General features: G+C 58.3%; 435 protein-coding genes, 4 tRNA genes, 3 other RNA genes and 4 pseudogenes (1 of these 446 cut by a window edge). 195 read left to right on the top strand and 251 right to left on the bottom strand.

Annotation, left to right across the window (positions count from 1 at the left end; all coding sequences use genetic code 11):
- The 6 genes from J1C59_RS09425 to J1C59_RS09400 all read right to left on the bottom strand — a co-directional run.
- Positions 1–195: the start of an RES family NAD+ phosphorylase gene (locus J1C59_RS09425; protein WP_140917237.1), read on the bottom strand. Its footprint begins 285 nt before the window's first position; the window shows 195 of its 480 coding nt (coding positions 1–195); its start codon is at positions 193–195; the stop codon falls past the left edge of the window.
- The gene (locus tag J1C59_RS09420; protein ID WP_242281313.1) at positions 195–383 is read right to left on the bottom strand and encodes an antitoxin Xre/MbcA/ParS toxin-binding domain-containing protein; all 189 of its coding nucleotides are present in this window, start codon (positions 381–383) and stop codon (positions 195–197) included. Before J1C59_RS09420 ends, J1C59_RS09425 begins: the two co-directional genes overlap by 1 nt.
- A complete protein-coding gene (locus J1C59_RS09415) occupies positions 377–613 on the bottom strand; it encodes a hypothetical protein (protein WP_242281312.1) in 237 nt (78 codons plus the stop codon). The genes J1C59_RS09420 and J1C59_RS09415 overlap by 7 nt, the downstream gene beginning before the upstream one ends.
- 22 nt (positions 614–635) lie before the next feature.
- Positions 636–1,790 carry a class C beta-lactamase gene (gene ampC / locus J1C59_RS09410; RefSeq protein WP_128086719.1) on the bottom strand — a complete coding sequence of 385 codons (1,155 nt, stop codon included), beginning with the start codon at positions 1,788–1,790 and terminating at the stop codon, positions 636–638.
- Positions 1,791–1,820: 30 nt separating this feature from the next.
- On the bottom strand, positions 1,821–2,066 hold the full coding sequence (locus J1C59_RS09405; protein ID WP_128086718.1) for a hypothetical protein: 246 nt from the start codon (positions 2,064–2,066) through the stop codon (positions 1,821–1,823).
- A gap of 67 nt (positions 2,067–2,133) precedes the next feature.
- The gene (locus tag J1C59_RS09400) at positions 2,134–3,315 is read right to left on the bottom strand and encodes a glycosyltransferase family 4 protein (RefSeq protein WP_128086717.1); all 1,182 of its coding nucleotides are present in this window, start codon (positions 3,313–3,315) and stop codon (positions 2,134–2,136) included.
- A gap of 616 nt (positions 3,316–3,931) precedes the next feature.
- Here J1C59_RS09400 and hpxO point away from each other — a divergent pair.
- Positions 3,932–5,089 carry an FAD-dependent urate hydroxylase HpxO gene (gene hpxO, locus J1C59_RS09395; protein WP_128086716.1) on the top strand — a complete coding sequence of 386 codons (1,158 nt, stop codon included), beginning with the start codon at positions 3,932–3,934 and terminating at the stop codon, positions 5,087–5,089.
- Between the two features lie 42 nt (positions 5,090–5,131).
- Here hpxO and dcp read toward each other — a convergent pair whose 3' ends face one another.
- The 5 genes from dcp to guaD form a co-directional block, all read right to left on the bottom strand.
- Complete coding sequence (gene dcp / locus J1C59_RS09390) at positions 5,132–7,177, bottom strand: peptidyl-dipeptidase Dcp (RefSeq protein WP_140917238.1); 2,046 nt, start codon at positions 7,175–7,177, stop codon at positions 5,132–5,134.
- Between the two features lie 61 nt (positions 7,178–7,238).
- On the bottom strand, positions 7,239–8,015 hold the full coding sequence (gene xdhC / locus J1C59_RS09385) for a xanthine dehydrogenase accessory protein XdhC (RefSeq protein ID WP_128085286.1): 777 nt from the start codon (positions 8,013–8,015) through the stop codon (positions 7,239–7,241).
- Positions 8,002–10,368, bottom strand: coding sequence for a xanthine dehydrogenase molybdopterin binding subunit (xdhB, locus tag J1C59_RS09380; RefSeq protein ID WP_128085287.1), 2,367 nt, complete (start codon positions 10,366–10,368; stop codon positions 8,002–8,004). The genes xdhC and xdhB overlap by 14 nt, the downstream gene beginning before the upstream one ends.
- On the bottom strand, positions 10,358–11,800 hold the full coding sequence (xdhA, locus tag J1C59_RS09375) for a xanthine dehydrogenase small subunit (protein WP_128085288.1): 1,443 nt from the start codon (positions 11,798–11,800) through the stop codon (positions 10,358–10,360). Before xdhA ends, xdhB begins: the two co-directional genes overlap by 11 nt.
- Positions 11,797–13,125: a guanine deaminase gene (guaD, locus tag J1C59_RS09370; protein ID WP_128085289.1), complete on the bottom strand. Its 1,329-nt coding sequence runs from the start codon at positions 13,123–13,125 to the stop codon at positions 11,797–11,799. The genes xdhA and guaD overlap by 4 nt, the downstream gene beginning before the upstream one ends.
- Before the next feature lie 397 nt (positions 13,126–13,522).
- Here guaD and ydfG point away from each other — a divergent pair, with 397 nt between their 5' ends.
- On the top strand, positions 13,523–14,269 hold the full coding sequence (gene ydfG / locus J1C59_RS09365) for a bifunctional NADP-dependent 3-hydroxy acid dehydrogenase/3-hydroxypropionate dehydrogenase YdfG (protein ID WP_128085290.1): 747 nt from the start codon (positions 13,523–13,525) through the stop codon (positions 14,267–14,269).
- Positions 14,270–14,296: 27 nt separating this feature from the next.
- Here ydfG and J1C59_RS09360 read toward each other — a convergent pair whose 3' ends face one another.
- Entirely contained in the window at positions 14,297–14,623 is a 327-nt protein-coding gene (locus tag J1C59_RS09360) for a YnfA family protein (RefSeq protein WP_110331895.1), read from the bottom strand.
- A 236-nt stretch (positions 14,624–14,859) separates the two neighbouring features.
- Here J1C59_RS09360 and J1C59_RS09355 point away from each other — a divergent pair, with 236 nt between their 5' ends.
- Positions 14,860–15,183 (top strand): DUF1283 family protein, encoded by a 324-nt coding sequence (locus J1C59_RS09355; RefSeq protein ID WP_128085291.1) that lies wholly within the window; start codon positions 14,860–14,862, stop codon positions 15,181–15,183.
- Between the two features lie 45 nt (positions 15,184–15,228).
- Entirely contained in the window at positions 15,229–15,525 is a 297-nt protein-coding gene (locus J1C59_RS09350) for a DUF1161 domain-containing protein (protein WP_128085292.1), read from the top strand.
- Between the two features lie 38 nt (positions 15,526–15,563).
- Here the strand turns inward: J1C59_RS09350 and J1C59_RS09345 are convergent, their stop codons facing one another.
- Positions 15,564–17,030: an MDR family MFS transporter gene (locus J1C59_RS09345; RefSeq protein ID WP_128085293.1), complete on the bottom strand. Its 1,467-nt coding sequence runs from the start codon at positions 17,028–17,030 to the stop codon at positions 15,564–15,566.
- 392 nt (positions 17,031–17,422) lie between these two features.
- Here J1C59_RS09345 and J1C59_RS09340 point away from each other — a divergent pair, with 392 nt between their 5' ends.
- The 4 genes from J1C59_RS09340 to osmV are packed head-to-tail and all read left to right on the top strand — an operon-like array spanning position 17,423 to position 20,860.
- Positions 17,423–18,139: an ABC transporter permease gene (locus J1C59_RS09340; protein ID WP_128085294.1), complete on the top strand. Its 717-nt coding sequence runs from the start codon at positions 17,423–17,425 to the stop codon at positions 18,137–18,139.
- A gap of 16 nt (positions 18,140–18,155) precedes the next feature.
- Positions 18,156–19,067 carry a glycine betaine ABC transporter substrate-binding protein gene (locus J1C59_RS09335; protein ID WP_128085295.1) on the top strand — a complete coding sequence of 304 codons (912 nt, stop codon included), beginning with the start codon at positions 18,156–18,158 and terminating at the stop codon, positions 19,065–19,067.
- A gap of 9 nt (positions 19,068–19,076) precedes the next feature.
- A complete protein-coding gene (osmW, locus tag J1C59_RS09330) occupies positions 19,077–19,724 on the top strand; it encodes an osmoprotectant ABC transporter permease OsmW (RefSeq protein WP_010244802.1) in 648 nt (215 codons plus the stop codon).
- Positions 19,724–20,860 (top strand): osmoprotectant ABC transporter ATP-binding protein OsmV, encoded by a 1,137-nt coding sequence (gene osmV, locus J1C59_RS09325; protein WP_128085296.1) that lies wholly within the window; start codon positions 19,724–19,726, stop codon positions 20,858–20,860. Before osmW ends, osmV begins: the two co-directional genes overlap by 1 nt.
- A gap of 161 nt (positions 20,861–21,021) precedes the next feature.
- Here the strand turns inward: osmV and J1C59_RS09320 are convergent, their stop codons facing one another.
- From J1C59_RS09320 to J1C59_RS09305, 4 genes are all read right to left on the bottom strand, one after another.
- Positions 21,022–22,398, bottom strand: a complete 1,377-nt coding sequence (locus J1C59_RS09320) for a nucleobase:cation symporter-2 family protein (RefSeq protein WP_140917239.1) — start codon at positions 22,396–22,398, stop codon at positions 21,022–21,024.
- Positions 22,399–22,578: 180 nt separating this feature from the next.
- Complete coding sequence (gene bioD, locus J1C59_RS09315; RefSeq protein WP_128085297.1) at positions 22,579–23,277, bottom strand: dethiobiotin synthase; 699 nt, start codon at positions 23,275–23,277, stop codon at positions 22,579–22,581.
- Positions 23,278–23,390: 113 nt separating this feature from the next.
- Complete coding sequence (gene mlc / locus J1C59_RS09310) at positions 23,391–24,608, bottom strand: sugar metabolism global transcriptional regulator Mlc (RefSeq protein ID WP_128085298.1); 1,218 nt, start codon at positions 24,606–24,608, stop codon at positions 23,391–23,393.
- Between the two features lie 130 nt (positions 24,609–24,738).
- Positions 24,739–25,632: a LysR family transcriptional regulator gene (locus J1C59_RS09305; protein WP_128085299.1), complete on the bottom strand. Its 894-nt coding sequence runs from the start codon at positions 25,630–25,632 to the stop codon at positions 24,739–24,741.
- A gap of 95 nt (positions 25,633–25,727) precedes the next feature.
- Between J1C59_RS09305 and J1C59_RS09300 the strand changes: the two genes are divergently transcribed.
- The 3 genes from J1C59_RS09300 (at position 25,728) to J1C59_RS09290 (ending at position 28,789) form a co-directional block, all read left to right on the top strand.
- Entirely contained in the window at positions 25,728–26,975 is a 1,248-nt protein-coding gene (locus tag J1C59_RS09300; protein ID WP_128085300.1) for an MFS transporter, read from the top strand.
- A 159-nt stretch (positions 26,976–27,134) separates the two neighbouring features.
- Positions 27,135–27,395, top strand: a complete 261-nt coding sequence (locus J1C59_RS09295) for a hypothetical protein (protein ID WP_128085301.1) — start codon at positions 27,135–27,137, stop codon at positions 27,393–27,395.
- 209 nt (positions 27,396–27,604) lie between these two features.
- Entirely contained in the window at positions 27,605–28,789 is a 1,185-nt protein-coding gene (locus J1C59_RS09290) for a sugar transporter (RefSeq protein WP_128085302.1), read from the top strand.
- 78 nt (positions 28,790–28,867) lie between these two features.
- On the opposite strand, the gene bhsA (J1C59_RS09285) is transcribed toward J1C59_RS09290, so the two are convergent.
- Together bhsA (J1C59_RS09285) and bhsA (J1C59_RS09280) are read right to left on the bottom strand one after the other, a co-directional pair.
- The gene (bhsA, locus tag J1C59_RS09285; protein ID WP_128085303.1) at positions 28,868–29,125 is read right to left on the bottom strand and encodes a multiple stress resistance protein BhsA; all 258 of its coding nucleotides are present in this window, start codon (positions 29,123–29,125) and stop codon (positions 28,868–28,870) included.
- A 50-nt stretch (positions 29,126–29,175) separates the two neighbouring features.
- Positions 29,176–29,433, bottom strand: a complete 258-nt coding sequence (gene bhsA / locus J1C59_RS09280; RefSeq protein ID WP_128085304.1) for a multiple stress resistance protein BhsA — start codon at positions 29,431–29,433, stop codon at positions 29,176–29,178.
- A gap of 308 nt (positions 29,434–29,741) precedes the next feature.
- Here bhsA (J1C59_RS09280) and J1C59_RS09275 point away from each other — a divergent pair, with 308 nt between their 5' ends.
- Positions 29,742–30,392 (top strand): TetR/AcrR family transcriptional regulator, encoded by a 651-nt coding sequence (locus J1C59_RS09275; protein WP_128085305.1) that lies wholly within the window; start codon positions 29,742–29,744, stop codon positions 30,390–30,392.
- Between the two features lie 32 nt (positions 30,393–30,424).
- On the opposite strand, the gene rhaM is transcribed toward J1C59_RS09275, so the two are convergent.
- From rhaM to rhaB, 4 genes are read right to left on the bottom strand one after another with little or no spacing between them, the layout of a single operon-like run.
- Complete coding sequence (gene rhaM / locus J1C59_RS09270) at positions 30,425–30,739, bottom strand: L-rhamnose mutarotase (RefSeq protein WP_128085306.1); 315 nt, start codon at positions 30,737–30,739, stop codon at positions 30,425–30,427.
- Positions 30,729–31,571 carry a rhamnulose-1-phosphate aldolase gene (gene rhaD / locus J1C59_RS09265; protein ID WP_128085307.1) on the bottom strand — a complete coding sequence of 281 codons (843 nt, stop codon included), beginning with the start codon at positions 31,569–31,571 and terminating at the stop codon, positions 30,729–30,731. The genes rhaM and rhaD overlap by 11 nt, the downstream gene beginning before the upstream one ends.
- A 10-nt stretch (positions 31,572–31,581) precedes the next feature.
- Positions 31,582–32,838, bottom strand: coding sequence for an L-rhamnose isomerase (locus J1C59_RS09260; RefSeq protein ID WP_128085308.1), 1,257 nt, complete (start codon positions 32,836–32,838; stop codon positions 31,582–31,584).
- The gene (gene rhaB, locus J1C59_RS09255; RefSeq protein ID WP_128085309.1) at positions 32,831–34,303 is read right to left on the bottom strand and encodes a rhamnulokinase; all 1,473 of its coding nucleotides are present in this window, start codon (positions 34,301–34,303) and stop codon (positions 32,831–32,833) included. Before rhaB ends, J1C59_RS09260 begins: the two co-directional genes overlap by 8 nt.
- A gap of 291 nt (positions 34,304–34,594) precedes the next feature.
- Between rhaB and rhaS the strand changes: the two genes are divergently transcribed.
- Both rhaS and rhaR read left to right on the top strand, forming a co-directional pair.
- A complete protein-coding gene (rhaS, locus tag J1C59_RS09250) occupies positions 34,595–35,416 on the top strand; it encodes an HTH-type transcriptional activator RhaS (protein WP_128085310.1) in 822 nt (273 codons plus the stop codon).
- Positions 35,417–35,426: 10 nt separating this feature from the next.
- Entirely contained in the window at positions 35,427–36,293 is an 867-nt protein-coding gene (rhaR, locus tag J1C59_RS09245; protein WP_140917240.1) for an HTH-type transcriptional activator RhaR, read from the top strand.
- Between the two features lie 55 nt (positions 36,294–36,348).
- On the opposite strand, the gene rhaT is transcribed toward rhaR, so the two are convergent.
- Positions 36,349–37,383 (bottom strand): L-rhamnose/proton symporter RhaT, encoded by a 1,035-nt coding sequence (gene rhaT / locus J1C59_RS09240; RefSeq protein ID WP_140917241.1) that lies wholly within the window; start codon positions 37,381–37,383, stop codon positions 36,349–36,351.
- 358 nt (positions 37,384–37,741) lie between these two features.
- On the opposite strand from rhaT, the gene J1C59_RS09235 reads away from it, so the two are divergent.
- Both J1C59_RS09235 and J1C59_RS09230 read left to right on the top strand, forming a co-directional pair.
- A complete protein-coding gene (locus J1C59_RS09235; RefSeq protein WP_128085311.1) occupies positions 37,742–38,065 on the top strand; it encodes a hypothetical protein in 324 nt (107 codons plus the stop codon).
- Between the two features lie 42 nt (positions 38,066–38,107).
- A complete protein-coding gene (locus tag J1C59_RS09230) occupies positions 38,108–38,206 on the top strand; it encodes a YoaK family small membrane protein (RefSeq protein ID WP_139805882.1) in 99 nt (32 codons plus the stop codon).
- A 3-nt stretch (positions 38,207–38,209) separates the two neighbouring features.
- Here the strand turns inward: J1C59_RS09230 and J1C59_RS09225 are convergent, their stop codons facing one another.
- Positions 38,210–38,476, bottom strand: coding sequence for a DksA/TraR family C4-type zinc finger protein (locus tag J1C59_RS09225; protein ID WP_128085312.1), 267 nt, complete (start codon positions 38,474–38,476; stop codon positions 38,210–38,212).
- Positions 38,477–38,671: 195 nt separating this feature from the next.
- Between J1C59_RS09225 and aldA the strand changes: the two genes are divergently transcribed.
- On the top strand, positions 38,672–40,108 hold the full coding sequence (gene aldA / locus J1C59_RS09220) for an aldehyde dehydrogenase (RefSeq protein ID WP_140917242.1): 1,437 nt from the start codon (positions 38,672–38,674) through the stop codon (positions 40,106–40,108).
- Positions 40,109–40,268: 160 nt separating this feature from the next.
- On the opposite strand, the gene J1C59_RS09215 is transcribed toward aldA, so the two are convergent.
- Both J1C59_RS09215 and J1C59_RS09210 read right to left on the bottom strand, forming a co-directional pair.
- Positions 40,269–41,537, bottom strand: a complete 1,269-nt coding sequence (locus tag J1C59_RS09215) for an MFS transporter (protein ID WP_128086961.1) — start codon at positions 41,535–41,537, stop codon at positions 40,269–40,271.
- Entirely contained in the window at positions 41,534–42,955 is a 1,422-nt protein-coding gene (locus J1C59_RS09210; protein WP_140917243.1) for a M20 family metallopeptidase, read from the bottom strand. Before J1C59_RS09210 ends, J1C59_RS09215 begins: the two co-directional genes overlap by 4 nt.
- Before the next feature lie 140 nt (positions 42,956–43,095).
- On the opposite strand from J1C59_RS09210, the gene J1C59_RS09205 reads away from it, so the two are divergent.
- Positions 43,096–44,010, top strand: coding sequence for a LysR family transcriptional regulator (locus J1C59_RS09205; protein ID WP_128086695.1), 915 nt, complete (start codon positions 43,096–43,098; stop codon positions 44,008–44,010).
- 118 nt (positions 44,011–44,128) lie between these two features.
- On the opposite strand, the gene J1C59_RS09200 is transcribed toward J1C59_RS09205, so the two are convergent.
- Positions 44,129–45,724, bottom strand: coding sequence for an ABC transporter substrate-binding protein (locus J1C59_RS09200; RefSeq protein ID WP_128086694.1), 1,596 nt, complete (start codon positions 45,722–45,724; stop codon positions 44,129–44,131).
- Between the two features lie 127 nt (positions 45,725–45,851).
- On the opposite strand from J1C59_RS09200, the gene pepT reads away from it, so the two are divergent.
- Entirely contained in the window at positions 45,852–47,078 is a 1,227-nt protein-coding gene (pepT, locus tag J1C59_RS09195) for a peptidase T (protein ID WP_128086693.1), read from the top strand.
- A gap of 35 nt (positions 47,079–47,113) precedes the next feature.
- Here pepT and J1C59_RS09190 read toward each other — a convergent pair whose 3' ends face one another.
- Positions 47,114–47,890: an ABC transporter substrate-binding protein gene (locus tag J1C59_RS09190; RefSeq protein WP_128086692.1), complete on the bottom strand. Its 777-nt coding sequence runs from the start codon at positions 47,888–47,890 to the stop codon at positions 47,114–47,116.
- A gap of 64 nt (positions 47,891–47,954) precedes the next feature.
- On the bottom strand, positions 47,955–49,121 hold the full coding sequence (locus J1C59_RS09185) for a methionine aminotransferase (protein WP_128086691.1): 1,167 nt from the start codon (positions 49,119–49,121) through the stop codon (positions 47,955–47,957).
- Between the two features lie 124 nt (positions 49,122–49,245).
- Here J1C59_RS09185 and J1C59_RS09180 point away from each other — a divergent pair, with 124 nt between their 5' ends.
- On the top strand, positions 49,246–50,127 hold the full coding sequence (locus J1C59_RS09180; protein WP_140917244.1) for a LysR substrate-binding domain-containing protein: 882 nt from the start codon (positions 49,246–49,248) through the stop codon (positions 50,125–50,127).
- Here the strand turns inward: J1C59_RS09180 and J1C59_RS09175 are convergent.
- The 4 genes from J1C59_RS09175 to J1C59_RS09160 form a co-directional block, all read right to left on the bottom strand.
- Positions 50,085–51,749, bottom strand: a complete 1,665-nt coding sequence (locus J1C59_RS09175) for a methyl-accepting chemotaxis protein (RefSeq protein ID WP_128086915.1) — start codon at positions 51,747–51,749, stop codon at positions 50,085–50,087. The genes J1C59_RS09180 and J1C59_RS09175 overlap by 43 nt on opposite strands.
- Before the next feature lie 216 nt (positions 51,750–51,965).
- On the bottom strand, positions 51,966–53,486 hold the full coding sequence (locus tag J1C59_RS09170; RefSeq protein ID WP_140917245.1) for a carboxylesterase/lipase family protein: 1,521 nt from the start codon (positions 53,484–53,486) through the stop codon (positions 51,966–51,968).
- 405 nt (positions 53,487–53,891) lie between these two features.
- A complete protein-coding gene (gene hglS / locus J1C59_RS09165; RefSeq protein WP_140917246.1) occupies positions 53,892–55,235 on the bottom strand; it encodes a 2-oxoadipate dioxygenase/decarboxylase HglS in 1,344 nt (447 codons plus the stop codon).
- Between the two features lie 67 nt (positions 55,236–55,302).
- Entirely contained in the window at positions 55,303–56,637 is a 1,335-nt protein-coding gene (locus J1C59_RS09160) for an MFS transporter (RefSeq protein ID WP_128085867.1), read from the bottom strand.
- A 322-nt stretch (positions 56,638–56,959) separates the two neighbouring features.
- Here J1C59_RS09160 and J1C59_RS09155 point away from each other — a divergent pair, with 322 nt between their 5' ends.
- Entirely contained in the window at positions 56,960–57,880 is a 921-nt protein-coding gene (locus tag J1C59_RS09155; RefSeq protein ID WP_128085868.1) for a LysR substrate-binding domain-containing protein, read from the top strand.
- On the opposite strand, the gene smrA is transcribed toward J1C59_RS09155, so the two are convergent.
- Positions 57,877–58,443, bottom strand: a complete 567-nt coding sequence (smrA, locus tag J1C59_RS09150; protein ID WP_128085869.1) for a DNA endonuclease SmrA — start codon at positions 58,441–58,443, stop codon at positions 57,877–57,879. The genes J1C59_RS09155 and smrA overlap by 4 nt on opposite strands.
- 122 nt (positions 58,444–58,565) lie before the next feature.
- Between smrA and J1C59_RS21820 the strand changes: the two genes are divergently transcribed.
- From J1C59_RS21820 to uspE, 3 genes are all read left to right on the top strand, one after another.
- Positions 58,566–58,697, top strand: coding sequence for a hypothetical protein (locus J1C59_RS21820; protein WP_277933480.1), 132 nt, complete (start codon positions 58,566–58,568; stop codon positions 58,695–58,697).
- Positions 58,698–58,759: 62 nt separating this feature from the next.
- On the top strand, positions 58,760–59,512 hold the full coding sequence (locus J1C59_RS09145; RefSeq protein ID WP_010244686.1) for an FNR family transcription factor: 753 nt from the start codon (positions 58,760–58,762) through the stop codon (positions 59,510–59,512).
- 116 nt (positions 59,513–59,628) lie between these two features.
- Positions 59,629–60,585: a universal stress protein UspE gene (gene uspE, locus J1C59_RS09140; protein ID WP_128085870.1), complete on the top strand. Its 957-nt coding sequence runs from the start codon at positions 59,629–59,631 to the stop codon at positions 60,583–60,585.
- Between the two features lie 46 nt (positions 60,586–60,631).
- On the opposite strand, the gene pntB is transcribed toward uspE, so the two are convergent.
- Together pntB and pntA are read right to left on the bottom strand one after the other, a co-directional pair.
- Complete coding sequence (gene pntB, locus J1C59_RS09135; protein ID WP_128085871.1) at positions 60,632–62,020, bottom strand: Re/Si-specific NAD(P)(+) transhydrogenase subunit beta; 1,389 nt, start codon at positions 62,018–62,020, stop codon at positions 60,632–60,634.
- Between the two features lie 3 nt (positions 62,021–62,023).
- Positions 62,024–63,556, bottom strand: coding sequence for a Re/Si-specific NAD(P)(+) transhydrogenase subunit alpha (gene pntA, locus J1C59_RS09130; RefSeq protein ID WP_128085872.1), 1,533 nt, complete (start codon positions 63,554–63,556; stop codon positions 62,024–62,026).
- Between the two features lie 537 nt (positions 63,557–64,093).
- On the opposite strand from pntA, the gene ydgH reads away from it, so the two are divergent.
- Both ydgH and J1C59_RS09120 read left to right on the top strand, forming a co-directional pair.
- Entirely contained in the window at positions 64,094–65,047 is a 954-nt protein-coding gene (gene ydgH / locus J1C59_RS09125; protein WP_128085873.1) for a DUF1471 family protein YdgH, read from the top strand.
- 205 nt (positions 65,048–65,252) lie between these two features.
- On the top strand, positions 65,253–66,644 hold the full coding sequence (locus J1C59_RS09120; protein WP_128085874.1) for a basic amino acid/polyamine antiporter: 1,392 nt from the start codon (positions 65,253–65,255) through the stop codon (positions 66,642–66,644).
- Here the strand turns inward: J1C59_RS09120 and J1C59_RS09115 are convergent.
- A complete protein-coding gene (locus tag J1C59_RS09115) occupies positions 66,641–67,054 on the bottom strand; it encodes a hypothetical protein (RefSeq protein WP_111139505.1) in 414 nt (137 codons plus the stop codon). The genes J1C59_RS09120 and J1C59_RS09115 overlap by 4 nt on opposite strands.
- Before the next feature lie 178 nt (positions 67,055–67,232).
- On the opposite strand from J1C59_RS09115, the gene rstA reads away from it, so the two are divergent.
- The 6 genes from rstA (at position 67,233) to J1C59_RS09090 (ending at position 72,517) form a co-directional block, all read left to right on the top strand.
- Entirely contained in the window at positions 67,233–67,958 is a 726-nt protein-coding gene (gene rstA, locus J1C59_RS09110) for a two-component system response regulator RstA (protein ID WP_111139504.1), read from the top strand.
- Positions 67,955–69,256: a two-component system sensor histidine kinase RstB gene (rstB, locus tag J1C59_RS09105; RefSeq protein ID WP_128085875.1), complete on the top strand. Its 1,302-nt coding sequence runs from the start codon at positions 67,955–67,957 to the stop codon at positions 69,254–69,256. Before rstA ends, rstB begins: the two co-directional genes overlap by 4 nt.
- A 17-nt stretch (positions 69,257–69,273) precedes the next feature.
- The gene (locus J1C59_RS09100) at positions 69,274–70,761 is read left to right on the top strand and encodes a carboxypeptidase M32 (protein WP_128085876.1); all 1,488 of its coding nucleotides are present in this window, start codon (positions 69,274–69,276) and stop codon (positions 70,759–70,761) included.
- Positions 70,762–70,920: 159 nt separating this feature from the next.
- Positions 70,921–71,433, top strand: coding sequence for an acid resistance repetitive basic protein Asr (gene asr, locus J1C59_RS09095; protein ID WP_128085877.1), 513 nt, complete (start codon positions 70,921–70,923; stop codon positions 71,431–71,433).
- 80 nt (positions 71,434–71,513) lie between these two features.
- Positions 71,514–71,594, top strand: a complete 81-nt coding sequence (ydgU, locus tag J1C59_RS21930) for a small membrane protein YdgU (RefSeq protein WP_009090068.1) — start codon at positions 71,514–71,516, stop codon at positions 71,592–71,594.
- Between the two features lie 113 nt (positions 71,595–71,707).
- Positions 71,708–72,517, top strand: coding sequence for a trypsin-like serine peptidase (locus J1C59_RS09090; RefSeq protein ID WP_128085878.1), 810 nt, complete (start codon positions 71,708–71,710; stop codon positions 72,515–72,517).
- Positions 72,518–72,571: 54 nt separating this feature from the next.
- Here the strand turns inward: J1C59_RS09090 and hrpA are convergent, their stop codons facing one another.
- On the bottom strand, positions 72,572–76,474 hold the full coding sequence (gene hrpA, locus J1C59_RS09085) for an ATP-dependent RNA helicase HrpA (protein ID WP_140917247.1): 3,903 nt from the start codon (positions 76,472–76,474) through the stop codon (positions 72,572–72,574).
- A gap of 256 nt (positions 76,475–76,730) precedes the next feature.
- On the opposite strand from hrpA, the gene J1C59_RS09080 reads away from it, so the two are divergent.
- Positions 76,731–77,330, top strand: a complete 600-nt coding sequence (locus J1C59_RS09080) for an FMN-dependent NADH-azoreductase (protein WP_128086878.1) — start codon at positions 76,731–76,733, stop codon at positions 77,328–77,330.
- Between the two features lie 55 nt (positions 77,331–77,385).
- On the opposite strand, the gene J1C59_RS09075 is transcribed toward J1C59_RS09080, so the two are convergent.
- The 3 genes from J1C59_RS09075 to J1C59_RS09065 are packed head-to-tail and all read right to left on the bottom strand — an operon-like array spanning position 77,386 to position 80,557.
- Positions 77,386–77,730 (bottom strand): YdbL family probable chaperone protein, encoded by a 345-nt coding sequence (locus J1C59_RS09075; protein WP_128086879.1) that lies wholly within the window; start codon positions 77,728–77,730, stop codon positions 77,386–77,388.
- 11 nt (positions 77,731–77,741) lie between these two features.
- Positions 77,742–77,930 carry a YnbE family lipoprotein gene (locus J1C59_RS09070; RefSeq protein WP_128086880.1) on the bottom strand — a complete coding sequence of 63 codons (189 nt, stop codon included), beginning with the start codon at positions 77,928–77,930 and terminating at the stop codon, positions 77,742–77,744.
- Positions 77,927–80,557: a YdbH family protein gene (locus J1C59_RS09065; protein WP_140917248.1), complete on the bottom strand. Its 2,631-nt coding sequence runs from the start codon at positions 80,555–80,557 to the stop codon at positions 77,927–77,929. Before J1C59_RS09065 ends, J1C59_RS09070 begins: the two co-directional genes overlap by 4 nt.
- A 145-nt stretch (positions 80,558–80,702) precedes the next feature.
- On the opposite strand from J1C59_RS09065, the gene J1C59_RS09060 reads away from it, so the two are divergent.
- The gene (locus J1C59_RS09060; protein ID WP_128086275.1) at positions 80,703–81,695 is read left to right on the top strand and encodes a 2-hydroxyacid dehydrogenase; all 993 of its coding nucleotides are present in this window, start codon (positions 80,703–80,705) and stop codon (positions 81,693–81,695) included.
- 31 nt (positions 81,696–81,726) lie between these two features.
- Here J1C59_RS09060 and J1C59_RS09055 read toward each other — a convergent pair whose 3' ends face one another.
- The gene (locus J1C59_RS09055) at positions 81,727–82,002 is read right to left on the bottom strand and encodes a putative hemolysin (protein ID WP_128086274.1); all 276 of its coding nucleotides are present in this window, start codon (positions 82,000–82,002) and stop codon (positions 81,727–81,729) included.
- A 183-nt stretch (positions 82,003–82,185) separates the two neighbouring features.
- On the opposite strand from J1C59_RS09055, the gene J1C59_RS09050 reads away from it, so the two are divergent.
- The 3 genes from J1C59_RS09050 (at position 82,186) to ttcA (ending at position 85,278) form a co-directional block, all read left to right on the top strand.
- Positions 82,186–82,842, top strand: coding sequence for an MgtC/SapB family protein (locus tag J1C59_RS09050; protein WP_128086273.1), 657 nt, complete (start codon positions 82,186–82,188; stop codon positions 82,840–82,842).
- Between the two features lie 193 nt (positions 82,843–83,035).
- A complete protein-coding gene (locus J1C59_RS09045) occupies positions 83,036–83,296 on the top strand; it encodes a hypothetical protein (protein ID WP_128086272.1) in 261 nt (86 codons plus the stop codon).
- A 1,046-nt stretch (positions 83,297–84,342) separates the two neighbouring features.
- A complete protein-coding gene (ttcA, locus tag J1C59_RS09040) occupies positions 84,343–85,278 on the top strand; it encodes a tRNA 2-thiocytidine(32) synthetase TtcA (RefSeq protein WP_128086271.1) in 936 nt (311 codons plus the stop codon).
- A gap of 44 nt (positions 85,279–85,322) precedes the next feature.
- Here ttcA and ynaL read toward each other — a convergent pair whose 3' ends face one another.
- From ynaL to J1C59_RS09025, 3 genes are all read right to left on the bottom strand, one after another.
- Positions 85,323–85,469 (bottom strand): proline-rich small protein YnaL, encoded by a 147-nt coding sequence (gene ynaL / locus J1C59_RS09035; RefSeq protein WP_167498275.1) that lies wholly within the window; start codon positions 85,467–85,469, stop codon positions 85,323–85,325.
- 304 nt (positions 85,470–85,773) lie between these two features.
- Complete coding sequence (gene zntB / locus J1C59_RS09030; RefSeq protein WP_128086270.1) at positions 85,774–86,757, bottom strand: zinc transporter ZntB; 984 nt, start codon at positions 86,755–86,757, stop codon at positions 85,774–85,776.
- Between the two features lie 118 nt (positions 86,758–86,875).
- Positions 86,876–88,495: a peptide ABC transporter substrate-binding protein gene (locus J1C59_RS09025; RefSeq protein WP_140917249.1), complete on the bottom strand. Its 1,620-nt coding sequence runs from the start codon at positions 88,493–88,495 to the stop codon at positions 86,876–86,878.
- A gap of 151 nt (positions 88,496–88,646) precedes the next feature.
- On the opposite strand from J1C59_RS09025, the gene mpaA reads away from it, so the two are divergent.
- Positions 88,647–89,354 (top strand): murein tripeptide amidase MpaA, encoded by a 708-nt coding sequence (mpaA, locus tag J1C59_RS09020; protein ID WP_128086269.1) that lies wholly within the window; start codon positions 88,647–88,649, stop codon positions 89,352–89,354.
- Here mpaA and ycjG read toward each other — a convergent pair.
- Entirely contained in the window at positions 89,329–90,312 is a 984-nt protein-coding gene (gene ycjG / locus J1C59_RS09015; protein WP_128086268.1) for an L-Ala-D/L-Glu epimerase, read from the bottom strand. The genes mpaA and ycjG overlap by 26 nt on opposite strands.
- 145 nt (positions 90,313–90,457) lie before the next feature.
- Here ycjG and tpx point away from each other — a divergent pair, with 145 nt between their 5' ends.
- A complete protein-coding gene (tpx, locus tag J1C59_RS09010; protein WP_111139485.1) occupies positions 90,458–90,961 on the top strand; it encodes a thiol peroxidase in 504 nt (167 codons plus the stop codon).
- Between the two features lie 242 nt (positions 90,962–91,203).
- On the opposite strand, the gene tyrR is transcribed toward tpx, so the two are convergent.
- The 7 genes from tyrR to pspA form a co-directional block, all read right to left on the bottom strand.
- A complete protein-coding gene (tyrR, locus tag J1C59_RS09005; RefSeq protein ID WP_128086267.1) occupies positions 91,204–92,769 on the bottom strand; it encodes a transcriptional regulator TyrR in 1,566 nt (521 codons plus the stop codon).
- Between the two features lie 337 nt (positions 92,770–93,106).
- Entirely contained in the window at positions 93,107–94,168 is a 1,062-nt protein-coding gene (locus J1C59_RS09000; protein ID WP_140917250.1) for a YcjF family protein, read from the bottom strand.
- Positions 94,165–95,562 carry a YcjX family GTP-binding protein gene (locus tag J1C59_RS08995; RefSeq protein ID WP_128086854.1) on the bottom strand — a complete coding sequence of 466 codons (1,398 nt, stop codon included), beginning with the start codon at positions 95,560–95,562 and terminating at the stop codon, positions 94,165–94,167. Before J1C59_RS08995 ends, J1C59_RS09000 begins: the two co-directional genes overlap by 4 nt.
- The gene (gene pspD, locus J1C59_RS08990; RefSeq protein ID WP_128086855.1) at positions 95,543–95,791 is read right to left on the bottom strand and encodes a phage shock protein PspD; all 249 of its coding nucleotides are present in this window, start codon (positions 95,789–95,791) and stop codon (positions 95,543–95,545) included. The genes J1C59_RS08995 and pspD overlap by 20 nt, the downstream gene beginning before the upstream one ends.
- A gap of 53 nt (positions 95,792–95,844) precedes the next feature.
- Complete coding sequence (gene pspC, locus J1C59_RS08985) at positions 95,845–96,195, bottom strand: envelope stress response membrane protein PspC (RefSeq protein ID WP_128086859.1); 351 nt, start codon at positions 96,193–96,195, stop codon at positions 95,845–95,847.
- Positions 96,195–96,422, bottom strand: coding sequence for an envelope stress response membrane protein PspB (gene pspB / locus J1C59_RS08980; RefSeq protein WP_128086856.1), 228 nt, complete (start codon positions 96,420–96,422; stop codon positions 96,195–96,197). The genes pspC and pspB overlap by 1 nt, the downstream gene beginning before the upstream one ends.
- Positions 96,423–96,456: 34 nt before the next feature.
- Complete coding sequence (pspA, locus tag J1C59_RS08975; RefSeq protein WP_128086857.1) at positions 96,457–97,122, bottom strand: phage shock protein PspA; 666 nt, start codon at positions 97,120–97,122, stop codon at positions 96,457–96,459.
- Between the two features lie 165 nt (positions 97,123–97,287).
- Between pspA and pspF the strand changes: the two genes are divergently transcribed.
- From pspF to J1C59_RS08935, 8 genes are all read left to right on the top strand, one after another.
- Positions 97,288–98,289, top strand: a complete 1,002-nt coding sequence (gene pspF, locus J1C59_RS08970; RefSeq protein ID WP_140917251.1) for a phage shock protein operon transcriptional activator — start codon at positions 97,288–97,290, stop codon at positions 98,287–98,289.
- Between the two features lie 388 nt (positions 98,290–98,677).
- Positions 98,678–100,300, top strand: a complete 1,623-nt coding sequence (gene sapA, locus J1C59_RS08965) for an ABC transporter substrate-binding protein SapA (protein WP_128086657.1) — start codon at positions 98,678–98,680, stop codon at positions 100,298–100,300.
- Positions 100,301–101,266, top strand: a complete 966-nt coding sequence (sapB, locus tag J1C59_RS08960; RefSeq protein ID WP_111139476.1) for a putrescine export ABC transporter permease SapB — start codon at positions 100,301–100,303, stop codon at positions 101,264–101,266. It abuts the gene before it with no gap.
- Positions 101,253–102,143, top strand: coding sequence for a putrescine export ABC transporter permease SapC (gene sapC / locus J1C59_RS08955; RefSeq protein ID WP_128086656.1), 891 nt, complete (start codon positions 101,253–101,255; stop codon positions 102,141–102,143). The genes sapB and sapC overlap by 14 nt, the downstream gene beginning before the upstream one ends.
- Positions 102,144–103,139: a putrescine export ABC transporter ATP-binding protein SapD gene (sapD, locus tag J1C59_RS08950; RefSeq protein ID WP_128086655.1), complete on the top strand. Its 996-nt coding sequence runs from the start codon at positions 102,144–102,146 to the stop codon at positions 103,137–103,139.
- A 1-nt stretch (position 103,140) separates the two neighbouring features.
- Positions 103,141–103,944: a putrescine export ABC transporter ATP-binding protein SapF gene (sapF, locus tag J1C59_RS08945; protein WP_111139473.1), complete on the top strand. Its 804-nt coding sequence runs from the start codon at positions 103,141–103,143 to the stop codon at positions 103,942–103,944.
- 141 nt (positions 103,945–104,085) lie between these two features.
- Entirely contained in the window at positions 104,086–104,874 is a 789-nt protein-coding gene (gene fabI / locus J1C59_RS08940; RefSeq protein ID WP_111139472.1) for an enoyl-ACP reductase FabI, read from the top strand.
- A 216-nt stretch (positions 104,875–105,090) separates the two neighbouring features.
- A complete protein-coding gene (locus tag J1C59_RS08935; RefSeq protein WP_140917252.1) occupies positions 105,091–106,203 on the top strand; it encodes a CMD domain-containing protein in 1,113 nt (370 codons plus the stop codon).
- Positions 106,204–106,210: 7 nt separating this feature from the next.
- Here the strand turns inward: J1C59_RS08935 and J1C59_RS08930 are convergent, their stop codons facing one another.
- On the bottom strand, positions 106,211–107,107 hold the full coding sequence (locus tag J1C59_RS08930) for a LysR family transcriptional regulator (protein ID WP_140917253.1): 897 nt from the start codon (positions 107,105–107,107) through the stop codon (positions 106,211–106,213).
- 374 nt (positions 107,108–107,481) lie between these two features.
- Here J1C59_RS08930 and J1C59_RS08925 point away from each other — a divergent pair, with 374 nt between their 5' ends.
- Positions 107,482–107,688: a hypothetical protein gene (locus tag J1C59_RS08925; protein WP_128084015.1), complete on the top strand. Its 207-nt coding sequence runs from the start codon at positions 107,482–107,484 to the stop codon at positions 107,686–107,688.
- Positions 107,689–108,026: 338 nt separating this feature from the next.
- The gene (locus J1C59_RS08920; protein WP_128084016.1) at positions 108,027–108,503 is read left to right on the top strand and encodes an anti-virulence regulator CigR family protein; all 477 of its coding nucleotides are present in this window, start codon (positions 108,027–108,029) and stop codon (positions 108,501–108,503) included.
- Positions 108,504–108,649: 146 nt separating this feature from the next.
- Here J1C59_RS08920 and J1C59_RS08915 read toward each other — a convergent pair whose 3' ends face one another.
- From J1C59_RS08915 to J1C59_RS08905, 3 genes are all read right to left on the bottom strand, one after another.
- Positions 108,650–109,372, bottom strand: a complete 723-nt coding sequence (locus J1C59_RS08915; RefSeq protein WP_128084017.1) for a YoaK family protein — start codon at positions 109,370–109,372, stop codon at positions 108,650–108,652.
- A gap of 140 nt (positions 109,373–109,512) precedes the next feature.
- Positions 109,513–111,057 carry a methyl-accepting chemotaxis protein gene (locus J1C59_RS08910; protein ID WP_128084018.1) on the bottom strand — a complete coding sequence of 515 codons (1,545 nt, stop codon included), beginning with the start codon at positions 111,055–111,057 and terminating at the stop codon, positions 109,513–109,515.
- A 147-nt stretch (positions 111,058–111,204) separates the two neighbouring features.
- Positions 111,205–112,791, bottom strand: a complete 1,587-nt coding sequence (locus J1C59_RS08905) for a PTS transporter subunit EIIC (protein WP_128084019.1) — start codon at positions 112,789–112,791, stop codon at positions 111,205–111,207.
- A 259-nt stretch (positions 112,792–113,050) separates the two neighbouring features.
- On the opposite strand from J1C59_RS08905, the gene J1C59_RS08900 reads away from it, so the two are divergent.
- The 5 genes from J1C59_RS08900 to pdeR all read left to right on the top strand — a co-directional run bounded on the left by J1C59_RS08900 (position 113,051) and on the right by pdeR (position 122,097).
- Complete coding sequence (locus J1C59_RS08900) at positions 113,051–115,354, top strand: FdhF/YdeP family oxidoreductase (RefSeq protein ID WP_128084020.1); 2,304 nt, start codon at positions 113,051–113,053, stop codon at positions 115,352–115,354.
- Positions 115,355–115,465: 111 nt separating this feature from the next.
- Positions 115,466–117,400 carry an exoribonuclease II gene (locus J1C59_RS08895; RefSeq protein ID WP_128084021.1) on the top strand — a complete coding sequence of 645 codons (1,935 nt, stop codon included), beginning with the start codon at positions 115,466–115,468 and terminating at the stop codon, positions 117,398–117,400.
- A gap of 199 nt (positions 117,401–117,599) precedes the next feature.
- Positions 117,600–119,669 (top strand): carbon starvation CstA family protein, encoded by a 2,070-nt coding sequence (locus tag J1C59_RS08890; RefSeq protein ID WP_128084022.1) that lies wholly within the window; start codon positions 117,600–117,602, stop codon positions 119,667–119,669.
- Positions 119,662–119,952 (top strand): YbdD/YjiX family protein, encoded by a 291-nt coding sequence (locus J1C59_RS08885; RefSeq protein WP_128084023.1) that lies wholly within the window; start codon positions 119,662–119,664, stop codon positions 119,950–119,952. Before J1C59_RS08890 ends, J1C59_RS08885 begins: the two co-directional genes overlap by 8 nt.
- Before the next feature lie 159 nt (positions 119,953–120,111).
- Positions 120,112–122,097: a cyclic di-GMP phosphodiesterase gene (gene pdeR, locus J1C59_RS08880; protein WP_128084024.1), complete on the top strand. Its 1,986-nt coding sequence runs from the start codon at positions 120,112–120,114 to the stop codon at positions 122,095–122,097.
- A gap of 12 nt (positions 122,098–122,109) precedes the next feature.
- Here pdeR and J1C59_RS08875 read toward each other — a convergent pair whose 3' ends face one another.
- Both J1C59_RS08875 and araD read right to left on the bottom strand, forming a co-directional pair.
- Complete coding sequence (locus J1C59_RS08875; protein ID WP_128084025.1) at positions 122,110–122,976, bottom strand: crotonase/enoyl-CoA hydratase family protein; 867 nt, start codon at positions 122,974–122,976, stop codon at positions 122,110–122,112.
- Between the two features lie 634 nt (positions 122,977–123,610).
- Positions 123,611–124,309 (bottom strand): L-ribulose-5-phosphate 4-epimerase, encoded by a 699-nt coding sequence (araD, locus tag J1C59_RS08870; RefSeq protein ID WP_128084026.1) that lies wholly within the window; start codon positions 124,307–124,309, stop codon positions 123,611–123,613.
- 347 nt (positions 124,310–124,656) lie between these two features.
- Here araD and osmB point away from each other — a divergent pair, with 347 nt between their 5' ends.
- Positions 124,657–124,872 carry an osmotically-inducible lipoprotein OsmB gene (gene osmB / locus J1C59_RS08865; RefSeq protein WP_003853848.1) on the top strand — a complete coding sequence of 72 codons (216 nt, stop codon included), beginning with the start codon at positions 124,657–124,659 and terminating at the stop codon, positions 124,870–124,872.
- A gap of 77 nt (positions 124,873–124,949) precedes the next feature.
- Here the strand turns inward: osmB and yciH are convergent, their stop codons facing one another.
- The 5 genes from yciH to pgpB form a co-directional block, all read right to left on the bottom strand.
- Positions 124,950–125,273, bottom strand: a complete 324-nt coding sequence (gene yciH / locus J1C59_RS08860) for a stress response translation initiation inhibitor YciH (protein WP_128084027.1) — start codon at positions 125,271–125,273, stop codon at positions 124,950–124,952.
- Positions 125,273–125,992, bottom strand: a complete 720-nt coding sequence (gene pyrF, locus J1C59_RS08855; RefSeq protein WP_128084028.1) for an orotidine-5'-phosphate decarboxylase — start codon at positions 125,990–125,992, stop codon at positions 125,273–125,275. The genes yciH and pyrF overlap by 1 nt, the downstream gene beginning before the upstream one ends.
- 197 nt (positions 125,993–126,189) lie before the next feature.
- Positions 126,190–127,359: a lipopolysaccharide assembly protein LapB gene (gene lapB / locus J1C59_RS08850; RefSeq protein ID WP_128084029.1), complete on the bottom strand. Its 1,170-nt coding sequence runs from the start codon at positions 127,357–127,359 to the stop codon at positions 126,190–126,192.
- A 6-nt stretch (positions 127,360–127,365) separates the two neighbouring features.
- Positions 127,366–127,677, bottom strand: a complete 312-nt coding sequence (locus J1C59_RS08845; RefSeq protein WP_111140079.1) for a LapA family protein — start codon at positions 127,675–127,677, stop codon at positions 127,366–127,368.
- A 133-nt stretch (positions 127,678–127,810) separates the two neighbouring features.
- Positions 127,811–128,569, bottom strand: coding sequence for a phosphatidylglycerophosphatase B (gene pgpB, locus J1C59_RS08840; RefSeq protein ID WP_111140078.1), 759 nt, complete (start codon positions 128,567–128,569; stop codon positions 127,811–127,813).
- A 227-nt stretch (positions 128,570–128,796) separates the two neighbouring features.
- Between pgpB and ribA the strand changes: the two genes are divergently transcribed.
- On the top strand, positions 128,797–129,390 hold the full coding sequence (gene ribA / locus J1C59_RS08835; protein ID WP_111140077.1) for a GTP cyclohydrolase II: 594 nt from the start codon (positions 128,797–128,799) through the stop codon (positions 129,388–129,390).
- Positions 129,391–129,423: 33 nt separating this feature from the next.
- Here the strand turns inward: ribA and acnA are convergent, their stop codons facing one another.
- The 4 genes from acnA to topA form a co-directional block, all read right to left on the bottom strand.
- Entirely contained in the window at positions 129,424–132,105 is a 2,682-nt protein-coding gene (gene acnA, locus J1C59_RS08830) for an aconitate hydratase AcnA (RefSeq protein WP_140917254.1), read from the bottom strand.
- Positions 132,106–132,697: 592 nt separating this feature from the next.
- Entirely contained in the window at positions 132,698–132,856 is a 159-nt protein-coding gene (locus tag J1C59_RS08825; protein WP_111140074.1) for a YmiA family putative membrane protein, read from the bottom strand.
- A 496-nt stretch (positions 132,857–133,352) separates the two neighbouring features.
- The gene (gene cysB / locus J1C59_RS08820; RefSeq protein WP_111140073.1) at positions 133,353–134,327 is read right to left on the bottom strand and encodes an HTH-type transcriptional regulator CysB; all 975 of its coding nucleotides are present in this window, start codon (positions 134,325–134,327) and stop codon (positions 133,353–133,355) included.
- A 183-nt stretch (positions 134,328–134,510) separates the two neighbouring features.
- Entirely contained in the window at positions 134,511–137,135 is a 2,625-nt protein-coding gene (topA, locus tag J1C59_RS08815) for a type I DNA topoisomerase (RefSeq protein ID WP_140917255.1), read from the bottom strand.
- Positions 137,136–137,518: 383 nt separating this feature from the next.
- Here topA and J1C59_RS08810 point away from each other — a divergent pair, with 383 nt between their 5' ends.
- Positions 137,519–137,767: a YciN family protein gene (locus tag J1C59_RS08810; protein WP_128084031.1), complete on the top strand. Its 249-nt coding sequence runs from the start codon at positions 137,519–137,521 to the stop codon at positions 137,765–137,767.
- Positions 137,768–137,796: 29 nt separating this feature from the next.
- On the opposite strand, the gene sohB is transcribed toward J1C59_RS08810, so the two are convergent.
- Positions 137,797–138,843, bottom strand: coding sequence for a protease SohB (gene sohB / locus J1C59_RS08805; RefSeq protein WP_128084032.1), 1,047 nt, complete (start codon positions 138,841–138,843; stop codon positions 137,797–137,799).
- 175 nt (positions 138,844–139,018) lie between these two features.
- On the opposite strand from sohB, the gene J1C59_RS08800 reads away from it, so the two are divergent.
- Positions 139,019–139,780 (top strand): YciK family oxidoreductase, encoded by a 762-nt coding sequence (locus tag J1C59_RS08800; RefSeq protein WP_128084033.1) that lies wholly within the window; start codon positions 139,019–139,021, stop codon positions 139,778–139,780.
- A complete protein-coding gene (gene cobO, locus J1C59_RS08795; protein ID WP_128084034.1) occupies positions 139,780–140,370 on the top strand; it encodes a cob(I)yrinic acid a,c-diamide adenosyltransferase in 591 nt (196 codons plus the stop codon). The genes J1C59_RS08800 and cobO overlap by 1 nt, the downstream gene beginning before the upstream one ends.
- Positions 140,371–140,422: 52 nt before the next feature.
- Here cobO and rluB read toward each other — a convergent pair whose 3' ends face one another.
- A complete protein-coding gene (gene rluB / locus J1C59_RS08790) occupies positions 140,423–141,313 on the bottom strand; it encodes a 23S rRNA pseudouridine(2605) synthase RluB (protein ID WP_128084035.1) in 891 nt (296 codons plus the stop codon).
- Positions 141,314–142,093: 780 nt separating this feature from the next.
- Between rluB and J1C59_RS08785 the strand changes: the two genes are divergently transcribed.
- Positions 142,094–142,741 carry a serine protease gene (locus J1C59_RS08785; protein WP_128084036.1) on the top strand — a complete coding sequence of 216 codons (648 nt, stop codon included), beginning with the start codon at positions 142,094–142,096 and terminating at the stop codon, positions 142,739–142,741.
- Positions 142,742–142,753: 12 nt separating this feature from the next.
- Here J1C59_RS08785 and J1C59_RS08780 read toward each other — a convergent pair whose 3' ends face one another.
- Positions 142,754–143,374 carry an L-threonylcarbamoyladenylate synthase gene (locus J1C59_RS08780; protein WP_128084037.1) on the bottom strand — a complete coding sequence of 207 codons (621 nt, stop codon included), beginning with the start codon at positions 143,372–143,374 and terminating at the stop codon, positions 142,754–142,756.
- Positions 143,375–143,386: 12 nt separating this feature from the next.
- Positions 143,387–144,271 (bottom strand): RNase RNM, encoded by an 885-nt coding sequence (gene rnm, locus J1C59_RS08775; protein ID WP_140917256.1) that lies wholly within the window; start codon positions 144,269–144,271, stop codon positions 143,387–143,389.
- A 278-nt stretch (positions 144,272–144,549) separates the two neighbouring features.
- Between rnm and J1C59_RS08770 the strand changes: the two genes are divergently transcribed.
- The 6 genes and pseudogenes from J1C59_RS08770 (at position 144,550) to J1C59_RS08745 (ending at position 151,574) form a co-directional block, all read left to right on the top strand.
- Positions 144,550–146,115, top strand: coding sequence for an anthranilate synthase component 1 (locus J1C59_RS08770; RefSeq protein WP_128084038.1), 1,566 nt, complete (start codon positions 144,550–144,552; stop codon positions 146,113–146,115).
- Positions 146,115–147,709: pseudogene (gene trpD, locus J1C59_RS08765) on the top strand (bifunctional anthranilate synthase glutamate amidotransferase component TrpG/anthranilate phosphoribosyltransferase TrpD). The gene J1C59_RS08770 and the pseudogene trpD overlap by 1 nt, the downstream one beginning before the upstream one ends.
- Positions 147,710–147,711: 2 nt before the next feature.
- Positions 147,712–149,073: a bifunctional indole-3-glycerol-phosphate synthase TrpC/phosphoribosylanthranilate isomerase TrpF gene (gene trpCF / locus J1C59_RS08760; protein ID WP_128084040.1), complete on the top strand. Its 1,362-nt coding sequence runs from the start codon at positions 147,712–147,714 to the stop codon at positions 149,071–149,073.
- A gap of 44 nt (positions 149,074–149,117) precedes the next feature.
- Positions 149,118–150,308 (top strand): tryptophan synthase subunit beta, encoded by a 1,191-nt coding sequence (gene trpB, locus J1C59_RS08755; RefSeq protein ID WP_128084041.1) that lies wholly within the window; start codon positions 149,118–149,120, stop codon positions 150,306–150,308.
- Positions 150,308–151,111, top strand: coding sequence for a tryptophan synthase subunit alpha (trpA, locus tag J1C59_RS08750; RefSeq protein WP_128084042.1), 804 nt, complete (start codon positions 150,308–150,310; stop codon positions 151,109–151,111). Before trpB ends, trpA begins: the two co-directional genes overlap by 1 nt.
- Before the next feature lie 148 nt (positions 151,112–151,259).
- Complete coding sequence (locus tag J1C59_RS08745) at positions 151,260–151,574, top strand: BON domain-containing protein (protein WP_111140057.1); 315 nt, start codon at positions 151,260–151,262, stop codon at positions 151,572–151,574.
- A 46-nt stretch (positions 151,575–151,620) separates the two neighbouring features.
- On the opposite strand, the gene ompW is transcribed toward J1C59_RS08745, so the two are convergent.
- Positions 151,621–152,253, bottom strand: a complete 633-nt coding sequence (ompW, locus tag J1C59_RS08740; protein WP_128084043.1) for an outer membrane protein OmpW — start codon at positions 152,251–152,253, stop codon at positions 151,621–151,623.
- 254 nt (positions 152,254–152,507) lie between these two features.
- Between ompW and J1C59_RS08735 the strand changes: the two genes are divergently transcribed.
- The 4 genes from J1C59_RS08735 to yciA are packed head-to-tail and all read left to right on the top strand — an operon-like array spanning position 152,508 to position 154,759.
- Positions 152,508–152,924: a YkgJ family cysteine cluster protein gene (locus tag J1C59_RS08735; RefSeq protein ID WP_128084044.1), complete on the top strand. Its 417-nt coding sequence runs from the start codon at positions 152,508–152,510 to the stop codon at positions 152,922–152,924.
- A 27-nt stretch (positions 152,925–152,951) separates the two neighbouring features.
- Positions 152,952–153,686, top strand: a complete 735-nt coding sequence (locus J1C59_RS08730; protein WP_128084045.1) for a YciC family protein — start codon at positions 152,952–152,954, stop codon at positions 153,684–153,686.
- A gap of 51 nt (positions 153,687–153,737) precedes the next feature.
- Positions 153,738–154,277 carry a septation protein A gene (locus J1C59_RS08725; RefSeq protein ID WP_128084046.1) on the top strand — a complete coding sequence of 180 codons (540 nt, stop codon included), beginning with the start codon at positions 153,738–153,740 and terminating at the stop codon, positions 154,275–154,277.
- Between the two features lie 59 nt (positions 154,278–154,336).
- Positions 154,337–154,759, top strand: a complete 423-nt coding sequence (gene yciA / locus J1C59_RS08720) for an acyl-CoA thioester hydrolase YciA (RefSeq protein ID WP_111140052.1) — start codon at positions 154,337–154,339, stop codon at positions 154,757–154,759.
- Between the two features lie 34 nt (positions 154,760–154,793).
- Here the strand turns inward: yciA and tonB are convergent, their stop codons facing one another.
- Positions 154,794–155,540, bottom strand: coding sequence for a TonB system transport protein TonB (gene tonB / locus J1C59_RS08715; protein WP_128084047.1), 747 nt, complete (start codon positions 155,538–155,540; stop codon positions 154,794–154,796).
- 197 nt (positions 155,541–155,737) lie between these two features.
- Here tonB and J1C59_RS08710 point away from each other — a divergent pair, with 197 nt between their 5' ends.
- Positions 155,738–156,034: a YciI family protein gene (locus tag J1C59_RS08710; protein WP_128084048.1), complete on the top strand. Its 297-nt coding sequence runs from the start codon at positions 155,738–155,740 to the stop codon at positions 156,032–156,034.
- A gap of 76 nt (positions 156,035–156,110) precedes the next feature.
- On the top strand, positions 156,111–156,296 hold the full coding sequence (locus J1C59_RS08705) for a hypothetical protein (RefSeq protein WP_128084049.1): 186 nt from the start codon (positions 156,111–156,113) through the stop codon (positions 156,294–156,296).
- A gap of 177 nt (positions 156,297–156,473) precedes the next feature.
- On the opposite strand, the gene ycgZ is transcribed toward J1C59_RS08705, so the two are convergent.
- Positions 156,474–156,716, bottom strand: a complete 243-nt coding sequence (gene ycgZ / locus J1C59_RS08700) for a regulatory protein YcgZ (RefSeq protein ID WP_128084050.1) — start codon at positions 156,714–156,716, stop codon at positions 156,474–156,476.
- A 333-nt stretch (positions 156,717–157,049) separates the two neighbouring features.
- Here ycgZ and J1C59_RS08695 point away from each other — a divergent pair, with 333 nt between their 5' ends.
- A complete protein-coding gene (locus J1C59_RS08695; protein ID WP_128084051.1) occupies positions 157,050–157,367 on the top strand; it encodes a hypothetical protein in 318 nt (105 codons plus the stop codon).
- A 36-nt stretch (positions 157,368–157,403) separates the two neighbouring features.
- On the opposite strand, the gene J1C59_RS08690 is transcribed toward J1C59_RS08695, so the two are convergent.
- On the bottom strand, positions 157,404–157,577 hold the full coding sequence (locus tag J1C59_RS08690; RefSeq protein ID WP_128084052.1) for a YciY family protein: 174 nt from the start codon (positions 157,575–157,577) through the stop codon (positions 157,404–157,406).
- Positions 157,578–157,736: 159 nt separating this feature from the next.
- Here J1C59_RS08690 and cls point away from each other — a divergent pair, with 159 nt between their 5' ends.
- Complete coding sequence (gene cls / locus J1C59_RS08685; protein ID WP_128084053.1) at positions 157,737–159,197, top strand: cardiolipin synthase; 1,461 nt, start codon at positions 157,737–157,739, stop codon at positions 159,195–159,197.
- 45 nt (positions 159,198–159,242) lie between these two features.
- Positions 159,243–159,566, top strand: a complete 324-nt coding sequence (locus J1C59_RS08680) for an HI1450 family dsDNA-mimic protein (protein WP_009089915.1) — start codon at positions 159,243–159,245, stop codon at positions 159,564–159,566.
- A gap of 43 nt (positions 159,567–159,609) precedes the next feature.
- Here J1C59_RS08680 and oppF read toward each other — a convergent pair whose 3' ends face one another.
- From oppF to J1C59_RS08645, 7 genes are all read right to left on the bottom strand, one after another.
- Complete coding sequence (gene oppF, locus J1C59_RS08675) at positions 159,610–160,611, bottom strand: murein tripeptide/oligopeptide ABC transporter ATP binding protein OppF (protein WP_140917257.1); 1,002 nt, start codon at positions 160,609–160,611, stop codon at positions 159,610–159,612.
- Positions 160,608–161,621 (bottom strand): ABC transporter ATP-binding protein, encoded by a 1,014-nt coding sequence (gene oppD / locus J1C59_RS08670; RefSeq protein WP_128084054.1) that lies wholly within the window; start codon positions 161,619–161,621, stop codon positions 160,608–160,610. The genes oppF and oppD overlap by 4 nt, the downstream gene beginning before the upstream one ends.
- Positions 161,622–161,632: 11 nt before the next feature.
- Entirely contained in the window at positions 161,633–162,541 is a 909-nt protein-coding gene (oppC, locus tag J1C59_RS08665) for an oligopeptide ABC transporter permease OppC (protein ID WP_128084055.1), read from the bottom strand.
- 14 nt (positions 162,542–162,555) lie between these two features.
- A complete protein-coding gene (oppB, locus tag J1C59_RS08660; RefSeq protein WP_111140042.1) occupies positions 162,556–163,476 on the bottom strand; it encodes an oligopeptide ABC transporter permease OppB in 921 nt (306 codons plus the stop codon).
- 89 nt (positions 163,477–163,565) lie between these two features.
- Positions 163,566–165,206: an oligopeptide ABC transporter substrate-binding protein OppA gene (gene oppA / locus J1C59_RS08655; protein ID WP_140917258.1), complete on the bottom strand. Its 1,641-nt coding sequence runs from the start codon at positions 165,204–165,206 to the stop codon at positions 163,566–163,568.
- A gap of 154 nt (positions 165,207–165,360) precedes the next feature.
- Positions 165,361–166,986, bottom strand: a complete 1,626-nt coding sequence (locus J1C59_RS08650) for an ABC transporter substrate-binding protein (RefSeq protein WP_128084056.1) — start codon at positions 166,984–166,986, stop codon at positions 165,361–165,363.
- Between the two features lie 582 nt (positions 166,987–167,568).
- A complete protein-coding gene (locus J1C59_RS08645) occupies positions 167,569–168,216 on the bottom strand; it encodes a YchE family NAAT transporter (protein ID WP_128084057.1) in 648 nt (215 codons plus the stop codon).
- Positions 168,217–168,677: 461 nt separating this feature from the next.
- Between J1C59_RS08645 and adhE the strand changes: the two genes are divergently transcribed.
- Positions 168,678–171,365, top strand: a complete 2,688-nt coding sequence (gene adhE / locus J1C59_RS08640) for a bifunctional acetaldehyde-CoA/alcohol dehydrogenase (protein WP_128084058.1) — start codon at positions 168,678–168,680, stop codon at positions 171,363–171,365.
- Positions 171,366–171,421: 56 nt separating this feature from the next.
- Here adhE and tdk read toward each other — a convergent pair whose 3' ends face one another.
- Positions 171,422–172,054, bottom strand: coding sequence for a thymidine kinase (gene tdk, locus J1C59_RS08635; RefSeq protein ID WP_128084059.1), 633 nt, complete (start codon positions 172,052–172,054; stop codon positions 171,422–171,424).
- A 409-nt stretch (positions 172,055–172,463) separates the two neighbouring features.
- Between tdk and hns the strand changes: the two genes are divergently transcribed.
- On the top strand, positions 172,464–172,874 hold the full coding sequence (hns, locus tag J1C59_RS08630; protein WP_128084060.1) for a histone-like nucleoid-structuring protein H-NS: 411 nt from the start codon (positions 172,464–172,466) through the stop codon (positions 172,872–172,874).
- Between the two features lie 82 nt (positions 172,875–172,956).
- On the opposite strand, the gene J1C59_RS08625 is transcribed toward hns, so the two are convergent.
- From J1C59_RS08625 to rssA, 5 genes are all read right to left on the bottom strand, one after another.
- Positions 172,957–173,964, bottom strand: a complete 1,008-nt coding sequence (locus J1C59_RS08625; protein WP_128084061.1) for an NAD-dependent epimerase — start codon at positions 173,962–173,964, stop codon at positions 172,957–172,959.
- Between the two features lie 14 nt (positions 173,965–173,978).
- Positions 173,979–175,319, bottom strand: a complete 1,341-nt coding sequence (locus J1C59_RS08620) for a UDP-glucose dehydrogenase family protein (RefSeq protein WP_128084062.1) — start codon at positions 175,317–175,319, stop codon at positions 173,979–173,981.
- Between the two features lie 22 nt (positions 175,320–175,341).
- Positions 175,342–176,250: a UTP--glucose-1-phosphate uridylyltransferase GalU gene (galU, locus tag J1C59_RS08615; RefSeq protein ID WP_111140034.1), complete on the bottom strand. Its 909-nt coding sequence runs from the start codon at positions 176,248–176,250 to the stop codon at positions 175,342–175,344.
- 193 nt (positions 176,251–176,443) lie between these two features.
- On the bottom strand, positions 176,444–177,460 hold the full coding sequence (gene rssB / locus J1C59_RS08610) for a two-component system response regulator RssB (RefSeq protein WP_128084063.1): 1,017 nt from the start codon (positions 177,458–177,460) through the stop codon (positions 176,444–176,446).
- 99 nt (positions 177,461–177,559) lie between these two features.
- On the bottom strand, positions 177,560–178,465 hold the full coding sequence (gene rssA / locus J1C59_RS08605) for a patatin-like phospholipase RssA (protein WP_128084064.1): 906 nt from the start codon (positions 178,463–178,465) through the stop codon (positions 177,560–177,562).
- 96 nt (positions 178,466–178,561) lie between these two features.
- On the opposite strand from rssA, the gene J1C59_RS08600 reads away from it, so the two are divergent.
- From J1C59_RS08600 to J1C59_RS08585, 4 genes are all read left to right on the top strand, one after another.
- Complete coding sequence (locus tag J1C59_RS08600; protein ID WP_111140031.1) at positions 178,562–179,017, top strand: YchJ family protein; 456 nt, start codon at positions 178,562–178,564, stop codon at positions 179,015–179,017.
- Between the two features lie 55 nt (positions 179,018–179,072).
- Complete coding sequence (gene purU / locus J1C59_RS08595) at positions 179,073–179,921, top strand: formyltetrahydrofolate deformylase (RefSeq protein ID WP_111140030.1); 849 nt, start codon at positions 179,073–179,075, stop codon at positions 179,919–179,921.
- A 144-nt stretch (positions 179,922–180,065) separates the two neighbouring features.
- Positions 180,066–180,150 (top strand) — tRNA-Tyr (locus J1C59_RS08590).
- Between the two features lie 36 nt (positions 180,151–180,186).
- A tRNA-Tyr gene (locus J1C59_RS08585) sits at positions 180,187–180,271 on the top strand.
- A 20-nt stretch (positions 180,272–180,291) separates the two neighbouring features.
- Here the strand turns inward: J1C59_RS08585 and J1C59_RS08580 are convergent.
- A complete protein-coding gene (locus tag J1C59_RS08580; RefSeq protein WP_158086882.1) occupies positions 180,292–180,435 on the bottom strand; it encodes a hypothetical protein in 144 nt (47 codons plus the stop codon).
- Positions 180,436–180,470: 35 nt separating this feature from the next.
- Here J1C59_RS08580 and xthA point away from each other — a divergent pair, with 35 nt between their 5' ends.
- Positions 180,471–181,277 carry an exodeoxyribonuclease III gene (gene xthA / locus J1C59_RS08575; protein ID WP_128085559.1) on the top strand — a complete coding sequence of 269 codons (807 nt, stop codon included), beginning with the start codon at positions 180,471–180,473 and terminating at the stop codon, positions 181,275–181,277.
- Between the two features lie 33 nt (positions 181,278–181,310).
- Here xthA and J1C59_RS08570 read toward each other — a convergent pair whose 3' ends face one another.
- From J1C59_RS08570 to J1C59_RS08560, 3 genes are all read right to left on the bottom strand, one after another.
- Positions 181,311–181,619 (bottom strand): YnjH family protein, encoded by a 309-nt coding sequence (locus tag J1C59_RS08570; RefSeq protein WP_128085560.1) that lies wholly within the window; start codon positions 181,617–181,619, stop codon positions 181,311–181,313.
- The gene (locus J1C59_RS08565) at positions 181,616–183,532 is read right to left on the bottom strand and encodes a DNA topoisomerase III (protein ID WP_128085561.1); all 1,917 of its coding nucleotides are present in this window, start codon (positions 183,530–183,532) and stop codon (positions 181,616–181,618) included. Before J1C59_RS08565 ends, J1C59_RS08570 begins: the two co-directional genes overlap by 4 nt.
- 191 nt (positions 183,533–183,723) lie before the next feature.
- Entirely contained in the window at positions 183,724–184,275 is a 552-nt protein-coding gene (locus J1C59_RS08560) for an NAD(P)H nitroreductase (RefSeq protein WP_128085562.1), read from the bottom strand.
- A 173-nt stretch (positions 184,276–184,448) separates the two neighbouring features.
- Here J1C59_RS08560 and sppA point away from each other — a divergent pair, with 173 nt between their 5' ends.
- The 3 genes from sppA (at position 184,449) to pncA (ending at position 188,035) form a co-directional block, all read left to right on the top strand.
- Positions 184,449–186,311 carry a signal peptide peptidase SppA gene (sppA, locus tag J1C59_RS08555; RefSeq protein WP_128085563.1) on the top strand — a complete coding sequence of 621 codons (1,863 nt, stop codon included), beginning with the start codon at positions 184,449–184,451 and terminating at the stop codon, positions 186,309–186,311.
- An 85-nt stretch (positions 186,312–186,396) separates the two neighbouring features.
- Positions 186,397–187,410 carry an asparaginase gene (ansA, locus tag J1C59_RS08550; RefSeq protein ID WP_128085564.1) on the top strand — a complete coding sequence of 338 codons (1,014 nt, stop codon included), beginning with the start codon at positions 186,397–186,399 and terminating at the stop codon, positions 187,408–187,410.
- A gap of 16 nt (positions 187,411–187,426) precedes the next feature.
- Positions 187,427–188,035, top strand: a complete 609-nt coding sequence (gene pncA, locus J1C59_RS08545) for a bifunctional nicotinamidase/pyrazinamidase (RefSeq protein WP_128085565.1) — start codon at positions 187,427–187,429, stop codon at positions 188,033–188,035.
- Between the two features lie 38 nt (positions 188,036–188,073).
- Here the strand turns inward: pncA and J1C59_RS08540 are convergent, their stop codons facing one another.
- Together J1C59_RS08540 and msrB are read right to left on the bottom strand one after the other, a co-directional pair.
- Entirely contained in the window at positions 188,074–188,355 is a 282-nt protein-coding gene (locus J1C59_RS08540; protein WP_128085566.1) for a YeaC family protein, read from the bottom strand.
- Between the two features lie 4 nt (positions 188,356–188,359).
- Positions 188,360–188,770, bottom strand: a complete 411-nt coding sequence (gene msrB / locus J1C59_RS08535; protein ID WP_128085567.1) for a peptide-methionine (R)-S-oxide reductase MsrB — start codon at positions 188,768–188,770, stop codon at positions 188,360–188,362.
- Between the two features lie 342 nt (positions 188,771–189,112).
- Here msrB and gapA point away from each other — a divergent pair, with 342 nt between their 5' ends.
- Positions 189,113–190,111, top strand: a complete 999-nt coding sequence (gene gapA / locus J1C59_RS08530; RefSeq protein ID WP_046101933.1) for a glyceraldehyde-3-phosphate dehydrogenase — start codon at positions 189,113–189,115, stop codon at positions 190,109–190,111.
- 74 nt (positions 190,112–190,185) lie between these two features.
- A complete protein-coding gene (locus J1C59_RS08525) occupies positions 190,186–191,085 on the top strand; it encodes a D-hexose-6-phosphate mutarotase (RefSeq protein WP_128085568.1) in 900 nt (299 codons plus the stop codon).
- Here J1C59_RS08525 and J1C59_RS08520 read toward each other — a convergent pair.
- On the bottom strand, positions 191,082–191,933 hold the full coding sequence (locus tag J1C59_RS08520; RefSeq protein WP_128085569.1) for an aldo/keto reductase: 852 nt from the start codon (positions 191,931–191,933) through the stop codon (positions 191,082–191,084). The two genes, J1C59_RS08525 and J1C59_RS08520, sit on opposite strands and share 4 nt — an antisense overlap.
- A gap of 72 nt (positions 191,934–192,005) precedes the next feature.
- Positions 192,006–192,755: a MipA/OmpV family protein gene (locus tag J1C59_RS08515; protein ID WP_140917259.1), complete on the bottom strand. Its 750-nt coding sequence runs from the start codon at positions 192,753–192,755 to the stop codon at positions 192,006–192,008.
- Positions 192,756–193,174: 419 nt separating this feature from the next.
- On the opposite strand from J1C59_RS08515, the gene yeaG reads away from it, so the two are divergent.
- From yeaG to J1C59_RS08485, 6 genes are all read left to right on the top strand, one after another.
- Positions 193,175–195,109, top strand: a complete 1,935-nt coding sequence (gene yeaG, locus J1C59_RS08510; RefSeq protein ID WP_111141829.1) for a protein kinase YeaG — start codon at positions 193,175–193,177, stop codon at positions 195,107–195,109.
- Positions 195,110–195,198: 89 nt separating this feature from the next.
- Positions 195,199–196,476, top strand: coding sequence for a YeaH/YhbH family protein (locus J1C59_RS08505; RefSeq protein WP_128085570.1), 1,278 nt, complete (start codon positions 195,199–195,201; stop codon positions 196,474–196,476).
- Positions 196,477–196,851: 375 nt separating this feature from the next.
- On the top strand, positions 196,852–198,579 hold the full coding sequence (locus tag J1C59_RS08500; RefSeq protein ID WP_128085571.1) for a potassium/proton antiporter: 1,728 nt from the start codon (positions 196,852–196,854) through the stop codon (positions 198,577–198,579).
- 78 nt (positions 198,580–198,657) lie between these two features.
- Positions 198,658–198,891, top strand: a complete 234-nt coding sequence (locus tag J1C59_RS08495) for a DUF1480 family protein (RefSeq protein ID WP_111141824.1) — start codon at positions 198,658–198,660, stop codon at positions 198,889–198,891.
- A 374-nt stretch (positions 198,892–199,265) separates the two neighbouring features.
- On the top strand, positions 199,266–200,732 hold the full coding sequence (gene wbaP, locus J1C59_RS08490; RefSeq protein WP_128085572.1) for an undecaprenyl-phosphate galactose phosphotransferase WbaP: 1,467 nt from the start codon (positions 199,266–199,268) through the stop codon (positions 200,730–200,732).
- A 127-nt stretch (positions 200,733–200,859) separates the two neighbouring features.
- A complete protein-coding gene (locus tag J1C59_RS08485; protein WP_128085573.1) occupies positions 200,860–202,053 on the top strand; it encodes a multidrug effflux MFS transporter in 1,194 nt (397 codons plus the stop codon).
- Here J1C59_RS08485 and dadX read toward each other — a convergent pair.
- Entirely contained in the window at positions 202,046–203,116 is a 1,071-nt protein-coding gene (gene dadX / locus J1C59_RS08480; protein WP_128085574.1) for a catabolic alanine racemase DadX, read from the bottom strand. The two genes, J1C59_RS08485 and dadX, sit on opposite strands and share 8 nt — an antisense overlap.
- Positions 203,117–203,134: 18 nt before the next feature.
- Positions 203,135–204,436 carry a D-amino acid dehydrogenase gene (locus J1C59_RS08475; protein WP_128085575.1) on the bottom strand — a complete coding sequence of 434 codons (1,302 nt, stop codon included), beginning with the start codon at positions 204,434–204,436 and terminating at the stop codon, positions 203,135–203,137.
- A 503-nt stretch (positions 204,437–204,939) separates the two neighbouring features.
- Between J1C59_RS08475 and J1C59_RS08470 the strand changes: the two genes are divergently transcribed.
- Positions 204,940–206,475: a SpoVR family protein gene (locus J1C59_RS08470; protein WP_140917260.1), complete on the top strand. Its 1,536-nt coding sequence runs from the start codon at positions 204,940–204,942 to the stop codon at positions 206,473–206,475.
- Between the two features lie 36 nt (positions 206,476–206,511).
- On the opposite strand, the gene fadR is transcribed toward J1C59_RS08470, so the two are convergent.
- Positions 206,512–207,231, bottom strand: coding sequence for a fatty acid metabolism transcriptional regulator FadR (gene fadR, locus J1C59_RS08465; protein ID WP_111138884.1), 720 nt, complete (start codon positions 207,229–207,231; stop codon positions 206,512–206,514).
- A 191-nt stretch (positions 207,232–207,422) separates the two neighbouring features.
- Entirely contained in the window at positions 207,423–207,599 is a 177-nt protein-coding gene (locus J1C59_RS08460) for a hypothetical protein (RefSeq protein WP_167498276.1), read from the bottom strand.
- A gap of 79 nt (positions 207,600–207,678) precedes the next feature.
- Here J1C59_RS08460 and dsbB point away from each other — a divergent pair, with 79 nt between their 5' ends.
- A complete protein-coding gene (gene dsbB, locus J1C59_RS08455; protein ID WP_128086206.1) occupies positions 207,679–208,209 on the top strand; it encodes a disulfide bond formation protein DsbB in 531 nt (176 codons plus the stop codon).
- 51 nt (positions 208,210–208,260) lie between these two features.
- Here the strand turns inward: dsbB and J1C59_RS08450 are convergent, their stop codons facing one another.
- From J1C59_RS08450 to J1C59_RS08440, 3 genes are all read right to left on the bottom strand, one after another.
- Complete coding sequence (locus J1C59_RS08450; RefSeq protein WP_111138883.1) at positions 208,261–208,707, bottom strand: YcgN family cysteine cluster protein; 447 nt, start codon at positions 208,705–208,707, stop codon at positions 208,261–208,263.
- A 64-nt stretch (positions 208,708–208,771) separates the two neighbouring features.
- Positions 208,772–209,431, bottom strand: a complete 660-nt coding sequence (locus J1C59_RS08445) for a fumarylacetoacetate hydrolase family protein (RefSeq protein WP_128086207.1) — start codon at positions 209,429–209,431, stop codon at positions 208,772–208,774.
- 317 nt (positions 209,432–209,748) lie between these two features.
- On the bottom strand, positions 209,749–210,024 hold the full coding sequence (locus tag J1C59_RS08440) for a YcgL domain-containing protein (protein ID WP_128086208.1): 276 nt from the start codon (positions 210,022–210,024) through the stop codon (positions 209,749–209,751).
- Positions 210,025–210,179: 155 nt separating this feature from the next.
- On the opposite strand from J1C59_RS08440, the gene minC reads away from it, so the two are divergent.
- The 3 genes from minC to minE are packed head-to-tail and all read left to right on the top strand — an operon-like array spanning position 210,180 to position 212,006.
- Positions 210,180–210,887: a septum site-determining protein MinC gene (gene minC, locus J1C59_RS08435; protein ID WP_128086209.1), complete on the top strand. Its 708-nt coding sequence runs from the start codon at positions 210,180–210,182 to the stop codon at positions 210,885–210,887.
- Positions 210,888–210,920: 33 nt separating this feature from the next.
- Complete coding sequence (gene minD, locus J1C59_RS08430; protein ID WP_128086210.1) at positions 210,921–211,733, top strand: septum site-determining protein MinD; 813 nt, start codon at positions 210,921–210,923, stop codon at positions 211,731–211,733.
- Between the two features lie 3 nt (positions 211,734–211,736).
- Positions 211,737–212,006, top strand: a complete 270-nt coding sequence (gene minE, locus J1C59_RS08425) for a cell division topological specificity factor MinE (RefSeq protein ID WP_111138877.1) — start codon at positions 211,737–211,739, stop codon at positions 212,004–212,006.
- 53 nt (positions 212,007–212,059) lie between these two features.
- Here minE and rnd read toward each other — a convergent pair whose 3' ends face one another.
- From rnd to J1C59_RS08385, 7 genes are all read right to left on the bottom strand, one after another.
- Complete coding sequence (gene rnd / locus J1C59_RS08420; protein ID WP_128086211.1) at positions 212,060–213,181, bottom strand: ribonuclease D; 1,122 nt, start codon at positions 213,179–213,181, stop codon at positions 212,060–212,062.
- A 97-nt stretch (positions 213,182–213,278) separates the two neighbouring features.
- Positions 213,279–214,952 carry a long-chain-fatty-acid--CoA ligase FadD gene (fadD, locus tag J1C59_RS08415; protein ID WP_128086212.1) on the bottom strand — a complete coding sequence of 558 codons (1,674 nt, stop codon included), beginning with the start codon at positions 214,950–214,952 and terminating at the stop codon, positions 213,279–213,281.
- 208 nt (positions 214,953–215,160) lie between these two features.
- Positions 215,161–215,757 carry a Slp family lipoprotein gene (locus J1C59_RS08410; RefSeq protein WP_128086213.1) on the bottom strand — a complete coding sequence of 199 codons (597 nt, stop codon included), beginning with the start codon at positions 215,755–215,757 and terminating at the stop codon, positions 215,161–215,163.
- 59 nt (positions 215,758–215,816) lie between these two features.
- Positions 215,817–216,515 (bottom strand): tRNA (adenosine(37)-N6)-threonylcarbamoyltransferase complex dimerization subunit type 1 TsaB, encoded by a 699-nt coding sequence (gene tsaB, locus J1C59_RS08405; protein WP_128086214.1) that lies wholly within the window; start codon positions 216,513–216,515, stop codon positions 215,817–215,819.
- A 45-nt stretch (positions 216,516–216,560) separates the two neighbouring features.
- Positions 216,561–218,477 carry a DNA repair helicase YoaA gene (locus J1C59_RS08400; RefSeq protein WP_128086215.1) on the bottom strand — a complete coding sequence of 639 codons (1,917 nt, stop codon included), beginning with the start codon at positions 218,475–218,477 and terminating at the stop codon, positions 216,561–216,563.
- 195 nt (positions 218,478–218,672) lie between these two features.
- Positions 218,673–219,410 (bottom strand): carbonic anhydrase, encoded by a 738-nt coding sequence (locus J1C59_RS08395; RefSeq protein ID WP_128086216.1) that lies wholly within the window; start codon positions 219,408–219,410, stop codon positions 218,673–218,675.
- Between the two features lie 567 nt (positions 219,411–219,977).
- Positions 219,978–220,145, bottom strand: coding sequence for a hypothetical protein (locus J1C59_RS08385; protein ID WP_167498277.1), 168 nt, complete (start codon positions 220,143–220,145; stop codon positions 219,978–219,980).
- 336 nt (positions 220,146–220,481) lie between these two features.
- Between J1C59_RS08385 and J1C59_RS08380 the strand changes: the two genes are divergently transcribed.
- On the top strand, positions 220,482–220,841 hold the full coding sequence (locus J1C59_RS08380; RefSeq protein ID WP_128086219.1) for a hypothetical protein: 360 nt from the start codon (positions 220,482–220,484) through the stop codon (positions 220,839–220,841).
- A 66-nt stretch (positions 220,842–220,907) separates the two neighbouring features.
- On the top strand, positions 220,908–221,252 hold the full coding sequence (locus J1C59_RS08375) for a RidA family protein (protein ID WP_003852699.1): 345 nt from the start codon (positions 220,908–220,910) through the stop codon (positions 221,250–221,252).
- Between the two features lie 12 nt (positions 221,253–221,264).
- Here J1C59_RS08375 and J1C59_RS08370 read toward each other — a convergent pair whose 3' ends face one another.
- The gene (locus J1C59_RS08370) at positions 221,265–221,459 is read right to left on the bottom strand and encodes a YoaH family protein (protein WP_128086217.1); all 195 of its coding nucleotides are present in this window, start codon (positions 221,457–221,459) and stop codon (positions 221,265–221,267) included.
- Positions 221,460–221,569: 110 nt separating this feature from the next.
- Between J1C59_RS08370 and pabB the strand changes: the two genes are divergently transcribed.
- From pabB to J1C59_RS08350, 4 genes are all read left to right on the top strand, one after another.
- Entirely contained in the window at positions 221,570–222,949 is a 1,380-nt protein-coding gene (pabB, locus tag J1C59_RS08365; protein WP_128086218.1) for an aminodeoxychorismate synthase component 1, read from the top strand.
- The gene (locus J1C59_RS08360; protein ID WP_140917261.1) at positions 222,933–223,496 is read left to right on the top strand and encodes a CoA pyrophosphatase; all 564 of its coding nucleotides are present in this window, start codon (positions 222,933–222,935) and stop codon (positions 223,494–223,496) included. The genes pabB and J1C59_RS08360 overlap by 17 nt, the downstream gene beginning before the upstream one ends.
- 171 nt (positions 223,497–223,667) lie before the next feature.
- Positions 223,668–225,032 (top strand): L-serine ammonia-lyase, encoded by a 1,365-nt coding sequence (locus J1C59_RS08355; protein ID WP_140917262.1) that lies wholly within the window; start codon positions 223,668–223,670, stop codon positions 225,030–225,032.
- A 222-nt stretch (positions 225,033–225,254) separates the two neighbouring features.
- Positions 225,255–226,817 carry an EAL domain-containing protein gene (locus tag J1C59_RS08350; protein WP_140917263.1) on the top strand — a complete coding sequence of 521 codons (1,563 nt, stop codon included), beginning with the start codon at positions 225,255–225,257 and terminating at the stop codon, positions 226,815–226,817.
- A 99-nt stretch (positions 226,818–226,916) separates the two neighbouring features.
- Here the strand turns inward: J1C59_RS08350 and J1C59_RS08345 are convergent, their stop codons facing one another.
- Positions 226,917–228,497 carry a TerC family protein gene (locus tag J1C59_RS08345; protein ID WP_128083898.1) on the bottom strand — a complete coding sequence of 527 codons (1,581 nt, stop codon included), beginning with the start codon at positions 228,495–228,497 and terminating at the stop codon, positions 226,917–226,919.
- Between the two features lie 510 nt (positions 228,498–229,007).
- Between J1C59_RS08345 and manX the strand changes: the two genes are divergently transcribed.
- The 4 genes from manX to J1C59_RS08325 all read left to right on the top strand — a co-directional run bounded on the left by manX (position 229,008) and on the right by J1C59_RS08325 (position 232,253).
- The gene (gene manX, locus J1C59_RS08340) at positions 229,008–229,976 is read left to right on the top strand and encodes a PTS mannose transporter subunit IIAB (protein ID WP_128083897.1); all 969 of its coding nucleotides are present in this window, start codon (positions 229,008–229,010) and stop codon (positions 229,974–229,976) included.
- 66 nt (positions 229,977–230,042) lie between these two features.
- Positions 230,043–230,843 (top strand): PTS mannose/fructose/sorbose transporter subunit IIC, encoded by an 801-nt coding sequence (locus J1C59_RS08335; RefSeq protein ID WP_111138889.1) that lies wholly within the window; start codon positions 230,043–230,045, stop codon positions 230,841–230,843.
- Positions 230,844–230,858: 15 nt separating this feature from the next.
- Positions 230,859–231,704 (top strand): PTS mannose transporter subunit IID, encoded by an 846-nt coding sequence (locus J1C59_RS08330; protein WP_111138860.1) that lies wholly within the window; start codon positions 230,859–230,861, stop codon positions 231,702–231,704.
- Positions 231,705–231,794: 90 nt separating this feature from the next.
- Positions 231,795–232,253, top strand: coding sequence for a DUF986 family protein (locus J1C59_RS08325; protein WP_128083896.1), 459 nt, complete (start codon positions 231,795–231,797; stop codon positions 232,251–232,253).
- Here the strand turns inward: J1C59_RS08325 and rlmA are convergent.
- The 4 genes from rlmA to J1C59_RS08300 form a co-directional block, all read right to left on the bottom strand.
- Positions 232,250–233,059 (bottom strand): 23S rRNA (guanine(745)-N(1))-methyltransferase, encoded by an 810-nt coding sequence (rlmA, locus tag J1C59_RS08320; RefSeq protein WP_128083895.1) that lies wholly within the window; start codon positions 233,057–233,059, stop codon positions 232,250–232,252. The genes J1C59_RS08325 and rlmA overlap by 4 nt on opposite strands.
- 137 nt (positions 233,060–233,196) lie before the next feature.
- Positions 233,197–233,406: a transcription antiterminator/RNA stability regulator CspE gene (gene cspE / locus J1C59_RS08315; RefSeq protein WP_003852684.1), complete on the bottom strand. Its 210-nt coding sequence runs from the start codon at positions 233,404–233,406 to the stop codon at positions 233,197–233,199.
- Positions 233,407–234,050: 644 nt separating this feature from the next.
- Positions 234,051–235,061: an MBL fold metallo-hydrolase gene (locus J1C59_RS08305; protein WP_140917264.1), complete on the bottom strand. Its 1,011-nt coding sequence runs from the start codon at positions 235,059–235,061 to the stop codon at positions 234,051–234,053.
- Positions 235,062–235,079: 18 nt separating this feature from the next.
- On the bottom strand, positions 235,080–235,352 hold the full coding sequence (locus tag J1C59_RS08300) for a YebO family protein (protein WP_128083894.1): 273 nt from the start codon (positions 235,350–235,352) through the stop codon (positions 235,080–235,082).
- Between the two features lie 212 nt (positions 235,353–235,564).
- On the opposite strand from J1C59_RS08300, the gene J1C59_RS08295 reads away from it, so the two are divergent.
- On the top strand, positions 235,565–235,801 hold the full coding sequence (locus J1C59_RS08295; protein ID WP_128083893.1) for a YobH family protein: 237 nt from the start codon (positions 235,565–235,567) through the stop codon (positions 235,799–235,801).
- A gap of 30 nt (positions 235,802–235,831) precedes the next feature.
- Here the strand turns inward: J1C59_RS08295 and kdgR are convergent, their stop codons facing one another.
- Complete coding sequence (gene kdgR, locus J1C59_RS08290; protein ID WP_128083892.1) at positions 235,832–236,623, bottom strand: DNA-binding transcriptional regulator KdgR; 792 nt, start codon at positions 236,621–236,623, stop codon at positions 235,832–235,834.
- Between the two features lie 185 nt (positions 236,624–236,808).
- Between kdgR and J1C59_RS08285 the strand changes: the two genes are divergently transcribed.
- Positions 236,809–238,179, top strand: a complete 1,371-nt coding sequence (locus J1C59_RS08285) for an MFS transporter (RefSeq protein WP_128083891.1) — start codon at positions 236,809–236,811, stop codon at positions 238,177–238,179.
- 258 nt (positions 238,180–238,437) lie between these two features.
- Here J1C59_RS08285 and htpX read toward each other — a convergent pair whose 3' ends face one another.
- From htpX to J1C59_RS08265, 4 genes are all read right to left on the bottom strand, one after another.
- A complete protein-coding gene (htpX, locus tag J1C59_RS08280) occupies positions 238,438–239,319 on the bottom strand; it encodes a protease HtpX (protein ID WP_128083890.1) in 882 nt (293 codons plus the stop codon).
- A 244-nt stretch (positions 239,320–239,563) separates the two neighbouring features.
- Complete coding sequence (gene prc, locus J1C59_RS08275) at positions 239,564–241,603, bottom strand: carboxy terminal-processing peptidase (RefSeq protein ID WP_128083889.1); 2,040 nt, start codon at positions 241,601–241,603, stop codon at positions 239,564–239,566.
- A gap of 19 nt (positions 241,604–241,622) precedes the next feature.
- Entirely contained in the window at positions 241,623–242,324 is a 702-nt protein-coding gene (gene proQ / locus J1C59_RS08270) for an RNA chaperone ProQ (protein WP_111138850.1), read from the bottom strand.
- A 96-nt stretch (positions 242,325–242,420) separates the two neighbouring features.
- Complete coding sequence (locus tag J1C59_RS08265; protein ID WP_128083888.1) at positions 242,421–242,921, bottom strand: GAF domain-containing protein; 501 nt, start codon at positions 242,919–242,921, stop codon at positions 242,421–242,423.
- Between the two features lie 214 nt (positions 242,922–243,135).
- Between J1C59_RS08265 and yebS the strand changes: the two genes are divergently transcribed.
- The 3 genes from yebS to rsmF all read left to right on the top strand — a co-directional run bounded on the left by yebS (position 243,136) and on the right by rsmF (position 248,586).
- Positions 243,136–244,380 carry a membrane integrity lipid transport subunit YebS gene (yebS, locus tag J1C59_RS08260; protein WP_140917265.1) on the top strand — a complete coding sequence of 415 codons (1,245 nt, stop codon included), beginning with the start codon at positions 243,136–243,138 and terminating at the stop codon, positions 244,378–244,380.
- Positions 244,349–246,982 (top strand): PqiB family protein, encoded by a 2,634-nt coding sequence (locus tag J1C59_RS08255; RefSeq protein ID WP_128083887.1) that lies wholly within the window; start codon positions 244,349–244,351, stop codon positions 246,980–246,982. Before yebS ends, J1C59_RS08255 begins: the two co-directional genes overlap by 32 nt.
- A 176-nt stretch (positions 246,983–247,158) precedes the next feature.
- Positions 247,159–248,586, top strand: coding sequence for a 16S rRNA (cytosine(1407)-C(5))-methyltransferase RsmF (gene rsmF / locus J1C59_RS08250; protein ID WP_208721872.1), 1,428 nt, complete (start codon positions 247,159–247,161; stop codon positions 248,584–248,586).
- A 209-nt stretch (positions 248,587–248,795) separates the two neighbouring features.
- On the opposite strand, the gene J1C59_RS08245 is transcribed toward rsmF, so the two are convergent.
- The 3 genes from J1C59_RS08245 to J1C59_RS08235 all read right to left on the bottom strand — a co-directional run bounded on the left by J1C59_RS08245 (position 248,796) and on the right by J1C59_RS08235 (position 252,728).
- On the bottom strand, positions 248,796–249,008 hold the full coding sequence (locus J1C59_RS08245) for a DUF1272 domain-containing protein (protein WP_128083885.1): 213 nt from the start codon (positions 249,006–249,008) through the stop codon (positions 248,796–248,798).
- A gap of 121 nt (positions 249,009–249,129) precedes the next feature.
- The gene (locus J1C59_RS08240; RefSeq protein ID WP_242281376.1) at positions 249,130–250,563 is read right to left on the bottom strand and encodes an MFS transporter; all 1,434 of its coding nucleotides are present in this window, start codon (positions 250,561–250,563) and stop codon (positions 249,130–249,132) included.
- A 134-nt stretch (positions 250,564–250,697) separates the two neighbouring features.
- Positions 250,698–252,728: a choline transporter gene (locus tag J1C59_RS08235; protein ID WP_111138843.1), complete on the bottom strand. Its 2,031-nt coding sequence runs from the start codon at positions 252,726–252,728 to the stop codon at positions 250,698–250,700.
- Between the two features lie 255 nt (positions 252,729–252,983).
- On the opposite strand from J1C59_RS08235, the gene betI reads away from it, so the two are divergent.
- The 8 genes from betI to J1C59_RS08195 all read left to right on the top strand — a co-directional run bounded on the left by betI (position 252,984) and on the right by J1C59_RS08195 (position 259,881).
- Positions 252,984–253,577 (top strand): transcriptional regulator BetI, encoded by a 594-nt coding sequence (gene betI, locus J1C59_RS08230; protein WP_128083884.1) that lies wholly within the window; start codon positions 252,984–252,986, stop codon positions 253,575–253,577.
- Between the two features lie 14 nt (positions 253,578–253,591).
- A complete protein-coding gene (gene betB, locus J1C59_RS08225) occupies positions 253,592–255,064 on the top strand; it encodes a betaine-aldehyde dehydrogenase (protein ID WP_128083883.1) in 1,473 nt (490 codons plus the stop codon).
- A 23-nt stretch (positions 255,065–255,087) separates the two neighbouring features.
- Entirely contained in the window at positions 255,088–256,770 is a 1,683-nt protein-coding gene (gene betA, locus J1C59_RS08220; protein ID WP_128083882.1) for a choline dehydrogenase, read from the top strand.
- Between the two features lie 417 nt (positions 256,771–257,187).
- Positions 257,188–257,538, top strand: a complete 351-nt coding sequence (mdtJ, locus tag J1C59_RS08215; RefSeq protein WP_128083881.1) for a multidrug/spermidine efflux SMR transporter subunit MdtJ — start codon at positions 257,188–257,190, stop codon at positions 257,536–257,538.
- Positions 257,525–257,854 carry a multidrug/spermidine efflux SMR transporter subunit MdtI gene (gene mdtI, locus J1C59_RS08210; RefSeq protein ID WP_128083880.1) on the top strand — a complete coding sequence of 110 codons (330 nt, stop codon included), beginning with the start codon at positions 257,525–257,527 and terminating at the stop codon, positions 257,852–257,854. The genes mdtJ and mdtI overlap by 14 nt, the downstream gene beginning before the upstream one ends.
- A gap of 198 nt (positions 257,855–258,052) precedes the next feature.
- A complete protein-coding gene (locus tag J1C59_RS08205; protein WP_128083879.1) occupies positions 258,053–259,195 on the top strand; it encodes an acyltransferase family protein in 1,143 nt (380 codons plus the stop codon).
- Between the two features lie 141 nt (positions 259,196–259,336).
- The gene (locus J1C59_RS08200; RefSeq protein WP_128083878.1) at positions 259,337–259,597 is read left to right on the top strand and encodes a hypothetical protein; all 261 of its coding nucleotides are present in this window, start codon (positions 259,337–259,339) and stop codon (positions 259,595–259,597) included.
- A 95-nt stretch (positions 259,598–259,692) separates the two neighbouring features.
- A complete protein-coding gene (locus J1C59_RS08195) occupies positions 259,693–259,881 on the top strand; it encodes a hypothetical protein (RefSeq protein WP_242281375.1) in 189 nt (62 codons plus the stop codon).
- A 221-nt stretch (positions 259,882–260,102) separates the two neighbouring features.
- On the opposite strand, the gene J1C59_RS08190 is transcribed toward J1C59_RS08195, so the two are convergent.
- From J1C59_RS08190 to J1C59_RS08175, 4 genes and pseudogenes are all read right to left on the bottom strand, one after another.
- On the bottom strand, positions 260,103–260,240 hold the full coding sequence (locus J1C59_RS08190) for a hypothetical protein (RefSeq protein ID WP_167498278.1): 138 nt from the start codon (positions 260,238–260,240) through the stop codon (positions 260,103–260,105).
- A 213-nt stretch (positions 260,241–260,453) separates the two neighbouring features.
- On the bottom strand, positions 260,454–261,476 hold the full coding sequence (adhP, locus tag J1C59_RS08185) for an alcohol dehydrogenase AdhP (protein ID WP_128083877.1): 1,023 nt from the start codon (positions 261,474–261,476) through the stop codon (positions 260,454–260,456).
- Between the two features lie 295 nt (positions 261,477–261,771).
- Positions 261,772–262,008, bottom strand: coding sequence for a hypothetical protein (locus J1C59_RS08180; RefSeq protein ID WP_140917266.1), 237 nt, complete (start codon positions 262,006–262,008; stop codon positions 261,772–261,774).
- 263 nt (positions 262,009–262,271) lie between these two features.
- Positions 262,272–262,747, bottom strand: a pseudogene (locus J1C59_RS08175) (phage portal protein); the annotation flags it as partial.
- Between the two features lie 63 nt (positions 262,748–262,810).
- Between J1C59_RS08175 and lysC the strand changes: the two are divergent.
- The 3 genes and pseudogenes from lysC to J1C59_RS08160 form a co-directional block, all read left to right on the top strand.
- Positions 262,811–262,972, top strand: a pseudogene (lysC, locus tag J1C59_RS08170) (Rz1-like lysis system protein LysC); the annotation flags it as partial.
- Positions 262,905–263,372 (top strand): phage tail protein, encoded by a 468-nt coding sequence (locus J1C59_RS08165; RefSeq protein ID WP_128083876.1) that lies wholly within the window; start codon positions 262,905–262,907, stop codon positions 263,370–263,372. The pseudogene lysC and the gene J1C59_RS08165, both read left to right, overlap by 68 nt.
- Complete coding sequence (locus J1C59_RS08160) at positions 263,369–263,836, top strand: phage virion morphogenesis protein (protein ID WP_128083875.1); 468 nt, start codon at positions 263,369–263,371, stop codon at positions 263,834–263,836. Before J1C59_RS08165 ends, J1C59_RS08160 begins: the two co-directional genes overlap by 4 nt.
- On the opposite strand, the gene J1C59_RS08155 is transcribed toward J1C59_RS08160, so the two are convergent.
- Positions 263,821–265,047 carry a DUF3644 domain-containing protein gene (locus J1C59_RS08155; RefSeq protein WP_128083874.1) on the bottom strand — a complete coding sequence of 409 codons (1,227 nt, stop codon included), beginning with the start codon at positions 265,045–265,047 and terminating at the stop codon, positions 263,821–263,823. The two genes, J1C59_RS08160 and J1C59_RS08155, sit on opposite strands and share 16 nt — an antisense overlap.
- 141 nt (positions 265,048–265,188) lie before the next feature.
- Here J1C59_RS08155 and J1C59_RS08150 point away from each other — a divergent pair.
- Positions 265,189–265,493, top strand: a pseudogene (locus tag J1C59_RS08150) (phage baseplate assembly protein V); the annotation flags it as partial.
- Between the two features lie 270 nt (positions 265,494–265,763).
- Here J1C59_RS08150 and J1C59_RS08145 read toward each other — a convergent pair.
- Positions 265,764–266,204, bottom strand: coding sequence for a WapI family immunity protein (locus J1C59_RS08145; protein WP_128083873.1), 441 nt, complete (start codon positions 266,202–266,204; stop codon positions 265,764–265,766).
- A gap of 17 nt (positions 266,205–266,221) precedes the next feature.
- Positions 266,222–267,007, bottom strand: a complete 786-nt coding sequence (locus tag J1C59_RS08140) for a hypothetical protein (RefSeq protein WP_242281374.1) — start codon at positions 267,005–267,007, stop codon at positions 266,222–266,224.
- 52 nt (positions 267,008–267,059) lie between these two features.
- Here J1C59_RS08140 and J1C59_RS08135 point away from each other — a divergent pair, with 52 nt between their 5' ends.
- Together J1C59_RS08135 and J1C59_RS08130 are read left to right on the top strand one after the other, a co-directional pair.
- Entirely contained in the window at positions 267,060–267,293 is a 234-nt protein-coding gene (locus J1C59_RS08135) for a hypothetical protein (protein ID WP_422615481.1), read from the top strand.
- Positions 267,294–267,346: 53 nt separating this feature from the next.
- Positions 267,347–267,670 (top strand): tyrosine-type recombinase/integrase, encoded by a 324-nt coding sequence (locus J1C59_RS08130; RefSeq protein ID WP_128083872.1) that lies wholly within the window; start codon positions 267,347–267,349, stop codon positions 267,668–267,670.
- Positions 267,671–267,930: 260 nt separating this feature from the next.
- On the opposite strand, the gene J1C59_RS08125 is transcribed toward J1C59_RS08130, so the two are convergent.
- The 3 genes from J1C59_RS08125 to copC are packed head-to-tail and all read right to left on the bottom strand — an operon-like array spanning position 267,931 to position 269,563.
- Positions 267,931–268,278 (bottom strand): YebY family protein, encoded by a 348-nt coding sequence (locus J1C59_RS08125; protein WP_111138829.1) that lies wholly within the window; start codon positions 268,276–268,278, stop codon positions 267,931–267,933.
- 26 nt (positions 268,279–268,304) lie between these two features.
- The gene (gene copD, locus J1C59_RS08120; RefSeq protein ID WP_128083871.1) at positions 268,305–269,180 is read right to left on the bottom strand and encodes a copper homeostasis membrane protein CopD; all 876 of its coding nucleotides are present in this window, start codon (positions 269,178–269,180) and stop codon (positions 268,305–268,307) included.
- Positions 269,181–269,185: 5 nt separating this feature from the next.
- Positions 269,186–269,563 carry a copper homeostasis periplasmic binding protein CopC gene (gene copC, locus J1C59_RS08115; RefSeq protein ID WP_128083870.1) on the bottom strand — a complete coding sequence of 126 codons (378 nt, stop codon included), beginning with the start codon at positions 269,561–269,563 and terminating at the stop codon, positions 269,186–269,188.
- A 151-nt stretch (positions 269,564–269,714) separates the two neighbouring features.
- Here copC and J1C59_RS08110 point away from each other — a divergent pair, with 151 nt between their 5' ends.
- Together J1C59_RS08110 and exoX are read left to right on the top strand one after the other, a co-directional pair.
- Positions 269,715–269,948: a DNA polymerase III subunit theta gene (locus J1C59_RS08110; RefSeq protein WP_128083869.1), complete on the top strand. Its 234-nt coding sequence runs from the start codon at positions 269,715–269,717 to the stop codon at positions 269,946–269,948.
- Positions 269,945–270,616: an exodeoxyribonuclease X gene (gene exoX / locus J1C59_RS08105; protein WP_208721830.1), complete on the top strand. Its 672-nt coding sequence runs from the start codon at positions 269,945–269,947 to the stop codon at positions 270,614–270,616. The genes J1C59_RS08110 and exoX overlap by 4 nt, the downstream gene beginning before the upstream one ends.
- Here exoX and J1C59_RS08100 read toward each other — a convergent pair.
- Both J1C59_RS08100 and J1C59_RS08095 read right to left on the bottom strand, forming a co-directional pair.
- Positions 270,610–272,673: a prolyl oligopeptidase family serine peptidase gene (locus tag J1C59_RS08100; RefSeq protein WP_128083868.1), complete on the bottom strand. Its 2,064-nt coding sequence runs from the start codon at positions 272,671–272,673 to the stop codon at positions 270,610–270,612. The genes exoX and J1C59_RS08100 overlap by 7 nt on opposite strands.
- 127 nt (positions 272,674–272,800) lie before the next feature.
- Entirely contained in the window at positions 272,801–273,457 is a 657-nt protein-coding gene (locus J1C59_RS08095; RefSeq protein WP_128083901.1) for a tellurite resistance TerB family protein, read from the bottom strand.
- A 165-nt stretch (positions 273,458–273,622) separates the two neighbouring features.
- On the opposite strand from J1C59_RS08095, the gene purT reads away from it, so the two are divergent.
- The gene (gene purT, locus J1C59_RS08090) at positions 273,623–274,801 is read left to right on the top strand and encodes a formate-dependent phosphoribosylglycinamide formyltransferase (protein WP_128083867.1); all 1,179 of its coding nucleotides are present in this window, start codon (positions 273,623–273,625) and stop codon (positions 274,799–274,801) included.
- A 34-nt stretch (positions 274,802–274,835) separates the two neighbouring features.
- Here purT and J1C59_RS08085 read toward each other — a convergent pair whose 3' ends face one another.
- Complete coding sequence (locus J1C59_RS08085; RefSeq protein WP_128083866.1) at positions 274,836–275,474, bottom strand: bifunctional 4-hydroxy-2-oxoglutarate aldolase/2-dehydro-3-deoxy-phosphogluconate aldolase; 639 nt, start codon at positions 275,472–275,474, stop codon at positions 274,836–274,838.
- Positions 275,475–275,688: 214 nt separating this feature from the next.
- On the bottom strand, positions 275,689–277,164 hold the full coding sequence (gene zwf, locus J1C59_RS08080; RefSeq protein WP_111139774.1) for a glucose-6-phosphate dehydrogenase: 1,476 nt from the start codon (positions 277,162–277,164) through the stop codon (positions 275,689–275,691).
- A 363-nt stretch (positions 277,165–277,527) separates the two neighbouring features.
- Here zwf and hexR point away from each other — a divergent pair, with 363 nt between their 5' ends.
- The 3 genes from hexR to J1C59_RS08065 all read left to right on the top strand — a co-directional run bounded on the left by hexR (position 277,528) and on the right by J1C59_RS08065 (position 281,273).
- On the top strand, positions 277,528–278,406 hold the full coding sequence (gene hexR, locus J1C59_RS08075) for a transcriptional regulator HexR (protein WP_167498244.1): 879 nt from the start codon (positions 277,528–277,530) through the stop codon (positions 278,404–278,406).
- A 107-nt stretch (positions 278,407–278,513) separates the two neighbouring features.
- Positions 278,514–279,956, top strand: coding sequence for a pyruvate kinase (pyk, locus tag J1C59_RS08070; RefSeq protein WP_128083865.1), 1,443 nt, complete (start codon positions 278,514–278,516; stop codon positions 279,954–279,956).
- Between the two features lie 84 nt (positions 279,957–280,040).
- On the top strand, positions 280,041–281,273 hold the full coding sequence (locus J1C59_RS08065; protein ID WP_140916807.1) for an MFS transporter: 1,233 nt from the start codon (positions 280,041–280,043) through the stop codon (positions 281,271–281,273).
- A gap of 92 nt (positions 281,274–281,365) precedes the next feature.
- Here the strand turns inward: J1C59_RS08065 and lpxM are convergent, their stop codons facing one another.
- The 3 genes from lpxM to znuA form a co-directional block, all read right to left on the bottom strand.
- Positions 281,366–282,340: a lauroyl-Kdo(2)-lipid IV(A) myristoyltransferase gene (gene lpxM, locus J1C59_RS08060; protein ID WP_128083864.1), complete on the bottom strand. Its 975-nt coding sequence runs from the start codon at positions 282,338–282,340 to the stop codon at positions 281,366–281,368.
- A 123-nt stretch (positions 282,341–282,463) separates the two neighbouring features.
- Complete coding sequence (mepM, locus tag J1C59_RS08055; RefSeq protein WP_128083863.1) at positions 282,464–283,795, bottom strand: murein DD-endopeptidase MepM; 1,332 nt, start codon at positions 283,793–283,795, stop codon at positions 282,464–282,466.
- A 13-nt stretch (positions 283,796–283,808) separates the two neighbouring features.
- On the bottom strand, positions 283,809–284,756 hold the full coding sequence (gene znuA / locus J1C59_RS08050; RefSeq protein WP_128083862.1) for a zinc ABC transporter substrate-binding protein ZnuA: 948 nt from the start codon (positions 284,754–284,756) through the stop codon (positions 283,809–283,811).
- A gap of 77 nt (positions 284,757–284,833) precedes the next feature.
- Between znuA and znuC the strand changes: the two genes are divergently transcribed.
- The gene (znuC, locus tag J1C59_RS08045; protein ID WP_128083861.1) at positions 284,834–285,589 is read left to right on the top strand and encodes a zinc ABC transporter ATP-binding protein ZnuC; all 756 of its coding nucleotides are present in this window, start codon (positions 284,834–284,836) and stop codon (positions 285,587–285,589) included.
- The gene (gene znuB / locus J1C59_RS08040; protein WP_128083860.1) at positions 285,586–286,371 is read left to right on the top strand and encodes a zinc ABC transporter permease subunit ZnuB; all 786 of its coding nucleotides are present in this window, start codon (positions 285,586–285,588) and stop codon (positions 286,369–286,371) included. The genes znuC and znuB overlap by 4 nt, the downstream gene beginning before the upstream one ends.
- Here the strand turns inward: znuB and ruvB are convergent, their stop codons facing one another.
- The 6 genes from ruvB to aspS form a co-directional block, all read right to left on the bottom strand.
- On the bottom strand, positions 286,372–287,376 hold the full coding sequence (gene ruvB / locus J1C59_RS08035) for a Holliday junction branch migration DNA helicase RuvB (RefSeq protein WP_111139782.1): 1,005 nt from the start codon (positions 287,374–287,376) through the stop codon (positions 286,372–286,374).
- 8 nt (positions 287,377–287,384) lie between these two features.
- Positions 287,385–287,999, bottom strand: a complete 615-nt coding sequence (ruvA, locus tag J1C59_RS08030) for a Holliday junction branch migration protein RuvA (RefSeq protein ID WP_128083859.1) — start codon at positions 287,997–287,999, stop codon at positions 287,385–287,387.
- Between the two features lie 96 nt (positions 288,000–288,095).
- Positions 288,096–288,623, bottom strand: a complete 528-nt coding sequence (gene ruvC, locus J1C59_RS08025; protein ID WP_111139784.1) for a crossover junction endodeoxyribonuclease RuvC — start codon at positions 288,621–288,623, stop codon at positions 288,096–288,098.
- Positions 288,624–288,660: 37 nt separating this feature from the next.
- Positions 288,661–289,404 carry a YebC/PmpR family DNA-binding transcriptional regulator gene (locus J1C59_RS08020; RefSeq protein WP_128083858.1) on the bottom strand — a complete coding sequence of 248 codons (744 nt, stop codon included), beginning with the start codon at positions 289,402–289,404 and terminating at the stop codon, positions 288,661–288,663.
- Positions 289,405–289,682: 278 nt separating this feature from the next.
- Entirely contained in the window at positions 289,683–290,114 is a 432-nt protein-coding gene (gene nudB / locus J1C59_RS08015) for a dihydroneopterin triphosphate diphosphatase (protein ID WP_128083857.1), read from the bottom strand.
- Positions 290,114–291,892, bottom strand: coding sequence for an aspartate--tRNA ligase (gene aspS, locus J1C59_RS08010; RefSeq protein WP_128083856.1), 1,779 nt, complete (start codon positions 291,890–291,892; stop codon positions 290,114–290,116). Before aspS ends, nudB begins: the two co-directional genes overlap by 1 nt.
- 211 nt (positions 291,893–292,103) lie before the next feature.
- Here aspS and J1C59_RS08005 point away from each other — a divergent pair, with 211 nt between their 5' ends.
- From J1C59_RS08005 to cmoB, 4 genes are all read left to right on the top strand, one after another.
- The gene (locus J1C59_RS08005) at positions 292,104–292,925 is read left to right on the top strand and encodes a DUF72 domain-containing protein (RefSeq protein WP_140916808.1); all 822 of its coding nucleotides are present in this window, start codon (positions 292,104–292,106) and stop codon (positions 292,923–292,925) included.
- A gap of 69 nt (positions 292,926–292,994) precedes the next feature.
- A complete protein-coding gene (locus J1C59_RS08000; RefSeq protein ID WP_128083855.1) occupies positions 292,995–293,390 on the top strand; it encodes an MAPEG family protein in 396 nt (131 codons plus the stop codon).
- A gap of 81 nt (positions 293,391–293,471) precedes the next feature.
- Positions 293,472–294,200, top strand: a complete 729-nt coding sequence (cmoA, locus tag J1C59_RS07995; RefSeq protein WP_111139789.1) for a carboxy-S-adenosyl-L-methionine synthase CmoA — start codon at positions 293,472–293,474, stop codon at positions 294,198–294,200.
- Entirely contained in the window at positions 294,197–295,165 is a 969-nt protein-coding gene (gene cmoB / locus J1C59_RS07990) for a tRNA 5-methoxyuridine(34)/uridine 5-oxyacetic acid(34) synthase CmoB (RefSeq protein WP_128083854.1), read from the top strand. The genes cmoA and cmoB overlap by 4 nt, the downstream gene beginning before the upstream one ends.
- Before the next feature lie 4 nt (positions 295,166–295,169).
- On the opposite strand, the gene J1C59_RS07985 is transcribed toward cmoB, so the two are convergent.
- Positions 295,170–295,796, bottom strand: a complete 627-nt coding sequence (locus J1C59_RS07985) for a LysE family translocator (protein ID WP_128083853.1) — start codon at positions 295,794–295,796, stop codon at positions 295,170–295,172.
- Positions 295,797–295,921: 125 nt separating this feature from the next.
- Here J1C59_RS07985 and J1C59_RS07980 point away from each other — a divergent pair, with 125 nt between their 5' ends.
- Positions 295,922–297,019 (top strand): glycerol dehydrogenase, encoded by a 1,098-nt coding sequence (locus J1C59_RS07980; protein ID WP_128083852.1) that lies wholly within the window; start codon positions 295,922–295,924, stop codon positions 297,017–297,019.
- A gap of 30 nt (positions 297,020–297,049) precedes the next feature.
- On the opposite strand, the gene J1C59_RS07975 is transcribed toward J1C59_RS07980, so the two are convergent.
- Positions 297,050–297,895 carry a hypothetical protein gene (locus tag J1C59_RS07975; RefSeq protein WP_128083851.1) on the bottom strand — a complete coding sequence of 282 codons (846 nt, stop codon included), beginning with the start codon at positions 297,893–297,895 and terminating at the stop codon, positions 297,050–297,052.
- Positions 297,896–298,176: 281 nt separating this feature from the next.
- Complete coding sequence (gene cutC / locus J1C59_RS07970) at positions 298,177–298,929, bottom strand: copper homeostasis protein CutC (protein WP_128083850.1); 753 nt, start codon at positions 298,927–298,929, stop codon at positions 298,177–298,179.
- A gap of 85 nt (positions 298,930–299,014) precedes the next feature.
- On the opposite strand from cutC, the gene J1C59_RS07965 reads away from it, so the two are divergent.
- A complete protein-coding gene (locus tag J1C59_RS07965) occupies positions 299,015–300,160 on the top strand; it encodes a MalY/PatB family protein (protein ID WP_128083849.1) in 1,146 nt (381 codons plus the stop codon).
- Here J1C59_RS07965 and J1C59_RS07960 read toward each other — a convergent pair.
- Complete coding sequence (locus J1C59_RS07960; RefSeq protein ID WP_128083848.1) at positions 300,157–300,717, bottom strand: VOC family protein; 561 nt, start codon at positions 300,715–300,717, stop codon at positions 300,157–300,159. The two genes, J1C59_RS07965 and J1C59_RS07960, sit on opposite strands and share 4 nt — an antisense overlap.
- Positions 300,718–301,364: 647 nt before the next feature.
- On the opposite strand from J1C59_RS07960, the gene argS reads away from it, so the two are divergent.
- The 3 genes from argS to J1C59_RS07945 all read left to right on the top strand — a co-directional run bounded on the left by argS (position 301,365) and on the right by J1C59_RS07945 (position 305,244).
- On the top strand, positions 301,365–303,095 hold the full coding sequence (gene argS / locus J1C59_RS07955; protein ID WP_128083847.1) for an arginine--tRNA ligase: 1,731 nt from the start codon (positions 301,365–301,367) through the stop codon (positions 303,093–303,095).
- Between the two features lie 87 nt (positions 303,096–303,182).
- Entirely contained in the window at positions 303,183–304,094 is a 912-nt protein-coding gene (locus J1C59_RS07950; protein ID WP_140916809.1) for a LysR family transcriptional regulator, read from the top strand.
- A gap of 151 nt (positions 304,095–304,245) precedes the next feature.
- Positions 304,246–305,244 (top strand): aldo/keto reductase, encoded by a 999-nt coding sequence (locus J1C59_RS07945; protein WP_128086944.1) that lies wholly within the window; start codon positions 304,246–304,248, stop codon positions 305,242–305,244.
- A gap of 464 nt (positions 305,245–305,708) precedes the next feature.
- Here J1C59_RS07945 and flhE read toward each other — a convergent pair whose 3' ends face one another.
- The 18 genes from flhE to otsB form a co-directional block, all read right to left on the bottom strand.
- On the bottom strand, positions 305,709–306,101 hold the full coding sequence (flhE, locus tag J1C59_RS07940; protein WP_140916811.1) for a flagellar protein FlhE: 393 nt from the start codon (positions 306,099–306,101) through the stop codon (positions 305,709–305,711).
- Positions 306,101–308,194, bottom strand: a complete 2,094-nt coding sequence (flhA, locus tag J1C59_RS07935) for a flagellar biosynthesis protein FlhA (RefSeq protein ID WP_128085071.1) — start codon at positions 308,192–308,194, stop codon at positions 306,101–306,103. Before flhA ends, flhE begins: the two co-directional genes overlap by 1 nt.
- Positions 308,187–309,338: a flagellar biosynthesis protein FlhB gene (flhB, locus tag J1C59_RS07930; RefSeq protein WP_128085070.1), complete on the bottom strand. Its 1,152-nt coding sequence runs from the start codon at positions 309,336–309,338 to the stop codon at positions 308,187–308,189. The genes flhA and flhB overlap by 8 nt, the downstream gene beginning before the upstream one ends.
- Positions 309,339–309,531: 193 nt before the next feature.
- Positions 309,532–310,173, bottom strand: a complete 642-nt coding sequence (gene cheZ / locus J1C59_RS07925) for a protein phosphatase CheZ (RefSeq protein ID WP_128085069.1) — start codon at positions 310,171–310,173, stop codon at positions 309,532–309,534.
- A gap of 9 nt (positions 310,174–310,182) precedes the next feature.
- The gene (cheY, locus tag J1C59_RS07920) at positions 310,183–310,572 is read right to left on the bottom strand and encodes a chemotaxis response regulator CheY (protein ID WP_010258559.1); all 390 of its coding nucleotides are present in this window, start codon (positions 310,570–310,572) and stop codon (positions 310,183–310,185) included.
- Positions 310,573–310,611: 39 nt separating this feature from the next.
- Positions 310,612–311,661, bottom strand: a complete 1,050-nt coding sequence (locus tag J1C59_RS07915; RefSeq protein ID WP_128085068.1) for a protein-glutamate methylesterase/protein-glutamine glutaminase — start codon at positions 311,659–311,661, stop codon at positions 310,612–310,614.
- Positions 311,661–312,533 carry a protein-glutamate O-methyltransferase CheR gene (gene cheR / locus J1C59_RS07910; RefSeq protein WP_128085067.1) on the bottom strand — a complete coding sequence of 291 codons (873 nt, stop codon included), beginning with the start codon at positions 312,531–312,533 and terminating at the stop codon, positions 311,661–311,663. The genes J1C59_RS07915 and cheR overlap by 1 nt, the downstream gene beginning before the upstream one ends.
- A gap of 80 nt (positions 312,534–312,613) precedes the next feature.
- A complete protein-coding gene (locus J1C59_RS07905; protein ID WP_128085066.1) occupies positions 312,614–314,290 on the bottom strand; it encodes a methyl-accepting chemotaxis protein in 1,677 nt (558 codons plus the stop codon).
- Positions 314,291–314,396: 106 nt separating this feature from the next.
- Complete coding sequence (locus J1C59_RS07900; RefSeq protein WP_128085065.1) at positions 314,397–315,959, bottom strand: methyl-accepting chemotaxis protein; 1,563 nt, start codon at positions 315,957–315,959, stop codon at positions 314,397–314,399.
- A 191-nt stretch (positions 315,960–316,150) separates the two neighbouring features.
- Positions 316,151–317,824 carry a methyl-accepting chemotaxis protein gene (locus J1C59_RS07895; RefSeq protein ID WP_128085064.1) on the bottom strand — a complete coding sequence of 558 codons (1,674 nt, stop codon included), beginning with the start codon at positions 317,822–317,824 and terminating at the stop codon, positions 316,151–316,153.
- Positions 317,825–317,987: 163 nt separating this feature from the next.
- Entirely contained in the window at positions 317,988–318,485 is a 498-nt protein-coding gene (gene cheW / locus J1C59_RS07890; RefSeq protein ID WP_128085063.1) for a chemotaxis protein CheW, read from the bottom strand.
- 23 nt (positions 318,486–318,508) lie between these two features.
- The gene (gene cheA, locus J1C59_RS07885) at positions 318,509–320,497 is read right to left on the bottom strand and encodes a chemotaxis protein CheA (protein ID WP_208721832.1); all 1,989 of its coding nucleotides are present in this window, start codon (positions 320,495–320,497) and stop codon (positions 318,509–318,511) included.
- Positions 320,498–320,508: 11 nt separating this feature from the next.
- Positions 320,509–321,453, bottom strand: coding sequence for a flagellar motor protein MotB (gene motB, locus J1C59_RS07880; protein ID WP_128085061.1), 945 nt, complete (start codon positions 321,451–321,453; stop codon positions 320,509–320,511).
- Positions 321,450–322,337, bottom strand: a complete 888-nt coding sequence (gene motA / locus J1C59_RS07875) for a flagellar motor stator protein MotA (protein WP_128085060.1) — start codon at positions 322,335–322,337, stop codon at positions 321,450–321,452. Before motA ends, motB begins: the two co-directional genes overlap by 4 nt.
- Positions 322,338–322,467: 130 nt before the next feature.
- Complete coding sequence (gene flhC, locus J1C59_RS07870; RefSeq protein ID WP_111141564.1) at positions 322,468–323,046, bottom strand: flagellar transcriptional regulator FlhC; 579 nt, start codon at positions 323,044–323,046, stop codon at positions 322,468–322,470.
- Positions 323,043–323,396 (bottom strand): flagellar transcriptional regulator FlhD, encoded by a 354-nt coding sequence (flhD, locus tag J1C59_RS07865; protein ID WP_111141566.1) that lies wholly within the window; start codon positions 323,394–323,396, stop codon positions 323,043–323,045. Before flhD ends, flhC begins: the two co-directional genes overlap by 4 nt.
- A gap of 1,001 nt (positions 323,397–324,397) precedes the next feature.
- The gene (gene otsA / locus J1C59_RS07860; protein WP_140916810.1) at positions 324,398–325,834 is read right to left on the bottom strand and encodes an alpha,alpha-trehalose-phosphate synthase; all 1,437 of its coding nucleotides are present in this window, start codon (positions 325,832–325,834) and stop codon (positions 324,398–324,400) included.
- Positions 325,831–326,619: a trehalose-phosphatase gene (otsB, locus tag J1C59_RS07855; RefSeq protein WP_128085059.1), complete on the bottom strand. Its 789-nt coding sequence runs from the start codon at positions 326,617–326,619 to the stop codon at positions 325,831–325,833. The genes otsA and otsB overlap by 4 nt, the downstream gene beginning before the upstream one ends.
- A gap of 451 nt (positions 326,620–327,070) precedes the next feature.
- Between otsB and eptA the strand changes: the two genes are divergently transcribed.
- The 9 genes from eptA to J1C59_RS07810 all read left to right on the top strand — a co-directional run bounded on the left by eptA (position 327,071) and on the right by J1C59_RS07810 (position 332,739).
- On the top strand, positions 327,071–328,699 hold the full coding sequence (gene eptA / locus J1C59_RS07850; protein WP_128085058.1) for a phosphoethanolamine transferase EptA: 1,629 nt from the start codon (positions 327,071–327,073) through the stop codon (positions 328,697–328,699).
- Entirely contained in the window at positions 328,699–329,379 is a 681-nt protein-coding gene (pmrA, locus tag J1C59_RS07845) for a two-component system response regulator PmrA (RefSeq protein WP_128085057.1), read from the top strand. The genes eptA and pmrA overlap by 1 nt, the downstream gene beginning before the upstream one ends.
- Positions 329,376–330,434 (top strand): two-component system sensor histidine kinase PmrB, encoded by a 1,059-nt coding sequence (gene pmrB / locus J1C59_RS07840; protein WP_128085056.1) that lies wholly within the window; start codon positions 329,376–329,378, stop codon positions 330,432–330,434. The genes pmrA and pmrB overlap by 4 nt, the downstream gene beginning before the upstream one ends.
- 289 nt (positions 330,435–330,723) lie before the next feature.
- A complete protein-coding gene (locus tag J1C59_RS07835) occupies positions 330,724–331,290 on the top strand; it encodes a flavin reductase family protein (RefSeq protein WP_208721831.1) in 567 nt (188 codons plus the stop codon).
- 59 nt (positions 331,291–331,349) lie between these two features.
- Complete coding sequence (gene msrA, locus J1C59_RS07830; RefSeq protein ID WP_031594591.1) at positions 331,350–331,883, top strand: peptide-methionine (S)-S-oxide reductase MsrA; 534 nt, start codon at positions 331,350–331,352, stop codon at positions 331,881–331,883.
- Positions 331,884–332,139: 256 nt separating this feature from the next.
- Positions 332,140–332,227 (top strand) — tRNA-Ser (locus J1C59_RS07825).
- A 45-nt stretch (positions 332,228–332,272) separates the two neighbouring features.
- A non-coding RNA gene (locus J1C59_RS07820) (RtT sRNA) lies at positions 332,273–332,401 on the top strand.
- Between the two features lie 45 nt (positions 332,402–332,446).
- Positions 332,447–332,570, top strand: a non-coding RNA gene (locus J1C59_RS07815) — RtT sRNA.
- A gap of 45 nt (positions 332,571–332,615) precedes the next feature.
- A non-coding RNA gene (locus J1C59_RS07810) (RtT sRNA) lies at positions 332,616–332,739 on the top strand.
- Between the two features lie 80 nt (positions 332,740–332,819).
- Here J1C59_RS07810 and J1C59_RS07805 read toward each other — a convergent pair.
- From J1C59_RS07805 to putP, 7 genes are all read right to left on the bottom strand, one after another.
- Positions 332,820–333,824, bottom strand: a complete 1,005-nt coding sequence (locus J1C59_RS07805; protein WP_128085055.1) for a LacI family DNA-binding transcriptional regulator — start codon at positions 333,822–333,824, stop codon at positions 332,820–332,822.
- Positions 333,825–333,938: 114 nt separating this feature from the next.
- Positions 333,939–335,822, bottom strand: a complete 1,884-nt coding sequence (locus tag J1C59_RS07800; RefSeq protein ID WP_128085054.1) for a glucose PTS transporter subunit IIA — start codon at positions 335,820–335,822, stop codon at positions 333,939–333,941.
- Positions 335,823–336,276: 454 nt separating this feature from the next.
- Entirely contained in the window at positions 336,277–337,065 is a 789-nt protein-coding gene (phoH, locus tag J1C59_RS07795) for a phosphate starvation-inducible protein PhoH (RefSeq protein ID WP_169714124.1), read from the bottom strand.
- Between the two features lie 569 nt (positions 337,066–337,634).
- Positions 337,635–338,912, bottom strand: a complete 1,278-nt coding sequence (gene efeB, locus J1C59_RS07790) for an iron uptake transporter deferrochelatase/peroxidase subunit (RefSeq protein ID WP_128085053.1) — start codon at positions 338,910–338,912, stop codon at positions 337,635–337,637.
- Between the two features lie 2 nt (positions 338,913–338,914).
- Positions 338,915–340,030 (bottom strand): iron uptake system protein EfeO, encoded by a 1,116-nt coding sequence (gene efeO, locus J1C59_RS07785; protein ID WP_128085052.1) that lies wholly within the window; start codon positions 340,028–340,030, stop codon positions 338,915–338,917.
- A gap of 52 nt (positions 340,031–340,082) precedes the next feature.
- Complete coding sequence (efeU, locus tag J1C59_RS07780; protein ID WP_128085051.1) at positions 340,083–340,907, bottom strand: iron uptake transporter permease EfeU; 825 nt, start codon at positions 340,905–340,907, stop codon at positions 340,083–340,085.
- A 190-nt stretch (positions 340,908–341,097) separates the two neighbouring features.
- A complete protein-coding gene (gene putP / locus J1C59_RS07775) occupies positions 341,098–342,582 on the bottom strand; it encodes a sodium/proline symporter PutP (RefSeq protein WP_128085050.1) in 1,485 nt (494 codons plus the stop codon).
- Positions 342,583–343,033: 451 nt separating this feature from the next.
- Here putP and putA point away from each other — a divergent pair, with 451 nt between their 5' ends.
- Positions 343,034–346,981 (top strand): trifunctional transcriptional regulator/proline dehydrogenase/L-glutamate gamma-semialdehyde dehydrogenase, encoded by a 3,948-nt coding sequence (putA, locus tag J1C59_RS07770; RefSeq protein WP_128085049.1) that lies wholly within the window; start codon positions 343,034–343,036, stop codon positions 346,979–346,981.
- 972 nt (positions 346,982–347,953) lie between these two features.
- On the opposite strand, the gene J1C59_RS07765 is transcribed toward putA, so the two are convergent.
- The 11 genes from J1C59_RS07765 to J1C59_RS07715 form a co-directional block, all read right to left on the bottom strand.
- Positions 347,954–349,039 carry an acyltransferase family protein gene (locus J1C59_RS07765; RefSeq protein ID WP_128084328.1) on the bottom strand — a complete coding sequence of 362 codons (1,086 nt, stop codon included), beginning with the start codon at positions 349,037–349,039 and terminating at the stop codon, positions 347,954–347,956.
- Between the two features lie 452 nt (positions 349,040–349,491).
- Positions 349,492–350,244 carry an L-cystine ABC transporter ATP-binding protein TcyN gene (gene tcyN, locus J1C59_RS07760; protein ID WP_128084329.1) on the bottom strand — a complete coding sequence of 251 codons (753 nt, stop codon included), beginning with the start codon at positions 350,242–350,244 and terminating at the stop codon, positions 349,492–349,494.
- Positions 350,241–350,909 carry a cystine ABC transporter permease gene (gene tcyL / locus J1C59_RS07755; RefSeq protein ID WP_128084330.1) on the bottom strand — a complete coding sequence of 223 codons (669 nt, stop codon included), beginning with the start codon at positions 350,907–350,909 and terminating at the stop codon, positions 350,241–350,243. The genes tcyN and tcyL overlap by 4 nt, the downstream gene beginning before the upstream one ends.
- A complete protein-coding gene (tcyJ, locus tag J1C59_RS07750; RefSeq protein WP_128084331.1) occupies positions 350,909–351,709 on the bottom strand; it encodes a cystine ABC transporter substrate-binding protein in 801 nt (266 codons plus the stop codon). Before tcyJ ends, tcyL begins: the two co-directional genes overlap by 1 nt.
- A gap of 115 nt (positions 351,710–351,824) precedes the next feature.
- Positions 351,825–352,811 carry a D-cysteine desulfhydrase gene (locus J1C59_RS07745; protein WP_128084332.1) on the bottom strand — a complete coding sequence of 329 codons (987 nt, stop codon included), beginning with the start codon at positions 352,809–352,811 and terminating at the stop codon, positions 351,825–351,827.
- A gap of 225 nt (positions 352,812–353,036) precedes the next feature.
- A complete protein-coding gene (gene fliZ / locus J1C59_RS07740) occupies positions 353,037–353,540 on the bottom strand; it encodes a flagella biosynthesis regulatory protein FliZ (RefSeq protein WP_128084333.1) in 504 nt (167 codons plus the stop codon).
- A gap of 49 nt (positions 353,541–353,589) precedes the next feature.
- Positions 353,590–354,312, bottom strand: coding sequence for an RNA polymerase sigma factor FliA (locus J1C59_RS07735; RefSeq protein ID WP_128084334.1), 723 nt, complete (start codon positions 354,310–354,312; stop codon positions 353,590–353,592).
- A 144-nt stretch (positions 354,313–354,456) separates the two neighbouring features.
- Positions 354,457–355,425: an HNH endonuclease signature motif containing protein gene (locus J1C59_RS07730; protein ID WP_128084335.1), complete on the bottom strand. Its 969-nt coding sequence runs from the start codon at positions 355,423–355,425 to the stop codon at positions 354,457–354,459.
- Between the two features lie 157 nt (positions 355,426–355,582).
- Positions 355,583–358,984 (bottom strand): glycosyltransferase family 2 protein, encoded by a 3,402-nt coding sequence (locus J1C59_RS07725; RefSeq protein ID WP_128084336.1) that lies wholly within the window; start codon positions 358,982–358,984, stop codon positions 355,583–355,585.
- 102 nt (positions 358,985–359,086) lie between these two features.
- Positions 359,087–362,608 carry a glycosyltransferase gene (locus J1C59_RS07720; RefSeq protein ID WP_128084337.1) on the bottom strand — a complete coding sequence of 1,174 codons (3,522 nt, stop codon included), beginning with the start codon at positions 362,606–362,608 and terminating at the stop codon, positions 359,087–359,089.
- A gap of 211 nt (positions 362,609–362,819) precedes the next feature.
- Entirely contained in the window at positions 362,820–364,025 is a 1,206-nt protein-coding gene (locus J1C59_RS07715) for a FliC/FljB family flagellin (RefSeq protein WP_128084338.1), read from the bottom strand.
- Positions 364,026–364,361: 336 nt separating this feature from the next.
- Here J1C59_RS07715 and fliD point away from each other — a divergent pair, with 336 nt between their 5' ends.
- The 4 genes from fliD (at position 364,362) to amyA (ending at position 368,140) form a co-directional block, all read left to right on the top strand.
- A complete protein-coding gene (gene fliD, locus J1C59_RS07710; RefSeq protein ID WP_128084339.1) occupies positions 364,362–365,777 on the top strand; it encodes a flagellar filament capping protein FliD in 1,416 nt (471 codons plus the stop codon).
- Positions 365,778–365,785: 8 nt separating this feature from the next.
- On the top strand, positions 365,786–366,193 hold the full coding sequence (gene fliS / locus J1C59_RS07705; protein WP_128084340.1) for a flagellar export chaperone FliS: 408 nt from the start codon (positions 365,786–365,788) through the stop codon (positions 366,191–366,193).
- Positions 366,193–366,558, top strand: coding sequence for a flagella biosynthesis regulatory protein FliT (fliT, locus tag J1C59_RS07700; protein ID WP_128084341.1), 366 nt, complete (start codon positions 366,193–366,195; stop codon positions 366,556–366,558). The genes fliS and fliT overlap by 1 nt, the downstream gene beginning before the upstream one ends.
- A 100-nt stretch (positions 366,559–366,658) precedes the next feature.
- The gene (gene amyA / locus J1C59_RS07695) at positions 366,659–368,140 is read left to right on the top strand and encodes an alpha-amylase (RefSeq protein WP_128084342.1); all 1,482 of its coding nucleotides are present in this window, start codon (positions 366,659–366,661) and stop codon (positions 368,138–368,140) included.
- A gap of 90 nt (positions 368,141–368,230) precedes the next feature.
- Here the strand turns inward: amyA and yedD are convergent, their stop codons facing one another.
- Positions 368,231–368,701, bottom strand: coding sequence for a lipoprotein YedD (gene yedD / locus J1C59_RS07690; protein WP_128084343.1), 471 nt, complete (start codon positions 368,699–368,701; stop codon positions 368,231–368,233).
- A 252-nt stretch (positions 368,702–368,953) separates the two neighbouring features.
- Between yedD and J1C59_RS07685 the strand changes: the two genes are divergently transcribed.
- Positions 368,954–369,277 (top strand): DUF6388 family protein, encoded by a 324-nt coding sequence (locus J1C59_RS07685; protein WP_128084344.1) that lies wholly within the window; start codon positions 368,954–368,956, stop codon positions 369,275–369,277.
- A 166-nt stretch (positions 369,278–369,443) separates the two neighbouring features.
- Here J1C59_RS07685 and iraP read toward each other — a convergent pair whose 3' ends face one another.
- Positions 369,444–369,743, bottom strand: coding sequence for an anti-adapter protein IraP (gene iraP / locus J1C59_RS07680; protein ID WP_128084345.1), 300 nt, complete (start codon positions 369,741–369,743; stop codon positions 369,444–369,446).
- Positions 369,744–369,919: 176 nt separating this feature from the next.
- Here iraP and J1C59_RS07675 point away from each other — a divergent pair, with 176 nt between their 5' ends.
- On the top strand, positions 369,920–370,159 hold the full coding sequence (locus J1C59_RS07675; RefSeq protein WP_111139969.1) for a DinI-like family protein: 240 nt from the start codon (positions 369,920–369,922) through the stop codon (positions 370,157–370,159).
- Positions 370,160–370,197: 38 nt separating this feature from the next.
- Here J1C59_RS07675 and J1C59_RS07670 read toward each other — a convergent pair whose 3' ends face one another.
- From J1C59_RS07670 to J1C59_RS07660, 3 genes are all read right to left on the bottom strand, one after another.
- Complete coding sequence (locus tag J1C59_RS07670; protein WP_111139970.1) at positions 370,198–370,464, bottom strand: hypothetical protein; 267 nt, start codon at positions 370,462–370,464, stop codon at positions 370,198–370,200.
- A gap of 151 nt (positions 370,465–370,615) precedes the next feature.
- On the bottom strand, positions 370,616–370,957 hold the full coding sequence (locus J1C59_RS07665) for a hypothetical protein (RefSeq protein WP_128084346.1): 342 nt from the start codon (positions 370,955–370,957) through the stop codon (positions 370,616–370,618).
- Positions 370,944–371,327 carry a hypothetical protein gene (locus J1C59_RS07660; protein ID WP_111139972.1) on the bottom strand — a complete coding sequence of 128 codons (384 nt, stop codon included), beginning with the start codon at positions 371,325–371,327 and terminating at the stop codon, positions 370,944–370,946. The genes J1C59_RS07665 and J1C59_RS07660 overlap by 14 nt, the downstream gene beginning before the upstream one ends.
- Before the next feature lie 136 nt (positions 371,328–371,463).
- Here J1C59_RS07660 and J1C59_RS07655 point away from each other — a divergent pair, with 136 nt between their 5' ends.
- The gene (locus J1C59_RS07655; RefSeq protein WP_140916956.1) at positions 371,464–372,096 is read left to right on the top strand and encodes a helix-turn-helix domain-containing protein; all 633 of its coding nucleotides are present in this window, start codon (positions 371,464–371,466) and stop codon (positions 372,094–372,096) included.
- Between the two features lie 39 nt (positions 372,097–372,135).
- Here the strand turns inward: J1C59_RS07655 and J1C59_RS07650 are convergent, their stop codons facing one another.
- Positions 372,136–372,384: a hypothetical protein gene (locus tag J1C59_RS07650; protein ID WP_128084347.1), complete on the bottom strand. Its 249-nt coding sequence runs from the start codon at positions 372,382–372,384 to the stop codon at positions 372,136–372,138.
- A 271-nt stretch (positions 372,385–372,655) separates the two neighbouring features.
- Between J1C59_RS07650 and J1C59_RS07645 the strand changes: the two genes are divergently transcribed.
- Positions 372,656–372,856: a hypothetical protein gene (locus tag J1C59_RS07645; RefSeq protein WP_111139975.1), complete on the top strand. Its 201-nt coding sequence runs from the start codon at positions 372,656–372,658 to the stop codon at positions 372,854–372,856.
- Positions 372,857–372,991: 135 nt separating this feature from the next.
- Here J1C59_RS07645 and J1C59_RS07640 read toward each other — a convergent pair whose 3' ends face one another.
- Both J1C59_RS07640 and fliE read right to left on the bottom strand, forming a co-directional pair.
- Positions 372,992–373,333, bottom strand: a complete 342-nt coding sequence (locus J1C59_RS07640; RefSeq protein ID WP_128084348.1) for a hypothetical protein — start codon at positions 373,331–373,333, stop codon at positions 372,992–372,994.
- 189 nt (positions 373,334–373,522) lie between these two features.
- Positions 373,523–373,834: a flagellar hook-basal body complex protein FliE gene (gene fliE / locus J1C59_RS07635; RefSeq protein ID WP_111139987.1), complete on the bottom strand. Its 312-nt coding sequence runs from the start codon at positions 373,832–373,834 to the stop codon at positions 373,523–373,525.
- 230 nt (positions 373,835–374,064) lie between these two features.
- Between fliE and fliF the strand changes: the two genes are divergently transcribed.
- The 15 genes from fliF to J1C59_RS07560 all read left to right on the top strand — a co-directional run bounded on the left by fliF (position 374,065) and on the right by J1C59_RS07560 (position 387,906).
- On the top strand, positions 374,065–375,774 hold the full coding sequence (gene fliF, locus J1C59_RS07630; RefSeq protein WP_128084349.1) for a flagellar basal-body MS-ring/collar protein FliF: 1,710 nt from the start codon (positions 374,065–374,067) through the stop codon (positions 375,772–375,774).
- Complete coding sequence (gene fliG / locus J1C59_RS07625; protein WP_128084350.1) at positions 375,771–376,763, top strand: flagellar motor switch protein FliG; 993 nt, start codon at positions 375,771–375,773, stop codon at positions 376,761–376,763. The genes fliF and fliG overlap by 4 nt, the downstream gene beginning before the upstream one ends.
- Positions 376,756–377,448: a flagellar assembly protein FliH gene (gene fliH / locus J1C59_RS07620; protein WP_128084351.1), complete on the top strand. Its 693-nt coding sequence runs from the start codon at positions 376,756–376,758 to the stop codon at positions 377,446–377,448. Before fliG ends, fliH begins: the two co-directional genes overlap by 8 nt.
- Positions 377,448–378,812 carry a flagellar protein export ATPase FliI gene (gene fliI / locus J1C59_RS07615; protein ID WP_140916955.1) on the top strand — a complete coding sequence of 455 codons (1,365 nt, stop codon included), beginning with the start codon at positions 377,448–377,450 and terminating at the stop codon, positions 378,810–378,812. The genes fliH and fliI overlap by 1 nt, the downstream gene beginning before the upstream one ends.
- A 25-nt stretch (positions 378,813–378,837) precedes the next feature.
- Positions 378,838–379,281 (top strand): flagellar export protein FliJ, encoded by a 444-nt coding sequence (gene fliJ, locus J1C59_RS07610; RefSeq protein ID WP_128084352.1) that lies wholly within the window; start codon positions 378,838–378,840, stop codon positions 379,279–379,281.
- Positions 379,278–380,543: a flagellar hook-length control protein FliK gene (locus J1C59_RS07605; protein WP_128084353.1), complete on the top strand. Its 1,266-nt coding sequence runs from the start codon at positions 379,278–379,280 to the stop codon at positions 380,541–380,543. The genes fliJ and J1C59_RS07605 overlap by 4 nt, the downstream gene beginning before the upstream one ends.
- 129 nt (positions 380,544–380,672) lie before the next feature.
- Entirely contained in the window at positions 380,673–381,158 is a 486-nt protein-coding gene (gene fliL, locus J1C59_RS07600; RefSeq protein ID WP_111139993.1) for a flagellar basal body-associated protein FliL, read from the top strand.
- A 4-nt stretch (positions 381,159–381,162) separates the two neighbouring features.
- Positions 381,163–382,170 carry a flagellar motor switch protein FliM gene (fliM, locus tag J1C59_RS07595; protein WP_128084354.1) on the top strand — a complete coding sequence of 336 codons (1,008 nt, stop codon included), beginning with the start codon at positions 381,163–381,165 and terminating at the stop codon, positions 382,168–382,170.
- Positions 382,163–382,570: a flagellar motor switch protein FliN gene (gene fliN / locus J1C59_RS07590; RefSeq protein WP_003854471.1), complete on the top strand. Its 408-nt coding sequence runs from the start codon at positions 382,163–382,165 to the stop codon at positions 382,568–382,570. Before fliM ends, fliN begins: the two co-directional genes overlap by 8 nt.
- A gap of 13 nt (positions 382,571–382,583) precedes the next feature.
- The gene (gene fliO, locus J1C59_RS07585) at positions 382,584–382,982 is read left to right on the top strand and encodes a flagellar biosynthetic protein FliO (RefSeq protein ID WP_128084355.1); all 399 of its coding nucleotides are present in this window, start codon (positions 382,584–382,586) and stop codon (positions 382,980–382,982) included.
- On the top strand, positions 382,982–383,713 hold the full coding sequence (gene fliP / locus J1C59_RS07580; protein ID WP_128084380.1) for a flagellar type III secretion system pore protein FliP: 732 nt from the start codon (positions 382,982–382,984) through the stop codon (positions 383,711–383,713). The genes fliO and fliP overlap by 1 nt, the downstream gene beginning before the upstream one ends.
- Positions 383,714–383,738: 25 nt before the next feature.
- A complete protein-coding gene (gene fliQ, locus J1C59_RS07575; RefSeq protein ID WP_128084356.1) occupies positions 383,739–384,008 on the top strand; it encodes a flagellar biosynthesis protein FliQ in 270 nt (89 codons plus the stop codon).
- Positions 384,008–384,793 (top strand): flagellar biosynthetic protein FliR, encoded by a 786-nt coding sequence (gene fliR / locus J1C59_RS07570; protein ID WP_128084357.1) that lies wholly within the window; start codon positions 384,008–384,010, stop codon positions 384,791–384,793. The genes fliQ and fliR overlap by 1 nt, the downstream gene beginning before the upstream one ends.
- 628 nt (positions 384,794–385,421) lie before the next feature.
- Entirely contained in the window at positions 385,422–386,057 is a 636-nt protein-coding gene (gene rcsA / locus J1C59_RS07565; RefSeq protein ID WP_009089542.1) for a transcriptional regulator RcsA, read from the top strand.
- 142 nt (positions 386,058–386,199) lie between these two features.
- Complete coding sequence (locus J1C59_RS07560; protein ID WP_128084358.1) at positions 386,200–387,906, top strand: methyl-accepting chemotaxis protein; 1,707 nt, start codon at positions 386,200–386,202, stop codon at positions 387,904–387,906.
- A 133-nt stretch (positions 387,907–388,039) separates the two neighbouring features.
- Here the strand turns inward: J1C59_RS07560 and dsrB are convergent, their stop codons facing one another.
- Positions 388,040–388,234 (bottom strand): protein DsrB, encoded by a 195-nt coding sequence (dsrB, locus tag J1C59_RS07555; RefSeq protein ID WP_128084359.1) that lies wholly within the window; start codon positions 388,232–388,234, stop codon positions 388,040–388,042.
- A gap of 63 nt (positions 388,235–388,297) precedes the next feature.
- Positions 388,298–388,456, bottom strand: coding sequence for a YqaE/Pmp3 family membrane protein (locus J1C59_RS07550; RefSeq protein WP_111141183.1), 159 nt, complete (start codon positions 388,454–388,456; stop codon positions 388,298–388,300).
- Between the two features lie 316 nt (positions 388,457–388,772).
- Between J1C59_RS07550 and J1C59_RS07545 the strand changes: the two genes are divergently transcribed.
- From J1C59_RS07545 to J1C59_RS07535, 3 genes are all read left to right on the top strand, one after another.
- Positions 388,773–389,006, top strand: a complete 234-nt coding sequence (locus J1C59_RS07545; protein ID WP_128084360.1) for a DUF2525 domain-containing protein — start codon at positions 388,773–388,775, stop codon at positions 389,004–389,006.
- Positions 389,007–389,359: 353 nt separating this feature from the next.
- Positions 389,360–390,148, top strand: a complete 789-nt coding sequence (locus tag J1C59_RS07540; RefSeq protein ID WP_128084361.1) for a mannosyl-3-phosphoglycerate phosphatase-related protein — start codon at positions 389,360–389,362, stop codon at positions 390,146–390,148.
- A gap of 30 nt (positions 390,149–390,178) precedes the next feature.
- Positions 390,179–391,399, top strand: coding sequence for a glycosyltransferase family protein (locus J1C59_RS07535; protein WP_128084362.1), 1,221 nt, complete (start codon positions 390,179–390,181; stop codon positions 391,397–391,399).
- Between the two features lie 81 nt (positions 391,400–391,480).
- On the opposite strand, the gene J1C59_RS07530 is transcribed toward J1C59_RS07535, so the two are convergent.
- The 5 genes from J1C59_RS07530 to J1C59_RS07515 form a co-directional block, all read right to left on the bottom strand.
- The gene (locus J1C59_RS07530) at positions 391,481–391,660 is read right to left on the bottom strand and encodes a YodC family protein (RefSeq protein WP_128084363.1); all 180 of its coding nucleotides are present in this window, start codon (positions 391,658–391,660) and stop codon (positions 391,481–391,483) included.
- A gap of 188 nt (positions 391,661–391,848) precedes the next feature.
- The gene (locus J1C59_RS21815) at positions 391,849–391,980 is read right to left on the bottom strand and encodes a hypothetical protein (protein ID WP_003854444.1); all 132 of its coding nucleotides are present in this window, start codon (positions 391,978–391,980) and stop codon (positions 391,849–391,851) included.
- Between the two features lie 33 nt (positions 391,981–392,013).
- Positions 392,014–392,925: a DUF808 domain-containing protein gene (locus J1C59_RS07525; RefSeq protein WP_128084364.1), complete on the bottom strand. Its 912-nt coding sequence runs from the start codon at positions 392,923–392,925 to the stop codon at positions 392,014–392,016.
- Between the two features lie 10 nt (positions 392,926–392,935).
- Positions 392,936–393,211, bottom strand: coding sequence for a hypothetical protein (locus J1C59_RS07520; RefSeq protein ID WP_140916954.1), 276 nt, complete (start codon positions 393,209–393,211; stop codon positions 392,936–392,938).
- A 52-nt stretch (positions 393,212–393,263) separates the two neighbouring features.
- A complete protein-coding gene (locus J1C59_RS07515) occupies positions 393,264–393,743 on the bottom strand; it encodes a very short patch repair endonuclease (protein WP_128084365.1) in 480 nt (159 codons plus the stop codon).
- Between the two features lie 189 nt (positions 393,744–393,932).
- Between J1C59_RS07515 and dcm the strand changes: the two genes are divergently transcribed.
- The gene (dcm, locus tag J1C59_RS07510; RefSeq protein ID WP_128084366.1) at positions 393,933–395,318 is read left to right on the top strand and encodes a DNA (cytosine-5-)-methyltransferase; all 1,386 of its coding nucleotides are present in this window, start codon (positions 393,933–393,935) and stop codon (positions 395,316–395,318) included.
- A gap of 35 nt (positions 395,319–395,353) precedes the next feature.
- On the opposite strand, the gene J1C59_RS07505 is transcribed toward dcm, so the two are convergent.
- Both J1C59_RS07505 and J1C59_RS07500 read right to left on the bottom strand, forming a co-directional pair.
- Positions 395,354–395,635 carry an Arc family DNA-binding protein gene (locus tag J1C59_RS07505; RefSeq protein ID WP_128084367.1) on the bottom strand — a complete coding sequence of 94 codons (282 nt, stop codon included), beginning with the start codon at positions 395,633–395,635 and terminating at the stop codon, positions 395,354–395,356.
- A 71-nt stretch (positions 395,636–395,706) separates the two neighbouring features.
- Positions 395,707–396,411: a phosphohydrolase gene (locus J1C59_RS07500; protein WP_128084368.1), complete on the bottom strand. Its 705-nt coding sequence runs from the start codon at positions 396,409–396,411 to the stop codon at positions 395,707–395,709.
- A 611-nt stretch (positions 396,412–397,022) separates the two neighbouring features.
- On the opposite strand from J1C59_RS07500, the gene J1C59_RS07495 reads away from it, so the two are divergent.
- From J1C59_RS07495 to J1C59_RS07485, 3 genes are all read left to right on the top strand, one after another.
- Entirely contained in the window at positions 397,023–397,700 is a 678-nt protein-coding gene (locus J1C59_RS07495) for an ASCH domain-containing protein (protein WP_128084369.1), read from the top strand.
- 168 nt (positions 397,701–397,868) lie between these two features.
- Positions 397,869–398,642, top strand: a complete 774-nt coding sequence (gene mtfA, locus J1C59_RS07490) for a DgsA anti-repressor MtfA (RefSeq protein WP_242281373.1) — start codon at positions 397,869–397,871, stop codon at positions 398,640–398,642.
- A gap of 103 nt (positions 398,643–398,745) precedes the next feature.
- Positions 398,746–398,821 (top strand) — tRNA-Asn (locus tag J1C59_RS07485).
- Positions 398,822–399,046: 225 nt separating this feature from the next.
- Here J1C59_RS07485 and J1C59_RS07480 read toward each other — a convergent pair.
- Positions 399,047–399,301, bottom strand: a complete 255-nt coding sequence (locus tag J1C59_RS07480; RefSeq protein ID WP_128084371.1) for a LysM peptidoglycan-binding domain-containing protein — start codon at positions 399,299–399,301, stop codon at positions 399,047–399,049.
- Positions 399,302–399,455: 154 nt separating this feature from the next.
- On the opposite strand from J1C59_RS07480, the gene J1C59_RS07475 reads away from it, so the two are divergent.
- The 3 genes from J1C59_RS07475 (at position 399,456) to J1C59_RS07465 (ending at position 401,387) form a co-directional block, all read left to right on the top strand.
- A complete protein-coding gene (locus tag J1C59_RS07475; RefSeq protein ID WP_111141197.1) occupies positions 399,456–399,716 on the top strand; it encodes a GlsB/YeaQ/YmgE family stress response membrane protein in 261 nt (86 codons plus the stop codon).
- A gap of 26 nt (positions 399,717–399,742) precedes the next feature.
- Positions 399,743–400,123 (top strand): YidB family protein, encoded by a 381-nt coding sequence (locus J1C59_RS07470; RefSeq protein WP_128084372.1) that lies wholly within the window; start codon positions 399,743–399,745, stop codon positions 400,121–400,123.
- Positions 400,124–401,219: 1,096 nt separating this feature from the next.
- The gene (locus J1C59_RS07465) at positions 401,220–401,387 is read left to right on the top strand and encodes a SymE family type I addiction module toxin (RefSeq protein ID WP_422615480.1); all 168 of its coding nucleotides are present in this window, start codon (positions 401,220–401,222) and stop codon (positions 401,385–401,387) included.
- Positions 401,388–401,427: 40 nt separating this feature from the next.
- On the opposite strand, the gene J1C59_RS07460 is transcribed toward J1C59_RS07465, so the two are convergent.
- The 7 genes from J1C59_RS07460 to J1C59_RS07430 form a co-directional block, all read right to left on the bottom strand.
- Positions 401,428–401,724, bottom strand: coding sequence for a hypothetical protein (locus J1C59_RS07460; protein ID WP_128084374.1), 297 nt, complete (start codon positions 401,722–401,724; stop codon positions 401,428–401,430).
- Between the two features lie 119 nt (positions 401,725–401,843).
- Entirely contained in the window at positions 401,844–402,173 is a 330-nt protein-coding gene (locus J1C59_RS07455; protein ID WP_208721848.1) for a hypothetical protein, read from the bottom strand.
- 28 nt (positions 402,174–402,201) lie between these two features.
- Positions 402,202–402,687 (bottom strand): hypothetical protein, encoded by a 486-nt coding sequence (locus tag J1C59_RS07450; protein ID WP_128084375.1) that lies wholly within the window; start codon positions 402,685–402,687, stop codon positions 402,202–402,204.
- Between the two features lie 493 nt (positions 402,688–403,180).
- Positions 403,181–403,501 (bottom strand): hypothetical protein, encoded by a 321-nt coding sequence (locus J1C59_RS07445; protein WP_167498254.1) that lies wholly within the window; start codon positions 403,499–403,501, stop codon positions 403,181–403,183.
- 155 nt (positions 403,502–403,656) lie between these two features.
- A complete protein-coding gene (locus J1C59_RS07440) occupies positions 403,657–403,812 on the bottom strand; it encodes a hypothetical protein (protein WP_167498253.1) in 156 nt (51 codons plus the stop codon).
- Positions 403,813–403,946: 134 nt separating this feature from the next.
- The gene (locus J1C59_RS07435; protein ID WP_128084377.1) at positions 403,947–405,059 is read right to left on the bottom strand and encodes a lactonase family protein; all 1,113 of its coding nucleotides are present in this window, start codon (positions 405,057–405,059) and stop codon (positions 403,947–403,949) included.
- Between the two features lie 174 nt (positions 405,060–405,233).
- The gene (locus tag J1C59_RS07430; RefSeq protein WP_128084378.1) at positions 405,234–406,643 is read right to left on the bottom strand and encodes an EmmdR/YeeO family multidrug/toxin efflux MATE transporter; all 1,410 of its coding nucleotides are present in this window, start codon (positions 406,641–406,643) and stop codon (positions 405,234–405,236) included.
- Between the two features lie 453 nt (positions 406,644–407,096).
- Between J1C59_RS07430 and J1C59_RS07425 the strand changes: the two genes are divergently transcribed.
- Positions 407,097–408,551: an AMP nucleosidase gene (locus J1C59_RS07425; protein ID WP_128084379.1), complete on the top strand. Its 1,455-nt coding sequence runs from the start codon at positions 407,097–407,099 to the stop codon at positions 408,549–408,551.
- A gap of 1,449 nt (positions 408,552–410,000) precedes the next feature.
- Here the strand turns inward: J1C59_RS07425 and J1C59_RS07420 are convergent.
- Positions 410,001–411,299, bottom strand: a complete 1,299-nt coding sequence (locus J1C59_RS07420) for an NCS2 family permease (RefSeq protein WP_211278756.1) — start codon at positions 411,297–411,299, stop codon at positions 410,001–410,003.
- Between the two features lie 422 nt (positions 411,300–411,721).
- On the opposite strand from J1C59_RS07420, the gene J1C59_RS07415 reads away from it, so the two are divergent.
- The gene (locus tag J1C59_RS07415; protein WP_128086555.1) at positions 411,722–412,465 is read left to right on the top strand and encodes a response regulator; all 744 of its coding nucleotides are present in this window, start codon (positions 411,722–411,724) and stop codon (positions 412,463–412,465) included.
- Positions 412,466–412,498: 33 nt separating this feature from the next.
- On the opposite strand, the gene J1C59_RS07410 is transcribed toward J1C59_RS07415, so the two are convergent.
- The gene (locus J1C59_RS07410) at positions 412,499–413,230 is read right to left on the bottom strand and encodes an SDR family oxidoreductase (protein ID WP_128086554.1); all 732 of its coding nucleotides are present in this window, start codon (positions 413,228–413,230) and stop codon (positions 412,499–412,501) included.
- Positions 413,231–413,362: 132 nt separating this feature from the next.
- Between J1C59_RS07410 and J1C59_RS07405 the strand changes: the two genes are divergently transcribed.
- Positions 413,363–414,253 carry an AraC family transcriptional regulator gene (locus J1C59_RS07405; protein ID WP_128086553.1) on the top strand — a complete coding sequence of 297 codons (891 nt, stop codon included), beginning with the start codon at positions 413,363–413,365 and terminating at the stop codon, positions 414,251–414,253.
- Between the two features lie 17 nt (positions 414,254–414,270).
- Here J1C59_RS07405 and J1C59_RS07400 read toward each other — a convergent pair whose 3' ends face one another.
- The 4 genes from J1C59_RS07400 to J1C59_RS07385 all read right to left on the bottom strand — a co-directional run bounded on the left by J1C59_RS07400 (position 414,271) and on the right by J1C59_RS07385 (position 418,531).
- Positions 414,271–414,954: a D-lyxose/D-mannose isomerase gene (locus J1C59_RS07400; protein ID WP_140916948.1), complete on the bottom strand. Its 684-nt coding sequence runs from the start codon at positions 414,952–414,954 to the stop codon at positions 414,271–414,273.
- A gap of 43 nt (positions 414,955–414,997) precedes the next feature.
- The gene (locus tag J1C59_RS07395; RefSeq protein WP_140916947.1) at positions 414,998–415,936 is read right to left on the bottom strand and encodes an ABC transporter substrate-binding protein; all 939 of its coding nucleotides are present in this window, start codon (positions 415,934–415,936) and stop codon (positions 414,998–415,000) included.
- Positions 415,937–416,025: 89 nt separating this feature from the next.
- Positions 416,026–417,006, bottom strand: a complete 981-nt coding sequence (locus tag J1C59_RS07390) for an ABC transporter permease subunit (protein ID WP_128086551.1) — start codon at positions 417,004–417,006, stop codon at positions 416,026–416,028.
- Positions 417,007–417,016: 10 nt separating this feature from the next.
- On the bottom strand, positions 417,017–418,531 hold the full coding sequence (locus J1C59_RS07385; RefSeq protein ID WP_128086550.1) for a sugar ABC transporter ATP-binding protein: 1,515 nt from the start codon (positions 418,529–418,531) through the stop codon (positions 417,017–417,019).
- 147 nt (positions 418,532–418,678) lie between these two features.
- On the opposite strand from J1C59_RS07385, the gene J1C59_RS07380 reads away from it, so the two are divergent.
- Entirely contained in the window at positions 418,679–421,282 is a 2,604-nt protein-coding gene (locus J1C59_RS07380) for an ATP-binding protein (protein ID WP_140916946.1), read from the top strand.
- Here the strand turns inward: J1C59_RS07380 and phnE (J1C59_RS07375) are convergent.
- The 14 genes from phnE (J1C59_RS07375) to phnF all read right to left on the bottom strand — a co-directional run bounded on the left by phnE (J1C59_RS07375) (position 421,236) and on the right by phnF (position 432,535).
- Positions 421,236–422,120, bottom strand: a complete 885-nt coding sequence (gene phnE / locus J1C59_RS07375) for a phosphonate ABC transporter, permease protein PhnE (protein ID WP_128086837.1) — start codon at positions 422,118–422,120, stop codon at positions 421,236–421,238. The genes J1C59_RS07380 and phnE (J1C59_RS07375) overlap by 47 nt on opposite strands.
- Positions 422,117–422,977 carry a phosphonate ABC transporter, permease protein PhnE gene (gene phnE, locus J1C59_RS07370; RefSeq protein ID WP_128086836.1) on the bottom strand — a complete coding sequence of 287 codons (861 nt, stop codon included), beginning with the start codon at positions 422,975–422,977 and terminating at the stop codon, positions 422,117–422,119. Before phnE (J1C59_RS07370) ends, phnE (J1C59_RS07375) begins: the two co-directional genes overlap by 4 nt.
- An 88-nt stretch (positions 422,978–423,065) precedes the next feature.
- Positions 423,066–423,992, bottom strand: a complete 927-nt coding sequence (gene phnD, locus J1C59_RS07365) for a phosphonate ABC transporter substrate-binding protein (RefSeq protein ID WP_128086835.1) — start codon at positions 423,990–423,992, stop codon at positions 423,066–423,068.
- Positions 423,993–424,018: 26 nt separating this feature from the next.
- On the bottom strand, positions 424,019–424,846 hold the full coding sequence (phnC, locus tag J1C59_RS07360; protein WP_128086834.1) for a phosphonate ABC transporter ATP-binding protein: 828 nt from the start codon (positions 424,844–424,846) through the stop codon (positions 424,019–424,021).
- Between the two features lie 79 nt (positions 424,847–424,925).
- Positions 424,926–425,696 (bottom strand): phosphonate metabolism protein PhnP, encoded by a 771-nt coding sequence (phnP, locus tag J1C59_RS07355; RefSeq protein ID WP_140916949.1) that lies wholly within the window; start codon positions 425,694–425,696, stop codon positions 424,926–424,928.
- A 53-nt stretch (positions 425,697–425,749) separates the two neighbouring features.
- A complete protein-coding gene (gene phnN / locus J1C59_RS07350) occupies positions 425,750–426,286 on the bottom strand; it encodes a ribose 1,5-bisphosphokinase (protein ID WP_111141531.1) in 537 nt (178 codons plus the stop codon).
- The gene (phnM, locus tag J1C59_RS07345) at positions 426,286–427,422 is read right to left on the bottom strand and encodes an alpha-D-ribose 1-methylphosphonate 5-triphosphate diphosphatase (protein ID WP_140916945.1); all 1,137 of its coding nucleotides are present in this window, start codon (positions 427,420–427,422) and stop codon (positions 426,286–426,288) included. Before phnM ends, phnN begins: the two co-directional genes overlap by 1 nt.
- On the bottom strand, positions 427,419–428,132 hold the full coding sequence (gene phnL, locus J1C59_RS07340; RefSeq protein ID WP_128086959.1) for a phosphonate C-P lyase system protein PhnL: 714 nt from the start codon (positions 428,130–428,132) through the stop codon (positions 427,419–427,421). The genes phnM and phnL overlap by 4 nt, the downstream gene beginning before the upstream one ends.
- Positions 428,133–428,894 carry a phosphonate C-P lyase system protein PhnK gene (gene phnK, locus J1C59_RS07335; protein ID WP_140916944.1) on the bottom strand — a complete coding sequence of 254 codons (762 nt, stop codon included), beginning with the start codon at positions 428,892–428,894 and terminating at the stop codon, positions 428,133–428,135.
- A complete protein-coding gene (locus tag J1C59_RS07330; RefSeq protein WP_128086238.1) occupies positions 428,884–429,732 on the bottom strand; it encodes an alpha-D-ribose 1-methylphosphonate 5-phosphate C-P-lyase PhnJ in 849 nt (282 codons plus the stop codon). The genes phnK and J1C59_RS07330 overlap by 11 nt, the downstream gene beginning before the upstream one ends.
- Positions 429,725–430,801: a carbon-phosphorus lyase complex subunit gene (locus J1C59_RS07325; RefSeq protein ID WP_128086239.1), complete on the bottom strand. Its 1,077-nt coding sequence runs from the start codon at positions 430,799–430,801 to the stop codon at positions 429,725–429,727. The genes J1C59_RS07330 and J1C59_RS07325 overlap by 8 nt, the downstream gene beginning before the upstream one ends.
- Positions 430,801–431,376, bottom strand: coding sequence for a phosphonate C-P lyase system protein PhnH (gene phnH, locus J1C59_RS07320; RefSeq protein ID WP_128086240.1), 576 nt, complete (start codon positions 431,374–431,376; stop codon positions 430,801–430,803). The genes J1C59_RS07325 and phnH overlap by 1 nt, the downstream gene beginning before the upstream one ends.
- On the bottom strand, positions 431,376–431,822 hold the full coding sequence (gene phnG, locus J1C59_RS07315) for a phosphonate C-P lyase system protein PhnG (RefSeq protein ID WP_128086241.1): 447 nt from the start codon (positions 431,820–431,822) through the stop codon (positions 431,376–431,378). The genes phnH and phnG overlap by 1 nt, the downstream gene beginning before the upstream one ends.
- Positions 431,822–432,535: a phosphonate metabolism transcriptional regulator PhnF gene (gene phnF / locus J1C59_RS07310; RefSeq protein WP_128086248.1), complete on the bottom strand. Its 714-nt coding sequence runs from the start codon at positions 432,533–432,535 to the stop codon at positions 431,822–431,824. Before phnF ends, phnG begins: the two co-directional genes overlap by 1 nt.
- A 491-nt stretch (positions 432,536–433,026) precedes the next feature.
- On the opposite strand from phnF, the gene J1C59_RS07305 reads away from it, so the two are divergent.
- The gene (locus tag J1C59_RS07305; RefSeq protein WP_128086242.1) at positions 433,027–433,839 is read left to right on the top strand and encodes a hypothetical protein; all 813 of its coding nucleotides are present in this window, start codon (positions 433,027–433,029) and stop codon (positions 433,837–433,839) included.
- Between the two features lie 54 nt (positions 433,840–433,893).
- Here J1C59_RS07305 and J1C59_RS07300 read toward each other — a convergent pair whose 3' ends face one another.
- The 3 genes from J1C59_RS07300 to J1C59_RS07290 form a co-directional block, all read right to left on the bottom strand.
- Complete coding sequence (locus J1C59_RS07300; protein WP_242281372.1) at positions 433,894–434,703, bottom strand: Brp/Blh family beta-carotene 15,15'-dioxygenase; 810 nt, start codon at positions 434,701–434,703, stop codon at positions 433,894–433,896.
- Positions 434,700–435,413 carry a bacteriorhodopsin gene (locus J1C59_RS07295; RefSeq protein ID WP_128086243.1) on the bottom strand — a complete coding sequence of 238 codons (714 nt, stop codon included), beginning with the start codon at positions 435,411–435,413 and terminating at the stop codon, positions 434,700–434,702. The genes J1C59_RS07300 and J1C59_RS07295 overlap by 4 nt, the downstream gene beginning before the upstream one ends.
- Before the next feature lie 752 nt (positions 435,414–436,165).
- Positions 436,166–437,257, bottom strand: a complete 1,092-nt coding sequence (locus tag J1C59_RS07290) for a mechanosensitive ion channel family protein (RefSeq protein WP_128086244.1) — start codon at positions 437,255–437,257, stop codon at positions 436,166–436,168.
- A 375-nt stretch (positions 437,258–437,632) separates the two neighbouring features.
- On the opposite strand from J1C59_RS07290, the gene J1C59_RS07285 reads away from it, so the two are divergent.
- On the top strand, positions 437,633–439,810 hold the full coding sequence (locus J1C59_RS07285) for a putative bifunctional diguanylate cyclase/phosphodiesterase (protein ID WP_128086245.1): 2,178 nt from the start codon (positions 437,633–437,635) through the stop codon (positions 439,808–439,810).
- A 57-nt stretch (positions 439,811–439,867) separates the two neighbouring features.
- On the opposite strand, the gene biuH is transcribed toward J1C59_RS07285, so the two are convergent.
- Genes biuH through J1C59_RS07270 form a run of 3 tightly spaced genes read right to left on the bottom strand, consistent with a single transcriptional unit; the run spans position 439,868 to position 443,284 of the window.
- A complete protein-coding gene (gene biuH / locus J1C59_RS07280) occupies positions 439,868–440,554 on the bottom strand; it encodes a biuret amidohydrolase (RefSeq protein ID WP_128086246.1) in 687 nt (228 codons plus the stop codon).
- A complete protein-coding gene (locus J1C59_RS07275; protein ID WP_128086247.1) occupies positions 440,547–441,851 on the bottom strand; it encodes a purine-cytosine permease family protein in 1,305 nt (434 codons plus the stop codon). Before J1C59_RS07275 ends, biuH begins: the two co-directional genes overlap by 8 nt.
- Positions 441,848–443,284 carry an amidase gene (locus J1C59_RS07270; RefSeq protein WP_242281371.1) on the bottom strand — a complete coding sequence of 479 codons (1,437 nt, stop codon included), beginning with the start codon at positions 443,282–443,284 and terminating at the stop codon, positions 441,848–441,850. Before J1C59_RS07270 ends, J1C59_RS07275 begins: the two co-directional genes overlap by 4 nt.
- 324 nt (positions 443,285–443,608) lie before the next feature.
- Here J1C59_RS07270 and J1C59_RS07265 point away from each other — a divergent pair, with 324 nt between their 5' ends.
- Both J1C59_RS07265 and J1C59_RS07260 read left to right on the top strand, forming a co-directional pair.
- Complete coding sequence (locus J1C59_RS07265) at positions 443,609–444,316, top strand: hypothetical protein (RefSeq protein WP_128086293.1); 708 nt, start codon at positions 443,609–443,611, stop codon at positions 444,314–444,316.
- Positions 444,309–444,956: an RES family NAD+ phosphorylase gene (locus J1C59_RS07260; protein ID WP_140916895.1), complete on the top strand. Its 648-nt coding sequence runs from the start codon at positions 444,309–444,311 to the stop codon at positions 444,954–444,956. Before J1C59_RS07265 ends, J1C59_RS07260 begins: the two co-directional genes overlap by 8 nt.
- A gap of 203 nt (positions 444,957–445,159) precedes the next feature.
- On the opposite strand, the gene J1C59_RS07255 is transcribed toward J1C59_RS07260, so the two are convergent.
- The 11 genes from J1C59_RS07255 to J1C59_RS07205 form a co-directional block, all read right to left on the bottom strand.
- Entirely contained in the window at positions 445,160–446,002 is an 843-nt protein-coding gene (locus tag J1C59_RS07255; protein ID WP_128086296.1) for an oxidoreductase, read from the bottom strand.
- A 96-nt stretch (positions 446,003–446,098) separates the two neighbouring features.
- On the bottom strand, positions 446,099–447,880 hold the full coding sequence (locus J1C59_RS07250) for a thiamine pyrophosphate-requiring protein (RefSeq protein ID WP_128086297.1): 1,782 nt from the start codon (positions 447,878–447,880) through the stop codon (positions 446,099–446,101).
- 62 nt (positions 447,881–447,942) lie between these two features.
- A complete protein-coding gene (locus J1C59_RS07245) occupies positions 447,943–449,901 on the bottom strand; it encodes a hydantoinase B/oxoprolinase family protein (protein ID WP_128086298.1) in 1,959 nt (652 codons plus the stop codon).
- A 1-nt stretch (position 449,902) separates the two neighbouring features.
- Positions 449,903–451,948: a hydantoinase/oxoprolinase family protein gene (locus J1C59_RS07240; protein WP_128086299.1), complete on the bottom strand. Its 2,046-nt coding sequence runs from the start codon at positions 451,946–451,948 to the stop codon at positions 449,903–449,905.
- 18 nt (positions 451,949–451,966) lie between these two features.
- Complete coding sequence (locus tag J1C59_RS07235) at positions 451,967–452,413, bottom strand: GNAT family N-acetyltransferase (protein ID WP_128086300.1); 447 nt, start codon at positions 452,411–452,413, stop codon at positions 451,967–451,969.
- Between the two features lie 246 nt (positions 452,414–452,659).
- Positions 452,660–453,172 (bottom strand): Lrp/AsnC family transcriptional regulator, encoded by a 513-nt coding sequence (locus J1C59_RS07230; RefSeq protein ID WP_111140661.1) that lies wholly within the window; start codon positions 453,170–453,172, stop codon positions 452,660–452,662.
- Between the two features lie 286 nt (positions 453,173–453,458).
- Entirely contained in the window at positions 453,459–454,775 is a 1,317-nt protein-coding gene (gabT, locus tag J1C59_RS07225) for a 4-aminobutyrate--2-oxoglutarate transaminase (RefSeq protein WP_140916894.1), read from the bottom strand.
- Between the two features lie 113 nt (positions 454,776–454,888).
- Positions 454,889–456,022, bottom strand: coding sequence for a M20 aminoacylase family protein (locus J1C59_RS07220; protein ID WP_140916893.1), 1,134 nt, complete (start codon positions 456,020–456,022; stop codon positions 454,889–454,891).
- 1 nt (position 456,023) lies between these two features.
- The gene (locus J1C59_RS07215) at positions 456,024–456,950 is read right to left on the bottom strand and encodes a 2-hydroxyacid dehydrogenase (protein WP_140916892.1); all 927 of its coding nucleotides are present in this window, start codon (positions 456,948–456,950) and stop codon (positions 456,024–456,026) included.
- Positions 456,950–457,792 (bottom strand): GNAT family N-acetyltransferase, encoded by an 843-nt coding sequence (locus tag J1C59_RS07210; protein WP_128084500.1) that lies wholly within the window; start codon positions 457,790–457,792, stop codon positions 456,950–456,952. Before J1C59_RS07210 ends, J1C59_RS07215 begins: the two co-directional genes overlap by 1 nt.
- A gap of 11 nt (positions 457,793–457,803) precedes the next feature.
- Positions 457,804–459,135, bottom strand: coding sequence for an NAD(P)/FAD-dependent oxidoreductase (locus J1C59_RS07205; protein WP_140916891.1), 1,332 nt, complete (start codon positions 459,133–459,135; stop codon positions 457,804–457,806).
- Between the last annotated feature and the right edge of the window lie 89 nt (positions 459,136–459,224).

Raw genomic sequence — 459,224 nt, 5'->3', positions numbered from 1 at the left:
CGCGTAGTCGTGCGACAGATCCTGAACAGTGAGGTGCACCAGCGCCTCCTGCACACAGAGCGCCCGGCTCGACCCCAGATAGACGCAGGACATGCCCACAGAGTTCCAGCGCCCACCGTAGGTGCGGGCGCCGAAGCCATCAAACGCGGTGGTCACATACTCCTGCTTAGCCAGCCGAAAGAACGGCACGTCCATCAGGTGATCACGCCATGCTCAAGCTGGCCAATCAGGTTGATCACCGCCTCCGCCCCGGCCACCGTGGTGGTCAGCTCGGCGGGTTTTCTGCCGCCCAGCGCCTTCGCAGGCGTTTCCAGCCAATCCACCAGCCGTGACCGGTCATCCCGGAACAGCTTACTGGCGGCCGTGAGCACGCGGATCAGCATGTAGATGCGACCGCTCTGGTCGGGCGAAAAGTCTGCTGCGGATCTTTCACTTTCCGGTTGTAGGTCGTGCGGTCAATGCCCGCCAGACGGCACAGCCAGCCCTCGTCAAAGTCAGAGAGCGAGGCGGTGCGTTTCAGCACCCCGCTGCTGAACCCCAGCGCAATACGCTGGTGCGCATCGGGCAGGGTTTCCGGCAGGTTCAGGGCGCTCAGCAGCGACAGATTGCGCAATGAACAGGTGCCACCAGCACGTTTACTCCGCGCGCCCCTGCTGCAGCGCCTGCAGAATCTCCCAGGCCGCCCGGACACGCAGCGGATTGGGATAGTTTTTATTTGCCAGCATCACGATGCCGCAGTTTTCGGCGGGGATAAACGCAATATAGGCGCCGAATCCGTTAGTCGCGCCGGTTTTATGCACCCAGCTGGCGCGCTGCGACGGCCCGACGGGTGTAATTTGCGTCGCCGGACGCGCCCTGAGCGCCACGCTGTTATCGCTGTCGCCGATCAGGGTGTCGGCAGAGACCGGCCAGTCGTACATCTCCCAGCCCAGTCCCTGATAGAGCTTTCCGACGCTGAAATAGCGCGACTGCGCGGTGCGCATGGCGTTTCGCAGCACCGCATTGCCTGCGGAAAGCCGGTTAGGATCCAGGTTCGCCTGCATAAACGTGAGCATGTCACGCGCGGTCGATTTGATGCCGTACGCCTCGGCATCCAGCATCCCCGGCGACACCCGGACCGGCTGACCGTTTTTATAGCCCCAGGCGTAGTTGAGCATCATCGAACGCGGTACGGTGATATAGGTGCGCGTCAGGTGCAGAGGCTGAAACACATTCTTTTCCATCGCCTGCTCATAGTCGCCCTTCACCATCAGCGCGCCAAACAGGCCGATGCTGGCGTTGGAGTACTGGCGCTGCATACCCGGTGCGGATGCGGGCTGCCAGGTCTGGTAGAAGTCCAGCAGCGACGCCGCATCGGTCACCTCGTCCGGCAACTGCAGCGGCAGGCCGCCCGCCGTATAGGTGGCCAGGTGGAGCATCCGCACCGGCCGCCACTGCTCACCGGTCAGCTGCGGCCAGTACTTCTGTACCGGATCGCTGAGGCGGATATCGCCGTTGCGGATCTGCACCCCGGCCAGCGTGCCGGTAAAGGTTTTACTGACGGAACCGAGTTCAAACAGGGTGTTTTCGGTAACCCGGCGGCGCGAATCGAGATCGGCCACGCCGAAGTTCACAAACTGCGACCGGCCGTTGTAAAGCACCGCCACCGACATGCCGGGGATCGACTGCTGCGCCATCAGCGGTTCGATCGTGGCTCTGACCAGAGAAGTGACCTGCTGTGAGGAGAGATCGGCGGCAGCACAGCGGGCAGAAAGCGCGAACAATACAACGTACAACAAAGACTTTTTCATCGGCAACCAGACGTTCTTTACTGAAAGAGATTACTTACATTGGCTGGCACAGGCCTGCACACACATCTGCGCCTCAGTGCTGCAGGATCTGTTTTCACGGGTGTTGCAGTGAGACTGTTCAACGTAGCAGCTGGACTGGCAGGCGGAGAGATCGCAGCGGGCCGCAGCGGGCGTCAGCTGCGCCACGGGGGCGCGGACCGGAAAAAGCGGAGCGGGCTGAGCAAAGGCGCTGCTGCCCAGTAATCCGGACAGCAGCAGAGTGACGATCAGTTTCATGTGAGTTCTCCTGTGGGACGCTTTCCTGAGTATGACCAGTCTGGCGCGTCCCGTCAGAGAAATCTCACTAAATTGAGACAACGGGAGGGTGTTGCGTGGCATTTATCACGCCACGGCTGTAGATATCGTTGAGCCGGGCAATATAACGCTGGGTGTCATGCTCCTCCCGGATACGCAGAATGGCCGCCTCACCCTTCTCCTGCAGCATTTCGGGACGCTCGATAATCTCCAGCAGCGTCGATTTCAGTCCGTCCACCAGCGACCGGCGCAGCGCGGCCTTCTGATCCGGCGAGGTGATGCTGTATTCGCGATCGGCGTTCAGCGGGCTGGTCAGCACCCAGCCTGCGCTGGCCGGGTTAATCTCCGGCAGCGCCCGCACGTTACTGGTGATCACCGGGCAGCCGCTGGCCTGCATCTCCAGCACCGAGAAACCGTAGGTCTCCTGCCAGGTCGGCAGTAAGCCGGCGTCGCTCTGGCGGAACAGCTGCATCAGCGCGCTATTCTCCATTCGGGTGTGATGGGTAAAGCAGCGGTAGCGTTTAATGCGGTTCTCGATGCCGTGCCAGAACGCCTCATCATCCTGAAACTGACGATGCGCCACGTTGTGGCGTTTGGCGAGGTCGCCAATCAGCTGCACATCCAGCTGCGACGCTTCCAGACGGCGCTCTTCGAGCAGCTCACTGATGGCCAGCACCACTTCCGCGCCGCCTTTACGGTAGAACTCGTTACCGGCAAACGTCAGCCTGATCACGCCGGGCTGACGCGGGGCCTTCTGCTGCACAAACAGCTTTTGTGGCGGATGCAGTACCAGCGTTTTGCGGCGGATCTGCTGCGCGACGTCCGGTCTGAACAGCTTCATCTGGATATTGAGCGTGGCGTCGGAGATCGCAATCAGCCCCAGACAGTTATCTTTCAGCAGATGCGGGATCAGGCGTTGCAGTTCCGGGTTATCCTGCTTGGCAACACCGGCCACCGGCAGCACGCGCGGCAGTTCGGTTTCAAAGCTCGCCACCCACTTCTGGCGGGTAATCGCGACTTCATTAAACAGATGCAGGATGTCCGCCCGTGATGCCCCGGAAAAGGGTACCGGCTGGAAAACAAAGATTTTATTTTTTTTCAGTAATCGGGTGCGTAACGGATTAATAAAATAGAAAAGATTGCTTTTCTTCAGATTGATATATTCATTATCCGGATTGACTAAAATATTACGCTGTTCGGGATACTGATTATTTGTGATTCCAATTTTCATAATGGCCTTCCGGAGTCCTTGTCATTGGCGTGATCTATATCATGCCGGGCCGGAAACCGCGTCCAGGCAATATCCTAAAAGCCTGTTCTGGCGCGGTTTATCCGGATTTTCTTATGCTTTATTCCGGCAACAAAATCGTCACAGTTGTTTCTGTTTGTGAATGCCTGATAGCTATTTATGGCACTATCCGGTTGGTTTTTTAGCTTTTTCCGGAGAACAGACGCGCGACCCGCCCGCCAATAACCGGGCCAGTTGTTAATTAATTGTTTAATTATTTTTCGGACTTTTTCACGCTTATTGCCCGCCCCATCGTTAATTATTTCTTAACTGACTTTACAATTGCGGTAAATCCGCGTTAACAGACCGGGCGGCCGTCCGGAATGCGCCGGGGTTATCCCGGCCCATGAAACGATTGATGCAGCATCGCCGCGCCTGCACCCTGATGAGTCGTCACTCTGCTGCATAACAGTGCAACGGTACCGTTCTGCGTACCAGACCACCCTGCCCTGAACGCCATTAACCTGCTGATTTGAGTAATGAACCAGGCCTTTTCCGCGCCGCGCGAATCTCTGGTACAAAAGTTGCAGGCTGTCAGGTAAGCAGACAGGAGAGCATTATGAAAGCAATCGTGATTGGTGGCGGAATAGGCGGCATGAGCAGCGCCATCGCGCTGGAGAAAGCCGGATTTGAGGTCGAGGTCTTTGAGGCCGTCAAAGAGATGAAGCCGGTCGGCGCGGCGATTTCGATCTGGCCCAATGGCGTCAAATGCCTGAACGCGCTGGGCATGAAGGCTGCCCTGCGTAAGCTGGGTGGGAACATGGCGTATATGGCCTATCACGACGGCACCAGCGGAGCCGCCCTGACCCGCTTCAGCATGGCACCGCTGGTGCAGCAGGTCGGCGAATATCCCTGCCCGGTGGCGCGCGCGGAACTGCAGGCGATGCTGATCGACACCTTCGGACGTGAGCGGGTGCAGTTTGGCAAGCGGGTGATCCAGGTCGAGCAGACCACAGAGGGCGTGATCGCCACCTTCTCAGACAACAGCCAGGCTCACGGCGATTTTCTGATTGCCGCAGACGGCACCCATTCGGTGATCCGCGAATATGTGCTGGAGCAGAAGCTGGAGCGCCGCTATGCCGGATACGTTAACTGGAACGGCCTCGTCACCATCGACGAAGCGATCGCCCCCGCCGACCAGTGGACCACCTTTGTCGGCGATGGCAAGCGGGTGTCGCTGATGCCGGTCAGCGGCAATCGCTTCTACTTCTTCTTTGATGTGCCGCTGCCAAAAGGGTTGCCACAGGATCGATCCACGATAAAAGCGGATTTGACCGGCTATTTCCAGGGCTGGTCGGCGCCGGTGCAGCGGTTAATTGCGGCCATCAATCCAGAGACCACCAACCGGGTGGAGATCCACGATATCGAACCCTTCAGCCGGTTCGTTAAGGGCCGTATCGCCCTGCTGGGTGATGCCGCCCACAGTACCACGCCCGATATCGGTCAGGGCGGCTGCGCGGCGATGGAGGATGCGGTGGTGCTGGCCTCGGCCCTGGCGTCCCATTCGCTGGGGATCGAGGATGCGCTGCTGCGCTATCAGACCCGGCGGGTTGAGCGGGTCAAAGATCTGGTGCTGAAAGCGCGTAAGCGCTGTGACGTCACCCATGCGCTCGACCCGGCCGTGACGGCGGCGTGGTATGACTCCCTGAAAAGCGAAACCGGCGAGCGCGTGCTGGCCGGTATGTGTGAAACCATCGAAGGCGGCCCGCTGGGCTAGCTGTAAAGCGCGGGCCGTCGGCATGACGGCCCGCTGCCTGCATTAATCGTCCGTGAGACCGCGGTTTTTCAGCATGGGTGCCAGCTCCGGCGGCGCGCCCCGCCAGCTCTCATAGAGCGTTTTGAGATCGCTGCTGTTGCCCCGTGACAGAATCTTCTGCCGGAAAAGATCGCCATTTTCCCGCGTCAGTCCGCCCCGTTCCGCAAACCACTGATAGCCATCGTCGGCAAGCATCTGCGTCCAGATATAGGCGTAGTAGCCCGCCGCGTAGCCGCCGCCCCAGATATGCTGGAAGTAGCTGGAGCGGTAACGCGGTGGCACCGCCGTCAGCGCCAGATTGTCGCTCTCCAGCGCCTGCTGCTCGAAATCGCCCACGCTTTGCGGCGCGGCACCGGCCTTGAGGCTGTGCCAGTGCAGATCCAGCAGCGCGGCCGCCAGCAGTTCGCTCATCTCATAGCCTTTGTTGAACTGCGCGGCCCGCACCATCTTTTCGTGCAGCGCGGCAGGCATCGGCTCCTGCGTCTGATAGTGGCGGGCGTAGTGCCGGAACACCTCCGGCTCGCTGGCCCAGTGCTCATTGATCTGCGACGGAAACTCAACAAAGTCGCGCGGGGTTTCCGTACCGGAGAGGCTCGGATAGCGCTGGCTGGCGAACAGACCGTGCAGCGTATGACCGAATTCATGGAACAGGGTGATGACGTCGTCCCAGCTCAGCAGCGCAGGCTCACCGGCTGGCGGCCGGGTATAGTTGCAGACGTTGTAGATCACCGGCCGGGTCTCCAGCAGCGTCGACTGATTAACGAAGTTACTCATCCAGGCTCCGCCGCCCTTGCTGTCGCGCTTGAAGAAGTCGGTATAGAAGAGCGCCAGCGGGGTGTCGTCCGCGTCGAAGATCTCATAGACCTGGACGTCGGGATGGTAAACCGGCAGATCCTGACGCTGTGCAAACCGGATGCCGTAGAGCTGCGTGGCCGCCCGGAAGACGCCGTTGTGCAGCACCGAACTGAGTTCGAAGTAGGGTTTAATCTGGCTCTCATCCAGGTCGTAGCGGGCGCGCCGCACCTGTTCGGCATAGAAGCGCCAGTCCCAGGCTTCCAGGGTAAAACCGCCCTGCTGCTGGTCGATGGTCTGCTGGATCGCCGCCGCTTCCCGTCCGGCGCGGGCGCGCGCGGCGGGCACGATGTTGCGCATAAAGGCCAGCGCCGCGTCGGGCGTTTTCGCCATCTGATCCTGCAGCTTCCATGCCGCGTAGCTGGCAAAGCCCAGCAGCCGGGCCTGCTCCGCCCTGACCTGCGCCAGCCGCAGAATAAGCTCGCGGGTGTCGTTTTCATCCCCTTTTTCGGTACGCGTGACGCCAGCCCTGAACAGCGCCTCACGGGTGGCGCGGTCGCTAAGACTCTGCAGCGCCGGTTGCTGTGTGGTGTTCTGCAGCACCAGCAGCCAGCGATCCTCCAGCCCGCGCGCCCGCGCTTCCGCCTGAGCGACCGCGAGATCGGCGGCGGACAGGCCCGCCAGCTGCTGCGGATCGCTGACCACCAGCCCGCCGGCTTGAGTGGCCGCCAGCAGCCGGTTGGTAAAGCGGGTACTGAGGCGCGCCGCCTCCTGATTCAGCGCCATGAGCTGCTGTTTCTGCGCCTCCGGCAGATTGGCGCCCGCCAGCTGGAAGCGCTGCCAGATCACCTCGACCAGCCGTTTCGATTCGCTATCCAGCGCGGCGCGATCCAGATAGACCGCATCGAGCCGGGAGAAGAGCGGCCGGTTAAGCATGATCTCATCGTTCAGCGCGGTGAGCTGAGGCGCGATCGCCTCATCGACCTGCTGCAGATAGGGGCTGGTGTGGGCGGAGGTCATGGCACTGAAGACCAGGCTGACCCGGCTCAGCAGCTGTCCGCTCTTCTCCAGCGCCTCGAACGTGTTGAGAAACGTGGGCGCGTCGCTGTTCCCGGCGATCGCGGCGATTTCCTGACGCTTCGCCTCCATGCCCGCCTGCAGGGCGGGCAGGAAATCCTGCTCCTCGATCTGGTCAAAGGGCGGCGCCTGGTAAGGCAGTGTGCTGACGCTAAAGAAGGGATTCTGACGGGCGTTCATGGTTCGCTCCTGATGGGCATCGCAAACTCTTATCCTGGCAGGTTGCCGCCAGCGCGACAACTCAGGCGATGGGTTGCTGATAGACGCTGATAATCTCACCGGCAATCGCCACCGCAATCTCGGCGGGCAGCTTGCCTTTTACATCCGGCAGGCCAATCGGACAGCGCAGGCGGGCCAGCCTGTCGCTCTCCACCCCCTTGCCCGACAGCCGGTAGCGGAAGCGCTGATTCTTGGTGTCGGAACCGATCACCCCCGCATAGCGAAAATCGTCGCGCCGGAGCACCGCCTCGCACAGGGCGAAGTCGAGCGGATGATCGTGGGTCATGATGATGAAGTAGCTGCCCGCCGGGGCCTGCGCCACGCAGTCGAGCGGATCCTCTGGCTGGTGTGTCACCACGCCCGGCGGCACGTGGCAGAACTGCGCCGCGCGGCTATCCACCCAGTTTATGTGACAGGGTAACGTCGCCAGCAGGGTTACCAGCGCCTGACCGACATGCCCGGCCCCGAACAGCCAGATTTCCGGCTGCGCCTGCAGCAATGGCTCAAACAGCAGCGTGGTCCTGCCGCCGCAGCACTGGCCGAGTCGCGCGCCCAGGCTGAAGGTTTCCGTATGCGGCGCGCGGGTACCGCTCTCCAGCATCGCCCTGGCCTGGGCGATGCACTGAAACTCCAGATGCCCGCCACCGATGGTGAGCCACGTCTCCTGCTGCGAGACGACCATCTTGCTGCCGCTGTCACGCGGCACCGACCCCTGTTCGCTGAGCACGGTGATCAGGACGCAGCTCTGGCGCTTCTCCCGCAGCTGGTGCAGCACGCCGATCCAGTCATGGTAGATCATCAGTGGCTCCTGTCAGGCGCTGCACGCCCTGGAAGATCCGTTCAGGCGTGGCGGGCGCATCCAGCAGCGGGTGCTGGCGGTAGTCCGCGACGCTGGCCACCGCATCCTGCAGGGCGCACCAGGCCGCGATCCCCAGCATAAAGGGAGGCTCCCCGACGGCCTTGGAGTGAAACACCGTGTCCTTTGGATTTTTGTGATTCTCCACCAGCGTGACCCGCAGATCGGCCGGAACGTCGCTGATAGCCGGGATTTTGTAGCTCGCCGGGCCGTCGGTCAGCAGCTGCCCCTTGTCGTTCCACACCAGCTCCTCGCAGGTCAGCCAGCCCAGCCCCTGCACAAAGCCCCCTTCCACCTGACCGATATCGATGGCCGGGTTCAGCGAGGCGCCGACGTCATGCAGGATGTCGGCTCGAAGCAGGCGGGATTCGCCGGTCAGCGTATCGATGATCACTTCGCAGCAGGCCGCCCCGAAGGCGTAGTAGTAAAAGGGCGTGCCCCGTCCCGCCTGCCGGTCGTAGTGGATCCCCGGCACGCGATAGTAGCCGGTGGCCGAGAGCGGCACCTGATTCAGCCACGCGAGCTTCGCCACCTCGGCGAAGGTGTAATGGTGTTCCCCGGCACGCACCACGCCGTTGCGGAAACTCACCGCGTCGGCGTCGCACTGATGCCGTTCGCAGAGCATCGCGGTCATCCGGTCACGCAGGATCTCCGCCGCATTCTGTGCCGCTTTGCCGTTGAGGTCCGCGCCGCTGGAGGCGGCGGTCGGTGAAGTATTCGGCACTTTTCCGGTGTCGGTGGCGGTGATCTGGATCTTATCCACCTCGATCTGCAGCACTTCGGCGACAATCTGCGTCACTTTCGTGTTAAGCCCCTGGCCCATTTCGGTTCCGCCATGGTTAAGCTGCACCGTGCCGTCGGTGTAGATCAGGATCAGCGCGCCCGCCTGGTTAAGGAAACTGGAGGTAAAGGAGATGCCAAACTTCACCGGGGTCAGCGCCAGTCCGCGTTTCAGCAGCGGGCTGCGGGCGTTAAAGGCCGTGATCTCTGCACGGCGGGCCTGGTAGTCGCTGCTGCGTTCGAGCTGCTCCGTGATCTCATCCAGCAGGTTATCTTCGACCTGCTGGTGGTAATGGGTGATATTGCGATCCTCCTTGCCGTAGTAGTTACGTTTGCGCAGCGTCAGCGGGTCCAGACCCCGTTCGCGGGCGATGTGATCCATGATCTGTTCAATCGCCACCATACCCTGCGGTCCGCCAAATCCCCGGTAGGCGGTGTTGGAGGCCGTATTGGTGCGGCACCGATAGCCGGTAACCCGTGCATCCCCGAGGTAATAGGCGTTATCGGCGTGGAACATGGCACGATCGACAATGGATCCGCTCAGATCCAGCGAATAACCGCAGTTTCCGGCCAGATCGATACGGATGCCGCAGAGCCGTCCATCCTCCTCGACGCCCGCCTCATAGCGCACGAAGAAAGGATGGCGTTTGCCGGTCACGCGCATATCGTCGCGGCGTGAGAGCCGCATCTTCGCCGCCCGCCCGGTCTGGCGCGCCACGATGGCGCAGAGACAGGCGACGCCCGCCGCCTGCGTCTCTTTGCCGCCGAAACCGCCGCCCATGCGACGCATATCGATGGTGACCTGATTCAGGCTGATGCCCATCACCTCCGCCACCAGCTTCTGCACTTCGGTGGGGTTCTGGGTCGAGGAGAAAACCTGCAGCTGCTGATCTTCGCCCGGGATCACCATCGCGGTCTGGGTTTCCAGATAGAAGTGCTCCTGGCCGCCGATATGAAACGATCCGCTGATCCGATGCGGCGCACGCGCCAGCGCCGCCTCCACGTCGCCGCGCTGGTGGACGTGCGGCTCCTGAACAAAACTGCCCTGCGCTAGCGCCTGCTCCACGTCCAGCAGCGGCTCCAGCACCTCATACCCGATGACCGCCGCGGCCGCGCCCTGACGGGCCGCGTCGGGTGTCTCCGCCGCCACCACAATCACGATCTGGCCCAGATACTCCACTTTCTCGTGCGCCAGCAGCGGATCGCCCGGCTCCAGCGGGCCGACATCGTTGATACCCGGCACATCCTGCCAGGTCAGGACGCTGACGACGCCCGGCACCGCGTAGCAGGGTTGCACGTCAATGTGCAGAATGCGGGCGTGGGCGTGTTCGCTCAGGCGCGGACAGAGGTGCAGCAGTCCGGGTAGCTCCGGCTTGTCGTCGATGAAGCGCGCCTCACCCGAAACGTGCTTTTCCGCACTCTCATGGCGATTACTGCGACCCACGCCGCTCTGCAGGTCGGCGGCGTACTGCGCCTTAATCACCTCTTCGGTCAGTTCAGGACGGTTATGAGACATAGCGTGAGACCTCGATACAGGTTATGTCGCCGTTGTGGCGATGCCAGTAGCGGCGAAGCAGGTTCTGCGCCACCTTGAGGCGGTAGTCGCTGCTGGCACGAAAATCGGAAAGCGGCTGGAAATCTTCGGCCAGCGCGGCCGCTGCGTGTGACACTGTCACCGCATCCAGCGGCCGGCCGAGCAGCGCCTGTTCGCAGTGATACGCACGCCGGGGCGTGGCGGCCATGCCGCCAAAGGCGATGCGGGCGGCGCTGACGACGCCCTGATCCATCTGCAGGTTAAAGGCCGCGAACACCGCCGAGATGTCATCATCCAGCCGTTTCGAGACTTTCCAGGCCACAAAATCAGGTGACACCGTCACCTTATCGATACGAATGGCGCGAATAAACTCCCCTTTTTTCAGCTGCGTCTGCCGGTAGCCGGTAAAGAACTGGTCGAGCGGCAGGCTGCGCTGCTGTTCGCCCGTCTGCAGCAGCAGGCTGGCATTCAGGGCCAGCAGCACCGGCGAGGCGTCGCCGATGGGCGAAGCATTGGCAATGTTGCCGCCCAGGGTGCCCTGCAGACGGATCTGCAGCGAGGCGAAGCGTTGCAGCATCTCACTGACGCCGGGAACGCGGCTGGACAGAAAATCGCTGACCTGCTGCAGCGACGCGCCCGCCCCCAGCAGATAGTGGTCGTCGAATTCGCTGCAGACTTTAAGCGCGGCGACCTGCTCCAGGGCAATCAGCACACCGATCTTTTTATGCTGCTGGGTGATCTGCAGGCTGAGGTCGGTGCCACCGGCAATCAGCTGCGCGTCGGGGTGCGCCTGACAGAGCGCGGCCAGCTGAGCGGGCGTTTTCGGCAGGAAGCAGCGGCGACCTTCACCGGCCAGCTCCTGCACCTCCGGACTGGCCAGGGCCTCAAGCCGCTGCACGGTGGTTGCGGCCTGCTGCTCAAACAGATCGGCGACCGGCTGTGAACAGAGCTGTTCGGCGGCCGCCATAATGGGACGGTAGCCGGTGCAGCGGCAGAGATTTCCGGCCAGCGCCGTTTCCGCCTCGTGGCGATCCCAGCCTTCCGCCCGTTTCTGCAGGCTGAACAGCGACATCACAAAGCCCGGCGTGCAGAATCCGCACTGCGAGCCGTGGCAGTCCACCATCGCCTGCTGCGCCGGATGCAGGGCGCGGCCATGACGCAGATCTTCCACCGTGATAAGCTGCCTGCCCTGTAGGGCGGAGACCAGCGTCAGGCAGCTGTTGACGGTTTCATAGGCTATCCTGCCCTCCACGACTTTGCCCAGGGTGACGCTGCAGGCACCACAATCGCCCGAGGCGCAGCCCTCTTTGGTGCCGGTGCGCTGCTGCCGGGTGCGCAGATAACTGAGTACCGTGAGATTGGGGTCGAGCGTCTCTTCGGTGACAAGCTGATTATTTAACAGAAACTGGATCATGCGGCTTGCTCCTGTGATTCGCGCTGCCAGACCGGACGACCCGCGACCCAGGTCTGGGCAATATTGCGGTCGTCGCCCAGCGTCATCAGCACGAACAGTTTTTCCCAGATATCTTTGCTGTTGCCGATGCGCAGCTGCTGCAGCGCCGAGACGGCCGGATCGAGCACCACGAAATCGGCCTCTTTGCCCACATTGAAATTGCCGATGGCCTGGTCGAGGTCCAGCGCGCGGGCGCCGCCCAGCGTGGCGTGATAGAAGGCTTCGGCGGCGCTGAGCCGGTAGTGCTGTAACTGCCCGACCTTGTAAGCTTCGCCCAGCGTCTGCAGCATGTTAAAGGTGGTACCTGCGCCGACATCGGTCCCGATCCCGACGCTGACGCCCTGCTGCCAGCTGCGTTTCAGGTTGAACAGCCCGCTGCCGAGAAACAGGTTGGAGGTGGGACAAAACGCAATGGCGGATTCGGTGTCGTGCAGACACTGCCACTCCCGATCGTCCAGATGCAGACAGTGCGCAAAGACGCTGCGACGGCCCGTCAGCTGATGATGATGGTAGACATCCAGATAATCCTGACGCTCCGGGAACAGCGCTTTCACCCAGGCTACCTCCTGCGGGTTCTCGCTGAGATGGGTATGGACCCAGGTATCCGGGAACTCCTGACGCAGCTGCTGAACTTTTTCCAGCAGCGCCGGGGAGGAGGTCGGCGCAAAGCGCGGCGTCAGCGCATAGCTCAGTCGCCCGCGCTGATGCCAGCGCTCAATCAGCGCCCGCGTCTGCTGGTAGCTCTGCTCCGGCGTCTCGGTCAGGTTGTCGGGCGCATTGCGATCCATCATCACCTTACCGGCAATCAGCCGCATGTTCAGGGCTTCGGCCGCGCTGAACAGGGCTTCAACCGACTGCGGATGAACGGTGCCAAACACCAGCGCGCTGGTGGTGCCGTTGGAGAGCAGCTGATGCAGAAAGAAGGCGGACATCCGCGCCGCGTGATCGGGGCAGTGATACTGTGCCTCGACCGGGAAAGTGTATTGATTGAGCCACTCCAGCAACTGCTCGCCGAAGGCGCCAATCATCTCGGTCTGCGGATAGTGAATGTGGGTATCGACAAAGCCCGGCACAATCAGCCTGCCGCGCAGGTCGGTAACGGGCTGGCCTGCCAGCCGCGCCGCACTGTTTTCCCAGCTATCCAGCCCCACCACGCGGCCTTCGCGCAGCAGCAGCACCCCATCCTCCAGATAGCGGGCCTGATTAAGAAGATCGTCGGGATGCGTCACGGTGCCCGTGAAATCGAAGAAGCTGGCGCGTATCGCCGTGTCGGTCGCTGGGTGCATGGTCTGTCCTTTCTGAATGCGCGAGAGTGTCTCTGCAAAGTTTCTTTGTAAACCTTGCAACCTGCGTGCCAGTTCTGGATTTAAATAAAACGCTTACTAATCAGTTAATTAAATAAAATTCGCGGCGTTGCGCAACAAAACCGGCCCCGCGCAGGCTCGCAACCGTTTGCGGATCCGATGCAAACGGTTGCGATTCGGTTTTACGCCAGCCAGATACTCTGAGTATGGCAAACCCGCTGACAACCTGCCCCTTAACGGTGCAGCCTGCCCTGAAAAGGCGCAGCCGGTCGCCCGGTCAACGCGGTTTCGCGGGCAGGCTGTTTTTCCACGCGCAGAAGCGGAAATGAAATGCTATGGTGAAGCCATCGACTCTGAAAATGGCATAAGGAACAGTGAGATGATTATTTTTGTCACCGGCGCGACCGCCGGTTTTGGTCAAAGCATCACCCGCCGCTTCATCGAAAATGGTCATAAAGTGATCGCCACCGGACGCCGCGCCGAGCGTCTGAAAGCGCTGAAAGAGGAGCTGGGCGACAACCTCTATACGGTGCAGTTCGACGTACGTAACCGCGCCGCGATTGAGGAGGCGGTGAGCCAGCTTCCGGCCGAATGGCACAATATCGACGTGCTGGTCAACAATGCCGGTCTGGCGCTGGGCATCGAGCCTGCGCACAAGGCCAGCGTGGAGGACTGGGAAAATATGATCGACACCAACACCAAAGGGCTGGTCTACATGACCCGCGCCCTGCTGCCGCAGATGGTGGAGCGCAACGTGGGTCATATCATCAATATCGGGTCGATTGCCGGTAGCTGGCCCTATGCCGGGGGCAACGTCTATGGTGCGACCAAAGCCTTTGTGCGCCAGTTCAGCCTGAATCTGCGCACCGACCTGCACGGCACCGCGCTGCGCGTGACCGACATTGAGCCGGGTCTGGTGGGCGGCACGGAGTTTTCTAACGTCCGTTTCAAAGGTGACGATGACAAAGCGGGTCAGGTCTATGAAGGCGCCACCGCCCTGACGCCGGAGGATGTGACCGAGGCGGTCTGGTGGGTCGCGACGCTGCCGAAGCACGTCAACATCAACACCCTAGAGATGATGCCGGTCAGTCAGACCCTGGCGGGCCTGAAAGTCCACAAGCCTTAACTGCCACGACGCCAGCACCGGCTGGCGTTATCCCCGCCCCCAGCCCAGCACGATGATCAGCATCCCGCTGAACGCAATCAACGCCCCGCTCCAGTCCCACGCGCTTAACTTCACGCCATCCACGACCCGCAGCCAGAGCAGCGCCGTCAGGACATAGACGCCCCCGTAAGCGGCGTAGACCCGGCCACTGGCCGCCGGATGCAGGGTCAGCAGCCAGACAAAGAGTGCCAGGCTCGCCGCCGCAGGCAGCAGCAGCCAGACGGAGCCCCCTTTTTTCAGCCACAGCCACGGCAGAAAACAGCCGGTAATCTCCGCCAGCGCGGTAATAAAAAACAGCAAGGCGGTCTTAATCAGCACCGGTTCCTCTCCCGAACGTAAACAAATGACTCACCGCTGGTGAGCAAAGAAACGGCGATGATATACTAAAAGCCTCTGCCATCGGGCTGGATTATTGCAGAGCGACCGGGCAGGCGCGTGCACTGACCGGGTTGAGCGTCATCGCTGAAACAGCCTGATGGGCCAGCTCCTGGCAGGCCCGCTGCTACCGCCGTCGCAGAGAGTATGGTTTGCGTTAACTAAAGGATAATGTAATGAAAAAAATGATCCCTGCCGTGCTGATGGTGCTGCTTTCCACCGCGGCCCTGACTGCGACAGCCAATACCAATCGTCTGATCATTGAAGATGGCAGCTCTGCGCTGAGCAATGAAGCGGCGCGTCAGGACAAAGAGCAATGGAATGACACGCGGATGCTGCGCAACAAGGTGAACAGCCGCGTCGAGAAAGAGTTCGACAAAACCGACCGGGCATTTGATACCCGTGACAAGTGCGAGCAGAGCCTCAATCTTAACGCCTACTGGGAACCCAACACCCTGCGCTGTCTGGACCGCCGTTCAGGCCGCCCGGTTACCCCCTGAATTTGCGCTATAGTAATGACGGACGACTAACATAAGGAAGACGTGATGAAGCTACAGAGAGTGTTGTTCACTGCGGCGTTGTTTGCTCTGCCGCTGATGGCGCAGGCATCCTGTGAGTCAGTAAAAGCCGATATCAGCCAGAAAATTATTCAGAACGGCGTACCCGAATCGGGCTTCAGTCTCGACATCGTCGCCAACGATCAGGTTGATCAGGCGGGCGGTCAGGTCGTCGGCCATTGTGACAACGACACCCAGAAGATCGTTTATAAACGCACGGGCAGCGACAACGACGCCAGTGTGCCCGCCAGTGCCGGCAGTTCGCAGGACGCGCCAGCACAGTAGTCCGTTTCAGATCAGGGCGGCCCTCCCCGCCCTGCCTGCTAGTCCGCCTGTTCCGGCCGCTGACGCGGCATCATCCACGCCACCCCTATCGCCAGCAGCGCCGTAATCAGCGCCACCACAAAGACCCAGTGCAGCGATGTGGCAATTGCCGCGACCATCTGCTGCAGCGTCTCCGGCGGTAACTGCTGACGGCTCTGAGCGGACATAATCTGCTGCACCGGATCCTGAATATCCGGCAGACGCCACTGCAGGTTGAGGTTGAGCACTGCGCCCATAATGGCCGTCCCCACCGCCGACCCGATCATCCGGCTGAACATGATTGACGCGGTACAGATGCCGCGAATCTGATAATCCGCCTGGTTCTGTACCGACACCAGGAAGGTCGTGCTGGTCATCCCCATACCGGTGCCGATCAGGAAGGCCGTAAAGCCCGCCTGAAACAAGGAGCTTGCAGGCTGCAGAAACAGCAGTAGTGCGCTGCCGGTCACCAGCAGCAGTACGCCGAGCTGGGCGGTGAAGCGATAGGAGGTACGCAGCATCAGTCTGCCGCTGAGGGTGCTGGCCAGCGGCCAGCCAATCGACATCATCGCCAGCACGCTGCCCGCCTGCAGCGGTGAGCCGCCGCGGATGCCCTGAATCCAGGTGGGCAGAAAGGCGCTGATCCCCATCATGGCTGCCCCGATAATCAGGTTACCCGCGTTCCCCGCCACAATCAGCCGGCTGCGCCAGATCACCAGCGGAAACAGCGGTGCCGCGGCCCGCTGCTCATGCCGCCGGAGCTGCCAGCCCGCCAGCAGCGACACCAGCAGAAACGGCACCAGCCAGAGACCCAGTTGCTCCGCCTGCAGCAGCGCGGTCAGCAGGGCGGTCACGCAGAGCATCAGCCAGCCGCTGCCCGCCACGTTCAGCGGCTGCGCGCCCTCTTCCTGCGGATGTGACGGCAGCCAGCGCGCCAGCATCAGCATACTGATTAAGCCTATCGGCAGATTGACCCAGAAAATCACCGGCCAGCTGAAGTGCTGCACCAGCCAGGCTCCGGTCAGCGGCCCGACAATCGCGGCCACGCCCCAGACGCTGGACAGCCAGCCCTGAACGCTGGCGCGTTCGCGCGGCGAGTAGATATCGGCCACGATGGTGGAGCTGAGCGGCATGATGGCCCCCGCGCCCAGCCCCTGAAACGCCCGGAACAGGATGAGCCAGAACATGCTGTGCGCAAACCCGCACAGTACGGATCCCAGCAGGAAGATCGTGGTGCCGACAAAAAACATCGTCTTGCGACCGACCCTGTCCGCCAGCCGGCCGTAGAGCGGCACGCTCACCGCCTGGGTCAGCAGATAGATAGAGAACACCCAGCCAAACTGCGAAAACCCGCCCAGGTCGGCGATAATGGTAGGCATGGCGGTGGCGACGATGGTGACTTCGATTGCCGCCATAAACATCGCCAGCATGCAGGCGATTAAGATCCAGTGGCGGTGTCCGGTCTGAAGTTGTGCGCTGTCAGTCATAAGGTTCCTTTTTTTAACAGCAAGGCTAGCCGAAAAGCGGCCCGATGAGTTTCCCGCCAGTGCGCATTTTCTGCACCTTCTGTGACGGTGTCACCGAAAGTCGATGAAATTTTTTTATTGTCGCACCAGCCCAGCCGCTACGGGGCTTTAACACCATTTTAACCGAATTTGCGCTTCCTGATTAAAGGCTGAAAAGCTGGCCTGTCTGATAAAGGGCTGCTATAGCAATAAGGCATCTTATTCAGCACCCGCTGAAAAAGCGTGGATAAACAGTCATTTCATCCACATTTTATCGCAGTTTCGGTTTTGGGCGCGGTGGCCGTTTTTGCCGCATCTGTCGGACTGTTTGTGGCAGTTATAACAATTGAGATCGTTATCAGGGAGAATCTCCTATGCAAAATGCTTCACTGGCGAAACGCGCCGGTCTGGCGCTGCTTGCAGTGGTCGCGGTAATCGCCGTACTGATCTGGGGCCTCGGCTGGGATCAGCTGGTGGCCCGCAAAGTCGATCTGCTCTATCTGGGGCAACAACATCTCTTCTTAGTGTTCTGGTCCATGCTGTTCGCGCTGCTGGTCGGTATTCCCAGCGGCATCCTGCTCAGCCGCCCTTTTGCCCGCCGCTGGGCCGAAACCGTCATGCAGATTTTTAACGTCGGTAACACCCTGCCGCCGCTGGCGGTGCTGGCGCTGGCGATGGTCATCATCGGGATTGGCGACCGTCCGGCCCTGATTGCGCTGTTCCTGGCCTCGCTGCTGCCCATCGTCCGTAACACCTTCTCGGGTCTGAGCGCGGTGCCGCCGTCGCTGCTCGAAGCCGCAAACGGTATCGGCATGACCAAATGGCAGCGTCTGCGTCAGGTCGAACTGCCGAATGCCCTGCCGGTGATCCTCTCCGGCGTGCGCATCGCCACCGCCATCAACGTCGGCACCGCGCCGCTGGCCTTCCTGATTGGCGCCAGCAGTTTTGGTGAGCTGATCTTCCCGGGCATCTATCTCAACGACTTCCCGACGCTGATTCTGGGCGCCGTCGCGACCGCTCTGGTGGCGCTGGTTCTGGATATGATGCTGGCCGCGCTGGGCCGCTTTCTGAGTCCGCACGCCGCGGCCTGACCATAAGGAATTTCAAATGCTAACGCGCTGGATCAAGAAAAGCGTTGTCGCGCTGACGGCAACCCTGCTGATAAGCCAGACGGCACAGGCCGCAGCACCGCTGGTGATGGCCACCAAAAGTTTTACCGAGCAGCACATCCTCTCCGCCATGACGGTGCTATGGCTGCAGAAAAAAGGCTTTGAGGTGGTGCCGAAACGCAATATCGCCACCACCATCGGCCGCAATGCGCTGCTGAACAAACAGATCGATATGGTCTGGGAATATACCGGCACCTCCCTGATCATCTTCAACCACATCAGCCAGCCGATGTCTTCAGAGCAGGCGTATGAAACGGTGAAAAAGCTGGATGCAAAACTGGGGCTGATCTGGCTGAACCCGGCACCGATGAACAACACCTACGCATTTGCCATGACCCGCAAAGAGGCGGAAAAACAGGGGATCAGCACGATGTCGCAGCTGGTGGCGAAGATTGAGCAGATCCGTAAAACCGACCCGGATAACAACTGGCGGCTGGGCCTGGATCTGGAGTTTGCCGGTCGCTCTGATGGCCTGAAGCCGCTGCAGAAGACCTACAACCTGGCGCTGGATCGGCCGCAGATCCGCCAGATGGACCCCGGTCTGGTCTATAACGCGATCCGCGACGGCTTTGTGAATGCGGGGCTGATCTACACCACCGATGGCCGCGTCAAAGGCTTCGACCTGAAAGTGCTGGAGGATGATAAGCACTTCTTCCCCAGCTATAACGTGACGCCGGTGGTGCGCCAGGATGTGCTGGCGAGCCACCCGGGGCTGGACAGCGCGCTGAATCAGCTCTCGGCGCAGATCACCGATGAGGCGATCACCGAGCTGAACAAGCGGGTCGATATTGATCACCAGTCACCGGAAAAAGTGGCGCGTGATTTCCTTCAATCCAAAAACATGCTGTAAGGAGGCACTGTGGATACCCTTCACTACATCATGGATAACTGGAGCACCCTGCTGACCCTGAGCTGGCAGCACAGCTGGCTGGTTCTGGTGGCGGTGGGCCTGGCGATTGTGATTGGCGTGCCGCTGGGCATTCTGATCGTGCGCGTCAGATGGCTGGCAACCCCGATTCTGGGGATCGCCACCGTGGTACTGACCATTCCGACCATTGCCCTGTTTGGCCTGATGATCCCGCTGTTTTCGCTGATCGGTCAGGGTATCGGGGCGCTGCCCGCGATTACGGCGGTGTTCCTCTACTCGCTGCTGCCTATCGTGCGTAACACCCACACCGCGCTGGAGAACCTGCCGGATGGCCTGCGTGAAGCGGGTCGCGGCATCGGCATGACCTTCTGGCAGCGTCTGCGCTGGGTAGAGATCCCGATGGCGCTGCCGGTGATTTTCGGCGGCATCCGGACCGCCGTGGTGATGAACGTTGGCGTGATGGCGATCGCCGCGGTAATTGGCGCAGGCGGTCTGGGACAGCTGCTGCTGGATGGGATCAGCGGCAGTGATATTCGTATGCTGATTGCCGGGGCACTGATGATTTGTCTGCTGGCTATTTTTCTTGACTGGCTGCTGCATCGTCTGCAGCAGGCGCTGACTCCAAAGGGGATTCGATAATGATAACGCTGGAAAACCTGACGAAAACCTTTATCCAGAAAAACGGCACCACCAATAACGCCGTCGATAACGTCAGCCTGCATGTGCCAGCCGGTGAGATGTGCGTGCTGCTCGGCCCGTCGGGCTGCGGTAAAACCACCACGCTGAAGATGATTAACCGGCTGATCCCCGCCACCAGTGGCCGCATCCTGATCAACGGGGAAGATACCAGCACCCAGGACACCACCACCCTGCGCCGCAACATCGGCTATGTGATCCAGCAGATTGGTCTGTTTCCCAACATGACCATCGAGGAGAACATCACTGTGGTGCCGCGGATGCTCGGCTGGAACAAAAAGCAGTGTCACGAGCGCGCCACCGAGCTGATGAGCATGGTGGCACTCGATCCTAAAAAGTTTCTGCATCGCTATCCGCGTGAGATGTCCGGCGGTCAGCAGCAGCGTATCGGCGTAATCCGTGCGCTGGCGGCGGATCCACCGGTGCTGCTGATGGATGAGCCTTTTGGTGCGGTTGACCCGATTAACCGCGAAGTGATCCAGAATGAGTTCCTGGACATGCAGCGTCAGCTGAAGAAAACCGTGATGCTGGTGAGCCACGATATCGACGAGGCGCTGAAGCTGGGAGACCGCATCGCGGTGTTTGGTCAGGGCAAAATCGTGCAGTGCGCCAGCCCGGATGAGCTGCTGGCGACCCCGGCCAATGAGTTTGTCGGCTCCTTCGTCGGCCAGGACCGCACGCTGAAGCGTCTGTTACTGGTGCAGGCGGGCGACGTGACCGACCAGCAGCCGACCATCACCGTGCGCCGCTCCACGCCGCTGGCGGAAGCCTTTGGCACCATGGATGAGAACGATATGCGCTCGATTACCGTGGTCGACGAGGATGGCAAACCGCTGGGCTTTGTGAAGCGTCGTGAGGCGCGAAACGTCAGCGGCCGCTGCGAAGAGAAGCTGCACACCTTCAGGGTGACGGGCAAAGCAGAGGAGAACCTGCGTGTCGTGCTCTCCAAACTCTATGAGCACAACACCGTCTGGATGCCGATCGTCGATGAAGAGGGGCGCTACAGCGGGGAGATCTCGCAGGATTATATCGCAGACTACCTCAGTTCGGGGCGTACCCGTCGTCGTCTCAATCCGTAATTCCCTTCTGTCCATGATACAAAAAGGGCCATGCTGGCCCTTTTTTTTCTACGCCATCCCTGGCCCGTCGGGGTTTGCAACTAACACAGGCCCCCTTCGCGTTAAATTCTGCCTCAGTTGTCAAACCAATGTTTCTGTTTTAATTGTCTGAAGCGTCAGGCTCAGCTCTCGGTCAGCGTCTCCGCCTCGACCGCGTCGGACGCCTGCCCTTCGTCGGGCAGCACCAGGTTAAGCAGGATCGCCAGAAGGCCGCCGGTTGTTACCGCATGACCGAACAGGCTGTTAATCAGCGGCGGAAACTGCTTCAGCACCTCCGGCACCGCTTCCACGCCCAGACCGATACCAAAGGCGATCGCCACAATCAGCATCTCGCGACGGCCCAGCGGCGTCTGAGTCATGACCCGGATCCCGGCGGCCACCACGCTGCCAAACATCACGATGGTCGCACCGCCCAGCACCGGCGGCGGGATCTGCTGCAGCAGCGAGCCGATAAAGGGAAAAAGCCCCAGCAGCGCCAGCATCATGCCCAGCAGCATACCGACGTAACGACTGGCGACGCCGGTCATCTGGATAACACCGTTGTTCTGGGCAAAGGTGGTGTTGGGAAAGGCGGAGAACACCGCCGCCAGCACGCAGCTCAGGCCATCGGCGACGATGCCGCCCTGCAGCCGCTGCTGAAACGGCTTGCCGGTGATCGGCTGTTGCGAGATCAGGCAGTTGGCGGTGAGATCGCCCACGGCCTCGATCACCGCGATCACGGCGACCAGGGCGATGGGCAGAAAAATCGTCCAGTCGAAGGCAAAACCAAACCGGAACAGCGCGGGCAGCACGATCCAGTGCTCCGGCGGCGTCATCGTCAGCGGCAGATGCCCGGTTAAGGCCGCCGCCACGCATCCCACCGCGATACCGGCCACCACCGCCACCAGCCGCGCCCAGCGGTTACGCGCACGGTTCAGCGCCACAATCACCAGCAGCGTCAGCGCCCCCAGCGCCAGGTTGCCGGGCGATCCAAAATCGGTGGCGTTGTGTCCGCCCGCCCAGTCGGTGATGCTGACCTTGATCAGGCTGATGCCAATCAGGGTGATCACCGTGCCGGTCACAACCGGCGTCAGCACTTTACGCAGCGAGCCAACACAGCGGCTGATCAGAATCGGGATCAGCGCCGCCACCAGGTTGCAGCCAAACAGCATCGCCATAATCTCTTCCGCCGAACCGCCACGCCCCTTCACCATCAGACCGCCCGACAGAATCACCCCCAGAAAGGCGAAGCTGGTGCCCTGCAGACAGATCATCCCGGCACCAACGCCCGCGATCCGCCGGGACTGCAGGAAAGTGCCCAGACCGGAGACAAACAGCGACATGCTGATCAGATAGGGAATGTAGGCCTGCAGCCCCAGCACCGAGCCGATAATCAGGGGCGGCGTGATGATCCCGACCACGCTGGCCAGCAGATGCTGCAGCGCGGCGATGAAGGCCGGAACGGGGCCAATGCGGGCGTCCAGCCCGTATAACAAACCTTGCTCGTGCGAGTGCGACATAATGGTGCTCCACCTCTGGATGATAAGCGGAGGTAATGCATTTTCTGCGCCATGACGTTACTGTTTCGCGTATCTGAAATCAGGCCGTTGAATTATCGGGGAAATTAACCGGGGAGAGTCAGCGATCGGCCTGAAACGTTAGGCTCACCGCTGACTGAGATGAAGAGATTTGTTTCATAATCAGGCGATCTTTGCACTCACAGCGTGCAGATCGCGCTGCTCCAGCAGGGAAATATCGATGTAAGGCGTGAGGTCACGCTGTTCAGCGCGCGGCAGATAGGGCAGCTCACCCAGCAGCGGCGCGGCAATGTTTTCCCGCAATACCGTGATGATGTCGCTGTAGTGCGCCAGCCCCGGATTGATGCGGTTTGCGACCCAGCCTACCAGGGGCAGCCCATCCTGAACTATCGCCTCGGCCGTTAACAGGGCGTGACTGATGCAGCCCGACTGAATGCCGACCACCATCACCACCGGCAACTGCTGCTCCACGACCCAGCAGGAGAGCGGACGGCCATCGTTCATCAGGCTCCGCCAGCCGCCGGTGCCCTCCACCACCACCCGATCGGCCTGCTGCGACAGGCTGAGTAAGCCCCGGCTCAGCAGCCCATAATCGATCTGCTGGCCGGGATGAGTGCAGATCTCCTCCTCCTCAAAAACCAGCGGATTAATGGCCTGATAGGGTAATTCCAGGGATGAGGCGCTCTGCAGAACCTGTGCATCTTTATTACGCAGGCCCTCGGCGGTGCGGGCTGCGCTGCGCGCGACGGGCTTGTAGCCGACGGCGCTCAGTCTGTGGCGGATAAAGCTCTGTAACAGGGCGCGTGACACCACCGTTTTACCTACTGCGGTGTCGGTGCCGGTAACAAACAGTCTGTTCACTCCACTTCTCCTCTTGAACCGTTGCGGCTAATCGGTGATTAACCTTGCTGCAAACCGGCATTTTAAGGAAAGGAGGATGAGAACGGATTGCGTTAGCGCAAGATTAAGCCTGCTTAACCTTGCAACAGTTTCACTAACAGATGACCGTTATAGAGCGCGTCTTTGATCAGCGCCGCCGCGCCCAGGGTTCCCGGCTCGCTGAATTCGGTGGGTGCCAGCTGGATCGTCGCGCTGTAGGCGGGCAGTGACTGCTGCAGAATGGTGTTACTCACCGCCGGAAACAGCACATCGGCCGCGGCGTTGAGGGGAGAACCGATAAGAATCTGTTGTGGATTAAAGATGTTGACCATCATCGCCAGGATCCGGCCAACGTGATGCCCCACGCTGGCGATGGTGTCACGCGCCAGCCGATCGCCCGACTGGGCGGCCGCACACAGTGACTGAAGCGTCAGCGGCTGCGCATTGAGCAGGCTGTCGGGCTGCGCGGGCAGACGCTGGGCCGCCAGCGCCAGCAGGCTGCCGGTGCTGGCCACGGTTTCCAGGCAGCCATGATTCCCGCAGTAGCACTGCTGGCCGTAGGGGTCGATCTGGGTGTGCCCAATCTCGACCAGCGCCCTGCCGCGCTTGTGCAGCAGCTGACCGCCGCTGATCACGCCCGCCCCTACGGTTTCATCAATCACAATCTGAATGACATCCTGCGCACCGCGTGACGCGCCAAACAGCGACTCCGCCAGCGTCCAGGCTGAGATGTCGTGCTGCACAAACACCGGCAGGCCTGTGCGCGACGCCAGCGCATCGCCCAGCGGCATGTCGCGCACCTGATAACCCGGCAGCCGGTGCACCACGCCGGACGCGGCGTTGATCAGGCCAGGCAGCGTGATGGCGATCGCCGTCAGGCGCTCCAGCTTCTTCTGATGGCGGATAAAGAAGGCATCGACCTGTTCAATCAGGGCGTTCAGCAGCGGCTGCGCCGTCTCATCCGGCAGCGGCAGGCTCTCTTCTGCCAGCGCACGGCTGCTGAGGTCGCGCAGCGTAAAGGTCATGGCACCGCGATGCAGGCGGATCGCCAGATAGTGCCAGGCGTCGGTGTCCAGAATCAGGCCAATCGCCGGCCGGCCGCGGCTGCCCGGCTCCTGAAATTCGGTCTCCTGCACCAGATGGGCGTCCAGCATTTCCCGGACAATTTTGGTGATGCTGGCCGGGGCGAGCTGGGCACGGCGGGAGAGTTCGATACGCGAAATGGGACCGTGACGGTCAATCAATCGATATACGACGCCTGCATTGGTCTGCTTGATCTGGTCAATGTGGCCAGGTTGACTGTCCGGATTCACAACCCTGCTCCCGGTTATTTTCGCGCTTCTAAATAAACATGCGTCATGGTGATGCAGATCAGGCGACAGCGTCAAATATTTGATTAGAAATGTGATTTATCGCACAGATTGATGATAGGAAGCGGTGGCTTCATCGCCGGTTTGACTGCAGCAGCGCCATCATGTTCGCCATCTGCGCGCTCTGCTCGCGGGCGGCGGACCAGACCAGCCAGAGTTCAGAAATCGCATCCTCTTCCCTCAAGGGCAGCCAGACCAGATCGCTCAGCCGCGCCCGGCGAAACGAGGCCGGCAGAATCGAGACGCCCAGACCGGTCGCCACCAGCCCCAGGATCGTCATCGCCTCGCCCACTTCCTGAGTGATGTAGGGCTTGATGTGGTAGCGGTGCAGCAGCGCCAGAATATCGCTGTAGAGCGCGGTGCCCCCCTGCGGATCGAAAAAGACAAAGGGCTCCGATGCCAGCGCCGACACCGAAATGCGCTCTGCGCCAGCCAGCGGATGCGCCTTGTGCACCACGGCAAACAGCGGCTCACTCAGCAGTAACTGATGATGCAGCCCGTCGGGCAGTGAGGTGTTACGCATCACGCCGAGATCGAGCCGCCCTTCAAGCAGCGGCGCCAGCTGCTGGTGGGTGTTGATCTCCTGCATCTGAATGTGCACCTGCGGCCAGCGCTGGCGGAAACGGTAGAGCGCGTCGGAGACCGTGGCGGTAAAGGGGGCGGAGGAGGTGAATCCGATGCGCAGCCCGCCCTCTTCGCCACGATGCAGACGGGCAGCGCGATCGGCGGCCTGCTCAACCTGCAACAGGATCGCCCGCGCATCACTCAGCAGCTGAGCGCCCGCCGCCGTGAGCTGCACGCTGCGGTTGGTGCGATGAAAGAGTTTCGCGCCGGTTTCCGCCTCCAGCTGGATAATCTGCTGACTGAGCGGCGGCTGAGAGATATTGAGCCGCCGGGCCGCCCGCCCGAAATGCAGCTCTTCTGCCACCGCCACGAAGTAGCGCAGATGGCGCAGTTCGATATTCATATTTAAAACGTCTTATTTGAGATTATTAATATATTAGACATCATAATCTCCCTTTCCTAAGCTGACGACAGGTTTTCTGACTGAAAGGACGATGTGTGAGTCGCTCAATACAGGCCACAGTGGATGAGGACGCGGCGCCAGATGCGCCAGCGTCCGCTGCGGCTGCTTATATCCGCCGGGGCACGCCCCGCTTTATGCGCGTTACGCTGGCGCTGTTCTCTGCCGGGCTGGCCACCTTTGCCCTGCTCTACTGTGTTCAGCCGATCCTGCCGGTGCTGTCACAGCAGTTTGGCGTCTCGCCCGCCACCAGCAGTCTGTCGCTCTCTATCTCCACCGGTCTGATGGCGCTGGGGCTGCTGGTCACCGGCCCGCTCTCGGATGCCATTGGCCGCAAATCGGTGATGGTGACCGCCCTGATGCTGGCGGCGCTCTGCACCCTGCTCTCGGCCACGATGACCAGCTGGCACGGCATTCTGCTGATGCGGGCGCTGATGGGGCTGTCGCTGAGCGGCGTCGCGGCGGTAGGGATGACCTATCTCAGCGAAGAGATGGATGTGCGCGTCGTTGCCTTTTCGATGGGGCTCTATATCAGCGGCAACTCGATCGGCGGGATGAGCGGACGCCTGCTGAGCGGGGTGCTGACCGATCTCTTCACCTGGCGGATCGCCGTGGCGGTCATCGGCTGCTTCTCACTGGCGTCAGCGCTGATGTTCTGGAAGATCCTGCCCGCCTCGCGCCATTTTCGCCCCATTCCGCTGCGTCCGCGTAATCTGATGATTAACTTCCGGCTGCACTGGCGCGATCCGGGCCTGCCGTGGCTGTTCGCCGAAGGCTTCCTGCTGATGGGCGCCTTCGTCACGCTGTTTAACTATATCGGCTACCGTCTGCTGGATGCGCCCTGGCACCTCAGTCAGGCGGTGGTGGGGCTGCTGTCGGTGGTCTACCTGACCGGTTCCTGGAGTTCGCCTAAAGCGGGTGCGCTGACCAACCGCCTGGGGCGCGGACCGGTGATGCTGGGTGCCACCGCGATGATGCTGCTGGGCCTGCTGATCACCGCCTTTAACGCCCTCTGGCTGATCCTGCCTGGCATGATGCTGTTCACCGCCGGATTTTTTGCCGCACATGCCGTGGCTAGCGGCTGGATTGGCCCGCGCGCGCGCCGGGCGCGGGGTCAGGCCTCGTCGCTCTATCTGTTCAGCTACTACGCGGGCTCCAGCGTGGCAGGCACCCTGGGCGGCTTCTTCTGGCATGACTACGGCTGGAATGGCATTACGCTGTTTATCAGTTTCCTGCTGATCCTGGCGCTGCTGGTCGCCTGGCGGCTGCACAGCAAAAAGCTCTGACCCATCCCGCCAGATCCGGCCTCGCACCGGGTCTGGCGCGGCCTTCTCCAGGCCCCCTCCCCGTCAATCCGCTCACCACAAAGTGTGCGTTTCCCGCTATAATCGTTCGTATTGAAATAATTCGTCTGCTTTGCCTTTTCACGGCAACAAGGAACGCCTGTGGCCCTCTACTATTACGTCAATAAACAATCGGGATATAACAACAACCATGTGGTGCATGCGGCAGGCTGCCCCTGGCTGCCTGACATGGATAACAGACTGTTTCTGGGCAGTTTTTATCACGTGAACGCCGCTATTCTGCAGGCAAAAAAATATTATGCGGGTGCGATTGGCTGTGAGAACTGCTGCCCGCTCCCTCCCCACGACGAGCCGGACGGTCAGCAAAGCGTGGCCCTGAAGCACACCCCTTTTTCCCGCTAGTCAGAGAGGCGGCAGGTGGCGGCCCGCGACGGCCATCCGGTATCCGGCCGCCACAGGATCGCATTCGAAAATTTCCGCATGAAAAACGCGTTATAAGGTTTCTCTTCCCGCTTTATTCACTACAATGTTCATTAATTTGTGACGCAGGTCACTTTCGTGGGATGGTCTGCCCCATCCTGACCCGCTGTACTGACTGATTTGACACCTCAATGCAACCAACAACTGTTTCACGTAAAACGGCCTGGCTTCGCGTCGTCCTGCTGGCCATTGCCGCCTTTGTTTTTAATACCACTGAATTTGTGCCGGTTGGCCTGTTGTCCGATATCGCGGCGGACTTCTCCATGCAGACGGCGGATGTCGGCATTATGCTGACGATCTACGCCTGGGTCGTGGCCCTGCTCTCCCTGCCACTGATGCTGCTGACGCGCAACGTCGAGCGCCGGCTGCTGCTGGGCGTGCTCTTCGCCATCTTTGTCATCAGCCATGCGCTCTCAACCGTCGCGTGGGATTTCTGGTCGCTGATGATCTCCAGGGTCGGCATCGCCCTGTCGCACGCCGTGTTCTGGTCGATCACCGCCTCGCTGGCGATCCGGGTGGCTCCGGCGGGCAAGAAAACCCAGGCGCTCAGTATGCTGGCGACCGGGACGGCCCTGGCGATGGTGCTGGGCGTGCCGATTGGCCGCGTCGTGGGTCAGTATCTGGGCTGGCGCACCACCTTTGGCGTAATTGGCCTGTCGGCGCTGGTGCTGATGATTATGCTGGTGCGGATCCTGCCGCGCCTGCCCAGCGAACACACCGGTTCCCTCAGCAGCGTGCCGATGCTGTTTCGCCGTCCGGCGCTGGTCAGCATGTATCTGCTGGTGACGCTGGTGGTGACGGCGCACTACACCGCCTACAGCTATATCGAACCCTTTATGCAGAACGTGGCGCAATCCAGCGGCAATTTCACCACCCTGCTGCTGCTGCTGTTCGGCTCAGCGGGCATTCTGGGCAGCATTCTGTTCAGCACGCTGGGCAATAAATTCCCCTCTGCGCTGCTGATCGCCGCGATTGCGCTGATAACCCTCTGCATGGGGCTGCTGATTTTTGCGGCCATTCGCCCTGCCGCCATCTCAACACTCTGCATTGTCTGGGGGATGGCGATGATGATGATCGGTCTGGCGATGCAGGTGCGGGTTCTGTCGCTGGCGCCGGATGCCACGGATGTGGCGATGTCGCTGATGTCCGGCATCTATAACATCGGTATCGGCGCGGGCGCGCTGCTGGGCAATCAGGTGAGTCTGCATCTGGGCATGGCAGAGGTCGGTAATGTCGGCGGGATGATCGGTCTGGTCGCCCTGCTCTGGTGTGTCTATATCTTCCGCCGGTATCCGCAGCTGCGCAGCAACGGCTGAACGCCCGCTGCGGCCATAAAAAAGGCTTCAGATACGCGGGTTATCTGAAGCCTTTCGGTCACACTTCGTGACCGGCACTTACTTATAAAGAATGGCGGTGCCATGCAGGTTGTTGTTGCCAGAGGTCGAAGTGATGCGGAACGACTTTGCGCCGGCATCGCTGGCCTTTTCTGACAACTGCTGCTCCAGCGACGTCAGGCTGGTGCTGCCTGTTGCGCTGATGACGCCTGTTTTCTGCTGATCCAGCGGTGTCGTGCTGACCTGCTGCGCCGCGACGCTGGCAAATGAGAAGCCGCTCAGCAGCACCGCCGCCATAATCATCGTCACTCTTTTCATTATATCTGCCTTCTGGTTTCAACTCGCTTCTGTGCGCTGAGAACGCTCCGTTACTGGTAGATCACCGCGGTGCCGTGCAGCTTGTTCTGGCCGCTGGTTGAGGTGATACGGAACGATTTCGCACCGGCTTCATCGGCTTTCGCACTCAGCTGCGCTTCCACCGAGGTCAGATTGCTGCCGCCCTGCACCGCGATGGTGCCAACAGGCTGCTGATTCGCCGGTTCGCTTGTCACAAGGTCAGCGGCTGAAGCGCCAAAAGCCAGAGTAGTCAGTGCCAGTGCCGCCAGAGTAGTTTTGATGGTGTTCATAATAATCTCTCTATTCAGTCATGAAGTTCAGTGGGTCTGAAACAGGGTGTCGTGATTTAATTAACGACCGTTAAATAAATGATAGATCCTGGAGGTACGGGTCGTCAATATTTATTTAATGAGCGTTATTTTAATCGCGAAGTGGCGCGATTATGGGCTTCAGCCCTCTTTCTGACTTAACATCCGGGGCGAAAACGGCAGGCGAACGCACAAAATGGCAACCGGCGCTGCGGCGGATGCCTGCGGGCCTTGCACATTTTTATAATGATCGGTAATTTAATACTCTGTTTCATAGCAAGTGAGGATGTATGCATCAGGTTCAGGATTGCGAGGTAAAGAAATGCCGTGGCCGGCCCAAAGTATTCGACCGCGATGCCGCTCTCGATAAAGCACTGACCCTGTTCTGGACGCACGGCTATGAAGGCACCTCTCTGGCGGACCTGGTGGCGGCGACCGGCGCAAAAGCGCCTACGCTTTACGCCGAGTTCGTGAATAAAGAGGGCCTGTTTCGCGCGGCGATGGAACGCTACATCGAGAGGTTCAGCGCGGAGCGTGACGCGGCGTTAGCCGACGATCGGCTGACGGTGGATCGGGCTATCGAAGCCTACTTCCGCGCCACCGCCGCCTGTTTCACCGAGCGCGACTCACCCGGCGGCTGCTTCTTTATCTGTACCTCCTCTGCGCTGTCGGCGGCATCCACCGAGATTGCCGCTATGCTGCAACAGCAGCATCAGCTGCAGGAAAATGTGCTGAGCGATTTCCTGCTGGCGCGTCAGCAACGCGGCGAACTGGGCGAGGCGGTCAACATTCCGGCGCTCTCCCGCTATCTGGGCTGTATGCTGCAGGGGATGTCGGTGCGGGCGCGCGAAGGCGTGGATCGTGACGATCTGGAGAGCATTATTGATACGCTGATGGCGATGTGGCCGACCCTGACGGGTCTGTGTCGGGCCAGGGGCTAAAGCATCAGGGCGGCGTAGCCGCCCTTTTCATTTCAGTGCAGGAAGAACACCGGTTTCAGCGGCTGGCTGACCGGGCTGTTGTCGGCATTCGACGGCATCAGATCTTTCATGGAGGCCCACCAGCGCTGGCAGACCTCCGTCTGTGCCACCGCGTTCCAGCGCTCCTCGGAAGCGATCTCCACGCTGGCAAACAGCAGGTTTCGCCCGGCGTCCAGCCAGATCGCGTAGTTGCTCGCGCCGTGCGCTTTCAGGGTCTCTGCCAGCTCGGGCCAGATCGGCGCGTGACGGCGCTCATACTCCGCATGACAGTCAGGATGCACCTGCATCACAAAAGCTTTACGCAGCATTGGCCGGCCCCGCATCCAGCGCCGGTTGCCACGGGGTGACGCCGAAGCGTTTGCCCAGTGCGACCAGCTGTTCGGTGGTAATACTCTGCCGGATACCGCCCATCGACAGCACTTTCACGATCACCTCGGATGATTTTTCCGCTGTATCGATCAGGCCAAAGGCCTCATCCAGCGTCGGGCCGGTGGCGAAGATACCGTGAAACGGCCACATCACCAGGGTGTGTGACTCCATCTGCCCGGCCGTGGCGCGGCCGATTTCATCGGTGCCCGGCACCATCCACGGCAGTACGCCGACGCCATCCGGGAAGACCACCAGACATTCGGTACTGCCCTCCCAGAGCAGGCGGGTCAGGCGTGCCGGGTCCAGCTCAACGACATAGCTCAGCGCCATAAAGTGGGTGGCGTGGCAGTGCATGATCACCCTGTCCGCGCCCCCGCTCACCGCCTTGCGCACCGCGTGAGACTGAAAGTGCGACGCCAGCTCCGAGGTTGGCAGGCCGCCATTCGACAGCCCCCAGTGAATTTTAAACGAACGCCCTTTGTCATCGACCTGCAGCAGCGCCAGGCAATCCGCCGGATCGAGCTGAACGTTGCGCATGAATTTCCCTGAGCCGGTGACCAGGAACCAGTCGTTCGCCAGCGCCGGTGCGGGCTGGCTCAGCTCCACGCAGCGCGGCGACGGGTAAAAGTCGGCGGCATAGAGGCTGACCTCCTCCTCGCGCAGGCGCAGGCTGACGTTGCCGCCGTTACGTTCATCCCAGCCCTTCAGCCACATATCGCTGGTCGCTTTGACCATCCCTTTAACAAACCCGGAAGAAAGAATGCTTTGCATAGTGAAATCCTTAACGTTGGCTCAAGATCTGTTGTTCGTAATGGCGGACATCGCCTAACCAGCTGGCATCCGCCGGGACGTCATGCCGCAGGCACCACGCCTCCCACACCGCCTGCCACGGCAGAGACTTCTGCTCTTCCAGCAGGGCCAGCCGGGCGGTGTAATCGCCGCGGTTCTCCGCCTGGCGCAGGCGATCGGTCGGCTCCAGCAGGGCGCGCAGCAGCGCTTTCTGGGTGTTGCGGGTGCCGATTACCCAGGCGGCGATCCGGTTGATGGAGGCGTCGAAGAAGTCCAGCCCGATATGCACCTTATCGAACAGCTGATGACGGACGATCTCGCTGGCGATCGCCTGGGTTTCATCATCCAGCAGCACCACATGGTCGCTGTCCCAGCGTACCGGACGGCTGACGTGCAGCAGCAGGCGCGGCACATAGAGCATGGCCGCCGAGATTTTGTCGGAGATCACTTCGGTGGGATGGAAGTGCCCGGCATCCAGGCAGAGCGCCGTCTGGCGGCTGGCGGCGTACCCCAGGTAAAATTCGTTCGATCCGACGGTGTAGCTCTCTGCGCCGATACCGAACAGCTTGCTTTCGACCGCATCGATATGGTGCTGCGGGTTGAGTTTCTCCGCGATCACTTCATCCAGGGCGCTCAGCAGACGCTGACGCGGTGCCAGCCGATCCACGGTGATATCTTTCATGCCGTCCGGCACCCAGATATTCATTACCGAGGGCGTACCGAGCTGCTCACCAAAGGAGGCGGAGATGCGGCGGCTCGCCTTGCAGTGGTCGATCCAGAACTGACGCACGGCCTTATCAGGGTGCGACAGTGTAAAGCCGTCGGCGCTCAGCGGATGCGAGAAGCAGCTGGGGTTAAAATCCAGCCCCAGGTGACGCTCTCTGGCCCACGCCACCCAGTTGGCGAAATGCACGGGTTCGATCGCATCCCGCGCGACCGGTTTGTCGCTTTCCAGATAGAGCGCATGCAGATTCAGGCGCTTGACGCCCGGGATCAGTGACATCGCCTTGTCGATATCGCGGCGGAGTTCACCGGCATTCCGCGCCCGGCCGGGGTAATTTCCGGTCGCCTGAATGCCGCCGGTTAATGCGGCCTGCGGATCCTCAAATCCCCGGACATCATCGCCCTGCCAGCAGTGCATGGAGACCGGAATCGTATCCAGCTGGCGAAGGGCCTGTTCAGCATCCACCCCGCTGTCGGCGTAGCGTTGTTTAGCCAGTTCAAAAGCCTGTTCAATCTGCTTAGTCATAAGCGGGTTCCTTAGCGGGTTGACTCAGCGCCGCGAAGCGCGCCTGACTGGCGCGAAAGACGCTGTTCGGTTGCGGTTCGAAGGTTTCAAGCGGGAAGTTGCGGGTAACGGCACCGCGAAAATCGGCCACGTCGGTCAGTTCACCCAGCGCAATCAGCTGACCGCCGACGTTGCCCAGCGTAGAGGCTTCAACCGGTCCGGCCAGGACCGGGATCTGACAGGCATCGGCGCAGAGCTGATTCAGGAAGCGGTTCTGACTGCCGCCGCCCACCACATGCAGCTGAGTGAACGGCTGACCACGCAGTGCGGCCAGCTCCTGGATTACCTCACAGTAGAGCAGCGCCAGGCTGTCGAAGATGCAGCGCGCCAGGGCGGCGGCCGATTGCGGAACCGGCATCCCCTGTTCTGCGCAGGCGTTCTGGATCTCCCCGACCATGCTGTCGGGATTGATAAAGCGGGCCGCATTGGGGCTGATGAGCGAAACACAGGCGGGCTGTCGGGCCGTCTCGTCGATCAGCGCGCCGAGATCCTCAATCTGCAGTTCGGCGCAGATGCTCTGCAGCAGCCACAGCCCCATGATGTTTTTCAGTACGCGATAGCCCTCCGCGCCCCCTTCGTTGGTGATGTTGGCGCGCAGCGCGGCCTCACAGGCATAGGGCTGGAGGCTCTCAAAACCCATCAGCGACCAGGTGCCGGAGCTGAGATAGGCCGCATCCTCCTGCATCAGCGGCGTCGCCAGCACGGCGCTGGCGGTGTCGTGGGTAGCGACCGCGATCACCGGCACCGCCATTCCGGTACGGTTGAGCCAGTGGCCGACGGTGTTGCCCGGCGCCTGCGGCTGCCTGAACCAGTGCGGCTCTGCGCCCGCCCAGGCCAGCAGATCACGATCCCACTCGCCCGTGTGAAGGTTGAGCATCTGCGTGGTGGTGGCGTTGGTGTACTCCCAGTTCAGGTTGCCGGTCAGACGGTAGTGCAGGTAGTCGGGGATCATCAGCGCATGGGCCACGCGCGCCTGCCAGTCGGGCTGCTGCTGATGCAGGGCGCGCATCTGATAGAGCGTATTGAACGGCAGAAACTGAATGCCGGTCCGGGCGTAGATGGCGCTGCGGCTCAGCGCCTTCTCAGCCTGCTCCATCAGGCCGCGGGTGCGTGCGTCGCGATAGCTGACCGCTTCGCCGACCCGTTCGCCCTCCGCATCGAGCAGCACCATATCGACGCCCCAGGTGTCGATGCCGATACTGTCCGGCACGATCCCCTCGTCATCCAGCTGCGCCAGCCCGGCGCGGATCGCCTGCTCCAGCGCGGCCAGATCCCAGCAGTCATAACCGGCACGACGCAGACGCTGATTTTTAAAACGCCGGACCTCACGCAGCGTGAGCTGACGCTGCGCGGCATCCCATCCGGCGAGCATGACGCGACCGCTGGATGCACCGAGGTCGATGGCAACAATGTTTCTCCGGGTCATGGCGGTGTTTCCCTGTGATGAAGTGGTCACAGAGTAAAAATCTGGCCGGATGAAGACCTTCCCCGCAGTGCCAGCGGTGCAGGCGCGCTGGCAGACCTGCAAAGAAGTTCGTGAGGGAGATCACAGAGGCCGCACGCAGGAGGATGTGACCCCTGCCGCAAATCTGTTAACTGCCGGGGATATCTTGAAAAATCAGCGCGATTCCTGCTCAGCGCGGTTGAAAATTCAAGGTAAGGTAAGCGGGTCCTGATTAGACTGCGTTAAAGTTTTGTTAACCAGCGGGAGCCAGTCATGACCATCTTGCACAGTGCGGATTTCTTTCCGGAAGGCGATTACGCGATAGCGATTGAACCGCGCGTCCCCCAGATGGCCTTTCCGGAACATCATCATGATTTTTATGAGATTGTGCTGGTTGAGCAGGGTTCGGGCATTCATGTGTTTAATGGTCAGCCGCAGACGCTCTGCGCCGGGTGTGTCTGTTTTGTCCGCGATCACGACCGCCATCTGTATGAGCAGACCGATAACCTCTGCCTGACCAATGTGCTCTATCGCAGCCCCGGCGCGTTTCGATTTCTCTCCGGGCTGCAGGCTCTGCTGCCCTGCGATCAGGATGGGCAATACCGGCCGCACTGGCGACTGAATCACAGGGTGATGGCGCAGGCGCTGAACGTGGCGGCGCAGATGCAGCAGGATGAGGCCTGGTCGCTGGAGAAGCAGGCGCGCCAGGAGCAGCTCTTTTTGCAGCTACTGGTGCTGCTGCGTGAAGCCGGTATCGACGGCCAGCGTCAGGATCAGGAGGCGCGGCTGCACCGCCTGCTCGACTGGCTGGGCGACCACTACAGTGATGAGATCGTCTGGGATGAGGTGGCGGATCGCTTCTCCCTGTCGCTCCGCACCCTTCACCGCCAGATGAAGCAGCAGACCGGCAGCACGCCGCAGCGTTATCTGAACCGTCTGCGGCTGTTACAGGCCCGTCACCTGCTGCGCCACAGCGATATGCGCATTACCGATATCGCCTTTCAGTGTGGGTTTGGTGACAGTAACCACTTCTCGACCCTGTTCAGGCGCGAATTTGGCTGCGCCCCGCGAACGGAGCGTCAGCAGATGGTGTAAGGAACCCGAAATGGCTTTGATCCTCAGTCGTGATGACTATTTTCCCGCGCCAAATCTGCCGGTAGCGATTGCCGAAAGGATGCCCCAGCCCTCTTTCCCGCCGCACCGGCACGAGTTCAGTGAGATCGTCATCGTCTGGCGCGGTAACGGCCTGCACGTTCTTAACGATCGCCCGTGGCTGATCACCTGCGGCGACGTCTTCTACATCCGCGACAGCGACTGCCACAGTTACGACAGCGTTAACAATCTGGTGCTGGATAATATCCTCTACTGCCAGGACCGTTTTGGCCTGGCGCTCGACTGGCAACAGCTGCTGCCGCAGCCGGGGCCGGATACGCCCGGCAGCTGGCGTCTGACCACCCGGGGCATGTCGCTGGCGCGTGGCGTGATCGGCCAGCTGGAGCGTGAGAGCCGCAAAAGCGATCCGCTGTCGGTGCAGCTCACTGAAGCGCTGTTTTTACAGCTGGCGCTGATCCTGCGCCGCCACGGCTATGCCGCCGACCGCCCCTGGGCCCTGCCGGAGGGGGAACAGCTCGATCTGCTGATGTCCGCGCTGCAGGGCGCGATTGCCCGCCCCTTTGATCTGGCGGCGTTCTGCCAGCATAACCAGCTCAGCGAACGGGCGCTGAAGCAACTCTTTCGGCAGCAGACCGGCATGACCATCGGTCACTACCTGCGTCAGCTGCAGCTCTGCCAGGCGAAGTATCTGCTGCGCACGCAGGCGTGCCTGATCGGTGAGGTCGCCGCCCGCTGCGGCTTTGATGACAGTAATTACTTTTCGGTGGTCTTTACCCGCGACACCGGCCTGACGCCCAGCGCCTGGCGTCAGCGTTTTATCGCCCCGCATCCGGCGCTGAAAGAGAGGGAATCAAATTAAAACGGGCCTGCTGAGCAGGCCCGTTCGATACCCTCAAGTGCTGCCGCGTTCCCGATCAGGCCGCCATACCCAGTCCCACAATATTGGCGGCGATGATAATCACCACGCAGCCGATGGAGAGCACGCTCACCGGTCGCCGCCCCGCCGATGTCCACTCTTTCATTACCAGGCCCACCAGCCCGCCGCACAGCACATAGAGGCTCATGTGCAGCATCCAGCTGACGTAATCGTACTGCGCCGGAATTCTGGCGTGTCCCCAGGCGTAGAAGAAAAACTGCAGATACCACATGGTGCCGCCGAGCACGGCAAAGGCGATGTTGGCGATCAGCAGTGGCCTGGCGACCGAAAAATCGCTGCGCAGCGACAGCCCAGGCCGGGTCGCCAGCCGCCAGAAGCAGAAGCCCAGATTGACCAGCGCGCCGCCGCCCATGATCACCACGTAGCTCGGCAAGGCGACATAGAGCGGATCGATTCCCAGACTGGCGGCGGCCTGATGCATCGGTTTCGCCGCATCCATGGCGAAGGACATTCCGGCGGAGAAGATGCCGCACATCACCGCCAGCAGCAGACCTTTCCTGAGATTAAACTCTTCGGCGTTGATCCCGAGCGCCCGCTCCTTTAACAGCCCGGCGCGCGAGACAATGGCAACACCCGCCAGCGCCACCAGCACCCCCAGCAGGGTTAAGCGACCGCCGGACGAGGCGAACAGCGCCCCGAAGCGGCCCTGCAGCAGCGGCGTCATCAGCGTGCCGACCACCAGGGTAATCCCGATGGCGATGCCGATCCCCATCGACATGCCGAGATAGCGCATGGTCAGGCCGTAGTTAATATTGCCGATACCCCACATGGCGCCAAAGAGAAACACCGGCATCAGCTGTGACAGCGTGAAACTGCGGTAGTAGGCCATAAAGTCGGGCAGTAACACGGCACTCACTGCCCACGGCAGGATCAGCCAGGACATCAGGCCTCCCACCGACCACATGGTTTCCCATGACCATCTTTTTACCTGTTTAAACGGCGCGTAGAAACATGCGGCGCTGGCGGCTCCGACGAAATGCCAGAAGATACCCGCGATAATGGCACTGTTCATTGTTATTCCCCGGTTAGGTTAAGGCCTGTCGGAAAGCTGCTGCTTCCGCTCAGCAGGCAGTCTACGTTCAGCAGGAATTCCTCAGCCTTTGGATAAGTGCCGGAAGCCACCGCGGAGTGGCAATATTTACCCGTTATTCACGTTAAGGATCACAGTTTCATCCTTGACAGTTAACCGGGGGGATAAACCGTTAAGTCGCTTATTATTCAGTGTTTTTCACGATTCTGCTGTGTGGCGCAGCACAATTTCGTGCTGACTGCCAGCTGCGCGCGCGGGATGGCAGAGGCGCAAAGAAGCCTTTCTTTCTGGCAGGCAAGGTCGTATAAACGGGGCAAACAGAGCGGGATCAGGGACTGGGATGACAACAAAGTGGTTAACGGTGATTCTTTCGCGGTCGGTGAGCCAGGTCATGCTGGATGACCTCCGGGCGATATTGCCTGCCGGGGCGATAAACGTATTCGTTAATCAGCTGGATGACACCCACTACGCCACCCTTGAGTGCCTGCAGGCAGAGCAGAACTGCGCGCTGATTGCCTCGGCGATTGTGGTCTGGCGGCAACTGGGCCACGTCCGGCATATCTGCTACAGAAAGGGCGACGTGCTGCGCGAGGAGCAGGATGCCACGCAATTCCAGCTCTTTACCCTGCTGAAAACCCACCGCGCACTCCTGCAGATCTCATGATAAGATCGCGGCCCCTCAATCGCGGTTAGCAGCAGGTAGAAAATGAGAATTGGCATTCTGTTTCCCATCGCCATCATCGTGGCGGGCGTGAGCTTTCTGGCGTGGTTCATCGGCAGCGGCCTGGCGATGCCAGGCTCCTAGGCGTCATCGCAGCTGGCTGTCTTTACTGCCGCGACGATTATATAAACTGCTGCTCTGCTGCTGTTTATCGATCTTCTCCTGACACGAGACGCAGTAGTGTACCCCTTTCAGCGCCTGACGACGCGCTTCCGGGATCGGCTCGCCACAGCGTTCACACTCGGTCGCGCTCTCGCCCTGGCCGATCGCCTGCCTGACGCGCTCGATGCCGTCGTTGACGGTGCTGTCAATCTGCTCCTGGACCGCCCCTTCTGATGCCCATCCGTTAGCCATAATGCCCCCTGTTCTGCCTGTTTCACTTCTTTAAATCTACAACAGATTGGCGATTTTGCCGCAGCACTCACCGGGTTTTGTCACTGGCTGCCAGCCAAACCCGGTGGCTGGCAGCCAGCAAAAGGTCGCGCCGGGCGATCTGCTTCACCCTGCTATCACATTACTGCAACGTATCGATAGCGAAGAGGCCGACAAATGACAACTCATCATCAACATTACATTAATGGCGAATTTGTCACCCATCAGGGTGATCAATGGATCGAGGTGACGAATCCGGCGACGGAGGCGCTGCTGTCACGCATCCCTCAGGGCAGCCGTGAGGATGCCAGCCGCGCCATCCGCGCTGCCGCCGCCGCGCAGCCGGAATGGGAAGCGCTGCCTGCGGTCAGGCGTGGCGTCTGGCTGCATAAGATTGCCAGCGCCATTCGTGAGGCCGAACCCGAACTTACCGCCGCCATCGTCGCGGAAGGAGGAAAGACGCAGGGCCTTGCAAAAACCGAAGTGCTGTTTACCGCCGACTATCTGGACTATATGGCCGAGTGGGCGCGGCGCTATGAGGGGGAGATCATCAACAGCGATCGCCCCGGTGAGAATATCTTCCTGTTTAAAAAGGCCATCGGCGTCACCACCGGCATCCTGCCGTGGAACTTTCCTTTCTTCCTGATCGCCCGCAAAGCGGCACCGGCCCTGATCACCGGCAACACCATCGTGATCAAGCCCAGCGAGCTGACGCCCAACAACGCCGCGCTGTTTGCCGGGATCATCCACAGGCTGGGCCTGCCTGCTGGGGTCATCAACATCGTCTATGGGCTGGGGCCGGAAGTAGGACAGGAGCTGGCGGCTAACCCCGGCGTCGGGCTGGTAAGTCTGACCGGCAGCGTCGGCGCGGGCATCGCCACCATGCAGGCCGCCGCGAAGAATGTCACTAACGTCTCGCTGGAGCTGGGCGGCAAGGCCCCCGCCATCGTGATGGATGATGCCGATACCGACCTGGCGGTACGCGCCATTATCGATTCGCGGATGATCAACAGCGGTCAGGTCTGTAACTGCGCAGAGCGCGTCTACGTTCAGGCGGGCATTTATGACCGCTTTATTCAGGCGCTGACCACGGCATTTAAGCAGGTGACCTTTGGCGATCCGGCCGAACGCAGCGACATCCATATGGGGCCGCTGATTACCGCTGCCGCGCGGGATCGGGTGGAGCAGAAGGTGGCGGAGGCGGTCGCCGACGGCGCGCGCGTGGTGCTGGGCGGCAAACGTGCTGGCGGCAAAGGTTTCTTCTTTGAGCCTACGCTGCTGACCGACGTGCGCCAGGAGATGGCGATTATGCAGGAGGAGATCTTTGGCCCGGTCCTGCCGGTCATGAAGTTCAGCACGCTGGATGAGGCGATCGCCCTGGCTAACGACTGCGAATATGGGCTGACCTCCTCCATCTACACGCGGGATCTTAATACCACGATGACGGCGCTGCAAAAGCTGAAATTCGGGGAAACCTACGTAAACCGTGAAAACTTCGAGGCGATGCAGGGCTTTCATGCCGGATGGCGCAAATCGGGTGTGGGCGGGGCCGACGGCAGGCATGGCCTGGAGGAGTATCTCCAGACCCATGTCGCCTATCTGCAGTTCAGATAATCGCTGGCGATGTAGTACGCGTAACCCGGCGGAATCCGTCGCGGAGGCAGGTGCCAGCCTCCGCGTCACGCGTGGCTGCGCACCGTCTGACATGCAGTGCGCAGCCAGCGCCGGAACGAGCCGCTTTATGATCGGCGCGCGTGGCGTCCGCCGGGTGCGGTCAGGCTACCCGCTGACGACAGCGCAGCAGCGCAATGCCGCTCAGTCCCGCCACCGCCATCAGGTAGTAGCCTGGCGCCAGACTGCTGCCGGTCGCGGCAATCAGCATGCTGCAGATCAGCGGCGCAAACCCGCCAAAGACTGTCACGGCCACGTTGTAGCTGATCGCCATGCCGCTGGCGCGGGTGGTCGCCGGGAAGAGATCGGCCATCACCGAGGGCACCGTGGAGAAGTAGACCGACTTGAGCAGCGCCATCCATGCCACCAGCAGGATAAGCGTGGTGGGCGTGGTGTGACTGACCATGCCCCGGAAAGCGGGATAGATGGTAACCATCAGCAACAGCAGCGATCCCCACATCAGCGGCAACCGGCCAATCCGCTCCGCCCATAACCCCATCAGCGGCGTCACCACGGTCAGGATAAGGCCCGCCACCAGCGTCGCGGTAAAGGCGACCGACCCCGGCAGATGCAGCGTGCGGGTGGCGTAGGTCGGGATGTAGTTGAGCATGTAGTTCACGGCGGTCGAGATGACCATCACGCCAATCGCCAGGGTAATCAGCGCCTTCTGCTGGCCGAACAGCGTCTTCAGCGGCGCAGCCTCTTTCTCCCGGGTGGCGAAGCTGGCCGGCTCCTGAACATGACGACGGATGTAGATCCCCAGCGGCCCGATCAGCAGGCCGAAGGCAAACGGAATGCGCCAGCCCCACGCCTGAATCTCGCTTTCGCTCAGCCAGTGGGTCAGCCCCAGCCCGAAAGCCGATGCCATCAGCGTGCTGGCCCCCTGGGTCGCAAACTGCCAGCTGGCGATAAAGGCTTTGCGCGCCGGGAAGTGCTCCACCAGAAAGGCGGTGGAACTGCCAAACTCACCACCGGCCGAGAAGCCCTGAATCAGACGCGCCAGGAGGATCAGCAGCGGTGCCGCCAGGCCCAGGGTGGCGTAGCCCGGCATAAAGGTAATGATCGCCCCGCCCAGCATCATCAGGTTAATCGACAGCAACAGCGCCTTTTTGCGGCCATGCCGGTCGGCATAGTTGCCCAGCACAACCGCGCCCAGCGGACGGATCAGAAACGAGATGCCGAAGCTGCCAAAGGTCAGCAGCAGCGACACCGCGGGATCGCTGACCGGAAAGAAGACGTGCGCGATATAGCTGGCGAAAAAACCGTAGACCGCGATGTCGAACCACTCCAGCGCGTTGCCGATGCAGGTCGCAAACAGGGTTTTATGCAGATCCGGCTTCACCGGCGAGGATGCCTGAATGTGGCGGCTCATCGTTGCCCCCTCCGCCACTGGTGGTGGCGCGCCATCAGCGATTCGCCCTCTTCACCCAGTTGCCAGAACAGACGGGTCATGATCGCCAGCCCTTCGCGGGCAATGCCGGTGAGCAGATGTTCGTTTACCCCGTGCTGACCGCAGGCGGGATAGGAGTGCGGCACCCAGAGCGTCGGCAGGCCGAGGATATCGGCAAAGACCTCGTTGGGAAGTGAGCCGCCCAGATTCGGCAACAGCGCCGGTTTCTTACCGCTGCCGCGGGCCAGGGTATCCAGCGCCCAGGCTACCAGCGGATCCTGCGGATCGAGTCGGGTGGCCGGTGAGCCGCGCATAAACGCCACGCTGACGTTGTCGAACCCATGCTGCCGCAGATGCTGTTCGACGTGCTGCACCAGATTCTGCCAGTCGGTGCCGACCACAAAGCGCAGCTGACACACCGCCGTGGCGCTGCCGGGAATCGCATTCATCGGCCGGGCCGGGTTACCGGTTTCAAAGGCCAGCACCTCCAGGGTGTTCCAGCCATAAAGACGCTCGGCCGCTGTCAGTCCCGGTTCGCCCCAGCCTGTGGCCAGCGCCGGATCGCCCGGCATCCCGCCGGGCTCGATATCGCGCAGGATGGCACGCACCGCATCGGTCAGGGAGTCCGGCTTTAACGCGGCAACCTGCAGCACGCCCTGCGCGTTCACCAGGCAGGCCAGCGCGTTTGCCAGCTGGGTGCCGGGGTTGCTCAGCAGGCCGCCCCAGTTGCCGGAGTGATAGGCGTTGTCGCGCGCCCGGATAGTCAGCCGGAAGTTGGCCGCGCCGCGTGATCCCAGGAACAGCGTCGGCCGCAGCGCGTTGAGTCGTGGGCCGTCGGAGGCGATAAAGAGATCCGCCTTCAGCAGCGCCTGCTGCTGCTGGCAGATAGCCGCTAACCCTGGCGAACTGATCTCCTCGCCCATTTCAAACAGGATTTTGCAGTTAAAGCCCAGCGTGCCGCCGCGCGCCTGCCACACCTGCTCCAGCGCCGCAAAATTGATACAGTGCTGACCTTTGTTGTCCGCGCTGCCACGGCCATAGAGCCGGTCACCCTCTTCGGTAAGCTGCCAGGGGGATAATCCCTCGCGCCAGTTCTCATCGTCACCGAACACGACGTCGCCGTGGCCGTAGCAGAGCAGCGTGGGCTTTGCGGGATCTTCGATGCGGGTGGCAATCAGAAACGGCGGGCTGCCGGGCTGCGGATTCTCAAACGGATGCAGCGTAAAGCCCATCGCCGCCAGCTGCGGCCCGATCTCCTGCGTCAGATAGTGCGTCAGCTCCGCCTGGCGGCTGGCGTGCTGGCTTTCGGTGACGCAGGCAACCCGGCGTGCCAGCAGCGTCCGGAATGCCCCGGTGTCGAAGTAGTGCATGGCCCGATCGACGGCCTGTTGTTCTGTCATGTCTGCGCTTCCTGTTATTTTTATCGTGCTTTATCTTTGACAAACTTCCTCCTTTGCCACAATTATCAATTTATCGAGTCTGCTTTGCTTTTTAAGCAACGCATCCCTGCCCTGTAATGAGGCGTTCAGCCGGAGGTACGATGTTAAGCAGCGAGATCCGCTACTTTCTGGCGGTCACAGAGTGCGGATCCTTGAGCGCCGCCAGCGAGCAGCTCTTTGTCGCCGTGTCGGCCATCAGCCGTCAGATTCAGCGCCTGGAGGCACAGGTGGGTGCCCCGCTGTTCCGGCGTCATGCGCGCGGCATGGTGCTGACCGAGGCGGGAGAGCTGTTTGCGCATCACGTACGCAAAAGTCAGCGCGATATGGCGTATGCGCTGGCGGAGATCAAAGGACTGAAGGCGGTCCGGCGCAGCCTGATCCGCATCGCCTGCACCGATGGCATGGCGTTCAGCCTGCTGCCCGGCCTGCTGGCCGAATTCCGGCAGCGCTATCCGGGGGCGCTGTTCGCCCTGAACGTGACCCACGCCCAGGGCGTGGCGGACTGCGTCCGCGCGGGCGAGTGTGATGTGGCGCTGCAGTTCAGCCTGCAGCCGGAGCGCAGCGTCGAGGTGCTCGGTTCCTGGCCAGCACCGGTGTTGCTGGCAATTCATCAGTCACATCCCCTGGCGTCCCGTCAGGTGACGCTGGCCGATCTCCACCGCTGGCCGCTGGCGCTGCCGGGGCAGCACACCACGGTGCGACAGCTGTTTGACCTCTCCTGTCAGATGAACGACTGCGTGGTCGAGCCGGTGCTGACCTGCGACTATTTCGCCGCCCTTTACCACTTCCTGCTGCATACGCCGCAGGCCGTCACCATCTGTAGCGCATTCACCCTGCTGTTTGCGGGCGAAACGCAGAATCTGGTGCTGCGATCGATGGGGGTGGATCAGTTAAGCCAGCGCACGCTGCAGCTGCAGACGGTGTCCGGCCGCCAGCGCAACGCGGCGCTGACGCTGTTCCTGGAGTTTCTGCAGCAGCGGCTGACAGACCTGGATCAGCAGGTCAGGCTGGGATAAGACGCTGGGAGACACCCGGCTGGCACCGGTTGCCGCCTTAGCGCTGATGAATCCCAGGCAGCACGCGCCTGAGAGGCGCGCATCAGCAGCGACCCACCCGGGAGGGGGTCGCGGCGTCTTACGGCTTGATATCGACCTGATAGAAGATGTGCTTGCCGAACGGATCAACCTGATAGCCGCTGACCGATTTGCGCACCGGTTCGAAGATGGTGGAGTGCGCGATCATCACGGCGGGCATCTGGTCATGCATGATCTGCTGCGCCTGCAGGTAGAGCGCGGTGCGTTTGCCCTGGTCCGGTTCGGCACGCGCTTTGGTGATTAACGTCTCAAACGGCTGATAGCACCATTTAGAGGCGTTCGATCCGCCCTGCGCGGAGGTGCAGCTGTAGAGCGGGCCAAAGAAGTTATCGGGGTCTCCGGTTGCGGTTGTCCAGCCCATCAGCGCCGCCTGATGCTCACCGCTGCGCACCCGCTTCAGGTATTCGCCCCACTCGTAGCTGACGATATTGGCTTTGATGCCGACTTTAGCCCAGTCCGCCTGAATCATCTCCGCCATCCGGCGGGCATTCGGATTATAGGGCCGCTGCACCGGCATCGCCCAGAGCGCAATTTCGGTGCCGGGTTTCACGCCAGCCTGCTGCAACAGGGCTTTCGCCTGCTCCGGATCGTAGTCGTAATCTTTCAGATCTTTATCGGCGCTCCAGACGCCCGGCGGCAGGATATTTTTCGCCACCGTGCCGGTGCCTTTGAAAATCGCTTCTATGATCGCCGGTTTGTTGATCGCCATCGCCAGCGCCTGACGAACCTTGACGTTGTCGGTTGGCGCCCTGGTGGTGTTAAACGCCAGGAAGCCGGTGTTGAGCCCGGCTTTCTGCTCCAGACTGATCGCCGGGTTGGCGCGCATTTTCTCCAGGTCGGCCGGATTGGGGAATGGCATCACCTGACACTCGTTCTTCTCCAGCTTGGCATAGCGCACGGAGGCGTCCGGGGTGATGCTGAACACCAGCCGATCGAGCTTCGCCTTGCCCTGCCAGTAGTCCGGGAAGGCTTTGTAGAGGATGCGGGAATCTTTCTGGTACTGCACCAGCTCAAACGGGCCGGTGCCGATCGGGTTCATATCGACCTTTTCCGGCGTCCCCGCTTTCAGCATGGCATCGGCATACTCTGCTGAGTGTATGGAGGCGAAATACCAGGCCAGATCGGCCAGGAACGGCGCTTCAGGATGGGAGAGCGTAAAGCGCACGGTATGATCGTCCACCCGGTCGATGCTTTTGATCAGCGTGGCGAGTTCCAGACTTTCGAAGTTGGAATAGGTGCCGCCGGAGACAGCGTGATAGGGATTTTTCGGATCCATCTGGCGCATGAACGAGAAGATCACATCGTCGGCGTTGAAGTCGCGGCTGGGGCGGAACTGTTTGTTACTCTGGAACTTCACGTTCTTACGCAGATGGAAGGTGTAGACGGTGCCATCCGGGCTGATCTCCCAGCTTTCCGCCAGACTCGGCACCAGATGGGTGGTGCCTGGCGTGAAGTCGACCAGACGGTTAAAAACCGGCACCGCGCTGGCGTCGACGCTGGTTCCCGAGGTATAGAGCTGAGGGTTAAAGTTCTCTGGCGACCCCTCCGAACAGTAGACCAGCGTTTTGGCGTTGACGCTGCCTGCCAGCGCGATTCCAGCCGTAACAAGCGCTAAGGTAGCTATCCTGATTTTCATTATTATCCTCGCTTTGTATTGACTTCCGGTGATCACAATATCTAAATGAATCATTCAGATGCTTCATTGATAGCACGATTCGGCACCATAGCGAACCCCGCGCGTGGCTGACTAATAAGGATTAGTGATGACAGACAATCTAGAGTCGCAACTCACCCGACGTTTCTTCCGTTACCTCGCCGTCAGCAGTCAGAGCGATGCGAAATCGACCTCGCTGCCGAGTACGCCGGGCCAGCACGCGATGGCCGCCCTGCTGGCGGAAGAGCTGCGCGCGCTGGGGCTGGATGAGGTGGTGATCGATGATCACGCCACGGTGACGGCGGTGAAACGCGGTAACCGCCCCGACGCTCCGCGCATCGGCTTTATCACCCATATCGACACCGTCGATGTCGGCCTGTCGCCCGATATTCATCCGCAGATCCTCACCTGGCAGGGCGACGACCTCTGCCTGAATGCAGAGCAGGATATCTGGCTGCGCCGCGATGAACATCCGGAGATCGCGCCCTACGTCGGCCAGCCGATCATCTTCAGCGACGGGACCAGCGTGCTGGGTGCGGACAACAAAGCCGCCGTTACGGTGGTGATGACGCTGATGGAGAACCTGCGGGGTGACCACGGCGACATCGTGGTCGCCTTTGTGCCAGACGAGGAGATTGGCCTGCGCGGCGCGAAAGCGCTGGATCTGGAGACGCGCTTTAACGTCGATTTTGCCTGGACCATCGACTGCTGCGAACTGGGCGAGGTAGTCTATGAAAACTTCAATGGTGCCGCCGCAGAAATCGTCTTTACCGGCGTGCCGGCGCATCCGATGTCGGGCAAAGGGGTGCTGGTGAATCCGCTGCTGATGGCCCACGACTACATCAGCCTGTTCGATCGGCAGGAGACGCCGGAGCACACCGAGGGCCGTGAGGGCTATATCTGGTTCAACGAGATTCAGGCCAACGCCAGCCAGGCGACGCTTAAAGCCTCAATTCGCGACTTCGACCTGAGCCGTTTTGCGGATCGCAAGCAGCAGCTCCGGCGGGCCGCAGAGACTATTGCAGCGCGCTATCCCACCGGCGATGTCAGCATCACGCTCAGCGATATTTACAGCAACATCAGCAATGCGCTGGGCGAGGATCGCCGGGCCATCGATCTGATCTTCAGCGCTTTTGCGGCGCTGGAGATTGAACCCAAAGTGATCCCGATGCGCGGTGGCACAGACGGTGCAGCGCTCTCCGCGAAGGGCCTGCTGACGCCGAACTTCTTTACCGGCGCGCACAACTTCCATTCACGCTTCGAGTTTCTGCCGCTGACGTCTTTTGTGAAATCTTACCAGGTTGCAGAGAAGCTCTGCCATCTGGCGGCGGGCTGAGGAGAAAACCGGGCGCAGAACGCGCCCGGTGAGCATCAGGGTTTCGCGCTGACGTCGATACCCGGGAAATACTTCTCCGCCAGTTTTTTGAGGGTGCCGTCGCTCTGTACTTTGGCGATGGCCGCATCCAGCGACTGCTTCAGCTGCGCATCATCTTTGCGCAGGCCGTAGCCGATGCCTGACCCCAGAATCGCATCATCCTCAACCGGTTTGCCAGCAAAGCCAAAACCTTTGCCCTGCGGTTTGTCCAGGAAGCCGGACTGACCGGCTGCGGACATCACCAGCGTTCCGTCGAGGCGGCCCGCGACCATGTCGTTATAGACCTGATTCTGATCCTGATAGGAGGTGACCGTCACGCCCTGGCTCTCCCAGTGTTTTTTGGCATAGGTTTCCTGAATCGATCCCTGCAACACGCCGATGTTTTTGCCGCGCAGGCTCTCTGCCGTTGGCGCCAGATTTTCACCCTTTTTCGCCACCAGCATGGTCGGAATGCGGTAGATCGGCTGCGTGAAGGCGATGCTTTTTGCGCGCGCTTCGGTGATGTTCATCGCCGAGTTGATCGCGTCAAACTTCTTCGCCTGCAGCGCCGGGATCAGCGCATCAAAACTGCTTTCCACCCAGTGGCAGGAGAAGTTACCCGCCTGACAGATGGCATTGCCCAGATCGATATCAAAGCCTTCCAGCTCGCCTTTGGCGTTGCGGCTCTCAAACGGGGGATATTGCGACTCCACACCGTACCGTAAATCCTGTGCCAGTGCCTGCACGGAGCTCATCATCCCCAGCGCGAGAAAAAGCGCGTTCAGTTTCTTCATTCTCTGTTTACCCCGAAAAGTCCTGGTTATCTGTTTCCCGGTCTGCCCTGCGCGGTGGCGCAGTTCAGTGAGAAAAAGCACAAAGCGCAGCCGCGCCCGCCTCAAGTGTCGCCTCGTCTTTGGCAAAAGAGAGACGAATCAGTTTATTGTCTGTGCCATCCATATAAAACGCCGACAGCGGAATGGTCGCCACTCCGTGATCGACGATAAGACGTTTTACCATTTCACTGTCCGGTTCGTCACTGAAATGTCCATAACTGGCGAGCATAAAGAACGACCCGGCGCTCGGCAGCAGCCGGAACGGGGAATGCTGCATCAGCGCCGTCAGCCGATCGCGCTTCTGCTGATAGAAGGCGTTAAGCGACAGATAGTTCTGCGGGTTTTGCAGATAGTGGGCAAACCCCACCTGCATCGGCGTATCGGCGGCGTACATCATAAACTGATGTACCTTGACCAGTTCGGTCATCAGCGCCGCCGGGGCCAGACAGTAGCCAACCCGCCAGCCGGTGACGTGAAAGGTTTTGCCGAATGAGGAGACGATAACGCTGCGCGCGGCCAGCTCCGGGTGCGTGGCCATCCCGCAATGCGGACGGCCATCGAACAGAATATGCTCATAGACCTCATCCGAAAGCACCACGATGTCGGTGTTGCGGATCAGCGCGGCCAGCTGATTCAGATCTTCCGGGGTCAGCACCTGCGCGCTGGGGTTGTGCGGCGTGTTGATGATGATCATCCGGGTGCGCGGGGTAATCGCCGCCCGCAGCTGATCCCAGTCGATGGCAAAGGAGGGCACCTGCAGCTTCAGCCCCACCGGCCTGCCGCCCTGCAGTCGCACCACCGGCGCGTAGCTGTCGAACGCCGGTTCAAAGAAAATTACCTCATCGCCCTGATGCACCAGAGCCGTAATTGCCATGTAAAGTCCCTGGCTGGCGCTGCCGGTGATCAGCACTTCGCTGGCCGGATCATAGCGCTGCCCGTAGAGCGTCTGCACTTTATGGGCAAGGGCCTCGCGTAAGGCAGGCAGGCCCATCATGGCGGCATACTGATTATGCCCCGCCGCCATCGCCTGGCTCACCGCGTCGACCAGCGCCGGGTCGCAGGGAAAACCGGGTGCGCCCTGCGACAGGTTGATCGCCTGATGCTGCGCCGACAGCTGGCCGATGACGCTGAAAATGGTGGTGCCGACATCCGGCAGTTTGGGGTGGATCGCAACAGGCGTTTTCAGGGACATACACTCTCCGTCAGGGAAAAACCGCTCAGATAGGCTGAACCGCTATTCAACGAGGTGTGGCTTGAGTCGGCAAGCGAAATGTCGTCATAATAGCCATGACAAAAATGCATAGCTGAGGTCTCTTGTGTCCCGTACATCGCTACCGCTGAATGCCATCCACGCGTTTCTGGTGACCGCCCGGCATCTCAATCTGACGCATGCCGCCCGCGAACTCTGCCTGACCCAGGGCGCGGTGAGCCGCAAGATAACCTCGCTGGAACAGTGGCTCGGGGTGACGCTGTTTGACCGCCATGCGCGCGGGCTGCGGCTGACCCCGCAGGGGGCCGCCCTGCTGCCCGACCTGCGCGCCGGGTTCGAGCAGATGGTTCAGGCCAGCGAAAAGATCCGCCGCACCCAGAGCAGCATCCGCCTGAAAGCGCCGACCTGCGCGATGCGCTGGCTGGTGCCCCGGCTGATGGCGCTGGAGCATCAGCGCCCGGACCTGCACGTGGCGCTGACCACTACCCTGGATCATGCCTCGCAGCTGGAGAATTTCGATGCGGCGATCGTCTATGGCAAGCCGCATCCCCAGGGGATCACTCTGTTCCGGGAATCGCTGACGCCGGTGATGGCGGCGAATCTGCCCCTGCCCGCCTCGCCCGCCGCGCTGGAGGCGCTGACCTTTCTGCATCCGACCGCTGACACGCGCGACTGGCTCTGCTGGCTGCAGGCGCAGCAGGTCACGCCCGTGATGAAGCGGAACCAGCACTTTTCCACGATGGATCTGGCGATCAGCGCCGCCATTCAGGGATTTGGCGTGGCGATTGCGGACAGCAATCTGGTGGAGAGTGATATTGCCAGCGGCAGGCTGATTAAGCCGTTCGCTGGCGAGGTGATGACGGGGGCCGTTTACAGTCTGCTGCAGCGGCCTGCCCGGGATGCGCCACCGTTCCTGGCGGAACTGGTGGCGTGGCTATGCCGGGATCAGAAGGTAACCCAGTCGCCGTTATCGGCCGGTTTAGCCTGAGCCGCACTCAGCACGGGGGCCTTCGGCGCGGCCGGTTTACCGCTGACCACTGGCGCGCTGTGCGGGGTGGCGGAGAGACGGAACTTCGCCACCGACGCCTGCAGCGCTTCCGTCTGCAGGGCCAGCGCGCTTGCCGCCGCCGAAACCTCTTCGACCAGCGAGGCGTTCTGCTGGGTCACGCTGTCCATTTCGGTCACCGCCGTGCCGACCTGAGAGATCCCCTTGCTCTGCTCTTCTGACGCGGAGGCGATCTGCTTCATGATCGCATCCACATCCTGCACCGACTTCAGAATGTTGTTCATGGTGCCGCCGGTGGTACTGACCAGCTCGGCGCCTTTGTCCACGCGCTGAACGGACTCTTCGATCAGGGTAGCGATCTCTTTAGCCGCATTGGCGCTGCGCTGGGCCAGATTACGCACTTCCGACGCCACCACCGCAAAACCGCGCCCCTGTTCACCGGCGCGGGCCGCTTCGACCGCAGCGTTCAGCGCCAGAATATTGGTCTGGAACGCGATGCCGTTGATGACGTTGGTGATCTCCGCGATCTTCTTCGAGCTGCCGGAGATGCCATCCATCGTGCTGACGACTTCGCTGACCAGCTGGCCGCCGCGCTGGGCAGTGGTGGTGGCGGTTTCCGCCAGCAGGCTGGCCTGACGGGCGTTGTCGGCGTTGAATTTCACCGTGGCGGTTAACTGCTCCATGCTGGCCGCGGTCTGCTCCAGCGCAGCGGCCTGCTCCTCGGTGCGCGAGGAGAGATCGTTGTTACCGGCCGAGATCTCCGCCGCACCGCGCGAAATGTTCTCGGTGCCGCTGCGGATGGCGCTCACCGCTTCCCGCAGGCTCTCCTGCATCGCACTCAGCAGCGGCACCAGTTTGCCGACGCAGTTACGACCGAACTCGTGGATCGGCTGGCTGAGGTCGCCCGTGGCGATCACGGCGAAATGGTTGCGGATGGTCTCCAGCGGACGCACCAGCATGGCCACCAGATAACGGTCGGTAAACAGCAGGATCAGCAGGCCGATAATCACCGTGATGGTGATGATGGTTTTGGTCATCGCGGTCAGGCGATCCACTTCCACCCGGGTGGTGTCCAGCTTTTCGGCTGCGGCCTGGTTAAACTTCTCGGCGCTGACGCCAAAAGCCCGGCTCAGCGGCGGCGTGCCGTTGTTCGCCTGCTCACGGTAGGCGTCGGCCGACGCCTGGCGGGCCAGCTGCAGCTGCGGCGTTACGCCGTCATCCAGCAGTTTCTGCCAGCTCTGAATGACCCCATCCACCACGTCCGGATTCATCGGGCCGGGTGCCAGCTGCTTAAAGCGCGCCAGTTGCTGCGTCATGCTGTCCAGCGCCTGCTGCACCGGCGCATACGCCTCATCCGTCAGCGCTTTGCCTGCGGCTTTGCTTTCCATCACGCGGGACAACCGGGTAATCACGCGAAAATATTGATCGTTGCCTTTGCTGAGCACCGTCATTTGTTCAACCAGATGGCGGTCAACATCGTTGCCTTCGCTGAGCGCGCCTAGCGAGTGGATGCTGTAAAGCCCGACGCCGCTCCAGAGCAGACAAAACAGTCCCAGAATGGAGAGCATCACTGCGCGAATGGTAAAATTTTTGAGCATTCCCATACCAAAATCCTATGCATGTTGACCCGTAATCGTCGGGCATAACGATTTATCGGCAAAGGCATGTCAAAATGTAACGATTTTGTTACCTGAAATTTTACAGCGTCGGCAGCCTCCTCCTGATTAAAAAGCCCCTCCATTCAGGGAATTAGGCTTTTTAAAGCAAAAAAATTGCATTCGTGAAATTTCATGATTAGCAGACTAAGCATCCGGTTCAGCTCAGAGTTTCACCATCCGACTCATCAGCAGGCGGAACAGTCGCATCCGGGCGCGCATGAAATTTTTCCTGAGCGAAATAGAATTCTGCCCGCCCTCTCCAAGTGACATTGTCACGTCGTCGCCGGGGTGCCAGGCGGGCCAGGTCACCTCGCCCGCTAACTGATGCTTATATTCCGTCGCATCGCGGGCAAAGTTGAACCAGTATTCGCTGACCCGTTCTGCAAAGGCCCGATCGGCTTCGCTGAAGGGACGCCCGTCGCTGGGTTCCGGAATCTGGCTCAGCGTATTCAGCGCATAGGGCACTTCATTGCCGTGCCAGGTGCCGTGCAGATAGAGATCGCGGGCATGCTCTGATACGTAGTCAAACCAGTAGCGCCAGCCGGGCATACCGGCCTGATGCTGCGCCCGCATCACCAGCCACGGCACCAGGCTGAACGCCATGTCGCGTGCCACGGCGCGGCCCAGCAGCCGATCGTCATGGATGTCGTAGAGCCATTTCAGGCTACGGTAGAGGAGACGGTTTTTCGCGCGCAGCTGCTGCAGCACGGCGGTGGCATCCACGCCGAAATAGTCCAGCACGCTGGCTTCATCGCTGTTGCTGCCCGCCATCAGCGGCAGACGATGCTGTTTTGCCGTCAGAAAGGTGCGCAGCATCGGTTCGGGCAGCACGGCATCCCCGGCGATGGGCACGGGCGGAATCGACAGCGCCCCCTCCAGCGGCCAGAAGGCATCGGCAGGCAGCGCGCGCAGGTCAGCCGCGCTGGCATCCGGCGGCAGGCCGAGATGGCGGGCCACCGCCACGCCCTGCTGACGCGCTGTTTTCTGTGGCGTGTCCGGCAGGCTGTAGGCGCTCTGCACGATGCCTTTATGGAACAGCCCTTCCGCCAGCGGAGAACAGCAAAGCGACAGCACGCTGCGCGCACCGGACGATTCGCCAAAAAGGGTGACGTTGCGGCGGTCGCCGCCAAAAGCCGGAATATTGCGCTGCACCCACTGCAGCGCGGCAATCTGATCCAGCAGACCAAAATTGTTCACCGTGCCGCCCGCGGGGTATTCCGCATCCAGCGCGGGATGCGAGAAGAATCCCAGGTGGCCCAGCCGGTAATTCAGCGTCACCACCACTGCGCCGCGTGACGCCAGGGGCTTGCCGCTGTAGGGTGCCAGTCCGCCCGCGCCGAGGGTAAAACCGCCGCCGTGCAGCCACACCATTACCGGCAGCGGCCGGGACGGCTCAACATCGGGCGTCCAGACATTCAGGTAGAGCGCGTCTTCGCTGAACTCCCCGGGATCGCCGCCGCCGACAGCCTGACAGTAAGTCCGGTTCTGCCAGCCGGCGGCGCTGAACGCGGTGGCATCGCGCACACCCTGCCAGGGCGTGACCGGCTGTGGCGGACGCCAGCGTAACGCGCCCACCGGGGGCGCTGCATAAGGTATGCCTCTGAATACGAAAAGGTCATCGTCCATGTTTCCACGCAACTCACCCTCAGCCGTCATGATCCTCAGACCTGTTTCGTTTTTCATTCCTGTTTCCCTGTTCAGACGTTCCTCCATTATTTGCAGGCCCGCCAGCATTGTCCATGCAGGGAGGGGATTTGCAGAATATACCGAAGCGTAAGGGTCAGGCATGCGCACGATCGCCTGCCGGTCTGGGGCATCCGTTAAGGCTGTGAGATAAGCATGGGTTATCATTTTCTGGCCGGACCAGTTGCCGGACGCGCGCGACAGACCGCCTGCGCGGCGCGGGCTGCCTCCGCCCGGCCGTCATCGCTTTAACGTTTCAGGATATTCACGCAGAGAAATCTGCGTGCGCTGTTAACCCGTTTATCTGTGCCCGGCGGGCAGCAGATTTGTCCCGCTTTTTCCGGCTTCAGGGCCAGCCACCTGAGGAAGGATGCCGGGCAACGGCGAGGCTGCCCGGCCGGCGCCTCAGGCAGGACGCAACCCGCACTGCGCCAGCGACTGCTGCTGACGCGCTTCATATAACGCCATCTCATCCAGCACGGCACACCCCAGCGCCGCCTCGAAGGTCTGGCGGCTCGCCTGACCCGCGGAACGGATCTGCGCCCGATCGCCAAGATTGGACTGGAAGATACCGGCCGCGCTGACGGGCAGAAAATCTTCGTAGGTCTGGGGTTCGGCCAGCACACGCCCTGCTGCTATCAGCGTCTCCAGCGACTCGCCCTGCGCGGGCGGCGTCGCCAGGCCCTTTTCACTCAGGCGATAGCGGAACCAGGCCAGCCCCTGCTGACGCAGCGTGGTTTCGTCGTCGGGGAAATCACGGAAAATGTCCGCCAGATGCTGCTGGTGCTGCTGGTTATCCTGCCCGCTGCCCGCCTCGCTGAGCAGCCGATCGTAGCGCGCACGGCCCTGTGGCGTCAGCGCCACGCCGCGCTGCTCTATCTCCCCGAAGCGCGCCGTGTGGGTTCCCTGGTGACCATCGCGGAAGACGATCGGCTCCTCCAGCGCCTTAAAGCTGGTCTGTCGCAGCAGGATCGGTACCCTGCGGCGCGGCGGCCCTTCAATCAGGGTTTTAGGATCGATGCCGCGCGACGGCATCAGCTGCTGCACGCGGTCGATGTCCAGCGTGCGTGGCGTAAGATGGTTGATGTGGCAGCCGGGGAAACAGACCACATCGGCAATCAGCCGGTGCTGCTGGTTCAGCGCCTGATAGGTCTGGCTGTCGACGCTGCTGTGAGCGTGCCAGCGGAAGGTTTCCAGCGCTTCGGTGACAAACTCACCGGCCTGCGCGTCGGTCAGCCCGCCCTGCTGCGCATGAAGGGCCAGCAGCGCCCGGCAACGGGGCGTAAAGATATCGCGCGCCGCGAGGATCTCTGCGGCCTTTTCACGCAGCGATTCATCGTCGATCAGTTCAGGACGCAGCAGCGAGGTAAACACCCGGAAGGGATTGCGCCGCAGCGCCGCGTCGTCGACCGGCCGGAACGCGGTAGAATGAACCGGTACGCCCGCCTGCGAGAGATCGTAATAGCCGACCGGATACATGCCCATCACCGCAAACAGCTGGCGCAGCGTGGCCAGTTCGGCCGCCGTGCCCACGCGAATGGCACCGTGACGCTCAATGCTGAGCCGGTCAATCTCATCCGCCGCCGCGAGCCGATCCCTGAGCGCGCTGTCGGCTTCCAGCGCGCGATCGTTAACGGTCGCGACCAGCTGCATCAGCGTGCCGTACTGCGGCACCTCCTGCTGATACATCGCGGACATCGCCTGAGAAAAACGGGTACGGATCGCATCCGCACTGAGAAACTTGTCCATCTTATCCACCTGACACCGTGAGCGTTGCTGCTACTGTAATGCAACGCGCTGGCGGCAGCGGAAAAAATCACGAATCTGTGATCGGCTTAAAGCCGAAGCGATTTTTTAACAGCAGCATCAGGCTGGTGATCACAGCCGGTATCGCCAGCAGCAGGAAAATCACGCTGAACGACCAGCCCAGAGAAAGCATTTCGGCGCCCACAAAAGCGCTGAGGATCGCGCCGACGCGCCCCACGCCATGCATCCAGCTGGAGCCGGTGGCGCGGGCATGGGTCGGATAGTAGCTGGCAGATAAGGCATTCATGCCGGTATTGGCCCCGTTAAAGCAGAACCCGCTGCAAAAGGCGATGGCGCTCATCATGCCGACTTCCGCCGGGGAGTAGCCGAGCGCCACGATAAACAGCCCGCCGCAGCCATAGATGGCGGCCAGCGCCAGGTTGGCGTTGAACCGGTCCATCAGCCAGCCCGCAAACAGCGACCCTAAGGTTCCGCCAGCCTGATACATCGCGGTGATAATCGCGGCCTCGGTGACCGACATCCCCAGGGTGTTGACCAGCGAGGGCAGCCAGCTGCCGATCAGATAAACCAGGAACAGGCCCATAAAGTAGCCGCCCCACAGCATGGTGCTGCCGAACAGATAGCGGCGCGACAGCACGGTACCGACCGCACCGCTGTCCGGCAAGGTCGCTTCCGGAGCGTGGAACGCGCAGTCAGGCGGGGTTTTGCCGGGCATCATCCGGTCGAGAATAGCGTGAATGCGGGCGGCAGGCGCGCCACGGCTGATGAGAAAGCGCACCGACTCCGGCAGGCCCCGGATCAGCAGCGGCAGCACCAGCAGCGGCAGGATGCCGCCGAGCAGCAGTACCGAGTGCCAGTCGTAGCGCGGCAGGAGCCAGGAGGCGGCAAAGCCCCCGCTGGCGGCCCCGAAGGTGAATCCGCAGAACACCACCGTGATGATAAAGGCGCGGCGGCGTTCAGGCGCATACTCTGCCACCAGCGTGCCGACGTTGGGCATCGCGGCACCCAGCCCCAGCCCGGTCAGAAACCGGAACAGCATCATCTGCTCGATGTTCTGCGACAGCGCGGTAGCCAGCGTCCAGAGGCCAAAAAACAGGACGCTGAACAGGATCATCAGGCGACGGCCGTAGCGGTCGGCCAGCGGCCCTGCCACCATTGCCCCCAGCGCCAGCCCGATCAGCGCCGCGCTAATCACCAGCCCGAGCTGATGGTTGGTGACGCCCCACGCCGCTTTCAGCGTGGGCGCAATAAAGCCCATAATCGCAATGTCCATGCCATCGAGTGCCACCACGATAAAACAGAGGGCGATAAGTCGCTTTTGCCAGCGGCTGAGCCCCTGCTGATTGATAAGCTGGCGGACATCTACCGCCTCGACGCTGGTCAATGAACACTCTCCGGGAGAAACGAATCCGACATCAGTTTAAGTAAAAAAAACGGCGCTAATGATAGCCCATCGTTAACCTTAAGCGGTCAGTTTTTTTGCAGAAAGGAGAGAATGATGCTATCCGGACGCGCTAAGTCCTTGATAGTGGGCTGGCCGGGAGTGCTTTCGTTCGGGCATTTTTAAAATGAACAGTTTTCTTTCAGAGGGTTAACGGGAAAACCGCCGCTTTCCACCCTGTTTGTTAAAATAATTTTGCAGCAAAGTTAACAAAATTCATTTTAAACTATTGCCTGAAGGCAGTGATTCTCATTAAGTTGAGGCTATGGAAAAAAATATCCTTTTCAATCAGCGCATTCGCTTGCGCCATCTACATACCTTCGTTGCCGTTGCGCAGCAGGGTACCCTGGGCCGGGCGGCAGAGACGCTGAGCCTGAGCCAGCCCGCGCTCTCCAAGACCCTGAACGAACTGGAAGAGCTGACGGGTGTGCGTCTGTTTGAACGAGGCCGGCTGGGGGCGCAGCTGACCACCATGGGCGAACAGTTTCTGACCCACGCCGTCCGGGTGCTCGACGCCCTGAATCATGCCGGGCAGAGTTTCAACGAACAGCCGGGCGACGCCCCGGTGATCATCCGGCTGGGCGCCCTGACCACGGCGGCGATGGGCATGCTGCCGCGCATCCTTGACCGTTTTCATCAGCTACAGCCCAACACCACCATCCAGGTGGCGACGCTGCATAACAATGTGCTGCTGGCTGGCCTGCGCGCGGGCGAGTTTGACATCGGCATTGGCCGGATGGCGGACAGCGACATGATGACCGGACTGACCTATGAACTGCTGTTTCTGGAATCCCTGAAGCTGGTGGTCAGGCCGGAACATCCGCTCTTAAGTGACAACGTCACACTTTCCCGCGCCATGCAGTGGCCGGTGGTGATTTCACCCGAAGGCACTGCGCCACGCCGCATCGCCCAACAGATGCTGGATGAACAGGGCAGTGCCCTGCCGCCTCACTGCATCGAGACCTCATCGACCTCGCTGGCGCGCCAGCTCGCGCTGCGCTACGACTATATCTGGTTTGTTCCCTCCGGCGCGATTAAAGAGGATCTCAGCCACAATGCTGTCTGCGCCCTGCCAATTAACTCTTCCGGTCCGGGTGAACCGGTCGGCATTATTACCCGCACCGGCGCAGAGCTGAGCCTGAGCGCCGAGGTTCTGATGTCCACCATCCGCAAGTTTCACAGCTAGCGGCTGCGTTTCGCATGCCGCTCGCGGTTTTCAAGCCGCGCTTTATCGGTTTTCCGCAAGCCTACATAGAGCGCGCCGCCCCCGCCGTGCTGAGTCTGCGCCACGCAGAACGTCTGTACATCCTCAAACTGCGGTAACCAGCGCGCCAGATAGCTGCGCACGATGTTGGCGTGCGACTCATCATCGCGGCCTTTGCCGTGGATGATCAGCAGATTCCTTAATCCCTGTTTGTGCGCCTGCATCATAAAACTGAACAGCGCCTGACGGCAGGTCTCCACCGGCTGACGCAGCAGGTTCAGGCTCGCATCCAGCGCATATTCGCCTCTGCGCAGCTTATCCAGAATGCCCTGCTGAATGCCGTCGGCCTTGTACTCCAGCGGCGTATTGAGCGGCACGATCTCCAGATAGCCCCGGGTCAGAAAGTTTTCCTGCTCTGACTCACCAGGCGGATGGCGCGGGGCTTTCGTGGAGGGTGATTTGAGCCATAAAGTTGTCGTGGTGTCTTTTAACGGCGTGACATCACCCATGGCATCCCGAAAGAGATCGTTATCATCAAGGTTCATGGTTTTCTCACACCTGGTTAAAATTGATGGAACGGGTAAATCAGGCTTATGACGTTAGCGTAGCAAAATCTGCAATCACCGGGCCACCCCGCTTTTTTGTCCAGATTTCGCGCAGCAGAACCGTGGAGCAGATCACAAAAGCGGAAAGTTTTCGTGACAGCGAGGTGATGTGCGTGACGGAAAGCCCGCTACAGCGGCCTTCCGCGCTGTCCCATACGACCCTGATCTTTGTGGGTGTAAAACTGCTCGGATGAGTTCCCTTCAGCGCAAAAAATGTTAAAATTGACCCCAGTCAATAATCGTCGAGCAAACTATTATGATCCCTGAAAAACGCAGCATTCGTCGTATTCAGTCAGGCGGTTGTGCCATTCACTGCCAGGATTGCAGCATCAGTCAGCTCTGCATCCCCTTCACGTTAAATGAACATGAGCTGGATCAGCTCGACAATATCATTGAGCGTAAGAAACCGATTCAGAAAGGGCAAACGCTCTTTAAAGCCGGGGATGAACTGAAGTCTCTCTATGCGATTCGCTCAGGCACCATCAAAAGCTACACCATTACCGAACAGGGTGATGAGCAGATCACCGGTTTTCACCTGGCGGGTGACCTGGTCGGCTTTGATGCCATCATGGGGTCCAGCCATCCCAGCTTTGCCCAGGCGCTGGAAACGGCCATGGTCTGTGAAATTCCGTTTGAAACGCTGGATGACCTGTCGGGCAAAATGCCTGCGCTGCGTCAGCAGATGATGCGCCTGATGAGCGGCGAAATCAAAGGCGACCAGGATATGATCCTGCTGCTGTCGAAGAAAAATGCCGAAGAGCGCCTGGCGGCGTTTATCTGGAATCTTTCGCGCCGTTTTGGTCAGCGTGGCTTCTCACAGCGTGAGTTCCGCCTCACCATGACCCGTGGCGACATCGGTAATTACCTGGGCCTGACCGTGGAAACCATCAGCCGTCTGCTGGGGCGTTTCCAGAAGTCCGGCATGCTGGCGGTAAAAGGCAAATATATCACCATCGAAAACCACGCCCTGCTGGAAGAGTTAGCCGGTCAGAGCCATCAGGCCGCCTGATCCGCCGCCGGATCAATAAATCTTATTTTGTTGATCCGGCAGTAACTTTTTCACTTCTTCCGCTGTGAAACATAGGCTATCTTTAATCCAACGCTCGGGTTTAAGGAGAATGCCTCATGTCTCAATACCAAAATATTCTGGTCGCTATCGATCCCCAGCAAGACGATCAGCCCGCGCTGCGGCGTGCGGTCTATCTTAATCAGCGGATTGGCGGAAGAATTAAAGCGTTCCTGCCTATTTATGACTTCTCGTATGAGATGACTACCCTGCTTTCACCGGATGAGCGCGCCTCGATGCGTCAGGGCGTGATCAGCCAGCGCACGGAATGGATCCGCGAACAGGCGCACGCCTATCTTGATGCCGGTGTCGATATCGACATCAAAGTGATCTGGCACAACCGTCCTTATGAAGCCATCATCCAGGAAGTGCTCGCCCATCAGCATGACCTGGTGCTGAAAATGGCGCATCAGCATGATCGCCTGGAGTCGGTGATTTTTACCCCGACCGACTGGCATCTGCTGCGCAAATGTCCGTGCCCGGTCTGGATGGTGAAAGATCAGCCGTGGCCGGAGGGCGGTAAGGCAATCGTCGCGGTTAACCTGGCCAGCGAGGAGCCGCATCACGACGGCCTGAATCAGAAGCTAATCCGTGAAACGGTGAAGCTGGCGGAAAAGGTCAATCAGACCGAGGTGCATCTGGTCGGTGCCTATCCGATTACCCCTATCAATATTGCGATTGAGCTGCCCGATTTCGATCCCAGCGTCTATAACGACGCCATCCGGGGCCAGCATCTGGTCGCCATGAAGGCGCTGCGCCAGAAGTTCTCTATCGGGGAAGAGTTCACTCACGTCGCCAAGGGCCTGCCGGAAGAGGTGATCCCCGATCTGGCGGCACATCTGGGCGCAGGCGTGGTTGTGCTCGGCACCATCGGGCGCACCGGTCTCTCGGCGGCGTTCCTGGGCAATACGGCGGAACAGGTCATTGACCATCTGCGCTGCGACCTGCTGGCGCTGAAGCCCGACGATTTCAAATCGCCAATCGACCTGGATGATGAAGAGGATGAGGAGGATTAACGCCTCTTTATAAGAAAACGGGCGGCTGATGAGCCGCCCGTTTTTATTACAGCGCTTTGAGAATCGCTTCCACGCTGGCTTTGGCATCGCCAAACAGCATCTGACTGTTCTCTTTGAAGAAGAGCGGGTTCTGTACCCCGGCATAGCCGGTATTCATCGACCGTTTAAACACCACCACATTCTGCGCCTTCCACACTTCCAGCACCGGCATACCGGCTATCGGACTGCGGGGATCGTCCTGTGCGGCCGGGTTAACGGTGTCGTTCGCGCCGATCACCAGCACGGTGTCGGTGTTGCTGAAGTCATCGTTGATCTCATCCATCTCCAGCACCACGTCATACGGCACCTTCGCTTCGGCCAGCAGTACGTTCATGTGCCCCGGCAGACGCCCTGCCACCGGATGGATCCCAAAACGCACGTTGATGCCCAGCGCCCGCAGCCGGGCGGTAATTTCCGCCACCGGATACTGCGCCTGCGCCACCGCCATGCCGTATCCCGGCGTGATGATCACCGAACCGGACGCCTTGAGCATCTCGGCGGTCTCTTCAGCGGTAATCTCGCGATACTCCCCCGCTTCCTGCGCATCATCACCGCTGCTCACGTCGGTGCCAAAGCCACCGGCGATCACGCTGATAAACGAGCGGTTCATCGCTTTACACATGATATAGGAGAGGATGGCACCGGATGAGCCGACCAGCGCACCGGTCACAATCAGCAGATCGTTGCTGAGCATGAAACCGGCCGCCGCGGCCGCCCAGCCCGAGTAGGAGTTGAGCATTGAGACCACGACCGGCATATCCGCGCCGCCGATAGAGGCGACCAGATGCCAGCCAAACGCCAGCGCAATCACCGTCATCAGCAGCAGCGCAAAGACCTGCGCGGCGGTGCTGCCGGTGTTCACAAACCACAGCAGCAGCAGGAACGAGACGACCAGCGCCAGCAGATTCAGCTTATGACGATGAGGCAGTGCCAGCGGCCGTGAGGAGACCTTGCCACACAGTTTGCCAAAGGCCACCAGCGAGCCGGTGAAGGTTACGGCACCGATAAAGATCCCGACAAAGACCTCGCTGAGGTGGATATTCTCCAGCACGGCGGGCAGACCAGGCGCGTGTTCGATGTAACTGTTGATGCCCACCAGCACCGCGGCCAGGCCGACGAAGCTGTGCAGAATCGCCACCAGCTCCGGCATTTCGGTCATTTCGACCTTTTTCGCCAGACGAATACCGATGGCGCCACCGATGACCATCGCCAGCAGGATCCAGGCGACATGGCCGCTGTCCGGGCCGAAGATGGTCGCGACCAGCGCAATCGCCATGCCGCTGATACCGAAAATATTGCCCCGCTTTGAGGTCTCATGACGTGAGAGGCCCGCAAGGCTACAGATGAAGAGAATGGCAGCCACGATATAGGCTGCAGTGACTAATCCGCCAGACATGGCTTACCCCTTACGAAACATTTTCAGCATGCGCTGGGTGACGGTGAAGCCACCAAAGATATTGATGCTGGCAATCAGCACGGCAATAAAGGCGATGAAGGTGACCCAGCCACCGTGCCCCATCTGCAAAACCGCCCCGATAACGATGATGCCGGAGATGGCATTGGTCACCGACATCAGCGGCGTATGGAGCGCATGACTGACGTTCCAGACAACGTAGTAGCCCACCACGCAGGCGAGTGCGAACACGGTGAAGTGCGAGAGGAATTCCGCAGGCGCGACGCTGGCCATCCAGCCAAACAGCACAATGGCCAGCGCCATCAGCAGATAGTTGCGCCACGGCGACGCGGGCCGGGTTTCAACCGGCGCGGCCGGCTTCACGGCTGCCGCTTTCGCCTGGGGTGCGGCTGAGACCTGAATCGGCGGAGCCGGCCAGGTGATTTCGCCTGCGCGAACCACCGTCACTCCGCGCACGACCACATCGTCGAAATCGATAGCAATCTCGCCTGACTTCTCTTTACACAGCAGCTTAAGCAGGTTGACCAGGTTGGTTCCGTAGAGCTGGGAAGACTGGGTCGGCAGACGGCTGGGCAGATCGGTGTAACCGATGATCTTCACGCCGTTCGGGGTCACGGTCACCTGATCGGCGACGGTCAGCGCGCAGTTGCCGCCGGTCTGCGCGGCCAGATCCACAATCACGCTGCCCGGCTTCATGCTGGCGACCATCTCTGCGGTGATCAGTTCGGGTGCCGGTTTACCGGGGATCAGCGCCGTGGTGACGATGATATCCACCTCTTTCGCCTGGCTGGCAAACAGCGCCATCTCGGCCCGGATAAAGGCCTCTGACATGACCCTGGCATAGCCGTCACCGCTGCCCGCCTCCTCTTCAAAATCGAGTTCGAGGAATTCGGCGCCCATACTCTGCACCTGCTCTTTGACCTCCGGGCGGGTGTCGAATGCCCGGACAATCGCGCCCAGGCTGCCCGCCGCGCCAATCGCAGCCAGACCGGCCACACCGGCCCCGATCACCATCACTTTTGCCGGTGGCACTTTACCGGCCGCGGTAATCTGACCGGTGAAGAAGCGGCCAAATTCGTGGGCCGCCTCGACGATGGCGCGATAACCGGCGATGTTCGCCATGGAGCTCAGGGCATCCAGCGACTGCGCGCGCGAGATGCGCGGCACCGAATCCATCGCCATCACCGTGACCTGACGCGCGGCCAGCTTCTCCAGCAGGGCCGGATTCTGCGCGGGCCAGATAAAGCTGACCAGCGTACTGCCCGCGCGGGTCAGTGCGATCTCTTCATCATCCGGTGCATTGACCTTCAGCACGATATCGGCCTGCCAGACCTGCTCTCTGTCGCTGAGTGTGGCACCGGCGGCGAGATAGCTTTCATCATCGAAGCTGGCACGTTTACCGGCGTCATGCTCAAGCGTGACGCTGAAACCCAGCCTGATCAGTTGTTCGACGGTCTTTGGCGTGGCGGCCACGCGCGACTCGTTTGGCAACCTTTCCTTGGGTATTCCAATTAACATAGTGTTTCCTTTCATCGGTTAAAGGATGATGGCCCGGATGGGCAACGCGCCCGCGCAGCAGGATGATAGTCCCGGCTTACGGTCACGGTGCCGCTGTTTCAAAGTGTTTATAACCTACTGAAAATGTGACAGGCGATCTACCGCCGCCAGGCCGCGTCGTGACATTCGCCGGATTATTCAGTGTTGCGCTAAAAAACCGGCGTTATCCCACTGCAAAATCGTATCGCAGGCAGATTTTCTGCCAGAGACGAGGGCCTTCGGGCGAACAAGGCGTTATTAAAAACCTTTATTTAACAATGCATTAACTGAAATAGCGCTAAGCGTTACCGCTTTTACCGGTTAATCCCGGCAGAAATGGCCCTGGCGCACTCAGATGATAATCAAATGAAAAACCGGTTTGTGAATAACGCGATGTGAGACAAAAAATCGCTGCGACAGTCTGTTTATAACATGCAATAATCAGCGGCTAATCTGTTATACATCAAGAGTCCAGCACGTTTTCGTACTCATTTTTGCGTAAGGCGAAGGATTATTTTTATGAAGCTGAAGAACACTATTCTGGCGTCCACTCTGTTGTCCCTGCTGGCAGCCAATGCATTCGCTGCGCAGGAGTTAACGCCAGAAAAAGCGGCCGCGTTGAAGCCATTCGAACGTATTAATATCACCGGCCGTTTCAACGCAATTGGCGACGCTGCCGATGCGGTGTCGAAGCGTGCAGATCAGCTGGGCGCGGCCTCTTTCTACATTCAGGGGATTAACGACAGCAACGGTAACAGCGGCAACTGGCGCGTCACCGCCGACCTCTATAAAGCCGATGCCCCGGAAGCCCAGGACACCAAAACCTACCGTCGCTTCAACGGCGTCAACGAACTGCCAAAAGCGGAAGCCTACCGGCTGGAGCCTTTTGATACCGTTTCGGTCAGCGGCTTCTTTGCCAGCCAGCCGGACGTTAACGATGCGATCTCCAAAGCCGCAAAACAGAAAGGCGCCGCCGCCTTCTTTATCGTTCGCCAGATCGACGCGAACAGCGGCGGCAACCAGTACGTGACGGCTTACGTCTACAAAGCCGATGCGAAAGCGCGCGTGGTGCAGACCCCGAACGCCATCCCGGCCGATTCCGAAGCGGGTAAAGCCGCGCTGGCAACCGGTGGTGCAGCGGCGGCTAACGTCGAGATCCCTGGCGTGGCCTCGTCTGAAACGCCAAGCAACAAAGTGGGCCGTTTCTTCGAAACGCAAAGCTCAACTGGCAAGCGCTACACGGTGAATCTGCCAAACGGCAAATCCGTGCAGGAAGTCAACGCGATTACGGCTGCGCAGATGCAGCCGTTCGATACCGTGACCTTCACCGGACACTTCGGCACCCCGACAGAAGTGTCAGAAGAAGTGGCGAAGCGTGCGGCTGACAGAGGGGCGAAGTTCTACCACGTCACCCGTCAGTGGCAGAACCAGAGTGGCGGCAACCTGACCGTCACCGCAGACCTGTTTAAGTAATCCCTTCAGGGCGGCGTCGGCCGCCCTGCTGTTTGCATAATTCCTGCGCTGATTTGCATAGTCACGCATTGCCATCCCCTGCCACACTCCGTAAAATCTGCCGCCTGTTTTACCGGACATTATCTCTGTCAATTGCGGCTGCGCTGCGATATCCCAGTGATGAAAGCCGATTTACCCAGCCATATATGCTAGCGGGAAGGTTGTTTTGGAGAAAAAATTAGGTCTCGGTGCGCTGACGGCGCTGGTGCTCAGTTCGATGCTGGGCGCGGGCGTGTTCAGTCTGCCGCAAAATATGGCTGCAGTGGCGGGCCCGGCGGCGCTGCTGCTGGGCTGGGTGATCACCGGCGTCGGCATTATTTTTCTGTCGCTGGCGATGCTGCTGCTGACCCGCCTGAAGCCCGATCTGGACGGCGGGATCTTTACCTATGCCCGCGCCGGATTTGGCGAACTGATGGGGTTCTGCTCCGCCTGGGGCTACTGGCTCTGCGCCGTGATCGCCAACGTCTCCTATCTGGTGATCGTTTTCTCCGCCCTGAGCTTCTTCACCGATACGCCGGATCGGGTGATCTTTGGCGACGGCAATACCTGGCAGGCCATGCTGGGTGCCTCGGTGCTGCTGTGGCTGGTTCACTGGCTGGTACTGCGCGGCGTACAGACCGCGGCCAGCATCAACCTCATGGCGACGCTGGGCAAGTTGGTACCGCTGCTGCTGTTTATTGTGCTGGCGGTAATGGCGTTTAACTATGATCGCTTCCGCTTCGATTTTTCCGGCGTCACGCTGGGAGCGCCGTTATGGGAGCAGATCAAGCAGACCATGCTGATCACCCTGTGGGTCTTTATCGGGGTTGAAGGTGCGGTAGTGGTCTCTGCCCGCGCGCGTCAGAAAAAGGATGTGGGCCGGGCCACACTGCTGGCCGTGCTGGCCGCCCTGCTGGTCTATCTGCTGGTCACGCTGCTGTCGCTGGGCGTAGTGCCTCGCGCGGAGCTGGCCGGGATGCGCAACCCCTCGATGGCCGGGTTAATGACCCGACTGATGGGCAGCTGGGGCGATGCGGTGATTGCGGTGGGACTGATTATTTCGGTGTGCGGCGCCTATCTGAGCTGGACGATTATGGCCGCTGAAGTGCCGCTGATTGCGGCCCAGCAGGGTGCTTTTCCGCGCAGCATCGCCCGCCAGAACCGCCATAACGCACCGGCCGCCTCGCTGTGGCTGACCAACGGCAGCATCCAGTTCTGCCTGATCCTGATTGCGCTGACCGGAGCCGACTATAACAATCTGCTGACCATCGCCTCTGAAATGATTCTGGTGCCCTATCTGCTGGTGGGGTTATATCTGATCAAGGTTGTCTATGGGCAGCGCAAGCCAATAGCGCTGGCGACCGGCATCGGCGCGAGTCTGTATGGCATCTGGCTGCTCTATGCGTCGGGGCCGCTGCACCTGATGATGTCCGTGGTGCTCTACACCCCAGGCCTGCTGCTGTTTCTGTTTGCCCGTCGCGGCGGCCGCGCAGAGATTGCGCTGACCACGCTGGAGCGGATTGCGATGGGATTACTGATTGCGGCAACGCTGCCCGCCGTGTGGCAGCTGACGGCTTAGTGTGACTGCAGAGGAATCGAGACGCACAGCAGGTCATCCTGCTGTGTGAGATTCAGCGGCTTCGCATATTCATGATGAATTGCGTCCAGCTGCTCCGCCGAAAGCGGATACGGCAGCTGGATATCGAAGCGACTGATGCGCTGCTGTTCTGCCAGCGTGATCAGACGCGCGATGTTGATTTCGTCGCTGACCTGGGTAGAAATGATTTGTAATGCTAATTCTTTTAACGGGTCGTCACTGCCCTGTAAGCGGTGTGCCGATTTACGTGTCACCATGCCAAATATCGGCATCACACCATAAATTGCATCGACGAAGCTCCAGCGTTTTTTGCAGGAGGCGGAGAGAAAGTCACTGTAATTGAAGCAGATGCGGTCGGGGTATATGGCTGATGCCAGCTCTTTATCAGACACACTAACGCTCCTCATGGTAATCATCAATATCCCAAACCTGGCGCAGAAAGGCCGCGCTAATGATTACACATTTTGCCGGTTATATACCAGCAAGCTAAGGATATTTCGTGCGATAACGTAGAGCTCAGGACCAGGAAAAGATATGCTTTCGACCACCCCCGTCTCTGCTTTGTGAACTATGAACAAAATTGTTTATGTAGAAGATGAACCCGAAGTGGGTTCACTGATTGCGGCCTACCTGGGTCGTCACGATATTGAGGTAATTGTTGAGACCCGCGGGGATCGCGCTGAAGCGGTGATCGCCGAGCAGCAGCCCGATCTGGTGATGCTGGATATCATGCTGCCGGGCAAAGATGGCATGACCATCTGCCGGGATCTGCGGGCCAACTGGCAGGGCCCTATCGTGTTGCTCACCTCGCTGGACAGCGACATGAACCATATTCTGGCCCTGGAGATGGGTGCTCAGGATTACATCCTGAAGACTACCCCGCCTGCGGTGCTGCTGGCCCGCCTGCGCCTGCATCTGCGTCAGTCAACGCAGGGCCAGCCGGAGGATACCCCCAGCGCACCGGCGGCAAACCGGATGCTGCGCTTTGGCTCGCTGACCATCGATGCCCTGAATCGGCAGGTCACGCTGTTTGATGAGCAGATCGCCCTGTCGACCGCTGATTTTGACCTGCTGTGGGTACTCGCCAGCCATGCCGGACAGACGCTTAACCGCGATGCGCTGCTGAAAACCCTGCGCGGCGTCAGCTATGACGGGCTTGACCGCAGCATCGACGTCGCGATCTCGCGCCTGCGCAAGAAGCTGCACGACAGCGCCACCGAGCCGTTCCGCATCAAGACTATCCGTAACAAAGGCTATCTGTTTGCCCCCCAGGCCTGGGATACCCGCGTCCTATGAGAAAGCTCTTTATTCAGTTCTATCTGCTGCTGTTCGTCTGCTTTCTGGTGATGGCGCTGCTGGTGGGACTGGTCTACAAGTTCACCGCGGAACGTGCGGGTCGGCAGTCGATGAACGATCTGATGGCCAGCTCGCTCTATCTTATCCGCAGCGAACTGCGTGAGATCCCGCCGCGCGACTGGAACAAGACCATCAAGAGTCTCGACCTCGGTCTGTCGTTCGACCTGCATATCGAACCGATGAGCAAATTCCAGCTCGATGAGGGCAATATGCGCCGCTTGCGGGCCGGTGAGATCGTGGCGCTCGACGACCAGTACACCTTCCTGCAGCATATTCCCCGCAGCCACTATGTGTTGTCCGTCGGGCCGATCCCTTACCTCTTCTATCTGCACCAGATGCGGCTGCTGGATATAGCTCTGCTGGTCTTTATCGGCATGTCGCTGGCGCTGCCGGTGTTTATCTGGCTGCGGCCACACTGGCAGGAGATGCAGCGTCTGGAGAAAGCAGCGCAGCGGTTTGGCCGTGGTGAGCTGGATGTGCGCACCCATTTCGACAGCACCTCCAGCCTGTTCCGGCTCGGCATCGCGTTTAACCAGATGGCCGAGAACATCAACACTCTTGTCGCCAGCAAGAAGCAGCTGATCGATGGCATCGCGCATGAGCTGCGCACCCCGCTGGTGCGCCTGCGCTACCGGCTGGAGATGAGCGATAACCTGACAGATAACGAGCGGGTGGCGCTGAATCGCGATATCGGCCAGCTGGAGAGCCTGATCGAAGAGCTGCTGACCTATGCGCGCCTCGACCGCCCGCGCGTCGATCTCAACCTGAAAACGCAGGATCTGGCCTACTGGCTGCGTGAGCGGCTGGATGACTTCCGCACCATCAATCCGGCGATGCAGCTCGACCTGGAGTTGCCGCAGTGTGAGAACATTGGCGTCTCCGATACCCGCCTGATGGAACGGGTGCTGGATAATCTGGTCAATAATGCCCTGCGCTATGCCCGGCAGCGGCTGCGCGTCAGTCTCTGGTTCGACGGCCCGACCGGCTGTCTGCAGGTGGAAGATGATGGGCCGGGCATTCCGCCCGAAGAGCGCGAACGGGTGTTTGAACCCTTTGTCCGGCTCGATCCCAGCCGTGACCGCGCCACTGGCGGCTGCGGCCTTGGCCTGGCGATCGTCCACTCGATCGCGCAGGCTCTGGGCGGCAGCGTCATGATTGAATCCAGCCCGCTGGGCGGCGCCAGCGTTCGCTTTTGCTGGCCGGTTGATTTACCCTTGCGGGAAATTCCGCTGCGATAAAACACAAGGAGTCCTGCGTGACCTCAGCGTATCAGCACCTTACCGCGACCTTTCAGCGTCTCTCCCGTTTCAGCCACGTCACCGCCATTGCCGGTTGTGATATGCAGACCACCATGCCGCCAGGCGGCAGTCAGGCGCGGGGTGAAGCCCTGGCCGAAATGAGTGTTTTGCAGCATCAGATCCTGACTGCCCCGCAGGTCGGGGAATGGATCCGGGCCGCTGAACAGGAGTCGCTGAACGACGTCGAGCGCGCCAACCTGAATGAGATCCAGCGGGCTTATCAGCAGGCCACGCTGCTGCCCGATGACTTTGTTGAGGCGAAGTCGATCGCCGGTTCAGTCTGTGAACATGCCTGGCGCACACAGCGCCCGGCCAACGACTGGCAGGGTTTCGCCGCCAACCTCAAAGAGGTGGTGCGCCTGAGCCGCGAAGAAGCACAGCGCCGCGCCGACGCCAGTGGCGCTTCGCGCTACGATGCGCTGCTGGATCTCTACGAGCCGGGGATGACCCGCGCCCGGCTGGATGCGACCTTTGGCGAACTGAAAACCTGGCTGCCCGATCTGCTGCAGAAGGTGGTGGAAAAACAGGCGCAGCAGTCGGTGATCGTGCCGCAGGGGCCGTTCGCCGTGCCTGCCCAGCGCCAGCTTGGCCTGAGCATCATGGAGACGCTGGGCTTCGACTTTAATCATGGCCGGCTGGACATCAGTGCGCACCCGTTCTGCGGCGGCGTGCCGGAAGATGTGCGTATCACCACCCGCTACAACGAGACGGAGTTCCTCAGCGCCATGATGGGCGTGATTCATGAAACCGGTCACGCCCGCTACGAGCAGAATCTGCCGCAGCAGTGGCGCGGCCAGCCGGTGGCGCTGGCGCGTTCCACTGCCATCCATGAGTCCCAGAGCCTGTTTATGGAGATGCAGCTGGGCCGCAGCCGTGAATTCCTGCAGCGTATTCTGCCGCAGATAACGGCCACCTTCGGCGACCAGCCTGCCCTGCAGGCGGATAATTTCGTGCGCCTTACCCAGCGTGTGGCGCCGGGCCTGATCCGGGTTGACGCCGACGAGCTGAGCTACCCGGCCCACGTCATTCTGCGCTACGAGATCGAGCAGGCGCTGATTGAGGGCGACATTGAGGTTGAGGATATCCCGGCGCTGTGGGATGAGAAGATGATGCAGTCGCTGGGGCTGGATACCCGCGGGAATTACCGTGACGGCTGTATGCAGGATATCCACTGGACCGACGGCGCCTTTGGCTACTTCCCGACCTACACGCTGGGCGCGATGTACGCCGCGCAGCTGTTCCGGGCGGTGAAACAGGCCATTCCGCAGCTCAGCGAGCTGATTCAGCACGGCGAACTGCAGCCGGTCTTCGACTGGCTGCAACAGAATATCTGGCAGCACGGCAGCCGTTTCTCCACCGATCAGCTGCTGATCAACGCCACCGGTGAAGCGCTGAACCCGGCGTTTTTCCGCCAGCATCTTGAGCAGCGCTACCTGAATAACTGAGTATCCGGGCGGCCTGCGGGTCGCCTCTTCCCCCCTTTGTACAATCGGTTACACGCCGATACCAAACACCCACGGACACCGCGCATTGCTTTCCCTATAGTCTCTTCACCGGCCCCGCAGTGGGCTACACATGAAAAAATAGTCTTCGAGGGATTTGCAATGAAAAAATTATTTGCACTGGTTGTCGCCGCTGCTATGGGTATGTCTTCTGTTGCTTTCGCTGCTGACACCACAGCTGCGCCAGCTGCTGCTGCGCCAGCCGCAACAACCACCACGACTACCGCTGCTGCACCGGCTAAAACCGTTCACAAAACTGCGCACAAGAAACACCATAAAGCTGCACAGAAAGCCCAGGCTGCTAAGAAACACCACAAAAAAGCAGTGAAGAAAGATGCAGCGCAGAAAGCGCAGGCTGCTAAGAAAGTTCACCACAAGAAAGCGGCTGCACAGAAAGCGCAGGCTGCTAAAAAAGTTCACCACAAGAAAGCCACTCAGCCAGCCGCTCAGAAAGCCCAGGCTGCTAAAAAAGTGCACCACAAAAAAGCAGCTGCACAGAAAGCCCAGGCTGCTAAAAAAATGCACCACAAAAAAGCAGTAAAACCTGCTCAGAAAGCGCAGGCTGCTAAAAAGATGCACCACAAAAAAGTTGTGAAATCAGCTGCTAAAAACTAAGGTCGCCTTAGCGCACGACCACGCGATAATGATTAAAAACACCCGGTTCTGCCGGGTGTTTCTTTACTGAGGTGGAAAAAATGGTGCGTCGCTATCGCTTCGAAATTATTCTGCTGGTGATGATCCTGTGTGGCATTGTTGCAGCAAGCTTCTTTATTTGATCGCTGTAGCGTACTGATTAACCAATAAAACTCCCTTTTTCAACGCTCACCGACTATAGTTACCGTATCTGCGGAATAACAATAACGTTACTTTTCTCGCCATTGAGATTTCTATGCGCCTGGCTACCCTGTTAATGGTTGGACTTTTCAGCTTTGCCACTACTGTTCATGCCGATGATGACGATGACTCACCGACGCCTGCCGAGATTAAAATGCTCTTCTTCGGCAAGGACCATCGTCAGGCTATCACCGACATTACCGCAGCACCCTGGGATGCGATTGGTCAGCTGGAGACTGAAAGCGGCAACCTCTGCACCGCAACGCTTATCTCTCCGCATCTGGCGCTGACGGCCGGACACTGCCTGCTCGCCCCGCCGGGTAAATTTGATAAGCCAGTGGCGCTCCGTTTTATGGCCAGCGACAAAGGCTGGCGCTACGAGCTGCATGATATCGACGCGCGGGTTGAACCCTCGCTGGCATCAAAATTAAAGGCGGATGGTGAAGGCTGGATCGTGCCGAGCAGTGCGGCACCCTATGATTACGGCATTGTGATACTGCGCAATCCGCCGTCAGCGATTACGCCAATCCCCCTGTTCGACGGTTCACGCAGCGATCTCACGGCCGCGCTGAAACTGACCGGCCGCAAAGTGACCCAGGCGGGATATCCGGCCGATCATCTCGATACGCTTTACTCCCACAGTAACTGCCTGATCACCGGCTGGGCCCAGCGCGCCGTGCTCTCCCATCAGTGCGATACGCTGCCGGGCGACAGCGGTTCTCCGCTGCTGCTGAACAGCGACAATGGCTGGCAGTTAATTGCGGTGCAGAGTTCGGCTCCGGCCGCAAAGGATCGCTACCTGGCGGACAACCGCGCGATTGCGGTCACCTCGTTCAAAGACAAGCTGGAATCGCTCGCGCAATAAGCCAGCCAGACCACCCTGTCCGGGGCGCGCCGTTGACTGCGCGCCCCGCATCCCTCAGTTCGCAATCTGCTCCATCGTCTGCAGGATCCGTTTATCGGAGATGGGATAAGGTGTGCCCAGCTGCTGAGCAAAGTAGCTGATGCGCAGCTCCTCAATCATCCAGCGGATGTTCTTCACCTCTTCATCATCCTGACGCTGCGGCGGCAGTTTATTCCGCCACGCCTGATACGCCTGCTCCACCGCCTGCACTTTTAACATGCGGGCACGATCGCTGTGCGGGTCGGCCGGCAGTTTCTCCAGACGGCGCTCGATGCCGTGCAGATAACGCAGCGTATCGGCCAGCCGCTGCCAGCCGTTTCCGGTGACAAAGCCGCGATAGACCAGACCACTCATCTGTGCCTTGATGTCGGAGAGCGCCAGCGCCATCGTCATATCGACCCGTCCCTTGAGACGCTTGTTGATGTTGAAGACGGCCGTCAGGATCTGCTCGACCTGACTGGCGATGGTGACCACGGTGTCATTGAGTTCGCCGCGCACTTTGTCACGCAGTTGCTCAAAACTGGCCTGATCCCAGGCCGGGCCGCCCGCTTCCGCCATCAGCTTGTCGATGCCACAGGCGATGCAGTCGTCGATCAGCTCCAGCACTTTGCCATAGGGGTTAAAGTAGAGGCCGAGCTTGGCTTTGTTAGGCAGCTTTTCGTGCAGATATTTCACCGGCGACGGCACATTCAGCAGCAGCAGGCGACGCTGACCGCGCCACATCATCTTCTGCTGTTCCTGCTCGCTGTCAAACAGGCGGATCGCCACGCTCTCTTTCTCATCCACCAGCGCCGGCCAGGCTTTCACCTGGTAACTGCCGCGCTTCTGCTCGTAGCTGCGGGGCAGCTCGCCAAAGCTCCAGATATGCAGCCCGCTCTGCTCCAGACCATCGTCGGCCACTTTCGACAGCGTTTCCTGCACTTTGCCTTTCAGCTGTGCCTTGAGCGCAGTGAGATCTTTGCCTTCCAGCAGTTTGCGATTGTGCTCGTCCACCACCCGGAAGGTCATTTTCAGATGATCGGGCACCTGTTCCCACTGCCACTCTTCGCGGTCCAGCGTGACGCCGGTCATGCGGCGGAACTCGCGCGCCAGCGCATCGACCAGCGGCATCTCCATCGCCGTGACCCTGCCCAGGAACGCCTCTGCATAATTAGGTGCCGGCACCAGATGACGGCGCAGCGGTTTGGGCAGCGATTTGATCAGCGCGATAATCAGCTCACGGCGGATGCCGGGGATCTGCCACTCAAAACCGGCGTCCTCCACCTGATTCAGCAGCGGCAGCGGAATATGCACCGTCACGCCATCCGCATCGGCCCCCGGCTCGAACTGATAGCTGAGCTTCAGTTTCAGGTTGCCCTGATGCCAGAAGTTGGGATAGTCGAGCTGGCTGACGCTGTTCGCGCCCTCTTTCATCAGCATCTGTCTGTCGAAGTTCAGCAGCTCCGCATTTTCACGGCTGGCCAGCTTCCACCAGCTGTCGAAATGTTTCGCCGACACCACCTCTTTGCCGATGCGCTGATCGTAAAAGGCAAACAGCGTTTCATCGTCGACCAGAATGTCGCGACGACGGGATTTATGCTCCAGATCCTCTACTTCGCTGCGCAGCTTCTGGTTAGCCCGGAAGAAGGCATGCCGGGTCTGCCAGTCGCCCTCCACCAGCGCATGCCGGATAAACAGTTCGCGGCTCAGCACCGGATCGATACGGCCGTAGTTCACCTTGCGCGCGGCCACAATCGGCAGCCCGTAGAGCGTGACCTTTTCGGAGGCCATCACCGCGCCCTGCGATTTCTCCCAGTGCGGCTCGCTGTAGCTGCGTTTGATCAGATGCTGCGCCAGCGGCTCGATCCACTCCGGCTCGATCCGGCCTGCGGTGCGGCCCCACAGGCGGCTCGTCTCCACCAGCTCCGCGACCATCGTCCACTTCGGCGGCTTCTTGAAGAGCCCGGAACCGGGAAAGATGGCGAAACGGGTATTGCGCGCGCCGGTATACTCCTGCTTGTCGCTGTCTTTCTGGCCGATATGCGACAGCAGCCCGCTCAGCAGCGCGCAGTGCACCTGCTGCAATTCGGCCGGTTCGCTGTTTACCGGGATCCCCAGCTCTCGCACCACCTGACGCAGCTGGGTGTAGATATCCTGCCACTCCCTGACGCGCAGGTAGTTCAGGAAGTCACTTTTGCACTGACGACGGAAGAGATTGCCGGACAGCGCCTTCTGCTGCTCCGCCAGATAGTTCCAGAGGTTCACATAGGCCATGAAGTCGGAATCTTTATCGGCAAAGCGGCGATGCTTCTCGTCCGAAGCCTGCTTCTTCTCGGCCGGACGCTCGCGCGGATCCTGAATCGACAGGCCTGCGGTGATGATCATCACTTCGCGCACACAGCCATATTTCTGCGCTTCCAGCACCATCCGGGCCAGCCGCGGGTCGACCGGCAGCTGCGACAGATGGCGCCCGGAACCGGTGAGTTTGTAGTGGCCGGTCTCTTCGTTAAGCGTCAGCGCGCCCAGCTCCTCCAGCAGCCGGACACCGTCCTGAATGTTGCGCTTGTCGGGCGCTTCCACGAACGGGAAGGCCGCGATATCGCCCAGCCCCAGCGAGGTCATCTGCAGGATCACCGACGCCAGGTTGGTGCGCAGGATTTCCGGATCGGTAAACGCCGGGCGACTCAGGAAGTCATCTTCCGCGTAGAGACGGATACAGATGCCGTCGGACACACGGCCACAGCGCCCTTTTCGCTGGTTGGCGGAGGCCTGAGAGATCGGTTCAATCGGCAGGCGCTGCACCTTGGTACGGAAACTGTAGCGGCTGATGCGGGCCGTGCCGGGGTCGATCACATATTTGATGCCGGGCACCGTCAGCGAGGTCTCGGCGACGTTGGTCGCCAGCACGATACGGCGGCCGCTGTGCGACTGGAACACCCGATTCTGTTCGGCGTTCGACAGGCGGGCATAGAGCGGCAGCACCTCGGTGTGCGGCAGGTCGCGCTTGTTGAGCGCGTCGGCGGTGTCGCGGATTTCGCGTTCGCCGCTCATGAAGATCAGGATATCGCCCTGGCTCTCGCGCCCCAGCTCATCCACCGCATCGAAAATTGCCTGTAGCTGGTCACGATCGCCATCATCCGCCTCGTCGACCACCGGCCGGTAGCGCACCTCGACCGGATAGGTCCGGCCCGACACTTCGATCACCGGCGCATGGTTAAAGTGACGCGAGAAACGCTGCGGATCGATGGTCGCGGAGGTGATGATGACTTTCAGATCGGGACGGCGTGGCAGCAGCTCACGCAGATAGCCGAGCAGAAAATCGATGTTCAGGCTGCGCTCATGCGCCTCATCGATGATGATGGTGTCATACTGCATCAGCAGGCGGTCCTGCTGGATTTCGGCCAGCAGGATACCGTCGGTCATCAGCTTAACCTGCGTCAAATCGCTGACCTGATCGTTGAAGCGCACTTTATAGCCGACACAGCCGCCCAGCGAGGTGCCCAGCTCATCGGCAATGCGGTTCGCCACGGTGCGCGCCGCCAGACGACGCGGCTGCGTGTGGCCGATCAGGCCGGTGACGCCGCGCCCCAGCGCCAGACAGATTTTCGGCAGCTGCGTGGTTTTACCAGAGCCGGTTTCACCGGCCACTATCACTACCTGGTGATCGCGAATCGCCTCAGCAATATCCTGCTGCTTCTGGCTGACCGGCAGGTTGTCGGGAAACGTGATGGCTGGCGTGGCGGCGCGTCGCTGCGCCACCCGCTGAGCGGCAGCGATAAATTCCTGCTCCAGCTCCTGCGCAATGCCCTGCTGTGCCTCAGGATTTTTAACTTTTCTGGCCCCCTGCAGACGGCGCTGCAGACGCTGACGATCGCGCAGCATCAGGCCATCGAGCTGTGCCCGGAGCGCGTCCAGTGGGGAGATTTCGGGAGATGACATAATAGTGACGTACCTTACTCAGGCAGTGCTACGGCGTGAAACCGCGCCCTGCAAGCCGGGATAACCAGCTGAATCCATAAAATAATTGCGCGAATCATAGCACATTCTGAACCGTTCCGGCGGCAGCCTGCGGGTAGGCTTATTCAATAAATTCGAACATGGGTCTCGAAATATTGCGCTTTCACCGCGCCATCGATAACCGTAGAGTGTAAACCATTGAGCGGAAAGTCTTCCGCGTAACAGACAGGAAACCACCATGAGCAAAGTTTTAGTTCTGAAATCAAGCATCCTTGCAGGTTACTCACAGTCAAGCCAGCTTGCTGACTTCTATGTTGAACAGGCTAAGGCGCAGGGTAAAGAAGTGACCATTCGTGACCTGGCCGCTAACCCGATTCCGGTTCTGGATGGTGAGTTAGTGGGTGCGATGCGTCCTTCCGATACGCCGCTGTCTGCCCGTCAGCAGGACGCGCTGAACCTCTCTGATGAACTGATTGCAGAACTGCAGGCACATGATGAAGTGGTGATTGCCGCGCCAATGTACAACTTCAATATCCCGACGCAGCTGAAAAACTACTTTGACCTGATCGCCCGTGCTGGCGTGACCTTCCGCTACACCGAAGCTGGCCCGGAAGGCCTGGTCACCGGCAAAAAGGCTGTGGTCATCTCCAGCCGTGGCGGCATCCACAAAGATACCCCGTCTGACCTGCTGACCCCTTACGTGAAGCTGTTCCTGGGCTTTATCGGCATCACCGACGTCGAGTTCGTGTTAGCTGAAGGCATCGCATACGGTCCGGAAGTGGCCAGCAAAGCGACCGCAGAAGCCAAAGACGCTATCGCGCAGATCGTGACGGCATAACGGCATCTCATCTCAGGATGACATCGTGAAGAACCGGGCCACGCGCCCGGTTTTTTTATGGCGATATGTCGCTGTCGGTCTCTTTTCTCAGCCACTGGCCGTTGATGCCCCGGACATATTCGCCCGCGCCCGCGCGGCTCACCAGCTTCTGCCCGGCGATACCTGCCACATCCGCCACGGAGAGACGATTCTGATCCGCCAGACGCTGATACTGCTGCTGGCGTCCGGCATTGATACGCTGCACCAGCGCCAGGGTTTCAGGGTCCTGCGCCCGCGCAGCCAGATAGCCGGAAAGCGTTTCCCCCACCCGACCCGATTGCCGCGCCTGATCCAGTGTCAGCGCCCAGGCAGGCTGCGCCATCGTCAGGGCGAGTAAAAGCGCCACGCTTATGCGTTTCATCGTTGCTCTCCTCAGAACAGACCGCTCTGGTTTTTCAGTAACGCTTCGACATCCTTATCAACTTTGATATGGATCTCGTGCTCGATTCTGACGTTCATGTTGATGGTGATGGGATCTTTGGGTGCCGTGACTTCAATGCGCGGCACACAGCCGATGCTCAGCAGTCCGGCTGCCATAACCAGTAGTGCCTTCAGGCTCATGGTGAAGTGTCCTTGTTCGATGGCAACGTCGCATGTTGCTCTAGCCAGGATTGCAAATTATCGCCGAAGCGCAGGCTGCGCCAGAGCTGGAACAGATTTTCCTGGTGATGATAGTTAAGGTTGACCGTCTGACGACGGTTGCTGAAGCGGCTGACGCCCTGAACCTGCGCCTCCATGCTGAGGTCGCCGAGATTATCCAGATTGATTGTGGCCCAGCTGCGGGAGATCTCCATGTAACGCAGCCAGTCCAGCGCGGCGCCGGTCGCAACGTTGTTGCGGGTAATGGCATCCGCCATATCCTTGTCGAGCCGGAAGGTCAGCGGTCCGCTGTTGGCGATCCACCCTTTCTCCACCAGCCAGCGCGGATTGTTCAGCCACAGCGGGAGCTCGCCGTTGACGTTGCCCGACATCGCAAACTGCTTCGGCTTCAGCGCCGTGACCAGCTTGCTGAGGCTGATCTGACGCAGCGAGACCCTGGCTGGCTCATGCTGCGGCATTCGCAGCGCGGGCAGCGTAATCTGGCCGCCCAGCAGATCCAGGCTCACATCCTGCAGCGTCAGCGGCGCCGCTTCGGACCACGGCCAGTTGCCCTGCAGGTCGGCGCGTATGTTCTGCATCGCGAACTGGTTTTTAATCTCCGCGATCCGCAGCGACACCGGGCCATGCTGGCCGAACTGCCAGTGATCGGCCCTGAAGCGGAACGGCAGCGAGAAGTCGATGCCGTTAACCTGGCTGTCGGGCGTCCAGACGCTGCCCTCTCTGACCGTCCAGTGGCCGCCAGCCTCGAACCCCTGGCCCGGCGCGGCGGAAAATGCCACCTGCGCCTGCAGCCTGCCGTCCTGTATCTGCATTTTCATGTCGGGGCTGAGCAGCGGCTGAAAGACCGTCAGCGACTGGGAGGGCCACCAGGCCTGTCCGCGCAGCCGCTCACCATCCCAGCGGCCATTGACGCGCAGCGGCCCCACACGACCGGCCTTTAACTCGCCCCGCCAGAGAAAATAGCCGGGGTCGCGGCCTTTAGCCTCAAAGTCGAGCGTGGAGGCGGCCAGGCGACCGCCATAGCTGAAACGGGTTTCGCCCGCCTGCAGGCGGAAGTGCCCTTGAAACGAGGGCTGCGTTACATCGCGCTGCCAGTTAACCGGTTCCGTAAGCGTCAGACGCGGAGAGGCCACGTTGACACTGCCGTAGGCCAGATGGTTAAAGCCGGTGGAGAGTGTGTCCAGATGGATCAGCGTATCGTGCCAGCCACCGGTGCCTTTCACGTCCCAGCGCGCCTGCAGGGGCAGCATCTCGCCGCCGCCCCAGTAGCGCCAGTTCCATTCGCCTTTATCGGGCCAGAAGTCCGTGGCACGGCCATCAAGATGGAGCCGGAAACGGCCAAAACTGGCGTCGTGCGCGGTGAGGATCGCCTGCAGGCGGCCATCGATCCCCTGCGACGAGAGCCGCACGCCCGCCAGCGGCCAGCGCGCCTCATCCACCTCCAGCGTGGAGAGGATCCTGCCCTTCAGACGCAGCAGCGATTTGGGCTGCAGCACCAGCTGAGGGTCAAGCAGGGAGCCGCTGAGCCGGCCCGGTACCGATCCGTAGAGTTGCAGGGCGGCCAGTTTGCTTTCCCCCGTGATCTGAAACGGCAGGTTGCTGTCCGTCAGGCTGAGATTACCCGGCCCCACGCCGAGCACCACGTTGCCCTTGCCGCCGCGTCCCCGGGTCAGCAGGTTGATCCGGCCCGTGATCTGGCTGCCCTCCAGGCCCGCCTGCCAGTTGTCCAGCGTCAGGTTAACGAAGCCGGACAGCGGCTGAGTCTCCAGCGGCCAGACATATTCGCCCCGCTCAATCTGAATTCTGTCCCGGCTTATCTGCCACGGTAAGCGAAGCAGCGGCTTCTCCTGTTCCGCCATCGCCACACGCAGTTCACCCTGCTGCTGCTGCCAGTTAAGCGTGAGCTGCAGGGGATGCGGCAGCGCGGCCAGCGTGAGCTGCCCCGCCACGTCGCCCTGCACCGGCAGGTCAGTCGCGAAGGCAGGCAGCGTCAGGTCGCCCCTGAGGGTGATCGGTTCGGGCAGTGCGGGATGGGTAAACCTCAGGCGCGTGATGGCCAGCTGCTGGCCGGTCAGGGTCGCCGCCAGCTGCAGGTTCTCACCCTGATAACTGAGCTGCTGGCGATCTTTCTCCAGCGTCAGATCCAGGGCGCCTGCGTAGGTCTGCCACGGCGCAACGGTCACTTTGCCCAGATGCACGTCGGCGCCAGGCAACATCGCCTGCCACTCGGCCAGGGTTTTCGGGGCGGCTGCGCCCGGTTCACCGGCGGGCAGTTTCTGCAGGCAGGCGCTGTCCAGCGTCAGTTCTGCCGCGTTGAGTTTCCAGCGCGACTGATGCCAGCCCAGCGACACCGCTTTGACGGTGGCCAGCGAGCAGTCCGCGGCCAGATAGCGAATCTGCGGCAGCCACAGGCCGCCATCGCGCCAGCGGGGCGCGCCTGAAAGCGCAATACGGGTTTCGGCGGGCAGCCAGATGCCGGCCAGTCGCGGCAGCCATTGGGTCACAGTCAGCATCAGGCCGAGCAGCAGCAGAATCAGCGCCAGAATCGCCGCCAGCCGTCGCCGGAAAATCCGTGGCATGAAAGCCATAATCCTTTTCCTTACAGTATCCTGACAGGAATGATGGCATGTAATCCGCCAGAGGTGAAGGTCTGCACCAGACGCCGGTCAGCTCTTTCAGCAAAGTCAGCCAGAAAACGTTATCCTTGGTTTATCACTCTGCAGGAGCATAACAATGAAGATCGCGGTTTACAGCACCAAACATTACGATCAGAAATACCTTGAGCAGGTTAATCAGCAGTTCGGCTTTGAACTGCTCTTTTTTGATTTTTTACTCACTGAGAACACGGCTAAAACCGCAGTGGGTTGCGATGCCGTCTGCATTTTTGTCAATGATGATGGCAGTCGTCCGGTGCTGGAGGAGCTGGCCGGGCTGGGCGTAAAAGCAATCGCGCTGCGCTGCGCCGGTTTCAACAATGTCGATCTGGCGGCGGCAGAGGATCTGGGGCTGGAGGTGGTGCGGGTACCCGCCTACTCGCCGGAAGCGGTAGCGGAACACACCATTGGCCTGATGATGACCCTGAACCGTCGCATCCATCGCGCCTATCAGCGCACCCGTGATGCGAACTTCTCCCTCGACGGCCTGACCGGATTCAATATGTACCAGAAAACCGCAGGCGTGATCGGCACCGGCAAGATCGGGGTGGCGACGATGCGCATTCTGAAAGGGTTTGGTATGCGGCTGCTGGCGTTTGACCCCTATCCCAGCGAGCAGGCGCTGGAACTGGGTGCCGAGTATGTCGATCTGAAGACGCTGTTTGCGGAGTCTCACGTTATCACGCTGCACTGTCCGATGACGCCGGAAAATCACCATCTGCTCAACGCCGAGGCATTTAAACAGATGCGTGACGGCGTGATGATCATTAACACCAGTCGCGGCGGCCTGATTGATTCTCAGGCGGCGATCGACGCGCTGAAGCAGCAGAAAATCGGGGCACTCGGTATGGATGTTTATGAGAATGAGCGGGATCTGTTCTTCGAAGATAAGTCGAACGACGTGATTCAGGACGACATCTTCCGCCGCCTGTCGGCCTGTCATAACGTACTGTTTACCGGCCATCAGGCGTTTTTAACCGCCGAAGCGCTGACCGCCATTTCAGAAACCACACTGCGTAACCTCAGCCAGCTCGATCGCGGCGAAGCCTGCCCGAACCGGGTCTCTGCCTGAGGAAGCGGGCCGGCGCAATCCGGCCTGTTTATCAGCGCGCGCAGTTCCCGCCAATCAGCGCCTGTTCATCACAGCGGCGACCGTTCACCAGCTGACACATCCCCACTCGCGAACCATCCAGCTGATGCGAAAACGCCAGGGTACCGCCTGCATTAGCACAGTTGCTTTCTGCCAGGGAAGACATCACCACCCGTGGCTGGATATGGGCGGCGGTGGCTTGTTGCGGTGGCTCGTTATCATCACTATGGCTGCTGCAGGCAGAGAGTAATAACGCGGCACCGGCCAGCAAAAAGGGGGCTGCTTTCATCAGTCGGACTCCGGGAATGGGGTTAAAGGCTGGGTCAGCATATGTCAGGCAGCACAAGGGGTCGAGAGGTGAAACAGCTTTTTACAAAATTCTCCGGCGTCATTTGCAAGCAGAATTATCTTGTTTACCTGTTATCACTGAACTGTCACCCTTTTTCGGCCTTTATTAATTCGGAGTAAAGCCATGTTGATGGATATGCTTTTTCGCATTGCGCTGGCCGGTATTCTCGGCGGCCTGATCGGCCTTGAGCGACAGATGCGCGCAAAGGAAGCGGGCCTGCGAACCCATATTCTGGTCGGTATTGGCAGTGCGATGTTTATGCTGGTGTCGAAATATGGGTTCGCCGACATGCTGAGCAGCGACCACGTCGCGCTGGATCCCAGCCGTATCGCCGCCCAGGTGGTCAGCGGCATGGGGTTCCTGGGCGCAGGCACCATTATGATTCAGAAACAGGTGGTGAAAGGCTTAACCACCGCGGCGGGCTTGTGGGTCACCGCTGCCATCGGGCTGGTGATCGGGAGCGGCATGTATGAGATCGGCATTTATGGCACGGTGCTGGCATTGCTGGTGCTGGAGGTCTTCCGCCGCCTGAGCCATGTGTTGATCGGCAAACACCATACCCTGCTGGTGTTCCTGAAGCCCAAAAGTGTGCCGCTGGTGCTGCTGGTGATGCAGCGGGAAGGCATTCGCTACGGCAATGTCACGGTCATTAACCGGGATGCGGAGAGCGGCCTGTGCGAACTGAGCGTGCAGGTGACGCTTTCCCGCCGATCCAACGATGTGCATCTGTATGACAAGGTCATGGAGATCAAAGGCGTTCAGTCGCTGGAGATGATGTGATTCCGGTTGTCCCTTACCTCACAACCTGACGGCTGAGCATGTCAGCGGGCGGTTTCTGTATCCGCCCGCTTTCCCTGTAAATCTTTATTTACCGCCAGACATCCCCCTGGTCTGACCTGAGGCATAGAGCCTGACCCCAATAAATGCCATAATCCGTGATGGTTTATTCACGTTATCATTTTTCCGGGGATACATGCGCCATCACTCTGATCAACCTGACGATGCCCTGTCCGCTGCCACGCGTAAAAATGCCCTGCCGCTAATGAGCGTGCTGGCTTTTACCCTGTTTGTCGCCGTGGTCGCCATCATGATGATTCTTAATCATCGCAACGCAGTGAATAACGCTCTGGAGACCGGACAGTGTCTGGCCGAAGAAGGGGCGGAAGGTTTTCTGGAAATGCTCAGACATTTTCTGCATCACGCCTATCGCTGGATTTTTAAAGCCTGCGGCTGATCGTTTCACATTCAGTGCAGCAGAAAATGGAGTAAGCCGTGGCGGTTAACCAGCATCAACACAGCAAAATACATCACCGCAACATAGCAGAGTAAAAAGATAATGAGCATCGTTATAAACCGGATGCCGTACTTTTTTATTTTTTGAATGTTACAGGGATATCTCATAGACCTTAAAAGTTTAATTCACCTTGATTGCCGGATATTTAACGGCTTCACTGGCTGGCTGTATTGCCTAAATGTGCGAAACCGCAAGAGTGTCAACGGACAACATGGTGACGGCCATTGCCCCTTAACGCCCGCCCCGCTGCTTTCTTTACAATATCCTGATTAACTTAACGAAATCTTCACGCATTTTCGTTTCACCGTGACCGGCGGAAACTTGAGGCGGCAGACCTGTTTAAACCTGCCCGGTGTCTGCAGAGCTATCATTATTATAAGCCTTTGGGGTTAACACATATTCAACAGCCATGCATTTTCAGACGGCTCCCGTAAAAAGACCAATGCGCGCTTTTTTTAATACCGACATAACGAAAGTGAATTAATTTGACGGGGATCAGATTATCCGGAATAGAAACCGTACGCCGTTTAAACCGGATTGATTCATCACGAGGCATGCTGTTTTTATTTTTCGGGTTTCTGTGATGAAGTTTCCGTTAATCGTGGCTGCTCTTTTTATACTTGCGGGTTGTGCCGCAAAACACGATCACGCGCGTGATCAGGCTTATCAATCCTCGCCCCCCTCCTGCTCAACGCAGAAGGATGAGATTGATTGTCAGTGGCAGAATGTGCCCGCCACCTGACACGGCGCGGCGGCATCAGCTCGCCGCATTGCCTCTCTGTATCCGTGACTTGCACCTTAGCGCCGCTGCCAGCCCTGCGTCCGGCCATGCCCTTTTCCGCTGAATCTTCACTCCGGTACTGGCATTCGCGGCAACAATCCGTACCATACGCTGCATATTCGTGACACCGCAGTGAAGTGTCTGGCTGGAGGCGCGCCTTAATCTGCCCTCTTGCTGTGCTTTCAGGATTCAGAGATAGGTAAAAATGCAAGATAATCAAACGGTTGACAAGAAAGAACAGTACAACCTCAATAAGCTGCAGAAACGTCTGCGTCGTCATGTCGGCGAAGCGATTGCCGATTTTAATATGATTGAAGAAGGCGACCGCATCATGGTCTGCCTGTCGGGCGGCAAAGACAGCTACACCATGCTGGAGATTCTGCGCAGTCTGCAAAAGAGCGCGCCGGTGAACTTCAGTCTGATTGCGGTGAACCTTGACCAGAAGCAGCCCGGTTTCCCGGAGCATATCCTGCCGCAGTATCTTGAGGCGCAGGGCGTTGAGTACCGGATTATCGAAGAAGATACCTACTCCATCGTTAAAGAGAAGATCCCGGAAGGCAAAACCACCTGCTCACTCTGTTCGCGCCTGCGCCGTGGCATTCTCTACCGCGTGGCGACCGAGCTGGGCTGCACCAAGATCGCACTCGGCCATCATCGCGATGACATCCTGCAGACCCTGTTCCTGAACATGTTCTATGGCGGGAAGATGAAAGGCATGCCGCCAAAACTGATGAGTGACGACGGTAAGCAGATTGTGATCCGTCCGCTGGCCTACTGCCGCGAGAAAGATATTATCCGCTTCTCGGAAGCGCGCCAGTTCCCGATCATCCCCTGCAACCTCTGCGGTTCGCAGCCGAACCTGCAGCGTCAGGTGGTGGCCGATATGCTGCGTGACTGGGACAAGCGCTATCCGGGCCGTATCGAAACCATGTTCAGCGCGATGCAGAACGTGGTGCCGTCGCATCTGGCGGATATCAGCCTGTTCGATTTTAAAGGCATCAAACACGGTGATGCGGTCGTGGATGGTGGCGACCTGGCGTTTGACCGCGAAACCCTGCCGTCTCAGCCTGCAGGCTGGCGCGAAGATGATGAGGATGCGCCGGATATCAGCGCACGTCTGGATGTACTTCAGATAAAATAAGCCGCGGATAGACAGAGGGCGTGCTCCGGAAGCACGCCCTTTTTTTATATGTTGCGGTGTGGCGGCGGATCCATGATCGGTGGAAACTCCGGATCGCCTGGCGGATCGGGCTGCGGCTGCGGATGGGGAATCGGGTCAGGAATCGGGGTGGGATCCGTCGGGATCGGCTCGCTGTTAAAAATCGCGCTCATGCCGTACTCCTTTTCTTGCGAATGGAGTTTAAGCTTAGGAAAGAAACGCCGTCCGGGCCAGCGGATAAAAAAAAGCCGGCACACTGGCCGGCATGTTTCGAATTAATTGTGCTATGCAATAATTCTAAAAAATATAAGTATGACAATATGGAGCGCAACGCCCATCGCTTGACGTTGCATTCACCTGCGGAAGAGAGTTTGCGTCAGGTGCAGCATCAGGTTCTTGATGTCGATCAGCTTTTGCCTGTTTAATCCGGTTTTCCGGCCGGATGACGCGATTTTCCGCCGTTTTCGCCCTGCCCGACTACAGCCAGCGCCGTTTACGCAGGTAACCCGCCACGCCCAGCGCCAGCGCTACCAGCAGCAGACAGAACAGCGGAAAGCCATAGTGCCAGTCGCCGCCGGGGATCCCGCCCAGGTTGACGCCGAACAGCCCCGTCAGGAAGGTCGCGGGAAGAAAAATCATCGCCATCAGGGACATGGTGTAGGTGCGGCGGTTCATCGATTCCGCCATCGCCGAGGCGACCTCATCGGCCAGGATTGCGGTGCGCGCCACGCCCGCATCCAGATCATCCAGTCCGCGCCCCAGACGATCGGCGATCTCCTGCATCCGGCGGCGTTCGCTGTCATCCATCCAGCCAAGCTTTTCGCTGGCCAGCCGGGCATAGACATCCCGCTGCGGCGCCATGTAGCGTCGCATCACGATCAGCTGTTTGCGCAGCAGGCCGAGTTCCCCTCGTGCAGGCATCCGCTGGTCCAGCAGCGCATCTTCCAGCTCAATGATTTTGTCATGCAGCTCTTCGATAAATTCGCTGGTGTGATCGGTCAGGGCATCGCAGACATCCACCAGCCAGCTGCCACAGTCAATCGGGCCGTTGCCGTTCTGCAGATCCGTCAACACCTCATCGACCGCGGTGACTTTACGCCGCCGGGTGGAGACGATGAGCTTGTCGTTGATGAAGACCCGCATCACCACCAGCTGATCGCGACGCGCATCGCTGTTGTGATTGACGCTGCGCAGCACGATCATAAAGCCGTCGCCCAGCCGGCTGACACGGGGACGCATGCTGTCGCCCGCTAACGCATCGCGCACCGTGTCCGGGATTTGTGGCGTCGACTGCAGCCACTCTGCGCTTTTGCGATGGGTGTAATTCAGATGCAGCCAGCAGGGCTGCTCACACTGAATCACCTCATCTTCCGCGATCGGGATCATCCCGCCCTTTCCATCCAGCTGGCAGGAAATTATGGCATCCGACACCTGCAACGCTTTTCCTTCAATTACGTCCACACCATCGCCTCACTACTAAAATCAATACGATACAGTCTAGCGTGACGGCGATGAGTTGCAATCGCCGGGCTGTATAGAAAGATGTCAGGCGGTGGCCGGTCAGCCGGCCACCGGTCTCTTAGTGCTTCTCGATCCACAACTCGCGGCTGTAGGCGACATCTTCAGGGTTGGTGATGGGATAGCCTTTGACCCAGGGTTTGATCAGGCGGCCGTTGGTGTATTGATAGATGGGGGCGATCGGTGCCTGGTCCGCCAGGATCTGTTCGGCACGGTTGTAATCGCTGTTGCGTGCCTCATCGCTGGTCTCACGGCTGGCTTTAGCCAGCACGGCATCATAATCCGCATTGCTGAAGCGGGAAATGTTGCTGCTGTTGCCCGCGGTCAGCAGGTTCAGGAAAGTCGAAGGCTCGTTGTAATCGCCGACCCAGGAAGCCCGGATAACATCGAAGTTTCCGCTGTTGCGGCTGTCGATGTAGGTTTTCCACTCCTGATTTTCCAGCGTCACGTCCACCCCAAGATTCTTTTTCCACATGGAGGCGACGGCAATCGCAATCTTCTGATGACTTTCAGAGGTGTTATACAGCAGCTTCAGCTTCAGCGGTTTGGCGGGGCCATAGCCGGCGGCGGCCAGCAGCGCTCTGGCCTGCGCGTTGAGGCTGTTCTGGTCATGCTGCTGCAGGAAGGATGGCAGCGGCTTAAAGCCTGCCGTCACGTCGGGCGTAAAGTGCCAGGCCGGTTTTTCACCGGTGCCCAGCACCTTCTCAGCGATAATTTTCCGGTCGATAGACCAGGAGAGCGCCTTGCGCACCCGCACATCCGCCGTCGGTCCCTTCTGCGTATTGAACGCATAGTAGTAGGTGCCCAGCTGGTCGGGTGTGTAGACCTCGCCCGGCAGGGTTTTCTTCAGCAACCCATACATCTCTTTGGGAAAGGATTCAGTGATATCGATATCATTGGCGCGGTAGCGTTTGGTGGCGCTCGACTCCTCGTTGATCGGAACGAACGTGACCTTTGTCAGCACCGAGTGCGCATCGTCCCAGTAGTGAGGATTGCGCGTGAGGACGATCTTTTCGTTCACGACGCGCTCGCTGAGCTGGTAAGCGCCGTTGCCGACCAGCTTACCGGGCGCTGTCCAGCTGTCGCCCTGCTGCGCAATGACCTTCTCAGGTACGGGAAAGAGCGCGACGTTGGCCACCAGCGCCGGGAACCAGGGCACCGGCCGATCCAGCGTGACCTTCAGGCGGCTGTTATCCAGCGCCACCACGCCCAGCTTATCGGGCGTCATGTTGCCTTTGGTAATCGCCGCGGCGTTCTCAATCCCGCTTAATCCGGCAAACCAGGCAAAGGCCGAACTGTTTTTAGGATCCACCAGGCGTTGCCAGCTGTAGACGAAATCCCGGGCGGTCACCGGCTCGCCGTTTGACCAGCGTGCGTTATTCCGCAGTGTGAAGATCCAGGTCCGGTTATCGCTGCTGCTCCAGCTCTGCGCCACGCCTGGCACGATTTTGCCCTGCGCGTCCTGGTTAGTCAGCCCCTCAAACAGGTCGCGGATCACCTGAATTTCGGGCAGCCCCACGGCTTTGAGCGGATCGAGCGACGCCGGTTCATCTTTGATATGGCGGACAATCTGCTGCTGTTCAGCGAGAGGCGCGCCAGCGGGGGGATTCGCCGCCATGGCGGGTGTGATGAGGCTGCTCAGGCTGATGGCTGCCAGCGTCATGCGGAAGGTCTTAACCATGATCACTCCTTTACCCAAAGAAGTGCTGCAGCAGTCTGTTGCCGATGCAGCTTGTGCAGGGCACTGTAACGCAAATGGCTGATCGATAAATAGCTATTTTCCGCATCCGGCTTTTCCGCTACTTTTAATAAAACCCTTTGAGGAAATCACTATGTCGCCACTCCATCCGCGTCCGCTGCGCGGCAAACTGGACGTTTCGTATCAGCAGTATGGCCGTTCGGTTCTGGGTGCCCCGCTGCTGTGGTTTCCGGCCCCGCTGGGGGATGCCGACAGTGGTCTGATTCTGGCCGGTACTCACGGTGATGAGAATGCGGCCATTGCGACCCTCTCCGCCGCGTTACGGACGCTGCCCGAGGGCATGCGACGGCACCATGTGGTGCTGGCGGTTAATCCGGATGGCTGTCAGCTCGGGCTGCGCGCCAACGCCAACGGCGTCGATCTCAACCGCAACTTTCCGGCGGCGAACTGGCAGTCAGGCGATACCGTTTATCGCTGGAACAGTGCTGCCGATGCGCGCGACGTGGCGCTCTCCACCGGCACTCATCCGGCTTCCGAGCCGGAAACCCAGGCGCTCTGCGCTCTGATTCATCAGCTGAAACCGCGCTGGATCGTCTCCTGGCACGAACCGCTGGGCTGTATTGACGATCCGCATCAGGTGGCGATTGGGGGCTGGCTTGCCAGCCACACCGGCCTTCCCCGCGTCAGCAGTGTCGGCTATGACACGCCCGGCTCATTCGGCAGCTGGTGCAACGACCTCAGCCTGCCCTGCGTGACCGCGGAGATGCCGGTGGTGTCGGTTGATGAAGCCACCGAGGTCTACTTGGAGATGATGGTTAACCTGCTGCGCTGGCAGCAATAATCAGCTGTCCGTTGCGCACCTTTATCGCCGGTTCGGCATCCACCGCCAGCCAGGTTGGCCCGTCGAGATCGGCGAAGCGCGTCTGCGGCACCAGCGGCAGCGCGGCGCGGATCGCCCGCGAGGTGCAGAGCATACAGCCAAGCATGACCGCAAAGCCCTGCTGCTGCGCGGCCTCCGCCAGCGCCAGCGCCTCCGTCAGCCCGCCCGCTTTATCCAGCTTGATATTGACCATCTCGTAGCGCCCCCGCAGCGCCGCCAGGCTGCTGCGGGTGTGACAGCTCTCATCGGCACAGATCGGCAGCGGATGGATGAAGTTCTCCAGCGCCGCCTCTTCGCCTGCGGGCAGAGGCTGTTCCAGCATCGCCACGTTGATGTCTGCCAGCAGCTGACAGCGCGCGGCCAGCCCTTCGGCGTGCCAGGATTCGTTGGCATCCACGATCAGCGTCGCGTCCGGCACGGCGGCGCGGATTGCCATCAGCCGTTCGGTGATAAAATTATTATCCAGCTTAATCTTCAGCAGCGTCGCACCATGCTGCCAGAGCGCCAGAGCGCTGCTGGCCATCGCCTCGGGCGTATCGATGCTGACGGTCTGCGCGGTGACCACATCCTCGGGTGCGTTCATACCGCTCAGCTGCCAGAGGCTGCTTTTCTGCTGATGCGCGGCAAGATCCCACAGCGCGCTGTCAATGGCGTTACGCGCCGCCCCGGCGGGCAGCGCCTGCTGCAGCGCTTCCCGCGTCATCCCCTGCTGCAGCGCAGGCAGGATTTCGGCAATCTGTGCCAGCACCGAGGCTTCACTTTCGCCGTAGCGGGCGTAGGGTGTCGCTTCACCGACGCCTTTGACGCCATCTTCCTCAATTTCCACCACCACCACTTTCACTTCAGTCCGGGTTCCGCGGGCGATGACAAAAGGCGTATGTAACGGCCAGGCTTCGGGATAACTTTTTACCGTTCTCATTTCCACTCCACAATGTGTGACGCAGTGACAGCCCGCCACGTTAAATTGCACAATTGAACTCGTAAACCCTTAACATTTATGTCATAAACAACGGCTATCTTTCACCGTTTTGTGTCAGATCTTTTTTTCATCAAAAGGAATCACTATGTCTCAGACTGTTCATTTTCAGGGTAACGCGGTACCGGTTGCAGGTCAGTTTCCTCAGGCTGGCGATAAAGCCAAAGCCTTTACGCTGGTAGCAAAGAACCTGGTTAACGTCGCGCTCTCTGAGTATGCAGGAAAACGCAAAATTCTGAACATTTTCCCAAGCGTTGATACCGGCGTCTGCGCCTCATCGGTACGCAAATTCAACCAGGCGGCCAGCGAGCTGAACAACACCGTTGTACTCTGCATCTCTGCGGATCTGCCGTTTGCCCAGTCACGTTTCTGTGGCGCAGAGAACCTGAGCAACGTGGTAACGCTGTCGACGCTGCGTGGTTCAGAGTTCAAGTATGATTATGGCGTGGAAATTGCCGACGGTGCGCTGGAAGGTCTGACCGCGCGTGCGGTGATCGTGCTGGATGAGAACGACAAGGTGCTCTACAGCCAGCTGGTCAACGAAATTACGACCGAGCCGGATTACGACGCTGCGCTGGCCGCACTGAAGTAATGAGTGAGTCCGGTTGTACGATCCGGACGGCGGACAGTGCCCTGATTGGGGTTCCGCCAGCCAGAAAACGTCATCTGCCCTGGGCAGGGCCGTAAGAAAACAGCGTCGCCCGGAGACCCCGCCGGGGGCGTTTTAACCCTGCCAGCCCGATGACGCACCTCCGCAAGAGGGCGTCATCGGGACACTGCGTTCTGCCCCTGACACCAGACAAGCCGGACGCTGCAGGCAACGCCTCTCCTCTTCTATTCGCTTTCCGTGCGCTTCTGACCCAGACCATACTCGCGCAGCTTATTGGCAATCGCGGTGTGTGACACGCCAAGCCGTTTCGCCAGTTTTCGCGTGCTGGGATAGGAGAGATAGAGCCGCGTCAGAATCGAGCGCTCAAAACGGCTGGTGATTTGATCCAGCGTGCCTTCCAGCGCTTCATCGCCCAGCGACACATCAAGCGCCTGTTCGGGCAGGACGATATCCTGCGGCCGCAGCTCATAGCCGTCGAGCTGGGTCAGCGCACGATAGAGGGCATTTTTTAACTGACGCACGTTGCCCGGCCAGCCATAGCGGGTCAGAAACGCATTGAGCTGCGGAGAGAGACGCGGGCGCGCCATCCCCTGCTCATCGGCAAAACGGGCAACGAACATCTCGGTCAGCGGCAGGATATCCTGCGGACGGTCGCGCAGAGGCGGCAGTTGCAGCGTCAGCACGTTGAGCCGGTAAAAGAGATCTTCACGAAACTCCCCGCGCTGCACCAGCTCGATCAGATTCTTCTGCGTGGCGCAGATTACCCGCACGTTGACATGCACTTCATGCTCTTCGCCGACGCGCCGGAAGGTGCCGTCATTCAGGAAACGCAGTAGCTTGGTCTGCATCCTCGGCGACATCTCTCCGATCTCATCCAGCAGAACCGAACCGCCATTGGCCTGTTCGAAGAAGCCCTTCTTGCCTTCCAGCGCATTCGGATAAGCCCCGGCGGCATGACCGAACAGTTCGCTTTCCGCGACGTCGTCGGGCAGCGACGCACAGTTCAGCGCCAGGAAAGGGTTTTTGCCGCGGGCGCTGCGCAGATGACAGGCGCGCGCCAGCATATCCTTGCCGGTGCCGGTGTCACCGACGATCAGCAGGGGCGCATCCAGCATCGCCAGTTTACGCGCCTGATCGACCACCTGACGCATCTTCGGCGTGACCGCGATAATATGGTCAAACTCCGATTCGTCAGTGACCACCAGATTCTGCAGCTGCCGCCCCATGCGGGCCGTCGACTTCAGCATCACCATCGCGCCTACCGGCCTGTCGCCCTGGCCCTCTTCACCCGGCAGATAGATCGGCCGGGCCTCCATCAGAAAATCGCGGCCTTCGATGACGACATGCTGCGCCTGCGCCTCCACCCGATCGCTCTCCAGCCAGCGCATGAAGTTAAATCCGCTGATCAGATTACCTGCGCTGACGTTGCGCATCTTCTCTTCATCCAGATTAAACAGGTTTTGTGCGGCCGGATTGGCCAGCTCCACCTTACTCTTCAGGTCGACAGAGAAGACCGGATCCGGCATCGCCACCAGCAGCGCCGTGAGCGCACGATGTTCGCGTTCAGAGGGCATGTACGTTACGGTGCGCACATCTGTTACGCCAGGTGTACGCCTGATCTCCGCCATCAGGTTACTGAAGGCGTCAAATTCCAGTGCGGCAAAATTGAGGTAGATGCGCCCCAGCGCCGTGATTTCTATTCCACGTAAATCGATGTTACGTGCCACCAGCAGATCGAGCAGTTCGCGCGTCAGACCGATACGGTCCTGACAGAACACTTCCAGACGCATTGCGTTCGCCTTAATCAGGTTCAGATAAAAGGATGATACGCTAACTCCGGCATCCGCAGAAAGGGATCTGTCAGGAAAAGTTGACAGCACAGGCGCGGTTGGCGCGCTTTTGTACGGAGGCGGATGCATGTGCAGTCAGAAGAGTAAATCCTTAAGGGAATGGCGCACTTTATCCGGGAGAAAAACGGGATGGCCTTTACGCTGCCAGCGGATCCGGTGATCACCGATGAAGCAGCCTGTCCGGGAGCCTGTCTCACTATCGATTCGCGGCAGGTGCTTCGCCAGCCACAGTAATGACTAAAGGCGGCCAGGCCGCCTTTAGTCTGTTCTCTGCACGTCAGGCTGACTTGTTGCCGCCCTTTTGCAACGCCTCTTTCATCTGGCCCAGCAGCTCGCGGCGGAAGTCACCGAGTCGCGGTTTATCCTGCTCCAGCCACGGCAAAGGACGGCAGAGCTCCATCGCTTTGATGCCCAGCCGCGCCGTCAGCAGTCCCGCGCCAATGCCCTGCGCGGCACGGGTTGAGAGCCGGGCGGCGATATCCTGCGACATCCAGTCCATGCCCACCTCTCTGACCAGCTCCGAGGCCCCGGCAAACGCCATGTTGATCAGTACCAGACGGAACAGCCGGATGCGGCTGAAGTAGCCCAGTTCAATGCCGTACATCGCCGCAATACGATTCACCAGCCGCAGGTTGCGCCAGGCGATAAAGGCCATATCCACCAGCGCCAGCGGACTGACCGCAATCATCAGCGTGGCTTCAGCCGCATGACGGCTGATCTCACGCCGTGCCTGGCGATCCAGCACCGGCTGGACCAGCTGCGCATATAACCGGACGATTTCACTGTCGTTGTGGGTTTCATGCAGCGAGGCGTGCCAGCGCTGCAGCGCCGGATGCGCCTGATCCAGTTCCGCCTGCCGGGCCAGCTTTTCACAGAATGCGCGGCCTTTGCCGATGCCGTGGCTCTGCAGCAGCTCGCGGCCCACGTCCCGCTCTTCCGCACGCTGACGCAGCTGATAGAGGCGACGCCATTCGGCGGTCAGCGCGCCCACGCCCGCCAGCACGATCAGGCCGCCCGCGACGCCGCTGCCAAGTGAAAACCAGTCACGGGCGATCCACGCGTCATGCGTCCACTGCACGCCCTGCGCAACGACGCTGACGCCGAACAGCAGCGCACCGGCGGTAACCAGTCTGCGCCATAGGCTGCGGCGGGGCTTCAGCGCTGCTTCCACTGCCCGTTCACCCGCGCCCTCCTCTTCGACGGCCACCTCATCTTCCGGCAGCGCCAGAAACGCCGCCTGCGCTTCCGGGTCAAAACTCTGTGCCGGACGCAGCGGCGTGTGCGTGCTCTCATCCAGCGGACGCGCAAAGTCGATACGCGGCTTCAGCGGTTCACTCATCGTAATTTGTCTCCCAACAGAAATTCCAGCGCGGCATCCATGCGGATATGCGGCAGCGGACGATCGACGTCGAGCTGCTGCGGCCGGAACTGTTCAAACTGAAAACCCTGCTGCTGCCAGAAAGCGTGCCCCGGCAGACGCGGCGGCACTTCGCCGGGATAGACGGTCAGCGGTTCGCCATCCGCCAGCCGGTGACCACGCAGGGCCGGGATCTTCTCGCCCCGGTGATCGACCAGCCCGCTCTGCGTGGCCTGCACGGACGCCAGACCGATGCAATCCATGCTGATGCCTTCGAATGCGGCGTTCTGCCAGGCGTCCTGCACCAGCTGCTGCAGCAGCGAGACCATGTTGCCGTGCTGGTCGCTGGTGATGTGATCCGCCTTGGTGGCCGCAAACAGCAGTTTGTCGATCACCGGCGAAAAGAGCCGACGGAACAGCGTACGCTGCCCGTAATGAAAGCTCTGCATCAGCTGGGTCAGCGCCAGCCGCATATCGTTAAACGCCTGAGGGCCGCTGTTGAGCGGCTGCAGGCAGTCGACCAGCACGATCTGGCGATCGAACCGCAGGAAATGATTTTTATAAAAGCCTTTCACCACATGCTGGCAGTAGTAGTTAAACCGTTGCTGCAGCATGCTGAAATTGCTGCCTTTGTCGGCCTGCGACAGCTTCGCAATCCGGGCCTCATCCAGCGCTGGCAGCGGGAAGAACTGCAGCGCAGGGGCGCCCGCCATATCGCCAGGCAGCACAAAGCGACCGGGCTGGATAAAGTGCAGGCCTTCCGATTTACAGCGGTGCAGATAGTCGGTCCAGGCGGCGGCGATCTCTGCCAGCAGCGTCTCGTCGGCGGGCGCCAGCGGATCGAACGTCTCGCACAGCGCGCGCCAGGGTTTTGCCCACTCTGCACGATCGCCCTGCAGCAGTCCGTTCATCTGCCGCGACCAGGCGAGGTAATCCTGCGCCAGCATCGGCAGATCCAGCAGCCACTCGCCGGGATAATCGACAATCTCCAGATAGAGTGTTGCGGTCTCTTTCAGATGACGCAGCAGCGAATCACCCGGACGATAGCGCAGTGCCAGACGCATTTCGCTGACGCCGCGGGTCGGCGTGGGCCAGGCGGGCGGCTCGCCGTAAAGCTGTGCCAGCCCTTCGTCATAGGTAAAGCGCGCCGTGCCCATATCGCGCTGCGGCACCCGCTTTACCCCTAACAGGCGCTCATCCCGCACCACGGAAAACAGCGGCAAACGTGCGCCGCTGTGAACCGATAAAAGCTGATTAACCAGAGAGGTGATGAACGCCGTTTTTCCGCTGCGGCTTAACCCGGTTACGGCTAGCCGCAGGTGGCGGTCGACGCCACGGTTCATCAACGCCATCAATTCAGTTTGCAGTCTTTTCATCTTTCTCCCTGATGAAACGCGATGCCATGCGGTTCATGACGCGCTTCAGCAGTGGCTCCAGCGCCACCGCCAGCAGCAGCCGTAACGGGCGTCGCGCTACCGATTTCACCGCCCAGCCGGTGACACCGGCCGGACCATAAGTCACCGCATTGATAATGATGAATTTAGCCGCCGACTTCAATGCAGGTGCCGCGCGGTGACGAAAAGCAGTGGATCGCGAATAAGACATCAACACCTCCATCGGGTTGGCAAGCGGGCCGGATGCGGCCCGGAAATAGCGTATCAGATCTGGCGGAAACGGCTGCGCACGCTGAAGGTTTCCGAGGTGACATAGCGTTCCATGTCACGCACGCTGCCTTCGTCGCACTGCAGGGCGCGTTCCAGCTGGTCCAGCAGTTCGCTGGCGCTGGGCTGGCGCGCCTCCTCCGTAACGGAGGCGGGTTTTTCATCCAGCACAAAGCCCAGTACAAAATAGGCGATGACGGTAAACAGAAACAGACCAAAGAACAGGGATAACACCACGATGACCCGCAGCAGACGCACCGGAATATCCAGATACTCCGCCAGGCCTGCGCAGACCCCCATCAGTTTTCCTTCGGCTGGCTTGCGCCACAGCTTACGGCCCTTCATCATCATGGCTGCCTCCAGTTCGGATGTTCGGCGTCCAGAATGGCCTCCAGCGCATCGATCCGGTCGCGCATCCGCTGCGCGTCCTGAGTGACGCGCTGCAGACGCTGGAGTTCGCTTTGTGACAGCTCCGAACCGCCGTTACGCTTGTTGCTGTAATGCAGCCATAACCAGATCGGTGCGACAAACAGCACAAAGATCGTTAAGGGTATGGCGAGAAAAAGTGCGCTCATTGACTCTCCTTAATCACTTTCGCAACGTCGTCAGTTACTCACTACGGTTCATTCGGGCTTTCAGCGCGTTGAGCTGCTGACTGATCTCATCGTCGGCTTTCAGGTCAGTGAACTGCTGATCCAGCGTTTTCGGCTTACCAAAACCGTGGCTTTCCGCTTCCGCTTCCATGTGATCGATGCGACGCTCGAAAGACTCAAACCGCGCCATCGCTTCATCAATTTTACCGCTGTCCAGCTGACGACGCACATCGCGGGAAGAAGAAGCCGCCTGATGACGCAGGGTCAGCGCCTGCTGACGGGCACGGGTTTCGCTGAGTTTCTTCTCCAGCTCACCGATCTCGCCTTTCATCCGCTCCAGCGTCTCTTCAACCTGGCTCACTTCCTGTTTCAGCGACGCGATCAGGTCGGTGAGTTTCTGTTTTTCGATCAGCGCAGAACGGGCCAGATCTTCTTTGTCCTTGCGCAGCGCCAGCTCCGCTTTTTCCTGCCATTCAGCCTGCTGAATCTCAGCCTGCTCAATGCGGCGTGACAGCTGTTTCTTTTCCGCCAGCGCCCGTGCAGAGGTGGAGCGTACTTCGACTAACGTGTCTTCCATCTCCTGAATCATCAGCCGGACCAGCTTCTGCGGATCTTCCGCGCGCTCCAGCAGGGAATTGATGTTGGCGTTCACGATATCGGCGAAACGAGAAAAAATACCCATAATGATGTTCCTCTTTTGATGTTTTAAAACGCTGTTGCTCTGCTGTGTTAATACAAGATGCGTGCCAGTTTTATAACTCACTGATATACAATGAATTGGAAATTTTACAGCATCGTCTGCTTGTTCTAAGATAGTCAAAATGATTAATGGGTGGCGAAATTCATCATGACAGGATCAAACGATAATCTTCTGGGTGAGTCGAATAATTTTCTGGAAGTGCTGGAGCAGGTTTCTAAACTGGCCCTGCTGGAGAAACCGGTGCTGGTGATTGGCGAACGCGGAACAGGTAAAGAGCTTATCGCCAGCCGGCTACACTACCTCTCTGACCGCTGGCAGGGCCCGTTTATCTCGCTGAACTGTGCGGCGCTGAATGAGAATCTGCTGGACTCCGAACTCTTCGGGCATGAGGCGGGCGCCTTTACCGGCGCGCAGAAGCGCCACCTGGGCCGTTTTGAGCGCGCGGATGGCGGCACGCTGTTTCTGGATGAGCTGGCCACCGCGCCGATGCTGGTGCAGGAAAAGCTGCTGAGGGTGATTGAGTATGGCCAGCTGGAACGCGTCGGCGGCAATCATTCTCTGCAGGTGAACGTCCGGCTGGTCTGCGCAACGAATGAAGATCTGCCCGCGCTGGCGGCGGCAGGAAAGTTCCGCGCCGACCTGCTGGATCGTCTGGCATTTGATGTGGTGCAGTTACCGCCCCTGCGCGAACGTCGCAGCGATATTCTGGTGATGGCGGAACATTTCGCTATCCAGATGTGCCGTGAGCTTGGCCTGCTGCTCTTCCCCGGCTTTACGCCGCGTGCGCAGCAGGCGCTGCTGGACTATCACTGGCCGGGCAACGTTCGCGAGCTGAAAAACGTGGTGGAGCGATCGGTCTATCGTCACAACAGCAGCGAGCAGCCGCTGGATAAGGTGATTATCAACCCGTTCGCGGCGCGTCAGGAGCCGGTCGCGCTTCTGCCCGCCAGCCAGGCGGCCGAGAGCCGCGCCCTGCCCGCCCTGCCGCTGGATCTGCGCCAGTGGCAGAACCAGCAGGAGCGCGATCTGGTCGAGGCCAGTCTGCATCAGGCGCGTTATAACCAGCGCCGCGCGGCCGGATTACTCGGCGTCACCTATCATCAGCTGCGTGCAATGATGAAAAAGCACGGTATCAAGGCTGAAAACTGAACGGCGGGGTGCGCTGCGCCCTGCCTGTCGCCGCCGTCCGACTAAGCAACGTGCGGCGTAGCAGAGAGCGTGGAACATACGCGGCAGACGCCGGCCTGCGGAATCCGGGTAAAAAAAAGCCCGCCATCGGGCGGGCAACAATACTGGAAGCAATGTGAGCAATGTCGTGCTTTTCTCCGGCAGAGCCACCGTCGAATCGCAAACGAATAATAATCATTCCTATTATCATCTGTAAACCCTTAATTGAGAATTTTTCTCATTACCACACCCTCTGTGCGTGCTTTTTTACGCTGCGATGATGAAAATCAGGCTGGCAGTCGCTGCAGGTTTTGGGACAACGCCCGCTTTGCGATACACTCTGCGCAATGCCTCAAAATCGTTGAGTTCTATGTCAAAACTACTATGTTCGCTGTTGCTGAGCCTCAGTGCGTTGAGTGCCCCTGCGTGGTCGGCACCGGCCGGTGATATCCGCCAGACCGGCTTTGTCTATTGCGTCAGCGGCACGCTGAACACCTTTAACCCGCAGATGGCCAGCAGCGGGCTGACGGTCGATACGCTGGCGGCGCAGCTCTATGACCGGCTGCTGGACGTCGACCCCTACACTTATCGCCTCAAACCAGACCTGGCGTCGGGATGGGAAGTGCGCGATAACGGCGCGACCTACCGCTTCCATCTGCGCAGCGGCGTGCAGTTCCAGCAGACCAATCAGTTCCACCCGACCCGCCCGCTGAACGCTGACGATGTGGTGTTCAGCTTCGCCCGGATGTTTGACCGTCATCATCCCTGGCATAACGTCAATGGCGGCTACTATCCCTATTTTGACAGCCTGCAGTTTGCGGATTCAGTGCAGAGCGTCAAAAAAATCGACAACCGGACGGTCGAGTTCAGGCTGAACAGCCCCGATGCCTCGTTCCTCTGGCATATGGCGACCCACTACGCCCCGGTGCTGTCGAAAGAGTACGCCGACCAGCTCACCGCGCAGGGCCGGCAGGAAGAGCTGGATCGGCAGCCGGTCGGCACCGGCCCCTATCAGCTCAGCGAATACCGCACCGGTCAGTACATCCGGCTGGCGCGCAATCCTCACTACTGGAAGGGCGTGCCGCGCCTGCAACAGGCGGTGATCGACCTCGGTTCGGGCGGCACCGGACGGCTCTCGAAACTGCTGACCGGTGAATGCGATGTACTGGCCTATCCTGCAGCCAGCCAGCTGACGATTCTGCGCGACGATCCCCGTCTGCGGATGACCCTGCGTCCCGGAATGAACGTCGCCTATCTGGCCTTCAATACCCGTAAACCGCCGCTCGACCGGCCGGAAGTGCGTCACGCGCTGGCGCTGGCAATCAACAATGAACGCCTGATGGAGTCCATCTATTACGGCACCGCCGAAACGGCGGCCTCTATTCTGCCGCGCGCCTCCTGGGCCTATGACAACGATGCCCGCATCACCAGCTACGATCCGGCGAAATCCCGTGCGGCGCTGGCCGCACTGGGAATCAGCGATCTGCATCTGCGGCTGGTGGTGCCGGTCGCCTCGCAATCCTGGAACCCCAGCCCGCTGAAAACCGCTGAACTGTTACAGGCGGATCTGGCGCAGGTGGGCGTCCGGCTGACGATAGTGCCGGTAGAGGGGCGTTTTCAGGAAGCGCAGCTGATGGCGATGAATCACGATCTGACGCTGGCAGGCTGGGCGACGGACAGCAACGATCCCGACAGCTTCTTCCGGCCCCTGCTGAGCTGTGCGGCGATTCGCTCGCAGACCAATTATGCCCACTGGTGCTCGCCCGCCTTCGATGAAACGCTGCAGAATGCCCTGTTATCCCAGCAGCTCGCGGGCCGTATCGACAGTTATGACAAGGCGCAGCAGATTCTGGCGCAGGAGCTGCCGGTGCTGCCGCTGGCCTCCTCGCTGCGTTTACAGGCGTTTCGCCATGACATCAAAGGGCTGGTGCTGAGTCCGTTCGGCAACGCGTCGTTTGCCGGGGTTTATCGTGAAAGCGATAAGGAAAAGTAAGTGATTATCTATATTCTGCGGCGTCTGCTGCTGCTGATCATTACCCTGTTTCTGCTGTCGCTGGTCAGCTTCAGCCTGAGCTACTTCACGCCTAACGCGCCGCTGGAAGGCGCGGCGCTCTCCGACGCCTGGTGGTTCTGGTTTAAAGGGATGCTGCAGTTCGATTTCGGCGTCTCCAGCACCAATGGTCAGGAGATTGGTCTGCAGCTGCGCGAGGTTTTCCCGGCGACCATGGAGTTGTGTATCCTGGCCTTTCTGTTTGCCCTGCTGGTGGGGATCCCGCTGGGGATCTGTGCCGGGGTCATGCGCAATAAATGGCAGGATAAGACCATCAGTGCGCTGGCGCTGTTCGGCTTCTCTGCGCCGATTTTCTGGCTCGCGCTGCTGCTGACGCTCTTCTTCTCGCTGACCCTGGGCTGGCTGCCGGTATCAGGTCGTCACGATCTGCTCTATCCGGTGAAAAATATCTCGGGCTTTGCGCTGATTGACGCCTGGCTCAGCCCTTCGCCGTGGCGGCACGAGATGATCGTCAGCGCCCTCTCTCACCTGGTGCTGCCGGTGCTGGTGCTGGCGATGGCACCGACGACGGAAGTGATCCGCTTGCTGCGCAACAGCACCAGCGACGTGATGGATAAAAACTATGTCAAAGCGGCCGCCACGCGCGGTCTGTCGCGCTTTACGGTGATCCGCCGCCATGTGCTGCACAATGCGCTGCCGCCGGTGATCCCGCGTCTGGGCCTGCAATTCTCGACCATGATTACACTGGCGATGATCACCGAGATGGTCTTTAACTGGCCTGGCCTCGGCCGCTGGCTGATTAACGCAATCCGTCAGCAGGATTATGCGGCGATCTCCGCCGGGGTGATGGTAGTCGGCGGGCTGGTGATACTGGTCAACGTCATTTCTGACGTCATTGGTGCGGCGCTGAATCCGCTGAAACATAAGGAATGGTATGCCCGTCGATAATATCTACGCCGAAAAACGTCTGCCCAGCGCCTTTCGTCAGAGCTGGCAGCATTTCTACAGCAAGCCGATCTCGATGGTCGGGCTGTATGGCTTCGGCGCGCTGCTGCTGCTCTGCCTTTTTGGCGGCCTGATTGCGCCTTACGGCATCGATCAGCAGTTCCTGGGCTATCAGCTGCTGCCGCCCTCCTGGTCCCGCTATGGCGATGTCTCCTTTTTCCTGGGAACTGACGATCTGGGCCGGGATGTCCTGAGCCGCCTGCTGAGCGGCGCAGGCCCGACGGTCGGCTCCGCGATTCTGGTGACCCTCTTCGCCACCCTGGGCGCGCTGGTGCTGGGCGTGCTGGCCGGAATGACCCACGGTATCCGTTCGGCGGTAATGAACCATGTGCTGGATACCCTGCTCTCTATCCCGTCGCTGCTGCTGGCGATTATCGTGGTGGCGTTTCTCGGGCCGCGTCTGGAGCATGCGCTGCTGGCGGTCTGGCTGGCGCTGATGCCACGCCTGGTGCGGGAAATTTACAGCGCCGTCCACGATGAGCTGGAAAAAGAGTATGTGGTGGCGGCGCGCCTGGACGGGGCCAGCGGGCGCAACATCCTGCGCTACGCCATTATGCCGAACATTTTACCGATGCTGATCACCGAAATTACCCGCGCGCTGTCGATGGCGATTCTGGATATCGCGGCGCTGGGATTCCTCGACCTGGGCGCGCAACTGCCGTCGCCGGAGTGGGGAGCGATGCTGGGCGATTCGCTGGAGCTGATTTACGTCGCGCCCTGGACCGTGATGCTGCCTGGTGTAGCGCTGATGATCAGCGTGTTAATTATCAACCTGCTGGGTGACGGCATCCGTCGCGCCGTCGAAGCGGGAGTGGAATAAATGCCGTTACTCGATATCCGTAATCTGACCATTGAATTCATGACCGCTGACGGGCCGGTCAAGGCGGTCGATCGCGTCAATCTGACGCTGGGTGAAGGCGAGATCCGCGGGCTGGTCGGCGAGTCCGGCTCCGGTAAGAGCCTGGTGGCCAAGGCTATCTGCGGCGTGACCAACGATAACTGGCGTGTCACCGCCGATCGCATGGTCTTCGATGATGTTGATCTGCTGCGCCTGACGCCGCGTGAGCGCCGCCGCATCATCGGCCATAACGTCTCGATGATTTTTCAGGAGCCACAATCCTGTCTCGATCCCTCCGAGAGCATCGGTCGTCAGCTGATGCAGGTTATTCCGCGCTGGACCTACAAAGGCCCCTGGCTGAAACGCTTCTGGTTCTGGCGTAAAACCCGCGCCATCGAACTGCTGCATCGCGTCGGCATCAAAGATCATAAAGATATTATGCGCAGCTTTCCCTATGAGCTGACCGAGGGTGAGTGTCAGAAGGTGATGATCGCGATTGCCCTGGCAAATCAGCCGCGCCTGCTGATCGCCGATGAACCGACCAACGCCATGGAGCCCACTACCCAGGCGCAGATTTATCGCCTGCTGAGCCGCCTGAATCAGAATAACAACACCACCATTCTGCTGATCAGTCACGACCTGCGCACCATGAGCCAGTGGGCTGATCGCATTAATGTAATGTACTGCGGCCAGACGGTGGAAACCGCGCAGAGCGAAGATTTGATGAGCACCCCGCATCATCCCTATACCCAGGCGCTGATTCGGGCGATGCCTGATTTTGGTCGCGCCCTGCCGCATAAGAGCCGCCTGAATACGCTGTCGGGCGCGATTCCGTCGCTGGAGAGCCTGCCGATTGGCTGTCGTCTGGGGCCGCGCTGCCCCTATGCGCAGCGCAAATGTATTGAAACGCCCCGGCTGACCGGCAGCAAAACGCACCTCTATGCCTGTCATTTCCCGCTGAATATGGAGGGCCAGTAGCATGGAGACCCTGCTGGAAGTGCGCAATCTGAGTAAGACCTTTCGCTATCGCACGGGCCTGTTTCGTCGTCAGCACGTTGAGGCGGTGAAGTCAGTCAGTTTTACCCTGCGTGAGCGGCAGACGCTGGCGATCATCGGCGAAAACGGCTCCGGGAAATCCACGCTGGCGAAGATGCTCAGCGGCATGGTCGCGCCCACCGAAGGGGAGATTCTGATTGACGATCACCCGCTGACCTTCGGCGATTATGGCTATCGCAGCCAGCGCATCCGCATGATTTTTCAGGATCCCTCCACCTCGCTGAACCCGCGCCAGCGCATCAGTCAGATCCTGGAGTTTCCGCTGCGGCTGAATACCGACCTCGACGCGGAGGCGCGCGAGAAGCGCATTATCGCCACGCTGCGTCAGGTGGGCCTGCTGCGCGATCACGCCGGCTACTATCCGCATATGCTGGCGCCCGGTCAGAAACAGCGTCTGGGCCTGGCGCGCGCGCTGATCCTGCAACCCAAAGTGATTGTGGCCGACGAGGCGCTGGCGTCGCTGGATATGACAATGCGTTCCCAGCTGGTGAATCTGATGCTGGAGCTGCAGGAAAAGCATGGCATCGCCTACATCTATGTCACCCAGCATCTGGGGATGATGAAGCACATCAGCGACAAAGTGCTGGTGATGCATCAGGGCGAAGTCGTGGAACGCGGCGGCACCGCAGACGTGCTGGCCTCTCCGCTGCACGATCTGACCCGCCGACTGATCAGCAGCCACTTTGGCGAGGCGCTAAGTGCCGAAGCCTGGCGGCGCGAGCGCTGATTTTTGCCGCCTGTCCCGGAAATTGCGGGCCGATTTACCTGATTTATGAGAGACGTGCTAGAATCCGCACGTCGATTAACGTCGGTCGCTTACTTTTTAACCATGCGGCCGCCAACTACAATGACCATAAGGATTACAGCTATGGGTTTTCTTTCCGGTAAGCGCATTCTGATTACTGGCGTTGCCAGTAAACTTTCCATCGCCTACGGTATTGCACAGGCGATGCACAAACAGGGCGCAGAGCTGGCTTTCACCTACCAGAACGACAAGTTAAAAGGTCGTGTGGAAGAGTTTGCCAAAGAGTTGGGTTCAGACATCGTGCTGCCATGTGACGTAGCCGAAGATGAGAGCATCAAATCTCTGTTCACTGAACTGGCAAAAACCTGGCCGAAATTTGACGGTTTCGTTCACTCTATCGGTTTCGCCCCTGGCGAGCAGCTGGTTGGCGACTATGTGAACGCCGTTACCCGCGAAGGCTTCAAAATCGCGCACGACATCAGCGCCTACAGCTTCGTTGCTATGGCGAAAGAGTGCCGCGAGATGCTGAACCCGCACTCTGCGCTGCTGACGCTCTCTTACCTGGGCGCAGAGCGCGCGATCCCGAACTACAACGTGATGGGTCTGGCTAAAGCGTCGCTGGAAGCCAACGTGCGTTACATGGCCAATGCCATGGGCCCGGAAGGCGTGCGTGTTAACGCCGTCTCTGCCGGTCCTATCCGCACCCTGGCAGCATCAGGCATCAAAGATTTCCGTAAGATGCTGGCACACTGCGAAGCGGTCACCCCGATTCGTCGTACCGTTACCATCGAAGATGTCGGCAACTCAGCCGCATTCCTCTGCTCTGACCTGGCTGGCGGCATCACCGGTGAAGTGGTCCACGTTGATGGCGGCTTCAGCATCGCCGCAATGAACGAACTGGAACTGAAATAAGTTCCTGGAGGGCGAGCCTGGCTCGCCCTTTTTCTCGCCTCTGCCATCCTCTTCCTGCCTGATTTCCCTGCCGTTATACCGTAACGCTATTAATTATCACCGATCAATCTTTTGTCCCGGACTGACCATCAGCGACGATAAGCCTGCCCTTCGGTTTATGCACATTTTCAGATTCTGCCGCTGCATGCCGAACCCGAATCTGCAAAAGGATTGATCATGGAACAACGCCGCTATCCGGGCCATAACCACTGGTTTTACGAGAGCCAGACCAGTCCTCGTACCTCGCAGGCCGCGCCGCTGGTACCCGAGGCCGCCCATATTGACGATCGTTTCCTGCTGGGCTGCCACGCCGATAACCCCGAGATGCAGGCGCTGCTGCGCGCTCATCAGCCCGCCCTGCTGGCGGCACGCGATCTGGCGCAGCGTCTTTTTCCCGATCGCGTTGCAACATCGCTCACCCATACGCTGACGCTTTACGATCGCCTCAGCACCGCGCTGACGGTGGCGCAGGTCGCGGGCGTTCAGCGGCTGTGTAATCACTACTCTGCCCGTCTCAATCCCCTGCCGGGTCCCGACTCCTCACGCGAGAGTAACAATCGTCTGACCCAGATTACGCAGTATGCGCGCCAGCTCGCGATGCAGCCGGAGCTGATTGGGGCCAGCGCGATCACGGCACTGGATGCGGTTGGCCTGACGGAACCCGATATTGTGACGCTGAACCAGCTGATCGGCTTTGTCGCTTATCAGGCGCGGGTCGTCGCCGGGTTACAGGCGTTGCAGGCTCAGCCGGTTCGCTGGCTGCCGGGCAGTACCGCGCCACCGGATGCGGACGCCACCGGATTTGACCAGCCTGGCCGCTGGCAGCCCGCGCTGAAACCGCTGGAGCTACGCTACGCCAGCGCGGAACAGCTTGCGGCCATTACCCGCTGTCAGTCGCTGCCGGGTATGCAGGAGGCGGTCTGGCTGCTGGCGCATGACCCTGCCGCGCTCTCTGGCTGGGCGCAACTGCGTCAGCAACTGTCGCAGGATCTTACGCTGGCGGAGGCGACCGCCGCCCGCATTCTGGGCAGCCGCTGGGCCTTCCGGCTGCTGCCGGGAAATGAAATTTTAACGGAAGGGGTGGATGAGGCCGGGGCCACAGACGAGCCGCAGCAGATCATTGCGCTGGCGGCGCAGCTTACCCGATCGCCGGAACGCTTCAGCGCTGCGCATCTGCAGCCGCTGATGGCCGCGGGCTGGGAGCCGGAGGCGCTGTTTGCGCTGATTCAGTCTGTCGCCATCAGCAACTGGAACAGCCGCCTGTTTTACGCGCTGGGCGAGTCGCAGTAGCGGGCGCTCAGACCGGCAGCAGGCCGCGCGCCTCGTCGAAGAAGTGCTGAGCCAGCGGGGTCGCGCGGCCCGGCTCGGCAATCACCAGAGCCGCCTGACGCGCCATCGGCGGCAGGCTAATCGCGCGCTGCTGCAGCCCCTGCAACGACGCGGGCAGCAGATGGCCGACCGGCGAGACCAGCAGGCCGAGACCGACCTGCGCGCACTGCATTAGCTGCATCACCGAGGCGCTCTCAACGATCACCCGTGGCACCAGCCCCGTCTCGCGAAAAGCCATATCCAGATAACGACGAAAATAGCGCGTCGGCTCTGCCAGGCAGAGCGGCTGCTGTGCCAGGTCAGAGAGCGCCAGCGGCTTCTCCCCCACCAGCGCCGGGAAATGGTCGGGATGGAATATCGCTTCAACCCCCCGGTCCGCCAGCATCTCGGTCTGAAAATGAAGTTCCCGCAGCGTTGCCATCTCGAAAAATCCGATCCCGACATCTACGGTGTGGCTATTAAGCGCTTCCAGCAGCTGATCGGCGCTCAGCACGGCAATCCGGTAGTCGAGCTGAGGATAACGGGCCTGAACCGCCTTCAGCAGCAGCGGCAACGCCATGCTGCACTGCGGCACCACGCCTACCCGCAGCGTGCCGTTCACGCCATGTTTCAGCGATTCGACCTCCAGCTTCAGTCCCTGATAGACCGAGACGATCTCCCTGGCCCACGCCAGCACCCGATCGCCCTCTGGCGTAAACCCGGCGAAGTTGTTGCTGCGGTTAATCAGGGGCAGACCCAGCTCGCGCTCCAGATTTTTCAGGCGCATCGAGAGGGTCGGCTGGGTAACAAAACTGGCTTCGGCGGCACGGCCAAAGTGGCGTTCGCGCTCCAGGTTGCAGAGATAGATAAGCTGTTTAATGTCGATTTTGTTTTTCCATCAGCGACTTACGGTTAAGTTTTTTACGCAGCGCGTTTCTTACAGGGTGTCTGTGGGTCGCAAAGATCGCAGGCATCCAGGTGGCGTGACGAGGTTTATGATAAGCCGATTAGAGAAAGGCTTCAAACCAGCAGGCACGGGGCCTCTCAGCCGGGTAACAGGCAGAGATCTTAACCGGCTTCATCTGATGCTGTTTAAAAAGATAGCCATCGATTTCCCCTTTTATCCGCGGGATAGCAAGAACCAGGCAATCTGAAATTATGTGGCTATGATTAACCCCGCGTTCACACAGGTGAAGCATTTCCCCCTGGATACGGGTTTTATGTTTGAATTACTCAAATTTAACGAGGTTAAGACGGTTTATGGATGAGATAGATCTAGCTCAGGCGCGTGAAGAAGCGCATCTCGCCGCCTCACTGGCGGCACGCAGGCCGAAAGTGCAGAGCCTTGACGGCATGTGCATCTGGTGTAAAGATGAGTCCGTGGTGGCTGACACGGCCTTCTGCTCCGTTGAGTGCGATGAGGACTATCATAAGTACCGTCGGGAGCAGCGTCAGCGTATCAGCTGATGAACGGTTCGGACCCGGTCGGCATGGCGTCGCGTTTTGCCCGTGAGTCACAGGCCAGCGCGTCCGGCGCAATGCCGGGTCGGATACTCAACAGGCAGGTTTAAACACCCCCTGCCAGCCATCATCTGGCCGTACCGGCAACAACAACCTTCTGATGCTTTGTGCCTGTCTGCCTCTCCGCGCAATGGGCTATACGTAACTCTGCGGATAAAAGATGCGTAGCGTAGCGCCACTTTTTTCCGGCAGCGCTTTATCGGGGCGTTGCGTTTACTTCCGGACCTGTCTCTGTCCATACTCAATGAATCAAAGCGGTTCATCTATCCTGAGGAGACAGAATCATGCAAAAGCCTCGCCCTCTTCTTTCACTCCTGGCACTGGTTCTGGGTTTCACCGTGATTGCTTCGCCGGGCTATGCCGATCCCGGCAATGGCAATGGCAATGGGCATCACGGGAATAAGGGCGCACACGGCAAGTCAGGGCGCCATGATGAAAAGCTGAAGGAGAAACATCAGGACCGCAAGAACAGCGGGCAACCTGACCGCGTCGGCTCAGAGATTACCTTCTCCCGGGCACGCACGCTGGCGGTTAACGCCGGTCTGGTCGGTTATCCGTCTCTGCCGCCAGGCATCGCGAAACACGTTGCGCGTGGTAAACCTCTCCCGCCGGGCATCGCGAAGAAAAGCCTGCCCGCGTCGATGATTAATGCGCTGCCCTATTATCCTGGCTACGAGTGGCGGGCTGTGGGTAACGATTTAGTCCTCATCGCCCTGAGCACGGCTATCGTGACCGCGGTGATCAATGGCGTGTTCGACTGAAGGTCATACCCTACTGACCAGAAAAATCCTCTGCTGATGCTCCCTGGATGAACCGCGGGACGTCAGCAGGTGTGGCGACGGCGTGAAGGTCGCCGCCGTCACGCTTTTCGGGCGGAAAGCCTGAACGCCTGCCCTTAACACGCGCCTCACCCCTTCTGCATCCCCCCTCGGGTAAAGATCGTTTTCAGCGCCAGACAGATCAATCCGCCCCCCACCGGCAGCAGAAAGTCGTTGCCGAGCAGCCTGTAGAGACCTATTCCCGCGACGCCGCCTGCGAGAAACGCCAGCAGTGTCAGCGCGTGCAGGCGCAGGCGGCTGAAATAGAGTGGCGTCTCTTTGGGTGACGCCTTGCGCCGAAACACCTCAAACAGCATCGCCAGTTCGATACCGATATCCGTCGCCGTGCCGGAGATATGGGTGGTACGCACCCGCGCATTGGAGATCCGCGTGACCACCGCATTCTGCAGCCCCATCAGGAAGCTCAGGCTGGTGATTAACATCACGCCCGGAGAATGCGGGGGAAAGGCGCGCTCCACGCCCCCCAGGATCATCAGCGCGGCGCCCTCGATGAGAATGACGACGGCGTAAATGGTGCGGATATTCCGGCGCTGTCCGGCATTAATGATCAGCGTCGAACAGGCGGAGCCCGCAATAAAAAGCAGCACCACAGACAGGAAAAAGAGGCCCGGCCCCGCATTCGCTTTGGCCAGCTGGTCGGAGAGCAGCGAAACATTCCCGGTCATGTTGGCGGAAAAAAAGCCGACGATCTCAAAGGCGGCGGTATTCAGCGCACCGGCGGTGGCGGCCAGCGTGCAGGCCAGACGGGTATCGGCGCTGATGCTGCGGGCATTTTCGGTGCTGATTAGCATAACGCCCCTCCCTGATGAAAAGCCTATTTTCCGCCGATTATATCCCGGTCACCGTGCGCTGAATCAACTGCGCTTTACGCTCGCGTGGAACCCGAGCCGGTCCGGCACCACGCGGCAGCGCTTCAGCGCAACGATGCGGATTAATGGCTGGCCAGACGGAATGTGGAAACCGACTGTGTCAGGTACTGCACCTGCTCCTCCAGCGAGGCCGACGCGGCAGCCGACTCCTGCACCAGCGCCGAGTTCTGCTGCGTGACGCTGTCCATCTCCGTTACCGCCTGCTCGATCTGACCGATGCCGCGACTCTGTTCGTCCGACGCGGTAGAGATATGCTCCATCAGCTCATTAACGCGGCTGACCGAAGAGATAATCGCGTTCATCGCCTCGCCCGTACGGCTGACCTGGTCTGAACCGGTGCGGATAATCGAAACCGATTCGGCAATCAGGCTCTCAATCTCTTTGGCGGCCGTGGCGCTGCGCTGGGCCAGGTTACGCACCTCACCGGCAACCACGGCGAAACCACGTCCCTGCTCGCCCGCGCGGGCCGCTTCGACGGCGGCGTTCAGCGCCAGAATATTGGTCTGAAAGGCGATGCTGTCGATGACCGTGGTGATCTCCTCGATCTTCTTCGAGCTGGTGTTGATGAGCCCCATCGAGACCACTACTTCCTGCGACACTTTCTCGCCACTCTCGGCGTTTTTCACCGCCTCACTGGTCAGACGGCAGGCTTCAAAGACGTTTTCGGTATTCTGCTTCACCGTGGCACCCAGCTGCTCCATGCTGGCCGCGGTTTCGGTCAGCGCCGCAGCCTGCTGCTCGGTTCGCGAGGCCAGATCGACGTTGCCTGCCGCGATCTCCTGCGAGGCGGTAGAGACGGAATGGGTGGAATCCCGCACCTGAAGAATGATGGCGGTCAGCGCGCTGCGCATCTGCTCCAGCGAGCCCATCAGCAGCTGAATTTCACTGCGCGAGCCTGCCCTGACCGGCACCGTGGAATCCAGCACGCCCGCCGCGATCAGTTTGCAGTGCTCCTGCGCATGGTTAAGCGGCGCGAGCACGTAACGCTTCATAAAGAGATAGATGGCGATGATGATGGCAAAGAAGAGCACACCCGACAGCCCCTGCAGCATCACGCCGGTGGAGAAATGGCTCTGTGCGTCGCTGTTCAGTTTTCTGGCGTAAGCCTCGTGCTGCGCCAGCACCCGGTCCAGAATGATCTCATACTGACGATCGAGGCGAACCACGGTGGCGATCTGATTTTTAAAACGTAGCTGGTCGTGCGCCTCTGCCGCCTCGATCAACGGCTGCAGCCCCTGCTGGCGATACGCCTGATACGCCTGACGATAGGCCTCGGCTTCCGCCTCTTCACCCGGCAGACGCGGGGCATTCATGTAGGCCTGAAACGCCGCATCCGCTTTACCGGCGACGGTGCGCACGCTGTCCAGCGTGGCGGGATTACTGGCATCGCTGCCTTCCGTCTCTTTCATGTACTCCATCAGACGGACACGCAGAGTACGGCTGTGGTTAATCGGATCGATTACCGACAGCACCACGCGAATCTCTTTGTTGACCGCATTCAGAGAGTGGTTGCTCTGAAACAGCAGCGAAGTACTGATCGCCACGCTGGCCAGAAACAGCACCAGCAGGAAAGAGAAAATAATCAGGGAGGATTTTTTTAACGACATCAGTCCGTTCCAATTTGGGAAGATAGAGTCGCTATATCGGCAGGAAAACGCGCCCCATTAGGGTGCGCGCTTTTTTTAGTTACAATAAGCGCAGCGGCAGCAATTGTGCCGCCTCCCTGGCTGGCGCTGAGCAGGCGCATCGCCGGTTCAGGCGACGCCCAGCGCCATCTTCACCTCGCTGGCGATCTTCTCGACCTGCGGGCCATAAATCACCTGAACGTCGTGGTCGCTGACGCGGTTGATGCCGTTGGCACCCGTGCTCATTAGCGTCTGATCGACCACCTGATTCATCGCTTTCACCCGTACCCGCAGCCGGGTAAAGCAGCAATCGACATCCTCGATGTTGGCCTGCCCGCCCAGCCCGCTGATAATCACCTGAGTGCGCTCATCGGCGGCGACCTGCTGCGGTTGCTCCTCCTCTGACTCGCGGCCCGGCGTCTCCACGTTCATGCGGGTGATCACCAGCCGGAAAGCGTAGTAGTAAACCGGCGCATAGATCACCCCCAGCGCCAGCGTCCACCACCAGTGGGTTTTTGCCCCGCCGAGCATGCCGAACACCACCAGGTCGATGATGCCGCCCTGCACGTTGCCGATCATCAGGTGCAGCATCGACATCAGCATAAACGACAGGCCGGTCAGAAACGCATGCAGCAGATAGAGCACGGGCGAGACAAAGATAAAGCAGAACTCCAGCGGCTCCGTAATGCCGGTGGTAAAGGAGGTCAGCGCCCCGGCCATTACCAGCGCCCTGACCCGCTGCTTATGCTCCGGCCGCGCGGTGTGATAGATCGCCAGCGCCGCGGCGGGCAAACCGAACATCATCACCGGGATTTTGCCCTGCGCCAGAAACTGCGTGGCCGACCGCAGCGTCTCATCGGGGATCGAACCCGGATGGGTCAGCGAGGCATTGAAGATGTTCAGCGCACCGACCACCGTCTGACCGTCCACCACCGCCATACCGCCAATAGGGGTAAACCGCACGGTTTCATTCAGGATGTGATGCAGGCCGGTGGGGATCAGGATGCGCTCGAACGTGCCCAGCAGGAACGCGCCATACTGCCCGCTTTTGCCAATCATCTGGCCTATCCAGGCGATACCGCTGCCGATGGTCGGCCAGATGAGCGCCAGCAGCACCCCGACCAGCGGCAGGCAGACTACGGTGACAATCGGCACAAACCGCCGTCCGCTGAAGAAGCTGATCGCCGTGGGCAGGGTCTGCGTGTAGAAGCGGTTGTGCAGCACCACCGTTACCAGCCCGGCGATCACCCCGCCCAGCACGCTCATGTTGTAAGTAAAGACGCCCAGCATGCTGATGTATTCCGCCGACATCATCATCGCTGCGGTCTGGTCCAGACCCGCTTGCTGCAGCGCGGCAGGTGTGGTGGTCGCTGCGGTGATCCCTCTGGCCGCCAGGGTCGCACTGATGCCGACGTTCATCACGATATAGCCAATCACGGCGGCAAAGGCGGCGGTGGGTTTCTCCGCCTTCGCCAGCCCGATCGCCGTCGCCACGGCAAAGAAGAGCGGCAGATTAGCAAACAGCGCCCCGGCGACTTTACGGATAAAGCCGATGATTAACTGCGGGACCTGCATCTGCGCAAAGGCCTCGCCGGTGACGGCGGGGTTCTGCATCGCCGCCGCCAGCCCAAGAAAAATCCCTGCGGCTGCGATGACCGAGATAGGCATCATTAACGCTTTACCAAATGCGTGGATCTGGCTGGTCAGCTGTTTCATAGGGTTACGCCTCGCTGAATGCAAACAGCAAGTATGCGTCTGATGTGGGGATAACTCCCGTTATCAGCCCGTTAAAAACGGGTGAAATCTGACCAGTGTCACACTTCGGGTGCCTGCGCGATAAACGCCAGCTATCGCACCATTATGTCAATCAATTAGACAAGGTTTGAGGATAACTGCAGACTTCCTTTCACCATCAGGCTATAACCTGATAACAAACACCAAACAATAATGCCTACTATAAAAAGCCTGCACTCATATGAAATTTAAACGCCAAATCAAACCCTACCGCGCGGCTGCGGGCGGATGGGGTTCACTGGAAGCCACCACGCGTTTCGTTCTTGACAGCAAAGCGGCCCTGAAAAATATGCGCAACCTGATGCGCATGAACAAAGCGCGCGGGTTTGACTGTCCGGGCTGTGCCTGGGGCGATGACAACAAAAGTACCTTCAGCTTCTGCGAAAACGGGGCCAAAGCGGTCACCTGGGAAGCGACACGCCGCGTTGTCGACACCGACTTTTTCGCTAAACACAGCGTCACCACGCTTTATACCCAGAGTGACTACTTTCTGGAGTATCAGGGCCGTCTGACCCATCCGCTGCGCTACAACGCGGAAACCGATCACTATGAACCGATCAGCTGGGATGCGGCCTTTGCGCTGATTGCACAGCATATCAGTGCGATGGATCACCCGAACCAGATGGAGCTCTACACCTCCGGCCGCGCCAGCAACGAAGCCTCCTGGCTCTATCAGCTGTTCGGTCGCCTGATGGGCACCAATAACTTCCCCGACTGCTCTAACATGTGCCACGAAGCCAGCGGCACCGGCCTGAAGCGCAGCATCGGCGTGGGTAAAGGCACTATTCGTCTGGATGACTTCGATCACGCTGATGCCATTTTTGTCTTCGGGCAGAACCCCGGCACCAACCATCCGCGTATGCTGCACAGCCTGCGTCATGCCGCCGATCACGGCGCGAAGATCGTCACCTTCAACACCCTGCGCGAGCGCGGTCTGGAACGTTTTGCCGATCCGCAGAAGCCGCTGGAAGTCGTGACCTCGAAAGCGGGTAACATCAGCTCCTCCTATTATCAGCCGAACCTCGGCGGGGATATGGCGGCGGTGCGCGGCATGGTGAAATCCCTGCTGGAAACCCACCGTGCGCGTCTGGCGGCTGGCGAACCTGGCCTGTTTGACCAGACCTTCATTAACGCCAAAACGCACGGCATCGAGGCCTATCTCGACGCCGTGGATAACACCAGCTGGATGCAGATTGTGGCGCAGTCCGGCCTGACGCAGGCGCAGATCCGCGAAGCCGCGGCTATCTATCAGAGCGCAGACCGGGTGATCTGTACCTGGGCGATGGGGATCACCCAGCACAAGCATTCGGTCGATACAGTGCGGGAGATCACCAACCTGCAGCTGCTGTTTGGTCAGCTCGGCAAAAAAGGCGCGGGCCTCTGCCCGGTGCGCGGTCACAGTAACGTGCAGGGCAACCGCACGATGGGCATTGATGAGAAACCGGCCAAAGCCTTCCTGGATGCGCTGGGCAACCACTTCAATTTCGAACCGCCACGCGCCCCAGGCCACAACACCGTTGAGGCGCTGAACGCCATGCTGCGTGATGAAGTCAAAGTGCTGATTGCGCTGGGTGGCAACCTGGCGGCGGCGGCGCCTGATTCACCGCGCACCGAAGAGGCGCTGTCACGCTGTGGCCTGACCGTGCATATCAGCACCAAACTGAACCGCAGCCATCTGGTGCCGGGTCATGAAGGGTTGATTCTGCCGACGCTGGGCCGTACCGAGCGCGATCTGCAGGCGACCGGCAATCAGTTCATTACCGTCGAAGATTCATTCAGCATGGTGCACGCCTCAGAGGGGATCGGCATCCCGCTGGCGGACACGCAGCGTTCAGAGACCGCGATCGTGGCCGGTATCGCGGAAGCGGTGCTGGGCAGCGACAAGGTGAAATGGCGTGAACTGGCGGGTGATTACAACCTCATTCGCGACCATATCGCCGCCACCATTCCGGGCTTTGCCGACTTCAACGCCAGGTGTGATATTCCGGGTGGCTTCTACCTGGGTAACGCAGCCGCGGAGTTACGCTTCAATACGCCAAGCCAGAAAGCGGAGTTCTGCGCCGCCGCCCTGCCGGATTCGCTCTTCCCGAATCTTGATCAGGCGGTGCCTTTCACGCTGCAGACGCTGCGCTCACACGACCAGTACAACACCACCATTTACGGCCTCGATGACCGTTATCGTGGCGTGTTTGGTCAGCGTGAAGTGGTGTTTATCAACCCGGATGATATGGCCGACCTGGGCTTCACCGAAGGTCAGAACGTGGACATCGAAACGCTGTGGAACGATGGCATTACCCGTCGCGTCAGCGGCTTTAAGCTGGTTCCCTATAATATTCCGCGCGGTAACCTGGCGGCCTATTACCCGGAAACCAACCCGCTGGTGCCGCTGAACAGCTTCGGCGATGGCAGTGGCACACCGACCTCGAAATCCGTACCGGTGAAGCTGGAACTGTCGTCGGCGCTCGCCGATCAGCGCATCGCCTGACAGCCACCTCACCCCTTCCTGAAAAGCCGGCTCGTCCGGCTTTTTGCCTTGCCGCGCGGCGTCGAATCGCGTAAAACTGTCAGCCGCAATCAGGCCACGAAACGAAAAATTATGTTCCAGGATAACCCGCTGCTCGCGCAGCTGAAAGAGAAGCTCCATTCGCAAACGCCTCGTGCTGAAGGCGTCGTTAAAGGCACCGAAAAAGGTTTCGGCTTCCTGGAAGTCGATGCACAGAAGAGTTACTTCATTCCGCCTCCGCAGATGAAGAAAGTGATGCATGGCGATCGTATTGTCGCGGTGATCCACAGCGATAAAGATCGCGAAAGCGCTGAGCCGGAAACCCTGGTTGAGCCGTTCCTGAGCCGCTTCGTCGGCCGGGTGCAGAAGAAAGACGATCGCCTGTCGATCGTGCCGGACCATCCCCTGCTGAAAGATGCGATTCAGTGTCGCCCGGCGCGCGATGTCAGCCATCCATTCGAAAACGGTGACTGGGCCGTGGCGGAGATGCGTCGTCATCCGCTGAAAGGCGATCGCGGCTTTTACGCCGAACTCACCGATTTTATTGTTAAAGCCGACGATCACCTGGCGCCGTGGTGGGTGACGCTGTCGCGTCACAACCTGGAGCGTGAAGCGCCCGACGTCAGCTTCGGCGAGATGCTGGATGAAAATCTGACACGCGACGATCTTACCGCGCTCAGTTTCGTGACCATCGACAGCGCCAGCACTCAGGATATGGACGATGCGCTCTATGTGGAGGCTCAGGAGGACGGTTCCCTGCGTCTGACCATCGCCATCGCCGACCCTACCGCCTATGTGGCGGAAGGCAGCCAGCTTGACAAGGTCGCCGCACAGCGCGCCTTCACCAACTACCTGCCGGGCTTTAACATCCCGATGCTGCCGCGCGAACTCTCTGACGATGTCTGTTCGCTGCGTCCTGACGTGCGCCGTCCGGCGCTGGCCTGCCGTGTCACTGTGGCAGCCGACGGCGCCCTGGGCGATGACGTGACCTTCTTTGCCGCCTGGATCGAATCCAAAGCGAAGCTGGCCTATGACGACGTCTCTGACTGGCTGGAAAACAGCGGCAGCTGGCAGCCGGAGAGCGACGCGATTGCGGAGCAGATTCGTCTGCTGCATCGCCTCTGCCTGGCGCGCAGCGAGTGGCGTCAGACCCACGCGCTGGTGTTTAAAGATCGTCCTGACTACCGCTTCCTGCTGGGCGAAAAAGGCGAAGTGCTCGAGATTGTGGCTGAACCTCGTCGCATCGCGAACCGCATCGTTGAAGAGTCGATGATTCTGGCGAACATCTGCGCGGCACAGGTTCTGCGCGATCGTCTCGGCTTCGGGATCTACAACGTCCATGCCGGTTTCGACACCACCAATGCGGAACAGGCGGCGGCCGTGTTGGCCAGCCACGGCGTAACGGCCGATGCGCAGGCGATCACCACGCTGGAAGGGTTCCGCGTGCTGCGCCGTGAACTCGACGCCCTGCCGACGCAGTTCCTGGACAGCCGTATCCGCCGTTTCCAGACCTTCGCGGAGATCAGCACCGAGCCAGGCCCGCACTTCGGACTGGGGCTGGAGGCTTACGCCACCTGGACCTCCCCGATCCGTAAGTTCGGCGACATGATCAACCATCGTCTGCTGAAAGCAATTATCCGTGGTGAGCAGGCTGCCCGTCCGGATGAGGCCGTCACGGTCACGATGGGCGAGCGCCGCCGCCTGAACCGGATGGCCGAACGCGATGTGGGCGACTGGCTCTATGCCCGCTATCTGGCGCCTTTCGCGGCCACCGATCGTCGCTTCAGCGCCGAGATTATCGATGTGTCGCGCGGCGGTATGCGCGTTCGCCTGCTGGAAAATGGCGCGGTCGCCTTTATCCCGGCTCCGTTCATTCACGCGGTGCGTGATGAGCTGGTCTGCAGCCAGGAAAACGGCAGCGTCCAGATCAAAGGCGACGTGGTTTACCGTGTCACCGACGTGATTGATGTCACCATCGCGGAAGTCCGCATGGAAACCCGCAGCGTCGTGGCGCGTCCCGCCGTCTGATTAAGGGATCGCCTTGTGCTTCTGGCGGGATAACTTCGGTTATCCCGCCTGTCTCCCCGCCTTAACAGGTTGCAAAACTGTTATATTTGTACCCCGCTTCACACTTCTCTACTGATTAACTTTCACTTACATTCCATTACATTAAGTTTAGCTCGTTGTTTTCGATCGCTTCCCTCTCGGTCCTCACAAGGAGTTAGTCATGAAAAACGTCAAAACCAGTGTGATCTGGTTAGTGGTGGCGTTAATCGGCGCGGGCGCTTTCGCCATGCTGGCCCTCAGCCGCGGCGAACACGTCAACGCAGTCTGGCTGGTGATAGCCGCTGTCGCCTGTTACAGCATCGCTTACCGTTTCTACAGCCTGTTTATCGCCCGCAATATCTTCGAACTGGACGATCGCCGGATGACCCCCGCCGAGCGACTGAGCGATGGGCTGGACTATGTACCCACCAATAAGTGGGTGCTGTTTGGTCACCACTTTGCGGCGATAGCCGGTGCCGGGCCGCTGGTCGGGCCGATCCTGGCGGCGCAGATGGGCTTCCTGCCGGGCACCATCTGGATTCTGGTCGGGGTGATGCTGGCGGGCGCGGTGCAGGATTTCCTGATCCTGTTTATCTCCACCCGTCGCGATGGCCGCTCACTGGGCGAGATGGCCCGACAGGAGCTGGGCCCGTTCGCCGGGGTGGTCACCATGCTCGGTGCGCTGGGCGTGATGATCATTATCCTGTCGGCGCTGGCGCTGGTGGTGGTGAAAGCGCTGGCGAACAGCCCGTGGGGACTGTTTACCATTGCGGCCACGATTCCTATCGCGCTGTTTATGGGCGTCTACATGCGCTTTATCCGTCCGGGTAAGATCGCAGAAGTGTCGCTGATCGGCTTCGTGCTGATGATGGCGGCGATTATCTATGGCGGCGACGTCGCGCAGCATCCTTACTGGGGGCCGTTCTTTACGCTGAAAGGCACTTCGCTGACCTGGGTGCTGGTGATCTACGGCTTTGTCGCTTCGGTGCTGCCGGTCTGGCTGCTGCTGGCCCCGCGCGACTACCTGTCGACCTTCCTGAAAATTGGCGTCATCGCCGGGCTGGCGGTAGGGATCGTCTTCGCCCTGCCTGAGCTGAAGATGCCGGCGGTTACCCGTTTTATCGACGGCACCGGCCCGGTCTTTGCCGGGGCGATGTTCCCGTTCCTGTTTATCACCATCGCCTGCGGCGCGATCTCCGGTTTCCATGCGCTGGTCTCCAGCGGCACCACGCCAAAACTGGTCGAGCGCGAGAGCCACATCCGCTTTATTGGCTATGGCGCCATGCTGATGGAGTCCTTTGTGGCGATCATGGCGCTGATTTGTGCCTCGGTGCTGGATCCGGGCATCTACTTCGCCATGAACGCCCCGGCCGCGCTGATTGGCACAACCGTGGAGAGCGCCTCTCAGGTGATCAACGGCTGGGGCTTTGTGGTCACGCCTGAGATGCTGAGCGGCATTGCCCGCGACGTGGGGGAAGGCTCGATCCTGTCGCGTGCCGGTGGCGCCCCGACCTTTGCGGTGGGTATGGCGCATATCATCACTGAAATCTTTAACAGCCGGGCGATGATGGCGTTCTGGTATCACTTCGCCATCCTGTTCGAAGCGCTGTTTATCCTGACCGCCGTCGATGCCGGCACCCGCGCCTGTCGTTTTATGGTGCAGGATCTGGTGGGAACGGTCGTGCCCTCTCTGGCGAATAACCGCTCCTGGCTGGGCAATATGGCGGGCACCACCGTCGCCGTCGCGGGCTGGGGCTTCTTCGTCTATCAGGGCGTCGTCGATCCGCTGGGCGGCATCAACACCCTGTGGCCGCTGTTTGGTATCGGCAACCAGATGCTGGCCTCCATGGCGCTGATTCTGGGCACCGTGGTGCTGTTTAAGATGAAGAAGCAGCGTTACGCCTGGGTCACCATCCTGCCGACGGTCTGGCTGTTTATCACCTCGATGACCGCGGGCTGGCAGAAAATCTTTCATGAGAAACCCGCTATCGGCTTCCTGGCGCAGGCCGCTAAGTTCCGCAAAGGGCTGGATGAAGGCGTGATCATTGCGCCCGCCAAAAGCGTGGCGGATATGCAGACCATCGTATTCAGCAATCAGATCAACGCCGCACTGTGCGCCTTCTTTATGCTGGTCGCGGTCACGATGCTGATTTCAGCCTTCTTTGTCATCCGCCGCGCGCTGCGCAGCGACCAGCCGACCGTTCAGGAGTCCTCAGTGACGCTGCGCAACAAGGAGATACGTCATGTCTGATGCGATCTATCAGGTCCGGCGGCCGAGGGGAAAATGGCAGATTGTCCGCTGCCATCTCACTGCGGCCCCGTCGCCCCAGGGCTTCAGCTGGCGGGGGCTATGGCGCGGTCTGCAACAGTGCTTTCGCTTAATGGTCGGGGTGCAGGATTATCAAAAATATCTGCAGCATATGCGTCTGCAGCATCCCGATCAGCCGCCGATGAGCGAGCGTGAGTTTCACCGCTATTGTCTGGACGCACGCTTCCCCAGCCAGGCTGGTAAACTGGGAAAATGTCCCTGCTGAACAGGCTCAACAGCCCCGCTCCGGCGGGGCTTTTTTGTGCCATTCTTATCTGGACAGGAAAATATATTTCGTTTGCATCTTGTGCTGGCGTCAGATGATGAATACTGTTGCTAAAATAATGAGATAACGTATGCAGAGCACTTCCCGGAGGAAGTTTCCATGACCGATGAACAAGGGCAGACGTTGTTGTACACCCTGTTTGGTACAACCAGCCCTCATTGGCGTCTGACCGCGGACAGCGATGCGTTGCATTTTGCCGAAGATGAGTCATCACAAACCAATATCGCCCTGCCGCTGACACCCGGCCAGGCGGCCATGATCCGTGCCATGCCGGTCATAACTTCAAGCATTAATCTGACCATGACGCTGCAGGGCATTGATGTGCCTATGCATTTTGTCGGTCGCAAAGTCAATCAGTCCTCCTGGGCAGGCACCGCTTCCGCCTGGGGCGACACCTCCGCGGTCGCCCGCGATTTAACCCTGGGTCTCTCTTTCGCTGAACAGGTCGTTTCCGAAGCCAACTCGGTGATCGTGATCCTGGATCAGCGCGGTAATATTCAGCGCTTTAACCGCCTGAGTGAAGAATATACCGGCCTGAATGAACACGAAGTCATTGGCCGCAACGTCTTCCAGCTCTTTATGACGAAACAGGAAGCCTCGCAGTCGCGGCGCAACATCGCGGGCTTCTTCCGCGACGGTAACTCCTATGAAGTGGAGCGCTGGGTCAAAACCAAAAAAGGCCAGCGACTGTTTCTGTTCCGTAATAAGTTCGTCCACAGCGGCAGCGGCAAAAATGAAATTTTCCTCATCTGTTCGGGTACCGACATCACCGAGGAGCGCCGCGCTCAGGAGCGGTTGCGGGTGCTGGCGAATACCGATACGGTGACCGGCCTGCCCAACCGCAACGCGATCCATCAGCAGATTAGCCTGGCGCTGGAGCGGGCGGAAGGCGATGAGACTGGCGTGGTCTATCTCGATCTCGACAATTTTAAAAAAGTAAATGACGCCTACGGCCATATGTTTGGCGATCAGTTACTGCAGGCGGTTTCCCTGGCTATCCTGAGCTGTCTGGGCAAAGACCAGACGCTGGGACGGCTGGGCGGTGATGAGTTTGTGGTGCTGGCGGAGCACACCAGCCAGGCGGCGCTGGAGGCGATGTCCTCCCGCATCCTGGAGCGGCTGCGTCAGCCCTTCCGCATCGGGCTGATCGAAGTCTACAGCGGCTGCTCGATCGGCATCGCCTACGCGCCCTTGCACGGTGAAGATCGCGAGAGCCTGATCCGCAACGCGGACACCGCCATGTATCACGCCAAAGAGAACGGTCGCGGCAAGTTCTGCGTCTTTGCGGCGGAGATGAATCAGCGGGTTTTTGAATATCTGTGGCTGGATACTAATCTCCGCAAGGCGCTGGAGCTGGATCACCTGCTGGTTCACTATCAGCCCAAAGTGGACAGCGATGGCGAAGTCCGCAGCGCCGAAGCGCTGGTTCGCTGGAACTCGCCTGAACGCGGTCTGGTGTCACCGGCTGATTTTATCCCCTACGCCGAAGAGTCGGGGCTGATTGTGCCGCTGGGACGCTGGGTCATGCTCAACGTGCTGAAGCAGATTATCCTCTGGCGGCAGCAGGGTATTTTTCTGCGCGTCGCCGTTAACGTATCGGCCCGCCAGCTCATCGATCAGAGTATCTACACCGACCTGAAGCAGGCGCTGCAGGAGGCGAATATCACCGACTGCCCTATCGATATCGAGCTGACAGAGAGCTGCCTGATTGAGAATGAGACCGAGGCGCTGAAGCTCATGAAGCAGTTTCAGGAGCTGGGTGCTCAGGTGCATCTGGATGACTTCGGCACCGGCTACTCCTCGCTGTCTCAGCTGGCGCGTGTGCCGATCAACGCCATCAAGCTCGATCAGAGTTTTATTCGCGATATCAATAAGCAGCCGGTTTCGCAATCGCTGGTCCGTGCCATCGTCGCCGTCGCCAAGGCGCTCGATTTGCAGGTCATTGCGGAAGGCATTGAAACGCCGGATGAAGAAGCCTTTGTCCTTAAAAGTGGAGTGGATGGGCGTCAGGGTTACTACTACGCAAAACCAATGCCCGCGGAACAATTTGGGCATTGGCTGGCTAAGCATCCTGCCCGCGTTTAACGCTACTCCGGATTAGCCCGCTTTACGCAGTGATGCGCTGTGGCGGTTCTGCAGCTGGACCAGGCGTTCCATATAGGCAATATCTTTGGGTTCGAGGGTAAATGCATAATCGACCCAGTCTTCCGTGATATCCATCAGCTCGGCGCGTGAGAGTTGCAGCACGCGCTGACGCGCTTTCAGCATCGCCCGGACGCCATTCAGCTTCGGCCGTAAGGTATCGATGAAGGTGCGCGTGGCGCGGTAGCTGTCACCCGGCTGGAAGACTTTGTCCACCAGACCGCGCGTCTCATACCACTCGGCGCTGTGCGACTCCCCTTCACAAATCAGCTCCTCTGCCAGCTTCATGCCGGAACGGCGCGCCACCAGCGAGTAACCGCCCATGCCCGGAAAGAGGTTGAACGCGATCTCCGGGAAGCCCATGCGCGCGTTGTTCTGCGCCAGAATGAAGTGGTGCGCCAGCGCCGCCTCGAATCCGCCGCCTAACGCACTGCCCTCGATCATGGCCAGCGTCACGGCACCGGTGTCGAAGCCGCGGGCGGCCGAATGGATGCAGTCCACACAGGCGCGTGCATAGGCCCGCAGCGCTTCACGCCGGTTGTTGCGAATGCACTCCACGAAGAAGCGCAGATCGCCGCCCGCATTGAACATCTGCGGCACCAGCGAGCCGGTAACCCAGAAGTCGATCGGCAGACCGGAACGCTGCGCGGCGTAGCTCAGGTTCATGATCTCCTCAATCAGTTCATGGTTGAAGCTCGGGCGAGGCTGCGCACGCAGCATCATCCACATAGTACGTCGCCCCTCTTCGTAATAGGCAACTAACTGCGTGGTGTTGCCAGCTTCGGTAAATAATCTGCAGGTTGCTTGGTTAATCACTGTCATTGTCTCATCCTCTGTTTATATTTGATGCGTTAAATACGCGACATCAGCGTAATGCAGAGTGAGGCCAGACCAAATGAGAGATTGATTTACAACACAAAATCCAGAGTGATCCCTGACTCGCGCTTTTCAGATTGATTAGCTCGGTTACTGTATAGGTGAGCGCCGTTGCCTGGCACTCTGCAGACGCATAACACGTTTTAACGGCTGGCCGATCAGGGTCAGAATCCCGCAAACGCGCATCTGTCGCGGTCCCCTCTGCGCAGACCAGGACAGAAGAGATACCGGCCCTTTACAGCGGCTCAAGGATCCTTAATGCAACCCCGGACGGACTGTGCAATCCTGCCCGGAGAAAGAGGAGCGGCCCGAATGCGCCACTCCGATACCCTTGCGGGATAACCGTGGTTGTAAATGGCACGAAAATCAGCGACATCCGTTCACTTGTTAACCGCCGTTTATCTTCTCAGCGGCACTGTGTGGTCCTCACTTTCGCCAGAGGCACTATCCTGATGGCGCAGTCGGCTGAAACAGACGGGGAAACGGGGAGAGAATTGACGGCGTGAACGGTGAATCGGACGGGGCATCACCGCACTGGGTCTGGCACAAAAAAAAGCGGGACGCCGTGGCGTCCCGCTGACTATTTCTGCCCATACCAGGCATTTTCACCATGTTTTCGCAGGTAGTGCAGGTCGAGCAGCGTTTGCTGTATCGGCGGCAGGTTCGCGGTCAGCTGCTGGCTGAACAGCCCCATGTAGGCTACCTCCTCCAGGACCACGGCGCTGTGCACCGCGGCGTGGGCGTCTTTCCCCCAGGCGAAGGGGCCGTGAGAATTGACCAGCACCGCAGGGATCGCCGACGGGGAGAGTCCGCGCTGCGCGAAGGTTTCGATAATCACGTCACCGGTGTTCCACTCATACTCCTGCTGAATCTCCTCGCTGCGCATGGCCCGCGTGCAGGGGATCTCACCGTAGAAGTCGTCGGCGTGCGTGGTGCCCCAGGCCGGAATCGCGCGTCCCGCCTGCGCCCAGATGGTGGCGTGCCGCGAATGGGTATGCACAATGCCGCCCACGTCCGGCCAGGCCAGGTAGAGCGCGCGGTGCGTGGCGGTGTCCGAGGAGGGGCGTTTCTCCCCCTCCACCACGTCACCCGTCGCCAGATCGACCACCACCATATCGTCGCGCTTCATCACGTCATAGCGCACGCCGGAAGGTTTAATCACCAGCAGCCCCTGTTCGCGATCAAGGCCGCTGACGTTGCCCCAGGTGAAGGTCACCAGGTTATATTTGGGTAGGTCCAGATTCGCTTCCAGAACCTGTTGTTTGAGGTGCTCCAGCATGCCTTTTCTCCTGCTGACAATCGTTACTGAATTTTGCGGAGTCAGCGCGTAAAAGGTTATGGAGCAAATGGCTATAAAAGCAGAAGGATTGGCTGTGAATGCAAAAATGCGTCGTGCTTTCAGACTTTTCTATCTTCGGAATTTCCGCAGAATGCTTAGAATCCTCTCAGACAATACGTGGACCTGTCGGGCCACGATTGTGACTCACCCGCTACAAACGGTTTGTCCATGGTAACGCCATTTCGATGCCATCACGGATGCGGCAATGATGGGTTACAAGCGGGCTGAGGAAATATCGGAGCTATACTAAGAGTGTTGCCTCTGTGAGCACATCAAAGGAGAAGTGTATGACAACAACAATGAAGCGAATCACTGCCGTTGTACTGGCGACCACGTTAGCTGTTGCACTGAGCGGCTGTTCTAACTGGTCCAAGCGTGACCGTAATACCGCGATTGGCGCGGGCGCGGGCGCGATTGGGGGTTCAGTCCTGACCAATGGTAGCGCACTGGGCACCGTCGGTGGCGCCGCTGTGGGTGGTATTATCGGTCATCAGGTCCACTAAGGACCTTATTAAAACAATAATCGGCTACGCTAGCATCTGCATCACAATCGGGCTACTTCGGTAGCCCGATTTCTTTTTCAGCCGCCCGCCAGCTTCACCTTCATACCTTTGGCTTCCAGCAGGCTCTTCAGCAGGTCGCGTTTGTCGCCCTGAATCTCAATCACGCCCTCTTTTACCGAACCGCCACAGCCGCACTTTTTCTTCAGCTCGGCCGCCAGCAGCGCCAGCGCGGCGTCATCCAGGTCGATGCCCGTGATCAGGCAGACCCCTTTGCCTTTGCGGCCGCTGGTCTGACGCTGAATACGGACTATGCCGTCCCCTTTTGGCCGCACCGCTTTTTGTTCGGGCTGGGTGATGCGTCCGCTGTCAGTGGAGTAAACCAGGGTATTATCATTCGCCATCAGGGTGTCTCCAGGCTGTTAAGAATGGCCTGCAGGGCGGCGGCCGGATCGGCGGACTGGGTAATCGGACGCCCGATCACCATATAATCCACGCCCGCCTGTTTCGCCTGCTGCGGTGTCATGATGCGGCGCTGATCGCCGGCATCGCTGCCCGCCGGACGAATACCCGGCGTGACCAGGGCAAATTCCTGACCCAGTTCCTGTTTGAAGCGCACCGCCTCATGGGCCGAACAGACCACGCCATCCAGCCCGCACGACTGAGTCAGCTTCGCCAGTCGCTCCGCCTGCTCCGCCGGCGACAGCGTGATACCGAGTCCGAGAAGATCCTCTGCGTCCATACTGGTCAAAACGGTGACAGCAATCAGCAGCGGCGCATCCTTGCCAAAAGGTTGCAGCGCCTCACGCGCCGCACTCATCATGCGCGCGCCGCCGCTGGCGTGAACGTTGACCATCCAGACGCCGAGATCGGCCGCTGCCGCGACAGCCTTTGCGGTGGTGTTGGGAATATCGTGGAATTTGAGGTCGAGGAACAGTTCAAAGCCGCGCTGCTGCAGGGTTCTGACCAGCGACGGGCCGAACAGCGTAAACATCTCTTTGCCAACCTTAAGGCGGCAACTGCGGGGATCGATCTGGTCGACGAAACGCAATGCGCTGTCGAGGTCGTGATAGTCGAGCGCGACCAGAATCGGCGAAGCGGTCACGTTATGGGGTGAAGGCATGGCATTTCCTCTGTAACAGGCACCCGCAGGCGCAATCGACAAACGGCAAGCATTCTACCTGCGGTGTCTGACCATCACAATCGCCATCGCCCCACTGCCGGGCAATTAGTGCACCGCTGCCGGAATATGCTAAAACCACGACCCTTTAGTATGTTGTAACTACAGTGCGGGGAGTAAAATGACCTGCAACGGCCGGCTTACTGGCCGTCGAGCCCCCGGATAGGTTTCACCGAAGACCAGGTGCGGCAGGATGGACAGTGCCAGTAGAGCGCGTGGGCAGTAAAACCGCACTTCTGGCAGCGATAGCGGGGTTTGGTGCGAATCTGTTCGCCTACCATGTCGCGCAGCACCATCAGGCTCTCTTTCGCCCGGCCATCTTCCGCTTCATGCAGGTTCAGATCCATCAGGCGATGGAAGACCCGCATCGTCGGATGGCGCTCCAGCTGGCGGCTGATGTAGTTCTGTGCCGCTTCTGAGCCCTGCTGCTGCTCCACGATGTCAGAGAGATAAAGCTCGGCGGCGGCCCCGGTGTTCTCCTCCACACAGCGCTGCAGAAAATCTGCCCAGGCCTCCGGCTGATTCAGCCGCTGGAAGCAGGTTTCCAGCATCCCCAGCGTTTCACTGACCAGCTCTTTATCCTGATCCAGCACCCGCTGCAGATGCCCTACCGCTCTGGCGTAATCCTCTTTTTCCATCAGGATTCGGCCCATCATGATCGAGATGCGGGCGCTGTTGCGATCGGCAGACTCCCCTTTTTTCAGCAGGCTCATCGCCCGATCCAGATCGTCGCTGCTCATCGCCTGCAACGCCAGTTCGCAGTAGAAATGGGCGATTTCGCCCTTCTGCTTCTCTTTGCCCAGCTTAACCAGCCGCTCGGCGACGTCGATCGCCTGCTGCCAGTCGCTGGTCGCCTGATGGATTAACAGCAGCTGCTGCAGCGCGCCCACCCGGAAGTCAGTTTCATCGGTGAGCTGCTTGAACATATCTTCCGCGCGGTCGTAGAGCCCGGCGGCCATATAGTCGCGCCCCAGCTGCTGCACGGCCAGCAGACGCTGTTCGTAGCTCAGCGACGCGCTCTCCATTAGTGCCTGATGGATGCGAATAGCGCGGTCCACTTCCCCGCGCGAACGGAAGAGATTACCCAGCGTCAGGTGCGCCTCCACCGTGCCGCTGTCCTCTTTCAGCATATCGAGGAAGAGATCGACCGCTTTATCCTGCTGGTTCGAGAGCAGGAAGTTTACGCCCGCAACATATTCCCGTGACAGCTTATTGGCTTCCTGCTGCTTATCCTGATGCGCGCTGCGACGGCCCATATACCAGCCATAGGCAGCCGCAACCGGCAGTAACAGGAACAGCAATTCATGCATCGGGGGTTATTCCCGGCCAGCCGGTACCGCTGGCGGGGTCGCCAGTGCGGTGTTGCTCTGCTCGATTTGCGCCTGCATACGTCTGATTTTCCGGTTGGCATTGGCCAGCGAGACGCGGGTGCGTAACCAGAAGAGGCCGCAGATAATCCAGCCCAGCACAAACCCTGCGCCAAACAGTGATGCCAGTAAGGTCGAAACGCTGAACTCACCCTGCGCCAGCAGATAGTTAAAAGTAATGACCTGATCGTTATGCGCGCCTAAGGTGACGGAAATAATGAAAATGACCAGTACCACTAAAAAAATCAGCAAATATTTCACAGTGCATCCTGTTGTGAGGTTGTCGAATAAATTATGCCAAAACTCCGGCAAAAATGCTGCTCCCAGCAGCATCGGGTGAGTCGCTTTTGCGCAAACCCGATCAATAATATGGGGTCTTCAGGGGGAAATACAATCAGGGCTCCCGCTGAGCCACCTCTTTTTGCTCTTCCGGCGGCAGCGTCAGCGGGCCACAGAACCGCTGTGCCAGCCAGGTCGCCAGCGTCACCAGGAGCCAGGAAAGCAGCGTCGCCACCGCCAGATCCCGCGGCCAGTGCATACCGAGCAGCAGACGGCTGGCCATCACGCCGGTGGCCCAGATGAAGATCACGACCACGGTCTTGTAGTGACGGCGCGGCCAGAGCAGTCCCAGCGCCAGCAGCGCCCAGCTGGCGGCAAACATGGTATGGCCGGAGGGAAAGGCAAAGCCGGTCTCGAACGCCCAGTGCCGCTTCAGCCAGCCGGGGATCTGCGTCTCATCGGCGATCAGCGACGTCACCATCTCACCACGCTGTTTGCGCTTCAGCTCATAGAAGGTCTTCTCATCCAGACCGTGATGCTGCTCCAGCCAGATCACGTAAGGACGCGGCTCCTGGATCTGCTCTTTGATAAAGGACTTGGTGTACTGCCCCGCCAGAATGGTGGCGTTCATAATGATCAGCAGCAGAATCGCGGGCTTCAGACGAAAGCGCAGGCACCAGAGCATCCAGGCACTCAGCAGCACGCTGGTGAGGATCCCCCACGGGCTGGTGACGGTTTCGGTCATCCAGAACAGGCCTTTCAGCACGAGGTTGCTTTCGCCCGGCTGCCAGCGCCAGCCGGTCAGCCAGACGGAAACCGGCATGATCAGCAACAGCAGCATACCGAAGGTCGTACGACGCGAAATCTTAAACATCCTTTTCCCTTATACCGGTGTCAGAGAACAATAACTGCATAACTTTAGCTTAAAAAAGAATAACATACCTGTTGCCGATTGGATAATCGTGCTTTATCACTGCAATTGGTGTCAGAGAGTACCAGCCCGCTTACGGGTTGTGGCACAATATTGCACGTTTGTCGGGCCACACTGGCCTGTGCACTATCATGATGATAGTGCATCCTCTGAAGGTTCTGGAGAGTCACATGCAGCTTAAACGGGTGGCAGAAGCCAAACTGCCCACGCCATGGGGAGATTTCCTGATGGTAGGTTTTGAAGAATTGGCAACCGGACATGACCACGTTGCGCTGGTCTTTGGCGATATTAATGATAATGAGCCGGTTCTGGCGCGCGTTCACTCCGAATGCCTGACCGGCGATGCACTCTTCAGCCTGCGTTGCGACTGTGGTTTTCAGCTCGAAGCCGCCCTCAATGCCATCGCTGAAGAGGGGCGCGGCGTGCTGCTCTATCATCGTCAGGAAGGTCGTAACATCGGCCTGCTGAACAAGATCCGCGCCTATGCGCTGCAGGATAAAGGGTATGACACCGTCGAAGCGAACCATCAGCTCGGCTTTGCCGCCGATGAACGCGATTTCACCCTGTGCGCAGATATGTTCAAGCTGCTGGGCGTCAATGAAGTGCGCCTGCTGACCAATAATCCGCGTAAGGTGGAGATCCTGAGCGAAGCCGGGATTAACATCGTTGAGCGGGTGCCGCTGGTGGTGGGACGCAATCCCAAGAACGCGCACTACCTGGATACCAAGGCGAGCAAGATGGGGCATCTGCTGCCGAAGTCCTAAAAAAGAAAAGCCGGGTCGCCCCGGCTTTTTTTATCAGTTCAGCATATTGCGGATGACGTAGTGCAGGATGCCGTCGTTGCGGTAGTAGGTCAGCTCGTTACCGGTGTCGATGCGGCAGCGGGTGTCCAGCTCCTCTTTGCTGCCATCCGCGCGGGTCAGGGTCACCTTCACCGTACAGCCCGGCGTCAGTGCCTGCAGATTTTCGACGTCGATGCGCTCCTCCCCCGTCAGCCCCAGCGTTTTCCGGGTCACGCCCTGCGGGAACTCCAGCGGCAGAATCCCCATCCCGATCAGGTTGGATCGGTGGATACGCTCAAAGGATTCGGCAATCACCACCCGGACGCCCTGCAGACGAGGCCCTTTGGCCGCCCAGTCACGGCTTGAACCCGAACCATACTCCCGCCCGGCGATGACCGCCAGCGGCACCCCTTCCGCCTGATATTTCATCGCCGCGTCATAGATGGCCAGTTGCTCACCACTCGGGTAGTGACGGGTGTAACCGCCCTCGACGCCGGGCACCATCTCATTGCGGATACGGATATTGGCGAAGGTGCCGCGCATCATCACCTCATGGTTGCCGCGACGCGAACCGTAGGAGTTGAAGTCGGTGCGTTCTACCCCGTGCGCCAGCAGATAACGCCCTGCGGGGCTTTCTGCCTTGATGCTGCCCGCAGGTGAAATGTGGTCGGTGGTCACCGAGTCACCCAGCAGCGCCAGCACCCGCGCGCCGCGGATATCCTGCACCGGCTCCGGCTCTTTCTGCATCGTGTCAAAGAACGGAGAGAGGCGGATATAGGTCGAGCCTTCATCCCACGCGTAAGTCGCCGCTTCACTGACCTTGATCGCCTGCCAGTCTGGCGTGCCGTCAAAGACTTCTGCGTACTCTTTGTGGAACATGTCGCTGGTCACCTGCTGTACGGCGGTGGCGATCTCTTCCGGCGATGGCCAGATATCGTTGAGATAGACAGGCTGGCCCTGCGGATCGTGACCCAGCGGGTCGGTCTGCAGATTGATCTTCATATTACCCGCCAGCGCATAGGCGACCACCAGCGGCGGCGAAGCCAGCCAGTTGGTTTTAATCAGCGGATGAATACGCCCTTCGAAGTTACGGTTGCCGGATAGCACCGCCCCCACCGTCAGGTCACCCGCTTTAATGGCGGATTCAATCTCATCTTTGAGCGGGCCGGAGTTACCGATACAGGTGGTGCAGCCGTAACCGACCAGGTTGAAGCCCAGCTTGTCCAGATAGGCGGTGAGCTGCGCCACGGCCAGATAGTCTGACACCACTTTGGAGCCGGGCGCCAGCGACGCCTTCACCCACGGCTTGCGTTTCAGCCCGCGCTCGACTGCCTTTTTCGCCAGCAGCCCGGCGGCCATCAGCACGCTGGGGTTAGAGGTGTTGGTACAGGAGGTGATGGCGCTGATGACCACCGCGCCGTCGGTCAGCGTGTGGGTCAGCCCGGTATCGCTGTCGGTGTATTCGACGTTTTTATGCGGTTTCTGCGCGTGGTTGACCTCCAGCTCATTGCTGGCGTCAAAGGCGGCGGGCACATCGCCCAGCGAAACCCGGTCCTGCGGACGTTTTGGCCCGGCCAGACTCGATTCGACGTCATTCATGTCCAGCGCCAGCGTGCTGGTAAAACGCGGCTCATCACCGGCATGACGCCACAGCCCCTGCGCTTTGGCGTAGGCTTCAACCAGCGCGACCTGCTCAGCATCGCGGCCGGTCAGCGTCATGTAGCTCAGCGTGACGTCATCCACCGGGAAGAAGCCGCAGGTGGCCCCATATTCCGGTGCCATATTGGCAATGGTCGCGCGATCCGCCAGCGGCAGGTCCGCCAGCCCATCACCATAAAATTCCACAAACTTGCCCACCACGCCGTGCTGACGCAGCATCTGGGTTACGGTGAGCACGAGATCGGTGGCGGTAATGCCCGGCCGCAGTTTGCCGGTGAGTTTGAAACCGACCACATCCGGGATCAGCATCGAGACAGGCTGCCCCAGCATCGCGGCTTCCGCTTCGATGCCGCCGACGCCCCAGCCCAGCACGCCCAGCGCATTGATCATGGTGGTATGTGAATCCGTGCCGACCAGCGTATCCGGCCAGGCGTACTCTTCCCCGTCGCGGGTCTCGTGCCAGATCGCCTTGCCGAGGTACTCCAGGTTCACCTGGTGACAGATACCGGTGCCCGGCGGCACCACGCGGAATTTATCGAAGGCTTTCTGACCCCAGCGAAGAAAAACGTAGCGCTCATGGTTGCGCTCCATCTCCAGCCGGACGTTCTCTTCGAAGGCGTCATCATCGCCAAAATGGTCCACGGTGACCGAATGGTCAATTACCAGATCCACCGGGGAAAGCGGGTTCACTTTTGCCACATCGCCACCCAGGCGATTGACCGCTTCGCGCATGGCCGCCAGGTCAACCACGGCCGGGACGCCGGTAAAGTCCTGCATCAGGACACGGGCTGGCCGGTAGGCGATTTCGCGATCGGCGTGGGCATCGGTTTGCCAGTTCACCAGCGCCTGGATGTCCTCTGCAGTGACAGAGTCGCCATCCTGCCAGCGCAGCAGATTTTCCAGCAGAACCTTGAGAGATTTGGGCAGTTTATCGATATTGCCGAGATGCTGAGCCGCACGGGGAAGACTGAAGATGTGATATTTTTTGGTGTCGACCTGCAGTATTTCCTGACTCTGCTCGCGTAGGGTAGACGACATAGCTCCTCCTTTTCGTTCATGGTCTTAACCTCAGAGAGACAAAGGTTTATGTTAAAGATAGACCACAAATTCGTTAACGTTTTGATTACAACACAAATTGCTACAATCGCCGTAAACGAAAATGCCCCGTGAAATCACGAGGCATCATAAAAGAGGGAGTATTCAGATTAGAGCGCTATCCACACCGCCGCAGACCAGAACGCAAAAGAGAATGCATACGCGCTAAGCCAGGACATTTTAATAATATTCATTGTATCTACTCCTTCGCCGGAATCGGGCGTAAAAGTTTAGCGGTCACCCTCACTGAGGCGACACCCTTTGGTCGTACAGGTGTGGAGATTGGCTGCCCGAAAGCGCGCCGGGAACATCGGTAATAAAGAACAGTGACAAATAAACGGTCTTAAAACCTTATTTGTTTTTCGGGTCCAGAAACGACTCAATAAAAAGTCTCTGGTTATCACTCAAATCCCACGATTCGGGGATAGACACTTTATCGTCCTTTGCAAGCGGTTCTTTGCCCTTGCAGGCAACCGGCTTGTGCTGGCGCGAAGTCAGTGAAGGTTTATGGCTGAGTGTATGTGCCCACATGGCTTTAGCCCCAGATACGCCAGATCATTAACGCGACCACTACCCAGAACAGCGCAGAAGCAGCGAATACGGTTAACCAGGCATTGCGACGGGTGTTGCCGGTGCGCTCAACCTTGGTGCTTTTTACCGGAAAACCCGGTTCTACTGTCAGTCGTGTATTCATAGTTTTTGATAATCACTCTCAACAAAATGATTGATAACATCGATTAAGATTTAGGAGGAATCCTAAACGCGTTAAGGCCAAAAATCCAGTTATTTTTATTGAGTAAAACGATTAACGGTATTAATCATTAGACGCCAGTAACGTAAGAAATCATTAACTCCGGAACGAACTTTTAATTAAATCAGGCACTCAAAAATTTGAGTTAAATTAAAATCCGATCCATTTATAACTACAGTCTCAACGTAAGAACCCCGTGTTTGCTGGCTAAACGAATCGGCTGTTAACTGGAGTATGGGAATAATCCTGGCGTGTCGCAAAGTGACATAGTTAAAAGTGTGTTGTAATTCGCATTTAAGAAAGCTGAACCGGGAAACCTGTGATCAATGTTTCATTTACAAAAAAATCATAAAAACTTTTGATTCTCATTTGGCGCTAAAGCCTGGAAACAAAAAAGGCTGCACCAGGCAGCCTTATGTTTCAACATGGGGCATAAACTCTATTTAAACGGCAGCCGGATATCCTTAAACATCGCCTCAATGTCTTCGTTTGAGCGCAGCGCCACCGCCGTGTCCACCACGTCGCGGGTCAGGTGCGGCGCAAAACGCTGGATAAAATCATACATATAGCTGCGCAGGAAGGTGCTGCGGCGGAAGCCAATCTTGGTGGTGCTGTTGGTAAAGATATCGGCGGCTTCGATGCGGATCAGGTCAGGGTCGGCAACCGGATCCACCGCCATGCTGGCGATCACCCCGACCCCCAGGCCTAAACGGACGTAGGTTTTAATGACGTCCGCGTCGGTGGCGGTAAAGACGATACGCGGCGTTAAGCCGGCACGATTAAAGGCCGTATCCAGCTCCGAGCGCCCGGTAAAGCCGAAGGTATAGGTCACCAGCGGGTATTCGGCCAGCTCCTCGATAGAGACCTGCCCTTTTCCGGCCAGCGGGTGGTCGGCGGTCACCACAATCGCCCGGTTCCAGTGGTAACACGGCAGCATGATTAAATCGTCATAGAGATGCAGCGCCTCGGTGGCAATCGCAAAGTCCGCGTTGCCCTTGGAGACGGCTTCCGCGATCTGGGTTGGCGACCCCTGATGCATATGCAGCGAGACGCGCGGATAGCGTTCGATAAAGCCTTTGATGACGCCCGGCAGCGCATAACGCGCCTGGGTGTGCGTCGTGGCTACGTAGAGCGAGCCTTTATCCGGCCAGGTGTGCTCACCGGCCACCGACTTGATGGCGTCCACTTTGGAGAGCACTTCACGCGCAATACGGATGATCTCTTCCCCTGCGGGCGTGACCTGGGTGAGATGTTTACCGCTGCGGGCAAAGATTTGTACCCCCAGCTCATCTTCCAGCATGCGCACCTGTTTACTGATGCCGGGTTGAGAGGTGTAGAGACCTTCCGCCGTCGAAGAGACGTTGAGGTTATGGTTTACCACTTCGACGATATAGCGCAACTGCTGTAATTTCATATCTGTTTTATCCCGGTAAGTTACAGAGTCGCATCCCCGGTTGACGGATAGTCGCGAGGCTGAAGAGAGGCTATGCATCAGGAAAGGCGGAAATGCTATAACAACTATATCAGTTTAAGTGAGAGAGTAGAACGGATTGATATAAGGCTCAGAAAAAGGCCAGCGAACGCTGGCCTGAATGGATTACTTTTTCGCTTCCTGCCATTTGCCGTCTATATAGAAGGCTGACCAGCCGGTTGCCTTGCCCTCTTTCTCAGAGGAGACATACTGCTGCTTTGTCTTGCGGCTGAACCGCACCAGCGTCTTGTTGCCTTCCGGGTCGGCGGCTGGCGCCTCGGCCAGATATTTCAGCTTCTCCGGCAGGCGGTCGCTGAAGCGCTGAAGCTCTTCGACCAGCGGAGCGCGCGTTTCACGCGATTTCGGGAAGGTGTTCGCCGCCAGGAAGACGCCCGCCGCGCCGTCACGCAGCACGAAGTAGGCATCCGATTTTTCGCACGCCAGTTCAGGCAGCGGAACCGGATCCTCTTTCGGTGGCGCAACTTCACCACTCCGCAGGATCTTACGGGTGTTCTTACACGCCTCGTTGGTGCACGCCATGTATTTACCAAAGCGGCCCATCTTCAGGTGCATCTCCGAACCGCACTTCTCGCACTCCACCACCGGGCCGTCATAGCCCTTGATGCGGAATTCCCCTTTCTCGATCTCGTATCCATCGCACTCCGGGTTGTTACCGCAGACGTGCAGCTTGCGTTCGCTGTCGATCAGGTAGCTGTCCATCGCGGTGCCGCACTTCTGGCAGCGGCGACGGGCGCGCAGCGCGTTGGTTTCCGCATCATCCCCTTCCAGAATATTCAGAACTTCATTTTCCGGGATCAGGTTGATGGTCTGTTTGCAGCGCTCTTTCGGCGGCAGCGCATAGCCCGAGCAGCCCAGGAAGACGCCGGTGCTGGCGGTGCGGATGCCCATCTGACGGCTACAGGTCGGGCAGTCAATCGAGGTGAGCACCATCTGGTTTGGCTGCATGCCGCCCTCTTCAGGATCTTTCTCGGCCAGCTCAAGCTGCTGAGTGAAGTCGCTGAAGAAGTGATCGAGCACCGCTTTCCATTCCGCCTGATTGTTGGCGACCTGGTCGAGGCTGCTCTCCATGTGAGCGGTGAAATCGTAGTTCATCAGTTCGCGGAAGTTCTCTTCCAGGCGGTCGGTGACGATTTCGCCCATTTTTTCCGCATAGAAACGGCGGTTTTCCACTCTGACGTAGCCGCGATCCTGAATGGTCGAGGTAATCGCCGCGTAGGTAGAAGGACGACCGATACCCCGCTTCTCCAGCTCACGCACCAGCGAAGCTTCGCTGAAGCGCGCCGGTGGCTTGGTGAAGTGCTGACCCGGCACCAGCGTATTGAGATCCAGCACATCACCCACGCTGACCGAAGGCAGCGTACGATCTTCATCGTTCTTGCGCAGCGCAGGCATCACTTTAGTCCAGCCGTCGAACCGCAGGATCCGGCCTTTGGCTTTAAGACGGAAATCACCGGCGGCAGCGGTAAGGGTGCTGGAGTCATATCTGGCCGGGGTCATCTGACAGGCCACAAACTGACGCCAGATCAGCTGATAGAGTTTCTGCGCGTCCGCTTCCATATCCTTGAGCTTTTCCGCCACCACTTCCACATCAGAAGGACGAATCGCTTCGTGCGCTTCCTGAGAGTTCTCTTTGCTGGCGTAGGTGATGGCATTGTCAGGCAGATATTTCTTGCCGAAATGGCTTTCGATGTAGCCGCGCGCCATGGCGACCGCATCCTGACTCAGGTTGGTCGAGTCGGTACGCATATAGGTAATGTGACCCGCTTCGTAGAGCCGCTGGGCCATCATCATGGTTTTCTTCACGCCAAAGCCCAGACGGGTGCTCGCCGCCTGCTGCAGAGTCGAGGTGATATAGGGCGCGCCCGGCTTGCTGCTGGTCGGCTTATCTTCACGATCCACAATCTCAAAGCGCGCTTTTTCCAGCAGCGCTACGGCGGCGTAGGTCTCGTCACGGTTGACCGGACGGAAGGCCTTGTCACCGTTGTGAGTCACGTCCATCGACAGCGCATCGCCCTTCGGCGTGGTCAGCGCGGCATTGATCTCCCAGTACTCTTCGGGAACAAAGGCTTTGATCTCACGTTCACGCTCCACCACCAGGCGGACCGCAACGGATTGCACACGTCCGGCCGAGAGGCCACGGGCGATCTTCTTCCACAACAGCGGCGAAACCATGTAGCCCACCACACGGTCCATAAAACGACGCGCCTGCTGAGCATTAACCCGATCGATATTCAGCTCGCCCGGCTTTTCAAACGCCTGGCGGATCGCATTCTTGGTGATTTCGTTAAACACGACGCGGCTGAAGCGTGAGTCGTCGCCGCCGATCACTTCCCGCAGGTGCCAGGCGATGGCTTCCCCTTCGCGGTCAAGGTCGGTTGCGAGATAGATGTGGTCAGCACTGGCGGCTAACGCTTTCAGCTCGGCAACGACTTTCTCTTTGCCGGGCAGGATCTGATAATCCGCTTCCCAGCCGTGATACGGGTCTACGCCCATACGGCTGACGAGCGCGGCTTTCTCATCTTTTTTAACTTTTTTGACTTTCTTGTCGGTCGAAGCGTCTTTGGCTTTCTTCTCTGTCGAGGCGTCAGCACTCTTCTTTGCGGTTGACCCACTGGTCGGCAGATCCCGGATATGACCCACGCTGGATTTAACCACGTAGTCACTGCCCAGGTATTTATTGATTGTTTTAGCCTTTGCCGGGGACTCAACAATAACGAGTGCTTTACCCATATTTACCTTTACCTAATGAAAACATCCTGCTTAGCGGGAGAGGATTGGATGCCCAAAAACCCATTGGGTTCAATATTGCTGCGCCTGTTTAACATTTCAAGGCGGAGGGGTCAATCTCAGAACAGATGATGTGACTTTATGCAACTACATGATAAAGAGTGCTTTTTCCATCTGAACTTATCGCACATCCCGGTGCAAAATCCCTGAAATCGGAATCGCCCACACTCTACCTGATAAAATCTGTTACGCAACTTAATTAGCACTCAGCCCGGACTTACGCCAGGTTTCCGCACAGAATCCAGCGTTCTGCGCCCTGTTGTCACGCCATACTGCTCGCCAGTAATATAGAAAGGATTCGGAGAGTGTCAAAAAGGAGTGAATAAATGCAGAAAACAACACAGGCTATTTCCCGCCAGGCATTGCTGGAAAAAGCCAATGCACTGATCAGGCAACACGATGACTATTTAGCGGGAATGGCGGCGGACGAGGTGACGCAGCAGGGCGATGTGCTGGTTTTTCGCGGCCCATTTTTTCTGGACGCCGACGGCCTGCCGACGCCTAAAACCACGGCCGTGTTCAACGTCTTCAAACACCTGGCCGTGACGTTATCGCCGCTCTACCATCTGGAATAAAAAAACCCGGCACGGGGCCGGGTTTCGCGTCACAGCAGGGGCTTCTCGCCGCGCTGCCAGAGTTTCAGCAGCAGCCGCTCCGCCACCGACCCGGCGCTCTGGGTAAAGCGATCCATCATTTTACGCCGACGGGCGTAGTGCACGCCCAGGACGCTGAACCGGTCCATGTGACGGATGATCAGGTCGTCGCTGGTGTCGATTTCATCAATCAGGCCCAGCTCCAGCGCCTGACGGCCATACCAGTGTTCACCGGTTGCCACCCGATCGATATCCAGTGACGGCCGCATCTGGTGAACAAACTGTTTGAACAGCAGGTGCGTCTCATCCAGATCTTCCTGAAATTTTTCCCGGCCTTCCGGCGTATTCTCCCCGAAAAGGGTCAGCGTGCGCTTGTACTGACCGGCGGTGTGCAGCTCAACGTCAATGTCATTGCGCTTCAGCAGGCGGTTGAAGTTCGGGATCTGCGCGACGACGCCGATGGAGCCGATAATCGAGAACGGCGCCGCGACAATGCGGTCGGCCACGCAGGCCATCATGTACCCGCCGCTGGCCGCCACTTTATCCACGGCGGCGGTGATGCGTACGCCCTCATCGCGCAGACGCTGTAGCTGCGAGGCCGCCAGGCCATAGCCATGCACCACCCCACCCGGACTCTCCAGACGCAGCAGCACCTCGTCACCCGGCTGCTTCACCGCCAGCACGGCAGAGATCTCTTCACGCAGTGAACTCACCTCACCCGCGTCCATGCTGCCTTTGAAATCGAGCACATAGAGCGTGGGCTTCTCACTGAGGGTCTGTCCCTGCTTCGCCGCCTGCTTTTCCGCTTTGGCTTTCTGCTTTTCGCTCTTTTTATGGTTTTTCAGCCAGACCTTTTGCGCCTGCGGTTTCATTTTTGCCAGCTGCAGATCCTCTTTCATCTGCTGATAGTCATCACCCAGATGCGTCAGACGAAGCTGCCCGCTTTGTGCCCGCTTGCGCAGCGCGGCATTCATGATAATCATGACAATCGCGGCAACGGCAACCACCAGCGTCACCGCTTTCGCTAAAAACAGTCCATACGTCGAAATAAAATCCATCAGGTCGCCTTAGTAAACAGAAAATCGAAAACAGTCTGCCAGTTTAGCCGCTTTGCTCCACCTCGTCGCCTGAAATGCCAGCAGCCGGCACAGAATGCGCACCCTGGCGATTGCGCCGATTCGTTATTTCAGGCATAAAGCGGAATCATGCTGTTTTCGCCGGAGGAACCCCGCTGTGCATTATCAACCGAAAAGCGACCTGCTCAATCACCGTATTATCCTGGTCACTGGCGCTTCAGATGGCATTGGCCGGGAAGCGGCGCTGACCTATGCGCGCTATGGCGCTGACGTGATCCTGATGGGTCGCAATCCTGAGAAACTTCAGCAGGTCGAACAGGCCATTAATCAGCTGAATAAACGCCCTGCTCACACCCTGGTGTTCGATCTGGCTGAGGCGACCCCGGAGCGCTGCCGCCAGGTGGCCGATCGGCTGCAGCAGCAGTTCCCGCGTCTGGATGGCGTGCTGCACAACGCCGGGATCCTCGGCGAAATCGTGCCGCTGGCCGAACTGGAGCCGCAGATCTGGCGGGACGTAATGAACATCAATCTGGATGCCACCTTCTTCCTGACGCAGGCCCTGCTGCCGCTGCTGCTGAAGTCAGACGCAGGCTCTCTGGTGTTTACCACCTCCAGCGTCGGCCGTACCGGGCGCGCAGGCTGGGGCGCCTATGCCGTCTCAAAATTTGCGACCGAAGGGATGATGCAGGTGCTGGCTGACGAATACAAGAACCAGTCGCTGCGGGTTAACTGCATCAATCCCGGCGGCACGCGGACCAACATGCGCGCCAGCGCGTTTCCGCAGGAAGATGCCAGTAAGCTGAAAACCCCGGCCGATCTGATGCCGCTCTACCTCTATCTGATGGGCGATGACAGCCGCCGCAAGACCGGTATCAGCTTCGATGCCCAGCCCGGCAGAAAACCAGGCGCAGCGGAGTAATGGCGGAGGATCGTCACCAGCAGCGTCAGCAGCGCCTCAAGGAGCAGGTGGATGCGCGGATTGCTGCGGCCACCGAGGTGCGCGGCATCCTGATGGTCTTTACCGGCAACGGCAAAGGCAAGACCACCGCCGCCTTTGGCACCGCGCTGCGCGCCACCGGACACGGCAAACGCGCCGCGGCTATCCAGTTTATTAAGGGTGAGTGGCCAAACGGCGAGCGCAACCTGCTGGCGCAGCACGGCGTTGAATTTCAGGTGATGGCGACCGGCTTTACCTGGGATACCCAGAACCGCGAGACGGATACCGCCGCCTGCCTGGCCGTCTGGCAGCATGCAAAACGGATGCTGGCTGATGAACAGCTCGACCTGGTGATACTCGACGAGATCACCTATATGGTCAGCATGGATTATCTGCCGCTGGATGAGGTGATGACGGCCCTGCAACAGCGTCCGGCGCATCAGAGCGTCATTATTACCGGCCGTGGCTGTCATCGCCGCCTGCTGGATCTCGCAGATACGGTGACCGAGATGCGCCCGGTGAAGCACGCCTTCGACGCCGGAATTCAGGCCCAGCAGGGCATCGACTGGTAGCTGAAAAAGAAAACGCAGCCCGGAGGCTGCGTTTTTTTCGTCGGTGACGTCGTTATCCGGCGTTGCGTTTGCTGCCCGGATTGCGGCGCGGCGTCCGCGGTGTGCTGCTCACCTTGCTGTGGCGTTTCACGGCGCGACGGATCTGGTTCGCCTTGGTACGACGGCGATCTTTCTCCACCACCAGCTTAGTCACGGTCTCATCATCCATCCCGACCAGATTGCGCAGGTAGTTGACCGCAGGCAGATCCAGTTCGGTCCAGCCACCACGTGGCAGCCCTTTCGGTAAGGTGATATCGCCGTAGCGCACACGCATCAGGCGGCTGACCTGCACGCCCACCGCTTCCCACAGACGACGGACTTCACGGTTACGTCCTTCGGTCAGGGTGACGTTGTACCACTGGTTGATCCCCTCTCCGCCACCAAAACGCAGGGTTTTGAAGGCAGCCGGGCCATCTTCCAGCTGCACACCCTTGCTCAGCTGACGGATTTTATCGTCGTCAACCTGACCAAAGACACGCACCGCATATTCACGTTCCACTTCACGGCTCGGATGCATCAGGCGGTTGGCCAGTTCACCATCGGTGGTGAAGAGCATCAGGCCGCAGGTGTTCACATCCAGACGGCCAACGGCAATCCAGCGTGAGCCGCGCAGACGCGGCAGGCGGTCAAAGACCGTCGGACGACCTTCAGGGTCGCTGCGGGTGCAGAGTTCGCCTTCCGGTTTGTAGTACGCCAGGACACGGCAGACTTCGGTTGCGGATTCAGCAATCGACACCAGATGACCATCAATACGGATTTTCAGGGACTTGCTGCTCTCAACACGATCGCCCAGGGTGGCGACCTTGCCGTCGACGCTGACGCGGCCAGCAGCAATCATGGATTCGATTTCACGACGCGAGCCATGACCGGCCCGGGCTAAGACTTTCTGTAACTTTTCGCTCATGGAGCTTCCTCTTTGTCGCCTTCCCAGGCGTCACGGTAGGGTGATAATTCTTTATGAATCAACAGTTTAACCTATCAATTTGGGCCCATTATACAGACATTTAACCCCGAAGTAACGCCCTTTGTGAGCGGGCCCGTGACAATTAAAGATGGTTCGAAGGCTGACGGTTTTATTCCGGATAATTTATCGGCACATGAAGTTAATCGCGAAGGATTTGATTAGAGAATATGTTTAATAAAACGGCCTTTTCAAAAACTTTATAGCTGACGGGAATTAAATTTTCTTACCACTCTGGCTTTAACGGACTGCTAATCTTTCGATCAAAATCTTAACACTATCTTACACTTCACCCGATCCCCTCCTGCTTTCAAATGTCTGGAAAAAAGATTAAAGGCAGCAGAATTCACTGGATGATTGCGTTTAGTCACGCTTAATAAACGGCAAAAAATCAAAAGTCAGACTATTCCTAATGAAGATTGTATTAATACCTTATTTTCAGAGATATTTGTTTCTGATTAGCTTTAATAAATTGTGTGACACTATTAAGCTGATACACTTTATCTCAGCAGCACAATAAAAAAGCAGAGCCTGCCGTTATAAGGGGTTCGCGAAAAGAAAGTTTTACCTTAGTGATTCGTTAATAAATATCGTGTTTTGATTAATCCAATAAACCGGCGCATACGGAATTATTGCGTTAATACGGTTCAGTGATGAACCTTGTTTGCATGTCAAAAGTCTTCACCAGGGATTTCCTGACATGCCAGAAGAAAGAAACCCATCATGAGAAACCTGACGCTGTTTCCGGTGCTTGCTGCACTGGTGCTGAGCGGGTGTTCTGTGGGCCACACCGAGTACAGTCGGACGGCGATGCAGCACGTAGATATGAGCGTGACTGGCATTCCGACGATCCTCGGGCTTGGCACACTGGGCACCAGCATTCCTCTGACGCCTGAATATAGCCTGACGGCGGCGCACGTCGCTAAAACGGCCGTGCAGCGCGTAAAGTCCTATCACCCCTATTGCGATCTTGCGATTATTTATCACAAGAACGATGCCGGAACGCTGGCTAAATTCCGCAGCGGTGATATTGGCGATCCCGTTAAAATGTATGGCTACAGTTTTATTTCCGCCATGCCGGTGGAGTCGAAGGGCGTTAATTTAGCCCGCACCGCTATCCGGAATAACTGGAATAAAAGCCCCTGCCTGGCGATGGCGTCAAATGCCGGTGTGGTTCAGGGCATGTCGGGCGGCGGCGTGTATAACAGTGATGACACGTTAAGCGGCGTTATTGTGGGATATTCCGATGCCATTAAAAATGGCCGTAATGGAAAAGTGATCCTGAAAGATGTTTCACTTTATATTCCCTACGGCCAGTTTAAGAACTGGTTGCAGTCGAACCTGGACCAGGCACCCGCGCGCGGTGCCTGACGCCCGGCTTAATTACTGAAACGGGCGGGTATCGCCTACCCCTTCACGCACAATTTCCGGCGCATCGGTGGTCAGATCGATCACCGTCGTCGGCTGCTGCCCCAGCGTGCCGCCGTCAATAATCAGGTCGACCAGCTTGCCGATGCTGTGCTGGATCTCTTCCGGATCGGATTCGGTGAAATCGTTGCCCGGCAGGATCAGCGAGGTCGACATCATCGGCTCATTCAGCGCGTCCAGCAGCGCCAGCGCCACCGGATTGGACGGCACACGCAGACCGATAGTCTTACGTTTCTCATTCATCAAACGGCGCGGCACCTCTTTGGTCGCCTTGAGGATGAAGGTGTAGTTGCCTGGCGTGTTGTTTTTCAGCAGACGAAACGCGGAGTTGCCCACCTGCGAATAGATGGAAAGCTCAGAGAGATCCCGGCACATCAGGGTGAAGTTGTGATGTCCGTCGAGCTGACGGATGCGGCAAATGCGCTCCATCGCGCCCTTCTCCTCCAGCCGACAGCCCAGCGCATAACCGGAATCGGTGGGATAAACGATGACACCGCCTTTGTTCAGGTAGTCGACCGCCTGCCTGATCAGACGCGGCTGCGGGTTGTCCGGATGGATATGAAACAGTTGACTCATAGAAACCTCGTGTCACCTTTCCGTGTCGGCCGGGCATGGCGCGAGTGCCGGGAAACGTTCCCAGACCGGCTCCACCCCGGCGGGCAGCCAGAGTTTGCGGCCCAGCTCAATCCACGGGCAGGGTTGATGAAAATCAGAACCTTGTGATGCGGCCAGATCGTTATCCCTGGCGTAGTGCGCCAGCTGTGTCCGCTCATTCGGCGGCTGCTGGCACTGGGCGACCTCAATGGCATCGCCACCCGCTTCGCGGAAATGGGCGATCAGCCGTTTAAGCCACTTCGCCGATAAACCGTAGCGGCCCGGATGGGCCAGCACGGCACAGCCACCAGAATGATGAATCGCATCAATAGCTTGTTTAATTGTACACCATTGTGGCGGGACGTAGCCGGTTTTGCCGCGCGCCAGATAATTTTTGAATACCTGGGCCATGTTGTCCGCTTTGCCCTGCTCAATCAGGAAGCGGGCGAAATGTCCGCGGGTAAGGATGCCGCCATCGGCCAGGCGCGTAGCGCCCGCCAGCGCATCGGGAATCCGCGCCCTTGCCAGCCGCTCGCCAATCTCGGCCGCCCGCGTCTGGCGGCAGGCCAGCTGCCCGGCCAGAAAGGTCACCATCGCCGGATGATCGATATCGATGTTCAGCCCCACGATGTGAATCTCATGGTTCTCCCACAGCGTTGAGAGCTCGGCTCCGGCCAGCACGCTGATCGGCAGATTCTGCTCACTCGCCGTCTGCTGCGCCTCTGCCACCCCGGCGGTGCTGTCGTGATCGGTGATCGCCAGTACGCCGACGCGCATCTCAACGGCCCGCTGCACCAGGGCGGCGGGCGACAGCAGACCATCCGAGGCGCGCGTGTGGCTGTGTAAATCGTAAACCGGGAAACGGGCGATATCGCTCAAGAGAACTCCTGCTGAAACTAAACCGGCCAGCATGATAACGATTTTCGCGGTCAGTGAAAAAGTGTATTGACATTTTCGCCCTGAACCCGTTAACTAGTACACAAGTTCACACGCAAGGGGTATTCAGTCATGGCGGAAGTAATGATGCATTCAGAGGGTTGGCGCGCTGTTCCCGATCAAGGGCGACAGGATCGTGCACACTTTGCGTAAACGCCGTGTGAAAACCTGAGCCCGCCAAGACGCGGGCTTTTTTTTGAGCGAAATTCAGAGAAACCATCATGCCAAATGCGAAACCTACAGTGAAGTTGATTACCGGCACCGCGCCTTACCGCGAAGATCCGGCCGCAGTGTTTCACCAGCTTTGCGGCGCACGTCCGGCAACCCTGCTGCTTGAGTCTGCTGACATCGACAGCAAGCGCAATTTAAAAAGCCTGCTGATTGTCGACAGCGCGCTGCGCATCAGCGCAATGGGCCCTACTGTCACCGTACAGGCGCTATCAGAAAATGGCCGCGCCCTGCTGCCGCTGCTGGATGAGGCGCTGCCCGCCGCCGTGGGCAATCAGGTGCGCCCCGATGGACGCGAGCTGACCTTCCCGCCGAGCCACGACCATCAGCAGGATGAAGATTCCCGGCTGAAGGCGCTGTCGGTCTTTGATGCGCTGCGTCTGATCCCGCAACTGGTCAACTCCCCAGCCGACGAGCGCGAAGCCGTGCTGCTGGGTGGCCTGTTCGCCTATGACCTGGTGGCCGGTTTTGAGACGCTGCCCGTGCTGGATAATCAGCAGCGCTGCCCCGACTACTGCTTCTATCTGGCAGAAACCTTACTGGTGATCGACCATCAGACCCGCAGCGCGCGTCTGCAGGCCAGCCTGTTCTGCCCTTCCACCAGCGAGTTCCAGCGCCTGCAGCGCCGCATTGAGCAGCTGCATGGCCAGATCCTGCAGCCCGCTCCGGCGCTGCCGGTGCAGCCGGTGGAGCAGATGACGCTGACCACCAGCCAGAGCGACGACGCCTATTGTGAGGTGGTTCGTGAGATGCAGCAGGCGATTCGCATCGGCGAAATTTTCCAGGTGGTGCCGTCGCGCCGCTTCTCACTGCCCTGCCCGTCGCCGCTGGCCGCCTACGACACGCTGAAAAACAGCAACTCCAGCCCCTATATGTTCTTTATGCAGGATCAGGATTTCTCACTGTTCGGCGCCTCGCCAGAGAGTTCGCTGAAGTATGACGCTACCTCGCGTCAGATCGAAATCTACCCGATTGCCGGTACGCGCCCGCGAGGCCGCCACGCTGACGGCTCGCTGGACCGCGATCTCGACAGCCGGATCGAGCTTGAGATGCGCACCGACCATAAAGAGCTGGCTGAACATCTGATGCTGGTGGATCTGGCACGAAACGATCTGGCCCGTATCTGTGTGCCGGGCAGCCGTTACGTCGCGGACCTCACTAAAGTGGACCGCTATTCGTTTGTGATGCACCTGGTGTCCCGCGTGGTGGGTACGCTGCGCGCCGACCTGGATGTGCTGCACGCCTACCGCGCCTGCATGAACATGGGCACCCTCAGCGGTGCGCCAAAAGTGCGCGCCATGCAGCTGATTGCCGGTGCCGAAGGCACACGCCGCGGCAGCTACGGCGGTGCGGTGGGCTACTTCACGGCGCAGGGCGATCTGGATACCTGTATCGTCATCCGTTCGGCCTATGTCGAAGATGGCGTCGCCACCGTGCAGGCCGGTGCGGGTGTGGTGCTGGATTCTCATCCGCAGGCTGAAGCGGATGAAAGCCGCAACAAGGCCCGCGCCGTTCTGCGCGCAATCGCGACTGCCCATCACTGCAAGGAGATCTTCTGATGGCCGATATTCTGCTGCTCGATAACATCGACTCATTTACCTACAACCTGGTTGATCAGCTGCGGACCTTTGGTCACAACGTGGTGATCTACCGCAATAACCTGCCTGCGGAGCTGTTAATCGAACAGCTGCAGCGGATGGAAAACCCGGTGCTGATGCTCTCGCCCGGCCCCGGCGCGCCTAAAGATGCGGGCTGTATGCCAGCGCTGCTGCAGGCGCTGCGCGGCCGTCTGCCGATTATCGGCATCTGTCTGGGACACCAGGCGATCGTGGAAGCCTATGGCGGCCATGTCGGGCAGGCGGGCGAAATCCTGCACGGTAAGGCTTCATCAATCGATCACGACGGCGAGGCGATGTTCGCCGGTCTGAGCAATCCGCTGCCGGTGGCGCGTTATCACTCGCTGGTGGGCAGCAATACGCCGGAAGCGCTGACGGTCAACGCCAGTTACAACGGAATGGTGATGGCGGTACGTCATGAAACCGACCGGGTGTGCGGCTTTCAGTTCCATCCGGAATCGATTCTGACGTCTCAGGGTGCGCGTCTGCTTGAGCAGACGCTGGCCTGGGCGCTGGCGAAGTCACAGGGAGAATCATGATGCAACAGACACTGGAAAAACTTTACCAGGCGCAGACGCTGAGTCAGGCCGAGAGCCACGCCCTCTTCAGCGCCATTATTACCGGCCAGCTGGAGCCGGTGCAGCTCGCCGCGGCGCTGGTCGCCATGAAAGTGCGCGGTGAGACGCCGGAAGAGATCGCCGGGGCCGCTACGGCGCTGCTGGAAGATGCTAAACCCTTTCCGCGCCCGGCCTACGCCTTCGCAGACATCGTCGGCACCGGCGGCGACGGCAGCAACAGCATTAATATCTCCACCGCCAGCGCGTTTGTGGCCGCGACCTGCGGCCTGAAGGTGGCGAAGCACGGCAACCGCAGCGTTTCCAGCAAGTCCGGCTCTTCCGATCTGCTGGCCGCTTTTGGTATCGATCTCGACATGCCCGCAGCGCGGGCGCGCCAGGCGCTGGACGATCTGAACGTCTGCTTCCTGTTTGCGCCGCAGTATCACACCGGTTTCCGCCACGCGATGCCGGTACGCCAGCAGCTTAAAACCCGCACGCTGTTTAACGTGCTCGGCCCGCTGATCAACCCGGCTCGTCCGCCGCTGGCCGTGATTGGCGTCTACAGCCCGGATCTGGTGATGCCGATTGCCCAGACCCTGAAAGTGCTGGGCTACCAGCGCGCCGCGGTGGTGCATGGCGGCGGCATGGATGAGGTGGCGCTGCACGACGTGACGCACGTGGCTGAACTGCGTGATGGCGAGATCACCCGCTATCAGCTCTCGCCGGAGGACTTCGGTTTTGGCTTCCATCCCAAAGAGGCGCTGGCGGGCGGCACGCCGGAAGAAAATCGTGACATTCTCACGGCTTTACTCCAGGGTAATGGCCAGCAGGCGCATGAAGAAGCGGTCGCCGTCAACGTGGCGATGTTGCTTAAGGTATTCGGTCAGGAAGATCTGCGTGAAAACGCCCAGCAGGCGCTAAACGCCATCCGCAGCGGACAGGCTTATGAGCGCGTAGTCGCACTGGCAGCAAGAGGATAATCATGAAAGGCACCGTGTTAGAAAAAATTGTTCAGGATAAAGCGATTTGGGTTGAAGCCCGTCAGCAGCAGCAGCCGCTCTCTACCTTTCAGAACAGCATTGAACCTGCCAGCCGTCATTTCTACGACGCGCTGCAGGGTGCACGCACCGCGTTTATCCTGGAGTGTAAAAAAGCGTCGCCCTCTAAAGGGGTGATCCGCGAGGATTTCGACCCGGCGGCCATTGCCGGTGTCTATCGCCACTACGCCTCTGCGGTCTCCGTGCTGACCGATGAGAAATATTTTCAGGGCGACTTCGCCTTTCTGCCGATAGTCAGCGCGGCGATTACCCAGCCGGTGCTGTGCAAAGATTTCATTATCGATCCCTACCAGATCTACCTGGCGCGTTACTACCAGGCGGACGCCATCCTGCTGATGCTCTCCGTGCTGGATGATGAGCAGTATCGTCAGCTGGCGGCCGTGGCGCACAGCCTGAAGATGGGCATCCTGACCGAAGTCAGTAACGAAGAGGAGCTGGAGCGCGCCATCGCCCTGCAGGCCAGAGTGGTGGGCATCAACAACCGCGATCTGCGCGATCTCTCTATCGATCTTAACCGCACGCGCCAGCTGGCCCCGCGCCTGTCGCACGGCGTGACGGTGATCAGCGAGTCGGGGATCAACAGCTATGCCGACATTCGCGAGCTGAGCCACTTTGCCAACGGCTTCCTGATTGGCTCCGCGCTGATGGAAGAGCCCGATCTCACCGGTGCCGTGCGTCGCGTGACCCTGGGCAACAACAAGGTGTGCGGCCTGACCCGTCCTGAAGATGCGCGTGCCGCCTATGAAGCCGGTGCCATCTATGGCGGCCTGATTTTTGCCGAAGGCTCACCGCGCCTGATCGACACGGCCACGGCGCAGTCAGTGATCGCCGCCGCGCCGCTGCGCTATGTCGGTGTCTTCCGCAACAATGCGATAAGTGACATTGTCACGCAGGTCAGCGCACTTTCACTCGCCGCCGTGCAGCTGCATGGCGATGAGACCCCCGCCTTCGTGGCCGACCTGCGCGCTGCGCTGCCCGCGGCGGTGCAGATCTGGAAAGCACTGCGCATCGAGGGCAGCGTCCCGGCCCGCGACTGGCCGCATGTGGACCGCTACGTGTTCGACAACGGCAACGGCGGCACCGGCGAACGTTTCGACTGGTCACTGCTGCAGGGGCAGACCCTGGACAATGTGCTGCTGGCCGGTGGCCTCAGCGCGGATAACTGTGTTGAAGCCGCGCAGCTGGGCTGTGCCGGACTGGACTTCAACTCTGGCGTGGAAAGCGCGCCCGGCATCAAAGATGCCCGTAAAATCGCTGCTGTGTTTCAGACACTGCGTGCCTACTGATTTGCCTGGCCCGCGTCAACCCGGGCCCGAGAAAGGAAGATAAAATGACGTTACTCAATCCCTACTTTGGCGAATTTGGCGGAATGTATGTTCCGCAGATCCTGATGCCCGCGCTGCGCCAGCTCGAACAGGCGTTTGTCGACGCGCAGAAAGATCCGGCGTTTCAGGCCGAATTTACCGACCTGCTGAAAAACTATGCGGGCCGTCCGACCGCCCTGACGCTGTGCAAAAACCTGACCAAAGGCACCAAAACCCGCCTCTATCTCAAGCGTGAAGATCTGCTGCACGGCGGCGCGCACAAAACGAACCAGGTGCTGGGTCAGGCACTGTTAGCCAAACGCATGGGCAAAAACGAAATCATTGCTGAAACCGGTGCGGGTCAGCACGGTGTGGCCTCCGCCCTGGCCTGTGCGCTGCTGGGCATGAAGTGCCGCATCTATATGGGCGCAAAAGATGTTGAGCGTCAGTCGCCGAACGTGTTCCGTATGCGTCTGATGGGCGCGGAAGTGATTCCGGTTCACAGCGGCTCCGCCACGCTGAAGGATGCCTGTAATGAGGCGCTGCGTGACTGGTCCGGCAGCTATGAAACCGCGCACTATATGCTCGGCACGGCGGCGGGCCCGCATCCCTTCCCGACGATTGTGCGCGAGTTCCAGCGCATGATTGGCGAGGAGACTAAAAAGCAGATTCTGGAAAAAGAGGGCCGCCTGCCGGATGCGATCCTCGCCTGTGTGGGCGGCGGTTCCAACGCCATCGGGATGTTTGCCGACTTCATCGACGAGACCAGCGTGAAGCTGATCGGGGTCGAACCGGCGGGTCACGGCATCGAGACGGGCGAACATGGTGCGCCGCTGAAGCACGGTCGCGTGGGGATCTACTTCGGCATGAAAGCGCCGATGATGCAGACGCACGACGGCCAGATCGAAGAGTCCTACTCTATCTCTGCCGGCCTCGACTTCCCGTCGGTAGGTCCGCAGCATGCACATCTCAACAGCATCGGTCGCGCAGACTACGTTTCGATTACCGATAACGAGGCGATGGACGCCTTTAAACAGCTCTGCCGCGCGGAAGGCATTATCCCGGCGCTGGAGTCCTCCCATGCGCTGGCCCATGCACTGAAGATGATCCATGCGGAGCCGGAGAAAGAGCAGCTGATTGTGGTCAACCTCTCTGGCCGTGGCGACAAAGATATTTTCACCGTTCATGACATTCTGACTGCGCAGGGAGAAATCTGATGGAACGTTATAATCAACTGTTTAGCCGCCTGTCAGCGAACAACGAAGGCGCCTTCGTTCCCTTTGTGACGCTGGGCGACCCGTCACCCGCGCTGTCACTGCGTGTGATTGATGCGCTGGTTGAAGGGGGCGCGGATGCTCTGGAGCTGGGGATCCCCTTCTCCGATCCTCTGGCGGATGGCCCGACTATCCAGAATGCCACGCTGCGCGCTTTTGCGGCGGGCACCAACACCAGCCAGTGCTTCGAGATGCTGGCGACGATTCGCCGCAAATATCCGGATCTGCCAATTGGCCTGCTGATGTATGCCAATCTGGTCTTCACCAACGGCGTGGATGCGTTCTATGCCCGGTGCGCCGAGGCCGGTGTGGATTCGGTGCTGGTGGCCGACGTGCCGGTAGAGGAGTCGGCGCCCTTCCGTCAGGCGGCGCTGCGTCATGGCGTGGCCCCCATCTTTATCTGTCCGCCGAATGCCAGCGATGAACTGCTGCGTGAGATCGCCTCCCACGGACGCGGTTATACCTACCTGCTGTCGCGCGCGGGCGTGACCGGTGCGGAAAACCGCGCCAGCCTGCCGCTGCAGCATCTGATCGACAAGCTGCGTGAATATCACGCCGCGCCACCGCTGCAGGGCTTTGGTATCTCTGAACCGGAACAGGTGAAGGAGGCGATCGCCGCCGGTGCCGCAGGCGCCATCTCCGGTTCAGCGATCGTCAGGATCATCGAAAAGCATCATGCCGAACCGGAAGTAATGCTGAGTGAACTGAAGAATTTTGTCAGCCGTCTCAAAGCCGCCAGCCGCTAATGCTGCCATCATGCCTTATCACCCGATAAGGCATGATTTGTTTCCTTTTTTATCCCCTGCGATTTGCCCTTTTTCTGAAATCTGCACCACAATGACAGTGCGCCGTTACGGTAACGTCGCATCCAATTTGTGACAGGGAGAGAAAGCAATGAAATTCGTTAAAATGCTGGCAGGTGCTGTACTGGCGGGCGTGGTTGCGCTGACACTGAGCGCCTGTGCGCCAACCGCAACCAAAGAGGGAACCGGTGGCTATATCGATGACACCGTGGTCACCACCAAAGTCAAAGGTGCGCTGCTGAAAGATGAGTCGCTGAAGTCGACAGAAATCAACGTAGAAACCTTTAAAGGCAAAGTGCAGCTGAGCGGCTTTGTTTCATCACCACAGATGGCCAACCGTGCCGTTCAGGTGACACGCAGCGTGGCGGGCGTCAGATCGGTTGTTAACAACATGCAGATCAAGTAACGTCTGACCCACAAAAAAGGCCGCTGATTCAGCGGCCTTTTTATCCTCAGAAACGGTAACCCGCCCCGAAGAAGAACACCCAGGGATCGACGCGCATATTGATGTTCTGCTGCTCGCCGCCCGCTTTAAACTTCACTTCCGTATCGATATCCATATACCACAGCGACGCATTCAGCATCCAGTCACGGTTGATCTGGTAGTCGAGGCCGACCTGACCCGCCACGCCCCAGGAGTCCTTGACGCTGAGGTCGGTCAGGCCCGCATCGCGGCCGGTCTGGTTAAACTTAGCATCGTAGAAGGTGGTGTAGTTCACGCCCACGCCAACGTAAGGCCGCACCGGGCTTTTGCTGTCGAAGAAGTAGTACTGCGCCATCAGCGTAGGCGGTAACTGGCGAACCGTCGCCAGCGTGCCGGTCGGGCCAAGCCCCACTTTATGACGGAATGGCGTGGCGGCCAGCAGCTCGACCCCGATGTTATCCGTGGCCATATAGGTAAATGTCAGGCCCAGCTGCGTGTCATTCGAGGCACTGAATTCGCCCATGCCTAACACATTATCGGAACCCTCGACAGGCCGGACGGTGGCACTGCCGGCCCGCATAAAGAAGTCGCCCGCTTCGTGGGCCATTGCCAGCTGAGGCAGCGCCAGCGCTAGCAACATCGCGCATTTTGCCAGTTTCATTATCACTCCTTTGCTTAATGTTAAAATTGCGAACGTCATCGCTTTTTTTGCTGGCAATTATTTAACGTGATTTACAGAAAATTGCACTCTGAACGTTTCGGATAAACTGCTTAAAAAACAATGGATTGATTTAGATCAATTTCAGTCCTGGCTGGCAGCTAAAAATAGCGCTTGCTGAATATTTTCGGCCAGCCTATTTTGCTTCTCTTCCTTGTTGATTTTGGTTCGATGCCCTGGGAGGGGCGGGTGATCAAATGCATGAAATAACGAATCCCTGTGTCAGCTGTGGCGCCTGCTGCGCCCATTTCCGCGTCTCTTTTTACTGGGCCGAAGCCGATGATGCTGGCGGTCTGGTTCCGACCCACTTAACCGAACCCCTCAGCCTGCTGATGCGCAATATGCGGGGCACTAACGATCGCTCGCCCCGCTGTGTCGCCCTGGAGGGCGAGATCGGCGGCTGCGTCTCCTGCGGCATTTATGCACAACGTCCGACGCCCTGTCGGGAGTTTGCCATGTCGGGTGAAGCGGGGATCCACAACGACGCCTGCGATCGCGCCCGCGCCCGTTATGGTCTTCCTGCGCTTTTTTCTCCTTCTTTACCTGATATGACAGAAAGTTATGCCGCGGCGGGTGCCCGCGAGCTGCCAGAACATGTACAATCGCCGGGTTAATTAACCCGGTTCCTCCAAGGAGTGTACATGTCTATCACGGCCAGCTCGTTATACCGTGACACAGGAAATTTTGCGCGCCATCAACTGGCTACGTTGCTGTTGCTGTCGCTGCTGACCGCTTTTATTACCGTTATGCTGGTGCATGTGCTGACGCCCGGTGCCGATCAGATGGCGATACTCCAGCAGAGTGACGACAGCGCCCGTTCGCTGTTTGAGATGGTACAGAATATGTCCCCGGAGCAGCAGCAGGTCCTGCTGCACGCTTCGGCAGCCAGCACTTTTGCGGCGCTGATGGGCAATACGCTGCTGCTGGGCGGCATGCTCTGCCTGATCCCGCTGGTCTCGTCCGGCCAGCGTGTCAGCGCGCTGCGGGCCATTGGCGCATCGGTGCCGATGCTGCCTAAGCTGCTGCTGCTCACCTTCCTGATGACGCTGATGGCGCAACTGGGCTTTATGGTGCTGGTGGTGCCGGGCATTCTGCTGACTATCCTGCTGTCGCTGGCGCCGGTGATGGTCGCCAGTGAGAAGATGGGCGTCTTTGCCGCCATGCGCGCCAGCATGCGGATGGCCTGGAAGAATGTGAAGCTGATTGCGCCTGCAATCCTGCTCTGGCTGCTGGCCAAAGTGGTGGTGATGCTGTTCTTCTCATCGCTGACCGTACTGCCGCTGAATGTCTCCTCGGTGATTTTCACCGCAGCGGGTAACCTGGTTTCGGCGATGTTGATTATCTATCTCTATCGTCTCTATATGCTGTTACGTTGATTCGCGATCTGCCTTCGGGCAGATCCGCAGCCAACTCTGAATGGAAAAACTATGAAGCAGCTACTCGACTTTCTTCCCCTGGTGGTGTTTTTCATCTTCTACAAGCTGTATGACATCTTTGTCGCCTCCGGCGCGCTGATCGTCGCCACCGGCCTGGCGCTGGTCGTCAGCTGGGTGCTCTATCGTAAGCTGGAAAAGATGACGATTTTCACCTTCGTCCTGGTGGCCGTGTTTGGCACCCTGACGCTGGTGTTCCACAACGATGAGTTCATCAAGTGGAAGGTCACCGTGATCTACAGCCTGTTTGCCGCCGCCCTGCTCTACAGCCAGTGGTTTATGCAGCAGACGCTGATTCAGCGCATGCTCGGCAAAGAGCTGCAGCTGCCTGAAGCCGCCTGGCGTCGGCTCAACGTCGCCTGGGCGCTGTTCTTCCTGATCTGCGGCCTGGTGAACATCTATGTTGCCTTTTGGTTATCACAGGCGTTCTGGGTTAACTTTAAGGTGTTCGGCCTTTCCGGCCTGACGCTGCTCTTTACCCTGCTCAGCGGGCTCTACATCTGGCGACAGATGCCGCAGCAGGAACAAAAATAGTGACGCAGCCCGGTTCGCCGGGCATTTTTTTGGCATTAACCTGCAAATAAGTGGACGCAATGGACGAAAAACATAAATTGCCGCAAGGCGAAATGGTGCTGCGTACGCTCGCCATGCCGGCAGACACCAACGCTAACGGCGATATCTTTGGCGGCTGGCTGATGTCACAGATGGATATGGGCGGCGCGATTCTGGCTAAAGAGATCGCGGAAGGCCGCGTGGTGACCGTGCGTGTCGATGGGATGTCCTTTATGAAACCGGTCGCGGTGGGCGATGTGGTGAGCTGTCATGCGAGCTGCATCCGGACCGGCAACAGTTCGATGACGATTAACGTCGAAGTCTGGATTAAAAAGGTGTCGTCTGAGCCGATTGGTCAGACCTACTGTGCCACGGAAGCGGTGTTCATCTACGTGGCCGTGGATAACGAGGGCAAATCGCGTCCTCTGCCCGCCGGGCGCGCCAATCAGCCGGCAGGCGAGTGAGTCACGGGTCAGGCCTGAGGGTCTGACCCGACGTTTATTCGAGGCTGGCCCCCCCGTTGATTTTAAACACGATATTCATGGTCATCCCCCTGCCTGGCTGTCCGCTCTGGTAGCGCCAGTTTTTCATCGCCTGCTTCACGGTCCGTTCAAACATGTTCGCCGGCTGAGCGGAGAGGATTTCGATGTTATCGACCCGCCCGTCACTGTCGACGTCAAATTTTACGCGGACGCGCCCCTCTATCCGCAGGGCAAATGCGCGCGGCGGATAGCCCGGTTTGCTGATGCTCAGGGCTTTCGGTCCTGCCGACGCAGCGGTGCTGGGTGATGGCGCGGCTTTTGGCGCGGCGGCCGGTTTATGCTCTGGCGCGGGCGCCTTCTGCTGGAAAGGGTCAGCCTGCGGTTTGCTCTCCTGACGCGGCTTCACTTCGCGCGCTGGCTGCTGCCGGTGTTCAGGTTTGGGTTTAGGCCTGGGCTTAGGCTTCGGTTCGGGCTTAGGTATGGGCACCGGCTCTGCCTTTGGCGGTTCGGGTGCCGGCTGCGGTTCCGGTGTCGGTTCAGGTTCTGGCTGGGGCTGCGGTGCAGGAGGCACCACTGCCGCCGGCGCGGGCTGAACCTCCGGTGCCACCATGGTGACGCTGATGGGCTGCGATGCCTCAGGTACCCTGTTCTGCTGCCCGAACGACGCATAGAGAATTCCGGCGATCACGCCCCCATGCAGAATGACGGACAGCAGCATAGAGACAGACGTGCGTTTAGGTAGTGGCATAGTCAGCGTGGTCATAACGGTCGCAGTGATTGAATGAAGCGGCAATTTTAAATGCAAATAGCAATCAGTTTCAATAACTCCCACCCTCCACCCTGCATAAAAGCGCTTTTTAGCCCTTTATGCTGACCCCTCTGCTGCCTGCAGGTTTCGTTTGCACTCTGCCGGACGATCCCTTAACGTGTTGCGAAATTCTGAATACTGGGAGTTACTGAGTGCTTTACGTCATTTATGCAGAAGATACTGCAGATTCACTGGAAAAGCGTAACGCCGTCCGCCCTGCCCATCTGGCCCGGCTCAAACTGCTGCAGGAAGAGGGACGCCTGATTATCGCCGGCCCGATGCCTGCGGTTGACAGTAACGATCCCGGCGTCGCGGGCTTTACCGGCTCCACCGTGATTGCGGAGTTCCCGTCGCTGGAAGCCGCACAATCCTGGGCGCAGGATGACCCTTACTTCGCGGCGGGTGTTTACGCGCAGGTATCGGTGAAGCCGTTCAAACGCGTCTTCTGACCGTTGACGGGCTGTAAAGATGGCTTCTGTGTCTGACACAGGAGCCATTTTTCTTTGGGTCAGGGTAAGAGAGAAGATGCAGAGTGTGATTATCGGATTACTGGCGATTGTCGTCATACTGACGGGCGGTGCCATCTATCTGTGGCGGACACGGGGCTGGCGGAAGACGAAGCAGTGGATTGTCATGCTGATTGTGCTGGCGGCAGCACTGCAGATGGTGAACGTTACGCTGATGATGCATGCGCAACGTCTTACAGGGTAATGTTCACTGAGAGGGTCCGTGTGAAAAGCGTTTCCGGAGGCGAGCCTGCTGCTCAGAACTGTTGCACGCTGCGGTGCAGAATCGTTGCCGCGACAGATTCAGCGTGAAAGCGGCTTCGTCAGCTTAGCGGGCCAGGCCGCGGTCATCGACCGCCCTGGCTCTGCCGCTACGTGCTGATTAACCCCGATCCAGAATCAGGCCAATCAGAACATGGTAGTGCTGCTCTTCTTCCACGCTGGTTACATGCTGCAGACGTTTAATCAGTTTTGAACAGATCGCCTTACGGTTAAGGGTGCGGCCTGAACCGATGATTTCAGCGACGACCGAACCCAGAATCGCCTGCTGTGAAGGCTGCGCAGCGCTGTGCAGGTAAGCGGCGATGTCAGATACGGAAGCGGGAATACGGGTGTTAGTCTGCATGATTGACCTCATAGCGTTATTTAAGTTTCCTGACCGATGCGATAAAGTTATACAACAACGCCTCTGTTGTACAGGTATTTAGTCAGAAAATTCCTGTCAGCTCCCGTTAATTTTAATAAAATCATAAATAACATCAACTTAAATTAATGTAAAGTTGTACAGGTTTTCCGTATTGTCTTGTACACCCCCCTTTTTCCTCACCTTTTCGCGGTAAAGCGCGATCGATTCATCATTTTTTCAGTCACGAAGATGAATTTTCTGGCAGAGCTGTCTACATTTGGATCTTATGAGTTAAACCTCTGAATGGATGCGCAGCGCACTTGCGACCTTATTATGCATAAAACTTATCCCGGTCAGGCCTTTACTCTGTTTGAGCCGCTGCTGTTACGTCTTGCAGCGATCACCGATCCTAAAATTGAAGTATTGAGTGGGTATCCGGCGCACTGTTCGGCATGGCTGACGATCTACTATCAGCGAAAGTCGGGGAAGTGGTCCTATGAATGGTACGATCGGGCGGGTTGTCGCCGGCCTGCCGCGCTGAGCGACGCGATGACGTGTCTGATGCATGAGGTCAGCGACCGGGGAGCTACGCAGCAGGAGCACCAGCTGGCGCAGCGCCTGCTGGCTGAAACAGGTTTTATGGAGGCCTGAGGAAGCGGCTTCCGTCAGGCTCAGCACCGGGTAAGGCTAGACCATCTGCGTAATAAACAGAATCGAGCGACGCTGCTGCTGGGCCAGCTGGTGGCGGATGCAGTGAATACGCTTATACCGGCGTGACTGCCCTTCCAGCCAGCGTGAACGGCGACGATGAACCTGCCTCAGCATTCTCCAGCGCGCCACCTCATTTCTGCTTCTTTTCATCACTTCCTCTCTGACATCGGATCCGCGTGGGCATTATAGAGATCTCTGCGCGAATGCCAAATCCGATCGTCTGCTCAGCGAGGCCGGGATAAAAGGTTTCGTTAGCGCGTTTCTGCACGTAAACTTGCCAGACGGAAGCGCGAACGGGATGTCCACTTTATGACCACTTTTTATACGCTCATCAGCTGGTTGCTGCTGTTTGGATACTGGCTGCTGATTGCCGGTGTCACCCTGCGCATTCTGATGAAGCGTCGGGCCGTGACCTCGGCGATGGCCTGGCTGCTGGTGATCTACATTCTGCCGCTGGTGGGCATTATCGCTTATCTCTCTTTTGGCGAACTCCATCTGGGTAAGCGCCGCGCGGAGCGCGCACGCACCATGTGGCCTTCCACCGCCCGCTGGCTCAACGATCTCAAACAGTGCCGCGAAATCTTTGCCACCGAGCACAGCGACGTGGCGCGCTCCCTGTTCGAGCTTTGCTACCATCGGCAGGGGATCGCCGGGGTCAAGGGCAATCAGCTCCAGCTGCTGACCAGCTCTGACGATGTGATGCAGGCGCTGATCCGCGATATCCAGCTGGCCCGCCACAACATCGAGATGGTCTTCTATATCTGGCATCCCGGTGGCCTGGCGGATGAGGTGGCGGAATCCCTGATGGCGGCCTCGCGCCGGGGCGTGCATTGCCGTCTGCTGCTCGACTCCGCAGGCAGCGTGACCTTTTTCCGCAGCCCCTGGGCGGGCATGATGCGCAACGCCGGTATCGACGTGGTAGAGGCGCTGCAGGTGAGCCTGCTGCGCGTATTCCTGCGCCGAATGGACCTGCGTCAGCACCGTAAAATCGTCCTGATCGACAACTACATCGCCTATACCGGCAGCATGAACCTGGTCGATCCGCGCTTCTTCAAGCAGAGTGCAGGCGTCGGCCAGTGGATCGATTTGATGGCGCGCATGGAAGGCCCGGTTGCAACCGCGATGGGCATTGTCTTCAGCTGCGACTGGGAGATCGAAACCGGCAAACGTATTCTGCCGCCGCCGCCCGATCGCAATATCATGCCGTTCGAACAGGAGAGCGGCCACACCGTGCAGGTGATCGCCTCCGGTCCCGGCTTCCCGGAAGATATGATCCATCAGGCGCTGCTGACGGCGGTCTACTCGGCGCGTGAGCAGTTAATCATGACCACCCCCTACTTTGTGCCCAGCGACGACCTGCTGCATGCGATCTGCACGGCGGCGCAGCGCGGCGTCAGCGTCAGCGTTATTATCCCGCGCAACAATGACTCTCTGCTGGTAGGCTGGGCCAGCCGGGCCTTCTTCAGCGAGCTGCTGGAGGCCGGGGTGAAAATTTACCAGTTTGAAGATGGCCTGCTGCACACCAAGAGCGTACTGGTCGACGGCCAGCTGAGCCTGGTTGGCACCGTAAACCTTGATATGCGCAGCCTGTGGCTGAACTTTGAAGTGACGCTGGTGGTGGATGATGCGGGCTTTGGCAGCGATCTGGCCTGTGTGCAGGACGATTATATTGCCCGTTCCCGCCTGCTGGATGGCAAGCGCTGGGCAAAACGTGCCTGGTGGCAGCGCATCGTCGAACGACTGTTTTACTTCTTCAGCCCTTTACTGTAAAACGAGCCAGATTGTGTAAATGGCCACAGGCCGACAGGACAGACTATGGATTTAAATAATCGCCTTACCGAAGATGAAACGCTGGAACAGGCCTACGATATTTTTCTTGAACTGGCAGGCGACAACCTGGATCCGGCCGATATCATTCTCTTCAATCTGCAGTTCGAAGAGCGCGGCGGCGCGGAGCTTTTCGATCCCTCCGAGGACTGGAAAGATCATGTCGATTTCGACCTGAACCCGGACTTCTTCGCCGAGGTGGTGATTGGGCTGGGTGAAGCGGACGGTGAACCCATTACCGACGTCTTTGCGCGCGTGCTGCTCTGCCGCGAGAAAGATCACAAGCTCTGTCACATCCTGTGGCGGGAGTAATCGCCAGATAAGAAAACGCCGGGCCTCTGCCCGGCGTTTTGCTTTACAGCGGGTCGACCTTCAGACAGGAGACTGCATGGTGGAAACTGCCTTCCAGCAGTGGCCGGGTTTTGGCACACTCCGGCCCGGCAATCGGGCAGCGGGTCCGGAACACGCAGCCTGACGGCGGATTGATCGGCGAGGGGAGCTCCCCTTCCAGCAGCTGAATCTGTTTATTCTTCTCCAGATCCGGATCGGGAATCGGCACGGCAGACATCAGCGCCCGGGTGTAAGGGTGCTGCGGATTGCTGTAGACCTCGTTGTAGGTGCCCAGCTCCACCGCATGCCCCAGATACATCACCAGCACGCGGTCAGAGATGTGCTTCACCACCGCCAGGTCATGGGCGATAAAGATCAGCGACAGTCCCATTTCGCGCTGCAGCTGCTGCAGCAGGTTAACTACCTGAGCCTGAATCGAGACGTCCAGCGCAGAGACCGGCTCGTCACAGATAATCAGCTTCGGCTCCAGAATCAGGGCGCGGGCGATACCGATACGCTGGCACTGACCGCCCGAGAACTCATGCGGATAACGGTTGATCAGGTTAGGCAGCAGCCCCACCTTCATCATCATATTTTTGACGCGCTCTTTGACCTCCTGACGCGCCATTTTCGGATGATAGGTTCTGAGCGGCTCCGCGATGATATCGCCGATGGTCATACGCGGGTTCAGCGACGCCAGCGGGTCCTGGAAGATCATCTGGATGTCGCTGCGTGCTTTGCGCCACTCCTCTTCGCTCTGGCCCAGCAGGTCGCGACCCAGCCAGGCGACGCGGCCATCAGTGGCCTTCACCAGCCCGATAATGGCGCGCGCCAGGGTCGATTTTCCACAGCCCGACTCGCCCACCACGCCCAGGGTTTCCCCCTCATAGAGACGCAGGCTGACGCCATCGACCGCCTTCAGGGTCTTGGACGGCTGCCAGAACCACTGCTTGCCATCTTTAATATCGAAATGCACTTTGAGATCGGCGATTTCGAGTAACACTCTTTTTTCCGCTACGGTGCTCATACTAACTCCTCCACCGGCTTAAAGCAGGCGCGCAGGCGGCCATCGCCAAACGGTTCCAGCGGCGGTGCCTGGGTGCAGATATCCATCGCGTGCGGACAACGCGGCTGGAACGGACAGCCCTGCGGCAGACGCAGCAGATTGGGCGGATTGCCCGGAATGGTGGTCAGGCTCTCACCTTCCGCATCCAGACGCGGCACGGCGTTCAGCAGGCCGATCGAATACGGATGCGCGGGCTGATAGAAGACGTCGCGCGCCCGGCCATACTCCATGGTCCGGCCCGCATACATCACCAGCACTTTGTCGCAGATCCCCGCCACCACGCCGAGATCGTGGGTGATCATAATGATGGCGGTGTTGAACTCGCGCTTCAGCTCATTCAGCAGCGTCATGATCTGCGCCTGCACCGTTACATCCAGCGCGGTCGTCGGCTCATCCGCGATCAGCAGTCTGGGACGACAGAGCAGCGCCATGGCGATCATCACGCGCTGGCGCATCCCGCCGGAGAACTCGTGCGGATACATCTTCATGCGCTTGCGCGCCTCCGGCATTTTCACCGCATCCAGCATCCGCACCGACTCTTCAAACGCCTGCGCGTTATTCATGCCTTTGTGCAGTTTCAGCACCTCCATCAGCTGCTCGCCCACCCGCATATAGGGGTTCAGTGAGGTCATGGGGTCCTGGAAAATCATCGCAATCTGCTCGGCACGCAGCTTATTCAACTGGTTTTCCGGCAGGTTAAGGATCTCTTTGCCGTTGAACATCGCCGAGCCGCCGATGCGGCCATTTTTGGCCAGCAGCCCCATCAGGGCAAACGCGGTCTGCGATTTGCCGGAGCCGGATTCACCAACGATACCCAGCGTCTCACCGGCGCGCAGCGAGAAGTTCAGATCGTTGACGGCGGTGACATCCCCGTCGTGCGTGCCAAAGGTCACGCGCAGATCTTTGACCGTCAGTAACTGTTCGCTTCCCGCGCGGGCCGCCATCGCGGGCTGAAATTCATGAATGGTCATCGGGAAACTCCTTAACGATCTTTCGGGTCGAGGGCATCACGCAGGCCATCGCCGATAAAGTTGAAACAGAACAGCGTGACCACCAGGAACGCCGCCGGATAGAGCAGCAGCCACGGCGAAACTTCCATGGAGTTGGCCCCGTCGCTGAGCAGCGCGCCCCAGCTACTCAGCGGCTCCTGCGTGCCCAGACCCAGGAAGCTCAGGAAAGATTCGAACAGGATCATGCTCGGCACCAGCAGCGAGGCGTAAACCACCACCACGCCCAGCACGTTCGGAACGATGTGGCGCACGACAATCTTCCAGGTCGAGACACCGCCAACGTGGGCCGCTTCGATAAACTCTTTTCGCTTCAGGCTCAGCGTCTGGCCACGCACAATACGCGCCATATCCAGCCAGGAGACCATGCCGATGGCGGCAAAAATCAGCAGGATGTTGCGGCCAAAGAAGGTCACCAGCAGGATCACGAAGAACATAAACGGGAAGGAGTTGAGGATTTCCAGAATACGCATCATCACCGAGTCGGTTTTCCCGCCCAGGTAGCCAGCGATCGAGCCATAGAGCGTGCCGACAATCACCGCGATCAGGGCAGAGGCGACGCCGACCATCAGGGAGATGCGCCCGCCGATCGCCACACGCACCAGCAGGTCACGTCCCGATGAATCGGTGCCGAACCAGTGGCCGGAGGTGGTATCCGGCGGCGAGGACATCATGGCCCAGTCGGTGTCGTCATAGGTAAACTGCGCCAGCATCGGGGCAAAGATCACGAACAGCGTAATCAGCAGCAGCACCAGCAGGCTGATCAGAGCTGCCCGGTTATGGATAAAGCGACGACGCGCATCCTGCCAGAGGCTGCGCCCTTCGACTTCCAGCTTCTCACTGAACGCATCAAGAGCTTCGCTGTTTTTCTTACTTAACATCATGGCGAACTCCGCAATCAGTAACGAATTTTTGGATCGATAACGGCATAGAGCACGTCAACAATCGCGTTAAAGACAATGGTCAGCAGACCGACCAGAATGGTCAGGCTCATCACCAGTGAGTAGTCACGGTTCAGCGCGCCGTTGACAAACAGCTGGCCGATACCCGGCAGACCGTAGATCGACTCAATCACCATCGAGCCGGTGATGATGCCGACAAAGGCCGGGCCCATGTAGGAGATCACCGGCAGCAGGGCCGGTTTCAGCGCATGGCGCAGCACGATGCGGCGCAGCGGTAAGCCTTTCGCCCGAGCGGTGCGGATAAAGTTCGAGTGCATTACTTCGATCATCGATCCACGGGTAATACGGGCGATGCTGGCGATATAGGCCAGCGACAGGGCCACCATCGGCAGCAGCATGTAGTTCCACTGCCCGCCATTCCAGCCGCCGCCCGGCAGCCACTTCAGGCTGATGGCGAACAGCAGGACCAGCAGCGGCGCAACCACGAAACTGGGTATCACCACGCCGGTCATTGCCACCCCCATCACCGCGAAGTCCCACAGGGTGTTCTGCTTAAGCGCGGCGATCACGCCCGCCGTGACGCCCAGCACCACCGCAAGCAGGAACGCGGCCAGGCCGAGTTTGGCCGAGACCGGGAAGGCATGCGCCACCAGATAGTTGACCGAATAGTCTTTGTATTTAAACGACGGGCCGAAATCACCGTGTGCCAGCTGCACCAGGTAATCGACATACTGTTTACCGATCGGATCGTTGAGGTGATATTTCGCCTCGATGTTCGCCATCACTTCCGGGGCCAGCGTACGCTCGCCGGTAAACGGACTGCCGGGAGCCAGGCGCATCATAAAGAAGGAGATGGTAATCAGGACGAACAGCGTCGGTAGCGCTTCAAGCAAGCGACGCAGGATGAATTTTAACATTGCCGTACCTACCAGGCTGTTGCTTCACAACATAAAAATAGTAAAAGGCGGCGCCAGACGCGCCGCCACTGCTGATAGCCTGAATGCTATTAGTGTTTGATGATGTAGAAGTTTTTATCCAGGGTTTTATCCAGTGGATCTTTACCGGTGTAGCCGCCCACGTAAGGTTTCACCAGACGCGTGTTCACGTAGTAGTAAACCGGGACGATGGTGCTGTCTTTATCCAGAATCTGCTCCGCCTTCTGATAATCCGCGGCACGCGCTTTCTCATCCGACGCCTTAATCGCGTCACGCACCACTTTATCGAACTCCTCGCTCTTATAGTGCGCGGTGTTACTGCTGCTGTTAGACAGCATGGTGTTCAGGAAGGATGTCGGTTCGTTGTAGTCTGCACACCAGGCGGCGCGTGACACATCGAAGTTCCCCTGATGACGGGTGTCCAGGAAGGTTTTCCACTCCTGGTTTTCCAGCTTAATGTTCACACCGATATTTTTCTTCCAGATCGACGAGGCGGCAATCGCCAGCTTCTTGTGCAGATCTGACGTATTGTACAGCAGTTTAAAGGTCAGCGGTTTATCCGCGGTGTAGCCCGCTTCGGCCAGCAGCTTCTTCGCTTCGGCGTTACGTTTGTCCTGTGACCATTTGAACCAGTCCGGCGGCAGAATGTCCATGCCATCGGTCGCTGGCGGCGTGTAGCTGTAAGCCGGCTTCTGGCCCTGCGCCAGCACTTTGTTCACCATGATGTCACGATCCAGACCCAGCTTCAGAGCAGCACGGACGCGCGGATCGGTGAATGGCGCTTTCTGGTTGTTAATTTCGTAGTAGTAGGTGCAGAGATAGGGATCGACGTGCAGCTCTTTGCCGTTGTCACGCTGCAGCTTTTTGAACAGCTCAATCGGCAGGTTGTTATAGGTCATGTCACTGCCGTTCTCGGAGAAGTAGCGGTTAACGTCGCTGACTTCTGAGCTGATAGGCAGGAAGGTCACTTTATTCAGCACGGTGTGCTCGTTGTCCCAGTAGTTCGGGTTACGGACCAGGGTGATGCGCTCGTTGATGACGTGCGCGTCCAGCTTAAAGGCACCGTTGCCGACCCAGTTCTGAGGCTGCGTCCACTGATCGCCAAACTTCTCGATCGCCGGTTTATAAACCGGTGACATCACGGAGTTGATCAGGAGCTTGTCAAAGTAAGGCACCGGCTCGCTCAGGGTCACTTCCAGCGTGTGGTCATCGAGCGCTTTAACGCCCAGATCGGTGATCGGTTTTTTGCCGGCGATGATGTCATCGACGTTCAGGATATGACCATACTGAGGGTAGCTGGCGTACGGTGAGGCGGTTTTTGGATCGACCAGACGCTCCCAGCTGTAGACGAAGTCCTGTGCGGTGACCGGCTCGCCGTTGGACCATTTGGCGTTTTTACGCAGGTGGAACGTCCAGACTTTGAAATCTTTGTTTTCGTAACTTTCCGCAACGGCCGGAATGGGTTTACCGTTGCTGTCGTTGACCAGCAGACCTTCATAGAGGTCGCGCGCTACGTTATCTTCCGGCACGCCCTCAATTTTGTGAGGGTCCAGCGACTGCACTTCATCGCCATTACCGCGCACCAGCTCCTGTTTTGCAGCCAGCTCAACGCCTGCAGGCACGGTTGCCGCCAGCGCCGCATTCCCTGCCAGGGCACTTACTGCGGCGAAAACGCCCGATGCGATCAGGCTTTTTTTCGTGATGTTGTTCATTATTACACTCCAGTTTTATTATCGTCACCGCGGCGATGCACTGCCACGGCGTCCCCCGTCTCCGGGCTCCCCGGCCTGTACCAGGGAGATTGACCCCAAAAAGTGGTCTTTATGCGGATGCGTTTTCTGACTGTCTCGCCGGACGGCGATCAGATCAGTGTTGTCTGATGAAGTAGTACTTCAGGTCTGTCATGTCCTGCGGGTCTTTGCCCGTAAAGCCGCCAACCCAGGGCTTTACCAGGCGCACACTGACGCGGTAGTAAACTGGCACAATAGGTGAGTCTTTGTCGAGTTGAGTTTCAGCCTGCTGATAGAGTTCAGTGCGTGCGGCTTCACTGCCCGCCGTCAGCGTCTCTGACATCAGGCGATCGAAGGTCGCGCTGCTGTAGAATGCCGTGTTGATTGAGGCGTTGCTGATCAGCATATTCAGGAAGGTTGACGGCTCGTTGTAGTCAGCACACCAGGTGGCACGCACCACGTCATACTGCGCCTGATGCCGGGTTTCCAGCATGGTCTTCCACTCCTGATTCTGCAGCGTCACTCTGGCGCCCAGATTTTTCTGCCACATCGACGCGGCCGCAATCGCCTGGCGTTTATTCTGATCGGAAGTGTTGTAGAGCAGCGTAAAGCTCAGGGGATGGGCGGCATCGAATCCCGCCTCGGCCAGCAGCTTCTTCGCCGCCTCATTGCGCTGCGCCTGTGTCCAGCTGAACCAGGCGGGTGGCGTCAGCCGGATACCGGCGGTAAACGGCGGCGTCAGGCTGTAGGCAGGGATCTGCCCCTGCGCCATGATCTTATTGGCGATGATGTCGCGATCCAGCGTCATCTTCAGCGCACTGCGCACCCGCGCATCGGTAAAGGGCGGCTTTTTGTTATTAATTTCGTAGTAGAAGGTGCAGAGCAGCGGACTGACTTTCACTTCATCACCCAGCTCTTTGCGCAGTTTGCCAAACATCTCAGGCGGCACCGCGCTGTTGGTGATATCCGTTCCGCCGCTGCGGTAGCGGTTGATGTCGCTGTTTTCCGAGGCGATCGGCAGGAATGTCCCCTGCTCAATCACCGTATGGGCGTTGTCCCAGTAGTGCGGATTCCGCTTCACGACGATTTTCTCGTTCACCACCCAGTCGCTCAGCACATAGGCGCCGTTGCCGACATAGTGCTCCGGGCGTGTCCATGCCTCGCCCCACTGACTGATGGCGGGCGCATAGACCGGCTTCATCGCCGTATGCGCCAGCATCGCCACCAGATATGGCACGGGCTGGCTCAGGGTAATCTGCAGCCGATGAGCATCCAGCGCCTTCACCCCCAGTTGATCGGGTGACGCTTTGCCTGCCAGGATGGCGTCGATATTGGCGAAATGCGCGGCCTGCAGATAGCTGGCGTAGGGTGACGCGGTTTTCGGATCCACCAGACGACGCCAGCTGTAGACGAAATCGTCGGCGGTGACAGGCTGGCCATTGCTCCACTTCGCATCATCGCGCAGCTGGAAAATCCAGACGTCAGGCTGCGGGTTCTCCCAGCTTTTCGCCACGCCAGGCACCACCTCGCCACGGTTATCGGTATTCACCAGCCCATCGAGCAGATTGTGAATAATATTCGATTCCGGCACGCCTTCGGTTTTGTGCGGGTCCAGCGAGGAAACCTCACTGCCGTTATTAATCACGATCGCCTGGCGGGTTGCCAGCGCGGTCCCCGGCGGAACCGTGGCGGCATAAGCCGGCGAAAAGGCCATGAACAGAACACCTGCGATTAATGACCGCTGTTGCTGCAATGTATTCATCCCAATCATGCGAAACGCCAACCCTTTATTAAGTATCCCGACAGGCTTAAGCAAAAAGCGTTCTCACTTTGGGCTTTCGGAGAAAAAATTTACGCTGGACCAAAAATTATCAGAAGCCGTAACAGGGCGCCAAAGCAAAATAGCTAAAATGTTAACTGATTCTCTTTTATCACGAGATGCGCGGCAGAGAAAGTGTTAATTTTTGCTCTGAAAATATCTTATGTTTATGATAAATAAGTTAATTAAATGAAAATGCCGCTTTGCAGGGATGAGATAAAAAAAAAACAGGCCCGATCTGCCACTTATCGGGAGAAAAGACGCTGCTCTGCGATGAAATCGATTTCCTGAGGCATTATCTGGCGATTTATGAGGCTGGCTGAAAAATTAGCAGCAGAAAATGATGTGAAAATAATGACATTCTTTTGCAGAAAAAAGTCTGTGATCGGAAACGCAGTAATGAAATTTATAATACCCTGCCTGCATTAAGCTACACGAATAAATGCATTGTTATGGTGCAATAAAATGGCATATTGCACCATAAAGGGTCACCGGTTCATTTCATTGCATGAAATAAGTGCCGGGTTAATTGAGCAGGCCGGGAAAAATTGCCTTCATGCCGGTGACAACAAACTCAATGCCCAGCGCCATCAGCAGCAGGCCCATAATACGCGTAATGACGTTAATCCCGGTCTGACCCAGGATGCGCACCATTAATGGCGCGGCCCGGAACAGCAGCCAGCAGCAGAAGGCAAAGATGGCTATTGCCAGGGTAAAGCCCAGCAGGTTTATCCAGCTGTGGTAGCGGGTGCTCCAGACAATGGTCGAGCTGATCGCCCCCGGCCCCGCCATCAGCGGTAACGCCAGCGGCACGACGCCTACACTTTCTCGGATGGCCGTTTCTGACTTCTCCTGCTTGTTCTGCTTATCCTCACCCAGCTTGCCGCTGATCATCGACATCGCGATGGTGACCACCAGGATCCCGCCCGCAATGCGGAAAGAATCAATGGAGATGCCGAATATCCGCAGTATGGCATCGCCCAGGAACAGCGACGTCCAGAGGATGATGGCAACCGCCAGGTTGGCGGTGAGGTTAGTTTTATTCCGCTCAGCCACGCCCTGATAACGGGTCATGCTGATAAACACCGGAATAATGCCTACCGGATTCACCAGCGCAAAGAGCCCGACAAAAAATTTGATATAGCCTGATAGATCTAACAGCGCAGGATTCACGACTTTACTCCGTACCGCAGGGGGGAAAACGCGCCTAATGTATGTGAAAACGGACACAGACGCCAGATGCGGGCTCAGCAATTTATGCTGTTGAACTGTGGCACATTTAGCGCTTTACGCCAGCGATTAAAAAATGGCTGGCGATAGCCGCTGCCGCACCGCATCAGCCTGGTGACCAAAGGTTCAGGAAACCCGGTCGCAAAACCCACAGCTGAATGGTGTCAGCTTGCGGTTAAATTGATCTGAATCAAAATTGCCCTACCCCAAACCAGGTAATCTTTTCGCAACGGAAGCATTAGCGGCAGCGAAGTAAAACCTCCCGGCCGCCACAGAAGACTTATTCAGTAAACAGTTGAAAATCCGGGCGTTCCGCCTCAGTCAGACGCGTTAAAGCTGCGTGACTATACTCAGGGACGCAGGATTGTTTACTAAAAAAGTTTAACTTCCTTCAGGAGAACACCATGGCCGTAACCAATATCGCGGAACTTAATGCACTGGTTGAACGTGTAAAAAAAGCCCAGCGTGAATATGCCAACTTTTCTCAACAGCAGGTCGACGCCATCTTCCGTGCCGCCGCCCTCGCCGCCGCCGATGCCCGCATCCCACTCGCCAAAATGGCCGTAGCCGAATCCGGTATGGGTATCGTCGAAGATAAAGTCATTAAGAACCATTTTGCCTCTGAGTATATCTACAACGCCTACAAAGATGAGAAGACCTGTGGTGTGTTAGCCACTGACGATACCTTCGGTACCATCACCATCGCCGAACCCATCGGCCTGATTTGCGGCATCGTCCCGACCACCAACCCGACCTCCACCGCCATCTTTAAAGCCCTGATCAGCCTTAAAACCCGTAACGGGATTATCTTCTCGCCACACCCGCGCGCCAAAGATGCCACCAACAAAGCCGCCGATATCGTTCTGCAGGCAGCGATCGCGGCCGGTGCGCCAAAAGATATCATCGGCTGGATCGACGCCCCTTCCGTGGAGCTCTCAAATCAGCTGATGCATCATCCTGACATCAACCTGATTCTCGCCACCGGCGGACCGGGCATGGTGAAAGCGGCCTACAGCTCCGGTAAACCAGCGATTGGCGTCGGTGCCGGTAATACGCCGGTCCTGATTGATGAAACTGCCGACCTGAAACGTGCGGTGGCCTCTATCCTGATGTCGAAAACCTTCGACAACGGCGTTATCTGCGCCTCTGAACAGTCGGTGATCGTCGTGGATTCTGTCTACGATGCGGTGCGCGAACGCTTCGCCAGCCACGGCGGCTACCTGCTGCAGGGTGCAGAATTGCAGGCGGTGCAGGATATCATCCTGAAAAACGGCGGGCTGAACGCGGCCATCGTCGGTCAGCCTGCGGTGAAGATTGCCGAAATGGCCGGTCTGCGTGTGCCAGCCAGCACAAAGATTCTGATCGGTGAAGTGAAACGGGTGGATGAGTCTGAGCCGTTCGCTCACGAAAAACTCTCGCCGACGCTGGCGATGTACCGGGCGAAAGATTTCCAGGAAGGTGTCGAGAAAGCTGAGAAGCTGGTCGCCATGGGCGGTATCGGCCACACATCCTGTCTCTACACCGATCAGGATAACCAGACCGAACGCGTACACTACTTTGGCGACAAAATGAAAACGGCGCGAATTCTAATCAACACCCCGGCGTCGCAGGGCGGTATTGGTGACCTCTATAACTTTAAACTGGCGCCGTCTCTGACGCTGGGCTGTGGTTCATGGGGCGGTAACTCGATTTCTGAGAACGTCGGGCCGAAACACCTGATCAATACCAAAACTGTCGCCAAGCGAGCTGAGAATATGTTGTGGCATAAACTTCCTAAATCCATCTATTTCCGTCGCGGTTCACTGCCGATTGCGCTGGAAGAGGTGGCAACAGACGGCGCGAAACGTGCCTTTATCGTCACCGACCGCTTCCTGTTTAACAACGGCTATGCCGACCAGGTGACCCGCGTACTGAAATCTCACGGTCTTGAAACGGAAGTCTTCTTCGAAGTCGAAGCGGACCCGACGCTGAGCATCGTGCGCAAAGGTGCGGAGCAGATGAACAGCTTCAAACCGGACGTGATCATCGCGCTGGGTGGCGGTTCCCCGATGGATGCTGCCAAAATTATGTGGGTAATGTATGAGCATCCGGAAACCCACTTCGAAGAGCTGGCGTTACGTTTCATGGATATCCGTAAACGTATCTACAAGTTCCCGAAAATGGGCGTGAAAGCGCGTATGGTTGCCATCACCACCACCTCCGGTACCGGCTCAGAAGTGACGCCGTTTGCCGTGGTGACCGATGATGCCACCGGTCAGAAATATCCTCTGGCAGACTATGCGCTGACGCCGGATATGGCGATTGTCGATGCCAACCTGGTCATGGATATGCCGCGTTCACTCTGCGCATTCGGCGGTCTGGATGCCGTAACCCATGCGCTGGAAGCCTACGTCTCCGTACTGGCGAATGAGTACTCGGATGGACAGGCGCTCCAGGCCCTTAAACTGCTGAAAGAGAACCTGCCCGCCAGCTATGCCGAAGGCGCGAAAAATCCGGTGGCGCGTGAACGCGTTCATAACGCCGCGACCATCGCCGGTATCGCCTTTGCCAACGCCTTCCTCGGGGTCTGTCACTCCATGGCCCATAAACTGGGTTCAGAGTTCCATATCCCACACGGCCTGGCTAACGCGCTGTTAATCTCGAACGTTATCCGCTACAACGCCAACGACAATCCGACCAAACAGACGGCCTTCAGCCAGTATGACCGCCCTCAGGCGCGCCGTCGCTACGCTGAAGTGGCTGACCATTTAGGTCTGAGCGCGCCTGGCGACCGTACCGCGCAGAAAATCGGGAAGCTGCTGGCCTGGCTGGATGAGATCAAAACGGAACTGGGTATTCCCGCCTCTATCCGCGAAGCAGGTGTGCAGGAAGCGGACTTCCTGGCGAAAGTCGATAAACTGGCCGACGATGCGTTCGATGACCAGTGTACCGGCGCGAACCCACGCTATCCGCTGATTGCTGAGCTGAAACAGATTATGCTCGACACCTTCTACGGTCGTGAATTTGTCGAACCTTTCTCCGGGGTCGCTGAAGCGGTGGCTGCACAGCCGGTGAAAGAGATGAAGAGCGAGAAAAAAACGAAGAAAGTCTGATAGCGCCGCGTTAACACGCTGATAAAAAAACCCGCCTCGGCGGGTTTTTTTCTTTCTCAGTCATGGGGATCGGGCAGCGGCGTCTGTGCGCCGTGAATCGCCTGCAGCGACCCCTGCTCTATCGCCTGCTTGTAGTGCTTGCGGCAGACGGAGATATAACGCTCGTTGCCGCCAATCACCACCTGCTCACCCTCGCTGAAGGGTTTTCCTTCGCTGTCCAGTCGCAGCACCATGCTGGCCTTGCGGCCACAGTGGCAGATCGTCTTCAGCTCAACCAGCTTGTCTGCCCAGGCCAGCAGATACTGACTGCCAACAAAGAGTTCGCCACGGAAATCGGTTCGCAGACCGTAGCAGAGCACGGGAATATCCAGGTCATCGACCACATCAGAGAGCGCTTTAACCTGTTCGCGGGTCAGAAACTGGCTCTCATCCACCAGAACGCAGTGAACCGGGCTGGCGGCGTGCTCGGCAGCGATCGCGCTGAAGAGCGGCGTCTCTGCATTATAGAGACAGGCTGGCGACGAGAGTCCGATGCGGGAACTTACCTGCCCGGCACCAAAGCGGTTATCAATTTCAGCGGTGTAGACCAGTGAGCGCATACCGCGTTCCTGATAGTTGTAGGAGGATTGCAGCAGTGCAGTTGATTTCCCTGCATTCATGGCAGAGTAATAAAAATAGAGTTGAGCCATAGAAACGTATCTTCATCGGGACTGAACGGAATGGCGCGCATATTAACACAAAGCGCCGGCAATACATTGTCACTGATGAAGCCATAACGCCTGACGACGGATCGTTCAGCCCCCGCTAACCGGTTTATCCGGCTGATGTGCCGCGCAACCGGGGCGGCTGCCCTTTCCTTTTTTTAACCGCAATAACAGAGATGACATTTTTCCGACGGCTGAAAATACATTAAATTTTTTTCATATCCGCCCGTATGAAACTATTTTTTTAAATTCTTTCTGCTGCCTTTTTTCAGTCGTGATTATTTTTAACCGCCCGGCGAATTAGCGCTTTTATTGTTTTATGATTGAGTTTATTTAATGTCACCACTACTATTAGCGGGCAACACAACTTTTTCCTTATTCAGAGACCAGGACAATGAGCGAAGCACTAAAAGTTCTTAATAATATCCGTACGCTGCGCGCCCAGGCCAGAGAGTATTCCGTGGAAACACTGGAAGAGATGCTGGAAAAACTGGATGTGGTGGTAAAAGAACGCCGTGAAGAAGAGTCCCATTTTCAGGCTGAAAATGAAGAACGCACGCGTAAACTTAATCAGTATCGTGAAATGCTGCTGGCCGATGGCATTGATCCGAACGAACTGATTGGCACGCAGACGCCGTCTGCACGGACAACAGCAAAAGGTAAACGCTCAGTGCGCCCGGCTAAATATGGCTACACGGACGAGAAAGGGGAATCCCGAACCTGGACCGGTCAGGGACGGACGCCTGCTGCGATTAAAAAAGCGCTGGAAGAACAGGGTAAAAAGCTGGACGATTTTTTACTCTGAAGACACCCGGTTTCGCGATCTGAAACGACGCCGATCCGATAGCCATAAAAAAAGGAAGCCAGAGCTTCCTTTTTCTTTTTCATCAGACGCGGTAAAAATCGCGATACCACGCCACGAAGTTTTTAACGCCCTCTTCGACGCCGGTCTGCGGTTTAAAACCGATTGCCTTAAACAGCGCCTCGGTATCCGCGCTGGTTTCCAGCACATCGCCGGGTTGCATGGGCATCAGATTTTTCTTCGCCGTAATACCCAGCGCTTTTTCCAGCGCCTCGATATAGTTCATCAGGGTGACAGGCTGACTGTTACCAATATTATAGACGCGGTATGGCGCGGAACTGGTGGCGGGTGAACCGGTTTCAACCGTCCAGTTATCATCCTGCTGAGGAATAACAGCCTGCAGACGGACAATGGCTTCCGCAATATCGTCGATATAGGTAAAGTCGCGTTTCATCTGCCCCTGGTTATACACATCAATCGCCTCACCCGCGATCATGGCTCGGGTGAATTTGAACAGCGCCATATCCGGACGCCCCCACGGGCCATAAACGGTAAAGAAGCGCAGTCCGGTCGTCGGCAACTGATACAGATGCGAATAAGTATGGGACATCAGCTCGTTGGCTTTTTTTGTCGCCGCATATAATGAAACCGGGTGATCCACGCTGTCTTCGGTCGAAAATGGCATTTTACGGTTCAGTCCATAAACGGAACTGGAGGAGGCATAGAGCAGATGTTCAATTTTATGATGACGGCATCCCTCAAGAATATTGAGGTGCCCGATGAGGTTGGCATCGGCGTAGGCGTGTGGATTCTCAATGGAATAACGGACGCCGGCCTGCGCGCCCAGATGGATTACGCGCTGAAACTGATGCTGGTCGAACAGTGACGCCATCGCGTCACGGTCCGCCAGGTCCATCTCAATAAACGTAAAACCGGATTCGGCGTTAATTAAATTGAGACGGGCATGTTTGAGATTTACGTCGTAATAATCATTCAGGTTGTCGATACCGACAACCTGGTGACCGGCAGCCAGCAGACGTTGGCTGACATGAAAACCAATAAAACCTGCGGCGCCGGTGACCAGAAAGTTCATAAATCCCTCGTTAATTATGCAGGTTGAATAGACGCTCCGCGGCCGATTGCATAATAAACGAAACCGCGTTTGCTGATACGCTCTGGATCATACAGGTTACGACCATCAAAAATCACGGCTTCTTTCAGCGCATTTTTAATGATGTCGAAGTCAGGTGCACGGAAGTTCTGCCACTCCGTACAGATGACCAGCGCGTCGGCGCCCTGCAGTGCGGCTTCTTTGGTACCCATCAGCTTAAGATCGCTGCGGTGACCATAGATGCGCTGCGCTTCATCCATCGCTTCAGGGTCAAACGCCTGTACAGAAGCGCCTGCTTCCCACAGCGTTTCCATCAGCACGCGGCTGGAGGCTTCACGCATATCGTCCGTGTTCGGCTTGAATGAGAGGCCCCAGAGTGCAAACGTCTTACCCTTCAGGTCGTCACCAAAGTGACGCTTGATGAAGGTTGGCAGCTTGGTTTTCTGGCTGTCATTCACATCTTCCACTGCCTGCAGCAGGCGTGGCTGATAGCCGATGGACTCAGCGGTACGGATCAGCGCCTGCACATCTTTCGGGAAGCAGGAGCCGCCGTAGCCACAGCCAGGGTAGATAAAGTGATAGCCGATGCGGGGATCTGAACCGATACCCTGACGGACTTTCTCAATATCTGCGCCTAAACGTTCGGCCAGGTTAGACATCTCGTTCATGAAGCTGATTTTGGTGGCCAGCATACAGTTGGCCGCATACTTGGTCAGCTCTGCACTGCGGATGTCCATCATGATCATGCGATCGTGGTTGCGATTAAACGGCTCATAAAGCTCGCGTAACAGTTCAACCACTTCGTCGTTGTCGGTACCGACAACGATACGCTCAGGACGCATACAGTCATTGACTGCCGCACCCTCTTTCAGGAATTCCGGGTTAGAGACCACATCGAAGGTGATGCTGGCGTCACGCGCCTTCAGCGCTTCCGTCATTACTGCACGAACTTTATCTGCTGTGCCAACCGGAACGGTTGATTTGTCGATAACCACTTTGTGATCGTTCATATGCTGCGCAATGGTGCGCGCTACGGCGGTCACATATTTCAGATCGGCAGAGCCGTCTTCGTCCGGTGGCGTACCGACTGCAATAAACTGCATAACACCATGGTTTACGCCCAGCTCAGCATCGGTGCTGAACTTCAGACGACCCGCTTCGTAATTTGACATTACCAGCGGCGTTAAACCTGGTTCGAAAATAGGAATGATGCCTTTTTTCAGATTTTCGACTTTATTAGCGTCGACATCAATGCAGAGAACGTCATGTCCGACTTCGGCTAACACCGCAGCCTGAACCAGACCGACATAGCCGATACCAAATACAGTGACTTTCATCGAGTTATCCTGTGTTTATGAATTACTTTTTGTTGCCAACTGCGCTATCGAGCCATTCAGAGAAATCTTTGCCCAATACCGGATGACGAACACCGTACTCAACGAAAGCCTGCATGTAGCCCAGTTTGTTACCACAGTCATGGCTGACGCCTTTCAGGTGATAAGCTTCAACAGTCTCTTTTTCCATCAGCATAGCAATAGAGTCAGTCAGCTGAACTTCGCCGCCTGCACCTGGAGGCGTCTTCGCCAGCAGTGGCCAGATATCAGAAGAGAGCACATAACGACCTACAACGGCCAGGTTTGAAGGCGCTTCTGCCGCTTTAGGCTTCTCAACCACACCGACCATTGGCGCGCTGTCGCCTGGGTTCAGTTCGGCACCCTGGCAATCGACCACACCGTACGCGGTAACATCGGCAACCGGCTCAACCATGATCTGGCTGCGGCCAGACTCTTCGTAACGGCTCAGCATCTCTGCCAGGTTATCTTTGGTTGGGTTAGATTCGTACTCGTCGATGATGACGTCTGGCAGGATAACGGCGAAAGGCTCATTACCGATCAGCGGGTGTGCACACATAACAGCGTGGCCCAGACCTTTTGCGATACCCTGACGGACCTGCATGATGGTGACGTGTGGCGGGCAGATTGACTGGATTTCATCCAGCAGCTGACGCTTAACGCGTTTTTCCAGCATTGATTCCAGTTCGAAGCTGGTATCAAAGTGGTTTTCGATGGCATTTTTTGATGAATGCGTTACCAGCACAATTTCATTGATGCCCGCAGCAATACACTCGTTAACGACATACTGAATTAACGGCTTATCAACCAGCGGTAACATCTCTTTTGGAATCGCTTTGGTCGCTGGAAGCATACGCGTACCCAAACCCGCTACCGGGATTACCGCTTTTTTTACTTTGGTATTATTGGCAGACATTAAGATACCTCTCTCATAGGCCGTTCAAGTTAATACTTGATATGTCGGTTTAAAATCGAAAATGAGTATATCAGTTACTCTCGGACGGATTTATCCTGGAAGGCATGAAACCGTCGAAATTAAGACTATTACCCAACTGTAAAGCTAAACTCTGGCCCTGTGTTCAGCGCCAGAATCTCACTGTTTTTTACCCCTACTCTTCCGTGGAAAGCATCAGCCGGATGCGTCCTCCTGCGCCCCAGACGTGGCATTGCCAGTTCTCTGCGCGCTGACTGATCTGGTTAAGGTGGGTACTGCCCATAGTGCCAAGCGGGACACCATTACTGAGCTGAATCTGATGAGCGTGAACGTGAAGTGTGGCGTTTAACCCGGCTGAGACCAGGATCAGGTTTTTCAGACCGCGATGGTAATAGCCCACCAGCAGAGGGAACTGGCCGCTGAGGTTCGCCTGACGCAGCAGCAGATTGACCTGTCTGAGCAGACCGTTAAGCTCCGGCAGGCGCTGTTTCTGCCCGCTGAGCTGCTCCTGCAGCAGGCCGTTGAACAGCGCACGCAGCAGCAGCGCCGCCAGTACGCCATTGTCCCCGGCGCGCGTCACGTCGAGGCAGTAAAAGGCCAGATCCCTGTCGGAGAGCGCCGCGATGTCGAGCACCAGGCCGGGCTGCTCCGCCATCGTTAACTGACGGTAGTTCACCCGGCAGTTAGCAATGGTCTGCTGCACCGGCGGCTGCAGCTGCTTGAGCAGCTTAGCGGCGGCCTGCGGGTCGCGAACCAGCGCATCCCAGTCCTGGAACAGCTGCTCATCCTCTTCCACTTTGGAAGTGAACATCGAGGGATAGAGGCACTCATAGACCGCTTCACGGAAGCGTTCGAAATTTTTTAATGGCTTAAGCAGCACATCCTGCACCCCAAGACGCAGCACATGGGCGATATCAGACATGTTCTCGGTGGCCGAGACGATCAGAATCGGTACCACGTTGCCGCGGGTACGAATATGCTCAACGAACTGGATCCCACTCATGCGGGGCATCTCCAGATCGCAGATAATCAGGTCGACAGTATGCTGTTGTAGTTGTGCAATTGCTTCCAGACCATCTTCCGCTTGTAACGTCACAGCACCCATCGATAACAAAAATTGGTCCAGCAACGAACGGAAAACAGCCTCATCTTCGACAATGAGTATCTTTTTGCCGAGTAGTGGTTTTTCCATTCTTTCCCCCTGCGTACCAGATATTTCAATAGTGGTTCATAAAACGCAGTTGCGCCTTTCAGAATTGCCCAAAGTCACCGCTTTGAATGAACAACCTGATTATCTGCCACGGACCAGTGGTAATAGTTCATCCATTTTCTTCTCTACGGCGGCCCTGCCTGCCTCAATCGCTTCTTCAGCCCGATGAAAGTCCAGCGTTGAAATCTGCGGACAGACCGGCTGGATCAATACGTCGGGTGGATCGCCTGCCATCCGATTTCTTTTCAGACGATTCTCCAGCACCTGGATAGAGGTCGACATGATCTCCATCGCGCCGGGTGACTGCGAAGCCCGACGCTGGGTGAAACTCACCAGCCGCTGTCGGAGCTTTCCGCCCCAGCTTAAGGCCGCTGCGGCCGCTTCTTCTTCACTGTTCTGAGGCGTGACGGAAAAGAGATCCTGCTGCATGAGATGCGCGTCATGCTGTAAGTCCACGGCGATCACAATGTCTGCCCCCAGGGCCCGGGTCAGTGAAATCGGCACCGGATTGACGACGGCACCATCCACCAGCCAATACCCATTGTAGCCCACGGGCGGTAATAAACCTGGCATACTGCAGGAAGCCCGAACGGCCTGATGCAGCCCCCCCTCCGTCAGCCAGAGTTCACGGCCGGTGCTGAGGTTGGTTGCCACCACGCCAAAGGGTTTGTGGCACGCTTCGATAGCATCATTCGGAATAAGCTGACGGACATGATTAAACACCCGCTCCCCGCGTAACAGGCCGCCACGCTGCCAGGAGACATCCATCAGGCGAATCACATCCCAGTAGCGGAATGCACTGACCCATTTTTCCATCAGCGGCAGGCGATGATTGACATAGGCAGATCCCACCAGCGCGCCCACAGAGCAGCCAGCGACGACGTCGATCTCAATACCTGCACGCTCCAGCGCATTAATCACGCCAATATGTGCCCATCCTTTGGCGGCTCCTGACCCCAGAGCCAATCCAATTTTTACCTTTCTCATTTGTACCTGGTCCTGCCGTCAATACGTAGCGTCACAACGTGGGGTCCGCTAACATAGCGCGCTTCTGAAATCGACTCATCATTCTCTGGAGATAATGTGTCAAAAATCTGCCCATGCTGTAGCGGGGAGCAGTATAGCGTATGTTGCGAGCCCTTTCTGCAGGGTAAACAGATTCCTGTTACAGCTGAACAACTTATGCGATCCCGCTATTGCGCCTATGTTGAGCATAATGCGGACTATCTGGTTGCAACCTGGCACCCTGACAAACGCCATCCGGGCCTGTCCGGGCTTTTATCTGAAAGTTTTCCGGGCACCGAATGGCTTAGCCTGAATGTAACCTGTTGTAATCATGGACGCCACGAGAACGAAGCCTCTGTGACCTTTTTTGCGCGTTATCGCGAGAAAACGAACATTCATGCCATTCATGAGTGTTCACGCTTTCTTCGCGAGGATCAACGCTGGTACTATGTTGACGGTACCGCGCCCTCAACAGGCCGTAACGATCCCTGCCCCTGCGGCAGTGGCAAAAAATACAAAAAATGTTGTGGCTGAGCTGACGGCTGCCCAACGGTTTCACCCTTAATGCTTTGACAGGACTCTGATTGAGATGCAAGCGCAAACCATGCAAAGAAAAGTTTTACGAACCATTTGTCCCGATGCAAAAGGTCTGATCGCCAAAATCACCAATATCTGTTACAAGCACGAACTGAATATCGTGCAGAACAATGAGTTTGTTGATCATCGCACCGGGCGCTTTTTCATGCGCACCGAGCTGGAAGGGATTTTTAACGACAACACACTGCTTGCCGATCTCGACAGCGCCCTGCCTCAGGGTTCGGTACGTGAACTGCACAGTGCCGGCCGTCGTCGCGTCGTCATTCTGGTCACCAAAGAGGCGCACTGCCTGGGCGATCTGCTGATGAAAAGCGCATTTGGCGGTCTGGACATGGAAATTGCAGCGGTCGTGGGCAACCACGATACCCTGCGTTCGCTGGTCGAGCGCTTCGATATTCCGTTTGTGCTGGTAAGCCATGAAGGGTTAACGCGTGAAGAGCACGACAACCGCATGGCAGAAGAGATTGACCGCTATCAGCCCGATTACGTCGTGCTGGCGAAATATATGCGCGTGCTGACGCCGGCCTTCGTGCAGCGTTACCCGAACCAGATCATCAACATTCACCACTCGTTCCTGCCCGCCTTTATCGGCGCCCGTCCTTATCACCAGGCGTATGAGCGTGGGGTGAAGATCATCGGGGCGACTGCGCACTATGTGAATGACAATCTCGATGAAGGCCCGATCATCATGCAGGATGTGATCAACGTCGATCACAGCTATACCGCGGATGAGATGATGCGAGCCGGTCGTGACGTCGAGAAGAATGTCCTGAGCAATGCGCTGTACAAAGTACTGGGGCAGCGTGTGTTTGTTTACGGTAACCGGACGATCATTCTTTAATCAGCCAGCGCACTGAATTGACTGCAGATTCAGCGCTACGCGTAAAAAGTGGGCAAACAGTTACTGTTTTGTCAGTGGGCGCTTTACACCCTTATCGCATTTGGTATGATGCGCCCCGCTTTACGCAATAACGATTCAGGCCATGGTGGGATTCCCGAGCGGCCAAAGGGAGCAGACTGTAAATCTGCCGTCACAGACTTCGAAGGTTCGAATCCTTCTCCCACCACCATCTGAATCTGCATTCGCGTAAGCCAGCCATATCCCAGGTGGGATTCCCGAGCGGCCAAAGGGAGCAGACTGTAAATCTGCCGTCACAGACTTCGAAGGTTCGAATCCTTCTCCCACCACCATCTTCTGTAAAACACCCTATTTACCTTCCGACATCGTTGTCTCCTGATACTTCGGGGAGAGCAATGAGAATCTTCGATCCGGCTTCCGTTATCCCTGCCCTTTCCTTTCTGCTGTAATTCTCCGCCTGTTCCGCCATGACTTTTTCAGCAAAAATCGCTACCATCTTCGCCCATCACTTGCTGAACAATGGTCGAACTCATGAAATTTGTTTCATTTAACATCAACGGTTTGCGTGCCCGCCCGCATCAGTTAGAGGCGCTCGTCGAACAGCATCAACCCGATGTTATCGGTCTGCAGGAAACCAAAGTCCATGACGACATGTTCCCGCTGGAAGAGGTGTCAAAGCTCGGCTATCACGTCTTCTATCACGGGCAGAAAGGCCATTACGGCGTCGCGTTGCTGACCAAAGCTCAGCCGGTCTCTGTCAGCCGTGGCTTCCCGGGTGACGACGAGGAGGCCCAGCGCCGTCTGATTATCGCAGAACTTCCCAGCCCGGTCGGCGATATCACGGTGATCAACGGCTACTTCCCGCAGGGTGAAAGTCGCAACCACCCGACCAAGTTTCCCGCCAAAGAGAAGTTCTACCGCGATCTGCAGCGTCTGCTGACCGACGATCTGCCTGCCGATAAGCCGGTGCTGATTATGGGCGATATGAATATCAGCAGCACCGACCTGGATATCGGTATCGGTGAGGAAAGCCGCAAGCGCTGGCTGCGCACCGGCAAGTGCTCTTTCCTGCCGGAAGAGCGTGAGTGGATGGACCGCTTGCTGGGCTGGGGTCTGGTAGATACGTGGCGTGAGCAGAATCCGGCGGTCGCCGATCGCTTCTCCTGGTTCGACTACCGGTCTAAAGGCTTCGATGACAACCGCGGACTGCGCATCGACCTGCTGCTGGCCAGCAAAAACCTGGCCGCGCACTGCGTGGAGAGCGGCATCGACTATGAGATCCGGCGCATGGAGAAGCCGTCTGACCACGCGCCTGTCTGGTCAACTTTCCGCTTTTAAGTAACGGTCGCGTGGCCGAACGCCACGCGATGATTATTTCACAATCTTCCAGATCAGATTGTTGGTGCCCAGCGATTGCTCATCACGGGCACACTGCAGCAACACGCCCTCCGATTTCACCACCGCGCCTTCTGTGTAGTTACGGTTTTCGAAGATGCAGCAGCGCAGACAGTCCGGCTGACGACGCTCTGCCTGCATCCAGGCTTCCGGCGGCAGATCCACCACCACATCCGTGTTCGTCCCATTGTTACCTGGTGGCATCGACTGATAACGGCCGTTAGCCTGCGCCAGCCCGCTCGCCAGCGACAGGGCCACGACCACTAAAACTGAATAACGCCTCATTCCGTCTCCTTTACTTTACGCCTGGTTTTGCGCACCGGACGTTTCTGTCCGGTGGACGGTAATCCCCGAAATGCATGCGCCGCAGGCTGCTGCCGCGCCTGCTGAATCAGGCCGGTCAGGGTCTGAACCAGCGGCTGCATAAAATCATCATAGCGGCACGCCTTTTCACTGATGCGCGTCAGTGTCGATTCCCACTGCGCCGTCATATCGGGGCGCGCTGCCAGATCGGGCAGGGAGTGAATCAGGGCGCGTCCGGCCTCAGTTGAGTGGATATAACGCCCCTTTTTCACCAGGAAGCTACGACGAAACAGGAGTTCGATGATCCCCGCGCGCGTGGCTTCCGTTCCTAAACCATCGGTCGCACGCAGCACTTTCTTTAATTCTTTATCCTGAACGAAACGCGCGATGCCGGTCATCGCAGAGAGAATGGTGGCGTCGGTAAACGGCCGCGGCGGCTGAGTCTGCTTCGCCACTACTTCACCCCGTTCGCACAGCAGTTCATCCCCTTTGGTCACCACCGGCAGCGGCATCCCATCGTTCTCCTCATCCCGCTCTTTGTTGCCCAGCAGCGCGCGCCAGCCCGCCTCCGCAAGAAAACGCGCTTTCGCCACGAATTTTCCGCCCGCGATATCAAGATCGATGACACATTTGCGGAACACCGCATCCGGGCAGAACTGCATCAGATACTGCCGCGCCACCAGCTCATAGATGTGCTGTTCGTTTTCGGTGAGCGTCACCGCACCGGATCGGGCGGTCGGAATAATGGCGTGGTGAGCATCCACCTTCTTATCATCCCAGCAGCGGTTCCGGCGATCGGCATCGAAATCGGCCGGTGGCGTCAGGGCGGACTGGGGCGACTGAATTGCCTTTAACACCGCATGACGCCCGGCAAAATGCTCTTCCGGCAGATAGCGGCTGTCCGAACGCGGATAGGTGATCAGTTTGTGGGTTTCATACAGGCGCTGACAGGTATCCAGCACCGTCTGCGCGCTCAGTCCGTAGCGTTTTGCCGCCTCAATCTGCAGGCTGGACAGCGAGAATGGCAGCGGCGCCACCTCATTTTCCCGCTTATCGCTGTAGGCAGAGACGATCGCAGGCTGGCCGGTGATGCGCGCCACCACATGATCGGCCAGCGCGCGTTTCAGCAGTCGGCCCTCTTCATCCTGCCAGGGTTCACAGGCGTCGCTGGGGATCCAGCTGGCGACAAACCGGGCGCCCTCCGGCGTCACGATATGCGCTTTCACTTCGAAGTAATCTTTGGGAACGAAGTTCTCGATCTCTTCATCGCGTCGCACCACCAGCCCCAGCACCGGCGTCTGAACCCGGCCCACTGACAGCACGCCGTCATAGCCCGCGTTGCGGCCCAGCAGCGTCCAGGCGCGGGTCATGTTAATGCCATAGAGCCAGTCTGCACGGGCACGCGCCAGTGCAGAGACGCAGAGCGGAATGAACTCGCGGTTTTCACGCAGCCGGTTAACGGCCCGGTCCACCGCCTGCGGGTTAAGGTCGTTGATCAGACAGCGCTGCACCTTACTGCGCTTTTCAGCCGACAGATTCAGGTAGTCGAGCACCTCATCCACCAGCAACTGCCCTTCCCGATCCGGGTCACCGGCATGCACCACTTCCGTGGCCTGCGCCAGCAACCCTTCCACCACTTTCAGCTGTTTCGCCACCGAGGGACGCGGCTGCAATCGCCATTTCTCCGGGATGATCGGCAGGTCGGCCAGCGACCAGCGCGCATAGCGGCTGTCATAAGTGTCAGGCTGCGCCTGCTCCAGAAGGTGCCCTACACACCAGGTGACAATCTGATCGTTACCGCAGGCAATAAAGCCCTCACCGCGTCGGTGCGGTTTCGGCAGCACATCTGCGATAGCACGCCCAAGGCTCGGTTTTTCCGCAATAAACAAACGCATTGAATCAGGTAATCCTTAACATCAGGGGGAACGCGGTGAAACCGGTTGTCCGCTGTCGGTTTGACTCTTGAGGCTATGTTAGCCTGGCAGGGACGCAGGTGTAAGCATGACGCACGGCCTTAGCGATCGTTCGCACAGGAACCGTGCAAACGGCAGGGAAAGAAATCGCCCTGCCGGAAGCGTGAGGCAGGTCAGAAGTAGCGCACAAACGGCGCGGTATCGGGCGGCAGGACCGTGGTGCTGGATTTCAGCTGCGGAGTGCCAAGATAGAGGAAGCCGACGATGGCATCCTGCTCGCGGCAGCCGAACCCCTGCCGTACCCGCTCGTCGTCGGTCCAGACACCGCTGCGCCAGATGCCGTTAAAGCCCTGCGCGACCGCCGCCATCTGCATGGCCATGACGGCACAGCTGGCCGAGGCGATCTGTTCCCAGCGCGGCACTTTGTGGTGCGCTTCGCAATGGGCCACGACCGTAATAATCATTGGCGCACGGAACGGTGCCTGACTCGCCTTGTTAATCCCCTTCTCATCCAGCTGTTGATCGCGTGCGGCCTGCTCCAGCAGCTGGCTCATCCGGTCGCGCCCTTCACCTTCTACAATAATAAAACGCCAGGGTTGCAGCGTGCCGTGGTCCGGGGCGCGCATGCCCGCACGCAGAATATTTTCCAGTGCGTCGCCCGCCGGGGCCGGTTCCGTCAGGCGTGAAGCCGAACGTCGGTTGACCAGTAACTCCAGTGCGTCCATGTTTCTCTCCCGATCTCTGTCATGTTGCCATTATCCTGGCACAGGCAGATTTTTTGTAACAGTACGCAGTGATTTCCTGCTGACTTTTAACACGCTGCTCTTTAGGATGAGCTCGTCGGGGAAGCCCGGGCCGCGCGGCGGCCACTTCCTGCTACATGAATATGGAGAGTCGGATGCGCACATTGTGGCGAATAATTGCAGGTCTGTTCCGCTGGAGCTGGCGGGTACTGAATTTTATCAGGGAATTTATTCTGAATATTTTCCTGATCTTTTTGATTGTGATAGGTGTCGGGATCTGGCTGCAGGTCAGCGGCTCCGGCGGCAGTTCAGCGCCGATTCAGCAGGGCGCGCTGAAGGTGGATCTCAGCGGTGTGCTGGTCGATAAACCCTCGGTCAGCAACCGCCTGAGTAAAATCGGTCGTCAGCTGCTGGGGGCCAGCAGTGATCGTCTGCAGGAAAATTCACTGTTTGATGTGGTTGATGCGATCCGTCAGGCCAAAGATGACAGCAACATCAAAGGCATGGTGCTCGACCTGCGTGAGTTTGCCGGTGGCGATCAGCCTTCACTGCAATATGTCGGCAAGGCGCTGCGTGAATTCCGCGACAGCGGCAAGCCGATTTATGCCCTGGGCGACAGCTACAGCCAGGCGCAGTACTATCTGGCCAGCTACGCTACCCGCATCTATCTGTCGCCGCAGGGCACGGTCGATCTGCACGGTTTCGCCACCAACGGTCTCTACTACAAAACGCTGCTGGAGAAGCTGAAAGTCACCTCGCACGTCTTCCGCGTCGGAACCTACAAGTCGGCGGTCGAGCCTTTCCTGCGTGACGATATGTCTCCGGCTGCACGGGATGCTGACAGCCGCTGGATCGGTCAGCTCTGGCAGAACTACCTGAATACGGTCGCGGCTAACCGCCAGATTACGCCCGAGCAGCTCTTCCCGGGCGCGGCGGCGATCATTGCCGGACTGAACGCGGTTAAGGGCGATACGGCGCAGTACGCGCTGGACAATAAGCTGGTCGATGTGCTGGGGTCGCGTGCAGCGGCCGATCAGGCGCTCATCAAGACCTTTGGTCTGGATAAGCAGAGCAACGACTATCGCAGCGTCAGCATCTATGACTATCCGGTGAAACAGGCCGCCACGCAGCAGGATGGCAATATCGCGGTGATCATGGCCAGCGGCGCCATCATGGATGGCGAAGAGACGCCGGGCAACGTCGGTGGCGACACCACGGCGGCGCAGATCCGCGATGCGCGCCTCGATCCGAAGATCAAGGCGATCATCCTGCGGGTTAACAGCCCGGGCGGCAGCGTCACCGCGTCGGAAGCCATTCGTGAGGAGCTGGCGGCGGCGCAGGCAGCCGGTAAACCTATCGTGGTCTCGATGGGCGGAATGGCCGCTTCCGGCGGCTACTGGATCTCAACGCCAGCCAGCTACATCGTGGCGAACCCCAGCACGCTGACCGGTTCGATTGGTATCTTTGGCGTGATCAACACGCTGGAGAACAGCCTGGACAGCATCGGTGTTCACACCGATGGCGTAGCGACCTCGCCGCTGGCAGATGTCTCCACCACCAAAGCTCTGCCGCCGGAAGTTCAGCAGCTGATGCAGCTGACCATCGAAAACGGCTATCGTAACTTTGTCGGCCTGGTCGCGAAATCGCGTCACAAAACGCCTGAGCAGATTGATGCGATTGCCCAGGGCCACGTCTGGACCGGCAGCGATGCCAAAGCCAACGGTCTGGTCGATGCGCTGGGTGACTTCGACGATGCCGTGAAGAAAGCGGGCGAGCTGGCGAAGGTGAGCAAGCCGCAGCTGAGCTGGTATCAGGATGACCCGAGCTTCCTGGATATGATGCTGGGCCAGATGAACGCCTCTGTGCAGGCCATGCTGCCGGCGACGCTGAAAGCCTGGCTGCCGGCACCGATGCTGGATGTCATGAGCGCGATGAAAGCGCAGCCGGGTCTGTCTGACCATCTGAACGATCCACAGAACCGTTACGCCTTCTGCCTGAACTGCGGCGAAGTGCGATAAACCTCGCAGCCCGGCCGCTGGTCGGGCTGCTTTTCCCCGCTATTCCCCTTATACTGCGCCTTTTATGGCGAGTCTGAGTTCTCTAATGCAAAAGAAAAACATCTACGTAGCCTACACGGGCGGGACCATCGGTATGCAGCGTTCGGCGCAGGGCTATATTCCGGTTTCCGGTCACCTGCAGGAGCAACTGGCAAACATGCCGGAGTTCCATCGCCCCGAGATGCCTGATTTCACCATTCATGAATATCAGCCGCTGATCGACTCCTCCGATATGACGCCGCAGGACTGGCAGTCTATCGCCGAAGATATCCGGCAGAACTACGATCGCTATGATGGTTTTGTGATCCTGCACGGCACGGACACCATGGCGTTCACCGCCTCGGCGCTCTCCTTCATGCTGGAGAATCTGGCCAAACCGGTGATCGTGACCGGCTCGCAGATCCCGCTGGCGGAGCTGCGCTCAGACGGTCAGCAGAATCTGCTGAACTCGCTCTATGTCGCCGCCAATTATCCGATTAACGAAGTGTCGCTGTTCTTCAACAACACGCTCTATCGCGGTAACCGGACCACAAAAGCGCATGCCGACGGCTTCAACGCCTTTGCCTCGCCGAACCTCTCCGCGCTGCTGGAAGCGGGCATTCATATTCGCCGCCTCAATACGCCGCCCGCCCCTGCCGGCCAGGGCGCGCTGAAAGTGCACACCATCACGCCACAGCCCATCGGCGTGGTGACCATCTATCCGGGGATCTCCGCAGATGTCGTGCGTAACTTCCTGCGCCAGCCCGTCAAAGCGCTGATCCTGCGCTCATACGGCGTCGGCAATGCGCCACAGAACAAAGAGTTTCTGGCGGAGCTTCATCAGGCCAGCGAGCGTGGCATCGTGGTGGTCAACCTGACCCAGTGTATCTCTGGCAAAGTGAACATGGGTGGATATGCCACCGGCAATGCGCTGGAACATGCCGGGGTGATCAGCGGATTTGACCTGACGGTGGAAGCCGCGCTGACCAAGCTACACTTCTTACTGAGTCAGGATCTCTCTGCCGATCAAATTCGCGCGAAGATGCAGCAGAACCTGCGCGGCGAACTGACTGAAGACTGACACGGAGCAACATGTAATGAAGCGGGCTCTTATCATTATTGATATTCAGAACGATTTCTGTCCCGGCGGCCCGATGGCCGTTCACGAAGGGGACCACACCGTTGAGGTGGCGAATCGTTATGCGCGGCTGTTCCATGAGCGGGGCGAGTGCGTGCTGGCCTTACAGGACTGGCACCCGGCCGACCACGGCAGCTTTGCCTCCGTCTCCGGCGAGCCGGTCTACACGCTGGGTGAGTTAAACGGGCTGGCTCAGATCTGGTGGCCCGATCATGGCGTTCAGGGGTCGGCGGGTGCGGACTTCCATCCAGACCTGGATCGCTCGCTGTTCGATGCGACGTTCCATAAAGGACAGGATCAGGATGTCGACAGCTACAGCGCCTTTTTTGATAATGGCCACCGTCGCAAAACCGAGCTGGATAGCTGGCTGCGCGAACGCGGGATCACCCATCTGGTGATGCTGGGTCTGGCGACCGATTACTGCGTTAAATACAGCGTGCTGGATGCGCTGGAGCTGGGGTATCACGTTGAGGTGGTCAAAGAGGGTTGTCGCGGCGTCAACCTGAACCCGGAAGACAGCGAGGTTGCCTTTGCGCAGATGACCGCGCAGGGAGCGATCCTCATCTGATAAAAAAAGCTGGCAGGAGGCCAGCTTTTTTTTCGCCATCAGTGCAGATGGATGCGGGTGACGTCGGAGTCGATGCCGAACTCCTCCTTCAGCTCTTTTTTCGTCTTCATCACCATCTCGCCGCCCTTGCCGATGGTCATATGCTGCGGCGCATCGTTGTGCCTGGCCTGCCACATCATCACCAGTTGCAGACAGTTGTCGCGCTGCTCCTGCGTCAGCGCCACGCCATCCGGCCACTTGCCAATCTCAACCGCCGTGGCCAGCCGCTGGTAGACTTCGGGCGTCATTGACGCAAGCATCGCTTCGAGTTGTTCCTTCATCGTCTTACCCTTTGGTCTGGACGCCCTGCTCATCGGTGAAATTCAGCGAGGCGGAGTTAACACAGTAGCGTTCGCCGGTCGGTTGCGGGCCATCCGGGAAAACATGGCCCAGATGCGCATCACAGCTGCCGCAACGAATTTCGACGCGCTGCATGCCGTGGGAGTTATCGTCGATATAGCGAATCGCATCGTCACTGACGGGCTCGTAAAAACTCGGCCAGCCACAACCTGAATCATATTTGGTTTCAGAGAGGAAAAGAGGCGCCTCGCAGACCAGGCAGTGATACATCCCTTCCTGCTTGTTGTGCAGCAGTGCGCCGCTGTAAGGCGGTTCCGTTCCGCGTTGCTGAGTCACGTATCGCTGCATCTCGGTCAGCTGCGCAATTTTTGCTTCGGGTGCGGTGTCTTTAACCATTTTAAGATTTCCGGGCAGTGCCATTCTGAAAAATTCGACTATTATTCTAACAAATGATCAACATAACCCGGGTCTTTTTTTGTGCTCACCCTCTCACCTGGTCGCCCGCTAAGCGGATTTGTGACTTCGATCACCTTTTCTCCGAAGCATCCCTATATATTCGGCGATTGATTCGGCGAAGCGCGATATCATTGGCGGTGCGCAAGCGGTTGCGCACCGAATAATTCCTCTCAGGCGAATTGATTTGTCGCAACAATTGACACGATTCCGCTTGACGCCTGGTAAGGTTTTTGTAATTTTACAGGCAACCTTTTATTCACTAACAAATAGCTGGTGGAATATATGACTATCAAAGTAGGTATCAACGGTTTTGGCCGTATCGGTCGCATCGTTTTCCGTGCTGCTCAGAAACGTTCTGACATCGAAATCGTTGCTATCAACGACCTGCTGGACGCGGATTACATGGCGTACATGCTGAAGTATGACTCTACTCACGGTCGTTTCGACGGCACCGTAGAAGTTCAGGATGGCGCACTGATTGTAAACGGTAAAAAAATCCGTGTTACCGCTGAGAGAGATCCTGCCAACCTGAAGTGGGATGAAGCAGGTGTTGACGTTGTTGCTGAAGCAACCGGTATCTTCCTGACCGACGAAACCGCGCGTAAACACATCACCGCAGGTGCTAAGAAAGTCGTTCTGACCGGTCCATCTAAAGATGACACCCCAATGTTTGTTCGTGGTGCAAACTTCGACAAATACGAAGGCCAGGATATCGTTTCTAACGCATCCTGTACCACTAACTGCCTGGCTCCGCTGGCTAAAGTGATCAACGACAAGTTCGGTATCGTTGAAGGTCTGATGACCACCGTTCACGCGACCACCGCAACCCAGAAAACCGTTGATGGCCCGTCTCACAAAGACTGGCGCGGCGGCCGCGGCGCATCGCAGAACATCATCCCTTCATCAACCGGCGCAGCGAAAGCAGTCGGTAAAGTTCTGCCAGAGCTGAACGGCAAACTGACCGGTATGGCTTTCCGCGTTCCTACGCCTAACGTGTCCGTTGTTGACCTGACCGTACGTCTGGAAAAAGCGGCTTCTTATAAAGAGATCTGTGCAGCGATTAAAGCCGCAGCAGAAGGCGAGATGAAAGACGTGCTGGGCTATGTTGAAGATGACGTGGTTTCCACCGACTTCAACGGCGAAGTCCTGACTTCAGTCTTCGATGCGAAAGCAGGTATCGCGCTGAACGACAACTTTGTGAAACTGGTTTCCTGGTACGATAACGAAACTGGCTACTCAAACAAAGTTCTCGACCTGATTGCACTGGTTTCTGCTAAATAAGGCAGCCAGACAGCATTGAGAATAAGGGCGACTTCGGTCGCCCTTTTTTTGATCCGTACAGGAAGGAATCGAACATGCAAGAAAAACTGTTTTCTCTGCCGGTAGTCACACAGATCTCCCCTTACCTTTCGCAGCGTCAGGCGGGCGACCTGCCGACGATTGTGGTGAGCCATCCCAGGGTCCGGGCGGCCATTACGCTGCAGGGTGCGCATCTCATCGCCTGGCAGCCCAGCGGTGAAAAACCGGTGCTCTGGCTGAGCGACAAGAGCCTGTTCGCCCCCGGCAAGGCGATTCGCGGCGGTGTGCCGATCTGCTGGCCCTGGTTTGGCCCGGCGGGCGAACCGGCGCACGGGTTTGCCCGTACCCAGCCGTGGAAACTGACCGCCCACGATGAAAACGAAGAGGGCGTGATGCTGACGCTGGTGCTGGAGAGCAATCCTCAGACCCTGAAGCTGTGGCCGCACGCGTTTACCCTGATCGCCCGCTTCCGCCTGGGTCAGCATTGCGAAATCGAGCTGGAAGCCTATGGCGACTTTGACGCCACAGCGGCACTGCACAGCTACTTCACCGTCAGCGATATTCAGGGTGTCGAGGTTTCCGGACTGGGCAACAGCTTCATTGATAAGGTCAATGAGGGACAGGTGGGCAGCAGCGACGGCAAACAGCGCTATCCGGGCAGAGTTGACCGCATCTTTACCGCCCCGCAGGATTGCGCCGTCATCAACGATACCATGGGTCAGCGCCAGATCGAGGTATATCACCACCATCACAGTGACGTTGTCACCTGGAATCCGGGCGTGGAACTCTCCTGCAGCATGGCCGATATGGCGAACGAAGGCTACAAAACCATGGTCTGTGTGGAAACCGCGCGTATCAGCAAACCGTTGCGCAGCGCGGGTGAAAAGCCAGCACGGCTGGCCACGACCTTCCGCCTGAAGAAGAAAGCCGCCGCCAGCGACAAGGCGGGCAGCTAAACAATATCCAGCGGTACGCGATGCTGCGGCGCTGGCCAGGCACGATCGATGCGGGCCAGCTCCTCATCAGTCAGTTTCACCTCCAGCGCTGCCGCATTTTCCTGAACGTGAGCGACAGAGCTGGCTTTAGGAATGGCGATTACCCCCTGCTGGCGAACCACCCAGGCCAGCAGGAGTTGCGCCACGCTGATGCCCTTTTGCTGTGCAATCTGCGTCAGAAGGGGATCGCTGAACAGCGATTCCCGTAAGCGGCCGGCCTGGGCCAGCGGGCAATAGGCCATGACCGGCATCCCGCGCTGCTGACAGGCGGGCAGCAGCGCGGACTCAATGCCGCGTGACGCCAGATGATAGAGCACCTGATTAGTTGCGCAGTGATTTCCGCCGGGTTCATCCCACAGTTCCGCCAGATCCTCTGTATCAAAGTTTGAGACGCCCCAGTGGCGGATTTTGCCCTGCTGCTGCAGACGTTCCATAGCGCGCAGAGTCTCTTCCAGCGGAATGTTGCCGCGCCAGTGCAGCAGATAGAGGTCGAGGTAATCTGTCTGCAGGCGGCGCAGGCTGCGCTCGCAGGCGTCGATGGCATCCACTTCCCCCGCGTTCCACGGATAGACCTTCGAGACCAGCAACGCCTGTTCGCGCCGTCCGCGCAGCGCCTCGCCGACCACCTCTTCTGCCCCGCCCTCCGCATACATCTCGGCGGTATCGATAAGCCGCAGCCCGCAATCCAGTCCGGCCTGCAGTGCCGCGACTTCAGCGGCCCGCTGCGAGGCGGTTTCGCCCATGTACCAGGTGCCCTGACCGATGACCGGCAGCGTATCGAATCCGGCAAAATTTATCGTGTTGCGCATTCTGCTCTCCCGCCCCGTTTCAGGGCCCCATAAAAAAACAGAGGGCCATAAATGCCCTCCTGTGGTGCGTTATCAGAAGCTGTAGCTGACGCCTGTCCAGAGGGTCGTCTGCCCGCTCTTCTCAATCATCGGGCTGTCTTTGATTTCACTGTCGAAGCGGGTGTAGCGACCGGTCACGCCGATGTTCCACTGCGTCGCAATCTGATAGCTGGCGCTCAGCTCAACATAGGGCGACCAGCTGTCATCCGGGTTATAGCGGCGGATACCGGTCCGCGCGCTTTCGTGCCCGGACACGCCATAGTAATAACGGTTCTGATTGGCACTGTTCCACATCGCACCGATACCCGGGGTCAGGCTGAAATCCCCCATCTGGAAACGGTAAAGGTAGGTCAGATCCCAGATCATGCCGTTGCTGTTGTTCAGGACATCACCCAGCAAGGCGGTGCGGACGATCCCCCAGTCTGCGGTATGACGGTAGGTCAGGCCGCCCATCAGCGTCATGCGGCGCTTATCCAGCCCTTTCATATCGCCCAGGTCGTTGTCGCTGGGTTTGTACTCCTGCGGTGAACCCAGCAGCGTCAGCGACAGCTGGTCCTGCGGATCTTTCCAGAGGTAGTAGCCGCCCTGCAGGCTGCGGAACCAGAAGTTTTCACCTTCATAGTTGATCACCGGAACCGGCAGATAGTGGTCCTGACCGCCACGGTAAGGCGACTCGGCGTAGATGACCGATGCGCCCACGGAAAGCGGAGCGGCATTGGCCTGCGGCATCAGTAAATAACAGGGCAGAAGGGCAACAAGCGTCTTAAATTTGAATTGGTTCACAATTTATTCATTCCATAAATATAACAATCAAACAGGAAGTCTAACGGTTTTTTACGACTGGATTAACTTATATCGAAATCCTTTAAGCCGCTCATCAACTAAAGTGGCATTAAAGGTTAAAAACACGTTAAGTTAAAGCATCAGCAATTTGAACTCATCTCACAACAAACCCAATTACTTTTGAACACTCTCCTTTTCACCCTAACCCATGGAGGAAATTTCCTAGAAGCCATCTACAGTTAGAAGTAACAGCAGAGATTTTGACCGAGCAGAGTAACCACAAAAGTTGTGTATACCGATAAAAAAGATCAGGTTGGCATAAGGGTTGCTGTACTCAACAAAGAATATCTTCCGGGAGCTGCTACAAGTCTCTAATTACGCTCCTTACCTGTGCTAAAAACGAAAGGACGGGCATCGCTATGAATATATTCGATCACTATCGTCAGCGTTATGAAGCTGCCAAGGACGAAGAGTTCACACTGCAGGAATTTCTTGCCATCTGTAAGCAGGATCGCAGTGCATACGCCAACGCGGCAGAACGACTGTTAATGGCTATCGGAGAGCCGGTTATGGTCGACACTGCCCAGGAGCCACGCCTTTCCAGAATATTTTCCAACCGTGTGATGGGACGCTATCCGGCGTTCGAGGAGTTTTACGGCATGGAGGAAGCGATTGAGCAGATCGTCTCCTACCTGAAACATGCCGCTCAGGGACTGGAAGAGAAGAAACAGATCCTCTATCTGCTGGGTCCGGTGGGTGGCGGTAAATCCTCGCTGGCAGAACGGCTGAAGTCGCTGATGCAGCGGGTGCCGATCTATGTGCTGAGCGCCGATGGCGAGCGCAGCCCGGTGAATGACCATCCGCTCTGCCTGTTCAATCCTCAGGAAGATGCGCATATTCTTGAAAAAGAGTATGGCGTGCCGCGTCGTTACCTGGGCACCATCATGTCGCCGTGGGCGGCCAAGCGCCTGCACGATTTCGGTGGCGACATTTCACGCTTCAAGGTCGTGAAGGTCTGGCCGTCGATTCTGGAGCAGCTGGCGATTGCTAAAACTGAGCCAGGCGATGAGAACAACCAGGATATCTCCGCGCTGGTCGGTAAAGTGGACATCCGCAAACTGGAAAACCATGCCCAGAACGATCCGGATGCGTACGGCTACTCCGGCGCGCTCTGCCGCGCGAACCAGGGCATCATGGAATTCGTCGAGATGTTCAAGGCTCCGATCAAGGTGCTTCACCCGTTACTGACGGCGACCCAGGAGGGGAACTACAACGGGACTGAGGGGATCTCAGCGCTGCCCTTCAACGGCATTATTCTGGCGCACTCCAACGAATCGGAGTGGGTTACGTTCCGCAATAACAAGAATAATGAGGCGTTTCTCGACCGCGTTTACATCGTTAAGGTGCCCTACTGCCTGCGGGTCTCCGAAGAGATTAAAATCTACGACAAGCTGCTTGCCCACAGTGAGCTGGCGACCTCGCCTTGCGCGCCCGGCACGCTGGAAACCCTGGCACGCTTCTCCATTCTGTCGCGTCTGAAAGATCCCGAAAACTCCAGCATCTACTCCAAGATGCGGGTCTATGACGGCGAGAGCCTGAAAGATACGGATCCGAAAGCGAAATCCTGGCAGGAGTACCACGACTACGCCGGTGTGGATGAGGGGATGAACGGGCTCTCGACCCGCTTCGCCTTTAAGATCCTGTCGCGGGTATTTAACTTCGACCACGCCGAAGTGGCGGCGAACCCGGTGCACCTGTTCTACGTGCTGGAGCAGCAGATCGAACGCGAGCAGTTCCCGCAGGAGCAGGCAGAGAAGTACCTTGAGCACCTTAAAGGCTATCTGATCCCGAAATATGCGGAGTTTATCGGCAAAGAGATTCAGACGGCCTATCTGGAATCCTACTCTGAATATGGTCAGAACATCTTTGACCGCTATGTCACCTATGCCGATTTCTGGATCCAGGATCAGGAGTACCGCGATCCCGATACCGGCCAGCTGTTTGACCGTGAATCGCTTAACGCAGAGCTGGAGAAAATCGAGAAGCCTGCCGGCATCAGTAACCCGAAAGATTTCCGTAACGAGATCGTCAACTTTGTGCTGCGCGCCCGGGCACACAATAACGGTCGCAATCCGAACTGGACCAGTTACGAAAAACTGCGCACCGTGATCGAGAAGAAAATGTTCTCCAACACGGAAGAGTTGCTGCCGGTCATCTCGTTTAACACCAAGACCTCGACGGATGAGCAGAAAAAACATGATGATTTTGTCGATCGCATGATGGAAAAAGGCTATACCCGCAAGCAGGTTCGTCTGCTCTGCGAATGGTATCTGCGTGTGCGTAAATCGTCCTGATCAGAGTCTGTAAGCTTGCCGGTAAGTGATACCGGTCTGAAAAGGTCGGGTTCGCCCGGCCTGCTTACAATGTAGTTTGGGGGAATACCATGGCCTATTTCATCGATCGCCGGCTTAACGGCAAAAACAAGAGCGCGGTCAACCGCCAGCGCTTCTTGCGCCGATACAAGTCACAAATCAAGCAGTCGATCTCCGAGGCCATCAATAAACGCTCGGTGACCGACGTAAGCAGCGGTGAGTCCGTCTCTATCCCGATTGACGACATTAATGAGCCGATTTTCCATCAGGGCCGCGGCGGCAACCGCCATCGGGTCCATCCGGGCAATGACCATTTTGTTCAGAATGACCGCGTCGAACGCCCGCAGGGCGGCGGCGGCGGTGGTGGCAGCGGTCAGGGCAACGCCAGTCAGGATGGTGAAGGCCAGGATGAGTTCGTCTTTCAGATTTCCAAAGATGAGTATCTGGACCTGCTGTTCGAGGATCTGGCGCTGCCTAACCTGCGCCGGAATCAGCATCGCCAGCTGAACGAGTACAAGACCCACCGCGCCGGTTTTACTTCTAACGGCGTGCCGGCCAACATCAGCGTCGTGCGGTCGCTGCAGAACTCGCTGGCGCGGCGTACGGCGATGACAGCGGGCAAACGCCGGATGCTGCACGAACTGGAGGAAACCCTGCAGGAAGTGCAGAAAAGCGAACCGGCCCAGCTGCTGGAGGAGGAGCGGCTGCGCAAAGAGATCGCCGAGCTGCGTGCGCGCATTGACCGGGTGCCCTTTATCGACACCTTCGATCTGCGTTACAAGAACTTCGAGAAACGTCCGGAGCCCTCCAGCCAGGCCGTGATGTTCTGTCTGATGGATGTCTCCGGCTCCATGGATCAGGCCACCAAGGATATGGCAAAACGCTTCTATATCCTGCTCTACCTGTTCCTGAGCCGCACCTACAAAAATGTGGATGTGGTCTATATCCGCCATCACACCCAGGCGAAAGAGGTCGATGAACAGGAGTTCTTCTATTCGCAGGAAACCGGCGGCACCATCGTCTCCAGTGCCCTCAAACTGATGGATGAGGTGGTCAAAGAGCGATATGACCCGGCGCAGTGGAACATCTATGCCGCGCAGGCGTCCGATGGCGACAACTGGGCCGATGACTCCCCGCTCTGCCATGAAATCCTGGCGAAGCAGATCCTGCCGGTGGTGCGGTACTACAGCTATATCGAGATCACCCGCCGGGCCCATCAGACGCTGTGGCGCGAGTATGAACATCTGCAGGCGACGTTCGATAACTTTGCCATTGAACATATCCGCGAGCCGGAAGATATCTATCCGGTATTTCGATCGCTGTTTCATAAGCAGGCAACGGAAGCCTGACGCCACAGCGGGGCGAAAATGCCTGACTGTGGCGCACTCCCCCTCCGCCGGAGCCTGCCTTCCGGCGGTTCACCGCCTGCCGCCATCGCCCGCACCTGAGGGTTGAGGCGCAGCGTCCATCGCGTTTACCCGCAGAGCCGGTTTATCACCGGCTTTTTTATCCGCCGAATAACCTGTTAAAACAGTCTGTTTTCCCCCGCTTGCCTGCCAACCCCCTCATTCTTCACATTAATCTGATACCACAGCGCATTAAGCAATTCGTATAATACACATTTTCACAATGACAACTCCTTGATAAAACATTATCTTTCAGAGATAGCATGGATATTTGTCACCAGTCGCGCCTTCGCGCCGTCATATCTCAGGAGACCGGGTTTGAACCACACTATCGTCTACAGTCTGTTTATCATCGGTTCCGTGCTGGTAGCATCGAGTATTTTGCTGAGCTCTTTCTCATCCCGGCTGGGGATCCCGATTCTGGTGATCTTCCTCGCTCTGGGTATGCTGACCGGGGTGGATGGCATCGGCGGTATCGCCTTCGATAACTATCCGGCAGCCTATCTGATCTCGAACCTGGCGCTGGCCATCATCCTGCTGGATGGCGGGATGCGCACCAAGGCCACCTCGTTTAAGGTGGCGCTCGGCCCGGCACTGTCGCTGGCGACCGTGGGCGTGATGATTACCGCCGGCCTGACCGGGGTGGTTGCCGCCTGGCTGTTTAACCTCGATATGATGCAGGGCTTCCTGATCGGCGCGATTATCGGCTCCACCGACGCCGCCGCCGTCTTTTCGCTGCTGGGCGACAAAGGGCTGAACGAACGTGTCAGCTCCACCCTGGAGATCGAATCGGGCAGCAACGACCCGATGGCGGTCTTTCTCACCATTACCCTGATTGAGATGATCGAGCAGGGCCGCAGCGGGCTCGACTGGATGTTCCTGGTGCATCTGGTGCAGCAGTTCGGACTGGGCATCGTGCTGGGCCTGGGCGGTGGCTGGGCGCTGCAGCAGCTGATCAATCGCATCAGTCTGGCCGGGGGGCTTTACCCGCTGCTGGCGCTGAGCGGCGGCATTCTGGTGTTTGCTCTGACGACGGTGTTAGAGGGCAGCGGCATCCTCGCCGTCTACCTGTGCGGCTTCCTGCTGGGCAACCGCCCGATTCGCAACCGTCATGGCATCCTGCAGACCTTCGACGGGATGGCGTGGCTCAGCCAGATTGGCATGTTTATCGTGCTGGGGCTGCTGGTGACGCCGTCCGACCTCTGGCATATCGCCCTGCCCGCGATGATCCTGTCGCTGTGGCTGATTCTGGTGGCGCGTCCGCTGTCGGTCTTTATCGGCCTGCTGCCGTTCCGCAGCTTTACCACCCGCGAACGGTTCTTTATCAGCTGGGTGGGCTTACGCGGTGCGGTGCCGATTATCCTGGCGGTGTTCCCGATGATGGCCGGGCTGGAGAACGCCTCGCTCTATTTTAATATCGCCTTCTTTGTGGTGCTGGTCTCCCTGATGCTGCAGGGCACCTCGCTGGGCTTTGCCGCCAAAAAAGCGAAAGTGGTGGTGCCACCGACCGCCTCGCCCATCAGCCGTGTTGGCCTGGATATTCATCCGGAGAATCCGTGGGAGCAGTTTGTCTATCAGCTCAGCGCAGATAAGTGGTGCGTGGGCGCGGCCCTGCGCGACCTGCAGATGCCGCGAGAAACCCGCATCGCCGCCCTGTTCCGTGACAATGTGCTGATGCACCCCAACGGCGGCACGCGGCTTAAAGAGAACGACGTGATTTGCGTCATCGGCCGTGAGCGCGACCTGCCTGCGCTGGGCAAGATGTTCAGTCAGACGCCGCCGGTTTCACTCGATCAGCGCTTCTTTGGGGACTTTATTCTGGATGCAGAGGCGCGTCTGCGTGACGTTGCGCAGATTTATGGCCTGGAGCTGGATGAGAGCACCAACGATCAGCAGTCGCTGGGACAACTGGTGCTGGCGATGCTGGGCGGCGCGCCGGTCGTTGGTGACCAGGTGGAGTGGAATCAGCTGACGTGGACCGTGGCGGAGAAAGAGGATAACCGTATTGTTAAGATCGGGGTCCGTCCGGCGGAAGAGAAGGAATAATCCTAATCATTCAGCCACGTTATTTTCTGTTGATACGCTAAGCTTAACGCTCTATGTCAGTAAAAACGGGAGAAATGAATGGGACACGTCGTTAAAATTGGTCGTTATGAGATTGTTGATGCCGATCTTGACGGTGAGAACACCGACACCGTCAGTATCCCCTGTCATACCAATCCCGGCTTAATTACCCAACTTGACGGCTGGGATCGCGATACCAGCGTGCCCGCCTGGATCGACGGGGAACCGGTGGATCTGCAAATCGGTCATTACGATAAACAGCAGGACCGCTGGATTTTAAAAAAACCTGCCTGAGCCTTTTTCATTACCGCCGGTCGCCTAAACCGGCGGTAATTCCTAAAAAGCGTCTTAAACAGTTTGGTTATAACTGACCGCCCTCTTATTTTATCTAATTGAAACATCAGCTTAGCCATTTAAAACTTTAATCACTTTCGCCGTTTTCAGATTTTTTCCGTATTAACTCTGTCAAATATCTCCTGCATACTCATTCTCAATGCTGCAACATTTCGTGAGTACCATCACGCTTTAATCGTTATCTTTTTGCAGCTGTACTGGCTTGACTGACTGCACCAGCCTGAAAATGACTTTTTAATTTTCAGCAGCCCACTCCTGAGCGCGTACCTGATTCTGATCAGGCCATCTTTTACTAAAGAAAGAGAGCAGGTTTTATGGCAAGTACATTGATAATGAATAGCCCGAGCCGCTCGTGGAGCGGCACGCGCAAGAATATCATCGTGAAATTCGCCCTGAGTTTCTCCGATCTGATTGCACTCAATCTGGCTTTGTTTTTATCTGCCGCCACGATACAGGGTATTTGGGGCGAGCTGGATTCCTTTATTCCGCCGCATCAGATTGAATATCGTTTTATTGCCCAGTTTATTATGTCGGTGCTCTGTACCGGCTGGTTCTGGGTGCGTCTGCGTCACTATACCTATCGCAAACCTTTCTGGTTTGAGCTGAAAGAGATCGTCAAAACGTTATTTGTTTTCTCGCTGCTCGACCTCGCGCTGATCGCCTTTTCAAAGTGGGACTTTTCGCGCATGGTCTGGGTCTTCAGCTGGACATACGCCCTGCTGCTGCTGCCGCTGATGCGGGCGATGGTCAAGCGCGCCATCAACAAGGCGGGCCAGTGGCAGAAAGAGACCATCATCATCGGTTCAGGCCGCAACGCCACCGAAGCCTATGCGGCGCTGCAGAGTGAAGAGATTCTGGGCTACAACGTGCAGGCGTTTATCTCGGTGGACGATGTGCCGACCGGGCAGAGCGTCAACGGCGTGCCGGTGATCACCTGGAAAGATATCAACTGGCAGACCATCGACCGTGACAACGTGCAGTTTATCGTCGCCATGGAGTATGAGCAGCAGCCGATGCGCGACCGCTGGCTGAAGTTTCTGTCGAAGATGAACTGCCGATCGGTCTCCGTCATCCCGACGCTGCGCGGTGTACCGCTCTACGGCACCGACATGTCCTTTATTTTCAGCCATGAAGTGATGATCCTGCGCGTCAGCAATAACCTGGCGAAGCACTCTTCCCGCTTTATGAAGCGCGCCTTTGATATCGTGGTGGCGTCGATGCTGCTGCTGTTCCTCGGCCCGATCTTCGCCCTCCTCTGCTTTATGGTGAAGCGGGATGGCGGCAATGCGATCTATGGTCACGAGCGGGTCGGTCAGAACGGCAAAAAGTTTAAGTGCCTGAAGTTCCGCTCGATGGTGACTAACTCCAAAGAGGTGCTGGAGAAGTTACTGGCGACCAGCGAAGAGGCGCGCCGGGAGTGGGACAAAGACTTCAAACTGAAGAACGATCCCCGTATTACCGCTATCGGTGGGTTCCTGCGTAAAACCAGCCTGGATGAGTTACCGCAGCTCTGGAACGTGATTCGCGGTGAGATGAGCCTGGTGGGCCCGCGCCCGGTGATTGAAGCCGAACTGGAGCGCTATGCCGGTGACGTGGACTACTACCTGATGGCCAAGCCCGGCATGACCGGCCTCTGGCAGGTCAGCGGACGAAACGACATCGACTATGATACCCGCGTCTATTTTGACTCCTGGTATGTGAAGAACTGGGCGCTCTGGACCGACATCGCCATTCTGTTCAAAACCGCCGGTGTGGTGCTGCGCCGCGACGGTGCCTACTGAGTCTGGCCCTGCGATGCCTGTTCCGGCAGGCATCGCACTTTCCGCACCCCTTTCCTCTATCTTTTTTGCCTCTGAATCATTACCCTTTGCGATCGTTTTTTAACAGACCGTTTACCCTCTGGTTGTTATGCAAAAATTTACTCTGCTGTTATTAAGCCTGGTGCTACTGGCACCTTTAGGCATCGATCTCTATTTGCCCACGCTGCCGCAAATCGCCGTCGGGCTGAATACGCCGGTTACCCTGGTGCAGACCACGATCCCCCTGTTCCTGCTGGTAATGGGCCTGGGGCAACTGGTCACCGGTCCGCTGGTGGATAACTATGGCCGTAAGCCGATCGCGCTGCTGGGCCTGGCACTTTACATTACCGGCAGTGCTATCGCGGCGACCGCCACCTCTTTTCCGCTGTTCGTAATCGCGCGCCTGGTGCAGGGCTGCGGCGTCTGCTGCAGCGCGGTTGTGGCCTTCAGCGGCGTGCGCGACAGACTCAGCGGGGATGATGCCGCCCGCGCCTATGGCTTCCTGAATGGCGCGCTGAACATCGTTCCGGCCCTCGCGCCGCTGCTGGGCGGCCTGCTGGCCAGCGCCTTCGACTGGCGCGCGCCCTTCTGGTTCCTCTGCGGCTACGGCGCGCTGATTACGCTGCTGGTGCTGATCTGGCTGCCCGAGACCCGTCCGGCGGATACCCTGCGCGTGAAAGGCCTGCCGGTTAAACAGTATGCCGCGATCCTGCGTCAGCCCCGCTTCCTGGCGTTTGCGTTTGCCAATGCCGGTGCGCTGGGCATGGTGCTGACCTATGTGTCGCTGGCACCCCAGGTGCTGATGAGCGAAGGCGGCCTGACCCCGATTCAGTTCTCCTTTGCGTTTGGCGCGAACGGATTCTGGATCATGTTTGTCAGCATGTTCGTCAACAAAGCGATTCGTAAGGCGGGTCGCCCGTTCTGTCTGGCGATGGGTTTCCTGACCATGCTGATGGGCGCGCTGCTGCTGGTAGCCGGTATGCAGATCTTCCCGGCCGCGATGCAGACGCACTGGGCGCTCTATATGTTCCCGGTGGCCGTGGCGGTGGCCGGTCTGGCCTTTACCGTCGGCCCCGCCACCAGCTATGCACTGGAGCCGTATCAGCAGCAGGCGGGCGTCGCGTCGGCCCTGCAGGGCTTTATTCAGATGGCGGGCGGTGCGGCAGGCAGCCTGATTATCGTGGCGCTGCCGGTGGCGGAGAAGCTCTCACTGAGTCTGATGATGCTGGTGGGTGCAGCGCTGGCATTCCTCGCCTGGCGCTGCAGCAGGAAGATGCGCGGCACGCTGACCGCGCTTAAATAGCCCTGACCGGAACGCGGGGGGCGAGTGCACACATCAGCTCGTACCCTACCGTTCCGGCCGCTTTAGCGACCTGATCAATTTTAACCTGCTCGCCCCACAGCTCGACCGCAGAGCCGATGCCCGCCTGTGGACAGGGGGTCAGATCCACCGTGATCATATCCATGGAGATTGCGCCCACGACCTGGGTCATCACGCCATCCACGCAGACGGGCGTGCCGGTCGGCGCATGACGCGGATAGCCGTCGGCGTAGCCACAGGCGACGACGCCGATCCGCTGGGCGCTGCTGGCCCGGTAGCGGTAGCCGTAGCCGACGCCATCGCCCGCCTGAAGTTGCTGCACCGCGATAATCTCGCTGCTCAGGGTCATCACCGGTTGCAGGCCGCTGCCGGCGATATCCTGCCAGTCGCCGCTGGGCGAGGCGCCATAAAGGACGATGCCGGGACGAACCCAGTCAAAGTGCGCCTCCGGATGCCACAGCGTACAGGCGGAGTTAGAGAGAGAGCGCGGGCAGTTCAGCCCCTCGGCCGCCTGTTCGATGCGCTGCAGCGGGTCAATCAGCCCCTCGGGATTTTCCGCATCGGCAAAGTGTGCCATCAGCGTCATCTCACCCACGTTACTCAGCGCCCGCAGCTTCTGCCATGCGCTGTTAACCTGCTCCGGCCGGAAGCCCAGCCGGTTCATGCCGCTGTTGACCTTGAGGTAGATATCCACCGGCGCAGAGAGCCTGGCCGCCGCCAGCGCATTGATCTGCCAGTTGCTGTGCACGCTGGTCGTCAGGCGATAGCGGTCGATCAGCTGCAGATCGTCCGGGTGAAAAAAGCCCTCCAGCAGCAGAATCGGTTTTTTCCAGCCCTGCTCACGCAGCTGAATCGCCTCTTCCATATTGAGCAGCGCAAAGCCGTCGGTGGCAGACAGCGCGTCGCGCACGCGATCTATACCGTGCCCGTAGGCATTCGCTTTGACCACTGACCAGACGCGCGAGGCGGGGGCGGCCTGGCGCACAACCGTCAGGTTATGACGCAGCGCCTGCTGGTTAATGGTCGCAACAATCGGACGTGACATCTTCCTCTCCCTGAATACTTAACGAGTTGCGTTAGCGTTACGCAGCGGGGATGACGTCGCCGCGAAACCGGGTAAGTAGCGGAACACCGCTAGGTCATCGGCGGCAATAGCGGGTTTTTTACCGGAGATGAGATCGGCCAGCAGCTGACCCGATCCGCACGCCATCGTCCAGCCCAGCGTACCGTGACCGGTATTCAGGTAGAGGTTGGAGATGGGTGTGGCACCTACGATTGGCGTGCCGTCCGGCGTCATCGGGCGCAGGCCGGTCCAGAAACTCGCCTGCGCGACATGACCGCCTTCAGGATAGAGATCACTGACGACCATCTCCAGCGTTTCCCGCCGCGCTTCGGTGAGTCTGGTGTTAAAACCAACAATTTCCGCCATTCCCCCCACGCGGATGCGATCGTCGAAGCGGGTCACCGCCACTTTGTAGGTCTCGTCCAGGATAGTCGAGACCGGGGCCGCGTCCGGGTTTTTAATCGGGATGGTCAGCGAGTAGCCTTTCAGTGGATAGACCGGGATATCGATGACATTTTTCAGCAGCGCGGTCGAGTAGGAGCCAAACGCCACCACGTAGCTGTCCGCTTTCACGATTTCATCGCCGCACTTCACGCCATAGATGCGGTTGCCATCGCGCAGCAGGTGATCAACGGTGGTGTTATAGCGGAAGACCACGCCCGCCTCTTCGGCCATCTTCGCCAGTCGCTGCGTAAAGAGCTGGCAGTCGCCGGTTTCATCGTTGGGCAGGCGCAAGCCGCCGGTGAGCTTATGCTGGGTCGCGGCCAGCGCCGGTTCGGCGCGTGACAGCTCATGCGCCTGCAACAGCTCATAAGGCACGCCCGCGTCGCGCAGCACGGCGATATCTTTGCTGGCGCTGTCGAACTGCTGCTGGGTGCGGAAGAGCTGCAGCGTCCCGCCCTGACGGCCCTCATAGGCAATGCCGGTTTCACTGCGCAACGCCTTCAGGCAGTCACGGCTGTATTCGGCGATCCGCACCATCCGGCTTTTATTCTGCTGATAGTGGTTGATATCGCAGTTGCGCAGCATGTGCCACATCCACTCCAGCTGGAAACTGCTGCCATCCAGCCGGATAGCCAGCGGCGCATGACGCTGGAACATCCACTTCACCGCTTTCAGTGGCACACCGGGGGCCGCCCAGGGAGCCGCATAGCCCGGTGAGATCTGACCGGCATTGCCCGCACTGGTTTCCATCGCCGCCGCAGGCTGACGATCGATGACGGTAACCTGATGTCCGGCACGGGCCAGATACCAGGCGCTGGCCACACCGACTACCCCACTTCCAAGAATGACAACGTGCATAGCTCCCCCACCCGACCTCTAAAAGCATAATTCACTGTTCAACTGATGATAGCCAGCGGATTAACAAAGCGGATACCACCCCGAAATTTCTCCCTCTATTTCACATCTTTTTTACTTTTCCGGTAACTAAAATCTTGTCACCCGCCCGATTTCAGCGGTTTATGCGTCTTAATCGTTAAACGCAGAAATAAATGACAACAAAGGCAGTGAAATCTGCCTGTTTCAGGAGAATCCTTCAACCCCATACATTCTGCTTATAAACAGGATCATATCCTGCGATAACCTTCATCAGCCGGAGGAAAGAAGGTGAAACAGGCCATTGCGTCTATCTGAATGATTTTGTGCCAAAGATTTCGTTTGAGTTCGCATTTCGGATAGGCGACAGTGGGCTATCATTGTTGTGTTCGCCTAGTTTTTTTGGGTTCCCTTTTTCAGGACGAAGCCTTAAATAACCAGAACGGGTTGTCTTTCGGGTCAGCCGGTTTGCAAACAAGAGGTGCGCTATGACGACAATCTTTGACGAAGCCATCAGAGACAGCAAACGACTCAATGACGGACCAGACTGGACATTCGAACTACTGGATGTCTATTTAGCCGAGATCGACCGGGTGGCTAAACTCTACCGGCTGGATACCTACCCGCACCAGATCGAAGTCATTACCTCAGAACAGATGATGGATGCCTATTCCAGCGTGGGCATGCCGATCAACTATTCTCACTGGTCGTTCGGTAAAAAGTTTATCGAGACCGAGCAGCGCTACAAGCATGGTCAGCAGGGCCTGGCCTATGAAATCGTCATCAACTCCAACCCCTGCATCGCCTATCTGATGGAAGAGAACACCATGACCATGCAGGCGCTGGTGATGGCGCATGCCTGTTACGGCCACAACTCGTTCTTCAAAAATAACTACCTGTTCCGCAGCTGGACCGACGCCGGTTCAATCGTCGACTACCTGCTGTTCGCGAAAAATTACATCAGCGACTGCGAAGAGCGCTACGGCGTCGAAGAGGTCGAACGCCTGCTCGACTCCTGCCACGCCTTAATGAATTATGGCGTCGATCGCTATAAACGCCCGCAGAAAATCTCTCTGCAGGAGGAAAAAGCCCGGCAGAAGAGCCGCGAAGAGTATCTGCAGAGTCAGGTGAATACGCTCTGGCGCACGCTGCCGCGCCGTGAAAAAGAGGCAGTGCCCTTTGAAGCCGCACGGTATCCCTCTGAGCCGCAGGAAAACCTGCTCTACTTTATGGAGAAGAACGCCCCGCTGCTGGAGCCGTGGCAGCGCGAAATCCTGCGCATCGTGCGCAAGGTCAGCCAGTATTTCTATCCACAGAAGCAGACTCAGGTGATGAACGAGGGGTGGGCCACCTTCTGGCACTACACCATTCTTAATCACCTCTACGATGAGGGCAAAGTGTCGGAACGCTTCATGATGGAGTTCCTGCACAGCCATACCAACGTGGTCTATCAGCCGCCCTACAACAGTCAGTGGTACAACGGCATCAACCCTTACGCATTAGGCTTTGCCATGATGCAGGACATCAAGCGAATCTGTCAGTCGCCGACGGAGGAAGATCGCTACTGGTTCCCGGATATTGCCGGGTCCGACTGGCTGGAAACACTGCATTTTGCGATGCGCGAGTTCAAGGATGAGAGCTTCATCAGCCAGTTCCTGTCGCCGAAGGTGATGCGTGATTTCCGTCTGTTCACCGTGCTGGACGATGACCGTAACAACTACCTCGAAATCGCCGCTATCCACGACGAGGCGGGCTACCGGGCGATTCGTCAGCAGCTCTCGGCCCAGTACAACCTGAGTAATCTGGAACCCAATATTCAGGTTTATAACGTCGATCTTCGCGGCGACCGTTCGCTGACGCTGCGCTATGTGCCGCAGAGCCGCACGCCGCTGGACAAGAGCCGCCGCGAAGTGCTGAAGCATGTGCATCGCCTGTGGGGATTCGATGTAATACTGGAACAGCAGAATGAGGATGGCAGTGTCGAACTGCTGGATCGCAACCCGCCGCGCGGCGTCGCACTCTGAAGAGATAAAAAAACCGGACCTGAGGTCCGGTTTTTTTTAACGTTTATTGCCGAGATCGTCGGGCAGATTCTTTTGCATGCTGTGCCAGATCTCTCCGCTGCGGCGGCCATAGTTTCGCACCACCTCAACAATCTCATCCTGCCCTGGCGAGGTGTCACACAGCGCCAGCAGTTTCAGATAAAAATCACGCGCCACCTGACGGGCTTCGGGATTCGAGAAGTAGTGGCGACCCACGCGCGTATAGAGACCTTTCAGGCCATTCAGGATCAGGCCATAAATCGGGTTGCCTGAGGCAAAAGCCAGCCCCCGGAAGACCCGATAGTCGAGTTCGGTATAGGCATCGGCCTGGTCGGCGACCGCGCTGACGGTTTCCAGCACTTCACGCGCTTTATCCGGATGATGACGCAGTGCACGGCTGATAAAGATCGATGAAATGTTACTGCGCACCGACAGCAGGTTGTCGATCAGCACCGGCACGCTGTCGTGGTCGAGACGCGCCAGGGTTTCCAGAATATTCAGCCCGGACGTTTCCCAGAAGTCGTTGACCCGCGTCGGTTTGCCATGCTGGATCGTGAGCCAGCCATCGCGCGCCAGGCGCTGCAGCACTTCACGCAGTGTGGTGCGCGTCACCCCAATCAATTCAGAAAGCTCACGCTCAGCAGGAAGAATCGACCCGGGCGGAAAGCGACTGTTCCAGATGCTTTCAATAATATACTCTTCAGCAAATCCCGCTGGACTCTGAGCCTTTATAACCATAGCAATGTGTTCTCGTTGCTTTTCTAATCATGATGGGCACTCATCATACCAGACGCCCTATAGCGGATATAGCCTGCGTCACTATTAAAACCGGGTGCGGGCGCATATTTCAGACTGGCTGACAGCCCGCGCACGGTGACAGGCGCGCCGGTCGTGCTGGCGCTTTCTGCGCCTTATCGCGCCCGTATCAGTCAGGTATCAGTCTGGCTCAGCGCTGAGTCCGGATCGGGGATAGGTGAAGGCCGTCGCCGCAGCCCGGCCAGCACGCGCGCATTGCCGGCCAGCGGCCTGCCGGGCCCCGCAGCCATCACCGTGACATCTGCCCCTTTTAACCTGTTCTGGATCAGCATCAGGTTATGTTTACACACGATTTTTCCCTGGCCGTAGCTGGTTTGCCTGCGCTTTTGGTTTACACTGCGTGGCATTCACGTTTACAGGGAATGCAATATGTTGAGATATCTGAATCGCTGTTCACGCGGTCGCGGTGCCTGGTTATTACTGGCCCTGACTGCGCTGGCGCTGGAGTTGGCGGCGCTCTTTTTTCAGCACGTCATGGGCCTGAAGCCCTGCGTGATGTGCATCTATGAGCGGAATGCGCTGTTCGGGGTGATGGGCGCGGGGCTGGTGGGGGCGATTGCGCCGAAATCGCCGTTGCGTCTGGGCGCGCTGGCGCTCTGGATCTACAGTGCCTGGGAAGGTCTGCGCCTCGCTTATGAACACACCATGATTCAGCTGCATCCGAACCCCTTCACCACCTGCGATTTTGCCGCCCGCTTCCCCGACTTCCTGCCGCTGGACAAGTGGCTGCCGTCGGTCTTTCTGGCCAGCGGGGACTGCGCAGAACGCACCTGGACGTTCCTGACGCTGAGCATGCCGCAGTGGATGATCGTGGTGTTTGCCGGCTATCTGCTGGTGGCCGCGCTGGTGCTGATTGCCCAGCCGTTCAAACCTAAACAGCGCGATCTCTTTGGTCGCTGACAGAAAAAAGGCTGCCCGAGGCAGCCTTTTTTACATCCATCCTGGCGACATTCAGCCGTTGCGGTCGGGTCGGTCAATGATGTGATCTTCCCAGTCGCGCACTTCACTCTCCCGCACCGCGATATAACGCACCGAAATGCGCTGGGCATGCATGGCGCTTTTCGAACCGGCGCGCAGCGGATGCCACGCCGGAAGCGGTTTGCCCTCGCCCAGCAGCCGGTAAGCGCAGGTGCGCGGCAGCCAGTCAAAGGTGGTCAGATTTTCGCGGGTGAGCTTGATGCAATCCTCTTCTAATTCGAAGCGGCGCTCATAGTTGCGGCACTGGCAGCTTTTGATGTTGAGCTGATTACAGGCGACGTTGGTGAAGTAGATCTCATCCGTGTCGGCGTCCTGCAGCTTGTTCAGGCAGCACTGACCGCAACCATCACACAAGGATTCCCACTCCTCATCGCTCATTTGTGCCAGGCGTTTGTGTTGCCAGAAAGGGGTATCAGTCATGATGATTGTCCGGGTTGTGCCTGAAACGCACCTTATAAAGCCTCTGCCGCAGTGATGCAAGTGTTTAGAGCACGCGCGTGCTGATGCCGTGGCCCGCGACGGAGACCTCCAGCTGATCCCCCGAACGCATCGGACCAACCCCTTCCGGCGTGCCGGTCAGGATCACATCGCCTGCGCGCAGCGTGAAGTAGTGGCTCATGTGGGCAATCAGCGGCAGGATTTTATGGATCATATCCGCGGTATTCCCCTGCTGGCGAACCTCACCGTTGACGCGCAGCGTCAGCTCAGTGTTCTGCGGGTCGCCACTGAATTCGGCGGCCGGGATAAAGCCGGAAACCGGACAGGCATTGTCGAAGCCCTTGGCTTTCTCCCACGGCTGGCCCGCCTTTTTCAGTCCGGCCTGCAGGTCACGCAGGGTCAGATCCAGCGCCACGCCATAGCCTGCGATCGCCTTAGCCACATGCGCCTCGCTGGCCTGCTTCAGGGTGGCACCGATCAGCACCGCCAGCTCCACCTCATGGTGCACCTCGCCAAAACCGTCGGGAATCGTGAGCGGCTGGCGCAGATCGCACAGCGCGGTTTCCGGCTTAATGAAGATAACCGGTTCAGTCGGCGTTGCACTGCCCATCTCTTTAATATGTTTTGCGTAGTTACTGCCGACGCAAACCACTTTGCTGACCGGAAAATCTATCAGAGCGCCTTGCCAGTTCCGATGCTGATACATGTTCATCCCCTGTTCAGGTTAGGTGTGATGCCAGCGTTGCTGGCGGATTGATGTTTGCCTGTGGGCTGATCGATATGCCAGCCTCATGGCGTGATAATAAGATCCTTTTAACGGTCCGGGGGGTGGAATTTGTCAAAAAGCGTAAACAGAAGCGCATAAGTGCTGAAGTTTCGACCAGATCGGGGAGAAATTTCAGGCAGGGAATTTAAGACATGTCAAAAACCGATAAGCTGCGCCGTCTATTTTTCGCAGCATTAAAGCCATATTATCCTGGCAGCCTTGCGCTGACAGGATTTATATTTACAGATGAATCTGAGTTAAACTTTTTTATCGGCCTGTAAATGAATTTTTAGCAGACTTTCAATCGGTGGAGGAAGCTGTAAATAATAGCCCTGTTCGCTCAAACCCTGCTTAACTTTATTGATATCCGCATTAGCCAGCCTGTCACGGCCCTCCAGCTTCAGCACCATTGCCAGCTGCGGCTTGCCAAACCCTTTCAGCAACGCGTCCGGAACGCGCGAAAAATCGTCCTTTTTTTCAACATAGAGATAAGTCTGGTCACGTAACGGGCTTCTGTAGATCACACAAAACATATTTTTTACTCGAATTAACCGGCGTTGAGGCTTGTCTGAATATAGCTGTAACTATAACATGCTTGCAGAACTTCGAATATTCACCGTAAGCGCATAAACGATGATTTTATCATCGCCTGGCTGACGGTAGTGAAAACAGGACTGAGTCGGGACTGATGTCGCAAACGCCAATCGAATTTAAAGGTAGCAGTTTCACCCTGTCTGTCGTCCATTTGCATCACCATGACCCTGTGGTGATCCGCAAGGCACTCCAGGACAAGATTGACCAGGCGCCAGATTTCCTGAAGAACGCTCCGGTGGTACTTAACGTTGCAACGCTGAGTGCGGATGTTAACTGGAAGCAGCTGCAGCAGGCGATTCTCGCCACCGGTTTACGCATTGTTGGCGTGAGCGGCTGTAAAGATGATGCCCTGAAACGCATCATCGTCCGGGCTGGCCTGCCGGTGCTGGCCGAAGGTAAAGAGGCGCGGCCGCGCAGCGACGCGCCTGCGCCGGTTCCTGAACCCCAGCCGGTGGCGGCTGAAGCCGTGGCCGCAAAAACCCGCATCGTGAATACCCCGGTGCGCTCAGGTCAGCAGATTTATGCGCGTGACGCCGACTTAATCGTCACCAGTAGCGTCAGCGCCGGGGCCGAACTGGTCGCCGATGGCAACATTCATATTTACGGCATGATGCGCGGCCGTGCGCTGGCAGGTGCCAGCGGTGACCGCAACTGCCAGATTTTCTGTACCCACCTGGCCGCCGAGCTGGTTTCGATTGCCGGGGAGTACTGGATCATGGATCAGATCCCGCAAGAATTTTTTGGTAAAGCTGCGCGCCTGTGCCTGCAGGATGGCGCGCTGACTATCCAGACACTTAATTAGGCCCCTTTTCTTTTGTTAAGGAAATCAACATTTATGGCACGCATTATTGTAGTTACATCCGGTAAAGGGGGCGTTGGTAAGACCACGTCAAGCGCGGCCATCGCCACCGGTTTAGCGCAGAAAGGCAAAAAGACGGTCGTGATCGACTTTGATATCGGTCTGCGTAACCTGGACCTGATCATGGGTTGTGAACGCCGTGTGGTCTACGACTTCGTCAACGTAATTCAGGGCGATGCCACGCTGAACCAGGCACTGATTCGCGATAAACGCACTGAGCAGCTCTATATCCTGCCTGCGTCACAGACCCGCGATAAAGATGCGCTGACCCGTGAAGGTGTTGAAAAAGTCCTGAACGACCTGGCCGCGATGGAGTTCGATTTCATCGTCTGCGACTCACCGGCCGGTATCGAAACCGGTGCTCTGATGGCGCTCTACTTTGCCGATGAAGCCATCATTACCACCAACCCGGAAGTCTCTTCTGTTCGTGACTCCGACCGCATTCTGGGTATCATCTCGTCCAAATCCCGTCGCGCTGAAAACAGTCAGGATCCGGTGAAGGAGCATCTGCTGCTGACCCGTTACAACCCTGGCCGCGTAAGCCGTGGCGACATGCTGAGCATGGAAGATGTGCTGGAGATCCTGCGCATTCCTCTGGTCGGAGTGATCCCGGAAGATCAGTCAGTCCTACGCGCCTCTAACCAGGGCGAGCCGGTGATCCTTGACGGCGAGTCTGATGCTGGCAAAGCCTATGCCGATACCGTTGAACGGTTGCTCGGTGAAGTTCGCCCCTTCCGCTTTATCGAAGAAGAGAAGAAGGGTTTCCTGAAACGCCTGTTCGGGGGATAAACCATGGCATTACTTGATTTCTTTTTATCCCGGAAGAAGAACACTGCCAACATAGCCAAGGAACGGCTGCAGATTATCGTGGCAGAACGGAGAAGGGGCGACAGTGAGCCCCACTATCTTCCGCAACTTAAGCGCGACATTCTGGAAGTGATTTGCAGATATGTGAAGATCGACCCGGAAATGGTGACGGTGCAGCTGGATCAGAAAGGGGATGATATCTCCATTCTGGAGCTCAACGTCACGCTGCCGGAAACGGATGACGTGACGAAATGACGCTGACCGTTTCCTGAATTTCCCCTGCGCTCTGGCAGGGGAAATTTCATCGGTCAGACAGCCGTCAGAATGGCATCAATGCCAGGTTTCAGCAGTGCGCCCCGCCATCCGGTGAGTAACTCCGGCTGACGTCCCTGTGGCTTAAGGCCCCAGTGCTGACTGAGAACCTGATTGATCTGACGACGCGACGCCAGCAGTTCCTGACTGAACCCACTCTGCTCACTCACCTGCTGCACCAGCGCCTTCATGGCTTTAAACACATTCTTATAGTGTGGATGATCGATCAGATTGCCCAGCGGTGCGGGTAATTCACTCTCGTCCAGCGCCGCAGCGTCGGCGACCAGCGCCACCAGCGTTTTACCGTGGAAACGAATCTCGTGCCCTGACAGCCCCAGATGGTCCAGCTCGCCCAGCGAGCCAGGCATAAAGCGGGCGACCTTCCAGAGATGCTCTTCGCGCACCACAAAGTTCACCGCCATATCCTTTTCACGCGCCAGCTTCAGACGCCAGGCCGCCAGACGCTGTAACGCCGCCAGCTGACGCGGGCGCAGCTGCCAGGCATTGGTGATATCGCGCCAGGCATCATCCGGTGCCACCGTGTCGAGACGGCGCTGACAGAGGTTTTCGCACTCGCTGAGCGCCGCTGCCATGTTGCCGGCCGCCTCGGTGTTGGCCATCAGCTGACGGGCAATCGGCAGCAGATAGTGGACATCCGCGGCCGCATACGCACACTGCCGCTCGGTCAGCGGGCGGGCCAGCCAGTCGGTGCGCGATTCACTTTTATCCAGCTCAACCTGAGTGAAGTGTGCGACCATCGCGGCAAAGCCCCACGACAGCGGCTGGCCGGAGAAAGCTGCCAGGATCTGCGTGTCGATCATCGGCGTCGGCAGAACGCCGAAGCGGTGCAGGAAGACTTCCAGATCTTCCCCGCCGGCATGCAGGAACTTGGTGACGCGGGTATCGGTCAGCAGTTCGATAAAGGGTGACCAGTCATGGATATTCAGCGGGTCAATCAGCACCAGTTGCTGATCGTCAAACAGCTGGATCAGGCCCAGCTGTGGATAGTAAGTGCGGGTGCGGACAAATTCGGTATCCAGTGCCACCGCCGCGTGCTGGCGCGCTTTCTGACACACGTCTGCCAGTTGATCATCCTGGTCGATAAGGGAATAGTTCACGTCTTATTTTCACCGCAGCCAACAACGCGCGGCGCTCCATGTTAAACACAATAAAAACGCCGGACATGCCGGCGTTCAACCTCAATTCAGTCCTGCTTCAGCGCCCGGACTTTACCTCGTCGCGCAACTCGCGTCGCAGTATCTTGCCAACGTTGGTTTTTGGCAACTCATCCCGGAACTCAATAATCTTCGGCACCTTGTAACCGGTCAGCTGACGGCGGCAGTGGTCGAGCACCTCCTCTTTCGTGAGCGAGGGATCTTTTTTGACGATGCAGACTTTCACCGCTTCGCCCGAGAGGTCGCTGGGCACGCCAATCGCCGCCGCTTCACGCACTTTAGGGTGCTGCATCAGCACATCTTCGATCTCATTCGGGTAGACATTAAAGCCTGACACCAGAATCATATCTTTTTTGCGGTCCACGATGCGAATAAAGCCTTCCTCATCAACGGTAACAATATCACCGCTGTGGAGCCAGCCATTTTTCAGCACCTCCGCCGTGGCTTCCGGATGCTGCCAGTAGCCCAGCATCACCTGCGGGCCGCGGATGCAGAGCTCGCCCGGTTCACCCGGCGGCACCTCATTGCCGGCGTCGTCCAGAATCAGGACGTCGGTCGAAGGCACCGGCAGGCCGATGCTGCCGGTGTGGCAGCTGATGTCATAGGGATTGACCGACACCAGCGGCGAACATTCGGTCAGGCCATAGCCCTCCAGCAGGTAGTGCCCGGTGAGCTTTTCCCAGCGCTCGGCCACCACTTTCTGCACCGCCATCCCGCCACCTGCGGAGAGTCGCAGCGTCGAAAAATCGAGTTTATTGAACTGCTCATCGTTGAGAAGCGCGTTGAACAGCGTGTTCACGCCGGTGATGGCCGTAAACGGCACCCTGCTCAGCTCTTTCACAAAACCGGGGATATCGCGTGGATTGGTGATCAACAGGTTCTGACCGCCCAGCTCCAGGAACAGCAGGCCGTTCACGGTGAGCGCGAAGATGTGATATAGCGGCAGCGCGGTGACCACAAACTCTTTGCCGTCGCGCAGCATTTTGCCATAGGTCGCGCGGGTCTGCTCAATGTTCGCCTGCATGTTGCGATGGGTCAGCATCGCCCCTTTGGCGACGCCGGTGGTGCCGCCGGTATACTGCAGGAAGGCGAGATCGTCATTGGAGACCGCCGGGCGCTGATACGGCAGCGACGCCCCGCTCTCCAGCACCTGACGAAACGAGATGGCGCCCGGCAGATGGTATTTTGGCACCAGCTTTTTCACATATTTGACGACGAAGTTCACCAGCGTGGCTTTAATCGGTGCCAGCTGATCGCCCATTCGCGTCAGAATAACGTGGCGAACCGGCGTCGCGTCCACCACCTTTTCCAGCGTGTGGGCGAAGTTAGAGACGATGACGATGGCGCTGGCGCCGCTGTCATTAAGCTGATGCTTCAGCTCGCGCGGCGTATAGAGCGGATTGACGTTGACCACCACCATTCCCGCACGCAGCACGCCAAACAGGGCCACCGGATACTGGAGCAGATTGGGCATCATCAGCGCCACCCGGTCACCGGCTTTCAGGCCCAGCTGCTGCTGGAGATAGGCGGCAAACGCGCGGCTCTTCTTCTCCAGCTGGCGGAAGGTCATCTTCTGACCCATGTTCAGAAAGGCGGGTTGATCGGCGTAGCGTTTTACGGCCTGCTCAAACAGATCGACCAGAGAACTATAACGATCTGCACTTATTTCGGCAGGCACATCTGCCGGGTAGCGTTTCAGCCAAACCTTATTCAAGGATCCACCCCGATAATTATGTTGTATTTCCATCGCTGCCTCAGCCAATCTGGTTTGTTAACAATATTTTAACTGATTGTACCAGTTTGCCTGTTTCGGCATGTTGAGGTTGCGAAGTCCATCACTAAATTTCGTGCTGATAAAACAGACAAATAAAAAGCCCGGCTGCGAGCACCGCGACCGGGCTGGATAAAGACGATGTTCACACTTACTCGGTCAGAATGGTCTGCACCTCGGTGGGGCCGGTATTCATCATGCCCCAGTAAGGATTAGGCCCCCAGTAGCCCCCGCGATGGCGGGTAGGCCCATACCAGATCCAGGGATCCACAGGCTGAGGCGGCGCCATCACCTGCTGCGTCAGCCGCCAGCGCTGGTAGCCGCGCACATCGATGACCGCGAATTTGTAATCCGCCTCACCGATTTTGCCCTGCTCCGTGCCCTTCAGCGTGCCCAGCACCGTGACATACTGATTTCTGACATCCACCGGATCGACGAAACCGTGGATATCGGCATAAATCCGGCCAACCGATGCTGCCCCCAGACGCGGTCTGGCGCTGTCATCCAGCGGCTGGGCCGCAATCTCAAGCCGGGTTTTGCCATTCAGATTGGTAACATTGACTACCTTGCCGCCAAAGCGTGACTCCTGCCCGACAAACAGCGCCGGATCGCTCATCACCCGCAACAGATCCTGCTGCGGCTGCGGCGAACTGCCCTGCAGCGTGTCAGGGATAGAGACACAACCGGTTAACGCCAGCACACAGGTCAGCAGCAGACCTGAAAGCCCTTTACCACAGATTGACGACATAGCGATTCTCCCATCAGGTAAAGATTAGACTGGCCGCATTACAATAAGTTGCGTGCCTTTTACCGGCCAGGTAACTTTTTCCAGGCGACTTCGTTACGCAGATAGGTTGGCTCCGCCGTTTCGGGCAGACACGTTTCACCGCGGGCCAGCGCCAGGGCGGCCAGCGGCAGCATATCCTGTGCGGCAGGCAGGGTCACGTCGCTGGCACTGAGCGTCAGCGGATGGCCCTGCTGAAGCTCCGGATAAGCCTGCCAGCCGGTGCCGGCGGTCATCCATTCGCCGGACAGCGCCTGCATGCGTGCCAGCGCCGCCGCCGGTGAGAGCACGCTTTCAGTGGCCTCGCCCTGCCAGACGCCCTGCTCATCACGCTGATATTCGGCCCAGTAGACCTCACCCATGCGCGCATCAATCGCGGTTAACACCCGCGTGGCACCGTGCAGACGCCAGGCGCCTTCCGCCAGTGTCGCCAGGGTGGAGACGGCGATCATCGGCAGAGCGGCGCCCAGCGCCAGGCCCTGCGCGATACCAATCCCGATTCGCACGCCGGTAAAGCTGCCGGGCCCGCGGCCAAACGCCAGCGCATCGAGCTCGGTCAGTTCCAGCCGCTGCGCCAGCAGCAGCTCCTCGACCAGCGGCAGAATGCGCTGGGTATGATCGCGCGGAGCGATCTCAAATCGGGCATCCATCTGTTGCTGATTCAGCAACGCGGCTGAACAGGCTTCTGTTGCCGTATCCAGCGCTAGAATTCGGGCTGACATGACTACCTCAGAAGAAAGAAAAACGGCGCGCATCTTAGCACAGAATTACGCGTCTGGTTCGGGTTGCTGGCGGATAAAGGCGATGGCGCGGGCGATGTCCCGGGTGCGCGGCGTGGGCGGCAGGCTGTTGAGAAAGAGTGCGCCATAGGGCCGCGACACCAGCCGCTGATCGCAGATCACCAGCACACCGCGATCGTCCGTGTCGCGAATCAGGCGTCCCACGCCCTGCTTCAGGGTGATCACCGCATCCGGCAGCTGCACGTCGGCAAAGGGGTCGCCGCCGCGAATACGGCAATCTTCCATGCGCGCTTTTAACAGCGGATCTTCCGGCGAGGTAAAGGGAAGTTTGTCGATGATCACCAGCGACAGCGCGTCCCCGCGCACATCCACGCCCTCCCAGAAACTGCTGGTCGCCACCAGCAGGGCATTACCTTTCTCGATAAACTGTTTGAGTAGCTGGCCTTTGCTGGTTTCACCCTGCACCAGCACCGGCAGCGTCATCGAGGCGCGGAATTCGGCCGCCAGCTCCCGCATCATCAGGTGCGAGGTGCAGAGAAAGAAACAGCGGCCTTTGTTGGCGTCGATCAGCGGCTTCATCATCGCGGCCAGCTGGCGCGCGCCACCGGGCCGGTTCGGTTCCGGCAGATTACGCGGCACGCAGAGCAGCGCCTGCTTCGCAAAATCGAACGGACTGTTGAGGATCAGGCTCTTCGCCGCATTGACCCCCAGCCGTTCGGCGAAGTGCGCCATGTTCTCATCGACCGCCAGCGTCGCGGAGGTAAAGATCCACGCGGCCTTGCGGTTATCCATCACTTCGCGGAAGCGCTCAGCCACCGAAAGCGGCGTCAGCGCCAGGATAAAGTGACGTGAGGTGCATTCATACCAGTAGCTGTAGCCCGGCTCGTTAATCGCCCGCAGCCGTTTCAGCCGGCCACGATAGAGCGCGGCCCGCTCAAAAGCAGCATCCAGCAGGGCCGATCGGCCCAGCGACAGTTTGATAACGTCGTAGCAAAGCTCAAGCGCGTCATCCAGCAGCGTAAACATGCGCAGAATCGCGTTATCGCTCAGCAGTTCGCGCAGATTACCGCGAAAGCCGGGATCGCCTAATGCCAGCCGGAAATCCTGTGCGCACTGGGCCAGCCGGTCTGCCGATTTCTGCAGCTGCTGCGCATCCCGCACTTCGGTGCGGTAAGCGGTAATAATATCTTTGGCGAGATCGAGTAACTGGCGGCTGGAGAGTTGCTGACCAAAATACTGGCTGGCGATATCGGGCAACTGATGGGCTTCGTCGAAGATCATCACGTCCGCTTCGGGGATCAGTTCGCCAAAGCCCCCCTCCTTCACCACCAAATCAGCGAGGAAAAGATGGTGGTTCACCACCACGACATCGGCGTCCATCGCACGCTTTCGCGCTTTGACCACGAAACACTCTTTGTAACGCGGGCAGTCGGTGCCGAGGCAGTTGTCATTAGTGCTGGTGACCAGCGGCCAGACCGGGCTGTCCTCGGTAACACCCGCGCAGCTGCTGATGTCACCATCTTCGGTCTGCGACGACCAGCTTCGCAGCGTCACCAGGTCGGTCAGCGCCTGAACGGTGAGATCGCCCCCCGCCATCGACTGCTGCTCCATCCGTTCCAGACAGAGATAGTTAGAACGCCCTTTCAGCAGAGCGGTTTTGCCTTTGAACTTCAGCGCACGGGTCATGGTGGGCAGATCGCGGCCATAGAGCTGATCCTGCAGCGCTTTCGACCCGGTGGAGACGATCACTTTTTTACCGGCCCGCAGAGCGGGTGCCAGATAGGCATAGGTTTTGCCGGTGCCGGTGCCGGCTTCGACCACCAGTTCACCCTGCTGTTTTACGGCTTCTGAGACCGCCTGGGCCATCTCACGTTGTGCTTCTCGCGGTCTGAAACCCGCAATCGCCTGCGCCAGTGCGCCATCCACTGCAAAATCGTCTGCCACATACCCTCACTAAGAACGGCAAAAACACTGTAATTATGTCAGTATTGGCATGACAAAGCAAAATGAAGGCTTTTCAAGAGGTTAGTCTGTTCGGGCTGTCCCGGACGGGCCGGATGGCCAATGCGCTAAGACCAAGAAAGGCGGCGCGCGGCCGCCTGAGCAGATGGGCTCCCTGAAAGGAGTTCGGGTTCGGGGTTACTCGACGATCATGCGGCCGTTAAGGGGCTGCAGCGGACGATTGTTAGTGGTTTTCAGCGCCTGCCTGAAGGCGTCGAGCTGGGCCTGAGAGAGCGTGACCGGCTGTTTCATCACCAGCCAGCGGATGCCTTCGCTGCAGGGCGGCGTGGTCAGCGAGCCGCTGAAACGGTAATAGTGCAGATCCTGCGGGAACAGCGCGCGCAGATCGATCTCACGATTAATGCTGACCTGCTGATTCTCTTTTTTCGGCATTGCGTCAATCAGGGGTGCCAGCGCCGGGTTCTCTTTACCCACCTCAAACATCACCGCAACCACGGCCAGGTCGCCCCCCTCTTGGCTGTGAACAAAATGGGCCTCCAGCGGGAAAGTGTGGCCGTTTATCTGGTTTTCGCCTGGGGTATGAAAATGATACTGACGCAGCGTGAATTTTTCGCCGTCCAGCACAAAGTCATCCTCATTATCGACGGTGACCTGAATAGTGTGGCCATTATTAATAACTTTTTCCGCTGAGGCCTGATAAGCCAGATTCAGGGGCTGCAGATTTCCCTGGATGGGATCTTTAATATTAATGGGCGACTGCGCCTTTCCTTCGTGACAGAGGTGAAAATCGCTGCTGAGTTCGCTCCAGTGCTCTGGCCCTGCTTTGCCTTCGTAGCTCCAGTGCGGTTCTGCTGCGCCAGCAACGCCCATCGATGACAGCATGACGATCAGACTTAATCTTTTTAATCCTTTCATTTTATCCCTGCTAATAAGCTTGTGTGTGGCAGAGATAATATTCCGCGCTCTTTTCTCTCAGCAAGGTAACAAAATGCGATCGCCTGTCTCGCGCAGGAATAATGAGATTACTATTTTTATCGATGTTAATTAAATTAACATTCCATTGATTAAAACATTATTCCGGATGAAATAAAGGTGGAATTATCGCGCTGACGTTATCGGTTAATTGCACTGCGGAAGCCTCACCGTCGCGAGGGGCAAAAAGAAACCGCAAAACGGGGGTTTTGCGGTTGACCGTTCACGCAGAAGAAACGGACGGCTCCCTGTCAGCGGATCAGACATCCTTTTCCAGCGGATCCTCTTCCTCATCCTCTACGTCGTCTTCAGGATAGATCTCAGCATCATCTGGCAGGGGTTCATCGTAATCAGGACGTTCAGACATAATTACCTCCGGTGATAAATAGCAGTGCTGCTATTTCAGATGAGCATAGTTAACCGGCGCGCCCCGCCGCACAATTTCCGCCTGAAGTGTGAGCAGGGCTTAAGATCGCTGTAAGCGCGTGAAAAGGTTCCTACGGCTCTGCGTTAATGGTGTATGTAGAGCGCGCCCGCCAGCATGATGATGAAGAGCACCGCAAACGTTATTACCCCCTGCCGCGTGCCTCTGGATAAACCCACGAAGGCCGCGATAACAATAAAGAGCAGCGTCAGTGCGCCCGCCATCACCCAAAACAGATACTGCGTATTCGCCATGTGTTCATCCTCATTCTGTGGCGCTATCTTTCGGTTGATTTATAACATTTTTCAGCCTGCCCTGCCGCGGTTTCACCGCAGACCGCGGCTGATTGCGCGATTTGCAGGCGCGCAACCGGCCTGACGCCCGCGATGGCGTGGCGGACAGTGTGATGCAGTTATCAAATACAGAGGAACGCCGCGAGGAAAGTAACACCCGGATTATACTGATCAAATCAGCTGACCGTTGGGATGTGGCACCTGCTGGCTGATGTGCCGACACTGGCTTGACGCTGCCCCTGGCACTGTTAAGCAGATGGCCTTAACCCGACTGCCTGTTTCAGGTGGAGGAACGTGATGAACTATTTCCGCATCGGCTCTCTGGCCGGCGTGCTGCTGCTCTGCGGCTGCCAGGCCCCCACGCCCGACCAGGCTCGTCAGCAGGAACCGCTCTTTCAGGGACAGAGCACCCGAAGCGCTCCCCAGCTCAGCGACTGTATCTATCGCGGCTGGTCCACCACGACAGTCATTGCCAGCGACAACACCACTCACACCCAGCCCAGAGGCAGTGACATCAGCGTCTACACCTGGGAGGACGCTATTTTTGCGGATATCACCCCTCAGCGGAAAGGGTCGGAGGTGAAATATTTCACCACCTTCCGGATGGCGCCTCAGGTGATGGCGGACAGGCAGGCAATCGTTCAGCGCTGTCTGTAGGCGCAGAGGGTGACAGCGGTGTCAGGAGTGTGCCAGGCTAATGCGCACATAACGAGGGAGAAACCGATGAGCATTACCCGCATTGATCCGGAACACCGCATGTCCGAAGCTGTCATCCACAACGACACCATCTATTACACCAGCGTGCCAGAAAACCTGGACGCCGATGCCGAAGCGCAGACTGCGAATGCGCTGGCGGTCATTGATGCGATCCTGACCCGCCTGGGCAGCGACAAAAGCAAAATCCTGGATGCGACGCTGTTCCTGGTCGATAAAGCCGATTTTCCTGCCATGAACCGCGCGTGGGACGCCTGGGTTTCGCCGGGTAATGCGCCGGTGCGCTGCACGGTTCAGGCCGGGCTGCTCAATCCGAAATATAAAATCGAAATCAAGATTATCGCCGCCCGCTAACCGCGCCGGGCGTTATTCCTCTTCGTTCTCGTCATCTTCGTCGTCGAATAGCGCCCGAATCTGTTCACCCGTATGGCTCTCGCGAATTTCCTGCGCCACCTGGGCGATCGCCTGACCGCTCGTCAGTCCGTCTGCCATTAATTCCTGAATGCGTTCGACGGCCTGCTGTTGCTGCTCATGAGAGAGCGCCGGTAATCCTGTCATCATCTTCTACTCCTGCGTTGGGGCCGACAGTATCCCACGCGGAACTAACAGGTGCCAGTCAGGAAAAAATATGTCAGTCTGACCGCCTCTTTGCCTGCTGATTTGTCTGCACGATGATTGTTGAAACCCTGACGCTTGATTACACCCCCGATGCGCTGACGCAGCGCTTCGCGCCGCTGTCCCATCTGCCGTGGGCGATGCTGCTCTCCTCCGCACAGGCCAGCCACAGCGATAACCGCTTTGATATTCTGACCGCCGACCCGCGGGCGACGCTGGTCACCCGGGGAACCACCACCACTGTCTGCGACCCGCACGGCTGCCGCGAATCCACCGCCGATCCACTGCGGCTGGTTCAGCAGCAGTGTGATGCGCTCGGCGTGACGCCGGTGGCCAGCGAAGCGCTGCCGTTTCAGGGCGGTGCGCTGGGCCTGTTCGGTTACGATCTGGGCCGCCGGTTTGAATCCCTGCCACAGCACGCCGAGGCCGATCTCACTACGCCTGACATGGCGGTCGGGATCTACGACTGGGCGCTCATCGCCGATCATCACCAGCAGACGCTGACGCTGGTGGCGACAGAGAACGTGGCGGCGCGGGCCGCCTGGCTGACAGTCTGGCCCGCGCGCAAAACCGTACCCTTTTCACTGACCAGTCGCTGGCGTTCCAATCTGAGCTATGCCGACTACGCCGCACGCTTCGACCGGGTTCAGGCCTACATTCAGGCGGGCGACTGTTATCAGGTCAACCTGGCCCAGCGCTTTCAGGCGGGCTATCAGGGGGATGAGTTTCAGGCGTTTACCCGGCTGAATGCCGCCAACCGCGCGCCCTTCAGCGCGTTTCTGCGTCTGCCCGGCAGTGCGATCCTCAGCCTGTCGCCCGAGCGTTTTCTCTCCCTGAATCAGAAGCAGATCGAGACCCGGCCGATCAAAGGCACCCGGCCACGCTGCAGCGATCCCGTCGCCGATGCGCAACAGGCCGAGGCGCTGCGCAGTGCGGAGAAAGATCGGGCCGAAAACCTGATGATTGTCGATCTGCTGCGCAACGATATCGGCCGCGTCGCCGTGCCCGGCTCGGTGACGGTGCCAGAGCTGTTTGTGGTTGAGCCTTTTCCGGCGGTTCATCATCTGGTGAGCACGGTGCGGGCGCAGCTGCCTGAAACCCTGCAGGCCACGGATCTGCTGCGCGCCTGCTTCCCGGGCGGATCGATAACCGGCGCGCCCAAAATCCGGGCGATGGAGATTATTGATGAACTGGAGCCGCAGCGGCGCAATGCCTGGTGCGGCAGTATCGGCTATCTCAGCCTCTGCGGAAGGATGGATACCAGCATCACCATCCGCACGCTGATCGCCGAAGGCCAGCAGATCTACTGTGCCGCCGGTGGCGGGCTGGTGGCCGACAGCGATCCGGCGGCGGAATATCAGGAGACGCTCGACAAAGTGAGCCGGATTTTACCGGCACTGGAACAGACCGGAGGCGCCGTTGGCCCTGACGCTTGAAACTTTCCGCAGCCGTTTTCTGTTGCAGCAGCCTGCCCGCAGCACGCAGCGCCTCTCCGGACGCCATGCTGCAGTGCTGGTACCGGTGGTGGCGCGGCCTGAGCCGGGTCTGCTGCTGACCCAACGCTCGCACGCGCTGCGCAAACATGCCGGGCAGGTGGCCTTTCCCGGCGGGATGCAGGATGCCACCGACGCCTCGCTGATCGCCACCGCGCTGCGCGAGGCGCAGGAAGAGGTGGGGCTGGACCCGCAGCAGGTCGAGGTACTGGGCGCACTGCCTGCCGTCACCAGCAGCACCGGCTTTCAGGTGACGCCGGTGCTGGGGATCATCCCGGCCGGTCTGCGCTTAACCCTCAATCCGGATGAGGTCAGCAGCGCCTTTGAGATGCCGCTGGCCGAGGCGCTGCAGCTCAGCCGCTACAGCGCGCTGGAGATCAACCGGGCGGACGTGCGCCATCCGGTCTGGCTGTCACGCTATCAGGATTATCTGGTGTGGGGCATGACCGCCGGGATCATCCGCTCGCTGAGTACGCAAATCGCTTTCTGAGATTCCCTGCCCCGACCCGTCAGCTCCCTGCCGGGTTGCGCTATAATTTTTTCTACTGGTTTTAATAAGTTTATTTCATGCGAAAAGCTGCTCTTTTCCGGTGCATGACCATTACTATTAGCGCCATAAACTGCCCCGGCAGACTGATAATAATTGTGAGGAGTGTCACCTGTGATTAGTGTTTTCGACATGTTCAAAGTGGGCGTCGGCCCCTCGAGTTCGCACACTGTCGGCCCGATGAAAGCGGGTAAACAGTTTGTGGATTTGCTGAGCGAACAGGGAAAGCTGCAGGAGGTAACCCGGATCGCCGTGGATGTGTATGGGTCGCTCTCCCTGACCGGTAAAGGTCACCACACGGACATCGCCATTATTATGGGTCTGGCGGGCGAATCGCCGGATACGGTGGACATCGATATGATCCCCGCCTTTATTAAGGATGTCGAACAGCGTGAGCGACTGCTGCTGGCGAAAGGCGCGCATGAGGTAGACTTCCCGCGCGAAGGCGGCATGGTGTTTCGCAGCGAAAATCTCTCCCTGCATGAGAATGGCCTGCGCCTGCTCGCCTTTGCAGGCGACCTGCTGATCCTGTCGAAAACCTACTACTCGGTGGGCGGCGGTTTCATTGTCGATGAAGAACATTTCGGTCAGTCGGCCCTGGATGAAGTTTCCGTGCCCTGGCCTTTCCATTCCGCCAAAGATCTGCTGGCCCACTGCCGCGAAACCGGCCTGTCGCTTTCGGGCCTGGTCATGAAGAACGAACTGGCGCTGCACAGCCGCGATGAGATTCAGGCCTATTTCGCCACCATCTGGCAGACCATGCAGGCCTGTATCGATCGCGGCCTGAATACCGAAGGCGTGCTGCCCGGCCCGCTGCGGGTGCCGCGCCGCGCCGCCTCGCTGCGTCGTCTGCTGACCTCCTCCACCAAACACTCCAGCGATCCGATGATCGTCATCGACTGGATCAATATGTTTGCGCTGGCCGTCAACGAAGAGAACGCTGCGGGTGGCCGGGTGGTGACGGCACCGACCAACGGCGCCTGCGGCATCGTGCCTGCGGTGCTGGCCTACTACGACCACTTTATCGAGCCGGTCACGCCCGATATCTTCCTGCGCTATTTCCTCGCCTCCGGCGCGATTGGCGTGCTCTACAAAATGAACGCCTCCATCTCCGGTGCCGAAGTGGGCTGCCAGGGTGAAGTCGGTGTTGCCTGCTCGATGGCGGCGGCCGGTCTGGCTGAGCTGCTGGGCGCCAGTCCGGAGCAGGTCTGCGTCGCCGCCGAGATCGGCATGGAGCATAATCTGGGACTCACCTGCGATCCGGTGGCGGGTCAGGTGCAGGTGCCCTGCATCGAGCGCAACGCGATCGCCTCAGTGAAAGCGATCAACGCGGCGAGAATGGCGCTGCGCCGCACCAGCGAACCGCGCGTCTCGCTGGATAAGGTCATCGAAACCATGTACGAAACCGGCAAAGATATGAACGCCAAATACCGTGAAACTTCACGCGGCGGGCTGGCGATCAAGGTTCAGTGCGATTAACGCTCCCGCCTGGCTGTTTAAATAACGTGCAAACGTAAGCAAATCCGTATCCTGCGCTATCTCAGCGCAGGATTACACGGTAGAGTGATTCCCGCGCAGCCGTCCGGCTTGCCCTGCTTTCCAGACCCGCTTTTCTGCATTACGGCCTCAGTTCTGGCCTGATCGTGCCGATACTCATCCCGTTGTGTTGCTTTTTTCTGGCTTTAGGGAAGGTGGAAACTGATGTTCATGGCCCAGCAATATGTTGGACAATTCAGACGCAAGCGTTTGCTCATCGCCCTGTCGATCGCCACCCTGGTGCTGGTGCTGACGCTGGCGTTCCGCTATATCGAAGAGAAGTCGCGCATTGAACAGCAGGCGATGGATTTCGCCGACAAGGCGATCATGCGGTTTGACCGGATGTTCTCCCCGCTGGAGGTGTCAGCCAGTAATATGCTGGGGCTGGTCGGCGTGCCCTGCCAGGATGTCCGCTTTCCCCTGATCGAGAAAATCGCCTCCCTGCAGACGGTCCGGGCGATCCTGCTGATTGAGAACGATACCCTCTACTGCTCCAGTATCTATGGCGCACGCAGCATCCCTTTCGGTGAAACCTTCCCGGACCTGGCCTTCAACGGCCAGCGCATGACGCTGTCAACCGACCCCTATCTGCTGAAAGGGTCACCGGTGCTCCTGCTCTGGACGCCAAAGAGTATGGATAACCGTGCCGGCATTCTGCAGGTCATCAATATCGAAATGATGAGCAACTACCTGCTGGAGCCGGAGTTGCCCTGGGTGGAGCGCGCCGTCTTCAACGTCAACGGTCAAAGTCTGGAGTATGGCAATCCGCTGATTGAGTCCACGGTGCCAGCCGATGATGAGGTGAGCTACGAGCAGGATTCCCTGCGCTACCCCTTCAGCCTGACGCTCTACGGCCCCTCCCCGACCCGCCTGGCGCTGGTCACGCTGCCCTCACAGCTGCCGCTGGCGCTGCTGCTGAGCCTGCTGGTGGGCTATATCGTCTGGCTGGCCACCGCGAACCGCATGAGCCTGAGCTGGCAGATCAGCTATGGCATCACCGCGCGCGAATTTATGGTCTACTGCCAGCCGCTGATTAACAGCAAAAGCGGCGAGTGCGACGGCATCGAGTTACTGCTGCGCTGGCACAATGCCCGTCAGGGCTGGATTGCCCCGGACGTCTTTATTCCGCTGGCCGAGCGACAGAACCTGATCAAACCCCTGACGCGCTTTGTGCTGAATGAGGTGGTCATCGCGCTACCGCAGCTGCCCGAGGATCCCGACTTCCATATTGCCATTAACGTGGCCGCCAGCCATTTCCGCGATCGCGCTATTCTGGAGGATCTCCAGACCCTCTGGTGGCCCGCGACGCCCATGCCGAAGCTGGTGGTGGAGCTGACCGAGCGGGATGCGCTGCCGGTGGTGGATCAGTCGGTGATCACCCAGTTGCATGATATCGGCGTGCGGCTGGCGATCGATGACTTCGGCACCGGCCACAGCTCGCTCTCCTATCTGAAAGATCTGCATCCCGACGTGCTGAAGATCGATAAGATTTTCACTGCGGCCATCGGCACAGACGCGATTAACGCGACGGTCACGGATATGGTGATCTCGCTGGCGCAGCGTCTGAATATCAGTCTGGTGGCCGAGGGGGTCGAAACCGCCGAGCAGGCGGCCTATCTGATCGAGCGCGGCGTGGATCATCTGCAGGGCTACTACTACGCCCGTCCGATGCCGCTGGCGGATTTCCCGGCCTGGCTGGCCGCGCATCAGGCCGAGGTCCGGTCCTGAGCCTGCGCCCGCTGCCGCACAGGCAAAAAAACAGCCGCGGCGGTCAGGCAGCGGCTGTCAGTGACGTCCGGGGTGGCAGGTTAACCCTGCCGCAGACGATTACCCCTCTTCATCCTCATCGTGTGGCTTATCTTTGGTGACACGCACCAGATCGATACGGTAGTCGGTCGCCTCGATGATCTGGAAGTGCAGCGGCGTGATGTCAATAACGTCGCCCGGCAGCGGCAGTTGCCCTTTCTGGGCAATCAGCAGGCCCGCCAGTGAGGCGTGATCTTCGGCCGGATCGACCAGCTCATGGAAATCGAGCAGCTGCTGCAGCGAGTGCAGATCCGTGCCGCCTTTCACCAGCCAGCCGTCGCCGTCTGCGATGATATCCGGCGTTTCATCCTCATCCGGGAATTCACCGGCAATCGCCTCCAGCACGTCCAGCGGGGTAATCAGACCCTGCACCACGCCAAACTCGTTGGTGACGATGACGAAACTGCCCCGTGCGCGACGCAGCACGCCGAGCAGGTTGATCGGGTCCAGGGTTTCCGGCACCACGATGGTCGGCGTGCTGGCCGCGAAGGTCGCCACATCCACCCCGTGATCCAGCGCCACCAGCAGCTCTTTGGCACGAACCACGCCGACGATCTCGTCCAGCTCGCCCCGGCAGACCGGGAACAGGCTGTGTGGCGTATCGAGCAGCTGCATGCGGATCTCATCGACCGGACGGTTCGCGTCGACCCAGGAGATTTCACCGCGCGGCGTCATGATGCTGCGAATTGAGCGCGACGCCAGCGTCAGGACGCCGTTAATCATATAGCGCTCTTCGTCCTTAAACGCCTCCTGCGGCATGGCTTCCGCCAGCGCCACCTCTTCGCTGGATCCGCCGTTATTGTTGCTGGCGGTCTGGGCGCGGTTGCGGCCACCCATCAGGCGCAGAATCGCTTCGGCGGTGCGCTCACGCATCGGGCGATTCGACTGATGACGGATAAAGTTACGGCGGGCAATCTGGTTGAACAGCTCGATCAGGATCGAGAAGCCGATGGCCGCGTAGAGGTAACCTTTCGGAATATGGAAACCAAAGCCTTCTGCCACCAGCGACAGACCGATCATCAGCAGGAAGCTCAGGCAGAGCACCACCACGGTCGGATGCGCGTTAACGAAGTTGGTTAACGGCTTTGACGCCAGCAGCATCACACCCATCGCAATCACAACGGCGGTCATCATCACCGGCAGATGGTTCACCATCCCCACGGCGGTGATCACGGCGTCCAGCGAGAAGACGGCGTCCAGCACCACGATCTGCGTAACGACCGCCCAGAAACTGGCGTAGCCGCGATTGCCGGAACCGTCGAGCTGACGGTTTTCCAGCCGCTCATGCAGCTCCATCGTCGCCTTGAACAGCAGGAACAGTCCACCGGCCAGCAGGATCAGATCGCGGCCTGCGAAGCTGAAACCGCCTACGCTGAACAGCGGTGTCGTCAGCGTCACCATCCAGGAGATTAAAGACAGCAGGCCCAGACGCATCACCAGCGCCAGCGACAGACCGATCAGGCGCGCTTTATCGCGCTGCTTTGGCGGCAGCTTGTCAGCCAGAATGGCGATAAAGACCAGGTTGTCGATGCCGAGAACAATTTCCAGCACCACCAGCGTCAGTAAACCCGCCCAGATTGAGGGGTCGAATAAAAATTCCATTATTTATGACTCCAGAACAGGGGACCAGACGAGCCGAGGCGTATCAGCGCAGCAAAGCGTGACATCCGGATAGTCGGGAAAACGTGGAAAACGCCGTCAGGCGAGAGGTGACGCGCCAGCAGGCGCAAAGAACAGATTAAGCGACGTCGGTGACGATCCATAAGGGTGGGCTGAAGCCCGTTACTCCTGAGTAATAAACAGAAGGCTAATGTATCAGTTCGGAAAACGGCGTCAAAAAATTTTCTCATTTTTACAATCTGCTGCCGCGCGAATCAGGTGCATCAAGAGGCATGCAGATGCCGCAAGCGGGTAAATAACAGACAGGCATCACATCATTTATTTTTTCGCTCACTAAAATAAATCCCGACTTCATGACTTTTACCATCGTATTCCCCTTTTTTTTCGACGCTTTACCTGAACGTTGAGACATCCGGTTAAACCGATAATCAGAGCAAAATTCAAAACCGTTCATCCCCTGAGATGAGCATCTCTAGCAAACGGAGGTAGCAGGTGACCATTGCAATTGTGATTGGTACACACGGCTGGGCCGCGGAACAACTGCTGAAAACAGCAGAAATGCTGTTGGGCGAGCAGGAGAATGTCGCCTGGATAGATTTTGTGCCCGGAGAAAATGCAGACACGCTGATTGAAAAATATGCGTCACGGCTGGCAGAACTCGATACCGGCCAGGGGGTGATGTTTCTGGTCGATACCTGGGGCGGCAGTCCGTTTAACGCGGCCAGCCGGATAGTGGTCGACCGGCCCCGGTATGAGGTGGTCGCCGGGGTCAATATCCCGATGCTGGTCGAAACGCTGATGGCGCGTGACGATAACCCCACGTTTGAGGCGCTGGTCGCCGTGGCAGTCGAAACCGGCCGTGAGGGGGTAAAAGCCCTGAAAGCCACCGACACCGCTCCTGCCCCCGCACCCGCCAGCGTCAGGCCGGCCGTGGCCGCGCCACCGGTGCAACCAATGGGGCCGGGCGATCATATGAAAATCGGTCTGGCGCGAATCGACGACCGCCTGATCCATGGACAGGTGGCGACGCGCTGGACCAAAGAGACCAACGTGCAGCGCATTATCGTCGTCAGCGATGAGGTGGCTAACGATCACGTCCGCAAGACCCTGCTGACCCAGGTCGCTCCGCCGGGCGTCACGGCGCATGTGGTGGATGTCGATAAGATGGTGCGGGTGTGGAATAACCCAAAGTATGGTCAGGATCGCGTCATGCTGCTCTTTACCAATCCGACCGATGTCGTGCGGGTGGTGGAACAGGGGGTTGAGATTAAGTCCGTTAACATCGGCGGGATGGCGTTCCGCCAGGGAAAAACGCAGGTCAATAACGCGGTTTCGGTCGATGAAAAAGATATCGCCGCCTTCCGCAAACTCAATGAACGCCATATCGAGCTGGAAGTCCGCAAAGTTTCCAGCGACCAGAAACTTAAGATGATGGATTTAATTGCGAAAGTGAACGCGTAACCTCCACCCGTCTGCGCCTGCGTTTAAGGGTGCATGATCGTTATCCTGCTGAGGAGAGCCAGTATGATGGAAATAACCTCGCTACAGATTATTTTGATTTTTATCGTTGCCTGTATTGCCGGGATGGGATCGATCCTGGATGAGTTCCAGTTTCACCGTCCGCTGGTCGCCTGCACCCTGATCGGTATCGTGCTGGGGGATATGAAAACCGGCATCATTATCGGCGGGACGCTGGAGATGATCGCGCTGGGCTGGATGAACATCGGCGCCGCCGTCGCGCCCGATGCCGCCCTCGCCTCAATTATCTCGACCATTCTGGTCATCGCGGGCGGTCAGAGCGTCGGAGCCGGTATCGCGCTGGCGATCCCGCTCGCCGCCGCCGGGCAGGTGCTGACGATTATCGTGCGAACGCTGACCGTCGCCTTCCAGCACGCCGCGGACAAAGCGGCAGAAAAAGGTAATCTCACGGCTATCTCCTGGATCCATGTCTCTGCCCTGCTGCTGCAGGCGATGCGTATCGCCATCCCGGCACTCATCGTGGCGATTTCTGTCGGCACCAGTGCGGTGCACGCCCTGCTCAGTTCAATCCCGGAAGTGGTGACCAACGGGCTGAATATCGCCGGCGGCATGATTGTGGTGGTGGGTTACGCGATGGTGATCAACATGATGCGCGCGGGCTACCTGATGCCCTTCTTCTATCTGGGCTTTGTGACCGCAGCCTTCACCAGCTTTAACCTGGTGGCGCTGGGCGTGATTGGCGTGGTAATGGCGGTGCTCTATATCCAGCTCAGCCCGAAATATAACCGTGCGGCGGGTGCACCTGCCGCTGCCGCGACCCCGAACGATCTCGATAACGAACTCGATTAAGGAACAGGTGAGCACATGGTCGATATAACTAAGGTCGAAAAGAAACTGACTCCCGGCGATGTCCGCGCCGTCTTTCTGCGCTCTAACCTGTTCCAGGGTTCATGGAACTTTGAACGTATGCAGGCGCTGGGCTTCTGCTTCTCGATGGTGCCGGTGATCCGCCGTCTCTATCCTGAGAATAATGAGGCGCGTAAGCAGGCGATCAAGCGTCATCTGGAGTTCTTTAACACGCACCCTTATGTGGCCGCGCCGGTGCTGGGCGTCACGATGGCGATGGAGGAGCAGCGAGCCAACGGCGCCGCCATCGACGATGGGGCGATTAACGGCCTGAAGGTCGGGCTGATGGGGCCGCTGGCCGGGGTGGGCGATCCCATCTTCTGGGGCACGGTACGGCCGGTCTTTGCCGCACTGGGCGCCGGCATCGCCATGAGCGGCAGCCTGCTCGGCCCGCTGCTGTTCTTTGTGCTGTTCAACCTGGCGCGCCTGCTGACCCGCTACTACGGCGTGGCCTATGGCTACCGCAAAGGGATCGATATCGTCAGCGACATGGGCGGCGGTTTCCTGCAGAAACTCACGGAGGGCGCCTCGATTCTGGGGCTGTTTGTGATGGGGGCGCTGGTCAACAAGTGGACCCACGTCAATATCCCGCTGGTGGTGTCACGCATCACCGACTCAACCGGTAAAACCACCGTCACCACGGTGCAGTCGATTCTCGATCAGCTGATGCCGGGCATCGTGCCGCTGCTGCTCACTTTTGGCTGCATGTGGCTGTTGCGCCGTAAAGTGAATGCGCTGTGGATTATCGTCGGCTTCTTCGCCATCGGTATCTTCGGCTACTGGATCGGCCTGCTCGGTCTGTAACCGCACGCCGCCGGGCGGGCCGACGCCCGGTGGCTAACAGGATGAGCCGGGCCATTCCCGGCTGATCTCACCCTGTCTGAGGCCGCTGCCATGTCGTTAACCGATGCGCTGATCGCGCTCTGTATCGCCGCCCTGCTGCTGTTTGCCATTTATGATGAGGCGATCCTGCCCCGCCGTCGCGGCCCGACCCGGTTACGGGTGACGCTGCGGCGACAGCATAAAATCGACAGCCTGATTTTTATCGGGCTGCTGCTGATCCTGCTCTGGAACAACCTCAGCCATCAGGGGTCGCCGCTCACCACCTCGCTGCTGATGGTGCTGAGTTTTCTGGCGTTCTGGCTCTTCTGGCTGCGCAGACCCACGCTACTGATGAAGAACACGGGGCTGTTTTACGCCGGTGTCTGGGTCGATTACCGGCGGATTCAGGGCATGAATCTTTCTGAGGATGGCATTCTGGTGGTGCAGCTGGAGCAGCGCCGGCTGCTGATTGCGGTACAGCAGCTCGACGATCTGGAGCGCATCTATCATACGCTGGTGGAGGCGCGTTAGTCGCGCTGCCAGAGTGTCAGGCTGAAGTCCGCATCGCAGCTGAACTGCTCACGCTGTTGCAGGGTCTGCCAGACCGCTTCACGCGCACGCCAGGCGAACGGCGTCATCTGCAGCAGGGTCGTCGCAGCCGTGCCCGTCAGCGCCATCGGGTAGCGCAGCGCATGCTGTGCCAGCGGGTGGAAGCCGGGATAGGATTTCTGCTCCGGCACATGCAGCTGCACTTCGCGATAAATCAGCGCTTTGAACTGCTGCAAATGGTGCGGGCCGGGCGTGACGGTCAGCACCCACCCGCCCGGCTTCAGCACGCGCGCCAGCTCAGCTTCATTGCAGGGCGCATAAATTCGCACCACCGCATCCAGCGACCCATCAGCAAAGGGTAAGCGCTGGCTGGAGGCGACGCAGAAACGCACCGCCGGATAGCGCTTTGCCGCCAGGCGGATCGCCGTTCTGGCGACATCCAGCCCGTAGATCTCTGCCGCTTCACCGGCGGCGTCGGCCAGCGCGGCGGTGTAGTATCCTTCCCCGCAGCCGATGTCCAGCACGCGGCACCCAGGCTGCTGCAGCACGGGGGCAAGCAGCGAGACAACCTGATCCCGCAGCGGCTGGTAATAGCCCGCCTCAAGAAACGCCCGTCTCGCCTGCATCATCTCTGCACTGTCACCCGGTTCCCGCGAGCGTTTATGCTGAACGGGCAGCAGATTGACATACCCTTCCTTCGCCTGATCGAACTGATGGCGATTTTCGCAGCCCCAGCTGCGTGCATTCAGGGTGAGAGCGGCGTGACAAAGAGGGCAAATCAGGGACATAAGGTGCTCCGGCATCAGATAACGCGGCGCAGTGTAACCTTATCGTTTACGCATCGGAAGCATAAAGAAAGCCCCGGCTATGCAGCCAGGGCTTTAAAATTCCAGGTCAGGGTGCGATGCACCGGGCTGGCATCGAATCAGATAGCAGTGACGTTAACAGCTGCCGGGCCTTTCTGGCCATCCTGAATTTCAAACTCAACGCTCTGGCCTTCAGCCAGGGTTTTGAAACCATTGCCCTGGATTGCAGAGAAGTGTACGAACACGTCTTTGCTGCCGTCTGCAGGGGTGATGAAGCCAAAACCTTTAGACTCGTTGAACCACTTAACCTGACCTTTAATCTTTGCCATTTTGCAAATTCCTTTAGATGTTTATTAAGCCCGAAGGCTGTCTTACAGAAAAACCAGAGACATTACTGCATGAGGCACTAATTAAGGTTCGGCAAGGAAGCGGTATTCAACGTCAACGTCTTTACTCGTACTTCTTTACTGAAGATGCCATGCATAAACAGAACTGTACCTCGTTTAACCCACGAATTGTTATCACATATCCCAAAAATAATGGCAAGCCATTTTTAATGCCTCAGCGAGGCTGCGCACACAATTGACGAAAGGCTCACACTGCCTGATCAGGGAGGGGGACAACAGGCGGCGCGAATAACGCCCCGGCGCGGCCAGCCCCCATTTTCGCACAGCGTTTACGGCGCTAACCTGATGGATACCATAAGAAATTAATATTGCATAAATATGGCAGAAGCAGAATGAATAAGCGAAGCGGCATCAACCGGCGTTATGTGAAATCGGCCGCCAATCCTGTACAGCGTCTCTTATTTCGTACAGATAACACTTTTTTTGCACCAAAAGCAGGAGCCATACATAAGCGCTGCGCCAAATAAAAGCAACGGCAACCATTTTACTTATTAAGAATTTAACTTTCGATTTGAAAAAATTGACGCCGGATAAAAAAATGCTGGCTTTTATTTATCCGGCAGGCTTTAGGACGATTCCTGGGAGGCGATATTCAGACCGCGGCTTTCGCCTATTCGCCACGGGGCAAAGCCGCCGTTGCGCTCATTTGCCCGGCTCAGCGCCTGTGCCAGTTCCTGCGGAGGCGCATCCAGCGACTCGTCGGCCAGCTCGAAAACACCCCAGTGGATGGGCAGCGTCAGCGGCCTGCCCGCCTTCTGCCACAGCGCCACCGCCTGATCCGGATCCATGTGCTGTCCGGCCATGAACCAGCGCGGCGCATAGGCACCAATCGGCAGCGCCGCCAGCGTGAACGGCCCCAGCCGGGCGATAATCTCAGCAAGGCTGTCGCTGTAGCCGCTGTCGCCGGAGAACCAGAAACGGCAGGCGGCTGAGCGCACTACCCAGCCGCACCAGAGTGAGCGGTTGCGGTCACGGGGCGTCCGCATACTCCAGTGCCGCGCCGGTACGGCATCGATGTGAAGGTCGCCGAGCGTGATCGACTGCCACCAGTCGAGCTGATGCACCTTGCTGACACCGCGCGCCCTGCACCACTTCGCCAGCCCCAGCGGCACAACAAAGGTCGCCTGCGGAAACCGGCGGACTATCGCCTTCACCGTCGATCGGTCGAGGTGGTCGTAGTGATTGTGCGAAATCAGCACCAGGTCCAGCTGTGGCAGATCGGCGATGCTGAGCGGTGCAGGCGTTTTTCGCTGCGGCCCGGCAAACGGCAGCGGCGAGGCGCGCGAGGAGAGCACCGGATCGATCAGGATATAGCGCTGGTTCAGGCGCAGCAGCACCGCGGCATGGCCGAGCCACCACAGACGATCGTCACTGCCGCTGAGATCGGCCGGCTGCCACCACTCGCCGGTAAAAGCCGCATAGCCCTGACGGGGCGGCAGCGGCAATCCCCCGGCTTTGCGTTCGCGGCGCCAGCGCCTGAGATCGCCCGGCTGCCGCAGATCCGGTTCAGGATTGGTAAAACCCTGAGGCGTATGATGCGCTTTGCTGCTGTCGTACCACGGATTTTTCCAGGCCATCCCGCCTCCCTGCTGTGATTAACGTTCCGGGATTAACCGGATAAAGTCGCGCTTATCCTCTTCGTCTTCGGTTTTTTTCATCTCCGCACCGGGCTGCATCTCAATCAGCCGACGCAGCAGCTGGTTCTGTTTCTTCTGCTCTTCCAGCAGCGACTCCAGTAACCGGATCTGTTCACCGGCGCGCACGCTGGCCCGGTTAACAAAGAACCAGGCGATAAACGCCACAATCACCATGATGACCAGCAGGCCATAACTGACCAGCGATCCCGAATTTGCGGCTAACTCATTCATAACTGCCTCATAAAACTAAGTGAAAATGCCAGAACGTCACAGCCGCCTATTCTACCTGTCGGCACTGCAAAAGATAATGGGGCGAAGAGGAATGCAGAATTTGCCGTTTCAGTTATCTCTGATCGATTCCGCCAGAAAAGCCGGGCATGCTGATATCATTATACCCGGCGGCACCCTGTGCGGCGCTGAGCTATCTTTCACAAGGAGACTTCATGAAACTGTTTATTCGCGCGATAGGCCTGCTGGCGGTGATCTGGCTGGCGATGCTGTTTACCGGCTACGGCGTACTGACCGGCAGTACGAAGAACGCGGCCGGGCTCGGCCTGCAATGCAGTTATCTCACCGCGCGCGGCGTGATCAGCGCCCAGTACCTGCACACTGACAGTGGCGTGGTCGGGGTGACAGATTGTCCGCTGCTGAAGAAAAGCGGAGAGGTGATCGACAATTAATGATGAGCGGGCCGGATGGCCCGCTTTTCTTCAGAACGGGTAGTCGTGATAGCCCATCTCTGCGGAGAGCGTGCGCGCCGCCCGGTGCAGCATGCTGACATAGTCCTGACGGGCATCCTCTGAAAACCGGATGGTGGGAAACGAGATACTGAGCCCGGCAATCACCACGCCAAAGCGGTCAAATACCGGCACGGCGAGGCAGCGTAATCCCTCTTCCTGCTCTTCATTGTCTTCGCCATAGCCCTGCACCCTGACCTGATCCAGCACTGCAAGCAACGCCTCGGCGCTCAACAGGGTATTGGCGGTGCTGCGTCTGAACTCCACGTCCCGCAGGATCTCATCCACTTCGCTGCGGTCGCGCCAGGCCAGCAGCACCTTGCCGATGGCGGTGGTGTGCAGCGGGTTACGGCGGCCAATGCGCGAATACATGCGCAGATTGTAGAGGGAGTCGATTTTGTGGATATAGACAATGCTGTCCTCTTCCAGCGCACCCAGATGAATGGTCTCTCGGGTCAGGCGCGACAGCTCACGCATCTGCACATCGGCGCTGCGGATTAAATCGACGTTCTGTAGCGCCTTCGCGCCCAGTTCAAACAGCTTCAGCGTCAGGGAGTACTTTTCGCTCTCGCCTTCCTGCGTCACGTAACCCAGCGACTTCATGGTCTGCAGAAAACGATAGACGGTACTTTTGGACATCATCACACGCTGCGCAAGCTCGGTGATACCGTGATCGCGCTCTTCACCCAGCGCCTGCAGAATGCCAAACACTTTGAGAACCGAAGAGACTGAATCGGGCTGTTTATCATTTTCAGCAGAGGACATCACGCACCTTGTTAAGCTGTTTCAAAAAAAATGGAACGGACCGTCAGTATAGAGCGAGGCCCCGCAGGGCAGCAATCCTTTAACCATTAAGTCATATTTTAAGACAGTTTTTATTTACCACATCGCTGCATTTCCCGGCTAACTTCATTAGCATGATGATATTCACCCTCTTTAGTAGTTAACTTATGACCCTCTCTCCCCCGCAGGATGGCTTACCCACGGCGCAGCGCTACAAGGCGATTGTCACCATCGCCCTCGGCCTGACGATGGCCGTGCTGGATGGCGCGATTGCCAACGTCGCGCTGCCGACGATTTCGCGTGAGCTTAACGCCAGCCCGGCGCAGTCGATCTGGATTGTGAATGCTTATCAGATAGCCATTATTGTCTCACTGCTGTCGCTCTCGTTTCTCGGCGACATGCTCGGTTACCGTCGCGTCTATCAGGCGGGCCTGGCGCTGTTTATCGTCACCTCGCTGTTCTGCGCCTTCTCGACTTCACTGACGATGCTGACCTTCGCCCGCGTGCTGCAGGGGCTGGGCGGCGCGGCGCTGATGAGTGTGAATACGGCGCTGATACGCATTATCTATCCGCAGCGCTATCTGGGGCGCGGCATGGCAATCAACTCGCTGGTCGTGGCCGTCTCCACCGCGGCCGGGCCGACGGTGGCGGCTGCTATTCTGTCGGTGGCGAGCTGGAAATGGCTGTTTCTGATTAACGTGCCGCTGGGCGCCGTGGCGCTCTGGCTGGCGCTGCGCACCCTGCCGGATAACCCGCAGAAGACGACCACCCAGAAGTTCGACGTGCCCAGCGCCATCATGAACGCCCTGTTCTTCGGGCTAATCATCTCTGCCCTGAGCGGGTTTGCCCAGGGTCAGCGTCATCTGCTGGTGCTGACGGAAGTCGTGGCGCTGCTGGTGATCGGCTGGTTCTTTATCCGGCGTCAGCTGAACATGGCGGTGCCGCTGTTGCCGGTGGATCTGCTGCGCATCCCGATTTTCAGCCTGTCGATGGGCACCTCGGTCTGCTCCTTCTGCGCACAGATGCTGGCGATGGTCTCCCTGCCCTTCTTCCTGCAGAACGTTCTGCAGCGCAGTGAAGTGGCGACGGGGTTGCTGCTGACGCCCTGGCCGCTGGCAACGATGGTGTTTGCGCCGATTGCAGGCCGGCTGATTGAACGCTTCCACGCCGGGCTGCTGGGCGGCATCGGTCTGGCCATGTTCGCCCTGGGGCTGTTCCTGCTCGCCTGGCTGCCGGCGGATCCGGCGGATGGCGATATCATCTGGCGCATGATGCTGTGCGGCGCCGGATTCGGGCTGTTCCAGTCCCCTAATAACCATACGATTGTCACCTCGGCCCCGCGCCATCGCAGCGGCGGGGCCAGCGGTATGCTGGGCACCGCACGCCTGCTCGGACAGAGTATGGGCGCGGCGCTGGTTGCGTTAATGTTCAATCTGTTCGATGAACAGGGAACGCATGCGTCACTGCTGCTGGCGGGCAGTTTTGCCGCCGTCGCGGCACTGGTGAGCGTGTCGCGCATGACACAAAGTCGCGCGTGAGCGTAACACCTGGCTTCTGACCGCGTGCTGACCCGCGCTGTCAGGCGCGGACTGCTCAGACCGTCCGGAGCGATCGTGCGGGCCCGTCATCCCAGACGACCGGCCCGCACGATGGGGCGCCGCATCCCGGCGGTGTCCCTGTAAACGGGTTCATCTGCGCCGCTCCCTTTCCTGCTCGCTCAGCAGAGGGTGATCGGGATCAGGGCGAATAAACAGAAAAGGCGACCCGGAGGTCGCCTTTTTTTAGGTGGCTTAACGCTATTTCAGATACTGACCGCTGCGCAGGGCTTCGATACGTTTGTCCAGCGGCGGGTGCGACATAAACAGCTCGCTGAAGGATTTCCCTTTGCCGTTGATACAGAACGCCATCATGCTGCTCGGCTCCTGCGGTTCGTAGCTGGTTTTCAGGCGCTGCAGGGCCGCAATCATCTTCTCGCGTCCCACCAGCTTCGCTGAACCGGCGTCGGCGTGGAACTCACGGTGACGGGAGAACCACATGGTGATGATGCTGGCGAGAATACCAAACACCAGTTCCAGCACCATTGATACCGCAAAGTAGACCAGCGGGTTACCGTTGCTGCTCTCCTCATCATCGCGGTTGCCGGACATAAAGCCCGCCGCGATCTGCGCCAGAATACGTGACACGAAAATCACGAAGGTGTTTACCACACCCTGAATCAGCGTCATGGTGATCATGTCGCCGTTGGCGATGTGCGACACTTCATGCGCCAGCACCGCTTCCGCTTCGTCGCGGCTCATGTTCTGCAGCAGACCGGTCGAGACAGCAACCAGCGACGCGTTACGCCGCGCGCCCGTGGCAAAGGCGTTGATGTCCGGGGCGTGATAAATCGCCACCTGCGGCATCGCAATGCCCGCCTGCTGAGCCTGACGGCCAATGGTGTCCATCAGCCAGCGCTCGGTTTCGTTGCGTGGCTGTTCAATCACTTCACCACCAACCGATCGCAGCGCCATCCACTTCGACATCAGCAGTGAAACAAACGCACCGCCGAAGCCAAACAGGCCTGCCATAATCATCAGGCCCTGAACACTGCTTGACTGGATCCCTGTCAGGCTGAGAATCAGCCCGAATACCAACATCACAGCCAGGTTGGTCATCAGGAAAAGAGCAATACGCATCATTTTGGTTAATCTTCCTCAGTAGTTCACGCGCCTATACGCGGATCCATATCCTATGAGCATTGGGCTGGTTTTCAAGCAACCTTAACGTTTAAGTGCCTAAAAAGACATAACTTTACATTCTGACACGTCTGAAACCGGGCCTGGCATTCCGGCGGCTTTCAGCACGCTGAACCGGGGCGACAGGAACGGTTTTCGGACGCAAAAAAAAGCACCGCTGAGCGGTGCTTTTCCGGACAACAGCGGATTATTTCGCCGCCGGCGCCTCTGGCTGGGCTTTCTCCAGCTGCGCAAGATCGTTGGCGATCTTCACCGTCTCATCGAGGTAAGGATCGGGCTCTTTGTAATCTTTCGGCAGCTCATCCAGGTTTTTCAGCGGTTTTTTGCCTTCGGCCTGGTAGCGCGCGTTGATACGTTCCAGACGTGACGCATCATCTTCGCGATTCTCTTTCTCGCGCTGCGCCAGGTTCAGCGACACGATGTTGCGTTTATCCTTCAGGGCATTGAAACGTGCAATGTCCTTCATGATGTACTGGAACTCGCGATCCTGAGCGATACGATCGGCGTGCTGCTTCGTCAGCTGCGCAACCAGCGGTTTGATATCACCGGTTTTGACGTAGGTTGCAGCTTTGATGCTGTCCCACGGCAGCGCGTTATCCTCAAATTTCTCACCGGTTTCCGCCGCTTCCACGCCGGTTGGCATCAGCAGATCGGGCGTGACGCCTTTACGCTGGGTGCTGCCGCCGTTGATGCGGTAGAACTTCTGGATGGTGTAGGAGACGGAGCCTAACGCCGGCCATTCCGGACGCAGCATCTGATCGTAGATGCGATTCAGCGAGCGATACTGCTGCACGGTGCCTTTACCAAAGGTCGGTTCACCGACGATCACCGCACGGCCATAATCCTGCATCGCGGCTGCGAAGATCTCAGAGGCCGAGGCGCTGAAGCGATCGACCAGCACCACCAGCGGACCTTTGTAATAAACCACGCCGTCGTTGTCGCTGTCTTCACGCACGCGACCGTTGTTGTCGCGAACCTGCACCACCGGGCCACTTGGAATAAACAGGCCGGAAAGTGACACGGCTTCAGTCAGTGCGCCACCGCCGTTGGTACGCAGATCGATCACCACGCTGTCGACGTTCTGCTTCTGTAGTTTCTGCAGCTGCACTTTCACGTCATCGGTCAGACCGACATAGAAGCCGGGGATATCCAGCACGCCGACTTTCTGCTTGCCGACGTTTTTAACGCTCATTTTCACCGCGCGATCTTCCAGACGGATCTTCTCGCGCGTCAGCGTTACGGTACGGGTTTTGGTGCCCTTACCGGCTGGCAGGATCTCAAGGCGCACTTTGCTGCCCTTTGGCCCTTTGATTTTGGCGACCACATCATCCAGACGCCAGCCGATCACATCTTCCATCGGCTTGCCGGGCTGCCCCACGCCGACGATGCGATCGCCTACGGTGATGGCTTTGCTTTTCGCGGCCGGGCCGCCTGCGACCATTGAGTTGATGACGGTGTAGTCATCGTCCATCTGCAGCACGGCACCGATCCCCTCCAGAGAGAGGCTCATTTCGGTATTGAACTGCTCGGTGTTACGCGGCGACAGATAGCTGGTGTGCGGATCGATTTCGCGGGCGAAGGCGTTCATCACCAGCTGGAAAACGTCTTCACCGTTGCTCTGGGCCAGACGACGGATGGCGAAGTTGTAACGCTTGGTCAGAACGTCGCGGATCTCCTTATCGTCTTTACCCGCCAGCTTCAGACTCAGCTGGTCATATTTCACCTTGGCATCCCAGAGGGCGTTGAGTTCCGCTTCATCTTTCGGCCACGGGGCTTTTGCGCGATCAATGTCGATAGTGTCATTGCCGCTGAAATTCATCGGGCGAGCCAGCACCGTCAGCGCGTACTGATAGCGCTCGAAACGGCGTTTCTGCGCCAGATTGTAGAGATCGTAAAAAAGGTCCAGCTTGCCGCTGCGCAGCTCATCGCCGACGGTGCCCTTTTTACTGGCAAACTGCGCCACGTCCGATGCCAGCAGCACGTTATGGCTGTAGTCGAGCATGTTCAGGTAGCGATCGAAAATCTTCGCTGAAAAGTTCTGATCCAGGTCGAACTGACGGTAGTGGGAACGGGTGAAGCGCGAGGTTACGCGCTCACTGACCGTGGGGTCCTGCGGGTCTTCATGAAGCTGGGGGATCTGATCGGCGCGCGTGATGTTCTCCGCGCCGAAAGTGGGGCCTGCTAACAGCAGGCCCGCAATAAGTCCAACTTTTAAAAGGGTGTTCATGCCGGGATTAGCCTCCGTTTCAGAACTGCAAATGTTCTGCGCGCACAATCATTGCCATGCCGGAAGCGAGCTGGACCCGAACGCCGTCTTTCGATACTTCCAGAACGGTAGCGTCCATCGCACTTTTGCCTGCTTTAACTTTAATACTCTGGCCGGGTTGCAAAGTTGAGGTATCAGTGATGGGTTTAGCTTCCTGCTCCGGACGCGGAGCGGGCTTGCGATGTTGTGAGGCGGTCGCACGCGGTGCCGTGTTCTGAGGACGCGGTTTACGCGGTGCATCGCCTTCTGCAGGCTTACGGGCGGCCGGCTTGCGTGGACGACGCGGTGCCGCGCCCTCTTCGCTCTCGCCAGCTTCGCGACGGGCGGCACGCTGCTGATCGCGCTGCGCCTGAACACGCGCTTTGGCTTCTTCAAGCTGCTTGCGTGCATGCTCAACGTGCTGCTCATCCAGCACGCCGCAGGCGTTGCCGTCGAGATCGACACGAATTGCACCGGCTTTGATGCCGTACAGGTAACGCCAGCTAGACGTATAGAGACGCAGCGCAGAACGCAGCTGTGTTTTGCTCAGACCCATTTCGCCCTGAACACGCTCGACCAGATCCTGAAAGATACCGATTTTGAGCGGACGCGCTTCACCTTCAGCGCTAAAGCAGTGCGGAAAGCGCTCCGCCAGAAACGTGATAACTTCTTTACTGCTATTCAACTTAGGTTGATTTTCCATGAAATTTCCTGATTACAACGGGTTTGCCGACCAGCGCAGGCATGAACAGGCGACATTATAATGACAACATCGCTAAATGCCATGTGATCCAGTCGATTAGCTGCGTGTCAGCTGCAGATATTTTTCTAAGTCGCTGTTCGCAAGCACTTCACAAAGCCCATCAGTCAGTGTGACCAGGCCCGATTCGTCTTCGCTGTCAAAGCGATTGAACACCACGCTGTCAATGTCCAGCACCCCAACCACAGTGCCATTCACTTTCAGAGGAATCACAATCTCAGCATTGCTGGCCGCGTCACAGGCGATGTGGCCCGGGAAAGCATGCACATCGTCCACGCGTTGCACTTTCTCTTCTGCCAGCGCCGTACCACACACCCCTTTACCGACCGGAATACGGACACAGGCGATTTTGCCCTGGAACGGGCCCAGCACCAGCGTATCGGCTTCCGTCAGCAGGTAGAAACCTGCCCAGTTCACGCCTTCGAGACGTTCGTACAGCAGCGCACTGAAGTTTCCCATTGCGGCGAGGAACGCCGTTTCTCCCGCCAGCAAGGCGCGCATATCGCGATTCAAATCGGCGTAAAAGGCAGTTTTGTTCATTATTTAACCGTTACCAATGACATCTGAACGGAGTGACTGAGACCGTTCGTTAAAAATAAGTTTTAAATATCCAGAGCCACAAGGTGAATCATAGCGTTAGTTGCTATACCCTTAGCATTCTGTGGATCGAAGCGTGAAGCCCGAGACAGGCACACAGACAATGTCCTGACGACCAATAATAGTTACTTCTGAAGAGCGAAAACTGCCTCACCCTATGAAAATTCACGCTATCAGCCAGACATTGCCTCACGCACGTTATCAGCGTTGTCCGCAATGCGATACCCTTTTTTCCTTACCGGATGTGAAATCGCATCAGTCGGCCTATTGCCCGCGCTGCAATGCCGAAATTCTCAGCGGTCGCGACTGGTCCATGACCCGCCTGATGGCGATGGCCGCGACCATGATTGTATTAATGCCCTTCGCCTTCTCGATGCCGCTGGTCGATATCCGGCTGCTCGGGATGCGCATCAACGCCAGCGTGCTGGAGGGCGTTATCCAGATGACCCAGCAGGGCGATGTGCTGACCGCCTCAATGGTGGCGTTCTGCACCATCGGCGCGCCGGTCACGCTGGTGGCCGGCATCTGTTATCTCGGCATCGGGCAGCGCCTGGGGATGAACCTGCGGCCCGTGCTGCTGATGCTGGAGAAGCTCAAAGAGTGGGTGATGCTCGATATCTATCTGATCGGTATCGCCGTGGCGTCCATTAAAGTCCAGGACTATGCTTCGCTGGAGATTGGCTACGGGCTGGCGGCCTACATTGCCCTGACGGTGCTGAGCGTGCTGACGCTGATCCACCTGAATATGGAGCAGCTGTGGGAGCATTTCTACCCGCAGCGGCCGGGGAATATGGCCCGCGACGCGATGCAGGTCTGCCTGAACTGCCACAACACCGGCCTGCCCGACGCGCGTGGCCGCTGTCCGCGCTGCCATACCCCGCTCGACTTCCGGCGTCGGCACAGCCTGCAAAAATCCTGGGCCGCGCTGATTGCGTCGATTGTGTTGCTGATCCCCGCCAACCTGATGCCCATCTCGGTGGTCTACGTGAACGGGTCGCGCCGCGAGGATACGATCTTCTCCGGCATCCTGTCGCTGGGGGAAGGCAATGTGCCGGTGGCCGCGATTGTGTTTATCGCCAGTATTCTGGTGCCCTTTACCAAGGTGCTGGTGATGCTGACGCTGCTGCTCAGCATTCACTTTCGCTGTGAACAGGGGCTCAGAACCCGCATCCTGTTACTGCGGTTCGTGACCTGGGTGGGCCGCTGGTCGATGCTCGATCTGTTTGTCATTTCATTAACCATGTCGCTGGTCAACCGTGACCAGCTGCTGGCTTTTACCATGGGACCGGCGGCGCTGTTTTTTGGCGCGGCCGTCATCCTGACCATTATGTCTGTTGAGTGGCTGGACAGCCGCCTGCTCTGGGATGCACATGCAACAGGAAACGCCGACTACACCGACTAACGCCACGCTGCGCAACAAGCGTAAAGTTTCGCCCTTCTGGCTGCTGCCGATTATTGCGATGCTGATCGCCGGCTGGCTGCTCTGGACCAATTACCAGGAGCGCGGCACCACCATCACCATTAATTTCCAGACGGCGGATGGGATCGTGCCGGGCCGCACCCCGATTCGTTATCAGGGCGTGGAAGTGGGCACCGTGCAGGGCATTAATCTCAGCGACGACTATCGCAGCATCCAGATCAAAGCGAGCATCAAAAGCGACATGCGCGATGCGCTGCGTGAAGATACGCAGTTCTGGCTGGTGACGCCGAAAGCCTCCCTGGCGGGGGTGTCGGGGCTGGATGCGCTGGTGGGCGGTAACTACATCGGGATGATGCCGGGCAAAGGCAAACCCAGCGAAGCCTTTACCGCGCTGGATACGCAGCCTAAATACCGGGTCAATACCGGCGAACTGCTGATCCATCTGCATGCGCCCGATCTGGGCTCGCTCAACACCGGGTCGCTGGTCTACTACCGTAAAATTCCGGTGGGCCGGGTCTATGACTACAACATCAACAGCAAGAGTGACGGGGTGGCGATCGATGTGCTGATCGACCGTCGTTTTGTCAATCTGGTGAAAACCAGCAGCCGCTTCTGGAACGTGTCGGGCGTCAACGCCGACGTCAGCCTGAGCGGCGCGAAGGTTCAGCTGGAGAGCCTGGCGGCGCTGGTCAATGGCGCTATCGCCTTTGACTCGCCAGAGGGTGCGCAGGCGGCGAAGGCGGAGCAGCACTACCGGCTCTACCCCGACCTCGCACACAGCCAGCGCGGTGTACTGATCACCCTGGACCTGCCGGACGGCAAGAACCTGAAAGCGGGCAGCACGCCGCTGATCTATCAGGGGCTGGAGGTCGGTACGCTGACCCGACTCAACCTGCAGGATGGCGGTAAGGTCACCGGCGAACTGACCATCGATCCTTCGGTCGTTGGCCTGATGCGCAGTGGCACCCGGATTGAGATGCACAGCCCGAAAATCAGCCTGACCGACACCAGCCTCAGCGCGCTGCTGACCGGCAATACGCTGGAACTGGTGCCGGGCGAAGGCGAACCGCAGCAGCACTTCACCGTGCTGGCGTCGAATGAAACCCTGCTGCAGCAGCCGAATGTGCTGACGGTCAGGCTCAGCGCACCGGAGAGCTATGGCATCGACCAGGGCCAGCCGCTGATGCTGCACGGCATGCAGATCGGCCAGGTGATGTCGCGTTCGCTGGATGAAAATGGCGTCAATTTTGTGGTGGCGGTTAACCCGGAGAATCGCAACCTGGTGCACGGCGACAGTAAATTCATCGTTAACAGCCGCCTCGATGTGAAGTTTGGTCTGGATGGGATGCAGGTGTTAGGCGCCAGCGCCCGTGAGTGGGTCGATGGTGGCATCCGGCTGGAGCCGGGCAAAAAAGGCGAACCGAAAAGTGCCTATCCGCTGTATGCCGACGCGGAAAAAGCGGATGAAGGTATTACCGGCGACGGCCCGTCTACCACGCTGATGCTGACGGCGAACAGCCTGCCGGATGTACAGGCCGGTTCGGTGGTGCTCTACCGCAAATATCAGGTCGGCGAGATCGTGAAAGTGACGCCGCGCGCCGACGCCTTCGATATCGCCGTACACATCAAGCCGGAGTATCGCAAGCTGCTCACCAGCGAAAGCGTCTTCTGGGCTGAGGGCGGCGCGCGCGTCAGCCTGAACGGCAGCGGCCTGACCGTGCAGGCGTCTCCGCTGAACCGGGCGTTGAAAGGCGCGATCAGCTTCGACAACATGAGTGGTGCGCAGTCAGTTAAAGGGGCCAAACGGGTGCTCTACTCCTCTGAAACGGCGGCCCGCGCGGTCGGCAGTCAGATTACGCTGCACACGTATGACGCCAGCAAGCTCTCTGCGGGGATGCCGATTCGCTATCTGGGGATTAACGTCGGCCAGGTCGAGTCGCTGTCATTGAGCAAAGATAACAATCAGGTGGTGGCGAAAGCGGTGCTCTACCCTGAGTACGTCAACGACTTTGCCCGTCTGGGCAGCCGCTTCTCGGTGGTGTCGCCGGAGATCTCTGCGACTGGCGTCAACCATCTGGAGACGCTGCTGCAGCCTTACGTCAACGTTGATCCGGGTAAAGGCAGCGCCGCGCGCACGTTCGAGCTGCAGGAGAGCACGATTACCGATTCGCGTTACCTGAACGGCCTGAATATCTATGTGGATGCCACCGAGGCAGGCTCCCTGTCGCTGGGTACGCCGGTGCTGTTCCGCGGGGTGGAAGTGGGCACCGTGACCGGCACCTCGCTGGGAAATATGGCGGACCGCGTACAGATCGCCCTGCGCATCAGCAAGAAGTATCAGCATCTGGTGCGTAATAACTCGGTGTTCTGGCTGGCGTCCGGCTATAACCTCGACTTCGGCCTGGTGGGCGGCGTGGTGAAAACCGGCACCTTCCAGCAGTTTATCCGTGGCGGCATCCAGTTTGCGACGCCGCCGACGGTGCCGCTGGCGCCGCAGGCGACCCCGGATAAGCACTTCCTGCTGCAGGATGAAGCGCCGAAAGAGTGGCGTAACTGGGGAACGGCGATTCCGTCTCCGCGTTAACTGACGCGGGATCGCGGGCCATGGACGGCCCGCGCTGAGCCTGCCAGGAAGGGCGTCTTTGCGTAAGGCGCAGGCTCCCTGAGCCTTCACATCATTCACTCTCAGACGGGCAGCCAGGCTGCCCGTTTGCTTTTCGCGTGATACACTGCCGCCTTTGCCTTAACTGGAATGTGCCCGTGTCAGATGCTTCTTCGCGTTTCCCCGCCGATTTTCTCTCATTAATGCGTCAGAGCCTGCCCGATGAGGCGAGCTTCGGGCAGTTTATTGCCATCAGCCAGCAACCGCTGCGCCGCAGCCTGCGCGTCAACACCCTGAAGATCAGCGTGCCTGATTTCCTGGCGCTGACGGCTGACTACGGCTGGCAGCTGACGCCGGTGCCGTGGTGTGAAGAGGGATTCTGGATCAGCCGGGACGATGAGAGCCTGCCGCTGGGCAGCGTGGCTGAGCATCTCAGCGGCCTGTTCTACATTCAGGAAGCCAGCTCCATGCTGCCGGTAACCGCGCTGTTCGATGCGCAGCCCGAGGTCAGCGCCGTAATGGATATGGCCGCCGCACCGGGTTCGAAAACCACCCAGATTGCTGCGCGGATGAATAATCAGGGGGTGATCCTGGCGAATGAGTTCTCCTCCAGCCGGGTGAAAGTCCTGCACGCCAACATCAGCCGCTGCGGCGTCAGCAACAGTGCGCTGACCCACTTTGACGCGCGGGTGTTTGGCCCGGCGCTGCCGGAACAGTTTGACGCCATCCTGCTGGATGCGCCCTGTTCCGGCGAAGGGGTGATCCGCAAAGATGCCGATGCGCTGAAAAACTGGACGCTGGCCAGCACGGAAGCGATCGCCGCGACGCAGCGCGACCTGCTCGACAGCGCGTTCCATGCCCTTAAACCGGGTGGCACACTGGTCTACTCCACCTGCACCCTGAATCAGATAGAAAATCAGCAAGTGATCGCCTGGCTGCTGCAGCGCTATCCGGGCGCGGCTGAAGTTCTGCCTCTTGATGGCCTGTTTGCGGGCGCGGAGCAGGCCGCGACGCCGGAAGGCTATCTGCATGTCTTTCCGCAGATTTTCGACAGCGAAGGCTTCTTCGTCGCCCGCCTGCGTAAAACGGCGTCGGTCGCGCCGCTGCCCGCGCCGGGCTACAAGGTCGGCAAACTGCCCTTTTCCCATATCAGCCGCAAACAGGAAAGTGAGATTATCGCCGCCGCCGCCGCGGTCTCCCTGAAATGGGATGCGTCGCTGACGCTGTGGCAGCGTGATAAGGAGATCTGGCTGTTCCCGCACGCCGTCACGCCGATGCTGGGTAAGGTCCGCTTCTCACGCATCGGCCTGAAGCTGGCAGAGACCTTTGCCAAAGGCTATCGCTGGCAGCATGAGGCGGTGGTGGCACTGGCGCAGCCTGACCCCGCCCGGCGCTTTGAACTTACGGCGGCAGAGGCGGAAGAGTGGTATCGCGGCCGGGATATCTATCCGGAGCGGTCCCCCGACTGCAATGAGATGATTGTGACCTATCAGCAGCAGCCGCTGGGGCTGGCGAAGAAAGTGGGCAACCGGATCAAGAACAGCTATCCACGGGAGCTGGTGCGCGACGGACGCCTGTTCCGCTAGTCGCACAACAGAACCGGCTGGCCTGCCGGACGTGGACAAGGCAGGCGCAGATTTCCGGTGACGGGCAGGCGCGGCGGGCCGGGCGGTCGTTCCCTGCCCGCCACACCGGCCCGTAAAACGTGACGGTGTCACGCAATAGTGTATCGTTGCGCCTCTGGCACCCTGCTGACGGGTGAGTGCGCCCGACGCAGCAGACTGTCTCGCCTTCCTCAGCTCCGCGCTTTCGCCGGGAATGAGGCCAGCTTCTCCGCCGGACGCACCGGGCGACGCACCAGTTCGCCGCCACAGTTGGGGCAACGGTGCGCCAGCTGTTCAGCACAGGTCTCGCAGAAGGTGCATTCAAACGAGCAGATATGGGCCGCCAGCGAGGATGGCGGCAGATCGCCGTCGCAGCGTTCACAGTTGGGACGAAGTTCCAGCATACTCTCTCCTGTAAATGTATTACCCGCTTTGCGGTGAGCGATGCGGAAGGTCAGCCCTCCGGCATCGCAACCGATAACCTGTGGCAATCCTGCTGCCGTTCAGAGTGCGATCCGGCCGCGGCTAATGGGGCCGCTTCTCCTCATGCGCCTCCGCAGAGCGAGCCGTTCCATCGTCCACCCGGTCAGCCATCAGGTCATTGTCAGCCAGGTCATCATCGATAAAACCCGTTCTGGCTGAGTCATCGTCCGCGAACGCCTCATCCGCAGCAGCGTCTCCGCTTTCGGCTTCCGGATCCTGGCCGCCCATCGACGCCTGGATCACCTCCTCTTCCAGCGTCGGGATCAGGGCGGCGCCCAGCGGCGAGGTCGCCAGACTGTCCGGCATCACCACGTGAGGCAACGGCACTTCGGTTGTGGGCAGCGGACGTGGCGCTCGGGTGTAGCTCAGCCCGCCAATCACCAGCGCGCAGAGGGCAAAGAAGAGATAGAGCATATTGCTGCCCAGCGGCTGCATCAGCGCGCCGACCAGCAGCGGCCCGATACTGGCCCCGATGCCAAACGCCATCAGCAGGCAGGCGGTTAACGACACGCGCCGTTCGGCGGCCACCTGGTCGTTGGCCAGCGCCACCTGTAACGGATAGAGCGCAAACTGCATCATGCTAGCGGCAAAGGCAATGCCGATCATCCAGTGGAAGGTCAGATGCGGCAGCACCACCAGCGGCACGCAGGCCACCGCAAACAGCACCGCGATCAGGAAGAGCAGCCGCTGACGGTCGAAGCGATCAGAGAGCCAGCTCAGCGGAAACTGCGACACCAGCCCGGCAAAAATCGTCAGGCTCATGAAATAACCGGTCTGGCTGGTGGTAAAACCTTTGCTGCTGGCATAGACCGGCGCCAGGCCGTAGAAGGCGCCGATCGCCATGCCGGTGACCAGCGTGGTGCTCAGCAGCCGGGGAATGGTGCGCAGAAAATAGCCCAGCTCCATCGGCGCTGGCGTCATCGGTCTGACGTGGGTGCGGGTTGTGAGTGCGATGGGCACCAGACAGAGAGCGAAACAGAGCGCGACAATCAGCAGCGTACTGACCCCGAAACCGGTCTGCAGACTCAGCACCACCTGGCCGCCACTCAGGCCGAGATAGGTGGCGACCATGTATAAGCCAAAAATCATGCCGCGCTGGGAGGATTCCGCCTGGTCGTTGAGCCAGCTCTCCAGCACCATGTACTGACACATCATACAGAGGCCGATAATCAGGCGCAGAAAGACCCACAGCAGCACCACGTCCGTCAGCCCGTGACCGATCACTGAGGCCGTGATGATCCCGGCGCAGGCAACATAGGCGCGGATATGGCCCACGCGGGCGATCAGGTTATGGCCGACCTTGCCGCCGATCACCAGCCCGATATAGTTCGCCGCAATGATGGCACCAATCATCGCGCCGTTAACCTGCTCGCTGGCCAGCCGAAGCGACACATAGGTGGTCAGCAGACCGGAACCGAGCAGCATCAGCAGCGTGGTGGTGTACAGCGGCAGAAACGTACTGAAAATTTTTCCCATGGGACTCCCTGTCTGCAACGTCTGGCATCGAATCAGTCACGCCTGACTATAGCCGATTCCGGCAGCCGCCGGAGTCAGCCGCGGCGTTGCGGCCAAAAAAAAAGCCCGCCAGCGCTAAGCTGACGGGCCTGGGGTCAGGCGCTCGGGAAACTGATGTTGCTGCCCGGCGCTTCACGGTTGAGATGGATGAAGTTCAGGTGTCGTTCGTACTGATCGAGAATATCGATGATCACCTGCTCTTTGCTGTAGTCCATCAGGTCGTTGCCCTGACTGCCCTCCAGCAGGAAGGTTTCCAGCCGGTAGTAGGTCGACTTACCGCTGCGGGCGCGATAGGTAAAGCCCGGAATGGAGTACTGCTGCGGCCAGACCTGATAGATAAAGTCCTGCTCCTCGCCCAGATGGACACGCAGATCCAGATAGCCGATCGGGTTAGCTTCATCCGGCGCAACACTCTCCAGCGACACCCGGCCATCACGCAGTTCCAGCTCTTTCGCCACCTCCTGCATCGCCGGGAAGATGGTCTTCTCCATCATCTGCTGGGTGTAGCGCGAGCCAGGGTAGTTCATCAGGCGCGACAGACGTTTCTTCCAGGTCAGACGGTCGGTGGCATGGGCCAGATAAGGCGCGGTGTCACGCGTGGCGCTGGCCCGGCGGTGGTCTTCAATCTTCAGCGATTTAAACAGACCCGCCATCACGAAGAAGATCACAAAGCTGAACGGCAGCCCCATGATAACCGTGGTGTTCTGCAGGGCCGTAATCCCGTTGGTCATCAGCATGCTCAGCGTCAGTACGCCGATCGCCACCGACCAGAAGATACGCAGCCAGTTAGGCGCATCGCTGTTGATGTCTTTAAGCCGCGAGGTGAAGTTACCCAGCACCAGCGAGCCGGAGTCGGCCGAGGTAACGTAGAAAAGCATCCCGGTAATGGTGGCAATTGAGGCGCTGAGTTTAAATGCCGGGTACTGCGCCAGCAGACTGTAGAAGCCGCGTTCCGCATGCGCCATCACTTCCTGCGCAAAGCCCGCGTTACCGTGGATGATCTGATAGAGCGCCGCGTTACCAAACACCGACAGCCACAGCAGCGTAAAGGTGAACGGAATGATCAGCGTGCCCAGCACAAACTCACGGATGGTACGGCCACGGGAGATACGCGCCAGGAACAGGCCGACGAACGGCGACCAGGCAACCCACCAGGCCCAGAAAAAGAGCGTCCAGCTGTTCATCCACTGCGTTGGCCGGTCGAAGGCAAAGGTGTTCAGCGTCATGCCCATGAAGCGGTTGATGTAATCGCCCACGTTCAGCACCAGCGCATTCAGCAGGAACTCGGTGTTGCCGAAGAAGAGTACAAACAGGATCAGGCCCAGCGCCATGATGACGTTCAGCTCGGAGAGGAAGCGGATCCCCTTATCCACGCCCGACGTTACCGAGATGGTGGCGATCACCACGGAAAGCACGATCAGCGCCGTCTGCGCCGTCAGGCCTTCCGGCACATCGAACAGCACTTTCAGGCCGTAGTTAAGCTGCACGACCCCGATTCCCAGGGTGGTGGCGATACCAAAGATGGTGCCGATGACCGCCGCGATATCCACCGTGTGGCCGATCGGTCCATAGATGCGTTTACCGAAGATGGGATAGAGCGCCGAACGAATGGTCAGCGGCAGATTATAGCGGTAGCTGAAATAGCCCAGCGCGATGCCCATCAGGGCATACATCGACCAGCCGGTCAGCCCGTAGTGGAACAGCGTCCAGACCATCGACTGGCGGGCGGCCTCCAGGGTCTGCCCTGCGCCCTCCGGCGGCTGCATGTACTGCGTCACCGGTTCGGCGACCGAGAAGAACATCAGGTCGATGCCGATCCCGGCGGCGAACAGCATCGCCGACCAGCTGAGCACGCTGAATTCGGGTTTGGAGTGCTCTGGTCCGAGCTTGATGGAGCCAAAGCGTGAGCAGGCCATGTAGAGCACGAAGACGATGTAGAGGGTGGCAGCCAGCATGTAATACCAGCCGAAGGTGGCGGAAACCCAGTTGACCGCCTTAAGGATCCAGCTCGCGGCCACTTCACTGTAGAGAATCGTCACGAGTGAAAACGTCAGAATCAATCCGGCAGAGGTATAAAATACAACGGGATTGAGTCTGTCTTTTTCACCGGCAGGTGGATTATTCATCGATTACCTCTGGTTAATGTCCTGAAAATACGCAATGGATACGTTGTGCCGCCCCCGGTTTACGGGCCGTGCGGCTATGTTTCTATCTGTGACTTCCTGTTAAAGCTTGCAGCAAACAAGTCTATTTTAGCACTCAATGCCGTTTCGCTTACGCTACATTTAAAGAACAGCATCCTAACAAGTTTTCTTTTTATATTGAACGTGCAATCAAAAAAAGTTTTAATAGGGGCTCGGTTTGAGGGTGGAGCGGGAGCTATGCCAAAGGTAGGGATGCAGCCGATACGGCGTCGGCAACTGATTGATGCGACCCTGAGCACGATTAATGAAGTCGGGATTAATGATGCCACGATTGCCCAGATCGCCCGTCGGGCGGGCGTCTCAACCGGCATCATCAGTCACTATTTCAAAGACAAGAACGGATTGCTGGAAGCCACGATGCGTGATGTCACGCGTCAGCTGCGGTTAGCGGTACTGGCGCGGCTGCAGCCGCTGGCCAACGCCTCTGCAGAACAGCGGCTGTGTGCCATCGTCGACGGTAACTTTGACGAAACGCAGGTGCACACCGCCGTGATGAAAGCCTGGCTCGACTTCTGGTCGAGCAGCATGCATCAGCCCCAGCTTAACCGCCTTGAGCGGGTCAGCAGCCGGCGGCTCTACTCCACGCTGGTGGTCGAGTTCCGACGTGAACTGCCGCTGGAAACGGCACGCCTGGCCGCACATGGTCTGGCCGCCCTGATCGACGGTCTGTGGCTGCGCGCCGCGCTGAGTGGTAAGCCCTTCAGCCCGGTTATCGCCCGCACACTGACCACGCAATTCATCCGTCAGCAACTGGCTGGCGAGCACGAATAACGGAAGGAGAAAACATGTCCCGATTTACCGAGCAGAAACTCTACATCGATGGCGCTTATGTTGCCGCAGCGTCTGGCGAAACGTTCCAGACGATCAATCCGGTCAACGGCGACGTACTGGCAGAGGTTCATGCCGCCGGCCAGGAAGATGTCGATCGCGCCGTTGCTGCCGCCAGAAAAGGCCAGAAAGTCTGGGCCGCGATGACCGCCATGGAGCGTTCGCGCATTCTGCGTCGCGCCGTGGATATTCTGCGTGCGCGTAACGATGAGCTGGCCGAGCTGGAGATGCTCGACACCGGTAAGCCCTTCAGCGAAACCGCCAGCGTGGATATCGTGACCGGCGCAGACGTGCTGGAGTATTACGCGGGGCTGGTTCCGGCGCTGGAAGGTCAGCAGATCCCCCTGCGTGATACCGCCTTTGTGTATACCCGTCGCGAGCCGCTGGGCGTGGTCGCCGGGATTGGTGCCTGGAACTACCCGATTCAGATCGCTCTGTGGAAATCTGCGCCAGCGCTGGCCGCCGGTAACGCAATGATCTTCAAACCCAGCGAAGTCACGCCGCTCACTGCCCTGAAACTGGCGGAAATCTACACCGAGGCGGGCCTGCCGGCTGGCGTCTTTAACGTCCTGCCGGGCATCGGTTCGGTCACGGGCCAGTTACTGACAGAGCATCCTGGCATCGACAAAGTGTCATTCACCGGCGGCGTCGTCAGCGGTAAAAAAGTCATGGCCAATGCGGCCGGCTCAACGCTGAAAGAGGTCACGATGGAGCTGGGCGGCAAATCACCGCTGATCATTTTTGATGATGCCGACCTCGATCTGGCTGCCGACATCGCGATGATGGCGAATTTCTACAGCTCCGGCCAGGTCTGCACCAACGGCACCCGTGTCTTTATTCCGGCCAGACTGCAGGCCGCATTTGAGGCGAAGATCAGCGAACGCGTGGCCCGCATTCAGGCTGGCGATCTGCGCGATCCGGCGACCAACTTCGGCCCGCTGGTCAGCTTCAGCCATCGTGACAACGTGATGCGTTACATCGAATCCGGCATCGCCGAAGGCGCGCGCGTCCTGTGCGGCGGCAAACGTCTGACCGGTGGTGAGTTCGACCAGGGTGCGTGGGTTGCGCCGACCGTCTTCACCGACTGCCGCGATGAGATGAAGATTGTGCGTGAAGAGATCTTCGGACCGGTGATGTCGATCCTGAGCTACGAAAGCGAAGAGGAAGTGATCCGCCGCGCCAACGATACCGAATTCGGTCTGGCCGCGGGGCTGGTGACTCAGGATCTCAACCGGGCGCACCGCGTCATTCATCAGATTGAAGCGGGTATCTGCTGGATCAATACCTGGGGCGAATCCGCGGCAGAGATGCCGGTGGGCGGCTACAAGCACTCCGGTATCGGCCGCGAGAATGGCCTGATGACGCTGCAGAGCTACACCCAGGTCAAGTCAGTTCAGGTTGAGCTGACCCGTTTTCAGTCAGTCTTTTAATCCCTTAACCTGAGGAACGACGAATGGAATATGATTACATCATTATTGGAGCCGGATCCGCAGGAAATGTGCTGGCAACCCGCCTGACCGAAGAGAGCAACGTGAGTGTCCTGTTGCTGGAAGCGGGCGGCCCGGACTACCGTTTTGATTTTCGCACCCAGATGCCTGCGGCCCTGGCCTTCCCGCTTCAGGGAAAACGCTATAACTGGGCCTATGAAACCGAGCCAGAGCCCTACATGAATAACCGCCGCATGGAGTGTGGCCGCGGTAAAGGCCTGGGCGGTTCATCGCTGATTAACGGCATGTGTTACATCCGTGGTAACGCAATGGATCTCGATGGCTGGGCCGAGGCGCCCGGTCTGGAGAACTGGAGCTATCTGGACTGCCTGCCCTACTACCGTAAAGCGGAAACCCGTGATATCGGTCCGAACGACTTCCACGGTGGCGATGGCCCGGTGTGCGTCGCAACCCCGAAAGCGGGTAATAACGTCCTGTTTGAAGCGATGATTGAGGCGGGCGTGCAGGCGGGTTATCCGCGCACGGACGACCTGAACGGCTATCAGCAGGAAGGTTTCGGTCCGATGGACCGCACCGTCACCCCGAACGGTCGCCGCTCCAGTACTGCGCGTGGCTATCTCGATATGGCGAAAGGCCGTGCGAACCTGAAGATCGTGACGCACGCCACCACCGACCGTATTGTCTTTGACGGCAAGCGCGCGGTAGGCGTCGAGTATCTGCAGGGTGACAGCAACACCATCAACAAAGTGACCGCGCGCCGCGAAGTCCTGCTCTGCGCCGGGGCGATCGCCTCCCCGCAGATCCTGCAGCGCTCTGGCGTAGGGTCACCGGAACTGCTGAAGCAGTTTGATATCCCGCTGGTCCATGATCTGCCGGGCGTGGGTGAGAACCTGCAGGACCATCTGGAGATGTATCTGCAGTATGAGTGTAAAGAGCCGGTTTCCCTCTACCCTGCACTGAAGTGGTGGAATCAGCCGAAAATCGGCGCGGAGTGGATGTTCAACGGCACCGGCATCGGTGCCAGCAACCAGTTCGAGGCGGGTGGATTTATCCGCAGCCGCGAAGAGTTCAGCTGGCCGAACATTCAGTATCACTTCCTGCCGGTGGCGATTAACTACAACGGCTCGAACGCCGTTGATGCGCACGGTTTCCAGTGTCACGTCGGTTCAATGCGCTCGCCAAGCCGCGGCCATGTCCGCCTGAAGTCACGCGATCCGCGTCGTCATCCGGCGATTCTGTTCAACTACATGTCGCATGAGCAGGACTGGCATGAGTTCCGTGATGCGATCCGCATTACCCGCCAGATCATTAACCAGCCCGCGCTGGATAAGTATCGTGGCCGTGAAATCAGTCCGGGACTGGATTGCCAGACCGATGAGCAGCTGGACGAGTTCGTGCGTAATCACGGCGAAACCGCCTATCACCCGTGCGGTACCTGTAAGATGGGTAACGACCCGATGGCCGTGGTCGATGGCGAAGGCCGGGTGCATGGCCTGCAGGGCTTGCGCGTGGTGGATGCCTCGATCATGCCGCTGATCATCACCGGTAACCTCAACGCCACAACCATCATGATTGGTGAAAAGATTGCCGATATGATCCGCGGACGTGAGCCGCTGCCGCGCAGCACGGCGTCCTACCATGTCGCAGGGGATACGCCGGTCCGCACCGCCCCCCAGCGCGCCGAATAAAGCGTGACAGCGTCACTTAATCACTGCCGGGCACCCTCTGCCCGGCATTTTTTCACCTTAAGCAGATCTTTCATCATCTCCCTCGTTCATAGCGCATCAGACCCTGATCGACGTCAAATAAAGCTTTTTATAACGTTGATTTTACTATCCACAGGATGCTATAAATCTGCCACCTGTTTAACCGGAGGCCCTCTTCGTCCACTGATGAGAAGCAACAACGTGGATGCGTCGTGAATGTTATGCGCGAAATCGTCAACTCACCGATCCTGATCTCCCCTGCCCGCCTTTCTGGCTGGAACACTGCCGAACAGCACTGGTGTAACGCCCTTTAGTTTCTCTCTGCTACGACAAATTTCTGCGCCTGTCTGCACCCTGCGTGGTGTTGCGGGTTGTGTTTATCGTTGCCGGAGAGCTTATATGCGCGCCTGGATTTTACTGTCACTCGCTATTGTCACCGAAATAATGGGCACCCTGTTGATGAAATGGTCCAGCCTTAGCGGCAGCCATATGGGGTACCTGATGATGCTGGGCCTGATCGCCTGTTCCTATATTCTGCTGAGTTTTGCTATTAAACGTATCGCCCTGGGGGTCGCCTATGCCCTGTGGGAAGGGGCTGGCATCCTGCTGATTACCCTCTTCAGTGTGCTGCTGTTTGATGAGTCGCTGTCTCTGCTGAAAGTCTGCGGACTGATGACCCTGATTGGCGGCATCATCCTGATCAAAACCGGCACCTGTTCATTAGCGGAGGTGAAGCATGAACCTCGCTGATTTTATCCATGTGGCGTGGCTGGCGCTGGCGATTGTGCTGGAGATCGCCGCAAACATATTCCTTAAATATTCTGATGGTTTTAAGAAACCGCTGTATGGCCTGCTGTCGCTCAGCTGTGTCCTGCTGGCCTTCAGTGCGCTCGCTCAGGCGGTAAAAGGCATCGATCTCTCGATCGCCTACGCTGTCTGGGGCGCTTTCGGAATTATCGCTACGGTTGGGGCGGGCTGGATACTGTTTAATCAGCGGCTGAGCCCAAAAGGCTGGGCGGGTCTGAGCCTGCTACTGGCCGGAATGGTCCTGCTGAAGCTGGCCTGACCGCGCTTACAGACATTTATTCTGCTTAAGGATGTGCCTCTGCACATCCTTATCTTTCTGTGCTTTTTTTGTCCCGTTTCGGTTGATTTCGCTGCCAGAGCATGGTCGGAATTTTCTCACTTTTGTAAAGGGCCGTTTACATAACTCCCGCCTTGAGGCTTAGTGAGCGCCAGAAACGGAATGACACGAGGAAGAATTATGTCTGCCACACGCGGCTGGTCTACCGAGCTGGAGGGATTACGCGGCCTTGCCTCTCTCTGGGTGCTGGTTGGCCACATCAGCTTACTGATCCATTGCCACATCACGCTTATTTCATCGCCTGGCATCGGGGTGGATCTGTTTATTCTGCTGTCCGGGTATCTGATGGCGAAAAACTACGTGGAGCGCCAGCATAAAGAGCCGTGGCAGCGAGCAGAGACCATTAAAACGTTCTGGATCCGCCGCTTCTTCCGTATCGCCCCGCTTTACTATCTGCTGTTAATCATCGCCCTGATCTACGGCCCATGGTTTGGTGAGATGCGCGACACCATCGCCCATTTTTATTCCGGCACCGCAACTGCGTCCTCACGTTACAGTGACCAGTCGCTGGCGAACATCCTGACCCACTTCAGTTTCCTGTTTGGCCTGCTGCCGGAATATGGCTTCAACACCGTGCTGCCAGACTGGAGCATCGGGCTGGAGATGCAGTTCTATCTGCTCTTCCCGTTTATTATGCTGGTCACGCTGCGCCTGGGTTATGCCGCCTCGCTGATTGGCATCATGGCGCTCTGCTGCGCCGGACGCTATCTGCTCGCGGATTACTATGAGGCGTTCGAGATGCCCTCCATGATCCTGATAAAACTCCACATGTTCCTGGCCGGGATGCTGCTGGCGGAAGCCGTGCGCCGTAAATCACTGCTCTACGTCGCCTTTGCGCTGCTCGGTCCGGTCGCCAGCGTGGCAATGGGGATGGGTGTAATCAAACTGCAGGTGATTATGGAAGCGCTGATGATTGTGGGGATGGCAGCGATCCTGTGGCAATACCCGCAGGGGAGCCTGATGGCAACGCTGATCGCCCTGCCGCGTAAGCTGCTGAACAACCGTCTCAGCACCTGGCTGGGCGACGTGTCGTTCTCGGTCTATCTGCTGCACCTGCTGATTGTGATCCCGCTGATTGCGCAGCTGCTCAACCATACGGACATTGAATTCCGGAGCGACATGGCGCGCTTCCTGATCGTCTGCGTTTGCGCGATTCCGCTGACCTATGCGCTGGCCTCACTGCTCTATAAGTATGTCGAGAAGCCGGGTATTCGGATGGGCAAGCGCCTGCTGAAGCCGAAACTGGCTGAGCAGGCGCAGTGAGTAAGCTGGCTCTTCTTAACCAAGCCCCAGACGGGGCTTTTTTTACGGCCCCTGTTTATCAATTCCTCTGCACAGAAACCCGCATGCCCGCTGGGGTGAACTACACTTTCCCGGTTAGCAATCTGACCCAGAGGAGAGAACATGAGCATTCAGCATCTGCTGTTGTCGAGTGACGGTGGCGCGGTGATCGTTGACGCAGAACAACTTGAAAGTGAACTGGTGATCCCGCCCCACCTGCAGACCCTGGGTGGCGGAGAGGCCGACAGTCACACCGGTCATCGCGTGGCGGTCACGAAGCACTACAACAAAGGACGATACTATGCCGTTGCCCTCGATCGTCATGCGGCCAGCAATGAAATCGATGATGTGATCGATCTGCTGCATCCTGCCCCGCTGGACTAGCTTTTGTCAGACAGACATTGTGCCGTTTCTGCTGCCATCCGGCGGAAAGCCGGAAAATGCCGGAATGCGGCTTCACGCTTCAGAAGAGGATAACGATGATGGAAAAGAAAAAATGGTTTGTCTCCTACGTGATTAAGCCTGAAGGCGAAAACCATGTCACTACGCATGCCTTTATCGAAGGCGATAACGTTGAAGAGGCGCTGGAGGCCTTTATGTTTGAGACTAAAAAGAGTCTGTCTCTGGATACTGAAGAGCTGACGCTCCTTTCGGTCAGTCTGGTGTAGATGCTCCGGAACCTCGCGATGGCGGGGTTTTTAGTTTTCAGCGGCAGGAAATAAACGCTTACAGGGCGCGTATGCGATATCACGCCTGTCGCCGGATCTGGCAGACAGCCCCTGGTCCGGACGTCTCATTGATGTGCTGTTTTGCTTCAAAAGCCTCGCCGTCAGCGGGCAAAAGGGTTTTTATATTTATGTTTTGTTGGTTTCCCTGGTGCTGCACTCAGTTACTTAGTGGGATAAGGCCAGGCGTGATCCATGCCCGTTGATGACATCAGACCCGTCACCGCCAGATATGCCAGTATCAGGACAAACAGTACAATCGCTGCAATTTCAAGGGATTTGAAGAAATGATGCTTAGCCATAAATAACCCTCCTTAAGATGTGTGTAATCAGACTGCCACCTTTAAACTAGAATGTTACCGGTAAAGTGCAAGCGAAAATCACATCATGAAACATAAAGCCGGGCTTATTAATGCTTCTGCGTAATGATCTTCAGTGCGTCAGGGATGGCGCACCTTAACGATCAGGCACAAAAAAGCCCGCAATCTGCGGGCATCTGCTTTTAACCAGGAGATTCAGTCCGTCGTCTGACCGCTGAAATCGATTACCATCCTGCCGCGAATTTTTCCCTGAATCATCTCATCGAAGATAGCATTGACCTCGCCAATTTTCCTTTTTGTCACTTTCGGCACCACCTTGCCTTCTGCGGCAAACTGGAAGGCTTCTGCCAGATCGTTACGCGTGCCGACCAGGGAGCCCACCACCTGAATCCCGTCGAGGACCAGACGCGGGATATTCAGGCTCATCGCTTCCGGTGGCAGCCCGACGGCGACGACCCGTCCGCCGGCCCTGACGGCATCCACCGCCGAGTTAAAGGCCGCTTTTGCTACGGCCGTGACCACAGCCGCATGCGCTCCACCCGTCTTCTCCTGAATAATGCGTGCCGCGTCTTCGCTGGCCGAGTTAACCACCAGATCAGCACCCATCTCTTTCGCCAGAGCCAGCTGCCCGTCACTGACGTCAACCGCAATAACCTTCGCGTTAAAGACGTTTTTTGCATACTGCAGTGCGAGATTGCCCAGTCCGCCCAGGCCATAGATAGCCAGCCACTGACCCGGTTTTACCTCCGAGACCTTCACCGCTTTATAAGTAGTGACCCCGGCACAGGTCACGCTGCTGGCAGCGTAGGGATCAAGACCTTCTGGCACTTTGACCGAGTAGTCGGCCACCACGATGCACTCTTCCGCCATGCCGCCATCCACCGTGTAACCGGCATTAACGACTTCCCGGCAGAGCGTTTCATTTCCGGAGTTGCAATATTCACAGTGCCCGCAGCCTTTAAAGAACCACGCCACGCTGGCGCGGTCGCCCGGCTTCAGCGAGGTGACGTCGGGTGCAACCTCTTCCACGATCCCGATCCCTTCATGACCCAGGGTGACGCCGGTCTTATCACCGAAATCACCGTTCTTCACGTGTAAATCGGTGTGGCATACGCCGCAGCATTCCATCCTGAGCCGGGCTTCACCGGTTTTGAGAGGGCGCAGCGTCTTCTCAACCACTTCAACCTGATGTTCACTGGTAGCAATTGCTGCTTTCATAAACGTTCCTCCATTTGATTGGGCATTCAGAATAAGCCAAACGGAGATGATGACAAGATGACGGATAAGCTTCAGATGCGAGACTGGCGACGTTGTTTTTACTTTTGCGAGCGGGGTCGGCTTTCAGGGGGGAATTAATAAGATGACACTTTACGAAGACGAAACAGGATAAAGCGGGAAACAACTATCTGCCTGGGAAGAATACTGTTAACAGTAAAAATCGTGTGGCTTGATATAAACAGTGAAAAAAGGGGCAATAAAATGCCCCTGTCGCCGGATGAGAATGGATGGCAGATTAAGGCTGCCAGCGATGGATGCCACCATCTGAAGGTGGTCCCATATGCTGAGCGGCACTGCCCGGTGCCGGCGGTGGTCCCATATGCTGAGAAGCGCTGTCCGGTGCAGGCGGTGGCCCCATGTGCTGTGAAGCATCATTGACAGGGGACGCCGGGCCATACTCATTCCAGCTCTGCGCAGAATGATGGTGATGATGCCAGCCAGACGCCGGACCATAGTGACCCGGTTCGGCCATAACGCAACCTGACATTGAGACACTACCCAATGCGACAATCAGACACGGAATAATTTTTTTCAAGAACATAACCTATCCTGATTTAATATGACCCCGTCAGGTTACGACTGCCTTTTTATACGACGCGTAAACGCGACGACGCGCCCGGAGCATCTCGCGAGGTAGGTTGATCTGGGTCAATTTTGGGGAATTTGTACCGAAGATTAATCCGGGCTTCTGCCGCATCCCCGAAGCTGACAGTGTTGTCGAAGTCATACCCATCATTTGCGGCGTAACAGCGTCGCCGCCTCATTCAGCCAGGCGTATCAGTGGCGCTGAGGTATTCCGGCAGGCCGTAAAGCTCCTGATCAATATCCGGCTCCAGCAGGTGAAACACGCTGCCGCCAATAATTCGTTGGGTTCTTTCCAGTCATTTATAAAGCAGTAAACGCCATCCTTATCGTCCCTGCGGGTGAATTTGACCGGGGTGGTTTTAAGGCGTAGCGGCTTACCCAAGCTGTTGCGGCACAGCTCGGTAAAGGCATTACCAAGAACCAGATAATCCAGCACAAACCTGCTGACTCATCATCGGGTGCGGAATAAACGTAGAGGCCAGAATGATGCGTTTTACGTATATCGGCGAGCTGTGATGCACGGCCAACCGCAGGCTCTTAGCCAGCCCGCCAAAGCTAACAGAAGGCCCATGTCAGCGCCCATTACCGATGCACTCGGCATAACCCAGAATGTCACGCTTATCCATGGCCAGCGTTGGATCGTCAAAGGGAAATGCCACGGGTGCTACTACGGTGCAATAGCCTGTAACGGCTGCGCGGCGGCGGATAATCGCCAGCTTGAGGCCGCACTCGCCGCCTGCGGGCTGCAGGTCGAAATCATCAAAGACTGCCAGGAACAACACGATGCTGAAACCACAACAACTACGCCAGGCGCTGACCGACAGCGTACCGGAGCTGCAGCGAAACTCTGACACGCTGAACGTGTTTATCGACAGCGGGCGCATCGTCTCGACGCTTGCCAGCTCGCTGTCGTTTGAATACCAGTACCGGCTTAAAATGGTCATTACCGACTACGCCGGTAACATCGACCTGCTGATCGTGCCGCTGCTTGCCTGGCTGCGAACGAATGAGCCCGACATTATGGCAAGCGAGGAAAAGTGCCGGACGGGCTTTACCTTTCAGGCGGATGTTATCAACGACACGGCCAGCGATATCAACATTGAGCTGCAGCTGAGCGAGCGCGTGATCGTGAAGCGGGCCGACGACGGGCTGCACGTGACCCACGTCGGCGAGAACACGCTGCCGGAGAATGAAGCCCGGCCGGTGCAGCTTTATGTTCATGGCGAGCTGGTCAGCGAGTGCCAGACATGAGCGAGCTGCAGCGGGTAAATTACCGGCTGGAGGCGCTTATCAGCAGCCTGTCTGCCCCGGTGCGTAAAGAAATGGCGCGAACCATCGCGAAGAAGCTGCGCGAGAGTCAGCAGCAGAACATCAAGCGCCAGCAGGCACCAGACGGCACGCCGTTTAAAGCCCGAAAAGCGCAGCCGGTGCGCAGCAAAAAGGGCCGTATAAAGCGCGAGATGTTCGCAAAGCTACGCACCGCTAAGTACATGAAGACGCAGGCCAGCCCCAATGAAGCCGTGATCGAGTTTGCGGGTAACGTGCAGCGCATGGCCCGCGTGCATCATTACGGGCTGCGTAACAGGCCATCGCGCAAAGGGAAAGAGGTGCAGTATGAATTACGGCGGTCACTATGTTTTAATCATGATCATTATGAGGCAATAACTAATTGCCTCATTGATTTTTTCAAAGTGAACCTTCATTTTTTTGTATAATGTGCATCCATAAAGTTGAATACAGATTCACTATAGAAAAACTTAAAAATACTATTTGGGTTTGAGGGTTCTAATCTTCGCTCTCGGCAGTATTTCTCACCTGAGTTTTTGATTTGCCGGTGCAATTCGTGAAATTTTGCATTCCTTAAAAAGTCACTATATCTTGCATTTAATTTTTGAGTAAGTGCATCATATGTTAGAGGATATCTTTTTAGCATATCCTCTTCTGTGAAAGTTATTGAAGTGGCTTTAGAGTCATTGGTCATCATAAACTCGATGGCTTCATCTGATGATGTCTTTATCAATTTAGTGGATAGACGCAACGAAATACTAAAGTTAGGATCGGCATCGTCCTTGTGGGACTCTTCCATTTTTTCCAAGTATGATTTTAGGTTATCAGCCGAGTGATTCAACACGCTAAAACTCTCGATATCGCTAAGATGATAAAGAGAAACTGGCATTAGAAAAAAATTATACTTTCTGAAATCATAATCAAACCAATCAATAGATAATGTCATGTAGTTCTTTAAAGATGCTGTACCTATACATTGTATCTTTGTGCTAAGTGACATATCTTCATGGATGAAATGAACAGCATGATCGCGAATCTCGATTAATAATTTAATGTTGTCCTCAACGATCCTTTTGAGACATCCATTAGCGGATAAAATATTTATTGCTTTGGATATGCTTATAGTTTTGGGTGAGCCTGACTCGGTTACTTCAACCTCCCCCTTAGACTTTAAGTAAATTGAACTTTTATCATCCCCATTCATTGATAGGATCTTCGCTTTTAGTAATAATTCCCATGCATTTATCATCAGGATTGAAAAGCTCTCTTCTCTAAACTTAAAATCTGGCTTGTTATAAACCTCAATTGCTGTAATGCATGCGGAAATCGACTTTTCCAAAATGCTTTCATAAAAACTCCTAGGTATGTTTTCATTCTGGCTGTGATGTTTAATAAAGGTCGACAAACTAAAAGAGTCAAACTTTGGAGAAACAAATAACTTATTGTTTTCTTTTGTTATAAATGTTGACCATTTTTTTGATAGGTAAGTTCTAACTGTGCTTTTTCCCCAGCCGGTTTTGTTAGCGATCTCATCTAATGTGAAGTGTTGCTTGGATAGTTTTTTTTCTGATAAAAAATTGAAAGCAATTTCGATCTTTTCATTTTTATTGAAACTATAAGGGCTTGGCTTCGTTTCCATATGCAGTTATCCCATATCTAGTATTAAGTTTTAAAAAATGCACGTTCATCGCTAAACAAACAGCGGCGGCTAGTCATTGTTTGAAAACAGATTCATCCTACTCACATGAACTCAATCGATCAAATTTCTGAAATTTAGCGCCTGCTGCGCAACCTGATCCGTATTAGAACCGTGTCGGCCGTCAATCTCGACGGCGGGCTGTGCCGTGTCGATACGGAAAAAACACAACCAACTGGCTGCACTGGCTGAGCGCACGCGCGGGTAAAACCCGCTCTTGGAATGCGCCGTCAGTAGGTGAGCAGGAGCTTGTTTTGTGCCTCGGCGGCGAACTTGATACCGGCTTTGTGCTGCCGGGAATTTTCTCCGATGAAAACCCGGCCCCGTCAGCCTCGGCCGATGCGCTGCACTGGTCATTTCCTGACGGCACGCTGACCGACCTCGACCCTATCCGGCATTCGCTGTCTGACGCTGCAACCAGCGAAAAGTTGGCACGCATGAGTAAGGCCAATGGCATCACCCAGGGATGGCAGACGTGGCTGCTGCTGTGCATTATCACAGATACACATAAAGCCCCGCTAACGTCGTAGATGAAATACATTCAGGCGGTGCAGGCCGCTGAGGTCACAAATGCGCCAGATATCAGCTGGCCAAAAAGCCTGAAGGAAAATTCGCTTTCCGACTGAAGTTTTCTGTTAAAAATTACAATGGCAGAATGTTTAATTCTGCCATTGAATCATTTCATCAAGTCGATTCAGAATGCCGGGAAAATAGCTTTCATCAAGGCCAAAGCTGCCTTTAACCTGGACGCTGTCGGCATGTGGTTCCGGGCGAAGAATAAAATCAATAGTTACGCCATCAATACTTTTTTCATTGGTCAGTATCATATCCAGTTGATGAGTATCGCTCTGATAGTTAAACGACTTGATCTTTTGCTGATTAATAATCGCCTGATGAAAAGCTGAAAATTCCTTTTTCAGCATTTTCAATTCTCCAACGGTGAACTCCGTCTTAAAGGCCACTTTCAGGCCGCTTACTGAAAACTCCACCCAGGACTGTATCCAGTCCCAGTGATGGTTAACAGGATCGGCTTCGTTATCTACTACGCGTTCAAAGGGAGCGATTGTGAATGTAAACTCTTCATTCCTAATATCAAACATCGAAATTTCCTTGTCAGCTAATAAAAATATTTAAAATGAGATATTGTCCAGTCTGATTCTCTGACTATTATTTCAAGTTTGTATTTCTGATGAACATAGTCCCTTCGCTGCTTATCGTAGCGCAGTTTATAAATATCCGTTTCGTATCGGAACATTCCTTTTCCTTCACGAGGGTCTGGCATTCGCTTACCAAAACGAATAGCTCTTTCCTGAATCTGCAAAGGTACATACCGACTGGGTTCAAGCATATGTCTTGCTGCTGTTTCGGTCATTTTCAGGTTGCGCGCATGCAGCCCGATTTTAAGCCGCCCTCGCAAAAGAGATATGGTCCCTTGACTGATTCTGGCTGTAATAGCCGTGCGCGCGCCTGACTCAAACAAAACTCGACCAGTGCGAAAAATACGGAAAACACCAAACGCAAATAATGCAATATCAGTGGGATCAATCAATGGTGTTTCAAGCGGCGCTTCTTCCAGCCTGACAAAATGTCCCTGCACATCATAAATCTGCCATAAGCCCGGAGCCTGCGCCACCGTGTAACCGATACACATACCGCTGCTTTCATCTGTTACGGGCTTTGCATTTGCTGGCAAATGACCGGGGCGAATCTCAAAAAAAACGCCCTCAGGCAATCTTGATTCAAATGTGTAGTAGCGTCCGTGTTCCTCTCTTGTGGCTGTTCCTGAGCGCATTCTCAATCCCTCGTTTATGACACTGGCTGTTTTATAGTGCCACAGGAAGATAAAACGATCATTACCCGTTAGTTGCCTGTTCGCATGCCAGCAAAGTGCAACCGCAAGCATGGCCCCGCCTGACCTGACACCCTGAGAACACGCTCAAAACGGAGTGCATCAGATGTCCGATTATTATCACGGTGTCCGCGTTGTCGAGGTCAACAACGTCACGTGCATCATTACAACCGTATCAACCGCTCTCGCAGGCATGGTCTGCGCCGCGCAGGATGCGACAACCTTCCCACTCCATACGCCGGTGCTTATCACCCATATGCAGAACGCGGTCGATAAAGCAGGTAAAAAAGGCAACCTCGCCGCCGCGCTGCAAGCCATTGCCGACCAGTCAAACCCGTGACTGTCGTTGTGCGAGTCGCTGAAGGTGCCGACGAAACCTAAACTACGTCCAGTATCATCGGCGGCACAAATGAGAACGGACAGTTTTATCGGGTCATTCGCCTGGCCGGTATTGAATTACCCGAAGGCCAGATAAGCCATGTACTGCGCCATAGCTTTGCCAGTCACTTAATAATGGCCGGGGGAAAGATGATCGTGCCGCAATGTATTCTCAGGCATTCCAACATCAGGGTAACGATGCGTTATGCGCACTTCGCGCCTGATTATCCTGAAGATGCAATTCGCTTCAATTCGCTGGCGTTTATAACGAAGAAAAATGGCGGCAAAGAATTCAGGAGAGGAGAACAGAAGGTAACAGAATGGGAAATAACTCATTGATAAAGAGATAAGTTATTGTTGTTAAATACCAGCTAAAAAAAGACCGAATACGATTCCTATATTCGGTCCAGGGAAATGGCTCTCAGGGAGCCGTGCGCTAAAAGTTGGCATTTATGAAGGCGGTGACGCCTTGCCATTTAAGGTTAGATCAGCGCGGGGGAAATGCCAGTAAGCGGAGGGCAAGAGGCCATAAACCCGACCAGTTTGTGATCGCAACGGCAAAAAAGATCAGGCGCAGCTGGCTGCCGCACCCGATGGGCCTATTTACCGCACAGTGCCTGGGTGCGCTCGATGATCGGCTGCAGACTCATCATCTGGCCCGGATGCGCTTTATCTTCGCTCTGAATCACGCTGATTGGCTGCGCTTTCACCTGTTTGTTCTTAAACAGCTGGTCTGCGATGTCGTTCAGCGGATATTGCATCAGGGTGCTCGGGTTGATGGCAAACAGCGCCCCATCTTTCTCGCAGGTCAGCATCACCTCTTCACGATTGAAGGGCCACTTCTCCTTGCCAATCTCAAAGCGGCTGACGGTAATGATTTGTGCCGCCAGCGCCTGGCCGCAGAGGGATAACAACAGGATTGCGGGGACCACTTTCTTCAGCAACATAAAGACCCTTTTCTCTCTTAACGATTTCAGGCTGGCGACAGCGTGGCAAAAACGCTGACCAGCCCAACCACTCCGCACGCCAGCAGCAGTTCAAGCTGCGTCATGCGAATAAATTTCTGCTGCGTTCCGCTGCCCGCCAGACGAAAGCGCGGAACCAGCCAGTAACGGTTAAACAGCGCCACGCCGACCATCAGGGCAACCAGCAATACTTTGTACAGCAGCAACTCAATATAGCGCGAGTCCTGCCGGGCCAGCGGCCAGCCCGCGATCATCAGGCTGTTAATGACCCCGCTCAGCAGCGTCAGCGCCACCGCCAGGTGCCCGTAGCGTGAAAACCGCATCATGGTGCGGATAGCATCGGTGCGGCGATCAATCTGACGCGCTTCGCGCATCAGCAGCAACAGGGGCAGTAACCCCCCAGCCCAGAACGCGGACGCTATCAGATGCAGCGCATGGTTGAACGGCTGCAGCACGCCGGCCCAGCCATCGCGCATCGCGGCGTGCCCAATCAGGGCCATTGCGACCAGTTGCAGTACGCCCGCCAGCAAAAGCAGTGGAGAGCGAACGCTGCCGGTCACGAACAGGGCGCCAGCGGCCAGCAGGCTGAACAGGATCTCACCCTGCCAGACCGTACCAAAATGCGTGCTCAGTACCGCCATCCAGATAGCGGCGTCGGCCAGATGCGTGCTGTCACCGCTCATCAGCACATTCTGACAGGCCAGCATCGCCAGCGCAGTGAGCAGCGCCAGCCAGGCACTCCCTCTTATCAGCGGAAAGAGTCGCCCGGTCAGTTGCGGACGATAACGCCGCGGCGCCAGCAGCGCGCTGAAACAGGCGCTGCCCGTCAGCAGCATCACGGCGGCGAAGTGCAACGCCCGCAACACTATCCAGAGGGTAGTCACCGGCCTTACTTCACGCTGAAGCGATAGTGTCCGGCCGTTTTGTGTCCATCGACCGACAGGACATGCCAGTTAACCTGATAATCTCCCGCCTTCAGCGGCTGCGACAGGCCCACAATCAGCTGCTTTTTCTGGTCAGCGGCCACGCGGGCTTTATCGGTGGCAACGGGCTTCTGATGGCTGTCCACCAGCGTCACGCCGCTGAAGGCCGCTTCGATATCTTCACTGAAAGTCAGCGTCAGGGTATCGGGGGAAGCGGCCACCTGCGCATTGTCAGCCGGGGCCGAGGAACGAAGATGCGCGTGTGCGGCAGCCAGCGAGCTGAATGCCATCGTCCCGGCGGCCATCAGCGCAATAACCACACGAGAAATACGTTTTTTCTGCATAAGATCATCCTTTTAACCGCCGCCGGGGCGACAAATGAGGCAAAAGGATACGCTGCTGTATTTGCACTGTCGAGGCCAGCGATGCGATCCTTTATCCTTGATTCAGACCGTCGAAAACATTACTTTTGCCCGCTGTCCTCAGGAGAATATTATGAGTCATAACCTTGCCCGACTGACCCAGGAAGAGAAAGACAGGATTAATGTCGATCTGGCGGCCGCGGGCGTGGCGTTTAAAGAGCGCTACAACATGCCGGTGGTGGCCGAGATGGTCGTGCAGGAGCAGCCCGAAGCGCTGCGCGACTGGTTCCGTCAGCGTCTGATGCACTATCGCCAGGCCTCACTCAGCCTGTCGCGTCTGCCTTATGAACCGAAGATGAAATCATGATGTTTCGCGTTATCGATACCGAAACCTGCGGCCTGCAGGGCGGCGTGGTCGAAGTCGCCTCCGTGGATGTGGTGGATGGGCAGATTGTGAATCCCATGAGCGACCTCATCCTGCCTGACCGCCCGATCAGCCGTCAGGCGATGGCGGTGCATCGCATCACCGAAGCGATGGTGGCCGGTAAACCGACCATTGAAGAGGCGATTCCGCGCTATTACGGCAGCGCTTTTTACGTGGCGCACAACGCCAGCTTTGACCGCAGGATGCTGCCGGAGATGTTTGGCGAATGGATCTGCACGATGCAGCTGGCGCGTCAGCTCTGGCCGGGCATTAAGTATGGCAATCAGGCGCTGCGTCATTCGCTGAAGCTGGATGTGACGCCCCCTGCCGATCTGCATGCCCACCGCGCGCTCTATGACTGCTATGTCACGGCGGCGCTGCTGATCCGGATCATGGAGACCTCGGGCTGGAGCGCGTCCGAAATGATTGTCCGTTCACAACCGGCAGCCCAGCGCGACGACATCCTGCCGTTCGGCAAATATCGCGGCCAGGCGATCGCGGTGATTGCCCGCAAGGATCCGGGCTACCTGAAGTGGGTGCTGGAGAATGTCAGCGACCTGCGCCCGCCGTTGCGACAGGCGCTGCGAAAATACCTGACCGAGCCTCAGTAATCCTGGGCTGGCGGCAACGTGCCCTGCGCCAGCCCCAGCAGGAAGGTATATTCCATCGCAATCCCCTCGTAAGCTTTGTAGCGTCCCGACTTACCGCCGTGCCCGGCATCCATGTCGGTGCAGAGCAGCAGCAGGTTATTGTCGGTTTTCAGCGATCTCAGCTTCGCCACCCATTTCGCTGGCTCCCAGTACTGCACCTGCGAATCGTGCAGTCCGGTGGTAACCAGCAGATGGGGATAGGCTTTCGCCTCCACGTTGTCATAAGGGCTGTACTGGCGGATGTAGTGGTAGTACTCCGGATCGTTGGGATTCCCCCACTCGTCATACTCGCCGGTCGTCAGCGGGATCGACTCATCGAGCATTGTCGTGACCACATCCACAAACGGCACCTGCGCCACGACCCCGTGAAACTGTTGCGGTGCCAGGTTAATCACCCCGCCCATTAACAGCCCGCCCGCGCTGCCACCCATCGCATAAAGCCGATCGGGATGGCCGAATCCGCGTGCCACCAGCGCCTCCGTCACCTCAATAAAATCGGTGAAGCTGTTCATTTTGTTGAGCAGGCGGCCACCGTCATACCACTGCTGTCCCAGCTCGCCGCCGCCGCGCACCTGGATCAGCGCATAGACGAAGCCGCGATCCAGCAGGCTCAGGCGGCTGACGCTGAAATCGGCGTCCATGCTGCTGCCGTAGGCGCCGTAGCCGTAGACCAGCATCGGGTTCTGCCCCGGCTGATAGTGTTTACGGTGATAGACCAGCGACACCGGGACTTCAGTGCCGTCGCTGACCTTGATCCAGTGATGCTCGCTCCGGTAATCATCTGCGTTGAAGCCCTTCACCGCGCTCTGTTTCAGGATGCGCCGTTCGCCGGTGTCCATGTCCAGCTCAAACAGCGTGGTCGGCGTGGTCATCGATGAGTAGCCGTAACGCAGTTTGCTGGTGCGTGGCGAAGGGTTGTAGGCCAGCCAGGTGACATAGGTCGGATCGTCAAAGGCGATACCGCTGGTTTCGCCGCTGGCCCAGTTGATCTGCCGCAGGCTGGTTAAGCCGCGCTGACGCTCCTCAACCACCAGCCAGTCGCGGAACAGCTGAAAATCTTCCATCACCACCGACTCCCGCGCCGGGATCAGCGTCTCCCAGCGCGACTCGTCCAGATAACGGCTGCGATAAAGCCCGAAGTTTTTGCCTTCCCGGTTAGAGCGAATAAAAAACTGGTGATCGTAATGATCGATGCTGTACTCATGATCGCGGCGGCGCGGCAGAAAGACATGCGGCTGCGCGTCGGGAAAATTAGCATCAATCAGCTGGATTTCGCTGGTGTTGGTGCTGTAGAGCGCGATCATGATGAACTGTTTGGAGGTGCTTTTATGGACGCTGAGATGATAGGTGTCATCCTGCTCTTCATAGACCAGCTGATCATCTGACTGCGGCGTGCCCAGTTCATGACGCCAGACCTGATAGGAGAGCAGCGTCTGCGGATGCTTGCGCACATAGTAGACGGTGCGCGAATCGTTGCCCCAGGCGAAGCTGGAGGAGGCGTTGCTCAGCACCTCAGGATACCAGCTGCCGCTCTCAAGGTTGCGAAAGCGAATACCATACTGGCGTCGCGACAGAAAATCTTCCGCCAGCGCCATCAGGCGATTATCCGGGCTGATATGCAGCGCACCCATGGTGTAAAACTCACTGTGCGAGGCGCGCTGATTGGCGTCCAGCAGCAGAGTCCACTCCCCCGACTCGTCACTCGCGGCGGGCTGGCGATAATAGGCCGGGTACTCATTACCGCTCTGATAACGGCTCTGATAGCGGTAGCCATTTTTTACATAGGGCACCGAGTGATCTTCGGGCGGCAGCCGATCGATGATCTCTTTTAACACCCGCTCCTGCAGCGGCTGCTGTGATGACATGATCTTTTTGCCGTAATTGTTCTCGGCGCGCAGATAATCAAGGACTTCGCTGTTTTCACGTTTGTCGTCGCGCAGCCAGTAGTAGTCGTCTATGCGCGTCTCGCCGTGCAGCGTCATCTCATGAGGAATTTTTTTTGCGATGGGGGCTTTCATCCATCTCTCTCCGTGAACGTCATGATCTGTAAGCGTAACACTTCAGCAGCCGGAAGCCAGAGGCGGGACAGAGGGGTTCCGCTGACGGGGGTTGAAACCTGCCCCGTCAGCGGTGTGTCAGCGGGGATTATCCGGCGGGGAGTCGGGCTTTTTCTTCGTTGAGATCCTGCTGGATGCCGTCGCGGACATCCTGCGGGATTTTCAGGGCGTCGCCCAGCGCAGAGAGGTAGCTGCGCTCCATAAAATGATCGATATCGATGGCCGCGCAGCTCAGGAAGTAGAGCTCCAGCGCCTCCTCCTCATTTCTGACATCGGCGGCCAGCCACTGCGGATCGAGCGGACGGTTCATCGCCTTCTGGATCAGCCGCTCCGCCTCCTGCCCGTAGCCGGCCTGGTGAATATTCTGCTCAATGGCAGCGCGCTCCTGATCGTCGATGTGTCCGTCGCTTTTAGCGGCAAACACCAGCGCCGTCACCAGGCGTTCGGCACGCTGGTCAACCGGCGTCTGCGTTACGCCAAACTCAGGTTCATTCTGGTGCGCTTCGCTGACCCGCTGTTTATATTTGCTCCACAGCACCGCGCCTGCGGCGGCACCGCCGCCGATAATCAGCGCTTTGCCACCATATTTCGTCAGCAGCTTACGCGACGATTTACTGGCGATCAGCATTCCGGCCAGACCGCCCAGCGCACCGGGCGCGAGCATATCGCTCAGGCTGCCTCCCGCTTTACCCTCACCCCCCTTTTTCGCCAGCACGGACTGAATCTGTTGCAACCAGTTAGTCATCATCCACTCCTTTTACAGTATCAGCCTGCTATCCTGGCGAAACGGATGTCAGGAAACGTCAGAGCGGGAAAAGTAAGGCAAACGGCAGCGTAACCGCGACGAAAGATGAGAACGCAAACGTTTTCGTTTATACTGCGGCCGAATTCTGACTGCTTAGGTGAATGTATGACAACTCTCGGAACCGCGCTGCGTCCGGCAGCGACGCGCGTGATGTTATTGGGTTCAGGTGAACTGGGAAAAGAGGTGGCGCTGGAGTGTCAGCGTCTGGGTGTGGAGGTGATCGCGGTGGATCGTTACGCCGATGCGCCAGCGATGCACGTCGCACATCGCAGCCATGTGATTAACATGCTGGATGGCGCAGCGCTGGCCGCGCTGATCGCAGAAGAGAAGCCTGACTTTGTCGTACCGGAAATCGAGGCGATCGCCACCGATATGCTGGTTGAGCTTGAGCAGCAGGGTCAGCGCGTCGTGCCGACCGCCCGCGCCGCCCGGCTGACCATGAATCGCGAAGGCATCCGTCGTCTGGCCGCCGAAGAGTTATCCCTGCCGACCTCCCGCTACCGCTTTGCCGACAGCAAGGCGAGTTTCGATGACGCCGCCGCCGAAATCGGCTTCCCCTGCATCGTGAAGCCGGTCATGAGTTCCTCCGGTAAAGGCCAGAGCTTTATCCGTGATGGCAGCCAGCTCGATCAGGCCTGGGCATATGCGCAACAGGGTGGCCGCGCCGGTGCCGGTCGCGTCATCGTCGAAGGCGTGGTGAATTTCGATTTCGAGATCACCCTGCTGACCATCAGCGCCGTAGACGGCATTCATTTCTGCGCGCCGATTGGTCACCGCCAGGAGGATGGCGATTATCGTGAGTCCTGGCAGCCGCAGCAGATGAGCGATGTGGCGCTGCAGCGGGCGCAGGATGTGGCTGCGCAGGTGGTGAAGGCGCTGGGCGGCTATGGCCTGTTTGGCGTTGAGCTGTTTGTCTGCGGTGATGAGGTAGTGTTCAGCGAAGTCTCGCCGCGTCCGCATGACACCGGCATGGTGACGCTGATTTCGCAGGATCTGTCGGAGTTTGCGCTCCACGTCCGGGCATTCCTCGGCCTGCCGATTGGCGGGATCCGCCAGTATGGTCCGTCCGCGTCCGCCGTGATCCTGCCGCAGCTGGACAGCCAGAACGTGCAGTTTGTGAATGTTGAAGCGGCGCTGGGTGCGGGTCTGCAACTGCGCCTGTTCGGTAAACCGGAGATCAGCGGGCAGCGTCGTCTGGGCGTTGCGCTGGCCAGCGGTGACAGCACCACACAAGCGATTGCGCGTGCCGTTGCCAGCGCAGCTGCGGTCACCGTTCAGGGATAAAGGTGTGCGGTGAGCCGATGCTCACCGCCATCACTTACTTCGCGCCCTCGACCGCTTCGCGGGCCAGCCGGGTGATGCGATCCCAGTCGCCCGCTTCCAGCGCGTCGTTTGGCACCAGCCAGGAGCCGCCGATGCAGAGCACGCTTTTCAGCGCCAGATAGTCGCGGTAGTTCGCTGGCGAGATACCGCCGGTCGGGCAGAAACGCACCTGCGGAAAAGGTCCGCCAATCGCCTGCAGGGCTTTCACCCCACCATTCGCTTCCGCCGGGAAAAACTTAAATTCGCGCAGGCCGTAGTCCATGCCGGTCATTAACTCAGAGACGGTGCTGATCCCCGGGATCAGCGGAACCGGCCCTTCAACGGCGGCTTTAAGCAGGGAGTCGGTTACGCCAGGGCTGATGACAAACTGTGCGCCAGCGTCGGTGACTTCCTGTAACTGCTGAGGATTGATGACCGTGCCCGCGCCCACGATCGCCTCCGGCACCTCTCTGATCATTGCACGTAAGGCATCCATCGCAACGGGCGTGCGCAGCGTGACTTCCAGCACTTTAACGCCACCCGCCACCAGCGCCTTCGCCATCGGCACCGCATGTTCCAGTTTATTGACAACGATGACCGGCACCACAGGCCCGGTGGTCAGAATCTGTTCGGCACTCATTTTCCAGTTTTTCATCAGTTCCCCTTGCTTGATAACACCGGGATTGCGGCCCGGTCATGGAGCATCCGCTCCTGCCCTGTAAGTTGCGCCACTACCATACATGATCCCCTTCGTGAGCGTCTATCCTCCTGCGCCCATTTTGAAACGGCAGTTCAATTTTTGGGGATCGCCGGCATTCTGGCTTCAGGCGAAAAAAAAGCCCGCGTTGCGGGCTTCTTCATGATGCTGATTATTCAAACTCGTTCCACGAACGACCATCGCGGGTGATCATCGCGACCGATGCCACCGGGCCCCAGGTGCCCGCCTGATACGGCTTGGAAGAATCGCCATCGGCGGCCCAGGCGTTGATGATGGAATCCACATAGGTCCACGCCGCTTCCACCTCATCACGGCGGACGAACAGCGCCTGAATACCGCGCATGCTCTCCAGCAGCAGGCGCTCGTAGGCATCGGCCAGGTGCGACTGGTTAAAGGTCTCGGAGTAGCTCAGGTCCAGCTTGGTGGTCTGCAGTTTGTGCTTGTGATCCAGACCCGGCACTTTGTTCAGGATTTCGATATCCACCCCTTCATCCGGCTGCAGACGAATCGTCAGCTTGTTCTGCGGCAGCTCAGAGTAGGAATCCTTGAACAGGTTCATCTCCGGGTTTTTGAAATAAACCACAACTTCAGAGCATTTGGTCGGCAGACGCTTACCGGTACGCAGGTAGAACGGCACGCCCGCCCAGCGCCAGTTGTCGATATCCACGCGGATAGCCACGAAGGTCTCCGTTGAGCTGGACTTATTCGCTCCCTCTTCTTCCAGATAGCCCGGCACTTTTTTGCCCTGCACGAAGCCCGCGGTGTACTGACCACGCACGGTCTTCTCGCGCACGTTGGTCTGGTCGATGCGGCGCAGCGAGCGCAGCACTTTGACTTTCTCATCACGGATGCTGTCAGCGCTGAGATCGGACGGCGGCGACATGGCGATCATGGTCAGGATCTGCAGCAGGTGGTTCTGGATCATGTCACGCATCTGACCGGCTTTGTCGAAGTAACCCCAGCGGCCTTCGATCCCCACCTCTTCGGCCACGGTGATCTGCACGTGGTCGATGGTGCGGTTATCCCAGTTGTTGACGAAGATTGAGTTGGCAAAACGCAGCGCCAGCAGGTTCAGCACGGTCTCTTTGCCGAGATAGTGGTCGATACGGAACACCTGGCTTTCATCAAAATATTCGCCAACGCTGTCGTTGATCTCCTGCGAGGTCTCCAGCGAGGTGCCCAGCGGCTTCTCCATTACCACGCGCGCCGGTTTTGCATTCAGCTTCGCGGTGCCCAGCCCCTGACAGATCGCGCCAAAGGTGCTTGGCGGCATCGCAAAGTAGTTAATGGTGGTGCGGTTCTTCTGGTCCAGCATCTTGCCCAGTTTCGGGAAGTGCGTGGTGTCGTTGACATCGAGGTTGCAGAAGTCGAGACGATTGCTGAGTTTGTCCCACAGCGCTTCGTCAATCTTCTCCTTCATGAAGGTTTCCAGCGCTTCACGTACCACTTTGGTGTATTCCGCTTTGTCCCACTCGGCACGGCCCACCCCAATGATGCGGGTTTCAGCGTGGATCTGACCCGCTTTCTCTAACTGATACAGTGAAGGCAACAGTTTACGGCGTGCAAGATCGCCTTTGGCACCGAAAATCACCAGATCGCATGCCTGGGCTGTTTGTGTTACCGCCATTTTCCTCTCCTCATTGCAGGATAGTCCGGTGGGGATGCATCCTCTGCCACCGGGTCCAGGTTATTATTTTACTGAGCACACTCTACTTTTTTCCCCGCGCCAGGTAAACCGACTCGCCGGGTCAACCGCATTAACTCTGTACCGGATAAGCGCAGTGCGTGTGATGACCCGTGCGGATGGCCATTTTTTTCTGTTTCTGCTGGTGTCAGGAAAATCTGACGCGGGTCAAAGTATCTCAAATCTGTGGGCAATCGGCTTGTCCGCCGTTGCGCCTGCCGGGTGCTGACGCGATATAGTCTCTGTTATTCCGCCGCGACGACAGTGATAATTGAAATTGATAAAAGTGATGATGGTCATTGCCTTATGAATATGCTGGAAAAGATTGAGGCGCAGTTCGCTGCGCTGAGCAAAGCGGAACAGAAAGTCGCCCGGCAGATTCTGGCTGCTCCACAGGCAGCGATACACTCCAGCATTGCAACGCTGGCACGGGAAGCCTGTGTCAGCGAACCCAGCGTAAACCGCTTCTGCCACCGGCTGGGCACACGCGGCTTTCCCGACTTCAAACTGCATCTGGCGCAGAGCCTGGTGACAAACAGCAACCGGGTCATCCACGGCGTGGAAGACGATGATGACGCAGAGCACTACAGCCGCAAAATCTTCGACTCGGCGCTGGCCGGACTGCAGCGGGTGCGGGATCAGCTGAACAGCGTTCATCTGCAGCAGGCGGTCACCCTGCTCGCGCAGGCCGACAAGCTCGCCTTTTTCGGGCTGGGCACCTCCGGCGTGGTGGCGCACGACGCCTTCACCAGATTTCTGCGCTTTAATCTGCCGGTCATCTGGTCGGACGATATTGTGATCCAGCGCATGAGTTGCATAAATAGTCGAGCCGGTGACGTTTTTGTTCTCATTTCGCATACTGGGCGCACAAAAAATATGGTAGAACTGGCTCGCCTGGCCCGTGTAAACGGTTCCACCGTTATTGCCATCACCTCTCCCGATTCACCCCTGGCCCACGAAGCAGCGATCGCTTTAGTGCTTGATGTAACGGAAGATACTGATGTCTGTTTGCCGATGGTATCGCGCCTGGCCCAGCTGACCGTGATCGATGTTCTGGCGACCGGTTTGACCCTGGAACGGGGAGCACCCTTCCGGGAAAACCTGAAACGCGTGAAAGAGGCGTTGAAAGCGTCGCGTTACGAAAAGCCCACACTGCGGGAAGAGGATGTTCAGCAAAAAAATTAACATCACATTTACAATGTGAGTCGTATCACAACCCGTCGATCATATAGAATAGATAACCATGTTGTGTCCTCCCACCGGGACACGCTTAAATGTTTACGGAGTCCTCGATGTCAAGACGTCTCAGAAGAACCAAAATCGTTACAACCCTCGGCCCGGCTACCGATCGTGATAATAACCTCGAAAAAATCATCGCTGCTGGTGCGAACGTTGTCCGACTCAACTTCTCTCACGGCACGCCGGAAGATCACCAGTTACGTGCTGACAAAGTCCGCGAGATCGCCGCAAAACTGGGGCGCCACGTCGCGATCCTCGGTGACCTGCAGGGCCCTAAAATCCGCGTATCGACCTTCAAAGAAGGCAAAGTTTTCCTGAACATTGGCGACCGTTTCCTGCTGGATGCCAGCCTGGGTAAAGGCGAAGGCGATAAAGAGCGCGTCGGTATCGACTATAAAGGGCTGCCGGAAGATGTGGTGCCGGGCGACATCCTGCTGCTGGACGACGGCCGCGTGCAGCTGAAAGTGCTGGAAGTTCAGCAGATGAAGGTGTTCACGGAAGTAACCGTAGGTGGCCCGCTGTCGAACAATAAAGGCATTAACAAGCTGGGCGGCGGCCTGTCGGCGGAAGCGCTGACCGAGAAAGACAAGGCGGACATCATCACCGCCGCGAAGATTCAGGTCGATTATCTGGCCGTCTCCTTCCCACGCTGTGGCGAAGATATGAACCTGGCGCGTCGCCTGGCGCGCGAAGCGGGTTGTGAGGCGAAGCTGGTCGCTAAAGTGGAACGTGCCGAAGCCGTCGCGACTCAGGAAGCGATGGATGACATCATTCTCGCCTCCGACGTGGTGATGGTGGCGCGTGGCGATCTGGGCGTTGAGATTGGCGATCCGGAACTGGTCGGCATCCAGAAAGCCCTGATCCGCCGCGCCCGTCAGCTCAACCGCACCATCATTACCGCTACCCAGATGATGGAGTCGATGATCACCAATCCGATGCCTACCCGTGCCGAAGTAATGGACGTGGCGAACGCCGTGCTGGATGGCACGGACGCGGTCATGCTCTCCGCGGAAACCGCAGCGGGCCAGTATCCGGCGGAAACCGTCTCGGCGATGGCGAAGGTCTGTCTGGGCGCAGAGAAGATCCCCAGCGTCAACGTCTCCAAGCACCGCCTGGATGTGCAGTTCGACAACATCGAAGAGGCAATCGCGATGTCCTCCATGTACGCCGCGAACCATCTGCAGGGCGTCACAGCGATCATCACCATGACCGAATCGGGCCGTACCCCGCTGATGACCTCACGCATCACATCGGGCCTGCCGATTTTTGCCATGTCACGCCATGAGCGCACGCTGAACCTGACCGCGCTCTACCGTGGCGTTACGCCGGTCTTCTTCGACAGCAACAACGACGGCGTCGCGGCAGCCCACGATGCAGTTAATCTGCTGCGCGACAAAGGCTTCCTGGTGTCCGGTGATCTGGTCATCGTGACACAGGGTGACGTGATGGGCGCGACCGGCACCACCAACACTTCGCGTGTACTGCGTGTGGATTAATTGAGCCCGGGTTGACATTGTCAGTGTAGAATCATCAGCGCGACTGCCTGGCAGTCGCGTTTTCTTTTCTGACAAGGAGGCCAGATGGCCCGTTTTCACCCCATCAGCCAGCTTACCGGCCGAATTTTACTCTTTCCTCTGGCGTTAGTGCTGTTCGAATTTGCCACCTACATTGCGCATGACATGATCCAGCCCGGCATGCTGATCGTCACCCGCGAATTCTCCGTCGGCCCGGAATGGGTCTCTACCTCCCTGACCGCCTATCTGATTGGCGGCGTGGTGCTGCAGTGGCTGCTCGGCCCGCTCTCTGACAAATATGGCCGACGCCCGGTGATGCTCACGGGCATCCTCTTCTTTGCCGTCGCCTGCATCCTGACCCACTGGGTCAGCTCAATTGAAGAATTTGTCAGCCTGCGCTTTATTCAGGGCATCAGCCTCTGCTTTATCGGCGCGGTCGGTTACGCGGCGATTCAGGAGGCGTTTGATGAGGCACTGGCGGTGCGCATGATGGCGCTGATGGCCAACGTCGCGCTGCTGGCTCCGCTGGCGGGCCCGCTGGCCGGTGCCGCCTGGCTCACCCTGGGCAGCTGGCGCAGCATGTTCTGGCTGTTTGCCGCCTGCAGCGTGGTCGCGTTTGTGGTGCTGTGGCGCGTGATGCCGGAAACCGCAGGCGACCGCAGTCACTCGATCGCCCTGCCCAGTCTGGCGCGTAACTATGGCCGGCTGATGAAGGACCGGCTGGTGATGTCCGGCTCCTTTGCCATCGGGCTGGTGTTTATACCGATTCTGACCTGGGTGGCGCTTTCTCCGGTGATCCTGATACATGACGAGGGACTCTCCCGCATGCAGTATGCCCTGCTGCAGCTGCCGGTGTTTATGGCGATGATTGCGGGCAACCTGACGCTGAGCAAGCTGGCCGGACGGGTGCCGATCGAGCGGCCGGTGATCTTCGCCGCCTGGCCGATTCTGATCGGTCTGACCCTGGCGCTGGTGGCGAGCCTGCTGAACAGCCACGCCTGGCTGCTGGTGACCGCCGGGCTGAGCCTCTACGCCTTTGGCGCGGGTATGGTCAACGCCGGGCTCTATCGCCTGACACTCTATGCGAGTCAGGAAGGAAAAGGCAGCGTGGCGGCGATGCTGGGGATGATCAGTATTCTGACGCTGGCGGCAGGGATTGAACTGGCGAAGAGCGGTTACTTCAGCGGCGGCATGCTGTGGTTCTGCCTGGTCAACTTTATCAGCGGCGTGCTCTGGTTCGGGCTGGTGAAACTGTTTATGCGCGAGCGTCAGCGCCGCAGCACGCTGGAAGCATTGTAACATTGCGCATCGGGGCCTGACCGCGTGACGCCTCTTCGCCGCGCGGGGCGGATCAATCAGGAATAAAAAAGGCCGCTTATGCGGCCTTTCTGCTATTTACGCGGATAAAGCTCTTTGCGCGAATAGGGTTCGATATCGCCCTCTTTACGGGTCTTGAGCAGTTTGAGTATCCAGGTGTACTGCTCGGGATGCGGACGGACAAACACCTCCACCTCCTCATTCATCCGGCGTGCCAGCTGGCGATCGTCGGCTTCCAGCAGATCGTCCATCGGCGGACGTACATAGATTTCAAGCTTATGCGTTTCGCTGTTATAGACCGGGAACAGCGGCACCACGCGGGCGCGGCACACTTTCATCAGCCGTCCGACCGCTGGCAGCGTGGCTTTGTAGGTTGCGAAGAAATCGACAAACTCGCTGTGCTCAGCGCCGTGATCCTGATCGGGCAGATAGTAGCCCCAGTAGCCCTGCCGTACCGAACTGATGAAGGGTTTAATCCCGTCATTACGGGCGTGCATACGGCCACCGTAGCGACGACGCGCGGTATTCCAGGCGTAGTCCAGCAGCGGGTCGCTCTGATTGTGGAACATCGCCGCCATCTTCTGGCCTTCTGACGCCAGCAGCATCGCGGGGATATCCACCGCCCAGCCGTGTGGCACCAGGAAAATCACATTCTGCTGGTCGGCCTTCATCTGATCGATGATTTCACGGCCATGCCACTCCACGCGCTCACGGATGCGCGCCGGGTCACGCAGAACCAGCTCGGTCATCATGGTCATCGCCTGCGGCGCGGTCGCAAACATCTCATCGACCACCGTGGCGCGCTGCGCCTCGCTGAGTTCCGGCAGGCAGTAGTAGAGGTTAATCAGCGCACGGCGACGCGCCCCTTTTGCCAGCTTACCGGCAAAGCGGCCCAAACGGCCCAGCAGCGGATCGCGCACTTTTGCCGGCAGATACGCCAGCCCGGCCAGCGCACCAATCGCCAGCCAGCTGCCCCAGTATTTAGGTTTCAAAAAAGAACGTTCAAAAACGGGAATAAATTCAATGTTATTTTTTTTACGGGTTTCCATGCACTCGCCTCAAGCAATGACCGGCTAATGATAGTGACCACCTGAAAATTTGCAATCGTCATGCGCCAGATAGCAGAAAACCGACGGGAAACCGTCGGTTTTCTGGCGAGCTGACGAATCCGCTTACTTCAGGCCGAGCTGAGGCAGCCAGGATCTGACCTGTGCCAGATAGTCGCTGCGCGCTTTGCCGGTCAGACCTTCCATACGCGGAAGTTTGGCAGTTAACGGGTTCACGGCCTGGTTATTGATCCAGATTTCAAAATGCAGATGCGGGCCGGTAGAGCGTCCGGTGTTTCCTGACAGGCCGATTCGGTCGCCACGTTTCACCTTCTGACCCGGTTTCACCAGCACTTTCTTCATGTGCATGTAGCGCGTCATGTACTGACGGCCATGACGAATCGCCACGTAGTTCCCGGCGGCACCGCCATTTTTCGCCACGACGATCTCACCATCACCGACAGCCAGGACTGGGGTGCCGATTGGCAGGGCAAAGTCGACGCCTTTGTGCGGCGCAATACGGCCGGTAACCGGATTAAGACGACGCGGATTGAAGTTCGACGAGACCCGATACTGCTTCACGGTCGGGAAGCGCATAAAGCCACGCGCCAGACCGGACCCGCTGCGATCGTAGAACTTGCCATCTTCCGCCCGGAAAGCGTAGTAGTCTTTGCCGCCGCTGCGCAGGCGGACACCCAGCAACTGGCTCTGCGCACTCTTTCCATCCAGCATTTCGCGTGACATCAGGACGCTGAACTGGTCACCCGCCCGCAGCTTACGGAAATCCATCTGCCACTGCAGCGCCTTGATCACGCCGCTGGCTTCGGCGCCGGTCAGACCGGCACGCTGGGCGCTGGCCGCGAAACTGCCGCGCACTTCACCCTGCATCACGCTGTTACGCCATTCGCCCTTCTGCATCTCCGCGCTCATGGTGAAGCCCCCTTTCGGGGTACGCTCATAGGTGCGGGTTTCGCGGCGGGAGATCTCCCAGCTCAGGGTTTTCAGGCCGCCATCATCATCCAGCGTCCAGCTCAGTTGCTGACCGACCTGCAGATTACGCAGATCGCGATCGCTTACCACCAGCGCATTAATGTCGCCAATGTCGATGCCATACTGGTTGAGGGCACTGCTGAGCGTGTCACCGGAGGAGACGGTATAGTCGTGGACGCCTGCGGTGTCCGGCACGTCGGTGTCGACATCGTCTGCAGGCAACTCTTCGTCCGGTTCCGGTGTGCTCTGATCAATCGGCTCACTGGCTTCCGGCAGCAGCGTACGAAGTTCGTTTTTATCCAGGTCGATGGTTTTGACGATCGGCGTCACGTCATCGGTGGGATGGTAAACATAAGGCCGCCAGACAGCGACGGCCAGAGTAACAACGGTTAATGACCCCAGCATAACGCGGTGGGGGCGCGGCAAATTGTTAAATGCGAGGGCGACAGAGCGGGCTATCTGCTGCACTTTTACCTATTCCTCATGCTCCTTTCAGGCAGCTTTCATACTGGCTCGACAGTTGTGAGAGGAATTTCACATAGCTGTCTTTGGCTAAGCTGATGTCTGTGCCCAGGGGGTCGAGCGTGCCTTTGTGCACCTGCGTTCCGCGGGCAACAGCATCGATGACTGCTGGCCTGAATTGTGGCTCAGCAAAGACGCAGACCGCCTTTTGCTCAACCAACTGTGTTCGTATCTGGTGTAAACGCTGAGCGCCCGGTTGAATTTCAGGATTCACGGTAAAGTGCCCGGCAGGCGAAAGACCGTAGTGTTTTTCAAAGTACGTGTAAGCGTCGTGAAAAACGAAATATCCTTTATTTTTAACCGGAGCAAGCTGTGCGCTGACGCGTTTGTCCGTGTCCGCCAACGCTACCTCAAACTGCTGGAGGTTGGCGTCAAGTTTGGCTTTGTCTTGCGGCATAAGTTCCAATAATTTTCCATGGATTGCAACCGCGGTCTTGCGCGCGATCTCTGGCGACAACCACAGGTGCATATTAAACTCGCCGTGATGGTGGTGGTGAGCTTCGGCCTCATGATCTTCAGATTTTTCCGCTGCGTGCTCATCTTCATCTTCACCACCGCTAATCAATAACGGTTTGACGCCGTCGATATTGACCATCGCGAGATTTTTTTGCGCCGGAAGTTCAGCCACAGATTTGGTCATAAACGCTTCCATTTCCGGCCCGACCCAGACGACTAAGTCTGCGTTTTTTAAGCGTTTTGCATCAGAGGGACGCAGGGAGTAGTCATGCTCAGAGGCGCCGTCCGGCAGCAGGACTTCGACCGGGGTTACCCCGTCTGCAATGGCGGAGGCGATAAAGCCGACCGGTTTGATAGATGCCACCACGGCAGAGTGTGCCGGAAGGCTTAACAAAGCGGTAACGGATAAAGCAGATAAGGCGAAAATTACGCCCTTTTTATTATGTAACATATTGCGTCATTCCATCGTGACCATGAAGTGGAATGTGATATTATAACATTCGAAATTCTGTGCAACCTGTAAATACTATGACCTCACTTGTCACACTCGAAAACGTTTCGATAAAATTTACCCAGCGTAATGTGTTATCAGGCGTCAGCCTGGCATTGCAGCCTGGCCGTATTCTCACCCTGCTGGGCCCCAATGGTGCCGGGAAATCTACCCTGGTCCGCGTCGTGCTGGGCCTGCTTGCCCCGAGCAGCGGTAGCGTTCAGCGTCTGCCCGGCCTGCGTGTCGGCTATGTTCCTCAGAAACTGCACATCGATCCCACCCTGCCGGTCACGGTTGAACGCTTTATGCGTCTGACGCGGGGCAGCAAAAGCGCCGATATCCTGCCGGCCCTGAAGCGGGTGCAGGCGGGCCATCTGCTGCATTCACCGCTGCAGAAACTCTCAGGCGGGGAAACCCAGCGTGTGCTGCTGGCGCGTGCGCTGCTGAATCAGCCTCAGCTGCTGGTGCTGGATGAGCCGACCCAGGGCGTGGATGTGAACGGTCAGGTTGCGCTCTATGATCTGATTAATCAGCTGCGCGTTGAGCTGAACTGCGGCGTATTGATGGTCTCCCACGACCTGCACCTGGTGATGGCGAAAACCGACGAAGTCCTGTGCCTGAACCATCACATCTGCTGTTCCGGCACGCCGGAGGCGGTCTCGCAGCATCCGGAGTTTATCGCGATGTTCGGCCCGCGCGGCGCGCAGGAGCTGGCGATCTACCGTCACCATCACAATCACCGTCACGACCTTCAGGGACGTATCGTTTTACGCAAAGGACAGGGTTCATCATGATTGAGTTGTTATTACCGGGCTGGATTGGCGGCGTGATGCTGGCGCTGGCGGCCGGCCCGCTGGGTTCGTTTGTGGTCTGGCGCAAGATGTCCTACTTTGGCGATACGCTGGCGCACGCCTCGCTGCTTGGCGTGGCCTTTGGCCTGCTGCTGAACGTAAACCCTTATTACGCGGTGATTATGGTCACCGTCTGCCTGGCGCTGGGGCTGGTCTGGCTGGAGCGCCGTCCGCATCTGGCTATCGATACCCTGCTGGGCATCATGGCGCACAGTGCCCTGTCGCTGGGCCTGGTGGTGGTCAGCCTGATGAAGAACGTGCGCGTGGATCTGATGGCCTATCTGTTTGGCGATCTGCTGGCGGTCACGCCGGACGATCTCTGGATGATGGGCGGCGGCGTGGTCGTCGTGCTGCTGGTGATGGCGTGGCAGTGGCGTGCCCTGCTGTCGATGACCATCAGCCCGGAGCTGGCGCAGGTCGATGGCGTGAACATTCAGCGTACCCGCCTGATCCTGATGCTGGTCACGGCCCTGACCATCGGGGTGGCCATGAAGTTTGTCGGCGCGCTGATTATCACCTCACTGCTGATCATCCCGGCCGCGACCGCCCGTCGTTTCGTGCGCTCGCCGGAAGGCATGGCGGCCACCGCCGTGCTCATCGGGGTCGTTGCCGTCACCGGCGGTCTGACCTTCTCCGCCTTCTACGACACCCCCGCCGGTCCGTCCGTGGTGCTCTGCGCCGCCATCCTGTTCATCATCAGCATGGTGCGCAAACCGGCGATGTAACTACTCTTCGCGCGTGATGCCGAAGTGACGGTAAGCATGCTGCGTGGCGAGACGGCCACGCGGCGTGCGCTGAATGAAACCCTGCTGAATCAGGAAGGGTTCAATCACATCCTCGATGGTTTCGCGCTCTTCACCGATCGCCGCCGCGAGGTTGTCCAGCCCGACCGGCCCGCCCATAAATTTGTCAATGATCGCCAGCAGCAGCTTGCGGTCCATGTAATCGAACCCTTCACTGTCGACGTTAAGCATATCGAGCGCGCTGCAGGAGACTTCACCACTGAGGTCGCCGTTGGCCCGCACCTCGGCAAAGTCACGCACACGGCGCAGCAGGCGGTTGGCGATACGCGGTGTGCCGCGCGCACGGCGGGCAATCTCCAGCGCCCCGTCATCACTCAGCGCCAGGCCGAGACAGGCGGCGCTGCGGCCCACGATGTGCTGCAGATCTTTTACCTGATAGAACTCCAGCCGCTGGACGATGCCGAAACGGTCGCGCAGCGGCGACGTCAGCGAGCCTGCGCGGGTCGTGGCACCAATCAGGGTAAACGGCGGCAGATCGAGCTTGATCGAACGCGCGGCAGGCCCTTCACCAATCATGATGTCCAGCTGATAGTCTTCCATCGCCGGATAGAGCACCTCTTCCACCACCGGTGAGAGGCGGTGGATTTCATCGATAAAGAGTACGTCATGCGGTTCGAGGTTGGTCAGCATCGCGGCCAGATCGCCGGCCTTCTCCAGCACCGGGCCGGAAGTGGTGCGCAGATTCACGCCCATCTCGTTGGCCACGATGTTCGCCAGCGTGGTTTTCCCCAGCCCTGGCGGCCCGAAGATCAGCAGGTGATCGAGCGCATCGCCGCGCAGCTGCGCCGCCTTGATGAAAATCTCCATCTGCTCGCGCACCTGCGGCTGACCGACATACTCGTTCAGCAGTTTCGGACGTATCGCGCGGTCGATTAACTCTTCTTCGTTAACGCTGGCAGCAGAGACCAGACGGTCGGCTTCAATCATGACTTACCTCAAATGGCGGCGCGGAGCGCTTCGCGGATCAGCGTTTCGCAATCCGCATCCGGTCGACCGACTTTACTGATCATGCGGCTCGCTTCCTGCGGTTTATAACCCAGGGATACCAGCGCTGCAACCGCTTCGGATTCGGCGTCGTTCGTTTCCGGCTCCGGACCCGGTGTGGTGAGGGTAAAGGCGGAGTCGCCGCCAAACAGGTCGCCGTGCATCCCCTTGAAGCGATCCTTCATCTCTACTACCAGGCGCTCGGCGGTCTTTTTACCCACGCCCGGCAGTTTCACCAGCGAGGCGATCTCCTCTTTCTCCACCGCCGTCACAAACTGCTGCGCCGACATGCCGGAGAGGATCGCCAGCGCCAGCTTTGGCCCGACGCCGTTGACTTTGATTAACTCGCGAAACAGCGCACGCTCCTGCTTGCTGTTGAAACCAAACAGCAATTGCGCGTCTTCACGCACCACGAAGTGGGTGAAGATCACCGCTTCCTGCTGAAGTTCAGGCAGCTCATAAAAACAGGTCATGGGCATGTGAATTTCATAGCCTACGCCGTGTGCCTCAAGCAGCACCAGCGGCGGCTGCTTTTCCAGAATATTGCCCCGTAAACGACCTATCACCTGAATGCTTCCTTAACTGACGAATGTGGCGGAATTTATAACATAAAAAAGGCTGGATGAATATCCAGCCTGAGCGGCAGCCCTGCGTCTGCGTTACTAACCCGAACGTAATCGTCCGCGCGTCAGCACCAGTTTGCTGTCACTCATCCGCGCCGCATTCTGCGCGACGTGGCAGTGGGTGATGGCAATTGCCAGTGCATCGGCGGCATCCGCCTGCGGGTTGGCTGGCAGCTTGAGCAGGGTTCGCACCATGTGCTGCACCTGACTTTTTTCGGCGCTGCCGATGCCGACCACGGTCTGTTTAACCTGACGGGCGGCGTACTCAAACACCGGCAGATCGTGGTTCACCGCAGCCACAATGGCGGCCCCGCGCGCCTGGCCCAGCTTCAGCGCTGAGTCGGCATTCTTCGCCATAAACACCTGTTCGATGGCGAAGAAATCGGGCGAAAACTGCGTGATGATTTCGCAGACGCCCGCATAGATCAGCTTCAGTCTGGCGGGCAGTTCGGCGGTATTGGTACGGATACAGCCGCTGCCCAGATAAGTGAGCTGGCGGCCGGTCTGACGGATAACACCATAACCGGTGATGCGTGAGCCGGGATCGATCCCCAGGATAATCGACATTACGCCTCTCCGGTTAACGTGATGACAGCAGACGCCATTACAGCGTTTCCGCCACCTCGTCTGAGATTTCACCGTTGTGGTAAACCTCCTGCACATCGTCGCAATCTTCCAGCATGTCGATCAGACGCAGCAGTTTTGGCGCGGTCTCGGCATCCATTTCCGCTTTGGTGGTCGGGATCATTGACACTTCGGCGGTATCGGCTTTCAGGCCTGCGGCTTCCAGCGCATCACGCACCGTGCCCATCTCTTCCCAGGCGGTGAACACATCGATCGCGCCGTCGTCATAACTGACGACATCTTCGGCACCCGCTTCCAGCGCCGCTTCCATCACCGCATCTTCATCCTGACCCGGTGCATAGGAGATCACGCCCTTCTTATTAAACAGGTAGGCTACCGAGCCGTCAGTACCGAGGTTGCCACCGGTTTTGGTGAAGGCGTGACGCACTTCGCCCACGGTACGGTTACGGTTGTCGCTGAGGCATTCGATCATGATGGCGGAGCCGCCCGGACCGTAACCTTCATAGATGATGGTTTCCATGTTGGCGTTGTCTTCGCCGCCCACGCCGCGGGCAATAGCGCGATCCATGGTGTCACGCGTCATGTTGTTCGCCAGCGCCTTATCCATCGCGGCACGCAGACGCGGGTTAGAGCCCGCATCCCCGCCGCCCAGCTTGGCGGCCGTCACCAGTTCACGAATAATTTTGGTGAAGATTTTGCCGCGCTTGGCGTCCTGTGCCGCCTTACGGTGTTTGGTGTTTGCCCACTTACTGTGTCCAGCCATTTCTCTTTTCTCCGATCTTTTACAGGGTGCAGACTCTCTGCGCTGCGGACTGCGCCTCCGGCCCGGCTCTTACAGGATCTGCCTGTATGCCCGATGAGGGCGTCCCTGGCGGGGCGAGCTTCGTGAATCGTGCGCTGACGACTTCACGCTGGCGGCGGACAACCTCGCGGCACCGATTACGCCTGACTGTTTAATAGCCTGGTGCAGTCCTGTTAAAACTCACCATATTGATAAAATTTACGCGACCGGCCGCCGGAAAAGCGGGCGGTGACGCGCATTCAGGCAAATTCTTCAATTGCCTGGCGGTTACTCCATGATCGGGTTAATGCTGCTGCCTCTGCCGCCGTCAGCCAGCGAAACGCCAGATGTTCGGTCAGGGCGATCGCCCGCTCCTGCGGCAGTTGCAGGCGAAACCAGTGCTCGTGATTGTGGGTGACACCCGGCGCGTAGCGATGGCGGAAATGGGGGAAGATTTCAAAGTCAATCTGACGCTGACAATCCTCCATCTCCAGCCGCTCAGCCACGACGTCGATGCCGACCTCTTCATTCACTTCACGACAGGCGGTCGCCAGCGGCGACTCCCCCGGTTCCAGGCTGCCGGTCACCGACTGCCAGAACGTGGGATCGTCACGCCGCTGCAGCATTAACACCCGGCCAGTATCCCGCGCCGAAATCACGACCAGCACTGAAACCGGGTGTTTGTAGCCCATTATTTGTTCTCGAGCTTTTCTTTTTTCACGACCTGAATGCCCAGCTCCAGCAGAGAAGCGGGGTTCGCTTCGCTTGGTGCTTCGGTCATCATGCAGGCTGCTGCCGTGGTTTTCGGGAAGGCGATCACGTCACGGATGTTGTCGGTGCCGGTCAGCAGCATGGTCAGACGATCCAGGCCAAAGGCCAGGCCTGCATGCGGTGGCGTACCGAATTTCAGCGCGTCCAGCAGGAAGCCGAACTTCTCGCGCTGCTCGTGCGCTTCAATTCCCAGAATGCTGAAGACCGTCTGCTGCATTTCGCCGTTGTGGATACGCACGGAACCGCCACCCACTTCGTAGCCGTTGATCACCATGTCGTAGGCGTTAGCCACGGCACGGGTAGGATCGGCGGCCAGCTCTGAGGCGCTCATCTCTTTCGGTGCGGTGAACGGATGGTGCATCGCCGCCAGACCGCCCTCTTCGTCCTCTTCGAACATCGGGAAGTCAATAACCCACAGCGGTGCCCAGGCGTTCTCGTCGGTGATGCTGAGATCGCGGCCCACTTTCAGGCGCAGTGCACCCAGGGCATCGGCCACCACTTTGGCGCGGTCGGCACCGAAGAAGATGATGTCACCATCCTGCGCACCCGTACGGCTCAGGATACCTTCGACAATCTCCGCGTTCAGGAATTTGGCGACCGGGCTCTGGACGCCTTCAGCGCCGTCAGCACGGACATTGACCTTCATCCACGCAAGGCCTTTCGCGCCGTAAATCTCGACGAACTTGCCGTACTCATCAATCTGCTTGCGGCTCAGCTGCGCACCGGCTGGCACACGCAGCGCGGCTACGCGGCCTTTGGCGTCGTTCGCCGGGCCAGAGAAGACCTGAAACTCCACGTTTTTCAGCAGGTCGCCTACGTCCACCAGCTCCATCGGGTTACGCAGATCCGGCTTATCGGAACCGTAGCGATGCATCGCTTCCGCAAAGGTCATCTGCGGGAACTCACCGAGATCAACGCCCTGCACGTCCTGCCACAGGTTGCGGATTAAACGTTCCATGATTTCACGCACCTGAGGCGCGGTCATGAAGGAGGTTTCGACGTCGATCTGTGTAAATTCTGGCTGACGGTCGGCGCGCAGATCTTCATCGCGGAAACATTTGACGATCTGATAGTAGCGGTCAAAACCGGACATCATCAGCAGCTGTTTAAAGAGCTGGGGTGACTGCGGCAGCGCATAGAATTTGCCTTTGTGCACCCGGCTCGGCACCAGATAGTCACGCGCGCCCTCAGGGGTCGCTTTGGTCAGCATCGGGGTTTCGATATCCAGGAAACCTTCGTCATCCATAAAACGACGGACAAAGCTGGTGATTTTTGCGCGGGTTTTCAGGCGCGTCACCATCTCCGGGCGACGCAGATCCAGGTAGCGGTACTTCAGACGCGCTTCTTCGCTGTTGGTCTGGTTCGAGTCCAGCGGCAGCGGCTCAGAGCGGTTGATGATGGTCAGCGCCTGGGCAAACACTTCCACTTCACCGGTCGCCATGTCGCTGTTTTTGTTCTTCTCATCACGCGCACGCACGGTACCGGTGATCTGGATACAGAATTCGTTACGCAGTTCAGAAGCCAGCTTAAACGCGTCCTCACGATCGGGATCAAAAAACACCTGCACGATACCTTCGCGGTCGCGCATATCGATAAAGATCAAACTGCCCAGATCGCGACGGCGGTTTACCCAGCCGCAAAGCGTGACTTGCTGACCCACATGAGACAGATTGAGCTGTCCGCAATATTCTGTACGCATAACACTATCCTTTTAACTTCGCCGCTGCAGCTGACAGCATCCAGCCGCGTTGCCTTATGTGATGCTGTCGCAAAAATGGCGGCTATTATAATGGAAAAAGGCAGGCAGGATAAGCAGATCCACGCCAAAGCGCCGATTTCCTGAGTGCATTTGCCCCTCAGCCCGACGCTGACGGATAATGGGCTATCTTAACCTGTCGTCAGGAGCGCGCGTGACACTTCGTATTGGCCTGCCTCAGTGGCAGCATTCACACTGGAAACGCTGGGGTATCGGGAGCCTGGCGGATTATGCCCGCTATTTCCACTGTGTGGAGGGAAATACCACGCTTTATGCGCTGCCCGGTGCCGAAACGGTGATGCGCTGGCGCGACATGACGCACGAGGCGTTTCGCTTCTGCTTTAAGTTCCCCAACACCATCAGCCATCAGGCGGCGCTGCAACACAGCGACGATCTGCTGACCGATTTCCTGCGCCTGATGGAGCCGCTGGCCGACCGTATCGGGCAGTACTGGCTGCAGCTGCCGGCCAGCTTCTCACCGGCGGAGCTGGATGCGCTCTGGCAGTTTCTGGACAGCCTGCCGCGTCGTTTTCACTATGGCGTCGAGGTCCGCCACCCGGCGTTCTTTGCCAAAGGCGACGCGGAGCGGGCGCTGAATCGGGGTCTGCTGGCGCGCGGCGTTAACCGCGTGATGCTCGACAGCCGCCCGGTTCACGCCTCCACCTCGCAGAGTCCGGCGGCGCTGGTCGCACGTTCCCAGAAGCCCAGGGTGCCGCCGCACGCCCTGCGCACCGGTTCGCAGCCGATGGTGCGGTTTATCGGCAGCGACAGCGTGGAAGAGAGCGTGCCGCTGTTTCAGATCTGGCACGACAAGCTGATGACCTGGCAGCAACAGGGCGACGTGATGCTGTTTCTGCATACGCCCGATATGGGCCAGGTCTTTCCGCTGGTTCAGGCACTCTGGCCCCAGCTGCAGCAGATCGACCCCGGCATTGGCAGCGGACCAGACTGGCCGCAACAGACCTCACTGTTTTGAACACGTAACAGGACAGCGCCCGATCCGCTGGCTAGACTAACCACTTTACCGACGGTGACAGGAGTCCCGATGATTAGCGCATTATATGTGGTACTGGGTGCAATACTGGTGATGAAATTCACGCTGGACGTGGTGCGTTATCGTCGTTTCTATCATGTAGCCTATGGCGACGGCGGCTATCACGATCTGAAGATGGCGATCCGGATTCACGGTAATGCCATCGAAACCGTTCCGCTGGCGCTGCTGCTGCTGGTCATGATGGAGATGAACGGCGCCGACATCTGGATGGTGCATCTCACCGGCCTGCTGTTTTTCATCAGCCGTCTGCTGCACGCCTGGGGGTTGCGCAGCAGCGCAATGGCGGGACGCAAATATGGCATGATGCTGACGCTGTTTTCGCTGTGCGGCATGGTGATTTTCAACCTGATCTACCTGCCGTGGGATCTGGTTCTGTCGCTGCATTAAGCCAGCCGGGGTTAAGGGGTGCAGCCTGCCCCACTTTCTGCGAGAATAGCGCCCTTTCCGTCGTCTCTTCGGATTTTCGATATGTCTGACCGCGATCAACTCTTCTCAGCGCCCATTGCAAAACTGGGCGACTGGACCTTTGACGAGCGCGTTGCTGAAGTCTTTCCTGACATGATTCAGCGCTCGGTGCCGGGCTACTCCAACATCATTTCGATGATTGGTATGCTGGCTGAACGTTTTGTCACTCCGGACAGCCAGGTTTACGATCTGGGCTGTTCGCTGGGCGCGGCGACCCTCTCAGTACGCCGCAATATCCATGTGCCGGGTTGCCAGATTATTGCCGTGGATAACTCTCCGGCAATGGTCGAGCGCTGCCGTCGCCATCTGGATGCCTTTCGCGCTGACACGCCGGTCACGGTGCTGGAAGCGGATATCCGCGATATTCCCATCGAAAACGCCTCGCTGGTGGTGCTTAACTTCACGCTGCAGTTTCTGGAGCCGCCTGCCCGCCTGGCGCTGCTGCAGAAGATCTGGCAGGGTCTGAAACCCGGTGGCGCGCTGGTGCTGTCAGAGAAGTTCAGTTTTGAAGATGCCGATGTCGGCGAACTGCTGTTCAACATGCACCACGACTTCAAACGCGCCAACGGCTACAGCGAACTGGAGATCAGTCAGAAGCGCAGCATGCTGGAAAATGTGATGCTGACGGACAGCGTTGAAACCCATAAAGCCCGCCTGAAACAGGCCGGTTTCCCGCACGCCGAACTCTGGTTCCAGTGCTTTAACTTTGGATCTCTGGTGGCGTTGAAATGATTGATTTTGGGCGTTTTTATCAGCAAATCGCCGTGGGCCCGCTGGCGAAGTGGCTGGAAGTGTTACCGGCACAGATTAGCGAATGGCAGCGTGAAAACCTGCATGGGCACTTCCGTGACTGGTACAAGTCGCTGGAGTATCTGCCGCTGCTGGAACCGCAAAAGCTCGACCTGCTGCACAGCGTGACCGCCGACCGCGATGACATCAGCGACCGCCATCGTCAGGGCATTGAGAAGTTGCTGCGCAACCTGATGCCGTGGCGCAAAGGCCCCTATTTCCTCTATGGCACCCACATCAACACCGAATGGCGCTCAGACTGGAAGTGGGAACGCGTGATTCCGCACATCTCCCCACTGGCGGGCCGGACGGTGCTGGATGTCGGCTGTGGCAGCGGTTATCACATGTGGCGGATGATTGGCGCAGGGGCGCAGATGGTGGTCGGCATCGATCCCATGCAGCTGTTCCTGGTGCAGTTTGAAGCGGTGCGTAAGCTGCTGAATGACGATCGCCGGGCGCACATGCTGCCGCTGGGTATTGAGCAGCTGCCCGCGTTACAGGCTTTTGATACCGTCTTTTCAATGGGTGTGCTCTATCACCGTCGTTCCCCGCTGGATCACCTGTTACAGCTGAAAAATCAGCTGGTGAGCGGCGGCGAGCTGGTGCTGGAAACGCTGGTGATTGAAGGCGATGTGAATCAGGTGCTCGTGCCCGGTGAACGCTATGCCCAGATGCGCAACGTGTTTTTCATTCCTTCCGCGGAAGCGCTGAAAAGCTGGCTGGAAAAAAGCGGGTTTGTCGATGTACGCATCGTCGATTTCGCCCGCACCACCACGGAAGAGCAGCGCCGCACCGACTGGATGACCAGCGAGTCGCTGGCGGAATTCCTCGATCCCGACGATCACGGCAAAACGGTGGAAGGCTATCCGGCTCCCCTGCGCGCCGTACTGGTCGCCACCAAACCTTAATGCCCTAGCGGCGAGACAACGCCAGTTTCGCCGCAAATCCAATAAACACGCAGCCGGTCAGGCGATCCATCACCTTCAGGATCGGCGGTTTGCGCAGATGCCGCGCAAAGTAGTGGCTGCCCGCAATCAGCACCGCATTCCAGACCAGCCCCAGCACCATATGCGCCAGCGCCATCAGCGTGCACCAGAGCGCGACTGACGCCCCTGCCGGAATAAACTGCGGCAGGAAGGTGACATAAAACACGCCCACTTTCGGGTTCAGCAGATTTCCCGTTAATCCCCGCAGAAAGCAGGCCAGATAACCCTGCGGCCTGAATGGCGTGTCCTCTTCCGTTGTCACCGGCTGCTGGCGCGGGTTGAGCAGTAACCTGATCCCCAGATACAGCAGCCAGCCTGCGCCAGTCCACTTCAGCAGGTTATAGGCGAGTTCAGAGGCCATCAGCAGCGCGCCCAGCCCGAATCCCACCGCAATCCCCCAGAGCAGACAGCCCAGCGTTACGCCAGAGGCGGTGGCCCAGGCGCGCTGCCAGCCCTGCGCAAGCGCGGTGCGCAGCACCAGCGCCGTATCAAAGCCCGGAGTCAGCGTCAGAATAGTTATCGCAAACAGAAAAGAGAACAGCGTGGCGGTCATGATTACCTCTCCATCGATCTTTACAGGGTGTCACACCGCGAAACCGTTCGGGGAGCTGCTCACAGGATGACCAGAATGTGCCAGGCTGGATCAGGTTAATTCATTCCTGTCACGGAGTTGTGGTTATGAGCAAATTTATTTTTTCGTCACCCCGAAAATATGTGCAGGGCGCTGGTGTGCTGGATGAACTGGGCACCTGGCTGGCAGAACTGGGCGACCAGGCGTTTCTGGTGGCGGACGAGGTTGTCTGGACACTGATTGGTGAGCGCACGCAGCAGACGCTGACATCGGCCGGAATCGGCTTCAGCTGGCAGCAGTTTAACGGTGAAGCCTCCAGCAATGAGATCACCCGCCTCAGCAGGCTGGCGCAGGATCAGGGCTGTAACGTGGTGGTCGGGCTGGGCGGCGGCAAAACGCTGGACACCGTGAAGGCCATAGCGGATGAGCTGAAACAGCCGGTGGCGATCGTGCCGACGATCGCCTCCACCGATGCGCCCTGCAGCGCCCTGTCGGTGATCTATTCCGACAGCGGGGTTTTTGAGAGCTATCGCTTTTACAGTAAAAACCCCGACCTGGTGCTGGTGGACACGGCGGTCTGCGCCAGCGCCCCGGCCCGCCTCTTTGCCTCCGGCATTGCCGATGGCCTGGCCACCTGGGTTGAAGCGCAGGCGGTGGCGCGTTCCCATGCCAAATCGATGGTGAACGGGGATCCGACCCTCGCCGGACTGGCGATTGCCCGCACCTGTGAAGAGACGCTGCTGAAGTGGGGTTACAGCGCCTACATCGCCGTGACGGAAAAGCGGGTCACGCCCGCTGTGGAGGCGGTGGTCGAGGCGAACACGCTGCTCTCCGGTCTGGGCTTTGAAAATGGCGGGCTGGCTGGGGCGCACGCAATCCACAACGGGTTTACCGCGATTGATGGCGAGATCCACCATCTGACGCACGGCGAGAAAGTGGCCTATGGCACGCTGACACAGATGGTGCTGGAGCAGCGCCCGGATGAAGAGATTGCCCGCTATGTTCGCTTCTATCGGGCAATCAACATGCCGACGACGCTCAGGGAGATGCATCTGGAGAATGAAAGCTGGGAGAATCTGGTAAAGATCGGTGCCCTGGCAAACAGCGACGGCGATACGCTGAAAAACCTTAATCCTCATCTTGCGCCGGAGGATATTGCCAACGCGCTGCTGGCGCTGGATGCCTTCAGCCAGACGGTGAAATAATCTCTTAACAGGCGATCCGCGGGTCGCCTGTTATTCGTCCGCTGCAGGCTTCGCATCCCAGTACTCATACTTGTAAGCGGAACTGAGATGGCGCTCAATAGTGCCGCGCGTGAAGATTTCGGTTTCATGCAGATAGCTCAGGGTACAGTTACCGACCTCATCCCAGGACTGACACTCATCAACCGAGCGTATAGTGCTGAGCGGTGTGGTCGCCGTGCCGTTGAGCCGCACTTCGCGCCATTGGGGATCGTAGGTGTATTCGTCGGTCCCCCGGGCAGAGGTGGTGCGCGTCACCAGGCCCTTTGGATTCCAGTGGTAATGGAACTCGCCGTTAGTGAGCGGATCGCTGCCACGTGCCACACTCTTCTCCAGTCGTAGCTGGCGATCGTAGCGATAGGTGGTGTCGGTAAAGCCGGTTCTACCCATGCTGGTAAATCTGTCGGAGGCGCTGGTAATATTGCCATGCTCGCCTTTCTGCCAGTTAATCGTTCCCTGCCGGTTATCAACAACGACTTCCCTGCCCTCTTTCAGCACTTTGACCAGATATGCATATTCAGCCACCCAGCCGCCCTGAACCCTGGCGATGTGTTGCTCCATGCTGAGGATCACGTTGCGTTCACTTTTATCATAGCTGACGTCGGCCACCGTCAGTTCACCGCAGGCATCAAACTGTCCCAGCACCCGCTTTTGCGAATTCACATCTTTGCCAAATTCACCTGCAATCACCTGCTTCACTGCGCCTTTCGCATTGCCGCCCAGCAAAATCAGCTGATTGCTGTTCGCCACGGCAGCCACGCCGCATTCGCCAGACGCAGCATGGCTACTGCAGGAGGCCGTCAGCGTCAGGATCAGAAGAGCCATCAGATTCCGTTTCATAGGGTAAGCTCCAGGCGATGATGCTTTGAGTGTAAACGCTGCGACGGCCGGCCGCCGTCAAACCTGCGGACTTTTGTCCGCCGTGGCCTGATTGTTCCAGCTTTCAGGGCATCCGGGCCGGGAATAAGTGAGATGATCATCGCTCTGGCGCAGGCGCGCGGGAGCGTAAGTCGCCGTCAGCAGACGCTGCACAAAAAGAACCCCAGCAAGCGTACTGGGGTTTGGTACTTGCAAACACCACGTCAATGATCGGCGTGCTGCGCGGCAAAATCTGTTGTGGTTCAGGCGACCCGGACGGTACTCATCTGCATCACGCTCTTCATCGCCTCCACCACGTCGCCATCGACACAATAGCGGCTGAATTCGTCGGTTTCGGCGTCTGAACACATGGAGACCCCCGCTTTGCGGTAGCGCATCGGCGAGACAATCAGATGACTGGCCGAGCTGTGGACTTCGTTAATCCCCATGTCGAGAAACTTCTGCAGGTTGCTGAGGCGTACGCCCGCACCCGCCATAATAATAGGACCGGTGCTGCTCTCATTTAGTTCCCTGAGCAATGCAATTCCGTTTTCAGCATTCTGCTGCTGACCTGAAGTCAGAATACGCGCCACCCCTAAATCCGTGAGTGTCTCCAGGGCACGACGTGGGCTGTGACAGAGGTCAAAGGCGCGATGAAAGGTCACCGCCAGGCCGTCGCAGAGCGCCATAATCTGCCGCATCTGCCCCAGATGCACGTGGGCATCCTCATCCAGCATCCCGATAACCAGACCGGGGAAACCGAGTTCGCGGATCAGCGCCACATCCGATTTCATCGTCTCAAACTCCCGGGCGGTATAACAGAAATCGCCGCCGCGCGGCCGGATAATGGGATGAACCGGAATCGAAACGTCACGACGGGCAGCCTGCAGCGCTCCCATCGAGGGGGTCAGTCCGCCTTCGCGGGGAGCGGCGCAGAGTTCGACCCGATCGGCGCCCGCCTCCTGTGCGGTCACGGCGCAATCCACGCCATAGCAGCAAATTTCCAGTGTGGTCATTCTCTTCTCCTTTACATGACTCTGGTTCAGGGCAGATTCATCGGTTAGTCTGGCTGCTGGAATGAGTTTACCGGGAAAGTTAACTATGGCATTCAATTTCGACCAACGGATAGACCGTCGTCACAGCGATAGCCTTAAATGGAACAAATATGCGGACCAGGACATTCTGCCGCTCTGGGTGGCCGATACGGATTTCCGATCGCCTGACTGCGTGATCGAGGCGATTAAAACCCGCGCCGAACATGGGATTTTCGGTTATGGCGACACGCCCGTTGCTTTTATCGACAGCGCGGTAGCGTGGCTCGCCTCGCGCTATCAGTGGCACGTTAATCCGGAGTGGATTGTGGTTTTACCGGGCGTCGTCAGCGGCCTGAATCTGGCCGTGCGTGCGTTTACCGCCCCGGACGAGCTGACCGTGGCGCCCACGCCGATCTATCCACCGTTTCGCGGTTCAGCAAAACTGGCGGAACGGGGTCAGCTCAGTCTGCCGCTGACGCTGCAGCAGGAGCGCTGGGTAGTGGATATGCATGCGGCTGACGATCAGCTCACCGGCAAAGAGCGACTGTTAATGCTGTGCAATCCGCAGAATCCGGGCGGCACCGTTTATCGCCGCGACGAACTGCAGGCGCAGCTGGAATTTGCGCAGAAGCACGATCTGATTGTCTGTTCCGATGAGATCCACAGCGATCTGCTGCTGGAGCCGGGTGCGCAGCACATCCCGTTCGCTTCACTGAGTGAAGATGCGGCGCAGCGCAGCGTCACGCTGATGTCCCCTTCCAAAACCTTTAATATTGCCGGTCTGGGTGCATCCATCGCCGTTATCCCCAATGCCGAACTGCGCACCCGCTTTAACCGGCTGCGGCGCGGCATTGTGCCGGAGGTGGATATCCTGGCGCTGACGGCCGCGACGGCCGCCTGGCGCGACGGTGAACCCTGGCTGAAGGCCCAGAATGCCTATCTGCGCAGCAACCGTGACTGGCTGGTGTCGCAGGTAAACAAAATGAACGGCCTGCGCGTCGCCTCACCGGAGGCGACCTATCTCGCCTGGATCGACGCCAGCGCGCTGAACGTCGCCAGTCCCGCGCTCTATTTTGAGAAATATGGCCTCGGCCTGACGGCCGGACGCGAGTTTGGCAACGATCAGTTTGTCCGGCTCAACTTTGGCTGTACCCGCGCGCTGCTGGATGAGGCCGTGGCGCGCCTGAAGCGCGCGCTGGCCGCCCGCATTTAGCCCTGTTCGCTGGCGACAATCTCTTCCAGTCGCCACGGATGAAACTTGATGGTCGTCTGCCCGTCCGTTACCGCCAGGGTCGGATTGGGCAGGCGCTCATTCTCGCCCTGCGGGGCACTGGTTTTGAACGAGATCCCCGGCTGCGTCAGCGCCTCGTCTGACAGCAACGCCATGGCGCGCACTCCCAGCGTCTGGTGATCGCCGCGCAGCACCACCTCGATATGCTCCCAGCCCTCGTGGCGATACCGTTTTTCGCCCGGCCACGGCAGCTCCACCACATCGATCTCCCGATCGGCTATCCGCAGTGGATCATGCAGCTTAAACAGGCAAATCTGCCGTCCGTTGATCGTGGCTGCTGAAAATTGATGACCAATCTGCTGCAAGCCTTGCTGCCAGCGCATTGCGGTGGTCTCCTGGTGACAACGCACGGCAATGTGGTCGATTTCCAGATCGTTAAGGCGTAAACCCAGTCGCTGCGCAAAATTTAGCAACGATTCTTCAAAACGTTCTAAATCTGTCTTTAAATCATCCAATTCTGTCGGAAAAGATCTCTTCACTGCCCCGATTCCTCATAATTTGTTTAGCATTTATAATCAGTCTGGTTTATTGTGCGCCGCCTGCTGAGCGCCACATAATGATAAGATTCATCTTATTTGACCCGAAATTTAACGCAAAACCGTATAATAACATCTTTCATTTCGGATTTATCTTCTGTTTAGGACCATGAATTTCTTGATGAAAGTACTATAATCGTATGATTAATATGGCTTTCTTTTATACAATAAGATAACTCTTATTTGGAACATAAACAATTGCAGCCCTCACCACCTTCCTATAAATTTGACCTAACACAACCAAAAGGAATGGCTCTATGTCTATGCTCATCGTTGTCGCTGTCCTTATCGCACTGATGGGATTTGCAATTTCCCGCCATTGGAAGGTGCGTGAAGATAAAAGCGTAAAGAACCCTCGCCGTCACTTACGACGTCGTTAACGCCTCCGGGAAACATCTTATTCAGCTCTGTTTCCCCACTTCATCCAACTACTGACGCCCACTGACATTTCACGTATACTTTTCCCCTCATTTTTTTCCGTTTTGTCTGCCGCATCCGTTTCGCTGTTCCGGTGACGTGCTCGGTTCAGGCAAGATGATGACAGCCCGGCTTCGCAGGCAGGGCGTTGTTCAGCACATGAAGGTAACGCGGTGAATATTCAGGCACTTCTTTCCGAAAAAGTCAGTCAGGCAATGGTTTTAGCCGGCGCACCCGCCGATTGCGAACCACAGGTTCGTCAGTCCGCACGGGTTCAGTTTGGAGACTATCAGGCTAACGGCATCATGGCCGTGGCGAAAAAGCTGGGACAGGCTCCGCGACAGTTAGCGGAAGCGGTGATTCAGCACCTCGATCTGACCGGTATCGCCCGTAAAGTTGAAATTGCCGGCCCGGGCTTCATCAATATCTTCCTTGACCACGCCTGGCTGGCAAAACATGCCCGCGAAGCGCTGACCCTGCCGCGTCTGGGCGTGCAGCTGGCTGAACCGCAGACCATTGTGGTGGATTACTCTGCGCCAAACGTGGCGAAAGAGATGCACGTCGGCCACGTCCGCTCCACCATCATCGGTGATGCGGCGGTGCGTACCCTGGAGTTCCTCGGTCACAACGTGATCCGCGCCAATCACGTCGGCGACTGGGGCACGCAGTTCGGTATGCTGATTGCGTTCCTGGAAAAGCAGCAGAATGAAGATCACGCCGAGATGGCCCTCGCCGATCTCGAAGGCTTCTACCGTGAAGCTAAACGGACCTATGACGAAGATCCCGAGTTTGCCGAGCGCGCACGCGGTTACGTGGTGAAACTGCAGGGTGGTGATGAATACTGCCGTCAGATGTGGAAGAAGCTGGTCGACATCACCATGAGTCAGAACCAGAAGATCTACGATCGGATGAACGTCACGCTGACGCGCAACGATGTGATGGGGGAAAGCCTTTACAACGATATGCTGCCTGGCATCGTTGCCGATCTGAAGCAGAAAGGCCTGGCGGTCGAGAGTGAAGGCGCTACCGTGGTGTTCCTGGATGAGTTCCAGAACAAAGAAGGTGAGCCGATGGGCGTCATCATCCAGAAAAAGGATGGCGGCTACCTCTACACCACCACAGATATCGCCTGTGCGAAATACCGTTATGAAACCCTGAAAGCCGACCGCGTGCTTTACTACATCGACTCCCGTCAGCATCAGCATCTGGTGCAGGCCTGGACCATCGTCCGCAAAGCGGGCTACGTGCCGGAATCGGTGCCGCTGGAGCACCACGCGTTTGGCATGATGCTGGGCAAAGATGGCCGCCCATTCAAGACCCGCAGCGGCGGCACCATCAAGCTCGCCGATCTGCTGGATGAAGCCTGGCAGCGCGCTTACACGCTGGTGCGTGAGAAGAACCCGGAGATGAGCGAAGAAGAAGTGAAAGCGCTGGCCGAAGTGGTCGGGATCAGTGCGGTGAAATATGCCGACCTCTCCAAGAGCCGCACCACCGACTACATCTTCGACTGGGACAACATGCTGGCCTTCGAAGGCAACACGGCACCTTACATGCAGTACGCCTACACCCGCGTCCTCTCTGTGTTCCGCAAGGCGGGCATCGACGCCGATTCGCTGGATGCGGAGATCGTGATTGGCGAAGAGCGTGAAGCGCAGCTTGCTACCCGTCTGCTTCAGTTTGAAGAGATCATCATGCAGGTGGCACGCGACGGTACACCGCACGTCATGTGTGCCTACCTCTACGATCTGGCCGGGCTGTTCTCGGGCTTCTATGAGCACTGCCCGATCCTCAGCGCCGAATCCGAGGCCATCCGTCTGAGCCGACTGCAGCTGGCCGCGCTGACCGCGAAAACGTTGAAGCAGGGACTGGATACGCTGGGCATCGACACCGTCGAGCGCATGTAATCACCGGAGCGGAGAGGGCTGCCCTCTCCGTTTCTTCTGCTGTTCTCCCTTTCTGTTCGCCCCCCTTCTCAGCCGCAGGATGACCTGATGTCTGCAGACGCGCACCTTACCGGCAGTCACCTGCCCACTATCCGGCAACTGCAGTGCTTTCTGGCCGTCGCGCAGGAGCTTAACTTTCGCCGGGCCGCAGAACGGCTCAGCATGACGCAGCCGCCGCTGACCCGGCAGATCCAGCGTCTGGAAGATCTGCTGGGCCAGACGCTGTTCGATCGCAATACGCATGATGTAACGCTGACCCTCGCGGGCCAGGCTCTGGTGGCGAAGGCTGAGGCAATTCTGTGTGCGCTGAGTGCGCTGAAGCAGGCTGCCCGGCCTGCCGCTTCCCGCGTGCGCATCGGGCTGACCCGGACGCTGAACGTCGAACGGATTGCACCACTCGGCCAGCTGCTGGCGGAGCTTCACGCCCGCGATGAGATTGAGATGCCCAGCCAGACCTCTCCCCAGCTGCTGCAGAGCCTGGCCCGACAGAGTCTGGATCTGGTGATCACCGGGGAAAAAGGCGCGGAAACGCGTGAGACGCTGCGCTACGTGTGGCTCTGCCGCGAGCCACTGCTGGCGGCGATCCCTGCCGCGCACCCGGCCAGCCAGCAGGCGCAGGTTTCGCTGGCGATGCTGGCCGATCTGCCGCTGTTCTGGTTTACGCGCAGCGCCAACCCGCTGTTTTATGACAAATGCGAGCGCTACTTTTCTACGCTGAACCTGACGCTGACGCGCGTGAGAGAGCCGGATGACTCCCTGCTGATGCTGTCGCACATTGCCCGTGGCAAAGGATTCGCCCTGTTGCCGCAGTCGAAGTGTACTTTTCATCAGTCGGGACTCTGTTACCGTCCGCTCACCGACGCCGCCGCCGGGTCGCTGGCGATTGATCTCTATGCCGCCGTGCGTGCCGATGAAAAGCGCGACGCGGTCCTCGCTGCCCTGCAGCATCTTTCTCCCTGATTTTCATTACCGTTTAGCGTGGCGCGGCCAGTCCGCCCGCCGCCTCTCAGCCTTTCCCCGGCGTGGTGATACCTTTTTTGCATAACGCAAAGAGCAATTCAGTGCGGCCGACGGGAGTGAAACAATCGCCGCTCACTCACGAGGAGAGACAATGGAAAAGCGAACGTTAGGTCAGGATCTGGATGTCAGCGCGATCGGCTATGGCGCAATGGGGCTGAGCGAATTTTATGGTCAGACCGATGACCGGCAGTCACTGCAGCTGCTGAACCAACTGCACACGCTGGGCATCACGTTTATCGACAGCGCCGATCTTTACGGTCGTGGCCACAATGAGTGGCTGCTCGGCCAGTTTCTGGCGGGCCTGCGCCCGGCTGAGCGGCTGAACTTCAGCGTCGCCACCAAATGCGGTATTGAACGCCCGGCAGAGGAGGCGTATGCCCGCACCATCAATAATCAGCCCGACTACCTCACCCGCTGCTGCGAGGCCTCCCTGAAACGGCTGGGTGTCGAACGTATCGATCTCTTCTATCTGCACCGCATCAGCCCGGCGACGCCGATTGAGGAGAGCATGCAGTGCCTCAGCCGTCTGGTGCAGGCGGGCAAAATCGCCCGCATCGGGCTGTGCGAAGCCTCCGCGTCGACGCTGGCACGCGCCCACGCCGTCCATCCGCTGACCGCTCTGCAGACCGAGTACTCGCTCTGGACGCGTGACATCGAAGAGGCGATCCTGCCGATGGTGAAGCAACTCGGGATCGGCCTGGTGCCCTACTCGCCGCTGGGCCGGGGTTTTCTCACCGGTAAATACCGCAGGCACAGCGATTTTGCCGAGGGCGACTTCCGCAAGAACAATGACCGCTTCCGTCAGGAAAATCTCGACCACAATCTGCGGCTGCTGAATGCGATGACCCCGCTGGCGGAAAAATATCACGCGACCACCGGACAGATCGCCCTCGCCTGGCTGCTGGCGCAGTATGAAAAGATTGTGCCGATTCCGGGCACCAAACAGCTGGCCTATCTTACCGAGAACGCGAAAGCCGCCGAACTGGTGCTGGAAGCGGATGATATCCGGTTGCTGAATAGTCTCCATCAGCAGGTAGAGATAAAAGGCGGTCGCTATTCGGAGGAAGGGATGAAAGGCGTCAACGCCTGAAGATGGGTTGCGCACCGTGCTGCGGTGCGTCAGTCTCATTTCAGCGTGATAGAGGAGGTTATCAGGTGGCGACGTTAAGAAACATTGACAGCTTCAGGGGGAATGGCCTGAGGACTGTTTCTGTATAGCAACCCGTCCGGAAGCGTTTCACACCCCTCTCATCAGCCTTCGCGCGCAGGCGGGACATCATCACGGCAGCGTTGAGTTCTGGCTTAACCTGCAAAATGGTGTCGATATCCGGGAAGTAATAAATGACGCGCGCGCCCAGCAGGCGATCGGTCGCGTCACACGTTTACCGGATTTTCTGGCGCAGAAAGGGAATCAGGTGGCCTGAAACGCGCCGCCACCCTGACGGCACAGGGGCGATGAGCGGGCGTAGCCGCAGGAGTGACAGCCCGCGCCATCATCAAAGGCTGATGTCGTGATTCGCCTACCCGCGCAGGGTGATGCCAGCAGAGCGTCACCTACTCGTAATTCACCATCACTTCGCTGCTCACCACCCGCAATCCGGGCGGCAACGCCCCGCTGCCGGCAAAGCCAAACACCATGTGCAGGGTTTCGCGGGCATTCAGGTGAGCCAGACCGCGCGTGCTGCCGCTGGCGCCTTCCAGCGTGGCGCAGCGCTGCTCACCGCACAGCCGCACTTCCAGACCGGAGGGGGCCGGTCTGCTCAGTTCATAACGCCAGCTGATGACGCTGACTTCACCCGCGATATCCGCAGGCGGAACCAGCGGCTGCGACCGCTGCCAGCTGCCGCGATTCGCCAGCGGCGGGCCGTTGGCGCTGGCGTTCCATGCACCGCCGCCCGCCTGCACCGCCAGAGGCAGCAGCATCAGAGCCAGGATCAGCCCACGCATCATTTACCTCCGATCGTTGCCGTCATGCGGATCTGGCGGTTATCGCTCAGTTCCAGATTGGAGAGCACCACCAGCTGAGGCAGGTTGCGGCGCAGGAAGCGCGCCAGCAGCGCACGCAGTGGATGATTGACCAGCAGAACCGGCGGCGCGCCCAGCATCTCCTGACGCTGCAGGGCCGCCTGAGCCTGGCTTAACAGCCGATCGGCCAGGCCTGGCTCCAGTCCGCCGCCGCCCTGCAATGCCTGAAGCAGCAGGCGTTCCAGCGTGGAATCCAGACCGATAACCTGCACCTCGTCATTGCCCGGGAACCACTGCTGCGTAATCGCCCGGCCCAGCGCCACACGCACGACGCTGGTCAGCTCCTGCGGATCGCTCTGCACCGGCGCATGTTCCGCCAGCGTCTCGATAATGGTGCGCATATCGCGAATCGACACCCGCTCCACCAGCAGGTTCTGCAGCACCTTGTGCAGCGTGGTCAGGGAGATCACGCCAGGCACCAGATCTTCGGTCAGCTTCGGCATCTCCTGGGTCACCCGATCCAGCAGCTGCTGCGCTTCCTGACGGCCAAACAGCTCGCTGGCGTACTGACCAATCAGATGGTTAAGGTGGGTCGCGACTACGGTACTCGCCTCCACCACGGTGAAGCCCTGAATCTGCGCCTGCTCTTTCAGCGCGCTATCGATCCAGACCGCCGCCAGCCCAAAAGCTGGGTCGACTGTGGCCTCACCTGGCAGCGAGCCCGCCGCCGTGCCAGGGTTAATCGCCATCCAGCGACCCGGATAGGCATCACCGCTGCCAATCTCCACCCCTTTCATCAGGATGCGATAGCGTGCCGGTGGCAGCTCCATGTTGTCGCGGATATGGACTACCGGCGGCAGGAAACCGACATCCTGCGCCACTTTCTTACGGATGCTGCGGATACGGCCCAGCAGCTCGCCGTTTTGCTGATGATCGACCATCGGAATCAGGCGATAGCCGACTTCCATGCCCAGCGTATCTTCCAGCTGCACATCGGTCCAGGAGGCTTCCGTCGTGGCGGGCGTCTCCGCCATTTTGGTGATGCCGCCTGCCGCTTCCGGTTTTTTCTTTGGCTGCATTTCGCGGCCACGCAGCCACCAGGCCAGGCCCAGCAGAGCGGCGGTGAACAGCAGGAAGACGAAGTTTGGCATGCCGGGCACCAGGCCCAGCAGGCCAATCACCCCGGCGCTGAGCATCAGAACCCGCGGATCTTTAAACAGCTGGGTCACCATCTGCTCGCCGACATCCTGATCGGTGGCGACGCGCGTTACGATAACACCGGCCGCGGTAGAGATAACCAGCGCCGGGATCTGCGCGACCAGGCCATCACCGATGGTCAGCAGCGTATAGGTCTCGGCGGCATGTCCCGCATCCATCCCGTGCTGAACCACACCCACCAGCAGGCCGCCGATGACGTTGATCACCATGATCATGATCCCGGCGATGGCGTCCCCGCGCACGAACTTACTGGCACCGTCCATTGAGCCGTAGAAGTCCGCTTCCTGGGTAACTTCGGCACGACGGCGCTTGGCCTCATCTTCACCGATCAGACCGGCGTTGAGGTCGGCGTCGATCGCCATCTGCTTACCGGGCATCCCGTCCAGCACAAAGCGCGCGCCCACTTCGGCGATACGACCGGCACCCTTGGTAATGACCATGAAGTTGATGATGACCAGGATGATGAACACCACGATACCGATGGCGAAGTTGCCGCCCACCAGGAAGTGGCCAAAGGCTTCAACCACCTGACCGGCCGCCGCAGCGCCGGTGTGCCCTTCCATCAGGATGATACGGGTGGAGGCCACGTTCAGCGCAAGACGCAGCAGGGTTGAGAAGAGCAGAATGGTCGGGAATGCCGCAAACTCCAGGGTTCGCTGGGTGAACATCGCCACCAGCAGGACCATGATCGACAGTGCGATGTTAAAGGTGAACAGCAGATCGAGGATGAACGGCGGCAATGGCAGAACCATCATCGACAGGATCATCATGATCAGCACCGGCCCGGCCAGCACCTGCCACTGCATATCTTTCAGGTTGCCCGGTAAACGTAGTTTTGCGGCCAGGTTATTAGCCATCGTTTTTGCTCTCTCCTGCAAAGTCCATCTCTGCCGGAACCGGCAGGTTTTTAGGTTTAGCTGGGATCAGGCCGCCTTCGCGCTTCCAGCGACGCGACTGCCAGACCCATGCCAGCACCTCAGCCACGGCCGCATAGAGCGCGCCGGGAATGTGCTGACCAATCTCAGTGTGACGGTACAACGCACGCGCCAGCGGCGGTGCTTCCAGAACCGGGATGCGGTGTTCGGCACCCAGCTCACGAATTCTCAGGGCGATTTCGCCCGCGCCTTTGGCAATGACCTTCGGCGCACTCATCTTCTTCTCGTTGTACTGCAGGGCCACCGAATAGTGCGTCGGGTTCGTTACAATAACGTCGGCCTTCGGCACATCGGCCATCATGCGGCGACGGGCGGCGGCGCGCATCTGCTGGCGGATACGCCCCTTCACATGCGGGTCACCCTCCTGCTGTTTGTGCTCGTCGCGGATCTCCTGCATCGACATCTTCAGTTTCTTAAAGTGGCTGTAGAGCTGCCAGAAGACGTCATAACCCACCATCGGGATCAGCCCCAGCATCACCAGCGAACAGCAGACCGCGATCATCTCCATGCCGTGGATCAGGGCGGTGACCGGCGATTCGCTGATCAGCCGCAGCATCTCCGGCCAGTGGCTCCAGATGTACCACCAGCCCACCGCGCCCACTAAGATCGTTTTCAGGATGCCTTTAAACAGTTCAGTCCAGGCCTGCGCGGCGAACATCCGCTTGAAACCCGCCATCGGGCTGAGTTTTTTCAGGTCGAACTTGATCGATTTGCCGCTGAACACGATGCCGCCGAGCAGCATCGGGGCGGCGATCGCCACCAGCACCAGGCCGCCCATCAGCGGCAGCAGCGCCATCAGGGCCTGGGTGATCAGGCTGCCGATGTGGCTGACGATAATCTTGTCATCCCTGACCATGCCGTGGTCGAAACGCAGCCCGGTGGCCACCATCGCCGCCAGCCGGTGCGCCATCATGTTGCCGCCAATCCACAGGATCATGATGCCCGCCAGCAGCATCAGTAAGGATGTCAGCTCGCGCGAACGCGGAATCTGGCCCTCTTCACGCGCTTTCTCAAGTCGGTGGGCCGTGGGCGATTCTGTTTTGTCCTCGTCGCTCTCTTCAGCCACGACAAACCTCGGTTGGCAGGAATTCTGAGCATAGGATGCCAAATCTGGCTTAAGTTAAAGCGGAGATAAGATGGGGAAAACAGGCGTTCTTTCGGGGATGAGTCTGACAAGGGGGAACGGGGCCACCCGGAAGGTGCCCCCTTTTTGCTTCACCGCTGCCCGATCGCCCGCCCGCAGGCAGGCGATCAGGGGATTAAAATCCTAAGCTGTCCAGCAGGTCATCAACCTGATCCTGGTTCGCAACCACGCCCGGTGCATCGGCGTGGATCTGCGGACCGTTCAGCAGGCTGGTGCCCTCCTGACGCTTCTCAGCGCTGACTTCTGGCATGTTCTCCAGCAGCACCATCAACAGCTGGCGCTCGATTTCCTGGATCACATCCATCATGCGCTTGATAACCTGACCGGTCAGGTCCTGGAAATCCTGCGCCATCATGATGGCAAGCAGCTGCTTGTTGGTAAACGAGGTATGCTCGGGAACGTCGGTGAGGAATGCGCGCGTATCCGTCACCAACTCCCGCGCATCGCTCAGCTCGATCGGGTTCTCAAACCACTCATCCCAGCGTTGTTTCAGCTGGGTTGCCCCGGCTTCCATTTTATCCTGATGAGGTTGTGCTGCTTCAACACAGTTCAGCGCACGATCGGCGGCCTGGGCGGTCATCTGCACCACATAGTCCAGACGATCGCGGGCATCAGGAATGGCCTCAGCCGCATCGGCAATGGCTTTATCCAGTCCCAGCTCGCGCAGACTGTCGCGCAGCATGCGCGTCAGAGAGCCAATGCGGGTAATGATGTCGTGTGCCGAGGCATCCATAGTTGGTTTCGGAAGGTCGCTCATCACATCTCCTTACATGCCCAGTTTTTCAAAAATTTTACCCAGCTTCTCTTCCAGGGTAGCCGCCGTGAAGGGTTTCACGACATAGCCGCTGGCGCCAGCCTGGGCGGCGGCGATAATGTTCTCTTTCTTCGCTTCCGCTGTGACCATCAACACCGGCAGTGAACTCATCGCCGCGTCGGCACGAATGGTCTGCAGCAGCTGCAGGCCATCCATGTTTGGCATGTTCCAGTCGGAAATCACGAAGTCGAAACCACCCGCTTTCAGTTTGCCGAGGGCATCCACACCATCTTCCGCTTCTTCTACGTTATTGAAGCCCAGCTCTTTCAGCAGGTTACGAACAATACGACGCATCGTATTGAAGTCGTCTACTACCAAAAAGCGCATGTTTTTATCAGCCATATCTACTCCTGAGTTGTCTCGCCCGGCAGGACGGGCCTGTTAAATACGCAATGCCTGTCCGGCGCTAATTTTCGCCAGCATGTGCTGGCTGATGTTGCTTAAATCCACGACTTCGCTCACGCCGCCTGTGGCAATCGCCTCACGCGGCATGCCAAATACCACACAACTGGCTTCATTCTGGGCGATGGTCCAGGCGCCCGCCCGGTGCATTTCCAGCATCCCGGCGGCACCGTCGTTGCCCATGCCGGTGAGGATCACCCCCACCGCGTTTCGGCCGGCGTTTGTCGCCACCGATTTAAACAGCACATCCACCGAGGGTTTGTGCCGGTTAACCGGTGGTCCTTCATTCAGTTTCACCACATAGTTGGCCCCGCTGCGGCCCAGCTCCATGTGCATCGCGCCTGGCGCGATGTAGGCGTGGCCCGGCAGAATACGTTCGCCATCCTCCGCCTCTTTTACCGTGATCTGACAGAGCTTGTTCAGACGCTCGGCAAAGGAGCGGGTAAAGCCTGGCGGCATATGCTGTGTAATCAGCAGCGCCGGGCTGGTCGCCGGTAACGGCTGCAGCACATGGCGAATCGCCTCGGTGCCGCCGGTGGAGGAGCCGATCGCTATCAGCTTCTCACTGCTCAGCAGCGGCCCCGCTTTCAGCGACGCGGGCACCGGCATCGCGGCACGGTTATGCACACGGGCACGGGCAGCCGCGCGGATTTTGTCGCCGATCATCTGGCTGTAGGCCAGCATCCCTTCACGGATCCCCAGCTGCGGCTTGGTGACGAAATCGACCGCGCCCAGCTCCAGTGCCCGCAGGGTAATTTCAGAGCCTTTGCCGGTCAGCGAGGAGACCATCACCACGGGCATCGGCCGTAACCGCATCAGTTTTTCCAGGAAATCGAGGCCATCCATGCGCGGCATTTCCACATCCAGCGTCAGCACCTGCGGATTAAACTGCTTGATCAAATCGCGGGCGACCAGCGGATCGGGTGCCGTAGCGACCATCTCCATATCCGGATGGCTGTTGATGATTTCGGTCATCAACTGCCGCATCAGCGCAGAGTCATCCACGCACATCACGGTGATTTTGCTCATCATCTTTCCTTCGTCAGTCCATAGACGGTTTGTCCACGCAGCCAGAACTCTTTACTGATCTGACTGAAGTTTTCGGAGTGACCGGCGAACAGGATGCCGCCGGGCTTCAGCAGGGGGACAAACCGACGCAGAATCTTCTCCTGCGTCTCTTTATCGAAATAGATCATCACATTGCGGCAGAAAATGGCGTCAAACGGCCCCGGCAGCGACCACTCGTTCGCCAGCAGGTTCAGCTGCGCGTAGGTGACCAGGTTGGCCAGCTCGGGACGCGCCCGCACCATGCCCGCATGGGGGCCGGTGCCGCGCAGGAAGAAGCGCTGCATCTGCGCCGGTGACAGCGTGCGCAGCTCCTCCTGGCGATAAACCCCCGCTACCGCTTTTTCCAGTACCTGGGTGTCGATATCGCTGGCATGAACCTGGAACTTGCCCGGTCCGGTGCCCAGGGTTTCCGCCAGCGTCATGGCGATGGAGTAAGGCTCCTCACCGGTTGACGCTGCGGTGCTCCAGACGCTGTAGTTGCCCTGGCGCTTGCGCGCATGCTCCGCCAGAATCGGAAAGTGATGCGCTTCGCGAAAGAAGGCGGTCAGGTTCGTGGTCAGGGCGTTGATAAAGGCCTGCCATTCGGCGCTGTTGGGATCGGACTCCAGCAGCGCCAGATAGCGACCAAAATCGTCGATGTTCAGCGTGCGCAGACGACGGACCAGACGGTTGTACACCATCTCACGCTTGTGGTCGGCCAGTACGATACCGGCACGCTGATAGATCAGCTGGCTGATACGGCGAAAATGCGTATCGGAGAGCGGTAAACGCTGCACCATCTGCGACAGCAGCGTTGTCGTCTCATTTTGATCTAATACCGTCGATTTCTTCATCTCTGCACCTGGCCCGAACTGAATAAAATAGCTGTCTGCTGCGATGCCCGGCGGCTTAATGGCTGCCGGGCGACGGGCAATTAAAAGGTTTCCCAGTTGTCGTCGCTGCGTCCCGCAGAGGAACGACCAACGGCTAACGATGCTTCTGACGGCAGCGTTTTTATCGCCGTTGTCTTGTTAACGGCCTGCGCGACAAATTCTTTACCAATATTGAACACAGATACCGCTTGTTTGAGATGACTTGCCTGATCTTCGAGCGCTGCGGCCGCTGCGGCGGACTCTTCCACCAGCGAGGCGTTCTGCTGCGTCACGCGATCCATCTCGGTAACGGCCAGGCCAACCTGGTCGATGCCACGGCTCTGCTCGTCGGACGCTGAGGCGATTTCACCCATGATGTCGGTAACGCGGGTGACCGCGCTGACGATGTTGCTCATGGTGTCACCCGCGCTCTCTACCAGTACCGAGCCGGTGTTCACGCGACTGACCGAATCCTCAATCAGACCCTTAATCTCTTTGGCCGCCTGCGCACTGCGCTGCGCCAGGCTGCGCACTTCCCCGGCCACCACCGCAAACCCACGGCCCTGTTCACCGGCACGCGCCGCTTCCACCGCCGCGTTCAGCGCCAGAATGTTGGTCTGGAAGGCGATGCCGTCGATCACGCTGGTGATGTCGGCAATTTTCTTGGAACTGCCCGCGATCTCTTTCATGGTGGTGACCACGCCATCCACCACCCTGCCGCCCTGCTGCGCGGTTTCGGAGGCGGTCAGCGCCAGCTTCGACGCCTGACGGGCGTTTTCGGCGTTCTGCTTCACGGTGGCGGTCAGCTGCTCCATGCTGGCGGCGGTCTCCTCCAGCGAAGCGGCCTGCTGCTCGGTGCGTGAAGAGAGGTCGTTGTTACCGATGGAGATCTCACTGGCACCGGTATAGATGGCGTCCGATCCGTCGCGGACGGTGCGGACGGTGCGGACCAGCTCCTGCTGCATATGCTGCACCGACGTCAGCAGATCGCCGATTTCGTTACGGACGTTAATCTCAACGGTCTGAGTCAGGTCGCCGCGCGCGATGTGCTGGATATGTTCGATACTCTGACGCAGCGGACGGATCAGCATCGAGCGCATCAGGTTCCACACCAGGATAATCATCAGCAGCGTAACGGCCAGCGTCGCGATAACGATGGTGATGGAGCGGCTGTAAGCCTGCTGGTTAGCTTCCACGCCCTGCTGGGCCAGCTCTTTGTTGTGATCCAGCCAGGCGGTGTAATCTTTCTGGAACTTGTCCTGATAGCTCTGCGTCGGCTGATCCACAAATCCTTTGAAGTTGCCGGTGGTAAAGAAGACCATCAGCTCAGCCAGCGCATCGTGATAGGCCTTGTAGTTCGCCTGTAACGCCAGGACGTTCTCGGCGGTTTTGCCCTTCTCCGACAGGTTGTCGTTGAAGATCTGATAGTTCACTTCCGCCTGTTTCAGCTCCTCGCCTGCCAGCGCCACCAGCTCTTTCACGCTGGCCCCCGAACCGGACATCTGCGCATCCTGCAGGAAGCGGATACCGGCACGGTTCAGGGTGTTACGCGCCTGAACCAGCGAAACCCATGAGGTGCCCATCGCCTGTTGCAGGGTGTTTAACTGCTGGTTGTAAGCAAAATTATCTTTATCTGAACTGACCGTTTTAAAAAACATACCGCCGGAGAAGAGCTGCAGCAGCGCAAAAAGCGCCAGCACGCACAGCAGACCGGTAACAACACGAACACGACTAAACATAAACACCTCATTGGGATTGCGATTCGTGTTTATTTATCGGCGGCAGAGGGGGGAACTTTACGCACAGCGACGGCTTAACGCCGCCGCTGTGGTGATCGCAGAGAAATCAGGCGCGGGAAATTCTGAAAACGGAGACGGCCTGGGTCAGTGCGCTGGCCTGCTGCTCCAGCGCGGCGGCCGCAGCGGCCGACTCTTCCACCAGCGAGGCGTTCTGCTGCGTTACCCGATCCATCTCGGTAACGGCGTGACCGACCTGGTCAATTCCGCGACTCTGCTCATCGGACGCCGAGGCGATCTCGCCCATGATGTCGGTGACGCGGGTTACGGCCCCCACGATCTCATCCATGGTGCTGCCGGCGCTCTCCACCTGCAGCGATCCGCTGTTGACGCGGGACACGGAGTCTTCGATCAGCGCCTTAATCTCTTTGGCGGCCTGGGCGCTGCGCTGCGCCAGGCTGCGTACTTCACCGGCCACCACCGCAAAACCGCGACCCTGTTCGCCGGCACGCGCCGCTTCCACCGCCGCGTTCAGCGCCAGGATGTTGGTCTGGAAGGCGATGCCGTCGATCACGCTGATGATGTCGGCAATCTTCTTCGAGCTGCCCGCGATCTCTTTCATGGTGGTGACGACGCCCTCCACCACTTTGCCGCCCTGCTGCGCGGTTTCAGAGGCGGTCAGCGCCAGCTTCGACGCCTGACGGGCGTTGTCAGCGTTCTGCTTCACGGTGGCGGTGAGCTGCTCCATGCTGGCGGCGGTCTGCTCCAGCGAGGCGGCCTGCTCTTCGGTGCGGGCAGAGAGGTCGTTGTTGCCGGCGGCGATTTCGCTGGCACCGGTAAAGATGGCATCCGACCCGTCGCGCACGTTGCCCACGGTCATCACCAGCGACTGCTGCATCTCATGGATCCCGGCGGCCAGCTGGCTCATCTCATTGCGTCCTTCCACCACAATCGGCTGAGTCAAATCCCCGGACGCGATGGTGCGGATCTGCACCAGCAGCTGCTGCAGCGGCTGAATCAGGACCTGACGCAGGCCAAACCAGCAGGTGATAATCACCGCCAGCACCACCACGCCAATCACGGCCAGCAGCCACATCATCTGCGTAAAGGCTTTCTGGTTCTGCGCCATGCCCTGATCGGAGAGCGCCGTCTGGCGCGCACGCCACTGGTCATAACTGCCCTGCATGGCGACCTGCTTCTGTTCGATGTTCTCTCTGAACATCCCTTCCAGATCGCGCGCCTGCAGGCTCTTCACCATCGCCTTCAGGCCATTCTCGTAGCTGGCGTAGTCGGCTTCCAGCTTGTCGCCCAGGGTTTCATCCAGACCCGGCGTGGTCGGCAGGTGGTAGTAGATCTTAAAGTGGCGATCGGCTTCCACTAACTGTTTCTGTGCTTTAGCGATCAGCTCATCAAGCTGACCGCCGTTCATCTGTGACGCCATGCTGGTCTGCAAGCGCAGCATGCCGCGGTTAAGTGTGGTACGGCTGTTGTTTAACGAGATATAGGCGTCCGTCATCTCGGTGACATTGCGATTAGAGACCTGCGACAGTGCAAAGGCCGTTTTGTCTTTATTCAGTGCTGACCAGAAAAGGCTGCCAGAAAGTAACTGGAGTACGCCAAAGATAACCAGTACCGCGATAAGACTGGTGACCACTTTTATTTTTTTTAACATCTTGTTCCCCTGCAGGTTGATTAAGGTGCAGCGGCTATATCGGCGCAGTTACGCGTTTAATTAACGCTTTTCGACGCTTTCCGGTAAGAATGCGCTTTTGTAACTATTTTTATCATCCGGAAGGCGCAGAGGATGGTGGCAGAGCGGTCGGAAGCGGGTGCTGCGCATCCCGCAGGATGCGCAGCCTGTTATCAGAATGTTTCCCAATGCGTATCGCTGACCGGCGCGGTGACCGCGTTACGTGACGTCAGTGCCGCCGTTTCAGGCCCGGCGATCGGCAGATGTCTGGTCAGGCTCGGCTGCCCGTCGTCGCGTTTGATTTTAAACAGGGCAACGGACTGGCTTAACCGGCTGGCCTGATCCTCCAGCGAGGCGGCGGCCGTGGCGGACTCCTCGACCAGTGCGGCGTTCTGCTGCGTCACGCGGTCCATCTCGTTAACCGCCAGCCCGACCTGTTCGATACCGCGGCTCTGCTCATCCGACGCCGTGGCGATCTCCCCCATGATATCGGTGACGCGCGTTACCGCATTGACGATATCGCCCATGGTTTCCCCCGCCGTGCCGACCAGCTGAGAGCCGACATTAACCCGGTTAACGGAGTCATCAATCAGCCCCTTGATCTCTTTGGCCGCCTGGGCACTGCGCTGGGCCAGGTTACGCACCTCGCCCGCCACGACCGCAAAGCCGCGGCCCTGTTCACCGGCGCGCGCCGCTTCCACTGCGGCGTTCAGCGCCAGGATGTTGGTCTGGAACGCGATGCCATCGATCACGCTGGTGATGTCCGCAATCTTTTTCGAGCTGCCCGCGATGTCTCTCATGGTTTTCACCACGCTGTCGACCACGCTGCCGCCTTTCTCGGCCGTTTCCGATGCGCTCAGCGCCAGTTTTGACGCCTGACGGGCATTTTCGGCATTCTGTTTCACCGTGGCGGTGAGCTGCTCCATGCTGGCCGCAGTCTGTTCCAGCGAGGCGGCCTGCTGTTCGGTGCGGGCAGAGAGGTCGTTGTTACCGGCGGCGATCTCGCTGGCACCGGTGAAAATCGCATCCGATCCTTCGCGTACGTGGGTAACGGTCCGCATCAGCGACTGCTGCATATCGTGCAGGCTGGCCGCCAGCTGCGACATCTCGTTGTTGCCCGCGACCTCAATCGGCTGAGTCAGATCGCCCCGGGCGATGGTCTGAATATGTTTAATGCTGCGGTTCAGTGGCATTAGTACGATTTCGCGCAGTCCGAACCAGCAGAGCACCATCACCGCGACCACTGCGGTGGTGATGCAGGCCAGGATCCACATCATGCGGCTGTAGGCTTCGCTGTTCTTTTCCACCCCCAGTGCCGACAGGCGATTCTGATCGGCACGCCATTCGCGGTAGAGCGTCAGAAACGCATTCTGGCTGGAAGCGACCGGGATTTTTCCGGCAGCGACCAGATCGCCGGTCTGCAGCGCACTCTGCATGCCGTTCAGTGCGGCAGCGTAATCGCTGTAGCGCTGCTCAAGCTGGTTGCTGAGCTGCAGATCTTCTCCCGGCGTATCCGGCGTGGATTTAAAGTCTTTGAAAAAGCCCTCCGCCAGCTGCAGAAAGCCTTTGCTCTCCTCCAGAAGGCTGGCGACGTCCGCCGTTTTCCCTTCCAGTCTGCTGTTGGCGAAACGCAGCTGAATACGGGTCAGCAGCACCCGACTCTGGTTCAGGCTCATATAGGCATCGTTGAGCGCCTGGGTGTTTTGCGTCGCCAGCTGCGACACCGCGAAACTCTCTTTGTCATGGCTTAACGCCGAGTAGAAAACAGATCCGGACAGAACCTGGAGCAGTCCGAAGATCAGGAACACCAGAAACAGGCTGGTCACAACGCGGATTTTCGTTAACATAATTAACCCTGATAAATGTAGGTGATTAAGAGTAGCCAAAAAGTTATCGGCAGCACCTGACAGGGAATTATGATCATATAGTGCGGAGTGGATGATTTTAAAGGGATTTATGCGGAGCAGAACGATGACGGGCCGGTGATTACCGGCCCGTCATGAGGAGGGATTACGCAGTGCGCAGGTTATCCACCAGCGCCATCTCGTCGCTGCTCAGCAGCTTCTCGATGTCGACCAGAATCAGCATGCGTTCACCCAGCGCACCCAGACCGGTCAGGTACTCGGTGGACATGGTGACGGCGAACTCCGGCGAAGGCCGGATCTGATCCTGGGTCAGTGACAGCACGTCTGACACGCCGTCGACCACGATACCAACCACCCGGCTTTCCAGATTCAGCACGATGACTACGGTGTTCTCATTGTACTCCACATCGGGCTGCGCAAACTTCACGCGCAGGTCGATAATCGGCACGATCACGCCGCGCAGGTTCGTGACGCCGCGGATGAAATCAGGGGTGTTCGCGATGCGCGTCACCTGATCGTAACCGCGAATTTCCTGAACCTTGAGGATATCGATGCCGTACTCTTCGTCGCCGAGCGTGAAGACCAGGAACTCCTGGCCGACGGTTTCGCCAGCGATTTTTGTCACGGTTGCCATTCCACTCATAATATTTACCCTTACGTTATCAATCAGGCGGCAGCGCCGGCCACACGTTTTTCACGGTTAAGTGACTGCAGTGCTGAAACATCCACAATCAGCGCCACGCTACCATCGCCCAGAATGGTTGCTGCGGAGATGCCCGGCACCTTGCGATAGTTACTTTCCAGGTTCTTCACCACCACCTGATGCTGACCAATCAGCTGATCGACCAGCAGCGCGTAACGCTTGCCCGCGCTCTGCAGGATCACCACGATGCCCTGCGTGGCTTCGGTTTTCGCGCCCTGCACATCAAAGACGTTCCACAGCTCAACCAGCGGCAGATATTCGCCACGCACTTCCAGCACGCACTCGCCACCGGCCAGCGGTTTCAGCTCTTCGGCGCGCGGCTGCAGCGATTCCATCACCGCATTCAGCGGCAGGATAAAGACTTCGTCGGCCACGCGGACGGACATGCCATCCAGGATCGCCAGCGTCAGCGGCAGCAGGATACGGATGGTGGTGCCTTTGCCCTGCTTCGAGGCGATTTCGACGTGACCGCCCATCTCCTGAATATTTCGTTTCACCACGTCCATGCCGACGCCGCGTCCTGAGACATCGGTCACCTGCTCGGCGGTGGAGAAGCCCGGCGCGAAGATCAGCATGCCGACTTCTTCGTCGCTCATGTTTTCGTGAACCGGCAGGCCGGATGAGAGGGCTTTTGCCAGAATACGTTCACGGTTCAGGCCCGCACCGTCGTCCGAGACTTCGATACAGATGTTGCCGCCCTGATGTTCCGCAGAAAGCGTCAGGTTGCCGGTTGCCGTTTTGCCGGTTGCCAGGCGTTTTTCCGGGGTTTCGATCCCGTGGTCGAGGCTGTTACGCACCAGGTGCGTTAACGGGTCGATGATGCGTTCGATCAGGCTCTTATCGAGTTCGGTTGAGCTGCCCAGCAGCGTCAGTTCGACCTCTTTACCCAGTTTGCTGGCCAGGTCACGCACCAGACGCGGGAAGCGGCTGAAGACATATTCCATCGGCATCATACGAATCGACATTACCGATTCCTGCAGGTCGCGGGCGTTACGCTCCAGCTGACCCATGCTGTTCAGCAGGTCGCCATGCGCGACCGGATCGAGTTCGCCGGAACGCTGGGCGAGCATCGACTGGGTGATCACCAGTTCGCCCACCAGGTTGATCAGCTGATCGACCTTCTCGACCGCCACACGGATACTGGTGGATTCGCTCGACTTGGCTGGCGCCGCCGCGCGCTTGCTCTCGCGCTTCACCGCCGCCACCGGCAGTTCGGTGACCGTGGCAGTGTGAACCTCTTCGACCGGCGGTGTGGCGACCGGCGCCACCGGGGCCGCTGCGGCCTCAGCGTCAGGGAAGCGGATCTGCGCTTCGTCGATAACGAAGCAGAGCACGGCAACGATGTCATCTTTACCTACGCCATCGATGCAGACATCCAGCGTGCTGGTGCCCTTCTTCACGTCGGTCAGTGTGCCAAGATTGCTCATCTCTTCCAGCATCAGATCGACCTCTTTCTCTTTGAGATCGATCAGCTGGACACGCAGGCCGCCGGTGCTGGCTGCCTCTGCGCTTACCGGCGCGGCGCTGGCCGCGACGACAGGGGCAGCTGCGTCGACCGGCAGACCTTTAGCCTCCAGCGCCAGCTGGCGCAGTGCTTCACAGATATATTTGAAGCTCTCCGCGTTCGGCTCCTGCGCGGTTTTATAAGCATCGAGCTGTTCCTGCATAATATCTTTGGTTTCCAAAAACAGGTTGATGATGTCGGTGCTGAGCTGCATCTCGCCGCGACGAGCACCATCCAGAATGTTTTCCAGGATATGAGTCGTTTCCTGTAATACCGTAAAACCAAAGGTTCCGGCCCCACCCTTGATGGAGTGCGCGGCACGGAAGATGGCGTTAAGCTGCTCAGAATCTGGCTCCTGCGGGTCAAGGCCCAGCAGGTGTTGTTCCATATCCGCTAACAGCTCATCGGCTTCATCAAAAAACGTCTGGTAAAAATCGCTGATGTCCATACTCACGGGAATCACCTCGGTTGTGAGGGGGCTGCTGTATTCACCGCGCTGCCTGGTGTTGCCAGCGGTGCGCGAATCTGTTCAATCGCCGCCGGATCGCTGATCTGGACGGCATCACTTTCTGCGTTTTCTTTTTCTATTGCTGCTTCGGTGTCGTGGTTCAACACCAGCAGGCTGATGCGGCGGTTCACTGCGTCATTCCCGCCGCGATTTTTCAGGCGCATGGTGTCGGCCATGCCTAACACTCGTAAAACTTTGCCGCCATCCAGGCCGCCCATCACCAGTTCACGGCGCGAGGCGTTGGCCCGGTCGGCCGACAGTTCCCAGTTGCTGTAGCCTTTGTCGCCGCTGGCATACTGGAAATCGTCGGTATGCCCGGCCAGACTGATGCGGTTGGGAATGTCATTCAGAATCGGCGCTATCGCGCGCAGAATGTCGCGCATGTAAGGCTCAACTTCGGCCCGGCCGGTCTTAAACATCGGGCGGTTCTGGCTGTCGATAATCTGAATACGCAGCCCCTCTTCCACCATGTTGATAATCAGATGCGGACGCAGCGCTTTCAGGCGCGGGTCGGCTTCAATCAACTGGTCCAGCTTTTCACGCAGCCGGTTAAGGCGAATATCATCCAGCTGGCGTTTCTGGGCATCCATATCGACGGCCTTTTTTACTTCGCCATCTTTCTTCGTCGGATCGTCACCGCCGCCGGGGATGGGGCTTTCGCTGTCACTGCTGCGCGCCCCGCCGGTAATCGCCACCTTCAGTGGCGTTTTGAAATACTCAGCGATCTGCACCAGCTCCTGCGGGTTGGCGATCGAGAGCAGCCACATCACCATAAAAAAGGCCATCATCGCCGTCATAAAGTCGGCGTAGGCAATCTTCCACGATCCGTGGCTGCCTTCATGGCCTTTATGTTTGCGCTTTTTGATCAGCACAATTGGGCGATTGCCGTGTTTCATGAAGTCTCGTCCGAAGTTTGTTTAGCCGGGTTCTTGGCGTTACGCACATGCTCTTCCAGTTCGCTGAACGACGGGCGCTCGGCGGAGTACAGCGTTTTACGTCCAAATTCCACCGCAATCTGTGGCGCGTAACCGTTGAGGCTCGACAGCAGGGTCACTTTGATGCACTGCATCATCTTGGTGGTTTCCGCACATTTCTGGCGTAACACCGAAGAGAGCGGCGAGATAAACCCGTAAGCCAGCAGGATCCCCAGGAAGGTTCCCACCATCGCGTGGGCCACCAGCGCACCCAGTTCCGCCGCCGGACGGTCAGCTGAGGCGAGCGCATGCACGACCCCCATTACCGCCGCCACGATACCGAACGCCGGCAGACCATCACCCACGGCGGCAATACTTTGCGCTGGTACGTCACACTCGTGTTCGTAGGTCTCGATCTCTTCGTCCATCAGGGCTTCGATTTCGAAAGCGTTCATGTTGCCGCTTACCATCAGGCGTAAATAGTCAGTAATAAAATCCACTAACTGTTTATCGGCAAGGATGCGGGGATAATTAGCAAAAATTTCGCTCTGGCTGGGATCTTCAATATCGCGTTCCAGCGATAACATCCCCTGCTGACGTGACTTCGCCATCAGGCGATAAAGCAGCGCCATTAAGTCCATGTAAACGGCTTTGTTGTATTTAGACCCGCGAAATAATAAAGGCAACGCCTTAAGTGTTTTCTTAATCGACTTGCCGTTGTTGCCGACTAAAAAAGCACCGGCACCGGCACCCCCGATCATTAATAATTCGGCCGGCTGATAAAGCGCGCCCAGATGGCCACCTACCAGCGCGTATCCGCCTAACACGGAGCCCAGAACAACCAGGTAACCTATAATTATCAGCACAAAAATTCCTTACGTCCGAAACGTGTTGGTGGAAGTGACGCCAGCGCAGCAGCTGTTATTTCTGAACCGCAAGCAAAAAAAAAGCAGCGGTATTAACCGCTGCTGGATGACTTCCACAATGCGAACAAATTTAAACGGCGTGTTTAACCTGTTCATCCAGCAGTTGTGGAAACATATCGGCAGGTTCTGCAGAAAGTTTACGTCTTTTTACGGCGCGTGATGGCGGCTGGCACAGGCTGCAGGTGAAGCTGCCAACCGGCTGATGCGCATGGTTAATAAAGCTGCCATTGCAGCACTTGCAATCCGCCAGCTCCAGCATGCCGCTCTCAACGAATCGGACCAGGGTCCAGGCGCGGGTCAGCGCCAACAGCGGGCCCTCGTCCGATTGCGGACATTGTTCAAGATATAACCGGTAGGCCTTGATCACGGCATCAACGCCGCTGCACAGGCCGGTTTTCAGCAAAAATTTCCAGGCGTTGCAGAAAATCGAGGCGTGAATGTTCTGCTCCCAGGTCATGAACCAGTCCGTCGAGAATGGCAGCATGCCTTTCGGTGGCGGGCTGCCACGCAGTTCTTTATAGAGCTTAATCAACCGGCCACGGCTCAGCTGGGTTTCGCTCTCTAACATCTGCAGGCGCGCACCTAAGGTGATCAGCTCCATCGCCAGCTGAATGTCACGGGCTTCCTGAACAATACTTTTCTCACTCATGACATCGCTCTCTTTTTAGCAGGCAGATCATCTTTAGACGCGTTACGCAGTAAACCGCTCGATAATAAAATACCGGTGTGGATTTGCTGTAAATCATCCACGCGTGATTCCTGTGTCAGACGATTAATCGCTGTGCTGTCGGTAAAACGGAACTGACAAACCAGTTGATTGGTTTCCGCCATTTTTACCATCTCAGGCAATGTTAATTCAGATAATGCGTTCGCCATTTTCTCGTCAATTCCGAGGCGAAACATTGCAGAAGCTTTATCCTGGTTAATTAAACGCTGCGCGAGCAGTAAATAAGACAAGTTGAGGTCGTAAATATGTTTTAGTACTTCAGAGGTGCCCATTTTTTTCCATCCTGAGAGATGAGACGTAACTGTATCGCAGAAACTTATCTGCGGTTCGAGCTGCTGTATATTAAATCAAAAGATGGCAAAGAAACCTTCAGCTAACCTTAATGCCATGCCTTCTGCCTTCTGTTTTTTGTGGGTTTCAGACCCACCAAAGGTCAAAAATCCATGCCATTTTATTTTCGAGTTTCAGACAGCTTCCGTGATGTCTTCTTAGGTTTTTTAGGACTAATCCGAAAACAACGCAAATCTATATCGTCTGTTTTCGACATACAACGACAGCCAGAGGGAATTTTGGATAAAGTGTGACGCAGATCACACTTTTAAGGCAAATTTCTTCAGCAACCCTTTACCATCGCTAACCTTCTGGTCATTTTTTGAGCAAAAATCACGACTTTTAAGTCCAATTTGTCCTGAGAAAGGTTTAATAGGGGGTAAATGCATCGCTATTCGAGGCTTTGAGGATGATGAAATGAAGATCGGGTGTTAATCGTTTTATCACCCTATTTAGAACCAACTAATGATGGGTTACCAGCATTTTATGCTAAACATAGGGGTGGTTATTTGCAGTTAAATTAGTTACTTATGGGGAGAGTTGCACAGGGTGAGTAATGAAAGCGTTAAGGTCTTAGCGGCAGTATGCCGGGTTTAAGGCAACCTGATGTTAACAATTGCAGCAGAGCGTTAAGGCTCCAGCACCCAATGTAACAAGAGTTTATATAAGAAATACGAATGAATTAACAACAGGTTAAGCTTCGCCTATGACTCTATCGGCAGCCCGGCGCAAAACTTGAGTAATAAAGCTAAAGAAAGCGGCCTGCCGCGGCCTGACAGAGAAGGACAAAGAGCGTTGCAGGAATCGGGCCATTTTATGTGATGGCTCGCGGGCGCAGAGAGAGAGGCCCTGCGGGCGGTGTCAGAGAGCAGAGAGCGTGTCAGGCAGCACAAAAAAAAACGGCAGCGATATCCCAGGATACCACTGCCGCTTATCAGCCCGATCAGGCCAGTTTCGGGAAGGTCGCGACGTTGTTGACGGTGTTGTGATCTACGCTACGCGGGTCGATACGTTCCAGGTCCTTCAGGAAGCTTTCGCGCCAGGCGGTGATGTCGTTCTTACGCAGTACCGCCATCATGTCGTTGTAGCGGGAGATCCTTTCGGTACGCGGCATCGTAATCGCCTTATCCAGCGCAGCGGCCACCTCATCGCGGTCATAAGGATTCACGATTAAGGCTGACGTCAGCTCATTGGCCGCACCGGCGAAGCGCGACAGCACCAGCACACCCGGATCGTCCGGGTCCTGCGCCGCCACATACTCTTTCGCCACCAGGTTCATCCCGTCACGCAGCGGCGTGACCAGACCCACATCGGTCAGACGGAAGATTTTCATCAGCAGGCGACGGTCGAAGTGCTGGTTAAGGTAGTAAAGCGGCGTCCAGCCCAGCGTGCCGTACTTACCATTGATGCGCCCTGCCTCGGTTTCCAGCTGATGACGGATATCCTGGTAGGCCTGCACATCGCCGCGTGAAGTCGGGGCAATCTGCGAGTAGCGGATTTTGCCCCGGTGCTGCGGGAAGTTTTCCAGCAGGGCTTCATAGGCAAGGAACCGTTCTGGCAGCCCCTTAGAATAGTCGAGACGTTCGCAGGCGATAATATTGCGCGCATCGCCCAGCTCTTTCTTCATCGCGGCCATTTTTGGCGGCAGCGGTCCTTCGGCCATCTCTTTAATACTGTCTGGCTCGATTCCGATCGGATAAACCTCGGTCATAAAGGTATTGCCAAAGGCACGGTGCTTTTTATCGCCTTTATTCTGCAACTGTGTCAGCTGGCTGACACTGTCCAGGAACGCCACGCGATCCGATTCCGTCTGGAAGCCCAGCAGATCATATTCGCACAGCATCTCCAGCAGCTCTTTATGCGGCGGCAGCGCGTTGAATATTTCCGGTGTCGGGAACGGAATATGCAGGAAAAAACCGATACGGTTATTGATGCCTGCGCGACGCAGCGCGGCCGCGAAAGGTAAAAAGTGATAATCGTGGATCCAGACAATATCGTCAGGCTTGATCAGCGGTTTTAAGCGCTGCGCCACCGCATCATTGACGTCGCAGTAGCCTTCCCAGGCTTCACGCTGGAACTGCACCAGATCGAGGCGATAATGGAAAGCGGGCCAGATGACCGTATTCGAAAACTGGCAATAATAGAGATCGTAATCGTTCTGGTTCAGCGGGAATGAGGCATATTCGATACCCTCATGCTCCTGGACTCTGACCTCTTCCTCTTCTTCGCCAGAGAACTCGCTGATTTCACCGTTCCAGCCAAACCACAATCCACCGGTGCTTTTCAGGGCATCGAGAATGCCGACGGCCAGGCCGCCTGCGCTGGTTTTAGACCCATCTGGCATGGCGACACGGTTAGATACAACCACTAAACGACTCATAACCTAAACTCCTTACCGACGTTGTCTTGTTCTGATAGTAATAATATTTTTTCCAGCCAGCCGTAAACTGCATTCACATCCTCAAGCCGGAAGTTCGCCTCTGTGGCACCTTCACCTACTTTTATGGAGATGCCCTGCGCGGCGTTCACGGCGGCAAAGCCCTTCTCGTCTGTCAGATCGTCGCCGATAAAGACCGGCGTCCGTCCGGCAAACGGGGGCTGCTGCATAAAGTCGCTGATGGCAGCGCCTTTATCGATACCTTGCGGTTTAATCTCTACCACACATTTTCCCGGCTGGAGCGCCAGCCCCGGAAAACGTCTGACAGACTGTTCAGCCAGACGCAGCACATCCTGCTCGTGCTGCATCGCCTGGCGATAGTGAAGGGCAAACGCCATGCCTTTGACTTCCAGCTGGGTGCCCGGCCAGGCATCCATCGCCTCCTGCAGTTCGCTTCTGAGCGCCTGCTCGACCTCAGCCGGCAGGCTGATACGCTGCAGGTGCCCTTCTGCGTCACGGCGTTCTGCACCATGCACGCCCGCCGCCGGCCCCTTCAGGGGGGCGGCCAGCGCATCGAGTTGTTCAATGGGTCTGCCGGAAACCAGTGCAAGTGCGCCCTGCGAGTGGGCAGAGAGCTGCTGGAGTTGGGCGATAACCTGCTCAGGAATAAAGACCGCTTCGGGACGGGACTGGATTGCTGCCAGCGTGCCATCGACATCAAAAAAGAAGGCGTACTGTCCGTTTGTTAATGTCGGGTAACTGGCATGGGGGTCTGCCACCTGATTCACGTCACTTCTCCTGAAATCGTATTGAATAAAACATTGAGTTAAAACAAGAATGTCCTGACGCAGTCAGGTCAGCAAGCGGGAAATTCTGAAAGGCGGTGATTGAGGGGTAAAACAGGGTGATTCGATAGGTCACTCTCCTCAAACGTGCAAACGCGTTGCTGACAATACTGGCTACCTGAGAACACCTTCGCATTAAGTGTAGTCATTAATAGGGGTTACGCCAGAAATATGCAGTTTTCATGCCAGCCGCTGCGTTTAAATAAGCAGAAAAGCGCCCCGTCAGCGTGTGGCTCTCCGGATGGCAGGGGCAGTTCCGCGCCAGGCGTGACTGGGATCCGGCCTGTTCAGCACAGGAGACAGCTGGCCGCTATCCAACCTTAAGCGTCTTAAGGTATTCCTAATCTAGAAAGCGCACTCTCGTGACACTTTTATTACTCTGGTTTCTGCTCACATGGCGTTTACCCTTAAAAGGCCGCTGATTAGCCGCCTCAGCTTGCTGATCCTCGCTGCGCTCTACATTGCACTCTTTCTGAATATTGCCTATTACCGGCAGGTGCTGGCGGTGATGCCGCTGGATAGCCTCCACACCACGCTGGTATTTTTATCGATGCCGCTGGTCGCCTTCAGCGTCATTAATATTGTGCTGACCCTGGCCTCGTTTCTCTGGCTGGACAGGCTGCTGGCCGCGCTGTTTATCCTGGTCTCCGCCTCGGCGCAGTTCTTTATTCAGACCTATCACATCGTGATCGACCGCTCGATGATCACCAATATGATGGACACCACCGCCTCAGAAACCTTTGCGCTGATCACGCCGCAGCTGATATTTACCCTGCTGACCTCAGGCGTGCTGATGGCGTTGCTGATGTTCTGGCCTCGGGTGAAACGGCAGCAGTGGCGCGGCGTGCTGGCACGCCTGCTCAGCCTGATCCTCTCGGCCGCGCTGATCGTGCTGGTCGCCCTGCTCTTCTATAAAGATTACGCATCGCTGTTCCGCAACAACCGTGAACTGGTGAAAGCGCTGAGTCCGTCCAACAGCATCGCCGCGACGCTCTCCTGGTATAAGCATCAGGAGCTGCAGAACGTGCCGCTGGTGCGCATCGGGGAAGATGCGCATCTGCTGCCCGATCACCGCACCGGTAAACCCCAGCTCACCATTCTGGTGCTGGGCGAAACCTCGCGCGCGCAGAACTTCTCGCTGGGCGGCTATGCGCGGCTGACCAATCCCCTGCTGGCGAAAGATGATGTGATCTACTTCGCGCACACCACCTCCTGCGGTACGGCGACCGCAGTGTCGGTGCCCTGCATGTTCTCCAACATGCCGCGCGCCCACTACGACGACGTGCTGGCCGCTCATCAGGAGGGGCTGCTGGATGTGATTCAGCGCGCCGGGATCAGCGTGTTGTGGAATGAGAATGACGGGAGCTGTAAAGGTGCCTGCGATCGGGTTCCGCATCAGGATATGACCAGCCTGAACCTGCCCGGCATGTGCATCGACGGCGAATGTTATGACGACGTTCTGTTCCATGGTCTGGATGCGTACATCAGCCAGCTGAAAGGCAACGCGGTGATCGTCCTGCATACGATTGGCAGCCACGGACCGACCTACAGCCATCGCTATCCGCCACAGCTGCGTCAGTTTGCGCCGACCTGTGACACCAATCAGATCCAGGACTGCTCGCAACAGCAGCTGATTAACACCTACGACAATACGATACTGAATGTGGATCACATTGTGGATAAGGCCATCGGCATCCTGCGCGCGCATCAGGATCGCTTTACCACCAGCCTGGTCTATCTTTCTGATCACGGGGAGTCGCTGGGCGAAAATGGCGCCTATCTGCATGGCCTGCCCTACGCTATCGCCCCGGACACGCAGAAACATGTCCCGCTGCTGCTCTGGCTGTCACAGGATTATCAGCAACGTTTTGCGGTTAACCGCAGCTGCCTGACTAAACTGGCCGCGACAGACGATTTCTCTCAGGATAATCTGTTCTCCACCCTGCTGGGATTAACCGGCACCGCAACTCACGAATATGTGCCTGCGGATGATATTTTGACATCGTGTCGGAGCCAACCTTAATGAAGATACTGATTGTTGAAGATGACGCCCTGCTGCTGCAGGGGCTGATGCTGGCGCTGGAAGGTGAAGGCTATGTCTGCGACGGCGTGTCGCGGGTGCGCGATGCCGAGGCGCACTTTGCCAGCGGGCTCTACAGTCTGGTGGTACTGGATCTGGGTCTGCCGGACGAGGATGGCCTCCATTTCCTGATCCGCCTGCGGCGGCAGAAGAAGATGACGCCGGTGCTGATCCTGACCGCGCGCGACACCATCAGCGAGCGCATTGCCGGGCTTGACGCCGGTGCTGATGACTATCTGATTAAGCCGTTCTCGCTGGATGAGCTGCTGGCGCGGATCCGTGCTCTGATCCGCCGCAATGTCAATCAGGGTGATACCCAGGTAAGAGTGGGCGCGCTGGCGCTGGATATGACCCACCGTCAGATCTCCCTCAGCGACGTGCTGCTGGACCTGACACCCAAAGAGTTCGCGATTCTGTCGCGGCTGATGCTCAAGGCCGGCAATCCGGTTCACCGCGAAATTCTCTACCAGGATATCTACAACTGGGAAACCGAACCCTCGACCAATACGCTGGAAGTGCATATCCATAATCTGCGCGACAAGATTGGCAAAAGCGCCATCCGCACCGTGCGCGGCTTTGGGTATGCGCTGGTCACGCAGGACGGCCTTCGCGAGGCACCATGATAAAACGTTTCGATCATCGCAGTATGCGCTTTCGCCTTATCCTGACCATTGGCCTGATCCTGCTGGTTTTCCAGGTGATCAGCGTGGTCTGGCTCTGGCACGAGAGTAAAGAGCAGATTCAGTTTCTGGTGGAAGCGCATCTGCAGAAACGCAATATGGACAGCAACGTCGAGCGCGAAGTCCGCGAAGCCGTGGCCAGCCTGGCGGTGCCGAGTCTGGTGATGATCACCCTGACCCTGCTGCTCTGCTATCAGGCGGTGAAATGGATCACCCGGCCGCTTTATCGCCTGCAGAGAGAACTGGAAAGCCGCAGCGAAGAGAATCTCGACCCGGTGGCCTGCCACAGCCAGGTACATGAGATCGACGCGGTTACCCAGGCAATCAACCAGCTGGTGGCCCGTCTGAACAGCAGCCTGGAGCGTGAGCGCCTCTTTACCGCCGATGTGGCGCACGAGTTGCGCACGCCGCTGGCCGGTCTGCGCCTGCATCTGGAGTTAATCGAACGTCACAGCGATGTCAAAGTTCAGCCGCTGGTTCAGCGGCTGGATCAGATGACCCACAGCGTGTCGCAGCTGCTAAGTCTGGCGCGCGCGGGACAGTCCTTTACCTCCGGCACCTATCAGAACGTGGGACTGATTGAAGATGTGATTCTGCCGATGGAGGCGGAGCTGAGCATCATGCTGGAGGCGCACAAGCAGACGCTGCTGTTCGACCTGCCGCAGGAGCAGTTTGTCCGCGGTGATGCGACACTGCTGAAGATGCTGCTGCGGAATCTGGTGGAGAACGCCCATCGTTACAGCCCGGAGAACAGCACCATCAGTGTGCATCTGCTCGCCTCACCGCAGCCAATGATGGTGGTGGAAGATCAGGGACCGGGAATCGATGAGAGTAAAAGTGGCGAGCTGAGTAAGGCCTTCATCCGGATGGATAGCCGCTATGGCGGGATCGGACTCGGGCTGAGCATCGTCAGCCGCATCGTCCAGTTACACCGCTTTCAGTTTTTCTTAGAGAACCGTCGCGATCAAAGCGGCTGTCGGGCAGTGGTCCGGTTTTAAGCGCTGAACCAGGCCGAGAGAAACAGAACGACCGTCGCGGCGGCAATCAGCAGTGCAGCATATTCGCTGACCGGACGCGGGGTGGTAACAGGCAGGTCAGCAGAAACAGTTTTCATAGCATCCTCCTCAGTTGGAGCAGGCAGTATCGCGACTGCATATTAAGGAAACCTTAAGCTCGCGATACTGCCGCAAAAATTGTGGTAAACCGCGCGGCCGGGCCGCCACCCGCCCGCTGCATGCTCAGCGTGCTCTACACTTAATGGCTACGTTCCCTTGACGGAGTGACGCCATGAGCCCGCGCATGCACAAATATGCTTTTCCGGTCAGTAAAGCCCGCAAATATCTGGAACCCGGTCCGGTGCTGCTGCTGAGTTCGCAGTATCAGGATCACCACGACATCATGACCCTCGGCTGGCACACCGTGCTGGAGTTTTCACCCTCCCTTGTCGGCTGCATGATCGCGGGCATGAACCACAGCCATGAACTGATCCGCCAGAGCGGTCAGTGCGTCCTGAACATCCCCTCCGCCTCGCTGATTGACGAAGTGGTCGGTATCGGCAACAGCCACGGCGATCAGCTCGATAAATTCAGCGCCTTTAACCTGACACCGGAACCGGCCCAGGTCGTGGGCGCGCCGATGATTGCTGAATGTTTTGCCAGCTTCGAATGTCAGCTCTATGACGATGCAATGGTGGCCCGCTATAACCTGTTTATATTTGAAATCGTGAAGGCGCATGTCGCTGAACAGCCGGAGTATCCCGCGACCCTGCACTACACCGGCGAAGGGCGGTTCAGCGTGATGGGCGATAAAATGCTGGATAAGAGCGGTGATTTTAAACCTGAGATGCTGTTGTAGTTGAAAGCCCCCCATTCCGTCCCCATTCAACTCTTTCGACCTGACAGGAGTAAATAATTATGGCAATCGAATATGCAGTGATCGCAGGTGGCTGTTTCTGGTGCACCGAGGCAGTATTTAAAGATGTGATCGGCGTGGAGTCGGTGGAAAGTGGTTATACCGGCGGCGCCCGGCCAAACCCTACCTATGAGCAGGTCTGCAGCGGCGCCACCGGTCATGCCGAAGCGATTCGCATTGGCTTTGATCCGGAGAAAGTGAGCTTCGGCGATCTGCTGGATATCAGCTTCGTTACGCATGATCCGACGCAGCTTAACCGTCAGGGTAACGACATCGGCACGCAATACCGCTCGGCGATTTTCCCGGCCAATGCGGAACAGGAAGCGGAAGCGCGCGCCGCCATTGCTCGCGCTCAGGCGGACCATGACGTGCCGGTAGTGACTACCATTGAGCCGCTGAAAGAGTGGTATCCGGCGGAAGCCTATCACCAGGATTACTGGGAAGGCGCCGGTCAGCGCAACGGCTACTGCATGGCGGTGATCCCGCCCAAGCTGCAGAAACTGCGTAAAAGTTTCGCTAACCGCGTGAAAAGTTGATTAGCCGGGGTGATACCGGGCCGGCAGGCGTGCCGTGGCCATCACCCCGCTCTTCTCTGTATCGCGGATCCGGGCCGCAAAATGGTGAAGATTCCCGCAGAGAGAGGCGCATAAATCGCCGGTTTTGCGGCGTGGCAAATCGATTCGTACAGAGCTTAAGCGAATAGATCAAAAGAAAAAAATAGTGCTTGACCGCTTTCGGCCGACTCCCTATAGTAGCGCCCCGTTGACCCAGCGCGGTCAGCGAAGTAAATGTGGTGAGGTGTCCGAGTGGCTGAAGGAGCACGCCTGGAAAGTGTGTATACGGCAACGTATCGGGGGTTCGAATCCCCCTCTCACCGCCACATTCTGAAGAAGAGCCTGAACAGACGTTCAGGCTTTTTTTTTGCATATTGCACGGCAAGAGGGGGGTGAGAAGCCCCGCCGGGGTTCGACAGCGTGCGCAGCGCGCTGGACAGCGGAGCCTGCGACGCGGCCCGCAGGGTGAGCACAGCGAATCCATCCCCCTCTCACCGCCACATTCTGAAGAAGAGCCTGAACAAACGTTCAGGCTTTTTTTTTGCCTATTGCACAGCGAGAGGGGGTGAGAAGCCCCGCCGGGGTTCGACAGCGCAGCGCGCTGGACAGCGGAGCCTGCGACGCGGCCCGCAGGGTGAGCACAGCGAATCCATCCCCCTCTCACCGCCACATTCTGAAGAAGAGCCTGAACAGACGTTCAGGCTTTTTTTTTGCCTATTGCACAGCGAGAGGGGGTGAGAAGCCCCGCCGGGGTTCGACAGCGCAGCGCGCTGGACAGCGGAGCCTGCGACGCTGCCCGCAGGGTGAGCGCAGCGAATCCATCCCCCTCTCACCGCCACATTCTGAAGAAGAGCCTGAACAAACGTTCAGGCTTTTTTTTGCCTGTTGCACAGCGAGAGAAGCAGGAAGCCTGTCTGATCAGCGGGTTTCCGCAAGGCGCGCGACCGAATCCCGGTGCACCAGCGTTCCCTGATGCGAAAACAGGGCGCGCTCTTCAGGCCGTAACACGATCTCCATCGCGTCCCGGATCATCTCATCGATAGGAACATGCACGGTCGTTAAGGAGGGCGTGTAGTACTTTCCGATGACCGCATCATCGAATCCGGCAAGAGAGATCGCTTCCGGCACGCTTTTCCCCGCCTCCTGAAAGGCCTTTGCCAGACCAATAGCCATATCGTCATTGGCGGCCAGCACACAGGTAAACGCCACGTTCCGCGCCAGCAGCTCACGCCCGGCCGCGTAGCCGCTCTCGGTACTCCAGGCGCCCTGCACCTCCAGCTGCGGATCCAGGCAGATGCCCGCCTTCTTCAGCGCATCACGGTAGCCCGCTAAACGCTGCTCACCGGTCGGAGAGCCACGGCTCCCCCTGACAAAGGCAATCCGGGTATGACCCTGCGCCAGCAGATGCGCCATCATCTCTTCACTACTGCGCCGGTGATCCGTAAACACGCAGCGAGTGCGGTTTCGGATGAGTTCGCGGTTAATCACCACGATCGGCGTCTGATTCTCATCAATAATCTCATCCAGTTCGCTGACCGACAGATATTTGGGATAGATCATGATGGCTTCGCAGCGCAGTTCAAGGAGAAGTCCAATCGCGTTACGCTCATCCTGCGCACTGTGTTTACCGTCCGCAAGCACCAGCTGGCGGTTGTGTTTCTCGCTGAGCGTCGCCGCCTGATAAACCATGCCTGAAAAGAACGGGCCGTTGTAGAGCCCGTTGGTAATGACCAGCCCGACCGAATGGGTCGTATTATTCGACAGATTACGCGCCAGCCGGTTGGGCCGATAGCCGGTCTCCGCCACCGCCTGTAAAATTCTGGCCTTCACCTCTTCGCGTACAAAGACTTTGCCGCTCAGCGCGCGTGAAACGGTCGCTTTGGATACTCTGGCCAGTCTGGCGACATCCAGTATTGTTACCATTCACCACTCCAGTCATTGGATGAGTCACACCGGCCCGTCCGAAACGGTGTCAACAGGCCGCGGCAGACAGCGCAGCCGCTGAAGCCTGGGCGTCTCTTGCCTGCATGTGGACGTTTATGCCAGCGACATCAGCGGCACGCCGGTGCTGACAGCGCCCTGCGACCGGTACGTCGTCAATGTGAACTCCTCACTGTTCACGACCAGAACCGGTGTCGTCAGATCATAGCCTTTACGTTCGATACTGATCTGGTCGAACTCCAGCAGTGGCGTGCCCGCGCTGACCACATCGCCCTCTTTCACTAACGGATGGAAATGTTCGCCCTGCAGCTCAACGGTATTTAAGCCAACATGGATCAGCAACTCCGCGCCATTCTCACAGATTAAGCCAATCGCATGATGTGAGGGAAGCAGCGTCGCGACCGTGGCGTTGCAGGGTGCCACCACTTTCCCCTCGTCTGGCTTAATCGCGAGTCCGTCGCCCAGAAACTTTCCGGCAAAGGTTTCGTCCGCCACGCTCTCCAGCGCAACCACGTTACCTTTTAACGGGCTGAGAATATCCATGCCGCCGGACAGGGTGGCTTGCGGGGCAGCCCGCGTATTGACCTCTGGCGACGGCATCGCCTCTTCGTTAACGGGATCGTCAAAACCCACAAACTGCACCATCAGGATGGTCAGCACTATCGTGGTCCCCGCGCCCACCAGCTCCCCGATGAACGACACCGGCGCTGCCGGGCTGATGGCATTAACCAGCGTAAACAGGCCCGGCAGTGCCGCATAGGCGTAGTAAAGGCTGCCGAACAGGCTGGCAACCACCGCCCCGATCGCCCCGCCGATGCAGCCACAGATAAAGGGCTTTTTAAAACGCAGCGTCACACCATAAATGGCGGGTTCGGTGATGCCGAAAATCGCGGTGATACCGGCCGACATGGAGGTGGCTTTTAGCTGCGTGTTGCGGGTTTTCAGGAACACACCAAACACGGCCGCCATCTGACCGATCACCGCTATCGTCTGGTAAGCCTGAAAGGAGTCATACCCCTGGGTGTCGAAGTTCGCCATGATAACGGGCGTAATGCCCCAGTGAACGCCAAAGATAACAATAATCTGCCACACGCCACCAATCACGGCCGCCGCGACCGGCGGAGCCGCCTGGAACAGAGCGTTGTAGCCACCTGCGACGCCCATCGCGGCCCAGGTGGTAATCGGGCCGATCACAATCAGCGTCAGCGGCACGATCACCACGAAGCAGATCAGGGGCGTAAAGAGCGGGCTGACCACCTCCGGTACCCACTTCTCTACGCGGCGTTCAAAGTGTGAGAGTGCCCAGACCAGAAACAACGGCGGCAGAACCGACGAGGTGTAGACCGTTTCGGAGAGCGGAAAGAAGAGGAAATGGAGGCTCTCCCCGCCGGCGATCCGTCCGGCCAGCGTCGCCCAGTCCGGACTGATCAAGGCACAACAGCAGAGCACGGCAATAAAGGGATTACATTTAAAATGGCGGGCGGCCGTCATGGCGATAAAGACCGGCAGAAAAGCGAATGGGGTCCAGGACATAAAGTTGAGCACAGCGAAGGTGCCCGTCGTTTTGACGTCAGCATCGATCAGCGTGACAACAATCAGCAGCCCCTGCAGGATCCCTGCCGCCGCCAGGATATAGACGATCGGGGCGAACACCGCCGACATGGTGGCGATCACCGCATCCAGCCTGCGCGTCTTTGTCGGCTGGCTGGCAGCGCTGCCGGTCTCTTTCACCAGGCCCGACATCGCATTAAAGAGATCGGCGACATGCGTGCCGATAACCACCTGAAACTGCCCGCCGCTCTCCACCACCGCAATTACGCCCGGCAGACTCTGCACCTTGCGCTTCGCCTCTGCCGGGGTTTCATTCAGCACCAGCCTCAGACGGGTGGCACAGCGGGTAAAACTGACGATATTCTCCTCTCCGCCCACTTCCCGGAGAATGTCACTGGCTAACCTGTTGTAATCCCTGATAACAGCCATGCAGTTTTCCTTCTTTATTCAGTAATTGCGTCCCACAAACGGTGAGACTGCCTCTGCAGCAATCCGGAACAATGACCATATAACCGGTTTCACCGTAACCTGGAACCAGAGCCATGCAACCGGTTTCATGGAAATGTGAGAGTCAGTTCACCTATTTCAGGGCGGGCAAGATGCAGATCTGTGACCGCGTCGATCTGCCGCTTCTGACGCGGGTATCGGGGTGCCAGCACGCTGCGGGAGGGTCCGGAGGCGCTAAAGGCATTCGGGAAAACGGCAAACTGCGTTAACAGAGGCGGACCGGTCGGGCCATGCGGGACCGGCAAGGCCCCCTCTTTCCATTGGCGCTGACGGCATCCAGCCGGAGGCTGCTGTCCGTGCGGGTCTGCCGCAGTACACAAAAAGAAAACCCGGCCGGAGCCGGGTTTGGGCGCTACACTTCTTACTCAATCAAACGCTAGCTATACGCATGCAGGGTGCGCTGACACAGCGCAGAACGCACACAATCCTCTTTGCCGAAGCGCACAATGCCGACCATCTCGTCCTCTTCAAAACGCGCCAGCGCGTCCGCGAGACCAGACGGCACCCCAGCGGGCAAGTCGCACTGGGTAATATCGCCGTTTACAATGACCGTGACGTTTTCGCCCAGTCGGGTCAGGAACATCTTCATCTGCGCGGCGGTGACGTTCTGCGCCTCATCCAGAATCACCACGGCATTTTCGAACGTGCGGCCTCGCATATAGGCGAACGGCGCAATCTCGACCTTGGCGATTTCCGGACGCAGACAATATTGCATAAATGATGCGCCAAGACGTTTAACCAGAATGTCATAGACCGGACGGAAATAAGGGGCGAACTTCTCAGAAATATCGCCGGGCAGGAAGCCCAGATCCTCATCTGCCTGCAGTACCGGGCGCGTAACGATAATCCTGTCGATATCCTTATGAATCAGGGCCTCAGCCGCTTTCGCGGCGCTGATCCAGGTTTTACCGCATCCGGCTTCACCGGTTGCGAAGATCAGCTGCTTGGTTTCTATGGCGTTAAGATAGTGCGCCTGAGCGTCGTTGCGGGCCTCAATCGGTAAACGGTCACGCGTGTCGCGCGCCATGCCAATTGCGTCCAGTCCGCTCATATGCACCAGCGAAGTGACCGACTCTTCTTCACGCTGACGGTGACTACGTGAGTCACTACGAAGCACTCTTCTTGCTTCACGACGTGCTTTGATCACTGCTTTCTGTCTTCCCATAGTGGCACCTTTCAGTTGGTTTCATTTCCCGCGTCAGGCGCGTAGCCCGTTGCGATTACGTGAACGCTTTAGAGGTTTCAGTTGGCTTCCTTCAGAGCCATGACAGGACAGGATAAGGGGTATGCAGCAGCGCACAGACGTCGCTGATCACCGGATAACACTGATTGCAGAACAAAAGAAAGGGTTAAAGAAAGGGAGAGATAACGAGGCAGAATTGCCCTCGCGTTCAGGCGCAATTTATTTAACGGCAGTGACTTTCCAGAAAAGAATCGACCCATGCGCGAACTCCAGTGTGATACATCAACACATCCGATTACGCCTGTTTAATAAAGTGCACCATTTTGTTGGGCCTTTGCAACTCTAATTTTATCTGCTGGCAAAGGAATTGCTAATCGCGCGTTAACATTTCTTTTTCGATAAAATGTAAAAACGAACAATTACAGTTATTTGCGTTATTTCTGGCAGGCTGACATTCTGTGGAATCTCAGTAAAAACTCACCGCGTCAGGCGCATAAAACGGTAATGATGGGCGGGCCGTCAACGGCACGCCCATTGTGATGATATTTTAATCAGGCTTCCAGCAGCGACTGCCCTAAATAATGGCTGGCGTCGGGGACGCCGGGCAGCGCAAAAAAGTAACCGCCGCCAAAAGGCCGGATATATTCTTCCAGCGCTTCCCCATTCAGACGCTGCTGAACCGTGAGAAAACCGCGCTCCAGATCGTGCTGATAGCAGACAAACAGCAGGCCCATATCCAGCTGCCCGGCGGCGGAGATGCCGGCCGAGTAGCTGTAACCGCGGCGCAGCATCAGACTGCTGGCCGTCTCCGGGGTTCGGGGGTTGGCGAGCCGGATGTGGGCATCCAGCGCAATCACCTCGCCGTCCGGGTCGCGGGCGTAATCCGGCACGTCATGTTCATGCTGCATCCCCAGCGGCGCGCCGCTCAGCTTCTCCCGGCCAAAGATAGTCTGCTGCTCGCCCAGCGGCGTACGGTCCCACATTTCCACATGGAAGCGGATGAGCCGCACAGCCTGATAGCTGCCGTTGCGCGCCCATGCGGGCTCCTGCTGGTCTGCCGTTACCCAGAGCAGCTGATTCATCAGCGCCGCATCGCGGGTATCGGGATTGGCGGTGCCATCTTTGAATCCCAGCAGGTTGATCGGGGTCTCCTGACCCTGACTGCGCGCGGCATGTTCAGAGATAAAACCTTCACGCCGCCAGCGTACGCCGAGCAGGTCAGGCGTGTGTTTGATGATGTCACGCAGGGCATGGATTACCGTATCCTGGGTGTTGGCGCAGATCTGCAGCAGCAGGTCGCCATGACACTGATCGGCATCAAGCGAATCGTTGGGAAAGCGCGTCATCGGCTGCAATTTTGCCGGCTTGTGCGCGGCCAGCCCGAAACGTTCGTCAAACAGCGAGTGACCGACCGAAACGGTTATCGTCAGGTTGTCGGGCGCGATCGTCGGCCCCAGAATGCCGGAATCCATAGGCGGCAGCTGTGGATTTGTCACCGCCGGTGCCGGGCCGCCGTGGGTCAGAAAGGCGATGCGCTGGGTCAGCAGACGAAACAGACGCACCAGCTCCGCTTTATCGCTGCTGAGCAGGTCAAACGCCACCAGCATCATTGAGGCCTGCTGTGGCGTCGTGATGCCCGCCTGATGCTGACCATAAAACGGCTGACTCTGCTGCCGCGCCTGCGGTGTCACGGTGCCCGGTGAAAACGTCCCGGCGCGGGCGGCGTGGAACGGACAGCCTCCGCCCAGGGCGGCTGCACCACCCAGCAGGCCCAGCCCCTTTAATAAACGACGACGCGCTGGCTGCGCGTCATCTTCCTTGCGACTCATGATTAATCCAGACCCAACGTACCACGAAGTAATGAAAGATCTTCCGCCAGCGCGGTGATCGGCCCTTTCAGCGCATTCCGGTCGGCGCTGGTCAGCTTCTCGTAAGAGTCGAAGCCGGTTTTAGTGCGGTACTTGCTCAGGATCGCATCCACCTTCTTAAAGTTGGCATCCACCTTCGCCAGCAACGCCGGGTTCTCTTTGCTGACCAGCGGACGCAGCAGCTCCACAATCTTCTGCGCGCCGTCGATGTTCGCCTGGAAGTCCCACAGGTCGGTGCGGCTGTAACGATCTTCCTCACCGGAAATTTTGCTGGAAGCCACCTCTTCGATCAGGCCCGCTGCCCCGCCGACCACTTTCGCTGGCGGGAAGGCGAGTTCGTTGATGCGCGTCTGCAGATCGTGGACATCCTTATTAAGCTGGTCCGCATACCCTGCCATGCCCTGGGTACTGTTATCCCCGAACAGCGCCTTCTCCAGACGGTGGAAGCCGGTGAATTTGGGATCGGCAGCTTTCTTCTCATAGTCATCCTCGCGGGCATCAATGCTGCCGTCGAGGTCGGAGAAGAGTTCAGCAATCGGCTCGATACGCTCATAGTACTGGCGGGTTGGCGCATACAGCGCTTTGGCTTTTTCTGTGTCACCGGCTTTCACGGCATCCGTAAAGGCCTGTGTGCTGCTGACCAGCTGACTGACCTGCCCGGTCACGTAGGTTTTATAGGCGGTGATCGGCCCTTCGAGCTGCATTCGCGCCGATGTCGCTCCTTTGGCCGCGCCCTCGCCTGCCTCGACGATCAGCTTACCTTTAGGGTTACTCAGCAGGCCGCAGGTCATCTCATATTCGCCCGGCGCCAGCGTGGCGGTCAGCTTCTGACTGAAGCCCGGCGCGATGTTTTCACGCTCTTCGACCACCAGCACCCCTTTCAGGATCTCCCACTCCAGCGCTTTCTGGCTGTTGTTCTTAATCAGGAACTGGGTCTTACCGGCCTTGACCGTTACGCTCATCGGCTCACACTGCCTGTCGTTGACGCTTACGGTAACCTGAGGAACCGCCGCGGCCGCCGAAGCGGAGATCGCCAGCAGAGGAAGCAGCAGTGCCTTGCGGCGAAAACGCATTGTCATCTCTCTTTCCCTATCACGTTGCAGGCGCAAAGTGCGCCCGTTAAATGGTGCATTACACCGTGGCCGACGCAGCAGGCCGCGCAGGCATGAAAAACAGAATCAGCGCCGGAATCAGATAGGCGAAGTAGACCGTCACTTCACTGACGCTGGGCGCCTCCTGATACCCCAGTATCCCTTCCAGCAGGGTGCCAGACAGCGAATGGGTCGATAAGGTGTTGCTGAGATCGAACGCCACCGCCTGATAGCGGTTCCACAGCCCCGCTTCGTGGAAGGCGCGAATCGCCCCCGCCGCCAGGCCCGCCGCGACAAACAGGATAAAGACGCTGGTCCAGCGGAAGAATCGCGCCATGTTCAGACGGATGCCGCCCCAGTAGAGCAGCATGCCGAGCACCACCGCTGTCGCCAGCCCGAGCACGGCCCCGATCGGCGGTGCATAGCCCACGTCCTGGGTAAAGGCGGCCAGCAGGAAGAACACCGATTCCAGCCCCTCACGCGCCACGGCCAGAAACACCATCAGCACCAGCGCCACCCCGCCACGGCCCGAGCGCTGCAGCGCCTGATCGACCGCCTGCTCCAGCTCGACGCGAATGTTGCGCGCCACTTTGCGCATCCAGAACACCATCGAGGTCAGGATCACCACCGCGATCAGCGCCACGATGCCTTCAAACAGCTCCTGCTCTTTTTGCGGAAATTCACCCGTGGTGGCATTGATGAAGAGACCCAGGCCCAGACAGAGCGCGGCGGCGATAAACACGCCAGCCCACAAGGCCGGAAACCATTGGGTGCGCTGGGTGCGTTTGAGATAGCTGGCGATGAGGCTGACAATCAGTGCGGCTTCGATGCCTTCGCGCAGCATGATGAGAAAGGGAACAAACATTGCCAACCTCTTGAATGTTAAGCAGCGTCAATCAACGGTAAAATCAGGTAAAGTGTAAACGATACCGATTATCATTATCGCTGCGAAAAAAACAAGTTGCCGGTGGAGATAATTTCATTCTCAGGTGATTTATCTTTGTAACAAAAAGGCCCGCCCTTTTCGGGGCGGGCCTGCGCGTCAGCAGCCTGGCTTATTTCGCCAGGTACTCTGCTTCCGCCGCGGCAAAGCGCTGCTGCGCGGCGGCCGAGGGTTCACGTCCCAGCAGGCTGAAGAGCACAATCGCGATGCTGGCGAAAATAAAGCCCGGGATGATTTCATACAGTCCCAGCCAGCCATACTGTTTCCACACCAGCACGGTCAGGGCACCGACAATCATTCCGGCCAGCGCGCCGTTGCGGTTCATGCGTTTCCAGCAGACGCCGAACAGCACGACCGGACCAAAGGCGGCACCGAAACCTGCCCAGGCGTAGCTCACCAGGCCCAGGACACGGTTTTCCGGATTGGAGGCCAGCGCAATCGCAATCAGCGCCACCAGCAGCACCATCAGACGCCCCACCCACACCAGCTCTTTCTGGCTCGCCTTTTTGCGCAGGAAGCCTTTATAGAGATCCTCGGTCAGGGCGCTGGAGCAGACCAGCAGCTGACAGCTCAGGGTGGACATCACGGCCGCCAGAATCGCGGAGAGCAGGATACCGGCAATCCACGGGTTGAAGAGGATACGCGCCAGCTCGATAAAGACCCGCTCGGCGTTGGCGTTCACGCCCGCCGCCAGCGCCGGGTTGTTCTGGAAGTAGGCAATACCGAAGAAGCCGACCGCCACGGCACCGGCCAGGCAGAGCACCATCCACGCCATACCGATGCGGCGCGCCGTGCGGATAGAGCGATGCGAATCCGCCGCCATGAAGCGCGCCAGAATATGCGGCTGGCCGAAGTAGCCCAGACCCCAGCCCAGCAGCGAGATCACCGCCACGAAGTTCAGCCCCTTGAGCATGTCGAGATTTTCCAGGCTCTTCGCCTGAATGACCGCCATCGAATCTGACCAGCCGCCAACCGCGATAATCACAAAGACCGGCGTCAGGATCAGCGCAAAAATCATCAGGCTGGCCTGCACGGTGTCGGTCCAGCTCACCGCCAGAAAGCCGCCAATCAGCGTATAGAGGATGGTTGCGGCTGCACCGGCCCACAGGGCGGTCTCATAACTCATGCCGAAGGTGCTCTCAAACAGACGCGCCCCGGCGACCACGCCCGACGCACAGTAGATGGTAAAGAACACCAGAATCACGATGGCAGAGATCACCCGCAGAATTTTGCTGTGATCTTCAAAGCGGCTGGTAAAGAAGTCCGGCAGGGTCAGCGCGTTGTTGTGATGTTCGGTCTGCACCCGCAGGCGACCCGCCACGATTTTCCAGTTCAGCCAGGCCCCGATCGTCAGACCAATCGCAATCCAGCTTTCAGAGATACCGGAGATGAAGATGGCGCCAGGCAATCCCATCAGCAGCCAGCCGCTCATGTCGGATGCACCGGCAGAGAGTGCCGTTACCACGCTACCCAGACTGCGGCCACCGAGGATGTAATCGTCGAAGTTTTTGGTTGAGCGGTAGGCAGCCAAACCAATCAACACCATCCCGAGTATATAAATCACAAAGGTCACCAGCATTGGTGTACTTACACTCATCTGTCTCTCCACTTATTATTTGATATCCCAGAGAAATCGCCAGCCACCCGCCTGCCGGAACGGGGCAGCGCGGGCCGATTTTCTGTGTCAGGGGGTCACTCATTTCCCAGCGGCGCGGTATCCTGCCGGAAAGCCGGGGCGCGCACAATGGATTTAACACAGGCGTTACAGTGATTTCACTAACCAGCTGTTAAAACGTGCTCAGAGGTTGCACTCGCTCACAGTTATCCGGTTGCACCTGGGTCTTACCTGCTCTGAACCCGCTTTTTAACGGGCCTGCAAACCTGGCGAGGATCTTGCAGCAAGATTCATGCCGCATTGGCGGATTTAACAATTGACGACGTTAAAAGGGTGTTAACTGGCTCACATTTAACACGGTTGCACAAAGTTGCAACTTAAGTGATAGTGCAGCCAACGCCGTATCGAACCACTATTAAGGAGCTCTGGAGTCATGGGTACAACCACCATGGGTGTAAAACTGGATGACGCAACACGTGAGCGCATCAAACTGGCTGCGCAGCGTATCGATCGCACGCCACACTGGCTGATCAAACAGGCGATCTTCTCCTACCTGGGCCAACTGGAAACCGGTGATAGCCTGCCAGAGATCCCGCTTTCAGCCCAGGCCGTTGCGGAGGCTGACGACATCCAGCCCGAGGAGATACACCAGCCCTTCCTCGACTTTGCAGAGCAGATTTTACCGCAGTCCGTGACCCGTTCTGCCGTGACCGCAGCATGGCGTCGCCCGGAAACCGATGCGGTGCCGATGCTGCTGGAGCAGGCGCGCTTACCGGCGGCACTGGCGGAGAAAACCCATCAACTGGCCTATCAGCTTGCCGACAAGCTGCGGCACCAGAAAGGAGCAACCGGACGCGCCGGTATGGTGCAGAGCCTGCTGCAGGAGTTCTCGCTCTCTTCCCACGAAGGCGTGGCGCTGATGTGCCTGGCCGAGGCGCTGTTGCGAATTCCGGACAAGCCGACGCGCGATGCCCTGATCCGTGACAAGATCAGCAACGGCAACTGGCAGTCGCATCTGGGCCGCAGCCCCTCCCTGTTTGTTAACGCGGCCACCTGGGGCCTGCTGTTCACCGGCCGCCTGGTGTCGACCCACAACGAGTCGAACCTCTCTAGCTCGCTGAACCGCATTATCGGTAAAGGTGGCGAACCGCTGATCCGCAAAGGCGTGGATATGGCGATGCGTCTGATGGGCGAGCAGTTCGTTACCGGTGAAACGATTGCCGAAGCGCTGGCGAACGCCCGCAAGCTGGAAGAGAAAGGGTTCCGCTACTCCTATGATATGCTGGGCGAAGCGGCGCTGACAGCCGGTGATGCCAAAGCCTACCTGCTCTCTTATCAGCAGGCGATCCATGCGATTGGTAAAGCCTCAAACGGCCGCGGCATCTATGAAGGCCCCGGCATCTCCATCAAGCTCTCCGCCCTGCATCCCCGCTACAGCCGTGCGCAGTATGAGCGCGTTATGGAGGAGCTCTACCCGACTCTGAAATCGCTGACGCTGCTGGCGCGCACCTATGACATCGGCATCAACATCGATGCCGAAGAGGCCGACCGTCTGGAGCTGTCGCTGGATATGCTGGAGAAGCTCTGTTTCGAGCCGGAACTGGAAGGCTGGAACGGTATCGGCTTCGTCATCCAGGCTTACATGAAACGCTGTCCGTTTGTGATCGATGAGCTGGTCGATCTGGCGCAGCGCAGCCGTCGTCGCCTGATGATCCGTCTGGTAAAAGGCGCTTACTGGGACAGCGAAATCAAACGCGCACAGATGGAAGGGCTGGAGGGCTATCCGGTTTACACCCGCAAGGTCTACACCGACATCTCTTACCTGGCGTGCGCCCGTAAGCTGCTCGCTGTGCCGAACCTGATCTATCCGCAGTTCGCCACGCACAACGCCCACACTCTGGCGGCGATTTATCAGCTGGCAGGCAATAACTACTATCCGGGTCAGTATGAGTTCCAGTGTCTGCACGGCATGGGCGAACCGCTCTATGAGCAGGTGGTTGGCAAAGTGGCGGACGGCAAACTGAACCGTCCCTGCCGTATTTATGCGCCGGTCGGCACCCATGAGACGCTGCTGGCCTATCTGGTTCGCCGCCTGCTGGAGAACGGCGCGAACACTTCCTTCGTGAACCGCATCGCCGATACCTCGCTGCCGATCGACGAACTGGTGGCCGATCCGGTCAGCGCCGTTGAAAAACTGGGCGTCAGCGAAGGTGCCATCGGCCTGCCGCATCCGAAGATCCCGCTGCCGCGCGAACTCTACGGGGAAAATCGCGTGAACTCCGCGGGTCTGGATATGGCCAACGAGCACCGTCTCGCCTCCCTCTCCAGCGCCCTGCTGAGCAGCGCCGCTCAGCCCTGTCTGGCGGAACCGATGATTGAGGGGGAAGCCGGTGCCGGTGAACTGCGTGACATTCTGAACCCGGCCGCGCCAAACGATCGGGTCGGCCAGGTGCGCGACGCGACGGAGCAGGAGGTTTCCGTGGCGCTGGATGCCGCCGTCAACAGCGGTCCGATCTGGTTCGCCACACCGCCACAGGAGCGCGCCGCCATTCTGGAACGCGCCGCACAGATTATGGAAGGCCAGATGCAGCAGCTGCTCGGCATCCTGGTGCGGGAAGCGGGCAAGACCTACAACAACGCCATCGCCGAAGTGCGTGAAGCGGTAGATTTCCTCTATTACTACGCCGGGATGGTGCGTGACGATTTCGACAACGAGACGCATCGTCCGCTGGGGCCGGTGGTCTGCATCAGCCCCTGGAACTTCCCGCTGGCGATCTTCACCGGTCAGATTGCCGCCGCTCTGGCTGCAGGCAACAGTGTGCTGGCAAAACCGGCCGAGCAGACGCCGCTGATTGCAGCCCAGGCGGTTCAGATCCTGCTGGATGCGGGCGTACCCGCTGGCGTGCTGCAGCTGCTGCCGGGTCAGGGTGAAACCGTGGGCGCGCAGCTGACCGGCGACGATCGGGTGCGCGGCGTCATGTTTACCGGCTCGACGGCGGTGGCGACGCTGCTGCAGCGCAACCTGGCCGGTCGTCTTGATCCGCAGGGTCGTCCGACGCCGCTGATCGCAGAAACCGGCGGCATGAATGCCATGATCGTCGACTCTTCTGCCCTCACCGAGCAGGTGGTGGTCGATATCGTCGCCTCCGCCTTCGACAGTGCCGGACAGCGCTGCTCTGCCCTGCGTCTGCTCTGTATTCAGGAGGATGTGGCTGACCATACGCTGAAGATGCTGCGCGGTGCGATGGCCGAATGCCGCATGGGCAATCCTGAGCGTTTTTCAACCGACATCGGTCCGGTGATCGATGCCGAAGCGAAAGCCAATATCGACCGTCATATTCAGGCGATGCGCAACAAAGGCTTTACCGTTTACCAGGCGGTGCAGGAAAACCCGCAGGACAGTAAAGAGTGGAACAGCGGCACCTTTGTCAAACCCACCCTGATTGAACTGAATCAGGTCAGCGATCTGGATAAAGAGATTTTTGGTCCGGTGCTGCACGTCGTGCGCTTCAGCCGCACTGCGCTGCCACAGGTGATCGATCAGATTAACGCCTCTGGCTACGGTCTGACGCTGGGTGTCCACACCCGTATCGATGAGACCATCGCCCAGGTTACGGCGAATGCGCGTGTCGGGAACCTTTACGTGAACCGTAACATGGTGGGTGCAGTAGTCGGCGTGCAGCCGTTTGGCGGCGAAGGCCTGTCTGGCACCGGTCCGAAAGCCGGTGGCCCGCTCTACCTCTATCGCCTGCTGGCTAATCGCCCGGATAGCGCACTGCGTCTGACCTTTGATCGTCAGGATGCAGAGCGTCCGGCAGACAGTACGCTGCGCCACTCTCTGCTGGCTCCGCATCAGGCGCTGAGCCACTGGGCGAAAGAGAAGCCTGGCCTGGCTGAGCTGTGTCAGCACTATGGCGAACTGGCTCAGGCGGGCGTCGTCCGGCTGCTGCCTGGCCCGACTGGCGAGCGTAACACCTTCTCGCTGTTGCCTCGCGACCGGGTGCTCTGCCTGGCGGACAATGAGCAGGACGCGCTGATCCAGCTGGCTGCGGTAACCAGCGTCGGCAGCAAAGCCCTGTGGCAGGATGATGAGCTGCATCGCGCCCTGCTGACCTCGCTGCCGGATGCGGTGAAAGCGCGTATTAAACTGGCGCGCGACCCGTTAACGGCTGAGTTTGATGCGGTGATCTACCACGGCGATGCCGATCAGCTGCGCACCCTGTGTGAACAGATTGCGGCGCGTGACGGCGCGATTGTGTCGGTGCAGGGCTTCGCCCGCGGCGAGACGAATCTGCTGCTGGAGCGTCTGCTGATCGAGCGTTCGCTGAGTGTAAATACCGCGGCGGCGGGCGGTAACGCCAGTCTGATGACTATCGGTTAACCGGGGAGATTAAGGGGCTGGGCGGATGGGTGTTTTGTTCGCCTGGCAATGGTGCAGGATGTTGCCTGACGGCAGATGCGTTCGCTTCGCGACTGGGTATGGGGTGGGCTTCGTTCGGCTGGCCGTGGTTTTACCCTGCGCGGATTTCGTTCGCCTGGCGAGCCGGGCAGTTTCAGGCCCGCCTCTGCAGGCGACCGACAAGGGCGCGCCAGTCGCCGCGCCCCCCTGACCCCGGGCTCCGGCCTGCATCACCGCCGCTTCGCGGTCCCTTCGCTTCATCCGGATTTCTCACGGACCGGCGGGACGCGCCATCCCTGGCGCGAGCCCGCCTCTTCGCGACATCCCTGTCGCTTGTCCTGAAATCCCTCACCCGCTCAGCGGTTCTGACGGCCTCCCTCCCCGCTGTTATTTCTTCTCTTACTGTCTGGTCTTTTATCGCGGCAGGTGTCCGGGCTTCCCGTGACTTCCGTACTGGCTTAATCACAGGCAATCACTTTTTGTGCATGTACCTGTCATTTTATATCTGTTTATTCGCGGGGCTGGCTAAAAGGCTGTCAGAGGCTGCACGCCAAAAACACTATGAACGGTTGGGAGAGGCGTCCGCAGCGCTGAGGAACAACCGGCGGCCAGGATGCGCCGACAGGACGTCGGCGAAAGGACGGCGCGAGCCAGGGATGGCGAGTCCGGACGGTCCGCAGGCCGCAGGGCGTGACGAGGGCACCCCGCGAAGCGGGGCGCGGAGGCAGCCGGATGCCGGGATTGTTAAGGGGCGGGCCTCCGCCCCTTGACGCGTCCGCCCGCACGGGCGAACTGAAACTCTCCGACGCCTGGCGGGCGAAACCGATCAGCGTGAAACTACCGCCCTTTCGCGCAGCGAACACTTCCGCGCCTGACGGGCCAGAACCGTTCAGAGCAACCTCGCTGCTATTTAAAATCCGCCCAGCGTCAGCCTGTTGCCCGTCAATCTGCTCTTTACCCCCTGCTCACGCCGCCAGGCGACCTCTTCAGCAGTGTCGGGAAGACAAACAGCGACTGGCCGACGCCGCGATTGGTCAGCGACCAGATGGCGACCGAGCTGAGCGAGCAGAGCCCCACAATGGCCACCGGATAGAAACAGGCCCAGAGCCACGAAAACCACGCCTGCTCAAACAGATGGTGCCGCTGCGCAAACTGAATCGCGGTCATACCAAAGAACTCGATAAAAATGCGATGCAGTACGTAAATCTGCAGCGTATTGCGCCCGACCCAGTTGAGATAGCGCATGCTGAAGTGCTGATTCAGCCAGCGGCAGGCGGCAATACTGAACAGCACCGCCAGCACACAGAGGAACAGGCTCTTATCGAGGCCGAAGATCACATGAATTCCGGCGACCGCCGCCAGCGCCGCCCAGGGCAGCAGATTCTCCCGGCGCCATTCACTCAGGCGCAGCATGGTCTGACTCCAGAACGCGCCTAACAGGAAGAAGAGGAAATATTGCGCCAGACTCTGCGGTCCCCAGTAGGGGATCACCTTTTCCACCGCCAGATAATTCAGCAGCACGGCAACCGCCACCAGGGCCAGCTTATAATCACGGAAAATTTTCGCGCAGAGGAAATAGATCCCCAGCCCGTAGAGATACCATGAGGTACTCATGGCCATAAAGGTCAGCCGGAGAAACTCCCACAATGAACCGGCATAGGCGGCATTAAGATTCTGCGAAATACGCTGGCCGGTAATTTCCGTCGAGATACCGACGATAGACCACCACTGAATAAACCCCCACAGAATATAGAGATAAAAGAGATTGGTAATGCGACTGGTAAAGACCTGTTTCCAGGGCCGGTTAATAATACCGTTGGTTGCCAGCAATCCCGACACAAAGAAAAAGGCGGGCATCCGTAATGGCGACAGAACCGTATTAAACTGTACCCATATTTCAGCGGGGATCCAGCCGGCAGAGAGATATTTCAGTGTGCCTTCGAAACCGGGCAGCACCGTGTGGTAGAGCACCACCAGCATGATGCAGGCGCCCTTCAGGGTGTCTACCCACAGTATCTTGTCTGACTTCATCTGATTCATTCAATGACTCCTGCTGTGTAGGTCAGAAGAGGGGAAAGTCAACGCGAGGAAATCACTATTGCTTTATCGTTATCCGGTAATTATTCGCCTTTGAAGGGGTGATGAATGTAGCGAAACTCTTAAAAGCCGCGCAGTGGTCCTGATGCCACAGTTATTTACTCAGCAGAACGTTTCCTTACACTTACAAATACCCCCCGACAAATGGAACAGGCGCGGCCGGGCGTGCAGCAAAAGATAATAATTATTTGATAAAGCAATAGATATATTTAAGAGAAAGATGAAACAGCTGAAGCCAGTTAATCTCTGATGAAAAGAAAAGTTTTGTCAGATGCGTCAAAACGTTTAACGCGGAAATAAATAAATATGATAGTGGCGCAGTGAGGACAATATAAATAGGGTGAGGGCGTTCAGACAGGCAGATAAAAAACTGCCTTCCGGAGAAGGCAGTGTGATTACTGATTCAGGAATTTGTCGAGGAACTGACGGGTTCGCGGCTGACGGGGATTGCTGAACAGCGCCTTCGCGTCGCCCTGCTCCACAATCCGGCCCTGATCCATGAAGATGGCGCGGTCGGCCACGTCGCGGGCAAAGCTCATCTCGTGTGTGACGATTACCATCGTGCGTTTCTCTTCGGCCAGCGCGCGAATGGTGCTGAGCACCTCGCCAACCAGCTCCGGATCCAGCGCCGAAGTGGGTTCATCAAACAGAATGACTTCCGGCCGCATCGCCAGCGCCCGGGCGATGGCCACGCGCTGCTGCTGGCCGCCGGAGAGACGACGCGGAAAACTCGCCTCTTTGCCCTGCAGTCCGACTTTTTCCAGCAGCGTGCGGGCGCGGGCTGCCGCCTCTGCTTTCGCTTCGCCTTTCACGATCACCGGCCCCTCAATGATGTTATCGATCACCGAACGGTGCGGAAACAGATTGAAGTTCTGGAAGACAAACCCGACCTGCTGACGCAGACGACGCACCTGCTCTTTCTGCTTACTCTCGGCCAGCGCCGCATCGATGGTGATATCGCCGACCCGGATGGTGCCGCTATCCGGCACTTCCAGCAGGTTGATGCTGCGCAGCAGCGTCGTCTTGCCTGAGCCGCTGGGGCCGATGATAGCCACCACTTCACCCGCAGCCACATCGAGGTCGATGTCGTGCAGCACCCTCTGGCCATTAAAAGATTTCACCAGCTTTCTGACTTCGATGGCGCTCATTTCGACTCCGAATCCTGACGATTAACATGCTGCTCCAGCCGGTTCTGCAGGGCAGACAACACCGTCGCCATCACCCAGTAGATCAGGGAGGCCGCCAGATACATGGTAAAAACTTCCAGCGTACGCGAGGTGATCAACTGCGCCTGACGGAACAGCTCCGGCACCTGAATGGTGGCGGCCAGCGAAGTATCCTTTACCAGGCTGATAAAACTGTTGCCGAGCGGCGGCAGCGCGGTGCGGGCCGCCTGCGGCAGAATGACCCGGCGCAGCGTCTGCCAGCGTGTCATCCCGATACTGGCCGCCGCTTCCCACTGCCCGCGCTCAATCGATGCGATCGCGCCGCGCAGTGATTCCGACGCATAGGCCGCGGTATTCAGGGACAGGCCAATCATCGCCGACGGGATCGGATCCAGCTCAATGCCAAACTGCGGCAGGCCGTAGTAGATCATAAAGAGCTGAGCGATCAGCGGCGTGCCACGGAAGATCGAGACGTAGATACGCGCCAGCCAGCGCACCGGCCAGATGCGCGACAGGCGCATCAGAGCCAGAACAAAGCCCAGCAGCAGCCCAAAGAACATGCCGCCGATACTGAGCTGCAGCGTAAACAGCGCGCCTTTGAATAAAAAAGGTGCTGAATCCAGCACCAGTTGAAGGCTTTCCTGCATTATTTCGTTACGTCCGCGCCAAACCATTTCTGCGACAGCTTGCTCAGCGAGCCATCTTTCTGCATTTCAGCAATGGCCTGGTCGACCGCTTTCAGCAGGTCTTCGTTGCCCTTGCGGATCGCAACGCCTGACTCCTGACGCGAGAAGGCGTCACCGGCAACCGCCATGGTATCGCCGGTTTTCTTCACCAGATCCAGCGCGGCCAGACGGTCAACCAGAATCGCATTCAGACGGCCAGAGCGCAGATCCTGATATTTTGTCGGGTCATCATCATAGGTACGGATGTCCACGCCCTTCACGTTTTCACGCAGCCACTGCTCATAGTTGGTGCCCAGACCCACGCCGACCTTTTTGCCCGCCAGGTCGGCCGGTTTGGTAATGGTGCTGGCATTGGCTTTCATGGTCAGCGCCTGGATGCCGGAAACGGTGTACGGCGTGGAGAAGTCATACTTCTTCTTGCGCTCATCAGAGATGGTGACCTGGTTGATCACCACATCGATGCGCTTCGCATCGAGTGACGCCAGCATACCATCCCATTTAGTCGGTTTCAGGCTCGCTTTAACGCCCATGTGCTGCGCCAGCTGCTCGGCAAACTCCACTTCAAAGCCGGTCAGCTTGCCCTTTTCATCCTGGAAGCTGAATGGCGGATAGGTGCCTTCCAGACCCACCAGCAGCGTGCCGCGCTCTTTGATTTTGTTCAGCAGGTTTTCTGCTGCAAAGGTTTTAACGTTAACGCCTGCAATCAGCGCCACAGCCATGACGCCCATCATCATCTGACGACCTGCACGAGAAAAGGACATATTCACCCCATTATTGACAGTATTGTGTGTGTGTTTTTTTATAAGGGCAGCATCATGAGTCGCTGCCAGTCCAGAATGATAACGCACGGAGTATAAACTGTTTTATTGACTTGTCTCAGATCGAAGGATGATAAGCAAATAACGCCGGTGCGCCACCCGTATGAATAAACAGCAACGGACCTTCACGGCGGAAACGATTCCGGCTGATGCCATCCAGCAATCCGGCCATCGCCTTGCCGGTGTAGACCGGGTCCAGCATGATCCCCTCCAGGCGCGCCAGCAGCTTCACCGCCGCCATGCCTTCCTCATTCGGTTCGCCATAGCGTGGCGCAAAGTACTCATCCCACAGGGTGATCGGCGCTGACGCCTGCACCTCCAGCGTCTTCGCCAGTGCATCACGCAACCGCTCAACCAGCGGCTGCTGCTGCGCAACCTGACGGGAAACGGTGACGCCGACCAGTTCGCTCTGGGGCAGCAGATGCTCCAGGCCCACGGCCAGCCCGGCATGGGTGCCGGCACTGCCCGAGGCGACGACGACGGCGGCGAAATCGACCACGCCTTCGCTCTGATGGGCGATCTCCTGTGCGCACTCCACGTAGCCCAGCGCACCCAGCGCATTTGAGCCGCCAACCGGCACGACGTAAGGCCGGAAGCCCTGCGCCTCCAGCCGGGTGGCCTCTTCAGCCAGCTGCTCCGCCGGATTGTGGAGCGCCTCCACCATGATCACTTCCGCGTCCATCAGATCCAGCAGCAGACGGTTGCCGTTGCTGAGGTAGTTTTCAGCGTCGGTGCCGATCGGATTTTCCAGCAGAGCCACGCATTTCAGCCCCAGCCGGGCCGCGACGGCGGCCGTCTGACGCACATGGTTAGACTGAATCGCGCCCGCGGTCAGCAGCACATCGGCGCCTTCGCGCAGCGCATCCGCCGCCAGAAACTCCAGTTTACGCAGCTTGTTGCCGCCCATCGCCACCGGGGTAAAGTCATCACGCTTGATGAAAATATCGCGTCCCAGGTAATCGGACAGTCGTGGCAGATGCTCCAGCGGCGTCGGTGCGCCCAGCAGTTCAAGACGAGGAAACTGGTGTAACAGGTGTAAAGACAAAGCGGCCTCCGTTCGGGCACGGGAATGATCTCTACAGTGTTACAGAAGATGAAGAAAGGATCACCCTGATTCAGGTGTCAGCAGAGGCGGTAACGAAAAGGCCGAGATAAAACAGGGGCAGTAAAACCGCAGGCGGCGCCGTGCTCCCCCTTCCCCGTTACCCGACGCGCGGGCAAAAGGGTACTGTGCCACCGGCACAGGGGGGAGCCATCGGTGCAGATCAGGTCAGCCCTGCTGCCAGCCTAAGAATTGATCGTACTTGCGCAGCGCGATGCGATAGTTGTTATTACCGGCATCGGGCAGATCGCTTTCCAGACACTGATGCCAGCTGTTTCCCTGCAGCCGGTCGGCCGGGAAATTTTTGGCTTTCAGCATCTCATCCAGCCGACGCAGCCGCACCACATATTCGCGAATCGTGCTGGGGCTCATCTCCGTCTGCTCAAACAGATACTGTTTAAACGACATGATGTCGAAGTAATTAGGATGCGTATTGCAAAAAATATCACTACAAAAACGACAAAGCGCGGTCAGCTCGGGCTGAAGTTTCAGCCACAGCTGCTCATCAATCATCTGGTCCATCCGCGCGATGGCCTCTTTATTGATGATCTGGCCACGAAAAACGAGCGCCATTCGATCTAATATCTTGCCACAGTGTGAACAATTGCTCTGGCTGTGTTTGTAGTCTTTAAGATAACGACTTAACGGTCTGGCCTTGGTCTTGGCTCCCATTACTGAGTCCCCGGTTTCTTATAATTTGAATCGCCAGGAACTGATACTGCTAGCGCGCTCCCGTAAGCCGGGCACGCAGGCGTTTGATCGCCTGACTGTGCAGCTGGCTGACCCGGGATTCCCCCACATCAAGCACAGCGCCAATCTCTTTCAGGTTCAGTTCTTCCTGGTAGTACAGTGTCAGCACCATCTTTTCACGATCGGGTAAGGCTTCGATCGCTTCAATGACGCGCTCACGCAGACTCCCTTCCAGTAGCTGGTGAAGTGGATTGGCCTCTTCATGCCCTTCCGTCACCAGTTCCGCGCTGTCGCCGTGCTCTTCCCGATACTCGTCGTAAGAGAAGAGTTGACTATTGTTTGTGTCCAGCAGGATCTGCCGGTACTCCTCCATGGAGACATTCAGCTGCTGTGCCACTTCCTGCTCGGAAGCAGAGCGCCCCAGCGCCTGCTCCACTTTGTGCATTGCTCCGGCCACCTCACGCGCGTTACGACGAACGCTGCGCGGGGCCCAGTCCCGACTGCGAAGCTCGTCGAGCATAGCGCCACGAATGCGCTGCACGGCGTAGGTGGTAAACGCTGTGCCCTGTAGCGCATCGTAGCGCTCCACGGCGTTTAACAGCCCTATTCCTCCGGCCTGCAGCAGGTCGTCAAGTTCAACGCTGGCTGGCAGGCGAACCTGCAGACGCAACGCTTCATGGCGTACCAGCGGCACGTAGCGCTGCCAGAGCGAATGTTTGTCCATCACGCCTTCGGCGGTATAGAAATCGTTCACGTTGACTACCCTGCGTTAATGAAGTTATCGGCATGATTATCCAATTCTGTAGCGTTTTCGATTGGATGAATAGGCGGGGTAAAACGAGGCTATTTCATTTTTGTTGCATCAGAGCGCAGATCCTTCTGCACTCATCAGTCGGGATTAACGACGGGCGCGCAGCCGTTGCCGCGTGGCGGGCGGCACCGCAGCCCACAGGCTGCAGACACGTCCATCCAGCTCCTGATACCAGGGCGCGATATGCTGCTGCGCCTCCTCGCCAGGGTGCACCTGGATCTCGCCCGACTCACCATCAATGCTAATCAATCGGTTAATAAACAGCCGCTGTAAATCGCTGCGCAAAAACAGGCCATTGTCGATGCTGTTGTCGGCCAGCAACCCATCTTCTCCCTCTCGCGTGTCGATGTGACAGGCTTCCACCCAGGGCCAGTTGTGCCGTTCAGTCAGTTCGGTGCCGGTCATGACGCAGGCACCGTAGCGCGCTTTGACACCGGCGCTGAATTCGGCCTGACTGGCGCGCTGCAGCACCCTGGCCTTGACGCGGCGCCCGACCTCCGTTCCCGGCATTACCGCCGCGGGCACTTTGAGGTGCGGTGTGCTCAGCACCACGATGAACTGAATGCGCCGGGACTGCGGGAAACAGGGATTCGCCTGCGGATTAAAGAGCTGCCAGTAAGCCTCGTCATCGTCCTGATGCATCAGCACCAGCTTATAGCCGCGGCTGCTCAGCAGGTTCTGCGCCGTGGCCGATTGCGGATCGATCATCGCAAAAACCTGGCTGGTGCCCATCACCCTCCACAGGTTGTCGCGCTTCTCGTTTTCGCTGCGACGGAAATAGAGAAATGAGAGATGCTGTTTCAGGTAGTGCTCAAAGCGGCGCAGGTAATTTTTTCGCTCGTTGTCGCTGGAGATAAACAGCAGATCCTCCAGCGGGCTGTTGCTCTCTTCACGGGCGAAGACCGCACGAATTTTCAGCGTCCGCAGGCCGGTTGAGGGACTCAGTAAGGCGCGCGCCGTCAGCTCTTTGTCATCAGGGTATTGCAGAGCATAACGCCGGGCGATCTCCTCGAAGGTCAGCTGCTCGCCCGGCAACAGGTCGTAATTGAAGCGCATAGACACTCCATAAAGTGAAAATCAAAATGATGTTGTTCTGTGAAGAGTTATCGGCAGGCCGAGGGGGAACTGTAACGGGAGGGGGAAATGATCGACACAGCATCAGCCAGCGCTGACGCAGAAAAGGATGGCGGCGCAGGCCGCCATCCCTGCGATTTTACGAACCGCCAGCGATCAGCCATGCCGGCAGTTCAGCCTGCGGATAAATCCAGCCTGCGTTGATTTCCTGATAAAGACGTTCACCCAGTGTGCGCAATGAACCTGGATCGCGCAGCATTTTGTTCATCATGAATCGCCACTGCGACGTTTTATTAGTGAGTCGCTGAATATGCCCGATCGCTCTATAGGCATCATGATCGCTGGCAAGAACCGGATAACCGCAGGCGCCCAGCTGGGCAATGACCCGATGCCCTTCCGCCTGGTTCTGCCAGCAGTCGGCGAGTGGAGCGAGAGCCAGACTGAGATTCAGCGCCTGAAACTTCTGCGCAAGCCTTTTCTGCGGGACTTTGCGGTGATACTCGTGAATATAGGGTTTCCATGCGTCAGGACAGGCACCATAGATAATCCAGCAGACCTGCTCACTCATCTCCCGGATCAGCGTGTCGATGTGCCGCCAGTCTTCCTGACGCAGATCCGTCATCACAATGCCGACCCGGGGTTGACTATCCTGCTCCGTACGCTGTTGCCTGGCGATGGCCAGCCCCTGCCACTCTGCATCGAGTCTGTCAGCCTGCAGCATGCTGTTGTGATAATGGCATGACTTCAGTGCGGCGGCGTTTCTGAACAGTAAAAGATCTGCCTTACCGAGGAGGTCGTCACTGCTGCGCAGCTGACTCTTCGGGCGCATTGAGGCGCGGGTTACTTCAATAATCACGCGCGTGTCCGGAAGAAGCTGTTTATTGCTGAGAAGGGATGAATGCCGGTGCGCCATGAGATCGCTCAGCACGAGGGAGGCTGGCTTTATCCGGTAAACTTCACTCAGGGAAACAGAGTGACTGGCCGCGGCGACGCTGTCCGCTCCCGCCTGCGTCACCGATCGGGCATACGCTTTAACCCGGTGCGCCTCTGAGAAATCCGCAGGATCGAATATCAACAGGGCACTAAGCGCCCTGCCTGACCGTGCCGCTATCCGCAAATGACTGTTCTCTCTGACGAAAGCGTTGCCGTTCCAGGAGAGATTGGGATTGTAGCGAGGATCCTGAGCTAAACGCGCAAGCCAGCGCTCCGTAAATGCAGGCGCATCCAGGCTGAGCGCCTTCTCTGACATCAGTTTGTCGCAACAGACCTGTGACATCGGCACGTACAGGTTCACAGACGCTTTATCTGCCGCCCGGAGCAGCAGATCGCTGATCGCCGCATGGACATCCGTAAACTCTTCCCGAAGGCCGCCAGCCTGGTGGAAGGAGGCGGTGCGTATCATGAGACATTCACTACTCAACAGCAGGCATTGCTGCGGGGCTGCCTGTTCTGCTGCAAGCCAGCCTGTTGCGGTGTGCGCTGCATCAGCCGGACCATAACGTCGCCGGTGCCCGTCAATGAGGGCGGAGGAGTAGAGCTGGTTATCATCACCCAGCAGGCGCGGTGCACAGGCGAGGATATCCGGGCGGCCACAATGATTCAGCAGAGCCTGAAGCCACGTTTTGTTATTAAAATAGGTCCCGCAGGAAAGGTGGAGTGCAAATGTGCCGCGAGCGACCGACAGCGCATAATTCAGCGCACTGACGGCGCTGATTTTCTCGTCCACCAGAAACACTCTGAAGAGATCGCTGTTCACATCCGACAGTGAGGAGAGCCATTCTCTGACGCGCTGATCGGCTGAGACGTTATCGATAAAGATGATCTCATAATCCACTGCACTGACGCTGTCGACAAAGGTTGACAGCAGTCGCTTAACGCGATCAATTTCATCTTCGACGACAATAATGACCGTTAATTTATCGCTTTTTCGGACAGGGTAATCGATGGAGAAAAGCGCGTCGCCGGAGCGGCTTACCGAAGCCCCCTCATATCCCCGGATAGCCAGGTGTTCAGCCAGTAAAGAGGCGGTCAGACTCTCCTGATCGTCCGTAGCCACCACGTCAAGCAGCGGTAGCGGGATATGCTGGATATCCTGTGTCAGGCCAGCGCTGGCAAGCGCTAATAAAAACGCGGTCTCAACGGCATGGACCGGAACATCCCGTGACCGGACAATCTCCAGACATAATTCCCGCCGGAAAAAACTCCCTCGGGCAAAGCGTTCCGGCATCGCCAGAAAAGAGTCCGGATCGAAATCGGGCAGAAACAGCGACGTCAGCTCGCCCTGCGGGTTCCGCAACAGTCTGTCGGTGTAAAAAGCCAGTGACCGATCAAGTTTCTCCTTGAAATGCGTGAGGCCGGAAAAAATATCCGGACACACTCTGTCGCCCGCGCGCAGGAACAGCACCCACTCATGCTGATCCTCCGCCAGCAGGCGGGCTAACCAGTGGCTGAAACGCTGCGCTTGCGGCGGCTGATCGCCTGTCTCAGGCTCAGAATAACTCTCCACCTTCAGATTCAGCCGGCTGAGCGATAATCGCGTACTGGCTGCAGCCGGTGAAGAGTCCTCCCCCAGCATCACCACTCTGACGGATAAACCGGGTGTCGCTGCCGAAAGAGATGGGTGACACAGCGGGTATGAGGCCAGCCAGGCTTCGGCAGGCATACAGGTCTCGTCACATTTGCTCTGCGCCGCCTTTTGCGTGACCGCAAAAAAGTGCATCAGTTGCCGGGAGAAGTTCGCTTCAAACTGATTCATATGCTCGCGGACTTTATAAAGCCCGGCACGCGTCCGTGCCAGTTCCGCCTCATCGTCGCTGAAACAGACGCCTGCGCCGCCCATGTCGCGAATCGATGCGTCAGAAATCGCGAGTTTCTCGTAGCCTTTAGCCACCATCGAAACGACCGGCGTGCCGCAGAGTGCAGCGAGGTTGCAGGTCCCGGACCACTCAAAGGTATACATCACCTGTGCCGATTTTAACATCCCGGCCAGTTCAGCGAGCGGACGCGGCTTTTTAACCGAGATAACGATGATGTCTTCAGGCAGGCGAGTAAAATCGACGTGCTCTTCAGGCACTCTGTTGAGATAAAGCAGCCGGGTCGTTTTGACTCTGCCATCGTCCGAAAACATCTCCAGATCCGGCCCGACCATCGTTAAAAAATCGACCTCGGGTTCTTTTATGATCAGCTGCGAGCTGTACCAGAAAAAGAGATCTTCCTCTGTTTCATCCAGACGATTCCCGTTAAGCAGGGCTTCATGGTTCAACATGTAGCGCACGCAGACGTCAGCATTGAGCAGATTGCCGGAGTAGATTTCAGGGTAAACTGCAATCGGAATCAGTCCTGCGGCTTTATGCTGGTCATAGGTTTTCGCATCCAGCCGGGGGGTGTTCCAGGCCGGATTGACATGTGTGCAGTCGACCATCCATGCCCTGCCCCCATGCAGGTTTATCTGATGGCAGAGCTTGTGCAACGCCTGAATCCCGCCGGAGGATTCCCGGTAATCGGGCGACATAATATAATAAGGATGCTTCAGGTCAGACATCACCACTCCTGCCGCGGCGTTAATAGCGCGACTGAAAACTGCGTCTAGGTTGTTTCAGGCTCTCTGGCGTCAAAACAGAGAGCCCCGGACGTTCCGGGTCAATCAGGGCTGCCAGGCTTTTGCCCATTCACGCAGGCTCTCGCCGGTCAGCATCCAGTTGCGTCGTATGCTGGCCTGTAATTCCAGCCCCATTTTTGCACTGGCTTCCGGGTCGGCAAGGTGCATCCGGATAGCGTCGCGCCACTCGATAAAGCGGTTATTCACGCGCGTGACCGGCAGATCATCCTGCCGGTAACAGGCCACATTACTGCAAATCACGGGCACGCCGCACGCACCATACTCCAGCAGTCGCAGATTACTTTTGCAGGCGTTAAAGCTGTTGTCTTCAACCGGAGCCAGCGCCAGATCAAGATTCAGCGATGCGAGCGCGGCAGGATAGAGGCTCAGGTCCACGCCACTGTGTATCTCCTGCACGTAAGGCCGGAGTTTATCCGGACACATGCCCATAAAGACCCATTCCACCTGATTCGAAAATTCGCGAACGATGTCGAAAATCATTTCAAGGTCGCCACGATGGCTCACCCCGCCTGCCCAGCCTATCCGGGGCTTCTGTCCCTGGTTACGCAGGGAGTGGAGCGCCCCCCAGGCCTCAACAGGAAGCCGGTTTTTAATCACCACAATGTCCGGATGCATACTGCTCATCGCGTCGGCCAGCGGCCCGGTAGAAACCACAAAACGATCAAAATAGCTCAGGCTCTTACGGATTAACTTTGCCGTTTCCTGCTTATAAGCCTGCCGGCCATAGTGCTTCATGGGCAGGTTGATGATGTAGTCGTCCAGCTCGAACACTTTGAATACGTTGTGAAGCTTACTGACGCGTTCCATCCAGTTATGGAAAGCCGGTGAATAGCGACGCTGAATGATCAGACTGTCTGGCTGGAATTGCCCCATTTCACTTAACGTCAGCAGTGTCATGCCGCTTTTACCCTGCGCCACCCCTTCCGCGACCATCGCCTGAAGGGGCTGGGTAATGCGGTAGTGGCCGCAGCCATAAATATCGGCGTTATGAGCCAGGAATGTCGGCAGATTTTCAGCTCTGACCGGCAGCCAGTTAACTTCATCATTTCTTAATTCAAAGTGACGGCTTCTCAGCGAGAGATTGGCGTTATAGGCCGGATCCCGGGCGATAACCGGCATCCATCTGGAATAGAGCCTGTCCTCTTCCAGTTGCTTCAGCTTACTGGACGCCTGCGCGGTTTCATCCGGGAAGGGGCTGGTGCGCGCGGCAGGCCGGTGCAGTCGGGCATAGGGTGTCCAGACCGTCAGATAACCATGCTCACGCGCTTTCAGGCAAAGGTCCACATCAGCATATAACCGCTGCTCCCGATCAAATCCGCCCAGCGCCTCGAATACCGCTTTACGCATCAGCACCAGATCGCCGGATACGGCGCTGTAGTTCTGATCGACATTCATCCGCCCCAGGTAATTCGCGTCCTGATCGTCATTGCCACGGAAGACTTCTCCGACGGCGCCATTGACGCCCAGGATATATCCTGCATGCCGGATTTTGTTCTCAGACGAGAGGTGCTTCGCGCCAACGGCAAAGACCTCAGGCCGCAGCCCATGATTAAGCAGGTTATCAAGCCACTCACCGTCCGTGATGGCCATTTCGCAATGCATGAAAACGAGATATTCACCAATGGCCTGTTCAGCGGCCAGATTCGCCATCGCCCCGTGACTGAACGCGCCGTCGTAGCTCACTGTTTTGATACGTGCGGGATCCACGCTGGCGATATCCGATAACCATTTATCCCGCTCTGGTGTGCGCTGGTTGTCGCAGACAAGGATCAATTCGTAATGGTGCCAGGTGGTTTTTTCCAGCAGCGTGGTGACGCAGCTGATCAGCGAGGCGAGATGCCAGTTAGCCAGAATGACGATTGACACCACCGGCTTGTCGGGATGGTTATAGCGCAACCGGTAATTGAAAAATTTATCCAGTGCCGCTCTCCCCTCGGGATAGCCGCGGTTATGCAAATGGCGCTCAATGATCGCCACATCTTCAAGGATATCTCTGCTTTTCAGATAGCCGGTTAACAACGGCTCTGCCAGATGAGCGATCCCCTCAAATCCCTGCGATTCGATGAGCTTAACGATGAGATCAAATTCAGCGGATGAAGGATAGCTGGCATCCAGACCGTCTGCCGCCAGAAGTAACTCCCGGCGGAATAGCCAGTGCTGCGCCATGGTTTTGGGCGAACTCAGCAGTAAATCGAGATTAAAATCTGGCCGGAAGGCTGCCCCTATCGGCGCATTATCAATATAGAAAAACTCATCCGCGTAGATTGCTAACCAGCCGTTCTGAACGAGCAGCATCGAACTTAAGGCGATCAAACCGGACGCATGCAGGGTGCAGCTGGCATCCATAAACAGGATCCAGTTATCCTGCCGCGTCTGGATGAGCTGATTGATGACATCGATCCGGTTTTGCTCTGTGGCGGAGTGGCATTCAGTCCGCGTGTCAAGAGAGACCCCTATCGTAATCAGGACCGGCTCAAACCGCAGGCCAGCTATCGCGATCTGGCTGATGAAGGTGAGTAGTGGCTCAAGATTCGCAACCGTTTCTTCGGTGACGGTAATGAAGAAGGCTACGCTGACGGGCTGTGTGTTTGCCGCGGCGATATCCTCTAACATGTTTTGCTGCAGAGGATTCAGGGTGCGCGAATGTCGCCACGACGCCAGGATATCTAAGGTGAAATTCTTCTGCTGTTCTTCAGAGAGATTTTTAATGATGAAGGTGTCAGGCTGATCGAGGTGAGCCACCCGAGCCAGATGTAATGCAGGTTCAGCCTCACCGGACCCGCTCGCCTGACGAATCTTTTCGTATAACACGTCACGCCCGATCCTGAAAATTTCATCACTTTCACACTGATGAGGCTGACGCTCGACGTCTGAAGCGCGCACGCTGCACAGGGGCGCAGCAAACCAGAGAAGATGAGTATGACTGAGCAGGCGGTGAAAGATAACCAGCGCCGGAATCGCCTGCAAGGCGGAATCACCGGTGGTGAGTAACGACTCGTCAATCAGGCTCTGAGCCAGATCGTCGCGGTAAAACAGCGCGGCGGTCAGCTCTCCCGGCAGGCTGAACGCTTTCTGCGTCTGATTACGCAGCAGATCCTGACCATGAATAATGCTGTTTTCGCTGGTCAGCGGAGCGGTCGAGATAAGTGCGGGCAGTAACTCCCCCTGTGGACCGACGCGTTCACGGCTGGAGATCGCCACGCGACACTGAGGAAAAGCACTCAGACCGGAGACCAGGGTAGAGACGCAGGCGGGTTTCAGCAGATCGGCATCTGACAGGAACTTAATATAGGTGCCCTTCGCCACGCTCACGGCAGCCTCATAAACCGGCACCGCCTGCTCATCGACCTTTAAATAATGAAGGCGATGACCGTGCTGTGGAAGGTAATCCTGCAGTTTTTTATGAATAAACTGGCTGTCGCTGGTATCCGCTACAATGATTTCAATGTGCGGGTAATCCTGTTTCAGCGCGCTATCGAGCGCCTGGCTAAACCAGATGGATGCGCGTGCGGTTATGATGATGCTGACAAGCTCGTGTTGATGCATTTTACTCTCTCTCGCTGACTCCTCTTAGTCCTGACAGACTGAGAGCAGCACACATTTTGCTTCAGCATAAACGCTGGGTGTGTGTTCAATCGGAGAAGTAAAACAGCAAACAGGGCCTAATCTGGCAGAACGGCTGCGGACGCATTTTGTTCAGACATAAAAAAACCCCGCCGAAGCGGGGTTTTTTCGCGTTGATTCCCGAAGGAGTCGATTAGCCCTGCAGCAGAGACAGAACCTGCTGTGGAACCTGGTTAGCTTTTGCCAACACAGAGTTACCAGCCTGCTGTACGATCTGCGCTTTAGACATGTTTGAAACTTCAGTTGCGTAGTCAGCATCCTGGATACGAGACTGTGCAGCTGACAGGTTAGTCGTGGTGTTGCTCAGGTTAGTCACGGCTGAGTTCAGACGGTTCTGAATCGCACCCAGTGAAGAACGGAACTTATCCACGCTTGCAATCGCTTCGTCCAGTTTAGCCAGTGGGCTTGATGAAGCACCAGTAGTCAGGCTAGACAGGCTCATGTTAGAGGTGTCCAGTTTGAACGCTGCGGTACCGGCAGTGGTCGCAGTATCTGCTGACTGTGGATCTACAGCAACGAAGAAGGTTTTAGCATTTGCAGCGCCGCTGGCGATGTCGAAGCCGTTCGCTTTCAGGTTGTTAGTTTCAGCATCGCTGCCTGAAGTAACGGTGACTTTAGCAAACATTTTGCCATTGTCATCTTTGTAGACGCTACCGGAGTCAACAGCAACACCAGAGGCAGCCACACCCAGACGGGTAGACAGTGCATCAGCAGTTGATTCAGCAACAGTTGCACCGGTTACGTTGGTAGTAGAACCGTATGCTGCTTTGAATTCAGTTGCGCCAGCTGCAGTCGGGGTACCCGCCGGGCCGTTGACGTTGAAGCTGTCCAGACCCAGGGTCTTGGAGTCGATTTTCTTCAGGTCGATAGTGATGGTTTCGCCATCGTTAGCGCCAACCTGGATGTTCATTTTGCCGTCTTTAGCCAGCACGTTCACGCCGTTGAACTGAGTCTGACCTGATACGCGGTCAATCTCGTCCAGACGTGATTTGATTTCGTCCTGGATTGAAGATTTGTCAGATTCTGAGTTAGTACCGCTTGACGCCTGTACAGTCAGCTCACGAATACGCTGTAAGTTGTTGTTGATTTCTGACAGTGCGCCTTCAGTGGTCTGCGCAGCAGAGATACCGTCGTTGGCGTTACGGGCAGCCTGAGTCAGACCCTTGATGTTAGAGGTGAAACGGTTGGCAATCGCCTGACCCGCAGCGTCATCTTTCGCGCTGTTGATACGTAAGCCAGAAGACAGACGCTCCATAGAGGTAGACAGAGCTGACTGGTTCTTGTTGATGTTGTTCTGAGTGATCAGCGAGAGGCTGTTGGTATTAATGACTTGGGCCATGATAAATTTTCCTGTTAATCAAGTCTTTCGGTTAAGGTGTGGGCTTCAACCCGCCGGCTTCAGCGCCGTCAAAGTTGTTATCGTCTGCCGTCAAACAACCTTTAGAATTTTTTTAGTACCAGGCGAACTTTTCTGCTTCTGCCTGTCACGTTGTAAGTTATCGCCACCGGTTCCCACTTCTTTAGACTTAATTCATTAATTTTCTAGCCGCTGAATTGCCCTTCTCTATAGTGCTTATTTATCCCATTACCCTAAGGCAAATAACCTTAAACTTTCCTTAATCAAGGCCGATAACCCCGGTATCAATTTCCCTGTCGACCTTATAAAGGAATAAACATGGCTAGTATTAGTAATCTCGGGGTCGGTTCCGGCCTGCCGCTCAGTACGATGCTGGACAGTCTGCAAACCGCGGAAAAAGCGGCGCTGAAACCTATCTCAACACAGCAGTCGGCTTACACCGCCAAGCTCAGTGCTTACTCCACGCTGAAAAGCGCACTGACTACCTTTCAGACCGCCAACAGCAAGCTGAACAGTGCCGATCTGTTTACCGCCACCACCGCGACCAGCAGCTCAAGCGCGTTCAGCGCCACGACCTCTGGCAGCACCGTAGCGGGTAAATATTCGATTAACGTGACGCAGCTGGCGCAGGCGCAGGTGCTGACCTCGGCAGTGCAGAGCAGCAACACCGCTGCACTGGGCGACAGCTCCGTGAGCAGCCGCAGCATCGCTATCACCCTGAAAGATGGCACCAGCAAAAGCGTCACGCTGAGTAACGACCAGACGTCGCTGACCGGCATGCGCGATGCGATCAACGGTGCTAACGCTGGCGTGACCGCCACGATTATCAAGGTCTCGGATGGCAGCTTCCGTCTCTCCATGAGTGCCAACAAGACCGGCAGCGACAATGCAGTAGCAAGCATCGCCGTCACTGGCGACAGCACCCTGCAGGGGATTGTCGGCTTTGACGCCAGCGCCAGCAGCAATCCGATGACGCAGAGCGTCGCGGCGCAGAACGCCAAACTGACCGTGAATAACATCGCCATCGAGAACAGCAGCAACCAGATCAGCGATGCGCTGGAAGGCATTACGCTGAACCTGACTGCGCAGACGGTGGGCGATCAGACACTGACGATCACCAAAGACACCTCAAAAGCGTCCAGCGCGATCAGCACCTGGGTCGACGCCTACAACACCCTGCTGGATCAGTTTAATACGCTGACCAAGTACACCAAGGTCGACACCAACACCGATTCGCAGGACAGCAGTAACGGTGCGCTGCTCGGTGACAGCACGCTCCGCACCATTCAGACCCAGCTGAAAAGCCTGCTGACCAATGCGCAGAGCTCGTCTGAATATAAATCACTGGGCCAGATTGGCGTGACCACCGATCCGACGACCGGCTCACTGAAACTGGATTCAACCAAGCTCAGTGCCGCCCTGGATAAAGATGCGGCGGGCGTGAAAGAGATGATTGTGGGTGACGGCAAAACCGGCATCACCGCAAAAATGGACACCAAACTGACCGAATGGCTCTCATCAAAAGGGATCGTTCAGTCTGCCACCGATGGTGTCAGTAAAACCCTGAATAACTTAACGGCGCTTTATAACACCACCAGCGATCGCATCGATGCGGATATCGCCCGTTATAAGACGCAGTTTACCCAGCTGGATATGGCAATCAGTAAGCTTAACTCGACCAGCACCTATCTGACGCAGCAGTTCGATACGTCAAGTTCCTCTAACAAATCATAGGAGTGACCATGTACACCGCTACAGGCACCCAGGCCTATGCAAAAATTGGCGTCGAAAGCGCCGTCATGAGCGCCAGCCAGCAGCAGCTGGTTGTCATGCTGTTCGACGGCGCGCTGAGCGCGTTAATCCGCGCACGCCTGTTTATGCAGGATGGCAATATTGAAGGCAAAGGCAAATCTCTTTCCAAAGCCATCAATATCATCGAAGCGGGCCTGAAAGAGGGTCTGGCTGAAAGCCGTGGGGATGAACTGGCAGATAACCTGCTGGATCTTTACAACTACATGACGCGTCGCCTGTTGCAGGCCAACCTGCACAATGATGTTGCTGCGGTTGAGGAGGTCGAAGGCCTTCTCCGCAACATCGCAGACGCGTGGAAAGAAGTGGTTCAACCTAACTCTGTTCAGGACGCCGTTTAATGACAACTGCACCGCATCTGCTTGCCGCTTACCAACAGTTACTCGATCTTAGCCAGGGGATGCTGCGTCATGCGGCACAGGGCGAATGGGATGAATTAATCAACAGGGAGACGGAATATGTCAGCGCGGTGCAGAATTTAGCGCACTCGACAGAGACGGTTTCGCCCTCCCCGCAGGCCCAGGAGCAGTTACGCCCCGTGCTGCGCCGCATTCTGGATAATGAAAGCGAAGTGAAACGCCTGCTGCAGGCGCGGATGGACGAGCTGGCCTCGTTAGTAAGTCAGAACAGCCGCCAGAAATCGGTCCTCTCGGCCTATGGTAAGCAAGGCGGCGTCGTCATGGTGCCGCGCGAAACCCTCTCCTGATACCCTGCTTTTCACGCCGCCAGATTTATTTTTCTGCGCGGCGTCTCTTTTCTGCCGCTTACTCCATACTTAATTTTCATCATCCCCTGGAGTGTGGTAAATGCAAAACCCGACGTTATTACAGTTTTTCCATTGGTATTACCCGGATGGCAGCAAACTGTGGCCTGAAGTCGCCGAACGTGCAGCCTGGCTCAGTGAAATTGGCATTACGATGGCGTGGCTCCCTCCGAGCTATAAAGGGGATTCAGGAGGCTATTCTGTCGGTTACGACACCTATGACCTTTTTGACCTGGGTGAATTCGATCAGAAAGGCGGCGTTGCCACCAAATATGGTGATAAACAGCAGTTACTGGCGGCAACAGAGGCGCTGCGCAGCCATAACGTTGGGGTGCTGCTGGACGTGGTGCTGAACCACAAAATGGGCGCCGATGAGAAAGAGGCGATCAGCGTCAACCGCGTCAATCCGGACAACCGTGATGAAATCTATGACGAGGTCGTAGAGTGTGAGGCCTGGACCAAATTCACCTTTCCGGCGCGTGAAGGAAAGTATTCGAAATTCGTCTGGGATCACAAATGCTTCAGCGGCGTAGACCACATCGAAAATCCGGACGAAAACGGCGTCTTCAAAGTCATCAACGACTACACTGCCGAAGGCTGGAACGATCAGGTCGATAACGAGCTGGGCAACTTCGACTATCTGATGGGTGCCAATATCGATTTCCGGAATAACGCGGTCCGGGAAGAGCTGAAATACTGGGCGCGCTGGGTGATGGAACAGGTGCCCTGCACCGGCTTCCGCCTGGATGCAGTCAAACATATTCCCGCCTGGTTCTATAAAGAGTGGATCGACCATATCCAGGAAGCCGCTCAGGAGCCGATGTTTATCGTGGCGGAATACTGGTCGTTTGAAACCGAAAAACTGCAGGAGTATGTGCATCAGGTGGAGGGCAAAACCATGCTGTTTGATGCTCCCCTGCACATGAACTTCCATCAGGCCTCTACGGCCGGCAGCGCCTACGACATGAGCCAGATCTTCGCGAACTCCCTGGTCGTGGCCGATCCGTGGCACGCGGTGACCATCGTAGCCAACCACGATACGCAGCCGCTGCAGTCACTGGAAGCGCCGGTGGAGGCCTGGTTTAAACCGCTGGCCTATGCGCTGATTCTGCTGCGCGAACAGGGCGTGCCGACCATCTTCTATCCGGATCTGTTCGGAGCGACCTATGAAGATGAAGGCGGCGACGGCGAGAAGCACAAAATCGAAATGCCGGTGATCCCGGAGCTGGAAGGGTTAATCCGCGCCCGTCAGCAGTATGGCTGGGGTGTCCAGACCGACTATTTTGATCATCCGAACTGCGTGGCGTTCAGCCGCAGCGGCACCGAAACGCAGCCGGGCTGTGTGGTCATCATGTCGAACGGCGATGCGGGCGAGAAGAGTGTGCCAATGGGCGAAGGCTTTGCCGGCAAGGTCTGGCGCGATCATCTGGGTAACCGGGAAGAGACCATTACCGCCGACGAGCACGGCACTGCGGTCTTTGCCTGCAACGGAGGCAGCGTCAGCGTCTGGGTGTTAGCAGAATAACTTAAGCCGTGAAAACAGCACCGCCCCGGCGGGCAGAGGCGTAAAGGACGCCATCTGTCCGTCGGGGCGATGCATTTCAGGCGGGTGGGCTTAACCGGCGTTGTGTTCGGTGATCGCCGTCCGCAGCAGCTGCGGCTCGATGTTCTGGATCACCGCCGCTTTGGGCTGTTTCGCTACTTCCTTCATCGCCTGCTGACACTCAACGGTTGGACGCGCCACTTTACGCAGGGTCAGCCCGTCATACTTCAGCTCGCCGTTATCCACGTTTAGCGGCATTACCCGCACCTGACGCGTGACGTTGACATAATCCCCGTTCAGTCGGGTCAGTTTACCCGGCTTCGCAATCACCCGCTGCCACTGACGACAATCCAGCGTGGTGCCCTCCGCAGTTATCAGCAAACTGCCGATAGCCTGGTCGCTGATGAGGTTGCTCTGCGGACCGACGGTCTGCCAGTTCCCCTGCAGTTCCGCTGGCGCTGGCGTCTGCACCGCATTTTCATAATCGTTAATCTGCGCACAGCCACCCAATGCCAGCACAGCAATCAGCATCCACTTTTTCATGTTTAATCCCTAAGATCGCGTCAATGGCGGCTACGTTATAATTTTTCCACCGCGTTGCGCAAGGTATCTGGTGTCTGGTATCAGACGAAGGGGCAATAAAAACCGCATTTCCCCGGCAGCGCACACCGGATGCCCGCGACGGCCAGCAGCCTCTGGCGGCAGAAGTAAACCAACACCGGGCCTGTCGCGCCTGACAAGCGAAACACCATCCGCTACACTGACGCGCTGCACCACTTTTTCAGGAATATGAGTATGAAAACGCCAGAAGCCTACTATGCCCAGGCGCGCGAGATGTTCTTTACCGCGCATCCCGACTTTCAGGCTGCGCTTGATGAATTAACAGAGCGCGATGCGCGTGCGGCCAATCTGTCGCTGCGCGAGCTGCGTGCATGGCATGCAGAGCGCATCTATGCCGCTTTTTTACGGCAGAAGAATCTGGATGGGATGATCTTCTCTATTCAGCTCGCCGAGCCGGATAAAGCGGTGGCGGCGGAAGCGATCGAGACCTACCTCAAATCTCACGCGGAATCGCTGGGGATGAGCTGGGAAGAGTTCTGCATTAAAAACGAACTCTGATCGGCGCTGTACCGGAAAGCCAGGTGATGGCTTTCGGGCCGTCGCACCACGACCATCATGCGGGTGCGACGGGCCTCCTGAACGGATTTTGCAGGCAAACTCTGGTTTTCACTGGCCCTGAAACAACGGCACCCTGTGGTAACGCAGGACGCGCGTGAACCTGCTGTTACTCTCTCTCTTCCGCAATTCTGCCCTTTACTTCCACATAACTGGCCACGGCCAGCAGACGATTGATGTGCGTCAGCAACAGGTCAACGTCGGACTGCATAAACTCAGACGAGGACTGTGAAGCGGTGATAATCGCATCCTGCACCGTTTCCGTAATGGTCAGTGAGTTGTCCTGCTTCGCCTGTACCAGCAGCGCGGCAACCAGCAGGGACTGAGCCTCCAGCTGCGCAGTCAGCTCCTTTGCATCGACGTCCATTTTTGCCAGCTTGAGCAGAATATCAATCACCAGTTGTCGCATCGCGCACCTCCTGAAAAGTAAGCCGCCATTATGTCGTGAGGTGCGCCTGTTTTGCCAGTCGAAGATGACGCCCCGTTTCCCCCGAAAATTTTGCCCGAAATCGGCTGCACCGCCTTGCTACTGTTTTTATTTACAGTATCATAGGTCAGCGATTTTGCTCAGAATGGATTGCCATCATGTTTGTTGAACTGATTTATGACAAGCGCAACGTTGCCGGTTTACCGGGTGCCCGCGAGATGATTCGTGAGGAGCTGGAAAAGCGGGTGCATCGGGTGTTTCCTGATCTTGAAGTCAGGGTTAAGCCGATGGAGCGTAACGCGATTGATACTGATTTAAGTAAGAATGATAAAGCGACAGTGGCGCGGATTGTTGAAGAGATGTTCGACGAAGCGGAAATGTGGCTGGTGGCCGATTAATCCCTTAACGGCCACCGCATCAGTCAGCGGGAGAAAACTTAGCTCTCCTGCTCACTGTGATTGATTTCAATCTCGATGTCCTGAATCGCGGCATCCAGATCTTCCAGCAGTTTTCCCTGCTTATTCAGCAACGCATCGATTCGGTCGGCGTTGGTTTTGTCTTTGTACTCACCGGCATCAAACGCTAACCAATGGCTGGAAAGGGTTTCGGTGTTGGTCTGCGCGTAGTGGCGCATCTCTTTAAGCTGAGAGGTCACGTCACGCAGATATTCAGTTTTGGTCTTGGTTTCAGTTGAATCGCTCATGCTGAATTTCCTTCTGGTCAGTTATCCAAAGTGATTAGGCTTAGCGGTTCATCAACCGGCCAATCAACCAGCGCACATTAAGAGATAAAATGTCGCCGTGAGATTTAAATGTAGTCGATAATAGCGAAGCCGCACTAAGAATAATCGGAAGTTACGGTTTTGCGTTCGCTTTGACCGGCGGCAGTTCCCCATCCACCACCACCTCTTTGACTTTGATGACCGTCTTGTCCGCGGTGCGGTCAGGAATGGCATCCAGTTTATGCTGCAGCGCCGCCACCTGCGTCGTCAGCAGATCGACGCGGTCATCCCGTCGCGCGGCGATCACCCGGTAATCTGCCCGGATCTCCTCCACCCGCTTATTTGCGGTGTTGCTGACATAGAGAAAAATAATTGTCATCAGGATGCAGATCATTGAGCAGCTCAGCAGAATACAGCCCAGAATGACTTTGCGCCGGTATGACATCGGAGAGTGACTACCATTAATCGTTGTCATCACTGCGATCCTCCAGAGTTGAGATAAGCCGATCAATCTCGATACGGAATTTGTCGTTGTGATCGGTTTCGGTCATGGCCAGTAATATCCCTACCGCGTTCTTGATTAACCGAAGATCGGTTTCGAGTGTCGCAATCCGCCGCAGATTCCTGTCATGACGTTCACGCAGCTCGTCGTTCTCCTCCCGCATCAGTTGATTACTCTCTTTCAGCAACACCACCTGCTCTTTGTAACTGGTAATAATTTCGCCGCCTGCACGATTACTGGTCACGATTGAGGCAATCCCTGCCAGTAACGGTTTCCAGAACAGTGCTGCTGCCCCCCCACCCAGAACTAACGCACCCATACTGGTAATCAGACTACTTTCCATGCCACACCCCTTAATCCGGTAAGGTCTCTGGAACTTACTGCGTGCTTATCAGACACGATCCCTGCCAGGAATTTAAGATTGCTTAAATTACCGACTTAAGTATACTTAAGCCACACTTCATCAAAAAGTCAAGCCAATGAAAAACAGAACCCTGGGTGACCGCATCCGACTCCGCCGTAAGGCATTGCAGTTAACGCAGAAACAGCTGGCTCAGCAGGTAAACGTGTCCCATGTCGCTGTTTCACAATGGGAAAAAGAGGAGACGCTGCCGCGCGGCGAGAACCTGCTGCGGCTCGCCGAAGCGCTGGGCTGCGCGCCCTCGTTTCTGATAGATGGGGATGGCCCTGTTTTCAGCGAAAGCGCGTGGGGTGGCCTGCACCAGATCCCGCTGGTGAGTCAGCGGAACCTAACGCAGTGGCTGGCGGATGCGGAGGCTGTAAAGTGTGAGTGGCTGATGCACAACGACATGGCGCTTGCGCAGCAGAGCTTTGCTGTGCGCGTGGAGGAGCAGGCGATGGCGCCCGCAATCCTGCAGAATGATGTGGTGATTATCGATCCCACGCAGTCACCTCAGCCCGGCGACTGCGTGCTGGCCCTGCAGCAGCAGACTCCCCTGCTGCGCACCTGGCGTCAGCGCGGCCCGCAGGATGGTGTCGTGCAGTTTGAACTCGCCCCGGTCAACATTAACTTTCCCGATCTGCATTCCAGCCGCGACAGCCTGAAACTGATCGGCACGCTGGTCGAACTGCGCCGCTATCGCCAGGCGTAAAACCTGGCGCAGACCAGGTCCCGGCGGGAGCCTGCGGGGTTACAGGGCGTCGGTGAGCTGATCGACCACCACGTTACCCTGCAGGTCGGTCTGCATGATACGGTAACTGACCGGCCACGAGCGGCGGGTACTGAGTTTATCAAACAGGGTCACGCCACCGGTCTTCATCCCCTGCCCATTGACGATAATCCATTCCGTGACCTCTTCCTGCCCCCGATTCTTCAGGCTCAGCGAGCGTTGCTCAATCAGCTGATCGTCAGCTTCAATTTTTAAATAGTCTCTTAACATTGTATCCACCTCCTGGTAACGCTGGTCACTATATGCTTTTATTTAATCATTTCAATCGAATTTATTTATCGACATGGGACTGCCTGACAGTGATCGCCAGCCTGAATCTGCTTACGACGCTGTCTGGCTTTTGCATTGAATGGCCATTGCACAAAATCCGGAACGGATACGTCACTCGCAGCGACTCTGCTGCTGAAAGTCATCCTCAACTCAGCGCGGATAAGACGCTCAGGCTGGTCTAGACTTAAGAGACTAAAAAAAGGAGCGACGCATGTTTAAGCACAATTCGAACGAAGAACGTAATAAAGAAGGTGATGTCAGCAAGAGCCTGCCGGAAGCAGCCCCGCACGCAGGAAATATGTATGAAGAGGACGATCATCCCGCGACGGATGCGCCGAAAGATCATGGCGAAGTGCCGCGTAAAAACGACGACAGCCAGGATGATAAAAAGGATCCCTTTAAAGCCAGCTAAGGCCAATGGCGCGCCCGACGGGCGCGCGGATTGCAGGATTCAGGCGGCGCCGAAGCCTGTCGGCGTTTTCCCCTTTTCACCTGAGGCATCCCCCGGTTTCCAGGCTGCGATGACCCGTTGTTCTCCTCAGCGAATTTACTTCACCTGTTCGCAATCATACGCGCCCCGTATACGGATCTGACTCTGGCTGGTACGGACGATTTCGGCTCTTAACATCCCTTTGCCATTCCGTGTCGTCTGCTCCATATCCACCATCCCCGGTGCCCGGCTGTTTTTGACCCGCAGCTTAATCGTCGCGTTATCGTAATCGCCCTTCTGTTTTGCAAACGTGACCTTCTGCGTCTTTGCGCGCTCCCCATTGACGGAGAACCAGCCGCTGCTGTCCGGTTTAAGGGTGAATGGTCCGCACTGCGTGGAGGCCAGGGCCGAAGAAGAGAGCGCGGTTAAACAGGCGATAAGGGTGAGTTTCTTAAACATAGGTGAGCGTCCTGCTGTTCACGGAAAGCGGAATGGCGCGGCAGACGGAAGACCCTTTTATCTGCCACGCGCTGAAGTAAACAGAAGTATAGCCGGGCGCGGTCACCTTATCACTGGCGGACCTGCCTGCCACCGCGTCAGAACGCTGAAGGCGTGGCGCTGTGTGATTATTCAGCGCGCTCAGGCAACCTACACCTGCATATTCATGATTTCGCTGTACGCTGACACCAGCTTGTTCCTGACCTGAATCCCCATCTGCATCGAGATCGAAGATTTCTGCAGATCGACCATCACATCATTCAGGGCAATGCCGGGTTTCCCCATCTCAAAATCCTGCGCCTGGGTGCGGGCGGTGGTCTGGGTCTCACTAATCTTATCCAGCGCCGCTTTCATGGTGGCGCCGAAATCGATCTGATGGGTGGCTTCACTGCTGCGGTTGCTGGCCTGCAGTGAGGTCGCCTGCAGCTGCTGCAGCACGCCGTCGATTGCCTGAATGGACATAAACGATACCTTTTAAAGGGGGAGTATTTTTTGTGTGCTCAAAAGTTAGCACGTTGTCAATGAGACAAAGCCGCTAAATGACAGCAAAAAACCTACCTTATCCAGCCATCGAATTTTGCTTATCACCTAATAATGCCTGGCATTGAAGTGGAAATTTTATCTACGCAGGTCAGGGAGTCTGTTTTGCCATCTCAACTTACCCGGTCAATTACGTCAGGCAGGAATCGGTCATGAATGCGAGCACAGCCGCCACAACAGAACAAGATAAGAAAGGCTTCGGTGACCTGCTCGCTCGCCTGCGCGCAAATCCGCGTATCCCCTTAATCGTTGCCGCTGCTGCAGTGATAGCGATCGTGATCGCGATGGTGCTGTGGGCTAAGCAGCCCAGCTACAGCGTCCTCTATAACAACCTCTCAGATGAGGATGGCGGTGCCATCGTCACTCAGCTGACGCAGATGAACATCCCTTACCGCTTCGCCGAAAACGGCGGCGCGCTGATGGTGCCGGAAGCGAACGTGCATGAGCTGCGTCTGCGTCTGGCTCAGCAGGGTCTGCCCAAAGGCGGCTCGGTGGGCTTTGAGCTGCTGGATAAAGAGAAGTTTGGCATCAGCCAGTTCAGCGAGCAGGTGAACTACCAGCGAGCGCTGGAAGGCGAACTGGCCCGCACCATCGAATCACTCGGCCCGGTTAAAACCGCGCGTGTTCATCTGGCGATGCCAAAACCGACTCTGTTTGTCCGCGAGCAGAAGGCCCCTTCCGCCTCTGTCACCTTAACCCTGCAGCCTGGACGCGCGCTGGATGAAGGCCAGATTCAGGCGATCGCACACATGGTGTCGAGCAGTGTTGCGGGTTTACCGCCAGGCAACGTCACCGTCGTCGATCAGGCCGGTCGCCTGCTGACCCGCTCCGATGCCGCCGGTCGCGATCTCAATGACGCGCAGCTGAAATATGCCGCTGAAGTGGAAGCGCGCTATCAGCAACGTATCGAAGCGATCCTGAATCCGATTGTCGGCCAGGGCAACGTCCATGCGCAGGTCACCGCGCAGATCAACTTCGACACCAGCGAACAGACGGATGAAAAATATCAGCCTAACGCTAACCCGTCGAACACCGCTATCCGTTCGCGTCAGACCAGCACCAGCGACCAGTCAGGCTCCCCGTATCCGGGCGGCGTGCCAGGTGCGCTCTCTAATCAGCCTGCGCCAGCCAATACCGCGCCGGTAACGACGCCGAACAACAACGCGGCCAATGGCCAGAACGCGAACGGTCAGAACAACGCCACCCAGACCACCAGCACCGCCGCCAGCGCGACGCCGACGAACTCACGTCGCGACGACACGGTGAACTACGAGCTGGACCGCACCATCCGTCACACTAAAGTCAACGTCGGCGACGTACAGCGTCTGTCGGTCGCGGTGGTGGTCAACTACCGTGCGGATGACAAAGGCAAGGCCGTTGCGCTGAACGAACAGCAGCTGAAGCAGATTGAAGATCTGACCCGTGAAGCGATGGGCTTCTCCCAGAACCGTGGCGACAGCATCAACGTGGTGAATTCGCAGTTCAACACCACCGAGCCGATGAGCGTCGACCTGCCCTTCTGGCAACAGCAGTCGTTCTTTGAACAGCTGATGGATGCCGGTAAGTGGCTGCTGGTTGCCCTGGTCGCCTTCATTCTCTACCGCAAGCTGGTGCGTCCGCATCTGGTACGCAAGCAGGCCGCAGAAAAAGCCGCAGCAGAAGCGATGGCCGCCCGTGCTGCCGAACAGCCGGAAGAGGAAGCCTTTAACGTGCAGCTCAGCAAAGATGAGCTGGATCAGGAACGTAAGTCTAATAACCGCATGAGCGCAGAAGTGATGAGTCAACGCATCCGCGACATGTCAGAAAACGATCCGCGTGTGGTAGCGCTGGTCATTCGTGAATGGATGAGTAAAGAGCTATGAGTCTGACCGGAACTGAAAAAAGCGCCATCCTGATGATGACCATTGGTGAAGAGCGCGCGGCGGAAGTCTTCAAACACCTGAACCAGCGTGAGGTGCAGCACCTGAGCGGCGCGATGGCCAACATGCGTCAGGTGTCGCACAAGCAGCTGACCGAGGTCCTGCGTGAGTTCGAATCGGATGCCGAGCAGTTCGCGGCGCTGAGCCTGAACTCCAACGAATATCTGCGTTCGGTGCTGACCCGTGCGCTGGGCGAAGAGCGCGCCTCCAGCCTGCTGGAGGACATCCTCGAAACCCGCGACACCACCAGCGGCATGGAAACGCTCAACTTTATGGAGCCGCAGGCGGCTGCCGATCTGATTCGCGACGAGCATCCGCAGATCATCGCCACCATCCTGGTGCACCTGAAGCGTGCGCAGGCGGCCGACATCGTGGCGCTGTTCGACGAGCGTCTGCGTCACGACGTGATGCTGCGTATCGCCACCTTCGGCGGTGTACAGCCAGCGGCGCTGGCCGAGCTGACCGAAGTGCTGAATGGCCTGCTGGATGGCACCAACCTCAAGCGCGCGAAAATGGGCGGCGTGAGAACCGCAGCCGAGATCATCAACCTGATGAAAACGCAGCAGGAAGAGGCCGTTATCGAAGCGGTTCGCGACTTCGACGGCGAACTGGCGCAGAAAATTATCGACGAGATGTTCCTGTTCGAGAACCTGGTGGAAGTGGACGACCGCAGCATCCAGCGTCTGTTGCAGGAAGTGGAGTCCGAGCAGCTGCTGGTCGCGCTGAAAGGTGCCGAACAGCCGCTGCGCGAGAAGTTCCTCAAGAACATGTCAGCCCGTGCAGCCGATATCCTGCGCGACGATCTGGCCAACCGGGGTCCGGTGCGTATGTCTGCGGTGGAAAACGAACAGAAAGCGATCCTGCTGGTGGTTCGCCGCCTGGCCGAATCTGGCGAGATGGTAATTGGTGGTGGCGAGGAAACGTATGTCTGATGCATTTTCTGCCCGTCCCTGGCAGCTGTGGCAGCCCACGGATTTAGGCCGTTTCGATGAGCCTGAAGCTGAGCCGGAACCTGAGTTTACCGAGTCTGATGAGGGCGTGGATGAGCAGCAACTGCAGCTCGAACGCCTGCAGCAGCAGATGCGTAAAGAGGCGCAGGGCCAGGGCTATAACGACGGCTATCAGCAGGGCATGACCGAAGGTCAGAAAGCGGGCTACGACGCCGGTTTTCAGCAGGGTCTGGTGGATGCCCAGCAGCAGCAGGCGCCGCTTCAGGCGCGGATGCAGCAGCTGGTCACGGAATTCCAGAACACCCTGGAATCCCTGGACAGCGTAATCGCCGCCCGTCTGATGCAGCTGGCGCTGGAAGCGGCGCGCTCCGTTATCGGCCAGGCGACCGCCGTCGATGGCACCGCCCTGCTGCGCCAGATTCAGGGTTTACTGCAGCAGGAACCGATGTTCAGCGGCAAACCGCAGCTGCGTGTTCACCCGGATGACTTACAGCGCATCGAGCAGACCCTGGGCCCGACGCTGGATCTGCACGGCTGGCGTCTGATCGCCGACAGCACCCTCCATCCCGGCGGCTGCAAACTCAGCGCAGAAGATGGTGACCTGGATGCCAGCGTCGCCACGCGCTGGCAGGAACTCTGCCGCCTTGCGGCACCAGGAGAAATTTAATGACCACCCGTCTGAACCGCTGGCTGGGATCGCTCGACGCCTTTGAGAAACGCATTGCCCAGGTGCAACCGGTACGCCGTTATGGCCGCCTGACCCGCGCCACCGGTCTGGTGCTTGAGGCAACCGGTCTGCAGCTGCCGCTGGGTGCGACCTGCATCATCGAGCGCAACGATGGCAAAGCCATCAGCGAAATCGAAAGCGAAGTGGTGGGATTCAACGGGCAGAAACTGCTGATGATGCCCCTGGAAGAGGTGGACGGGATTTTACCGGGCGCGCGGGTCTATGCGCGTCAGAACGGCGATAACCCGCAGGCAGGCAAGCAGCTGATGCTGGGGCCGGAGCTGCTGGGCCGTGTGCTCGACGGCAGTGGCCGGCCGCTGGATGGTCTGCCCTCGCCGGATACCGGCTATCGTGCGCCGCTGATTACGCCGCCGTTCAACCCCTTACAGCGTACGCCGATTACCGACGTGCTGGATACCGGCGTGCGGGCGATCAATGCGCTGCTGACGGTCGGCCGCGGCCAGCGTATGGGCCTGTTCGCCGGATCGGGCGTAGGTAAAAGCGTGCTGCTGGGCATGATGGCGCGCTATACCAAAGCGGACGTCATCGTGGTCGGTCTGATCGGTGAACGTGGCCGCGAGGTCAAAGATTTTATCGAGAATATCCTGGGTGCCGAAGGCCGCGCCCGTTCGGTGGTTATCGCCGCCCCGGCCGACGTGTCACCGCTGCTGCGTATGCAGGGTGCCGCCTACGCCACGCGCATCGCCGAAGATTTCCGCGATCGCGGCAAGCATGTGCTGCTGATCATGGACTCTCTCACCCGCTACGCCATGGCGCAGCGTGAGATTGCACTGGCGATCGGTGAGCCGCCTGCCACCAAAGGCTATCCGCCTTCCGTATTCGCCAAACTGCCTGCGCTGGTTGAGCGCGCCGGTAACGGCATCGACGGCGGCGGATCGATTACCGCCTTCTATACCGTTCTGACCGAGGGCGACGATCAGCAGGATCCTATCGCCGACTCCGCGCGCGCCATTCTCGACGGCCACATTGTGCTGTCGCGCCGGCTGGGCGAAGCGGGTCACTACCCGGCCATCGATATCGAAGCCTCGATCAGCCGTGCGATGACGCATCTGATCGATGAGAACCACTATGCGCAGGTGCGCCAGTTCAAGCAGCTACTCTCCAGCTTCCAGCGTAACCGGGATCTGGTCAGCGTCGGCGCCTACGCCGCCGGGAGCGACCCGATGCTCGATAAAGCCATCAAACTCTATCCGCAGATGGAAGCCTTCCTGCAGCAGGGGATTTTTGAGCGCAGCGATTACGACGACGCCACCCTGCATCTGCATGCGCTGTTTGGTCAGTGACACCCTTTAACGCGAGGTAACGGCAATGAAAACTGCAAATGCCATCGACACGCTGCGTGATCTAGCGGAGCAGGATCTCGAACGCGCCGCCATCTACTTAGGCGATATGCGTCGCGGCCAGCATGCCGCTAACGAGCAGCTGACAATGCTGCTCGACTATCAGGACGAATATCGCAACAAACTCAACGATGACATGTCATCGGGTATCGCCAGCACCCGCTGGACCAACTATCACCAGTTTATTCAGACGCTGGAAAAAGCGATTGAGCAGCACCGTAACCAGCTTAATCACTGGAACCAGCGGCTGGAGCAGGCGCTGATCAACTGGCGCGACAAGCAGCAGCGGCTGAACGCCTATCAGACCCTGATTACGCGGGCAGCAGAAAACGCATTACGACAGGAAAACCGTCTCGACCAGAAACGGATGGACGAATTTGCCCAACGGGCCGCATTGAGGAGAGGCGAATGATTACGCTGCCACACATTGCCACAAAAGCGACGGTGAAAACCGACGCAGAACCCTCGGTTTCGGCGGAGGCCGCGGCGGGCAATGATGCCCAGTCGCAGGACTTTCTGACCGCGCTCGGCAACCAGCTGCTGGGCCTGGCTAAACAGCCTGGGAAAACGCTGCAATCGGCTGATGCCAAAGCAGAAAAGGCCGACGATGCACGCGCGAAAAGCCCCCTGAACGGGCTGATGGCGGCGCTGGAGAATCCGGCTGCGTTAAGCGGTCTGTTTAAACCGGAAAATATTAAAGCTGATACAAAATCAGCCGATGATAAAGACAAGCCGGACATGGCCCCCCTGAGCGCCAGCGAGCTGCAGAATGTGCAGGCGCTGTTCGCCATGTTACCGGGCGCGACCACCGCCCCTGCCGCGACGCCAGCCCCGGTCAGCGGTGAGGCAGGCGAGCTGATAGCTCAGGCTGGCGGCGACCGCAAAGCACAGAACCCGCTGATGCAACTGCTGAACAGTGCACAGACGACCGCGTCCGCGGGCAAAGAGGAGAAGCATGACGCTAAAGGCACCAACGCGGATGCCGCTGCGATCGGCAGCGCAGTCAGCCAGAGTTCAGCCGCGCCGAAAAGCGCAACCGGCACGGGCCTGACGCCGGACGCCAGTTTCCAGCAGGCGCTGAACACGCTTGTGAAGCAGGATGACCCGGCGGCGGTGAAAGCCAGCAGCAGCGATAACACGCTCACTGCGACCCCGGTGACCAGCGCCAGCAGCCTGCCGGCCCCGGTGACCGCCTCTGCGACCACCAGCACGCCGGCCACGCCGATGCTGAATGCGCAGCTGGGCAGCGATGAGTGGCAGCAGGCGCTGAGTCAGCAGATTGTGATGTTCAGCCGTAACGGCCAGCAGAATGCGGAGTTGCGTCTGCATCCGGAAGACCTTGGCGCTATCCAGATCAGCCTGAAACTGGATAACGACCAGGCACAAATTAGTCTGGTTTCCAGCCACAGCCATGTCCGATCGGCGCTGGAAGCCGCGATACCGCAGCTGCGCAGCGCGCTGGCAGAGAGCGGCATCAACCTGGGCGAGAGTCAGGTGAGCAGTGACAGTTCCGCGCAGGGCCAGAGCTTCCAGCATCAGGAGGCGCCTCGCGATGGACAGCATGGCCGCTTCTCCCTCTCCCAGGACAGTGACACCGACATCACGCCGATTGCCGTCCCCGCCGCCCTTCAGGCTCGCGTCAGCGGCAACAGCGCCGTCGACACTTTTGCCTGACAGCGACAAACGCTGAAGGTAAGCGTAAAACCCGCGTCTTTTCTTCCCATTGGTTTGACTTAAGACGCGGGATAATCTGTCCCGTGAGCCGAGAGGCTTGCCCATAATTCACAGGAAGTAACTGCAACCATGTCTGAAAACGCAAAAGCAAAAGGCCGCAAACGTAAACTCTTAATACCGGTGTTGCTCATTGTGACGCTGGCCGCTTGCAGCGTGGCAGGCTATGCAGTCTGGCGAATGATGAACAAACACGAGGGCGATAAGCCTGAGGTGGCGAAAGTTGAACCGCCTCCCGCTCCGGTCTTTTTTGCACTTGATACATTTACGGTTAACCTGGTCAATCCCGACAACGATCCTGACCGCGTGCTCTACGTAGGCTTTACCCTGCGTCTGGCCGATGAGGATACCCGTCGTCGGCTGAATGATTATCTGCCTGAGGTGCGCAGCCGTCTGCTGCTGCTGCTCTCGCGTCAGAGCGCTGCGGCGCTGGCGACGGAGCAGGGAAAACAGGCGCTTGTTGAACAAATCAAACAGGCGCTGGCCCCACCGCTGGTAAAAGGTCAACCTCCGCAGGTCGTAAACGATGTGCTGTTTACTGCCTTCATTTTGAGGTGAATCAATGGGCGATAGTATTCTCTCCCAGGCTGAAATTGACGCCCTTCTGAACGGCGACAGTGGCAGCGCGGAAGAAGAAAAGAAACAAAGCGGGCCGGAGGGCGATATTCGTCCTTACGACCCGAATACCCAGCGCCGCGTGGTGCGCGAGCGTCTGCAGGCGCTGGAGATTATTAACGAGCGTTTTGCCCGTAGTTTCCGTATGGCGCTGTTTAACCTGCTGCGCCGCAGCCCGGATATCAGCGTCGGGGCGATCAAGATTCAGCCGTATCACGAGTTTGCCCGCAACCTGCCGGTGCCGACCAACCTGAACCTGATCCACCTGAAGCCGCTGCGCGGCACGGCGCTGGTGGTGTTCTCACCGAGCCTGGTGTTTATTGCTGTCGATAACCTGTTTGGTGGCGACGGACGCTTTCCGACCAAAGTCGAAGGCCGTGAGTTTACCCATACCGAGCAGCGCGTCATCCGCCGCATGCTGAAGCTGGCGCTGGATGGTTACAGCGATGCCTGGAAAGCGATTTATCCGCTGGACGTCGAGTATGTACGTTCAGAGATGCAGGTGAAGTTCACCAACATCACGACCTCTCCGAACGACATCGTGGTCAACACGCCGTTCCAGGTGGAGATCGGAAACCTGGTGGGTGAATTTAATATCTGCATCCCGTTTTCAATGATTGAACCGCTGCGCGAGCTGCTGGTGAATCCACCGCTCGAAAACTCACGTCAGGAAGATAACCACTGGCGCGACAACCTGGTCAAACAGGTGCAGCACTCAGAGCTGGAACTGATTGCACACTTTGCCGAAACCTCACTGCGTCTGTCACGGATCCTGCAGCTGAAACCTGGCGACGTGCTGCCGATTGAGAAGCCGGAACGCATTATCGCCCATGTCGATAGCGTCCCGGTCTTAACCAGCCAATATGGCACGATGAATGGTCAGTACGCGCTCCGTGTCGAACACCTGATTAACCCGATTTTGAATTCGCTGAACGAGGAACAGCCCCATGACTGACAGTAATAAACCGTCTGACGATATCTCTGCAGACGATCTGTGGGCTGAAGCGATGAATGAGCAGGTCGGCAGCAGCAGCGCGCCGCAGACCGACGACGTCTTTAAATCATTCGACAGCGGCAACGTCGCTGGCTCGCTGCAGGATATCGACCTGATTATGGATATCCCGGTGAAGCTCACCGTGGAGCTGGGCCGCACCAAGATGACCATTAAAGAGCTGCTGCGTCTGACGCAGGGGTCGGTAGTGTCACTGGATGGCCTGGCGGGTGAACCGCTGGATATTCTGATCAACGGTTACCTGATCGCGCAGGGTGAAGTGGTGGTGGTGAACGACAAATATGGCGTGCGCATCACCGACATCATCACCCCGTCTGAACGTATGCGTCGCCTGAGTCGCTAAGAGTCACTGAACGATGAACAGCCAGAATCAAACGCTGCAGACGGCCACGCCGCACGCACAGGCGATCTCCACCGGCTCCATGCTGGCGCAGGTCAGCAGCGTCTTAGCCGTCATTATATTATTGATTCTGGCCTGCGCCTGGCTGGCACGTCGTGCCGGCTTTGCGCCGAAGAAAGTCAGTAGCCAGGAGCTGAAGCTCAGCGCCAGCGTCTCCGTTGGTCAGCGCGAGCGCGTCGTGATTGTGGATACGGCCGATGCCCGCCTGGTGCTGGGCGTCACCGCGCAGCAGATCACGCATCTGCACACGCTGCCACCGGGCCAGCCGGTCTCCGTGACGCCGGACAACCGTGCGCCACAGGATTTTCGTCAGTTGTTACAGAACCTGGTTAAACGTCCCGGAAAACCCCAATGATGCGTCGACTGCTTCCCTTACTGCCACTGCTGTTACTGGCTCCGGCTGCCCATGCCCAGCTGCCGGGCCTGGTGAGCCATTCGCTGCCTGGCGGCGGTCAGAGCTGGTCCCTGCCGGTCCAGACGCTGGTTTTTATCACCGCGCTGACCTTTATTCCGGCGGTGCTGCTGATGATGACCAGCTTCACCCGCATCATCATTGTATTCGGTTTACTGCGTAACGCCCTGGGCACCCCCTCGGCACCGCCGAACCAGGTCCTGCTCGGTCTGTCGCTGTTTCTGACCTTCTTTATTATGGCGCCGACCTTCGACAAAATTTATCAGGACGCCTATCTGCCGTTCAGCCAGGACAAGATCAGCATGGACGTGGCGATAGAGAAAGGCGCCCAGCCGCTGCGTGACTTTATGCTGCGCCAGACCCGTGAGGCGGATCTCGCCCTGTTTGCCCGTCTGGCCAACACCGCGCCGATTGCCGGTCCGGAAGCCGTGCCGATGCGCATTCTGCTGCCGGCCTATGTCACCAGCGAACTCAAGACCGCTTTCCAGATTGGCTTTACCGTGTTTATCCCGTTCCTGATCATCGACCTGGTGGTCGCCAGCGTGCTGATGGCGCTGGGGATGATGATGGTTCCGCCTGCGACCATATCGCTGCCGTTTAAACTGATGCTGTTTGTGCTGGTCGATGGCTGGCAACTGCTGGTCGGTTCACTGGCGCAAAGCTTCTACTCCTGATCCCCCTTTTTTACCGGAGCAACACATGACACCTGAATCAGTAATGGTAATGGGACAGGAAGCGATGCGCGTCGCCCTGATGCTGGCCGCCCCGCTGCTGCTGGCCGCGCTGATCAGCGGACTGCTGATCAGCCTGATCCAGGCGGCGACCCAGGTCAACGAACAGACCTTATCCTTTATTCCCAAGATTCTGGCGGTCGCTACCACCGGTATCATTGCCGGTCCGTGGATGCTGAATCTGCTGCTGGACTATATCCGCTCCGTCTTCACCAACCTGCCTTACATCATCGGCTGATGATTACTCTCGACAGCAGTCAGCTGGTTCACTGGGTCAGCCAGTTCTTCTGGCCGCTGGTGCGCATCATGGCATTGTTCGCCACCGCACCGATTCTCAGTGAACGATCTGTCAGCAAGCGTGTCAAAATCGGTCTGGCGGTGATGATTACCTGGCTGCTGATGCCGCTGTTACCTGCCGTTGATGTCACCCTGTTTTCGCCGGCGGGCTTCTGGCTGCTCATTCAGCAGATGCTGATTGGTATTGCACTCGGCTTTACCATGCAGTTTGCCTTTGCGGCCGTGCGCTGTGCCGGGGAAGTGATTGGTCTGCAGATGGGCCTCTCGTTTGCCACCTTTTTCGATCCGGGCAGCCGTCTTAATATGCCGGTGCTGGCCCGTTTTCTCGACATGCTGGCGATGCTACTGTTCCTGACCTTCAACGGGCATCTGTGGCTGATCTCGCTGCTGGCGGACAGTTTTCATACGCTGCCGATTGGTGGACACCCGCTTAATGCCAGCGCATTTATGGCGCTGGTGAAATCGGGCGGATTAATTTTCCTTAATGGCATGATGTTAGCGCTACCCTTAATCGTTTTGTTACTCATGCTAAATCTGGTACTAGGTTTGTTAAACCGTGTTTCACCACAGTTATCAATCTTCGCAATCGGCTTTCCGATTACCTTAACAGTCGGAATTTTAACCATCAGCTTGCTGATGCCCCTTCTCGCCCCGTTCTGCGAGCATTTGTTCGGTGAAGTCTTTGATTTACTCGCCCTGTTCCTGACAGAACTATCCCGTCCCTGAACATTAAGTTTCTAACTATCTTTACGTTATGAAACTTAAGTATCGCAAAACCATCCGTGCATTTTCCGAACCATGTTTTCCAGAATGCAACTAAGGAAATTCTGATAAATGTGCGCAGAGTCTGAAAATAATTCTTATTAAACCGGGCTTCGCGTATTTTAGTTGGGTGGTTCACAGAAGCACTCAGACTGTGAATTGGCGGACAAATCTGGCAAAGCACTGAATTTAATAGAGAAAAAACTTTAAGTGATTTTTCTTGTTAAAAAATGTTTTTTCCGGCATTGTCATCGCACGCTGAGGCGTCACACTTTCGTAAAACAAATGCTTTTGAGAATTGTCCTATCAGAAAACTCCGTGTTTTCAGGGATAGTGATTTGGCTCTCAAAAAATTGCGTCTTACTTAACCTCCGGCACTTCACTGGCACTCCCTGCCAAAGCCGGAGAATGTGTGACGTCAGGGCAGCACAAAATTTTTGCAGAACGGGTCAGGGATGAAGACTTTTATGGGCGTTTGCCTGTTGCCAAACTGCACGAGCAGAATAAAAAAGTACCTAAGAAATCTCTCTCGTACCGCAACGCGTATTCATCGTTGATTTAAACGGATAACAAATTGGTGAGGGTCGCTATTATGCCAACTATTATTATGGATTCCTGCAACTACACACGCCTGGGATTAACAGACTACATGTCTTTAAAAGGAGTTAAGAAGAAGAACATCTCGTCTGTCTCCGATATTGAGCAACTACAGCAAAAATGTGAGCAATTAAATCCTGGTGTCGTCTTTATTAATGAAGATTGTTTCATTCATGAGTCAGACTCCAGTGAGCGTATTCGCAGTATTATTACACAGCATCCGGATACACTGTTTTTTATCTTCATGGCGATCAGCAATATCCATTTTGAGGAATATCTCTACGTTCGTAAGAACCTGATTATTACGTCAAAATCGATGAAGACATCGACTCTCGATTCCTTACTCAGTACTTATTTGCAGAAGAAGCTTAACCAGTCTGCGCGCATCTCTTCGGGCATGGATGTGCATCCGTTGACGCTGAGCCAGACTGAGTCAAACATGCTGAAAATGTGGATGTCAGGTCATGACACCATTCAGATTTCAGACAAGATGCAAATTAAGGCCAAAACGGTATCGTCACATAAAGGTAATATTAAACGCAAAATCAAAACCCATAATAAGCAGGTTATTTATCATGTGGTGCGTTTAACGGATAATGTGACCTCGGGTATTTACGTTAATATTCGCTGATTGTCTCAGCACAGGAACCGGCCTTTATGGCCGGTTTTTTATTGCGCGAAATTGCGATCTGCGTCTCACTCTGGCTGTTAAGTCTTCTGCTCCGGTTGCCGATGTTAAGTTTTATAACAATCAGCCTCATGAGAGCATGGATATGAACACTGCAGTAGATAATGATGGACAGAAAAGCGCGGGTCTCTGGCAGAATCTCCGTCTGGTGCCGCTGTTTAGCCTGATTTTCGGCGGCATTTTGCTGCTGTTTGCACTCTGTATCGGTGTCGCCAGTTACTTCCTGATTTTAAGCAATCACTCTCTCGACGATGCGACCAACGAAATTCAGGTTCGTATGGGTCTTTCAAACAGTTCGAATCATCTGCGTACCGCCCGTCTGACCATTATTCAGGCCGGTGCCGCCGCACGCATCGGTGAAATGGATGAGTTTCGTGCCAATGTCGCCGCGGCCGAAAAGCGCATTCAGCAGGCAAAAGAGGGGTTCGCCGTGTATGAAGCGCGCGAGATAAAATCGCCCGCCGACACGGAACTGGACACCAGCCTCAGGGCCCGCTTCAACGATTACATCACCAAAGGCCTGATACCGATGATCAACGCCGGTAAAGAGGGCAGCTTCGAGGGTATTATCGCCCACGAAACCGATGTGACTCGCAAGCTGGATGATGACTATAACGCGGTGTTGCTGAAGGCAATCAAGATCCGTACTGACCGGGCGCTGGCGATCAATGCTCAGGCGGATCATCAGTCGCGGGTCGGCTTTATCTCGATGGCGGTGGCCTTTGCCGCCGCACTGGTGCTGGTGCTGATGACCTTTGTCTTCCTGCGCCGCGTAGTCATCACGCCGCTGCGCCAGTCGGTGCAGCGTATCGAACGGATTGCTCAGGGCGATCTGACCTCCCCGCCGCTGCCGCATGGCCGCAGCGAGATCGGCACGCTGATCTATAACCTGCAGCTGATGCAGCAGGCACTGGTCACCACCGTCGGCACGGTGCGTGAAGGCGCGGTGGCGATCTATCAGGGATCCAGCGAAATCTCTGCCGGTAACACCGACCTCTCGTCACGCACCGAGCAGCAGGCCGCCGCGCTGGAGCAGACCGCTGCCAGCATGGAAGAGCTGACCGCGACGGTGAAACAGAACGCCGAGAATGCTCATCACGCCAGCCAGCTGGCAGCCGATGCCTCCGGCAAAGCGCGCAGCGGGGGCGAACTGGTCGGCAGCGTGGTGAAAACCATGAATAACATTTCTGGCAGCTCGAAGAAGATTGCCGAGATCACCAACGTCATCAACAGCATCGCGTTCCAGACCAATATTCTGGCGCTGAACGCGGCGGTTGAAGCTGCGCGGGCTGGCGAACAGGGCCGCGGCTTTGCGGTTGTGGCCAGCGAGGTACGGAATCTGGCTCAGCGCAGTGCGCAGGCGGCTAAAGAGATTGAATCCCTGATCGCCGAGTCGGTGACGCTGATCAATGACGGCTCGCATCAGGTCGGTGCCGCCGGTAACACCATGGGTGAGATTGTCGAAGCGGTGCGTCGCGTGACCGATATCATGTCTGAGATCGCGGCAGCATCGGATGAGCAGAGCCGCGGGATCCAGCAGGTCAGCCAGGCCGTCACCGAGATGGATAATGTGACCCAGCAGAACGCCTCGCTGGTGGAAGAAGCCACCGCCGCAGCCGCCTCGCTGGAAGATCAGGCAGGCAAACTGACCCAGGCCGTGGCAGCGTTCCGTCTGCAGGAAGCGCCTGCGCCCGTCCGTGCGCCTGTAAGAGACGCCGCCACGCCGAAGAGCCCTGCTGTTGCCCCCCGTCCGGCGCTGGCCACCGGTAACGATAACTGGGAAACCTTCTGAGTTACGCCGGTCAGGGCTGCTCCAGGATCTGATCGGAAAACCGGCGGGACGATTTCCCTCACCCGCCGGTCCGGGACAGTAAAAAGCCGCCTTCTCTTATACGGGAAGGCGGCTTTTTTACGTCGCGTCAGGTTCAGGCGTCCTGGTAAGGCTCGACAAAAATGCCGTCCGGCTGATGGCGTTCGTTAAAGAACCAGATACCCAGCGGGTAATCCTCCAGTGCCACCAGAAACATGGTGCCCTCATTGAATGGCTCCATGGCCAGAATGGTACCGGTACGGCGCGGGCCGCCATCGGTTTTGACGCTGACGCGGTCATTGACCTTCATTATCGGTTCTCCTGATGATTAGCTGCTTACAGTCTAAACGAAGAACCGCGCCGATGCAGCGCGTTAGCGACGGGCAATCACCCAGACGGCGTGGACGATACCCGGAATATAGCCGCAGAGGGTCAGCAGGATATTCAGCCAGAACGCGCCGCCAAAACCGACCTGCATAAAGACGCCCAGCGGTGGCAGCAGAATCGCGATAATAATTTTTAAGATGTCCATAACCCTTCCTTTAGGTGTTGAAATAAATCAGCTTTATCTTTAACTATAGCTGAATCTGCTCTGTTCAGGCGAAAAGTCAGGTAAATCTGAGTAAGGATGCACCTTTTCGATTTCCTGACAGTTCGCTGCAGGACTTCTGACGCACCGGGCCATTACACTCTGCCTGCTGCTGCCCCCCCAGAGGTGCAGCCAACCTGTTAGTAACAAGGATTTTGCCCGCGCAGCGCGGGCTTTTTTTTACCTGCGATCTGCCCCTTCTCCGCTTTCCCTGCCGCGTTCTATACTGATCACTCTGTTTGCACCCGGAGGTCCGAAAATGACAGACGAAAAACAGCATAGCGATGAACAGCCGTCCGAACTGAACGTGGATATTGAAGGCTTACTGGCGGCGATTCAGGCCAGAACATCGGGAGAGGTGCGGGATTATATGGAGCAGGATCAGGCGCCGCGGCTGGAGGCGGATGGCCGGATATTTCACTCTTACAGCGAGCTGGCTGAGGCGTTCGAGATCGACATCTGCGATTACCGCGCCAGTGAAGCGAATCGCTGAAATCGATTTCAAAAAAATACCCGGCGGGATGGCCGGGTAAAAATTCAATTCGTTACACCAGGGAATTCTTAACACCTCTGCAGATTACGCTATCCCACAGACGAAACAAGCACCTGATATGCACTTTTCTGCACCTTATCCGGAACTTTCCATTCTGATGTTACCGAAAACACCGCATCAGACAGCCACTTAGCCTCTGCCCGCTTTGCCTGCTCTTCCCCTTCCGCACCCGATTTTTAGGATTAATCCTGGATTCGCCGCAGGCAGCCCAATAAAAAAAGTGTGCGCCAGATTCAACTATAATATTGAAAAATCGCTGCTTTAGCCGCGAACGTGATGAAAGGAGCCTGTGAATGCCCGATCTCCATCAGCCGTTAATGATTATTACCGACCTGGATGGTTCGCTACTTGACCATCATACCTATCGCTGGGATGCGGCCAGCGAATGGCTTGCCACGCTGAAACAGCAGGCCGTGCCGCTGGTGATCTGTTCCAGTAAAACGGCCGCCGAGATTATTCCGCTGCAGAAAAAGCTGGGTATCAGCGGCTCGCCCTTTATTGCCGAAAACGGCGCCGTGGTGCAGACGCACGATCAGCAACGGGTTCGCCTGGATAATGCGCTGACCTATGAGGCGATCTGCGAACGGCTGGCCGCCATGAAACCGGCCTATCGCTTCACCGGTTTTCATGACTTCTCCGACCCGGACGTCGCCTCGATGACCGGACTGAGCGAGGCGGATGCGGCGCTGGCACGTCAGCGCGACGCGTCCGAGGTGGTGGTCTGGCGCGACAGTGAGGAGGCGCTGGCGCAGTTCCGCGAGGCGCTGGGTGCCGAGGGTCTGGCGCTGACCCAGGGCGGCCGTTTCTGGCATGTGATGCCCGCGGGCAGCGGCAAGGGTGAAGCACTGCGCTGGCTGCTGGATAACTCACCCGGCGAGGCGCGCATCACCCTCGGCCTGGGCGATGGCCCTAACGATGCGCCGATGCTGGATGCGGTGGACTACGCCGTGGTGATCCGGGGTTACAGCAAAACCCCGGTCACGCTCACCCGAACCGATCAGCAGCAGGTTTATCACACGGCGCATCACGGCCCTGAGGGCTGGCGTGAAGGGCTGGACTATTTTTTGACTCAACCTCAATAAGCTGCCCACGGGCATTGAAAGGATGATGCGATGAGTGACTTTTATCAGAATGGCGTAATCACCAACTTCCACAATCTGACCCACCGCAGCGTGGAGTCGCTGGAAAAAGAGATGGTTCGCTTTGCCCGCAAACGCAAAATGGGGCTGATCCTGCCATCGCTGTTTTCCGAACTTGAAGGCCCGGCGCTGACGAATATCGTCGATGAGCTGGCGAAAGTGCCCTATCTGGACGAGATTGTGATCGGGCTGGATCGGGCTGACCGCGACCAGTTTCTCTATGCCCGCGAGTTTTTCTCCCGCCTGCCGCAGCGGCATCGCATTCTGTGGAACGACGGCCCGCGCCTCAAGGCGATTGATGCCGAGCTGGATAAAGAGGGCTTATCCCCTACCCAGCCCGGCAAAGGGCGTAACGTCTGGTTCTGTACCGGCTATACGCTCGCCTCAGACCGCACCAGCTGCGTCGCCCTGCATGACTGCGATATCGTGACCTACGAACGTGGGATGCTGGCCCGTCTGCTCTACCCGCTGGCAAATCCGGCTTTCCAGTATGAGTTCTGCAAAGGCTTTTACGCGCGCGTAGCCGATGGCAGGCTCAATGGCCGCGTGGGCCGTCTGCTGGTCGGCCCGCTGCTGCGCTCGCTGCAGAAAGTCTATGGCCATTCCGAATATCTGGATTATCTGTCGAGCTTCCGCTATCCCCTTTCCGGCGAATTCGCCATGCGAACGCATGTGCTGAACGGCATCAAAATTCCGGGCGACTGGGGGCTGGAGATTGGCGTGTTGTCGGAGATTTACCGTAACTACACCACCCGTCAATCCTGTCAGGTGGAGATCGCCGATAACTACGATCACAAGCATCAGCCGCTGGCGGAGGATGATGGCACCGGTGGCCTGAAACGCATGAGTAACGACATCGTTCAGTCTCTGCTGCGTAAGCTCGCCACGATGGGCGTGCCGCTGACCAGCGACTCGTTCCGGGTGCTGAAAGCGACCTACTACCGTAATGCGCTGGATATGATGGAGACCTATAACCACGAGGCGGCGATGAACGGCCTGAAGTTTGATCAGCATGTGGAGGAAGCGGCGGTAGAGATGTTTACCCAGTCGATTCTGGACGCGGGACAGGCCTTTATCGAAAGGCCCAACGACAAGCCATTTATCCCGAGCTGGAGCCGGGTTCAGTCGGCGTTCCCGGATGTCTTACAGCGCATCTATCAGGCTGTTGAAGAGGATAACGACGGTAACGTCTGAGATGCAGCAGGCGGCACAGGATGTGCCCGCCACCGCCGTCATAACCGGGCCTGCCGGGTCGTCAGACCCCAGGCCTGAGACTCAGCCCGCCAGCTGCTGCGCTGGTGCTGTCGCGCACAGCTCATCGCTGCGGAAGGCTTCGCTACGGACCGCATAGCCGTCATACCAGCGGCATTCGACCATGCCACTCGCATAGCCGGTCACCACCATTGTCTGCCCCTCTTCCTTGTGTTGCACTTCCTCACTGATTGCAAAAACCATGATGCGCTCCTTTTACCAATGTTAATAACCGGGGTGATAGTTTCCTTTATAGCAGGCGAACGGGGTTCCTGCCTGTTAAGGCACGCAAAAAAAGGGCAAATTCAGAATTAAGCAGAGAGATATGCGGAAAATAAAAAAAGCGGATAAAAAATATTATCCGCTTTGAGGGAAAAACCGGGGTGCTGGCGTCAGATCTTGCAGCCTTCGCAGTCGGCTTCGTCACCGAGATCGTCCGGCACTTCGCTGGCCTTTTTTTCCGCTTTCGCTTCAGCCTGCTCAAGTTGCGCGTCGATATCAAATTCAAACATGTCGTCGTTCATCGTCATTCTCCTGACCGTAAATCACAGTGCGCTTTATACCGATTTTCCGCGCACTCTGGCAATAAGGTTGACCACCAACAGCACGATCGACCCAATGATAAAGCCGAGCACCAGATTAGCGCCGTTACTAAGCAGCATCGCGATCCAGCTGCTGAAGCCACCGCTGACCTCCTCAATCAGATGATGCAGCGGCGCGATGCCGTGCACCACAATGCCGCCGCCGACCAGGAACATCGCAATCGTGCCGACCACCGTAAGGATTTTCATCAGCCAGGGCGCAGCAGCCAGCAGTACGCCACCCATGCCCTGCGCAAGGCGGGAGGGTTTCTCGCGCAGCCAGAAGCCCAGATCGTCGATTTTCACAATCGCCGCGACGATGCCGTAGACGCCGATCGTGACCAGAATCGCGATGCCCGCCAGGATAATGACCTGATTCAGCAACGGCGACTCCGAGACGATGCCCAGGGTGATGGCGACGATCTCGGCAGAGAGAATAAAGTCCGTGCGCACCGCGCCTTTTATCTTCTTCTTTTCAAACTCCGCCGCGTTCTGATTCGCCAGCGAATCCAGTCGCTGCTGGCGCGCTTCCGGTGATTTGCTCTGCTTGTCGTGTTGCAGGCTGTGCAGCACCTTCTCCACGCCTTCGTAGCAGAGATAAGCACCGCCAATCATCAGCAGCGGCGTGATCAGCCAGGGCGCAAACGCCGAGATGATGAGCGCCAGCGGCACCAGAATCAGTTTGTTGAGAAACGATCCTTTGGCCACGCCCCAGACCACCGGTAGCTCGCGATTGGCTTTAACGCCCGTGACCTGCTGGGCGTTCAGGGAGAGATCGTCTCCCAGCACGCCCGCGGTCTTTTTCGCCGCCACTTTTCCCATGACGGAAATATCATCCAGAAGTGTTGCAATATCATCAAGTAAAGTGAGTAAACTGGTTCCCGCCAAAATCTTATCCTTAGTCTGGTTCGTTATGTTGACAACATGGGCAGCGCTCAATTTCCGTTACGGTCATCTCGGCGATGCCCTCACAATCCCACTCCACCCGCACCGTCTCGCCTGCTGTCCCTTCCGCATGCAGATATTTGCTGACCGGGCTTTCGGTCATGCCGGTAATCTCCTCCGTGGCGATGAGCGTCTCCCCGCAGTAGACCCGCGCTGTCGCTTTGGTGTTGACCATCCGCTCGTCACGGATCTGATAAAGGCGTTTTACCGTCAGTTTTATGCTGCTCATTTCGGCCTCCTGGCCACGGAGAAAGCGCAGATCTAACCAATTATGTCCGGGATTAGCAATCTGCGTGGTAATGATGAATGCCCTGATGGTCGATCTCAGCGCTCTCTGACATCACCAGCAGCCACTCCTCCAGCCGCTCCAGCAGATCCTGATCCGCCAGGCGCAGTTTGCCCCGCAGTGCGCACTCCCAGATAATCAGCACCTTCCAGCCCGCGTCCTGCAACTGGCGCACGTAACGCTGGTCACGCTCAACGTTGCTGTTGATTTTTCCGGTCCAGAACTCCGTGCGCGTCGCGGGCAGCTTAAAGAGATAGCAGTGATGGCGATGCCAGAAGCAGCCATGCACAAAAATAATCGCCTGCTGTTCGCTCAGCACGAAGTCAGGCCGCCCCGGCAGATTTTTATCCTGCACGCGATAGCTGAAGCCACGGTCTTTCAGCAACAGCGCGATACGCTGCTCAATGGCCGTATCCTGCGCGCGAATCGCACGCATATTTTTGCTGCGTGTTTCGCTGGAGTGAACATCAGCCATAACCTCTCCTTTTTTGCTGGTTATGTAACTTTAGCCTGCGCCGCGAAAAGCGAAAGTCGCCACCGGCTGACGCTGGATGACGGGTCGTAAAAGCAGAAGAATCCGGCGCACGGCGACGCTGCGCATCCCGGAATTTCCCTGCAGCGCCGGGAGTGGTAGCATAGGCGCCTTACTGTTAAGGAAAAATGCATGCATTCCGCCGCCCTCGCTGAACCACTCTCTGCCGACCTCTCCTCTGCCGATGCGTCTGAACTCGTACAGCAGGTGCTGGAAATCTATTCGGTGCGTGATCTCACAGCCCGCCTGCAGCAGGCCGGCTTTACCGGCTGGACACCCGCCCTGCTGAACCGGATACGTCAGGGTAAAAGCTCCCTGCCCGCCTTGTGCGAGGCGGAGATGACGCTGCTGCAGTCGCTGCTGCCGTCGCGGCCCGCCCATTATGATAATCCTGCATTCCGTTTTATCGATCTCTTTGCCGGGATTGGCGGCATTCGCAAAGGGTTCGAAACCATTGGCGGCAAGTGCGTCTTTACCAGTGAATGGAACAAAGAGGCGGTGCGCACCTATAAAGCGAACCACTACAGCGATCCGCTGGAGCATCACTTCAATACCGATATCCGTCAGGTCACTCAGCCGGAAGGGCTGACCGACGATGAGGCAATCTATCGGGCGATCGATGCCGCCATCCCCGATCATCAGGTGCTGCTGGCCGGTTTTCCCTGCCAGCCCTTTTCACTGGCGGGCGTCAGCAAAAAGAATGCGATGGGTCGTGCACACGGTTTTGAGTGTCAGGTTCAGGGCACGCTATTTTTCGACGTGGCCCGTATTCTGGCCGCCAAAAAGCCGCCGTTCTTTGTGCTGGAAAACGTGAAAAACCTGAAAAGCCACGATAAGGGCCGGACCTTCGCCATTATCATGGAGACGCTGGATGAGCTGGGCTATGACGTCGCCGATGCCGGTGCCGCCAGTCCGGACGCCAAAGTGATCGATGCGCGGCACTTTCTGCCCCAGCATCGCGAACGCATCGTGCTGGTGGGCATCCGTCGCGACCTGAAAAAGCAGGACTTCACGCTGCGGGATATCCGCCGCTTTTATCCTGCTCAGGTGCCGAGCCTGCAGAGCCTGCTTGAGCGCGCCCCGGACGACAAATATATTCTGTCGCCGGTACTGTGGCGCTACCTCTATCAGTATGCGAAGAAGCACAAAGCCAAAGGTAACGGATTTGGTTTTGGCCTGAACGATCCGCGTAATCCTGACTGCTGCGTGCGCACGCTGTCAGCGCGCTACTACAAAGATGGTTCAGAGATCCTGATCGACCGCGGCTGGGACAGTGCGCTGGGGGACGCCGGGTTCCAGAATGTGGAAAATATGGCTCGCCGTCCGCGCCGTCTCTCACCGCGCGAGTGCGCCCGCCTGATGGGATTTGATGTGCCAGGCCAGCCGCCCTTCCGCATTCCGGTGTCGGATACCCAGGCCTATAAGCAGTTTGGTAACTCGGTGGTGGTGCCGGTGTTCGCTGCGGTGGCTCAGCTCCTGCTGCCCCATATCCGCCAGCTTATGTCGGCGTCGCGCTGAAACGAAATAACCCGTCTTTCGACGGGTTTCTGTGTTTATTTCTTCTTCTTACCCTGCTTCTTCAGCAGCAGGCGAATCTGCTTCAGCTCAGCCGCAGTCAGCCCATCGGCCTTTTCATCAGCAGTTGTGGCTTTGTCTGCTGACTCTTCGGTGATGTCCTGACTATCAATGGCCGGATGCGGATGCGTTTCCAGACTGGCCTGTAAGCGCTGCACAATCTCCTGGCTCATTGAAATCTGATTTTCCAGCGCCAGCTGTTTGATCGTTTCTTTCAGTTCAGGGTCAATTTTGATTGTTAAATTAACGGTTTCGGTCATTGCGCAACTCCTTTTTGTTATTGCTACACGCTACCGGATGCCCGTTTCGATTAACATACTGTCATAAAAATTTAATATTCAGCCCGCAATGGGGTGAAATCCCGCAGCACGCCCTCATCGATCCCCACCAGATTGCCCTGCAGCTCGGCATAGAGCTTCGCCATATAACGCACCAGAAAATCTGCGTTATGCTCTGCCAGCAGACGACCCGTTTCGGTGTGCATCGTCTCCGGCAGGCGCAGCAGTTTCTTCTGGAAGTGATCCAGCGTCCATTTGACGTCATTCAGCTCGCGGTCTTTACCCAGGGGATCCTGGCTGTCAAACAATGGACGGTTCAGCGCACCGGCGGTATAGAAGACCCGCGCCAGCCCGATCGCACCCAGCGACTCCAGCCGGTCAGCATCCTGCACAATTTTTGCTTCCAGCGTCTGCGGCGGGATGCCGGCGCTGAAACTGTGCGTTTTCACGGCGTGCATCACGGCGTCAATCCGATCTGCCGGGAAGTCGGTAAAGTCCTGCTGCAGAATGCGCTGGGTTTCCGCCGCGGCATAGGTTGAGGCGAGATGACGCTCCGGGTGATTCTTGGGCAGATTAACCACATCGTGAAAATAACAGGCGGTAAGCACCACCAGCGGATCGGCCGGTGTACCGGTCATGATTCGCTGCGCGCTCATCCATACACGCCGCAGATGAGCGATATCGTGCGCGCCATCATCATGGATCCAGTTCGCCTGAAACCAGCTTTCGTAACGGGTCTGCCAGAGTGTAAGTGACATAGTCTGTCTCCCTGTAGTGATCGACAGCGGTTTCTCTGTCGTGATCAGTGCGCGAACGGCAAGCCATCATAGCGACTGGCTAATGACACTTTTTTTACAGTGCGATCGAAAAGAGCGGCGCTGCCAGCGATTTCTGGCAGAAAAATGAGATCTGGATCATCTGTATAGCATCTCTGTTACACAATAACCGCAATTTCGGCGGTTTTCAGTCTTTCCTCAGTGAATTGCTGCTAAGAAAATTAGTTTAACAGGCGTAATGTTTTGTTCTGTCTGAGAACCTTTTACGGGTCCGTTTAAACTTTTTTTTTCATGGTCGATGATTGTAAAATCGTGCGTGGTGACAGGGGAAAAAAGCTGAAAAGGTTCCTATTTTTACCGTTATAACGTACTGTATCCGGGCTTTTCATCGCTTTCAGCCGCTGGGATAGAAAGCGTTGGTGCGCTTTTTGCATTTTGCTGTTTTTCAACTACCAGAGCGGTACTTTTAAAGTGACTGTCAGGTGACAAATTATTAAGCAGAATGATTTAAAGCCTTTATGATAACTCTCAGATGTGAAGCAAATGGACGTTTACAGCAGTAACCGGGTTCTACTAATAAAAAGAGGTAATCCATGAAAGAACGGCCGATTCTTTTTTCCGAACAGCGTGTTCGTGCCCTGTTGGTTGGCCAGCAAACACAAACCCGGCGCATTATGAAAACGCAGGCTTTTGGTCCGGGACAGGATCATCACGAAGGCGTGCACGCTTTCGATGTGAGCGCGAACCATCTTCATGGGTATAAGATGATGTCGATGACGGACATCAGCTACCAGTGCCCGTATGGCAAACCCGGCGACATTCTCTGGGTACGTGAAACCTGGCGGGGTCCCATGGTGCCAGAGCACGATCTGACGGAATATGACCGCGACCCGACGCCGTTTCGTCAGCCGGAATTTTGCCAGTACCGGGCGGACAGTAATGAACTGGGGCAGCATGCGATGAGTACGCCGGAAGCTGAAGAGTTTGGCTGGCAGACCGCCATCCACATGCCGCGCTGGGCCAGCCGCATCAACCTGGAGATTACGGGCGTGCGTGCGGAGAAAATTCAGGATATCAGTGAAGATGACATCATGGCGGAAGGCGTACAGACCGATTCGCACTTCCTCAATAATTTCTTCACCATGAACGTCAATTCGGAATCGCCCAAAGAGGCGTACCGCAAAGCGTGGCAAAAACAGTATGGTGCCACCAGCTGGGAAGTTAACCCCTGGGTCTGGGTCATTGAATTTCAGCGTGTTGAACGCAAATAACCCATCAGAACCGCGCTTTGCGGGTTAAATCACAGACAACGGCCGCACTAACGGGTTGAATACGCTTTCAGCCCTGAAGTCAGAATCTGATGCCAGCATTCGATGCTGGCATTTTTGTGTCTGGCGCGTCAGGATAGCCAGAGAGTCCGGTTCTGTGCAGGAGTTGCGATGTTTAAATGGCCCTGGAAAACGCATAACGACAGGCTGGTTGCCTTGCCCTGGCAGCAGGGACTGGCGCAACCGATTTTCAGCCCGCTCAGTGAGGCCGAGCAGGAGACGCTGGTCGCGCTGGCGACGCGCTTTCTGCAACAGAAAAAGCTGGTGGTGATGGAAAACGCCGAGCTGGATGAACTGCGCAGCGTGCGCATCGCCCTGCTCTTCTGCCTGCCGGTGCTGAAACTGGGTCTGGAGTGGCTGGACGGTTTTCATGACGTACTTATCTATCCTGAGCCGTTCAGCGTGGAGGATCAGTGGCAGGATGAGGATGGATTGGTCCACAGTTCTCCCGCCGTTCATGCCGGCCAGAGCTGGACGCAGGGGCCGGTGGTGCTCAACTGGCTCGATATTCAGGATTCGTTTGATCTCTCCGGCTTCAATCTGATCATCCACGAGGTGGCCCACAAGCTGGATGCACGCGGCAGTGGTTACACCAGCGGCGTGCCCATGATGCCACTCCGTGATGTGGCGCAGTGGGAAAAAGATTTGCGTGCCGCGATGGCAGAGATTGAAACGGAAGTGGAACTGGTCGGTGAACAGGCTGCGACTATCGATCCCTACGCCGCCAGCGATCCGGCAGAGTGCTTCGCCGTCCTTTCTGAATATTTCTTCACGGCCCCGGTTCTGCTGGCTGAACGCTTTCCGGCCATGTATCAGCATCTTCAGCACTTTTATCAGCAGGACCCTCTGGCCAGAATGCGCGCAGAGACGGCCCAAAGTGCTTAAATCGTGATCGCTTTGCTTTAAAGCTAGCCAGTTGAATGATAATGTATTTTTTGCTGTTGACACCTTCGGGCGACGTCGTTAATATTCGCCTCGTTCCAACGATTCCTCTGTAGTTCAGTCGGTAGAACGGCGGACTGTTAATCCGTATGTCACTGGTTCGAGTCCAGTCAGAGGAGCCAGATTTGAAAAAGCAGATATCTCCGGATATCTGCTTTTTTGCTTTTCAGAAGCCGCCGATTTCTCCTGCGCACGCTTGTTGTCATTTTCCCCTGCCGATAACGAAAAAGCCGCTAACGTTAATTTTCCGCACAGCCGCAATTCCCTTTTTCACCGGGCGACAGGCAAAGCGATTCGCTAAAAACCAGCCGTCAAAACAGACCGGCTGGCTTAGTCGACTGACAATATTATTCAGGGATCGTCAGCACCTGACCCGGTGCAATATGATCCGGGTTACTGAGGATGCCCTTATTCGCCTCAAAGATTTTCATATATTGCGCGCCATCATTGTAAAACTGTTTAGCAATTGCGCTCAGCGTATCACCGGACTTCACAGTATAGGTGCGCGTGCCCGCTGCCGTCGCGGGTTTATCTTCAACATTTTTATCAACAGCATTTAACAACTCACCGCCAATATTTTTAATATTATCCAGAATGCTCATATTTACTCCCCTATCGTTTTCGAATCGTTTACTTTAATTAAAAAAACAGGATTGCCAGACAATTACTTCGCGGCGTACGATACACCCGCTTTAATTTTGTGGATTAAACCACTGTTAAACGCGAATTAATTTTATAAAAAGAGGGATGTTGAGAATGGGTATATTGTCATGGGTTTTATTCGGACTGCTTGCCGGTGTCATCGCCAGATGCATCATGCCGGGTAAAGAGAACATGGGTATTTTTATGACCATTGTTCTGGGTATTATCGGCGCGCTGATTGGCGGTGCGGTCAGTACGGCGCTGGGCTTTGGCCAGGTCAGTGGTTTCAATATTTTCAGCATCGCGATTGCCACCGTCGGTGCCATTATTGTGCTGTTCGTTATTCATAAAATCAGAGCATGCAAGCAGGCGTAACCTATTAATCTTCAGGGGAGAAAAGAATGAGTTTACTGGATACGGTGCTGGCGATGTGCGGCCTGAATAATCAGACCAGTCAGGAAGTAAGAGGCGTACTGGAGTGGGTCGAGCAGCAAGGTGGATTACACACAATCGTCAGTCATCTTCAGAGCGGCGAGTACAGTGAAGTGGTTAATTCCTGGCTCGGCGATCAGCAGAACGTTGCCCTGAGCAGCGATCTGGTGCAGAAGATGATTAACTCTGAGGCCATTGAACAGCTCGCTGCACGAATGGGCATTAACACCAGCGACGCACTGAACCTGCTGGTAAAATATCTGCCTCAGCTGGTTGATAAAGCCTCTTCCGCAGGCGTAATTGACAAGAAAGCTGATTTAACCGGGCTGGTCAGTCAGTTAACGCACTAAGCGTAAGGCAACCGGGAGATAAAAGCCTGCGAATGACGTCCGGGGCTTTTATCTTTTGGATTGGGTGTATGGCCTAATTTAGTCTATAAACAAAAGATTATCGGGGTGGCAATTTTACTGATATGTCAATGAAGGGGAACATTTGAGACCGAAAATGAAACCATGATTAATTTCACTTCGCGAATCTATCCTTTAACCTGGGTAAAGATCGGAAAGAAAAAATTTACTTTAATTTTTAATCAAAATAACACTCATGAAATAAATTACTTATAGCCGATTAAAGACTATAACCATCAGGAACATCCCTTATTAGTAAGGCAATATTCGCTCCTGGCTTTGTCAACTTTTATGATCTGCAGATATAGAAATTTTAGGGCTCATATAAACCGTCAGCAACAAACGGAAATTTCAGAGCCAAACGGTATCCTGAGGGCACAGGTCCATTGATTTCCTGCCATGAATGAACCCGTGAGTATCCAGCAATGACCTGATAACAATCCAATATCAACTACCGGGAAATTAACCAGCTTGCTTATAATGCGAAACCCATTCCAGACGCCGGGATTAAGCACCTATTCTTTCCTGAGATTATAAAGCCATTGGGTTGCATTGGCTCAGGATAATCCAGCCTTGTGACAACGGTACGAAGAACTTAACTATTATCATAATCAGCAACAATTTCGGTTTCAACTACAGAAGCATTTCTTTCATCATCTTGACGAATGGTTCCGTTATAATTTTTTGGAGTAATGCTATCACCGTCCAACAGTGCTGATATTGCTCTATTATTCTAAGCTATATTTCCAGCTAAAGCGCGCTGAGCCGGCAGCTTAGAATAATCATTATTTTTCCTAAGATACCTACGTCGTTCTTATGATGATCTTGCTGGAATAGTATGAACATTATTCTTTCCTTAGCGATGACGCACATGACTCAGGAAATGGCTAAAGAAGAGAGTTAATACGAACGCGGGCTGAAGGTATGACAACACCAATAGCCCGCTGACCATAAGCAACTCAGAAGGGAGTGATCATGGCTGACACGCATCCTCAGCCCGATACCCGCCACACCAATAACCGCCGCCAGCGAATCGCAGTTGCATTATTACAAAGTGGGATACCGGCCTAACAGGGGCCTGCCGAACCCGCTGCCACAGCTCACCATTAAAGGCCGCTGGCTGGAAGCGCTGGGATTTACGACCAGGCAGAAGATCGAGGTGATCACCGGACCGGGACAGTTGAGCTTCCGGCTGGCTGAGGAGTGATCGGCAGAGAAAAAAATCCCGGCTCGTTGGCCGGGATTAATTAATACTCAGAGTGGTAGATAACAATATACTTATCTCCAAGTTCTTCTTGAAGAAGATAAGTCAACTTATAACCATCATCAATAAATCGTTTTTCCTCCTCTTCACTTTTAAAACCAGATGACGCAGGATCATCCATATTAAGTATGGCATCATATCGTTCAGCCCATTCTCTGAGACTGCATTTCAACTCTGGTGATATCGGTAGTTCTTCAGGAGATATATCTCCAAAATCTTCCAGAGTTGTCCCCCATAATGGATGACAATGGTAGTCAGCCATCAATTTTATTTTTTTCATTTTACTGAACCTCGTAAGTTAGCACCCACGATATACCCGTTACTCACTACAGTAATAGCAATATTATATTTTTTGCCGTTTATCATCGCTTCATATATTGGCCGACCAGTTCCAGACCCTTAGTAACCAACTATTTTACCATCTGTGACAGCTTTCGTTACCGCACCAGGAATTCGTGCTTCTGATACACCTATTTTCGCAATTTGACTACCATGTTCTTCGACAATATGTTGTAGCCCTGATTTAGAATTACCCTTCTCAAGGAAAATGATCTTTCCACTATTATCCTTTGCAGCACCCACAACTTTTTCTGGTGTAAATTTAATACCTTGGGTTGTCATCTCTTTAAATAAGGATTTAGTTGCAAAACTATTTCTTGCTATTATGAAAAGATCTTTACCCAACATTCCCAGCGATGCTACCGCTGCCTGATTCTCAGGATCAGACACGAACGCAGCATACTTGGTCCACTCAGGACTATTTGTTCAGTTCGCTGGCCTTCTTGCCAGGATACATCGTGCTGAGGATTGCTCTGGCCATCAGCTCACCGCCTGCAGCACCGGCTGCCCCCGCTGATGCGCTGTTACCTGCAAGCTGAGCCAGCACGGCACCTGCGACCGCATGAGCCATAGTATTGGCCAGGACGTTAGTCTGCTCCTGTCCATCGACAAATTTGCTGGTTGCGTGCTTGATTTTATTGGCGATATACGGTGCCACTCCACCTGCTGCGGCTGCGCCCAGGTTACTTGCGCCAAGGCCGCCCAGAACGCCGGTCACCGCTGCTGCTGCCATGGAATAGCTGCCGCCGCCATTAAGCGAACTGCCTTTGACGGCATTGGCTTTATATTCCGACGACAATTTACTCTTACTCGCGCCGACGCTGAGCTCAATTTTGATCCCCGCCTCGCTCATATTGCCGTTGGCAAGAGCTTGTCCGGGCTGTATGGTCTGTTTGCATGACATTGCCCAGCCTCTTTTTTAGCGATGACGTCTGAGCCACTGATGTGGGCATTATTACCGGCGATTAACGTGACGCTACTACTGTACTGCCCACAGCGCTGGCGCTCTGACTTTGGGTTGTGACGTCACGATTAAGCTGCTGGCGAGTAGAAGCACTGCCGAACGTCACGCCGATACTGCCGCCGCTCATCATGCCGCTCTTTTTAATTTCTTTCAGGCTGTGGCTATGCTGCTCTCCAGTGGCCGCAGCGATCGCGAGATCACGTCCTGCCTTGCGCGCAACACTGTTATCGCCTACTACGCTGGAACCCGTTACACCAAGATCACGTCCGGCGACGATCTGGCTGCCCGTGGTGTTAATAGTCTCAGTACTGGTCGCATCAATTTTTTGCCAGCAGTTTCCGAAACCGCACTGCGAGGTACCAGTAACGCTTTTACTTCCGGTAATGCGATATCATTCCAGGCATTCAGCAGCAGATCACCCCCGGCTTTGAGGTTAGCTATCGTTGCTTGCTTTGAGGGTCAGAGAGTCCAGTGAAGTGATGCTGGCCGCTGGTCCAGTCAGGGTTTCGGTATAAGATTTCTTCGTTCCCTTGCCGTTGTCTGCATCCAGGTGCCAGAGCTGTGACGTAGTCAGGTTATTGATGTCATCGTTAACGCTTTCCAGAGCGACTTTTTTACCGCTAATCGTCGCGCTGACGTTGTTGATATCGTTCAATGCGCTAAGTTGCAGATCGCCACCAGCCTGGAGCAGACCGGCGTTGAGGTTACAAAGGGTATTCTGGCTATGGATTGTCATGTCGTTTTTGGCAATCACGCTACCTTCTCGCTCATTCATATAAATATCTAAAGAACCGGATGCAATAAAACGGTGAAGGTATCCGAATAAAACTCACCGTTGCACACCACGCCCCACAAATGAAAAAGGCCCGCGGGATAGCGGGCCTTTAACCGGAAAAATCAGAGTCACCCTTATTTTTCATGGTAGCGATGCACGGCCGGATAATATTCCAGTCCATAAAGCTGGCCCAGTGGCAGCAGCAGTTCAACGTTGATATCATGTCCGGCTGCCTCTGCCGCAGAACCACTCAGCAGTTGCTCAAACCAGGCTTTCAGTTTCTGTTTCATCTCAGGATCTCCGCATCAGTTGATGTTCTGAGTAAACCCGCTTGCGGGCGCCAACAGAAGCAAAAATTTCTGCGCTGCTTATGCCAGAAATGACAAAGCGGATTCTGACTGGCTGAAAGCCCGCTTCAGGCTGGCTACTGCGTTATCAGCGTGACCCAGTTGGCGCCCTTCCCTGCCGGCGCTTCAGCGACCCGTGTGAGCGTGCCGTTGGTGGGTTCGATGGCGTAGCTGCCAATCACCGCACTCTTCTCTCCGCTGACGATCAGCCATTTACCCTGCGCATCAATCGCAATACTGCGCGGCTGTTTCTCGACCGGCCAGCTGCCCGTCAGGGTTAATTCGCCCGACGGCTTATCGACCCGATAACCCGTGACGGTGCTGGAGGTGCGCTCGGTCACAAACAGAAACCGCCCATCCGGAGTGATTTGAATATCTGCCGCCCAGATGCGCGGCGTCGGATCGTTGTAGCCCGCCGGACGCTGCTCACCGTGCTGCAGGTTATATTGCTTTGCCACCGCGTTCGGCCAGTGTTTCAGTTCCGTCAGGGAGCCATCCGCCGCACGCCGGAACTGGGTGATGGTGCCGCTCATCTCCGCGAGGTTATAGAGGAAACGGTTATCTGGCGAGATAACAGAATGCCGCGCACCGCTGTTCTTCTCACCCTGGACAAAACCGCTTCCCAGCGGCGTTATCGCGCCATCAGCGCTGAATCGGTACTGCAGCACCCGATCCGCACCCAGATTTCCCACATAAAGCGACTGATTGCTGACGTCGGTGATAACCGAGTGGGCGTGCGGCCCGGTCTTCACCTCACTGGTCACCTGCGCTGTCACTACACCCTTATCATCAATCCGGTAGCTGATGACGATATCGCTGTCATACGAGGCGGCGAGCAGATAGCGACCCTGTCTGTCGGTGGTGATCCAGGGAAAACTGGCTGACACCGGCGTCACCGCCTGCTTCTGCAGCACACCCTGTGGCCGGGTCACGCGCCAGCTGACGATCGCATAGGGCGGCGTGCGCAGCGCACCATAGAGATGTTTACCATCCGGGCTGGCCGCCAGCGGCATAATCTTTTTCCCGGCGGGGGTATCGCCCTGCCATGTCAGGCCGCCATCTTTCTCGCTGAGCTGATACCGGGATACCGTGCCGGATTCCGCGTTCGACACATAAACAAAGGTTGTCGCCCATAGTGGGCTGCTGCAGAGCAGTGGCAACAGGGCCAGCGCCGGTTTAAGACGGGTCATAGGATCACCTCGATAAGTTTGATCTGCGCCAGTGCGCAGCAGGGTTTACGCTAACCCGGTGAGGCGAGAGTGGCTTTGTGCAACCGTCTGAAATCAGGCGCGAAAGTCTGGAGATGTGACGGCGCAGGGATTTCTGATAGTGCCTTCCCCCGCCGCCGGAGGAAGGCAAAGGCGCTAACCGGTTTTCTCGATCATTTTCTGATAGCGGTTAAGCCATTTACCGCTGTTGAGCCGCCACCAGAAGAAAATCCCGCGCACCGTCCAGTCCAGGAACATCCCGAGCCAGACGCCGGTCACGCCCATCCCGAACTGGATGCCGAGCAGATAACCGACTACCACGCGCGCGCCCCACATGCTGAACATCGACACGTACATGGTATAACGCGCATCGCGGGCGCCCTTAAGCCCGGCGGGCAACACCCAGGAGGCGGCCCACAGCGGCATAAACAGCGCATTCAGCCAGAGCAGATGCTTCGTGACATTAATCACTTCCGGATCGCTGGTGTAGAAACGCGCCAGCAATCCGGCCAGCGGCACCGTTAACAGCGCAATGGCGCTCAGACAGGCCGTTGCCAGCCAGAAAACATGCCGCACTTGACGCTCCGCCTGGAACACCTGATTCCTGCCCAGGCGGGTACCGGTAATAATGGTCGACGCCGACCCCAGCGCATTGCCCGGCAGGTTAATCAGCGAAGCGACCGAGAAGGCGATAAAGTTACCGGCAATCTCGCTGGTGCCCATGCCCGCCACAAACACCTGGGTCAGCAGTTTACCGCCGTTGAACAGCACGGACTCGATACTGGCAGGCACGCCTATACCTAAAACTTCCATCAGGATGCTGCTGTTCCAGCGCCGGAAGTAGCTCGACAGCGTGATTTTCAGCGAGGCGTTAAAGCCGATCATCAGCACATAGATCACCGCAATCGCCCCGATATAACGGGTGATGGTCAGCCCGAGTCCGGCCCCGACAAAACCTAAACCGTCCCATGAGAAGCAGCCGTAGATCAGCACGCTACTGATGATGATGTTAAGGATGTTCATGCCGCCGTTTATCAGCATCGGGATTTTGGTGTTTCCTGCGCCCCGCAGCGCCCCGCTGCCGATGAGCGTAATGGCGGCCGCCGGATAGCTCCAGGCTGAGGTCTGCAGATAGCTGAGCGCCAGCGCTTTGACTTTCGGGTCTGCGGCCCCCGCTATCGCATCGACAATCAGATGGCCCCAGAACTCAATAGCGATCACCAGTACAAAGGCGAAAATCGTCATCATGGCCAGCGACTGGCGCGTGGCGGCCCGCGCCCGTTTACCGTTGCGTTTGGCGAGGCTGAATGCCACCACGACCGTGGTGCCCAGATCGATAGCGGCAAAGAAAGAGATAATCACCATGTTGAAGCTGTCGGCCAGACCCACTCCCGCCATCGCCTCTTTACCCAGCCAGCTGACCAGGAAGGTGCTCAGCACGCCCATCAACAACACACAGGCGTTCTCGAAAAAGATAGGTACTGCCAGTGGCGATATTTCACGCCAGTAGAGCGTGCGATAAGAGCGGCGTTTCGGGTACCACGCCGTGCGTCTGATCGCCTGCATCACTGCTACGCCGGGATTTTGCAAAGGATTACCAAATCAGAAGAGACTGGACAGGAGATCTTATGATGATAGGGGTCAGAGAAATATGCAAAGTCTTTCCGGTGGAAATTAATCATGGTTACAAACTTTTTATGGCCGTCCCGGCAGATTCTGTCGCAGAGGCCCGCCGGCTTCAGTCAGCCTGATTATTTACCTGCCGTGACGATGTGTCACCGGACGCTGACGTTGCTGCACAGGGCATATTGTGCCGCGGTATCAGGAGGCATTTTCCGTCTTTGATAGTAAAGGTTTCCTTAACGACTTTTTACGCGCCCTTTTCTGCCGCCGCGCCGCACTGATCAGATAACGCGCGATTTCCGCGTAAAATAAAAGCAACCCAATATTCTTCACCAATCCCGGCAACAAACCCGCTAAGCTTGGGGCAAATCGCGGAAAAAAATGGAAGGAGAAACCATGCCGACACAACGGAAAAACCTGACCAGCCAGCAGGCGCTGGATGAACTTGAACGCCTGTACGAGGGGGCTGTTGAGGCGCTGCGCACGGCGATTAAAGCCTTTACGGAAAACGGCACACTGCCCGATGCCGACAAGCGGGCGCAGGGGCTCTTTGTTTATCCGGAGCTGCGCATCACCTGGCACGGCGAAGGGCCGCAGCAGAACCGCACGCGCGCCTGGGGACGCTTTACTCATACCGGCAGTTACAGCACCACCATCACCCGTCCGGCGCTGCTGCGTCACTACATCGCGGAACAGCTTCAGATGCTGGAGAAGGAGTATCAGCTGGAGATTGACGTGGTGCCATCCAGCCAGGAGATCCCCTATCCTTATGTGATCGACGGTTCCGATCTCTCCCTGGACCGCACCATGAGCGCCGGTATTGCGCGCCATTTTCCGACCACCGAGCTGTCACAGATTGGCGATGAGACGACCGATGGCCTGTTTCACGCAGATGCCCAGTTCCCGCTGTCGCACTTCGACGCGCTGCGCACCGACTTCTCGCTGGCCCGTCTGCGTCACTACACCGGCACCAGCGTAGAGCACTTCCAGCCGTTTGTGCTGTTCACCAACTACACCCGTTATGTGGATGAGTTCGTGCGCTGGGCGATTGAGCAGGTACGCGATCCCAATACCCCGTACGACAGCCTGGCCTGTGCCGGTGATGTGGTGCTGACCGCCGACACTGCCGACAGCGAGTCGATGCTCCTGGATCTGGCCTGGAAGAAGCACCAGATGCCTGCCTGGCATCTCACCTCACCGAATCGTCGCGGCATCACGCTGATTAATATCGGTGTCGGCCCGTCGAATGCCAAAACCATCTGCGACCATCTGGCCGTCATGCGTCCGCACGCGTGGCTGATGATTGGTCACTGCGGCGGCCTGCGCGAGAGCCAGCGGATTGGTGATTATGTGCTGGCCCACGCCTATCTGCGTGACGATCACGTACTCGACAGCGTGCTTCCGCCTGATATCCCGGTGCCAAGCATCGCCGAAGTGCAGCGCGCGCTCTATGACGCCACCAAAGCGGTGAGCAACATGCCAGGCGAAGAGGTGAAGCAGCGGCTGCGTACCGGCACCGTGGTCACCACGGATGATCGTAACTGGGAGCTGCGCTACTCGGCGTCGGCGCTGCGCTTTAACCTGAGCCGCGCGGTCGCGGTCGATATGGAGAGCGCCACCATCGCCGCCCAGGGCTATCGGTTCCGTGTGCCTTACGGCACGCTGCTGTGCGTTTCAGATAAGCCGCTGCACGGCGAGATCAAGCTGCCGGGTCAGGCAAACCGGTTCTATGAGGGCGCGATTTCGGAGCATCTGCAGATTGGCATCCATGCGGTTGAGCTGCTGCGCGCCGAAGGCGATAAGCTGCATTCGCGTAAGTTGCGGACGTTTAATGAGCCGCCTTTCCGCTAGGTGTATCGCCGCTGGCTCGGGGAGTTTTGTTCGCTGCGCAAACGGGCTGGCAGCAGAGCTGATGCCAGGGATTGTTCGCTGCGCGAACGGGCGCTGAGAGGGGTTCCGTTCGCCTGAGCAGTTGGGCAGTTTCAGTATCGCCTCTGCAGGCGACCGACAAGGGGCGCCAGTCGCCGCGCCCCTTGTCCCCGCGCTCCGGCCTGCCTCACCGCCGCTTCGCGGTCCCTTCGCTTCTTCCGGATTTCTGACGGACCGGCAGGACGCGCCATCCCTGGCGCGAACCCGCCTCTTCGCGACATCCCTGTCGCTCGTCCTGAAATCCCTCATCCGCTCAGCGGTTCAGATGGCCTCCCTGACCCCTCGCTGTTATCTCTTCTTTCTTTGTTGGCACGTTATCGCTGTGGGTTTTCAGGATTGCCTCTGACTTCAGGCTCAGCAGTCAGAAAGGCCTTACACCCTATCCGCGGTAATCACGTCTTCTTCGGGCACTGAGATTGTAGCGGTAAGATTCCGTGATTAGCTTTGGCTTTGGCTTTGGCTTTCAGTTCAGCAGACAACACAGCACCAGAGTTAACACAAAGAAATCACAGGCCGGGGTTGGTGAGAGGCATCCGAAGCGCTGAGGAACAACCGGAGGCCAGGATGCGCCGACAGGACGGCGCGAGCCAGGGATGGCGCGTCCGGCCGGTCCGCTGGTCGCAGGGTGTGACGAGGGCACCCCGCGAAGCGGGGCGCGCAGGCAGCCGGACGCCGGGATTGTTAAGGGGCGGGCGTCCGCCCCCTGACGCGTCCGCCTGGACAGGCAACCTGAAACTCCCAACCGCCTGGCGGGCGAAACCGGTCAGCGTAAAACTACCGCCCCATTCGCGCAGCGAACACTCCCTCGCCTGGCGGGCTAAACCCGCTCAGCGCACACCCGCAGCCATGCGAAAACTATTCAGCGCCAGCACGATGTAAAGTGAAGCCACCCTGCGCTGCACCCAGCCTGGTATTCCCCGACACCAGCGGCCTGCAATGCCAGCAACCGGCAACAAATTTACCGGCGACGGTCTGTCAGAGGCGTCCGCAGCGCTGAGGAACAACCGGAGGCCAGGATGCGCCGACAGGACGTCGGCGAAAGGACGGCGCGAGCCAGGGATGGCGAGTCCGGACGGTCCGCAGGCCGCAGGGCGTGACGAGGGCACCCCGCGAAGCGGGGCGCGAAGGCAGCCGGACGCCGGGATTGTTAAGGGGCGGGCGTCCGCCCCTTAACGCGTCCGCCCGCACGGGCAAACTGAAACTCCCCGATGCCTGGCGGGCGAAACCGGTCAGCGTAAAACCACCGCTCCTTCGCGCAGCGAACACTCCCCGACGCCTGGCGGGCGAAACCCGCTCAGCGCACACCCGCTGCTATCCAGAAACCTGCTATTCGAAACCCGCTAAACACCCCGCCCTGCCTTAAGGCAACCATCAGGCACTCAGCCATCCCAGCTTAATCACGAACAGAATCGACAGGATCACCAGCGCTGCATTCACCTCTTTCGCGCGACCGCTCAGCAGCTTCACCAGCGTCCAGGTGATGAAACCAAACGCGATGCCGTTTGCGATTGAATAGGTCAGCGGCATGGTCAGCGCCGTCACGGTAACCGGCGCGGCGGTGGTGATATCTTTCCAGTCAATCTCGGCCAGACCTGATGCCATCAGCACCGCCACAAACAGCAGCGCAGGCGCGGTGGCATAGACCGGTACGCTTGACGCCAGCGGCGAGAAAAACAGCGCCAGCAGGAACAGTACAGCGACCACGATCGCCGTCAGGCCGGTCCGGCCACCCGCACTCACGCCCGCCGCCGATTCCACATAACTGGTGGTGGTCGAGGTGCCCAGCAGTGAACCAAACAGCGCAGCCGCACTGTCAGCAATCAGCGCACGGCCCATCTTTGGCACGTTACCCTGCTCATCCGCCAGTCCGGCACGTTTGGTCACGCCCAGCAGCGTACCGGTGTTATCGAACACGTCCACGAACAGGAAGGCAAAAATCACGCTGACCAGACCGACGTTGAACGCACCTGCGATATCGAGCTGCATAAAGGTTGGCGCAATCGACGGCGGCGCAGAGAAGACGCCGGCAAACGGCGTCAGGCCGATGCCCATCGAAATAAAGGTGACCAGCAGGATACCGATCAGCACCGCACCGGTTACGCGACGCGCTTCCAGCACCACGATGACGATGAAGCCCAGCATCGCCAGCAGCGGACCCGGTTTGGTCAGATCGCCAATGCCCACCAGCGTTGCCGGGTTATCAACAACAATGCCCGCGCCTTCCAGCGCGATAATCGCCAGAAACAGCCCGATACCCGCGCCAATCCCGGCGCGCAACGGCAGCGGAATACTGGTAATAATCCACTCACGGATTTTGAACAGCGACATCGCAAAGAAGATCACTGCCGAAAGGAATACGGCACCCAGTGCAACCTGCCACGTGTAGCCCATATGCAGCACTACGGTGTAGGTGAAAAACGCGTTCAGCCCCATGCCCGGTGCCAGCGCAATCGGGTAGTTGGCGATCAGGCCCATCAGCACACAGCCAATCGCCGCTGCCAGGCAGGTGGCGACAAATACCGCGCCCTTATCCATGCCGGTCGCGCCCAGAATGCTCGGGTTCACAAACAGAATATACGCCATCGCCAGGAAGGTGGTGATCCCGGCGATAATTTCGGTCCGGACCGTGGTGTTGTGCGCTTTGAGTTTGAATAGTTTTTCTAACATCATCATCTCTCGATACAGGAGACAGCCGTCTCTCTTGCCAAAGGGGTTTGCATGCTGATTATTCTGTTTCCGGGAAAGGGAGAGCGGCCGCTGCATACTGACAAGCCGATATCGCCTGACATCCGTGACTAACCCACTGCCAAAAGCAATTGCCATGCCATCTTCCGACGCAATCGATTACCTGGCAGGGCCGGAGAAGCCTGAGACAATTCCGAGCCAAAACGAGGCGCGATTATGGTGCAATGCACCGTTCCTGCGCAATCGTTTTCCTGCGGCGGATGAGCCCCCCCGGAAAACTCTGCGTCAGCGCACGCTTCTGCACTCTCACAGGCGAAGCTGGTCACGTTTCAGCACGCTCCCTGAGCAACCTTTTCTGGCCTGTGTAGACTCCTGAATTAACTCTTTCGCAACATTGAGGCCGCGCCATGAAGCCAGCGATTTTGGTGGTGGATGATGATCCTGCCGTCTGCGATGTCCTGCAGGATGCGTTAAGTGAACATCTGATGACGGTTTACCGCTGCCATCAGGGACGTGAGGCGCTGGCGATGCTCAGCGACCACCCGGACATTTCGCTGGTGATGCTGGATATGATGCTGCCCGACACCAACGGGCTGCTGGTGCTGCAGGAGCTTCACCGGCAGCGGCCGGAGCTGCTGGTGATTATGCTGACCGGCATGGGATCGGAAGCAGAGATGGTCGTGGGCCTGGAGATGGGCGCGGATGACTACATCGCGAAGCCCTTTAATCCCCGCGTGGTTGTGGCGCGTGCCAGAGCGGCCCTGCGCCGCAGCGAGCGGACGTCGCTGGCCGATCCCGGGCAGACAGGCTGGCGGTTTGGCGGCTGGCAACTGGATGACGGGCGCTGTCAGCTGTTTAATCCGCAGCGTGAACTGGTGCCGCTGACGCAGGGCGAATACAGCCTGCTGCGGGCGCTGGTTCGTCACGCCCGCAAGGTGCTCACCCGCGATCAGCTGCTGGAGCTGACCCATAGCGAGAGCCTTGATGTGTTTGACCGCACCATCGATGTGCTGATCATGCGGCTGCGGCGGAAAATCGAAACCAATCCCCATCAGCCGGATCTGATCCGCACGATTCGCGGGCTGGGCTATGTCTTTTCGGCTGATGTGGTCAGGCCGGAGATTGCGCCGCGCGCCAGCCAGATCGCCTGAATCAGCGCGGACCTGAACGCAACGGGCCCGTCGTTATTCCTCAAGCGTTCCACCCCAGGCGCGCGGCACCAGATCGGCATGCGCCTCCCCGCTTTCGATCACTTTCAGGATCTTTTCCGCGACCCGGTCGGGGGAATGCGCGAGGCCAGCCCCCTGCTGCGCCTGTGTCCTCGCTGCATCCTGCCCTGCTGATACAGACTGATAAAATTCCGTGTCGGTCATAAACGGATAAAGGGCAGACACCGTAATTCCGACGTCGGCCAGCTCCAGCCTGGCCACATCAGAGAGACCGTTAAGCCCTGCCCTGGAGCTGGTGTAGGCGGCCGAACCCGGATAGGTCGCCAGCGTCGCCCCGGAACTGATGTTGATAATGCACCCCGCGCCCTGCCGCCGCATCACAGGGATCACGGCCTGCATCATCATCAGCGGGGCAACCAGATTCAGATCGAGTAGCGCCCTGAACTGCGGAATAGCGATCTCTTCCACCGCCGCATAGAGCCCCTGCCCGGCATTATTGATGAGCACATCGATCCGGCCAAAGCGTGCCACACCCAGCCTGACGGCATGATCGATCTGATCAGACCGTGTCACATCGCAGGTGACCGGCAACGCGTTCGTGGATGCCCCGGCCAAAGCATCCAGACGCGCTTTGCGCCGCGCCAGTAAGATCACCCGCGCACCCGCCTCCAACGCTGCCCGCGCGGTGGCTTCCCCGATTCCCGACGAGGCGCCGGTAATCATGATCACGGACTCATTAATGTTCATCTCTTCTCCCGGCCATAAGCATTCAGAAAGCCAGCGTACTCCTCGGCGGATTGCACGGCGGCTGCAATCCTGCCTAATATTTGCCTGTTCCTGCTTTTCACCTTTTGGGCATGCGTGCCGGGGAGACCTGATATGACCCGGCTTGAAGCGTTAAGAGATGCGGTACTGACCCATGTGGCGGATGACCTGACGGCAACCGCGATTCCGCGTGTGGATCTTTATCGCGTCAGTCAGTCGATCGCCCTGCCACCAGCGATCTACCCGCCGTTCGTCAGCCTGATCCTCCAGGGTGAGAAAAGGCTTCAAGTGGGCAATCAGTCAATTCGCTATTGCGCAGGAGAGAGCTTTACCGCGTCGTGCGATCTGCCCGCCACGGGTGAAATCACCGGGGCCAGTCAAGCGTCCCCCTATCTGGCCGTACGTCTGACACTCGATTTCGCGACCATCCGCGATCTGCTTCAGCAGATGCCTGCACATTCCCCCTCCACGCTAACGCACGGCATCGCCGTCAATAAGGTGGAGGATGCGCTGGCGGATGCCTGGCTGCGGATGGTTCGCCTGCTGGCAAAACCGGATGAGTTGCGGGTGATGGCCCCGCTGGTGGAGCGGGAAATCCTCTTTCGGCTGTTACAGGAATCTCAGGGCGACCTGCTGCGCCAGGCGGCAGAGGTGAACGGCCACTTCACGAAGAGTCGTAAGGCACTGCTCTGGCTGCAAACTCACTACGCCACCGCCTGCCGCATGGAAGAACTGGCGGCGATCGCGGGCATGAGTCTCTCTGCTTTTCATCGCGGCTTTCGCGCCAGCACCGGCCTTTCTCCCTTGCAGTACCAGAAACAGCTCAGGCTCTATGCGGCGCGCAAAGCCCTGGCGCTGCGCCCGGGTAACGTCGCCGCCGTGGCAGCGGATGTGGGTTATCAGAGCCTGACGCAGTTCACGCGGGAATATACGCGCCTGTTCGGGCTGCCACCTGCCCGCAGCGTCAGAACAGTCAGTCCGAACGACACAACTGCGCCCCGATAAGCCCTTCGCCGGTCGGCTTAAAAAAAACCGTGCGAATAGTCATTACAGAGCAGCCAGCGCGGCGCTTCATCCTCGTCCAGCGGATTAAAACGGGCCAGCGGCGTCAGAAAGACGTTGTCATTTTCGTCATCGTTGGGCATCGACACCTCGCCCACCAGCACGTCGCCGTAGCCGCGCTCTCCCCAGAAACTGTGCCAGACGCCCGCCTCCAGCGTCACGCTCTCCCCCGGCGAGAGCCGCAGCTGTGAACCGGCCGCATGTGTCTGCCGCTGCCCGTCCAGCGACACCACCACCGGCGAGTCCGCCAGCCCTTTCCCTTGCCGGTTGTGCAGTTCGACGATCAGATTCCCGCCGCCGCGGTTGATAATGTCCTCCATCTTGCGCGGATGGTAATGCATCGGCGTGAGCTGCCCTTCGCGGACGTGCATGATCTTCTCGGCATAGGGTTTATGCCAGGGGCGTCCACCCGGCGAACCGTTGCGCAGGGTAAACAGCGTCAGTCCGGTCTGCAGAAAATCGTCCGCGCCAAAACTGGTGAGATCCCAGCCCAGCCGCAGCGCCAGAATCTCCTGCATCGCCTCCGGATCGCGGGTGCGCCACTGGCTCAGTCCATAGTCGGCCCACGGCGGCAGATGGACATCCTGCTGCCGAAAAAACTCGCGGGTCTGTTGCAGGTAGTGATTGACCGCTGAACGTTGCATGATCGCCTCCAGAGGGCGGCACCCGGCGGTGCCGCCGCGTCCCTTATTTCACCGTCCAGCCCTGATAGCTGCCGACGTTATCGCGATCGATCAGCTTCACGGGGATCAGTACCGGCTTATCCGGCGCCGGTTTGCCCTGCAGGATGTCATAACCGATCTCCACCGCTTTGGCTGCCATCACCTGCGGATCCTGGGCCGGTGTTGCCACGAACAGGGAGTTTTTGCGCTTCAGCGCCTCTTCACCGTCCGGCGAACCATCGACACCGACGATAAAGAATTCGCTGCGCTGCGCCTGTTTCGCCGCTAAATCGGCACCGATAGCCGTGGGGTCGTTGATTGCAAACACCGCATCGATTTTGGGATTCGCGGAAAGCAGTCCGGTCATCACCTCCAGTCCGCCTTCACGACTGCCTTTGGCGTTCTGGTTGTAAGAGAGCAGCTTGATCTCAGGATGGGTTTTCAGCTCGTTCATGCACCCTTCCACACGGTTCTGTACCGCCGAAACCGGGGGGCCGTTAATGATCACCACATTGCCTTTGGCCTTCAGGCGGTCCGAGATATATTTACAGGCCATCGCACCCGCCTGGGTGTTGTCGGAGGTGATGGTCGCGTTGGCGCCATCGGCCGCCACGTCCACCGCCACTACCACGATCCCGGCGTCACGCGCCCGCTTGACCGCCGGCGCGATCCCTTTGGAGTCCGCGGCGTTGAGGATAATCATGTCAACTTTCGCCGCAATAAAGTTGTCGATCTGGCCGACCTGCTGGCCGAGGTCGTAGCCGCTGGAGACCAGCGTCACGTTCACCTTATCGCCCGCCAGCTGACGCGCCTTCATCTCCGCGCCTTTGGTGATCTGCACGAAGAAGGGGTTAGCCAGATCGCCGACCGTGACGCCGATAGATTTAAGTTCTTTTGCCTGAGCCAGGCCGGAACTGAAGAGCGTTGCCGCCAGCAGCCCGGTTACAATCGGATTAAAACGCATAGACCTTCTCCTGCTGTTTTCAGAGTGCCAACCACTAAATGGCGTTTGGACCGGGCCGATGCCGCCTGGCGCATCCGCCCGGTTGAATTTCAGCTCACATGATGACGGGTACGGTATTTGTCGATCAGCACCGCGATGATGATCACCGCCCCCTTGATCACCAGTTGCCAGAAATAGGAGACGCCCATCAGCGTCATGCCGTTATTCAGCGTGGCAATAATCAGCGCGCCGATCAGGGTGCCGGTGATGGTGCCGATACCGCCGACAAAGCTGGTGCCGCCGAGGATCACCGCCGCAATCGCATCCAGCTCATAGCCGACGCCGAGGTTCCCGTTGGCGCTGTAGAGGCGCGAGGCGCTCATTAAGCCGCCCAGCCCCGACAGCAGGCCGCTCATGCCGTAGACAAACAGCAGCACGACACCCACCTTGATGCCGGTCAGTCGGGCAGCCTGGATATTGCCGCCGACCGCGTAGATATGGACGCCCAGCGTGGTGCGGCGCAGGATGAACCAGCAGATAGCGATGACCGCAAAGGCGATCACAATCAGCCACGGCACCGGCCCGAGATAGCCGTTGCCGATCCACTCGAAGTTAATATCGGAGTTGATCACCGTGGTGCCGTTCGCCAGCAGGTAGGCGGCGCCACGCAGGGCAGTGTAGGTGCCCAGCGTCACGATAAAGGGCGGCAGTCCGGCCCAGGCGACCAGGACGCCGTTGAACAGCCCCATGATCAGGCCCGCGCCCAGCGCCATCGGAATGGTCAGGGAGGCGAGCATGGGATCGAGCGACGCCACCAGCGCCACCACCGCCGTGGTGCCCAGCATCGACCCCACTGACAGGTCGATGCCGCCGGTCAGGATCACAAAGGTCATGCCCGCCGCCAGCACGATGTTGATCGACGCCTGACGGGTGATGTTGAGCAGGTTCGCCTCGGTAAAGAAATTGGGAGTGATAAAGCCAAACACCGCGACAATCAGGATAAGAATCGGCAGGATCCCCACCGTCTGCAGCAGATCGCCCATCAGGGCACGTTTCAGCGTCGGGGCTTTGGTGCGGGCCAGTTGAGTCATCGTGGTCTCCTTAAGTTTCGCTGGCTGACGCGCTGTGCGCACCGGTCGCCAGCGTCATAATATTTTCCTGACTGATGTGACTGCCCTCCAGCTCACCGACGATGGTGCCTTCATGCATCACGTAAACGCGGTCGCTCATCCCGACCACTTCCGGCAGCTCACTGGAGATCATCAGAATCGCCACGCCCTGCCGCGCCATCTGCTGCATCATCCGGTAGATCTCGCTTTTGGCCCCGACGTCCACGCCGCGGGTCGGCTCATCCAGGATCAGGATGCGCGGCCCAATCGCCACCCAGCGCGAGATCAGCAGCTTCTGCTGATTGCCGCCAGAGAGCCCGCCAGCCCGGACCTGAGCGTGCGGCACGCGGATATTGAGCGAGGCGATGGCTTCGCTGGCGATACTCTGGCCTTTGCGGCGGTTCAGCATTCCGTAACGGGCGTCCCGCTCCAGCGTCGCCATCACGATGTTCTCCTGGGCCGCCATCTCCAGAAACAGCCCCTGCTCTTTGCGGTTTTCGGTGAGGAAACCGATGCCGCGGGCAATCGCGTCGCGCGGCGACTGGATGGTCACCTTCTCGCCGTCGATCCAGATCTCGCCCTCTTTCGGCTTGTGAACCCCGAAGATCAGCTGCGCCAGTTCGCTGCGGCCAGCGCCTACCAGCCCGGCCAGCGCCACGATCTCTCCGGCCCGCACCGCCAGACTGCTGGGGTGCACTTTGCCGCCGTCGGTCAGATGATTGACCGCCAGCCGGATATCACCGAAAGCGATGGTGCGATCTTTGTTAAACAGGTCGCTAAGCGGCCGTCCCACCATCATCCGCACCAGCTCGCTGGCGTTGAGCTGCTCCCGCGTGAGGCTGCCGACATACTCCCCGTCGCGCAGGACGCTGACGCGGTCGGACAGTTCATACACCTCCGCCATACGGTGGCTGATGTAGATGATGGCCATGCCTTCACTGCGCAGCCGTTTGATCAGCGCAAAGAGCTGTTCGGTTTCCCGGTTGGAGAGCGCGGCGGTCGGCTCATCCATCACCAGAATGCGGCTGTTGCGCTGCAGCGCGCGGGCGATCTCTACCTGCTGCTGCTCGGCGATGCTCAGCCGGCTGACAAGATCCCAGGCGCTGAACTGCGCGCCGAGCCGATCGATCACCCGCTGCGCCTCTTCCGCCATCGCCCGTCGTCTGACCAGCCCGCCCGGCGCGATTTCGCTGCCCAGAAAGATGTTCTCCGCCACCGTCAGGTTGGGAGCCAGATTGATCTCCTGATAAATCAGGGTGATCCCGGCGGCCAGCGCCTCTTTCGGCCCTTTCAGGGCGTACGGCTGGCCCTCAATGAGAATTTCCCCGCTGCTGGCGGTATAGGCACCGGCCAGAATCTTCATTAACGTGCTTTTCCCTGCCCCGTTCTCGCCCATCAGCGCGTGGACCTCGCCGGGCCAGACCGTGAGATCGACGCCCTTCAGGGCATAAAAACTGCCGAAGCGCCGGGTAATCGCCCGCATTTCCAGTATGGGTCTGGCTGTCATCGCCTCGCTCCTGCCGACTGTGGATAGCCGCCAGTAAAGCAACGCCAGATAAACGGAAAATGTCAGCGGCCGTTCATATTTGTCATAAAGCGCGGCCTGACCGCTCCTATACTCGGCCCACTGTTGCCGTGATAAAGAGGTCGTGGGATGCAGCACAGTTATCCGTGGCAGGCCGGGGCGCGAGGGCGCCTGTTGCTGTTCAATCTGCTGGTGGTGCTGGTCACGCTGATGGTGAGCGTGGTGGCGATCGTGGGCTTCCGGCATGCCGGGACGATTCAGGAGCAGGCGCAGGCGCAGACGCTGGCCGACATGAACGGCAGCCTGGCGCTGGCGCGGGACACCGCTAATGTCGCGACGGCGGCGGTCCGGCTGTCGCAGGTGGTCGGGGCGCTGGAGTATCAGAGCGAATCGCAGCGGCTGCAGCAGAATCAGCAGGCGCTGCAGCAGTCGCTGAGCCTGCTGGCCAGCGCACCGCTGGCGGCCCGTCAGCCGGAGCGCCTCGCCCGGATCCGCGCCCGCAGCCTGATGCTGGAACAGACCATCAACCGCCTGCTGCTGACCGGCCATCAGCGCCATCTGCAGCGCAACACGATGCTGAGCGATCTCTGGCAGGCGCAGATTCTGCTCAGCCATATCGGCCTGCTGGTGCAGCGGGAGCAGCGGCCTCTGCCGGATGCCGCGCTGCGTGAGCAGACTGAGCGGCTGATTTCGATCGCGATCCGTACACCGTCGCCCATCGCAGTCATTGAGCAGCTTCAGCAGCTGATGACCGCATGGCGGGCCGTGCCGCTGGCTGGCGTAACCGGCGAGAAAGTCGGGCGACTGCTGGAGACGCAGCAGCGTCTGCTGCCGCTGGCGGAAGCGCTGGAGCAGAGCGACCTGGCGATCGCCTACGCCACCTACCGGATTAAAGCGCTGGTGGCGATGCTGAATGATGATATCAGCGCCTCGGTGCAGCAGGTGGCGCTGCAGAGCGAGGCACGGACGCTGGCCACCCACCGCGAGCTGGATTCGATCATCGGGTTTATCGCGCTGTTTGTGCTGCTGGCGCTGGCGATCACCGGCTATGCCGGGATCTATATCTACCGCAACCTCGGCTCGGGTCTCACGGCGATTGCCGGTGCGATGACGCGGCTGGCACAGGGTGAGCAGAACGTCAGCGTACCGGGGATACAGCGTCGTGATGAACTGGGCGAGCTGGCGCGGGCCTTTAACGTCTTTGCGCGAAATACCGCCTCGCTGGCGCACACCTCGCGGCTGCTGAAGGAGAAGAGTAATCAGCTGGAATCGACGTTTCTGGCGATGCGCGACGGCTTCGCCCTGTTCGACAACGGCGGTCAGCTGGTGGTCTGGAACGCTCAGTATGCGGAGCTGCTCGGCATTGCGCCGCGCGCGCTGCATCGCGGCGTTCACTATCAGCAGCTGCTGGCCCCGCTGGCGGTAGATCTGCACGATCCGGGGGAGCCGCAGGAGATCCGGCTGGCCGATGGCCGCACGCTGGAGCTGCGCTTCAGCCCGATTCCGCGCCGTGGCATGGTCAATACCGTGCTGGATCGCACCTCGCGGAAAACCCTGGAAGAGGCGCTGCAGCACAGCCAGAAGATGAAGGCGGTCGGGCAGCTCACCGGCGGGCTGGCGCACGATTTCAATAACCTGCTGGCGGTAATCATCGGCAGCCTGGCGCTTACGGAGGGCCAGCCGATGCCCGGCCCGCTGGCCAGCCGGATCGAGCGGGCGCGTCAGGCCGCCGATCGCGCTGCCCAGCTGACCCAGCGGCTGCTGGCCTTTTCGCGCAAGCAGGCCCTCTTTCCGCGTTCGGTGTCGGTGGTGACGCTGGTGGATAACCTGCAGGGGCTGCTACAGCACTCATTGCTGCCCGGACAGCAGCTGATCATTGATGCGCAGCGTCCCGGCTGGCCTGCCTGGATTGATGCCGGTCAGCTTGAGAATGCGCTGATGAATCTGGTGGTCAACGCACGGGATGCGATGCACCAGCAGAGTGGCGACATCCGGCTGCGCATCTGGAATCAGCGCCGGACAGAGGGCACCGAAAAGCGTGACCGCGTCACCATCGAGGTGATCGACCACGGCTGCGGCATGTCAGCCGCCGTTCGCGAGCAGGTGTTTGAGCCATTTTTCACCACCAAAGCGACCGGCAGCGGCAGCGGACTGGGGCTGTCGATGGTTTACGGTTTTGTGCGGCAGTCGGGCGGGCAGATCGAACTGGAAACCGCGCCCGGCCAGGGCACCACGGTCAGGCTGCTGCTGCCGCGCGCCGCGGAATCCGCCATAACGCCGGCGGTCGCCCCGCCCCCGCCTGCGCCCGCCGGGGTCGGCAGCAACCGGCTGGTGCTGGTGCTGGATGATGAACCGGCGGTGCGCCAGACCCTCTGCGAGCATCTGCATCAGCTGGGTTATCTGACGCTGGAGTGCGGTGACGGCGAAGAGGCGCTGGCGCTGCTGCGCCAGACCCCCGATATTGACCTGCTGATCAGCGACCTGATGCTGCCCGGCGAGATCAACGGCGCGGAGGTGATCCGCCAGGCGCAGCAGACCTGGCCGCAGCTGGCGACGCTGCTCATCAGCGGTCAGGATCTGCGCCACCAGCCGGTGACGCTGCCGCTGTGTGAACGGCTGGCGAAACCCTGGCAGCAGGCTCAGCTGGTGCAGGCGCTGCAGCGCGCCTGGCAGCGCAGCGAACGGCTTAATCGCGCGCAGCAGGCTGCCACAGTGGCACCGGCGTCCCGCTGATGTAGCGCTTACGCAGGCGGCTGGAGATCATATCCATCACCATCACCACCACCACCAGAATCAGCGTCAGGAACATCACCACATCCCAGTTCCACAACCGCATGTTTTCGGCATAGACCAGGCCGACCCCGCCCGCGCCGACGAAACCCAGTACCGCCGCCGAGCGGGTATTGGACTCAATCTGGTAGAGGCTCAGCGCCAGGAACTGCGGGAATGACTGGGTGAAGATGCCGAACCGGTGCTTCTGCAGGCTGTTGGCTCCGACAGCACTCAGCCCCCGCCCCGGCGAACGCTCCACCGCTTCGTGTCCTTCGGCGTAAAGCTTACCGAGCAGACCGACATCCTGCAGGATAATCGCGAGCACCCCGGCCAGCGGCCCCATCCCGACCGCCCGGACGAAGATCAGCCCCCAGATCGCCATGTCGATGCCGCGCAGCATGTCAAACAGACGCCGCATCAGGAACGCCAGCGGTTTGGCGGCGCGGTCGTGCATCACGTTTCGCGCCGCCAGAAACGACAGCGGCAGGGCCAGCAGCGAGGCGGTCAGCGTGCCGGCAAACACGATCCCCAGGGTGATGCCGACCTGCGACAGATAGTAGCCAAAGGGCCAGCTGGCGAACTCATGCCAGACAAACATCCGCAGAAAATAGCGCCCCAGCTGCTGGCAGCCCGCCAGCAGACGCGACCACTCCAGCCCGAACACCGAGAAGAAAAAGAGGTAGTAGAGCAGCACCGCCAGCGCGATCAGCGCCAGGCGACGCAGGTAGCGCGGCTGCGCGGCGAAGAGTGCGCGATGCTGCTGCTTCATCTGCGCGATATCGGGTACGTGGCTGATCATGCGCGTTCTCCTGTCACACGGCGACGAAGCTGGCCGGATAAGGTATCCAGCAGCGACACGACGATCAGGATCAGCAGCAGCGTGATGCTTACCTGATCGTAGCGATCCAGTTTGATATTGGTCATCAGCTCCTGACCGATGCCGCCTGCGCCCACCAGACCCAGAATGGTCGAGGAGCGGAAGTTAATCTCCAGTCGCATGAAGCTGTAGGAGAGAAAAACCGGCTTAACCTGCGGCCAGAAGGCGAAGCGCATCCGCTGCAGTTTGCTGGCCCCACAGGCCGCCAGACCGCGCACCGGCTTATCGGACGCCGACTCGATCGCCTCATAAAACAGTTTGGTCAGGCTGCCCACCGTGTGCAGCGCCAGCGCCAGGAAGCCGGGGATAGCGCCGATGCCAAACGCCATCACAAACATTACCGCCCATGCCAGCTCCGGCATGGTGCGCAGAAAGGCGACGAACGCACGAATCGCCAGCCGCACGCTGGCCGGTGTCTGCGTATTGTCGGCGGCGAAGAACGCCAGCACCAAAGCCACGCCCACCGCCACCAGGGTCGAGGCCAGCGCCAGCTGCAGCGTTTCCCAGATCAGCGGCAGCTGAATGGGTAAGCGGTAGCCCCAGTACGCCAGCGAGCCTTCGGTTTTACCGTCGGCAAACAGCAGCGGCAGGTGCAGCACCGGCAGGATCTCATGCAGATAGTCGAAGAAGTGCGGCAGCGACTGCCAGACGGTGAGCAGATTAAACTCGGCGACCTTGCCCGCCGCCAGATAGAGTGCCACCAGCAGCAGCGACCAGATCAGCGTGTCACGTTTCTGCTGACGGCGGATGCGCTGGTAGTAGTGTTCGAATTCGCTCAAAGGGGGATCTCCGGCACAAAAGCAGCGGGATAACGAGCCGACGGCCGTATCCCGCTTTTCCCGCCTGCGCGGGGAAGATAAGTCAGTGTCAGCCGCGGCTGCCTTTCATCAGGTCGCGCTTCATGTCGATGATGTTCTGATAGTCGGCGACCGTCGCCTCACCGATATGCTGCTGACCGCCCACCGCTTTCACGAAGCAGGCGTGATCCTCTTTATCCAGCTTTTTAATCGCCGACACCACTTTCGCTTTGAAGTCAGCGGGCAGCCTGTTGCTGACCAGCACCGGCCCGTTGGGGATCAGCGGAGACTGCCAGATAATGCGGATTTGCTTCATCAGATCCGGGTGGTCCATCCGGATCAGACGGCCAAACGCGCCGGAGGTGTAGCCGCTGTTGTAGTCACCCACCATCGAGGTCCAGGTGACCGCGCCATCAAACTGGTTGTTCAGCACGCCCAGAATGTCCTGCTCGTGACCGCCGGAAAAAGTGACGCTGGAGAAGGTATTGTTATATTTGTCATCCACCGAGCCGCCGAACATCTTCTTAAACGCCTGGTTCGGCATCAGGAAGCCGGAGGTCGAGTCGGGATCGGCCATCCCAAACGATTTGCCCTTGAGATCGTCGATCTTTTTGTAGGGGCTGTCCGCCTTCACGATGACCACCGAGTGGTAGCCGCGCGACTGATCTTTGTCATCGACCACGATGCCGACCACATCCACCGCTTTCGGGTTCTGAATGTAGACCGACGCAAACGAGGCGGGCGACATGCTCAGCACCATATCGATCTTGCCGCCCAGCAGGCCCTGAATCACACCCGAATAGTCAGAGGCGTTGCGCATCTGAGTATCGACACCCAGCTCTTTATCAAAGAAGGTCTTCACACACTGATTGTCGCCAATCTGCTGCGTGGCGTTCTGGCCACCCAGAATGCCCAGGTTAAGCTGTTTTGGCGCATCCGCTGCGCTGACACCAAATGCCATGACGGAGGTCAGGAGTGCTAAAGAAGTCAGTTTCATTCGACGTGGTTCTCTTACAGTGGACGTTAATGGATTTGGTTGAGTTCATCACCGTACAGCTGATGCAGCAGGCTGTCGGTCAGTCGGGAGGGATGATCGTCAAACAGCACGACGCCGCGCTGAATGCCAATCACCCGGGTACAGTAGCTTTTCACCAGCTCGATGGAGTGCAGGTTAACCATCACGCTGATGCCCTGCTGGCTGACCTGACGCAGCACATCCATGATGCGTTTGGTATTTTTCGGGTCCAGCGACGCCACCGGTTCGTCGGCCAGCAGGATCCTGGGGTTCTGCATCAGCGCACGGCAGATCGCCACGCGCTGCATCTGCCCGCCGGAGAGGTTCTCGGCGCGCTGAAGCGCCTGCGGCAGCATGTTCATCCACTGCAGCAGTTCGATGGCGTGCGCCCGGTCGCGGTCAGAGAAAATTTTAAAGAAGGATTTCAGCGTGCCGGTCTGGCTCAGCCGTCCCAGCAGCACGTTGGTCAGCACGTCGAGGCGCGGCACCAGACAGAAATCCTGAAAGATCATGCCGCACTGACTGCGCCACTCGCGCATCTGGCGGCTGTTGAGCGTCACCACATTACGCTCCGTCTCCCCCTGCGCGCTGATTATCGCGCCGGACGTGGCATTAATGGTGCCGTTGAGCATGTGCAGCAGGGTCGATTTACCGGCGCCCGACCGCCCGATGACCCCTACCAGCTCCCCGGCATGCAGGTCGAAACTGACCTGATCCAGCACTGTCGTGTCGCCCCAGGCTTTACTCAGTTTCTGCACTGACAACACTTTTTGTCCGCTTTGGCTGGCTGGCGGCAGATCGTTATCGACCACCGTTTTCAAGAGGGCCTGTGCCATGCTGTTCTCCGTCATCGCTGATTACGTTCTGCGGCTTATTAAGGCGTGGCGCGATGAACGCGGGATGACAGCCAGATGATCAAACTGTGACAGGCCACGCGGCATCGCACCGCAGCGTCTGTCCATCACGGGCAGGCTGCACGCCGTCCGGTAGCGCATTTTCCGCCAGCCAGTTATCCATCTCATGACTGAGGTGCGTCAGCCAGGTCTGACGCGGCTGCAGCAGCGCCACGATCGCCAGCGCCTGCGTCACATCATTGTGGTTTCGCGGCGCCGCGCAGGGCGGGTCGTTGCAGTCAATCACCAGCTGGTCCAGCGCCTGACCGCGCAGGAAATCGGCGGTGTCGGGCGGCAGGCCGCAGGTGTCACACAGCCAGGCGATGCGGATGTCCTGCCACGCCAGCAGGTAGCCGTGTGTCAGCCGGGAGTGCTGCAGCGGCAGCGGCGTGACCTGCAGCTCACCAAAGGCGTGCGCCACGAACGGCGTCAGGGCGGGCCGGAAATCGAGCAGGCCGGGATGTCTGTAGAGATCGTCACAGCCACGCGGGTCGGGCGGCCCCCAGACCGGGATCGGATCGCCCTGCCCCCAGCGCAGCGCAAACAGTCCCTGGACATGATCCATGTGATAGTGCGTCAGCAGAATACGCGACAGGGTGCCGGGCGGGAAACGGGACGCCAGCAGCGGCAGCCCGGCATCCAGCAGGATCCGCTCGCGGCCATACTCAATCAGTGCGCTGCAGGGCGCCCGCGCAAAACGGGGGTCGTGCGTGGCCCGCTGGCAGGCGCGGCAGCGGCAGCCCGGCAGCGGTGCCGCCGTTACGCCGCCGGTGCCCAGAAAAGTGAGTTTCAGCGAGGCCGATGTGTTGGTGTCCACACCGGAGACGGTGCCGGGGTGCGTCTGCGTCATGGATGTGCCTCCAGAAGCTGGCGCAGCTGCCGGACGGTTTCCGCCAGGGCGCCATCGTTGTTCAGGATCAGACAGCCGTCGGGCTGCGGCTGCGCCGCGCGGGCCAGCCGCCGGGCAATCTCCGCCTCATCTTCCCGTCCGCGCTGGCGGAGCCGCGCCGCCAGCACCGCGGGCGAGACCTGCAGACAGACCGGCAGCAGCTGCGCGCCGAAGCGGGCCTGCGCCTGCGCCAGATGCAGCCGGGAGCCGTTCACCACCACACTCTGCCCGCGCGCCAGCCACTGCTCCGCCTCACAGCCGATGCCATAGGAGAAGCCGTGCGCCTGCCAGCTCACCGCGAACAGCCCCAGCGCGGCGCGGCGGGCAAACTCCGCGTCGCTCAGCGCCACATGGTTCTCGCCGCCCGCATCGGCGGCGCGGGTGATGTAGCGATGCGCGATTAGCAGCCGGGGCGGCGGTGACGCACGCAGCGCATCCAGCAGGCTATCCTTGCCTGAGCCGGAGGGCCCGGTCAGCCAGATGAGCCGCGCCATCAGTACACCTGCCGCCCTTTGCTCCAGACGTGCCGCACATGCGGATAGCCGTGGGCGGTATGGGCCAGCACCAGATCGGCGCGGCAGCCTTCGGCGATCACCCCGCGATCGAACAGCCCCAACGCACGCGCCGGATTGCAGGTGACCAGCGCGATCGCCTGCGCCATGCCCAGGCTGTTGCGCGCATCCTGCGCCAGCCGGAACGCGGCATCCAGCAGGCTGGCCGGGTAGTAATCGGAAGAGAGGATGTTCAGCAGCCCGCTGGCGGCCAGCTCCCAGGCGGCGACGTTGCCGGAGTGGGACCCGCCACGCACGATGTTGGGCGCGCCCATCAGCACCTGCATGTTGCGGTAGCGCGAGGCGCGCGCCGCCTCCAGCGTGGTCGGGAACTCGGCGATGCGGCTGCCCGCCGCGTGCGACTCCTCAACGTGCGCGGCGGTAGCATCGTCGTGGCTGGCGATGGCGATACCATGTTCCCGGCAGAGCCCGGCTATCGTCTCACGGTTAGGCTGCGACCAAGCCGCCGCCAGGGTGAGCTGGTCATGTTCGAACTGATCCATCTCCGCATCATTGAGCTGATATTTGCCCTGATAATATTCGCGATATTTGGTCAGCGAGGCGTACTGCCGCTGGCCCGGTGAATGGTCCATCAGCGACACCAGCGCCAGCTCCGGGGTGCCCATCAGCGCCTCAAACAGCGATGCCGTGGTGGGATGCGGCAGCTCACAGCGCAGATGCAGCAGATGCTCGGCCCGGTTCAGCCCTTTGCGGTTGGTGTCACGGATGGCGTCGATCATTTTGCTGAGGTTATCCAGCCGGTGTCCGCCGTCCCGCACATCGCCGACGCCAATCGCGTCCAGCACGGTGGTGATGCCGCTGGAAACCATCAGCGCATCGTGACTGCTCATCGCCGAATGCGCAGGCCAGTCCACTTTGGGTCGCGGCGTGAAAAACTTGTCGAGATTATCGGTGTGCAGTTCCACCAGCCCCGGCAGCAGCCAGGCCCCTTCCCCATCCAGCGCACCCGGCTGCTGGCTGCTGGTTTCGCTGAAGCTGCTGATGCGCTCATCGCGGAACTCCAGCGAGCCGCTCACCACTTCGTTTTCCAGCACCAGTCTGACGTTATTGATGATCATGCCTGCGCTCCTGTTTCGATCGGCTGCATCAGGTGGAGCCGGTCGGCCACCTGCTCACGCACCACCCGATCGTGAAAAATACCGACGATGGCGGCACCCCGGGCGCGCGCCTGTTCAATGAGTTCGACGACCGCCGCGCTGTTCACACTGTCGAGTGAAGCGGTCGGTTCATCCAGCAGCAGCACCGGATAGTCGGCGATAAAACCGCGGGCGATGTTAACCCGCTGCTGCTCGCCGCCGGAGAAGGTGGAGGGCGCCAGCGACCAGAGGCGCTGCGGAACGTTAAGGCGGCTCAGCAGTTCAGCGGCCCGCGCCTCGCAGAAGGCGCGCTCAACGCCACGCTCCAGCAGCGGCTGCATCACGATCTCCAGCGTCGGCACCCGCGGAATCACCCGCAGAAACTGGCTGACCCAGCCCAGCGTGTCGCGCCGCAGCGCTATAATCTGGCGCGCCGGGGCCTGCGCCATGTCGATCCACGTCCCCTGATGGGCGACCCGGATATGGCCACTGTCGGGCTGATAGTTGCCATACAGCGCCCGCAGCAGCGTGGATTTGCCGCTGCCGGAGTGGCCGTGCAGCACCACGCATTCGCCCTCACTCACCGTGAGGCTGGCGTTGTGCAGCACCGGCAGCGCCGCGCCGTTCTGGTTATGCAGCACAAAGGTCTTGCAGAGATTTTCAACCCGCAGGCGGGCAGTATTCGTCGTCATTTAATTGAGCACCGAAGAGACCAGCAGTTGAGTGTAAGGATGATGAGGATCGTCCAGCACGCGGTCGGTCAGACCGCTCTCCACCACCCGCCCCTGTTTCATCACCAGCAGGCGATGCGCCAGCAGTCGCGCCACGCCCAGGTCGTGGGTGACGATGATCACCGCCAGATTCAGCTCGCGCACCAGCGTGCGCAGCAGATCCAGCAGGCGCGCCTGCACGGAGACATCCAGCCCGCCGGTCGGCTCATCCATAAACATCAGCTGCGGCTGCGTCACCAGGTTACGGGCGATCTGCAGCCGCTGCTGCATGCCGCCGGAAAAGGTGGTGGGCAGATCGTCGATGCGACCGGCATCGATCTCCACTGCCTGCAGCCAGCGGCTCGCCTCGGCGCGGATGTCGCCGTAGTGGCGCTGCCCGGTTGCCATCAGCCGTTCGCCGATGTTGCCGCCCGCGCTGACCTGCGCACGCAGCCCCGCCATCGGATGCTGATGCACCACGCCCCACTCGGTGCGCAGCAGGCGACGGCGTTCGCTCTCGCTCATCTGCCAGAGATCGCCTCCCCGATAGAGAATGGTGCCCTGCTGGGGAGCCAGACGCGCCGACAGACTCTGCAGCAGCGTGGTTTTACCGGAGCCGGACTCGCCGACAATCCCCAGCACTTCGCCGGGATAAAGATCGAAACTGACCTGCTCAAACCCTTTGCCCGGCGCATAGAGATGGGTGAGCTGACTGACCGCAAGCAGCGGCTGTTCACTGTGCATGGTGCTGTTCCTGCTGCTGATGGCAAAAATCGGTGTCGGAGCAGACAAACATCCGCGTGCCCTGGTCGTCCATCACCACCTCATCCAGATAGCTGTGGCGCGAGCCGCACAGCGCGCAGGGTTCATCCCACTGCTGGACCCTGAAGGGGTGGTCGTCGAAGTCGAGGCTTTCCACGCGGGTGTAGGGCGGCAACGCGTAGATGCGTTTTTCACGCCCGGCACCAAACAGCTGCAGTGCGGGCATCATGTGCATTTTCGGATTGTCAAATTTGGGGATCGGCGAGGGGTCCATCACATAGCGATCGTTGACCCGGACCGGATAGGCGTAGGTGGTGGCGATATGGCCATAGCGGGCGATATCCTCGTAAAGCTTCACCTGCATGATGCCGTACTCCTCCAGCGCATGCATGGTGCGGGTCTCGGTTTCACGCGGCTCGATAAACCGCAGCGGCTCCGGAATCGGCACCTGAAAGATCAGGATTTGATCCTCTTCCAGCGGCGTTTCCGGGATGCGGTGCCGGGTCTGGATCAGGGTGGCATCGGCGGTGCGCTCGGTGGTGGCAGCATTGCTGACCCGCTTAAAGAACTGGCGGATCGACACCGCATTGGTGGTGTCATCCGCGCCCTGATCGATCACCTTGAGTACATCCTGATCGCCAATCACGCTGGCGGTAATCTGGATACCGCCGGTGCCCCAGCCATAGGGCATCGGCATCTCGCGTCCGGCGAACGGCACCTGATAGCCGGGGATCGCCACCGCTTTCAGGATGGCGCGGCGGATGGTGCGTTTGGTCTGCTCGTCGAGATAGCCGTTGTTATAGCCGGTGAGTTCAGCCATGGTTGCGCTCCTGATAATCGTGCTGCAGCTGCTTAAGTAACGCCAGCTCGGCCTGGAAATCGACGTAATGCGGCAGCTTGAGATGTGAGACAAAGCCCGCAGCTTCAACGTTGTCGGCGTGCGACAGCACAAACTCCTCATCCTGCGCCGGGCTGATGATGCGCTCCTGATGTTCGCGGCTCTGCAGTGCCCGATCCACCAGCGCCATCGCCATCGCCTTGCGTTCGGCGCGGCCAAAGACCAGGCCGTAACCGCGGGTGAAGTGCGGTGCCGCCGCCTCGCTGTGGGCCACGCCGTTGACCATTTCACACTCCGTCAGCAGCAGTTCGCCAATCTCCAGCTCAAAGCCCAGCTCTTCGGGACAGAGGCTAACGCTGACATAACCGGTGCGGATCTCACCGGCAAACGGGTGGGTGCGGCCATAGCCGCGCTGGGTCGAGTAGCCCAGCGCCAGCAGAAAGCCTTCGTCGCCGCGCACCAGCTGCTGCAGCCGTGCGGCGCGCGAGGCGGGATAATGCAGCGGCTCGCGGGTGATATCGGCAGGCTCGCTGCCATCATCCACCTCTTCGGTGGCCAGCCCTTCACTGCTCATCATGCTGAACATGTGCGGGCACGCCCCGGTCGTCTGGCTCTCGTCGCGTGGCGCGGCCGGGGTCTCACCGTTGGCCAGCAACGTGAAGTCGAGCAGACGGTGGCTGTAGTCATAGGTCGGCCCCAGTACCTGGCCGCCCGGCAAATCTTTATAGACGGCGGAGATGCGGCGTTCGATGCGCATCGCGCCGGTCGCCAGCGGCGTGCTTTCCGCCAGCCGGGGCAGCGTGGTGCGATAGGCTCGCAGCAGGAAGATCGCCTCAACCAGATCGCCGCTGGCCTGCTTGATCGCCAGCGCCGCCAGTTCCGGATCGTAAATGCCGCCTTCGGTCATCACCCGATCGACCGCCAGCCCGAGCTGCTGCGCCACCTGGTCGCAGCCGAGTTCCGCCACCGCCCGATCGCCCCGCCGCAGATCGGCCTGCAGCTGATGGGCATGGGCTATCGCTTTCTCGCCCCCTTTGACCGCGACATACATCAGCACACCTCCACAACGGTCGTGCGCGGCACGGCCATCATCGCTTCGCCACAGGTGAAGATCAGATCCACGCCCTGCGGGAACGGATGCGGCCGGGCGCGCAGGTATTCCAGCACGCTCTCCGGCAGCTGCGGCGCAATGGCGCGGGTTTCCCGCAGGCCCGGTCCGGAGAGGCGCAGCGTTAAGCCACCATTCAGCGACGGCACTTCGATAATCAGCGTGGTGCTTTTTTCCGGTGAGAGATTGTCTCCGGCCGCGAACTGCGCCGGATCGGGGTGTGCCGCCGCATGGCTCAGGGCGAACGGGGCATCCTGCCCGCTGCTGATCGGCGCGCCGGTATGAAAACGCAGGTTGCTGCGCAGCTGCTCGCTGTCGATTTTTGCATCCAGCCAGATCGGGCTCTCCTGATCGACCAGCGTCAGCAGCAGCGCCGTGGCGGCAGGCGACAGTGCCCCCCAGCCCTGCTGCAGGGGCAGCGACACCATAACGCCCGGTTCGCTCATCGCTTTCAGAATGCGGCGAAACGCGCGCTGTGCATCCGCCACCGGATGGTTAAAACTTGCCAGTAAAGTCATCAGTTATCTCCGCGAACCAGCGTAAAGAAATCCACTTTGCTGCTGGCGATTTCACGGGCGCGCAGCTGACGCTGCTCCTCACGCCATGCCGCCAGCGGGGAAATAATCCTCTCTTCCAGCAGCGGCCGGGTTTCCGGCTGCTGCAGCAGCGCATCCAGCAGGGCGCAGCGCTCGGTGTGGGCTTTGTCGCGCCCCAGCAGATAGCTGTAACCCAGGGTGCCGTCCTCCAGCTGCACCACCGCACGCGTCACCGTGGCATCGCCCATGACAAAGCGGTTGCCGGTCGCGCCCATCCGCGCCTGAAGCCGCGTCAGCCCGATCTCCGCCGGACGGACCAGTGTGAATGCGGGCTGAAGATTAAGCGCCTGCCAGTGGGTTTCCAGCATGGCGGCGTTGCTGTGGGCCAGTACCGACAGCCAGCGCTGGCGATCCGTTTGCTGTTCCATTAGTGCTCCAGGGTCAGTTCGATCATGTCACCGCGCGTCAGGCTGACGGAGTATTCCGCCAGCGCGCCATCGCAGGTTTTGTTCAGGGTGCGCACGCAGAGCAGCGGCGCATGCAGGGCGATATCGAGCTGGCGGCACTCTTTGGCCTGCGCGCGGCGGGTGCTGATGCGCGTCTGAGTGCGCACCAGCTGTTTGCCGGTGTGCTCCACCAGAAAGTCGTGCAGCGAGCCGCTGTTAAAGTGCTGAAGCTGCGGCCACCAGCTGAGATCGGCCAGGAAGTGGTTAATCAGGCAGAGCGGCACGCCGTTGGCGCGGCGCAGGGTGCGCAGATGAATGACGTTGTCGCCCTCTTTCACGCCCAGCGCACTGGCGACGTCGTTGCTGGCCGGACGCAGCACCGCCAGCAGCCGTTCACTGGTCGGGTGGCTGCCCTGCTCCAGCAGGTTCTGGCTGAAGCGCGCCTGTGCATGCAGCGGATAGTCATAGGGCCGCATCAGCACCAGGATGCCGACGCCGTGGCGGCGCTGGAGCAGGCCTTTCTGCACCAGCTCATCCACCGCCCGGCGCAGCGTATGGCGGTTCACTTCATAGTGATCGGCCAGCTGTTGCTCGGAGGGCAGATAGTCACCGCAGCGATAACGCTCTTTCAGTGCCTGCTCCAGTTGGGCGGCAACAGCCTGATAGACAGTGGTCGGATGTCTGGATAACTCCATCACGATGAAATCCTCACGGGTTGCAGAGTGGGAACGCAGTGTTAAGACGCTGCGGGATGGGGGTAGCTTGCGGGGATCAGATGACAGAACCGTGACGACGCGGTGAAAGAGTGGTGAACGTGATGCGGAGGAACGCCGCGAACACCCGAAGAGCGGTTTCGGCGAAACGATGAGCAGGGATGCCGCAGCCGCGCGCTGAAGCCGCTGGTTTCATCAGAACATCAGCAGGATTAATCCGGGCAGCGCGCTTTCACGGATGATGAAAGAGTGGGGTGAACGTGCAGGCGTCTGCCGCACCACCTCCCCCGTCTTTTCAGGTATTTAAAATCAATCAGTTAAACGGATTCGGCTTCGGCCGTGGCATTTTTCCCGGTGCGATCGTTTTTTGACGGCCGTTACAGAATGGCAATCCGTCCGGCGGGAAACATAAAGTTGATTAACGGATGACCGATATAGAGAGCAGGCTTCTTTGACACAACATGGAGAGAGTAATGATTAGCGCATCTGAGAACAGCCTCACCGGCGTGGACGTCTTCAGCAAGCAGGCGAGTCTGCCCAAAACGATCCCGCTGACAAAAGAACAGGTCAGCAGAGTGATCGACACGGCCCCTTCCGCCCTGCCGCAGCTCAGTCAGGCGGCCCGCGATAAGAATCTGAATGAGGTGATTCAGCTTCGTAACGGGATCCTCGATCAGAGCCGCGCGGTCACCAATGGCATTATCAACGACATCGATACCGGGTTTGCCGCGCTGCAGTCCGACGCCACGCTCTCTGAAACCGATATGGCCGGACTGATTTCTGATGCGCTGCAATCCTACAGCGGTTCGGGGAACACCACGACGCTTTCCATGGATCTTGCCGTCACAAAAGGCATGCTGAATAAGCTGGTTGAACGTTTTGTTCCTGAGGAAAAACAGGCTGACAGTTACCGTGAAGTGGCGAAATTTGTCGCAGATAAGGTCAGGGCGCAGGATACGCTTCTGCACGATCTCACTCAGCAGTCGCTGGACATTGCCCGGCAGTACGGCGACAGCGCAGGCGTAAACCAGTTTCAGCAGCAGCTGGATCTGCTGAGCCGTGGAGAGCACGAGACGCAGAAAGAACGCGATACCCTGTTCAGCCTCACGGATACCTCAGGCAGCAGCGCCGGATGGCTGTCCGGCTTCCGGCAGGTGGTCAGTCAGAGTAGTGACAGCGACTTCTTTAAAAGCATCAGCTACGACCATATTGCCCAGCTGGGTTCGCGCATCGCGCAGTTTGTTCATAAGGCGCAGCACGCCGATCCCGGTTTTTCGCTGAGCTAATCCGTCTGCGCTGAGCATGAGATAAGCCTCTGCTTTGCAGGCGCAAAGCCTGTGTTAAGCGGGCTGCCGTGATTCATACCAGGGCGTGATGAGCATATGCGGGATCGCCAGCGCCGCCAGCGCGGCAAAGAGTGACTGGATACCCGCCCTGTCGGCCGGGTGTATCATCACGGCGGTTCCCGCCGCCAGCAGAATGGCCGCCGTCAGTACCGGCCAGGTGGCGTGCAAGTAGCCGTTATAGCTGCGGCAGCCGAGCTGGTCGCGGCGAAGCCGGGTCTGCGGCAGCGCATGCAGGATCAAAAATCCCATCGAAAATCCCACAAACGGCGGCAGTACCACCAGCGCCAGCATCCCGGTAATCAGCGTGCGGTCGTGACGCAGCACGCCGGTAACGATCAGGCCCGCCGCACACAGCCCGCCCGTCACCGCAATCCCCGTGGCCACGGCACCCGGAATGGCTGAACCCAGCCCGGCCTGATGCAGAATGGTGCTGAACGGGCCCAGATGGAGCGCGGCTGGCGCCGTAATCATGCCGATTCCCCGCGCCAGACGTTCAATAAGATGCCCGCCGGGGGCATCCTCAAGCGCAAAGTGTATCGCGGAGGCCAGCAAAAAGCCGGGCAGTGCCAGAGCCGAATTGTAATGCCACCAGCAGAGACAGAGCACGATGACCACGCCGTAGGCGGCAAGAAACGGCAGCCGACGCTCGCGCCGGACCACCTCAAGATCGCTGGCACCGTGTGCCATTCCGAGCAGGCCAATCGCTATGACCGCAAAGCCCAGCTGAACAGACAGGGGGCTGAGCGAGGCAACAAAGGCTGCCCCCCAGAGCCCTGCCCATCCGCCCTGCTTCAGCCGGATCATGCGCCTGCACTGCCCTCATAGCGGCTCTGTGACAGCGCGTTTTTCAGGTTTCCGGCAGCGTAGAAGGCATAGAAAACCTTAGCAATAACGTCCAGAACCAGAAACACCCAGACAGAGGTCGGATCGGTAATCATCCGGAGCCCTTCCGGACCGACCAGGAAAACAATCGGGTAGATGAACCAGACGACGGTCAGCAGCGCCACGTCTTTGTTGTAGGCCGCCGCCATCGCACGTCCCCGCGTCGCGGCAATCGCACGCAGCGGTCCCCAGAGCAGGTAGACCACACCCAGAAATGCGGCACAGGACCAGAGATACCAGACCCATTTCGCAACACTGCTTTCAGCCAGCGAAGAGATCAGGCCGGTGATAATCATCATCACATCCAGCACGATAATGGCCGTCAGAAAGCCGCCCATCTCGCCCGGTTTGCCTTCCTCATGAAAGGCCAGCATCACCAGCCCGGCCAGCAGAATCGGTGTGGTAACAGACCAGTCAGCATAGCGTGCCAGGTAGACGGTGACGCCATTGTCCAGCTGGAGGTTGCCGAATCCCATTGCCATGGCCAGATAGGCGGTTGCGGCGATAAACGGCACGGAGGCGTGCATCAGCGTATGGTGACGGGAAGGAAACTGTTTGCCGCCAGTGGCGTAAATAACCAGTGACGCGATAGCCATGATCGAAAACCCGATCATAAATGCGGTTTGATCCATTTTTCTCTCTCCTGAAATGCGCCGCCGGAAAACGTCCGCAGCGCTGCGATAAATAGCGTTGTAATCCCATTTATATTCATGACGTGAATATGCCTGAAGTATATGGCGGAATGCGCGTTTTGCCTGACGCGGGCGCGGAGAGATTTAATTTTCAAAAAAACTGCGCAAATAATCCCCTTTTTCGGACGCCTTTTCGGCTTTACATAACCTGACAATGTAATGATCTGTTTCCGCTCATGTCATGCCAGCGCTATTTTCAGAATTCTCATTCTCCTGACAGGATAGTTAAATCATTATTTATCATTACGTTAATAATTAACCTGGTAATAAAACATCCATTCTGCGCGGGTTACATCATTGCAACGGCAATATTTTTTCGCTGGAAAAAGTACAGCAACCGTCTATGAAAAAGGGATTTACAGGGTAGCTGTCAGGCTCCATCCCCTCTGCCTGACGGTTATTCTGACAATTCCAGCGGCAGAATGCGGAAGGCTTTTTCAGCAGACAGGATTTATCGGTTTACGGGATTGATAACGGCGCCGTGCGGCTATAAGCAGAGAAAGGTAAACAGAGAGAATAAGGCAGTCCGGGGCTGTTGCGGGCTAATTATCTGATTCATCTCAATGCGCGTAGCCCTCGGCTGCCAGAACGCGGCCGGTGATCGCCGGAAGGCAGTCTCCGGACACAAAGCACAACGGCCGCCCGTTCACACAGTTTCCCTGCCGGACGGCCGCTCTGCCTGGAGAACGCCTTTACGCTGTACGCGCTGACGCCTCCTTCACGCTTTCGCTATCCGTCAGCGACGCCCTGACCAGCGGCAGGCTTTGCGGGTAGTTCTGCTGAATAAACTCAATCATCTTTTCCCGGACGTAGCAGCGAAGGTCAAAGGCGATCGGGGAGTTCTGTGCGGTCATCAGCATCCTGATGGTCATGGTCTTCTCGGTGGTGTCGGTCACCTGCAGCACCTGAGTTTCACCATCCCACAGGCGGGTTTCGCTCAGCACCTTTTCAAAATGCCGGCGCAGCGGCTCCAGCGGCATCGAATAATCAACGTAGAGAAACACCGAGCCTAAGATCTGGGCGTTATTGCGCGTCCAGTTCTGGAACGGGTTTTCAGTAAAATAGGTGATCGGCAGCACCAGACGGCGCAGATCCCAGATACGCACCACCACATAGGTCAGGTTGATCTCTTCTATCCAGCCCCACTCTTTCTCCACCACCACCGCATCATCAATCTTAATCGGCTGGGTAAAGGCGATCTGGATACCGGCAAACAGATTGACCAGCGACTTCTGGAGGGCAAAACCGATAATGATCCCGGCCACACCGGCACCGGCCAGAATGGTGGTGCCGAATTTACGGACGCCGGGGAAGCTCAGCAGGATCAGCGACACGCAGAAGAGAACCAGGATGACAATCACCACTTTTTTGACATAGATAATCTGCGTGCGGATTTTGCGCGCCCGCAGGTTATTGGAGATGTTGATGTCATAGCGGATATAGAGCATGTCCTGCGCCACATTGGTCAGCCGTATCAGGACCGAGCAGAAGGACATAATGATAAAGACGTTGATGATGTTGGTGATTAAGTCCAGTGAATCGGGATGGAAGTTAATGTAGTTGATCCCGACATTGATCATCAGCAGCGGAACGAAGAAAAACATCGACCCGCTGAGGTGCTTTTCCAGGGATTTGAACAGCTTTCTGTCGCGGATTTGCCAGTAGCGGATAAAGCCGAGCAGGATCAGGCGGGCGAGGAAGCCCAGTACAAACGAGAGCGAGACGAGTAATACAACAGGCACCCACGACGGGAAACCAGATAACTCACCGAATAACAATGGCATTATTTTCCCTTTCAGTCAGCTGACAGCCTCGGGCTGGCAGGCAAGTGATACATGCAGTAACCGTTGTCTTCACGGTTATCCGTTCGTCAATCAGCGCAGACAAGTATGAACCATAGCCGCGAAGTTCACAGGGAATGCGGGAAAGCCCGCGTTCACCCCGCGCGGGACAGACGCTGTTTACCCTTCCGGCCGCCTCGCTTCATTAGATTCACTGATGAAAGGCGCAATTTTCCCGCCTGACCGTTCGCAACCGTCGCGGTGCGCCACGCGCGAAAAACGTCATTCAGCCGCCGATTAAACCGGGCGCGGCATGGACGATCGGCTGGCATCTGCTAATTTTTAAGCTGTTCCCCTGATGCTGAGAAGAACAACAATATGATTAGCACACTTAAACTTTCCTCTGATTTCCGGCGCAGTTTCCTGCGCGAGGTGCTGGTGCCGCTGGTGGCGATATTACTGCTGACCTTTACCGGCGCGGGCGCTGCGCTGTTTGCCGGCACGTCGCTGACCAACAGCGAAGCGCGGCATCAGCAGCAACGGATGATCGAAGCCTCTTTTTCGCAGAGCCTGAGTGAACATCTGCGCCAGTTGCACAGCCTGTCGCGCTGGGCGCCGTTGCAGCAGCACCTGGCGGAGGGTCACCGTAACAGATGGCTGGATGAGAATATTGGCGAGTGGCTCTATGAGATGTTCGGGCATCAGCTGATCATGGTGCTGGACCCGCAAAACCAGATTGTGCGGATGTGGCGGGAAGGTCAGCCGGTGGCCGCCCCGGAAAACGACCCGCTGACGGGTGAGGTTCTGCAGCATGCGCTGGTCAGCGATCCGGCCCGCCGGGATGATGCCGATTATGCCCGCGTAAGCCAGCGCGCGGCGGCGCTGGCCGTGGGGGCGATCCAGCAGGATAGCGATACCCAGCCACGGTTCCGGCTGGTGAGTCTGAAATTTCTCGATGATGGCTATCTGGCCAGCCTGGCGGAACGCAATCAGCTGCAGGGGCTGCACTTCTCCGATGGCGCCTCTCAGCCGGAGGCCAGCGCCCGCTATCTGCTGATTGCCCAGGCGGGCGATCCGGTAGGCTATCTCAACTGGATCCCCTCCCGGCCCGGCGCGGACATGCTGCGGACCATCGGCCCCTCTACCGGGCTGGCGGTGCTGGCGATATCCCTGCTCTGCCTCTATATGGTGCGGCGGCTCTGGCACTCGTCGGTCAACCTCTCTCAGTCGATGCTCCGGCTCGGCGCGTCGGAGGCTCAGGCGCAGCATCTGGCGTTTCACGACGTGCTTACCGGGCTGCCCAACCGTGCGCTGGTTGAGGATCGCCTGACCCAGGCGCTGGCGCTGGCTACACGTCACGATCAGCGGGTGGCGCTGCTGCTCATCGACCTCGACCGCTTTAAAACCATTAATGACACCCACGGCCATCACGCCGGGGATGAGCTGATTATCGCGGTGGCGCAGCGTCTGAGCCGTCTGGTGCGCGCCAGCGATACCGTTGGCCGCCTGGGCGGCGACGAGTTTATCGTGGTGATGCCGGAGGTGGAAAGCATCGGTCAGGTGCAGAGTCTGGCACAGCGTATCATCGACGAACTGGGCCGTCCCTTTACGCTGTTCGGCAGCGATGTCTGGAGCGGCGCCAGTATCGGACTGGCGCTGGCCCCCAAAGATGGCATCGATCGGCTGGAGCTGATGCGTAAGGCGGATATCGCGCTCTATGAGGCCAAAAGTGGCGGACGGGGTAAATACCGTCAGTTTGAACGGGCAATGGATGAGTCGGTGCGCACCCGTCAGGCTATCGCCGCCGACCTGCGGATCGCGCTGCAGCAGCATCAGGGGCTGGCGGTGTGGTATCAGCCGCTGATGGAGATCAGCGGACAGCAGATGGTGGGCGTCGAAGCGCTGCTGCGCTGGCATCATCCGACCCGCGGCCCGATTGCACCCGGTGAGTTTATCGCGATCGCCGAAGAGACCGGCCTGATTATTCCGCTGGGCGAGTGGGTGCTGGCGGAAGCCTGCGCGACGCAGCAGCGTTTCCCCGAACTGCTGGTGGCGGTCAACGTTTCACCCGTTCAGTTCCGCTCGACCGGCTTCGTTGAGCGGGTAAAGGCTATCGTCAGCGAGCATGGCGGCGATCCGACCCGTCTGGAGCTGGAGATCACCGAGGGGGTGCTCATCGAAGATGAACGCGAGGCGCGCGCCATTATTGTGGCGCTGCGCGAAGCAGGCTTCCGGATTGCGCTGGATGACTTCGGCACCGGCTACTCCAGCCTCAACTATCTGAGCACGTTCCCGGTCGATAAAATCAAAATCGATCGCTCCTTCACCCAGTCGCTGGGCGTGGCCGAAAATTCGGTGGCGATTGTGGAGTCGGTGGTGAAGCTGGGGCACGCCATGGGACTGATGGTCACGGCGGAAGGCGTTGAAACGCCGGGGCAGATGTCGGCGCTGGCGGATGCGGGCTGCAATCAGTTGCAGGGTTATCTGTTCAGCCAGGCCGTGCCCGCCGACCGGCTCGCGGCACTGAGGGAATCCGCCCCGCTGCAACAGGCGTGAGCGCCGGAAGCAGCCTGAGCGCCGGATGCGTTCAGGCTGCCTTTTTACCTTCCGGCGTCAGGCATTCCCTCCCAGGCTGTCCAGCAGCACAGCAGAGGAGGCAACCGCACCGAAGATGCCGCCCTGCATGTGGATCATGCTCAGCGCCGCCTCATGATGACGCCGCTCGGTCGCCGCGCAGCAGTCCGAAAGTACCAGACACTCAAAGCCGCGATCGTTGGCCTCGCGCAGCGTGGTGTGGACACAGACGTCGGTCGTGATCCCGGTGAGGATCAGATTACGGATGCCCTGGCTGCGGAGGATCAGCTCCAGATCGGTGGCGTAAAACGACCCTTTACCCGGTTTGTCGATCACCACTTCATCCGGTAAGGGTGCCAGCTCCGGAATAATCTCCCAGCCCGGTTCGCCACGCACCAGAATGCGGCCACAGGGCCCGGTATCCCCGATGCCGGCGTTCATACGACGCGAACGCCAGCGTTTGTTGGCGGGCAGATCGCTGAGATCGGGCCGATGCCCTTCGCGGGTATGGATAACCGGAAACTGCCGGGCACGCATCGCCGCCAGCACCTGCTGCAGCGGGGCGATCGGCGCACGGGTCAGGCTTACGTCATAACCCATGCTGTCGACATAGCCGCCCACGCCGCAGAAGTCGGTCTGCATGTCGATCACAATCAGCGCCGTATCGGCCGGGGTGAAACTGCCGTCAAACGGCCAGCTGTAAGGCGTGGAATTAACACTAAACATTGCTCTTCTCCATAACGGGGCGCGGCAGGCGCACTCTGCTGATCAGGCTGTAACTCACTGCGGCGGTGACCAGACCGATCACCGCTTCACCGAACTGCGGAAAGGCGAGATGGGCGATTACCGCACAGAGACTGCCAATGGCCCAGGCCGCGAAAGCATCCCCCCGGAATCGCTGCGCCGGACGCTGTTCGCTGATGCGCGCCATAAAAATCAAATCCACAATCATCACCGCGCCAAACGGCGGCACCACAATTCCCAGCAGGCTCAGCCACTCCAGGAAATAGGACCAGACACCCGCCAGCGCCAGCACGCCGCCGATGGCTCCCAGAATCACCGTCCAGAGCCGCATTTTGCTGCTGAACAGGTGACTGAAGCCCACCGCGCCGTTATAGAGGCAGTGCGTGCAGACCGAACCGAGATTGATAAAGACAAACAGACAGGCCACGACCGAGAGGAAGGCGCCATGCCCCATGAGCATCGGCAGGAAATTACCGCCGTTGGTCAGCGGATCGACGGCGGCCCCTGCGGCGACAATCACGACGCCGAACAGGTAGGAGATCACGTTAGCAACCGGAAAGGCGGAGAAGGCGGCAATCACGGCCGAACGACCACTCTTCGACCAGCGGGTAAAGTCGGCGGTCATGGTGCCCGAGTCGGCAAACCCCGCCACCACCATAGTGACGGCGGTGCCCATACTCATGGCGCCGGCGGCGCTGGCGCTGCCCTTCCACTGGGTCACGACGGAGAAGTCATGCTGTTTGCTGATCAGCCACAGCGCCACCACGCCCAGCACCACAAACAGCGGTGCCGCGATCATGCCCAGCACCGACAGCGCCCGCACGCCCAGGAAGGTGATGCCGGTGTAAAGGATCATCGCAAATGCCGTCACGGCCAGCGCATTCCAGCCAAAGGTCTGGTTGATGACCGTGCCCGTCAGCCCGGTCTGGAAGGCGTACCAGCCGATCACCACCGTCGAAAGAAAGCCGGAGACAAGGATGTAGCCTTTGCTGCCGAAGGTGCGCCGCGCCTGTAAGGCGAAATTCATGCCGCTGTTACCGGCGTACCAGCTCAGCGCACCGACATAGGCAAACAGCACCAGGTTGCCGAGCAGGATCGCGATCAGCGCCGGCCAGAAGCCCAGATGCCAGGTGATGATGCCGCCAAACAGCGCATTGGTGAGGATCATCGGAAAGCCGAACCAGACCGCCGAGACGGAACGGGTTGAGTGACGATGCGACAGCGGCACCGGCTGATGTTCAAACTCCTGCTCCAGCGCAGGTGAAGATGAGGTTTTCATTGGGCGATCCCGGGTTGAAGGTGATTCCACGGCTGAATGCGCTCGAAAGCGGCACTGGCAGCCAGCACTAAGGCATCATCGAGATGACGCCCGACAATCTGCAGCCCTACGGGCAGGCCGCTGGCGGTAAAACCGGCGGGTAGTGACGCGGCGGGCTGGCCGGTGAAGTTGAACGGATAGCAGAAGGAGAGCCAGTGATCGCTGCGGACCATACGGCCATCGATGATTTCCGGCCCCTGCATCCCCAGCGGGAACGGCGGGACCGCCAGCGTCGGGGTAATCAGCAGGTCAAAGCGCTGCATAAAGCGCCACAGGCTGTTGCTGACCGCTTTTCGGGTGGCGATGGCATCGGTAAAGTGCTCCGCCCGCCAGTCGCGCTGCAGCATCGCCACCAGATGCGGCGACATCGCGCTGCCCTGCTCCGCCATCATCTGACGCATCCCGGTCAGGTCGCTCTCCATCGCCACCAGCGCGCCAAAGGCGGCGGCCGGATCGCTGAAGCCGGGATCGGCCAGCTCCAGCTCTGCACCGATTTCAGCGGCAAAACGCTCTACCGCCGCGCTGACCACCGCCCGCACCTCCGGGTCCACGGCCACATAGCCGAAATCCGCGCTGAAAGCGATGCGCAACCGGCCGGGCAGATGCTGTGTCGCACCCAGCCAGTCCACGTCGCTGCAGGGAATAGAGTGGCGATCGCGCATGTCCGGCCCGGCCATCAGAGACAGCATCAGGGCCGCATCGCGGACGCTGCGCGTCATCGGCCCGATATGCTCCAGCGACTCCCAGCTCGACACGCCGGGATAGCGCTCATCACGACAGCCGGGCCACAGCGGCACCCGACCCATCGAGGCTTTAAAGCCGAAAATGCCGCAGTGCGCCGCCGGAATGCGGACCGAGCCGCCGCCATCGCTGCCAAGCGCAATCGGGCAGATCCGGGCCGCCACGGCAGCCCCCGATCCCGCACTGGAGCCGCCGGGCGTCAGGGTGAGATCCCAGGGATTACGCGGTGAAGGGAACAGCGGATTGTGCCCGACGCCGCTATAGCCAAATTCCGGTGCGGTGGTTTTACCCAGCAGGATCGCATCGGCGGCCAGCAGCCGTTCCACCGTGATGTCGTCATCTTCCGGCACGAAATCGCGGTATGCCGCCGAGCCGGAGGTGGTTCTGACATTCGCCGTACAGATCAGATCCTTGACCGCCAGCGGAACGCCTGCCAGCGCCCCCAGCGTTTCACCGCGTGCGCGTCGGGCATCGACCGCGCGCGCCTGCGCCATCGCCAGCTCCGGCGTGGGCGTACAGAACGCCTTTATCGCCGGTTCCCGTTCCGCCATCCGCGCCAGCGCTGCCCCGGTCAGCTCACAGGCCGAGACTTCCCCGCTGCGGATGCGTGCGGCCATCGTGGTGGCATCGTCGTCTAATAAGGAGTCAAACATGGAATACCTCGCCAAAAATGTACCTGTCAGCGAGTGCATTAAGCGTGCCAGATAGCGGACGATCTCCCCTACCGAAAGCGGGATGCCAGATGGAATACGGCCTGGGATACAAGATCGAATTCTTATGATGTCAGGCACGGAGGGGTGTTTATTTTTTCAGCACGATGATGGCGCAGGGCTGCGCAATAAGGGGGCGTGTTTTGCTATCTCTCACGGCTGAAACTCAGCCTGTCAATGACTACTTTATGAACAACGCGTGTAGGAAATTTGTGCGATATACGATATATTGTAGATATACGATATGTTGTAAACAGGAGCTGAATCATGATCGGGTTTGATAAATCTACCGGCTTCGACGTCATACCCGTGCCGTCCGCCAGCATTTCTTCTTCCCGGTCTCAGGGGCAGGCAGAAATTACCGTCTCAGTACCGCACTGCCATGATGAAGCAGCACAATACTATGTGGTGAAACGTCCAGATTCTGTGGATGAAGCCGCCTTTGAAATCGCCCTGGATGCTGCTTTTCGGGCTGTTTCAGGCGTCAGTCAACTCGCCAGTCACGGTAAGCTGGCTGTTCACCCTGCCGGCGCACTGAAAACTGAGCAGACCCGGCAACCGGTTACGATAAATAACACCGCAAGACTGGAACAACTCAGAAGGCATATTCTGGAAGACAGCGAGTGGTTACCTGCACAGGAGGTCTCGCGCCGTGCAGGCAGTAGTGAGAATGTAAAGAATCCCAGTGGCTTGCCTAATCGCTGGAAACGAACCGGCAGGATTTTTGCCCTGTCCTTTGAAGGCAAGGATCTCTATCCGGCCTATGGGCTGGATATCGGCGGACAACCATTGCCGCTGATGAAAAAAATTATCACGCTGTTTGGCGAACTGAAAACGCCCTGGACGCTGGCTGTCTGGTTTGGAACGCCAAATAGCTGGCTGGGTAATGAAAAACCTAAGGATCTGATGGCATCTGCACCTCAAAAAGTACTGGAGGCGGCACAGCGGGCAAAGGAAGGTCCGGTTCATGGCTGAAAAAATTAAAACACCCGGTAAAGATGACGATTTATCCGTCTCTCTGGTCATCTGGCCAAAAGGTAAAAAGATCGACCGCATTCACTGGTTTCAGTACGGCGCCGCGGAGTTCAATCCTGGAAAAGGCATGGGTCGTTTCAGTCCGATTACTGACCGGGCCGGTCGCATTATCCCGACTCTTTATGGCGGCAGGACGCTGGCTGTTGCCCTGATGGAAACGGTATTGCATGATCTGCCTGTGCCTTGTGAAAATACGCCGGTAGACCTGACAGTACTGAAACAGCTGGTACACAGTCAGCTCACGCCGAATGCAGAGATTAAGCTCGTAGATCTTAATCCACGTTTCATGAAAAAACATGGCATTACGCAAGGCGAATTGCTGGGATCGACTGCCGATCATTATCCGGAAACCCGGCGATGGGCTGAGCGAATACATCACTGTAACCCCGAAGCGCAGGGGCTTCAGTGGGCTTCCAGGCAGCATGGCGACACGGCAATAATGCTTTTTGGCGATCGTATCAGTGATGAAGATCTCGGCATTATGCTTGATGGTCAGCCCGCTTCAGCGTCCGCAGATGTCGAACGTGAACTCGGCGCACTGGCGAATGAGATGGCGCTGATTCTTATTTCCGGATGTTAGTGTGAAACAATCGAATGCCCGACCCGCAATGCGCACGCCTCTCTTCACTGCACAAAAAGCGCGCAACAGGCATTTTGTCGTTACCGGCTCCTGATAAGCCGGAGCAGGCACTTCACTCTGCAAGGCCCGCTGAACGGGCCTTCTCTGTTTTCATCCTGTGCAGACGCACGCAGGCAGCGTTCCGCTTCCCCACGGCACTCACCCTATTCCGGAAAATCAGTTCCGACTGAAGTCTGTTTCCAGGCCTCGACCTCCGCCAGCCTCTCTTTAAGCTTGCTGATGACGGCTTCATGCCCCCAGGCGCCCATCACCAGATGGCGTGGCGGATGATCCTCCTCCGTGATAGCGATCATCGCGCTGGCGGCGCGCGCCGGATCGCCCTTCTGGGTGCCGCTGTTTTCGGCGGTTGCTTTCATCCGTGCGGCGGCGGTCTCTGCATATTCCGGCAGCGTGCTCGGCGTCTGATGCAGTGAACGTCCCGCCCAGTCGGTGCGGAATGGGCCAGGCTCAACGCAGGTGACGTGAATGCCCAGCGGGCCGGCTTCCAGCGCCAGCGCATCGGACCAGCCTTCCACCGCATGTTTGCTGGCAGAGTAGTAGCCGGAACTGGCAAAGCCGATTAAGCCTGCGACTGAAGTGATGTTGATGACGTGACCGCTTCGCGCTTTTCTCATGACCGGCAGCACGGCACGGGTCAGGGCAAACAGACCGAATACATTGGCATCGAACTGTGCACGGATTTCGCTCTCCACGCCCTCTTCCACCGAACTCTGATAGCCATAACCGGCGTTATTCACCAGCACGTCGATCGTACCGAAGGCGTCCAGTGCTGCCTTTACGGCCTGGTCGATGCTCGCCTGCTGTGTGACATCCAGAGCCACCGCCAGCGCGTTGTCGTGTCCGTCAACCAGATCGGCAATGGCGTCGGTATGACGCGCCGTCACGACAACCTTAAAACCCCGCGCAATCGTCTGCTGCGCCAGTTCACGACCAAAACCGGTCGAACATCCCGATATTAACCAGACAGGGGTGGAGTGAGCAGTCATATAAGGACTCCCGTTAAGTGAGATGAAGTGGGGATTACCCGGACGCGAATGCATCCGGGTGTAAGGTTAGTGAGGCGCGACGGCCTCACTTAGCCCCTAATGCTTTTTGTGGAACAGCTGGCTGGCGGTGTCACTGATGATCTGCGCCGCGCCGCGATCGCCCTTCACCATCGACGCCATAAAGGCTTTTGCCTGTTTGAAGGTGATGTGTGGCGGCAACGGTGCGACCTCCGGATCCGTTTTCACCTCCAGTAAAACCGGGCGGTCGGCGCTGAGCGCCTGCTGCCAGGCCGCCGCCAGATCGTCCGGCTGATCGACATAAATCCCGATCAGCCCCAGCGACCGGGCAAATTCGGCATACTTCACATCCGGTAGCTGCTGCGAGGCATCGAAACGGGGATTACCCTCCATCACGCGCTGCTCCCAGGTCACCTGGTTGAGATCCTGGTTATTGAACACACAGACAATCAGGCGCGGATCGGCCCACTGCTGCCAGTATTTCTGAAGGGTGATCAGCTCAGCCATGTTATTCATCTGCATGGCACCGTCACCGACCAGCGCCACCACCGGTTTTTCCGGATGGGCAAATTTTGCCGCAATCGCGTAGGGCACCGCTGCGCCCATACAGGCCAGACCGCCGGAGAGCGTGGCACGCTGCCCCTGCTTAACCCGGTAATCGCGGGCGAACCAGTTGGCGCAGGAGCCGGAATCGGAGGTCACAATCGCGTTGTCCGGCAGCTGGGGAGACATCTCCCACACCACCCGCTGCGGGTTAACCGGATTCGCGGGTGCCAGGGCGCGCTCCTCCATCAGCGTCCACCAGTCGCGCACCTGAACGGCAATCTCTTCCTGCCAGCTGCGATCCTGCTTGTGCTCCAGCAGCGGCAACAGCGCCCGCAGGGTTTCCGCTGCATCGCCGTGCAGATTGACCTCGCTGGGATAGCGCAGGCCTAGCATGGCCGGATCGATATCAATCTGCACCGCACGCGCTTTGCCCTCTTCCGGCAGAAATTCTGTCCACGGGAAGCCGCTGCCGATCATCAGGAGCGTATCGCAGTTCTTCATTAAATCGGAGGAGGGTTTGGTGCCGAGCAGCCCAATCGACCCGGTGACAAAGGGTGCATCGTCCGGCAGCACATCCTTGCCCAGCAGGGCTTTTGCCACACCGGCACCCAGCACATTCGCGGCCTGAACCACTTCAACAGCCGCACCGCGCGCGCCGGCACCAATCAGAATCGCCACCTTTTTACCGGCGTTAAGCACGTCGGCGGCGCGCTGCAAATCTGCCTCATAAGGGATCACTTTCGGACGCTGATAACCGCTGCCGGAATGGGTGAAACCGTGCAGATGCTGCGGCGGCTGCCACTCTTCATCCTGAATATCTTTGGGAATGATGATGACCGCCACGCCATTCTGCGCTTTGGCAATGCGCACGCCCCGATCCAGCAGGTGACGCACCTGACTCGTCGTGGAGGCTTCCTGAACAAAGTTAGCGACGTCGGAAAAGATGCGATCCAGATTCATCTCCTGCTGATAGCTGGCCCCGCGGGCGGTCGCTTCCGCCTGACCGGCGATCGCCAGCACCGGCGCATGGTCCATTTTCGCATCGTAGAGGCCGGTCAGCAGGTGGGTGGCGCCCGGTCCGCCGGTAGAGAGGCAGACGCCCAGTTCGCCGGTGAACTTTGCATGTCCGGCGGCCATAAAGGCGGCCATCTCTTCGTGCCGCACCTGAATAAATTCGATACCTTCGCCTTTAGCATTCGCACGCTGAATCGCGCCCAGCACCCCGTTGATGCCATCTCCCGGATAGCCGTAGATGCGTGTCACACCCCACTCTTTCAGGCGCTGGACAAAAAAATCACTGGTTTTCATGCTCATCGTCGCGTTTCCCCTCGTAGTCCATGCAGACTTAAAGCGTAGTAGACGATGAGCGATTGCCTTTAATTGTTCGTGATAGCCGGATATCGCTGACGCAAATCACTAAATATCTGCGCCATCTCCGCCGTTTCGCCTGATTCCTCAACCCTGCGGAATACCTGGGTTTTCAGGAAGTGACGCCAGCTGACCGGCGCGCTCGCCAGAAAAGTCGTCAGCAGTGCATAACGCGCTGGCGTCCAGAGAGCCTCATAGCGCTGCCGTGCGTCCCCGTGCTCAAAATGGCGGGTTGCCTGCTGCGGCATTTCGGCACGCAGGCGCGCTGTGGCGTCATCATCCACGCGGTTATCTGTCACCACCACGCCATACTGCGTCCTGGCCGCTGCGATACTGAGATAGCCGCAGCGCACATCCTGCATCACGGCCTCCACATCGCGCTGCGACGGCAGGCCATATCCGCCCGCGCCGGGGCCGCGTACTTCAACCACATCGCCCGGCTGGCAGTGGATCACATCCGTGTTGCCGTGATGAAGGATCTCGCCGTTGCGCCGGGTGCAAAAGGTTGACAGCGCGCCGCTGCGTCCGCCCACCACGCCCGCCGAGGCAAACACCGACCGGTTACGGTTGCGCGCCGTAATGGTAGTACCGGGCGAGAAGATCTCAAAAGCCATTTCAGTCGCTAAGCCGCCCCGGAACTGGCCCGCTCCGGCACTGTCCTGCGCCAGCCCGTAACGATGAAAACGAACCGGCACTTCCGCCTCGTTAATCTCGATCGGGGTGTTTTTCAGGAAGGCGGAAAGCCCGCCGGAACCATCGGGGCCGTCATGACGCGGCGTACCGCCCGCTCCGCCGCCTACCGGCCCCAGCGAGGCGACGACGCTGCGGTCATGGATCTGCGTGCGGATATTCATGATGGAGTTGCCGCCGGGCGAGTTCGCCGGCAGGCGTTCCGGCATCGCCAGCGAGAAGACGCCGAGGGTCGCAATCTGCGACAGCGCGCAGGTCAGCGATCGCATCCCGACCGCCGCCGGTGCCTCGCAGTTCATTACCGTACCAGGCGGCAGAATGGCCCGGGTTGGCCGCAGCGTGCCCGCGTTGAGCAGCAGCGAGCGGTCCAAAGTTGAGAGCACATAGGTCACGCCCACCAGCGCCAGCGGATGCCGCTCCCGCCCGCCGGTCGGCATGTTCAGCGACGAGGCCAGCTGCGGATCGCTGCCGGTGTAGTCCAGCGTCAGCTGGTCGCCCTCGACCCGGAGCGTAACGGCGATGCGACAGGGATAGCCGCCCTCTCCATCTTCATCGGCGTAGTCGGCATAGAAATAGTCGCCATCGGGGATGGTGCTGATGATGGCGCGTGCCTGCGCTTCGGCATAATCGAGAATACCTTCAATGCCCTGCAGAAAGTCCTCAATGCCAAAGCGGGCAATGATGTCATGGATTTTACGCTCCCCTACGTTCACCGACGCCAGCTGCGCTTTGAAATCGCCCCAGTTCTGCTCCGGCACCCGGACGTTGAGCCGCATAATGCTGGCAACCTCTTCATTGAGCTGACCCTGCCGCATGATCTTCAGCGGCGGGATGCGGATCCCCTCCTGCACGATATCGGTCAGCGAGCGCGACAGAGAAGCCGGCACCGCGCCGCCCACGTCGGTGTTATGGATGTGACCCACAACAAAGCAGACAATGTCGCCCTGATGGAACACCGGTTTCCAGATATGGATGTCGGGCGAGTGCGTGGCCACGTTACCGGCGTAGGCATCGTTCGTGATACAGATGTCGCCCTCGGCATACTCCTCAATCAGCGCCAGCACCGGCGCGTAGTCGATGCCGCTGTACCAGGGTGCGCCAAAGCTGCGCGGTGAGGCAAAGGCCAGCCCGCTTCGGCTGACAATCTGGCAGGAGAAATCTTCCGTCTCTTTTACGAAGGTGGAGTGCGCGGTGCGCATCAGGGTAAAGGCCATCGCATCGGCCGCGGCGGCGCAGTAGTTCGCCAGGATTTGTAAGTTACGACCATCAATCGCCATGTTATGCCTCGCTCGCCGTAATCAGCAGGTTACCGAATGAATCGACCCTGACGCCCATCCCCGGCGGTACGCAGGTGGTGCAGTCGTCCTGAGCGATAATCACCGGACCACAGAGCTCATGCCCCGCACGCAGCGCCGCGCGCAGCACCAGATCGACCTGATGCCAGCCGCCGTCTATCCACGCCCGGGTCTGCTTCAGCACCGGCACCGCGTCCGTCGCCACGGGCAACGGGCGCATCACGGGTTTAGGCGTGGGCGAGACGATCACCAGCCGCAGAGTGATCAGCTGCACGGGTGCCTGCGGGTCGCAGTGACCAAAGCGTTGATGATGCTGACGATCAAAGGCGTCGTGCAGGGCGGTGAAATCCGCCTGAGCCAGCCACTCCGCCTCCAGCGGCACGTCGATTTCAAACGACTGGCCGCGATAGCGCATGTCGGCGCTGAACTGCAGGTCATAGGGCATCTCGCTGCCGTGCTCCTGCTCCAGCCAGTTGCAGGCCCTCTGCTGCAGTGCCGCGGCTTCACTGGCCAGGGTATCGGCCAGCGCGGGCGTCAGATCGCCGTAAAGCGTGCGGATAAAGTCGTTGCGGATGTCCGCCACCAGCCCCCCCAGCGCGGAGAGGACGCCCGGCGTCGGCGGCACAATCACCCCTTTCATATTGAGTTCGCGGGCCAGAAAGCAGCCCATCATCGGCCCTGCGCCGCCAAAGGCGAGAAACCAGAATTCACGCGGATCAAGGCCAAAGCGCGACAGCAGGCCGCTGGTGTCGCTGTACATGCTGGAGATCGCCAGCTGAATGGCGGTTTCTGCCGTTTCCTGCACCGAAATGTTGAGCGCCTCAGCCAGGGGCTGAAAGGCCTGACAGGCGGCATCAACATCGACCGTCACCGCGTCGTATCCCAGCGCGCCGTGGCCCATCATGCCGCAGGCAGCGAAGGCATCGGTGGCCGTGGGCTGCGTGCCGCCGCGCCGGAAGCAGACCGGACCGGGCAGCGACCCTGCACTGTCGGGCCCCATCTGCAGGACGCCCTGCCCGTCGATCCAGGCCAGCGAGCCGCCGCCCTGACCCACTGAGGTCACGGCGACGGAGGGAATAAATATCGGGAAGTCACCGATGATCTCACCGTTACCCTGCGCCACGTTGCCATCGATAATCACGGCCACATCGGCGCTGGTGCCGCCAATGTCCAGGCTGAGGATTTTATCAAAACCGCAGGCGCTGGCGAGATAGCTGGCGCCAATCACTCCGGACGCCGTTCCGGAGAGCACCATCTGCACGCATTCACGCTTCGCCTGTTCCACGCCCATGACGCCCCCGTTAGATTTCGTGATGCGCGGCGGCGGCCTGACGCCCAGCCGTGTCAGCGCCTGTTCGAAGGATTCCAGGTAGTGGATCACCATCGGCTGAACGTAGGCATTAATGGTGGCGGTGATGGTGCGTTCATATTCGCGGATGATCGGCCAGATGTCCGCAGAGCAGGAGGTCAGCAGTTCAGGCGCGACCTCATCGATGATCGCTTTCACTGCCGCCTCGTTCTGCCGGTTGCGATAGCTGTGCAGCAGCGAGACCACAATGCCCTGACAGCCCGCGGCGCGCGCCTGGTCGATAGCGTTGAGCACGCTCTGACGATCCACCGGTTGCAGCACATTGCCGTGTGCGTCACTGCGTTCGCGGATAGCAAACACCCGATCGCGGGTAATCAGCGGTGCCGCTCGCCGCGAGAAAAGGTCATGGATATGGGGGATTTTCAGCCGGGCCAGCTCCAGCACGTCGCAGAAGCCTTCGGTGGTAAACAGCGCCAGGCGCACGCCGCGCCGCTGAATAACCGCGTTGATCCCGACCGTGGTGCCGTGGGTGAAGTAGCCAATCTCCGCTGGGTCAATGCCCTGGCGCTGCTGAAACTGCGTCAGCCCGGTCACGATCTCGCTACCGGGCTTATCCGGCCGCGACAGGACTTTCAGGGTGTGGATCTGGTGGGTCTGTTGATCAAGCACGGCGAAATCGGTAAAGGATCCACCAATATCCACGCCAACGCGGTATCGCATATCGGGTTAACTCCTGTGTCAGGAAGGGGGAAACTCCATCAGCATTCCGGGATGCTGCACCACGCGCCAGCCGAGCCGCTGATAGACCTGATGAGCATCCTGGGTTGAGAGCATCCAGCGGTGCACCGTTTGCAGCTCCGGATGTTCACGGACGCAGGTCGCCAGCCAGCTGCCCAGCCCGTGACCGCGCCAGTTTTCGTCAATCATCACATCGCACAGCCAGCCAAAGCGGGTGTAGTCGGTGATCAGCCGGGCAAAGCCAATCTGTGACGTCTGGTCATAGAGGCCAAATGGCAGCGAACCGGCTATCGCCCTGCGGGTTTTCTCCTCCGGCTGGCCTTTGGCCCAGTACGATTTCTCCGCCAGCTGGTGGTGAATCCATGCCAGGTCGAGCCGCTGACGGCAGGTCGAAATGGTGAACGCATCGCGCTGCCACTGCTGGTCAGCAATCTGTAATGAGTCCATGACAACTCCTTGTTTCTGTAGCAATCAGTGTAAAAGGATTGGTGCAACGGTTGCGGCTGTAGCGGGCGGTAAAACCTGGCAGGGCCGCTGAAATTGGCAGCGGAAAAAAATTTTATGCTGATGAAGAACCGCAGGCGTGGCGTGGGGGAAGAGGTGCAGGATGAAACGGCCGGAATGGAGGCGCGGGACCGGGGTGACGGCCCGCTTTCAGCATGTCATGAGACAGGGGCGACGCCGGGCCGCCCGTTATACGCCGAATTCGACGGAGTTATGTTTGCCGATCAGCGATCGCAGCGGCACGCTGCTTTTCATAATCGGGGATTTGATCACGATATAACTGAAGTACTTATCAATGCCGATCTGAGCATCGAGCAGCTTCTCAATGACTTCCTGGTAATGTTCAATACTGCGGGTAATGAAGCGCAGCAGGTAGTCGTAGCCGCCGGTGATGAGATGACACTCCATCAGCTCATCCACGTCGCGCATCGCACTTTCAAACTTCATGAAGTCTTCGCGGCGATGGCCTGACAGGGTGACTTCGGTAAAGACCGTCACCGAATCAGTAATGCGGGTGAGATTGATGTGCGCTTCATAGCCGGTGATAAATCCGGCCTGCTCCAGACGTTTGACCCGCTGCAGGCAGGGGCTGGGCGAGAGGCCTACGGCATCGGCGAGGTTAACGTTGCTGATACGGCCATCTTTCTGAAGCTGCACCAGAATGTTGATGTCAATGCGGTCGAGTTTCATTAAGCCGTTCATAGCATCCCCTCACTGTCAGAGCCTGTGCCGGCAGGCGTCATGGTGGCAGGCAGTCCGGAGAGGGACAGCGCGGCACAACCAGCACGAACAGAGAGTCCGTCGGGATGGTGAGCACTGCCCATAGCAGACTGACAAATTAAATAGCCTGACCGGATAGGCTCTTAGTTAAATGTGCAGAACCTCCCGAAGATATAACACGCTTTACCGTAAATGCGCCAGTGCTTCGCAGTGGTTATACCAGCGGGAGATTTTCGACTTACTCTAACAAAATCAATGAGGAACGGTTTTAACCCAACCGGCCCGTGGCGCGGGCCAGCGCAATATCAAAAATATGCAGCGCCTCTTCCAGCTGGGAGTCGGTGGTGACCAGTGGCGCGAGGAAGCGGATGGTGTTGCGATGCAGACCGCATTTAATCAGCAGCAGCCCTTCCTGGCAGGCACTGTCGAGGATCTTCTGGGTCAGCGCCGCATCCGGACGGCCGGTTTCAAAATCGAGAATCTCCACCGCCTGCATAAAGCCCACGCCGCGCACGTCACCGATACAGGCATATTTTTCTGCCAGCTGGCGCAGTCGGCCATTGAGCTGCTGGCCAAGCTGGCAGGAACGCTGCAGCAGGTTCTCCTGCTCAAACAGATCCAGGACCGCCAGCGCCGCCGCACAGCCCAGGGCGTTACCGCCGTAGGTGCCGCCCAGCCCGCCCGGCGTCGGTGCATCCATGATTTCCGCCCGGCCGACCACACCGGAAATTGGCAGACCGCCGCCCAGGCTTTTCGCCAGAGTGATCAGATCCGGTTTAACGCCCAGCTGCTGGAAAGCGAACATCGTGCCGGTGCGCCCGAAGCCGGACTGCACTTCATCGCAGATCAGCAGAATGCCGTGCTGACTGGTGATCCGGCGCAGCGCCTGCATAAAGGCCGGGCCAGCAGGCAGGAATCCGCCGTCGCCCTGCACCGGCTCAATGATGATCGCCGCGACCCGCTCCGGCAGGATCTGCACGGCAAAGAGCTGCTCCAGCGCCTTCAGGCAGTCTGCTTCGGTGATGCCGTGCAGCGGATTCGGAAAAGGCAGCCGGTAGATATCCCCGGGGAACGGGCCAAAGTTCTGTTTGTAAGGCGCGGACATACCGGTCAGGGTGACGCCCAGCAGAGTCCGGCCATGAAACGCCCCATCAAACGCGATGATGCCAGGCCGCTGCGTATGCGAGCGGGCAATCTTGACCGCATTCTCCACGGCTTCCGCGCCGCTGGTGAAGAAGACGCTTTTGTACGCCTCATCACCGCCGACCAGCTGGTTCAGCCGCTGGGCCAGCTCGATGTAGCCCGGATAGGCCACCACCTGAAAACAGGCGTGAGAGACCAGGCCCAGCTGGCGGGTGACCGCATTGACCACCGCCGGGTGATTGTGGCCGACATTCAGCACGCCGATGCCACCGACAAAATCGAGATAGCGGTTGCCCTCCACGTCCCACACTTCACTGCCTCTGGCGCGTTCGATCACCAGCGGATGGGCGGTCACAACTCCGCGCGGGACGTTCTGCTCACGTGCATCCAGTAACAGGCTGTTATCGGAGTATGCTTGCTGTTCTGCCATGACATTCTGCATTCTAAACCCTCATCCACGTAACGTTCGGTTGGCTCAAGTATCGCAATGCACGGGTTTATTACGCTGCCGTAATTCCCCATGCAGCGGCATTTCCTGTCAAAATCCCGCAGCATTCAGCAGGGAAATTTCTCCGCCAGCGCCTGGCGGATCAGCGTGACAAAAACGTCAACGCCATATGGAATCAGCGCATCATTGAAGTCATACGCGGCGTGGTGCAGCGGCTTACTGGGTGCCGAACCCAGCCACAGATAGGCACCGGGGCGCGCCTGCAGCATAAATGCAAAATCTTCGGAGGTAAGCGCAGGCCGGGGGGCGAGGTCCGCCCGGAGGCCTGCGGCTGTCAGCGCCTTCAGACAGAACTGCGCCTCCGCCGCGCTGTTCAGCGTTGCCGGGTAGTAGCGCAGGTAACTGACCTCGGCGCGAAGGCCATGGGCAGCGGTGATGTGCTCTGCCATCTGACGCAGCCGGGCTTCAATCGTGTCCTGCGCGGCCGCGCTGAAGGTGCGCACCGTGCCGGTGATACTCGCCTCTGACGGGATCATGTTGTGTGAAAAGCCCCCCTGCATCCGGGTAACGGTCAGCAGCGCCGTTTCGCACGGATCGAGCGCGCGCGGAACCAGCGTATTGAGCTGTACCACCAGCTCGCTGATCGCCAGCAGGGTATCGCCCGTCAGATGAGGCTGCGCGGCATGGCCACCGCCGCCCAGCACGCGGATATCGAACCGGTCGGCCGCCGCCATAATGGGACCGGGCCGGGTCTGCACCTGGCCGAGCGGCAGCTCCGGCCAGTTATGAATGGCGTAGACGGCATCACAGGGAAACCGGCTGAACAGGCCGTCATCAATCATCGCCTGTGCACCCGCCAGCCCCTCTTCCGCCGGCTGAAAGATAAAGCAGACCGTGCCGTCAAAATGGACGTCGCGCGCCAGTGTTTCGGCAGCGCCCAGCAGCATCACCGTATGGCCGTCATGGCCGCAGGCGTGGCTCACCGGCTCAGTTCCGCTCTGCCAGGCCGTGCCGCTCTGATCCCGCATCGGTAGCGCATCCATGTCCGCCCGCAGGCCGATCATGCGCGGACTGCTGCCCTTTTTCAGTATCCCGACGACACCGGTTTTACCGATACCGCGATGCACCTCAATGCCCAGCGCCTGCAGAAAACGGGCCACGATGTCGCTGGTGCGCTGCTCCTGAAAACCCAGCTCCGGGTGGGCATGTAAATCGCGGCGCAGGGCCACTAAGTGTTCCATCTCAATATCCTCGCGAACGGTCGATTTCACCGTGCAGCGGCTCACCTCGCTGATAGCGCCGCAGATTTTCCAGCAGGGCCGCAATAGCACTCTCATTCTGTGTCTGGCTGGCGATGTGCGGTGTCAGCCAGATCGCGGGATGGTGCCAGAAAGGATGGTTGGGCGGTAACGGCTCCGGATCGGTCACGTCAATCACGGCGGCACGCAGCTGACCACTTGCCAGCGCCTGCAGCAGATCGTCCTCTGCCAGTTGCGGGCCGCGCCCGACCTGCACCAGCGCCGCACCCGGTGGCAACTGACTGAACAGCGTCCGGTTGAGCAGACCCCGCGTGGTTTCGGTCAGCGGCAGCAGGCAGACCAGAATCTCGCTGTGCGCCAGAAACGCCGCCAGCTGATCGTCGCCGTGCCAGCAGCGAACACCGGGACAGTGGCGCGGCGTGCGGCTCCAGCCTGTGCAGTCAAAGCCCAGCGCCACCAGCTGCCCCAGCGCGGCCTGCCCCAGCTCACCCAGCCCCATGACCCCTACCCGGCGCTGCGCGGCGGGGATTGCACGGTGGGCCAGCCACTGCTGCTGACGTTGCTGATGGAAATAGCGCGGCATGTCGCGATGCAGGCCAAGCACCGCGAAGGTGACATATTCGACCATGCCCTGAGTCAGCCCCGGCTCAACCATTCTGATCACCGGCAGGTCGGGCGGCAGCGCATGCAGGTCAAACTGATCGGCGCCGGCTCCCACTGAAAACAGCAGCTTCAGCCGGGGAAAGCGTGCCGGAATGTCAGCCGGAGGCAGCCAGGCAACCAGCGCCTCCACCATCGCCGGATCGCCGGTTTCGGGCCAGATATGCCACTGAATATCGGGTGCGTGTTCCGCCAGCCAGCGTTGCCAGATGCGGCCGCGTTCCGGTTCGGATTTGTAGACGATATGCATCAGGCCATCGCCTGAGTCATGAGACCGAAGGCCTGCATGCCCTGCGGCGTCCACGGCGTGCCGCGCACCATCGTGACAGGAGCATCAACCTGATCCAGCCCAAGGGTATGAAGCCAGCTGGCCATCGGCAGGCTGGCATCGGTGTCGATACGCAGAAACTGCCCCTCAAGGGACTGCATCAGTGTGGCGACCAGCGCCTGCGCGACCGGGAACGTCGCCGCGATCACCGGGCCAATTGCCCAGCCGTGGCCGAAACGGCGCAGGCTGGCGAAGCCCTGAATCTGTTGTGCCGCATCCTCCAGCAGCACCGTCTGACACTCCCGCAGTAAATGTTCATAGAGTGCCGGACGGCACATGCCGTTTGCCTGCTGATCCAGCGTCACCAGCGTGGCGTGATCGGCCTGGGTCGCCGGACGCAGTTGCAGCCCCGCCGGAATTGCCACCGCCGGAAGCGTGGTCAGGGCGCGGGTCTGGTGCTGGCGGATCTCGCCGCAGGTGACGAAACCGAGCTTTTCATACAACCCCTTGCCCATTTCAGTGGCGTGCAGCCGGACATGACAGTCGGGCACTTTTTCCAGTTGCGCCAGCATGAGCTGTTTGCCCAGCCCGCGCCCCTGCTGCTGATTATCCACAATCACCAGCCCCAGCGTGGCGGCGCGATCGCCCCAGCGCCAGAGTATCGCGCTGCCGATGATCCGGCCCTGCTCTTCAATTACCGTCCCCTCACCCAGTTGCAGCGCCAGCTGCCAGTCCTCCCGCCGGTGGGGCCATTTCAGCACCTGCGTCATCTGGAAGCAGGCGTCAAGATCATCGGGTGTCATTGCGCGTAGTGTCAGGCTCATTCGCGTTCTCCTTACATCATGCCTGGCGTATCAAGTCCGCTGCCGTCAACCAGACGGCTGTAGCGGTAAGGTGTCGGATCCACCACCGGTGTGGCTTCGGTTGCCAGATCGGCGGCCAGTCGTCCGGCGCCCGGTCCGATGCCGAAGCCGTGGGCGCTGTAGCCCGCCGAGAGTATCAGTCCCGGCACTTTTGCCACCGCCGAGATCACCGGAATGGCATCCGGGGTGCTGTCAATCATGCCGCCCCACGCCTGCGCCAGCCTGAGACCGGCCAGCGCCGGATATTCCCGTCGCATCGCCGCCAGCCCCTCTTCGACAATCCCGGTATCGGCGGCCGGATCGAGAATACGCATACGTTCAAATGGCGACTCGCGGTCAAAAGCCCAGCGCCCCATCGCTTCCGGGCCATTGAAAAACGGCGACAGGCCGAGGTTCAGCGTGAGGTTTTTCCGGCGACTTTTAAAGGTCGGATAGAACTGACGCGCATAGCGCAGCCCCTGCGCCCCTGGCTCCAGCCGTCCCCGGCCGGAGACCGAGACGGTGTAACTGCCATCCAGCTGGGGCCGGCAGGCGAAGCCGGGCGTATAGAGCGGCATGGCGATCGCCTGTTCGATAGGCTGCGTACGGAAGGCCGTTCCGATCACGTTGCCCAGCGGCAGATCGATGCCGTGGCGACGACAGAACATGGAGGTCCAGGCACCCGCCGCACAGATGACCCGGCTGGTTTTGATCAGCCCGCGCTCGGTCCAGACGCCGCTGACCCGTCCGGCAGCCATATCCAGTCCGCGTACGGCGCACTGCTGAAACAGCAGCGCCCCTTTTTTCTGCGCCCCCGCCACCAGCCCCGGCGCAGCCAGCCGTGGTTCGGCGTGACCGTCGGTCGGCGAGGAGAGGCCGCCCCGCCAGTTGGTGGTGCTGCCGGGCGTCATGGCTTTGGCCTGCTCCGCCGTCAGGATAGCGCTCTGCATGCCGTAGCCTTTTGCCATCTGGTTCCATTTATCCCAGGCCGCAATCTCTGACTCTTCCTGTGTCGCGTAGACCAGCCCGCTGCGACGGAATCCCAGCTCCTCCCCCGTCTCCTCATTAAGCTCGCCCCAGCGCTGCAGCGCATACATAATCAGCGGCAGTTCACGCTCATCGCGATTCTGCTGGCGACACCAGCCCCAGTTACGGCTCGACTGCTCTGCCCCGACCAGGCCTTTTTCGATGAGCACGACATTCACGCCCTGTTTCGCCAGCTCAAAGGTGGCCGCAGCACCGGCGATGCCGGCGCCAATGACCACCACATCGGCGGAATCGGGAAAATTGACACTATCCTGTACGTAACGAAGGGGTGCAGGCATAAAAAGAGGACCTCTGTTGTCAGTAACCGATCGGCTGCGCGGCGACCTTGCCGCATTGCAACTGACCCGTGCGTCTCACCGCCCGCAAT

Origin of the sequence: Pantoea deleyi, from assembly GCF_022647325.1 — a bacterium.
GTDB classification, from domain to species: domain Bacteria; phylum Pseudomonadota; class Gammaproteobacteria; order Enterobacterales; family Enterobacteriaceae; genus Pantoea; species Pantoea deleyi.
The sequence above is the reverse complement of the archived record's forward strand: the minus strand, read 5'-3'. Positions and strand labels throughout refer to the sequence as shown.

Bases quoted from the DNA above. Each gene is read 5' to 3' on its own strand.
- J1C59_RS07415 (WP_128086555.1), top strand. From the start codon at position 411,722: ATGAAGCCAGCGATTTTGGTGGTGGATGATGATCCTGCCGTCTGCGAT.
- hexR (WP_167498244.1), top strand. From the start codon at position 277,528: ATGAATATGCTGGAAAAGATTGAGGCGCAGTTCGCTGCGCTGAGCAAA.
- pgpB (WP_111140078.1), bottom strand. From the start codon at position 128,569: ATGTTTAAGATTTCGCGTCGTACGACCTTCGGTATGCTGCTGTTGCTG.
- pyk (WP_128083865.1), top strand. From the start codon at position 278,514: ATGTCAAGACGTCTCAGAAGAACCAAAATCGTTACAACCCTCGGCCCG.
- J1C59_RS07915 (WP_128085068.1), bottom strand. From the start codon at position 311,661: ATGAGCAAAATCACCGTGATGTGCGTGGATGACTCTGCGCTGATGCGG.
- J1C59_RS08285 (WP_128083891.1), top strand. From the start codon at position 236,809: ATGACCCTCTCTCCCCCGCAGGATGGCTTACCCACGGCGCAGCGCTAC.
- sapA (WP_128086657.1), top strand. From the start codon at position 98,678: ATGTCAAAACTACTATGTTCGCTGTTGCTGAGCCTCAGTGCGTTGAGT.
- J1C59_RS07560 (WP_128084358.1), top strand. From the start codon at position 386,200: ATGAACACTGCAGTAGATAATGATGGACAGAAAAGCGCGGGTCTCTGG.
- J1C59_RS09190 (WP_128086692.1), bottom strand. From the start codon at position 47,890: ATGAAGAAACTGAACGCGCTTTTTCTCGCGCTGGGGATGATGAGCTCC.
- J1C59_RS07380 (WP_140916946.1), top strand. From the start codon at position 418,679: ATGCAGCACAGTTATCCGTGGCAGGCCGGGGCGCGAGGGCGCCTGTTG.
- pspF (WP_140917251.1), top strand. From the start codon at position 97,288: ATGACAGGATCAAACGATAATCTTCTGGGTGAGTCGAATAATTTTCTG.
- J1C59_RS08370 (WP_128086217.1), bottom strand. From the start codon at position 221,459: ATGATGACAGGATTACCGGCGCTCTCTCATGAGCAGCAACAGCAGGCC.
- iraP (WP_128084345.1), bottom strand. From the start codon at position 369,743: ATGCGACAACTGGTGATTGATATTCTGCTCAAGCTGGCAAAAATGGAC.
- J1C59_RS09050 (WP_128086273.1), top strand. From the start codon at position 82,186: ATGTTGATGGATATGCTTTTTCGCATTGCGCTGGCCGGTATTCTCGGC.
- cheZ (WP_128085069.1), bottom strand. From the start codon at position 310,173: ATGAGCGACCTTCCGAAACCAACTATGGATGCCTCGGCACACGACATC.
- J1C59_RS07895 (WP_128085064.1), bottom strand. From the start codon at position 317,824: ATGTTAACGAAAATCCGCGTTGTGACCAGCCTGTTTCTGGTGTTCCTG.
- J1C59_RS08995 (WP_128086854.1), bottom strand. From the start codon at position 95,562: ATGAAAAGACTGCAAACTGAATTGATGGCGTTGATGAACCGTGGCGTC.
- fliG (WP_128084350.1), top strand. From the start codon at position 375,771: ATGAGTCTGACCGGAACTGAAAAAAGCGCCATCCTGATGATGACCATT.
- minD (WP_128086210.1), top strand. From the start codon at position 210,921: ATGGCACGCATTATTGTAGTTACATCCGGTAAAGGGGGCGTTGGTAAG.
- ycgZ (WP_128084050.1), bottom strand. From the start codon at position 156,716: ATGCAGACTAACACCCGTATTCCCGCTTCCGTATCTGACATCGCCGCT.
- mpaA (WP_128086269.1), top strand. From the start codon at position 88,647: ATGTCGCCACTCCATCCGCGTCCGCTGCGCGGCAAACTGGACGTTTCG.
- sohB (WP_128084032.1), bottom strand. From the start codon at position 138,843: ATGGATTTTATTTCGACGTATGGACTGTTTTTAGCGAAAGCGGTGACG.
- purU (WP_111140030.1), top strand. From the start codon at position 179,073: ATGCAAGCGCAAACCATGCAAAGAAAAGTTTTACGAACCATTTGTCCC.
- J1C59_RS07205 (WP_140916891.1), bottom strand. From the start codon at position 459,135: ATGCCTGCACCCCTTCGTTACGTACAGGATAGTGTCAATTTTCCCGAT.
- osmV (WP_128085296.1), top strand. From the start codon at position 19,724: ATGATAACGCTGGAAAACCTGACGAAAACCTTTATCCAGAAAAACGGC.
- ruvB (WP_111139782.1), bottom strand. From the start codon at position 287,376: ATGATTGAAGCCGACCGTCTGGTCTCTGCTGCCAGCGTTAACGAAGAA.
- zwf (WP_111139774.1), bottom strand. From the start codon at position 277,164: ATGGCGGTAACACAAACAGCCCAGGCATGCGATCTGGTGATTTTCGGT.
- J1C59_RS07270 (WP_242281371.1), bottom strand. From the start codon at position 443,284: ATGTTTGACTCCTTATTAGACGACGATGCCACCACGATGGCCGCACGC.
- J1C59_RS07390 (WP_128086551.1), bottom strand. From the start codon at position 417,006: ATGACTCAACTGGCCCGCACCAAAGCCCCGACGCTGAAACGTGCCCTG.
- J1C59_RS08625 (WP_128084061.1), bottom strand. From the start codon at position 173,964: ATGAACTTTCTGGTCACCGGCGCCGCAGGTTTTATTGGTTTTCATGTC.
- J1C59_RS09290 (WP_128085302.1), top strand. From the start codon at position 27,605: ATGCAACCAACAACTGTTTCACGTAAAACGGCCTGGCTTCGCGTCGTC.
- hpxO (WP_128086716.1), top strand. From the start codon at position 3,932: ATGAAAGCAATCGTGATTGGTGGCGGAATAGGCGGCATGAGCAGCGCC.
- msrA (WP_031594591.1), top strand. From the start codon at position 331,350: ATGGCAATCGAATATGCAGTGATCGCAGGTGGCTGTTTCTGGTGCACC.
- J1C59_RS08085 (WP_128083866.1), bottom strand. From the start codon at position 275,474: ATGAAAAACTGGAAAATGAGTGCCGAACAGATTCTGACCACCGGGCCT.
- J1C59_RS09170 (WP_140917245.1), bottom strand. From the start codon at position 53,486: ATGAAAAACGAAACAGGTCTGAGGATCATGACGGCTGAGGGTGAGTTG.
- J1C59_RS07800 (WP_128085054.1), bottom strand. From the start codon at position 335,822: ATGGCTGTTATCAGGGATTACAACAGGTTAGCCAGTGACATTCTCCGG.
- J1C59_RS09400 (WP_128086717.1), bottom strand. From the start codon at position 3,315: ATGAAAATTGGAATCACAAATAATCAGTATCCCGAACAGCGTAATATT.
- J1C59_RS09260 (WP_128085308.1), bottom strand. From the start codon at position 32,838: ATGACTAAGCAGATTGAACAGGCTTTTGAACTGGCTAAACAACGCTAC.
- J1C59_RS07245 (WP_128086298.1), bottom strand. From the start codon at position 449,901: ATGGCGATTGATGGTCGTAACTTACAAATCCTGGCGAACTACTGCGCC.
- sapD (WP_128086655.1), top strand. From the start codon at position 102,144: ATGCCGTTACTCGATATCCGTAATCTGACCATTGAATTCATGACCGCT.
- fliZ (WP_128084333.1), bottom strand. From the start codon at position 353,540: ATGGGAGCCAAGACCAAGGCCAGACCGTTAAGTCGTTATCTTAAAGAC.
- adhP (WP_128083877.1), bottom strand. From the start codon at position 261,476: ATGAAAGCAGCAATTGCTACCAGTGAACATCAGGTTGAAGTGGTTGAG.
- fliF (WP_128084349.1), top strand. From the start codon at position 374,065: ATGAATGCGAGCACAGCCGCCACAACAGAACAAGATAAGAAAGGCTTC.
- tonB (WP_128084047.1), bottom strand. From the start codon at position 155,540: ATGACCACGCTGACTATGCCACTACCTAAACGCACGTCTGTCTCTATG.
- J1C59_RS07665 (WP_128084346.1), bottom strand. From the start codon at position 370,957: ATGACAACGATTAATGGTAGTCACTCTCCGATGTCATACCGGCGCAAA.
- tdk (WP_128084059.1), bottom strand. From the start codon at position 172,054: ATGGCTCAACTCTATTTTTATTACTCTGCCATGAATGCAGGGAAATCA.
- J1C59_RS08935 (WP_140917252.1), top strand. From the start codon at position 105,091: ATGGAACAACGCCGCTATCCGGGCCATAACCACTGGTTTTACGAGAGC.
- J1C59_RS07460 (WP_128084374.1), bottom strand. From the start codon at position 401,724: ATGAAAAAAATAAAATTGATGGCTGACTACCATTGTCATCCATTATGG.
- mdtJ (WP_128083881.1), top strand. From the start codon at position 257,188: ATGCGCGCCTGGATTTTACTGTCACTCGCTATTGTCACCGAAATAATG.
- kdgR (WP_128083892.1), bottom strand. From the start codon at position 236,623: ATGTCCTCTGCTGAAAATGATAAACAGCCCGATTCAGTCTCTTCGGTT.
- J1C59_RS08910 (WP_128084018.1), bottom strand. From the start codon at position 111,057: ATGTCGTTAAAAAAATCCTCCCTGATTATTTTCTCTTTCCTGCTGGTG.
- fliS (WP_128084340.1), top strand. From the start codon at position 365,786: ATGTACACCGCTACAGGCACCCAGGCCTATGCAAAAATTGGCGTCGAA.
- J1C59_RS09090 (WP_128085878.1), top strand. From the start codon at position 71,708: ATGCGCCTGGCTACCCTGTTAATGGTTGGACTTTTCAGCTTTGCCACT.
- J1C59_RS07410 (WP_128086554.1), bottom strand. From the start codon at position 413,230: ATGAACATTAATGAGTCCGTGATCATGATTACCGGCGCCTCGTCGGGA.
- efeB (WP_128085053.1), bottom strand. From the start codon at position 338,912: ATGAGTCGCAAGGAAGATGACGCGCAGCCAGCGCGTCGTCGTTTATTA.
- fliH (WP_128084351.1), top strand. From the start codon at position 376,756: ATGTCTGATGCATTTTCTGCCCGTCCCTGGCAGCTGTGGCAGCCCACG.
- J1C59_RS07450 (WP_128084375.1), bottom strand. From the start codon at position 402,687: ATGTCATGCAAACAGACCATACAGCCCGGACAAGCTCTTGCCAACGGC.
- J1C59_RS07290 (WP_128086244.1), bottom strand. From the start codon at position 437,257: ATGCCATTGTTATTCGGTGAGTTATCTGGTTTCCCGTCGTGGGTGCCT.
- rstB (WP_128085875.1), top strand. From the start codon at position 67,955: ATGAGAAAGCTCTTTATTCAGTTCTATCTGCTGCTGTTCGTCTGCTTT.
- ynaL (WP_167498275.1), bottom strand. From the start codon at position 85,469: ATGAGCGCGATTTTTAACAGCGAGCCGATCCCGACGGATCCCACCCCG.
- J1C59_RS08915 (WP_128084017.1), bottom strand. From the start codon at position 109,372: ATGCTAATCAGCACCGAAAATGCCCGCAGCATCAGCGCCGATACCCGT.
- pyrF (WP_128084028.1), bottom strand. From the start codon at position 125,992: ATGCCTTCACCCCATAACGTGACCGCTTCGCCGATTCTGGTCGCGCTC.
- tpx (WP_111139485.1), top strand. From the start codon at position 90,458: ATGTCTCAGACTGTTCATTTTCAGGGTAACGCGGTACCGGTTGCAGGT.
- znuC (WP_128083861.1), top strand. From the start codon at position 284,834: ATGACCTCACTTGTCACACTCGAAAACGTTTCGATAAAATTTACCCAG.
- fliE (WP_111139987.1), bottom strand. From the start codon at position 373,834: ATGTCCATTCAGGCAATCGACGGCGTGCTGCAGCAGCTGCAGGCGACC.
- J1C59_RS07230 (WP_111140661.1), bottom strand. From the start codon at position 453,172: ATGAACGGCTTAATGAAACTCGACCGCATTGACATCAACATTCTGGTG.
- fliL (WP_111139993.1), top strand. From the start codon at position 380,673: ATGTCTGAAAACGCAAAAGCAAAAGGCCGCAAACGTAAACTCTTAATA.
- uspE (WP_128085870.1), top strand. From the start codon at position 59,629: ATGTCTCAATACCAAAATATTCTGGTCGCTATCGATCCCCAGCAAGAC.
- phnC (WP_128086834.1), bottom strand. From the start codon at position 424,846: ATGGCACAGGCCCTCTTGAAAACGGTGGTCGATAACGATCTGCCGCCA.
- cspE (WP_003852684.1), bottom strand. From the start codon at position 233,406: ATGGCAAAGATTAAAGGTCAGGTTAAGTGGTTCAACGAGTCTAAAGGT.
- J1C59_RS09320 (WP_140917239.1), bottom strand. From the start codon at position 22,398: ATGTCGCACTCGCACGAGCAAGGTTTGTTATACGGGCTGGACGCCCGC.
- aspS (WP_128083856.1), bottom strand. From the start codon at position 291,892: ATGCGTACAGAATATTGCGGACAGCTCAATCTGTCTCATGTGGGTCAG.
- J1C59_RS07470 (WP_128084372.1), top strand. From the start codon at position 399,743: ATGAGTTTACTGGATACGGTGCTGGCGATGTGCGGCCTGAATAATCAG.
- J1C59_RS07250 (WP_128086297.1), bottom strand. From the start codon at position 447,880: ATGAGCATGAAAACCAGTGATTTTTTTGTCCAGCGCCTGAAAGAGTGG.
- J1C59_RS07655 (WP_140916956.1), top strand. From the start codon at position 371,464: ATGAAAAACAGAACCCTGGGTGACCGCATCCGACTCCGCCGTAAGGCA.
- J1C59_RS07905 (WP_128085066.1), bottom strand. From the start codon at position 314,290: ATGTTTAGTCGTGTTCGTGTTGTTACCGGTCTGCTGTGCGTGCTGGCG.
- J1C59_RS08295 (WP_128083893.1), top strand. From the start codon at position 235,565: ATGAAACTGTTTATTCGCGCGATAGGCCTGCTGGCGGTGATCTGGCTG.
- phnF (WP_128086248.1), bottom strand. From the start codon at position 432,535: ATGGAGTTATCCAGACATCCGACCACTGTCTATCAGGCTGTTGCCGCC.
- yebS (WP_140917265.1), top strand. From the start codon at position 243,136: ATGAAAATTCACGCTATCAGCCAGACATTGCCTCACGCACGTTATCAG.
- trpB (WP_128084041.1), top strand. From the start codon at position 149,118: ATGACGTTACTCAATCCCTACTTTGGCGAATTTGGCGGAATGTATGTT.
- J1C59_RS08095 (WP_128083901.1), bottom strand. From the start codon at position 273,457: ATGACTAACTGGTTGCAACAGATTCAGTCCGTGCTGGCGAAAAAGGGG.
- J1C59_RS08470 (WP_140917260.1), top strand. From the start codon at position 204,940: ATGACGACAATCTTTGACGAAGCCATCAGAGACAGCAAACGACTCAAT.
- J1C59_RS07900 (WP_128085065.1), bottom strand. From the start codon at position 315,959: ATGTTAAAAAAAATAAAAGTGGTCACCAGTCTTATCGCGGTACTGGTT.
- J1C59_RS08385 (WP_167498277.1), bottom strand. From the start codon at position 220,145: ATGGCGAATACGCAGTATCTGTTTTGGGTGATGGCGGGCGCACTGACG.
- J1C59_RS09335 (WP_128085295.1), top strand. From the start codon at position 18,156: ATGCTAACGCGCTGGATCAAGAAAAGCGTTGTCGCGCTGACGGCAACC.
- cmoB (WP_128083854.1), top strand. From the start codon at position 294,197: ATGATTGATTTTGGGCGTTTTTATCAGCAAATCGCCGTGGGCCCGCTG.
- efeO (WP_128085052.1), bottom strand. From the start codon at position 340,030: ATGACAATGCGTTTTCGCCGCAAGGCACTGCTGCTTCCTCTGCTGGCG.
- flhA (WP_128085071.1), bottom strand. From the start codon at position 308,194: ATGGCTAATAACCTGGCCGCAAAACTACGTTTACCGGGCAACCTGAAA.
- pabB (WP_128086218.1), top strand. From the start codon at position 221,570: ATGATTGTTGAAACCCTGACGCTTGATTACACCCCCGATGCGCTGACG.
- J1C59_RS08885 (WP_128084023.1), top strand. From the start codon at position 119,662: ATGTCTGATGCGATCTATCAGGTCCGGCGGCCGAGGGGAAAATGGCAG.
- J1C59_RS07650 (WP_128084347.1), bottom strand. From the start codon at position 372,384: ATGTTAAGAGACTATTTAAAAATTGAAGCTGACGATCAGCTGATTGAG.
- J1C59_RS08495 (WP_111141824.1), top strand. From the start codon at position 198,658: ATGGGACACGTCGTTAAAATTGGTCGTTATGAGATTGTTGATGCCGAT.
- J1C59_RS08580 (WP_158086882.1), bottom strand. From the start codon at position 180,435: ATGGTAGCGATTTTTGCTGAAAAAGTCATGGCGGAACAGGCGGAGAAT.
- J1C59_RS07530 (WP_128084363.1), bottom strand. From the start codon at position 391,660: ATGGTTTTTGCAATCAGTGAGGAAGTGCAACACAAGGAAGAGGGGCAG.
- J1C59_RS08680 (WP_009089915.1), top strand. From the start codon at position 159,243: ATGGATTTAAATAATCGCCTTACCGAAGATGAAACGCTGGAACAGGCC.
- ydfG (WP_128085290.1), top strand. From the start codon at position 13,523: ATGATTATTTTTGTCACCGGCGCGACCGCCGGTTTTGGTCAAAGCATC.
- J1C59_RS08160 (WP_128083875.1), top strand. From the start codon at position 263,369: ATGAGCGAGCTGCAGCGGGTAAATTACCGGCTGGAGGCGCTTATCAGC.
- rhaD (WP_128085307.1), bottom strand. From the start codon at position 31,571: ATGCAAAGCATTCTTTCTTCCGGGTTTGTTAAAGGGATGGTCAAAGCG.
- tcyN (WP_128084329.1), bottom strand. From the start codon at position 350,244: ATGAGCGCCATCGAAGTCAGAAAGCTGGTGAAATCTTTTAATGGCCAG.
- J1C59_RS07300 (WP_242281372.1), bottom strand. From the start codon at position 434,703: ATGATCCGGCTGAAGCAGGGCGGATGGGCAGGGCTCTGGGGGGCAGCC.
- J1C59_RS08570 (WP_128085560.1), bottom strand. From the start codon at position 181,619: ATGAGGCGTTATTCAGTTTTAGTGGTCGTGGCCCTGTCGCTGGCGAGC.
- rcsA (WP_009089542.1), top strand. From the start codon at position 385,422: ATGCCAACTATTATTATGGATTCCTGCAACTACACACGCCTGGGATTA.
- pepT (WP_128086693.1), top strand. From the start codon at position 45,852: ATGACAGACAATCTAGAGTCGCAACTCACCCGACGTTTCTTCCGTTAC.
- J1C59_RS07975 (WP_128083851.1), bottom strand. From the start codon at position 297,895: ATGAAACGGAATCTGATGGCTCTTCTGATCCTGACGCTGACGGCCTCC.
- J1C59_RS07515 (WP_128084365.1), bottom strand. From the start codon at position 393,743: ATGGCTGATGTTCACTCCAGCGAAACACGCAGCAAAAATATGCGTGCG.
- J1C59_RS08780 (WP_128084037.1), bottom strand. From the start codon at position 143,374: ATGAGTCAACTGTTTCATATCCATCCGGACAACCCGCAGCCGCGTCTG.
- J1C59_RS08770 (WP_128084038.1), top strand. From the start codon at position 144,550: ATGCCAAATGCGAAACCTACAGTGAAGTTGATTACCGGCACCGCGCCT.
- flhC (WP_111141564.1), bottom strand. From the start codon at position 323,046: ATGAGTGAGAAAAGTATTGTTCAGGAAGCCCGTGACATTCAGCTGGCG.
- fliQ (WP_128084356.1), top strand. From the start codon at position 383,739: ATGACACCTGAATCAGTAATGGTAATGGGACAGGAAGCGATGCGCGTC.
- trpCF (WP_128084040.1), top strand. From the start codon at position 147,712: ATGAAAGGCACCGTGTTAGAAAAAATTGTTCAGGATAAAGCGATTTGG.
- cheW (WP_128085063.1), bottom strand. From the start codon at position 318,485: ATGAGTGGAATGGCAACCGTGACAAAAATCGCTGGCGAAACCGTCGGC.
- J1C59_RS08205 (WP_128083879.1), top strand. From the start codon at position 258,053: ATGTCTGCCACACGCGGCTGGTCTACCGAGCTGGAGGGATTACGCGGC.
- J1C59_RS08825 (WP_111140074.1), bottom strand. From the start codon at position 132,856: ATGAATACACGACTGACAGTAGAACCGGGTTTTCCGGTAAAAAGCACC.
- yeaG (WP_111141829.1), top strand. From the start codon at position 193,175: ATGAATATATTCGATCACTATCGTCAGCGTTATGAAGCTGCCAAGGAC.
- J1C59_RS08690 (WP_128084052.1), bottom strand. From the start codon at position 157,577: ATGAAAAGAAGCAGAAATGAGGTGGCGCGCTGGAGAATGCTGAGGCAG.
- J1C59_RS09275 (WP_128085305.1), top strand. From the start codon at position 29,742: ATGCATCAGGTTCAGGATTGCGAGGTAAAGAAATGCCGTGGCCGGCCC.
- J1C59_RS07475 (WP_111141197.1), top strand. From the start codon at position 399,456: ATGGGTATATTGTCATGGGTTTTATTCGGACTGCTTGCCGGTGTCATC.
- J1C59_RS09080 (WP_128086878.1), top strand. From the start codon at position 76,731: ATGAGCAAAGTTTTAGTTCTGAAATCAAGCATCCTTGCAGGTTACTCA.
- J1C59_RS07220 (WP_140916893.1), bottom strand. From the start codon at position 456,022: ATGGAACACTTAGTGGCCCTGCGCCGCGATTTACATGCCCACCCGGAG.
- rlmA (WP_128083895.1), bottom strand. From the start codon at position 233,059: ATGTCCCTGATTTGCCCTCTTTGTCACGCCGCTCTCACCCTGAATGCA.
- ydgU (WP_009090068.1), top strand. From the start codon at position 71,514: ATGGTGCGTCGCTATCGCTTCGAAATTATTCTGCTGGTGATGATCCTG.
- tyrR (WP_128086267.1), bottom strand. From the start codon at position 92,769: ATGCGTCTGGAAGTGTTCTGTCAGGACCGTATCGGTCTGACGCGCGAA.
- J1C59_RS08410 (WP_128086213.1), bottom strand. From the start codon at position 215,757: ATGTCGTCAATCTGTGGTAAAGGGCTTTCAGGTCTGCTGCTGACCTGT.
- J1C59_RS08560 (WP_128085562.1), bottom strand. From the start codon at position 184,275: ATGGACGCACTGGAGTTACTGGTCAACCGACGTTCGGCTTCACGCCTG.
- J1C59_RS07675 (WP_111139969.1), top strand. From the start codon at position 369,920: ATGTTTGTTGAACTGATTTATGACAAGCGCAACGTTGCCGGTTTACCG.
- J1C59_RS07500 (WP_128084368.1), bottom strand. From the start codon at position 396,411: ATGTCACTTACACTCTGGCAGACCCGTTACGAAAGCTGGTTTCAGGCG.
- J1C59_RS07505 (WP_128084367.1), bottom strand. From the start codon at position 395,635: ATGACCGAAACCGTTAATTTAACAATCAAAATTGACCCTGAACTGAAA.
- J1C59_RS09225 (WP_128085312.1), bottom strand. From the start codon at position 38,476: ATGGCTAACGGATGGGCATCAGAAGGGGCGGTCCAGGAGCAGATTGAC.
- rhaT (WP_140917241.1), bottom strand. From the start codon at position 37,383: ATGAACAGTGCCATTATCGCGGGTATCTTCTGGCATTTCGTCGGAGCC.
- msrB (WP_128085567.1), bottom strand. From the start codon at position 188,770: ATGGTTAAAGACACCGCACCCGAAGCAAAAATTGCGCAGCTGACCGAG.
- J1C59_RS08520 (WP_128085569.1), bottom strand. From the start codon at position 191,933: ATGCGCAACACGATAAATTTTGCCGGATTCGATACGCTGCCGGTCATC.
- pmrA (WP_128085057.1), top strand. From the start codon at position 328,699: ATGAAGATACTGATTGTTGAAGATGACGCCCTGCTGCTGCAGGGGCTG.
- J1C59_RS08705 (WP_128084049.1), top strand. From the start codon at position 156,111: ATGCAGAGTGTGATTATCGGATTACTGGCGATTGTCGTCATACTGACG.
- J1C59_RS21815 (WP_003854444.1), bottom strand. From the start codon at position 391,980: ATGAACGACGACATGTTTGAATTTGATATCGACGCGCAACTTGAGCAG.
- asr (WP_128085877.1), top strand. From the start codon at position 70,921: ATGAAAAAATTATTTGCACTGGTTGTCGCCGCTGCTATGGGTATGTCT.
- J1C59_RS08020 (WP_128083858.1), bottom strand. From the start codon at position 289,404: ATGGCTGGACACAGTAAGTGGGCAAACACCAAACACCGTAAGGCGGCA.
- fadR (WP_111138884.1), bottom strand. From the start codon at position 207,231: ATGGTTATAAAGGCTCAGAGTCCAGCGGGATTTGCTGAAGAGTATATT.
- phnM (WP_140916945.1), bottom strand. From the start codon at position 427,422: ATGATCATCAATAACGTCAGACTGGTGCTGGAAAACGAAGTGGTGAGC.
- J1C59_RS07295 (WP_128086243.1), bottom strand. From the start codon at position 435,413: ATGGATCAAACCGCATTTATGATCGGGTTTTCGATCATGGCTATCGCG.
- J1C59_RS08350 (WP_140917263.1), top strand. From the start codon at position 225,255: ATGTTCATGGCCCAGCAATATGTTGGACAATTCAGACGCAAGCGTTTG.
- J1C59_RS07730 (WP_128084335.1), bottom strand. From the start codon at position 355,425: ATGCGCTTCAATTACGACCTGTTGCCGGGCGAGCAGCTGACCTTCGAG.
- biuH (WP_128086246.1), bottom strand. From the start codon at position 440,554: ATGTTTAGTGTTAATTCCACGCCTTACAGCTGGCCGTTTGACGGCAGT.
- J1C59_RS09345 (WP_128085293.1), bottom strand. From the start codon at position 17,030: ATGACTGACAGCGCACAACTTCAGACCGGACACCGCCACTGGATCTTA.
- J1C59_RS07985 (WP_128083853.1), bottom strand. From the start codon at position 295,796: ATGACCGCCACGCTGTTCTCTTTTCTGTTTGCGATAACTATTCTGACG.
- purT (WP_128083867.1), top strand. From the start codon at position 273,623: ATGACAACTCTCGGAACCGCGCTGCGTCCGGCAGCGACGCGCGTGATG.
- J1C59_RS09350 (WP_128085292.1), top strand. From the start codon at position 15,229: ATGAAGCTACAGAGAGTGTTGTTCACTGCGGCGTTGTTTGCTCTGCCG.
- J1C59_RS07400 (WP_140916948.1), bottom strand. From the start codon at position 414,954: ATGCAACGTTCAGCGGTCAATCACTACCTGCAACAGACCCGCGAGTTT.
- J1C59_RS08895 (WP_128084021.1), top strand. From the start codon at position 115,466: ATGTTCCAGGATAACCCGCTGCTCGCGCAGCTGAAAGAGAAGCTCCAT.
- J1C59_RS07260 (WP_140916895.1), top strand. From the start codon at position 444,309: ATGGCTGAAAAAATTAAAACACCCGGTAAAGATGACGATTTATCCGTC.
- putP (WP_128085050.1), bottom strand. From the start codon at position 342,582: ATGAGTGTAAGTACACCAATGCTGGTGACCTTTGTGATTTATATACTC.
- J1C59_RS09145 (WP_010244686.1), top strand. From the start codon at position 58,760: ATGATCCCTGAAAAACGCAGCATTCGTCGTATTCAGTCAGGCGGTTGT.
- J1C59_RS09025 (WP_140917249.1), bottom strand. From the start codon at position 88,495: ATGGTTAAGACCTTCCGCATGACGCTGGCAGCCATCAGCCTGAGCAGC.
- rstA (WP_111139504.1), top strand. From the start codon at position 67,233: ATGAACAAAATTGTTTATGTAGAAGATGAACCCGAAGTGGGTTCACTG.
- fliT (WP_128084341.1), top strand. From the start codon at position 366,193: ATGACAACTGCACCGCATCTGCTTGCCGCTTACCAACAGTTACTCGAT.
- J1C59_RS07275 (WP_128086247.1), bottom strand. From the start codon at position 441,851: ATGAAAACCTCATCTTCACCTGCGCTGGAGCAGGAGTTTGAACATCAG.
- J1C59_RS08335 (WP_111138889.1), top strand. From the start codon at position 230,043: ATGGAAATAACCTCGCTACAGATTATTTTGATTTTTATCGTTGCCTGT.
- fliO (WP_128084355.1), top strand. From the start codon at position 382,584: ATGAACAGCCAGAATCAAACGCTGCAGACGGCCACGCCGCACGCACAG.
- znuA (WP_128083862.1), bottom strand. From the start codon at position 284,756: ATGTTACATAATAAAAAGGGCGTAATTTTCGCCTTATCTGCTTTATCC.
- J1C59_RS08240 (WP_242281376.1), bottom strand. From the start codon at position 250,563: ATGGGAAAAATTTTCAGTACGTTTCTGCCGCTGTACACCACCACGCTG.
- J1C59_RS09155 (WP_128085868.1), top strand. From the start codon at position 56,960: ATGGAAAAAAATATCCTTTTCAATCAGCGCATTCGCTTGCGCCATCTA.
- J1C59_RS07950 (WP_140916809.1), top strand. From the start codon at position 303,183: ATGTCTGCAGACGCGCACCTTACCGGCAGTCACCTGCCCACTATCCGG.
- J1C59_RS07640 (WP_128084348.1), bottom strand. From the start codon at position 373,333: ATGTTTAAGAAACTCACCCTTATCGCCTGTTTAACCGCGCTCTCTTCT.
- J1C59_RS08485 (WP_128085573.1), top strand. From the start codon at position 200,860: ATGCAAAAATTTACTCTGCTGTTATTAAGCCTGGTGCTACTGGCACCT.
- betI (WP_128083884.1), top strand. From the start codon at position 252,984: ATGCCAAAGGTAGGGATGCAGCCGATACGGCGTCGGCAACTGATTGAT.
- J1C59_RS08565 (WP_128085561.1), bottom strand. From the start codon at position 183,532: ATGCGTTTGTTTATTGCGGAAAAACCGAGCCTTGGGCGTGCTATCGCA.
- putA (WP_128085049.1), top strand. From the start codon at position 343,034: ATGGGTACAACCACCATGGGTGTAAAACTGGATGACGCAACACGTGAG.
- J1C59_RS08810 (WP_128084031.1), top strand. From the start codon at position 137,519: ATGCAGAAAACAACACAGGCTATTTCCCGCCAGGCATTGCTGGAAAAA.
- ompW (WP_128084043.1), bottom strand. From the start codon at position 152,253: ATGAAACTGGCAAAATGCGCGATGTTGCTAGCGCTGGCGCTGCCTCAG.
- xdhA (WP_128085288.1), bottom strand. From the start codon at position 11,800: ATGATCCAGTTTCTGTTAAATAATCAGCTTGTCACCGAAGAGACGCTC.
- J1C59_RS08125 (WP_111138829.1), bottom strand. From the start codon at position 268,278: ATGTTGCTGAAGAAAGTGGTCCCCGCAATCCTGTTGTTATCCCTCTGC.
- yciH (WP_128084027.1), bottom strand. From the start codon at position 125,273: ATGGCGAATGATAATACCCTGGTTTACTCCACTGACAGCGGACGCATC.
- J1C59_RS08380 (WP_128086219.1), top strand. From the start codon at position 220,482: ATGAACTATTTCCGCATCGGCTCTCTGGCCGGCGTGCTGCTGCTCTGC.
- hglS (WP_140917246.1), bottom strand. From the start codon at position 55,235: ATGGACAAGTTTCTCAGTGCGGATGCGATCCGTACCCGTTTTTCTCAG.
- J1C59_RS08735 (WP_128084044.1), top strand. From the start codon at position 152,508: ATGCATGAAATAACGAATCCCTGTGTCAGCTGTGGCGCCTGCTGCGCC.
- J1C59_RS08445 (WP_128086207.1), bottom strand. From the start codon at position 209,431: ATGTATCAGCATCGGAACTGGCAAGGCGCTCTGATAGATTTTCCGGTC.
- mtfA (WP_242281373.1), top strand. From the start codon at position 397,869: ATGTTTAAATGGCCCTGGAAAACGCATAACGACAGGCTGGTTGCCTTG.
- J1C59_RS09420 (WP_242281313.1), bottom strand. From the start codon at position 383: ATGCTGATCCGCGTGCTCACGGCCGCCAGTAAGCTGTTCCGGGATGAC.
- guaD (WP_128085289.1), bottom strand. From the start codon at position 13,125: ATGCACCCAGCGACCGACACGGCGATACGCGCCAGCTTCTTCGATTTC.
- dadX (WP_128085574.1), bottom strand. From the start codon at position 203,116: ATGTCACGTCCGATTGTTGCGACCATTAACCAGCAGGCGCTGCGTCAT.
- J1C59_RS07545 (WP_128084360.1), top strand. From the start codon at position 388,773: ATGACAGACGAAAAACAGCATAGCGATGAACAGCCGTCCGAACTGAAC.
- proQ (WP_111138850.1), bottom strand. From the start codon at position 242,324: ATGGAAAATCAACCTAAGTTGAATAGCAGTAAAGAAGTTATCACGTTT.
- phoH (WP_169714124.1), bottom strand. From the start codon at position 337,065: ATGGGAAGACAGAAAGCAGTGATCAAAGCACGTCGTGAAGCAAGAAGA.
- yedD (WP_128084343.1), bottom strand. From the start codon at position 368,701: ATGAAAAAGTGGATGCTGATTGCTGTGCTGGCATTGGGTGGCTGTGCG.
- J1C59_RS08475 (WP_128085575.1), bottom strand. From the start codon at position 204,436: ATGCACGTTGTCATTCTTGGAAGTGGGGTAGTCGGTGTGGCCAGCGCC.
- lpxM (WP_128083864.1), bottom strand. From the start codon at position 282,340: ATGGAAACCCGTAAAAAAAATAACATTGAATTTATTCCCGTTTTTGAA.
- J1C59_RS08000 (WP_128083855.1), top strand. From the start codon at position 292,995: ATGATTAGCGCATTATATGTGGTACTGGGTGCAATACTGGTGATGAAA.
- J1C59_RS07215 (WP_140916892.1), bottom strand. From the start codon at position 456,950: ATGCATATCGTCTACAAATCCGAACCGGAACGCGGCCGCATCTGGCAA.
- J1C59_RS08540 (WP_128085566.1), bottom strand. From the start codon at position 188,355: ATGAAGGAACAACTCGAAGCGATGCTTGCGTCAATGACGCCCGAAGTC.
- J1C59_RS08905 (WP_128084019.1), bottom strand. From the start codon at position 112,791: ATGAAACAGCTGACCAGCCAGATCCACGCATTTGGTAAAGCGTTAATG.
- J1C59_RS08695 (WP_128084051.1), top strand. From the start codon at position 157,050: ATGCATAAAACTTATCCCGGTCAGGCCTTTACTCTGTTTGAGCCGCTG.
- cheY (WP_010258559.1), bottom strand. From the start codon at position 310,572: ATGGCTGATAAAAACATGCGCTTTTTGGTAGTAGACGACTTCAATACG.
- J1C59_RS09355 (WP_128085291.1), top strand. From the start codon at position 14,860: ATGAAAAAAATGATCCCTGCCGTGCTGATGGTGCTGCTTTCCACCGCG.
- topA (WP_140917255.1), bottom strand. From the start codon at position 137,135: ATGGGTAAAGCACTCGTTATTGTTGAGTCCCCGGCAAAGGCTAAAACA.
- J1C59_RS08245 (WP_128083885.1), bottom strand. From the start codon at position 249,008: ATGCTGGAACTTCGTCCCAACTGTGAACGCTGCGACGGCGATCTGCCG.
- J1C59_RS08255 (WP_128083887.1), top strand. From the start codon at position 244,349: ATGCAACAGGAAACGCCGACTACACCGACTAACGCCACGCTGCGCAAC.
- J1C59_RS09215 (WP_128086961.1), bottom strand. From the start codon at position 41,537: ATGAGCCGCCACATTCAGGCATCCTCGCCGGTGAAGCCGGATCTGCAT.
- gabT (WP_140916894.1), bottom strand. From the start codon at position 454,775: ATGCAGAATGTCATGGCAGAACAGCAAGCATACTCCGATAACAGCCTG.
- J1C59_RS09200 (WP_128086694.1), bottom strand. From the start codon at position 45,724: ATGAAAATCAGGATAGCTACCTTAGCGCTTGTTACGGCTGGAATCGCG.
- cutC (WP_128083850.1), bottom strand. From the start codon at position 298,929: ATGACCACACTGGAAATTTGCTGCTATGGCGTGGATTGCGCCGTGACC.
- rssA (WP_128084064.1), bottom strand. From the start codon at position 178,465: ATGAGAAAGGTAAAAATTGGATTGGCTCTGGGGTCAGGAGCCGCCAAA.
- pntA (WP_128085872.1), bottom strand. From the start codon at position 63,556: ATGTTAATTGGAATACCCAAGGAAAGGTTGCCAAACGAGTCGCGCGTG.
- rhaS (WP_128085310.1), top strand. From the start codon at position 34,595: ATGACCATCTTGCACAGTGCGGATTTCTTTCCGGAAGGCGATTACGCG.
- J1C59_RS08195 (WP_242281375.1), top strand. From the start codon at position 259,693: ATGATGGAAAAGAAAAAATGGTTTGTCTCCTACGTGATTAAGCCTGAA.
- rhaM (WP_128085306.1), bottom strand. From the start codon at position 30,739: ATGCTGCGTAAAGCTTTTGTGATGCAGGTGCATCCTGACTGTCATGCG.
- J1C59_RS07430 (WP_128084378.1), bottom strand. From the start codon at position 406,643: ATGCAGGCGATCAGACGCACGGCGTGGTACCCGAAACGCCGCTCTTAT.
- J1C59_RS07210 (WP_128084500.1), bottom strand. From the start codon at position 457,792: ATGAGCCTGACACTACGCGCAATGACACCCGATGATCTTGACGCCTGC.
- rhaB (WP_128085309.1), bottom strand. From the start codon at position 34,303: ATGACCCGGAGAAACATTGTTGCCATCGACCTCGGTGCATCCAGCGGT.
- fliP (WP_128084380.1), top strand. From the start codon at position 382,982: ATGCGTCGACTGCTTCCCTTACTGCCACTGCTGTTACTGGCTCCGGCT.
- znuB (WP_128083860.1), top strand. From the start codon at position 285,586: ATGATTGAGTTGTTATTACCGGGCTGGATTGGCGGCGTGATGCTGGCG.
- ribA (WP_111140077.1), top strand. From the start codon at position 128,797: ATGCAGCTTAAACGGGTGGCAGAAGCCAAACTGCCCACGCCATGGGGA.
- J1C59_RS07715 (WP_128084338.1), bottom strand. From the start codon at position 364,025: ATGGCCCAAGTCATTAATACCAACAGCCTCTCGCTGATCACTCAGAAC.
- araD (WP_128084026.1), bottom strand. From the start codon at position 124,309: ATGCTGGAGCACCTCAAACAACAGGTTCTGGAAGCGAATCTGGACCTA.
- J1C59_RS09055 (WP_128086274.1), bottom strand. From the start codon at position 82,002: ATGAAAGCAGCCCCCTTTTTGCTGGCCGGTGCCGCGTTATTACTCTCT.
- dcm (WP_128084366.1), top strand. From the start codon at position 393,933: ATGCATTCCGCCGCCCTCGCTGAACCACTCTCTGCCGACCTCTCCTCT.
- J1C59_RS08920 (WP_128084016.1), top strand. From the start codon at position 108,027: ATGCAAAAGCCTCGCCCTCTTCTTTCACTCCTGGCACTGGTTCTGGGT.
- phnK (WP_140916944.1), bottom strand. From the start codon at position 428,894: ATGCACAGTGAACAGCCGCTGCTTGCGGTCAGTCAGCTCACCCATCTC.
- J1C59_RS08525 (WP_128085568.1), top strand. From the start codon at position 190,186: ATGCAAGAAAAACTGTTTTCTCTGCCGGTAGTCACACAGATCTCCCCT.
- J1C59_RS09205 (WP_128086695.1), top strand. From the start codon at position 43,096: ATGTTAAGCAGCGAGATCCGCTACTTTCTGGCGGTCACAGAGTGCGGA.
- J1C59_RS08325 (WP_128083896.1), top strand. From the start codon at position 231,795: ATGTCGTTAACCGATGCGCTGATCGCGCTCTGTATCGCCGCCCTGCTG.
- J1C59_RS08140 (WP_242281374.1), bottom strand. From the start codon at position 267,007: ATGCTTGCGGTTGCACTTTGCTGGCATGCGAACAGGCAACTAACGGGT.
- J1C59_RS07725 (WP_128084336.1), bottom strand. From the start codon at position 358,984: ATGTCTGACCTGAAGCATCCTTATTATATTATGTCGCCCGATTACCGG.
- tcyJ (WP_128084331.1), bottom strand. From the start codon at position 351,709: ATGTCCTTTTCTCGTGCAGGTCGTCAGATGATGATGGGCGTCATGGCT.
- ampC (WP_128086719.1), bottom strand. From the start codon at position 1,790: ATGAAAAAGTCTTTGTTGTACGTTGTATTGTTCGCGCTTTCTGCCCGC.
- oppB (WP_111140042.1), bottom strand. From the start codon at position 163,476: ATGTTAAAATTCATCCTGCGTCGCTTGCTTGAAGCGCTACCGACGCTG.
- J1C59_RS08785 (WP_128084036.1), top strand. From the start codon at position 142,094: ATGAGAAACCTGACGCTGTTTCCGGTGCTTGCTGCACTGGTGCTGAGC.
- J1C59_RS08190 (WP_167498278.1), bottom strand. From the start codon at position 260,240: ATGGCTAAGCATCATTTCTTCAAATCCCTTGAAATTGCAGCGATTGTA.
- nudB (WP_128083857.1), bottom strand. From the start codon at position 290,114: ATGGGCTACAAACACCCGGTTTCAGTGCTGGTCGTGATTTCGGCGCGG.
- J1C59_RS07425 (WP_128084379.1), top strand. From the start codon at position 407,097: ATGCCGACACAACGGAAAAACCTGACCAGCCAGCAGGCGCTGGATGAA.
- xthA (WP_128085559.1), top strand. From the start codon at position 180,471: ATGAAATTTGTTTCATTTAACATCAACGGTTTGCGTGCCCGCCCGCAT.
- smrA (WP_128085869.1), bottom strand. From the start codon at position 58,443: ATGAACCTTGATGATAACGATCTCTTTCGGGATGCCATGGGTGATGTC.
- fabI (WP_111139472.1), top strand. From the start codon at position 104,086: ATGGGTTTTCTTTCCGGTAAGCGCATTCTGATTACTGGCGTTGCCAGT.
- J1C59_RS07550 (WP_111141183.1), bottom strand. From the start codon at position 388,456: ATGGACATCTTAAAAATTATTATCGCGATTCTGCTGCCACCGCTGGGC.
- hns (WP_128084060.1), top strand. From the start codon at position 172,464: ATGAGCGAAGCACTAAAAGTTCTTAATAATATCCGTACGCTGCGCGCC.
- osmB (WP_003853848.1), top strand. From the start codon at position 124,657: ATGACAACAACAATGAAGCGAATCACTGCCGTTGTACTGGCGACCACG.
- pncA (WP_128085565.1), top strand. From the start codon at position 187,427: ATGAAGCGGGCTCTTATCATTATTGATATTCAGAACGATTTCTGTCCC.
- J1C59_RS08165 (WP_128083876.1), top strand. From the start codon at position 262,905: ATGCTGAAACCACAACAACTACGCCAGGCGCTGACCGACAGCGTACCG.
- J1C59_RS08100 (WP_128083868.1), bottom strand. From the start codon at position 272,673: ATGAAAGCCCCCATCGCAAAAAAAATTCCTCATGAGATGACGCTGCAC.
- ydgH (WP_128085873.1), top strand. From the start codon at position 64,094: ATGAAGCTGAAGAACACTATTCTGGCGTCCACTCTGTTGTCCCTGCTG.
- J1C59_RS07945 (WP_128086944.1), top strand. From the start codon at position 304,246: ATGGAAAAGCGAACGTTAGGTCAGGATCTGGATGTCAGCGCGATCGGC.
- J1C59_RS07440 (WP_167498253.1), bottom strand. From the start codon at position 403,812: ATGAAACAGAAACTGAAAGCCTGGTTTGAGCAACTGCTGAGTGGTTCT.
- J1C59_RS07395 (WP_140916947.1), bottom strand. From the start codon at position 415,936: ATGCGTTTTAATCCGATTGTAACCGGGCTGCTGGCGGCAACGCTCTTC.
- fliJ (WP_128084352.1), top strand. From the start codon at position 378,838: ATGAAAACTGCAAATGCCATCGACACGCTGCGTGATCTAGCGGAGCAG.
- pmrB (WP_128085056.1), top strand. From the start codon at position 329,376: ATGATAAAACGTTTCGATCATCGCAGTATGCGCTTTCGCCTTATCCTG.
- xdhB (WP_128085287.1), bottom strand. From the start codon at position 10,368: ATGTCTCATAACCGTCCTGAACTGACCGAAGAGGTGATTAAGGCGCAG.
- betA (WP_128083882.1), top strand. From the start codon at position 255,088: ATGGAATATGATTACATCATTATTGGAGCCGGATCCGCAGGAAATGTG.
- prc (WP_128083889.1), bottom strand. From the start codon at position 241,603: ATGAACACCCTTTTAAAAGTTGGACTTATTGCGGGCCTGCTGTTAGCA.
- fliM (WP_128084354.1), top strand. From the start codon at position 381,163: ATGGGCGATAGTATTCTCTCCCAGGCTGAAATTGACGCCCTTCTGAAC.
- J1C59_RS09210 (WP_140917243.1), bottom strand. From the start codon at position 42,955: ATGACAGAACAACAGGCCGTCGATCGGGCCATGCACTACTTCGACACC.
- aldA (WP_140917242.1), top strand. From the start codon at position 38,672: ATGACAACTCATCATCAACATTACATTAATGGCGAATTTGTCACCCAT.
- motB (WP_128085061.1), bottom strand. From the start codon at position 321,453: ATGAAACACGGCAATCGCCCAATTGTGCTGATCAAAAAGCGCAAACAT.
- J1C59_RS09065 (WP_140917248.1), bottom strand. From the start codon at position 80,557: ATGGCTTTCATGCCACGGATTTTCCGGCGACGGCTGGCGGCGATTCTG.
- pdeR (WP_128084024.1), top strand. From the start codon at position 120,112: ATGACCGATGAACAAGGGCAGACGTTGTTGTACACCCTGTTTGGTACA.
- dsrB (WP_128084359.1), bottom strand. From the start codon at position 388,234: ATGAAGGTCAATGACCGCGTCAGCGTCAAAACCGATGGCGGCCCGCGC.
- J1C59_RS07385 (WP_128086550.1), bottom strand. From the start codon at position 418,531: ATGACAGCCAGACCCATACTGGAAATGCGGGCGATTACCCGGCGCTTC.
- eptA (WP_128085058.1), top strand. From the start codon at position 327,071: ATGGCGTTTACCCTTAAAAGGCCGCTGATTAGCCGCCTCAGCTTGCTG.
- trpA (WP_128084042.1), top strand. From the start codon at position 150,308: ATGGAACGTTATAATCAACTGTTTAGCCGCCTGTCAGCGAACAACGAA.
- ycjG (WP_128086268.1), bottom strand. From the start codon at position 90,312: ATGAGAACGGTAAAAAGTTATCCCGAAGCCTGGCCGTTACATACGCCT.
- J1C59_RS07330 (WP_128086238.1), bottom strand. From the start codon at position 429,732: ATGGCTGAACTCACCGGCTATAACAACGGCTATCTCGACGAGCAGACC.
- J1C59_RS07325 (WP_128086239.1), bottom strand. From the start codon at position 430,801: ATGTATGTCGCGGTCAAAGGGGGCGAGAAAGCGATAGCCCATGCCCAT.
- J1C59_RS08925 (WP_128084015.1), top strand. From the start codon at position 107,482: ATGGATGAGATAGATCTAGCTCAGGCGCGTGAAGAAGCGCATCTCGCC.
- J1C59_RS07670 (WP_111139970.1), bottom strand. From the start codon at position 370,464: ATGAGCGATTCAACTGAAACCAAGACCAAAACTGAATATCTGCGTGAC.
- phnH (WP_128086240.1), bottom strand. From the start codon at position 431,376: ATGACTTTACTGGCAAGTTTTAACCATCCGGTGGCGGATGCACAGCGC.
- J1C59_RS07480 (WP_128084371.1), bottom strand. From the start codon at position 399,301: ATGAGCATTCTGGATAATATTAAAAATATTGGCGGTGAGTTGTTAAAT.
- J1C59_RS07235 (WP_128086300.1), bottom strand. From the start codon at position 452,413: ATGGACTCATTACAGATTGCTGACCAGCAGTGGCAGCGCGATGCGTTC.
- J1C59_RS09070 (WP_128086880.1), bottom strand. From the start codon at position 77,930: ATGAGCCTGAAGGCACTACTGGTTATGGCAGCCGGACTGCTGAGCATC.
- J1C59_RS08345 (WP_128083898.1), bottom strand. From the start codon at position 228,497: ATGGAATTTTTATTCGACCCCTCAATCTGGGCGGGTTTACTGACGCTG.
- J1C59_RS07405 (WP_128086553.1), top strand. From the start codon at position 413,363: ATGACCCGGCTTGAAGCGTTAAGAGATGCGGTACTGACCCATGTGGCG.
- oppF (WP_140917257.1), bottom strand. From the start codon at position 160,611: ATGAGCACCGTAGCGGAAAAAAGAGTGTTACTCGAAATCGCCGATCTC.
- J1C59_RS08300 (WP_128083894.1), bottom strand. From the start codon at position 235,352: ATGAATGAGTTAGCCGCAAATTCGGGATCGCTGGTCAGTTATGGCCTG.
- xdhC (WP_128085286.1), bottom strand. From the start codon at position 8,015: ATGATCTACCATGACTGGATCGGCGTGCTGCACCAGCTGCGGGAGAAG.
- minC (WP_128086209.1), top strand. From the start codon at position 210,180: ATGTCGCAAACGCCAATCGAATTTAAAGGTAGCAGTTTCACCCTGTCT.
- fliD (WP_128084339.1), top strand. From the start codon at position 364,362: ATGGCTAGTATTAGTAATCTCGGGGTCGGTTCCGGCCTGCCGCTCAGT.
- J1C59_RS09305 (WP_128085299.1), bottom strand. From the start codon at position 25,632: ATGAATATCGAACTGCGCCATCTGCGCTACTTCGTGGCGGTGGCAGAA.
- gapA (WP_046101933.1), top strand. From the start codon at position 189,113: ATGACTATCAAAGTAGGTATCAACGGTTTTGGCCGTATCGGTCGCATC.
- J1C59_RS08155 (WP_128083874.1), bottom strand. From the start codon at position 265,047: ATGGAAACGAAGCCAAGCCCTTATAGTTTCAATAAAAATGAAAAGATC.
- flhD (WP_111141566.1), bottom strand. From the start codon at position 323,396: ATGGGCACCTCTGAAGTACTAAAACATATTTACGACCTCAACTTGTCT.
- J1C59_RS08395 (WP_128086216.1), bottom strand. From the start codon at position 219,410: ATGAAAGGATTAAAAAGATTAAGTCTGATCGTCATGCTGTCATCGATG.
- hrpA (WP_140917247.1), bottom strand. From the start codon at position 76,474: ATGTCATCTCCCGAAATCTCCCCACTGGACGCGCTCCGGGCACAGCTC.
- J1C59_RS09075 (WP_128086879.1), bottom strand. From the start codon at position 77,730: ATGAAACGCATAAGCGTGGCGCTTTTACTCGCCCTGACGATGGCGCAG.
- J1C59_RS08200 (WP_128083878.1), top strand. From the start codon at position 259,337: ATGAGCATTCAGCATCTGCTGTTGTCGAGTGACGGTGGCGCGGTGATC.
- yciA (WP_111140052.1), top strand. From the start codon at position 154,337: ATGGACGAAAAACATAAATTGCCGCAAGGCGAAATGGTGCTGCGTACG.
- fliI (WP_140916955.1), top strand. From the start codon at position 377,448: ATGACCACCCGTCTGAACCGCTGGCTGGGATCGCTCGACGCCTTTGAG.
- J1C59_RS08375 (WP_003852699.1), top strand. From the start codon at position 220,908: ATGAGCATTACCCGCATTGATCCGGAACACCGCATGTCCGAAGCTGTC.
- J1C59_RS07265 (WP_128086293.1), top strand. From the start codon at position 443,609: ATGATCGGGTTTGATAAATCTACCGGCTTCGACGTCATACCCGTGCCG.
- wbaP (WP_128085572.1), top strand. From the start codon at position 199,266: ATGGCAAGTACATTGATAATGAATAGCCCGAGCCGCTCGTGGAGCGGC.
- flhE (WP_140916811.1), bottom strand. From the start codon at position 306,101: ATGCGTGGGCTGATCCTGGCTCTGATGCTGCTGCCTCTGGCGGTGCAG.
- pspD (WP_128086855.1), bottom strand. From the start codon at position 95,791: ATGTCTTATTCGCGATCCACTGCTTTTCGTCACCGCGCGGCACCTGCA.
- efeU (WP_128085051.1), bottom strand. From the start codon at position 340,907: ATGTTTGTTCCCTTTCTCATCATGCTGCGCGAAGGCATCGAAGCCGCA.
- amyA (WP_128084342.1), top strand. From the start codon at position 366,659: ATGCAAAACCCGACGTTATTACAGTTTTTCCATTGGTATTACCCGGAT.
- dsbB (WP_128086206.1), top strand. From the start codon at position 207,679: ATGTTGAGATATCTGAATCGCTGTTCACGCGGTCGCGGTGCCTGGTTA.
- copC (WP_128083870.1), bottom strand. From the start codon at position 269,563: ATGCAGAAAAAACGTATTTCTCGTGTGGTTATTGCGCTGATGGCCGCC.
- J1C59_RS07520 (WP_140916954.1), bottom strand. From the start codon at position 393,211: ATGAGCAGCATAAAACTGACGGTAAAACGCCTTTATCAGATCCGTGAC.
- J1C59_RS07980 (WP_128083852.1), top strand. From the start codon at position 295,922: ATGAGCAAATTTATTTTTTCGTCACCCCGAAAATATGTGCAGGGCGCT.
- htpX (WP_128083890.1), bottom strand. From the start codon at position 239,319: ATGATGCGTATTGCTCTTTTCCTGATGACCAACCTGGCTGTGATGTTG.
- J1C59_RS08135 (WP_422615481.1), top strand. From the start codon at position 267,060: ATGTCCGATTATTATCACGGTGTCCGCGTTGTCGAGGTCAACAACGTC.
- phnL (WP_128086959.1), bottom strand. From the start codon at position 428,132: ATGACGACGAATACTGCCCGCCTGCGGGTTGAAAATCTCTGCAAGACC.
- J1C59_RS08145 (WP_128083873.1), bottom strand. From the start codon at position 266,204: ATGTTTGATATTAGGAATGAAGAGTTTACATTCACAATCGCTCCCTTT.
- tcyL (WP_128084330.1), bottom strand. From the start codon at position 350,909: ATGCAGGAAAGCCTTCAACTGGTGCTGGATTCAGCACCTTTTTTATTC.
- J1C59_RS08265 (WP_128083888.1), bottom strand. From the start codon at position 242,921: ATGAACAAAACTGCCTTTTACGCCGATTTGAATCGCGATATGCGCGCC.
- J1C59_RS08620 (WP_128084062.1), bottom strand. From the start codon at position 175,319: ATGAAAGTCACTGTATTTGGTATCGGCTATGTCGGTCTGGTTCAGGCT.
- J1C59_RS09340 (WP_128085294.1), top strand. From the start codon at position 17,423: ATGCAAAATGCTTCACTGGCGAAACGCGCCGGTCTGGCGCTGCTTGCA.
- J1C59_RS07305 (WP_128086242.1), top strand. From the start codon at position 433,027: ATGATTAGCGCATCTGAGAACAGCCTCACCGGCGTGGACGTCTTCAGC.
- ruvC (WP_111139784.1), bottom strand. From the start codon at position 288,623: ATGTCGATTATCCTGGGGATCGATCCCGGCTCACGCATCACCGGTTAT.
- J1C59_RS08650 (WP_128084056.1), bottom strand. From the start codon at position 166,986: ATGAATACATTGCAGCAACAGCGGTCATTAATCGCAGGTGTTCTGTTC.
- phnG (WP_128086241.1), bottom strand. From the start codon at position 431,822: ATGGAACAGCAAACGGATCGCCAGCGCTGGCTGTCGGTACTGGCCCAC.
- cheA (WP_208721832.1), bottom strand. From the start codon at position 320,497: ATGGACATCAGCGATTTTTACCAGACGTTTTTTGATGAAGCCGATGAG.
- cmoA (WP_111139789.1), top strand. From the start codon at position 293,472: ATGTCTGACCGCGATCAACTCTTCTCAGCGCCCATTGCAAAACTGGGC.
- sppA (WP_128085563.1), top strand. From the start codon at position 184,449: ATGCGCACATTGTGGCGAATAATTGCAGGTCTGTTCCGCTGGAGCTGG.
- oppC (WP_128084055.1), bottom strand. From the start codon at position 162,541: ATGATGTTAAGTAAGAAAAACAGCGAAGCTCTTGATGCGTTCAGTGAG.
- J1C59_RS07965 (WP_128083849.1), top strand. From the start codon at position 299,015: ATGGCATTCAATTTCGACCAACGGATAGACCGTCGTCACAGCGATAGC.
- phnE (WP_128086837.1), bottom strand. From the start codon at position 422,120: ATGATCAGCCACGTACCCGATATCGCGCAGATGAAGCAGCAGCATCGC.
- ttcA (WP_128086271.1), top strand. From the start codon at position 84,343: ATGCAAGATAATCAAACGGTTGACAAGAAAGAACAGTACAACCTCAAT.
- J1C59_RS08330 (WP_111138860.1), top strand. From the start codon at position 230,859: ATGGTCGATATAACTAAGGTCGAAAAGAAACTGACTCCCGGCGATGTC.
- J1C59_RS07765 (WP_128084328.1), bottom strand. From the start codon at position 349,039: ATGAATCAGATGAAGTCAGACAAGATACTGTGGGTAGACACCCTGAAG.
- J1C59_RS07660 (WP_111139972.1), bottom strand. From the start codon at position 371,327: ATGGAAAGTAGTCTGATTACCAGTATGGGTGCGTTAGTTCTGGGTGGG.
- cheR (WP_128085067.1), bottom strand. From the start codon at position 312,533: ATGAAGAAATCGACGGTATTAGATCAAAATGAGACGACAACGCTGCTG.
- ansA (WP_128085564.1), top strand. From the start codon at position 186,397: ATGCAAAAGAAAAACATCTACGTAGCCTACACGGGCGGGACCATCGGT.
- betB (WP_128083883.1), top strand. From the start codon at position 253,592: ATGTCCCGATTTACCGAGCAGAAACTCTACATCGATGGCGCTTATGTT.
- J1C59_RS07255 (WP_128086296.1), bottom strand. From the start codon at position 446,002: ATGACTGCTCACTCCACCCCTGTCTGGTTAATATCGGGATGTTCGACC.
- J1C59_RS09185 (WP_128086691.1), bottom strand. From the start codon at position 49,121: ATGTCCCTGAAAACGCCTGTTGCGATCCACCCCAAACTGCCGGATGTC.
- cls (WP_128084053.1), top strand. From the start codon at position 157,737: ATGACCACTTTTTATACGCTCATCAGCTGGTTGCTGCTGTTTGGATAC.
- pspC (WP_128086859.1), bottom strand. From the start codon at position 96,195: ATGATGAAGGGCCGTAAGCTGTGGCGCAAGCCAGCCGAAGGAAAACTG.
- J1C59_RS08440 (WP_128086208.1), bottom strand. From the start codon at position 210,024: ATGTTTTGTGTGATCTACAGAAGCCCGTTACGTGACCAGACTTATCTC.
- J1C59_RS08730 (WP_128084045.1), top strand. From the start codon at position 152,952: ATGTCTATCACGGCCAGCTCGTTATACCGTGACACAGGAAATTTTGCG.
- pspA (WP_128086857.1), bottom strand. From the start codon at position 97,122: ATGGGTATTTTTTCTCGTTTCGCCGATATCGTGAACGCCAACATCAAT.
- J1C59_RS07645 (WP_111139975.1), top strand. From the start codon at position 372,656: ATGTTTAAGCACAATTCGAACGAAGAACGTAATAAAGAAGGTGATGTC.
- J1C59_RS08450 (WP_111138883.1), bottom strand. From the start codon at position 208,707: ATGACTGATACCCCTTTCTGGCAACACAAACGCCTGGCACAAATGAGC.
- oppA (WP_140917258.1), bottom strand. From the start codon at position 165,206: ATGAACAACATCACGAAAAAAAGCCTGATCGCATCGGGCGTTTTCGCC.
- J1C59_RS09045 (WP_128086272.1), top strand. From the start codon at position 83,036: ATGCGCCATCACTCTGATCAACCTGACGATGCCCTGTCCGCTGCCACG.
- J1C59_RS09175 (WP_128086915.1), bottom strand. From the start codon at position 51,749: ATGGGAATGCTCAAAAATTTTACCATTCGCGCAGTGATGCTCTCCATT.
- J1C59_RS08065 (WP_140916807.1), top strand. From the start codon at position 280,041: ATGGCCCGTTTTCACCCCATCAGCCAGCTTACCGGCCGAATTTTACTC.
- rluB (WP_128084035.1), bottom strand. From the start codon at position 141,313: ATGAGCGAAAAGTTACAGAAAGTCTTAGCCCGGGCCGGTCATGGCTCG.
- otsA (WP_140916810.1), bottom strand. From the start codon at position 325,834: ATGAGTCGTTTAGTGGTTGTATCTAACCGTGTCGCCATGCCAGATGGG.
- J1C59_RS08745 (WP_111140057.1), top strand. From the start codon at position 151,260: ATGAAATTCGTTAAAATGCTGGCAGGTGCTGTACTGGCGGGCGTGGTT.
- cobO (WP_128084034.1), top strand. From the start codon at position 139,780: ATGGCGGAGGATCGTCACCAGCAGCGTCAGCAGCGCCTCAAGGAGCAG.
- J1C59_RS07240 (WP_128086299.1), bottom strand. From the start codon at position 451,948: ATGCGATACCGCGTTGGCGTGGATATTGGTGGATCCTTTACCGATTTC.
- bhsA (WP_128085303.1), bottom strand. From the start codon at position 29,125: ATGAAAAGAGTGACGATGATTATGGCGGCGGTGCTGCTGAGCGGCTTC.
- J1C59_RS07805 (WP_128085055.1), bottom strand. From the start codon at position 333,824: ATGGTAACAATACTGGATGTCGCCAGACTGGCCAGAGTATCCAAAGCG.
- J1C59_RS08235 (WP_111138843.1), bottom strand. From the start codon at position 252,728: ATGAATAATCCACCTGCCGGTGAAAAAGACAGACTCAATCCCGTTGTA.
- galU (WP_111140034.1), bottom strand. From the start codon at position 176,250: ATGTCTGCCAATAATACCAAAGTAAAAAAAGCGGTAATCCCGGTAGCG.
- pspB (WP_128086856.1), bottom strand. From the start codon at position 96,422: ATGAGCGCACTTTTTCTCGCCATACCCTTAACGATCTTTGTGCTGTTT.
- J1C59_RS07720 (WP_128084337.1), bottom strand. From the start codon at position 362,608: ATGCATCAACACGAGCTTGTCAGCATCATCATAACCGCACGCGCATCC.
- J1C59_RS07535 (WP_128084362.1), top strand. From the start codon at position 390,179: ATGAGTGACTTTTATCAGAATGGCGTAATCACCAACTTCCACAATCTG.
- sapF (WP_111139473.1), top strand. From the start codon at position 103,141: ATGGAGACCCTGCTGGAAGTGCGCAATCTGAGTAAGACCTTTCGCTAT.
- J1C59_RS08900 (WP_128084020.1), top strand. From the start codon at position 113,051: ATGAAATTTAAACGCCAAATCAAACCCTACCGCGCGGCTGCGGGCGGA.
- acnA (WP_140917254.1), bottom strand. From the start codon at position 132,105: ATGTCGTCTACCCTACGCGAGCAGAGTCAGGAAATACTGCAGGTCGAC.
- phnN (WP_111141531.1), bottom strand. From the start codon at position 426,286: ATGGCGCGGCTCATCTGGCTGACCGGGCCCTCCGGCTCAGGCAAGGAT.
- rssB (WP_128084063.1), bottom strand. From the start codon at position 177,460: ATGGAAAAACCACTACTCGGCAAAAAGATACTCATTGTCGAAGATGAG.
- fliN (WP_003854471.1), top strand. From the start codon at position 382,163: ATGACTGACAGTAATAAACCGTCTGACGATATCTCTGCAGACGATCTG.
- phnD (WP_128086835.1), bottom strand. From the start codon at position 423,992: ATGAAACTGACTTCTTTAGCACTCCTGACCTCCGTCATGGCATTTGGT.
- lapB (WP_128084029.1), bottom strand. From the start codon at position 127,359: ATGCATGAATTGCTGTTCCTGTTACTGCCGGTTGCGGCTGCCTATGGC.
- J1C59_RS09405 (WP_128086718.1), bottom strand. From the start codon at position 2,066: ATGAAACTGATCGTCACTCTGCTGCTGTCCGGATTACTGGGCAGCAGC.
- J1C59_RS07285 (WP_128086245.1), top strand. From the start codon at position 437,633: ATGATTAGCACACTTAAACTTTCCTCTGATTTCCGGCGCAGTTTCCTG.
- J1C59_RS09060 (WP_128086275.1), top strand. From the start codon at position 80,703: ATGAAGATCGCGGTTTACAGCACCAAACATTACGATCAGAAATACCTT.
- bhsA (WP_128085304.1), bottom strand. From the start codon at position 29,433: ATGAACACCATCAAAACTACTCTGGCGGCACTGGCACTGACTACTCTG.
- J1C59_RS07835 (WP_208721831.1), top strand. From the start codon at position 330,724: ATGAGCCCGCGCATGCACAAATATGCTTTTCCGGTCAGTAAAGCCCGC.
- J1C59_RS07435 (WP_128084377.1), bottom strand. From the start codon at position 405,059: ATGACCCGTCTTAAACCGGCGCTGGCCCTGTTGCCACTGCTCTGCAGC.
- J1C59_RS08110 (WP_128083869.1), top strand. From the start codon at position 269,715: ATGAGTCATAACCTTGCCCGACTGACCCAGGAAGAGAAAGACAGGATT.
- rhaR (WP_140917240.1), top strand. From the start codon at position 35,427: ATGGCTTTGATCCTCAGTCGTGATGACTATTTTCCCGCGCCAAATCTG.
- J1C59_RS08875 (WP_128084025.1), bottom strand. From the start codon at position 122,976: ATGACAGTGATTAACCAAGCAACCTGCAGATTATTTACCGAAGCTGGC.
- tsaB (WP_128086214.1), bottom strand. From the start codon at position 216,515: ATGTCAGCCCGAATTCTAGCGCTGGATACGGCAACAGAAGCCTGTTCA.
- J1C59_RS09235 (WP_128085311.1), top strand. From the start codon at position 37,742: ATGACAACAAAGTGGTTAACGGTGATTCTTTCGCGGTCGGTGAGCCAG.
- J1C59_RS09230 (WP_139805882.1), top strand. From the start codon at position 38,108: ATGAGAATTGGCATTCTGTTTCCCATCGCCATCATCGTGGCGGGCGTG.
- J1C59_RS07540 (WP_128084361.1), top strand. From the start codon at position 389,360: ATGCCCGATCTCCATCAGCCGTTAATGATTATTACCGACCTGGATGGT.
- J1C59_RS08305 (WP_140917264.1), bottom strand. From the start codon at position 235,061: ATGGCCTGGAAAAATCCGTGGTACGACAGCAGCAAAGCGCATCATACG.
- mdtI (WP_128083880.1), top strand. From the start codon at position 257,525: ATGAACCTCGCTGATTTTATCCATGTGGCGTGGCTGGCGCTGGCGATT.
- cysB (WP_111140073.1), bottom strand. From the start codon at position 134,327: ATGAAATTACAGCAGTTGCGCTATATCGTCGAAGTGGTAAACCATAAC.
- adhE (WP_128084058.1), top strand. From the start codon at position 168,678: ATGGCCGTAACCAATATCGCGGAACTTAATGCACTGGTTGAACGTGTA.
- minE (WP_111138877.1), top strand. From the start codon at position 211,737: ATGGCATTACTTGATTTCTTTTTATCCCGGAAGAAGAACACTGCCAAC.
- oppD (WP_128084054.1), bottom strand. From the start codon at position 161,621: ATGACCATTCATGAATTTCAGCCCGCGATGGCGGCCCGCGCGGGAAGC.
- J1C59_RS07685 (WP_128084344.1), top strand. From the start codon at position 368,954: ATGAAAACGCCAGAAGCCTACTATGCCCAGGCGCGCGAGATGTTCTTT.
- J1C59_RS09000 (WP_140917250.1), bottom strand. From the start codon at position 94,168: ATGAGTGAACCGCTGAAGCCGCGTATCGACTTTGCGCGTCCGCTGGAT.
- dcp (WP_140917238.1), bottom strand. From the start codon at position 7,177: ATGAACGCCCGTCAGAATCCCTTCTTTAGCGTCAGCACACTGCCTTAC.
- J1C59_RS08725 (WP_128084046.1), top strand. From the start codon at position 153,738: ATGAAGCAGCTACTCGACTTTCTTCCCCTGGTGGTGTTTTTCATCTTC.
- J1C59_RS07495 (WP_128084369.1), top strand. From the start codon at position 397,023: ATGAAAGAACGGCCGATTCTTTTTTCCGAACAGCGTGTTCGTGCCCTG.
- fliR (WP_128084357.1), top strand. From the start codon at position 384,008: ATGATTACTCTCGACAGCAGTCAGCTGGTTCACTGGGTCAGCCAGTTC.
- sapC (WP_128086656.1), top strand. From the start codon at position 101,253: ATGCCCGTCGATAATATCTACGCCGAAAAACGTCTGCCCAGCGCCTTT.
- J1C59_RS08180 (WP_140917266.1), bottom strand. From the start codon at position 262,008: ATGGCCGAACCGGGTCACTATGGTCCGGCGTCTGGCTGGCATCATCAC.
- J1C59_RS08505 (WP_128085570.1), top strand. From the start codon at position 195,199: ATGGCCTATTTCATCGATCGCCGGCTTAACGGCAAAAACAAGAGCGCG.
- J1C59_RS08890 (WP_128084022.1), top strand. From the start codon at position 117,600: ATGAAAAACGTCAAAACCAGTGTGATCTGGTTAGTGGTGGCGTTAATC.
- pntB (WP_128085871.1), bottom strand. From the start codon at position 62,020: ATGTCTGGCGGATTAGTCACTGCAGCCTATATCGTGGCTGCCATTCTC.
- exoX (WP_208721830.1), top strand. From the start codon at position 269,945: ATGATGTTTCGCGTTATCGATACCGAAACCTGCGGCCTGCAGGGCGGC.
- J1C59_RS07605 (WP_128084353.1), top strand. From the start codon at position 379,278: ATGATTACGCTGCCACACATTGCCACAAAAGCGACGGTGAAAACCGAC.
- J1C59_RS07420 (WP_211278756.1), bottom strand. From the start codon at position 411,299: ATGATGTTAGAAAAACTATTCAAACTCAAAGCGCACAACACCACGGTC.